Source organism: Microbacterium sp. NPDC060117 (genome assembly GCF_042729315.1).
In the GTDB taxonomy this organism is placed as follows: Bacteria; Actinomycetota; Actinomycetes; order Actinomycetales; family Microbacteriaceae; genus Microbacterium.
This window is the reverse complement of the sequence record NZ_JBHWXR010000002.1, coordinates 622761-1068860: the sequence shown is the minus strand read 5'-3', so window position 1 is coordinate 1068860 and position 446100 is coordinate 622761. Positions and strand designations below refer to the sequence as shown.

The following is a 446100-nucleotide window of genomic DNA, read 5'->3' as shown; positions in this document are numbered from 1 at the left end:
TCGACGCGTTGCTTCGCCTGGCGGTCGCGATCGAGAACCAGAAGACCCAGCTTGACGACGCGGAGAGGGGCACGTGATGAGCGAGCGGTTCTGCATCCGCGGGTGCAAGCAGCGCGGCGTGCACTACGCGTCCTGCCCGGACTATGGTCTCGCTGACGCGTACGACCGGATGCTCGAGGCCGGCGTGAAGGTGCTCGTCTACCGGCCGGAGTGCCCGGGGTGTGCCGAGTCGCCGGCCCGTGATCACGCGCTGATCTGCGACCGGTGCTATGGGCGGCTCCGTGGTCTGATCGGAGATCTTCCGGACCTGATCGGCCGCCTGCGGTCGCTGGCGGATCCGACGAAGGCGACGCCAACGGACAAGACGCCGGGTGGGGGATCGTCGTCGGAGCCGATCGCCCCGGTGGATGCCGAGCTGCTGGACGCGCTGAACGACATCGTGACGACGAGGGGCGCGTGGGCGGCGTTCTGCTTCCCGAACACGCTCGAGCAGTCGCTCGACGATCTCGTGAACCACCACCAGCACGTCGAGGATCTGGGCATCGGGTTCATGGACCGCACTGAGCTCGTCGACGGGATCCGGGCGTTCTGGTCGGTCGCGGACGCCCGGGCGAAATGGGGAGCTGAGCGCCGGACGAAGACCGTGCCGTGGGTTGACGACGATGACGCCGAGGTCGTGCTCGGCACGGTGCCGGAGCAGGGCGACGCGATGTACACGCGCCAGCAGGCGGAGGACTTCGTGGGGTCGGCGCGAACGCTGCAGCGGTGGCGGCAGCTCGACCTGATCTCGCCGGTGCGCACGGTGACGATCGCCGGCGCACGGATCGCGATGTTTCGAGCGTCGGATCTGGCGCGCGTGAAGGCAGAGATGGAGTCGAAGGTCGGAAGACCACGGAAGGCGGTTCAGGGAGCATGAGCACGACGAAGACCTGTCAGCGATGCGGCGCGCCGACACCGACGCGCGACAACATCGAGGACACGACGACCTACTACGGGTTCCAGATCAAGACGCGCACCGAGACGACCGTCACGCGCACGATCCGGCTCATCATCTGGTCGATCTACGGCCGAGACTCGAAGCGCGGCCGGCGGCTGGGCGGCACCGACATCCTCAGGGCTGACGAGGAGCAGCCGCTGTGCGACGAGTGCGGCGGCCTGCTGATCGGCCGATTCATGCAGGGGCGCAGCGTGCCCGCGCTGCCCGGGAAGGAAGGACGATGACCGCGCGCGCGTGGTTGATCGTCGCGGCCTGGTGGATTCAGGGCGCGTTCGACCGGATCAAGCGGATGCACTTGGTGACGGATCCGCGCTGCGTGAAGCATCGGCCGCCGCGCCCGGGATCTGTCCTGGACCGTGCGTCACGAGGCCTGGAGTGCGAGCCGTGCATGGTGCGCCGCGCCTTCGGGCTCATCCCAGACCGCACGACTGGCACCGTGGAGGAGACGAAATGATCAAGAGTGAGACGTTCTATCGCGCTGAGTGCGATGAGCCGAAGTGCGGGAGCACGATCCCGAGCGGGGACGACGAAGAGGCGTCGCATTGGCCTCTCGCGACGGTCGAAGAGGCGTTGCGTGAGCCGCGCGAGGTCGGCGCGGGCGTCGAGGTCATCTGGTTCTACGACGGTGAGCGGACCCTGTGCCCTCGGCATCATCCCGACGCAACACCGTGCGGAACATGTGACGGGCAGGGCGCTGTGCGCGTTGACGGCCCGCCGTCGAACCTCCGTGCGGGGGTGGAATGGTCTCTGCCTCACCACTGGGAGGCGTGCCCCGAGTGCAACTGGGTCGGCTTCCATCCCGCGCCCACGGATCGCACGATTGGCGCGAGCGATGAGTAGCGGCAGCGGAGTGTGCGAGTGCTGGCGGCTCACGCCGGAAGGCTTCCACGGATCGCGGGCATGCCTGTTCTACGGGATGCACTGGTCGGAGGTTGCGGCGCTCAGAAATCGCACGAACCGGAGTGAGGAGACACGATGAGCAACGTGGAGCGATGCCCCTACTGCGGGCGGTTCATGGCGTACGAGGATTCCGCTGAGTGGGGTGAGCGATGGGTGTGCGCAGCGCAGACCGATCACATCATCGCAGACCCCGAGAGCTGGTCAGTCCTCACGTACGCGCTCGAAGGTGAGGTTGATGTCGACGGGGAGCCGCTCGGCGGTCTCGTTGGCGCTCATCGCCTGACGGAGGCGCAACTACGGACTGCGCTCGGACTCGACACAAACCGCACGAATGGGCTGGAGGAGCGATGAGCGGGCGGATCATCTTCGAACCGAAGCGGCCGACTGCGTGCGAGCGCGGGCAGTGCGCAGACAAGCCCGGAGCGGTGGGCTATCGAGACGGCACGCTTTGGCAGTGCGATGACTGCGGCGAGGTATGGGAGGTCTGGTCGGGCGCGCAGTACAACGAGGCGTTCTCGGCCTGGAAGATCAGCGATAGCCCCGCCGCCGCAGGCTTCCGGGGAGCACATAATGAACGCGCTGATCGCACGGGCGGGAGGGCCGATGCCTGAGATCCCGATGGAGCACCTGCGCGCGGCCATGCGTGCCAGGTTGGACTGCCCGGTCGACGGGTGCGACGGGCACGTGCGGATCTTGCTCACCTCGAACGCACCCGGCGACCTTCTCGTGTGGACGTGCAGCAGCGGCGAGCACGAGTGGTACGAGGACGGCGGCCCGCGCCGTGGCGTGTCCTGGGCGATCGAGGTCGAGTATGTCGAGCACGGGCCCGGGCGCTACTACGCGCGCGGCTCGGGGGAGCGGGCCGAGCCATGACCGGCCGCATGCAGGTACTCGTCGACGGGGACTGGGTCGACGTCTCGCGAACGGTGCGCGGCTTCGAGCTCGAGGAGATGACGGCGGTCGTCGATGAGGTCACCGCGCCGCCGGCGTCGTTCGAGATGAGCGTGACGGTCACCTCGGAGCACGCGGCCCACATGTTCGCGATGCTCGAGGAGGTCGACCGCCGTGCACGCGCGGAGCGCGCCCGCCGCCGCCTCTGGCTGCGCTACCCGTACCGCCACGCCGTCAGCGGCGCTCGGAAACGTGGCGGCGATTTCTGTTAAGCTGTGCTTGCACAAGATTTATGCGAAAGCCTCATCCGTTCGGGTGGGGCTTTCGTCGTTCCCGGGGAGGCGCCATGCTCGGGGCAACGTGGGAGCGCACGCTGAACGGAGCGCTCGACGAGATCAGCCGGCTGCGGACGGAGAGAGACAGCGCCGCTGCGGCTCTCGATGATCTCGTCGAGCAGCGCCCGGATCTCGAGGGCAACGAGCACCTCACGCTCGCCCGTCTCGCCTTGCTCTGAGGAGGTGGCGCGTGGCTGCTGGTGTTCCCGGTCGCTCGACCGCCGCGCACCGCAAGAACCGCGCGGACCTGAAGCAGCTGACCCGCGAACACAACCTGCCGTGCGCGCTGTGTGGCGATCCGATCGACTGCGACCTGCCGCACACGGACCCGTGGTCGTTCGCGTACGACCACATCAAGTCGATCAAGACGCACCCGGAGATCGCGGACGACCCGGCGAACGGGCAGCCCAGCCACAAGCGGTGCAACGAGAACAAGGGCGCGAACGACGCCCGCCCGGGCCTCGGCGATCCGTCCGAGGTCTGGTGACGTCCGAGAGGGAGAGATCATGGCGAACACGCAGCGCACGAAGCAGACGGCGACCGCGGCACGCCCGACGGCACCGGAGGACCAGGCCGGCGCCGATGACGGCGTGCACGTCGTCGAGGAGGGCGAGACGCTGGATGCCATCGCCGAGTCGACCGGAGTGAGCGCCGCACGCCTGCAGCGCCTGAACGGCATCAAGCGCCCGGACCTGATCTGGTCCGGCATGACGCTCCGCACGGGACGATGACGGCTGAGGGCGGCGTGGCGTCGCACCTCGCCGAGCTGCGCGGATCTGTGACGGTGGAGATCGTCGGCTTCGACGGTGCCGCGGTCGGCACGTTCGTGGTCCCGATCGCGGTGATGTCGCAGGCCGCGACGGCTGACCATCTCAGCGTGGCGGTCGGAACTCCCGAGGGTGCACTCAGCGCCGCGATCCGCGCCGCATTCGATGACGCCCTGCAGCGCGCACTCGACAACATCCCGACCGCCGAGGTCACGCCGTGGCGGGTGATCGGTGACCATGACGGCCGAGAGGCGTTCGTGCCGCTCACCCCGACCCGAACGGCCGCGTCGCGCGCCTCCTCACCGACACCATCGACCGCATCGACCCGCCGGGGGTAGGGGGGTCCAATCCCTAGGCATGGGGGGTACCGCACCCACCGGGGGGTGATCTGTCCCCCTCCGCCCGCGGTTGTCCCATGTCCCACGCTGGGAGGTGGCCGCGATGCCGATGACTCCCGAGGAACGCCGCCAGCGCGACCGTGAGCGAAAGCGCCGACAGCGCGCGAATTCCAAGGGCGAGCGCACGCTCGAGGCGCTCCCTCAGATCGGGCCGGCGAAGGGCCGCGGCCGTGGGACACAGGGTGGGACAGAGGGTGGGACATCCTCGGACGTGCCGACGAACCTGTCCGCCGCGATGGAGCTGGTCGCGGAGCTGACGATCGCGACGGCCGCGGCGCGCTACCGGGTCGCTCTGATCCTGCAGCTTGCCCGTGATCTGGACGAGCCGTCCGCGATCCCTCAGCGGTCGTCGCTGGCGGCGAAGTACACCGAGAACGTCGATGCTCTGCTCGCGATCGCGAAGCCGAAGGAGCGCGACGAGCTCGACGAGCTGCGCCGCCGCTTCTACCAGGGAGAGACCGGTGGCATCGACGACGACCCGGAAGCGCGCGGCCGCTCCTCGCGCAAGAAGGCGTAGCGCGCCGCGGCGGGTGTACGGGCACGAGTGCCCGCGTGTGTTTACCCCGCCGCGGCGTCCGCTCACGCCGAAGACGTCTGCGGGGTACGCGGCGATCCACTTCGCCGAGTGGCTGCACGACCAGCTCGCCGGCACCCGTCATGCCGAGCTCGTCCCGCCGTTGAACCCATGGCAGCGGTGGTTCCTGATCCACGCGCTCGAACTCACCCCCGACGGCGCGTACCGGTTCAAGACGGTGCTGCTGTGGGTGGCCCGCCAGAACGGGAAGACGTTCATCGCGGCGCTGCTGATCCTGTTCCGCATGGTGATGGACGGGGACGCCCAGATCCTCGGGGTCGCGCAGAAGCTCGCCACGGCCAAGAAGACGTGGAAGCACGCGCAGAAGATCATCGACGCGATTCCGCGGCTGAAGCAGGAGCGCGGCCCGCAGTCGAACACGAACGGCGAGCTGTGGTTCGAGCTGAGCGACGGGCAGAGCTACTGGGTCGACGCGGCGGACAACGGCGGCCGCGGCCTCACCTTCGACCTCGTCTTCGTCGACGAGATCCTGAAGCACAAGACGTTCAAGGCCTGGTCGGCGCTGTCGAAGACGACGGCCGCGCGGCGCCGCTCGCAGCTCATCGCCGCCGCGAACACCGGCGACATGGAAGCGGTCGTGCAGCGGTTCCTGCACAAGCAGGCGATCGACGCGATCGAAGCGAACGACGACGCGACGCCGATTGGCCTGTTCTGGTGGTCGCCGCCTCCCGGGATGCCGCTGGACACTCCCGAAGCGTGGGCGTACTCGAACCCGTCGATGAACTACAACCTCCCGCAGGAGAACCTCGCCGCGTACTGGATCAGCGACCCGCGGCCGGTGTTCGAGTCCGAGGTCGCGAACATCTTCGTCGACTCGTCGACCGGCGGCCCGTTCCAGCAGGGCATGTGGAACAAGGGCCTCGATCGGCTCTCGAAGCGCGCCGACGGCGCCGACGTCTACATCTGCGTCGAGGTGTCCCACGACCGCATGATGGCGCACATCGGCTTCGCGGCCGTGCGCGCCGACGGCGACATCCACGTCGGCATCATGGCGAGCAAGCCCGGAACCGACTGGATCGTGCCGTGGCTGACCTCACCGGAGCGGCGCTTCACGCCGGCGGGGATCACGTTCCAAACCGCCGGTGCGCCGGTGTCGTCCCTGCTCGGCGAGTTCGAGGACGCCGAGCTCGAGGTGACCCCCTGGGGCGGGCCGGATCTCGGCCGCGCGACCGGTCTCCTGCTCGATGGCGTGAACCTGTGCAAGCTGCACCACCGCCACCAGCCCCTGCTCGAGGCGGCTGCCCTGACCGCGGTGCTCAAGAAGCTCGGCGACGCGTACGTGATCGACCGGCACGCCGGCGACTACGACTCCTCGCCGCTGTCGGCCATCGCCGGCGCGCTCTGGCTGCTGAAGAACCCGCCGAAGGCACCGGAGCCGAAGATTCGCACGCTGAAGAGGAGGACACGTGGCTAAGTTCACCGACCGCGTCCGCAACGCATGGCGCAACATCGTCAAGCGTGCGCAGTCTCGCCTCCCGTCCCTGCGCGGGAGCCGCACCGCGGCCGGCGTCCTCGTCACGCCGGAGCAGTCGCTGCAGGTGATGGCCGTCCTCACGTCGGTGCGCCTCGTGGCGGAAGCGATCGCGAGCCTGCCGATCTCCGTCGTGGTGCGCCGCGGCCGTGACCGCATCCCCCCGGCAGCGAAGTACCGCGCTCTGGTGTACCTGCTCACAGTGCAGCCCAACCCGGTCATGGACGCCGCCGAGTTCTGGCGCACTGTCGTGACCTGGATGCTGATCCGCGGGAACGCCTACGTGTTCGTCCAGCGCAACGGCGCCGGCGAGGTGACCGCGCTGTGGCCGGTGCCCCCGACGGACGTGAAGGTGCTGCGCACCCCGACCGGGCACCTCGCGTACCGCCTCAGCCATGACGGCAAGGAGACGTGGCTGCCGGTCGAATCCGGCTACATCGCCACGGACCTGGAGATCCTGCACTACCGCTGGTTCGGCACCGGACCTGAGGCGCTGTCGCCCATCGGGGTCGCCCGGCAGCAGGTCGGGATTTCGGTCGCCGCGACCGCCTACATCGGCGGGTTCTTCGAGCGCGACGCCACCCCGGAGACCGTGCTGACCACGGAGAGCAACCTCTCTGACAAGCAGTGGGAACGCCTCGTCTCGCAGATGGAGGACCGGCACCAGGGGTTCGAGAACTCGCACCAGATCGCCGTGTTCGAGGGCGGCGCGAAGCTCGAGCGGGTCTCGCTCAGCCCCGCCGACGCCCAGTTCCTCGCGATCTACAAGCTCACCGAGGGCAAGATCGCGTCGATGTACGGCGTCCCGCCGCACAAGATCGGCGACCTCGAGCACGCCACCTTCTCGAACATCGAGCACCTCGGGATCGAGTTCGTGCAGGACGCGCTCCTGCCACCGATCACCAGGCTCGAGAAGGTCACCCAGCGCCTGTTCGACGACGTCGAGATGCGCCTGAAGTTCGACCCGAAGGGGCGGATGCGCGGTGACACCGCGGCGCAGACCGCCGCCTACGCGGCCGGACGCCAGTGGGGCTACTACTCCGCGAACGACGTCCGCGCGTTCGAGGACGAACCGCCCATCGACAACGGCGACACCTACCTCGAGCCGACGAACATGGTCCCCGCCGGCGCCCTCCCGGCGCAGCGCGACGGACTCCCGCCCGTGCACATCGCGCAGCTGCAGCCCACTGGGTTCCGCGCGCTGTCGCCCGCCAAGCGCACGACCAGCGACACGGCACCCGTGTGGGTGACGCGCGTCGAGGCGGCGCTGGCCGAGTTCGCGCTCGAGCAGCGAACCGCGATCGCCGGTTCGTCGTTCACGGACGACGACCGCGGGCCGTGGGACGACAAGCTCGGCGAGATCCTCGCGCCACTGCTCGCGTCTCTGGTCACCGACGTCGGCGGCCAGGAAGCCGCAACGCGTGGTGAGCAGTTCGCACCGGGGAAGGTCGAGAACTGGGTCGCGGCGGCCGCACGCAGCCACGCCAAGGCGTTCAACTCGATCACCTTCCGCGACCTGTCCACGGCCAGCGACGACGCCGCGGCACTCGACGTGTTCGCCGCCGCCGTGTCCCGCGCCGCTGACAGCGCACGTCGCATCGTCGACATCGTCGGGTCGTTCGCCCGCTTCGAGGGTGCCTCGCAGGCCGGGGCGACCGCGAAGCGGTGGATCAGCCACGACGACCAGCACGCGTCCATGCGCGGCGAGGTCGTCGCGATCACCGAGCCGTTCTCCAACGGCACCCAGTGGCCGCGAGATCTCGCGGCCGGCGCAGACGAGGTCACGGGATGCACCTGCGACCTCGCATTCGACTACAAGGAGTCGCCATGACCCGCACCTTCGAGCGCCGCGTGTTCCCGCTCTCGGACATCCAGATCCGCGCCGCGAGCGACACCGCGCAGAGCCTCACGTTCACCGGCCGCGCCGTCGTCTACGACCAGCTGTCCGAGGATCTCGGCGGATGGCAGGAGGTCGTGAAGCCCGGCGCCGCGACCCGTAGCCTCGCCGCGAAGCCGGACGTCCGGTTCCTCATCAACCACGATCCGAACCTGCTGCTCGCCCGGACCACCTCGGGCACGCTGCAGCTCGTCGAGGACGCCGAGGGAGTGCGGGTCGACGCCGAGATGGCGGACGTCTCCCACGCCCGCGACCTCGCCGTGCTCCTGGAACGTCGCGACATCACCCAGATGTCGTTCGGGTTCTGGATCGTCGCAGACGGGTGGGCCGGATCGCTGCACGAGATCCGTGAGTTCGACTTCGACGGCGGCGACGTCTCCGTGGTCACCTACCCGGCGTACACGCAGACCTCCGCCGAGCTGCGGCAGATCGCCACCGAGCGGATCGCCCAGGCCGCCGGATACCCGCTCGAACGGGCGAAGCACCGCCTGCACGAGCTCGACCTGCTGTCCCAGATCTGACAACCAAGCGTGCCCGTCCGAACGGTGCGGGACACCACCCCAACAAGGAAAGGAGCGTGGCTATGCCCACCTCTGTCGAGCTCCGCCAGGAGCGCGCTCGCACCGTCGAGGCGATGCGAGCGATCACCGAACGCGCTGAGCAGGAGAACCGCAACCTGAACTCCGAGGAGCGCGAGTCCTACGACCGCGGCGAGTCCGAGTTCCGCGACCTCTCCGAGCGCATCGACCGCCAGGAGGCGCAGGAGCGCCGCAACGCCGAGCTGGGTCAGGAGATCCACGGCAGCGACCGCGAGCCGGGCGCCGGCGGCGAGGATCAGCGTTCCGCCGATCGTCGGTCCGCGTTCCTGCGGTACGTCCGTGGCGCGACCCTCGCACCCGAGCAGCGTGCCCTCGTCGAGAACGCCGCGGGCGAGATCCTCGTCCCGGAAGACCTGGAGGCGGAGATCATCCGCGAGGTGCCGAGGATCAGCGTCATCCGCGGTCTCGCGAGCGGCCGCCCGACGACCAGCAACCGAGTCCGCCGTCGTTCCCTCGACGAGGTCGCGGTCGGCTGGGGCAAGCTCGAGACCAACGAGCAGAACCTCACCGACTCGATGCCGGGCACCCCCGAGGAGGAGTTCACCTACATCGAGGATCTCTACGGTCTCGCGAAGATCGGCGAGGACGAGCTCGATGACTCCGACGTGAACCTCGAGGCGTTCGTCCGCGACAGCTTCGCGCGCGCCGCCGCCGAGGCCGAGGACACCGCGTTCACGGTCGGCACGGGGCACACCGCGCACAAGCCGGTCGGGATCTTCTCGGTCGCGGGCGGCGTGACCAGCCTCGTGTCCGGCGCGACCGACTACTCGAGCACCGCCGCGAACGCGCCGGTCAAGTTCGTCGACGACATGAAGGCGCTGATCTACGCCGTCCCGGCGCAGTACCGCCGCAACGGCTCGTTCGTCACCTCCTCGGTGAACGAGCTGTTCCTGTCCACCATCAAGGACGGCAACGGCCAGTACCTCTGGCAGCCGTCGGTGCAGGCGGGTCGGCCGAACACGTTCCTTGGCTACGCGCTGTACAACCAGGAGGACGTCGCGAGCATCGCCGCCGACAAGGCGATCGCCGCGTTCGGTGACCTGCAGGCCGGCTATCGCGTGTACGACCGGCTCGGGATCACCGTGAAGCGCCTCGAGGAGCTGTACAGCGAGGACGGCTTCGTCGGCTTCAAGTTCCGCAAGCGCGTCGGCGGTGACGTCGTGCGCCCGCAGGCTCTGAAGCTCCTGCGCACCAAGGCCTGACCCAGGCCAAACCACGGCGGCGGCCGGACCCCATCCGGCCGCCGCCGACCCCTCGACGAAGGGAGCGCCCCGATGCCCGACCCCGAACCGGACCTGCTGCTCACCCGTGAGGAAGTGCAGGCCGTGACCACCGAGCCCCTGTCCACAGCTGAGGCCGGATCCATCGCCGAGCAGGCGACCAACGCGGTCCGCGACTATTGCGGCTGGCGTGTCGCGAAGCGCAAGGTCGAGCAGTTCACCCTCTCGTCCCGAGGTGGCGGGCTGCTCATGCTGCCGAGTCTGCACGTCGCCGGGGTGACCACGGTCGTCGAGGCCGGCGCGACGCTCACCGAGGGCGTCGACTTCGACTGGGATGCCGACGGCATCCTCGAGCGTCTCGGCCGCCGCTGGGCATCCGGCCGACGCGTCGTGACCGTCACCATCGAGCACGGCTACGACGCCTGCCCAGGTGGCATCGCACAGGCGATCGCCGCTGCCGTCGCGCGCGGCACGCTCGTCCCCGCCGGCGGGGTCGTGTCCGAAACCGCGATCGGCCAGTCTGTCACCTACGGGCGTACCGCCAGCGGCACCGCCGCCGGCGCGATGTTCGCCCCCGAGGAGCTCGCCCGTCTGGACCTGCACCGCGTCCCGGTGAGCCGATGAGACTCCGCACGCGGTTCACACCGCACACGGTTCAGGTCCGCGACTACCTCGGCTCCGGCGGCATGGGCGAACGCTACGCGGCCAGCCGCGCCGTCGCCGACGTCTGGATCGTCGACGAGCAGATCACGATCACGACGGCGGATGGGCGCGAGGTCGTGTCGAACACCCAGGTGTCCACGAACATCGACGAGATCATCCCGCTCGGGTCACTCGTCACCGTCTGGGCCGGTGAGCCCGGAGAGCGCGAAGCGAAGGTCGAACGCATCGGCGTCATCAGCCACCGGCGGCTCCCGCAGTCCCGCACCCTGTACCTCGTCTAGGGAGGCCCCGGCCGTGGACTACCAGCCGATCCTGTCGACCGTGGAGAAGGCCGCCCAAGCCGCCATGCGCAAGACCGCCGCCGAGCTGCTGAAGCGCTCGAACGAGCTCGCGCCTGCCGACGACGGAGACCTCCGCAAGTCCGGACGCGTCAAGGTCGACGACCTCGACGTGCGGGTCTACTACACGGCACCTCACGCGGTCCTGCAGCACGAGCACCTCGACTGGGCGCACCCGGACGGAGGCGGTGCGAAGTTCCTCGAGCGTGCATCCGAAGAGATCGACATCGCGGCCGCGGTCGCTGACGCAGTCCGGGAGGCCCTGAATGGATGACATCCCTTCGCTGCTCGACGAGGAGCTGACGATCACGCTGTGCGAGATCCTCGGCGCCTTGCCGACGTTCGCATATCGACCCGAGGAAGACGCCCCTCCCTACACGGAGGCTGAGGTTGGCGTGTTCTACGGGGCCATCGGCGAGGCGCCGCACCAGGCCATCGGCGTGCGCGTCTACGACGGCACCGACGACGCCCTCCACACGCGCCGAGTGCAGTTCCACACCCGAGGCAAGCCCCGCCAGCCGAATGGCGCGGACCGGCTCGCTTCCGTGCTCTTCGCGGTCCTGCAGTACCGGATCCGCGGGCGCGGGATGGTCTCGATCACCCGCATCTCGTTCGCGCCGCTCGGCGCGGACTCGAACGGCCGCGAGGAGCGGACCGACAACTACATCATCACGCTCGACAATCTGGAGGCTTCGGCATCATGAGCAACCGCGTTCCCCTTCCCGTCGGCACCACGCTCGGAAAGTCCTTCGAGTACGGGCTCGACATCAACCTCGGCACCTACGCCGCCCCGAACTGGCAGTCTGTCCGCCGCATGTCCGGCTGGCAGCCGTCCACCCCGGGCACCAGCACCGACGTCGGCACGTACGACGACCTGGGCTCCCCGAACGAGGACGTCACCGGCCGCGGGTTCGGCGCGTCGTTCACCGTCCAGGGCAACCGGTCGCTCACGACCGGCCTGTACCTCCCCGAGCTGGAAGCGCTGCTCGCCGCCGCGAAGAGCAAGATGGACGGCGCGATCGTCGACGTGCGCTGGTACCACAAGCCGGAGCTCGGCACCCCGAACCCCTACGATGCCGGCCGGGCGCTCGCGACCGTCGAGGTCACCCGCTCGAACACCGACAACCAGGGCATCGAGGTCAAGTCGATCACCCTGACCGGCAAGGGCGAGTTCGAGCCCATCGCCAACCCGTTCACGGGCTGGGCCGCCGCTGCGCCGATCATCAGTGTGGTGAGCCCCGAGGGAGCCGTCGAGGGCGACCTCGTCACCATCACCGGCTCCGGCCTGCTCGGCGCAAGCCTGGTGAAGTTCGGCACCGCGACCGCGACCGAGTACGAGGTGCTCTCGGGCGCGTCGATCCTCGCCGTCCTGCCCGCCGGCGCCGCGGGCGAGGTCGCGGTGAAGGTCACGACCCCGGGCGGCGTGTCGGCTGACTACCTGTTCACGCGCGGGGCATGAGCGCGGCCGACTTCCAGGCGTGGGCCATCCCCGATCTCGTGATCCCGCTGGGCGGACGTGACTACTCGGTCCGTCCGCCCAGCGTGGGCAACATGGGGAAGCTGCTCGCCTGCGCCGTGCGCGGCGAGATCGCGCTCGGACTCGCTGAGGGGCCCATCCCCGATGAGGTGCAGGCTGTGCTGGACACGATCAGCCCGGACGAGCACCCGGCGCTCGGCGATGTCTACCAGCAGATGGTCGACGACGGCCAGCACCCCGTCACGATCGACCGGATGGCGTACTACGCGATCTTCTACTGGGCGAAGGGCAAAGAGTACGCCGACGCTCTCGCCGAGGTGCTCTGGACCCCTCGGGAGACGGCCAAGGTGGTGGCCGCGGAGGCCCCAAAAGGCTCGTGACCGCCGAAGACTGGGCACCGTACGGCATCGGCGAACCCGATGCAGACGGATGGTACCCGGACTATCGGCCGGTCCCCGAAGCGCTCAAGCCCGCCGCCGTCACGGACACGCCGAAGCCGGAGATCGACTCCACCTGGCTGGCGATCATCCGGGAGTGGCGGATCGTCACGGCCGAGCTCGCCGAGCGGTACCGGATTGACCTGCACGACACGGCCGTTCGCGCGCGCCCCTGGCCGGGCGTGCGCACCATGATCTTCGCGCTCCTCGACGACCCGTCGTCAAGGCTGCGCGCCGTCCTGCGGAGGTGACCTGTGACGACCGTCGCTGACCTCGAAGTCCTGTTCCGTGCGAACGTCGACGACGTCGAGGCCGCCGACAAGCAGGTCGTCGCGATCGGCAAGAAGATCGAGGCGAACCCGATCCAGGTGAAAGCCGACGCGAAAGATGCCCTCGCAGGCATGGAGCGCGTCGAGGGCGCCGCGAAGCGCCTCGTCTCGGCCGACACGATCGTCAAGCTCGACGCCGACATCGACAAGGCGAAGGCAGGCATCGACCGCACGAAGGCACGGCTCGAAGACCTGCAGGTGAAGGCCGACGCGGGTCTCGACGTCGCCGCCGACACCCGGCGCGCCACGTCCCAGCTGCAGCGTCTCGAGCGCTCTCTGAAGGGCCTCGAGGACGCGCGCAGCAAGATCGAGGTGGACGCGGACGTCGAGGGCGCGCTGAAGGATCTGGCACGGGTGCGCGCAGCCGAGCGCACGGTGTCTGCCGACGTCGTCGCGAAGGTCGACGCGGACATCACGTTCGCGCAGAAGAACGTCACCCGAATCCAGGCACAGCTCGAGGTGCTGCGGTCGCAGACCCCGACCCCGAAGGTTCTCGTCGACATCTCCCGCGCCGAGGGGCAACTCGACACCGCGAAGCGCAAGCTCGAGCAGCTCACCGGCGCGCGCGCATCGATGAAGGTCGACGCCGATACCTCGGCCGCGGAGTCGGCCTTGAAGCAGGTCGGTGGCGTCGCTGACAAGGCCGGCACCGACGCCGGGCGCTCGTTCACCGGATCGCTGGACGCCGCAACCCGCGGCGCCGGTGAGAAGGTCGGCGAAGCCGTCGGCGCGGGCGTCGAGGACACCCTCATCAAGGCGCTCGCCGCGATCCCCGTCGCGGGCGGGATCGTGCTCGGCGGAGTCGCGATCGGCAAGGCGATCACCGGAGCAATCCAGGACGGCCTGAACGTCGAGAAGTCGATGGACCGGCTCGCGGCGCTGACCGGACTCGGAGACGCCGACGCTCAGCGCATCGCACGCGCCGCCGGAGAGGCCTACGCGAACACGTTCGGCGACTCGATCGAGTCGAACATGGACACCGCCCGCCTCGCGCTGCAGTTCAGGATCATCGACCCGAAGAGCACGACACGGGACGCGCAGGAGGTTGTGCAGGGTCTCGCAGGCATCGCCGACGTGCTCGGCGAGGACGTGCGTCCGGTCGCCACGGCCGTCACGCAGCTCCTTCGGACCGGGCTCGCGAAGAGCGCGAAGGACGCGTTCGACCTGCTCGCCGCCGGCGCGCGCAACGGCGTGAACGCGTCCGAGGACATGCTCGACACCCTGACCGAGTACCCGGCGCTCTTCCAGCGGCTCGGTCTGTCCGGTCCCGAGGCCCTCGGCCTGATCAACCAGGGGCTGAAGGCTGGCGCGCGCAACAGCGACCTCGCTGCGGATGCTCTGAAGGAGTTCCAGATCCGCGCGACCGACGGGTCCACCCTGTCCGCACAGGGGTTCGAGAAGGTCGGCCTCTCCGCGGAGGAGATGACCGCGAAGATCGCCGCCGGCGGCGACGGCGCCCGCGAGGGCCTCGCCCAGGTGCTCGACGGACTGCATGCGATCGAGGATCCGGTGCAGCGCAATGCCGCAGCAGTAGCCCTGTTCGGAACGCAGGCCGAGGATCTCGGAAACGCGCTGTTCGCGATGGATCTGTCTTCCGCAGTGGACCAGCTCGACGGCGTCACCGGTGCCGCGAAGCGCATGTTCGACACTCTGAGCGACAACGACGCGACGAAGATCGAGCGGGCGCAGCGGAACATCGAGGTCGCTGCCGACGGAATCAAGGCGGCACTGGCCGCAGCCTTCTCCGAGCCACTGGGTGACCTCGCCGACTGGGTGTCCGAGAACCGCGGCCCCCTCACACAGTTCCTCCTCGACCTCGCCACCGGCGCGATCGAGTTCGGCAAGGCGACTGTGAACGCAGCGGCGGACGGCACGGAAGCCTTCGGCGAGTTCGTGTCTGGTCCGGTGGCGTCAGTGGTCGAGGGCATTCGGTCCATCGTCAAGGCGATGAACCCGTTCGCTGACACCACCGACCTCGACAAGACGATCGAGGGACTGAAGGGGTTCAAGGACGGCGCCGCCAAGGCCGCCGACGGAATCCGCGACAGCCTACTCCCGAAGCTCGACGAGGCGAAGACCAAGCTTCTCGAGTGGGGCGACCCGGTCGTCAAGCTCGGGTTCCTCAACGACGCGAGTCTGCGACTCGCGCGCAGCCTCGACGAGGTCGGCGTGGCCGCCGACGGATCGAAGGTCGGGCTTGACACGTTCGATCTTGCGAACCTCTCGGCGACCGAGAACGGGAGACTGCTGGAAGGGCAGATCCGCGCTTCGATCGGAGCGCTCGGCGAGCAGGTTGCTGCGGCCGGAGCGGCGGGCGAGACGCAGTCGCAGCTCGCCGCACGGTACAGCGAGGGCGAGCAGGCGCTCTACCAGCAACTGCGGGCCATGGGGCTCACTGACCAGCAGGCGTGGACGCTGATCGAGACCTATAGCAACGTGCCTGCGGTGAAGGCGACCGACATCCAGTCGAACGCGCCGCAGAAGACGGTCGAGGTCGACGGGCTGTCGTGGAGCATCACTCGTCTTCCCGACAAGTCCGTGCAGATCAGCGTCGTCGGGAACGCGATCGAGCAGATCCAAGCCGTGAACGCCGAGCTTCAGAATCTCCCGCAATACCGGGGGATTACCGTCGGCGTGAACGGCGGCGTGTCCGGTCTGGCGAACGGCGCGATCATGGAGTTCTACGCAGGCGGCGGAGTCCGCGATCGCTCACTCACACCGATGCGCCCCATTGCGCAGATGGTGCCGGCGAACACCTGGAGGGTCGTGGGCGACCGGCCGGACGTGCCGGAGGCGTACATCCCGCTGGACGGGTCGTCCCGATCGCTCGCGATCCTCTACGAGGCCATGCGGCGGATGGGCGTGTCCACGCCCGACGGCACCGCGGGAACGGTCTCGTCGGGCGCTCAGATCACCCAGACGTTCACGGGACCGTTCTACGGGTTCGACCCGTCGGACGTCGGGCGTGAGGCGCGCGACAAGCTGGCGCAACTGCTGGCGACCCTGTAGGAGGCCTGATGGTGCTCATCCTCGCGTCCCCGGTGGTCGCGCCGATCGACGACGTGCCCCAGGCATCGGCGAGAGAGATGACGTGGACCGGTTGGGACGGGTCCGTGTGGCGGCTCACCGGGCGCGCGGCGACGATACCGCGGCTCATGCCCGGCGTGAAGGGGCTGCACTTCCCGCCCATGTCGGTGTTCACGTCCGGTACTCCGCTGGTGCCCGGCGTCGACCTCATGGGCTACTCGGCGCAGGGGCGGCCGGTGTTCTGGCCGCTCCTGTTCCGGGCGCCCAGCGTCGACGTATGGGCCGAGCAGTACGCCGCGTTCTTCGACTCGTTCCACCCGGTGAAGCCAGGCGTCTGGCGGGTGGGGTCGGGGACGGATGCGCGCGAGCTCGAGCTGACCGGCACGTTCGACGGGTCGATTCCGTTCGAGCACGACCCGTTCATGACCGGTCTCGCGAAGATCGGCCTCGAACTGTTCGCGGCGCGGCCGCTGTGGCGCGGGGAGCCGATCCGCGAGACATTCGGCGCAGAGGGCACGAACCCGCCGTTCATCGACCCGGCGACGTTGGGGCCGCCATTCCACATCTCGGCGACGGGCACGGTCACCACCGCGCAGATCACGAATCCGGGTGACGAGCCCGCCTATCTGCGATGGACCGCCAACGGCACCGGCGACTCGCTGCTCATGGGCGTCGGCGAGGCGATCATCGACGTGCCGTTCGCCGTCCCAGACGGTTCCGTGCTGATCGTGGACACAGACCCGCGCGCAACGCTCGCCACGCTCGACGGCGTCGACGTGACCCGCGAGCTCGGCTTCCAGATGTTCGCGCCGGTCCCCGCCAAGGGCACGACGGACCTGACGATCCTCGTCGACTCGGGATCGGTGACCGCGGAGATCATCCCGCAGTACTGGCGGGCATTCTGAGGAGGATCCGTGCGGACGAGCCATCTGATCGGCGTGCTCACCGACAACGCCGGCGGATTCGTCCGGCAGTTCCTGCCGTCGAAGTCCGCGGTCACGCTGCGCGCCTTCGCCGCGTCGACGGCATTCCTGACGGTCCCGGACTCGAGCCCGCTCATGCGCGACGTGATCGAGACCGACGGGGCACGCTGCCAGGTCTGGATGACGACGCTCGAGGGCCCTCACCTGACGCGACGGAAGCTGCTCGAGGGGCGCGTGAAGTCGCCGCGTGGCGAGGCCCCGTTCGGCACCGTCACGGTGCCCGTGGTCGACGACCTGGCGCTGCTCGACACGCTCCTCGGGTGGCAGGATCCATCGGCGGCGATCACGGCGCAGGCGGTCGAGTACGCCGTGTACACGGGGCCAGCAGAGACGCGGGTGAAGGCGGCAGTCGCCGCGAACGCCGCGCGGTTCGGTTTGCCATGGGATGTCGTGCCGACGCGAGGGGAGGGCACCGACGGACGGCTCGAGCTGCGCATGCACAAGCTGTCCGAGAAGGTGCTCCCGATCTTGCAGGCAGAGCGCCTTGTGCCGTCGCTGGTGCGGCAGCCGACGGGGCGCTGGCTGTTCGACATCGTCAGACCTGACGCGCTCGCCCGCCCGCTGACGGCGATGTCGGGCGTGCTCGGCTCCTGGTCGTGGGTATTGGACCCCGACGAGGCGACCGACGTTGTCGTCGGCGGCCGCGGGGAGGGCACGGCACGCGAGTTCCTGACCGTGTCCGATGCGGCCCGCCGTACCCGGGTCGGCTACCCGCTCGAGGTGTTCGTGGACGCGAAGCAGACCGAGGAAGGCGCCGACATCACGCCGTCCGGGCTGGACAAGCTCGCCGAGACGGGCGCGAAGGCCGGCTTCACCGCCGTGCTCCGCGAGGCGTCCTGGTTCACCTTCCCGGACGCATATCAGGAAGGCACGCGGGTGCCTGTGCAGGTCGGCGGGCTGGATGTCGACGACGTGATCTCACAGATCGACATCACCGCGGATCCGTCGTCGGGGCTCACGGTGACGCCCCGCATCGGTCTTGCGGTCGACGACCCGCAGGAACGTCTTGTCGGTGCGGTGAAGAGACTTGCGGTCGCCGTGGGCGCCGCGGAAAGGCGGTAGGTCGTGGTGACGACGAGCAAGGGATACGCGGGCAGCATGACCGCGGCGGACGTAGCGGAGTGGGCGCCGCGCGTCGGGCAGTCGCGCTACGGCGTCGACAGCGGTAGCGACTGGAAGGTCACCGCCGCCCCCGGCACCCGGAACGTGCAGATCGCCGCGGGCCGCGGGTGGGGCTACGGCGTCGTCGACGACGTCTCCGCGCCGACTGTACTCGCGCTCGCCGCGGCCGTGTCCGGCGTGCGCTGGTGGCTGATCGTCGCGCACCGCGACTGGGCGACCGGAGCGACGGACTTCCGCGCGATCGACGCGGGCGCGACGGCCGGGATTCCCACGCGCGACGAGACGCCGGGAGTGAAGGACGACCAGCCGCTCGCGTTGGTACGCGTCGGAACCGGGGCCGCGATCGCCGAGATCCGCGATCTCCGCGTGGTCGGCACCGACGGCGGAGCACAGGTGTTCGACGAGCTCGCCCTGACGTATCTGACCAAAATCGGCACGACGGTGCGACTCGGGAACATCGAATGGCACCGATACCTCGACAGCACCGGCGCCCCGAAGTGGGAAAAGCGGGACATCACCCCGGACACCGGGTGGGTCGAGGGCATTCGCAACGGCGGGTGGTCCTGGTACCACTTCCAGGTGCGTCGCATCGGCGGCATCGTCTACGGGCGCGCATCCGCGGCACGTGGCGTCGGATGGTCGCCTGGCAACGAGCTCGGCATCATCCCGGTTGGCTTCCGCCCCGACGAGGGGCTCGCCGTTGTCAACGTCTGGGGCGGTACCGGTCGCGGATTCAACATCGGCATCGACGGGCGCATCCTCGCGGACATGGCTTCGGCGACGAACGGGGTCACGATCGCGTGGTCCTACCCGGCGGCAGGCTGAGGACGGGGGAACAGGTGTTCATCGACTACTTCCCGGCTGTCCCGGCGATCGACTTCGCAACCGGCAACGTGGTGCCCGCGGCGGAGGCGCAGGTCTACGCCCGCACCGACACCACACACACGACCCCGCTGCCGCTCACCGACCTCAACGGGATCCCGTTCCCGGGGAACATCCTGAAGGCGGGCCCGACGGGCATCTTCCCCGACTTCCTCTGCACGGGTTACACCGAGGTCACCGCGGTCTCGGGCACGCTCACGACGCCGATCGAGTCATACCTCGGACGGCTGATGCGGGTGCTGCCCGACCCGGTGACGCTCGCCGAGGGGGCCACGATCGTGGCGCGCTCGGGCGTGTACGTCGGCGAGACGCCGGTCGGCGCCGACATCCGCCACGACGCGGTCGTGACCACGGGGACGCTCGCCGTCTACGCGAACGGCGTCGGCACAGTCCTGATGCGACCGTCCTACGCGCTCGTGGCCGTGACCGTGAACCGCGCCTGCAGGGTGCGCCTCTACGCGTCGACCGCGCAGCGCGACGCGGACGTGACACGGCCGCGCGGGACGGACCCGGACCCCACCCTGAACCACGGCCTGATGGTCGATCTCGCGTTCTCCGCGGCCGGATCCCGAGTCATGGCGCCGAGCGTGTTCGGATCCGTGGTCCCGTACGGCCCCAATGTGCCGTGGACCGTCACCAACCTCGACGCGACCGGCCCCGCCGTCGTCCAGGTCACCCTCACGTACATGCGAATCGAACAGTAAGGACTGGTCATGGCCTACATCACGAACACGATCACCTCCGCGAACCCGGGGCTCGACCTGCACACGGCGATGGCGTCGGCGCTGACCACCGCCGGCTACACGCTCGTCGACACGGTCGTGATCTCGACGCGCACGCACAAAGTCTGGAAGTGCCCCGCCGCGAACAACACGGCCGGGCTCGACTGGTACCTCGACATCGCATACCCGACCACCGGCAACGGCAACATGAGCATCCTGCCGTTCGAGTCGTACGACCCCGCGACGCACCTGGCTCTGCGTGGCATCATCGCCTCGGGCTCAACCACGATCGACGCGACGACGTTCTCCGTCAACGGGGCAACATCCGCGGCGCTCGAGTCCGCGAGCAACTGCCTTCATGCGGGGAACGCAGTGGCTGGCAACCAGCTGGTGCTCACGACGTCGTCGTTCGGGTACTGGATCAGCATCACGGGGAACCGGGTGATCGCCCTGACGTCCGCTGACCCGACTTTCGTGGTCTACGCGGGCATGCATTCGCCGTCCGGCGCGCACGCGACGGCCGCTGGAGCGAAGCTGTTCCCGCTCATCTTCGCGAAGATCAACGCGTTCAGCGCGAACTCAACGTCGACCAATGCTCCGTCATCCACAGCCTGCGGGCTGACCCGCCTTCCGCAGTTGTCGTCGCTGACCAGCACAGGGTGGCGCTATCAGCTTCAGGCCGCGTCCGCGTTCCCTCTCGCTGCGCTGCCGCAGATTCCCTCGGGCGCGACCGGTGCGTTCCCGCTGGCGACGTCCCCGATCCTCGCAATCGCTGGTATCGCCGACCTCACGCAGGGTGCCCAGGGTTGGTGGGGCACCTTCTACGATCTGATGCTCGTCAACGCCGCGGCGACGGTCTCCCGCGGGGACACCATCACGATCGGCACAGACAACTGCGTCCTGACCAACCAGAGCTCCAACTACGCGCTGGCGTTCAAGGCTCTGTGAGATGGCTGCCTACGGTGCTGTCACCGCGCTCATCGGCCCGGCCGCGTCGTCAGTGGCCGCCTTCGGGGCACGCGTCGCGGGCATCGGACTCGTCACGGGGCCCGTGATCGCGACACCCCAGATGGTGCCGCTGATCGCGTCGTCGTTCTACACGATCGCGGGAACACAGTCATCGGGTCGGGTCGTCCCGATCTGGGGGCAGATCTTCCCCCGCGGCGACAACCAGTGGTGACCCGCCGCTGACCAACACATCGAGGGTCGTCCCTAATCGCGGGGGCGGCCTTCGTCGTTCCCGAAAGGACACCACGCCCATGGGCTATCTGACTCCGGCCGACGTGCCGATCTCCGAAAACTGGTTCGACCACCGCGCGCGCGGTTCGCTCGAGCCGGGAACCGACTACGGGACCGCGTACGGGACGCCGCTGCGCGCACCCGCGAGCGGGAAGGTCATCGGCGCCGACTGGTCGACCTGCGGCGAGGCCGGGCGACGACTGACGATGCTGCTCGACGACGGCCGCATGGTCGACTGGATCCACCTCTCGGAGATTTGGGTGAACGTCGGCGACCGCTTCGATCGAGGGGCTCTGATCGCGAAGTCTGGCGCGTCCCGCCGCTGCCTCGAGTGGGGTGTCGGCCCGCACGTGCACGTCACGCTCCGCGCCGACCAGTGGCGGCCGTTCGCGGACACCCTCAACTTCGAGGATTACGTCGACGGCGCCGGCGATGCGGGTGGCACGGAGGATGCGCGCCTGTTCCTGGAATCCCTCGGCTACGACACTGGCGGCCCCGGCTGGGGGCCGGTGTGCGACGCGTGCGCGAAGGACTTCCAGGCATCCGTGGGGCTCGTCGCGGACGGGATCTGGGGGCCGAACACGACCGCCGTGCAGCGGACGATCGAAGGCGGCCGCAACGCGACCGACGTCCCGACGGATCGTGTGCAGAGGGCTCTCGCCGATGCCGGGTTCAACCCGGGGCCGATCGACAACGACTGGGGCAACAAGACCTCCCGGGCCCTGTTCCAGTGGCAGGGCGCTAAGGGCCTGCAGCAGGACGCGATCTTCGGTCCCGCCTCGGCCGCGCAGCTGCTCCCGTCGACGCCGGTCGAGTCGGACTGGAACCTCACCGACCGCCCCACCGCGGACATCCAGCGCGTCGTCGGCGCGACCCCGGACGGTGACCACGGTCCCGACACGGACGCCAAGATTCGCGCCTGGCAGACCGCCAAGGGCATCGACGCGGACGGGATCTGGGGCCGAACCTCCGACGGGCTCGCGTTCCCGCCCGAGGGCATGAAGGCGTTCGGCGTCGACTTCTCCGAGGCGCGCCCGACACCCGCGACCCTCAAGGCCCGTGGCGTGGCGTTCGTGCCCCGCTACCTCTGGAACCCGCTGTACCAGGACGGGCGGATCAACAAGGGCATCAGCGCCGCCGAGCACCAGGGGTACATGGACGCGGGGATTGCGGTGCCGCTGATCTACGAGGAGGACGGTACCGAGCTCAAGGGTGGGTACGCCGCGGGCGTGAAGGCCGCCCAGGAGGCCGAGCGACACCGCCTGCGCGAGGGGATCCCGGCCCGCCCGGTGTACTTCAACGTCGACTACGACGCCCCCGAGGCGGACCACCCGGCGATCCTCGCAGCGCTCGATGGCGCCGCGACCGTGATCGGCCTGCAGCGCGTGGGCCTGTACGGGCCGTACGGGATCATCCGGGCCGCGTTCAACGCCGGGAAGATCGCGTTCGGCATGCAGTGCTTCGCCTGGTCGCAGGGCCAGTGGGATCCGCGCGCGCAGCTGCGGCAGTGGTCGAACGGGCAGTGGGGCAACAGCGTCGACTTCCAGTGGGCGATGGCCGCCGAGTACGGGCAGACGCCGGTGCAGGTCGTCCCGCCGGTCGACCCGAAGCCTGACCCCGAGCCGGAGCCGCCGACGGACCTGTCCGGGATCATGAAGCTCCTGCAGCAGATCCTCGACCTGCTGAAGCGGTGGTTCGGGGGTGCGAAGTGAGCGACGCCGAGATCTTCCACGAGCACGGCCCCGACGGGGTGTGCTTCTGGTGTCCCGGGTGTGACCAGGCTCACTGCGTCAGCAGCCAGTGGGCGATCGACCGGGACACGTTGACGCTCTCGCCTTCGGTGCTCGTCGGCGGCGTCCAGTGGCCCGCCGACGCTGCGTTCTACAAGCCGAAGCACGCCGGGATCTCTGACGGCGAGCGGACCACCTGCCACTCGTTCGTCACCGCGGGCCGGATCCAATTCCTCGCCGACTCCACGCACGCGCTCGCGGGACAGACCGTTGATCTGCCCGAGTGGCCGATCGGGAGGCCGTGATGATCGAGGACGGGATCCCGGAGCAGCTGCGGTTCTGCCCTCACCGGATCGGCCGTGACGATGCGTGTGCGAAGCCGTTCGGACACGAGCCGCCGCACGAGCCGCTCGTGCTCACCGAGACGGAGTGGGCGCACCGGAACCCGCGGAACGCGCAGCACGCGCGTCGCCGCCCGCAGCACTTCGCGCGAGGCGAGCTGCTCGCCGGTGGGGCGCTGTGCGCCGTCGTGCTCGGCGCGATCGTCGGCATTGCCCTGGCGGTGCACAGATGAACCCCGACGACGTCGTAGCCGTGCTGGGTGCCAGCGCGGGCGTCCTGGTTCCGGTCGCTGCGATCATCGGCGCCCTCGGCGGCTACTGGGCCGCGGAGCGGAAGTCTCGCCGGGAGGCGGCCGTAGCGGAGGCGAACGCTGTCGCGGCCGCCTCGACGGCGGAGAGCAGTGCGCAGGACCGGCTCATCGACCAGCTGCAGGAGGAGCTCGGCCGCTACCGCGACGAGAACGACCAGCGCGTGAACAGGCTCGAGGAGAAGGTCGAAGACCTCACCGAGGAGAACCGCGGGTACCGCGCGTTCATCGGCGTGCAGCGCGACCACATGGCCGCGCACGGCATTCCTCTTCCCGACTGGCCCGAGGGCCTTCCCAGATAGGAGCATCATGAACCGCATCTGGTTCCCGAATCAGCGGTGGATTCGCACCGCCGTGCAGGTCATCCTCGCCGCGATCACGCTGCTCGGCATCATCGTGGCAGTGGCGCCGAAGATCCTGGACGCGATCGACGAGGTGATCCCGGCCCCCGCGGTCGTCTGGCTCGCCGGCGCGATCGCGACCCTTGCGAGTATCAGCGCGATCATCTCGCGCATCATGGCGATCCCTGCGGTCGACCAGTGGCTCAAGAGGTTCGGCGCGGGATCCGCCCCGGCCGGCGCGATCGTGCACACGGACTTCGACGGCACCCCTGTTCCGATGACCCGCCGCCAGTACCGCGCCATGATCGACGGCGCCGACACCTACGACCCGCACTGACGCATCGAATAGCCCCGCTCTCTTCGGAGGGCGGGGCTATCCGTCGTCCCCGAGCCGGACAGCGGATCCCCACACCCAGCACCGATACCGGACGTCGTCGATCGCGAACTCGATCCCAGCCGCGTCAGGCGTTGTTCGGACGACGCTGCACGTCACGTACGCCGGCGTGGTTCCGAATCGGACCCAGGCGTGCGCGCGTGCGGGCCGCGGGTAGACCGTCATCGGTACCTCGTCGAGGCGCAGTTCTCCGCGCGTGAGCGTCTGCAGCTCGCCCTGCGTAACGACGGAGTTGGCCAGGTGCCGGTCGTGTGCGCGGCGTTCCATCGACGCACCGAATCGCCCACCGACCGTTCCCACGCGAACGAGCGTAGGCCGCGGCGCGGACATCGCCCTCTGCCCGGCGGAGCGAATCTAGCGTGCGAACGCGCGGGCGACGAGCCAGACGACGCCGCCGAGCAGCGCGCACGCGACCAGCCCGAGCACGAACCAGATCGGCGTGCCGGAGAGCACCGCCAACCAAACCGCCACGGCGACGGAGGCGACGGCCCAAACGGCCCAGAAGATGCGCCATGGTCGAGACATGGGCTCACAGTAGCAGCCGACCGTAGAACGGCCCCCAGCGTTCTGCTGGGGGCCGTTCTGCTCGGCTCAGGCGGCGTGCCGCCCGGCGGGTGGGCGGCCGGAGTGCCGCGGGACGGTCCTGCCGGGGAGCACGGCGAGCGCCTCGCGGCGGTCCTCGTCGAGCACTTCGGTGTAGCGGGCGGTGGTCTTGAGCGACGCGTGCCGCATGAGTTCCTGCACGGCGCGGATGTTCGCCCCGCGCCGCACGAGCTCTGTCCCGAAGCTGTGGCGCAGCGAGTGTCCGGTGAGTGCCTTGTCGGCGATCTGCGCGCGTTCGCGGGCGTCGTGGAGGAGGTCGCTGACGGACTGGCCGCGGATGTGGCCGGCGCGGCCGCGGCGCGCGGGGAACCAGTAGCCGTCGCCCATCTGCGGGACGAGCTCGCGGATCACGTCGTGCAGGGGCAGATAGTCGGTGCGGCCGCCCTTGCCGAGCACCTTGATCGTGCCGGCGTGCAGGTCGAAGTCGTCGGCGTGGACGGCGGCGATCTCCGACGCGCGCAGCCCCTGGTAGTGGCCGAGCAGGATCATGACCCGTGTGCGCCGGTAGGCGCCGCTGTCGAGCAGCGCGTCGATCTGCTGCGCCGAGTAGGGGCGGGGCTTCGCGGTGGGTACCTTGACGACCGGGAGGCGCATCGCCGGGTTGTCAGGGCGGAGGCCTTCGGCGTGCAGGAAGCTGTAGAACGCGAGGAACGTCCCTCGGGTGCTGGCTCGGGTCGAGGCGGCGATGTCTTCCCGGCCGACCTCGCGGCGCAGGTGGAAGACGGTAGCGTCGAGGAGCGTGGTGTCCTGGCGTTGCGCGAACGACCGCAGGATCGATGCGCGTGTGCTGATCGTCCTGGGTGCGCGGTTCCCCGCGCGCTGGTAGTCGGCGAACATCGTCAGGACGTCGTTGTCTGTGATGTGCATGTGGTGCAGCCCTCCGGTTTCGTAAGACCCTCTCCCCAACCCTGAAGCTAGGGATTAGCTGAGAGTCGCCGCGACGACCGCCACGCCCAACAATCGGGGTTGGGTCTGGTGCATGTCGTTCAACGGTCGTTGACGCTCTGATCCGCTATGCCGTGATGGGGTCGACCGTCACGGTGTAGCCGGAGCGGAGCAGGCGCGCGACGACGCCCTCGGCGCAGTACGCGCACCGGAGCTCGTCGACGCCGTCCGCTTCGGGGTGGGTGGCACGGATCCGACGCTCCGCCGGCACCTCGGCGCCGTCGTGGTCGCTGTTCGGGCACGGTGCGCCCTCGGACGCGGTGCGGGCGTGGCGTGCGGCCTCGTAGGCAGCGAGCGCTGCCTGAGCGTCGCGGGTCGCGGCGGCGTACTCGATCGCCTGCGGGCTGTCGTCGTTCACGACGACGAGCGCGAGGTATGCCGCGTGCTGCCGGTCGCTGGCGGCCGTGAGAGCGGCCCAGGCCGCGTCCTCGCGGGCATGCAGGTCGTCGCGGGTGGTGGTCGTGTTCATGATGTCCTCCGGTGTGGTCGTGTGGGTCTGGGGGTGCAGGGTGGAGTGCACGGGGCATGCGGTGTCGGTGCAGTCGACGACGCACGCGCCGTGACACCCGAAGCAGATCTGCAGCTCGTCGAAGTCGAAGCCGTACTCGAGGCCGGACCCGTCGCAGGACGGGCACCAGTGCTGGCCAAGGCCGAGCTCGGCGGGCGGGTCGCCGGCGATGAAGGAACCGTCGCCGCAGTCGATGATGGTGGCCATTAGTCGTTCACCGCCCGGAGCGCGCGGCGCTCGGTGAGGCTGACGACAGGGGCCAGCGTGGCGCGGTCACGGCCGCCGCGACGGGGGATCAACCTCCGGACGTTGGTACCGTAGGTCGCAGGTTCGATTCCTGTCGGGGGCACGTATTCCGACGAAGGGCCGCCCGACTGGGCGGCCCTTCGTCGTGTCGCGATGCCGATGCGATCGGGTGCGCCGGCGTCAGCGCCCGGGCGCCCACGGTGTCGCGCGGGGCGGGGCGACGGACTCGCGCTCGACGAGGCGCGTTCCCACGATGATCTCGCCGTCGGCGTGACGGCCGAAGGCGTCGTCGGTGCGGCTCAGGGCGAGGCGGACGCTCTCGCGACCCATGTCCTCGAGCGGCACGTGCACGGTGGTGAGCTTGGGGGTGAGCTCGCTGGACTGCGGGATGTCGTCGTAGCCGACGAGCGAGATGTCCTCGGGCACGCGCACGCCGCGCGCGGTCATCGCGTCCAGCGCGCCGGCCGCGACGAGGTCGTTCGCTGCGAACACCGCAGTGATCCCCGGGTTCGCATCGAGGATGTCTCCCATGGTCGCGTGCCCGAATCGACGTCCGAACGCCCCCTGGTGCACGAGCTCGGGGGGCACGTCGTAGCCGTGCGACTGCATGGCCCGGCGGAAGCCCGCCAGCCGTGCGACGCTCGTGGAGAGCCCGATCGGGCCGCCGAGGTAGAGGATCCGGCGATGGCCCTGGGCGATCAGATGCTGGGTCACCGCGAAGGCCCCGCCCTCGTTGTCATAGCCGACGATCTTGGTGGGCGCCTGCTCTCCCACCGAGGGGCGGCCGCACAGCACGAGCGTCGACCCGATGCCCGCCAGCGTCCGCGCGCGCTCCGCCATCCGGCGTCGGGCGCGGGGGTCGTCGTAGCCCCCGCCGACGACGATCACGGCGTCCGTGCGCTGACTGATCATGCGATCGATGAGCTCGATCTCACGATCGACGTCGCCCTGCGAGGCGGCGACGATGCAGAGCCGGCCCGTGGTGGAGGCCTCCTGCTCGACGCCGCGCACGATGTAGGAGAAGAAGGGGTCGACCAGGTCGTTCACGATGATGCCGACGCTGTGCGTCGCCGAGCTCGCCAGCGCCCTGGCGTGCGCGTTCGCCGTGTAGCCGAGGTCTTCGATGGCTCGGTTCACGGTGTCCCGCGTGGCCTGCGCGACCGGATAGTTGCCGTTGAGCACACGGGAGACGGTGGCCGAGGAGACACCCGCCCGCTCGGCGACATCGGACATGGTCACGGTGTGCGCGGTGCCCACCGTGGCGCGGTCGTCCTGTGTCGTCATCCCATCCTCCGTTCGTGGGCCGGCGGCCCGCTTCCTCACGTCGTGTCCTTCTCGGATCAGGCGGTGTACGCCAGCTCGTCGGCGCGGAGCTCATGCGCGAGGATCCCTCGACCAACGTACTGCTCTACCTCGCGCACGGCCGAGTCGCCCAGCCGGTGGATCTCATTGCCCAGCGCGCCCGCGATGTGCGGCGTGACCACCACGTTCGGCAGGGCGTACAGCGGCGAATCCGCCGGCAGCGGCTCCGGATCCGTCACGTCGAGATACGCGTCGAGGCGTCCGCTCACGAGCTCCGCGGACAGCGCGTCCGTGTCGATGAGGGCACCACGGGCCGTGTTCACGATGAGGGCGCCGTCGTGCAGCAGCGAGAGCTCCTGCGCGCCGATGATCCTGCGTGTGTCCGGCGTGCTCGGGGCGTGCAGCGTGAGCACGTCGCTGCGGCGGCACATCTCGGCGAGGGAGACGGCTTCCACGCCGAGTCGCGCGGCCTCCTCGGTGGACAGATAGGGATCGCAGACGAGGATCCGCGCATCCAGCCGGGACAGCAGTGCGATGACCTCGCGCCCGACCCTGGAGGCGCCCAGGATTCCGATCGTGACGCCGTTCGTCCCGATCGGGGGGATGCCGTCGACGGTGCGATGCCGGCGAGTGGTGCGCAGCTGATGTGCGAAGCGGCTCGCGCGCTTGAGTCCGAACACGATCGCCGCGAGCGTGAACTCCGCCACCGGTGTGGCATTGGCCGCCGCCGCCGTGCTCACCCGGATGCCCCGCGCGAACGCCTCGGCGTCGAGGAACGTCTTCACGGTGCCGGCGGTGTGCACCACCGCTTCGAGCCGGGGGGCGAGATCGAGCACGCGTGCATCGATACGCGGCGCGCCCCAGCCCGTCAGCATGACGCGGGCCCCTTGCAGTGCATCCAGGGCCGCGGGGGCGGTGAAGTCCGTGATCGGAAGCGGCCCCACGATCTGCACCGTGTCCCGCAACCGGGTCAGGGCCTCGGCGGTGAACACCTCCAAGAAGGAGTCCTCCGCCATGACGACCACGGCGGCGGGGCGGGCGGTCGAGGGCTTGTGATCCACGGTGATCCTTTCGTTCTGCATCCAGATAGTAAGCGCATACTATGCGTTCCGTCCAGCCTGATGCGAAACCGGAGCGTGTGAATCCCTTCAAATTCAATGTTTCAGTGAAATCGAGGTGCAGCGTTGACACTCGTAGATCCGTCGGGTACGTTCGCAGCACAGCAAGCGCTTTCTAGCTCTTGCGGAGAACCGATGAAGTTTCCCCGTCGCAGGTCGAGGTCGAAGATGAGCAGTTACAGCGAGCCGCTCGTGCAGAGCACGACGACTCCGGTCGATGGCGCAGCGGACCGGCAGTCCCCGAGGTCGGCCTCGAAGGCGCGTCGCCGTGCCGCCGCCGTCGGCGTCCCGGTGCACCGCAAGCGCAGTCTCTGGGAGCGCATCAAGCGCGACAAGGTGATGCTCCTGCTGATCGCGCCGGGATTCCTGTACTTCGTGGTGTTCCACTGGCTGCCGCTGCCGGGCAACATCGTCGCCTTCGAGGACTACCAGCCGTACCTCGGCTTCATCGACAGCGCCTGGGTCGGCTTCGACAACTTCGTGAAGATCTTCGCGGATCCGACGTTCTGGCAGGCATTGCGCAACACCCTGGTGATCACCGGCCTGCAGCTCGTGCTGTTCTTCCCGATCCCGATCGTGCTGGCCCTGCTGCTGAACAGCATCATGTCCAACCGGATCCGCAAGTTCGTGCAGAGCGTCGTCTACCTGCCGCACTTCCTCGGCTGGGTGATCATCGTGTCGATCTTCGGTCAGGTGCTCGGCGCCACCGGCGTGGTGCCGCATCTCATGCAGGCGCTGGGGCTGCAGCCCTTCGAGGCGATGACCACGCCGTGGTTCTTCCCATTCCTGGTCTCCATCCAGTCCGCATGGAAGGACGCCGGCTGGGGAACGATCATCTTCCTCGCGGCCCTCATGAACATCGACCAGGAGCTGTACGAGGCCGCGGCCGTGGACGGCGCCGGCCCCTGGCAGCGCATGAAGACGATCACCATCCCCGGGATCATGCCGGTGATCATCCTGCTCCTGATCCTGAATCTGGGCAGCATCCTCTCGGTCGGCTTCGAGCAGATCGTGCTGCAGCGCGACAACGTCGGCGCGGGTGCCGGTGAGGTGCTCGACACCTGGGTCTACTACCACGGCATCCAGAACGGGCAATGGGGCCCGGCCGCGGCCGTGGGTCTCGTGAAGGGCGTCGTGGGCCTCGCGCTCGTGCTCGGCGCCAACAAGGTCGCTCATCTGTTCGGCCAGGAAGGGGTGTACTCCAGTGGCAAGTGACGTGCAGCTGACGACCAGGGCGGTCGTCATGCCCCGTACCCGACGCAGGAGCCGCAGTACGGACTCGGCGCGGCCGGCCTGGATGGAGAAGCCCAGCCGTCTCGGCATCACGGGCAAGGTCGTGGTGGTCACGCTGATCTGCGCGGCGACGATCTATCCGTTCCTCACGGTGATCTCGACCAGCCTCTCGGACAGCACCGACATCGCGAACGCCAACGGCCTGGTGCTCTTCCCGCTGCACCCGACGTTCGCCGCCTACGAGACGATCTTCTCCGGCGGCATCGTGACCTCCGCGCTCGTGCGCAGCATGCTCATCACCGTGATCGGCACGCTGTGCTCGCTCGCCGCGACCGTCGGCATGGCCTACGGGCTCTCCCGTCGCGATCTCGCATTCGGCAAGTTCATCCTGCTGACGGCCCTGTTCACCATGCTGTTCACCCCCGGCATCATCCCGAGCTTCCTCATGGTCAAGCAGCTCGGTCTGCTCGGCAGCTACGCGGCGCTGGTGCTGCCCACCCTGATCTCCGCGTTCAACCTCGTGGTCGTCCGCTCGTTCTTCATGGGGCTGCCGCAGGAGCTCTTCGAGGCGGCGCGGATCGACGGCGCCGGCGACTTCCGGATCCTCGTCAAGATCGTGCTGCCGCTGTCCAAGGGCGTGCTGGCCGTGGTCGGCCTGTTCTACGCGGTGGCCTACTGGAACGCGTTCTTCAACGCGATGCTCTACCTGAACAGCGACATGTGGCCGTTGTCGATGATCCTGCGCCAGTACGTGCTGCTGGGGTCGCCGCTCGACACGGCCTCGGTCGGCGAGATCTCCGCGCCGTCCCAGGCGATCCAGATGGCCGTCGTCGTGATCAGCGTCATCCCGATCCTGCTCGTCTACCCGTTCCTGCAGAAGTACTTCACCAAGGGCGTCCTCACCGGCGCCGTCAAGGGCTGAAGCCCGCTCCACCCGATCGATCCACCCTGCACAGAAAGGAGCCCATCGTGGCTCTCGAAACGAACCGGCGGACCTTCCTGTCCTTCGCCGCCCTCAGCGTCCTCGGCGTCGTCACCGCGGGCTCGCTCGCCGGATGCGGCACGAAGGGCGCGCTCAACGCCTCCGCCGCCTCGGCCTCGGTGCTGCCGAAGTACATCCCCCTGAACGGCGCCACGCCGGATCTCGCCGGAACCGCGGAGGGCGTCCCCGCGGCCTTCTTCAACTATCCGGCCAAGCCGTTCCGCTCGGTGCCGGCGCCGTTCCTCAAGGGGCAGAAGATCACCGCGATCACGAACATCTTCGGCCCGCCGCCCACGCCGACCGCCTCGAACCCGGCCTGGCAGGAGATCAACAAGCGCCTCGGCGGCACAGTGGACATCACCGCCGTCTCCAGCGACGACTACGACACCAAGCTCAACACCGTGATCGCCGGCGGTGACATGCCCGACCTGATGCTCAACGACGGTGCGGCCATCGCCGACATCATCGGCTTCCTGGAGTCCGCCTGCCAGGACCTCACCCCGTTCCTCGCGGGCGACAAGTCCAAGGACTACCCGAACCTGGCGAACATCCCGCAGGCGTTCTGGAAGCCGACCGTGCAGAACGGCAAGCTCTACGGCATCCCGATCCCGCGCGGCATGACCGGCGGATCCGGGTTCATCAACCAGACGTTCTTCGAGGCCGCCGGTGTCACGGACACCTCGACGATCAAGAACGCCGACGACTACCTCGCTCTCGCCAAGCAGCTCACCGGAGCGAACCGATGGGCGCTGGGCAGCACCAAATTCGGCCTGATCCCGTTCGAGCACATCTTCCACGTGCCGTACAACTGGACGATGAAGAGCGGCAAGCTCGTGAAGGACATCGAGACGCCGGAGTACCTGGAGATGGTCAGCTTCGTGCAGAAGCTCTACGCCGCCGGCTGCTTCGCGCCCGGCAGCGAGGGCTGGACCAAATCGCAGATGTCGAACGCGTTCATCTCGGGCCAGGTCGCGCAGATCTACGACGGACTGCCGGCGTTCGGCAAGCCGGGCGGTTACCAGCAGACCGTCCCTGCCGCGAACCCTGCTAACAAGGTCGCCCCGTTCATCCCGTTCAGCGCCACGGGCGGGAAGGCCACGGTGTGGCTGGACAACATCGACTTCGCCTGGACCATGGTGAAGAAGGGCAGCGTGGACCACATCAAGCAGGTGCTGCAGGTCGCGAACTTCCTCGCCGCGCCGTTCGGCAGCGAGGAGTACCTCCTCATGAACTACGGTGCCGAGGGCACCGACTACGCCCGCGACGGTAAGGGCAACCCGATCCCGACCCCGGCGGCGGCCTTGAACACGGCCGTGCCGTGGAAGTACCTGGCCGCGGGCCCCAACACGCTGTACTCGCCGCAGTTCCCCGATGCCATCAAGGTGCTGCACGACGCGTACGCGAAGCTCGTCCCCATCGGCGTCGCGGATCCGACGATGGGTCTGTTCAGCCCGACCAACGCGAAGCAGGGGCTCACGATCGCCAAGCCCGTCTCGGATGCGGTGACCAACTTCATCGCAGGGCGTGGTTCGCTGGACGATGTGAAGGGCGCGATCTCGACGTGGAAGAGCGCGGGCGGAGACGCCATCCGTGCCGAGTTCCAGAAGGCGCTGAGCGGCGCGACGGCCAGCCCGTCCCCGAGCGCCTGAGTCGCAGCGGATCCGTGGACGCGGGAGAGGGCAGCGGGGGAGAGGGAACCGTGAGGGAAGACATCTCGACGAGAATCGCGATGGATCCGGTCCTCTCCCCGTTCACGGGCTGGGGCAGGGCGCAGTGGGAGGCGGTGGCGGACGACTGGCTGGGCCAGGTGCGCCGCCACGCCAGCCCGGAGGGCGCCCTGCCGCGCCTGCCAGGACGGATCACCGGTGACGGCGTCCGGCGCGAAGGGATGGAGGCCGTGGGCCGGTCGTTCCTGCTCGCCGCGCCGAGGATCGCGGGAGCCGCGGACGCCGGGGAAGCGGCGGTCCAGGAACACCTCGAGTACTACTCGCGCGCGCTGCTCGCCGGCACACGGCCGGGCGGCGAGGAGGAGTGGCCCCGCGGCGTCAGCTGCCGGCTGCCCTTGACCGGGATCACGAACTCGATCGTCGAGGCGGCGAACATCGCGTTCTCGCTGCACATCAGCCGTGACCGGCTCTGGTCGGGTCTGACCCGGCCGGAGCAGCTCCAGATCGCGGACTGGCTGCGCCACCATGCCCGCTGCGAGGTGTGGCAGAACAACTGGCAGCTGTTCCCCGCGATGGCGGAGGGCTTCCTGCGCGCCGTCGACGAGGACGTGCGTGGACTGCACGCGGCGCGCAACGTGGCGCGGGTGGAGAGCTGGTATCTCGGCGACGGCTGGTACACCGACGGGCCCGAGCATGCGATCGACTACTACAACGCGTGGGCGATCCATCCCTACCTCTGGGGCTGGTACCGCATGACCGGCGCCGAGCACACGCCGGAAGGCCAACGGTATCTCGAGCGCCTCCACGACTTCACCGCGTCGCAGGCGCACATGGTCGCCGCGGACGGCTCGCTCCTGCATCAAGGGCGCTCGCTGACCTACCGCACGGCCGCACTGGCGGCGCTGTGGTGCGCGGACGCATCGGGGGCCAGTGCGCTCAGCCCCGGCCAGACCCGCCGCATCGCATCGGGAGTGCTCTCGCGCTTCACCGCGAAGGGCGTCAGCGCCGAGGGCCCGCTCACCCTCGGGTGGTACGGAGAGTTCGAACCGATGTGCCAGGACTACAGCGGGTTCGGCTCCCCGTACCTGGCGGGAATCGGATTCCTCGGGCTCGCACAGCCCGCGACGGCGCCCGTCTGGACCGCTGTCGAAGAGGCCCAGCCCTCCGATCACGGGCCGTTTACCCGCCCGATCGAGCCGGTGGGGTGGGTGCTCCGCGGAGCCTCGGACGGGATCGTGCGGATGGCGAACCACGGGTCGGACCATGCGACGCTTCCGGTCGGCGAGGACGAGGACCGGGACGACCCGCACTATGCGAAGTTCGCGTACTCGACCCACACCGCGCCGGGCACGGGGCCGGCCTGGGTCGATGGGATCGACTCGCACCTCGCGCTGCTCGACGACGAGGGCGCCGGCAGCAGGCGCAGCTCCCTGCGCGCCACTCGCGTCGAGGGAGATCTGGCCGGATCCGTGCACGTGCCCCAGCTGCACCGGCGCGCGCTTCCCGGTACCGCGGTGACGACGGTGACCGCGGGCGACGGCACGGCGGAAGTGCGTGCGCACCTCGTGCAGACCGACCGGCCATGGGCGATGCGCGAGGGCGGCTGGGCGATCGCGGACGACGCCGAGCTCGAGTACGGCGTCGTCGAGGACGGCGCCTGGGTGCGCGGCGGCGACGGCCTGCTCGCCGCGGTCGTCGGGCTCCTCGGCTGGGAGGAACCGGCCGATGCCGACGGAGGCGTGGACGTCGCCGCCGGCCTGTCGCGCGCTCGCGTGTTCAGCTATTCCGAGGCGAACGCGATGGGAGCCCACTCCGCGACCCCGGCGCTCCTGGGCCGCACCGGCTCGGGCCGCACGGTCGTCGTCACGCTGCACGTGCTCGAACGCGGCGGCACCGTGGATCCGCAGCGCTGGCGGGACAGGGTGCGGGTCGACGTCGACGGCTCACGCGTGCGCCTGGACTGGGCGTCCGGCACGACCTCGGAGTTCGACCTGGCCACGTTCGTCCCGTGGGACGAGCACCCCGGCCTCACCGGACCGAGGGGAGAGGCCCGATGATCGCGCTGCGCTACGGTGCGGGACCGGCGGGACGGCGGCAGGATCCGGCGATGCGGGCGTTCCGCGCCGACCGGTTCGGGCAGTTCGTGCACTGGGGGCTGTACGCGATCCCCGCCGGCACATGGCAGGGGCGCACGATCGAGTTCGCCGCCGAGTTCCTCATGCAGTCGGCGAACGTGAGCCGGGAGGACTGGGCCGCGCTCGCCGGGGACTTCACGCTCGAGGGCTTCGACCCGGCGGCATGGGCCCGCACGGCCAAGCGCATGGGGGCGCGCTACGTCACGGTCACGACCAAGCACCACGACGGCTTCTGCCTGTGGCCGAGTGCGTACTCCGACTTCACCGTCGCCGCCACTCCGTCGGGGCGCGACGTGCTCGGCGAGATCCTGGACGCATACCGGGCCGAGGGACTCGCCACGCATCTCTACTACTCGGTGCTGGACTGGCATCACCCCGACTGGCGGTACGCCATCGAGTCCGACGACGACCGCGTGGCGTTCGACCGCTATCTGGACTTCGCGACGAACCAGCTGCTCGAGCTGTCGGAGCGATACCCCCAGGTGCGCGGGTTCTGGTTCGACGGCACGTGGGACGAGTCCGTGAAGGCGAACGGCCGCTGGACGCACGAGATCGAGCGACTCCTCAAGGAGCGGATCCCCGGTGCGATCGTGAACAGCCGCCTGCGCGCCGACGATCGGGGTGCGCGGCACTTCGACTCCAACGGCGCGCTCATGGGCGACTACGAGAGCGGCTACGAGCGCTGGCTGCCCGCGCCCTGGGACCGTTCCGTCAGCGTGCACGACTGGGAGGCCTGCGCCACTCTGACCCAGGCGAGCTGGGGCTTCCACGACTCGGCCTGGGCCGAGCGGGGGCGCAAGACCGCGGCGCAGATCGTCGAGCAGCTCGCCCAGACCGTCAGCCTGGGCGGCAACCTCCTGCTGAACTTCGGGCCGCGTGGCGACGGGTCGCTCGCACCCGTCGAGGTCGCTCTCGCCGACGAGGTCGGCGCCTGGATGGCGGTGAACGGGGAGGCTCTGCACGACAGCGGCCCCGCCGAGGAGTGGGACTACCCCGGCTGGGGCTTCTACACGACCCCGCTGACGGCGACGGCACCGGAAGGCTCTGCCGGTGTCGTGCACGCCATCGTCACGCGCATCCCCGTCTCCGGCATCCTCACGGTCGCGCTGCCCTCCGGCGTCGCGCTGCGCGCCGTGCGCGCGCTCGCCGACGGCAGCGCCCTGCCGTTCACCCCGTTGGACCCGCACACCGTCCAGATCCCGGCCCCCGCCCCCGCGGGGATGCCGACCGTGCTCGCCCTCGAGACCGCGCCCGCAGACCGGGAGAGCGGCCTGCGCGAGCCCAACCCTGACGTCGCGCTCGTGTGATTCATGAGCGGGCGCCTTCCCGTTCCGCGCTTGCGACGTCGGGAACGGGAAGGACACACCCACACCCTCCGCTTCGAAGAGGAAAAGGAAAGGGCATGACCATGAAACAACACCGCACCGCGCAAAGCAAAGTGCGCTGGCGACGGCTGGCGCCCGCGCTCGCGATGGGGGCCGTCGCGGCCCTCGCTGCGCCGGCCGTCGCGCAGGCCGACACCGCGATCGCGCCGCCGCAGTACACCGCGGCCGGGACGGGGAAGATCAGCGGATCGCTGCTGAGCGACATCGCCGGATCCGCGTTCGTCGACAAGGACGGCCAGTTCCACTGGACGAACGCCGACGCCCCCTACGACTCGAACCCGGCGCACCACTGGGCGCGCACGTTCACGAACACCGACATGGGTGCCGTCACCGCCGGCATCGGATCGTCGACGCAGCTGAACCAGGCGCCCGCCTACTATGCGGATCCGAACACGATCTGCTATCAGCTCGACAAGGATGCGACCTTCCCGATCCCGTCGCCGCAGCAGGACGACCATTGCGACGTCATCGGCGTCTGGGTGGATCCGCAGGGAGTGTGGCACGCCCTGCTCAACGACGAGTTCCAGTTCGATCCGTGGCAGACCAAGGGGGCGAATGCGACCGTCGCGGAGAAGATCACCAGCGCACACCACAACAACCGGATCCTGATCGCGACGTCCGAGGACAAGGGCTCCACATGGCAGTACAAGGGGCCGGCGCTCACTTCGGCGTGGGATGACGATCAGGTCATCGACAGCGCCGCCTCGCCCGGTCAGTCCTACCCGTTCGGGAACTCCGGGTGTCGACTGTTCATCGACTACTCGACCGGCTACTTCTACATCACGTACAACGTGAAGATCTACAAGAAGCCCGGTTCGTCGACCCTCGCCAGCTGGACCGAGATGGCCCGCTCGCCGATCAGCGACGGGATGGCCAGCGGCACGTGGCAGAAGTGGTACGACGGCTCCTGGTCGCAGCCGGGCGTCGGCGGAATCGACGGCAACGTCAACTCCGTCGGCGGGCTGAACGTCTCGTACGACCCGGCCACCGATCGGATCGCCTGGAACGGATCCGGCGCGAACGCCTCGGCCTCCTACCAGGGCAACACCGTCAAGTCCGATCACCTGATCGCCCTCGCCGACGGCACCGGCGCCACGTTCACGGCCAACACCCTCGCGCACACGATCGTCGATGACGCGACGGGCAAGAGCGCGCCCGACCGTGCGATCGCGTACACCGACCCCGCGACCGGCATGAATGTGGAGATCAAGGCCGTCGATGACAAGTACGAGAACGGCGTCAAGGTCGTCACCGGCGGCATCTACGTGACCCAGACGGATCCGAAGACGGGCGTCGCCGCCACCGTCGACCTGATCACGAACAGTGCGTTCTACCAGGACCCGGTCTCGAAGTTCATCTACCAGCCGGCGGCGAACAACGAGTCGGCCATCTCGTACAACGCGTTCTCCGGCCTGTACCGGATCGTCGGCTACGACGGCAACGTCTACGAGACCGCCGATCTGGGCGACCCGAACTCGTGGAGGGTCGTCGGACTCATGCCTGCGGGCTCGAACGGCGGGTATCTGACGTCGCTCGACAACGGCAGTCTGACGAACCAGAACGTCACCGGCCGGTCGTTCCTGACGATCTCCGACCTGAACGGAAAGGTGGTCGACATCGCGCAGCAGCCGGGCAGCGGCGAGGCCCTGGTCAGCGCCGAGTACACCCCGCAGGACACCTCGGGCGCGGCGGTCAGCCAGGACTCGTCCTATGTCCTGCGCGTGGGCGGCAAGGCGGTCACCGCGAACCACGGTCCCGGCCTGGACGGCGGCAACGGCAAGGCGACCAGCGCCTCGACGTGGAAACTCGTCCCGGTGAAGGACCCGCGTTCGACCGCCGGCGACAACAGCGGCTTCTACCGCCTCGTCGATCCGTCCACCGGCAACACGCTGCAGGTGTCCGGCAGCACTCCCGCGGAGAAGCGCGCCGTCGACGCCGTCGTCACGGTCGCGGCGCAGGAGGCCGACGCCGCACCGCTGAGCCCGACGAGCCTCGGAACGCCGGGCGGCAGCGACCAGTGGTACCTGCAGCGCGTCGCCACGAGCGGCACCTCGCTGGACGGCTCCACGACGTACCGCCTCGTCAACCGCAACAGCGGGCTGGCCCTGCAGTACGTGGACGACCGGATGCGGCTTGAGCAGCAGGCACCGGGCGACGCCTCGCAGTACGTCACCCTCACGGTGCGATAGCGCCCCATCGGCCGGGCCGGGGGAATCCTCTCGGCCCGGCCTCGTCACGATCCATCTCGGAAGGACAGCATGAACCAGCAGGACCAGAACCCGCAGCAAACCAGTGGTTTCCGTGCCGCGGTGATCGGCGTCGGAGCCAGGGCATCCGTCGCACGTCACGTCGAGGCGACCGGCGGTCGCGTGGTCGCCGCCGTGGATCCGGCCCCGCAGACCCATGCGCGCGCGGCCCGGCTGTTCGGCGACATCCCGGTGTTCGCCTCCGTGGCGCAGCTGCTCGCCTCGGACATCGCCCTCGACGGCGCCTTCGTCACGACGCCCGACTTCACCCATGCCGACATCTCGGTCGAGCTTCTCGAGGGCGGCGTCCCCGTCTACCTGGAGAAGCCGCTCGCGATCTCGATCGAGGATGCGGACCGGATCCTGGAGACCGCCTACCGCACCGGGTCGAAGCTCTACGTGGGGCACAACATGCGGCACATGCGGGTCGTGCGGATGATGAAGGACGTCATCGACCGGGGCGAGATCGGCGAGGTCAAGGCGATCTGGTGCCGGCACTTCGTCGGGCACGGCGGGGACTACTACTTCAAGGACTGGCACGCCGAGCGCGACAAAGCGATGAGCCTGCTGCTGCAGAAGGGCGCGCACGACATCGATGTGATGCACTGGCTCGCCGGCACGTCGTCGCGCACCGTGGTGGGCGTCGGGGACCTGGCCGTGTACGGGCAGGTGGAATCGCGTCGGGACAACTCGGACCGGAGGATGGGGGACTGGTTCTCGACGGAGAACTGGCCGCCGCTGGCGCAGCAGGATCTGAATCCGGTGATCGATGTCGAGGACATCTCGATGATCATGATGCGCACCGACTCCGGGGTGTTGATGAGCTACCAGCAGTGCCACTTCACCCCGGACTACTGGCGCAACTACACGGTGATCGGCACGGAGGGGCGGATCGAGAACTTCGACGACGGCACCGGCGGCGAGATCCGGGTGTGGAACGCGCGCAGTGACTATCTCGAGAAGGGGCATGTCCGCTACCCGATCGAGGACGGCGGCGATGGCGGGCACGGCGGGGCGGATCCGCTCACCGTGGGGGAGTTCGTCGCGTTCGTGCGCAACGGCACCCCGACCGACACGAACCCGCTCGCCGCCCGCGACGCCGTCGCGGCCGGGATCGCCGGCGCCCTCTCCATCCGATCCGGATCCCGGCCGCAGCAGATCCCGGTCATCGCAGACGAGGTGCGGCAGTACTTCACCGACCATCAGCCGTCGAGACCCTGACCCCGGATGCGAGTCCGCGCGCGTCGGCGGTCACATGAGGATCATGTCGCCGTCGGCCGCGCGATACTCCTCGACGGGCGGTGGGACCGGGATGCTCTCGGTCCCGGTCCGAAATCCGCGCACGGACGAGAGCACCGGCTCTGGGCCGGTCGTCTCGATCTCGACCGTGCGGAGGGTGCGCGCGGGGAAGGCGTGCAGCCGGCCGGCGCCGACGGTCCGGCCTGCGCAGACCTCCACCCCGGAGGCCACGACGCGGTGCGCGGCGACGCGCTGACCGTTCTCGAGCTCTTCGACGAGCTCGAGGTGATCGATGCGGACGTCGGCGCCGAAATCGGCTCGCCAGCGACCGGGCGCCAGCGGCGTGAGGCCAGCGGGCAGCGGCGCTCCGAAGCGGCGTTGCCGCTCGTCGGCGTACTCCCGCAGCCGGGCCAGGTCGGCATCGTCGATCAGGCCGTCACGATTCGGGGGGACGTTCAGCAGGAGGTTGGCGCCCAGCCCGACGGAGCGGTAGTGGATCGCCAGCAGGTGCTCCAGGCTCTTCGGGGCGTCGTCGGGATGCCAGAACCAGCCGTGTCGCAGCGAGACGTCGCACTCGGGAGGCAGATAGCGATCACCGAAGCCGAGCTCCTCGTCCGTGTGCACGTCGTTGCGCGTCACGTCGACGACGTACTCGACGGGATCCGCGGCGAGGCCGTCCTCGTTGCCGATCCAGCGGATGTCGGGGTCGCCCATGTTGAAGATCACCGCTTCGGGCTGATGGGTGCGGACGATCTCGACGATCCGCTCCCAGTCGTAACTCCGGCCGGCCGATCCTGCACCGTCGAACCAGACTTCGACCAGGTCGCCGTACTGCGTGCACAGCTCGGTGAGCTGAGCGCAGTAGAAGTCGTCATAGGCGGCGGGATCCGAGTAGCGCGGCTCGTGACGGTCCCAGGGCGAGAGGTAGATCCCGAGGCCCATTCCCGCTTCGGTGCAGGCATCGGCGAGCTCGCGGACGACGTCGCCGGTGCCGTCCCGCCAGGGGCTGGAAGCGACGGAGTAGTCGGTGGTGGATGTGGGCCACAGGCAGAAGCCGTCATGATGCTTGGCCGTCAGCACGACGTACCCGGCGCCCGCGGTCTTCGCTGCGGCCACCCATTGCCGCGCATCGAGGAGGCGCGGATCGAAGCTCGCAGCGGGCAGTGTGCCGTCACTCCATTCGACGCCGGCGAACGTGTTAAGGCCGAAATGCAGGAAGACCCCGACGCCGCTCCGCTGCCAGCGCAGCTGCAGGGGAGTCGGGTGATGCGCAGCGGTTTCCGCGGAGATCGACATCGCGCTCCAGAAGGTGTGCCCGGAACGGTGCGACGCGGGTGAACGCGTTCTCCTGGCCGCCGGGCCGTGAGAGGGCGGATGGATCCTGAGGACCCATCCGCCCCGTGGACGTGCTTACTTCGAGGTGCCCTGCGACACGGATCCCTGCAGCTGGCGCTGGAAGAGGATGTACACGAACAGCACCGGGACGATCGTGATGATCACCGCGGCGAACAGGGCGCCGAAGTCGACCTGATAGCCGGCCGACGACGCGAACGCGGCCATACCCTGCGACAGCACGTAGTTGTCGCGGTTCGTGTTCAGCGAGATCGGCAGCAGGAACTGGTTCCACAGCCCGAGGAAGTTCATGATCGCCACCGCGGCCAGACCCGGCTTCGCCATCGGCAGCATGACCTGGAAGAACGTGCGCCATTCGCTCGCCCCGTCCACGTACGCGGCCTCCTGGATCTCATAAGGCAGCGACTTGAAGAACGAGAACAGGAAGAACACCGTGAACGGCAGCGCGAACGCGACGTACGTGATGATCAGACCCGGCAGCGTGTTCAGCAGACCCATGCCCTGAAGGATGAAGAACAGGGGGACGATGGCGAGGAACACCGGGAAGGTGAGTCCGGCCAGCATCAGGTAGTAGATCACCCGGCTGCCCGGGATGGAGAACCGGGCGAGGACGTAGGCGCACATCGCGCCGAGCAGCATCACCAGGATCAGCGCGCAGCCCACCACGATGACCGTGTTCAGGAACATCGGCCCGAAGTTGTTCTTCACCCACGCGTTGACGTAGTTGTCGAAGTTCCAGTTCGCCGGGAGTCCGAAGGGGGACTTGAAGATCTCCTTCGTCGTCTTGAACGAGCCGAGCAGCGTCCACAGCATCGGCAGGACCACGATGATCGCCCAGATCGTGAGCACCACGTGCGAGATGCCGCCCACCACCTTGTCGCTCGTGGTCGACTTGGGACCCCGGATGGCCTTGGCCGCCTTTTTGTCGACCGTCACCGCCGCACGTGTGTCGAGGCTCATGCGCGTCCCCCTTCATCCTTGCCGCCGATGAGACGGAACACGCCGATCACGAGACCGGCGAAGATCAGTGTGACCGCGGCGAGCACGACGCCCATGGCGGTGGCCAGACCGAACTGGCCCTTCTCGAATGCGGTGCGGAACAGATACTGGCTCATCACCAGGGTGCTGTTGTTCGGGCCGCCGGAGGCGTTCAGGCCGGCCATGTAGACGAAGGCGTCCAGAGCCATGATCCCCAGGTAGATGTAGGCCGTCTGCACGTTGTCGCGCATCTGCGGCAACAGGATCGAGACCACCGTGCGGAACCGGCCTGCGCCGTCGATGCGCGCGGCTTCCAGGGTCTCCGCGGGGATCCCCTTGATCGCGGCGATGAACAGCACCATGTAGAAGCCGACCATGCTCCACACGATCACGAAGATGGTCGAGCCCATGGCCGTGCGCTCGTCGCCGAGCCACGAGATCATGTCGGTCATGCCGAGGCCGCGCAGGATGCCGTTCAGAAGACCGTTGGACGGCTGGTAGATCATGCTCCACAGGATCGCGATGACGATCGCGGGGATGACGTACGGGAAGAACGACACCACGCGGTAGAAGCTGGATCCCTTGAGTCCGCGCACCTGACCGCTGGAGGGTCCGCCGACGGTCACCATGCTCGCGAAGACGAGGGCGACGGTGATCGTGATCAGCGGCACGACGACAGCAAGGAGGGCGTTGTTCGCCATGGCCTGCAGGAACGTCGGATCCTGGAACAACTTCACGAAGTTGTTCAGTCCGATGAAGCTCATGTTCGGCGAGAAGCCGGTCCAGTTGGTCATCGCGTAGTAGAGCGCCTGGATGAACGGCGAGATCACGAACACGAGGAACAGTGCCACCGGCAGCACGAGGAAGACCAGCAGGAACGACACGTAGTCGAAGGTCAGCCGGCGCTGCCCGAGGCGGGGGGCCTTGCGGCCCCCCGCGCGAGCAGCAGTCACGGCGGCGGTGTCGAGTCCACCGTCGAGATCCGGACTGCTGATGGTCATTACTTGATCTCGATCTTGGTGATGGAGCTGTCGTTGCGGATCTTGTCGGTGAGGTCCTGCAGCGCCTTGGTGATCTCGGCGACCGTCATCTTGCCGTCGAGGAACGAGTTCCAGATCGGCAGCTGGTCGGAGTTCATGCCGTACAGGCCGAACGCCTTGATCGTGAAGACGTTGTCGCCCGCCTTGTCGAGGAGCTCCTTCTGCGACACCAGAGCGGTGGAACCGAAGCCGTCGTCGGGGACGATGCCCTTGACGATGGTCGGCGCCAGCTTGTTCTTGGCGAACGCGGTGGCGGATTCCTTCGACAGCATCGTGCGCAGCAGCTCCTTGCCGCCCGCGGGGTTCTTCGCCTTCGACGGGACGATGAACGGCTCGCCGGCCTCGGCGCGCAGCGTGCCCTTGGGGGTGGTCTGCTTGTCGTCGAGCGGGAGCTCGCCGATGCCCTTCATGGTGAAGCCGTCCGCCGTCTGCTTCTTCATCTCGTTCTCGATCCACGAGCCCGAGGGGTAGAGCAGAGCGGCCTCGTCGAGGCTCCACTGCGACTGCGCCTGGGTGAACTGCGTGCCCGCGCCGCCCGGCTTCATGTAGCCGGCCTGGATGAGGTCGTAGAAGATCGTCAGGATGTTCTGGATGATCGGGTTCGACCAGGCGTCGGCCTTGAGGTTCTCCAGCGGGAGGCGCACGTCGTCGCCGCCCTGGATGACCGCCGAGTCCACGACGAGCGTCTGGTAGTACGTCGCCGCCTCCTTGCCCCAGACGAACAGGTACTTGCCCTTCGCCTTCGCAGCCTCGCCGAGCGCCTTGAGGTCCTGCCAGCTGGTCGGGACGGTGAAGCCGTTGTCCTTGAAGAGCTTGTCGGAGTACCAGATGCCGTAGACCGTCATGACGTAGTTGAGCGCCACGAACTTGCCGTTGAAGGTGCCGGGATCCTTGACGCCGCCGTAGAGCGTGTCGCTGATCTTGGTGCCCTCGAGGTTGTTCGAGTCCAGGATGTCGTCGAGCGTCTCGAGCTGGTCGAGGATCGTGTTCCAGCCGATCTGGTTGGCGCCCGAGTTGTCGATGAGGTCCGGCGGGTTGCCGCCGACGAAGCGCGGCTGCAGCTCCTGGGCGATCTTCGTCGAGGCCGAGACCTTGACGCTCACGCCGCCGAGCTTCTTGTTGCCGTCCATGATCTTCGCCGCGTTCTCGACGTAGTCCACGCCGTAGCCGCCGTCGAAGATCACCGCGTCGACCTTGGAGTTCGCCGCGACGCCGAACGGGTTGTCGGCCGACTTCGTGCCGCCGGCTGCGCCGCCGCCGCCACCGCCGCCCGGGGCCGCGCAGGACGCCAGGCTGACGCCGAGCGGCACCATGACCGCTGCGAGAGCAGCCCCGCGCAGCAGCGAGCGCCGGCTGATGGAAGCGTCTTTGGTTTCCATGTGATTCTTGCCTTCCTAGTGTGGGTGAGGGAGAGGATGAGTCGGTGGGGCGCTCAGGCGCCGCGGCGGAGCCGCTCGAGGTAGCGCGCTTCGAGCGCGGAGTTGTGCTCGTCTCCGCCGGGGATGTTCGCGGAGATGTACATCGGAGGCACCTCGCCGGCGTCGGCGAGTGTGCGGGCGACGCCCAGCGTGAGCAACTGGGCGATGAACGCGGCGGTGATCGAGGAGATCGCGCCTGCGGAGATGGTCTCGGTGACCTGCAGCGTGGAATCGCCGTACGGGGCGAGGTTGTCGATCACGACGTCGGCGATCTCGCTGAGCCGCTTGCCGCTCGGGTGCTTCGGCTCGACGCGGGCGGTGTGCTCGAGGCTGGTCACCGCGATGACCTTGTGGCCGTGCTCCTTCGCCCAGAGCGCGACCCCGACGATGGATCCGTTCACGCCGGAGTTCGAGGCGATCACGAAGACGTCGTTCCCGGTCACGGGGGAGACCGCCATGAGCTCATCGACCACCCAGGGCTCGCGCTCGAGGGAACCGGTCAGCACGTCGGCGGTGCGCTCGCCGTGCAGCACGATGTCGCGCAGGGCGATGCGGTTGGTCGGGATGAGCCCGCCCGCGCGCCCCGCGATCTCCATCGCGAAGGCCTCGGAGTGCCCCGTGCCGAATGCCTGGATGACGCCGCCGTCGCGCAGCGCCGCGACCAGAAGGTCGATCGCGGGGTCCAGCGCGCCGCTCTCCGCGTCGGCGGCGAGGCGCTCGAGGCGCGTCTCGGCTTCGCGGAGCAGGTCCAGGGGGGAGGCGCTCATCGGGTGGACTCCTTCGTTCGGTGGGGGCGGGGCTCTTCGTGGGGAGCGGAGGAACGGCGGTGCGCGGAGACGGCCATCGCGCTGGCGGCGAGGCGGGTCGCGGCCTCGCCGAGCGTGCGCTGCGCCACGAGGACGTAGAGCAGGTCGACCACGAGCAGCTGCGCGTGCTTGATGGAGAGGTCGTCGGGGCGCTGAGCCGGGTTCTCGGAGGCGGTGATCAGGGCCACATCGGCGCTGGAGGCGAGCCAGGAGTCGGCATCGGTCGTGATGGCGACGGTGAGGGCTCCGGCGGCACGTGCGTGCGAGAGCATCTCGATGGTCTCCTCGGTGCGGCCGGTGTTGGAGATGCCGACAGCGACGGAGGATCCGTCCTGCAGCACCGCACTGGTGAGCCCGTCATGCACGTCGGACCAGGAGTGCGCGTTCACGCCGATCCGGTAGAGCCGGCCGCGGAACTCGTCGGCGATGACGCCGCTGCCCCCGACACCGTAGATGTCGACGTGCCGTGCCTCGGCGATCGCGCGCGCGACGAGCTGGACGTCGTCGAGGTCCAGCAGGCTCGTCGTGACCTCCATGCTGCGGGTGTGCAGTCCGAGGAGGGTGAGCAGCACGCGGTCGGCCGGGTCGTCCTGGCCGATGTCGTCGGCGATGTCGGTGCGCCAGGTGGTGCCGGCGTCGCCCCGTCCCGACTCGGCGGCGACGCCGACGCGGAACTGCGTGTAGCCCTCGAAGCCGATCGCGCGGCAGAAGCGGGTGACGGTGGCGGCCGAGGTGCCGGCCTGGTCGGCGAGCTCGGTGATGGTCAGCTCAACCGGTGCCGTCGGGTGCGTCGAGATCACGTCGGCGATCTTCGCCATGGCCTTCGGCATCGCCGGACGCCGCAGCGAGATTCGCTGCGTGATCGACAACTCGTTGCCGACGTCCTGCATGAGTGGCACCATTGCCTCCGGTGAAAACGCGTCGTGGATCGACATGGTTCGGGTGAAAAACATTCTCATCAGGTCCCGGGTGAAAAATCAAGTAGGACAGATAACAAATTGGGGTGCAACATGCTCGTGATCGGTGTGGACGCGGGTGGGACGTCCACCAGGGCGGTGCTCGCGACAGGCGAGGGCCGCGTCGTGGGCTTCGGCCGCGGCGGCAGTGGAAACCCCACTTCATCTGGCCTTCCTGCCGCTCTTGCCGAGGTCCGAGGTGCGATCGCGATGGCCCTCGCCGCGGGTGGTGCGAGCTTGTCCGCGGTGTCGGGGATCGTCGTCGCGATGGCCGGTCATGATGCGCGCGGCGGCACGTCGGACTGGATTCTCGATCCGCTGAAGGAAGACGGTTTCTCGGGCGAGCTCTGGTTCGAGTCGGATCTTCTGGCGATGTACGCGAGCGGTGCCGTCGCCCCCATCGGCTACGGCGTGGTGTGCGGCACGGGCGCGAGCGCCGTGCGCGTGGAGGGCGGCCGCATCGTCGCGACGGCGGACGGACTGGGCTGGCTGCTCGGCGACCGGGGGAGCGGCTTCTGGATCGGTCGTGGCGCGGCGGCGGCCGCGGTGGCGGAGCTGGACGGCCTCGGGCCGGAGAGCGCGCTCACGGCGCGGGTGCTGCAGGCGGCCGGCATCGCAGGTGACGGCGCCCACGGCCGCGGCATCGATGGACGGCCGTCCGCCCTGGAGCAGCTGGTCCGGGTGCTGTACGGGCAGCGGCCCGTGCAGCTGGCGGCCTTCGCTCCGCTCGTGTTCGACGCCGCGGAGGAGCACGATCCGGTCGCCGAGGCGATCCTGCGCGACGCGGGCGAGCAGCTGGTGCGCACGATCGGCCTCGTGCAGACCGCGCCGGGGCCCGTCGTGGTCGGCGGGAGCATCGTGCTGCGGTCGGGGGAGCCGCAGCAGATGCTGCGCGCGCACGTCGCGGAGTGCTTCGGCGAGCAGCCGTTCACGCTCGTGGACAGCGGCGCCGCCGGGGCGACCATGCTCGCGCTGCGGCATGCGGGGGTCGAGGTCGACGAGGACACGCTCGCGCGGGTGCGGGCGGGGATCGGCGAGGCGATGCGCGCCGGCGCCGTCGTGGCTGCTCCTGCCTCTGGCACGGCGGTCTCCGCGGCGGCACGCCCTAGAATCGATACCCTATGAATCCCGAAGCCCTCGCCACCGCGATCCTGTCCGTCCTCGCGCCGATCGCGGACGAGCGACGACCTGGCGAGCCCCTCACGCTCACCGCAGGAGACATCGTCCTGGAGCGCCCGCGCAACCGGGAGCACGGCGACTGGGCGACCAACGTCGCCATGCGCCTCGCGAAGCAGCTCGGCACGAATCCGCGCGAGCTCGCGCAGCAGATCGCCGACGGCCTCGGTGCCGTGGACGGCATCGCCGAGGCCTCGGTCGCGGGGCCCGGCTTCCTCAACGTCCGTCTCGAGGCAGGCGCAGCCGGCGCCCTCGCCAAGGTGATCGTCGATGCGGGCGAGGCGTATGGGCGCAACGACTCGCAGGCGGGACGCTCGATCAACGTCGAGTTCGTCTCGGCGAACCCGACGGGGCCGCTGCACATCGGGCACACGCGCTGGGCCGCTCTCGGCGACGCGATCGCGCGCCTGCTCGATGCGAGCGGTGCGAACGTGGCCCGCGAGTTCTACATCAACGACGCGGGCGCGCAGATGGAGCGGTTCGCCGGATCCATCGTCGCGTCGGCGAAGGGGGAGCCGACTCCGGAAGGCGGCTACGCGGGCAGCTACATCGCCGACATCGCCCAGCGCGTGCTCGCCGATCGCCCCGATTTCCTCGCGCTCGATCCCGAGGTGCAGCTCGTCGTCGCCCGCGAGCTCGGCTATCAGTACCAGCTGGCCGAGCAGCAGGACTCGCTCGCGAAGTTCAACGTCGTGTTCGACGTCTGGTTCTCCGAGCGGATCCTGCATGCCGCGGGCGAGGGCGGAGCCCCGAGCCTCGTGGACGAGGCCGTGGACCGGCTGCGCGCGCAGGGGCACGTGTTCGACCAGGACGACGCGGTGTGGGTGCGCACGACCGACTTCGGCGACGACAAGGACCGCGTGATCCGCCGTTCCAACGGCGAGTACACGTACTTCGCCGCGGACGCCGCGTACTACCTGAACAAGGGCGATCGCGGTTTCGAGCACAAGATCTACCTGCTCGGCGCCGACCACCACGGATACGTGCACCGTCTGAAGGCGCTCGCGGGCGCCGCGGGCGACGACCCGGAGAAGGACGTCGAGGTGCTCATCGGGCAGCTCGTCTCCGTGGGAGGCGCGAGGCTCAGCAAGCGCGCGGGCAACATCATCGAGATGGACGACCTGCGCGAGTGGCTCGGCACCGACGCGCTCCGGTACTCGCTCGAGCGCTCGCCGGCCGACTCTCCGCTCTCCCTGGATCCGGAGCTGCTGCAGAAGCGCACGAACGACAACCCGGTGTTCTACGTGCAGTACGCGCACGCGCGCACGCACAACGTCGCCCGCAACGCCGCCGACTCCGGCGTGGACCGTTCGGCGTTCGCGCCCGAGCTGCTCACGCACGAGACCGAGTCCGCACTGCTGGGCGCGCTGCAGGAGTTCCCCCGGATCGTGGCGTTCGCCGCCGAGGTGCGCGAGCCGCACCGCGTCGCGCGCTATCTCGAGGAGCTCGCGGGTCTGTACCACCGCTGGTACGACAACTGCCGAGTGATCCCGCAGGGCGAGGACCCCATCGAGGACGTGCACCGCACCCGCCTGTGGCTGAACGACGCCACGGGTCAGGTGCTGCGCAACGGCCTCGACCTGCTCGGGGTGTCCGCGCCGGAGCGGATGTGACGTGAGCGGCGCGGAGGAGGGCACGCATCCGACCGAGCCGTATCCGCGGGACCTCGGTTCCGAGCGTCCGACGGTGCCGCTGCCGCCGACCGGCGGGTCGCAGGCGACGGCGGCTGTCGGGGGCGCGGCGCCTGGCGCCTCGGTCGATGCCGGGCTCCCGCCTCGACCTCCGCTGCCGTCGGCGCCGGTCGCCGTGCCACCGCCGCGCCGGCGTGCGCGCTGGCCGTGGGTGCTGGGGATCGTCGTGGTCGTGCTCGCGGCCCTCGTCGTGGGCGGCGAGTTCGTGGCGCGCGCCGTCGTCGCGCAGCAGATCCGCTCGCAGGTGATCACGGCGCTGAAACTCCCCGCCGACCAGCGGATGGACGTGAACGTGGGCGGGATCGTGCTGCCGCAGCTCGTCGCGGGTCGGCTGGACGACGTCCGCATCTCCTCGAAGAGCGTCGCGATCGGTCCGATCACGAGCGCCGTCCAGGTCGATGCGACGGGCGTGCCGATCCGCGGCGGCGCGCTCGGCGCCGCGAAGGGCACCTTCCGCATCACAGCCGATCAGCTCGAGAAGGCGATCACGGCGGCTGCCGGATCCACGCCGATCGAGTCCGTGACGCTGGACGGAGAGGACGTCAAGGCGACCGGATCCGTCAAGCTCTTCGGCGCCACCGTGCCGCTCGCGCTCGCGCTGACACCGGGGGCTGCGGGCGGCGAGCTCACCTTCACGCCGACCTCGGCGACCATCGGCGCGCTCACCGTCGATCCCGACACCATCGCATCGACCCCGTTCGGGGCGGCACTGAAGCCCTTGTTCGCGACGCAGAAGCTCTGCATCGCCGACCGGCTGCCGGCGGGCGTGCACCTGAGCGGACTTCGCGTGGATGCCGGCGCGCTGGTGGCGACCTTCTCCGCGGACAGTGCGATCACGACCGACCCGAAGCTGCTCGAGAACGGGACCTGTCCCGCGTCGTAGCCGTCAGGATCCGGCGTGCTCCGTCGTGACCTGCTCGCGCGCTGCGTCGCGCTCGGCCGTGGTCGCGGTCAGCAGCCGCTCGGCCCGGTCCAGGCGCCGCTCGGCGAACGAACGAGGCCTGCCGGTCGCCCTGTCCTCCGCATCCTCGACGCCGGTGATGATCCACGCGCTCGCGAGCAGCACGACCTGCGCGGACAGGTTCAGCCACAGCAGCAGCGCGATCAGCGCCGCGAAGGAGGCGAGCAGCGGGTTCGACGCGGCTCCGCCGACGAAGAGCGTGGACAACTGCTGCAGTACGAGAAGACCGAGGCCGCCGAGCGCGGACCCCGCCCAGAGAGTGCGGGCGTCCGCGCGCGCTCCGGAGAGCACCGCGAACAGCGCGGCGATGAGCGCGGTGTCGAGCGCGAACACGACGACGAGCGACAGGATCCGCTCGATCCACGCGGTCGCGGGCGAGTGCCGGAGGCCCAGCAGCTCCGCGATCTGGTCCAGGCCGACCGAACCGACCACCGTGGCGGCCGCGCTCAGGGCGAAGCCGACTCCGATGCCGAGCGCAAGCCCGAGGTTGCGAGCGATCACCCAGTACCACTGCACGTCGTCGGCGAGCGCGCCGGTGAGCATGCGCAGCGCGATGCGCAGCGACCCGATCGCGCCGAGTGCCGCGCCGACGAGTCCCGCGAGCGAGACGACACCCGCGACCGAAAGTCCGGCGGGTGCGGCGATCCTGTTCGGATCGATGAGGCCGCCGTGGCCGACCAGCCCCGGGACAGCGGCGTCCACGGTCCGGACGAGAGCGGCGAGGGCCTCGGGATTGCCCGTGAGCCACAGCCCCGCGGCCGAGAACCCCAGCAGGACGGCGGCGAACAGGCTGAACAGCGCGCGGTAGGTGATGCCGTCGGCCAGGGACGGCCCGTGCTTCTCGGAGTACAGCAGCCAGGCGCGTGTGACGCGCCAGCGGAGCACGCGGCCCAGCAGCGCGTCGATCGTGCGCGGCAGCCAGGGCTTCTGTGCCGGAGTGCGCTCGGAGGCGGTCATAGTGCCCATCCTCCGAGCGTAGCGAGACGCGGATGCCGGTTCGAAAGCCCGTGACGAGGGGCCCGTTCCGTGTCGCCTCACCTCGCAGAAGCGCGCTGAACGGGCCGAGGTCGCGGGACGGAGAGCGCGGAGTCGTACTTCCTCGTCGGAGATAGTCTTCGAATTCCTCCGATCGAAGCGCACATCTCCGACGGAAGGGCACCGCGGGCGCCGCCGGGTCTCAGGATTCCGCGACGACCTCGACCTTGAATCCTTCACTGTTCTCAAGCCACCCCGCGTAGTGATCCGGGCCGCCGGCGTGCGGGTATCGGTCGACGTACAAGGCGCTCCAGCCGTGCTGCGGTGCCGCGGCCATCAGTCGGTCGACGTCGCTCCGGGACCCGCCGTGGAAGGCCAGATGGTTCAGTCCGGGCAGCCGGCGGTCGTGGCCGGTTCCGTGCAGGGCAGGGGCCGAGCAGATCGTGAGGTAGGTGTCTCCGTTCCGCCACGAGCGGCCCTCAGCCCAGGTCTCCGCGGGCGCGAAGCCGATCCGTCCGAGCAGCCAGTCCCATCCGGGGGCGGAACGTGTGACGTCCTGCACCCAGAGCTCGACGTGATGGAATCCGCGCATCCGGCCATCCAATCAGACGACCTGTCCGAGCGCCCCGCGGCGTCACACCCGTCGGGCCCGGCCGACGCGGTGCCTTAGAATTCTCAGAACTCGGCACGCTCTGGGCCGGGCTCGAATATCCGAGACACACACGACGATTGGTGCCCTGTGCTTTCCGCATCGCCCGACGACGCGCTCGCCCCGGACTGGCTGAAGGAACCGGCCGATCCGAACGATCTCGCCCCGGGGGTGTGGCCGGTCTCCGCGCGGCGCGACGCCGACGGAGAGCTGGAGCTGGGCGGAGTGGGTGTTGCAGAGCTGCGTGCCCGTTTCGGCACCCCGCTCTACGTGCTCGACGAGGCCGAGGTCCGCGCGCACGCCGCCCGGATCAAGAGCGCGTTCGACATTGCGGCTGCCGCCCACGGCACCAAGGCGCGCGTGTACTACGCCGGCAAGGCGTTCCTCAGCACCGAGGTCGCCCGCTGGGTCACCCAGGAGGGCCTGCGCGTCGACGTCTGCAGCGGGGGAGAGCTCGAGATCGCCCTGGCCGCGGGTGTCAAGCCGTCCCGGATCGGCTTCCACGGCAACAACAAGAGCGTCGCCGAGTTGGAGCGCGCCGTCGAGGTCGGCGTCGGGACGATCATCCTGGACTCCGCGATCGAGATCGAGCGCCTCGGTGCGATCGCCGAGCGCCGCAGCGCCGAGAGCAGCGGCACCGGTGCGGACGGGTACGTACAGCGTGTGCTGCTGCGGGTGAACAGCGGCGTGCACGCGGAGACCCACGACTTCCTCGCCACCGCGCACGAGGACCAGAAGTTCGGCACCCCGCTGGAGGCGGCGCCCGCGCTGGTCGAGCGGATCCGTGAGATCCCCAGCCTGAGGCTGCGCGGTCTGCACTGCCACATCGGATCGCAGATCTTCGGATCCGCCGGCTTCGCCGAGTCCGCGTCGCGGGTCGTCGAGCTGCACGCCGAGCTGCGCGAGGGCGGGGAGCTGCCCCTGCTCAACCTCGGCGGCGGCTTCGGCATCGCCTACACCGCCGCCGACGATCCGACGCCGATCGAGGAGCTCGCCACCGCCATCGTCGAGGCGGTCGCCCGCGAGTGCGAGGTGCGCGGCATCCCGATCCCGACGCTCGCGTTCGAGCCGGGGCGCGCCGTCGTCGGACAGGCGGGGGTGACCCTGTACGAGGTCGGAACCACCAAGGCGGTCTCGCTCGGGGACCGCGGAGAACGCCTCTACGTGAGCGTCGACGGCGGCATGAGCGACAACGCGCGCCCCGCCCTGTACGGCTCCCAGTACTCGGCGCGCATCGCGTCGCGCGAAGGCACGGGAGCGCCCGCGCTCACGCGGGTCGTGGGCTCGCACTGCGAATCGGGGGACATCGTCGTCGATCACGAGTACCTCCCCTCCGACGTCACCCCGGGCGACCTGCTCGCGGTGCCGGCGACCGGCGCGTACTGTCACGCGCTGTCCAGCAACTACAACCACACCCCGCGTCCCGCGGTCGTCGCCGTGCGCGACGGCCACGCGCGGGTGATCGTGCGGGGGGAGACCCTCGACGACCTCCTCTCCAGGGATGCCGGCATCGCCGCTCCGCGGACGAAGGGGCGCACCGGTGCGCGCACCGGAGAAGGAGAAGCATGACGGAACTCGACGGCACCCGCCGCCCCCTCCGCGTCGCCCTGCTCGGGGCAGGATCCGTGGGATCGCAGGTCGCGCGCCTGCTCCTGGAGCACCAGGGCGATCTCGCTGAGCGCAGCGGCGCGCAGCTCGAGCTCGCGGGGATCCTGGTCCGCGACGTCGATGCCCCGCGCGACGCGGAGCTGCCGCGGGAGCTGCTCACGACCGACGCCGAGGCCCTGATCAAGAGCGCGGACATCGTCATCGAGCTCATGGGCGGGATCGAGCCCGCGCGCGGCTACGTGCTGCAGGCGCTGCGCAGCGGGGCCGACGTCGTCACCGGCAACAAGGCGCTGCTGGCCACGCACGGCGCGGAGATCTTCGAGGCCGCGGACCAGGTCGGCGCCTCCGTGTCGTACGAGGCCGCTGTGGCCGCGGCGATCCCGATCATCCGTCCGCTGCGCGACTCGCTCGCCGGCGACCGGATCAAGCGGATCTTCGGCATCGTCAACGGAAGCACGAACTACATCCTCGATTCCATGGACCGTCAGGGCCTGAGCGCCGAGGAGGCGCAGCGGATCGCCACCGACCTCGGCTATCTGGAGGCGGATCCCACACTCGACCTCGAGGGGTACGACGCAGCGCAGAAGGCCGCGATCCTGGCCAGCCTCGCCTTCCACACGCAGGTCTCGATCGATGACGTGCACCGCCAGGGCATCGAATCCGTCACCGCTGACATGATCGCGGACGCCCGCCGCGCGGGCTACGTGATCAAGCTGCTCGCGGTCTGCGAGCGCCTCTCCGAGAACGGCGGCGACGCGGTCTCGGTGCGCGTGTACCCGGCGCTGATCGACCGCGAGCATCCGATGGCGAGCGTGCACGGCGGCAACAACGCCGTGTTCGTGGAGGCCGAGGCCGCCGGTCCGCTCATGTTCTACGGTGCGGGGGCGGGCGGCGTGCAGACCGCGTCGGCCGTGCTCGGTGATGTCGTCTCGGCCGCACGCCGGCACATCGCCGGCGGCGTCGGCGTGGGGGAGTCGGCCCGGCAGAGCCTGCCGATCGCGCCGTTCGGACACATCACCACGCGCTACCAGATCACCATCGAGGTCGCCGATGTGACGGGCGTGCTCGCGACCGTGGCCGGAATACTCAGCGACCACGGCGTCTCCATCGCGACCGCGCTGCAGACCATCGAGCGAGGCGAGCAGAGCAGCACCGCCCGCATCGTGATCGGCACCCACCGCGCCACCGAGCAGGCGCTCAGCGACACCGTCGCCCGCCTGGCCGACAGCGACGCCGTCGCCCGTGTGGTGTCGGTGCTGCGGGTCGAGGGGGAGTGACGGTGAACGCTGCCAGCGGCCCGATGCCGGGGCGCACCGTCGAGGTGCGCGTCCCCGCCACGAGCGCCAACCTCGGTCCGGGGTTCGACACCCTGGGCCTCGCGCTCAGCATGTACGACGAGCTCGAGGTCACCGCCCTCGAGCCGGGCCTGATCGAAGTCGAGGTCTCCGGATCCGGCGCCGAGGAGATCGCGCGCGACGCGTCCAACCTCGTCGTCCGATCGATCGCGCACGTCTTCGCCGATGCGGGCGTCACGATGCCCGGCATCCGTCTCGTGGCGCGCAACGGCGTACCGCACGGGCGGGGCCTCGGCTCCTCCGGCGCCGCGGTCGCCGCGGGCGTGCTGGCCGCGCAAGGACTGCTGGCGGGAGTCGTCGAGCTCGACGACGCCGCGCTGCTGCGCCTCGCGACGGAGCTCGAGGGGCACCCGGACAACGTCGCGCCGGCACTGTTCGGCGGTCTGACGATCGCGTGGACGGCCGAGCGCGGACCGCAGCACAAGAAGCTGCTCGTGCATCGCGGCGTCTCGCCGCTGGTGCTGGTGCCCGGCTACACGATGTCCACCAAGGCGGCGCGCAGCCTGCAGCCCGAGCAGGTGCCCAGCGAGGACGCGGTGTTCAACGTCTCCCGCTCCGCGCTGCTCATCGCCGCGCTCACGCAGAGCCCCGACGTGCTGCTGGACGCCACCGACGACCGCCTGCACCAGGACTACCGCGCGCCCGCGATGCCGGAGACGAACCGGCTCGTGCGCGCCCTGCGCGCGGAAGGGTTCGCGGCGGTCGTCTCCGGCGCCGGCCCCAGCGTGCTCGTGCTGTGCGACGGGCCCGGCAGCCGCCTCGAGGCGGTGCGGATCGCGGACGCTGTCACGGACACTCCGTGGATCCCGCAGATGGTCGCCGTCGATGTGCGAGGTGGTACAGTGAGGGAACGAGCGGAGGGTTCTTCGTCACAATCGTGATCCCGACCCGCGACGCACTTCCCGCGTCAGCCGCACAGCACCCGAAACCGCACCATGAGCCGGTCACCGAGCTCTCTGAGGGCGTGTTCTCCGGGTGGCATGCAGGGGACAGCCTGTTCTCGGCATGATCGTGCGGTCGCGCCCCGGCATCTGCCGTGTGCGCGTCGAATTTCCCACGACTTACAAGAGGAGTACTCGTGGAGACCATCTCCGAGACCCAGATCGAAACCTCGGCACGCGTCGACTCGACGTCGCAGCCCGAGCAGGCGTCCGCCCAGGACGCGCCCAAGGCCCCGCGCAAGCGCGCGCCGCGCCGTGCGACCACTGCCACCGCTGCCGCGAAGGCCGCCGAGGCCGCCGAGACCGCGCCCTCCACTGCTGAGGCGCCCGCCGCCGAGGCGGCGGCCGAGGAGGCCCCGAAGGCGAAGGCCCCGCGCCGCAGCCGCGCGAAGAAGGCTGAGGAGGCCCCCGCAGAGACGGGCGGCGCCGACGCCGCCCCCGCTGCCGAGGCCCCCGCCGAGGAGGCCCCGAAGGCGAAGGCCCCGCGCCGCAGCCGTGCGAAGAAGACCGAGGACGCCCCGGCGGAGTCCGGCGACGCGGCACCGGCCGAGGCCGCATCCGAGCCCGCCGCCAAGGAGGCGCCTGCCGAGCCGGCGCCCGCCGACGCGCAGCCCGCCGAGACCGCTGCGGACGGAGGCGAGGAGACGACCAGCCGCAGCCGCAGCCGGTCCCGCTCGCGCAGCCGCAACCGCAACGGCGGCCAGGACGGCCAGAGCAGCGGCCAGGGCAACGGCCAGAACAACAACGGCCAGAACAACAACGGCCAGAACAACAACGGCCAGAACAACAACCAGGGCGGTCAGGGCGGCCGCGGTGGCGCCCAGGACATCGATGAGGACGGCGGCAGCGCCCGCGGTCGCCAGCGCAACAAGCGACGCGGCGGCCAGAACCAGAACGTCGACGAGTTCGAGACCGAGATCGGCGAGGACGACGTCCTCATCCCGATCGCCGGCATCCTCGATGTGCTCGACAACTACGCGTTCGTGCGCACCACGGGCTACCTGTCCGGCCCCAGCGACGTCTACGTCTCGCTCGGCCAGGTCAAGAAGTACAACCTGCGCAAGGGCGACGCGGTCGTCGGAGCGATCAAGCAGCCGCGCGAGGGCGAGCAGCAGGGCCGCCAGAAGTACAACGCGCTGGTGAAGGTCGACTCGGTCAACGGACTGAGCACCGACGACGCCGCGAATCGCGTCGAGTTCTCCGCTCTCACCCCGCTCTACCCGCAGGAGCGTCTGCGCCTGGAGACGGCGCCGGAGAAGCTCACGCAGCGCATCATCGACCTGGTCGCCCCGATCGGCAAGGGCCAGCGCGGCCTCATCGTCGCGCCCCCGAAGGCGGGCAAGACGATCGTGCTGCAGCAGATCGCCAATGCGATCGCGCAGAACAACCCCGAGGTGCACCTCATGGTCGTGCTCGTCGACGAGCGCCCGGAAGAGGTCACCGACATGCAGCGCACGGTGAAGGGCGAGGTCATCGCCTCGACCTTCGACCGCCCGGCCGAGGACCACACCACGGTCGCCGAGCTTGCGATCGAGCGCGCCAAGCGCCTCGTCGAACTGGGCCGCGACGTGGTCGTGCTGCTCGACTCGATCACCCGCCTCGGCCGCGCGTACAACATCTCGGCTCCTGCATCCGGCCGCGTGCTCACCGGTGGCGTGGACGCTTCGGCGCTGTACCCGCCGAAGCGCTTCTTCGGCGCCGCGCGCAACATCGAGAACGGCGGATCCCTCACGATCCTCGCCACCGCGCTGGTGGAGACCGGATCCAAGATGGACGAGGTCATCTTCGAGGAGTTCAAGGGCACGGGCAACAGCGAGCTGCGCCTGAGCCGCGCGCTGGCCGACAAGCGGATCTTCCCGGCCGTGGACGTCAACGCGTCCTCGACCCGCCGCGAGGAGATGCTGCTGAGCCCCGACGAGGTCAAGATCACCTGGAAGTTGCGCCGCGCCCTCGCCGGGCTCGACCCGCAGCAGGCCCTCGAGGTCGTCCTCGGCAAGCTCAAGGAGACCGACTCGAACGTCGAGTTCCTGCTGCAGATGCAGAACGCGCAGCTCGGCAAGCCGGCCTCCGGCACCGGCCACAGCCACGCCTCCGAGAACAGCATCCGCTGATCCGCGCAGCCTGAACGCTGCCTCATCCGGGAGGGATCCGGTCGTCATGTTCGAGCAGGTCGAGTCGCTGCGCGACGAGCACCGCAGGGTGGAGAAGGAGCTCTCCGACCCCGAGGTGCACGCCGACGCCGCACGGGCGAAGCGGGTCAACCGCCGCTACGCCGAACTCAGCCGCATCGTGAAGGCGCATGACGACTGGATCTCCGCCGGCGAGGATCTCGACACCGCCCGCGAGTTCGCCCGCGAGGACGAGTCAATCGCGGCGGAGATCCCCGGCATGGAGGAGGGGTTGCAGGTCGCGCAGGAGAAGCTCCGGCGCCTGCTGATCCCTCGGGATCCGGACGACGCGCGCGACGTGATCATGGAGATCAAGGCGGGGGAGGGCGGAGCAGAGTCCGCCCTCTTCGCCGCCGATCTGCTGCGCATGTACGTGCAGTACGCCGCCTCGAAGGGCTGGAAGACCGAGCTGCTGGAGCGTACCGAGTCGGATCTCGGCGGCTACAAGGACGTGCAGGTCGCGATCAAGGGAGCCTCGACGGATCCCTCGCAGGGCGTCTGGGCGCACCTCAAGTACGAGGGCGGCGTGCACCGGGTGCAGCGCGTCCCGGCGACCGAGTCGCAGGGGCGCATCCACACGTCGACGACGGGCGTGCTGGTGTTCCCCGAGGTCGACGAGCCCGACGAGATCGCGATCAATCAGAACGACCTCAAGATCGACGTGTTCCGCTCCTCGGGCCCCGGCGGGCAGTCCGTGAACACGACCGACTCCGCGGTGCGCATCACGCACGTGCCGAGCGGGATCGTCGTCTCCATGCAGAACGAGAAGTCGCAGCTGCAGAACCGCGAGGCGGCCATGCGCGTGCTGCGCGCCCGCCTGCTCGCCAAGCAGCAGGAGGAGCTCGACGCTGCGGCCTCGGACGCGCGTCGCTCGCAGATCCGTGGCATGGACCGCTCCGAGCGGATCCGCACGTACAACTTCCCCGAGAACCGGATCGCGGATCACCGCACCGGCTTCAAGGCCTACAACCTCGACCAGGTGATGGACGGCGCGCTCGAGCCGCTCATCGAATCCGCGATCCACGCGGACGAGGAGGCCAGGCTCGCCGCCCTCGGCGCCGAGGGCTGAGCCGAGCGGGTTCTGGTGGCTGGCTGCGCGCTCTGCGGCCGAGGTATCAGTCCTGGGCTGCCAGCCGCAGCTCGAGCTGGTCGAGCACGAGACCGAGGCCGTAGTCGAACTCGTCGCCGTAGCGATAGTCGTGTCCGAGGACCATCTGGTCGAGCATCTCGGCGAGGTGCGGGTACTCGGCCGCGGGCAGCTCCAGCCCCTCCGCGAAGGCGTCAGGTCCCGTGTCGGGCGCGAACGGCAGACTGACCTCGGTCAGCACGAAACCGTAGATGTAGGCGTCGAGCGCGGAGTAGGCGTGGGCCGCCAGCGCGAGATCGAAGCCGTCCCGGCGCAGCAGCCCGAGCACCCGGTCGTGGTGGCGCATCACCGCCTCGCCGGGATTCGCCCGTGACTCGAGCAGCGTGAGCGCCCACGAGTGCCTCTTGAGCACGTCGCGCATGGCCTGGGCGCGGGAGGTCATCGCCGTGCGCCACGGCGTGCCGATCTCCGGCAGCGGGATCTGCGTGAACGCCGCATCGGCGAGCAGGTCGAGCAGCTCCTCCTTGCCGGAGACGTGGTGGTACAACGACATCGCCTCAGCGCCGAGTGCTCTGGCGACGCTGCGCATGCTCACGGCGACGAGACCGCCGTCGTCCGCCACCTCGATCGCGGCATCGACGATGCGCTCGCGGCTGAGCGGTGTGCGCGGGGTCATGCCGGCTCCGTTCTGGGCGACACTTGCGCCCTTACGAGTGTAAGGCTATCGTGGCGGTCACGGACTTACAGGCGTAAGGGGACAGAATGCGCGCAGGTGTGGTGGAAGGATATGGGCCTCCGTCGGTCGTGCGGATCGCGACGGTGGCCGATCCGGTCGCCGGTCGCGGCGAGGCCCTCGTCCGGGTGATGGCGGCGACCGTGAACTCGGGCGACGCCCGCATCCGCGGCGCGCGCTTCCCGCGCGGGTTCGCTCTGCCGGGCAGGCTCGCGCTCGGGGTGAAGGGTCCTCGGGCCGCCGTGCTCGGAATCGTCTTCGCCGGGGTGGTCGAGGCGCTCGGCGCGGACGCCGCCGGCGCGGGGCGAGCGGACGGCGAGACAACGGCATCCGGGCTCGCCGTCGGAGAACGCGTCTGCGGGATGGCGGGCGCGCGCATGGGTGCGCACGCCGAACTCGTCGCGGTCTCCGTCTCCCGGCTCGTGCGCATCCCCGGTGGGATCTCGTTCGACGATGCGGCCGGGGTGCTCTTCGGCGGTACGACGGCGCTGCACTATCTGAGGGACAAGGCCGCGGTGCGAGCGGGCGAGCACGTGCTGGTCATCGGCGCCTCCGGCGCGGTCGGCACGAATGCGGTGCAGCTCGCGAAGCATTTCGGAGCGCAGGTCACCGCCATGACGAGCGCGCGAAATGCCGGGCTCGTCTCCGCGCTCGGCGCCGACCGGGTCATCGACTACCGGGTCGATCCGATCGGATCGCTCGCGGATCGCGGCGAGCGCTTCGACGTCGTGTTCGACACGGTCGGCGCGCTGAACCCGAAGTCCGGCCGGTCGCTCCTCGCCGAGGGGGGACGGCTGCTGCTCGCCGTCGCGAGCCTCGGCGAGATGATCACCGCGCGCGGCCCGGTGAAGACCGGGACCGCCCCGGAGCGGGCCGAGGACTTCGCGACGCTGCTCGACCTGGTCGGATCGGGGGAGCTGCGCGTCGTCATCGACGAGACGCTTCCGCTCGATCGCCTCGCCGAGGCGCACGCGCGCGTCGACTCCGGTCGCAAGGTCGGCAATCTCGTCCTGCGCCCGCAGGAGGTCGCGGTCGGGACCGAGCGCGCGGCCTGATCGGGGAGCCGACGCGGTTGCCGTCCGCGCGGGCGCGGTCGGCGGCGACGAGGCACAGGGCGGTCACCACGCTCCGCGTGTCGGAGTGCGTCCTTCCCGGGTGTCGTCCGGCAGCGCCATCTCCGCGCGCATGCCCAGCAGCCGCACCGCGCGATCCGGGGCGATCCGGGCGATGAGCTCCTGCGCCCTCTCGCGGACGATGCCGCGGTCGGCGGTCTCCGGGATCCGCTTCGTGAACGTCTTCGTCGTGAACGGGACGTAGCGCACCTTGAGTCCGAGGCCGATGACGCCGCGTCCGTCTTCGGCGACGTCGTCGAGCACCTGATCGAGCAGCGCCAGGGCCGCGCGCTCGATCTCGGCCCGTTCGGAGAGGTCGGTCTGGTAGGTCGTCTCGCGGCTGTGGCCGCGCGGGACCCAGGGCGTGTCGTCGACGACGGCCGACCTCCCGCCCTGTCCGAGCTCCCGGTACCAGAGCCCCATCCGCGGGCCGAACTCGGAGATGAGCTCGTCCTCGCCGGCCGCGGCGAGCTGTGCCACGGTGCGGATGCCGAGGGTGAGCAGGCGCTTCGAGACCTTGGATCCGACTCCCCACAGCTCGATCACGGCTCGCGCGCCCATCACCTCGTCCCAGTTCTCGGCGGTGAGGCGGAACACGCCCCGAGGCTTGCCGAAGCCGGTCGCGATCTTGGCCCGCACGAGCGTGTCGCCGATGCCGACGCTGCAGTGCAGCCGCGTGCGGTCCAGGATCGCCTGCTGCAGACGGCGCGCGTACGCCTCGGGATCGTCCGTCTCGACGCCGACGAAGGCCTCGTCCCAGCCCAGCACCTGCACCACTGCGCCGGGCTGGGCGCGCAGTTCCTCCATCACCTCCGCCGACGCGGCGAGGTAGGCGGGGGCGTCGACGGGCAGGACCACCGCGTCCGGCACCTTCCTGGCGGCGATGCGCAGCGGCATGCCCGAGCCGACACCGAACGCGCGCGCCTCGTACGAGGCCGTGGACACGACCGCGCGCTCGGTGGGATCCCCCCGGCCGCCCACGATGACCGGGAGGCCGGCCAGTTCGGGGCGGCGCAGCACCTCGACGGCCGCGATGAACTGGTCGAGGTCCACATGGAGCACCCAGCGCATGCCCCCGACAGTACGCGGCGTGAGCAGGGCGCGCACCTGGGCCGCGCTATGCTCCGGCCATGGGCCTCTTCTTCACGCGCACCCTGATCTTCCTGGCGTCGTCGGCGCTCGGCCTCATCGTGGCCGATCTGCTGCTGACGGGCTTCACCATCGAGTGGAGCAAGTGGTGGGGTTTCGTGCTGTGCGTGCTCATCTTCACGGTGCTGCAGAGCCTGCTCGCGCCGTGGATCACGTCCATGGCCAACCGCTACGCTCCCGCGCTGCTGGGCGGGATCGGCATCATCTCCACCTTCGTGGCTCTGCTCATCGTCGTGCTGCTGCCGATCGGCGGCCTGCGGATCACCGACGCGCTCGGCTGGATCCTCGGACCCGTCGTCGTCTGGATCATCACGGCGCTGTGCACGGTCGTGCTGCCGCTGCTGCTGATCAAGCGCGAGGTGCGCGAGGCCGCCGCTCTGAAGGCTGCGGCCAAGAAGCGCTGATCCGCTCAGATCGAGTAGTCCGGCACGGACAGGATCCGGGCGGTGCTCTCTCCCTCGAGACGAGGCCGCGCCCGGGCGGGGACGCCGGTCAGAACGGAGTCGGCCGGGGCGTCCTTCGTCACGACGGCGTTCGCGCCGATGGCGGAGCGGGCGCCGATGACGACAGGGCCGAGGATCTTCGCTCCCGCGCCGACCACGACGCCGTCCTGGAGCGTGGGGTGGCGCTTGCCCGCGTCGCGGGTGCGCCCGCCGAGGGTGACCCCGTGATAGAGCATCACGTCGTCGCCGACCTCGGCGGTCTCGCCGATCACGACCCCCATGCCGTGGTCGATGAAGAAGCGGTGGCCGATCGTGGCTCCGGGGTGGATCTCCACGCCGGTGAGCCAGCGGGCGACCTGCGAGCCCATCCGCGCCGGGAAGCGCAGCCCGCGCGTCCACAGGGCGTGATTCACGCGGTGCGCCCAGATGGCGTGCAGACCGGGGTAGAGCAGGGCGATCTCGATTCCGCCGCGTGCGGCGGGGTCGCGGAGCCGGGCGGATGCGATGTCCTCGCGCATCCGCCCGACCCACGACATGCCAGAGTGCGGCATCAGTCCTCGCGCAGGTCCTCGAAGAGGGCCGTGGACAGGTAGCGCTCGCCGGTGTCCGGGGCGATCACAACGATGGTCTTGCCTGCGTTCTCGGGGCGGGCGGCGACCTTCAGCGCCTGGGCGACGGCGGCGCCGGCGGAGATGCCGACCAGCAGGCCCTCCTTCGCCGCGAGGTCGCGGGCGGTGGTGAGCGACTCGTCGAAACCGGCCGTGATGATCTCGTCGATGACCTCGCGGTCCAGGATCGCGGGGACGAAGTTCGGGCCGATGCCCTGGATCTTCGCCGGTCCGGGGTGGCCCTCACTGAGCAGCGGGGAGTCGGTCGGCTCGACGGCGATCACCTTGACGTCGGGGTTGGCCGCCTTGAGCGCCTGACCGGTGCCCGTGATCGTGCCTCCGGTCCCGATGCCCGCGACGAAGACATCGACGTTGCCGTCGGTGTCGCGCAGGATCTCCTGCGCGGTGGTCTCCCGGTGGATCTGCGGGTTCGCTGCGTTCTCGAACTGGCGCGCCCAGACGGCTCCGGGGGTCTCGGCGATGATCTCCTGCAGCTTCTCGATCGCGCCCTTCATGCCGAGCGTCGGGTCGGTGAGCACGAGCTCGGCGCCGAACGCCTTCAGCAGGACCCGGCGCTCCTTCGACATCGATGAGGGCATCGTCAGGATCACGCGGTAGCCGCGCGCGGCGCCCACCATCGCCAGCGCGATGCCGGTGTTGCCGCTCGTCGCCTCGACGATCGTTCCGCCGGGCTTCAGCTCGCCGGAGGCCTCCGCGGCGTCGACGATGGCGATGCCGATGCGGTCCTTGACGCTCGAGGCCGGGTTGAACGACTCGAGCTTGACCAGCACCGTGGCGCCGAGGCCCTCGGTCACGTGGTTCAGCTTGACGAGCGGGGTGTTGCCGAACGTGCTGGTGATGTCGGAGTGGATGCCTGCCATGAGGGACCTTTCGATGGACGCACTTCTTCGCGGTTGCGACGACCCCATCCCGCTTCCGACGGGGACACGATCGAGCACAGCCTAGGACGGCGGGGTGTGGGCCCGGTGAATGTGACGGCCGCATTACGCTGGACGTCTATGCCCGTGCCGCTCTCCGATGCCCTCCGCCGTGCCGCCACGATGCTCGGCGACGCCGGCGTCCCGGATCCCGCCGTCGACGCCGAGCTCCTCGCCGGACATGTCCTGGGGCTCGGCCGCGGCGGCGTGCAGGCCGCGACGATCCGCGGGGATGCGCTGACCGCTGAGGACGAGGCGGCGCTGGACGCGCTGGTGACGCGCCGCGCGGCACGCGAGCCGCTTCAGCACCTCACCGGCACGGCGCCGTTCCGCCACCTCGAGCTGGCCGTGGGGCCCGGCGTGTTCGTGCCGAGGCCGGAGACCGAGATCGTCGCGCAGTTCGCGATCGATGCGCTGCTCGCGGCGGCCTCGCCGGTGCCGATCGGCGTGGACCTGTGCACCGGGTCCGGAGCCATCGCCCTCGCCCTCGCGACAGAGGTGCCGCACGCGCAGGTGCATGCGGTCGAGCTCTCGCCCGAGGCGCACGTCTGGGCGCTGCGGAACACGGCGGGCCAGGAGAATCTCTCTCTCGTGCTCGGCGATCTCCGGTCCGAACTGGGGGAGCTGGACGGCACGGTCGACGTGGTCATCTCCAATCCTCCGTACGTGCCGGACGACGCGATCCCGCGCGACCCCGAGGTGCGCCTGCACGACCCGGCGCTCGCGCTGTACGGGGGCCCTGACGGGCTGGACGTGGTGCGCGCGATCAGCCGCCGCGCCTGGGCGCTGCTGCACTCCGGCGGCACGCTCGTGCTCGAGCACGCCGAGGTGCAGGGCGCGGCGATCCGTGAGCTCCTCGCCGCGGACGGCTGGCGCGCCATGGCGACGCACCAGGATCTGACCCGGCGCGACCGCGCGACGACGGCCATCCGGCCGTAGCGGGATCACCGATCGGCCGCGATCGCCGACAGGGGCGGGAAGCCGACCGCGGGCGACTCGCATGCCTGCTCAGGGCGCACGGTGCCGCGCCCCGTAGACTGGGCCGGTCATGTCCTCCCTCTTCGATAGCCGCGACGCGGATCAGATCCTCACCGGCATGCGCCAGGCCCGTCTGGCCATCGGCCGCGGCGAGCTGGTCGTGCTCCCCACCGACACCGTGTACGGCGTGGGCGCCGACGCCTTCAGCCCCGCCGCCGTGCAGCGCCTGCTCGACGCGAAGGGGCGAGGGCGCCAGCAGCCGCCGCCCGTCCTGGTCGGCAGCACCGCCACCCTGGCCGCGCTCGTCGAGTCCGTGCCCGAGCCCGTGCAGCGTCTGGTCGACGAGTTCTGGCCCGGCGGGCTCACGATCGTGCTCCCCGCGCAGCAATCGCTGGTCTGGGACCTCGGCGAGACCCACGGCACGGTGGCCGTGCGGATGCCGGACCACCGGGTCGCGCTCGCGCTGCTCGAGGAGACGGGTCCGCTCGCGGTCTCCAGCGCGAACCTCACGGGAGAGCCGGCCGCCGTCGAAGTCGAGCAGGCCAGGGGCATGCTCGGCGACAGCATCGAGGTCTACCTCGACGCGGGACCGGCGGCGAAGGGCGTGGCCTCCACGATCATCGACGCGACGTCGCTCGTGCGCCCCGGTGGCGAGGACGCGAAGGTGCGCGTGCTCCGCGAGGGCGCTGTCTCGCGCGAGGAGCTCGTCCGCGTGCTCGGGGACCTGCTCGACGAGCAGCCCTGATCCCGGCGGAGGAGAGCGACCCGTGAAGCAGTACCTGTTCACCGTGATCCTCACGGCGGCCGTGACCCTGGCCTGTTCGTGGGCGGTGTGGCAGCTGAGCCTGCGCTTCAAGCTGTACCCCGGCATCCGCGAGCGCGACGTGCACACGACGCCGACGCCGCGCCTGGGGGGAGTGGCGATGCTGCTCGGCATCCTGGCGGCCTTCGCCGCGAGCGCGGCCAGTCCGTTCTTCCACATCATCTGGGCGCAGCCGCAGACCATGTGGTCGGTGCTGGGCGCCGTCGTGCTCATCGCGATCGTCGGCGTCATCGATGATCTCTGGGATCTGGACTGGATGATCAAGCTCGGCGCGCAGTTCCTGGCCGCGGGCCTGGTCACGATCGTGGGCGGTCTGCAGATCGCCTCGCTCCCGCTCGCGGAGCCCGTGATCGGATCCAATTGGCTGAGCATCGTGATCACCATGTTCGCGATCGTCATCGTCATGAACGCGGTGAACTTCATCGACGGCCTCGACGGACTGGTCGCGGGAGTATGCCTCATCGCGAACGGCGTGTTCTTCGCCTACTCGTACATCATCGCCCGCGACATCGGTCAGTCCAGCTACTTCAGCCTCGCCCCGTTCATCGCGGCCGTGCTGATCGGCGCGTGCATCGGGTTCCTGCCGATGAACTGGAGCCCCGCGAAGCTGTTCATGGGCGACTCCGGCGCCCTCGTCATCGGCCTGCTCATGGCGACCAGCGCCGTCGCCATCACCGGGCAGCTGAACCCCGCCGTTCTCACCAACGCGCAGATCGGACGCTCCCAGCTGCTCGGCGCGTTCATCCCGATCCTGCTGCCCGTCGTGGTGGTGCTGCTGCCGCTGCTCGACTTCGGCCTGGCGGTGCTGCGCCGCATGGGCGCGGGCAAGTCGCCGTTCTCGCCGGACCGCAAGCACCTGCATCACCGCATGCTCGACCTCGGCCACCGCGGCCGCGACGCCGTGCTCATCTTCTACGCGTGGACCGCGATCATCTCGATCGCGGTGCTGCTGATGTACATCGGGTCGCGCGAGGGCTGGTACGGCGAGTACGCGGCCGGTGTGGTCTTCGGCGTCGTCGGGGCCGCGGCGTGCCTCGTCGTCACTCTCATCCCGTCGCGCCCGCGCGCCATCCAGAAGGAAACGAAATGAGCTCCGCGAGCCCCGTCACCAGCACTCCCGTCCTGCGCACGGCGCTCATCGCGTCGGGGATCGCCGCCGTCGTGCTCGCGATCGTCGCCGGGATCATCGGAGGAGTGCTCAAGGGCGCCCCCGGCGTGTGGAGCGGCCTGATCGGCGCCCTCATCGCCGTTCTCTTCGGGGCGATCACCGCAGCCAGCATCCTCATCGCTAATCGCTGGTTCGGCCAGGAGCTGTACGTGCAGCTGTTCTTCGCGATCGTGATGGGCGGCTGGTTCCTCAAGCTCGGGCTGTTCTTCGTGCTCATCCTGGTGCTCCGCGGGCAGCCCTGGCTGGAGCCGGTCGTGTTCTTCTGGGCGCTCCTCGCGGGGGTGCTGGTCTCGCTCGCGATCGACGCGGCGGTGTTCCTGAAGATGCGTCTCCCGGTCGTCAGCGACGCCTCGCTTCCGACCGTTGCGCCCGAGGACGTCGCGCCGTCGGCAGGGGAGCGTAGTGCCTCTGGGCAGGATCATGACGCGGATTCAGGCAACTCACACGTCTGATAGGCTGGGATCCGAGCCCGCTCGTCACGCGAGCGCTGCGCTGTGAAGCACATCGACCGACGCCCCGGTAGCCCCCGGTGCCCCGAAGTTGGAGCCCGCGCTGTTTAATCTTGCTGCGACCATGATTCCTCGACTGGCCGACGACAGCGGTTTCCACGGCCCGTCGATCGACGAGTTCTTCCCTGGGGAACTGTTCAACATCTTCGGCCTGACCGTGCACCGAATCACGTTGGTGCAGGCCATCTCGACCCTCGCGATCATCCTGATCCTCGTGCTCGGCACGCGCCGCATGACGATCATCCCCGGTCGGTTCCAGAGCGTCGTCGAGATGGGCCTGGGCTTCGTGCGCACGAACGTGGCCCACGATCTGCTCGGCCGCAAGGACGGCGACAGGTTCCTGCCGATCCTCACCACGATCTTCTTCATGGTGCTGTTCTTCAACATCACGGGCATCATCCCGTTCCTGAACATCGCCGGATCCAGCGTGGCCGCCGTGCCGCTCACCCTCGCGGTGGTCAGCTATGTGACGTTCATCTATGCGGGCATCCGCCGCAACGGCTGGCGCTTCTTCAAGAACTCGCTGTTCCCGCAGGGCGTTCCGGGCTTCGCGCTTCCGATCGTCGCGATCATCGAGCTCGTGTCCACCTTCATCCTGCGTCCCGTCACCCTGATGCTGCGACTGCTGATGAACATGATCGTCGGCCACATGCTCCTGGTCCTCTGCTTCTCGGCGACCTGGTTCTTCTTCTTCACGGCGGGCGGCGGCTGGGCCGCGCTCGGTGTGGGAACCCTCGCCTTCGGCGGCGCGTTCACGGTCTTCGAGATCCTGGTCGCGGTCCTCCAGGCCTACGTCTTCACCGTCCTCACCGCGGTCTACATCCAGCTCGCGGTCGCAGAAGAGCACTGACAACCCCTGCGGGCGGCGAACCTGCCGCCCACAACGAAAGGAAAAACCCGTGGACGCTACTACGGTTCTCGCAGCAGTCAACGGCAACCTCGCGGCGATCGGCTACGGCCTCGCCGCCATCGGCCCGGCCATCGGCGTGGGCATCGTCGTCGGCAAGACGATCGAGGGTGTCGCCCGTCAGCCCGAGCTGGCCGGTCGCCTGCAGGTTCTGATGTGGATCGGCATCGCCTTCACCGAGGCGCTCGCGTTCGTCGGCATCGCCGTCGGCTTCATCCCCTTCCCGTAATCCGCCCCCGAATCCCGAAGGAGACAGGATGCTGAACGCTCTTGTCACGCGCCTCGCGGCCGAGGGTGGGGCTCCGAAGAATCCGATCCTGCCCGAGACGTACGACCTCGTCTGGTCGGGTGTGTTCTTCCTGCTCATCCTCTTCGTGGTGTGGAAGATCGCCCTCCCGCGCTTCACGAAGATGCTCGACGAGCGCTCCGCAGCCATCGAGGGCAACATCGCGAAGGCGGACGAGGCTCAGAAGCAGGCCGAGGCCGCGCTGGAGGAGTACACCCGCCAGCTCGCAGAGGCACGCACCGAGGCCGGCGCGATCCGCGAGACCGCCCGTGAGGACGGCAAGAAGATCGTCGCCGAGGCGAAGGAGACCGCTGCCGTCGAGGCCGCGCGTCTGACCACGGCCGCGCACGCGCAGATCGAGGCCGAGCGCCAGACGGCGTTCGTCTCGCTGCGCAGTGAGGTCGGCGGCCTCGCTCTCGACCTCGCCGGTGGCGTGGTCGGCGAGACCCTCTCCGACGACGCACGCGCGACGGCTGTCGTGGACCGCTTCCTGGCGGACCTCGAAGCCTCCGAGGCGGCGAAGTAATGGGCAGCGCGACCGCTCAGGCCCTCGAGGCGTCGAGCAGCGCTCTGACCGCCGCGCAGCCGATCACCCTCGACGTCGCCGGAGACCTGTTCTCCGCGTCGCGTCTGATCGGTGAGTCGACCGCGCTGAGCGGCGCGCTCGCCGATGCGTCCGCCCCGGCCGACGCCCGCGCGGCGCTCGCGTCGCGCGTCTTCGCCGGTGCCTCCGCCGCCGCGCAGAACGTGCTCGGCACGGTCGTGTCGCAGCGCTGGTCCTCCTCCGCCGACCTCGTCGAGGGCGTCGAGGAGCTGGCCGTGCGCGCCGTGGCGATCGCCGCCCCGGACGCGGACATCGAGGGCGAGCTGTTCTCGGTGTCGCGCCTGGTGGCCGACAACTCCGACCTCGAGCTGGCCCTGGGCAGTCGCATGGGCGGGGGAGCGGCCAAGGCGGCACTCGTGCAGAAGCTCATCGACACCCGTGTGCATCCTGCGACCGCGCTGATCGTCACCTCCCTGGTGCGCGAGCCGCGTGGGCGGCGCGTGCGCCGGCTGCTCGGCCGCGCCATGCGGATCGTCTCCTCGCAGCGCGATCGGATCGTCGCCACGGTGCACACCGCGGCACCGCTCAGCGCCGCTCAGCGCGACCGTCTCCGCACGGTGCTGGCCGGTCGCTACGGTCGCCAGATCGCGCTGAACGAGGTGCTCGACTCCTCCGTCGTCGGAGGCCTGCGCGTGCAGGTCGCGGACGACGTCATCGACGGCAGCATCGCCGCCCGCCTCGCCGATCTCCGGCAGAAGCTCGCGGGCTGAAACACGACTTCGCGCGGGAAGCCGCGCACCCCGAACACAAAGGGAAGACAATGGCAGAACTTTCGATCAGCCCCGACGTCATCCGTGACGCGCTGAAGGACTTCGTCGCCGCGTACGAGCCGACGTCCGGCACGGCGACCGAGGTCGGCACCGTCATCGACGCAGCGGATGGCATCGCGCACGTCGAGGGCCTGCCCGGCGTCATGGCGAACGAGCTCGTGACCTTCGCCGACGGCACCAAGGGTCTCGCGCTGAACCTGGACGAGCACGAGATCGGTGTGGTCGTCCTCGGCGACTTCGCCGGTGTCGAGGCCGGCCAGGAGGTCACCCGCACCGGTGAGGTGCTCTCCGTGCCGGTCGGCGACGGCTACCTCGGTCGCGTCGTCGACCCGCTCGGCAACCCGATCGACGGTCTCGGCGAGATCGCGACCGAGGGCATCCGCGAGCTCGAGCTGCAGGCGCCCGGCGTCATGCAGCGCAAGAGCGTGCACGAGCCGATGCAGACCGGCATCAAGGCCATCGATGCGATGATCCCGGTCGGCCGCGGCCAGCGTCAGCTGATCATCGGCGACCGCCAGACCGGCAAGACCGCGATCGCGATCGACACGATCATCAACCAGAAGGCCAACTGGGAGTCCGGCGACGTCAACAAGCAGGTCCGCTGCATCTACGTCGCGATCGGCCAGAAGGGCTCGACCATCGCCTCCGTCAAGGGCGCGCTGGAAGAGGCCGGCGCCCTGGAGTACACCACCATCGTCGCCGCCCCGGCGTCCGACCCGGCGGGCTTCAAGTACCTCGCCCCCTACACCGGCTCGGCCATCGGCCAGCACTGGATGTACGGCGGCAAGCACGTCCTGATCATCTTCGACGACCTGTCGAAGCAGGCCGAGGCCTACCGTGCCGTGTCGCTGCTGCTGCGCCGTCCGCCGGGCCGCGAGGCCTACCCGGGCGACGTCTTCTACCTGCACTCCCGTCTGCTGGAGCGCTGCGCGAAGCTGTCCGACGAGCTCGGCGCCGGTTCGATGACGGGCCTGCCCATCATCGAGACCAAGGCCAACGACGTCTCGGCGTACATCCCGACCAACGTGATCTCGATCACCGACGGCCAGATCTTCCTGCAGTCCGACCTGTTCAACGCGAACCAGCGTCCGGCGGTCGACGTGGGCATCTCGGTGTCCCGCGTCGGCGGTGACGCCCAGGTCAAGTCGATCAAGAAGGTCTCCGGAACGCTGAAGCTCGAGCTCGCGCAGTATCGCTCGCTCGAGGCCTTCGCGATGTTCGCGTCCGACCTCGACCAGGCTTCGCGCCGTCAGCTGGCTCGTGGTGCGCGCCTGACCGAGCTGCTCAAGCAGCCGCAGTACTCGCCGTACCCGGTCGAGGAGCAGGTCGTCTCGATCTGGGCCGGCACCAAGGGCAAGCTCGACTCGATCGAGGTCGAGGACGTGCTGCGCTTCGAGCGCGAGCTGCTGGATCACCTGCGTCGCAACACCAAGGTGCTCGACACCCTCCGCGAGACGAACGTCCTCGATGACGACACGGTCGCGGAGCTGGAGACGGCCACCGACGCCTTCCTCCTCGAGTTCCAGGGCGGCACCGGCCACGGCATCAGCGCTCCCGGTCACGAGGAGCACAGCGCCGCGGACGTCGACGACGTGAACCAGGAGAAGATCGTCAAGGGCCGCCGCGCGTAATCGCGGGGGATTCTCAGAGCTATGGGCGCACAACTCAGGGTCTACAAGCAGAAGATCTCTTCTGCTCAGACGACCAAGAAGATCACGAAGGCGATGGAACTCATCGCGGCTTCGCGCATCCAGAAGGCGATGGCGCGCGTCAACGCGTCCTCGCCCTTCGCGCGAGCCGTGACGAGGGCCGTGTCCGCCGTCGCGACGCACTCCAACGTCGACCACCCGCTCACCCGTGAGCCCGAGACGATCCGCCGCTCCGCCGTCGTGATCTTCTCGAGCGACCGGGGTCTGGCCGGCGCGTTCAACTCGCAGATCCTGCGCGAGGGCATGGAGCTCGCCGAGCTCCTGCGTTCGGAAGGACGCGAGCCGGTGTTCTACCTCGTCGGCCGCAAGGCCGTCGGCTACTTCCAGTTCCGGCGCCTCGAGGCTGCCGCGGAGTGGACCGGTGACACCGACACGCCGTCGTTCCACACGGCGGAGGCCATCTCGGCCGCGCTGCTGGAGGCGTTCGAGCGCGGGGGCGAGCAGGGTGGCGTCGATGAGATCCACCTCGTGTACAACCGCTTCGTCAGCATGATGACGCAGTCGCCCGAGACGGTGCGCCTGCTTCCGCTCGAGATCGCGGAGGCGGACGAGGCCGACGCCTCGAGCGCCGTCTACCCGCTGTACGAGTTCGAGCCGGATGCGGCGACGGTGCTCGACGCGATCCTGCCGGTGTATATCCAGAGCCGCGTCTTCAACGCCCTCCTGCAGTCGTCCGCCGCCAAGCAGGCCGCGACGCAGAAGGCGATGAAGTCGGCCAGCGACAACGCCGACAAGCTCATCACCGACTACACCCGCCTGCGCAACAACGCGCGCCAGGCGGAGATCACGCAGCAGATCGCCGAGATCGTCGGCGGCGCCGACGCGCTGGCGTCGAGCAAGTAAGACCCTCAGGAGAGAGACGAAATATGACTGCCACCGCTACGACGGTCGTCGGCCGCGTTGCTCGCGTCACCGGCCCGGTCGTCGACATCGAGTTCCCGCACGACTCGATCCCCGACATCTACAACGCACTCAAGACGACGATCACCATCGGCGAGGAGTCGACGGAGATCACGCTCGAGGTCGCGCAGCACCTCGGCGATGACCTCGTCCGCGCCATCTCGCTCAAGCCCACCGACGGCATGGTCCGCGGCCAGGAGGTGCGCGACACCGGCGAGGCCATCTCGGTCCCCGTCGGCGACGTCACCAAGGGCAAGGTCTTCAACGTGATCGGCGAGGTCCTGAACGTCGAGCCCGGCGAGCAGATCGAGATCACCGAGCGCTGGCCGATCCACCGCAAGGCCCCGAACTTCGACCAGCTCGAGTCGAAGACCACGATGTTCGAGACCGGCATCAAGTCGATCGACCTCCTCACGCCGTACGTGCAGGGTGGGAAGATCGGCCTGTTCGGCGGCGCGGGCGTCGGCAAGACCGTCCTCATCCAGGAGATGATCCAGCGCGTCGCGCAGGATCACGGTGGTGTGTCGGTGTTCGCCGGTGTCGGCGAGCGTACCCGTGAGGGCAACGACCTCATCGCAGAGATGGAGGAGGCGGGCGTCTTCGACAAGACCGCCCTCGTCTTCGGCCAGATGGACGAGCCGCCGGGGACGCGTCTGCGCGTCGCCCTGTCCGCCCTGACCATGGCGGAGTACTTCCGCGATGTGCAGAAGCAGGACGTGCTGCTCTTCATCGACAACATCTTCCGCTTCACGCAGGCCGGATCCGAGGTCTCCACGCTGCTCGGCCGCATGCCGTCCGCCGTGGGTTACCAGCCCAACCTCGCCGACGAGATGGGTGTGCTCCAGGAGCGCATCACCTCGACCCGTGGTCACTCGATCACCTCGCTGCAGGCGATCTACGTGCCGGCCGACGACTACACCGACCCGGCCCCCGCCACGACGTTCGCGCACCTCGACGCGACCACCGAGCTCTCGCGCGAGATCGCATCGAAGGGTCTGTACCCGGCGATCGACCCGCTGACCTCGACCTCGCGGATCATGGACCCCCGCTACCTGGGCGAGGACCACTACCGCGTGGCCACCACGGTCAAGCAGATCCTCCAGAAGAACAAGGAGCTGCAGGAGATCATCGCGATCCTCGGCGTCGACGAGCTCTCCGAAGAGGACAAGATCGTCGTCGCACGCGCCCGCCGCATCCAGCAGTTCCTCTCCCAGAACACCTACATGGCGAAGAAGTTCACCGGTGTCGAGGGCTCCACGGTTCCGCTCAAGGAGACCATCGAGTCGTTCGACGCGATCTGCCGCGGTGACATGGACCATGTCGCTGAGCAGGCCTTCTTCAACGTGGGCGGCCTCTCGGACGTCGAGGAGAACTGGGCGCGCATCCAGAAGGAGAACGCCTGATCATGGCGCTGCACGTCAGCCTCGTCTCCGCCGACGCGGAGGTCTGGACCGGTGAGGCCAGCCTCGTCGTCGCGAAGACCGTCGAGGGCGAGCTCGGCTTCATGGCCGGACACGAGCCGGTGCTGGCCATCCTCGCCGAGGGCCAGGTCCGCATCACCCAGCTGGACGGCACCAAGGTGCTCGCCAGCGCCCGGGACGGCTTCGTCTCGATGGAGGGCGACGCCCTGACGATCGTCGCGGGCAACGCGGCGCTCGTCGCCTGATCGAACCACTCACGCAAGCGCCGGATCCCCTCGGGGGTCCGGCGCTTGCGCGTCCCCACCCGTCTGAGGAGTCCTGCGCATGATGATCCTGCTGCCGCCGAGCGAGACCAAGCGGCCCGGAGGGAAGAGCTCACCTGCGGAGCCTGCCGGATGGGCGCTGCCGGGACTGCTGCCGCAGCGCGAGCAGGTACGTGACGCGCTCGTGGCGCTGGCCGCCGACGCGGAGGCGACACGCCGGGTGCTCAAGCTCAGCGACAAGCAGCTCGCCGAGGCCCTGCTCGACAATGCAGGGCTGCGGACCGCCGCGGTGATGCCCGCCGTGGACCGCTACACGGGAGTGCTGTACGACGCGCTCGATGCCGCGACGCTCGACGGCTACGCGCGGCGCTGGCTGGGGGCGCACGTGCTCGTGCACAGCGCGCCCTTCGGACCGGTCGGCGCCCTGGATCCGATCCCGTCCTACCGGCTCGGCGCCGGCGCATCCGTGCCGGGGCTGCCTCCGCTGCGGAGACTGTGGGCGGACGCCGTGGCGGTGCAGCTCGCGGTCGCGGCGCCCTCCTTCGTGCTGGACCTGCGCTCCGAGGCCTACGCGGACCTGGGTCCGGTTCCGGCGGAGCTGCCGTCCGCGTACGTTCGCGTGGTCACGGAGCAGGGCAAGGCGCTGAACCACTTCAACAAGCACGCCAAGGGCGATCTGGTGCGTCGCCTCGCGACCGAGCGGCCGAAGATCGGATCGCGTCGCACGCTTCTGAACTGGGCCGGCCGCGCGGGCGTGCGGCTGCAGGAGACGGGCGAGCACGGCATCCTCGAACTCGTGACGGATCAGCCGACTGCCCGCAAATAGTTCGTGAGTGCGGCACTCGGACAGGGTAGGGTGTTTCGCGTCGAAGCGCTCAGCTGTTTCCCAGGAGCGCTCCTCGATGCATATGCATCTCAACCTGTTCCCGGGAGGAACACATGAACGACTACGGATACGATTCCGCAGCCAGTGCAGCGATCATCGGCATCACATTCCTGTTCGCCTTCATCGCGATCGTCATCGTCTACGTCCTCGGCTCGCTCTTCCTCATGAAGATCTTCGAAAAGGCGGGCGTGCAGGGCAAGTGGCGGGCATGGGTGCCCGTCTACAACCAGATGATCTTCGTCAAGCTCGGTGACATGTCGCCCTGGCTCATCCTGATCCTGATGGCTGCCTCGCTGATCCCGATCCTCAACTACCTGACCGGCCTCGCGTCGGTGGTGCTGCTGACGATCGCGGCGTGGCGCGTGGGTCTCAAGCTGCAGAAGAGCGCCGGCTGGGCCGTGCTGTACTTCTTCCTCAGCCTGATCTGGCTCGGCATCAACGCCTTCGACAAGTCGCGCTGGAACCCGAACATCGCCCCCGCCTCCTGGGCCGGCAACGGCTTCTTCGGCGACCGCACGGTGTGGCAGGGCATCCCCGTGCAGCCGTCCGCCGCGGCCCCGGCCGCAGGTTACGGCGCCCCGCAGGGCTACCAGCCGCCGGCCGCGCAGGGCTACGCCCCGCCGCAGCAGCCGGGCTACGGCCAGCCCGCTGCGCCCCAGGCTCCGCAGTTCGGCCAGCCGGGCGCCCAGCCCGAGCAGCCGCAGCAGGGCTTCCAGCCGCCGGCAGCTCCGCCGGCGACCGCACCGGACGTCCCGGCCGCGCCTCCGGCTCCGCCCGCACCTCCGGCACCGCCGGCCGCTGCGCCGGACGCCGCCCCGGAGAACGGCGAGCAGCCCCCGGCGTGACGCCGTCCTGATGCCGTGGTCCTCGGACTGCACGGCGATGTGGGAAGCCTCGGTCTTTCGGCCGGGGCTTCCCGCATGCCCGGCATCCGCATCGCGAGTCGGCCTGTAGTTTGGAAGCATGAGCGCTGAACGTCGTGTCGGATCGTCCGGGCTCCTGGTCTCCGCCGTGGGACTCGGATGCAACAACTTCGGACGAGCGGGAACGGCGACCGAGACGCTGCAGGGCACCGTCCAGGTGCTGGACGCGGCGATCGACCACGGCGTGACGTTCCTCGACACGGCGGACATCTACGGCAAGGATCCCGGTCTCAGCGAGAGCCTGATGGGCGAGGCGCTCGACGGTCGCCGCGATCGGGTCGTGCTCGCGACCAAGTTCGGCTACGCGTCCGCCGACATGGGATACGACTTCCCCGCAGGCCTCGGCTCTCGTCGCTACGTGCGCAAGGCTGTCGAGGAGTCCCTGCGTCGCCTGCGCACCGACTGGATCGACCTGTACCAGCTGCACTGGCCGGATCCGCTCACCCCGATCGAGGAGACGCTGGACGCCCTGGACGAGCTCGTCCGCGAGGGCAAGATCCGCTACTTCGGCCACTCCAACTTCACCGGCTGGCAGATCGCGGAGGCGGAGCTGACCGCGACGAGGAGCGCGCGTTTCATCTCGTCGCAGAACCAGTATTCGCTGCTGTCCCGCGCGGCCGAGCGCGAGGTGCTGCCCGCCGTCAACCGCTTCGGACTCGGGTTCTTCCCCTTCTTCCCGTTGCACAACGGACTGCTCACGGGCAAGTTCACCCGCGACGGCGGACCGTCGCAGAGCCGGATCATGCGCACCAGGTCGCATCTCTGGGAGGACGCGCCCTGGGACGCGCTGGACGCCTATCGCGCCTTCTGCGACGAGCGCGGCCTCACGATGCTCGAAGCGACATTCGGCTGGCTGCTCGCGCAGCCCGGGGTCGCCTCGGTGATCGCCGGGGCCACCTCCGCCGAGCAGATCGAGGCGAATGCCCGCGCGGGCGCGGCCTGGAGTCCCTCCGCGGAGGACGTCGCCGCGATCGACGCCCTGTTCCCGCTGCCGACGGATCCGGCGCTCTGAGCCGCGTGTCGGCGCCAGGGATCCATTACGATGTGTGAGATTTCAGCGGTCGTTCCGATCGCACGAGGATGCGGAGGACCGCGATGAGCCAGGTTTCGCACGAGCGCGAGGTCGCGCTGGCGTCCGGCGACACGGTCGTCCTGACCTGGGCCGGCGCGACGGACACCGGTCGCCGCCGCGAGAACAATCAGGACTCCCTCCTCGCCGAGTTCCCCCTGTTCGTGGTGGCGGACGGCATGGGGGGCCACGCGGGCGGTGAGATCGCGAGTCAGCGCACGATCGTGCGCCTCGAGGAGGCCGTTGCGGCCGGAGAGATCACGACCGAGACCATCGAGACCGCCCTGGTCGCCGCGGTGCAGGACATCACGGCGCACCCGGACACCACCGACGAAGGCACGGGGACGACGCTGACCGGCGTCTTCTTCACCGTCGTCGGCGACGACGCCCGCTGGATTTCGCTGAACATCGGCGACTCCCGGGTGTACCTGCTGCGCGACGGCGCCCTCAGCCAGGTCACGACGGATCACTCCGTCGTGCAGGAGCTCATCACGGCCGGCCGACTCAGCCCCGAGGAGGCCGAAGGGCATCCGTACAGCAACGTGATCACCCGCGCCGTCGGGGTCAGCGAGGCGCTGCCGCCGGATTACCGCGAGTTCAGTGTGCAGGACGGCGATCGGTTCGTGATCTGCTCGGACGGGCTGACCAAGGAGCTCACCGACTACGGGATCCAGCACTTCCTGGGCCTCAACCCCACCGCCGGCGGCGCGGTCGATGCGATGCTCGCCGCCGCGCTGGAGAACGGCGGGCGCGACAACGTGACCGTCATCGTCGTGGACGTGAGTCGCACCTCGGCCGACGGCGGATCGTCCTCCACAGTGCCGATCGCCGTCGAGTAGTGCACCGGTTGCGCTGAGCGCTCTCCGCGCCGGGACGGTGCGCGATGGGATGGCGGAATGGATCCCGCCGAGACGATCGTCCTCCCCGCCGTCGCCGCACCCCCGCAGCGCGGTTCGCTCCCGTTGCTCGCCGCGGCGGTGCCGGTGGTGTCCGGCGTCGTGCTCTTCGCGGTCACCGGCTCGCCGCTGTCCCTCTGCTTCGCGGCACTCGGGCCGATCATGATCCTCGGCTCGTTCCTGGACGGCCTGCGTCAGCGGCGCCGCGCCGCCCGCGTCGCGCGGGCCGAGGAGGCGGAGGCCTGGGCGCAGGTCGAGCAGGTCGTGGGCGCTCGCGAGACGCAGGAGAGAGCCCGTCGGCTGCGCGGGACCCCGGATCTCGCCGCCTGCCTCGTGGATCCGCCGATGCGTCCCCTCGCTCTCGCGGATGCGGTCGACATCGCGGTCGGGCGAGGCGACGGACCTTCGCCGCTGCGGTTCAGCGGCACCGGTGGACGCGCCGATGCCTTCCGTGCCCTGCACGGCGTCGTGTCGGGAGTGCCGGTGCCGGTGCGTCTGTCCGACGGCGTATGCGTGCGAGGATCCGGGCCGATCGCCGCAGCCGTGGCCAGAGCCCTTGTGCTGCAACTGTGCCTGCGACACGCCGTCGGGGCTTTCCGCCTCGAGGGAGACGCCGTCGCCGCGCTCGGGCTGGACGGACTGCCCCAGGCCCGCTTCGCCCCGCACGACGCCGGCATCGTGCATCTCGGAAGCCAACGAAGCGCTCCATCCGGCCCGCGGCTCTGCCTGCTCGGCCCGGGGGCGCCACCACCGGTGGGCTACCACGCGGTGCTTGACGTCGTGGAACCCGGATCCGCGCGGCTGCGCACCGCGGAGGGGACGCGCGAGTGCGCCCCCGAAGGGATCTCGCGCGAACAGGCCGAGGCGATCGTGCAGAATCTGATCCGGGAGCAGGGTCAAGAGGCGGCGATTCCGGCTGCGGTGGCGCTGCAGGACGTGCTTCCGTCCGCTGTCGACGCCGTCGGCGCGGACAGCGTCACCGCCGGATCGGATCCCGTGCTGCGCGAGGGCCTGCGAGCGGCGCTCGGGCGGGACGCGGAAGGGCCCGTGATCCCGGACCTCGTCGCGGACGGGCCGCATGCGCTCGTCACCGGCGTCACCGGCGCGGGCAAGAGCGAGCTCCTGGTGACCTGGGTCTCGGCGCTCGCCGCTGCGCATTCGGCGGACCAGGTGAGCTTCGTGCTCGCCGACTTCAAGGGCGGCACAGCCTTCGAGCGGCTGAGGGTGCTGCCGCACGTCGCCGCCGTCATCACGGATCTCGACGCCGAGGGGGCGGATCGCGGCGTGCGGAGCCTCCGCGCCGAGGTCCGGCGCAGGGAGGGCGTCCTCGCGGAGACGGGCGCCCGCAGCGTGCTCGAGAGCGGGGGAGCGCTCGGCCGGTTGGTGATCGTCGTGGACGAGTTCGCGGCGCTGCTGCAGGAGCACCCCGATCTGGCGGCGGTGTTCACGGACATCGCCGCGCGCGGTCGCGCCCTCGGCATGCACCTCATCCTCGGCACGCAGCGGGCGACCGGGGTCATCCGCGACGCGCTGGCCGCGAACTGCCCGCTGCGGATCGCCCTGCGCGTCACGGATCCGGCCGACAGCAGGATCATGATCGGCAGCGATGTGGCGGCGGGACTGCCCGGCGATGCCGCGGGGCGCGGACTCGCCTATCTCCGCCGCCCCCAGGACGCGGCACCCGCGGCGTTCCGCGTCGCGCGGACCGGTGTCCAGGAGCTCGCCGCGATCGCGGCGCGCTGGCGTGACTCCCCGCGGGCGCAGAGCCCCTGGCAGCCCGCCCTGCCGGCGCGGCTGCAGCGCACGGACCTCGGCGCCGTTCGGCCGGGGGAGATCACGCTGGGGCTCGCGGACGAACCGGAGCGTCAACGGCAGGCGGTGCGCACGCTCCGCATCGGTGTGGATCGCGGGCTTACCGTGTTCGGGGGACCGGGATCCGGGAAGAGCAGTGTGCTGCGAGCCGCGGCGGTCCAGGTGGCCGACGGGGTTCTGCTGGGACCGGATCCGGAACAGGCGTGGTCACTGATCGATGGGATCGCGGACGGCAGTCGCCCGGTGCCGCCTCTGCTGGCGATCGACGACGTGGACCGGCACCTGGCCGCGTTCCCGCCCGAGTACGCCTCTGCCTGGGCGGAGCGGCTGCAGCGGGCCGTCCGTCGTGCCGCCGAACACGGAAGCACGGTGCTGCTCAGCGCATCACGATGCACCGGACAGCTGTCGGCGATCGCCGATCTGCTGCCGGAGCGCGCCCTGCTGCGCACCGCGAGCCGCACAGAGCACCTCACCGCCGGCGGGGACCCCGGCTCCTATGACCCCGACCGGCTCCCCGGACGCGCGCGACTCGGCGGCGTCGAGGTGCAGTTCGCGCTGCCGGAGGCCGTGGCAGACGGGGGAGCGTCCCTTCCGGCGCCGAACGAGGGGACGGCGATGCCCGCGGCGACGCCGCTGTGGGAGCCGCACGCGATGCTCGTCGGAGTGGTGAGCACGGCGCCCGCGCGGACGGCGGAGACGCTCGACGCGCGCTTCGGCCGTGCGGCCGTGCAGGTACTGGTCGACGGCGCGCCCGTGATCCTCCCGGAGGGAGTCGACCGACGCGGTGAGACGACCGAATCAAGGCGGATCCGCGCGGACGGTGCCGCCGGCCCTGCGGGGCAGCTCGGAGCGACCGGCGACCGGGAGATGCCGGGCCTGGTCCTGCTGATCGGCGACGGGGAGGCCTGGCAGCGGCAGTACGCCCTGTGGCAGCGGATCGTCCGCGGAGGCGAGGTCCTCGTGCTCGCCGAGGCGGCCCGGGAGCTGCGTATGCTCGCCGGCGTGCGCGAGTTGCCGCCGTACGCTGCGCCGTACGCGGGGCGGGCGTGGACCATCGACAGGGACGGGCGTCTGTCCCGGGTGATCCTTCCCGCCCCGCGGGGCGACGTCAGCTCAGCAGCTCGTCCAGCGGCGTGAGGGGCAGATCGTGCGCGGTGGCCACTCCGGCGTTCGCGATCTTCCCGCCGGTCACGTTCAGACCACCGGCCAGCGCGACGTCGGCGCGCAGCGCCGCCTGCCAGCCGCGACCAGCGATCTGGCGGACGTACGGCAGCGTCGCATTCGTCAGCGCCGAGGTGGACGTGTTCGGCACGGCGCCCGGCATGTTCGCCACGCAGTAGAACACCGTGTCGTGCACGCGGAACGTGGGGTCGTCGTGCGTTGTCGGGTGGGTGTCCTCGAAGCAGCCGCCCTGGTCCACCGCGATGTCCACGAGCACGCTGCCCGGGCGCATCTCGGCGACCATGTCGTTCGTCACGAGCTTCGGCGCCTTGGCCCCGGGGATCAGCACGGATCCGATGACGAGGTCCGAGTTCACGACGGCGCGGCGCAGGTCGAGCGGGTTCGACGCCGCCGTCTTCACCCGGCCGCCGAAGAAGTCGTCCAGATACCGCAGTCGCGCGATGTTCGTGTCGAAGATCGTCACATCCGCGCCCATGCCCGCGGCGATCACGGCGGCGTTCGCGCCGGCGACACCGCCGCCGATCACGGTCACGGTCGCGGGGCGGGTGCCGGGAACGCCCGACATCAGCAGTCCGAGGCCGCCGTGCGAGCGCATCAGCGTGTTCGCGCCGACCAGCGGGGCGAGACGACCCGCGACCTCGCTCATCGGAGCGAGCAGCGGCAGCGCGCCCGAGGCCAGCTGCACCGTCTCGTAGGCGATCGCCGTCATCCCCGACTCCGCGAGCTTGTCGGTGAGCGGACGATCGGCAGCGAGGTGCAGATACGTGAACAGCACCAGGTCGCTGCGGAAACGGTGGTACTCGCTGGCGATCGGCTCCTTCACCTTCAGCACCAGCTCGGCACGCGCCCACACCTCGTCGGCGTCATCGAGCAGCGTCGCTCCCGCCTCCAGATAATCGGCATCCGACATCGAGGATCCGGCACCGGCGCCGGACTGCACGAAGACCTCATGACCGGCCTGCACGAGATCGTGCACACCGGCGGGCGTGAGGGCGACGCGGAACTCGTTGTTCTTCACCTCGCTGGGGACAGAGATCCTCATCGTGGCTCCTTTCCTTCCCTATGACGGGTACGGCCCCTTCTGGGGGCGTTCAGATTCCGGCGCCGGGGCGGATGGCCCCCACGCCGTTGCCGCCTCCGAGGACGACAAGTGGAAGGGCCGAGGCGAGGCTGTCCACCTGCGCGTCGGTCAGTGCGCCCGCACGGGCGAGCAGGGTGGCGGCCACGATCGTGGCCGCACGGCCGGAGCCGTCGAGCATCTTCAGGGCGACGGTGGTGCCGTTGGGGGCCACCATGACCATCACGCCCTCGGCGCCGTGCTTGGCGAACACGCCCAGCTTCTCGATCGCGATGGTGTCGGGGCGTCCAGGGCCCTCGATCGTCCACGGGTTCTCGCGCACCGTGCGCACCAGGGCGCCGGCCACCCGATGCAGCGCGAACGGCGAGCGCTCCGAGGCGGAGCCGATGCGGTGCACGGCCCGCGCGAGCCCGGTGAGCGTGATGGCGTGCACCGGGGCACCGCACCCGTCGATGGCCGTGGCTGCGACGCGCTCTCCGCTGAGCCGCTCGACGACGTCCTTGATGTGCACCTGCAGGGGATGGTCCAGGTCGAGGTATCCCGCGGTGGGCCAGCCGTTCGCGACACAGGCGCGCAGCATCGTGGCGTGCTTGCCGGAGCAGTTCATCCGGATGCGCGCCTTGCCGGCGTGATCGCGCACGAGCTCGTCTCGGGTCGCCGAGTCTCCTGGCCAGTCCGCGGGGCAGCCCAGGTCGTCCTCGGTGAGCCCGCCCTCGGCGAGCATCTCGCGCACGACGGCGACGTGACGGTCGGTGCCGATGTGACTGGCGGTCGCGAGGCCGAGCTGCTCGCCCTCCAGCGGGGCACCGGCCGTCAGGCAGGCGATCGCCTGCAGCGGCTTCAGGCTGGAGCGGGGCAGGACCAGCGCGTCGGCGTTGCCGTGGCGGACGACCACTTCCCCCTCCGGGGAGAGCACGACGGCCGCTCCGATGTGGCGGGATTCGATGAATCCGTTCCGTTCGACGACGGCGAGTTCCACGGCATCCTGGACGGTCAGAGTCTGCACCACGACAGCAAGCCTAGTGGGCGCGGACGCCGCGGACAGGCGGCACGTCGACCGGCGTCGGTAGGATCCTGGCACCATGGACCCATGAGCCTCGGCACACACCGTTACGCCCTCACGACGACCTGGACCGGCAACCGGGGGACGGGCACCTCGGGCTACCGCGACTACGATCGCGCGAGCACGCTCACCGTGGCGGGCAAGCCGGAACTGCTGGCCTCCTCCGACAAGCCGTTCCGGGGGGATCCCACCCGATGGAATCCGGAGGATCTGCTGCTCGCGGCGCTCAGCGAGTGCCATCTGCTGAGCTATCTGCATGCCTGCGTGACGGCGGGGGTCGTCGTCGTCGATTACCGCGACGAGGCCACCGGCACGATGCAGGAGGACGGTCGCGGCGGTGGGGCGTTCACCGAGGTGACGCTGCATCCCGTCGTCACGATCGCCGAGGAGTCCATGCGCGAGGCCGCGGCCTCCGCGCACGCGCAGGCCAACGCATGGTGCTTCATCGCGAACTCGGTGTCGTTCCCCGTGCACCACGAGGCAACGATCCTGGTCGTTCCGACCGGCCCCTGACGTTCGACGAAGGGCGGTCCCTGAGCGAGCCGCACGCGAGACGAAGGGGTCAGCGCCGTTCGTGCGGCAGCGCCTGCATGATCTTCTCGATCGCGCCGTGCGCGGGCACCTCGTTGTAGACGCCGGCGAGCTCCTGTTCGCTGAGCGCGTGGATCGCGGCCATGATCTCGTCGGTCGCGCCACGGCGGGCGCGACCGGAACTCGCAGCTCCGTGGTGCGAGAGATCCAGCGGCTCGCCGAAGCGGATCGTGACCTTCGACCCGATCCTGGGCATGCTCGCGCCGACGGGCATCGCCTTGTCGGTGCCGATCACGCCGACCGGCACCACCTTCGCACCCGTCTGCAGAGCCAGGAAGGAGACGCCCGTGCGTCCCTTGTAGAGTCGGCCGTCGGTCGAACGGGTGCCCTCGGGGTACAGCGCGACCGCGAGTCCTCGGTCCAGCAGCTTGCGCTGCTCGTCCAGGGCGTCCAGCGCGGCCTGACCCGCGCCGCGGCGCACCGGGTTCGCGCCGACCGCGCGCATGAAGCTCGCGACGAAGCGACCCTTCAGGCTCGTGCCCTCGAAGTAGCTCGACTTCGCCAGGAAGTGCACGCGCCGGGGAGCCGCGACCGGGATCGCGATCGAGTCGATGAACGACAGGTGGTTCGACGCGATGATGATCGGGCCGTCTTTCGGCACATTCGCGCGCCCCTCGATGCGAGGGCGGTAGACGAGTCGGGTGAGCGGGATCAGGATCATCCGGCCGAGCAGATACGTGGCACCGGCGCGATGCACCTCGTCGTCGAGATGATCCTGCTCTGCGACGGCCTCGTCGCGGTCCGCAGACGCTGCGGGTTCGGGTTGCGGGGTCACCAGACAAGGCTAGATCAGGATCCATTCCGCGATCGGAATGAGCGCGCGAGGCGATGCGGGAAGCGGATTCACGCCACCTCCCAGCGGCGGCAAAGCCCGATAGGGCAGGATAGGCGGGTTCGTCCCTACGTCTCGAGGTCCTCCGTGCGCATCCGCATCGCCGCTGCTCTGTCCGCCGTCGCCGCGACGGCTCTCCTGCTCTCCGGCTGTGCCGGCGCCGCGAACCCCTCGGCCTCGCCGTCGCCGTCCGCGTCGTCGTCGTGCCTGCTCGATGCCAAGCCGGGCAAGGCCTCCGACGCGGTCAAGGTCGAGGGCGAGGGCAAGGACCTGAAGGTCACCGTGCCGTCCGGCACCGACATCGACGCCGCCACCGCGGTTGAGCGCACCGTGGTCAAGAAGGGCGACGGGAAGAACGTGGTCGCGGGGGATCTGGTCTCCGTGCAGTACCGCATCGTGAACGCCGCCGACAGCGCATTGCTCGACTCCAGCGCGCGCGGCGTGGACGACCAGCTTCCCGTGCTCCTCGACCCGAACCAGCAGTCGCTCTTCGTCGCGGCGCTGGAGTGCCAGCCGCTCGGTTCCGCCGTCGTGCTCGCCCTCCCCGGCAAGGTGATGGGCGAAGGTCAGAAGGCGATCGTCGTCTACGCGCAGTCCACGAAGGCTCTGCCCACGGTCGCGACGGGCAAGGAGGTCGCCCCGGTCGAGGGCATGCCGACGGTGAAGCTCGACAAGGACGGCGCCCCCGAGATCACCATCCCGAAGACCGACCCGCCCACGGCGACGACCATCGCGAACCTCAAGCAGGGCGATGGTCCGACGGTGCAGAGCGGCGACTACGTGATCGTGCAGTACCGCGGCGTGACGTGGGCCGACGGCAAGGAGTTCGACTCCAGCTGGAAGCGGAAGGCTCCTGCGCAGTTCCAGACCACGGGTGTCGTCCCGGGCTTCCAGAAGGCGCTCGAGGGGCAGAAGGTCGGATCCCAGGTCCTCGTCGTGATCCCGCCGGCCGACGGCTACAAAGACCAGGCGCAGAACGGGATCCCGGCGAATTCGACACTGGTGTTCGTGATCGACATCCTCGGCACGGTGCCGGCAGCAGCCCCCGCACAGTGATCCGCCCCTGAGGCGATCGAGGGCCCGTGCGCGTCGGACGATGCGCACGGGCCCTCTTCCGTCGGCAGGACACGGCCTAGGCTGAGGCCATGCGTCGCGTCCTCATCCTCGGCTCCACCGGCTCCATCGGCACTCAGGCTCTCGACGTCATCAAGGCGAACCCGGATCGGTTCGAGCTGGTCGGGCTCGCCGCGGGCACGCAGGCGGATCTGCTGGAGCAGCAGGCCGAGGAGTTCGGCGTGGACGACACGGCACTCGGCGCCGCTGAGGCCGAGCAGCTGGTCCGCGACATCGAGGCCGATGTCGTCCTCAACGCGATCACCGGATCCATCGGCCTCGGCTCGACGCTCGCGGCCCTCAAGGCCGGCCGCACCCTGGCGCTCGCGAACAAGGAGTCGCTGATCGTCGGCGGTGCGCTCGTGACCGCGCTCGCGCAGCCCGGTCAGATCGTGCCCGTGGACTCGGAGCATTCGGCCATCGCGCAGGCGCTGCGCTCCGGCACGAAGCAGGAGGTCCGCCGCCTCGTCGTCACCGCCTCCGGAGGGCCCTTCCGCGGCCGGATCCGCGAGGAGATGGCGGCGGTCACACCGGCCGAGGCGCTCGCCCACCCCACCTGGGACATGGGGCGCATGGTCACCACCAACTCGGCGACGCTCGTGAACAAGGGCCTCGAGGTCATCGAGGCGCATCTGCTCTTCGACGTGGACTACGAGCGGATCGAGGTCGTGGTGCACCCGCAGTCGATCGTGCACTCGATGGTGGAGTTCGTGGACGGATCCACGATCGCGCAGGCGTCCCCGCCCGACATGCGCCTGCCCATCTCGCTGGGCCTGGACTGGCCGAACCGCGTGGGCGGGGTCGGGCGTCCGATCGACTGGACCAAGGCGGCCAGCTGGACCTTCGAGCCGCTGGACAACGCCGCCTTCCCCTCCGTCGCGCTGGCGAAGCACGTCGGCCGGGCCGGGCGCACCTTCCCCGCGGTGTACAACGCGGCGAACGAGCAGGCGGTGAACGCGTTCCACGAGGGGCGACTGAGCTTCCTCGCGATCGTCGACACCATCCAGCGCGTCGTCGATGCGCACGAGCCGCCGGATGAGCTCACCGTCGAGTCATTGGCGGACGCCGAGGCCTGGGCGCGGGCGACGGCGGACCGGATGATCGCCGCACAGGCGTGAGAGGTCGCGTCGGGTCCCGAGCATCCTGGCGACTGCACAGGTCCGGCACGGCCGTTTCCTAGCCCCGCACCGGTAACGTGGCGGGGTGGAGATCCTGCTATACATCGGCGGCCTGCTGTTCGTGCTGGTCGGGCTCGGTGTCTCGATCGCCCTGCACGAACTCGGGCATCTCGTTCCCGCCAAGCTGTTCGGGGTGCACGTCGGTCAGTACATGATCGGCTTCGGGCCGCGACTGTTCTCGAAGAAGATCGGCGAGACCGAGTACGGCGTCAAGGCGCTTCCGATCGGCGGCTTCATCTCGATGTCCGGCATGTACCCGCCCTCGCCCGGCGACCAGGGCGACGACGTCGGGCGGAGTCGGTCGCGCGGCGCTTTCCGCACGCTCATCCAGGACGCGAGGGCTGCGAACGACGAGACCATCGACCCGGAGCGCGCGAGCCGCGTCTTCTACCTGCTCCCGGTGTGGAAGCGGGTCGTCGTCATGTTCGGCGGGCCGTTCATGAACCTGGTGCTCGCGGTCGTCACGTTCACGGTGCTGCTGAGCGGGATCGGCCTGCAGCAGGGTACGACCACGATCGCCTCGGTCTCGGAATGCGTGCTGCCGGCCGGTTCCACCCAGACCTCGTGCTCCGCCTCGGATCCGGTAGCGCCCGCGGCGCAGGCCGGGGTCAAGCCGGGGGACAGGATCGTCTCGGTCGACGGGAAGGACGTCAGCACCTTCGCCGAGGCCAGTGCGATCATCCAAGCCTCTCCCGGCAAGACCATCCCGCTCGTCGTCGAGCGCGACGGATCCCGGCTCACGCTGTCGTTGACCCCGGTCGCCGCCCAGCGGCAGGAGGCGGACGGCAACGGTCGCGCCGTCGTCGACGACAAGGGCAACGCGGTGATGCACGCGGTCGGCTACGCCGGGGTCGGTGCGCAGCTCGCCTACGTGCAGCAGCCGCTGTCGGCCGGGTTCGAGCAGGCGATGGCGAACACCGGTTCCGTCGTCCAGCTCATCGGCAACCTGCCCGTGCGGCTGTGGGACGTGGGTGTCTCCCTCGTCACGAACACGCCTCGCGACCCCAATGGCCCGCTCAGCGTGATCGGCGTGGGCCGGATCGCCGGGGAGGTGGCCGCGGCCGACGCTCCGCTGCTGAACCGGTTCGCGGTGCTGCTGAGCCTCATGGGTTCACTCAACATCGCCCTGTTCGTGTTCAACCTGATCCCGCTGCTGCCCCTGGACGGCGGGCACATCGTGGTGGCGCTGTGGGACGGGGTGAAGCGGGCGTGGGCGAAGGTCTTCCGGCGTCCGAAGCCCAAGCCCGTCGACGCCACCCGCCTCGTGCCGCTCACGATCGTCGTCGCGGCGCTGCTGGTCGGCATGGGCGGTCTGCTGCTCGTCGCCGACCTGTTCCACCCCGTGACGATCGGCTGAGCAGGTTCCCGGCGCTCCTGGGCGCGGCTCAGCGCGCGCTCAGGGCGTGCCCGACCAGGCGCTGCAGCGTCGTCATCCCGTCGCGGGACAGGATCGACTCCAGGTGCCCCTGCACGGACGCGAACGCCGGCCCGCGCAGGGCGTAGACATCCCCGGACTCCGCATCCGCGGACACCTCGGCGACGTCGGCCTCGGTCGTGCCCGGCGTCACGCGCGCCGTGAACGTGTTGTAGAAGCCGATCGAGGCGTCCTCGCCGAACACCGGCACCGACTTCTGCAGCCCCTGGTGCGGGCTGGCGAGCGGTGCGAGCTCGATCCCGAGGGAGTCCGCGAGGATCTGGTGGCTGAGGCATACGGCGAGCAGCGGGCGTCCGCCAGCGCGACGCCGAGCGACGAGCGCACGCATCCGGGCGACGCGGAGTGAGGAGTCGTCTCGCGGGTCGCCGGGGCCGGGACCCGCCACGAGCAGATCCGCGGCGTCGATCTCGGCGTCGTCGGCCTCCGCCCACGGCAGGATCCGCACGTCGAGCCCGAGGTGGCGCAACTGGTGCGCGAGCATGGTCGTGAACCGGTCCTCGGCGTCGACGACCACGGCCGTGCGCCCGGCGAAGGGCGCCGCGGCCGTCGTGCCCGTGCCGCCGTCCTGCGGGTTGATCCAGAACTCGGCGAGGCGGGCGTTGCGGGAGGCGAGCAGCGCCTGGATCTCCGGATCCTCGGCAGGGGTCGAGCCGGATCCGGGGGCATCCGCATCCTCACGGGCTTCGGCGGCGGTGTCCCGCGCAACGGCGCCGATCGCCCCCAGCACTCCCGCGGCCTTGCCGTGGGTCTCGCCGACCTCGCCGGCAGGGTCCGAGTGGCGCACAAGGGTGGCGCCGACCGGGACGCTCACCTCCCCGTTCTTCAGATACACGGTGCGGATCAGGATCGGCGCGTCCAGGTCATGCCCGCCGGCGTCGTTCGGAGTGAAGAGCGCCGCCACGCCGGAGTAGTAGCCACGCGGCTTGCGCTCATGCCGGCGGATCACCGTGCAGGCGTTCTGCATCGGGGATCCGGTCACGGTGGGCGCGAACATGGTCTCGCGCAGGATGTCGCGGGGGTCCAGCCGGCTGCTGCCGCGCAGCATGTACTCGGTGTGCGTGAGCCGCGACATCTGCTTGAGGTGGGGCCCGGTGATCCGTCCGCCGTCGGAGCAGACGGCGCTCATCATCTTGAGTTCCTCATCGACCACCATGAACAGCTCCTCGGTCTCCTTCGTCGAGGAGAGGAACTCGCCCAGCGCCGCCGTGGTCGAGCCGCCGGCGGGGTGGCGGAACGTGCCGGAGATCGGGTTCATGGTGACCACGCCGCCCTGCGCCACGACATGCGCCTCGGGACTCGCGCCGACGGCGACCACTCCCGGGGTGACGACCGCGAACGTCCAGTACGCGCCGCGCTCGTGCTCGAGCAACGCCCGGAACCAGGTGAGTGCCGCGGTGCGCTCCGCGTCGGGCACCGTCGTGTCGATGCGGGCGGTGTAGTCGCGGCGGATCACGAAGTTCGCGCCCTCGCCGCGGCCGATCTCGTCGGCGATCACGCGCTCGACGATCGCCGCGTACTCCTCGTCGCTGAGGTCGAAGCCGCCGTCGTGCAGGGGGATCGGGTCCGCGGGCAGCGCCGCGCGCACCTCTTCCGCCGGCAGGTGCAGGTGCTCGTCCACGAGCAGGCAGCGCAGCGGGGCGCCGTCGTCCTGCGCCTCGAAGCCGCGCTCGCGCACCTGGCGGTACGGGACCAGCGAGAACACCTCGCGGCGCTCGCCGGCGGTGCCCAGGGGGATGTCGGCGAGGTTCGTCACGTCGACGATCTCGCCGGTGAGCAGCTCGACGCTGTCCGAGCCCTCGCGGGCGAGCAGGACGAACGACGAATCGAGAGCGTGGATCCGGTCGGCGGTGGTCATTGAAGGTGCTCCTGAAAGAGGGATCCGACGCGGCAGAAACGACAAGACCGCCCCGGAAGGCGGTCTGGATCGTGGGTCGCGAACTCTCCGCCTAACGGGCGGGCCACCAAGAGCGGTTCGCGGACATGCGCCGAAACTACCACACCGGCGCGGCGGGGCCGCACGTCGTGACGTTCGCGGCGCGCGCTCAGCTCGCGCGCGGATCCCGTCCAGCCGCGCACGGGTACCCTGGGAGACGTGCCAGCTGTGAACCTGGGGATGCCCAAGATCCCCGACGTCCTCGCCCCGCGACGCAAGAGCCGCCAGATCAAGGTGGGCAAGGTGCTCGTCGGCGGCGGCGCTCCCGTCAGCGTGCAATCGATGACGACCACGAAGACCACCGACATCAACGGGACTCTGCAGCAGATCGCCGAGCTCACGGCCTCCGGCTGCGAGATCGTGCGCGTCGCCGTGCCCTCGCAGGACGACGCCGATGTGCTGCACATCATCGCGAAGAAGAGCCAGATCCCGGTCATCGCCGACATCCACTTCCAGCCGAAGTACGTGTTCCAGGCGATCGACGCCGGCTGCGCGGCCGTGCGCGTGAACCCGGGCAACATCCGCAAGTTCGACGATCAGGTCGGCGCGATCGCGGCGGCGGCGAAGGCCGCGGGCGTGTCGCTGCGCATCGGTGTGAACGCCGGGTCCCTGGACCCACGGCTGCTCGAGAAATACGGCAAGGCCACCCCTGAGGCGCTCGCCGAGAGCGCCCGCTGGGAGGCGTCGCTGTTCGAGGAGCACGACTTCCACGACTTCAAGATCTCCGTCAAGCACAACGACCCGGTCGTCATGGTGAAGGCGTACCGTCTGCTCGCCGCGATGGGCGACTGGCCGCTGCACCTCGGTGTGACCGAGGCGGGTCCTGCGTTCCAGGGCACGATCAAGTCGGCCACGGCCTTCGGCATCCTGCTCGGCGAGGGCATCGGCGACACGATCCGCGTCTCCCTGTCGGCGCCGCCCGCCGAGGAGGTCAAGGTCGGGCACCAGATCCTGCAGTCGCTGAACCTGCGCGAGCGCAAGCTCGAGATCGTGTCCTGCCCGTCGTGCGGGCGAGCACAGGTCGACGTGTACACGCTCGCCGAGAACGTCACCGAGGGTCTCAAGGACATGACCGTGCCGCTGCGCGTGGCCGTCATGGGCTGCGTCGTGAACGGCCCGGGTGAGGCCCGCGAGGCCGACCTCGGCGTCGCCAGCGGCAACGGCAAGGGGCAGATCTTCGTCAAGGGCGAGGTCATCAAGACCGTGCCCGAGGAGGACATCGTCGCCACTCTCATCGAGGAGGCGAACCGCATCGCCGACGAGATGGGCCCTGGCGCGCCGATCGGCACCGCGCAGGTCGTCACCTCGTGACCAGCGCCACGATCGTCACCTTCCCGTCGGGATCCCTCGTCGAGTCCGCCCGCGTCGTGGGCGTGCATCCGGCGGATGGCGGCGCCGTCGTCGTCCTGGATCGGACGCCCTTCCACCCTGTCGACCACACCTGGCCGGACCAGCCGGGGGATCGGGGTTCGCTGCGGGTGGACGACGTCGAGGTGGCCGTGACCGAGGCCGTCATGGCGGCCGTGAGCGACGAGGGCGAGGTCGCGTTCGGGGCCGATATCCCCGTCAAGCGGGGCGCGGAGGGCTGGACCTGGCTCGTCGGGCACCGGATCGAGGCGGTTCCTTCGGTGCTCGCTGCCGGGGCCGCGGCCGAGGCCGCTGTCGACGCTGAGCACCGCGCGGGTCTGAGCCGCGGGCACACCGCGTGCCACCTGGCCTCGTTGGCTCTGGATCTGTCGGTCGCAGACCTGTGGCGCAAGGATCCCGGATCCGACGCACTCGGCACCCCTGACTTCGAGGGGCGCGCGAATCAGACCAGCTTCATCCACGAGGACGGCGCGGTGGACGAGTACCGCCTCGGCAAGAGCCTGCGCAAGGCGGGTTTCGACACCGAGGGCTTCGCCGCGTCTCTGGCCGAGCGCGAGGATCGCATCAACGCGCAGCTCGCGGCCTGGGTCGCGTCCGGCGCACCGAGCCGGATCGACGTGGAGGGCGAGACGATCGTCGATCGCCGCCGCTGGGTGTGCGAGCTGCCCGAGGGCACCCCGTCGATCCTGTGCGGCGGGACGCACGCGTCATCGCTCGCGGAGTTCGCGTCGATCACGGTGACCCTGGACCTTTCGGATCCGCAGCTGCTGGTGATGACGACGTCGGCGGTGCCGGCGTAGCCTCGGCGCCTTCTCGTCGTCCCCGTCGGCGCGATTCAGCGCCGGTCCAGCCCCCGCTCGTCGATCCACGTCTGCCAGGGTGAGGCCGTCCGGATGAAGGCCACGGCGTCGCGCGCGTGGCCGGGCTGGACCACGTCGCCGTTGTGCCAGCCTGTGGTCGCGTCGAGCGCGGAGGCGGCCCCCGGGGGAAGGATACGCAGGTCCACCACGGCGTCGCCGATGCCGGAGCGCTTCAGCACCGCGTCCAGGCTCGACTCCGCGAGCGGTGCGAGCCGTGAGACGAACGGGCGGGAGTGCCCTGGTGGATCCGCGGGGTCAGGGCAGTGCAGCCATTGCTCGCCGCCGCCGAACGCCGTGCCGATCACCACGAGGTCGTCGCCGATCCGATCGCTGAGATGCGCACCCATGGTCGTCATCGGATCCGGCACGAACGGGGGAGCGGAGAACGGGGTGCGCTGCACATGACCGTTCGCGGCGGCGACGACGATGCGAGGCTCGCGCCGCAGGATCCACTCGACGGTGTCGGCCATCCACTCGTCGCGGATGTTCGCGGGCGGCCAGGTTCGGGTGGGACCTGCGGCCATCGCCTGCAGGAATGCGTCCGCCGCACGGGCGCCGTCCGCGGCGCGGATCGCGAAGTCCACCCGTGCCTCGGCGCCGGCATCGCCGCCGAGCGCGGCGATCTGCTCGCGTCGGCGTGCGCGGATCCGCGCCGAGAGGTCGGCGATGCCGACGGTGATCGCCGCGCGTTCGGAGTCGGGCAGCGCCAGATGAGCCTGGATGGTCGGCGCCGCCTGCGCCAAACCCGTCCGGTCGTCGGGCAGGTACGCGAACCGCGGCAGCAGCGTCGCGCGCAGGTGTGCGGCGTAATGCGGATCGGTCTCGTCGAGCACCGCGAGCGCGGCCGCGATGCCCGGCAGGGCACTCGCCGAGGAATCGGGCAGGTCCATCCCGTACCAGCGCGGTGCGGGATGTCCGGCGGCGGTGCGCTCGCGCATCCAGGTGACCTGGTCGAGCATCTCCTGGCATGCGCCGAACCGGTAGGAGATCCCCTCTCGCAGAGTGTCCCGCAGGCGGCCGCGGCCGGTGCGGATCCAGTCGTCGACGTGGCGCCCCTCGGGCAGGCCGCTCTCGGTCACCAGCGCTGTGAAGCCGGCGCGGCGATGCAGGAACCGGAACACACGATGGCGCAGCGCGAAGAACTCGTGCACGCGGTGCATGGATTCGCCGATCGCGACGACGCGCGCATCGCCCACGATGTCCAGAAGCGGCTCGAGGTCCGCGTCGTCCTCGTCGTCGGGGTCGAGCGTGCGCAGGCGATGCGCGTGGGTGCGCAGCCACGCCGAGAGCTCCGCCGAGGCATCGTCAGGCGACGGCAAAGGAGACCTGCCCCTTCGCGACATCGACCGCGTTCAGGATCACCCGGATGGTCGCCCCCGCGGCCGCCGAGTCCGGCAGTCCCAGCGATGCGGTCACGGGCGGATCCGCGATCTGCACGGTTCCGCGAGCGCCGTTGCGCCGGATCACGACCGCGTCGAAGGGCTCGCCCACGTGCGGCGCCAGCAGCGCCGCCTCCACGAGGTCGAGCGTGCGCGAGTTCAGCGTCGACGAGCGCTGGGCAGACGCGCGCATCAGATCCGGAACCTGCGCGAGGCTGTCGTGCACCCAGGCCGGGATCTCCTCGCCCCGGCTCACGGCGAGCGAGATCGCGAGCGACCAGCGGTCCACGAGACGCCGCAGCGGCGCGGTCGCGTGCGCGTAGGGTGCGGCGATCGCCGCCTGCGTCGTCTCCGCGGGCACCTCGCCGTCGAAGGCGACGTACCCGGCGCCGCGGAACAGAGCCGACGCGGCCTCCAGGATCGGCAGGGTGCGCGGATCTTCGCGATCCAGTCCACGCAGATAGTCGCCGTATCGCCCGGTCGTCCACGCCACGCCGAGCGCGGCGGTCTGCCGCCGGAACGTCTCGAATGCGGCGTCGTCGGGCTGTGGCATGGTCCGCAGGATCCCGACCTTCGCCTGCAGCATGAGCTGAGCAGCCGCCATGCCCGTCATGAGCGACAGCTGCGCGTTCCAGTCCTCGATCGGCAGCGGGGTACGGCGCTCGATCGCGTAGGTGCCGTCGTCGCGGCGGACCACCTCGTCGTCGGGCAGGTTCAGGCTCGCCCCGCCCCGCTGCGCCTCCTGCGCCAGTCGCAGCCGCCCGACCTCGGGGAGGAGTGCGGCCGGCGTGTCGCACCCCGCGTCGAGGTCGGCCTGCGTCGTGACGTAGTCCAGCTTCGCGCGTGATCGGATCAGCGCGCGCTCCAGGCGGGTGTCGATGACGGATCCGGCGGCGTCGAGCGCGAACGTCCACACCAGGGCCGGGCGGTCCTGATCCGGCAGCAGTGAGGCGTGGTCCTCGCTGAGCACGGGCGGATGCAGCGGAATCGTCCCATCCGCCGCGTACAGCGTCTCGCCGCGGGCGCGGGCCGCCTCGTCGAGCGCGCCGCCCGGCGCGACGAACGACGGGACGTCCGCGATCGCGTAACGCACGGTGTAGCCGGATCCGTTCCGCTCGATCTGGAAGGCCTGGTCGAGATCCATCGACCCCGCGGGATCCAGCGTCGCGAACGGGATGTCGCGCAAGTCCAGATCCGGCGTCGGTGCGGTCGCCGATGCGGCTTCCGCCAGTGCCTCGGGCGGGAACCCTGCAGGCGCATCGATCTCGGTGCGCAGAGCCGCAAGCGCGGTGGCGAGCTCGCTCTGTGCGGCGGACGGGGCGACGTGCGGTCGGCGCTGCAGCATGGGTTCAGCCTAGGCCGCGCTTCCGGTCGGAGCCGGGTATTAGCGTGGTGTCCATGACCACCTCTGCCGACAAGGCCCGCACCCTCGCCGCGCTCTACGCGGCCCCCGAGATCCTTCGCGTCGTGAACGTGTGGGACGTCGTCTCCGCACAGGCGATCGCCGCCCTCCCCGAGACCACGGCCATCGCGACGGCCGGACATTCGATCGCGTCGTCCTACGGCTACGCCGATGGCGCGATCCCGCGCGAGCTCATGCTCGACATGGTCGGCCGCATCGCCGCTGCCGTCGAGCTGCCGGTGACCGCCGATCTCGACGACGGCTACGGCGACGCGGGGGAGACCGTGCGTCTCGCGATCGGCGCAGGCGTGGTCGGCGCCAATGTCGAGGACCGGCTGCGCCCCCTCGCCGAGGCTGCGGCGGACGTCGAGGCGATGATCCGCGCGGGCGAGGCCGAAGGCGTGCCGTTCGTGCTGAACGCGCGCACCGACGCCTTCGTCCGTGGGGGCGGCCGCCCGGTCTCCGAGTCCGTCGCCGACGCGATCGAGCGCGGTCGGGCCTACCTGGACGCCGGCGCCACCGCGGTGTTCGTGCCCGGCATCCTCGACGCGGACACCACGCGCGCCCTCGTCGAGGGGATCGGACACGGCAAGGTCAGCGTGATCGGCCTGCCCGGCGCGCTCACCTCCGCCGAGTACGAGGCGCTCGGCGCCGCCCGCATCTCCTTCGGTCCGCTGCCGCAGCGGGTCGCTCTCACAGCGCTGCAGGACAGCGCCGCCGAGATCTACGCCGGGGGCATCATCCCGGCGAGCACCCGCGCCCTGAACTGACGCCTCCGCGTCCGGACCAGCTCTGAAACGCCCGATCGCCCCGCCCGCGCAACCCCGCACGGGCGGGGCGATCGCCGTCACTAGACTTGTTCCGTGGTGACTCGTCTCTCGAACTTCTTCCTCCGCACGCTCCGTGAAGACCCCGCCGATGCGGAGGTCACGAGCCACAAGCTGCTGGTCCGGGCCGGATACATCCGCCGGGCCGCGCCTGGCGTCTTCACCTGGCTGCCGCTCGGACTGCGGGTCAAGGCGCGCATCGAGCGGATCATCCGCGACGAGATGGAGAACGCGGGAGCGCAGGAGGTGCATTTCCCTGCGCTGCTGCCGCGCGATCCCTACGAGCGGTCCGGCCGCTGGGAGTCCTACGGCGATGGGATCTTCCGCCTGCAGGACCGCAAGGGCGCCGACTACCTCCTCGCCCCCACGCACGAGGAGATGTTCACGCTGCTCGTGAAGGACCTGTACTCCTCGTACAAGGACCTGCCCCTCACGATCTACCAGATCCAGGACAAGTACCGTGACGAGGCCCGTCCGCGCGCCGGCCTCCTGCGTGGCCGCGAGTTCACGATGAAGGACGCCTACTCGTTCGACGCGTCCGATGCGGGGCTCGACGCCAGCTATCAGGCTCAGCGCGACGCCTATGAGCGCATCTTCCAGCGCCTCGGGCTCGAGTACGTCATCGTCAACGCGGACAACGGCCTCATGGGCGGCGCGCGCAGCGAGGAGTTCCTGCACCCCACGCCCGTCGGCGAGGACACCTTCGTGCGCTCCGAGGGCGGCTACGCGGCCAACGTCGAGGCGTACACGACCGCCGTTCCGGAGCCCGTGCCCTTCGATGCGGACGGCGCCCCGGTGATCTTCGACTCGCCGAACACGCCCACGATCGACACGCTCGTGGCGCACGCCAACGCGAACCTCGAGGGGGAGTTCACCGCAGCCGACACCCTCAAGAACGTGGTGCTCGCGCTCACCCACCTCGACGGCACCCGCGAACTCGTCGTCGTCGGGATCCCCGGCGACCGAGAGGTCGACGAGAAGCGCGCCGAGGTGGCCTTCGCGCCCGCCGAGGTCGAGGCCGCGACGGCGGACGACTTCGAGAACCACCCCCTTCTGGTCAAGGGCTACATCGGCCCGTGGTCGCCCACCGGCGCGATCCTCGGTGAGGAGTCGGCCACCGGGATCCGCTACGTCCTCGACCCGCGGGTCGCCGAGGGCACCAGCTGGATCACGGGCGCCAACATCGATCAGAAGCACGCGCACTCGGTCGTCGCCGGCCGTGACTTCTCCGCGGACGGCGTGGTCGAGATCGCCGACGTGCAGGAGGGCGACCCCGCCCCCGACGGATCCGGTCCGGTGTACCTGGCGCGCGGCATGGAGATCGGCCATGTCTTCCAGCTGGGCCGGTTCTTCGCGGAGACGCTCGGGCTCAAGGTTCTCGACGAGAACGGCAAGCTCGTGACCGTCACGATGGGCTCCTACGGCATCGGCGTGACCCGCATCCTCGCGATCATCGCCGAGCTGAACAACGACGAGAAGGGGCTGGTCTGGCCCGCCTCGGTGGCGCCGTTCGACGTGCACGTCGTCGCGGCCGGTCGCGATCAGCTCGCCTTCGACGTCGCGGCCGACGTGTCGGCGCAGCTCGAGGCGGCCGGACTCGACGTGCTCTACGACGACCGTCCGAAGGTCTCACCCGGTGTGAAGTTCGGCGACGCCGAGCTCGTCGGCGTGCCGCGTGTGCTCGTCGTCGGCCGTGGCGCCGCCGACGGCCAGGTCGAGCTGTGGGACCGCCGCACCGGCGAACGCGACACCGTGTCCATCGCGGAGGCGGTTCAGGCGCTCACCACGCGCTGAACGACGCCGGCACCGCACGAGGGCCCCGCGCATCCGAAGAGCATGCGCGGGGCCCTCGGCGTGAGCTCCGCGGCGCAGTGACCCGGCTCGCGGCGCGCTGAGTCCGCGGCGGGAAGGGTTCCTGCAGGATGGGGACATGGACATGACGCCTGCCGCCTGGCTGCGAGCACGCCCCGCGCTCACCGGATCCGCGCCGGCGCTGCATCCCGGATCGGTGCCGGACGAACCGCTCGCGCTGTTCCTGAACTGGATCACGACCGCGGCGGAGGCGGGCGTGGCCGAACCGCACGCCGCGACCCTGGCGACGGTCGATCTCGACGGGGTCCCGGACGCGCGGACGCTCATCCTCAAGGACGTCGACGAGCGCGGCTGGGCGTTCGCAGGAACGCGGTCATCCGCCAAGGGCAGGCAGCTCGCGGCCCATCCCGCGGCCGCGCTGAACTTCTGGTGGCAGCCGGTGCTGCGCGCCGTGCGGGTGCGCGGTCCGGTGCGCGAGGCCTCCTCCGACGAGAGCGCGGCCGACCTCGCGGCGCGATCGGCTGCGGCGCGAGCCGGGGTCGCGGACGGGGACTGGGTGCTCTGGCGGATCGTGCCGAGCCGGATCGAGTTCTGGCAGGGCGCGACGGATCGCCGGCACACCCGGATCGTCTACACCCGCCACGGTGACGGCTGGCTCCGGTCGTGGAGCGAGGGCGAGGACGCGCGCAAGGGCGCGAACGAGGAGGAGAGCGCATGAGCGGATACGAGGTCGCGAGCATCGGCAGCCCGGACGAGTGGCGCGCGTTCCACGGCGGATTCGACGCGGCGCGCTCGCGCGACGGGCGGCGCGTCGTCGACCACGAACTGGCCATGCAGTACATCGGCATGACCGCGAACGCCCTGGAACCGGGGGAGGAGGCCGGTTACTGGCACACCCACTCCCGGATCGAGGAGCTCTACGTGTTCCTCGCCGGGCGCGGCCAGATGGGCGTGGGCGACGAGGTCGTCGAGGTGGGGCCCGGCACGGTCGTCCGGGTCGGACAGGACGTGCCGCGGACGTGGCGTGCGCGCCGGGACAGCGCCGGCGAGCTGCGCTGGCTGTGCATCCGCGCCGGTGGGGGGGAACTCCCGCATCTCCCGGACGACAGCGCGCGACTGCCGGAGCGGCCCATGCCCTGGAGCGCTGCGGACTGAGTCGGCTCACCGGGCGGGCGGGTGCTGCTCCAGGCATCGTCCGCTCCGCGCGGCGGCACCCGCCGTTCATCGCGGCGTGACACGCTGGAGGCATGACCGACGAGATCCTGCCTCCGGCCCTCCGAGCCGAGATCAACGCTGTTCTCGATGACGCCGGCGTGCACGCGGACCGGCGCCTGGTGCTGCGGATGCTGCAGACGGCGGTGCTGCTCGGCGAGGACGGCGCCGATCGACTGGATCTGAAGATCGCCTCGGCGGCGCTCAGCGAGATGCGCAGCGCCTTCCGGCTGTTCGCACCGTTCCACGGCGTGCCCAAGGTGACCGTCTTCGGATCCGCCCGCACCGCCCAGGACGACCCGCTTTACCGGCAGGCGCGCGACGTGGCGGCCGCGCTCGCCGCAGAGGGCTGGATGGTGGTCACGGGCGCGGGCCCGGGGATCATGCAGGCCGCTGCGGAGGGCGCGGGCCCCGAGCGCTCTCTCGGGGTGTCCATCCGACTCCCGTTCGAGGAGAAGGCGAACACGATCGTGGCCGAGCAGGAGCACGTCGTGGCGATGAAGTACTTCTTCACGCGCAAGCTCATGCTGATGAAGGAGTCCCGCGGGTTCATCTGCCTCCCCGGCGGCTTCGGCACCCTGGACGAGATGTTCGAGCTGCTCACCCTGCAGCAGACAGGCAAGGCCGAGCCCATGCCGATCGTCCTGCTGGACGAGCCCGGCGGGACGTTCTGGCGCGGCCTGGAGCGCTTCGTGCAGGAGGACCTCGCACCGACCGGGGTGATCTCTCCCGGCGACTTCGACCGAGTCCAGATCACCGATTCCGTGTCGGAGGCGACGGCCGTCATCACCGGGTTCTGGCGCAACTACGACTCGCTGCGGTGGGTGGGCGACCTGCTGGTGCTGCGCCTGCGCGCAGAGCCGACGGCTGACGAGATCGCTCAGCTCAACGAGCAGTTCGGCTCGATGCTGTCGTCCGGTCGCATCGAGGCATCCGGTCCGCATCCCGTCGAGCTCGCCGACAAGGATCTGGTCGAGCTGCCGCGGCTGTCGCTGCACCTGGATCAGCGTGCCGTCGGCGGGCTGTTCCGCCTCATCGGCGCGATCAACAGACTCGGATCCGCCCCCGGCCGCTGAACGACGCCTCGAACCGGGCGCGGGGCCGGGCGGCGCGTGCACGCCATGCCCTCCTCAGGACCACGACTTCGCGGGCTGTCGTCACGCCTCGGAAAGCAGGATCCCCGCGGCGAAGGCCTCGAGGTCGACGCGGCGGCCGAGGATCCGCTCCGCGGCGCGCACCCCCGACGCGTACGCGCCGCCGACGGTCGCGGGCTCCGCGCCCCAGGTCGCCTCGCCGGCGAAGTGCAGCACGCCGTCGACCGGGCCCGCGAGGGCGTCGTGGTCGCCGTGCGATGATCCGGTCGCGAGGTGCGAGTAGGACCCCAGCGAGAACGGATCCTGTCCCCAGCGCGTGATCCACTGCGCGACCGGCTGGGTGACGCTCTCTCCGTAGAGCCTGCGCAGGGCCGCCACCGCATCGGCGGAGATGGCGTCGTCGGTCAGCGTCTGCATGCGCTGGCCGAACGGTCCGGCGGCGAAGGTCAGCAGGGTGGGGCGACCGCTGATCGCGGACACGTCGTACCAGGAGTGCCAGTGCTCACCGGGCTCTCCGAGGGCGCGGATCGCGTAGACGCCCTCATCCCAGAAACGCTCGGAGAACTGGAGGAAGATCTTGTTGAACACGCCCATCCCGAGTCGCGCGAGCGGATCCGCGACCTCGGCGGGCAGCGCCGGTTCGAAGGCGATCGTCCCCGCCTTCAGCACGCCGAGGGGCACGGTGACGACCGCCTGCGCCGCGGTGAAGACGCCGCGGTCGGTCTCGACCCGCAGCCCCTCGGTGCGGCGCACGATGCGCCGCACCACGTGCTCGAGCCGCACGTCGAGGCCGGCGGTGACGCGACGCGGCAGTTCGTCGTAACCGCGCGGGAAGACGACCTCATCGCCGTCGATCGCGTCCTCGTCGAGCCCGTGCGCGTCGAGATCGCCGATCCACGCGCCGCACTGCTCCTCGACGCGATGCCGGAAGAACTCGCGGATCTCGTCGACGCGCTCGGGATCAATCGCGTCCCTGTGTCGCTCCAGCGCGTCGAGGGCGCGCTCGGTCACGTCGAGGTACGTGTCGCCGGGACGAGCACGGGAGATCTGCTCCTGCACGGCGTGGTCGGCGGCATCGACGTCGGCGACCCATTGCGCGCTCTCGGTGGCGGACATCCGCCGCGCCGCGCCGTCGAAGTCGGCGATCGGCCTGCCGCCGGCCTGGAAGCTGCCGACGGTGAACTCGATGGACGGCGCGCCGAGTGCCTGCACGAGCTCCCAGAGGCGGGAGTCCTCGATGCCGTGGATCCAGGAGGCGCCGAGATCGACGGAGAAGCCCGCGTCCCGATCCGTGTGCATACGCCCGCCGATCCGGTCCCGCGCCTCCAGCACGGCTACGCGCTGCCCGGCGTCGCTGAGCAGCCGCGCGGCAGTCGCGCCGGACATGCCGGCGCCGATCACGATCGTGTCGAACTCGGGCACGGGTGCTCCTCTGGGCGTCTTCGTCTGCGGATTCTCGGGCGCGGCGCTCGGGAGGCTTCGCCGAGGCGGGTGCGGCCAGGGTATCGTTGTACGGATGTCGTGCGTGCGGGTGCGCGCCGACGAGAGCTGAACAGGGAGGCCGTCATGGATATCGATCTCGGATTGCTGCGCACGATCGAGCGGGAGAAGGAGATCCCCTTCGACGAGCTGATCGCGATCATCGAACAGGCCGTCCTGACCGCCTACGCCAAGCATGACTCGGCGGAGGGCGTGCTGACCGAAGGCGCCCGCGTCGAGCTGGACCGCAAGACCGGCCACGTCGCCGTCCTCATCCCCGTGCGTGACGAGGAGGGCGTGATCATCGGCGAGGAGGACTCCACGCCCGATGACTTCGGCCGCATCGCCGCCTTCGCCGCGAAGCAGGTCATCGGCCAGCGCCTTCGGGACATCGCCGACGACGCCGTCCTGGGCGAGTTCCGCGGCAAGGAGGGCGACATCGTCGCCGGTGTCATCCAGCAGGGTCCGAACCCGCGCATGATCCACGTCGACCTTGGATCCGTCGAGGCGATCCTCCCGCCCGAGGAGCAGGTGCCGGGCGAGGAGTACACGCACGGAACCCGCATCCGCGTCTACGTGACGTCGGTCGCCAAGGGGATGAAGGGTCCGGCGATCACCGTGTCCCGCACGCACCCCGGACTCGTGCGCAAGCTGTTCGCGCTCGAGGTGCCTGAGATCGCCGCGGGCCTGGTCGAGATCGTCGCTCTGGCTCGCGAGGCCGGGCACCGCAGCAAGATCGCGGTGAAGGCGAACGACCCCGCGATCAACGCCAAGGGCGCGTGCATCGGCGAGATGGGCCGTCGCGTCCGAGCGGTCACCGAGGAGCTCGCGGGGGAGAAGATCGACATCGTCGACTATCACCAGGATCTGGCGACGTTCGTCGCGCATGCACTGTCGCCCGCCAAGGTGACCAGCGCGTTCGTTCTCGACGCCGGTACCAAGGCCGTGCGTGCGCTCGTCCCCGACTACCAGCTGTCGCTCGCGATCGGCAAGGAAGGGCAGAACGCCCGCCTCGCCGCCAAGCTCACCGGCGCCAAGATCGACATCCAGCCGGACTCGATCCTCGACGGCGCCTGAGCGGGCGCGTTCGCCTGCCGCGCCCGAGGTGTAAGATGGAGCCTGTACGAACGTGTGTCGGTTGCCGCGCTCGTGCATCTCGCACCGCCCTGCTCAGGGTGGCAATCCGGAACGGTGAGCTCGTCTTCGACGGGCAGGCCGTGCTGCCGGGGCGGGGTGCGTGGGTGCATCCGACTCCGGAGTGCGTGGACACCGCCCTGCGGCGACGCGCCTTCGCCCGTGCGCTCCGTGTGTCCACTGCAATGGAATTCCCGGAAGCAGAGAACATGCAGACCCTCGAGAAACGGCTGAACGGCTATGGAAACAAAGTGAACGGCTCGAAATGAGACCCGTCCGCGACTAGTGGTCTGCCCTGCCAGGGCGGACCGACCCTGACAGGAGAATTGTGGCTGGTAAACCACGCGTGCACGAGATCGCCGCTGAACTCGGCGTCGACAGCAAGTTCGCACTCGCGAAGCTCAAGGAGCTCGGCGAGTTCGTGAAGTCCCCCTCATCCACGATCGAGCCTCCGGTCGCGCGCAAGCTGCGCGCGGCGATCGAGGCCGACAAGCCGGCGGGTGCCACGGCTGCGGCCGCCCCGGCGGCCAGCGCCGCTGCGAGTGCGCCCGCCCCCGCGAGGAGCGCGGCGTCCGGTGCGCCCAAGCCCGGCCCCAAGGCGCCGACCCCCGGCCCGAAGCCGGGACCGGCCAAGCCCGCTGAGCCCGCCCCGGCCCCCGTGGCCGAGGCCTCTGCGGCTCCGGCCGCACCTGCTCCGGCGGAGCCGGCCGCGGCGGAGAAGCCGTCTGCGGACAAGCCCGGTGGATCCGGTGCGCCGCGACCCGGTGCGCCCCGTCCTGGCAACAACCCCTTCGCCTCGCAGCAGGGCATGGGCTCGCGCCCCGCGGGACCGCGTCCGGGCAACAACCCGTTCGCTTCCGCGCAGGGCATGGGCTCGCGCCCGACCCCCGGCAACATCCCGCGTCCGCAGGCTCCGCGTCCCGGATCCCCGCGCATCGGCGGGCCCCGTCCCGGCCCCGGCGGTCGTGCCGGCGGTCCCGGTCGTCCTGGTGGCGGCGGTCGTCCCGGCGCTCCCTTCCAGCAGCGCACCGGCGGCCCCGGCCGTCCCGGTGGTGCCGGTGCCGGTGGGTTCCAGCGCCCCGGCGGCGCTCCCGGCGCCCCGGCCGGCGGCTTCGCCGGTCGTCCCGGCGGTGGTGGCGGCCGTGGCCGTGGCCCCGGTGGCGGCACGGCCGGCGCATTCGGCAAGGGCGGCGGCAAGAGCAAGCAGCGCAAGTCGCGGCGGGCGAAGCGGCAGGAGTTCGAGATGCGGTCGGCGCCGGTCGTCGGCGGCGTCAACGTCTCGAAGGGCAACGGCGAGATCATCCGCCTGCGTCGCGGCGCCTCGATCGCCGACTTCGCGGACAAGCTCGAGGCGCTGAACGGCTACACCGTGCAGCCCGGAACGCTCGTCACGATCCTCTTCAACCTCGGCGAGATGGCCACGGCGACGGAGTCGCTGGACGAGGCCACCTTCGAGGTGCTCGGCGCCGAGCTGGGCTACAAGGTGCAGATGGTCTCGCCCGAGGACGAGGACAAAGAGCTCCTCGAGGGCTTCGGTCTCGACCTCGAGGCCGAGCTGGAGGCGGAGAGCGAGGACGACCTCGAGATCCGTCCCCCGGTGGTCACCGTCATGGGCCACGTCGATCACGGTAAGACGCGACTGCTCGACGCGATCCGTCAGACCAACGTCATCGATGGCGAGGCCGGCGGCATCACGCAGCACATCGGTGCCTACCAGGTGTGGACCGAGCACGAGGGCATCGAGCGCGCCATCACGTTCATCGACACCCCGGGTCACGAGGCGTTCACTGCCATGCGTGCCCGCGGTGCGCAGGTGACCGATATCGCGATCCTCGTGGTCGCCGCCGACGACGGCATCATGCCGCAGACGGTGGAGGCGCTGAACCACGCCCAGGCGGCCGGTGTGCCGATCGTGGTCGCGGTCAACAAGGTGGACAAGCCCGAGGCCAACCCGGCCAAGGTGCGTCAGCAGCTCACCGAGTACGGCCTGGTCGCCGAGGAGTACGGCGGCGACGTCATGTTCGTCGACGTCTCCGCGCGTGCGAACACGGGCATCCAGGACCTTCTGGACGCCGTGCTGCTCACCGCTGACGCCGGCCTGGACCTCACCGCCAACCCGAACAAGGCCGCGCGAGGCATCGCCATCGAGGCGAAGCTCGACAAGGGCCGCGGTTCGGTCGCCACGGTGCTGATCCAGTCCGGAACGCTCCGGGTCGGCGACGCGATCGTCGCGGGCACCGCCTATGGGCGCGTCCGCGCCATGATCGACGAGAACGGCGATGCGGTCGAGGCCGCGGCTCCGTCCCGCCCGGTCCAGGTGCAGGGTCTGAACTCGGTCCCGCGCGCCGGCGACGTCTTCATCGTCACCGAGGAAGACCGCATGGCCCGTCAGATCGCGGAGAAGCGCGAAGCCGTCGAGCGCAACGCCCAGCTGGCCAAGGCCCGCAAGCGCATCTCGCTCGAGGACTTCACCCGTGCTCTCGAAGAGGGCAAGGTCGAGACGCTCAACCTCATCATCAAGGGCGACGTGTCCGGTGCCGTCGAGGCGCTGGAGGAGTCGCTGCTCAAGATCGAGGTCGACGATTCGGTGCAGCTGCGCATCATCCACCGCGGTGTGGGCGCGATCACCGAGTCCGACGTGAACCTGGCGACGATCGACAACGCGATCATCGTGGGCTTCAACGTCCGCCCCGACACGAAGGCCCGTGAGGCCGCGTCCCGCGAGGGCGTGGACGTGCGCTTCTACTCGGTCATCTACAACGCGATCGACGAGATCGAGAACTCCCTCAAGGGCATGCTCAAGCCGGAGTTCGAAGAGGTCCAGTCGGGTGTCGCCGAGATCCGCGAGGTGTTCCGCTCCTCGAAGTTCGGCAACATCGCCGGTGTCATCGTCCGCTCGGGCACGATCACGCGCAACGCCAAGGCGCGGGTCATCCGCGACGGCGTGGTCATCGCCGATGGCCTGGCCATCGAGTCGCTGCGACGGTTCAAGGACGACGTCACCGAGGTCCGCACGGACTTCGAGGCGGGTATCGGCCTGGGCAAGTACAACGACATCCAGGTCGGCGACGAGATCGAGACCACGGAGATGGTGGAGAAGCCGCGCGCTTGATCGCGCGTGGTGACGCCTGAGGCACCCTGTGCCGGCCTTATGGGGCCCGGTCCGCTTCGCGGACGCCCCCACGGTCGTCACAGGGTGCCTCTGGCTCCGCGCTCGCGTTCAGCGGGGGCGAAAAGTGAGAGGGTATGGGAATGGCCGGAGAACGACAGGCACGACTTGCGGATCGCATCCGCGTCATCCTCGCTGAGCGGCTGGAGAAGGGGCTGCGCGACCCGCGCCTCGGCTTCGTGACGATCACCGACGTGCGCGTCACGGGTGATCTGCAGCACGCGTCCGCGTTCTACACCGTGCTGGGCACGGAGGAGGAGCGTGTGGCGTCTGGGGCGGCGCTCACCTCAGCGACCGGACTGCTGCGCAAGGAGGTCGGGCGCCAGCTCGGCATTCGCCTCGTGCCCACGCTCGAGTTCATCCCCGACGCGCTGCCCGAGAACGCCGACCACATCAGCGATCTGCTCCGGCAGGCGCGGGAGCGTGACGAGGAGGTCGCCGGCATCGCCGCGTCCGCCGCGTTCGCGGGCGAGGAAGATCCGTACGTGAAGCCCCGCGAGGGCGACGAGGAGTGAACCGATCACACGGTGCCATGGCGCCGTGAGGTCGTGACGAGAGGTCCCGGGGCGATGTTCCCCGGGGCCTCTCGTGCGTGAGCGGATCCCGTCTCCGGCGAGAACCGCCTTATTCGACAGAGTCCAAGAAGTTGGGATCCGCGGTCGTCTCTTGTTAGCATCCAACCCACGTGCGCGAGGTGGCGTGCGATGACGGCGGGGGCTGCGCGGCGATGAACGGCACGACGACGGGCAGGACCGGGGAACGGACGAGGATCCGGGCCACCGGTGCGCCGTCAGGCGGAACCTTCGAACGTGCGGCCGGCGGCCTCCATGATGCCGCGCCGCACGTGCGCGCTGCGATCGACCGCGTCTGCGGAGCAGACCCGGTCGCGGCCGCCGAGATGCTGGCCGCGCTGAATCCTGAACAGCGCCGGGGATGGCGTGCGCTGCCGGAACCCCTTCCCGCGGTCCCGGCCCTGGAGGCGCACGCGCGGCGCGCGCTGCCTCCGGATGCGGATCCGGAACGAGTGCTCGAGCTCGCCCTGTGCGGGGCCGGATCGGCGCAGGCGCTGAGCGCGATCGCGGGGTGCGGGCCGGAGGGGCTGGCGCGGTCGCCGTTGGCCGGGCTCGCCGAGCTGCACGGCGGGCGGTTCCGCTTCACCGATGCGGCGCTGCGCACGCAGGTGCTGGCGGCGGCGACGGCGCAGGACAGACTGCGCGCACACCAGCGACTCGCACTCGTGCTCGTCGAAGCAGGGGAGGACGATGCCGCACTGTGGCACCGCGCCCGGGGCGCCGTGGCCGGTGATCCCGCGCTCGTCGAGCCCCTCATCCGGCTGGCGGGCATGGCGCTGGGCGACGGGGACGCCGAGCGTGCCTGGTCGTGTGCGGCGGAGGCCGCGGAGCACGCGCAGCCGGGCACGCCCGCGCACGCGAGAGCGCTGCTGAGCAGCGGACGTGCGGCACTGGCCGGCGGGTGGGTGGCGGACGCCCTGGACCGCATCGAGCAGGCGCTGCGCATCGAGGGCGGACATCGCGGTGAGGCGACGTCGGCCTTCGTGCTCGCCCATACGCTGCGGCACGGCGCGGTGCCGGCGCCCGATCCGCTGGTGCCGGACGACGCCACCGGCTCGGGATTCCGGCTCGCCGCGGCCCTCGGTGCCTCCCTCGGTGCCGAGCGGGGCGACCGCGAACGCAGTACCGCGTGGCTCACGGTGGCAGGGCGGCTCGGTCAGGACCCGGATGCGCGAGCGACTCTGCTGGCCTGGTGCGATGCGATGGCAGGCGACGCGGATGCGGGGACGATCGAGGACGGCGGTGCGGCCCAGCGCGTGTCGCACGCCCTCTGCGCGGGCCTCGGCGGTGATCCCGACGCCGGCGTGCGAGCGCTGGCCGAACCGGGCACGATCCGCCAGGAGGACCCGGTGATCGGCCTGCACGAGCAGAGCCCGCTGCTGCGCGCCCGCCGTGCGGTCGCCGAGGTGCTGCTGCATGTCTGGGCGGGACGGATCGGCACTGCGCATGAGCGTCTGGCCGTCTCCGCGGCGGACCTCCCTGTGGCGCTGCCGTTCGCCGGCCTCGCCGTGGCGCTGTCCCGACGCCTGGACCTTGCCGTGGACGGCCGCATCGGAGCGCTGTCCCACGAGCTCGCCGCCGCCGTTCCGTGGTCCCAGGAGCCCGATGGGTTCGTGGATCGAGCCATCGACGCCTATCTGCAGGGGCGCAGCGACGAGGCCGCCGTGCACATGGGGCTGTGGACGGACCGCGGCAGACCCTCGGAGCCGCTCGGTCTTCCCGGGCTGGACGAGATCGGCCCGCTGGGTGCGCCGGCCGCGCCCGAGCCTCCGGAGGCGACGGCGGCGCGAACGCTGCGCGAGCGCGTCCGCGCCGCGCGCGAGTCGTCCTGGCGCACCGATCTCGACGCGGTCGCCGAGGAGAGTCGGGAGATCCGCTCACCCTTCGAACGCGCACGGGTCGAGGCTCTGCTGGGCTCGACGTGCGCGGCGCGGGGCGATCGCGGCCGTGGCGTGCGGCACCTGCGCGCCGCACGGAGCCTGTTCGAGGAGTCCGGGGCGCGGGCATGGCGCGGCATGGTCGATCGACGGCTGCGGATGATGGCCGAACGCCGGCAGCGTGCGACAGAGGCCGCAGGCGAGACGGGAGGCGTCCCCTCGTCGCTGGAGGTCTGCCGTGCGACATGGGAGCCGGTCCTGACCGCCCGTGAACTCGAGGTGGCTCTGCTCATGGCCGAGGGGCGCACGAATCGGGAGATCGCGCTCGCGCTGCATGTCTCGGTGCGGACCGTGGAAGTGCATGGCGGCCGGATCTTCGCGAAGCTCGATGTGCGCACCCGCCACGAGCTGACCGTGCTCGCGCATCGCACGGATCAGCATCTCTGAGGACCGCGCGGGTCGGGGCGGCCTGCGGCGGGTCAGCGCGGCAGCAGCAGCTCGTAGTCCGCGGCCTCGAGCAGACCGTCCGCGATGAGCGAGTCGATCGCGCGGTCGCGCTGGATCGGATCCGGCCAGTCGGCGAGGACGGCGCCGGCGGGCAGACGGTGGCCCTCAGCGTGCCGGAGCGCGCGGAGCACGCCGCCCCGGGCCTGCCGATCCGATCCCTCGTACTTCGCCTGCCGTCGCCGCCGATCCTCGCCGTCGGGGAAGCCCGCGGCGCGCCATGCGCAGATCTCGGCGAGCGGGCACCGCGCGCAGTCCGCGCTGCGGGCCGTGCACACGGTCGCGCCGAGCTCCATGGCCGCCGCGTTCACGATTGCGGCCTGCCCCGCGTCGTCGGGCAGCAGCGCGAGCATGTCGGCCAGATCGCGATGGGCGGGCGGATCCGGCTGGGCGCGCCCGTGCACGGCGCGGGCGATCACTCGCCGCGTGTTGGTGTCGACGACGGGGTGACGGTCGCCGAATGCGAACACCGCGACCGCGCGGGCCGTGTAGTCGCCGATGCCGGGGAGCGCCAGCAGTGCGGGGACGTCGCGCGGGGTGACCCCGCCGTGCTCGTCGCGGATCGCGACCGCGGCCCGGTGCAGCCACAGCGCCCGCCGCGGGTAGCCGAGGTTCGCCCACTGCTGCAGCACCTCGGCGGGGGTCGCCGCGGCGAGCGAGATCGGATCCGGCCACCGTGCGAGCCACGCCTCCAGATGCGGGATCACTCGGTTCACCGGGGTCTGCTGCAGCATGAACTCGCTCACGAGCACACCCCATGCCCCGTAGGCGGCCAGGTACTCGGGCCTCCGCCAGGGCAGGTCGCGCGCGTGCTCGCTGTACCAGGCGATCAGCGCGGACGCGATCGGCGCAGAGGCGGGGGAGTCGGGCACGGGACTCCACGCTACCGCTCCGCCGCACGGCACGGCGCCGAAGCGGAGCCGGTCGGATCCGCGTAGTCGGGGCCTCTAGGCTTGGGGTATGGCAACCAGCGGGATCCTGCTCGTCGACAAGCCGGGCGGGATGACGAGTCATGACGTCGTCGCCCGCACCCGGAGGGTGTTCGGCACTCGCAAGGTCGGGCACGCCGGCACACTCGACCCGATGGCCACAGGCCTGCTCGTGGTCGGGATCGAGGCCGCGACGCGTCTGCTCGCGTTCGTGGTGGGCGCCGACAAGACGTACCACGCCACGATCCGCCTCGGCCAGAGCACGAGCACGGACGACGCGGATGGCGAGATCACGGCCTCGGCCGACCCCGAGCGCGTCTCCGCGATCGCCGCCCACGAGATCGCCGCGGGTATCGCCGCGCTCACCGGTGCGATCTCGCAGGTGCCCAGCGCCGTCTCCGCCATCAAGGTCGACGGGCGCCGGGCATATGACCGGGTCCGCGCGGGGGAGGACGTCGTCCTCGCGGCCCGTGACGTGGTGGTGTCCCGCTTCGAGGTGCTCGATGACCGCCCCGGTGACGGAGGCGTGCGAGACGTCGACGTGGTCGTGGACTGCTCGTCCGGAACCTACATCCGCGCCCTCGCCCGTGATCTCGGTGCAGCATTGGGCGTCGGGGCCCACCTCACGGCGCTGCGCCGCACGCACGTCGGTCCGTTCGATGTGGCCGACGCGTCCTCCCTCGACGGCCTGGCCGAAGCCCGGCCGCTGACCGCAGCGGACGCTGCGGCGCGGATCCTCCCCGTCCTCGAAGTCAGCGCGCAGGAGGCCGTCGATCTGCGTCACGGCAAGCGACTGGCCGGGCAGCGCGCCAGACTCGAGGGGCCGCGCGCCGCGGCGATCGATCCGGACGGCGTGCTGATCGGGATCGTGGAGCGCCGCGGCGACGACCTGAAGAGCGCCATGAACATGCCGGAGGGGGCATCATGATCCTCTGGTTCACTGTCATCCAGCTCGCGGTCGCGGTCGCCGCAGGCCTGTTCTGCCTCATCATGGGCTTCGCGGGAAAGCGGCCGAACGACTGGACCGTGGGATCGCTCGCCCTGATCGAGCTGCTGCTGATCGTGCAGGTCGTGATGGCGATCGTGTCGCCCTTCACCGGGAACCCCGCCCTCGGCGACCCCCTCGAGTACGGTGTGTATCTGGTCTCCGCGGTCCTGCTGCCGATCGGCGGGGCGATCTGGGCGCTGCTCGAGCGCTCCCGCTGGAGCACGGTGATCATGGGCGTGGTCGCGTTGTCGATCGCGGTCATGGTGTGGCGGATGCAGGTGATCTGGACGACGCCGATCGGCGGCTGAGCGTGCGGGGCGTGCGGACCGCCCGCCACCGGGTTCCGTAGAATGGACCGTGCCATGTGCACTGCGCGAGCCTCGACCCCGTCCGATTCCTCCGCTCCCGACTCGGAGGGTTCCTCCGTCGTACCGGCTCGCCCCCGCATGCGCGGTGTGGGCCGCGTACTGGTGATCGTGTACGCCGTGATGGCACTGGGCGCCACCGGCCGGTCCTTCGTGCAGATCGCGCGCGCCTTCGACCAGGCACCGCTGGCGTACTCGCTGTCGGCGGTGTCCGCCGTCGTCTACATCGTCGCGACGCTCGCGCTGATCGGATCCGGCCGCCCGGCGTGGTACCGCGTCGCCTGGGTCGCGATCGCCTTCGAACTGGTCGGCGTGCTGGTCGTGGGTACGCTGAGCCTCACCCACCCGGCGCTCTTCCAGCACCAGACGGTGTGGTCGCAGTTCGGCCTCGGTTACGTGCTGATCCCACTGTTCCTGCCGATGGTCGGGCTGTGGTGGCTCATCACGCACCGGCCGTCCCGCACCGTGGCGGCGGCGAACGCCGGCACGGCGGACGGATCCGGCGCATGATCGTGTTCCGCGACCCGGCCGAGGTGCCGGCGGACTTCGGACGCACCGTGGCCGCGATCGGCAAGTTCGACGGTGTGCACTCCGGTCACCGCGCGGTGTTCCGGCGCGCGCAGCAGGACGCGGCGCGCATCGGGGCGAAGACGGTGGCGGTGACCTTCGATCGCAACCCGCTGAGCGTGCTGCGCCCGGACCGCTGCCCGGACGATCTGGTGTCGGTCGAGCGCAAGATCGAGCTCCTCTCGGCATGCGGATTGGATGCCGTCCTGGTGCTCACCTTCGACGAGCAGCTGGCCTCGCGCACGGCGGAGGACTTCGCCCAGGCGATCCTCGTCGACGCCCTGCACGTCGCCACCGTCCTCGTCGGCCGCGACTTCCGCTTCGGCAGCGGCGGCAGGGGAACCCCAGCGCTGCTGGCCGAGCTGGGCGCTCGGAGCGACTTCACCGTCGATGTGATCGAGGATGTCTTCCTCCGGGGCACCGACCGGCGGGTCTCCTCGTCCTGGGTGCGCGAGCTGCTCTCGGCGGGCGATGTCGCGCTCGCGGGTGCGGTGCTGGGACGTCCGGTCTCGGTGCGCGGCGAGGTCGTGCACGGCCTGAAGCGCGGCCGCGAGCTCGGATTCCCGACCGCGAACCTTCCTGCCCTGCTCGACGAGATGGTGCCGGCGGACGGCGTCTATGCGGGCCGGCTGGTGGACCACGCGACCGGGGTGGTGCATCCTGCCGCGATCTCCGTCGGGACCAACCCCACCTTCGACGACGTGCTGCAGCGCCAGGTCGAGGCGCACGCGATCGACAGCCCGGGCCTGGACCTCTACGGTCACGACGTGACGGTGGAGTTCACCCACCGGCTGCGCGGGATGACGGCGTTCGACAGCATGGACGCGCTCGTCGCGGGCATCGCCTCCGACGTCGCTCAGGCCCGTATCCTGCTGGGTGTGACGGAACCGGATCCGGCGAACTCGCCCGCCGAGTGACCGCATCGGCCCTCGCGTGGCGTAAACTGACCGCGAACCCGTTGTGATCGACGTGCGCGATGCACGCCTGCGGGGTTCTCGTCCGCTCGGTCTGCGATGCCTCTCGGCAGCCGCCCGTCCGCGGACACGCATCGTCAGGACGGATCATCGTCCGGACGGTCATTTTCGGACAGTCGCCGTCCTCTCGGAGACGGCATCCACGCTCAGGAGGAGCATGCCGACCACGGCGACCGCCACCCGGCGGAAGAAGACGTCGCGTCGAGACGAGGACGCGCCGCTGATCCCGATCCTCGCGCGCAAGGTGCGCGAGATCGAGGCCAAGGCCCAGCACGGGAAGCTCGGCCCGACGAATCGCGTCAAGTTCCAGGTGATCGCGTTCCTGGTGCGCGAGGAGCGCGCCAGAGCCAAGGGCGACGCCGAGCTCGGCGACGCAGCCCGGGCGGAGCAGCTCAAGCGCCTGGACGGCGTGGCCACGATCCTCGCGAAGACCGCCGCGCGCGACACGTCGCTGATCCAGCTGCTCGAGGCGGATCAGGCCACGAGCCCGGTCGCGAAGCGGATGCGCCGCGACTGGCTGCTGGAGTCCGGCGCCGAGCTCGCGCCCGAGGAGCTCGTCATCGCCGATGTGATCCGCGTGCAGCAGGCGCCCGTGGTGCCGGCCGCGCTCGCCGAACGGCAGGTGACCCCGCCGTCCGTGGAGTCGCGGATGCTGGCGAACCCGTTCCTGGCGCCCGATCTCACACCCCGGCCCGCGTCCACGCCGCGCCGCCGGCTGGACGGCTGGGAGCTCATGGGGCCCCTGTACAAGGCGTTCGAGTCGGGGGCGGGCGGGGCCACGGCCTCGATGGAGCTCCCGCCGCTGCCCGAGTACGACCACCTCTCGCCGAAGGGCCTCGAGGTGATGGTGCACCAGTCGCGCTTCCTCGAGTCGGTGCGGGCCGGGCATCGCTCGTTCCTGCTCGCCGACGAGCCGGGTCTCGGCAAGACCGCGCAGTCCGTGCTCGCGGCGTCCATCGCGCACGCCTACCCGCTGCTCGTGGTCGTTCCGAACGTCGTGAAGATGAACTGGGCGCGTGAGGTCGAGCGGTGGACGCCGCAGCGCCGTGCCGCCGTGATCCAGGGCGATGGCCAGGATGTGGACGCCTTCGCGGACATCTTCATCGTCAACTACGAGATCCTCGACCGGCACCTCTCCTGGCTGGGCGAGATCGGCCTGCGCGGCATGGTGGTGGACGAGGCGCACTTCATCAAGAACCTGTCCTCCCAGCGCTCGCAGAACGTCCTCGCGCTCGCGTCCCGGATCCGCGAGCAGTCCGCAGGCGCGCATCCGCTGCTCATGGCACTGACCGGCACCCCGCTGATCAACGATGTCGAGGACTTCGACGCGATCTGGCGTTTCCTGGGCTGGACCAACGGCGAGCGCCCCTCCGCGGAGCTCGCGGACAAGCTCGACGCCACCGGACTGACGCCCGCGGACAAGTCGTTCTACGGCGAGGCCAGGGACGCGGTCATCTCGATGGGCATCGTGCGCCGCAAGAAGAAGGACGTGGCGGCCGACCTGCCGGACAAGCTCATCGCGGATCTGCCCGTGCAGCTGGACGACGAGTTCGGGCGCGGGATCCGGCAGGCCGAGGCCGAGCTCGGCGCGCGGATGGCGGCGAAGTACCGCCGGATCATCGAGGCGCGCGGAGACCGGGGCCTCGCCCACGGCGAGATCGACGAGGACATCGTCCGGCTCGTCGCGCACGGCGAGCTGGAGGAGTCGAAGGCGGCAGGCACGGGCGGGGACAACGTCTTCACCATGGTGCGCAAGATCGGCCAGGCCAAGGCCCTTCTCGCCGCGGACTATGCGGCACAGCTGCAGCGCTCCGTCGGCAAGGTGGTGTTCTTCGCCAAGCACGTGGACGTCATGGATCAGGCCGAGGCGCACTTCGCCGCGGCCGGCATCCGCTCGGTGTCGCTGCGGGGCGACCAGACCGCCGTCGCCCGGCAGCAGGCGGTCGACGCGTTCAACGGCGACCCCGACGTCGGGATCGCGGTGTGCTCGCTCACGGCGGCCGGCGTCGGCGTGAACCTGCAGACCGCGTCGAACGTGGTGCTCGCCGAGCTCAGCTGGACCGCGGCGGAGCAGACCCAGGCGATCGACCGCGTGCACCGGATCGGTCAGGACGAGCCGGTCACCGCGTGGCGGATCATCGCGGCGCACACCCTCGACACGAAGATCGCCGAGCTCATCGATCAGAAGCAGGGCCTTGCGGCCCGGGCGCTGGACGGCGAGGCCGTGGGGGAGGGTGCGAGCGAGCCGGTGCAGCTGGCGGCGCTCATGCACCTGCTTCGTCAGGCGCTCGGCGGCGACTGAAACCCGGCCGCCCGAAGTTGTCAAGAACGGCGCTTCTTCTCCTGATTTCCGGAGTCGAGGCGCCGTTCTTCTTCAAGAAGGCGAGAAGTCCGTGAGGAGCCGTGTAAGAACTCCGCTTTTCGGTGGTTCGGAATGGCGCCGGGCAGTCGATCGGCACTAGGGTCGAACGAGGCAACGGCGCCGCGCTTCCATCCCCTTCCCTCCCGAGGACGACCCATGAAGATCGGCATCCTGACCAGCGGTGGCGACTGCCCCGGCCTGAACGCGGTCATCCGCGGCATCGTGCTCAAGGGCACCACGACGTACGAACTGGAGTTCGTGGGAATCCGCGACGGCTGGCGCGGTGTCGTCGACGGCGACTTCTTCCCGCTCACCAGGCACGAGGTGAAGGGGCTGAGCAAGGTCGGCGGCACGATCCTCGGCACCAGCCGCACCAATCCGTACGAGGGCGCGCGTGGCGGCGCCGAGAACGTCGCGAAGACGCTGTCCAAGCACGGCATCGACGGCATCGTCGCGATCGGCGGGGAGGGCACCCTTGCCGCGGCGGACCGCCTCTCGAAGGACGGCATCCAGGTGCTGGGCGTGCCGAAGACCATCGACAACGACCTGCGGGCCACCGACTACTCGTTCGGCTTCGACACGGCGGTGAACATCGCCACCGACGCCATGGACCGCCTGCGCACCACCGGCGACTCGCACCAGCGCTGCATGATCGCAGAGGTCATGGGTCGCCACGTCGGATGGATCGCGCTGCACGCCGGAATGGCCGCGGGTGCGCACGCGATCTGCATCCCCGAGGTGCCGATGTCGATCGAGGAGATTTGCGACCTCGTCACCGGCGCGAGCGACCGCGGCCGCGCACCGCTCGTCGTGGTGTCGGAGGGGTTCAAGCTCAAGGGCATGGATCAGGCCTTCAGCGACAAGGGGCTCGACGCCTTCAACCGCCCCCGGCTCGGCGGCATCAGCGAGATCCTCGCGCCGGAGATCGAGAAGCGCACCGGCATCGAGACCCGCTCCACGGTGCTCGGCCACATCCAGCGCGGGGGCTCGCCCTCCGCCTTCGACCGCGTGCTCGCGACGAGGCTCGGGCTGCACGCCGCGGACGCCCTCGTCGATCAGGCCTGGGGTCAGATGGTCGCGCTGCGCGGCACCGACATCGTGCGCGTCCCGTTCGCGGAGGCGCTCGGCGAACTCAACACCGTGCCGCTGCAGCGTTACGAAGAGGCCGCCGCCCTGTTCGGGTGAAATGCGGCCGGCGGGGAGTCGGCTTCGCGTGCCGCCGCCGGCATCCTGTCCGGATCCCGAGATCACGTATCCTCACCGAAATCAGGACCATCTGCCTCGAATCCTCCTGATCCGGGTCGTTCGTCCTGATCTCGGGATGTGGATTCCGGATGCGGATCCGAAATCCGCACCGGGGACGTGGACCCCGCTCGCGGTTCGCAGTGCGGGCGCGGTACCTGGATCAACGTGAACCGAGGTGGCGTGCCTGTGCCATCGCTGCTCGCACCGTGTCCTGCACAAAGCGCGGCTCGAACATGAGCTGGGCGTAGTCGAAGCGCAGCACTAAGAAGCCCCGCAGCGCAAGTCGGGCATCCGCGCGCAGATCGCGTCGGCGGTCCTTGGCGCTGCTGTGGAACTGAAACCCGTCGAGCTGCACGACCAGGCGGTCGCCGATGAGCGCATCGACGGGGTGCCCGTCGATGATGATCTGCTGACGCACGACGACCCCGATCTCGCGCATGAGCGCGACGAAATGCGTCTCGAGCCCCGAGTCGGACAGGATGTCGGCTGCTCTCATGAGCCGCCGGGCGCTCTCGGAGCGCCACCGTACGCTGCGCAGCACGTCGATGCTGATCTTCTTCTTCCGGATCGCGGATTCCCAGACTGCCAGGGCGTCGGCTGCGCTCAGGCAGCGCGCGACGTGGAAGAGCACATTGATGAGGGGGTCCACGACCTCTTGGGCGGAGGCCGGCGCCGGGCCGGATCCCCAATGCAACCGCACCCCGTCGCTGTCATGCCGGGAGGCGTTGGCGGCCACGGTGATGTGCACGTCCGGATCCCGCGGCGCCCAGAGTCCCTGCGCCGCCGCCTGTGTCACGCAGGTCACCCGTCCGCCCAGTTGCGCCGCGCGAATGCGCTCGGGTGGGGCATCGGGCAGCACGATCCAGGACCTGCGCACCCGGTCGACCGTGCCGATCGAGGCCGCCGCAGCGAGCGAATGCTTGCTGAATCCCGCCTGGTACAGCGCGGAGGTGTGCGAGACGCCGCCATGTGCGGCGAGCCAGGGAAGCAGGTCCATTCATCCAGACTGGACGCACGGGGGCCCGATCACCGGTTATCCACAAGGGATACGACGATTGCGGTGTGTGGAGGACGAACGCCCGGCGCCGAGATCAGGAGGAACGACCCAGCGCAGGACGATATCCGGCGGATCCTCCTGATCTCGGTCGCTCGTCCTGATCTCGGGACACAGATCCAACTGACCGGCCGGCCGCCGGGCCGGTCCCGGGGCGCTCGTCGCGCTCGTCAGTCGGCGACGCCCAGGCGGTCCAGGATCCAGGCCAGCTCGAAGGCGCGCTCGCGCCAGGAGTTGTACCGGCCGCTGACGCCGCCGTGGCCGGCCACCATCTCGCACTTGAGCAGCACGTCGTCCGCCCCTGCGTCGCGCAGGCGGGCCACCCACTTGGCGGGCTCCACGTAGAGCACGCGCGTGTCGTTGAGCGAGGTGACGGCGAGGATCGACGGGTAGGCCACGCCGTCGCGCACGTTCTCGTACGGCGAGTACGACTTCATGTACGCGTACACCTCGGCGTCGTGCAGCGGGTCGCCCCACTCGTCCCACTCGATCACGGTGAGGGGGAGGGACGGATCCAGGATCGTCGTCAGCGCATCCACGAACGGCACCGAGGCGAGGATGCCGCGGAACAGCTCGGGGGCGAGGTTCGCGACGGCGCCCATGAGCAGACCGCCCGCGCTGCCGCCCTCCGCGACCATCCGGTCCGGGGCGGTGATGCCGGTCTCGACCAGATGGCGCGCGCACGCGACGAAGTCGGTGAACGAGTTGGCCTTCTGCCCGAGCTTGCCGTCTTCGTACCACTGCCGGCCCATCTCACCGCCGCCGCGCACGTGCGCGACCGCGAAGACCACGCCGCGGTCCAGGGCCGACAGGCGCATGACCGAGAAGCCGGGGTCGATCGAGTGCTCGTAGGATCCGTAGCCGTAGAGGTGCACGGCGCGGGGCTCGGCCCCGGGCTCGCCGAAGGAGCGCTTCCACACCAGTGAGACCGGGATGCGGGCGCCGTCCGGGGCGATCGCCCAATCGCGGCGCTGTCCGTAGTCGGCCGGGTCATAGCCGCCGAGCACGGGCTGGCGCTTGCGCAGGTGCAGCGTGCGGGTCGCCAACTCCAGGTCGTAGACGGTGGAGGGGGTGACGAACGAGCCGTAGCCGAGGCGCAGGAACGGCGCGGCCCACTCGGGGTTGCCGCCGAAGCCCGCCGAGTACAGCGGCTCATCGAAGCCGAGCTCGTCCAGCACCCCCGTCGCCGGATCCATCAGGGCGATGCGCTCGAGCCCTTCGAAGCGGTAGGCCACGACGGTGACGTCGCGGAACGCGTCCACGTCCAGCAGCCGGCGGCCCGGGGTGTGCGGCAGGATCGCCCGGCGCTCGCCCTCGGGGTCGGACACGGAGACCGCGACGAGCTCGAAGTCCAGCGCGTCGTCGTTGTGCAGGATGAGCAGTTCGTCGCCGCCGTCGACCACGGCGTGCTCGACCGCGTACTCGACGCCCTCGCGCCGCGGCCAGACCACGCGCGGCGGTGCGGTGAGGTCGTCCAGATCGACGAGGTGCTCCTCGCTCGTGATGCTGGAGCCCACGCCGATCACGAGGTAACGGCGGCTCCGGGTGATCCCGGCGCCGAGCCAGAACCGCTCGTCGGGCTCGTGGAACAGCTGCACGTCGTCGGTCACGGGCGTGCCGACCCGGTGCAGCCACAGGGTGTCCGGGCGCCAGGAATCGTCGACGGTGGTGTAGATGATCGCGGCGCCGTCGGGCGTGAAGAAGGCGCCGGACGTCCCGGGGATCTCATCGGGCAGCGTCTCGCCCGACCGCAGGTCGCGGACGTGCACGGTGTAGCGCTCATCGCCCTCGAAGTCCGTCGACCAGAGCAGCCGGGTCGCGTCGTCCGAGACGTCGAACGCGCCCATCGCGAAGAACTCGTGCCCCTCCGCCTCGACATTGCCGTCGAGCAGGACCTGCTCGCCGGCGACGGGCGTCGCAGCGTCCAGCACCGGCGGGGTCCAGTCGTCGGGGGAGGAGACCGCCGCACGGCACTGCAGGCCGTACTGCTGCCCCTCGACGGTGCGGCCGTAGTACCACCAGTCGCCGCGCCGGGTGGGGACCGACAGATCGGACTCCTGCACGCGTCCCTTGATCTCCTGGAACAACGTCTCGCGCAGCGGCTCGAGGTGCGCCAGACGCGCGTCGGTATAGGCGTTCTCGGCCTCGAGGTGCGCGATCACCTCGGAATCGTCCTTCGCGCGCAGCCAGTCGTAAGGATCGTCGAACACGTCCCCGTGATGCGTGCGGATCAGCGAGCGGCGGGCTGCGCGGGGCGGGACGAGGGTGGAAGGAGCCGAGGTGGCGGGGACGGAGGTCACAGCACAACGCTAGCCGCTGCGGCTCGGCCGAGGTCCTTCGCGGCGGCGGATGGCGTCGAGTTGACCGGCCTGGGTCGGGATGGGAGGATTCAACCGGCCCGTTAACGGATGCTGTACTCCCGGTGAACTCTTCGTTCGTCACGTCCCTCCACTTACGAAAGCGAACGGTGGAAACCGCAGCCCTCATCGTCGTGCTGGTGATCCTGCTGGCACTCTTCTTCGACTTCACCAACGGGTTCCATGACACGGCGAACGCCATGGCCACCCCGATCGCGACGGGTGCGCTCAAGCCGCGGACCGCGGTGATGCTCGCGGCCGGACTGAATCTCGTCGGCGCCTTCCTGTCCACCGAGGTCGCCGCGACCGTGTCCGGCGGCATCATCCAGGAGGATTCGAGCACCGCGCATCTCATGCCGTCGCTCATCTTCGCCGGCCTCATCGGCGCGATCACCTGGAACATGCTGACCTGGCTGCTCGGACTGCCGTCCAGCTCGTCGCACGCGCTGTTCGGCGGACTGATCGGCGCCACGCTGGTCGGCGTCGGGCTCAGCGGAATCAACTTCGGCGTCGTGCTGTCCAAGGTCGTGCTGCCGGCGCTCATCGCGCCCCTCACGGCCGGGCTGATCGCCTACCTCGCCACCAAGCTCGCGTATCTGATCACGCGTCGGTACGACGGCAGGCCCGATGGGCGGAGCGGCTTCCGCTGGGGACAGATCTTCACGTCCTCGCTCGTCGCGCTGGCACACGGCACGAACGACGCGCAGAAGACCATGGGCGTGATCACTCTGGCGCTGATCTCGGTCGGCTGGCAGGCGCAGGGCGACCACCAGCCGCATATCTACGTGATCGTCGCGTGCGCGTTCACGATCGCGCTGGGCACCTATCTCGGCGGCTGGCGCATCATCCGCACCCTCGGCAAGGGCCTGACCGACGTCAAGCCGGCACAGGGCTTCGCGGCGGAGACCTCCACCGCGGCGACCATCCTCGCCTCCAGCGCGCTCGGCTTCGCGCTGTCCACCACGCAGGTCGCCTCGGGATCCGTGATCGGATCCGGACTCGGCCGGCGCGGCTCGGCCGTGCGCTGGCGTACCGCCGGCCGCATCGCGATCGGCTGGGTGCTCACGCTTCCTGCGGCGGGTCTGGTCGGAGCGATCGCCGCGTTCATCGTGGTCGTCGGCGGCGGCTGGGGTGTCCTGATCGATGCGATCCTCGCCCTCGCGGTGATCATCGCGCTGTTCCTGCGCTCGCGCCGCAACGCCGTCACGGCCAACAACGCGTTCAGCGAGGTCGCCGACTCCGGTCTCGCCATCGAGGTGCCCGAGGAACCGCCGCTGACCCCGCGACAGGCCAGGGCGCAACGCGCCCGTGAACGCGCGAAGGCCAAGGAGAAGGGGACGGGACGATGACCGTCGTCATCCACTGGGAGGCGTTCTTCCAGGTGCTCGGCGCCGCGCTCGTCGGCACCCTCCTCGTCGTGGGCTTCTACGCGCTCGGCCTTCGCCTGCTCGTGCGCGCGGGCAGGGTCCCCGTGGTCACGCCCGCCGAGTTCACGGACGCGATCACGGTGATCAGCGAGAAGGAGGCCAAGCGCGCCGCGAAGGCGGCCGCGAAGGCCGCCCGCAAGAGCCCGCTCACGGTCGCCCAGAAGACGCTGGCCCGGATCGCGGCCTACGCGTGCTTCGCCGTCTGCGCGGCGGCGGTGCTCGGCGGCATCCTGCTCATCGTCGTGAAGTAATGCCCGCCCGGGCCTGCGCGGCGCCGTCCGGGGAGGCCGCCGTCGCGGCGTTAACCTGAGACCATGACAGTGCAGTTCGGCCGTTACGCCTCGCCCACGCACACCCTGGTGCACGTGAGCGACCCGCACCTCCTGGCCGGGGGAGCGGCGCTGGGCGGACGCTTCGACGTGGACCGCACCTTGGCGCGCACACTCGCGGCGATCGAGAGAGCGACGGACAGACCTGACGCGATCGTCGTGACCGGCGATCTGGCCGATCTCGGCGAGCCGGACGCCTACCGTCGGCTGCGCGCGGTGGTGGAGCCCGTGTCCGAACGACTGGGCGCCCCGGTGATCTGGGTGCCCGGCAATCACGACGAGCGCCCGGCGATGCGAGAGCATCTGCTCGACGTCGCGCCCAGCGAGGAGCCGGTCACCGGCGTCTGGGATCTGAACGGTCTGCGCGTGATCGCGCTGGACTCCACGGTCCCCGGCTGGCACCACGGCGACGTCGATGCGGAGCAGCGCGCGTGGCTGGCCGACCAGCTGCGCATGCCCGCACCGCACGGCACGCTGCTCGCGATGCACCATCCGCCGGTGCCCAGCCACATCCCGTTCTTCGACATCCTCGAGCTTCGCCATCAGGACGAACTCGCCGAGGTGCTGCGCGGATCCGACGTCCGCGGGATACTCGCGGGGCACCTGCACTATTCGCTGCACGCGACGTTCGCGGGCATCCCGGTGAGCGTGGCATCCGCCACCTGCTACACCATGGATGTCGCCAGCCCGGGCGACCGGGTCAACGGCATGGACGCGGCCCAGTCCTTCCAACTCGTGCACGTGCGGCCCGAGACGATCACGCACACCGTCGTCCCCGTGGTCGAGGCGACGCCCGTCGACACCTTCAGCCCTGAATGGGTCGAGCGGATGGCGCAGCTCACACCCGAGGAGCGGCTGGAGGCGTTCTCGCGCAAGCCGGGGCGGTGAATCGGCACCGCGACTTTCGCCGAACCGGAGACGCGGGCATCGGCACTTCGCCGAAGCGGCGATGGGTGCCCGGGTAGGATGGACGCATCCCCCTTCCCTGTTCGCCATCACCCACGAGGATGTGTCCATGGCCGCCGTTGCGCCTGCCACCCGTACCGAAACCGACTCCCTGGGAAGCAAGGAGATCCCTGCCGACGCGTATTGGGGGATCCATACGCTCCGCGCCGCCGAGAACTTCCCGATCACGAAGCGCCCGATCTCCGTCTACCCGGAGCTGATCGAGGCACTCGCGATGGTCAAGCAGGCCAGCGCGCGCGCGAACAAGGAGATCGGCACGCTCGACGCGGAGAAGGCGGACCTCATCGACGCCGCCGCGCAGAAGGTGATCAACGGCGAGTTCCACGACCAGTTCATCGTCGGCGTCATCCAGGGCGGCGCCGGCACCTCGACGAACATGAACGCGAACGAGGTCATCACCAACATCGCGCTCGAGCTGGCCGGCCGTGAGAAGGGCGACTACGCGTTCCTCTCGCCGATCGACCACACCAATCGCAGCCAGTCGACGAACGACGTCTACCCGACAGCGGTCAAGATCGGGCTGTCGCTGAACCTGCGCTCCCTGCTCGACGAGCTCGACCTGCTGCGTGTGTCGTTCCTGAACAAGGCGCGCGAGTTCCACGACGTGCTCAAGGTGGGCCGCACCCAGCTGCAGGACGCCGTCCCGATGACCCTCGGCCAGGAGTTCCACGGCTTCGCCTCGACCCTCGGCTACGACCACACGCGCCTCACCGAGAACGCCTGGCTCATGTACGAGATCAACATGGGCGCCACCGCGATCGGCACCGGCATCACGACGCACCCGGCCTATGCGGCCTCGGTGCTGAAGCACCTGCGTGAGATCTCGGGTCTGGACCTGGCCACCGCGAGCGACCTCGTCGAGGCCACCAGCGACACCGGATCCTTCATGTCGTTCTCCTCGTCGCTCAAGCGCAACGCCATGAAGCTCTCCAAGATCTGCAACGACCTGCGTCTGCTCTCGTCGGGCCCGCAGGCCGGTCTCGGTGAGATCAACCTGCCTGCCATGCAGGCCGGCTCCAGCATCATGCCGGGCAAGGTCAACCCGGTCATCCCGGAGGTCGTCAACCAGGTCGCCTTCGCGGTCGCGGGAGCCGACGTGACGGTGACGATGGCCTCCGAGGCCGGTCAGCTGCAGCTCAACGCATTCGAGCCGGTGATCGCGCACTCGATCTTCCAGTCCATCACCTGGATGCGCCAGGCGATGTGGACCCTGCGCGTGAACTGCGTCGACGGCATCACCGCGAACCGCGACCGCCTGGGCGCCATGGTCGGGTCCTCGGTCGGCGTGATCACGGCGCTCACGCCGTTCATCGGCTACGCCGCCTCGGCCGCCCTCGCCAAGACCGCGCTGCTGACCAACCGCAACGTCGCCGACCTCGTGGTCGAGGCAGGTCTGATGTCGCGCGATGAGGTCGCCAAGCAGCTGTCGCCGGCCCGGCTGTCGGGGCTGGAGACGATCACCGCGGCGATCCCGGTCATCCCCTCCAAGGACGTGGACGCCGGGGCCTGACCCGACGCGCAGCCCGAACGGCCCGCCACTCGTAGAGTGGCGGGCCGTTCGGCGTTCTCAGCCTTGCGCTCTCGCAATCTATGCGCTTAGATCAACGGAGTACGAGAATCTATGCGCTTAGATTCAGTCGATGGACGCTTCAAGGAGGAAGACGTGAAAAGCAGGACAGCTCTGGCCGGGATCGCGGCTCTCGCAGCGATCGGCCTCGCGCTCACGGGGTGCGGTCGTGCGGACGGCGGGTCCTCCGCCCCCAGCGCCACCGCGGTACAGCTCGACGACGCACCGGCCAAGGGAACCATCACGATGTGGGCCATGGGAGCCGAGGGGGAGGCCCTGCCCGACTTCGTCAAGACCTTCGAGAAGGCGAACCCCGGCGTCACCGTCAAGGTCACCGCGATCCCCTGGGATGCCGCGCACAACAAGATCCAGACCGCGATCGCGGGCGGCAACACCCCGGACATCGCGATGATGGGCACCACCTGGATGGCCGACTTCGGGGACTCCTTCGGCACCGTCCCCGCCGGGATCGACACGTCGGGGTTCTTCGACGCGGCGGTGAGCTCCACCAAGATCGGCGACCGGGCCGCGGGCATCCCCTGGTACGTCGACACCCGCGTGCTGTACTACCGCACCGACATCGCCGCGAAGGCCGGCTGGACCAAGGCTCCGACCTCGTGGGAGGAGCTGCAGAAGATGGCGGCGGACATGCAGTCCCAGGGCGGGGCGAAGTGGGGGATCCGCATGCCCGCCGGCAACGACTCCTTCCAGGGCGCGCTGTGGATGCCGTGGTCGGCCGGTGCTGAGGTGACCGATGGCAAGAAGTGGACGCTCGACACCCCCGAGATGACCAAGGGCATCGAGTACTACAAGAGCTTCTTCGACAAGAAGCTCGCGGATCCGAACGCCGACACGTCCGCAGGGGCGGTCGAGTCCGAGTTCGTCGCCGGCACCACGCCGATGGTCGTGGAGGGTCCGTTCCTCCGGGGCCAGCTGGCCTCGGTCGGCGGTGCGGACTTCGCGAGCAAGTACGCCACGGCGGTGCTCCCGGCCGACAAGTCCTCGGTGTCGTTCAGCGGCGGTGCGAACCTCGTGGTCTTCAACGGCAGCAAGAACGCCACCTCGGCGTGGAAGCTCGCGCGCTGGCTGGCGGATCCGAAGGTACAGGCCGATTTCTACGCCGCGACCGGCGATCTGCCCGCGGCGAAGGCTGCGTGGCAGGAGAAGTCCGTCTCCTCCGACACGAGCCTGTCGACCTTCGGCACCCAGCTGGAGACGGCGAAGGCTCCGCCCGTCACGACCTCCTGGGTACAGGTGGCGGCCAAGGGCGACCAGGCGCTCGAGTCGATCCGCCGCGGCGGGACCTCGGTCGCGGACGCGCTCAAGAAGCTGCAGTCCGACGCCGACACGATCGGACTGAAGTGAGATGACGTCCACCGTCCTCCCCGCCGCCGGAACCCGGACGGGCTCCGGCGGCGGGAACGACCGGGCGGGCGGGGGCATGTTCGCGGCCGCCCGCCGCCGCCGGGCGCTCATCGCGTGGGGCTTCGCCCTGCCGTTCGTGCTGGTCTTCGGCGTGTTCATGATCGTGCCGATCGTGGGCTCGTTCGCGATGTCGTTCACCGACTTCACCGCCCGGGACATCGGCTCGCCGTTCGCCGTGGACGCCGTCGGTCTGCAGCAGTACGTCGCGCTCTTCCGCGATCCACGGTTCCTCACCTCGCTGGGGGTCACGGGCGTGTTCGTGGTAGTGGGCATCCCCGTCACGATGATCGTCGCGCTGGCCCTCGCCCTTGCCCTGAACAGCGGCAAGGGACGTCTGGTGTCCTTCTTCCGGGTCGGGTTCTACGCGCCCGTGGTCACCAGCATCGTGGCCGTCGCCGTCGTCTGGCGCTACATCCTGCAGCCGGACGGCCTGCTCAACACCGCGCTCGCGGCGATCGGCATCGCAGGGCCCAACTGGCTGAACGATCCCGCCTTCGCCCTGCCGTCGCTCATCCTCATGGCGGTGTGGCGCAACGTCGGCACGCTCATGGTCATCTTCCTCGCGGGGCTCCAGGCTGTGCCGGAGGACGTCACGGAGGCGGGGATCATGGACGGCGCGTCGCCCTGGCGGCGGCTCATCTCGGTCACCCTGCCGCTGCTGCGCCCGACGCTCCTCCTCGGGGCGGTGCTCATCTCGGTGGGATACCTGCAGTTCTTCGAGGAGTCCTTCGTGATGACAAAGGGTGGTCCCCTGGACTCGACGCTCTCGGTGGCGTTCTACACCTACCAGCAGTTCGGATTCGGCGAGTACGGCCTCGCGTCCGCGGCCAGTTACGTGCTGTTCCTCGTGATCGCGCTCGTGAGCCTGCTGCAGTTCCGCCTGTTGCGATCGAAGGACTGACCCATGGCTCTCGCACAGACAGAAGCCCCGATCCGGCGCCGCCGTGCCCGGCGGCTGAGCGGCCGGGCGACGTCCTATGCCGTGCTGACGGTTGGGCTGGTGATCTGGCTCGTCCCCTTCGTCTGGATGGTGCTCGGGTCCGTCAAGACGCAGGGCGAGATCCTGCGCCGTCCGCCGACCTGGTGGCCGCAGGCGCCGACCGGGGAGAACTACGCGCAGTGGTTCGGGCCCCTCGACTTCTGGCACTTCTTCGGCAACAGCCTGATCGTGGCGCTCGTGACGGTGCTCGGCAACCTCGTGTTCTGCTCGATGGTCGGCTATGCGCTCGCGAAGATGGAGTTCCCCGGCAAGCGGATCCTGTTCGGCGCCGTCATGATCACGCTCATGGTGCCGGGCGTGGTGACCTTCGTGCCGCTGTTCGTGATGGTGTCCAAGCTCGGGCTGGTCAACAGCTATCCCGCGCTGATCCTGCCCTTCATCACGGCGCCGCTCGGGGTGTTCCTGATGCGCCAGTTCATGGCGGGGATCCCGGACGCGCTGCTCGAGGCCGCGCGCCTGGACGGCGCAGGGGAGTGGCGGATCTTCCGCTCGGTCGTGATGCCGCTGTGCGGACCGCCACTGGCGACGCTCGGGATCCTGACCTTCCTGGGCTCCTGGAACAACTTCCTGTGGCCGCTCGTGGCGGCGCAGACCGAGGACATGTACACACTGCCGGTCGCCCTGTCGCTGTACTCGACGGGCCAGAACGCCACCGACTACGGGCTGCTGCTGGCAGGCTCCGTGCTCGTGATCGCCCCGATCCTGCTGCTCTTCGTCTTCCTGCAGCGGTGGTTCATCCGGGGCGTCGCCACCACGGGCTTGAAATGACGCAACGAGGGAGAGGGACATCCATGAGGGATGAGTTTCGGACGACGGACGAGGGCGTGCGCTTCCGCGACCTCAACGGCAACGGAGTGCTGGATCCGTACGAGGATCCGCGACTGAGCGCCGAGGAGCGGGTCGAGGACCTGCTCGCTCGCCTGTCGATCGAGGAGAAGATGGGGCTCCTGTTCCACACCGTCATCGAGATCGGCGACGAGGGCGAGCTGCGCGAGGAGCCCGGCGCGATCTCGAAGTCACCGACCTCGGTGGTCGTACTCGACAAGCACCTCACGCATTTCAACGTGCACGGCATGCGCACCGCGCGGGAGGGTGCGCGGTGGAACAACCGGCTCCAGGCGCTCGCGGTCCGCAGCCCGCACGGCATCCCGGTCACCATCAGCACCGACCCCCGGCACGCCTTCGTGGAGAACTCGGGCGTCGCCTTCGCCGCCGGCCCGTTCTCGCAATGGCCGGAGCCCCTGGGGCTCGCCGCCCTGGACGACGTCGAGCTGGTGCGGAGGTTCGCCGAGATCGCGGGTAGGGAGTACCGCGCGGTGGGGATCCGGATGGCCCTCCACCCGCAGGTGGATCTGCCGACCGAGGCGCGCTGGGGGCGACAGGCGCAGACGTTCGGCTACGACGCCGAGCGCGTCGCCGAGATGACCGGGGCGTATCTCGAGGGCTTTCAAGGTGCGCACCTCGGTCCCGACAGCGTCGCCTGCATCACCAAGCACTTCCCGGGCGGCGGTCCTCAGCTGGACGGCGAGGACGCGCACTTCCCCTACGGTCGTGAGCAGGTGTACCCCGGTGGGCGCTTCGAGGAGCATCTGCGTCCGTTCGTCGAGGCGATCCGTCGCGGCACGGCGGGGATCATGCCGTACTACGGGATGCCGGTGGGGCTGGTGCGCCACGGGGAGCCGATCGAGGAGGTCGGCTTCAGCTACAGTCGGCAGATCGTCACCGGCCTGCTGCGCGAGGAGCTCGGCTACGACGGCGTCGTCCTGAGCGACTGGGAGCTCATCAACGACAACCAGGTCGGAGATCAGGTGCTGCCGGCGCGGGCCTGGGGCGTCGAGGAGCTGTCGCCGAGGGAACGGCTGCTGCGACTGCTGGACGCCGGCGTCGATCAGTTCGGCGGCGAGGAGTGCGTCGAACTGCTGAGCGATCTCCTCGCCGAGGGGGCGGTGACGGAGGAGCGGATCGACCAGTCGGCGCGGCGCATCCTGCTGGTGAAGTTCCGCCTCGGGCTCTTCGATGACCCGTATGTGGACGAGGACGAGGCCGAGCGCATCGTCGGCGCCGCGGAGTTCCGCGCCGAGGGGGAGCGCGCTCAGGCCGAGTCCGTCACCGTGCTGCAGAACCGAGAACGCACGCTGCCGCTGTTCCGCGACGGGCGTCCGAGGATCTACGCCGAGGGCGTCGCTACCGAAGCGCTCGCCGAGTACGGGGACCGCGTCGCGGCTCCCGAGAATGCGGACGTCGCCGTGGTGCGGATCGCCGCGCCATTCGATCCAAGGGACGACCTCTTCCTGGAGGCCTGGTTCCATCAGGGCTCCCTCGAGCTCCCGCCGGGCCTTGTCGCGCGGCTGCGCCGGGTCGCCGCGCACTGCCCGCTCGTGGTCGTCGTGAACCTCGACCGTCCTGCGATCCTCACACCGCTCGTGCCGTTCACCGCTGCGATCGTGGTCGAGTTCGGCACCTCGGACACGGCCCTTCTCTCGGCGCTCTCCGGACGGATCCCGCCGCGAGGCGTGCTCCCCGTCGACATCCCGCGTTCGATGGACGCAGTGCGGGCGGCGTTCGCGGACGTGCCGGACGGCACCGAGGACCCCGTCTTCCGCCGCGGCACCGGCCTGACGATCGGCTGACCGCGCGCTCAGTAGAATCACTCCGAAAGCGAGGTGCTCATGGCGTCGAGCCGACCCACCGTCTACGACGTGGCGCAGCGGGCCGGAGTGTCGATCGCGACGGTCTCCTTCGCGTTCCGACGGCCCGACCGGGTGCGCGAGGACACGCGCCGCCTCGTCCTCGAAGCGGCGCGTGAGATCGGCTACGTGCCGAGCGGATCGGCGCGGAGCCTCGCTCGCGGGCGCACAGGAGTGCTCGGGCTGCATCTCTTCGACATGCTGCTCGACCAGGAGCCCGGTGCATCGCCTTCGGCGGACGGCACCGGCCGGGTCGACCTCGACGAGCTCGACCTCGACGCGGACACGGTCACCTGGGACGTCGCCGCGGACGAGCGGGAGAGCGATCCGCGCACCTTCCCGCTGTACGTCGACGAGGTGCAGCGAGGCTTCGTGCTCGAGTGCAAGCGCAACGGCACAGCGGTGCTGCTCTCCAGCGGCGGCGTGGGCGTCTCCGACCTGGCCGACACCGCAGGCCGGGTGGACGGTCTCGCGATCCTCCCCGGACGTTCGACGGCGGCGGCGATCGAGGCGGTGGCCGCGCGGGTGCCGGTCGTGCAGCTGAGCAAGCGCGCGGGCATCGGCCACCGCGTCACGGTGGACAACGCCAGAGGCATGCGGATGCTCGTGCAGCACCTGCACGACGTGCACGGCGTCGGATCCTTCGGATGGGTCGGGGCCATCGCCGAGGACGATCTGGACGAGCGGCGCGAGGGGTTCCTCGCCGCGGTGCAGGACATCCGGGGAGCTCGCGCCGAGACCCTCGACGACGCCGACCTGGAGCGGACGCCCGCCTACCCGGTGCTGCGCGACCGCGCTGCAGCAGGGACGCTGCCCGGCGCCCTGGTCTGCGGCAGCGACCAGACCGCGCTGCGCGTGATGGACGTGCTCCGCGGCGAGGGGATCCGCGTACCCCAGGACGTGCTCGTGACGGGCTTCGACGGCATCATGGCGAGTCGGCTCTCGACGCCGACGCTCACGACAGTGCGTCAGCCGATGGAGCTGATGGGACGCATCGCCGCCCACCTGCTCCTGACGGATCCCGGCGACGGGACTGCGCCGCCGCGCACCGTGAGGCTCGCGACGGACCTCCGCGTGGGCGGCAGCTGCGGATGCTGATCCTCGCTCCGGCGGAGGATCAGTCCAGGATCCGGCAGTGCGTCGTGAGCTCGCCGATCCCGTCGATGCCGACTGTCACGGTCGAGCGGTCGCGGAGGAAGATCTGCGGGTCGCGGGAGTAACCGGCACCGCCCGGGCTGCCGGTCGAGATCAGGGTTCCGGGACGGAGCGTGAGCGAGCGGGACAGGTGGGCGATGAGCGCGGAGACGGGGCGCACCATCTGCTCGGTCGAGGCGTCCTGCACCCTGTGACCGTCGACGACGGTCCAGATGTGCAGATCCTGCGGATCGGGGATCTCGTCGGCGGTCACGACGACCGGCCCGGTGGGGGAGAAACCGTCGAACGACTTGCAGCGCGACCACTGCGCCTCGGCGAACTGGATGTCGCGCGCGGTGATGTCGTTGACGACGGTGTAGCCCCAGACGTGGTCCAGGGCGTCCTCGGCGGACACGTCCTTCGCAGCGGCGCCGATCACGACGCCGAGTTCGGCCTCGTAGTCCACGGACTCCGACAGCGCGCGCGGCCACGACGTGGTCTGCTCGTGGCCGGCCAGGGAGTTCGGCCACAGGGTGAACACCGTCGGTGCCGTGTCGGTCTTCAGCCCGAGCTCGCTCGAGTGCGCGGCGTAGTTGAGCCCGACGGCCAGGACGACCGGCGGAGCGAGGACCGCGGCGCTGTAGGCGAAGCCGTCCAGCGCGTGCACGGGAGCCTCGCCGCGGGCGTGCGCGTCGCGGACGGCGTCGAGAAGGACGTCGCCCCCTTCGATGAGCTGCTGGAGGGTGGCAGGGGCCGGATCCACGAGATCGGAGACGAGCGTCGCCCCGGCACCGTCGATGACGGCGAGGGCGGGAAGGTCGGATTCGGGACGGCGCAGATGAGCGAACCGCATGCCTCCACGCTACCGGGCGCTTCCGGTGCCCTGCCGCGGTGAGCCTCTAGGCTTTGGGCATGAGCTTTGGAGGACACGGCGATCCCGCCGCGCAGCGCCCTGCCTCGCGCCCGTCGACGCCCGCATCGACGCCGTACCAGCCGCCCTCCGCCGCGCAGACCTCGCCGCAGGTTCCGCAGCAGCCCGTGGGCGCGTACCAGCCGCCGCAGTTTGCTCAGCAGCCGCAGTACGTCCAGCCCCAGAACTATCCGCAGACGGCATCGACGCCGATCGCGCCGGTCTACGGCTCGGTGCTCGCGCAGCGGCCGGAGCACCACGGCGCCGTCGCCTACGACGCTTACACGCCGCCCGCTCCCGTTCAGGCGGTGCCTGCTCTTCCCGTGCCGTCCGCGAAGGGGCGGCACGCCTCCGTGTGGGCCTTCGGCGCTCTCGGTTTCGTTCTTCTCGGTCTCATCGCCTACTTCGTGTGGGCGCTCGGCCCTGCCGCGTCGATGATCGGCATGGTCCTGGCGCTCGTCCCGCTGACGATCGTGTTCTTCGGCGTGTTCTTCATCGATCGATGGGAGCCGGAGCCGAAGTCGCTGGTCGCGTTCGCGATCGCCTGGGGCGCGATCGCCTCCGTGGGTCTCGCTCTCGCCGTCGACCTCTTGCTCACTCTGCTGTTCGGACAGCGCGGCGACGATCTGACGGCCGTGTTCCAGGCGCCGATGGTCGAGGAGACCGCGAAGGGCCTCGGCGTCTTCCTGATCTTCGTGATGGCGCGTCGCAGTTTCGACGGCCCCATCGACGGGATCGTCTACGGCGCCCTGGTCGGCGCCGGATTCGCCTTCACCGAGAACATCCAGTACTTCGCGATCAGCCTCATCGAGGGCGGGGCGCCCGATCTGACCGTCACGTTCGTGCTGCGCGGGCTCATGTCGCCCTTCGCCCACGCGATGTTCACGTCGGTGACCGGCTTCGCGATCGGGCTCGCGGCGCGTCGCGGAGCTTCGGCGGGGCGTGCGCTCGGTTTCGGCGCGCTCGGACTGCTGGGCGCGATGGCACTGCACGCGCTCTGGAACGGCTCTTCGATGATCGGCAACTTCTTCGTGCTCTATCTCGTGCTGCAGGTGCCGCTGTTCGTCGGCTTCATCATCGTGATCATCCTGCTGCGCAAGGAGGAGGCGCGGCTCACCTTTGCCCGGCTCAGCGACTACGCGACGGCGGGGTGGTTCACCCCGCAGGAGGTGTCGATGCTCGCGACGCCGGCAGGTCGTCGCGTCGGCCTGCAGTGGGCGTCGGGACTGCGGGGCGACCGCCGTCCGGTCATGCGCGGGTTCATCAAGGATGCGACCACCCTGGCGTCCGTACGGCAGCGCATCATCACCGGACGGGATCCGCTGGCGACGCAGGACGAGCAGGTGCTGCTCCAGCGCACGCACGCGGCGCGCGAGGCCCTGCTCTCGGTCTGAGAGCACGCGAGAGGTTTCGGCTCGCTCCGCTCGCTCAACCCTGCTACGACGAGGGCTCAAGTCCGCTACGCGGCCGTGAGCCCTCGCGTAGCAAGACTCAGCGCCCGGTGCTGCGGCGATGCCTGCAAGTCCTCCGGGCGCTGAGTTGATCTGAAGACAGGTTGCACCCGCGGCGCGGGGATGTCAAGGTTCGGGCGTCGCCGATCCTCGTCGAGGCACGCCGAGCACTGTTCGCCGTCGGCGCAGTGCCTCGCGTTGACCGGACCGAAACCGTCGGGTTGTATGGACGTATGACTGAGCGCACCAAGCCCGAGTTCGACGCCCCCACCGGACCCGCTCCCACGGAGCTCGTGATCCGCGACATCATCGAGGGAACCGGCGACGAGGCGAAGCCCGGCGACACCGTGACCGTGCACTACGCCGGTGTCGAGCACGACACCGGCGAGGAGTTCGATTCCTCCTGGGGTCGCGGCGAGACCATCCAGTTCCCGCTGCGCGGCCTGATCCAGGGCTGGCAGGAGGGCATCCCGGGGATGAAGGTCGGTGGACGTCGCGAGCTGATCATCCCGCCGCAGCTCGCCTACGGACCTGCCGGATCCGGTCACTTCCTCGGTGGGAAGACCCTCATCTTCATCATCGACCTCATCGCCGTCGGCTGACGAGAACGATCGCGAAGGCCCCGTCTCGGACGGGGCCTTCGTCGTGTCGGGAAGACCTCGGAAAAAGTTGGGCAGACCGGGAATGCATTCAGGTGAATGTAAGTTGTACCGTGATGTCGCCGCAGGAGCGGTGGCCCAGAACTTCGTACGAGGAGCAGCAATGAGCATCGACATCCCCGGCTACCGCAGCGGCACCTGGACCCTCGACCCCGCCCACAGCGAGGTCACCTTCAGCGTCCGCCACATGATGATCTCGAAGGTGCGCGGCACGTTCGGTGTCAAGAGCGCGACCCTGGTCGCCCCGGAGAACCCGCTCGAGGCGCGAGTCGAGGCGAGCGTCGACGTGACCTCGCTCGACACCGGCGACGCCGGCCGTAACGGCCACCTGATGTCGGCCGACTTCTTCGATGCCGAGAAGTACCCGACCATGGACTTCGTCTCCACCGGCGCGCGCGCCGAGGGCGGCGACCTGTTCGTCGACGGCGACCTGACCATCCACGGCGTCACCAAGCCGGTCACCTTCGAGCTCGACTTCGGCGGCTTCGGATCCGACCCGTACGGGAACTACAAGGCCGGCGCGTCCGCGAAGGCCGTCATCAACCGCGAGGACTTCGGCCTCACCTGGAACGCGGCGCTCGAGACCGGCGGTGTGCTCGTCGGCAAGGACGTCACGATCACGCTCGACCTGCAGGGCGCGCTGCAGGCGTAATCCAGATCCATCCGAAGGGCGGGTGCCGCATCGTGCGGCGCCCGCCCTTCGCGTGTCGAGGTGTCACACCGGCGCTGTTCACGCCGCAGGCCCATCGATGAGCCGGCTCCCGACCGCTCGCAGCGACACCGCCGCCCAAGTGCGGAACGGTCGCCAGGCTTCGGCGATCCGTCCCAGCTCGGCGTCGCCCGGCATGTGATCGAGGTCGTACAGCGTCTGGACCGCGGCGCGGGTGTGATCCTCCTGCGTGGACAGCACGTCGGCGAGCCCGCACGCGCGGATCACGATGAGCGCGCTGTAGAAAGGGCCGATACCGGGCAGACGTTGCACGTCGAGCATCGCCTCCTCGGGCGTCATGCCGGCCAGCCGGTGCACGTCGAGCTGTCCGTCCAGCGCCGCGCGGGCGATCGCGTGCAGACGGGGGATCCGGTCCGCGGGCAGTCCGGGGAACTCCTCGACTCCCAGCAGCTGCTCGGGCAGCGGCAGAGCGGCTTCGGGCCGTCCCGAGAGCGCGAAGACCGTGCCGTGCTGCTCGGAAAGACGCCGGCGCAGTGCGATGCCCTGCCGTCGTGCACGGCGGGCTGAGAGGACCGCCCACACCGCGGCCTCGTACGGGCTGTAGAAGTTCGACGGTCGGAAGCCCGGTGCCGCGGCGTGTACGCGCGCGAGCACCGGATCCGCAGCGCACACGGCCGCCCACGCGTCGCCGTCGTGGTCGGCCGAGACGACGCGGGCCACCTGCGCGGCGATCGCGTCGAGGTCGCCGTCGCCGTGCGCCGTCAGAGCGAGCACGCCGTCCTGCTGGCGCACCTCGACGCCGACCTGGGCATCGAGCGCATCGGTGCAGAACGCGAGCCGCATGACGCCGTCGAAGGCGGATTCGTCGCGATGGCCGAATCCCATGAGTGCGACCTCGCGGAGGTCGTACGGCCCGATCAGGGGCAGCGTGGTCGTGCGGATCGTGGTGCTCATCCCGCCAGTGTGCACCGGGCCGGGGACATCGGCGCCCTACGATCCGACGTGCTTCCGGCGTCAGCGCGGCAGCGTCAGCTCAGCCAAGCGCGCGGGGCCGGCGAACGCGTCGATCGCCGCGATCCTGTCCCCGTCGACGTCGAACGCCATCACCGACACCGCGCGCCGGCCGACCATGACCACGACACCGGGGAGGCCGTCGACCAGCACCGGGAGGAGCACGGCGTCCGGGATGGCGAACATGAGCGCCTGGCCTGCGACGGCCGCACTGCCGCGCACGAGCGCCGTGGCGGAGAGCCCCTGCTCGACCCGCAGTTCGACCTCGGGGGAGAGCAGCGACACCAGGCGGTCGAAGTCGCCCGCGCGGGCGGCCGCGAAGAACGCCTCGACGACGGGACGTCGTTCCCGGGCGGGGCGGATGCCGGCCATGTCGGCCGAGCGCACCCGGCGGCGCGCGCGGCTGGCCAGCTGCCGCACCGCATCGGGGGAGCGCTCGAGCAACTCCGCGATCTGCTCGAAGGGCACGTCGAAGGAGTCGTGCAGCACGAACGCGACGCGCTCGGCGGGGGAGAGCCGTTCGTGCACGACCGTGAGTGCGGCGCCGACGGCCTCGGCCTGCTGTGCCTCGTTCGCAGGATCCGGTGCCCGCTCATCCGTCTCGATGACCGGACTCGTCGCTTCGTCGTCGAGCGGGATCTCGCCCCGCGACGCGCGAGAACGCAGCACGTTCAGGCAGGCGCGGGATGCGATCGTGGTCAACCAGCCGCCGAGGTTCTGCACGTCGTCCGCACCGGCTGCGGAAGCCCGCAGCCACACGTCCTGCACGATGTCGTCGGCCTCTGCGGTGGATCCGAGCATGCGCTGCGCGAGCCGGCGCAGCCGCGGCCGGTGCTCCTCGAAGCGCCGGGCGAGGGAAGTCTCGTCCGTCATGTCACATCTCCTCCGGCCCGCGTGTCATCAGAGTGACCGTCCGGATCGGGACGGCGTCTGACAAGAAGAACGGGAAGAGTCTGACATGACCATCGACCAGACCATCGACACCACGGCTGCCGTCGCGATCAAGGCGCGGATGCCGCATCCGGCGTTCCTGCTCGAGGGAGGCTTCGACGCTCTCACCGGACTCAGCAGGGTGGCGGGCTCGAGTGACCTGCCGGAGGAGCTGCTGCATCTCGTGCATCTGCGGGCCAGCCAGATCAACGGATGCAGCTGGTGCACGATCGAGCACTCCAAGGAGATGCGCGCCGACGGCGCCGGCGACGAGCGGGTCTTCGGCGTCGCCGCCTGGCGCGAGGCGCCGCTGTTCACCGAGCGGGAGCGCGCGGCGCTCGCGCTCACCGAGGCCCTCACCCGGATCGCGGACACGGCGGATCCGGTGCCCGACGCGCTGTGGGCCGAGGTGTCGGCCCAGTTCGACAAGCGGCAGCTGTCCGCGCTGATCCTGGCGATCAGCGCGATCAACGTGTGGAACCGCATCAACGTGGCGATCCGGCAGCCCGCCGGACAGCGCTGACGAGGCGGAGGATCCGCAGCCGTCGCCGACGGGCGCTCAGGGCTGCGGATCCTCGGCGTCGTAGGCCCGGAAGCGCGGGCTCAGCCGTACGAACAGCGCCACGAGGCCGATCACGAGCAGCCCGCCCAGCAGCGGTGGGAACCACAGTGCGGTGAGCGAGGCCAGTGCACCGGCGTAAAGCGCGCCGAGCCGCGGCCCGCCCGCGACGACGATGATGAACACGCCCTGCAGGCGACCGCGCATGGCATCGGGCACGGCGGCCTGCATCATGGTGTTGCGGTAGATCGAGCTGACGTTGTCAGCTGCGCCCGAGAACGCCAGCGCGACGCAGCCGAGCGCGATCAGCAGCACGTTCGGCGAGCCCGCGGTCGCAGGCGAGCTCGGGAGCAGGGCGCCCGCGAGCAGCACCACGCCGAACAGCGCGATCATCGAGCCATAGGCCTGCACGGCCCTGGCGATGCCGCGACCGTGCCACCGGTAGTGCACGATGCGGCCGGAGAACAGGCTCGAGAGGAACGTCCCGACCGCGACGGCCGCGGTGAGCAGGCCCGTGGTGACCGCGCCACCGCCCAGGATCACGGTGCCGAGCGCGGGGAAGAGCGCCAGCGGCTGGCCGAAAGTCATGGCGCAGATGTCGAGGATGTACTGCATCCGGATGTTGCCGGCGCGCCGAAGGAAGCTCCAGCCGTCGACGAGCGAGGCGAGTCCTGGGCGCACGATCTCGCCCTCCGGCTTCAGCGCAGGCAGGGTCCACAACCCGAGGAACATGGACAGCATCAGGATGACGTCGATCGTGTAGGTCCAGCCGTAACCGGTGAGTGCGACGAGGACGCCGGCGAGGGCGGGACCCGCCATCACGGTCATGCCGAATGCCACGCCGTTCAGCGCCGAGGCCGGCGCGAGCAGTTCGCGGGGGAGCAGCCGGGGCACGATCGCGGTGCGCGTGGCCATGCCGACAGAGTTCGCCGCGGCGATGATCATGCTCAGCGCGTAGAGCCACCAGATCGTCTCCCGGTGCGTCCAGGTGAGCGTCGCCAGCAGGGCGGTCGCGGCGAACGTGATCACGGCGGCGATGAGTGCGACCCGTCGGCGGTCGAAGGCGTCCGCGAGCATGCCGCCGTAGAGACCCGCGAGGATCATCGGCACGAGGCCGGCGACGGCGATCATGGAGACGGCGAAGGTGCTCTGCGTGAGCTCGAACACGTGCAGCATGACGGTCACGACCGTGAGTTGTCCGCCGATGCCGCTGAGGGTGGACCCGATCCACATCCGGGCGAACGCCGGACTCCGCCGGAACGGGCTCAGGTCGATCAGGTGACTCACCCATCGAGCGTACTGGCGGAGCGACGGGTCGGGATCCGGCGCGGCGCGCGGGGCCGCCCGGTGCTGATAGACTTGTGCGGTTGCCGTTCGATCGGCCGCGGATAAAGAGAGCCCACGCATCAGGCGTCGGGCACCGCGCAGCAAAGAGGAAGGGGATCACCTATGGCACTGGAAGCAGACGTCAAGAAGGCGATCATCGAAGAGTACGCGACGCACCCCGGTGACACCGGATCCCCCGAGGTGCAGGTTGCCATGCTGACGCAGCGCATCAAGGACCTCACCGAGCACCTCAAGGAGCACAAGCACGACCACCACTCGCGTCGTGGCCTGTTCCTGCTCGTCGGTCAGCGCCGTCGTCTGCTCGGCTACCTCCAGGACGTCGACATCAACCGCTACCGGTCGTTGATCGAGCGTCTCGGACTCCGCCGCTAAGCAGCAGCGCAGCCAGCGTACAATCGCGCGAAACATTCTTGCGAGGCCCGTCCCACGGTGTGGGGGCGGGCCTCGACCTTTGTCCCCCTTGTCCGGAGGCCTGCTTTCCTGTAGGAAAGTGAGATGAGCTTTCCTGGTGGAAAGCGAACGAACGGATCGAGGGGGAACCGTGGAGCAGGAGTCGATACCCGGGCAGGACCCGCTCGAGCCCCCGGATCCTCGCGTCGCGCAGGCCTATCTGGATGTGCTGCCCGGCCTGCAGTCCCGGCGTGAGATCGTGATCGACCGCCGTCGGCTGGCCCGACTCGCCATCATCGAGGGCGTCGCACTGGCCGCATACTTCCTGGTGTTCCTCACTGCATGGATGCTGCAGCGTCGAGCAGGGACATCTACCAAGACGCCCGTGAGCGCGATCGCGGTGTACCTCACCTGGGTGTCGCTGGTACCGGGGCTCCGCGAGCGCTATGGCGCGCGTCTGGCGCTGACGGCAGGACTGCGGACGGTGCAGGTGCTCCTGATCGTCGGCGCGCTGGTCGCGTTCCTGGGCATCATGATCGTCGACCTCGCGGTCGCCCCGCTGTCCCCGTTCTGGGCCGGTCTGCCGGCGCTGTTCGCGGCGGCGTCGGGACTCTGGGCATGGCGGATCCTGTCGCACGCGGCGCGGGATCAGCATAGGAGACCGGTGCCGCCGCATGCGGAGTTCACCAGGGCCGGGCGCATCACGACCGTCATCTGCGGGATCGTCCTCACCGCCTGCATCGTCGCGACAGGTCTGGGTGCGCAGCCGCGTTTCGGGACGACGATCTCGGCCTTCACCTGTGTCGCGGCGACGGTGGTCGTGCTGATCGGTCAGTTCTCCGGCCGCGCCACCGCCGTCGGCGAGATGTGGCACGCGCCGCAATGGACGATGTTCGCCATCGGGGCCGGGGCCGCCGCAACAGTCGTGATGCTGTTGGCGATCGCTCCCGGCGCAGCATTCCCCGTGAGCATCATGCTGGGCGCACTGATCCTCATGGTGAGCATCGTCGTGAGCGTGCGGCCGGAACCGACGGATGAGTGAGGGCGACATGAGCGAGAACGGACGCGGCAACGACGTCGGCCTGACCGGTTCCCCCCAAGATGCCCGCGCGGCGCTCGATGCTCTATCCGGGATCTCCTCGCGACGCGACGAGCTGCTGGATCGGCGTCGGCTGGGCGGGATCCTGCTCGTCGATGCGATCATTCCCACGGCGGCGTTCACATCATGGATTCTGGCGCAGGCGCTCCGGGATGACTCGGTGAGCATGCATTCCATCCCGGCTCTCGCAACACTGGTCGTCGTGCTCTTATGGGATCAGCTCGCCCGAGGGCTGCACGAACGGTATCGCGCACGGGCAGCGCTTCGCGGTGCCCGGCGTGCGGTGCAGAACGCGCTCTCGGCCGTCGGGGCCGGGATTCTTGTCGTCGCTGTCTTCCTCACGTTCTTACGAGGGGAAGCACCGGTCGTGCTCGCCGTGATCGGATCCATCCTCCTGATCAGCAGCGGTGTCTGGGCTGCCGGCGTGATGATGCGAGAGGCGAAGGGCGCGCCGCGGATGCCACCGGCGGAGCACGCGGTGATGAACGTCGCAGGGCGGTTCGCCACGTTCTTCTTCGGTCTCGGGTTGGGGTCGATCGCGATGGTCGGGCCGTTGGCTGCCGCGCCCGGCGGAACTTCCGCGTTCGTCGTCATCCTCGCCGTGATCGCATTGGTCATCGCCGGCGCCGGGCGTTTCCTCAACGCGGTCCCGGAGCTCGGCGCGATGTGGCGCCCGCCGCAGTGGGTTGCGTTCGCGCTGTCGACCGCGATCGTGCTCATCGCGCCAGTGCTCGGCGCGGTCCGCCCCGCAGAAGCGGTTCTGTTCGGCATGGTCGCCGGGGGAGCGGTTCTCCTCGTGTTCGGCGCTGCCGCGCTCTGGCCGGTGGGCTCCGATGCCTGAACCGCATCCGCGTACGCGGCTCGACGACACCTTCGCGGGAGCGATCCGCTTCTCGATGATGGCGGCGTTGCGCGATGGCGTGGAGATGGACTTCGCGACGCTCGCGCACGTGCTGCAGGCGAACGATTCCGCAGTGAGCAAGGCGATCGCGGCGCTGTCGGCCGTCGGCTATGTGGTCGTCCGCAAGGGTCAGGTCGGCGCGCGCCCACGCACCTGGGTGCGGGCGACCGCCCCGGGCTCGCGGGCGTTCGAGGCGCACGTGCAGGCGCTGCGCGACATCGTCGGCGGGGGCGGATCGGCGATCTGAATCCGCGTGCCCGTGCCGAGTGAACGGGATCCCGTCGAGCGCACCGCGTGGTCGCGCCGACATCCCGTCCGCTCGACAGGATCCCGTGCCGTCGGCGGATCCGCGGGCGCAGGCTGAGGCGGATCGGCGCGCGCAGGCGGAGGCGCGAGCGGGCTCAGCGCCGGATCAGCGACACGGGGCGGCGGCGGATGACCAGCGTCACGGACACGGCCAGCAGGGCTGCGCACAGCGCCATGAGGAGCAGGCTGACGGTCCAGGTTCCGGTCGCGTCGTGCAGGATGCCGAGCACCAGGCTGCCGCTGCCCGCCACGGCGTAGCCGACCCCCTGCGCGATCGCGGAGAGGATGCCGGCGGAGGCCTCATCGGCGGACAGGCTCACGAGCAGGCCCATGGCGAGCCCGAATCCGGCGTTCTGCGCGATGCCGAGTACCGTCACGACCGCCGGGTCGTGGCCGCCGTCCAGGCCGAACCACACGAAACCCACTGCCATGACGACGCCGAGGCCGGGACCGAACCAGGTGAGGATCCGCCGCCGACGGGCGATCACCGGTGCGACGAGCGTCGGGACCAGTCCGATCAGGCTGAACCAGCCCAGCAGCCCGCCCGCGGCGCCCCGGGTCTCGCCGTGCGCCGACAGCATGAGCGGAAGCCAGGTGGTCACTGCGAAGTACAGCAGCGCCTGCAGCGAGAACACGGCCGTCATCAGGGCGACGGTCGTCCTCGCGTCAGCCGGGATCGACACCGGCTCGCCGATCGGCGCGGTGGCTGCCGATCCGCGGCCCACGGCGAGCATCGCCAGCGCGGCGAGCACCGCGAGGGCGGCCCAGGCGGCGAGCGCCGGACGCAGCCCGAACGCCTCGTCCAAGGGCACGGCCAGGCCGGCGCCGAGTGCGGCGCCGATGCCGAAGGACATGCTGCTGAGGCCTACCCAGAGCCCGCTCGCACCGAGCGCCTTGAGGTAGGGCGGCAGCAGGGTCGCGGCCACCATGATCGCCGCCCCCGCGAGGAACGTGCCGGGCAGCAGCACCCAGCCGCTGAGGACGCGCAGCACGAGACCGGCGGCGAGCACCGACATCGCAGCGAGGATGGCACGGGTCGTGCCGATCCGCCGGGCCAGCAGCGGCCCGAGCATCGCGGTGAGCCCGAAGGCGATGACGGGCAGCGTCGCGAGCAGGCTGCGCTCCACGCCCCCCAACCCGAACTCGCTCGTCGCCTGATCCAGCAGGGCGGAGACCGACGTGATCGCCGGGCGCAGATTGACGCCGACCAGGAGCGCGGTACCGAGCGCGAGGGCTCGGGCGGCGCTCCCGGTCGGTGCGAGCCGAGCGCGGCCCCCCGCGCGTCCGGCCTGGACGGCGTCGCCGTCCGCCCGATCAGCTCGCGAGGACACGAAGCCCATCGGCGACGACGCGCCCGTCATGGATGACGGTGCGATCGGTGCCGCGGTCCATCACCGCGCTGGTCGGGGTCTGCCCGTCGACGAGCACCAGGTCGGCGCGGTCGCCGACCGCGGTTCCGGGCCGATCCTGGACGCCGGCGAGGCGCGGCACCTCGTGCGACATGATGCTGGCACCGCCCATGGTCGCGATGGCGAGACACATCTCGATGTGCTCGTCTCGACGGAAGTTGTTCGTGAACGCCAGCTGCCAGGTGCGATCGAGCAGATCGCAGTTGCCGTATGGGCTCCAGTAGTCGCGCTGACCGTCCTCGCCGAGGCCGAACCGCACGCCCGAGGAGACCAGGTCGACGAGCGACAGCTGGTTGCGGGCCGCGGGGGCGACACTCGCCATGGCGATGTCGAGTTCGGCGAACTCGTCGATCAGCCGGCGGCTGGTCGCCTCGTTCACGCCGCCCAGCTCGTAGGCATGCGACATCGTGACCTTGCCCTGCATGCCGAGCGCGCGCACGCGCTCCAGCACGAGTTCGGTGCTGAACACGCCGAGATGACCCGGCTCATGCAGATGGATGTCGACCTCGACCTGGTACTTCTCTGCGAGGCCGAAGACGACGTCGAGGTGGCGGACCGGGTCGCGGTCCAGCTGCGAGGGGTCGATGCCGCCCATGACATCGGCGCCCTGCTTGAGCGACTCCTCGAGGTAGTCGACTGTTCCCTCCTCCAGGAGGATCCCGGCCTGCGGGAACGTCATCACCTGCACGTCGGCCTGATCGGCGAACTTCTCCTTGGCGGCCATCACCGAGTCGAACTTCTCCAGCTTGCAGTCCACGTCGACCTGCGCATAGGTGCGCACGCGCGTGGTGCCGCGGGCGATCATGCGCTCCAGCGTGCCGGCGACGATCTCGGCGTGCGGTACGTCGGTGTTGCGCCAGTTGCGGCGGTCGTTCATCATCATGGCCCACACTCCGGGCGCGCCGGTGTGCTCGCGGAACGGAAGGCCGATGCGGGAGGAGTCCAGGTGCACGTGCACATCGCTGAACGAAGGCAGCAGCAGCCGCCCACGGCCGTCCACGTCCCCGGCGCCGAGCGGGCCGGTCTCGTCGTGCGGGCGCACGGCCGCGATGCGGCCGTCCTCGATGACGACGTCGGATGCGGAACCGCCCCAGGGGCGGACGTCACGAATCAGCAAGGATCTTCCTCTCTTCGGGGGTGCTCGCCGCGAATGCGGCGGCTTCGGCCGGGTGGTGGCAGGCGACCGCGCCGGACGGCACCCGCTCCATGCACATCTTCTTCTTCCCATCGTCCAACAAGGCGAAGACGGGGCAGCGCGTGCGGAACACGCAACCGCTGGGCGGGTTCGACGGATGCGGCAGATCGCCGGTGAGGCGGATCCGACCGCTGCGATCGGCGTGCGGATCGGGGGAGGGGACCGACGACAGCAGCGACTGCGTGTACGGGTGCCGTGGGGCGTCGAAGACCGCGTCCCTGGTCCCGACCTCCATGACCTTGCCCAGGTACATCACGGCCACATCGTGGGCGAAGTGCTTGACGACGGACAGGTCGTGCGCGATGAACACGTAGGAGATGCCGGTGTCCGCCTGGATGTCCTGCAGCAGGTTGATCACCTGCGCCTGCACGGACACGTCGAGCGCGGAGACCGGTTCATCGCAGATCACAACGTCGGGTTCCAATGCCAGCGCCCGGGCGATGCCGACGCGCTGCTTCTGGCCGCCGGAGAACTCGTGCGGGAAGCGGTTGTAGTGCTCGGGGCGCAGCCCCACGCGGTCCATGAGGGACTGCACGCGGGTCTTCATGCCCTCCTTCGGGCTGATGCGCTGGGCGCGCAGCGGTGCGGCGATCGCGGCGCCCACGGTCTGACGCGGGTTGAGCGACGACGCGGGGTTCTGGAACACCATCTGCACGCGACGGCGGAAGTCCTGCAGCTCGGATCCCGCAAGTCCCGCGACGTCGGCGCCGTCCAGACGGATGCTGCCGGAGGTCGGCGTCAGCAGGCGCATCAGCAGCCGACCGGTCGTCGACTTCCCGCAACCGGACTCGCCGACCAGGCCCAGGGTCTTGCCGCGCTCGAGCGTGAACGACACGCCATCGACGGCCTTGACGATGCTCTTCGGCTTGAACATGCCCTGCGAGACGGGGAAGTGCTTGGCGAGGCCCTCGACCTGCAGCAGTGGGGCGGTCATCGTGCGGCCTCCAACGTGATCGGCTCGGACGTGCCGAGGCTCTCGGACAGGTGGCAGCGCGATCGGTGCGATCCCGCGCCGTGCAGCGCCGGCCGCTCGGTGCGGCACCGGTTGCCCGGGACCAGGTGCGCCACCGGGCAGCGGTCGGCGAACAGGCAGCCCTGCGGCAGGTCCAGCAGGGACGGCGGGAAGCCGGGAATCGGGGTCAGGCGTCCCGCCTCATCCGCCATCGACGGCATCGATGCCAGCAGGCCCTTGGTGTACGGGTGGGCGGTGCGCAGGAAGGCGTCCTCCATGTCGGCCTGCTCGACGCACTGCCCGCCGTACATGACGATCACGCGCTGGCAGACCTCGGCGACGACACCGAGGTCGTGTGTCACGTAGACGACGGCGGATCCGGTCTCCTGCTGCAGCGAGGAGATCAGATCGAGGATCTGCGCCTGCACCGTGACGTCGAGCGCGGTCGTCGGCTCATCGGCGATGAGCAGCTCCGGCTCGCAGATCAGGGCCATCGCGATCATCGCGCGCTGGCGCATGCCGCCGGAGAACTCGTGCGGGTAGGAGTCGTAGCGCGACACCGGGTCCGGGATGCCGACGCGCGCGAGCATGTCGATCGCCTGCGCCCTGGCGGCTTTCGCGCTCACCCTGTTGTGCACCCGGTACGCCTCGGCGATCTGCGTGCCGACCGTGTAGAAGGGGTGCATCGCGGAGAGCGGATCCTGGAAGATCATGCCGATCTTGCGACCACGGTACGGACGCATCTCGTTCTCGGTGAGCGGCACGAGATCCGTGCCTTCGAACAGGATCTGTCCGGTGACGCGTGCGCTCGTCTCCTTGAGCAGCCCCATCAGGGTCTGACTAGTGACGGTCTTGCCGGATCCCGACTCGCCGACGATGCCGATGGTGTCGCCGCGCTCGAGCGTGAGGTCCATGCCGTTCACCGCATGCACGACGCCGTCGTCGGTGGGGAAGTCGACCCGCAGGTCGCGGATGTCCAGGAACGGGGTGGCCATCAGCTGACCCTCACTCTCGGGTCGATGCCGGCGTAGGCGAGGTCGACGACGACGTTGGCGGTGATGATGAAGAACGCGGCCAGCATGGTGATGGCCATGGTGACGGGCAGGTCCCCGGCGACCGCGGCGTGCACGGCCGTGAAGCCGAGGCCCGGGACGGAGAAGATCTGCTCGGTGAGCACGGCGCCGCCGAGCAGCGCGCCGATGTCGAGCCCCAGCATGGTCACGATCGGCGTGATGCCGGCGCGCACGCCGTGCCGGAACACGATCTCGCGCCGGCCCAGGCCCTTGGCCCGTGCAGTGCGCATGAAGTCCTCGCCGAACGTCTCGATCATGTTGTTGCGCGTGATGCGGATGTACTGGGCGCTGAACAGCACGGCGATGGCGACCCAGGGCAGGAGGTAGTTGAGGAACCAGGCGGCCGGGCCGGCAGGCCCGAACGGACTGCTGATCTGATTGCTCGTGAACGGCAGCCAGTGCAGGGTGCTCACGAAGACGAGCAGGAGCAGCAGGCCGGTCACGGGGATCGGCAGCGAGACGCCGACCGAGGCGGCGCCGACGATGAGCTTGTCCGTCGCCCTGCCCTTGCGGATGGCGGCGAGCAGGCCGAGGCCGACGCCGACGATCGTCCACAGCACGACAGCGCCGACTGCGATCGACAGCGTGTAGGGGAGGGCGCGGGCGAGAACGTCGGTGACGTTCTCATTGGTCTGGAAGGACTTGCCCAGGCACGGCCACGCGCAGAGCTGCTCCGCACCCGGCGCGCCGATCATGCGCGGTCCGAAGAATCCGGAGAGATACGCGAAGTACTGGATGAAGAAGGGCTTGTCCATGCCCAGCGCGACGCGCGCCTGCTCGATGCGCTCCGGGGTGCACTCCTGGCCGCATGCCGCGGCGGCGGGATCGGACGGGCCGATCTGGAAGAGCGCGAACGTGACGAAGCTCACGACGAGGAGGAGGATGACGAGGCCCGCCACTCGGCGGACGAGGAATCCGATCATTGCTGTCCCGTGCGGGACCGGCCGCGAAGGGCCGGCCCCCTCCTTTCAGGAGTGCGGAGGCGTCAGTTCTTGACGCCGACGGTGGACAGGTCGATGCTTCCGAAGAAGTAGCCGACCTGGGCGTTCTGGATCTTGGATCCGACGACGCTCGAGGTGTACGTGCGGAAGAGCGGCACGATCGGGTACGTCTCCATGGCCTTGTTGTAGAGCTCGGTCCACTTCGTGTTGAGCTCCTCGGACGAGCCGTTGGTGTCGCGCAGCTTGTACATCTCGCCCGAGATGGTGGGGTCGAAGTAGCGCGAGATGTTGCTGAATCCGTAGGTCGTGCCGTCGAGGCTCGGGCCGAGGTTCGGATCCACCGTGGTGCGCGTGGAGCCGGAGGCGGCGCCGCCGCACCAGCCGGCACGGGCGATGTCGGGCATCTGGTCGCCGGCGAGCGTCGTGTAGTAGTTCGGCGCGGGGATCGCGACCATCTGCAGGTCGATGCCGAGCTCCTTGAAGTTCTGCTGCAGCACCGTGCCGAGGTTCTTGTACCGCTCGGTGGCGTTCGAGTAGCCGTAGGTGAGCGTCTTGGGAACCGTCTTGCCCTGCAGCAGCTTCTTCGCCTCGTCCAGCTTCGGCTTGCCGGCCGGGTCGAGGTCGAGGTTCGGCTTGATCCAGCCGACCTGGGCATCGTTCAGGTACGAGTTGGTGAGCTTGCCGAAGCGCGGCCCGCCGTACTGCACCTGGATCGACGCGCGGTCCATGGCGAGCGCCAGCGCGTGGCGCACGTCCGGGTCCGTGATCGTGGTGGTGTTGAAGTTCAGCACGTCGGTGCAGCCGAGCAGGCCTCCCGCCGTGCGCGGCTTGATGGTCTGGTCGCCGAGTCGGGCGGCGTCGGAGGCCTGGAGGGCGCCGTTCGAGTCGAGCGTGATCGCCGTCGGGTCGGAGTCGCTCAGCAGCTGCTGGCTGATCGTCGCCTGGGCGGTCGACAGCGAGAAGGAGAACGTGTCGGGCAGCGCGGTGCGGTTCTCATCCGTCTTCGGGTCCCAGTGGGGGTTGCGCACGAGCTTGAGCTCGCGACCGCGGTCGTAGCTCGAGATCATGTACGGGCCGGAGGAGATCGGGTGGTTGGTGTAGTCGAGCTTGGTGTCCTTCGCCTGCGGGACCGGGGCGCTGTTGGAGCGCGAGGCGAGCGCGGGGAAGTCGGGGTAGGGCTGCTTCAGGTGGAAGATGATCGTCTTCGCGTCCGGGGTCTCGATCGCGGCGAGCTCGCCGCCCGAGTACGGACCCTTGTAGGTGTCGGCGTCGAGCACGGCGTTGAGCTCCTGCGGAGCCTGCGTGTAGACGTCACGGGCGAAGGTGCGCTCGATGCCGTACTTGATGTCGGCGGAGGTGATCGGGGACCCGTCTTCGTAGGTGAGGCCGTCCTTGAGCGTGTACGTCCAGGTGAGGCCGTCGGCGGAGGTCTTGCCGAGGTCGGTGGCGAGATCGGGGACGATCTTCGGTGGCTGGCCGGCGGTCTCCTTCGCCATGGTCAGGGTGCGGTAGTAGAGCTGGCCGACGTTGGCGGTCTGCACGTAGTTGCTGTTGCCGGGGTCGAGCGTCTGGAAGTCACTGGACATCAGCACGTTGACGTTGCCGCCCTTGGTGCTGAAGCCCTCGTTGACGACATGCGGGGCGTAGGGGTTGTTTGCGGCGGTGCTTCCGGTGGCGGTGCCGCCGGAAGCGGATCCGGCGGAACAGCCCGCCACGGCGAGCGCGACGGCCAGGACGGAGGCGGCGAACAGGGGACGGCTGTGTCTCATGGTTCTTCTCTTCTTGGGGTGGATGGACAGGGGAGTACGGGGATGCGGGCGGCCCGGACGGGACGCCGCCCGCAGGGAGGGCTCAGCTGCGCGAGGCCTTGGGATCGAGGGCGTCGCGGACCGCGTCGCCGAGCAGGTTGAAGGCGAGCACGGTGATGACGAGCGCGGTGCCGGGCACGATCAGGAACCAGGGATCGACGAGGTACCAGTTGCCGGACTGCGCGGCGTTGAGCATCTGCCCCCAGGACGGCGTCGGATCCTTGACGCCGACGCCGAGGAAGGAGAGCGCCGCCTCGGCCGAGATGTTGGTCGGGATCATCATCGTCGCGTAGACGAGGACGACGCCGGACACGTTCGGGATCACCTGCGTGAACAGGATGGTGCGCTTGGAAGCGCCGTAGGAGCGCGCGGCCTCGATGTACTCCTGCTCACGGATGCTGAGCACCTGCCCGCGCACGACGCGGGCGAGATACGCCCAGCCGAAGAAGCCGAGGATGATGACCAGCGAGGCGATGGGCACGAAGCTGCCCTGGCCGAGCGCGGTGCCGCGCAGCCGGGACTGCAGGATCGGGGTGAGCGAGAGCACCAGCAGCAGGTGCGGGAATGCGAGGAACAGGTCGATCAGGCGGCTGATGACCATGTCCACCTTGCCGCCGAAGAAGCCCGCGGCCGCACCCATGATGGTGCCGAGGACGACGGAGACCAGCGTGGCCAGCAGTGCGATCGTGAGGGAGACCTGCGCGCCGTAGGCGAGGCGGGCGAAGAGGTCGCGGCCGAGGCCGGGCTCCACGCCGAGCCAGTGCTCGGCCGACGGATACATGAACTGCGGCAGCGGCAGACCCGGAGTGTTGAAGTTGTCCAGCGTCTCGGGCCCGGTGTGCGTCGTGAACGGATCCTGCCCCTCGAGCGCCGTGAGCAGCGGGGCCAGGAGCGCGAACAGCACGATCGCGATGACCACGCCGAACGATGCCAGCGCGATGCGACTGCGGCGGATCCGCAGCCATGCGGTGCCCAGCAGCGAGCGGCCGGTCGCGATCTTCGGGGTGGTGAGGGCCTCGGTGGTAGGGACCGTCGTCAGCGTTTCCGTCACGATCTTCCTTGATGGTCTGGAAAGGGGGTCCTCGGAATTGTATACCAGCATCGAAGGATTTGTATACCAACGGTCGATCACGGCCGAAAGTCTGGCGTGCGGGTTGCCGCTCTGAATCGAGATCGATAGATTTTGGATACCAATCACCCCAGTTCGAGGAATGGAACCCCGTGCGCACCCTGATCACCGCCGATCACGTCCTGGCCTTCGACGGCACCTCGCACACCGAGCTCCGCGATGGCGCGGTGCTCGTGGAGGACGACCGCATCGCTTTCGTGGGGCCGCGCGCCGAAGCGCCTCAGGATGCCGACCGCTCGGTGGAGCTCGGCGAGAGCCTGCTGATGCCGGGGTTGATCGACCTCGACGCCCTCACCGACATCGACCACCTCATCCTCGACTCCTGGTCGGCGCCGGAGCATGCTCGTCGCCTGCAGTGGTCGGCGGACTGGTCCGCACGGCGGCAGCACGTGTTCAGCACGGAGCAGCGCCGCCGGATCAGGGAGATCGCGCTCGTGCAGCTCGCCCTCCACGGCATCACGAGTTACATGCCCATCGCGTCCGAGGTGCACTCCGCCTGGGCGGAGACCGCGGACGACTTCTACGCCATGGCGGAGTTCTCCCGCGCCCTCGGACTGCGCGGGTTCCTCGGCCCCTCGTATCGCTCCGGGGTCAACGTCGTGCAGGACGGACGACGCGCGCTCCTCTTCGACGAGCCGGAGGGCGCGGCTGGTCTCGCGGACGCGATCCGGTTCCATGACACGCTGCGTTCCTGGGCGGATCCGCTTCTCACTCCGGTCTTCCTGCCGTGCCGGATCGAGACGCTGACCCCCGCGCTGCTGGCGGCGACCGCGGATGCGGCCAGGGAGCGGGGCGCCCTGGTGCGCCTGCACGCCCTGCAGGGCGACTTCGAGCGTGACTGGATCCTCGAGCAGTACGGATGCACGCCGCTCGAGCTGATCCGTCGCCAGGGTCTGCTCGACGACCGTCTGATCATCCCGCACGGCGTCTTCCTCGACGTCAATCCCCGGGTGTGGGGCGAGGACCGAGGAGACCTCGCGACCCTGGTCGACGCCGGGGTCTCGATCGTGCACTGCCCGCTCACGAACGCGCGGTACGGATCCGAGCTGGAGACGTTCGGCCGCTACCGGGACGCCGGGGTGAACATCTCGCTCGGCACGGACTCGTTCCCGCCCGATCTGATCCGCGGCATCGATACCGGCGTCTCCGTCGCGAAGGTGCAGAACCACTCGCTCGCCGCCGGAGATCTCGCGGGCTACGTGGAGGCGGCGACGCTCGGCGGTGCCCGCGCTCTGCACCGGCCCGACCTCGGTCGCATCGCCGAAGGCTCCGCGGCCGACCTCACCGCGTTCCGGCTCTCCGACGTGCGGTTCGGCCCGATCGAGGACCCGCTGCGCAATCTGGTGCTCGCCGGGAGCGCACGCGACGCGTGCCTTACGATGGTCGCGGGCAGGGTCGTCATGCGAGACGGTGCGATCGACGGGGTCGACCTCGATGCCGTCCGCGCGGACTCGCAGGTCCTGTTCGACATCATGCGCGCCGGTTACGACGAGCGCGACCATCTGGGTGGCGGCGGGCTGTTCCCGCCGGTGTTCCCGCTTGCGGGGGAGGAGATGACGGTCGATGGAGCCCGCTCCTGAGTCGGACGGCACCGCGCTCGCGCTCGCGGACCGGGTCTACCGCGATCTGCTCCGCGAGATCATCGACGGCGGGGTCGAGCCCGGCGCCTGGCTGAAGGAGCGCGAGCTCTCCGAGCGCTTCGAGGTGTCCCGCATTCCGGTGCGCCAGGCGCTGCAGCGGTTGGAGGCCGAGGGCTTCGTGATGACGTCGAGGCATCGCGGCGCCAGCGTGACGCCGCTGACCCGCGCCGACATCCACGACCTGTTCGACACCCGGCTCTGCTTCGAGCCGTTCGCCGCACAGCGCGCAGCGGAGCGCGTGCACGACGGCGTCGAGAGCGTCGACCGGCTCCGAGCGCTGCACGAGGATGCATCCGTCGTCGACGCGGAGGCGGCGCGCGCCGCGAGTCTCGACTTCCATTCCGAGATCGTCCGGCTCAGCGGCAGCCGGCTGCTGCTGCGCAGCCTGGGTCCGCTCGTCGGCCGGATGGAGTGGGTGTTCCGGCTCACCCGCGAGACGCGGGACAGCGAGCAGACGGATGAGCACGTGGAACTCGTCGAGTCGATCGCGCATGGTCGCGGACCCCTCGCGGCGGCACAGATGTACGCGCACATCGAGATGAGCCGGGAGCCCGTCCTCGCGCAGCTGGACGGCGTGCTCGAGAACTGAGGCACACGCGCCTGGTGGCCCGGCGCCGACGCCTCTGCCTTCGTCCGCGGTCAGGCGGGGGCGGCCACGAGATCCGCGTGGTGGATCGCCGCCACGTCCGGATGCGCACGCAGGCGCGACTTCAGCGCGTTCTCGCCGTACAGCGCATGGATCGGGTTGGAAGGATCCTTGGTGACGCCGCGCGCCTGCGCGGCCAGCTCCGCCGGCAGGTCGATCAGCGGCAGGCGCGCATCGAGCGCCGGGTTGAAGAAGAACGGGATCGAGATCCGCTCGTCCGGCGCCTGCGGGGACACGACCCGGTGGTTGGTCGCCTTGAGATAGCCGTCCGTCGCGTACTCGAGCAACTCGCCGATGTTGACCACGAAGGCGCCGTCGACCGGGGGAGCGTCGACCCAGGCGCCGTCGCGCTCGACCTGGAGGCCGCCTTTGCCCGGCTCGACCCAGAGCAGCGTCAGCACGCCCGAGTCCTTGTGGGCTCCGACGCCCTGCTGAGGCTCGGGCTCGTGGGTGCCGGGGTAGCGGACGATCTTGATCAGCGTGGACGGGTCGCCGAAGTTCTGCTCGAAGTAGGTCTCCTCGGCGCCGAGCGCCAGCGCCCAGGCACGCAGGAGCTTGCGGGCTACTCCGGAGAGATGCTCGTGCCACTCCGCGACGACGTCGCGCAGCTCGGGCTGGGCGTCGGGCCACAGGTTCGGGCCGATGAGGCGGTTGTAACCCGGGCCGCCGTCGACAGCCTCGCGCTCCGGACCGATGTCGATCTGCTCGCGCCAGTCCACGGCGCCCTGGGTGCGTTCTCCGCCGATCCGCGTGTAGCCGCGGAAGTGCGGGCTCTTCACGTTCTCGATCGCGAGCTTGTCCTCCTCCGGCAGCGCGAAGAAGTCCTTCGCCGCCTGGTGCAGTCGCTTCTCGAGCTCGGGCGTCACGCCCGTCCCGGTCAAGTAGAAGAAGCCCACGTCGTGGGTCGCTGCGCGCAGGTCGTCTCGGAACGCGGCGGCGGTCTCGGCGCCCGCATCGAGCCGGGACAGGTCAAGGATCGGGAGATTCAGATCGGCCATGAGGCGAGGCTAGAACCGGCGCGGAGGTGATCGGCCGTTTGTTGCCGAGGATTACCGGGACCGGATCCGTCCCGGAGCTCACCGTTTCGGGAGGGTCGAGGCCGGATGCTAGAGTCATCGAGGTAAGGGATGCCTTACCTCACAACTTCTCCCGGAAAAGCTCCTCGTGCTCGCCACCTTCCTCATCGGCCTCCGTGAAGGCCTCGAAGCCGCGCTCGTCGTCGGCATCCTCGTCGCCTACCTGAAGCGGCTCGATCGCAAGGACGTGCTGCCGCGGCTGTGGACCGGTGTCGGCGCCGCCGTCCTGCTGGCCCTCGTGATCGGCGCGGTGCTGACCTTCGGCGCGTACGCGCTCACTTTCCAGGGGCAGGAGATCATCGGCGGCACGCTCTCGCTCGTGACCGTCGGGATGGTCACCTGGATGATCTTCTGGATGCGCAAGGCCGGACGCTCCATGAAGGCCACTCTGCAGGGCGGTGTGGACCGTGCGCTCGAAGCGGGCACCATGTGGGCGCTCGTGCTGGTCGGCTTCGTCTCCGTGGCCCGCGAGGGAGTGGAGACCACTCTGCTGCTGTGGTCCATGGTCCAGTCCTTCGGCGATGCGCCGTCGGCGATCCTCGGCGCTGCGCTCGGGCTGGTCGTGGCCGTGTTCGCCGGTTGGCTGCTCGCGCGTGGCGCCGTGAGGCTCGACCTGTCCCGCTTCTTCACGTGGACCGGCGGCTTCCTCGTCATCATCGCCGCGGGCGTGCTCGCCTACGCGCTCAGCGATCTGCAGGAGGCCGGGGTCGTGCCGGGCCCGTTCACCGCTGCCGCCCCGCTCGATGCCTCCGGCGCCGTGCTCGTGGGCTGGGCCGGCCTGCCGTTCGGGTGGGCTTTCGACGTCTCCGCCGCGATCCGCCCCGACAGTGCGCTCGCCGTGCTGCTGCAGGCCACCGTCGGCTTCATGCCGCGGATGAGCTGGTTCCAGGTGATCGCGTGGCTGCTGTACATCACGATCGTCGGCACGATGTTCGTGCGCGGACTGCGCCGCAGCGCGCCGCGAACGATGCCTTCTTCTACTTCCGTTCACGCAACCGCGTCCTCCGCGACGCCCGTCGCGACCGAGTCGGCGGCCTCCCGCGCCGCATCCACGACCGTCTCGCCCTCTCCTGAAGGAGCCTCATGACCATCGCCCGCCGACCGATCGCCGTCCTCGGCGCCGTCGCCGCCCTCGGCCTCGCCCTGACGGGGTGCGTCGCCAAGTCCGACGTCGCCGCCGGCGGGCGCCTGACCGTCTCGTCCACGGCCGATGCGTGCAGCGTCTCCGCCGCGACGGCGACCAGCGGCACGCTCGCCTTCGACGTGAGCAACAAGGGCGACGAGGTGACCGAGTTCTATCTGCTCGCCGAGGACGGCGTGCGGATCGTGGGCGAGGTCGAGAACGTGGCGCCCGGCGCCTCGCGCACCCTCACCGTCGTCGCCCAGCCGGGCACCTACTTCACCGTGTGCAAGCCGGGGATGATCGGAGCCGGAGTCGGCAAGACCGCTTTCGCCGTGAGCGGCGAGAAGGTCGCCGAGGTCGGGGGTGACGCCGCGCAGAAGAAGAAGGCCGTCGATCTCTACGCCGCCTTCGTGAAGGATCAGGTAGGACAGCTGCTTCCCGCGGCCAAGACTTTCGCGGACGCCTACCGCAACGGCGACGACGCGACCGCCAAGGCGCAGTTCTCCGTCGTGCGCTCCTACTACGAGCGCATCGAGCCGGTCGCCGACAAGCTCGGCACGCTGGATCCGCGTCTCGACTTCCGTGAGCTCGACGCCAAGGCCGAGGGCCTCGACTGGACCGGTTTCCACCGCATCGAGAAGGATCTCTGGGTGCCGGCGGCCGGCGCGATGAACTCCGACGGCACCACCGCCGCGAACCTGGATTGGGCTCCGTCCACCCCCGAGCAGCGCGGCGCCTTCGCCGACAAGCTCCTCGCCGACCTGCAGGAGCTGTACGATCACGTGCACTCCGACACCTTCGTGAAGGATCTGGATGCCCAGGGCATCGCCGGTATCTCGAACGGAGCGATCTCGCTGTTGGACGAGGTCGCCAACGGCAAGATCACGGGCGAGGAGGACTGGTGGTCCGGCACGGACCTCTCCGATTTCGCCGCGAACGTCGAGGGCTCGAAGATGGCGTTCTCGCTGGTGCGCGACTTCGCGGACGGCAAGGGTGATGAGGGCAAGAAGCTGGTGGCGCAGATCGACCGCGGCTTCTCCGCCCTCGAGGCCGAGCTCGCGGTGCACGGATCGCTGAAGGACGGCTTCGCGCCGTACTCCACGGTGACCGAGACCCAGAAGCGCGACCTCACCGACCTGCTGAACGCGCTCGCCGAGCCGCTCTCCAAGCTCACCAGCACGATTCTCGGCTGATGTCGGATCCTGTCCTGCCCGCCGGCCCTGAGCCGGAAGAGGCTGCCGTCGCCGCGCCGGGCACCGAGTCCGCGGGGATGGAGGTCGCGGCCGTTGCGGCTCCCGAAGAGCCGGACGGGAGGGCCTCGCGCACCGGCATCAGCCGACGCGGCCTGATCGGCTGGGCGCTCGGCAGCGGCGTCGCCGGCATCGCCGTCGGCGCAGGAGGTGCCGCTGCGGCTGCGGCGGCGGGCGTGCGGATCGGATCCGCGCCCGTCGACGAGTACGCCTTCGAGGGCGCACACCAGGCGGGGATCACCACGCGCGTGCAGGAGCACCTGCACTTCGCGAGCTTCGACATGATGCCGCGCGCGAGCCGGGACGACCTCGTCTCGCTGCTGCAGGACTGGAGCTATGCCGCGTCCCGCTTGGCCAAGGGCCTCGACGTCAGCGCCTCCGGCGCGGTCGGCGGCTCGCCCGAGGCGCCGCCGGACGACACGGGCGAGGCCCAAGGGCTCACCGCTGCGGGGCTCACGATCACGTTCGGGCTCGGTCCCTCACTCTTCCTCGCCGAAGGCGACAGGTTCGGGATCGCCGATCGGCGCCCGTCCGCGCTCGCCGAGCTGCCGGCCTTCGTCGGGGATGCGCTCGATGCGGGCTACACGGGCGGCGACCTGTGCATCCAGGCCTGCGCGGACGATCCGCAGGTCGCCGTGCACGCGGTGCGCAACCTCAGCCGGATCGCATTCGGCCGCGCCAGGCTGCGCTGGTCGCAACTCGGCTTCGGGCGCACATCGCGCACCGCCGCGGACCAGCAGACCCCGCGCAACCTGTTCGGATACAAGGACGGCACCGCGAACATCCTCGCCGACGATGCCGAGGCCCTCGCCGAGCACGTGTGGGTGGGGGAGAAGGACGAGCCGGCCTGGATGGCCGGTGGCTCCTATCTCGTGGCCCGCAAGATCGCGATGCTCGTCGAGACCTGGGACCGGTTGCGCCTGGCCGAGCAGGACCGCACCATCGGGCGGGCGAAAGGCAGCGGAGCCCCGCTGTCGGGTGGGGACGAATTCGCCGAGCCGTCGTTCCACGGCGGCCGCATCGACGACAGCGCGCATGTGCGCCTTGCGCATCCGAGCATCAACGACGGCATCCGGATCCTGCGCCGCGGCTACAACTACGTCGACGGGAACAACGAGCTGGGTCGTCTCGATGCCGGGCTGTTCTTCCTGTCCTACCAGCGCTCTCCGGCGCAGTTCATCACGCTGCAGAAGCGGTTGTCGACCGATCTCATGAGCGAGTACATCAGGCACATCGGGTCCGGGATCTGGGCGATCCCGTCCGGCGCGGAGAAGAACTCCTACGTCGGCGCCGGGCTGTTCGCCTGAGCTCCGGTCCGGTTCTCCCGGTGCTCCTGCGCTGATCCGCGCATCATCCGATCGGCTGGTCTGCTCCGTCTCTTCGGGCGATGTGCCCTGTCCCGGCCGCGACGAGCATGGGATGTATCGCACGGACCAGGAGGGCGGAGACCCGCCTCGAGCGCTCCCGCGCTCCGGTCCCGAGGAGAAGGACACAGCCATGAGCACCATCACGAAGACCCGCACCGTCACGATCGCCGCCGGCACCCTGATCGCCCTCGGCCTGCTCGCCGGATGCAGCGCGACCGGGGCGGTCGACGCGGTTCCCGGCGCGAGCAGCGCCGCGTCGCAGGAGGCCGAGACGATGACGCCCGCCGAGGTGCTGGCCTCGACCGCGTGGGAGACCACGGGCGCGAAGGACGCCGCCGGCAAGGACGTCCCGCTGACCGATGACGACGTCAAGAACTTCGTGGGCTGGGCCTACTTCAAGGAGGGCGGCACGTTCACCATGTACACCCTCGACGACGCCCCGAAGATGCAGGGCGACTGGACCGTCACCCCGGACGGTGCGACTCGCCACATCGTCGCCAAGGATGCCGCCGGCGCCACGCTGTTCGAGCGCGACTCCGACATCGTCGCGCTCGACGATGAGGAGTTCACGTACCGCGTCTTCCCAGACGCGGCGGACAAGAGCGTCTACTTCGACATCATCCACACGCCGACCGACCACGCGGAGCCGGCCGTCTGAGTTCGCGTCCTCGTCGGAGCGCCCGTCCCCTCGCGGGGCGGGCGCTCCCGTGTCCGCGGGTCCCTGGCCGATCTCGCGGAACCCGGGAATACTTCTGACAGGCGGGTGTTTCACCAGATATATTCAAGTGAATAGAAATCTGAAGGAGAGCGCAGTGAGCGAGTCGAGCACCTGGTCGGGCATGCAGTTCGGCCTCATGTCGGTCAGCGACATCACCCGGAACCCCGTGACGGGCGAGACCCCGAGCGAGCGTGAGCGGATCCAGAACACGCTCACGATCGCCAAGCACGCGGAGGAGGTCGGACTCGACGTCTTCGCGATCGGCGAGCACCACAACCCGCCGTTCTGGTCGTCCAGCCCGACGACCTTCCTCGCGGCACTCGCCGCGCAGACCGAGCGTCTCATCGTCTCGACCTCCACGACGCTGATCACCACGAACGACCCGGTGAAGATTGCCGAGGACTACGCCATGCTGCAGCATGTCTCCGGCGGCCGCATGGACCTCATGATGGGGCGCGGCAACACCGGTCCGGTGTACCCGTGGTTCGGCAAGGACATCCGCCAGGGGCTGCCGCTCGCGATCGAGAACTACGCTCTGCTGCACGAGCTGTGGACCAACGACGTCGTGGACTGGGAGGGCAAGTTCCGCACGTCGCTGCAGGGCTTCACGTCCACCCCGCGGCCGCTCGACGGGGTCGCTCCGTTCGTCTGGCACGGCTCCATCCGCACGCCGGAGATCGCCGAGCAGGCCGCCTACTACGGCGACGGGTTCTTCGCGAACAACATCTTCTGGCCGAAGGAGCACTACCAGCGCCTCATCGAGCTGTACCGGCAGCGCTTCGCGCACTACGGTCACGGCACGCCGGAGCAGGCGATCGTCGGCCTCGGCGGACAGGCGTTCATCCGTCCGAACTCGCAGGACGCGGTGAACGAGTTCCGTCCCTACTTCGACAATGCGCCCGTCTACGGCCATGGCCCGTCGATGGAGGACTTCACCGAGATGACGCCGCTCACCGTCGGCTCTCCGCAGCAGGTGATCGACCGCTACGCCGCGATGCGCGAGCACTACGGCGACTACCAGCGCCAGCTGTTCCTCATGGACCACGCCGGCTTGCCGCTGAAGACCGTGCTCGAGCAGATCGACCTGCTCGGCGGCGAGGTCGTTCCGGTGCTGCGCAAGGAGCTGGCGCAGAACCGCCCCGCCGACGTGCCGGATGCGCCGACCCACGCCGCCCGCGTCAAGGCGGTGTACGGCGACGGACCGTCACGTGAGGCGCGCCCCGGCGCGAACCGCGGCGACAACCTCACCGCCGGATCGCCCTACCAGGACGGCGGTGCGGTTCCGGCCGCGGCCGGCTCCTCGTTCGGGACCGCGGCCACGAAGGGGGCGAACTGAGATGGGCGCACGTCGTATCGCGGTGATCTCCGCGGGGCTCAGCAACCCGTCATCCACGCGCATGCTCGCCGACCGCCTCGCCGCGGAGACCGCGCATCGGCTCACCGAGCTTGGCTCCGAGGTCAGCGTCGACGTGATCGAACTGCGCGACCTCGCGCACGACATCACCAACAACCTGCTCACCGGGTTCGCCCCGCCGGCGCTGGACTCGGCGATCAACACGGTCGTGTCGGCCGACGGCCTGATTGCCGTCACGCCGATCTTCTCGACGAGCTACTCCGGTTTGTTCAAGTCGTTCGTCGACGTGCTGGATCCGGATGCCCTCGCCGGCAAGCCGGTCCTGATCGGGGCGAACGCCGGTACCGCACGGCATTCGCTCGCGATCGACTACGCGATCCGCCCGCTGTTCACCTACCTGCACGCCGAGCCGGTGCCGACCGGGGTCTTCGCGGCCTCGAGTGACTGGGGGGCGAACGCCGACGAGGTGGCGCCGCTCAGCACTCGTGTCGAGCGTGGTGCGCGGGAGCTCGCCGAGGCGATGGCCCGCCGCGAGCCCGCCGCGGACAAGGACCCCTTCGATCCGGGCAACTACCTCGGCGAGGGACGCTCGTTCGGTCATCTGCTCGGCGGTCTCGCGGGGGAGTAGCCGCGAGCCGCAGCATCGGGGCGTGACGCCGCCGACGAATGTCCGTGGGGCATCGTACGGTGGCGTCATGCCCCTTCTCTCTGCGTTCGACACACTTCCCGGCGAACTCGACGGATCTCTCCTGCGGGCGGGCGACGACGGTTTCGACGCCGCCCGACGCCCGTGGAACCTCTCGATCGACCAGCTTCCGGCCGCGGTCGCGACGCCCGCGGGCCTGGATGATCTGCGCCTGATCCTCGCCGCCGCGCGTGAGGCCGGCACGCCGATCGCGGTGCAGCCGAGCGGCCATGGCGCGTCCGGCGACCTGGCCGGCGCCGTGATCGTGCGGACGGCGGCGTTCGACAGGTTCGATCTCGATCTCGGGGCCGGTGTCGCGGTGATCGGCAGCGGTGTGCGCTGGGGCGCGGTCGTCGCAGCCCTCGACGGCACGGGCTGGGCGGCCCCCGCCGGCACGAGCCCTGTCGTGTCGGTCGCCGGGTACACGCTCGGCGGCGGTCACTCGTGGTTCAGTCGCACCGCCGGCCTCGGCTCGGACAACCTGCGTGCGGCATGGGTCCTCCGGCCCGACGGCACGCATGAGCGCATCGACGACGAGAGCGACCGTGAGGCCATGTGGGCGCTCCGAGGTGCCGGCGGCGTGGTCGGGATCGTCACCGCGCTCGAGATCGACCTCGTCCCCGCGCCCGCGCAGTGGGGCGCCTCCCTCACCTTCGCTGCGGCCGACGCCCCATCCGTGATCCGCGCGGTGCGCGACCTCGCCGCGGCGGCACCGTCGACGCTGAACGTGTTCACGAATTCGATGCGGATGCCGGACGCGCCGATGCTGCCCGAGGAGATCCGCGGCAAGAGCTTCCTGACCGTCCAGGCCCTGTCCTCGGACGGCTCGGCCGAGGCGCTTCTGGACGGTGTGCGTCGCGCGGGCACCGTGCAGCGGGAGACGGCAGGACCGACCTCGTTGGCCGCGCTCGCCGCAGCCTCGGGAGAGCCGACAGATCCGACCGCCGGCCGGGGCGCCTCGCTGGCCCTCGACCGACTCGACGACGCCACGATCGATGCGCTGGTGGAGTTCCGTCAGGCGCCCGAGCAGTCGTCGATCGTCGGGATCGACCTGCGCATGCTGGGCGGCGCGCTCGACGCACCGCGGCGTCCAGGCTTCGCCTCCCTGGCGTCTGCCTCCTGGCTGCTGCATGCGCTCGTGCCGAACTTCCCCGGCGCACCGGCGGAGCCCGGCGAGGCGAGCATCGCCGGCCTCCTCGACCTGCTGGCCCCGGCCGCCGCAGAGCGGACCGTGCCGACGTTCCTCACGCCGGGTCAGACGCTCGAGCGCTGCGCCACGGCATCCGACCTCGATCGGCTGCGGGCGGTGCGGGCGAGCGCCGATCCTGAGGCCGTGCTGCACGAGGGACGTCTGCCCCGCTGAGATCCGCCGCTGCCGAGGTCCGCCGTCGCGGCAGACCTCGGCGACGGCGACCCGGTGTGGCGCAGGCGTCGCGCGGTCAGCCGATCGCGGCGAGGCTCTGCACGGTGGCCGAGACCGCCTCGGCGAGCTCCCGGCCCTTGACCGAGAAATGGCGGCGGAAGTAGTCCTGGTGTTCGTCGTGCTCGTGGAAGTGGTGCGGGGTGAGCACGGCGGAGAACACCGGGACGTCGGTCTTCAGCTGCACGCGCATGAGCGCATCGACCACGGACCCGGCGACGAAGTCGTGCCGGTAGATCCCGCCGTCAACGACGAGGGCGCTCGTGGCGATGGCCTCGTAGCGGCCTGTACGAGCGAGGCGCTGCGCGTGCAGCGGGATCTCGAACGCGCCGGGAACGCGGAACACGTCGACCTGGTCGATACCGAGCTCGGCGAGGCGCTCGACGAAGGCGGAGACCGCCTGCTCGACGATCTCGGCGTGCCACTGCGCGGCGACGATGGCGATTCTGGGCATGGTGAACTGCTCCTTCTGTCCTCTCTCATCCGGACTGTGACCGTCGGCTCCGGAATCGCACCGGATCGGCGGTCCCCGCCATGGGGACCGTTCGCGGGCTCGCGCGGACCATACCGCGACACCGCCGGTGGGGACTTGCACCCCGCCCTGAGGACAGGACGACGCTATCACCGCGAGGTGCACCGTCAGGACACGGCCATCGCCGTGACAACACCGGATGCGGAGTCGCCGCACGGACACGGGCGTCGGTCCGCCCAAGCCCTCAGCGGGGTGCCCCGCCCTCCCCGGCGAGGCGGTACGCGGTCTCCGGCCGCCCCGGTGCACCGTAGCGCGGGGCACGGACCGCGACCCGCTGCGCGACGAGATGCTCCAGGTAGCGCCGGGCCGTGACCCGGGAGACGCCGACGAGGGGCGCGGCCTCCCCGGCCGAGAGGTCGCCGTGCGCGCGCAGCACCGCGGTCACGGCCTGCAGCGTCTCCGCCGCGAGGCCCTTCGGCAGTGCGATGCTGCCGGTCGCAGGACCTCCTATGAGGGCGTCGATCTCCTCCTGACTGGCGGCTCCGGCGAGACCGATCGCGTGCTCGTGTCGATCGCGGAACTGCTGCAGACGGTCGCGGAAGACCGCGAACGGGAACGGCTTGAGCAGGTACTGCGCCACACCGAGCGCCGACATCCGTCGCACGGCCTCGACATCGCGCACGCTGGTGACCGCGATCACCTCGATCGCGCTGCCTGCGCCGCGGATCCGGCGCAGCACATCGATCCCCGAGCCGTCGGGCATCGTGAGATCCAGCAGCACCAGATCGATCCGCTCCGCATCGGCGGACAGCGCGCTGAGCGCCGCACGCACGCCGGTGCACTCGCCGACGACCTCGAACCCGTCGAGCCGGGCGATGTAGGCCGCATGGAGCTCGAGCGTGAGCGGATCGTCGTCCACGAGCAGGACACCGATCATCCGATCCTCCCTTCGTGCGCGATGCCGGGCAGGGTCACCCGGAAGGCCGTCGGCTCCGCGGTGAGTTCGATGCTTCCGCCCGCCGCGATCACGATGTCTCGGACGAGCGCGAGCCCCACGCCGCGCCCCGAGCGATCGCTCGGCTTGGTCGAGAAGCCGTGCTCGAAGATCCGCTCCCGGAGATCGGCGGGGACGCCGGGACCGCCGTCCGAAACCGTGATCGCCACGGTGCCGCCGTCCGCCGCCGCGACGTCGACCCGCACCCAGCGCTCGGCGCCCGTCTCGGCCTGGGGCGCGGCGTCGAGCGCATTGTCGATGAGGTTGCCGACGACGGCGACGGCATCGACCGGGGTCAGATCCGCGCGGGGAGCGGCAGGATCCACGTGGACCTGCCATCGCACGCCGCGCTCCTTGGCCTGCGAGGCCTTTCCCAGCAGCAGCGCGCCGAGCGTCGGATCCCCGTCGCGCAGCGTCATCTGGTCGATCACGGACTGACTCTGCAAGGACGATTCGGACAGCAGCGCGATCGCCTCGTCGCGGCGGTCGAGTTCGAGCAGCGACAGTGCCGTGTGCAGGCGGTTGCCGTGTTCGTGGGTCTGCGCGCGCAGCGCCTCGCCGAGCGTGCGCACCGACTCGTAGCCCGCCACCGCCTCTCGCACGTCGCGGGCCTCGAGGTCGCCGGTGATACGCCGCGTCGCGAGCCGCGCGAACACGGCGCCCAGCGCGCCGAGCGCCACGACCGCGAGGGTGAGGAGCAGGATCACCGGCAGTCGGCGCAGCAGGGCGCCGGCCAGCGACTCCACGGTCACCCCTGCCGACACCCAGCCGACGACCGCGCCTGCGGCGTCGTGGACCGGCGCGATGGTGCGCACGGACGGCCCGAGGGTGCCCGTGTACTGCTCGGTGAGGGGGCGGCCGTCGCGGGGGATCGTGCCGAGGTAGTGCCCGCCGACCTGGGCGGGATCCGGGTGGGTGAGTCGCACGCCGTTCCCGTCCATGACCGTGATGAAGTCCAGCCCGGCGCCTGCGCGCACGGACTCGACGTAGTCGCGCAGACCCGCTTCCGCCGCCGGGCGATCCGTGGCGGTCACGGCGGTCTCGATCGCGGGGGCGGCGGAGAGCGCTCGGGCGATCGCCACCGTGACGTGCTCGGCCTCCTGGCGCGCCGACGTCTGCGCCTCCCAGGTGAGGAACGCCCCGATCGCGGCGCCGATCAGCAGCACGGATCCGATCAGCAGCGCGAACACGCGCGATGCCGCACTGCGCACGCCGCCGCGTCTTGTCGTCGCCATCGCCGATCCCGACCTCCTCAGCCAGTATGCGCGAGGTCGTGCGGCGAACGGCGGGCTGCGCGGGGTTCGCGTCGGTTTCAATACGAACAGAACTCGCCGTGCTGCATCGCCGCTGCGCACGATGTTCGGCATGGCCCGCCCGCAGTGGCGCGGGCTTCCTGTTCACTCAGCGGAGGCGATGATGGCTCTCACCGAAGGTTTCAGACTCCCGCGGCACGACTGGCGCCGCGGCAAGAACTCCTGGGACAAGCACACCTGGCTCTATGTGTCCGTGCTCCTGGCGGTGGGACTCGGCATCGCGGTCGGACTCGTGTTCCCGCAGTTCGCCCAGGGCCTCGAACCCATCGGCAAGGGCTTCGTGAGCCTCATCAAGATGATGATCGCTCCGATCATCTTCTGCACGATCGTGATCGGGGTCGGCTCCATCGCCAAGGCGGCGACGGTCGGCAAGATCGGCGGACTCGCGCTGATCTACTTCATGGTCATGTCGACCTTCGCCCTCGCGATCGGCCTCATCGTGGGCAACATCATCCACCCGGGTGAGGGGCTGCACATGGCCGGTGCCACCTATGAGGCGGCGACCACCGAGGCGAAGACGACGCAGGACTTCATCCTCGGCATCATCCCTGCCACGTTCTTCGGCGCCTTCACCGGTGAGAGCGTGCTGCAGGTGCTCTTCATCGCACTCCTCGTGGGCTTCGCGCTGCAGGGCCTCGGGGATCGCGGCGCGCCCATCATGACCGCGATCAAGCATCTGCAGACGCTCGTGTTCCGCGTGCTCGGGATGATCCTGTGGCTCGCGCCGCTGGGCGCGTTCGGCGCGATCGCGGCGGTGGTCGGCAAGACCGGCGTCGCGGCGATCTGGAGCCTCGGGATCCTCCTCGGCGCGTTCTACCTCACCTGCATCGTGTTCATCGTCGTGGTGCTGGGCGGGATCCTGAAGCTCGTCGCCGGTGTGAACATCTTCCAGCTGATGAAGTACCTGGCGCGCGAGTACCTGCTGATCGTCGGCACGTCCTCGTCGGAGTCGGCGCTGCCGCGGCTGATCGCGAAGATGGAGCACCTCGGTGTGGCGAAGCCCGTCGTGGGCATCACGGTGCCGACCGGCTACTCGTTCAACCTCGACGGCACCGCGATCTACCTGACCATGGCGTCGCTGTTCATCGCGACCGGTCTGGGGCAGCCGATGTCGATCCCCGAGCAGATCGGGCTGCTCGTGTTCATGATCATCGCGAGCAAGGGAGCCGCGGGCGTCACCGGCGCCGGGCTCGCGACCCTGGCCGGCGGTCTGCAGGCCTACCGTCCGGACCTCGTCAACGGCGTCGGTGTGATCGTCGGAATCGACCGATTCATGTCGGAGGGGCGCGCCCTGACCAACTTCACCGGAAACGCGGTCGCCACCATCCTCATCGGGACCTGGACGAAGCAGATCGACGCGGAGCAGGTGCGTCAGGTGCTCTCCGGGGCGCGGCCGTTCGACGAGTCCTTGCTGGACGGCGTGGGGCACGACGCGCAGCCGGCCGCGCAGGACGGAGCCGCCGTCGAGCCGGTCAGCACCGAGACGCTCGGGCACGCCGCGATCGAGGAGATGGCGGCCAAGCAGCAGCGGGCGCAGGCGCGGGCGGAACGCGGCTGACCCGCATCGCGGGCCGGGCCGGGCCGCGGGTGACGATTCCCGCCCCGGCCCGGCGCTCGCTCGCGACGGAGAGCGGGTTCAATACCAGTTGTTGGCGACCTCGTGGGCCCAGGCGCCGCAGGGGGATCCGTAACGGTCCTGGATGTAGCTGAGGCCCCAGTCGATCTGGGTGTCGCCGTTCGTGCGCCAGTCCGGCCCCGCGGCCGCCATCTTGTCGGCCGGCAGCGCCTGGGGGATCCCGTAGGCGTCGCTGTCGGGGTTCAGGGCGTCCGCGCGCCAGCTCGACTCCTGCATCCACAGCCGGTACAGGCACGAGAACTGGTCCTGGCCCCAGCCGTAGTTGCCGAGCTGGCCGGCGGCATAGGCCTGGGCGCCAGCGGGATCGACGTTCACGCCGCCTCCGCCGAGGTCGCCGCCCCCTGAGCCGCCGCCGGATCCGCTCGAGGAGGAGGCCGCCGCGGCGTCTGCGGCCGCGGCGGCTTCGCGCTCCTGCTCCGCGACCTGCTGGCCGATCCGGTAGCGCCGCTCGACGTCGGCCGTGGTGTTCTTCAGCGTGGCCAGCTGCGCGTACAGCGTGGTGACGTGGCCCTGCAGGTCGGCGACTGCAGCGGCTTCGGCGTCCGCGGCGGCCTTCGCCTTCTGTGCCGCGTCCTCGGCGGCGGTCGCGAGTGCGTCCCTGGCCGCGCGGGCGGTCTGAGCCTGGTCCTCCAGTGACGTCGCGATGCTCTGCGCCTCGAGCGCGCGCTCGCCGAGCTTCGCCCAGGTGGAGTCGAGCTGCTGCAGCACACCCAGGCGAGTGAGCAGCTGGTCCGGGTTCGCAGACGTGAACAGTCGCGCGGTGAGGGGAGCCGCGGACTCGACGCGGGCGCGGCCGGCGACGACCGCACCGAGCTGCTCATGCGTCTGCTGCACGGCCTGCTCGGCGGCGGAGGCCTGCACGCCCAGCTCGTCCGCGCGCTGCTCGGCCGCGTGCGCATCGGTCCGGGCCGTGTCGGCGGCCTGGCCGGCCTTCATGGCGGCGGTCGACGCGTCCGCGGCCTTCTGCTGCGCCGTGGCGAGGGCGTCGTTGATACGCGTGATCTGATCCTGCGTGGCCTGCTGGTCGCCCTGCGCGTTCTGCACGTCCTGCCATGACGGATAGTCGTCCGCGTACGCCGGCGCGGCCACCGCGAGCGGCAACATCAGCAGCACGCCGGCCACGAGTGCCAGCACCGGGCGGGTCGTGCGGGCTCTGCGCACGGGGGCGGCAGAGGCGGAAGAAACGATCACCATTCGACGCTAACCCCGCTCGCTGTGGATTCCCAGCCCTTCCCGCGGATGCGCAGACGACGAAGGGCGCCGACGATCCCTCGTCGACGCCCTTCGCGGTGGATACGGGATCAGCCGCTCTTGCGGCGGAACTCGCGCCGGGTCTGCGCCCCGTGCGTGCCGTGCACGGCGGAGTCGCCGTTCAGGTGCGCCTCGCCCTGGTGCTGCTGGGCGTTCTTCTTCTCGAGCGCCTCCTTGAACTTGCGCTTCATGTCCGCGGCGGCGGTGTCGTCGGTACTCATGGGCGTCAGCCTAGCGCCGAGGGTGTCCCGGAGTCCTGGAAGAACGGAGAGGGACGGGCAGGGGGCGCGGCGGCGGACGCGGGGTGACCGATCGCGGTGCATCCGGTGAACACTGTGTGATGGCCGTCGTTCCGCGCCGTGCCGGGCCCTGCGGGGCGGGATCCTGATCACGTGAGAGCAGCGATCGTGACGGAATCCTTCCTCCCGCACATGAACGGCGTGACCGGATCCGTTCTGCAGATCCTCCGCCACCTCGAGCGCCACGGGCACGAGGCCCGGGTCTACGCCCCCGCTGCGGAGGGCATGCCGCGCATGATCGGGCACGCCAGGATCGAGCCCATCCCATCCGTGGCCCTGCCGGGGTACCGCACGGTGCGCGTCGGCACCTCGAGCGCACATCGGCTGGCGGTCTCACTGGACCGGTTCTCGCCCGACGTGGTGCACCTCGCGTCGCCGTTCGCCCTGGGTTGGCGTGGTGCGCTCGCCGCCGAGCGGATCGGGGTGCCCGCGGTCGCCGCCTACCAGACGGATGTCGCCGCCTACGCGGCCCGCTACGGGGTCTCGCTCACGACGGCGCTCGCCGAGGCCCATATCGCGAGACTGCACCGGCGCGCCACCCTCACCCTCGCCCCCTCGTCCGAGTCGGAGGAGCAGCTCGCGCGGCTCGGCGTCGATCGGGTGCGTCGCTGGGGTCGAGGGGTGGACGCGGAACGGTTCCACCCGGAGCGGCGCGACGGCGCGTGGGCGCACCGAGCAGGCGTCGACGCCGTGATCGGTTATGTGGGCAGGCTGGCGCCGGAGAAGCAGGTCGAGGACCTGCGGGTGCTCGCGGACCTGCCGGGAGTACGGCTCGTGATCGTCGGGGACGGTCCCTCCCGCGCGCGGCTCGAGAGCCTGCTCCCGGACGCTGTGTTCCTGGGGCATCTCAGCGGTCCGGAGCTCGCTCAGACCATGGCATCGTTCGACGTCTTCGTGCACCCCGGCGAGAGTGAGACGTTCGGGCAGACCTTGCAGGAGGCGCATGCGAGCGGGATCCCGGTGGTCGCGACCGGCCGCGGCGGCCCGCTGGATCTGGTGCGCCAGGGCGTCGACGGGTGGCTGTACCGACCGGGCGACCTGCAGGATCTGCGCGATCGGGTGCGGGATCTCGCAGGAGACGTGCGCAAGCGACAGGCATTCGGTCGAGCCGGCCGGGACGCGGTGGAGAGCCGGAGCTGGAGCGCCGTGTGCGACCAGCTCCTCGACCACTTCGATGAGGCGCAGGACCTGCATCGCGCCGACGCCGGGTTGCGCGCCCCCCGGGCTGTGCGGCCGGAGCCCACGCCGGTGGGGGAGCGCAAGCGCTGGCGCCGCTATGTCGCGCTCGGCGACTCGCTCACAGAGGGGCTCTGCGACCCCGGTCCCGACGGCGCGTTGCGCGGCTGGGCGGACCGCCTCGCCCTGCTGCTGGCCGCCCGGGAGCCGTTGGACTACGCGAATCTCGCCATCCGCTCCAAGCGGGTCGAGGACGTGTGCGGATCGCAGCTGCACCGTGCCCTGCAGCTGCGACCCGATCTCGTGTCGATCCTGGTCGGTGCGAACGACCTCGTGAAGCAGCGGGTCGCGGTCCCCGTGCTCGCCGCGCGCCTGGAGGACACGGTGCGGCAGCTGCGTGAGAACGGCGCCGACGTGCTCCTGGTCACGGCGTTCCTGCCGGGCAACCCGGCGGCGCGCATCTACGCCCGCCGGTTCTCCGCCTGGGCCACCGCGCTCGCCGGCATCGCGCGTCGCCAGGGAGCGATCCTGCTCGACACGGACCTGCACCCCCAGCTCGCCGCGCGGCCGAACTGGGGAGAGGACCTGGTGCACCTCTCCAGCCGGGGGCACCGATTCCTGGCGTACCGCGCGGGCGTCGCGCTCGGCGTGGCGCTGGCCGACGAACTCGGCGCGCTCGACGAGGTCCTGCACGAGACCGAGCGCACGGGCGCCGGGGTCTGGTGGCGCCGGCACGCGCTGCCGTGGGTCTGGCGGCGCCTGCACGGGCGCGCCGCCGGCGACGGACGCAGCGCCAAGCATCACGACTACGTGCGACTCGGCCGTGAGCGCGGAGTGCGCGAGCCCAGCGAGGTGTGAACTCCTCCGGTCCCTGAGGCCGTCGAAGGGTCCGGATCCCGCCCCGCGCGGCCGCAGCGCCGCACGCTGATAGGATCGAACAGGATGCCTCTGTGCGCATCCGTCCATGCTCGCGCTCCACACGGGAGAGCGAGCCTAAACAAAGAAGGAGAGACCTCTTGGAAGGTCCTGAAATCACCGCTACTGAGGCCGTTCTCGACAACGGTCGCTTCGGCACCCGCACCGTCCGCTTCGAGACGGGCCGTCTCGCGCAGCAGGCGCAGGGCGCGGTCGCCGCTTACCTGGACGAGGAGACGATGCTCCTCTCCGCCACGAGCGCGGGCAAGTCCCCGCGTGAGGGCTTCGACTTCTTCCCGCTGACCGTCGACGTGGAGGAGCGCTCCTACGCCGCCGGCAAGATCCCCGGCTCGTTCTTCCGCCGTGAGGGCCGTCCCTCCACCGAGGCGATCCTCGTCTGCCGTCTGATCGACCGCCCGCTGCGTCCGTCGTTCGTCGACGGCCTGCGCAACGAGGTCCAGATCGTCATCACCGTGCTCTCGATCGCGCCGGGCGAGTACTACGACGCCCTCGCGATCAACGCGGCGTCCGCGTCGACCCAGATCTCGGGTCTGCCGTTCTCCGGCCCGGTCGCCGGTGTGCGCCTCGCGTTCATCCCCGGCCACGGCGAGCACGCCGACCAGTGGGTCGCGTTCCCCAACGCGGAGCAGGTCGAGCAGGCCGTCTTCGATCTCGTCGTCGCCGGTCGCGTCGTCACCAAGGGTGACGGCACCGAGGACGTCGCGATCATGATGGTCGAGGCCGAGGCCACCGAGGGCAGCTGGAACCTGATCAAGGCCGGCGCCACCAAGCCCAGCGAGGACATCGTCGCGCAGGGTCTCGAGGCCGCCAAGCCGTTCCTGAAGCAGCTCGTCGAGGCGCAGGCTCAGCTCGCCGCCACGGCGTCGAAGGAGCCGGGCGTGTACCCGGTCTTCCTGCCGTACAGCGAGGGCACGTACGACTTCGTGGCCGAGCGCGCCTACGCCGAGCTCGTCGACGTCTACCAGATCGCCGACAAGCAGGAGCGCCAGAACGCCGACGACGCGATCAAGGACCGCGTCAAGGCCGAGCTCATCGCCGCCGTCGAGGCGGGCGAGCAGCCCGAGGTCGCGCTCAGCGAGTTCTCCGCCGCTTACAAGTCGGTCACGAAGAAGATCGTGCGCGGCCGGATCCTCACCGAGGGCGTCCGCATCGACGGTCGCGGTCTGGCGGACATCCGCCCGCTCGACGCCGAGGTGCAGGTCATCCCGCGCGTGCACGGCTCCGCGATCTTCCAGCGCGGCGAGACCCAGATCCTGGGCGTTACCACGCTGAACATGCTCAAGATGGAGCAGCAGATCGACTCGCTGTCCCCGACGACGAGCAAGCGCTACATGCACCACTACAACTTCCCGCCCTACTCGACCGGTGAGACCGGCCGCGTGGGTTCGCCGAAGCGTCGCGAGATCGGGCACGGCTTCCTCGCCGAGCGCGCGCTCGTGCCGGTGCTGCCGACCCGCGAGGAGTTCCCTTACGCGATCCGTCAGGTGTCCGAGGCGCTCAGCTCCAACGGATCCACCTCGATGGGCTCCGTCTGCGCCTCGACCCTGTCGCTGCTGAACGCGGGTGTGCCGCTGCGCGCACCGGTCGCCGGCATCGCGATGGGCCTCGTGTCCGACCAGGTCGACGGTGAGACCCGCTACGCGGCGCTCACCGACATCCTCGGCGCCGAGGACGCGCTCGGCGACATGGACTTCAAGGTCGCCGGCACGAGCGAGTTCGTCACCGCGATCCAGCTGGACACGAAGCTCGACGGCATCCCCTCCGAGGTGTTGGCCGGGGCACTGACCCAGGCCAAGGAGGCGCGCCTCACGATCCTCAACGTGCTGAACGCCGCGATCGACAGCCCGGACGAGATGGCGCCGACCGCGCCGCGCGTGATCAGCGTGCAGATCCCGGTCGACAAGATCGGCGAGCTGATCGGCCCCAAGGGCAAGACGATCAACGCGATCCAGGACGAGACCGGTGCGCAGATCTCCATCGAGGAGGACGGCACCGTCTACATCGGCGCGACCGACGGCCCCTCGGCCGAGGCTGCCCGCGCACAGGTCAACGCCATCGCCAACCCCACCAACCCCGAGGTCGGCGAGCAGTTCCTGGGCACGGTCGTCAAGATCGCGACCTTCGGCGCGTTCGTCTCCCTGCTCCCGGGCAAGGACGGTCTGCTGCACGTCACCGAGGTGCGCAAGCTCGCCGGTGGCAAGCGCGTGGAGAACGTCGATGACGTGCTCTCCGTCGGCCAGAAGATCCTCGTGAAGATCACGAAGATCGACGACCGCGGCAAGTTGTCGCTCGAGCCCGTCATCGACGAGGCTCCGGCGGACGCTGCCGAGCCGGTCGCCGAGGTCGCCGAGGCCTGATCCTCCGCAGAAAGGCCCGTTGTGTCCGCCGAAAGGGGGACACAACGGGTCTTTCGCTGTTTTCGTGACCGAACCGTTACGCATTGTTCGCCTCCTGGCCGTCTCAATGAACGGAAGCGTCCGAGGCCTCGCTTACTCTCGAAGGGAACGCACCGGGGGGTGCGTCTCAGAACGCAACGCAGCAGACACGGGGGTGATCGCATGCGTCTCTTCAGCGTCGGATCCGGAAACGGCTCCGCACTCGGCGGTGCCGCACCCGCGGTCACCAGCGCGCCCGCGGTGGTGACGCCGCACCCGTCGGCGCCGATCCCCGTGGTGGGACCCGGCATCGGGACCTGCCTGCGCGTTCCGCTCGCGGAGACCGGCATCCGCTCCTTCCCGCTCATCCTGGGCGGCGCCGAGTTCGGCTGGAACACCGACGCCGACACCGCGCTGCACATCCTCGACCGCTACGCCGAGTTCGGCGGCAACGCCGTGCACACGGCCGACAGCTTCGCCGCAGGGCGCAGCGAGCACATCATCGGCCGGTGGCTCGCCACGCGCGGCAACCGCGATGACATCGTGCTGAACGTGCGCGTCGGCGGTCACCCCGACAACCCGGGCATCGGTGCGGTGAACCTGGTCCGCGCCGCCGAGGCATCATTGACCCGCCTCGGCGTCGAGCGCATCGATGTGCTCTACCTCGACGGCACGGTCGACGACGGCAGTGCTCTCGAGGACACGCTGGCCACCGCGGAATGGCTCGTCGAGACCGGCAAGGTGCGGGCGCTCGGCGCCTTCGGCTTCACCGCGGAGCGTCTCGTCGAGGCGCGGATCCTGGCCTCGGCCGGCTACCCGCGCATCGAAGTGCTGGACGAGCCGTACAACCTGATGCGCCGCGCGGGCTTCGAGGGAGACCTCCGCCTCGTCGCCGCCGCACAGGGGCTGGCGGTCACCCCGTCGCACGCGCTCGAGCACGGGTTCCTGTCCGGCCGGCACCGCACCAAGCAGTCGCTGCAGGGGGTGCGCGGCATGCAGCTGCGCGGCAACATCAACCGCCGCGGCATCAAGGTGCTGCGCGCGCTGGACATCGCGGCCTCCGAGCTCCAGGTGCCCGTCGCCGCCGTCGCGATCGGCTGGCTGCTCGCGCAGCGCACGATCACGGCGCCGATCGTGAACGCGTTCGCCACCGAACAGGTCGACGAGCTGATGCAGGGCGCGGGCGTCGCCCTCGGCCGTGCGCAGTTGGCCGAGCTGACCCGAGCCGCGAGCTGACCCGATCCGGTGGGTGGCCGTGTCCGATCTGTGACATAGGCTGGAAGCACCCCGGCCACGGAGCCGGAGACGAGGCGAGCGGGTTGTGACGCATTACATCTATCTGGTCCGGCACGGCGAGCATCAGGACGCCGAGCACGGCCTCGCCGACGGCCCCCTCTCGCCGCGCGGACGTCGTCAGGCAGAGCTCATCGCCGATCGCCTGTCCGGTCTCCCGCTCGACGCGATCTGGCACTCCCCGCTGCTGCGCGCCGCGGAGACGGCCCGCGCGATCTCGGAGCGGATCCCGTCGGTCGAGGCCGAACCGTCCGCGCTGCTGTTCGACTGCGTGCCGACGGGAATGACGGACGACACCCCTGCAGCGTTCGAGCCGTTCTTCGGATCCATCACCGACGCGGAGATCGAGGCGGGGCGGGCTCAGATGGGCGACGCCGTGAACGAGTTCCTGGTGCGCAAGCCCGGCGACGTCCACGAGGTGCTGATCACGCACAACTTCGTGATCAGCTGGTTCGTGCGCGAGGTGCTGGAGGCGCCGGACTGGCGTTGGATGACCCTGAACCAGGCGAACTGCGGTCTCACCGTGATCTCGCAGAAGCAGGGCCGCCCGTGGAGCCTGCTCGCTCACAACGACCTGAGTCACCTGCCGATCGAGCTGCGCACCGGCCTGCCGGATCCGCTCCTGGTCTGACCCGGCCGCCGAGGCGAGCGTCGTCGCGCAACCTGGCGGATGTGACGATCTGCACACGGTGTCACGATCAGCACACGGGATCCCCGGATCCGTGTGCTGATCGTGACAACCTGTGCTGATCGTTGCAGTGCGAGTGCCCTGACCGGGGTGGGGGTCCTCAGCCGACTCGTTCCCAGTCCGCGATCGGGCCCGGCACCACGGTGAACAGCGGATGCGGTTCCGGGAGCGGGGTCGTCCGCCAGCGGTCCCAGAGGTCCGGGTTGCGCACCTCCAGCTTGCGCAGCAGGTGCCCCCACTCGTACTGGAGTTGACCGCGGGCGACGGGGATCCGCTCGACCGGACCGGTTCTGAGGATCTTCTCCCGCGCGAACCGGTATCCGCGGGAATCGGCCTCGTCGACGACCGCGGACAGATAGTCGCCGATCGCGGCGAGCGGATCCCGTGCGGCGCGGAAGCGCTGGAGCTGTGGATGGTGCGCGTAGCCGCGGCGCGTCGGATCCGCGATCACGGCCTGAGCGAGCAGCCCTTCGCGCCAGCACGCCGTCAGCGCCTGCCGGTCGTAGTAGCGCGGGTGAACCGACCACAATCTCATGCCTGCCGCAGCTCCTTGCGATACCAGCGTGTCGCGTTCGGGTTGGCGTTGTAGCGGGAGATCTCGGCGAAGCCGCTGTTGCGGTACAGGTGGCCTGCCGCCTCGAGCGTGTGGTGGGTGTCGAGGACGAGGACGCCGGCGTCGAAACCGCGAGCACGGTGCTCCAGCTCATCCAGCAGCAGCCGGCCCCAGCCTCGGCCCCGGGTCTCCGGGCGCAGGAACACGTGCTTGATCTCGAACACGTCGGTCTCGCCGCCGGGCATCGGGACACGGCGGATCCCGCCGCAGCCGACGATCTCGCCTTCCTCCTCGAGAAGCAGGAAGACGCCGTCCGGGGCCTGGAACGCGGCTGCCGTGGGATACGTGGGGGAGTAGGAGCCACCGGGGAACTCCGCCGCACGGAGCGTGAAGTAGTCGACGAGCACCGCATGGGCGTCGGCGTCCTCCGGGGAGGCGGTGCGGAACGTGGGCATGGTCCGACGGTAATCGATGCGGCCGGTCGGTGCCTCCGGACGCGTCGGCAATCCCGCGGAGCCCGCCGGGCCGAGGGCGTTGACCGGAGGCGCCCGCGTCTGGGCCGCTGAATAGACTGTGGACATGACGACGCGCGTGGCCCTGGTGGGCGCCTCCGGCAAGCTCGGCACCATCATCGGCGATGTGATCGCCCACCTCGATGGGTTCGAGATCGGCGCGGTGCTCGGGTCGAGGAGCACGATGGACGAGCTCGACGGCGCCGACCTCGTGGTCGACGCCACCACCCCGGCATCCAGCGTCGAGATCGTGCGCGCCGCGGCCGACCGCGGCATCAACCTCCTCGTCGCGACATCCGGGTGGTCCGCCGACCGCATCGCCCAGATCCGGCCGGCCATCGACGCCGCCGGGACCGGAGCGCTGTTCGTGCCCAACTTCTCGCTGGGATCCGTGCTGGGCACGGCCCTGGCCGCCCTCGCCGCCCCGTTCTTCGGATCCGTGGAGATCATCGAGGCGCACCAGCACACCAAGATCGACTCTCCCAGTGGCACGGCCGTGCGCACCGCAGAGCTCATCGCCGCCGCCCGTGCGGAGCGGGGTCCCGTGGACGCGCCGCACGTCGACCAGCGCGCCCGCGGCCAGCAGGTCGCCGGGGTCCCGGTGCACTCGCTGCGCCGTCCGGGCGTGATCGCGAAGCAGGAGGTCATCCTCTCCGGCCCGGGCGAGTCGCTGTCGATCGTGCACGACACCGTGCAGTCGGCGGCGGCGTACGCCCCGGGGATCCGTCTCGCGCTTCCCTACGCGAGAGATCTGCGCGGCGTGGTCGTGGGGCTGGAGAACGTCATCGATCTGGGGATCCGGCCGCGCGCATGACCGCGCGCATCGGCGTGCTCGGCCCGGTGCGGATCGCGGATCGCGACGCCGGAGGCACGCCCATGCGCGCGCTGCTGGCAGCGCTCGTCCTGGCGGGCAGCGGTACCACTCGATCCGTGCCCGCCCTGGCCGATGAGGTCTGGGGCGACGATCAGCCGCAGAACCCGAAGGCGGCCCTGCAGACGCTCGTCTCGCGGGCCAGGGCGCTGGCGGGATCCGACGCGATCACGAGCGCCCCGGGAGGCTACGCGCTCGGCACCGACGACACCGACCTGCACACCGCACGTCGTCTGCGTACCGAGGCGGAGATGCTGGACGACGGCGATCCCGACCGTATCCGTCTGCTGCGCGCGGCCATCGCCCTGTGGCGGGGCGAGCCCGGTGTGGACCTCGCGGGAGCTCCGATCGCCGAAGACCTCGCAGCGGAGGCGCAGGAACTGCACGCCGCGTTGCGAGGCTGTCTCGCCGCTGCGCTCGTCGCATCCGGGCAGACGGCGGAGGGCATCGGGATCCTCGAGGGGCTCGTGGCGTCGCACCCGCTCGACGAGCCCGCGCACGCGGCGCTGATGAGCGCTCTCGCCGAGGCCGGCCGAGCTCCGGAGGCGCTCGGCGTCTTCGCACGACTGCGCACGGTGCTCGCCGACGCCCTGGGCAGCTCACCCGGTCCCGCCCTCGTGGAGCTGAACGCACAGCTGCTGCGGGACCAGGACGAGGGGCCGCGAGTGCGGATCGGGGTGCAGGCTGCGCCGAACGAGCTCATCGGCCGCGACGAGGCGCTGACGGGAGCCCGCACGCTGCTGCGCACGGCGCGGCTGGTGACGATCATGGGCGCGGGCGGGCTGGGTAAGACCCGGCTCGCGCAGGCGCTGGCGGCGGAGTCCTCGGCGCCCGCGGTGGTCGTGGTCCCGCTCGCGGGCGTCCGCGCCGACGCGGGGGTGCCCCTGGCGATCGCCGCCGCCCTGGGGATCAGCGAGAACGTGCCCGGGGGCAGGCTCTCCGAACAGCGTCCGCGTCCCGACCTCGGCGCCCGCATCGTGGCGGTGCTCGGCGAGCGGGCGACGCTGCTGGTTCTGGACAACTGCGAGCAGGTGATCGACGGCGTCGCACGGTGGGCCGCGGATCTGCTGGCCGCGGTGCCGTCGCTGCGGATCCTCACCACGAGCCGTACGCCGCTCGCGATCGCCGCAGAGCGCGTGCTCGCGCTGGATCCGCTGGAGATCGAGGCGACGTACGAGGCTCCCGCCGTCCGCCTCTTCGTGGAACGCGCGCAGGTCGCGCGCCCGGGAGCGACGCTCGATCTCGAGGTCGTGGCGCGACTGTGCGGGCGCCTGGACGGGCTGCCGCTCGCGATCGAACTCGCAGCGGCGCGGGTACGCACGATGACGCCGGAGCAGATCGAACGTCGGCTGGAGAACCGCTTCGCGCTGCTGACCACCGGCGACCGTGCGGCACCCGAGCGCCATCGCACGCTGGAGGCGGTGATCGAGTGGAGCTGGGATCTGCTGTCCCCGGACGCCCGGCAGGCGCTCGCGCTGTTGTCGGTGCTCCCGGGCGGGTTCTCGGCGGAGACCGCCGATGCCGTGCTGTCCGCCCCTTCGGACGACGTCCTGGAGGGGCTCGTCTCGCAGTCGCTGTTGAACGTCGTCGAGACCGGCGACGGCACGGTGCGCTTCCGCATGCTGGAGACCGTGCGCGAGTTCGGGCACGACCGCCTGGCAGAGACCGGCGCAGAGGACGACGCGTGGGAGGCCGTGGTCGCCTGGGCGCTCGCTTTCGCCGCAGAGCACGGCGCCAGGGCCAGGGCGTTCCCGTCGGGGTTGACCGCGCAGGCGCACCTCGCGATCACACGCGAGCACGACAACCTCGTGCACGTGCTGCGACACCTGGTGACCGCGCATCGCGGTGCCGACGCCGTGCGCCTTTTCACGGTCCTCGGGCAGTCCTGGTTCATCCGCGGATCCTTCACCGAGTTCATCGGCTACGCCGGACCGATGATCGAGATCGTGGATGCCCTGCCGGCCGGAGACATCGAGCCGGATCTGCAGGTCATGGCGGTCGTGATGGCCTCGCTCGGCTGCATGATCAGCGGGGATCCTCTCGCCGCGCGCGGGCTCGCCTTCGTCACCCGCGCCGTGCGGGTCGCGGGTGACGCGCTGGCACCGTCCTGGCAGCTGCTGGCCGACGCGCTGCTCGCGGTGGGCCGGGGAGGGCCGATCGGGGCGGCGTCGGAGCTCGTGCACGGATCGGATCCTCGGGCGCTGCTGACGGCGGATGTGCTGCGCTCGCATCGCGCGGAGAACGACGGCGAGGCCGAGGTGGCGATGGAAGCCGCCCGCAGCGCCTGGCACCGGGCGCGCGATCTCGACGAGCGCTGGGCCGAAGGCATGGCCGCCGATCTCGCGGCGCAGCTGGCCGCGCAGTCGGCACGCCCCGCCGAGGCGATGACCTGGATCCAGCGAGCGACCGTCGTGTTCGAGGAGTTCGACGCGCAGGATCAGATGAACCACCAGGAATGGGTGCGCGGCGGCGCGCTGCTCTGCCTGGGCCGCGGCCGCGAGGCGCGGGCGCTGTTCACCCGGCTCATCGAGGAGGGCGGGCTCAGCCAGGACGGCGTGGAACTGGGATCGATCGGGCTGTACGGCCTCGCGGAGGCGGAGCTCCTGGACGGGAACCCGACGGAGGCGACCGAGGCGTTCGGCCGTGCGATGGGAGCATTCGCCGATCCCGTGCACCGCCGTTCACCCTGGTATCTGATGGCGCTGTCCGGATACGTCTCCGCGGCCGTACGCGAGCTCGACGTGCCGCAGTCGCAGCTCGCCGTGTGGGAGCGGCGCCTGCGCACCCGCACGATCGCCGCCTGCCGGCAGCGGCGGGAGGGCGTGGACCGGCCCGTGCTCGGCACGGCCCTGATCGGCTGGTCGGCCTGGGCTCTCCGGCAGCCCGAGCTGATCCCGCGCGGGACCGAGGCGATCGCGCTCGCCGAAGTGCTCGGCGGACGGCAGAACATGCCGAGCCTGAGCCTCGCGTCGCATTTCGCGGACGCGGAGCGGATCGCCGGATCCGAGGCCGTCGCGGCGGCGAGGACGGCCGCCGCTGCGCTGGATCCCGCTGAGCGCGTGGCTCGCGGCCTCGCCGTGCTGGGCTCGCGCTGAGCGCCCTCAGCGCGCCGGGCAGCGAGGCCCCGTCGAGCACGACGAAGGGCGCCCTCATGATGGAGGGCGCCCGTGTCGTGGAGCTCAGGCCTTGCGCATGTACGCCTTGACCGTGAGCGGGGCGAAGACGGCGACGATCACGGCCGCGCCGAGCAGTGACACCCAGGCATCGACTCCGAACGTGCCCGTGTTGGCCAGATCTCGCACGGCCGTCACCAGGTGCGAGACGGGGTTCACATTCACGAACCACTGCAGCCAGCCCGGCATCGTGTTCACCGGGACGAAGGCGTTCGAGAGGAACGTCAACGGGAAGAGGATGATCATCGAGATCCCCTGCACGCTCGATGCGGTGCGGGCGATGACGCCGGCGAAGGCGAAGATCCAGCTGATCGCCCACGCGCAGACGATCACGAGCACGGCCGCGGCGACCACCGCGCCGATCCCGCCCGCCGGGCGGTAGCCCATGACGAATCCCATCACGAACGTGAGCGTCGTCGCGATGCCGTAGCGGATCGTGTCGGCCAGCAGTGCTCCGGACAGCGGGGCGATGCGCGCGATGGGCAGGGAACGGAACCGATCGAACACGCCCTTGTCCATGTCCTCGCGCAGCTGCACGCCGGTCACGACCGAGGTCGTGATCACCGTCTGCACCAGGATGCCCGGGATGATCACGGGCAGGTAGTTCGTGACGTTGCCGGAGATCGCGCCGCCGAAGATGTAGGTGAACATCAGGGTGAACAGGATCGGCTGCACGGTCACGTCGAAGAGCTGCTCCGGCGTCCGACGGATCTTGATGAGGCCGCGGGCCGCCATGGTGATGGTGTTGCGCAGACTCAGGGACAGGCTCGCACGCGGGCTCAGCCGACGTTGCGCGGCGGGGACGATGCGTCCCGCCGTGGGGGTGAGAGTGCTCATGCGCGGACCTCCTGGATCTGTGCGGTGGTGGATTCGTCGGCGGACTCCTCGTCCGCCGGATGCCCGGTGATCGTGAGGAAGACCTCGTCGAGCGTCGGCTTCTGCACGCTCATCTCGGTGAGCCCGATCCCGGCCTCGCGGAACGTGATCAGCAGGTCGGCGATGCGATCCGGATCCGCCATCGGGGCGGTGATCCGGGAGGCCTCGGGGGACAGCACGCCACGGACGCCGAGGGTCTGCTCGATGGCCCGGAGCGCGTCGGCGGTGTCGGCGGTGTCGCGGAGGCGCAGGTGCAGCGAGGACGTGCCGACGGACGCCTTGAGGTCATCCGGGGTGCCCTCGGCGACGACCTTTCCACGGTCGATCACCGCGATCCGGTCGGCGAGCTGGTCGGCCTCATCGAGGTACTGGGTGGTGAGGAGCACCGTGGAACCGGTGTTCACGAGCTCGCGGATCGTGTCCCACATCTGCCCGCGGGTGCGGGGGTCGAGGCCCGTCGTGGGCTCGTCCAGGAAGATCAGCGGCGGCTGTGCGAGAAGGGAGGCGGCGAGGTCGAGGCGGCGCCGCATTCCGCCGGAGAAGTTCTTCAGCGGGCGCTTCGCCGCCTCGGACAGGCCGAAGCGCTCCAGCAGGTCTGCGGACTTGGCTCGTGCCTCGGCGCGGCTCAGACCCAGCAGCCGGGCGAAGATCATGAGGTTCTCGGTGGCGGACAGCGTCTCGTCGACCGAGGCGAACTGCCCGGTGACGCCGATGAGCTGCCGCACGATGTGCGGTTCGCGGACGACGTCGTGCCCGAACACGCGGCCGGTGCCGCCGTCCGGACGCAGCAGTGTCGCGAGCATGTTGATGGTCGTGGTCTTGCCGGCGCCGTTGGGGCCGAGGACGCCGTACACGGCGCCGGTGCGCACCTGCAGGTCGACGCCGTCGACCGCGCGGTTCGTTCCGAACACCTTCACGAGTCCGTCGGCCTCGAGGGCCCAGTCGGTGGTGGGATTCGTCATGCTCCGAGCATCCGCCGCCTCGCTTTCGCGGCACTGTCACGCCGCTGTCGTGCGCTTTCCCGCGCTGTCCGTCGCGCGCTCGGCTCGCGGCCGCGCCGGCGCGCGGCGAGTGACCGGAGCGACGTCGTACCCGCGGACGCGGCGCCTCCGCCGATCTAGGATGGAGGGATGGGATCCCGGATCGGCGTCGTGGTCATGGCCGCGCTTCTCGTGCTGTACATCGCGCTCGTCGGCTGGCGCGCGGTGGTGCTGCTCGGGTCCGGGCAGGCGCTCGGGATCACCATGGGGGTCGCCCTGCTCGTCATGCCGCTGATCGGAGCCTGGGCGCTCGTACGAGAGCTGCAGTTCGGCCTCGCTGCCGACCGCCTGGGTCGCACGCTGAACGACGAGGGCGGGATGCCCGAGGCGCCGGAGCGCCTGCGCTCGAACGGGCGGCTGCTGCCCGACGATGCCGCGCGGCTCGTGTCGGAGTACGGCTCCGCGGCCGCCGAGGAGCCGGGGGACTGGCGCGCACAGTACCGGCTGGGTGTGGTGCACGACGCGGCAGGGCACCGCAAGGACGCTCGTGCCGCGATCCGCGCCGCGATCCGCCTGGCCAAGTAGCCTTCCGCGCGCATCGCGCACGACAACGGCCGCATCCCCTGGGGGACGCGGCCGTTCCGATGAGGCGACGAGGGTCAGGCCAGGGTCGCCTCGAGCGTGATCTCGATGCCGGACAGTGCGGCGGACACCGGGCAGCCGACCTTGGCCTCCTGCGCGAGGCGCTGGAAGGTCTCCGCGTCGAGGCCGGGCACGGAGGCGTTCACATTGAGGTGGCTGCCGGTGATGCCGACGCCGGGCTTGAACGTCACCGACGCGGTGGTGTTCACACGCTCGGCGGGGGTGCCGTTGCCGGCGAGCGCGTGCGAGAGCGCCATGCTGAAGCATGAGGAGTGCGCCGCGGCGATGAGCTCCTCGGGCGTGGTGGTCGTGTCGGATCCCTCCGACCGCGCCTTCCAGTTCAGCGGGAACGTGCCCAGGTGCGAAGAGGAGAAGGAGACGGATCCCTCGCCTTCGATGAGACTTCCGGTCCAGGTGGCAGCGGCTTCGCTCGTGACGGACATGGGTCCTCCGATCGGGGTGGGTGAGGGTGCCAGCCTATCGATCGCCCCGGGCCGGATCCGCAGTTCTCAGGGAAGTCGCGGCGCCCGACCCAGGATTCCGGCGCGCTGCAGCAGCAGATAGAGCTGGCAGCCCAGGCACAATCCGAACGCGGCGTTGAGGAAGGCGGCGACGAACGCCATCGCCGTGGCGATCGGCAGCGCCCAGGGCACGCCGATCAGATGGAGCAGCAGGCCGATCACGACGACGAACAGACCGACACCCTGCGCGAACCGCGGCGGACGCGGATCCTCCAGCTCGCTCGGCGGGTCGAGGCGCGGACGCACGAGGGTGCGGAACAGCACGCCCCACGGCTGCGTGCGCGGGGAGAGCACGCCCCACAGGAACAGGGCGGCGATCACCAGGGTGAGCAGGAACGCGGGCTGGGTCGCGCGGTAGGCGAGCACGGATCCTGGCGTGAAGGTGCTCGCGAGCGGCTGATAGGCGAACCAGCCGAACTGAGCGGTCGCCGGCTGTGAAGCCTCGACCAGCCCCAGCACGGTGGCGATGAGCAGCAGCGCGGACGTGATCCACGCGGCGAAACGAGGACCGCGCGGGTCGATGCCGGCGGGAGCGGTCATGCGGTGGCCTCCTGGACGTGGTCGGCCCCGTCGAGGGCCGAGAGCACGGCGGCCCGGGTGGGCACGCCGGTGAAGCGGGAGCGGATCCGGCCGTCCGGACCGACGAGCAGCGTCGTCGGGGTCGACAGCACCTTGTACCGTGCCGCGAGGTCGGCGCGCGAGGTGAGATCCACCTCGGCATGCACCACGCCCGCGCGTTCGGCGGCGACGGATCCGAGCATCCGTCGCACCTGCGGGCAGCGCGCGCAGAACTCGGTGCTGAACTGCACCAGCGTCGCCTGCGCCCCGAGGGGGTGCATCAGGTCGGCGGGATCCACGTGCCGATCGCCGTGCACGGTCACCGCGCGGCCGTCCCGCCGTCGCAGCAGCACGCCCGCGAGCAGCGTCGCCGCGAGCAGTGCGGCGACCACGACGAGCGCGATCGGCAGGGACATGGTCCGAGGCTACGTCCGCCGAGCGGCGCACGGGCGGATATGACGGTTCGAGTCAGCGGGCTCCCGGTCTCCGAGCCGGCGGGCGGCCCGCAGGGCGGCGGGCGCCGGTACGCTGAAAGCCATGAGCGCCGCGATCCCCACGCCGTACGAAGACCTGCTCCGCGATGTGCTCGCGACCGGCACGCACAAGGACGATCGCACGGGCACGGGCACGACCAGCGTGTTCGGCCGGCAGATCCGCTTCGACCTGTCGCAGGGCTTCCCGCTCATCACGACCAAGCGCGTGCACTTCAAGTCGATCGCCTACGAGCTGCTGTGGTTCCTGCGCGGCGACTCGAACGTGCGCTGGCTGCAGGAGAACGGCGTCACCATCTGGGACGAGTGGGCGGACGCCGACGGCGATCTCGGCCCGGTCTACGGCGTGCAGTGGCGCTCCTGGCCCACGCCGGACGGGGGCCACATCGACCAGCTGCAGCAGGTGATCGATCAGATCCGGAATTCGCCGGACTCCCGCCGCATCATCGTGTCTGCGTGGAACCCGGCCGACATTCCGGACATGGCGCTCGCGCCCTGCCACGCGCTGTTCCAGTTCTACGTCGCGGACGGCAAGCTGTCCTGCCAGCTCTACCAGCGCAGCGCCGACCTGTTCCTCGGGGTGCCGTTCAACATCGCCTCGTATGCGCTGCTCACGCTCATGGTGGCGCAGCAGACCGGCCTCGAGCCGGGCGACTTCGTGTGGACCGGTGGTGACTGCCACATCTACGACAACCACGTCGCGCAGGTGCGGGAGCAGCTCACCCGCGAGCCGTACCCGTACCCCACCCTGCGGATCACGCGGAAGCCGGAGTCGATCTTCGACTACGAGTTCGACGACTTCGTGGTCGAGGACTATCAGCACCACCCGGCGATCCGGGCGGCGGTCGCGGTATGACCCGGATCGGACTGATCTGGGCCGAGGCGCAGGGCGGAGTGATCGGCGCGGGCGGAACGATGCCGTGGCACGTGCCGGAGGATCTCGCGCACTTCAAGGAGATCACCCTGGGCGCGCCCGTGGTGATGGGGCGGCGCACCTGGGAGTCGCTGCCCGAGCGGTTCCGCCCGCTGCCCGGCCGCGAGAACATCGTGATCACGCGACAAGCTGATTGGGCCGCCGACGGTGCGCGCAGAGCGGGGTCGATCGCCGATGCGCTCGCCGGGCTCGACGAGGCCTGGGTGATCGGGGGCGGGGAGATCTTCCGCGAGGTGATCGGCGATGCCGACCGCCTGGAGGTGACCGAGCTCGACCTGGACGTGCCCGGAGACGCCTTCGGCCCTTCGCGCGACGGTTTCCGCGTGGTCTCCGAAGGCGAGTGGCAGACCAGCAGGACCGGGATCCGCTACCGCTTCCTCGGCTACCAGCGCTGACCACGACGCGCACTCGACGAGAGGATCCCCATGCCCACCGCTCTCATCACGGGTGCCAGCGCCGGAATCGGCGCGGAGTTCGCCCGCCAGCTCGCCGACCGCGGTGCCGACCTGGTGCTGGTCGCCCGTTCGGAGGAGGCGCTGCAGGCGCTCGCCGCGGATCTCCGCTCGCGGCACGGCATCGCGGTCGAGGTGCTCGTCGCCGACCTCGCGGTGGACCAGGACGTGGACCGCGTCGCGCGACGGGTCGCCGACGCCGACCGCCCGATCGACATGCTCGTGAACAACGCCGGCTTCGGTCTTCCGCTCCATTTCGCGGACAACGACGTCGCGGATGAGGTGCGCCATCTGCGGGTGCTCGTCGAGGCGCCGATGCGGCTCATGCACGCCGCGCTCGGGTTGATGCGCGGTCGCGGGGGGCGGATCATCAACGTCGCCTCGTCGGCGGGCTTCATCTCCCGGTCGACCTACTCGGCCTGCAAGGCGTGGATCATCGGATTCAGCCGCTGGGCGAACGACGAATACGCGAACGACGGAGTCACGGTCACCGCGCTCTGCCCGGGATTCGTGCACACCACCTTCCATGCTCGGATGGGGCTCGCCGCCGGTGAGGAGGGCGTGCCGTCGTTCATGTGGCTGGATGCGCCCTTCGTCGTGCGCCAGGGCCTTCGCGCCGCCGCCCGCGGCAGATCCGTGGTGATCCCGTCACTGCGCTACAAGGCGATGATCGCGGTTTCGCGGCTGGTTCCGCGCTCGCTCAGCACGCGCATCGCCCGTCGCGGCCGCATGTGAGCCTGCCCCGGCTCAGACGAACCGACCCAGCCGAATGCCGGCGTACGCCAGGGCGGCGACGGTCTCGCCGTCGGTGATCCGCCCGTCGGCGACCATCCCGAGTGCGTCGGCGAAGGGCACCCACGCGATCTCGTCGATGCCCTCCTCGGCTTGCGTGTGCGCGCTGTCGCCGGTCTGGCGCAGCCCGCGGGCGAGGAACACGTGCTCAGGAGCGACGGTCACGCCGTTGAGTGCGTTCATCGTGCCGATCGGAGTCCACTCGTCCGCCTCGAGCCCGGTCTCCTCACGCAGCTCGCGGCGTGCGGCGACCAGCGGATCCTCCCCGTCCGTGCCGCCGGCCGGCACCTCGACCGAACGCCCGGTGGTGTACCGGTCGATCGTGACCAGGCACACCCGATCCTGCTCGTCGAGAGCCACGACGAACACCGCCGCGTTCTTCAGAGTGAGCACGCCGTAGATCCCGTCACCGGCCGGGCCGGAGATCCGGTCCTCGCGCACCGAGATCCAGCGGTTGTCGTAGACGATGCGCGATTCCCGCGTCTGCCAGGCCATATTCGCGAGCCTAATCGCCGGTCCCCGTAGGCTCGAGGCCATGGGCTGGTTCGGTAAGAAGAAGGATCCGCTGGACGCGAACGAGATGCTCCGGCAGTACAACGCTCAGGAAGCCGCGCGTCTCGCCGCCGCGGGAATCGCGCCGAGCACGGGCATCACCTCGGCCGCGCAGCCGGTCGCGAGCGGTATCGGCGTCGCCGAGTTCGCCGTCGAGGACGTCTTCACGATCACCGGGCGCGGCCAGGTCGCCACGGGGAAGACCGCGACGGGCACGATGCGCGTCGGGGACCGGGTGGCGGTGCTCCGGGGCGCGACCGAGATCGGCGTCAGCACCGTCACGGGCATCGAGATGTTCCGCAGGAAAGCGACCGAGGCGCCGGCCGGCTCCATGGCCGGCCTGCTGCTCAAGCCCCGTGTCGATCTGGCCCGTGGCGACGTCATCAGGGTCACCGCGACCGCGTGAGCGTCGCGCGAACCATTACGCTGGACGCATGACGCATACGGGCAATCCCTTCGGACAGGTGCTCGTCGCCCTCATCACTCCGATGACGGCCGACGGCGAGGTCGACTGGCCCTCCGTCGAGAAGCACATGGATCGCGTCATCTCGGACGGCGCCGACGGCATCGTCGTCACCGGGACGACGGGGGAGACCTCGACGCTCACCGACGCCGAGAAGCTGCGCCTCGTCGAGGTCGGCAAGGACGTCGCCGCGGGGCGCGCCAAGATCATCACCGGTGGCGGATCCAACGAGACCGCGCACGCGATCGAGCTCTACAAGGCCAGCGAGAAGGCCGGCGCCGACGGCATCATGATCGTCACGCCGTACTACAACAAGCCCACCCAGGCCGGCATCCTCACGCATTTCCGCCTCGTCGCGGACGCCACCGACCTCCCGGTGATCCTCTACGACATCCCCGGTCGCACCGGTGTGCCGATCAAGTACGAGACGATCCTGCGCCTCGCCAAGCACCCCAACATCCTCGCCGTGAAGGATGCCAAGGGCGACTTCTCCGAGGTCAGCCGGGTGCTCAACCAGACCGACCTGATGTATTTCTCCGGCGACGACTCGAACGTGCTCCCGCACCTCTCGATCGGCGCCACCGGCCTCATCGGCGTCACTGCGAACATCACCTCGGCGCCGTACCGGGCGATCGTCGATGCGGTGAACCGGGGCGACCTCGCCGCGGCGACCGCCGAGCACCAGCGCCTGGAGCCGCTCGTCCGCGCCGCGATGACGCACGTGCCGGGCACCGTGTCGGCGAAGTACATCCTGCACGGCCTCGGCCGCATCACGAGCCCCCGCGTCCGCCTGCCCCTGGTGGGGCCGGAGGAGTGGGAGGCCGCCCTCATCGAGGACGAGCTCGCGCTCGTCAAGGACATCCCGGGCGCGGACTTCTCCGACTTCCGCCCCGATCGCAATGCCGCCGCCGGCGGCGCCCTCCCCAAGGTGCACGGCACGACCCGTTGAGGGCCTGACCGATGAGCATCGGACCGGAACGGGACGGATCAGCGCGAAACGCGCGGACGGATCCCACCCGGCCCGGCAGGGGAACCACGAACATCGGGCGCGCAGCGCGCCCCGCCTAGGAGGCACCACATGACCATTCCCCTCGCCGAGCCCGAAGCGCTCGCTCCCGGCACTCTTCGCGTCACGCCCCTGGGCGGACTCGGGGAGGTCGGCCGCAACATGACGGTCTTCGAATACGACGGCAAGCTGCTCGTCGTCGACTGCGGCGTGCTGTTCCCGGAAGAGCACCAGCCCGGCGTCGACCTGATCCTGCCCGACTTCGAGCCCATCAAGGACCGGCTCGACGACATCGTCGGCGTCGTGCTCACGCACGGCCATGAGGACCACATCGGCGCCGTCCCGTACCTGCTGCGACTCAAGGGCGACATCCCGCTGATCGGATCCGGACTGACCCTGGCGCTCGTCGAGGCCAAGCTCAAGGAGCACCGGATCAAGCCCTTCACGCTCACGGTGAAGGAGGGCCAGCGCGAGAAGGTCGGCCCGTTCGACCTCGAGTTCGTGGCCGTGAACCACTCGATCCCCGACGCGCTCGCCGTGGCGATCCGCACGCCCGCGGGCATGGTCCTCGCGACCGGCGACTTCAAGATGGACCAGCTGCCGCTGGACGGGCGCATCACCGATCTGCGCGCGTTCTCGCGCCTCGGTGAGGAGGGCGTGGACCTGTTCCTCGTCGACTCCACCAACGCCGACGTGCCCGGCTTCACGCCCACCGAGCGCTCGATCGGGCCGGTGCTCGACCAGGTCATCGGCAAGGCGCCGCGCCGCGTCATCGTCGCGAGCTTCTCCAGCCACGTGCACCGGGTTCAGCAGGTCATCGACGCCGCGCACGCGCATGGGCGCCGAGTGGCGTTCCTCGGACGTTCGATGGTGCGCAACATGACGATCGCGGAGCAGCTCGGCTACCTCAAGGTGCCCGACGGCGTGCTGATCGACTACAAGAAGGCGCGCGACCTCCCCGAGGACAAGATCGTCTACATGTCCACCGGATCCCAGGGTGAGCCGATGGCCGTGCTGAGCCGCATGGCGAACCTCGACCACGCGATCGAGCCCGGACCGGGCGACACCGTGATCCTGGCGTCGAGCCTCATCCCGGGCAACGAGAACGCCGTGTACCGCGTCATCGACGGGCTCACCAAGCTCGGCGCGAACGTCGTGCACAAGGCGAACGCCCGGGTGCACGTCTCGGGACACGCGGCGGCCGGCGAGCTGCTGTACTGCTACAACATCCTGAAGCCGAAGAACGTCCTCCCCGTCCATGGCGAGTACCGCCACCTGATGGCGAACGCGAAGCTCGCACAGGACACCGGGATCCCCGAGGAACGCACGATCCTGGGCTCCAACGGCACCGTGATCGATCTGAAGGACGGTGTCGCCCGTGTGGCGGGACAGCTCGACATCGGATTCGTCTACGTCGACGGCTCGACGGTCGGCGAGATCACCGACGCGGACCTGAAGGACAGGCGCATCCTCGGCGAGGAGGGCTTCGTGTCCGTCATCGTCGTGGTCGACTCCACGACGGGGCGCATCATCTCGGGGCCGGAGATCCACGCCCGAGGCGTCGCGGAGGACGACTCCGTCTTCGACGACGTGGCACCGAAGATCATCGCCGCTCTCAAGGAAGCCGCCGGCAACGGCGTGCGCGACAACCACGCGCTGTCGCAGATCGTGCGCCGCACGATCGGCCGCTGGGTGAACCAGAAGCTGCGCCGCCGCCCGATGATCGTGCCGCTCGTCATCGAGGCGTGATCTAGCCTCGCCGACGGCCGTTCCAAGGCCCGCAATCCCGCGGAAAGCCGCGTCATTGCGGGCCTTTGTCGGCGCGCGGCCGTAGCGTGGACACATGCCCAGGAGTTCGAATGCGACCAAGAGCGCGGCCGAGAAGCCCTCGACGCGCAGTCGCTCCACGTCCGGGGCGAAGCCGCGCAGTTCCGCCAAGGCCGCGCCCGCCCCGAGGAAGTACGTCGACGAGCCCGACAAGCCGCCGGTGATGGTGCGCGCCTGGACCGGCCTCGCGCACGGCGTCGGCGGTCTCTTCCGCGCCTTCGGCCTGGAGACGCTGGAGAAGGACCAGCGCCGCGACGGCTTCCCGTTCCTGCTGGTGCTGCTCGCGGTGGCAGGCGCCGTGAACGAGTGGTTCTTCATCGGCAACACGGTCGCGTCGAACATCAGCGCCTACTCCGTGGGCGCCCTGATCGGCCGTGCCGCGTTCATCATGCCCGTGCTGCTGCTGCTCCTGGCCGGCTGGCTGTTCCGCCATCCGTCCTCCGTGCACGACAACGGGCGCATCGGGATCGGCTTCGGGCTGTTCGTGATCACCCTGGCGGGCTTCTGCCACGTCGCCGGCGGAATGCCGCAGCCGCGACAGGGCATGGTCGCGCTCAGCGCCGCGGGAGGTCTGTTCGGCTGGCTGCTGGGTCAGCCGCTCAGCTACCTGACCTCGATCCCCGCCTACATCGTGCTGTCGCTGCTGGCGGCGCTCAGCGTGCTGATCCTCACCAAGACGCCGCCGAACCGCATCGGGCAGCGACTGGGCGACCTGTATGCCTGGATGTTCGACGCCGAGCGCGCCCCGAAGAGCGCCGCCGCGGAGGAAGCAGCAGCCGTCGACGAGGCGGACAAGGTCGACGACCCGGACGTGCTGCCCTGGTGGCGGCGTAACAAGACCGGTCGCGAAGAGGATCCGGATGGCGGGCTCGGTTCGCAGGACCTCACCGAGCTGCTCACGGAGCAGGACGACACCCCCACCGTGGTGCAGGCGACCGCATACGACCAGGCCGTCATCAAGGACGAGGATCCGTACGACGCGGCCACCGAGGTCCTCACCGACGTGCGCGCCGTCGCCGACTCCCTGGCGGAGCAGCAGAGCACGGCGCTGCTCGACGACGGCGACACGGGCGAGCTCGAGCTGGCCGGATTCGACGGCTTCGGCACGGACGGCCCGGGCAAGGACGGCCTGCAGGCGCCGGCGGCCCCCTACATCCTGCCGTCGCCGGGTGCGCTGAAGGCGGGCCCGCCTTCGGTCGCCCGCTCCGAGGCGAACGACCGCGTGGTCGAGCAGATAACGAACGTGCTCACGCAGTTCAACGTCGACGCGAAGGTGACCGGCTTCTCGCGGGGACCGACAGTGACCCAGTACGAGGTCGAGGTCGGTCACGGCGTCAAGGTCGAGAAGATCCTGCAGCTGAGCAACAACTTCGCGTATGCGGTCGCATCGAACGACGTGCGGATCCTCTCGCCGATCCCCGGCAAGAGCGCGATCGGCATCGAGATCCCGAACGCCGACCGCGAGACCGTGGCGCTCGGCGACGTGCTGCGCTCGGCCGCGGCGCAGAAGAGCACGCATCCGCTGACGATCGGCGTCGGCAAGGACGTCGGCGGCAACTTCGTCGTCGCCAACCTCGCGAAGATGCCTCACCTCCTGGTGGCCGGATCGACCGGATCCGGCAAGTCGAGCTTCGTGAACTCGATGATCACGAGCCTGCTCATGCGCGCCCGCCCCGCCGACGTGCGCATGGTGCTGATCGACCCCAAGCGCGTCGAGCTCACCAGCTACGCCGGCGTCCCGCACCTGATCACGCCCATCATCACGAACCCCAAGAAGGCCGCAGAGGCGCTGCAGTGGGTCGTGAAGGAGATGGACATGCGGTACGACGACCTCGCGTCGTTCGGCTTCCGCCACATCGACGACTTCAACCGCGCGGTGCGCGCCGGCGAAGTCGTCGTGCCCCCGGGCAGCGAGCGCGTGCTCAAGCCCTACCCCTACCTGCTCGTCGTGGTCGACGAGCTCGCGGACCTGATGATGGTCGCGCCGCGCGATGTGGAGGACTCGATCGTCCGCATCACGCAGCTCGCCCGCGCGAGTGGGATCCACCTGGTGCTCGCGACCCAGCGCCCGAGCGTCGACGTCGTCACCGGTCTCATCAAGGCCAACGTGCCGTCTCGCCTCGCGTTCGCCGTGACCAGCGTCACCGACAGCCGGGTGATCCTGGACAGCCCCGGCGCCGACAAGCTGATCGGACAGGGCGACGCGCTGTTCTCGCCGATGGGCTCCTCCAAGCCGTTCCGCCTGCAGGGCGCGTGGGTCGACGAGAGCGAGATCGACGCGGTCGTCAAGCACGTGACCGGACAGGCGCGCCCGGAGTACCGGCCCGACGTGGCCGAGGCCGTCGAGGGCAAGAAGAAGGAAGTCGACGAGGACATCGGCGACGACCTCGAGCTGCTCCTCGCCGCCGCTGAGCTCATCGTCTCCTCGCAGTTCGGCTCCACGTCGATGCTGCAGCGCAAGCTGCGGGTCGGCTTCGCCAAGGCGGGCCGGCTCATGGATCTGCTCGAGTCGCGCGAGATCGTCGGCCCGTCCGAGGGGTCCAAGGCGCGCGACGTCCTGGTCACTCCCGAGCAGCTGCCCGGGGTGCTGGCCAAGTTGCGCGGCGACGATGCGCCGTCCGCTCCTGCACCTCCTGCACCGGCGGCCGCCGCGCCGATGCCCGCAGCCGTGATGCCGCCGCGTCCTGCCGCCCCGATGCCTGCGCCGTCCTACGGCACCGACGACCGCTACGGTGAGGATCCGCTCGAGGCGCAGTACCGCGGGCTTCCCGAGGTCGAAGCGGAGCCCGACGAGGATGCCTGGGGCCTGACGGGGCGCGACTGATGTCGATTCCGCGCCAGCTGCCGAACGCGATCACGGTCGCCCGCATCCCGCTCGCCGTCGTCTTCTTCGTGCTCCTGCTGCTGGGAGGCGCGGACGGAGCGGCGCAGCCCGCACTGAGGTGGGTCGCGGCGGGGCTGTTCATCCTGGCGATCTCGACCGACTGGGTGGACGGCTATCTGGCCCGCAAGTACGACCTGGTCAGCGACTTCGGCAAGCTCTGGGATCCGATCGCCGACAAGCTGCTCACCGGAGCGGGCTTCATCGGCCTCGCGATCCTCGGCGAGGTGTGGTGGTGGCTCGTGCTCGTCATCCTGGTGCGGGAGTGGGGCATCACCGTGCACCGCTTCATGATCGTCAAGGAGCACGTCGTCGCCGCCGCATGGATGGGCAAGATCAAGACGACGGTGCAGGCCGTCGCCCTGTCCTGGGCGCTGCTGCCGCTGCATGTCTGGATCGGAATGCCGGTGTGGTCGATCACGACCACCGTGCTGATGGTGATCGCCCTCATCCTGACGATCCTGAGCGGCATCGACTACGTCGTTGCGCAGGTGCGTGGATCCCGCGCAGACCGAGGTGCGACGTCCTGATGTCCGATGCCACGCATCGCGCCGCGGCTGCCGCCCTCGATGCGCTGCGGGAGCGCGGGATGACGCTGGCCGTCGCCGAATCGCTCACCGGCGGCGCGCTGTCGGCGGCACTCGTGGCGATCCCGGGGGCGTCGGACGTGCTCAACGGCGCGGTCGTCGCCTACGCGACTCCGATCAAAGCCTCCGTCCTGGGCGTCGACCCGGCGCTGCTCGCCGCGCACGGTCCCGTGGATCCGGAGGTCGCGCAGCAGATGGCGTCCGGTGTCCGCGCGGCGCTGGCCGTGGACGGGCGCGCGGCGGACGTCGGCGTCTCGACGACAGGCGTCGCGGGGCCCACTGCGCAGGGCGGTCAGAAGGTCGGCACGGTGCACATCGGAGTGAGCGTGGCGGATCGCACGACCGGGCACGCGTTCATGTTCGACGGGGACCGATCCGCCATCCGTGCGGCGACGGTCCAGGCGGCCCTCGGGGTGATCCTCGCGGCGGTCACCGGGAGCGGGATCGATGCTGGCGAGCCGGCTCGGGACGACCGGGAATAAGAGTGCTTCTCCACGAAGTTGAGTCGAGTGTGCTCACATTCAATGCACAGAACGAAACAGTAGTGTCGATCCCGACAGGTCGGGTTAGACTGACCATCCGATCCGGCGCTTGGGGCCGGGCGATGGGGGAGAGGAGGTCCCGATGATTCTCGTACGACAGGAGATCGGTGACGTGCTGCGGGACTTCCGTCTGCAGAAGGGCCGCACGCTCCGCCAGGTCGCAGGCAAGGCGTCCGTCGCGCTCGGGTACCTCAGTGAGGTCGAGCGCGGACAGAAGGAAGCCTCCAGCGAGATCCTCGCCTCCGTGGCCGAGGCGCTCGACGTGCCCATCTCCACCATCATGCGCGAGGTCGGCGACCGGATCGCCGAGCTCGAGGGGCTGCAGGTCATCCCGGATGTCGTTCCTGACGAACTGGTGGCGTCGGTCGAGTCCGAGCTGTCGCTGCGCTGACGGATGCGACGTAGCGAGTTCCTCCGAGCGGTCGATGCAGAGTTCGGATCACGCGGTGGCGCCCTCGTCGCGGATCTCGTGCTGAGGGACGTCGGCGGTCGCACGGCCGCGCAGGCCATGGAAGCGGGGGTGCCCCCGCGGGACGTTTGGCTGGCGCTGTGCGCGGAGCTGGACGTGCCCGAGTCGCGGCGGTACGGCGCGGGGCGTCTGGAGCCCCGGCGGCGCTGAGTCCGGTCCGGTCCGATCGTCCGGTGTTCGATCCGCTTCGTGATCTCATCGGCGTGTCGTCGAAGACATGTTCGAGATGCGCGTATCGTCCTGCACAGATGATCTCGTGAGCAGATTCTGAACCGTTCGCGGGGACTCCGACCGAATGTCGGTGGCTCCTCCTAGCGTGTTCGACATGACCACGAGGTCATACGCCTTGTCGGAGAGCTCGCCCCAGCCGGGGTGGCCGCGACAGCCTACAGGCGGCAGTTCACGACCACGAAGGAGCACGTCATGCCCTCTCCCGCAGACCGCGAGAAGTCCCTCGAGACCGCCCTCGCCCAGATCGACAAGCAGTTCGGAAAGGGCTCGGTCATGCGGCTGGGCAGTGATGAGCGCGCCCCTGTCGCGGTCATCCCCACCGGCTCCATCGCGCTCGACGTCGCGCTCGGCGTCGGCGGGCTGCCGCGTGGTCGCATCGTCGAGATCTACGGCCCGGAGTCCTCGGGTAAGACCACGCTGACTCTGCACGCGATCGCCAACGCCCAGCGCGCCGGCGGCATCGCCGCGTTCGTTGACGCGGAGCACGCCCTCGACCCCGAGTACGCCAAGAAGCTCGGCGTCGACATCGACGCGCTGCTGGTCTCCCAGCCGGACACCGGTGAGCAGGCGCTCGAGATCGCCGACATGCTGGTGCGCTCGGGTGCCATCGATCTCATCGTCATCGACTCCGTGGCCGCTCTGGTGCCGCGCGCGGAGATCGAGGGCGAGATGGGCGACTCGCACGTCGGCCTGCAGGCTCGACTGATGTCGCAGGCATTGCGAAAGCTCACGGGTGGCCTGAACCAGACCAACACCACGATGATCTTCATCAACCAGCTGCGCGAGAAGATCGGCGTGTTCTTCGGTTCTCCGGAGACCACCGCGGGCGGCAAGGCGCTGAAGTTCTACGCGTCGGTCCGTCTCGACATCCGCCGCATCGAGACGCTGAAGGACGGCACGGAGGCGGTCGGAAACCGCACCAGGGTCAAGGTCGTGAAGAACAAGATGGCCCCGCCGTTCAAGCAGGCCGAGTTCGACATCCTCTACGGCGTCGGCATCTCCCGCGAGGGCAGCCTGATCGACTTCGGCGTCGACCACGGCATCGTGAAGAAGTCCGGTGCCTGGTACACCTATGATGGCGACCAGCTCGGCCAGGGCAAGGAGAACGCGCGCAACTTCCTGCTCAAGAACCCCGACATCGCCGAGACGATCGAGACGCAGATCAAGCAGAAGCTCGGCATCGGCGGTGCGGCGGCTCCCGCTGCGGGGGCGGCCGATGAGCTCGCCCAGCGGCGTCCGGCCTGACATGCGTCTCGACGACGCTCAGCGGTCGGAGTGAGACGTGAGTGACGAGAGGGGCGGGGCGGCGTCCGAGGAAGGCCGCCTCGCCCCGGTGATCCCGCTGTTCGGCGGCCGCGGTGCGACGGCCGGGCCCGAGGGGTCCGAGCGGTCGCGCCCCTCGGCCCCGGTGTCGGCCGCGCCGTCCACCGAGGCGGAGTGGCGGTCGACCTGGGCCGAGGAGTCCGCGGCCGAGCGTCGCGGTCCCAGCTCCCGGCATCCTGCCGCTGCCGCGCTGGCGCCGGAAGACACAGGGGCTTCCGATCGCGCGGCATCCTCTCCTGGTCGACGAGGGCTGCGGGCCATCGGCCGTCACGGGACCGGGGACGCCTCGACATCGGGCGATCCGCTCGCCGAGGCGAGCGAGCTGCTGGTGCGGAAGCTCCGCTCCAAGCAGCTCTCGAGCATGGAAGCGCGCGACGTCCTGCGCGAGAACGGCGTTCCGGCCGACGAGCGCACGCTCCTCATCGAGCAGTTCGAGCAGCGCGGGTATCTCGACGACGCATCCCTTGCCGAGCTCCTCGTGACCGCGGGTTCCGAGCGCAAGGGTCAGGGACGTGTGGCGATCGCGCGCACGCTCAGTCAGCGCGGGATTCCGCGGGAGATCGCCGACGAGGCGCTCTCGGTTCTGGATGACGACGATGCCGAACGGGCACTCGACTACGCGCGGTCCAAGGTGGCGGGTCTGCGCCGCTACGACGAGGACACGGCGATCCGGCGCCTCGTCGGGCAGCTGTCCCGTCGCGGGTACGGCGGGAGTGTCGCACTGACGGCGGCACGCACGGCCTGGCGCGAGACGCAGCGCGGTTCGGGCGTCGGGCGGGTGCGGTTCGAGGAGAGCTGACGCCGGCGGCCAGGCGCAGAGTCCGGAATCCCCGCCGGAATCTCCGCGCCGGCCGGCGGGGCCTTTTCCCGCCAGGCGAAAGTAGAATGGCAGGCACTATGACCATTCCCCTCTCAGAGCCCACGCTCATCGCGCCCTCCGCCGCGGCGCTCGATGAGGCCGGGCAGCGGCGCACGTACGAGGTGCGCACCTTCGGATGCCAGATGAACGTGCACGACTCCGAGCGTCTGTCGGGTTCGCTGGAGAGCGCCGGTTACGTCCGCGCCGCCGCGGACGACGAGGCCGACATCGTGATCATCAACACGTGCGCCGTGCGCGACAACGCCGCAGGAAAGCTGTACGGCACCCTCGGGCACCTGAAGAGCCGCAAGGACAAGCACGCCGGCATGCAGATCGCCGTCGGCGGCTGCCTGGCGCAGATGGACAAGCAGGCGGTGCTCGACAAGGCGCCCTGGGTCGATGTGGTCTTCGGCACCCACAACATGGGGTCGCTGCCCGGTCTGCTCGAGCGCGCACGCCACAACGGCGAGGCCGAGCTCGAGATCCTCGAGGCGCTCGAGGTCTTCCCGTCCACGCTGCCGACGCGTCGGGATTCGGCCCACAGCGGCTGGGTATCGATCTCGGTGGGCTGCAACAACACCTGCACCTTCTGCATCGTGCCCAGCCTGCGCGGCAAGGAGAAGGACCGCCGGCCCGGCGACATCCTCAACGAGATCCGCCTCCTCGTCGAAGACGGGGCGATCGAAGTGACCCTGCTCGGTCAGAACGTGAACTCCTACGGCGTCGAGTTCGGTGACCGCGAGGCGTTCGGCAAACTGCTGCGCGCGGCGGGCGAGATCGAGGGGCTCGAGCGGATCCGCTTCACGAGCCCGCACCCTGCAGCGTTCACCGACGACGTGATCGACGCGATGGCGGAGACGCCGAGCGTGATGCCGCAGCTGCACATGCCACTGCAGTCCGGCAGCGACCGGATCCTGCGCGCGATGCGCCGCTCGTACCGCAGCGAGAAGTTCCTCGGCATCCTCGACCGGGTGCGCGCGAAGATCCCGAACGCGGCCATCTCCACCGACATCATCGTCGGCTTCCCCGGCGAGACCGAGGAGGACTTCGAGGACACGATGCGCGTCGTGGAGCAGGCACGCTTCGCGAGCGCGTTCACCTTCCAGTACTCGATCCGCGAGGGCACCCCCGCCGCGACCATGGCGGACCAGGTACCCAAGGAGATCGTTCAGGCGCGGTACGAGCGCCTCATCGCGCTGCAGGAGCGCATCTCGCTGGAGGAGAACCAGAAGCAGCTCGGCCGTGAGGTCGAGGTCGTGGTCTCCGTCGGCGAGGGCAAGAAGGACACGGAGACGCACCGGCTCACCGGGCGCGCGCAGGACAACCGGCTGGTGCACTTCGAGCTGCCGGAGGGCTCGGACCGGCCGCGCCCCGGCGACGTGGTGTCCGTCACCATCACGCACGCGGCACCCTTCCACCTGCTCGCGGATGCACCTGACGGCGCGCCGCTGCGGATCCGCCGCACACGCGGCGGTCACGCCTGGGACCGCGCGCAGTCCGAATCGTGCGCGGTGCCGGCCGTTCCCGCAGCCGCCGGGGCGCCTCGAGCGGTGTCGTTGGGACTGCCGACGCTCCGCGCCGGAGTGTGAGCACACCGGGAGCCGGGTCGGTCCCTGAGCTTGGCCCGCGCGCCTCAGAGGCTCCGGGCAGCGCGAAGCGCCGGCCGGAGGGAGGCGCGGGGCGCCAAGGACCCGCCGGCACCGCCCCGCGTCTGTGGGCGATCGTGGGTGCGACCGGCACAGGCAAGAGCGATCTGTCGCTCGACCTCGCGCAGGCGCTGGCGTCGCGCGGGCGTCGCGCGGAGGTCGTCAACGCGGATGCGATGCAGCTCTATCGCGGCATGGACATCGGCACCGCCAAACTCCCCGCCGCAGAGCGGCGGGGGATTCCGCATCGCCTCTTCGACGTGCTCGACGTCACCGAGGATGCGGCGGTGGCCTGGTACCAGCCGCACGCGCGCGCCGCGATCGAGCAGATCCATGCCGGCGGTGCGGATGCGATCCTCGTGGGCGGATCCGGACTCTACGTCTCCAGCGTGCTGTACGACTTCCGCTTCCCACCGCGGGATGACGCGCTGCGCGCGCGACTCGAGGCGGAGCTGGATCAGGACGGCTCCGGGCCTCTGCTCGCACGCCTGCAGCAGCAGGATCCGGCGACCGCCGCACGGATCGATCCGAAGAACGGCCGCCGCATCGTGCGGGCGCTCGAGGTACTCGCACAGGGGGAGCGGACTCATGGCGCCGCGCTGCCCGAGCAGCCGGTGCTGTGGTACCCGCGCACACGCGTGCTGGCGCTGGGCGTCGAGCGCGCTGCGCTGGTCGAGCGCCTCGACCGGCGCGTGGAGCGCATGTGGGAGCAGGGCATGCTGGGCGAGGTCGCGCGTCTGCGGGGGGCCGGACTCGAGCAGGGCATCACGGCGCGCCGCGCGATCGGCTACGCACAGGCGCTGTCCCAGCTGACCGGCGCGCTGACGCAGGAGGAGGCGATCGCCGAGACGCAGGCCCTCACCCGCCGATACGCACGGCGCCAGGTCTCGTGGTTCCGCCGCTACGCCGAGGCGGAATGGCTCGACGCGCTCGCGCCGATCGATCTGCAGAACATCCTGGAGGAACGCGCATGACCACCGGATTCACGATCAGGGCCTTCGACCGGGACGACACCGATGCCATCGTCGCCCTCTGGGAGGATGCGGGACTGACCCGCCCGTGGAACGACCCGCGCGCCGACATCGAGCGCAAGCTCGAGGTGCAGCCCGAGCTGTTCCTCGTCGCCGAGGAGCGCACGCAGGAGCGGACGGGTGGGGGCCACGCGGCACGGATCGTCGGATCCGTGATGGCAGGTTACGACGGCCACCGCGGCTGGCTGTACTACCTCGCCAGCGCCTCGGATCGACGGGGTGACGGCATCGGCCGCGCGCTCGTCCTGGAGGCCGAGCGGCTCCTGCTCGCGATGGGCTGCCCCAAGGTGCAGCTGATGGTGCGGGTCGGGAACGAACAGGTGCTCGGCTTCTACGACGCACTCGGTTATGAGCGTTTCGAGGTCGGCAACACCGGCAAGCGCCTCATCCACGACGTCTGATCGTCCCGAGAGCCCGCGGGTCTGAGAGCCCGCCCGCGAACGTCGGTTTGAGCGCCCGCCGGACCGCCTGCCCGACGGTGTCACTCCGGCAGCAGACCCCGCCGGGACGCCGCGGCGACCGCACGCCCGCGGGTCGGCTCGCCGAGCTTGCGGAGCACTGCGGCGATGTGATGCTCGACCGTGCGCCGGGATAGGATCAACCGCTCGGCGATCTCCGGGGTCGACAGACCCTCGCCGAGCAGGCCGAGCACCTCGAGCTCCCGTGCCGTGAGCTGGGCGGGGTTGCCGCGGGCCTGCGCACGGGGTCGGCGCGGCAGCGCGAGCCCGCGGTCGTGCCGGGTGCGCAGAATCGCCTCGATCGCCGCCGCCGCGCCGAGCCCGTCGAGCGTGCGCACGGCCTGGTCGACGACGGCGATATCGGGATCGAGCATCGCCGCGTAGGCGGCCCACACCGGGCAGCCGCGCTCGGTCCACGCTCTCACCGCACGGGTATCGCCGGTCAGCATGAGTGCGAACGGCTCCGCCACCCGATCCGCGGCGAAGGGCGCCCCGCCGAGCATTCGCCACCATGCGAGTTCTCCGGTGGCCCATTCCTCGTCGTGCGCGAGGGCGAGCTCCCACGTCGATGCCGTCAGCGCATCGATGGCCCCGGCATCACCGGTGAGCCAGGCGTGCTCGGCGGCGGCGCACACCGCGGGGGCGAGGCGCTGCAGCTCACCCGCCTCCGCCGCCAGGCGCTGCGCGAGCGCCAGCCTCGGCGTCGCGTCGGCGCCGCGTCGGGCCAGCACGCGGGCGGCGGCCCCTGCGGCGGGCATGAGGGAGACGGGGGCCGTGCCGGCGTGGTCCAGCAGCGAGTCGGCGGCGGCCAGCGCCTCGTCGAAGCGGCCCTCATCGGCCAGCGCGAGGCTGAGGCACGCCGTCATGTAGCAGGCCCAGGAGTCGAGGTCGCGGTCCTCGCAGAACGCGATCCCCGCGCCCAGAGCCGCATGAGCATCGGCGAAGCGCTTCTGCAGCACCGCCGACGAGCCGAGGTTGGTGTACGCCCGCGCCACGTGCTCGGGAAGATCGGCGGCTCGCGCGATGTCGAGGCTGCGGGCCAGATCCCGCTGCCCCTGCTCCACACGGCCGGACTGGAGTTCCGCCGTTCCGAGGTTGTTGAGCGCATGGCTCTCGATGTCCTGGCTGCTCAGAGCGCGGGCGAGTCGGAGCGCCTTGCGCCCCCAGAACTCGACCTCTTCGGCCTCCTCGGCGAGCATCCGCAGCTGCGCGTAGTTGCTGTACGCCCAGGCAAGTTCCACCCCCGGTGGCAGCTGCTCCAGGGTCGTGACGGCGCGCAGACCGTATCGTTGCGCATCCTTCCCGTGCCCGGAGAACCAGGAGAGCCGCGAGAGCCACCGCTCGTCGTCACCGAGTCGGCGCGTGTCTCCCACCAGCTCGTGCAGCTCGAGCGCCTGCTGCCGCGCGGTGAGCGCCTCCGGCAGCTGGTCGGTCAGGTAGCACTCGTAGGACAGGGCGACGAACAGCGCCGCCCGCTCGGCGGCGCTGCTGCTGTGCCGCACGGCGAGGCGGTAGTGCTCCGCCGCCTCCCGGTGGGCGCTGCCGTGCGCGGCCTTCTCCGCGGCGGCGACCGCATGCGCCATCGCGGCCGTTTCGTCGCCGCAGCCCACGGCGTGATGCGCGAGAGTGCGATGGTCCTCCGGGGTCCGTTCGGCGAGGGCGCGCAGCGCGCGTCCGTGCAACTGCCGACGGCGCACGGCCGAGAGGCTCTGCTCGACGGCCTCTCGTGCCAGTTCATGGCGGAACCCCAGGGAGCCGTCGATCTCGATCAGCACGCCCGCGTCCGCGCATTCGTCGACGGCGTCCAGCGCCTGCGCGGCGATGCGTGCGAGCAGGTCGGCATCGGCGCCTGCACCCAGGATCGCCGCGGCCGCCACCACGTCCTGGGCGGCGGAAGTCAGCCGGGCGACGCGGGCGAGGATCGCGTCGCTCACCGTGGCGGGCAGCGCCACACCGCCGATCGCGAGGCTCTCCGTGACGAAGAAAGCGTTCCCCCCGGTGCGCAGATGGAGCGCCGTCGGGTCCACGGCGTCGCCCGAGTCCGCGACGAGTCGCGCGACCCCGTCGACCGTCAGCGGCGGCACGAGCAGTCGGCGCACCTCCGTCGCCGTGGCGAGATCGCCGAGCAGCGAGGTGAGCGGATGGCGGGCGGTGACCTCGTCATGCCGATAGGTCACGACCAGGAGCACGGGGGCCGTCTCGATGCGCCGCGCGAGATAGCGGAGCGCGTCCAGGGTCGCCTCATCGGCCCAGTGCAGATCCTCGAGCACCAGCAGTGCGGGAGCGGCGGCGATCAGATCCCGGAGTTCGCGGAACAACCGGATCCGATCCCCGCCGGCGGCGACGGAAGGCCCGATCTCGGGTATCGCATCCTGGAACGCGCCGAGCGCTCCCGGCGTTGTGATGTTGTCAGCGCCGCCGATCCGTACGCCGCAGCGCGGGCGTGCGATCCGGGCGAGTGCGCGCACCAGAGCCGTCTTGCCGACTCCGGCCTCGCCGCCCAGGAAGACGACATGACCGGATCCCGCGAGCGCGTCGTCGAGATCGGTGACGAGCTCGGCCAGGAGGGCATCCCGTTCGACGAGCACGTCTCCATTCAACCGCTCAGACACCCTCGCTGACGAGATGGATCTCGTCGGCGACGAGACCGTGCGCCTCGCGGTGCACCGTGTTCGCGGCCTCCGCATCGGGGGCGTCGACCAGGCAGAAGATCTTGCCCGCGGACTCGTCGACCCAGTACCGGAGGTAGTGCACGCCGTGCTGATCCTGCGTGGCCAGATCCGCGGCGTGCGCTGCGGCGACGTCGGCCATCGCCACGGGGCCGTCGAGCGTATGGACATCCATGTAGAGCGCCATGAGCGTTTCCTTTCGTGAGGGCGCGGAAGTGTTCCGCTCTTCGATTCCACCGCGCGAGGACGCATCCCGGATCGGGGAACTCACCCATCTTCCGGAGGGACTCACGCGGGATTCTGCTCAGAGCGGATCCGGTCGCATCCGCGGAAGCGGCGTGCCTAGCATGGCGCCATGACCGCGACCTCTGACACCGCCCGCACCGATCCCACGTCCGCGCACGAGCCTCGCAAGAGCCAGGGCGGCGAGCCCGAGCGACTCTGGCGGAGCGTCGTGGGAGAGCTGCTGCGCGATGCCCGCAGGGACCGCGGCGAGACGCTCGTCGAGACCGCCCAGCGTGCAGGCGTCTCGCCGCAGTACCTGTCGGAGATGGAGCGGGGACGCAAGGAGGCGTCCAGCGAGATGCTCGCCGCGGTGTCCGGGGCTCTCGATCTCACTCTGCTCGATCTCACCCTGGGCGTCGCCGAACGGATCACGATGGGGTCGGCGGCGCCGATCCGGCAGCCCGCGCAGCCCGTGCGCGCCGCCTACGCGCTGGCCGCCTGAGCGGGTCCCGCCGCAGTGGAGGGCACGCTGGGAGGAGCCTGCGTCACGACCTGATCCACGAGTCCGTACGCGCGCGCGGCCTCCGCCGTGAGCACGAGGTCGCGATCCGTGTCGGTGCGCAGCCGCTCGGCGCTCTGCCCCGAGTGCGCGACGAGGATCTGCTCCAGGCTGTCGCGCACGCGCACGACCTCGTCGGCCTGCAGGATCAGATCCGGGATCGTGCCGCGGCCCTGCGCCGCGGGCTGATGCAGGATCACCCGTGCGTGCGGGAGTGCGGCGCGCTTGCCGGCGGCGCCGGCCGCCAGAAGCACGGCGCCGACCGACACGGCCTGCCCGATGCAGAACGTCGCCACGTCCGAGCGGATGAAGCGCATGGTGTCGTAGACCGCGAGCATGGCGCTGGGATCCCCGCCCTCGCAGTTGATGTAGAGCTGGATGTCCCGGTCGCTGCCCGTGGCGTCGAGGTGCAGCAGCTGCGCCACGAGGACGTTGGCGACGTCGGCGTCCAGCGGTGTCCCGAGGTAGATCACCCGCTCGGCGAGCAGATGCGAATAGACGTCCAGCACGCGATCGCCGCGGGGCGAGGTCGCGATGACGTTGGGGACGAGGAATGAGGCCATGGTCAGGCTCCTTCTGCGGTCAGGCCGATGCTCCGGCGGTTGGGACGAGGCAGGACCGCGGCGAAGTCCGAGGTGATCTCGTCGATGAATCCGTAGGCGAGGGCCTCCTCGGCGCTGTACCAGCGGTCGTGCAGTGAGTCCTCGAAGACGCGGTCGATGCTCTGCCCGGTGTCCTCGGCGATGAGCCCCAGCACGGTGTCCCGTGTGTGCCGCAGATCTGCGGCCTGCAGTGCGACGTCGACGGCGGTGCCGCCGATGCCCGCGGATCCCTGATGCAGCAGGATCCGGCTGTGCGGCAATGCCCGGCGCTTGCCCTTCGTCCCGGCCGAGAGCAGGAACTGGCCGGCGCTGCAGGCGAGCCCGAAGGCGATCGTGGATACGTCGCACGGCACCGTGCGCATGAGATCGCGGATCGCGAGCATGGCGGGAACGGATCCGCCGGGGGAGTGGATCCAGAGCGTGATGTCGGCGTCCGGATCCTCAGCGGCGAGGGCGAGCAGCTGGGTCATGAGTAGCACGCCGTTGTCGTCGTCGAGCGCACCGTCGAGCACGAGCACCCGGCGCGCGAACAGCATCCGCCGCGTGTCGGCGTCGAAGAGGTTGCGGGGCATGTCATCGGTCATGACCTCAGCCTGCGTCCGGCGGCGGCGGCCGCGCCATCGGATCTGCCGGGGGCGGATCCGCTCCTGGCAGAGCGGCGCCGGACGACGGCACGGCGGGGTCGTCCACGCAGCAGGCGCCGAAGCGCCGCCCCTAGAATCGAGGCATGGTCGCATTCACCAAGGGGCATGGCACGGGCAACGACTTCGTCATCATCGCCGACCCCGACGGTGCCCTCGACGTCGGCGCCGACCAGGTCGCCGCCCTTTGCGACCGTCATTTCGGCATCGGCGCGGACGGCCTGCTGCGGGTGGTGCGCTCCGCGGCCCTTCCCGAGGGGACGGCCGCGCTCGCCGAGGATCCGGCCGCCGAATGGTTCATGGACTACCGCAACGCCGACGGGTCCGTCGCCGAGATGTGCGGCAACGGGGTCAGGGTGTTCGCGCACTACCTGCTGCGCACCGGGCTCGCCGAGCTCGACGAGGGCGGATCGCTTGCGATCGGCACGCGCGCCGGGGTACGGGAGGTCACACGCAGCGCCGAGGGCTACCGCGTCGACATCGGCGGCTGGCGACTCTCCGGCGACGACCCGCTCGCCCGCGCGACGGGTCTGAGCGTTCCCCGTCCGGGGCTCGGCATCGACGTCGGCAACCCGCATGTGGTGGTCGCGATCGCGTCCGACGCCGAGCTGGACGGACTCGAGCTCACGCACGGTCCAGAACTCGCGCCGATGCCCGAGCACGGCGCGAACGTCGAGTTCGTCGTGCCGGCGGAACCGCTCGTGCAGGACGGCGTCGGCCGGGTGCGCATGCGCGTGTTCGAGCGCGGCGTGGGGGAGACCCTCAGCTGCGGCACCGGCGTGGTGGCCACGGCTCTCGCCGTGCGGCACTGGGCCGGCGCGGGCGCTCCCGACGAGTGGCTCGTGGAGGTCCCGGGCGGAACACTCCGAGTGACCATGGAGCCCGGAGCTGGCGGCGAGCACGCGTTCCTCTCGGGACCGGCCCAGCTCGCCTTCTCCGGCGAGATCGAGCTCGCCTGAGACCGACCGCCCTGAGACGGCTCGGACCAGGCCGACCGCGCACCGGCGGCGGGGCCGTGGCCGGCTGCGGCGTTACGGCAGCGAGATCGCGTCGGTGCGGGGCGTGCCGTGCCGGCGGACCTTCAGCACGCGGAACCCGCGGCCCGTGGTCGCACGGTAGACGCTGTAGCCGTCGTCGAACGTGGTCGCGAGCCAGCGCTGCAGGGAGTCGGCTCCGAGATTGCGGCTCACCACGAACCATCCGTCCGCGCGTTCGTCCAGCCGCGGGATCCACCGCTCGAGCAGATCGTGCAACTCGCTTTTGCCGACGCGGATGGGCGGGTTGGATCGGATCGAGCGGAAGCTCACGTCATCGGGAACATCGTCGGGGGTGACGGCGTTGACGTTCTCAAGGCCGAGTTCCGCGGCGTTGCGTCGGACGAGATCCAGTGCCCGCTCGTTCACATCCACCGCCCACACGGTCGCGTGCGGTGCGGCGAGGGCGAGCGACAGCGAGATCGGACCCCAGCCGCACCCGAGATCGAGCAGATGCCCGCCGGGAGGCGGAGGCGGGGTGTTCGCGAGGAGCACGGAGGTTCCGACATCCACGTGATCGGGGCTGAAGACTCCGGCCGCGGTGGTGAGTTCGATCTCTCGGCCCGCGAGGGTCACCCTGATCCTGCGGAGGTTCTCGGGGCTGGCGGGGGCCGCAGTGAAGTAGTGGTCCGAGCCCATGGAGCGAGCGTAGCGGACACTCACAGCTAAAGTTAAGGCGCCCGACCGAATCGGCGGGCACGAGAAAGGTGCGGATGACGCAGTCCACGACACATGACGAGCACGGCGACGCGGTCGAGCGCGTCCTGGCAGCGGCCGAGCGACGGGCGGAATCGCACGTCTTCGGATCCGCCCAGGCGCTGCAGGACACCGCCACCGCGGGCTACACCTCCACCGACGGCGACCAGTGGGAGGTGGAGGATCGGCACGCGCTGCGGCGCGTGGCAGGCCTGAGCACCGAGCTCGAGGACGTCACCGAGGTCGAGTACCGCCAGCTCCGTCTGGAGAACGTGGTGCTGGTCGGCGTGTACCCCCAGGGGGCGCAGGAGGATGCCGAGAACTCGCTGCGCGAACTCGCCGCGCTCGCGGAGACGGCGGGCGCGGTGGTGCTGGACGGCCTGCTGCAGCGTCGCCCGCACCCTGATCCCGCCACCTACCTGGGGCGCGGCAAGGCCCAGGAGCTCAAGGACATCGTGGCCGCGGTCGGTGCGGACACGGTGATCGCCGACACGGAGCTCGCGTCATCCCAGCGTCGCGCACTGGAGGACGTCGTCAAGGTGAAGGTGATCGATCGCACCACGGTGATCCTCGACATCTTCAGCCAGCACGCCAAGAGCCGCGAGGGCCGCGCTCAGGTGGAACTCGCTCAGCTCGAGTACCTGCTGCCTCGTCTGCGCGGCTGGGGCGAGTCGATGAGCCGTCAGGCCGGTGGCCAGGTCGGCGCCGGCGGTGCGGGCATGGGCTCGCGCGGCCCCGGTGAGACGAAGATCGAGCTCGATCGTCGCCGCATCCGCACCCGCATGGCCATGCTGCGCAAGCAGATCCGCGACTTCAAGCCCGCGCGCGAGGCCAAGCGCGCCGAGCGCAAGCGTCACACGATCCCTTCCGTCGCGATCGCCGGATACACGAACGCCGGCAAGTCGAGTCTGCTCAACGCGCTCACCAGCGCGGGCGTGCTCGTGGAGAACGCGCTGTTCGCCACCCTGGACGCCACCGTGCGCCGGTCGGAGACGACGGACGGGCGCGTCTACACGCTCACCGACACCGTCGGCTTCGTGCGCAACCTGCCGCATCAGCTCGTGGAGGCGTTCCGCTCGACGCTCGAGGAAGTGGCCGATGCGGACGTCATCGTGCACGTCGTCGACGGATCCCACCCGGATCCGGCAGGGCAGATCAAGACCGTGCGCGATGTGATGGGCGATGTGGGCGCACGCAGCATCCCCGAGATCATCGTGTTCAACAAGGCGGATCTGCTGGCCGACGACGAGCGGATGGTGCTGCGCGGACTCGTGCCAGGCGCGCACTTCGTGTCGTCCCGCAGCGGCGAGGGCATCGCCGAACTGCGGGCCGCGATCGACGAGGTGCTGCCGAAGCCGGCCGTGGAGATCCACGCCGTCGTGCCGTACGACCGCGGCGACCTCGTCGCGGCCGTGCACGAGAGCGGGCTGCTGATCGACGTCGCGCACGAGGAGGCGGGCACCCGCATCCATGCGCACGTGAACGAGAGGCTCGCGGCGGAGCTCGCGCCTTTCGCGGTCTGAACGCGGCGGCAGCGACCGCCCCGGCGCTCGCGGTCCCGCCGTCGGAGGGCGGCGGCAGGCGCGGATCTCTGCCAACATATCGGTATGAGACGTACCGTCGCGTTCGCCGCCGCCGCTCTGACAGCGCTCACCGCCCTCGCCTTCGGCGTGCCCGCCTCCGCCGCGACCGGCACGCCCTGGGCCGACTGGGGTGACATGCAGGGGTCCAGCGGCGCGTACTCGGGGCATGTGCAGATCGCCTCGCCGCAGCTGCAGGCCGACTACACCAGCGATTCGCGCGGCGGATCCGTCGGCGTGATCTCCGGTGCCAGCGTCTGGCTGGCCGCGTCGACCGACGTCGGGGCGAAGTACGGCAGCAGTCGCGATCAGCAGTACCTGAACCTGCGCCCGCGCGCCGACAACGCCACGTCTCCCTCCGAGACCACCTACACCTTCGCTCGACCGACGCCGACCGTCAACTGGACGTTCGTGCTGGGCGACATCGACGCCGACAAGGTGCGGATCACGGCTCTCGGTCCTGACGGGCAGCCGCTCACCGCCGCACAGCTCGGTTTCCGCGGCGGGTTCAACTACTGCGCCCCCGGCCTCGCCGGCAAGCCGTCCTGCACGGGCGATGCCGCGGACGTGCCGAGCTGGGACCCTGCCACGACGACGCTCACCGGCAACCCGACCGCCACGGACACGAGCGGGGCGTCCGCCTGGTTCGAACCGAACGCGCCGATCGCCTCCCTGGCGTTCGCGTTCACCCGCCGCGCCGGGTTCCCGGTCTACCAGACGTGGTTCGCGGCCATCACGCGCACGATCTCGGGCACCGTGACAGACACGAGCGCCGGTGGCCCCTCGGACGGCACCGTCGTGCGACTGATCGGATCCGACGGGTCCGTCCTGGGTGAGGCCACGACCTCGACCGATGGCACCTATTCGTTCCCCGATGTGCTGGCCACCGACGGCTATCGCGTGCAGATCACGCCGCCGACGGGCAAGATCTCCGACGACCCCTCCCGTACGGTCGATGCCTCGAACGCTGACGGGACGGCCGACTTCTCGGTGCGTGACATCGTTCCGGTTCCGGTGTCGGGAACCGCGCGCGACCAGCACGGCAATCCGGTCGCCGGTGCGACGGTGACGCTCGACGGCGGACGCACGGTCGTCACAGCCGCCGACGGCACCTATCTGCTCGACGACGTCCCCGTGGGGATCCACGCGGTCACCATCACCGCACCCGACGGCTATTCGGTGATCTCCTCGCCGAGCCCGTTCACCGTGCCGGGTAACGACGAGACGCCGATCACCGGGAAGGACTTCGTCCTGCAGGAGCTGCCGACGCTGTCGGGCACCGTGACCGCAGCAGGTCACGGAGTCGGCGGAGTGGTCGTCACGGCGGACGGTCCGGGCGGCACGGTGCAGACCGTGACCGCCGCCGACGGCACCTACTCCTTCCCACGGCTTCCCTCCGGCGACTACACGGTCGCCGTTCAGGCGCCCCAGGGCTATGCCGTCTCCGGCGCCGCGTCCCGCGCAGAGACGGTCGGGGCGCTGGACGTCACCGACGTCGACTTCGCACTCGCTCGTCTCGGATCCGTCGCGGGTGCGGTCACCGCGCAGGACGGCGGTGCGATTGCGAACGCCACGGTCACGGTGACCGGACCCGACGGCGCCGTCACGGTCACGACGGACGGTGACGGCGGATACGCCCTCGGCGACCTTCCGCCGGGGGACTACACGATCGCGGTCACCGTGCCCGACGGATACACGGGCGCCACGCCGGTCAGCCGCTCCGTCACGCTCACGGATGCCGGGGAGCTCATCGAGGGCCAGGACTTCGTCCTGACGCCGGTGGCGGTCACACCGACCCCCACGCCGTCCCCGAGCATCACGCCGACGCCCGCGCCGACGACGGTCCCCGGCGGCACAGGGGCGGGGGCGCTGCCGGCGACCGGAGCGGATCCGTTCCCCGCGCTCGGCGCGGCGCTCATGCTGCTGCTGGCCGGGGCGGTCACCGTGATCGTCGCACGTCGCAGGCGGGCCTGAGTCCGAGACCGACCGCGAGGCGCGGTCCGTCGCCGCCTAGGCCGCGACGAACCGCGCCTCGACGGTCGCGGAGACGGTGAGGTCGTCGCCCTGCAGCTCGAGCCCGGCGCCCGAGGGGGGAGCGGCGAACGCGCGCATCGCCTTCGGGGCCATGTCCGCCGCGCCGCGGTCGGTGATGAGACCGGCATCTGCGATCTCGATCGGCTCGACCTTCGTCAGCCCCAGCGCGTTCGCATAGGCGCCTGCTCGTGCGACCGCTGTCCGCACGGCCGCGGCGGCGACCTCCTGCTCGACGCGCGCCCGTGTCTCCGGTGTGAGGATCCATGTGGTGCCCGCCACGGAGACGCCCTCCCACGCGGACAGGTCGGCCACCCATGCGGAGAGCTCTGCGAAGTCGGTGAAGGTCGCGGCGAAGTCGACCGAGGCGTGGTGGACCAGGGCGAGCCGGGTTCCGTCGTTGTTCCAGGGCCGTTCCGACCGTACGGCGAGCCGACGGCTCGACCATTCCTCCACGGCACCGGATCCCTCGCGCGCGACGATGCTGGTGCGAACAGGATCGGCGAGCGCCAGAGTGCGGGCGACGACCGCCTCCCGGTCGGGGCCGTCCAGTGCGACGGACAAGGTGACGATGGCGCGTTCGGGTGCGATCCGCACCTCGTGCTCGCCCCGGACGGTGATGACGACCTCGCTCATGCCGTGACTCTACGGCACGGTCCGATCCGGACTGCGGGATCGGCCCGCGAAGTCGCACCGTGCGTGCCGGCCGGCAAGGGCGGCTGCTCTTCACGGGGCCGAGGGTCGCGCGTAGAATTCGGCCACCGCGGCGCAGTTCCGCGCCTCGGCGAAGGTGAACTGCGTGAAGGAGGACCATCAGATGAAACGACTGGCGATCGCTTGTGCGATCGCGCTGGGGCTCGTTGCAGCGGGATCCAGCGCGGCATACGCAGGCGAGACCAACGGGAACGGAGATCCGACATCCGGACCGTCCCACGCCTCGTCCGAATGCGCCTATTCAGGGCTCGACAGGATGGACTCGGTGGAGAACAACCCTCCGGGGTTCGATGACGACGCGATCGCGATGAGGGGCAATCAGAGCCCCGGCGGCGTCGACAGATATCACGGCGTGCAGTCCTACGGGTCGTTCGTGAAAGCCGGCCTCAAGGAGTTCGTGCCGTCACCGGGGGTGGCGTGCAACGGAAGCGGCAAGTGATCAGGCGACGCTGCTGTCGCTGATCGGCAACGATGCCCCGGTGGAGGCGCCGGGGCATCGTCTTCGTCGGCGCGGAATGGCGCGGCATCCGGATCCGTTGTAGTCTGTGATGCTCGGGTGCTGCGGTGCCCGATGGTAATTCCACAGTGCGACAGCGGCTCCTTCGCAAGAAGGACCACGGGGCTGATCGGTTTCGACAGCGCCTGTGAATCCACGAGAAGCGGGCCGAGGATGCAGGGTTATCTCGTGAACGCTCCCTGCAAAACAATAAGTGCCAATGCAAAGCGCACTGACTTCGCCCTCGCTGCGTAAGCGAGCCCGATAGTCCGTCAGGCCGTATGTGATTCCGATACGGATCCTGACGTCATCTAGGAATCTTGCTGTGCGATGGCGTCTGGACGTCGCACGGGACTCTTCCCAGGCTGGGCTTGTCGACTTAGGTGTCTGTGACAAAGGTCGGAGCCGAGCAGAACGTCTGCACAGACTGCGCCCGGAGAAGGCGTGGAGACTCAGCGTTGGACGGGGGTTCGATTCCCCCCAGCTCCACCACGAGCTCCGCTCGTCAGAACCAAGTCGCTGTCGCTGGAGGAAGCCCCTGGGACCCGTGTCTTCGATACGGATCCCAGGGGCTTCCTCGTTGTGGTCGAGCATGGCCTTGCATCGCTTTGGCGTTCACTTGTCAAGCTCGGGAAGACGACGAAGGCGAACGTCTCGAGCGCGTTTTGGGCCCTCGGTGGCATCGCAGTCGACAGTTCCGCCCGCCGGACTCCACAATCGGTGCTCAAGGCCGTCGCGCGTGTGTCGGCGTCATCAGACTCGATCTCATCTTCGCTCGAAGAAGGAGAGAGAATGACGGAACATCAGTACCGTGAGCCCACGGCGGTGAAGCGCCGTACCATCGTCAAGGCTTCAGCGTGGTCGTTGCCGGTGATCGCAATGGGCGTTGCCGTGCCCGCACAGGCCGCTTCAGGCACTGCCGGGCATATCGAAGTCATGTACCAGCCCTTCACGGGCTACCCGGGCGCGTACACAGGAAACTCTGCCGTGCGAGTGGTGGACAAGAACGGCAACCCCGTGGCAGGCGTCCCGGTGACCTTCACCATCCTCAGCTCAGTCGCAGACTTCCGCCAGAACCCGCTGACAGCGGGTACGTCGAGCGAGACCGCGACGACCCTCGGCGGCACGGGCTGGGCGTTCATGAACTTCCTCTATGCCATAGGCGTCGGAACCGTCACGGTTCGCGCGAGCGCACCCGGCTACGGAGACGTCGACATCATCCTGCAGGTGTCCAACTACACCGGACCGCGGTACAACATCACCTCGAGTTTCTCGAACATCGCCTTCACGAATCCGTCCAATACGGGTGCAGGCAACTACCCGAGCAACGCGTGGATGTTCACGGTCACGCCGCAGACCTTCGGTGCCGCCGCATACACCGGAACGATCACCATCTCCGTGCTCGGAGGCGGTCCGTTGATGTTCGCGGGCGGGGGCTTCGTCCGCACACTCACTCGGTCTGGCAGTGCCGTCGCGAACGGATCACAGTACCTGATCCCGGCGGGCGCCGTCGTACGCAACACCAGCTACGTGTGGCCGGCCAATACGTTCTCCCAGAGCGTTCAGCTTTCCGGCTACTCGCCGTCCGGTCAGACCGTCGCCCTGTATCCGACCGTCCAGCCGTAGGCGTCAAGGGTGGGAGGAATGCGCAGTTCCCGGACGCGCCGAAGGGATTACCACTACAGTCCCTGGTTGCTTCGCGAGTATGCCGGCGCCCCGGTATGGCTCGTCGTCGTCGTTGCCGCCGTATCGGCAGGCGTGATCGTCGTCGCCATCGCGTCAGTTCTGTGAGATCTGGGGTCTTCACCTCCGCAAGCGGGGTGTGAAGACCCCTTCTCTAGCTTCGGTGAGTGAATATCACCCACGGAAGCAGAGAAGCACGATCATGCGTTCACGACTTCTTCGCGCGGAAGGCGCGCCGAAGCGCATCGTGATCGTGCCCGAAGGACGTGGGCACCCGTGAAAACGCACCGTGCGAACGGAAGCGCGGGGATCTCGGACGACATCCATGATTCCTTCCGTGGTGCCGATGGCGTGCAATGGCTGCGGGAGCGCGGGTGGGCGCTCAGTGCTTATGCCCGTCCCTTCCAGCTGTACGCAAATGAGATCGGCGACGCGGGATACGCGATTCGACGTGCGTACTTCGCGCCCGTGCGTGGAAGCCACGCCGTCGCGGAGTCGGCGGTGGAGGGTCGAGGGGACGTCCTAGCAATCACGCATCTGGTCAGCGGCACCGCTCGGGTCATCGGATCTGACGGAGCGGTGGTTGCCGCAGGCCCCGGGGCGACTTTCGTTCGAGGCGCCCAAGAGACTCTCGAGCTCGAGTGCGATGAACCTGTCGCGCTGATCCAAGTCGTGCTGGGAAGCTCGGCGGCGGCACGGGTGAACGGTGGCACCGACCGTCTTGTCGAGAGCCGACGCACAGGCTCGATCTTCCGGAGTCTGGTCACTGCGATGTTCGCGGAAGGAGCTGACAGCATCGTGGGCGCGGACGGAGCAGTACTCTCTGCACTGATTGCGTTGCTTCGCGGACTGCTGGAACAAGATTCGCTGCTGGAGCGACTCGATGAAGTCTCTGTCTCGGAGGCGGCAGTCCTGGAGCGTGCGTGCACATACATCCGGCTGAATGCGGCGGATTCCGACCTGTTGATCACCGACATCTCATCCGCAATCAATGTCTCGCCCTCGTACCTGTTTCGGGCGTTCTCGAGAGTGGGATCGACACCTCGCCGTTACGTCACTGAGGTGAGACTGGCGCGCGCCAGGGATGAGCTGGCCGCGACAGGCGCGAACAACGCAACCGCCATGCGCGTGATCGCGGAACGCACTGGCTTCTCGTCGATGCGTTCGCTGCGCGCCGCCCTTGCCAGCCGGTCGCCTGATCACTCACGAGGGCGCGGAAGCTGATCCTGGACGAATGCGGTGATCGCGAGGACTGCGGCGCCGCGACACCATTCAGCGTTGTCGCCGCTGGTGATCACGATCGGGGGAGTGCGGGAGCCGGTGACTCTGTCCGCTCGCATGCTCGCATGAATGGCGTCCCATGCGATGCGGGCCAGCTCGACGCCCTCTCCGCCGATGATGATGCGTTGCGGCATCGTCAGGCTGCAGATCCCCGCGAGCAGGCGTCCGATGCCTGTGCCGGCTTCCTCGACCAGGCGCAGCGCTGCGGGTTGTCCTCCCTGAGCCAGCCGGATGACCTCCTGATAGCTCACGGTTCGACCGAGCACGTCGGAAAGCTGGCGCGAGAGCGCCTCGGCGTGAAGAAGCCCTGTGGCACAGCCATGGTGTCCCTCCTGGCAGAGCGGACCATTGTCGCGGAGGGGCCAATGCGAGACAGCACCTCGCCCGTACTCCTCATCGAGGACGACAGCGCCGTTCATGACCAGCCCGAACCCGATCCCGGTGCCGAGGGTGACCACGGCGAAACGCTCATCGGTCTTGCCCTCGCCGAACCAATGCTCGTACTCCGTGAAGGCGATGGCGTCGTTCTCCACCATGGTCGCGATGCCGGTGGCTTCGGAGATCAGGTGCGCGAGAGCGACGTCGTGCCAGCCGAGGAAATGGGCGCTTGTCACGACCTCTCGGTTCCGTACGAGTCCGCCGATTCCGATTCCGATGCCGGTCACGGTGACGCCCTGCGCCACCTCTCGGACCTCGTGGGCGATCAGCTCAGTCACAGCTCCCGGCGAGTTGTCGTCGAACGGTTGGACTCGGGACCGGATGATGCTTCCTCGCAGATTGGTCAATGCTGTCGTGAGCTCGTTCTCACGCAGTTTGATCCCGACGAAGAAGTGCGAATCGGGGTCGACGTCCAACAGTTGCGTCGGGCGCCCCACCTTGCCGTCGCTGAGCTCGCCGACTTCGAGCAGCAGTCCAGTGCTGAGGAGGGGCGCCGTGAGCCGGCTCAGAGAGCCCCGCGTCAGTCCCACCCGACGAGCGACTTCGTTTCGCGAGATGGGGCCGTGCTTGAGAACCTCGATCGCGATCGGAAGTGCGGCATCGGTCGCCATCCACCGGGACTTGTCCTTGGGCACGCACCCTCCATCTTCTTCTATTCCGTACGGACTAGATCATACTCTCGCGATCACCCGGGGCAACCTCGCAAGATTTCGGGCTTCACAGAAGTCTTGACAAGTTAATTTGTTCTGCAGTAGATCTATTGCAGCGCATGGGGCGCACACAGCACGCGATCATTGGAGATCCACGATGGGCACGACGAAGAAGTTGTTGTTGAGGGCGGGGGCGGCGGTCGCCGGGATGGCCATGTTGGCGGGGGCCCTCAGCGCCTGCTCAGGCTCAGGTTCAAGTTCGGACGGGAAGACCTTCAAGGCCTGGTGGTTCGAGAGTGAGGGGAATGCCGATAACACTGCTTGGAACAAAGCGTTGGAGATCTTCAAGAAGAAGCACCCGGACGTCAAGGTCGAGTTCGAACGGAAGACCTACGAGCAGATGCAGCAGTCGGGGCAGCTGCTGCTCAACACGAACGACGCGCCTGACGTCCTCGAGTACTTGAAGGGAAACGCCACTGCCGGCACCGTGGCCAAGGCCGGTCTCCTGACCGACCTCACCGACGTGGCGAAACAGCGCAAGTGGCCCGTCGACGGGAACGTGCAGGACGTCGGCCTCTACGACAGCAACGGGATCATGGGCGCGGGCAAGCGCTACGGCATCACGAACATGGGCGAGTACGTCTCCGTCTGGTACAACAAGACGCTCTTCGAGAAGAACGGGCTCACCGTGCCGAAGACACTCGGTGAGTTCGAGAATGTGATGAAGGCCTTCACCGAGAAGGGCGTGACGCCGCTCGCGATGTCGACCAGCGACTATCCGGGCGAGCATATGCTCTACCAGCTGGCCCTCACGCACATGGACAAGAAGTCCTGGAACGCCTACCAGCGTTTCGACGGCAAGGTCGACTGGAGCGCCTGGGAGAAGGGCGCCCAGACGATGAAGGACTGGGCGGACGACGGCTACATCGACAAGAACTCGACGGGTATCTCGGGCACGGACGCCGGCAACGGCTTCATCACGGGCAAGTACCCGATGTTCCTGTCGGGGACCTGGTGGTCCGGAGACTTCTCCACGAAGATCAAGGACTTCCAGTACGACCAGTTCCGATTCCCTGACAGCGCGTACCAACTGGGATCCGGAGGCAGCATCTGGGTGGTCCCTCAGAAGGCCAAGAACAAGGAACTCGCCTACGACTTCCTCGACATCACGATGAGCCCCGAGGTTCAGAACCTGCTCGGGAACGAGGGCGGAGTGCCCGTGGCGGCAGATCCGTCGAAGGTCACCACCCCTATCGGTCAGCTCACCACGAAGAACTTCACCGCATTGGCGGCGGAGACCGACGGTGGACTCGCGTGGTACCCCGACTGGCCCGTTGCGGGGCTGAACGACGCTCTGATCGCGCAGACCGCGAACCTCGTACTCGGGAAGTCGACCCCGGCGCAGGTCTCGGATGCGCTGCGCTCGGTCTATGACCAGGGCGCCCCGAAGAAGTAACGAGTCCTTGGGCTGACGAAGCAGACGAGTCGGCCTCGGAGAGAGATCTCCGAGGCCGACTCGGAGGAGAGTGAAATGACGAAGCAAGTCTCGTCGAGTGTCGCGCCGCGGAGACGCGAGGGCTCGTATTGGTTCTACCTGGTGCCCGGGACGATCGGATTCGTGGCGGTCGTCGCGATCCCGCTGGGCATGAACGGGTACTTCAGCCTGACCCGATGGAGCGGTGTCGGCACGCCGGAGTTCATCGGATGGGACAATTACACCCGGCTGGCCGCGGATCCTCTGTTCTGGGGGTCGTTCGCCAACAGCCTGGCGTTCGTCCTCGGCATGGCGGTGATCCCCACTGCCATCGGGGTGCTGGTGGCCGCCATCCTCTTCGACTTCATCTCGCCGAGGTTCGGAGCGCGCGTGGCCAGTTTTCTGCGCGCGACGTACTATCTCCCGCAGATCCTGCCGATCGCGGCCGCGGGCGTGCTGTGGAAGTGGATGTATCAGCCCGACTACGGCGTGATCAACGCGATCCTCAAGACGATCGGACTCGGCCAGTTCGCGAGCAACTGGCTCGGAGATCCGTCCGTCGCGCTCTTCGCGGTGATGAATGTGCTCATCTGGCTTCAGCTGGGGTACACCGTCGTGATCTTTATGGCAGGCATGGCCCGCGTCGATCCGGCTCTGTACGAAGCCGCGGAGATGGACGGCGCCTCCTGGATCCGCCGGTTCCGGGTCATCACGCTCACCCAGTTGCGGCCGGAAATCGCGATCGTCCTGGTGACGACCACCGTGGCGGCCCTCAAGGTGTTCGCACCCGTCTACATCCTCACCAAGGGAGGGCCCGGCACCTCGACGGTCGTCCCGGCCTACTTCTCCTACTCCAACTTCTTCACCACGTCGCAGGTCGGCTACGGAGCGGCGATCTCGTCGGTGCTCGCCGTCGTCGTGACCGTCGTCGCGATCGTGATGCTGAAGCTCCAGAACCGCGCTGCTGAGGAGGCAGGACGATGAGCGCTCTCACCACCCCCACCGGCATTCCGGGCAATGCCATTCGACCCAGGAAGGCGCGATCGGCGCGCAACCGCCGTGGCCTCACCGCGTGGATCATCCTCGTCCTGCTCGTCGCGGGTGCGGCTGTGATGGTGTTCCCGCTCTGGCTCGCCATCGCGAACGCATTCAAACCCTCCGGCGAGTACCTCCAGACCGGGCCTCTCAGTGCACCCGGGTCGCTGGACTTCAGTGCATTGGCGAACTTCTGGCAGGACGTCAACTTCACGGAGAAGCTCTGGAACAGTGTGCTCCTCTCGGGTGGAGTGGCACTCATCGCGGTCGCGTTGAGCCTCATCAACGCCTATGCGATCGGTATCGGCAGGGTCAAAGGCCGCGTATGGATCCTCGCGATCTTCATGGTCGCGTTCACCATCCCGCAGGAGGCGCTCGTCTACCCGCTGTTCCTCATCACGCGGGATCTCGGGCTCTACGACAACCTGTTCGGCGTGATGATCATCCTCGCGGTGCTGCAGGCCGCGTTCGGAACCTACATGCTCTCCTCCGTGCTGAGCGACTTCCCGGCCGAGGTGCTGGAGGCGGCCCGCATCGACGGTGCATCGCGGGTTGGAGTCCTGTGGCACATCGTCCTGCCTCTCACCCGGCCGACGCTCTCCGTGCTCGTCACCTTCTTCTTCATCTGGACGTGGAACGACTTCTTCCTGCCACTGGTGCTCCTCCCGTCGGCGTCGAATCAGACGGTGTCGATCTCCCTGGGTGCGCTCACCGGTCAGTACACGTCCGACCCGACCGCGCTCGCCGCTGCCGCCCTGGCCGGCATCGTGCCCGCCTTCGTGTTCTTCCTGATCTTCCAGAGAACGCTCATGCGTGGTGTGACGCTGGGATCGGGCAAGTGATCGGGCCCGTGACGATGGCGCGTCATCCCAGTCTCGCGCCGGAGGATCCGTGGTGGAAAGCGGCCGTCGTCTATCAGGTCTACCCGCGCAGTTTCTCCGACTCCAACGGCGATGGGATCGGCGACCTCCGCGGCGTGATCGAGCGGCTGGATCACCTGGCGGAGCTGGGGGTGGACGTGGTCTGGCTCTCTCCGATCTACGCTTCGCCTCAGGACGACAACGGGTACGACATCAGCGACTACTGTGCGGTCGACCCGATCTTCGGAACCCTCGACGATCTCGATGATCTGGTGAGTGCGGTGCACGCGCGTGGGATGAAGCTCATCATGGATCTGGTGGTGAACCACACCTCGTCCGAGCACGCCTGGTTTGCGGATTCCCGATCGGGGAGGGACTCGCCCAAGCGGGACTGGTACATCTGGCGCGACCCGAAGGACGGGCGCGAGCCTAACAACTGGGGATCCTTCTTCTCCGGGTCGGCGTGGGAACTCGATGAAGCCTCCGGTCAGTACTATCTGCATCTGTTCGCCCGCAGTCAGCCCGACCTCAACTGGGAGAACCCCGAGGTCCGTGCCGCGGTCTACACGATGATGAACTGGTGGCTCGATCGGGGGATCGACGGCTTCCGCATGGATGTGATCAGCTTCCTCTCCAAGCCGCAGGATCTTCCCGACGGCCCCGTCGTCGACAGCGGCTGGGGAGACGGGCTGGTGCACTACGGATCCGGCCCGCGGATCCATGAGTTCCTCCAGGAGATGCACGCCGAGGTCTTCGCTCCGCGTGACGCCGAACTGCTCACCGTCGGCGAGACGCTCGATGCGACGCCGGAGCGGGCCCGGCTCTACACCGATAGCGCTCGCCGCGAGCTCGACATGGTGTTCCACTTCGACCACGTCTCGCTCGATGCGGGGGTCGGGGGGAAGTTCTCGCCGCAGCCGATCGATCTGGTCGAGCTCAAACGCGTCTTCGCCACCTGGCAGGAGGGACTCGCCGACGTCGGCTGGAACAGCCTGTACTGGAACAACCACGACCAGCCCAGGGTCGTCTCGCGGTTCGGAGACGACGGATTCCTCTGGTATCCGTCGGCGACGGCGCTCGCGACGGTGCTGCACCTCATGCGGGGGACGCCGTACATCTATCAGGGCGAGGAGATCGGCATGACCAACATGCCGTTCCAGGGCGTCGATCAACTCCGCGACATCGAGAGCCTGAACCACATCGCGTCTGCGGGAGCACCCGGGAGTCGGCGCGCGGCCGCGGCGTTGAGGGCGGTGGGCGTCGCAGGGCGCGACAACGCCCGGACCCCCATGCAGTGGGATCGGCGGCGGCACGGCGGGTTCACGACCGGGGAACCCTGGATCGACGCGAACCCCAATCACGCCTGGCTCAACGCAGAATCCCAGCGCGGCGATGCGAGATCCGTTTTCGCCTGGTACCAGGCGCTCATCCGGCTGAGACACGACGATCCGACCGTGGTCGGCGGGCGATTCACCATGATCCTGCCAGACCACCCGCAGGTGTTCGCGTACACGCGAACAGGGTCCGCGGACGAGCTCCTCGTGATCGCGAACTGCTCGGCGAAGCCGGCCGCCGTGGATCCGGCTGTCGATGCCGCATGGCAGGGCAGCGCGGTCGTGCTCTGCAACTACGAGCGACACGGCGCACGGCTCGCCCAACTGCGCCAATGGGAAGTTCAGGTACGCAGGACAACTGGCTCGCCGCATCGGCGCGGACCCTCGCAGCAGGTGTGAAACGCCCATGACGACGGCTTCGTCAGTTCCGGTCCCCCCAGCAGCATCAGAGGAGCACGGTGGGATGAGACAGCTCGATGGTTTCGGCGATGTTCTCGGCCGGGAACTGGAGAAGAGCGGTGTCAGTCTGACATCGCTGCACGACAGTCTTTGTGCACGCGGCGAGACTGTGTCAGTCGCAACACTCAGCTACTGGCGCTCTGGTGGCAGGGTTCCGGACGTGAGGTCGGAGCCGATCGTTGCGGCGATCGAGGAGATCCTCGTTCTCGAGCCCCACTCGCTGAGACGGCTGATTCCTCGTTCGCGGAGAATCGGCACCATCGCACATCCGGGAGCGGATCTCGGTGCGCTCACTGTGCGGCCCGGCGCGCGGGAAGTGCTGCGGTTGCTGGCGGCCTCTCGATCGTCGGACGCGTCAGACCGGCGGGTGCTGTCACACCACCTCGTCGCCGACGTGGGTGCGGGATCCCGGGTGACGCTCACGCATCGAGTCGTGATCCAGGCTCTGAGCGACGGCGTTCGCGAGCATCGTTCGATACTGCTGGCGCCGGGGGGCGCCGAGGTCAGGATTCGCGACGCAGAGCCGCATGGAATCCGGTTGGCGCGGGAGGTCCGGCATCCGGCAGGGGAGGCGTACGGGCAGGTGTGGGAACTGGACCGTTCGCTCCGGCGCGGCGAGATCGCCCTCGTCGAGTATGCGATCGACGGCGTCGTGGGATCGCCCATCATCGTCTCGACGCTGGGCGCCCCGACACGCGAGGCGATGCTGCAGGTCCGTTTCGATCGCGAGGTCACTCCGGACTGGCTCGAGGAGATCGACGGTGACCCATTCCATCCCGGGGCACGTCCTCTGCGCAATGAGAACCCCGACATGGCAATCGCGTTCCGCCGTGACATCGGTCCCGCGGCCTTCGGAATCCGCTGGGACCATGACGGCTGAACGGAGCGACACAGGGAACAGAACGCGCCAGTCTCCAGCAGCCGAGAAGGCTGAGAGCGTGCAGAAGACCAGAGCGTCGCAGGCGTCTGATCGGGCGCCAGCGCCCACGCGCCCCCGCCGCACGATCAAAAGCGCGGCATGGTCACTCGCCGTGATCGAGGCCGCAACCGGCGAACGGCTTCTGGGACGACCAGAGTAGAGAGGATCCCCACATGCTCACCCCTTCCGATGAGTCGCCAGAATCCGTTGCGCGCCTCGGCGTCATCGGCGCCGGCGACATCAGCGCCCAGTACGCCCGTACGCTGCGTGATCATCCCGGCATCGAGATCGTCCGGATCGGTGGACGCGACCCGCAGCGCGCAGCGATCCGGGCGCATCAACTCGGCGTCGCGGCTGGTGGGACGATCGAGGAGCTCCTCGCCGATGATCGCATCGACCTCGTGCTGAACCTCACCCCGCCGCAGGCCCATTTCGAGACGTCGATGCGGATCCTCGATGCAGGTAAGCACGCGTGGAGCGAGAAGCCCGTCGCCCTGCGCGGTGAGGAGGTTGCGGAGTTGCGCGCGATGGCTGAGGCCCGCGGTGTACGGATCGGGGTCGCGCCCGACACGTTCCTGGGGCCCGGGATCCAACGCGCGGTCCGAATGCTGCGCGACGGCGCGGTGGGCGCGCCGGCCGGCGGCATCGCGATCATGCAGAAGCCCGGCCCGGAGGCGTGGCACCCCGCCCCGGAGTTCTTCTACCGGAAGGGCGCCGGGCCGCTGCACGACATCGGGGTGTACTACCTCACGGCATTGACTCAATTGCTCGGCTCCATCGTCGAGGTGCGGGCGGACGGCAGGATCTCACAGCAACCGCGGCGGGTCGCGACGGGACCGAGCGCCGGAACACTGTTCCGCTCGGAGGTCCCGACCACCGTGGGCGCGATCTACCGCTTCGAGGGCGGCGCTCAGGTGAGCGCATTATTCGGCTTCGACGCGCATCGCACCAGGGAGGTGCTCGAGATCGAAGGGTCCGAGGGCGACCTGGCGATTCCGGATCCGGACAAGTTCGAAGGCACGATCACGCTGAGAACCTCAGGCGGTTCGCCCCGCCGATTCGAGGCGGCGGCGGCGCCTGACCAGCCTCGGGCGGGGCGTGGGATCGGGGCGCTCGAGCTGCTCGATGCAGTCCGCGAAGGGCGTCCGCACCGAGCCTCGCTCGAGCTCGCCGGACACGTTCTCGATGCTCTGAACGCCACGCTCGAGGCGCTCGACACAGGGGCCGCGGTCAGCGTACTGAGCCGACTGCCGCAAGTCATGCCTGCGAGGTGACGGTCTCGAGCTCCGCTCGTCATCACCAAGTCGCTGTCGCTGGAGGAAGCCCCGGGACCCGTGTCTTCGATACGGATCCCAGGGGCTTCTTCGTGCCCCCGGGACCGTGGGCACGTGCGGTGCGACGGCGGTCCGTGCAACGCCATCGACCTCATCGTGAAGGGCGGCGGTCGTGAATCACGCCGCCTGCCCTGGCGAGTCGCCACTCACCGTGCTTGGCTTGGCCCACGGGGAGTTCATTCGAGAGAGTGGCGACGATGGTGAGGGCACTGGCAGGGCATCGGGTGATCGTATTCCTCCAGGAGAACAAGACCACCGACTTCTACTTCCCGACGCTGGCGGCGTGGGGAGCGGCCGTGGCGAACCACGGCAACCTTCTCGCCGCACCGCCGAACTTCGATCAGCCGCACGACCGCAACGCCTGGGTGCACTTCGCGATGGGCGACTATCCGGCACTCGTGGCGCAGGTCGACAACGACTCGGTCATCCCGTACTACAGCTGGTTGGCCAAGCAGTTCGTGTTCTGCGACCACCACTTCGGGTCCGGGTCCAACTCCACGCCCGGGCACATGCTCGCGATCGGCGGCCAGATGCCGACCATGAAGAACCCGCCGTTCGTGGGCGCGCATCCGGTGTGGGACCTGCCGTCGATCTTCTCCGTGGCCGAGGCCGCGGGTGTCACCTGGGGTGCGTTCCCTGACCAGAGCGGCTATCCGACGAAGTTCTACAAGACCCTGAACGAGGCTCCGGACTCTGCGAACGTGCACCCGCCGAAGGACTTCATCCCGATGGCGAAGGCCGGCGACCTGCCGCAGATCTGCTACGTGTGGAGCCCCGCAGGCTACGACGAGCATCCACCGATGACGAGCAACCCCGACTACGTCACGCACGGCCAGAACCTGGTGTGGGACCGCGTGCAGGCCGTGATCGATGGCGGCGGGTGGGAACAGACCACGTTCATCCTCACCTGGGATGACTGGGGCGGATATGCCGACTCCGTGCCGACGCCCGACATCGAGACCGTGCCCGATGTCGTGCATCCCGGAGGTTTCCAGGCGATCGGCGGATCCCGGATCCCTCTGCTCCTGTTCGGCGGAATGGTGCCGCAGCGGATCGATCCCGAGTGGCACTCGCACGCCTCGATCCCGAAGACGATCATGGACCTGCTCGGACTGCCGGCGATGGGTGTGCCTCGGGTCGACACCGCCCCGTCGCTCGCGCATCTGGTCGACCCCGCCCTCACCCGCCCGGCCCCGCCGGCACCCGGCTCGACGATCGTGCAGCCGACACCGCCGCACCCGATGCCCACCCCGGTCGCGCCGCAGCCATGGCATGACACGCTCGGCGCTCCGATGCCGGCCCTGGTCACGCGGGACGGCAGCATCCTGCCCGCACCGACGGACGGACTCGTCCGGCCGCACCCGCCGAAGCCGCCGCACGTCTGACCCTCCGACGCGGCGCGCATAATGTCCTCGGCCTCGATCCGAGGACAGCGTCAGGGGGCGTCGCCGGCACCTTCCACGGGGAACAGAATCGGACTCAGCAGATACCGTCCACGACCGGGGGTCGGCTCGTGTGCGAGGTGGGGCACGATGGCCCGGCGGAGATCGGCGATGAGCTGCTCCACCTCGTGACGACTCAGCCACAAGGCGTGCTGGCGATAGCCGACGAGATCCTCTGTCGGGTCCGCGTCGTGGCGGTCGAGGTATGTGGCGAACTCCGACGCCAGCACCGCCAAGGCCGTCGCGAAGATCTGACGGTGCTCCTCGATCGTGGCTGTCGCGGCCTCATCGTTGCTGACGGTCGCCCGGTCTGCGCGCAGCCGATAGTGCCGCTCGACCGCGCCCCGCACGCGCCGCTCCTCCGCCACCTCGAGCACGCCGGCTGATGCCAGTGCCTCGACGTGCCGGTAGACCGTCGCCTTCGAAACGTCCGGCAGTCGTGCGCTGAGCTCGGCCGTCGTCAGCGTGCGACCGCCGCGCAGGGTGTGAACGATCCGCAGCCGGGCGGGATGTGCGACGAGTTCGAGGGCATCCATTGACCAATAGTCGCATATCTTGTTATCGTTCGCATGAAGTGAGAAAGGTTGTGATGTGATGACGACGGAGATCGAACCGGAGGCCATGGCGGCGACGGTGGTGGCGATGCTGCGCGACGGTCGCTTCGACGATCTCGAGAGGCTGTTCGCCCCCGAACTCGCGGATGCCGTGTCGGCGGACACCGTCCGGACCGGCTGGAACAGCGAGATCGCGAAGATCGGTGAGATCCGCTCGGCGGGCACCGCGGTCGTCACGTCGATCGGCGACGGACTCACCCGCGCGATCGTGCCGGTGCGCGGCGAGAACGGCGGACTCGAAGTCCGGTTCTCCGTCGGTGCAGATGGTCTGATGCACGGCCTGCGGATCACGCAGCCCGCAGACTCCGGGTGGAACCCGCCGGGATACGCGAATCCGCGGCTGTTCATCGAAGAGGATGTCGTGCTCGAGTGCGGGCCGTTCACGGTCCCTGGAACGCTCACGCAGCCCCGCGGCGCGCGAGGTGTGCCCGCGGTGGTGCTGCTCGCGTCCGGTGCCAGCGACCGTGACGTCACGGTCGGGCCGAACAAGCCGTTCAAGGATCTCGCGTGGGGCCTCGCCAGCCGGGGCGTCGCCGTGCTGCGCTTCGACAAGGTCACCCATGTCGACCCCCGGCTCGCGTCGAAGCCCGGATTCACCATGGTCGATGAGTACCTGCCCAACGCGCTGGCGGGGGTGCGCCTGCTGCAGGAGCGGCCCGAGGTCGACGCGAGCCGCGTCGTCGTGGGCGGTATCAGCGGCGGCGGCAAGGCAGCCGTCCGGGTGGCTGCCGCGGATCCGACGATCGCGGGCGTCGTGATGCTGGCCGCCGATACGGTGCCGCTGCCGCGCGCCGCGGCCCGCATCATCGCCTACGTCGCCGAGGTCGAACCGGCTGCGGGCGGCGCAGACACGACCGACGGTGTCACCGCCGCCATCGCTCGCGCCGAGGATCCCGCACTCTCGCCCGAGATGCCCGCGGCCGATCTGCTGTTCGGGTGGCCTGCGTCGTACTGGCTCGATCTGCGGGCTTTCGACCAGGTCGCCGTGGCGGCGGACCTGGATCGGCCGATCCTGGTCCTGCAGGGCGGACGCGACTACCAGGTCACCGAGGCCGAGGACCTGGCCGGCTGGCGCGCAGGCCTCGAAGGACGGCCCGGGGTGAGCATCCGGGTCTTCCCCGACGACGATCACATGTTCTTCCCTGGCAGCGGGGTATCGCGACCCTCGCACTATCAGGCGCCGAATCACGTCGATCCGGCCGTGGTGGACGCCATCGCGGACTGGCTCGCCCCTGAGGTGCACAGCAGTCCGCTCCGCCGACTGCTGCTCCGCCTCGGTCGATAGTCGAACCCAGGGGATTCTCAGCGCGTGCGCTCAGATCCGGCGCAGTCGCGCCACCACGAAGCGACCGCGCAGCGTGCAGGCCGTGCCGGGCTCGAGCAGGGCGGCGTCGAGGCGTGCCAGCGGTCGGTCATCGAGCGTGCCGAGGTCGTCGAGCGCGATCAGCACCGTCGGACCTCCGGGCTCGGCACTCACCGTCGGCGCGTCGATGACCTGCACCGTCGAGTCCCAGGTGTCCCGCAGCGTCATGACGTTCAGGTCGAGGAACCCGGCCTCGCACGGCGTCGCCGCGACCTCGTCCTCGCCGTCGAACGCGATGACGTCGTCGACCGCGAGCGTCACGGCCCGGCCGTTGATCACGAGGTCGGCCGAACCGGGGCCGAGCGCGACCTGCCCGCGATGCACGCCCGGGTAGGCACTGTACGGCTGCGTGCCGGTGATCTCCGCGATGCTGATCCGCCAGGTCCATGCGTCCGCGGCGTCGGCGTCGTCGAACAGGATCCGGGTGACCCCGCGACCGTTCTTCCACGCTCGCGGGACGAGGGCGGCGTACTCGAGGATCGGAAGCGTCATGATGCCGATCGTAGAGTGCGCCGCCGTGCTCTCTGCTCAGCCGCCCGTCACGGGCTGGGTCTCGTAGACGTCGATCGTGCCGCCCATGGCGGTGTGCGGGTGGCCCTCGAGGAGCGCGGCGATCTCGTCGTAGGAGCCGGCCTGCAGCAGGGAGTAGCCGCCCACGGTGGGGTCGGCGCCGGGCGAGACGGGCGCCGTCGGGTCGCCGAAGTTGACGATCGCGTCACCGGCTCGTGCGGCCCAGCCGTTCCAGGCGTCCATCATCTGCGCGGCCTGTTCGGGCGTCGGCTCCGGCATCGCCGCCATGGCGGCCGGATCCGCGCGGTAGATCAGCAGGTAGTTGGTCATGGGTGCTCCTCGTGCTCGGGTCGTGCGTTCGGATCGCCGTCGACGATGACGGCACATGCTGAGGATCCCGCAGCCCGACGTCCGGCGGAAGAGCCGGATGCGCTTTCATAGATTTCTGCGAGGAAGTCGGCGCCTCAGCTCATCCGCGACACGATGACGTAGACGAGGATGGCGGCGACGATCACTCCGCCGATGATCGTCGAACGGGTCTTCGACGCCTGCTGGGCGGACGCCTTCTGCTTGCCGCGGGCGCGGCGCACCGCCGCGGAGTCGGCACCCAGCACGCGTTCCATGGCCGGGATGTTGGTGCGGTAGATCTTCAGCGCCTCGCGATGCCGACCGAGCGAGATCAGCGTCTCGGCGCGGTCGTCGGCGGCGTCGAGCGTGATCGCGTGCTCCGCGCCGATCGTGCGTGCGCCGGTCTCGGCGGCGTCATCGTAGGCGGCGAGCGCCTCCGGGAAGCGCTTGGCCTCGGCCAGGCGCCGGCCGAGCCAGATGCGCAGCTGGACGGCCCGCCCGGGGTCGGACCCGGCGCCGTCCGCGACCCGGATCGCCCGCTGCTGCACGGCCGCCATCTCGTCGACACGTCCCAGATGCGAGAGGGCGAGGCTGCGGTCGTTCAGCGCGTCCGCCAGCGCCCAGTGGTCGTCGGGCAGCAGCCGCTCGAGCTGCGGCACGATCCGCGCGTAGGCGTCGGCGGCTTCGCGATACGCGCCGAGCCGCTTCGAGCATTCGGCGGCGCCGCGCTCGGCCCGCAGCCAGTCGATGCCGGCGGTCGCGCTCAGGGCCTCACGGGCGCGGCTGTACTCGACGAGGGCATCGCCGTGGCGATTCTGCCGGGCGAGATGGTCGGCGTAGCGCAGCGCCGCGAGCCCGGGTGACGCGCCGTCATCGTCCGAGGCGCCACCTGTGGAGGCGAACCCGGCCCTGACCTGAGCGGCGAGGGCGTCCCTGTCCTCCTGCGCATCGCCGAGACGGGCGAGGATCCCGTCCAGGTCGCGGATCCGGCGCAGCGTCTGCGGATCCGTATCGCCGAGGACCTCTCGAGTCTCAGCGACCACGCGTTCGGTCAGCTCCCTGGCGCGGGGCAGATCTCCGGTATCGGCGACGGTGCCGGCGAGCGCGGACAGCGTGCTGAGAGTGTGCGGATCACGGGCGCCGAGAGACGCTGTGCGCCGTGCGAGGACCGCTTCGAAGCGACGGACCGCCTCGGCGAAGCGACCGAGGTGCCGTTCCTCCTGGGCGCGGTTGTGCAGCGTGATCAGCGTGTCCCTGTGCTCCGTGCCGAGGATGCGCGACTGCAGCTCGTACAGCCGGTCATAGGTCGCGGCGGCTTCGGCGTCCCGGTCGAGCTGACACGCAGCCAGAGCGAGATTGCCGATGACGCGGGATGCCTGGGCGGTGTCGGCGGACCCTTCCGCCTCCAACCGGGCCAGCACGGGTCGCAGCAGCGCCTCGGCCTCGGCGGCCCGGTCGCTGCGCAGATACACCGCGGCGAGGTCGATCGCGTGGCCGACGTCTCCCGAGGCGTCGTAGAGGGCGCGCATCTCGGCGGCGGCCTCGTCGCTGCGCCCCAGATCCTGCAGTGCGAGCGCGCGGGTGTCGCGGAGCTCGGAGATGATCCGCGGGGAGGCGCCGTCGTGCTGCGCGATCTCGATGGCATCCGCGAGCAGCGCCTCGCCCTCGGCATTGCGCCCGATGCCGCGGAGTGTGGCGCCGAGTGCGTGCCGGGACTGGGCGAGCCGGGTCGCGGCGGTGCGGAGATCCTCCGCCGTCGACGCTTCCGCCGCGATGCTCAGCTCCAGTTCCAGCGACCGCTCGAAGGCGGCGAGAGCATCGGCTCCCCGGCCGGCATCGCGCAAGGCCGAGCCGAGGTGGTCCCGCACGTCGATCTCGCTCCGGCGACCGGCGGGGCCGAGCCCGCGCAGGCGCTCGGCGCCTGCCTGCAGCGCATCCAGGGCCTCGGGGGAATGCGGCTCGTGCCAGCGGGACAGATCGGTCCAGGCGTGCGCGAGCTCGTTCGCGAGCTGCTGCGGCGTCGCCGAGGACGAGTCAGGATCCGGGTCGGATCGCGGAACCGGCCCCGTCGTGAGGTCGGCGGAAAGCAGCTCGTCCGCGACCCGATCGAGATGCGCGCACCGGTCGGCGGCGGTGGCGAGCGCGGTCTCCATCGGCACCGACGAGGGCTCGCTCTCGTGCGCCGCGCGCAGCACGCGGGACAGGAGGTCGCGGGAGCGCAGCGCGAGCGTGGCGCGGGGCGGTCGGTCCGCCGTGTCGTCGACGATCTCGCGGGCCTCGGCGATGATCCCCGGCCACGCTGCGGAACCGTCCGCGTTGTCGAGCTGCACCTCGACCGCCATCATCCGGGAGGTGAGCACCTCGTCGGCGCCAGGGCCGAAACGCGCAGTCTCCAGCACGGCGATCCGGCGTACGAGCGGCAGCGGGTCCTCCACGGGCGCACCGTCCCGGGTGAGCACTCGCAGCGCGGTGATGCGGAACTTCATGGCGTCCAGCGTGAGCGCGTCGTCCTCGCCGCGCTGCCGCTGCAGCGCCGGGATCAGCAGGGCGAGGTCGGCATCGGCTCCCGCGGCGTCGCCCGACCAGTAGCGGGTCCTCGCGCGCCACCACCAGGCGTCCAGCGTGGCGGGAGCGTCCATCCCGAGCAGCGCGCGGCGCCCGTCCAGCACCTGTCCCCAGAGCAGGGCGGACTGTTCGTCCTCGTCCAGCCGGGACAGCTCGGCGGCCTTCGCGGCGAGCGCCGTCAGATGGTTCTCGCCGCGCTCGTCCGCCGCTGCTGCACGGGCGATGAGCAGGTCGTAGGCGTGCAGCCCCTCTGCCACGTTCATCCGGGACAACAGTTGTGCGCGTCGGTCCAGGAGCCAGAGCACGCGGCCGTGCGCACCGCCGAGTTCCTTCTCGCCCTCGGCGATCAGGGCGTCCAACGCTGCCACGACGACGGCCGAGGCCGGAGCATCGCCGACCAGCTGCTCCGCGGCGCGGGCGTAGAGACGGTCGTCGAGGAGCTGCTGACGGTGCCCGTCCAGATGCCCGTGATCCGTGAGCGCGCTCTCGCAGACCTCCGCGAGCGTGCGGTACAGCTCCCTCGCCTCGTCCTCGCGGCCGAGCTCATCCAGTCCGTGCGCGAGGCCGCGTAGCGCGCTGCGATGAGCGTCACCGCCTTCCCCCTCGGTCATCAGCGCCTGCGGCAGCAATCCGCGGAAGGCGTCGAGGGCCCGCGCGATGCGCACCGGATCCTGGCTCGAGACGTCGGACCACGCGGATCGGAGCGCATCTGCCATCACGCTCTCGACAGTAGAAGGCCGCGGGGCGGCGGGCAACTCGCCGACGGCGCGGGGCGGAGGTGCATGTCAGACGAAGGCCCCGACGACGATCGTGAGGTCGTCATGGATCTTGCCGTCGAAGTCGGTGCGCACGCTCAGCCGCTGCTCTCCGGCGCGGATCTCGGCGGCCAGGGCCTCCAGCTCGCCGGATCCGGCCCGGTGGGCGAAAGCCGACAGCCCGTGCGCGTCCACGAGCTGGAACCCGCGGGTGCCGCCGTCGGAGGCTGCGATGACCGCCGCGGTGCCGTCGATCGGCCGGCGTCCGACGAGCGCCTGCGCGGCGACTCCCGGGTCCGCCTGCGCGCACCAGAACCCGTCCGGGGCGTTGCGGCACTCCTCGAGCGCCTGCCATCGCAGCGAGGCCAGCTCCTGGCGGGTCGGATCTGCGGAGCTCTCGCGCGTCGACAGCAGCTCCCGCACACGACGCGCCACGGTGTCCTCGATGCGGTCGTCGGTGATCTCGAGCGCGCACCCCGTGGCCTCGAGCACGACGATCGAGGCGTCGCACAGTACGAGATGCTCGACGTCCGCGCCGTCGACGCGCCATGCCGCGACCGTGGCGCTCGGCGAACCACCCTCGAATGTGCACGTGTGGGCGTGCCGCGCGGTGACGTCGGCGATGGCCCCGGCCAGTGCGTCACGCATCGGGGTCGCGCGATCCGTGAGCCGGTCGCAGAACGCGTCGGCGAGCCGGCGCGAGTACCAGGCGACGGTGTGCGAGCACCCGCGACGCAGCTCGGCCGGGATTCCGGCGCCGTCGACGACCACGCCGATCCCGTCGGCCACGGCCATCGCGTCCTCGTTCTCGCGGTCCGGGGCTGCCCGGAGGGTGAGAGAGATCGTTCGCACCGGCACCGGGGTCATCCTCGCGGTTCGATCAGGATCAGGCCCTGCTTGGTGTCCGAGACGGTCACCCAGCCCGAGCCGAAGAGGTACGTCATGCCGTAGCCGTCTTCATCCTTGCTGAGCGACGCACGCGGGTCCGCGGTGATGTAGACGCCCCGGTCGCTGTCCTCGCGGATCCAGCCCGACGCCACGAGGTGCTCCTGGCGGGCCTTCGCCTCCTCGCCGGAGATCGGCGCCCAGCCGTAGAGCAGACCGTGGTCGGAGGCAGTGGCCGGATCCGACCACAGGCACTCGATACCGCCGGGCAGCGCGTCCGGCCCGAAGGCGAAGTCGCGCTTCATCGCGGCCCACCCCTGTTTGTGCAGCGCGGCGACCGTGTCGGACGGGATCAGGGTCTCGCAGCTCAGCGCGGCGGGGGCGGTCGCCGGGGTGTCCGTCGCGGGCGGCGTCGCCGTCCCGGGGGAGGTGCTCGCCGTGTCCGGCGTTGCCTTCGCGGTGACGGCGGGGGAAGTGCCGTCGCTGCACGCCGTGGCTGCCGTGAGCACGCCGATGGCGAGTCCCAGCGGCAGGATCACGCGCGCGAGGGGGCGCATCAGGGAGCGGCCGGGCTCTGCTGTCCCGCCGTGCCGGGCTGCGTGCCGGATGTGCGCAGCTGCTCCAGGAACGCCGGGTGCAGCACGCCGTTCGTGGCGAGGGCCGAGCGCCCCGAGAGCGTGCGGGCGCCGTCGAACGCCGTCGCGGTGCCACCCGCCTCCGTCACGATCGCGAACGCCGCCGCGATGTCGTACTCCTTGACGTCGAACTCGGCGACCATGTCGATGCGCCCTTCGGCGAGCATCATGTAGGAGAACACGTCGCCGTAGGCGCGGTCGCGCCACACGCGCCGGCTCAGCGCGATGAGCGTGTCGAGATGTCCGGCCTCGTCCCATTGCGCGATGCTCTGGAAGCTCACACTCGCGTCGTCCAGATCCGAGACCTCCGACACGCGGATCGCGCGCGGCTCGGCGTCGGTCGAGGCCCAGGCCCCGAGACCGGGAGCGGCCCACCAGCGTCGTCCGAGGGCGGGCATGCTGACGACGCCGACCCTCGCGGCACCGTCCACCGCGAGGCTGATCATCGTTCCCCACAGGGGCACGCCGCGCAGGAAGTTCGCGGTGCCGTCGATCGGGTCGATGATCCACTGTCGGTGCGTGTCGCCCGACGTGCCGTACTCCTCGCCGAGGATCCCGTCCTCCGGACGCTCGGCCTGCAGGATCTCGCGGATCGCGCGCTCGGTCGCCAGGTCGGCATCCGTGACGTGGGAGCGATCGGCCTTGAGTGACACGTTCAGGTCGGCGGCGTCGAAGCGCGGCAGAGACTGCGCGTCGGCGGCATCGGCAAGGCGGAGAGCGAGGTCGAGGTCGCTCTGGAAATCGGCTTCGGCGCGGGTCTCAGACACGCCTCCAGGATACGGGCGGCGAGCGGCGGAACCCTGGGCGGACGCGGCCCAGTGCGCACTCCGGGCGGACGACACGCCAGGGATGCACGCGGGTCCTGCGCGGATTTCGCTTCCGTCGGATCCGCTGGTAATGTGATTCCTCGGCCGGGGAACCGGCCCGCCGAGCACCTCTAGCTCAATCGGCAGAGCAACTGACTCTTAATCAGTGGGTTCTGGGTTCGAGTCCCAGGGGGTGCACGGATAGGCCCCGTTAGATCTCGCCATCTACCGGGGCCTTTCTGCGTTCGGGCCTCGTCGCCGTGTTCTGGCAGTTTCAGGCATCCTCGCCTGCGGCGTGGTGGGTCTTTCGTCAGAGAGCGCCCGGCCCGACCGAGGTCGCGCGGGTGCGGTACTCGGCGGGGGATCTTCCGTAGCGGCGCCGGAAGGCGCGTGTCAGCGAGGTGCGGTCCGAATATCCGCAGTCGCGTGCGAGTTCGTCCAGGGAGGCGAGCGGGGCGCGGGAGGCGAGGCGTTGTGCTGCTGCGGTGAGCCGGGCGTCGCGGAGAGCAGCCATCGGTGTGGTGCCGATCGCCTGGAACTCGCGATGGAGGGTGCGGGAGCTCGTTCCGAGCGCGGACGCCATCGCCGCGAGGTCCACGGTGATGTCGCTCACGTGACCGTTGATGTAGAGGAACGCTGCGGAGAGGATCGACGATCTCCGGCCGGCGCTGACCTGCTTGCTGATGGCCACGGCTGCGACCTGCGTGATGGCAGCGGCCGCGGCGCTCTCGGACGCGGAGGCGACCACCTCGTCCGATGGGTCGTCGTCGGGATCATCCAGCAGCGCGATGAGCAGCGCCCATGTCGCGCGACTGACGGCATCCGGCTGCAGAGGCAGATCGATCGCGTCCAGGACGTCGGCGATCTCCAGAGGGTCGAACGCCTGCAGCGGTACCAGCGCCTGCAGGTACTCCCCGTCCTCGATGTGGTATTGGTAGCCCCCGGTGCTCAACATCAGCACCGACTCGCCGGGCGCGACGGTGAAGCTGCGACCGTCTCTGGACACCGTGAACCGTCCCGCGACGACGTGGTAATACGCGATGAGGACAGCGTCCCGGCGGATCGTCGGCGTGGACGCGAGACGCACCTGCGTGATGGCGAACCGCTCGATGCGGAGACCGCCGTACCGGCGTTCGCGACTCCGGGCGTGAAAGGCGTCCCAGTCTGGTGCGGAGGCGCGCTGCCGCCCGATGATCTGGCGCAGCTCGGGTGCGCGGATGGGGATGCTCTCCAGGGGCCCTCCTTCGGTCGCAGTCGGCTCGCGCCTCATTCTGCCCGGAGGTGGAGCGGATCGTCACCGTGTGCGGCGAAAGAACGACGGTGACGACCCGCGGCCTGGTCACACGGAGGACGGCTCGATGTAGAACTGGTCCGTGACCCCGGGCAGAGGCGTGTTCGACCATGTACCGGTGAAGTCCGCCGGCGCCGCGGCCTTCCCCGGCGGGATCGCGGACAGGTCGGCGTTGATGAACGGCTTCGAGTAGAGGATCTGGCCGGGGATCAGCACCGTGCCGTTGACGATGATGCGGTCGGCGATCGCGCCCGTCGGGTTCGCGGTGAAGAACACGGTCGGAGCGGTCTGTCCGGTCGCGAGTGCGCCCATGTAGCGGAACCACACGGGGTACGCGGCGTCGACGGTCGGGCCGGCGTGCTGCGGTGTGCCGATGCCGGCCACGACCCAGCCGTTGTTCGCGGACGCGGAGAGGGTGAACAGGTCGTTGCCTGCGGCGTTCTTGGCTGCCGAGGTGAGGAGGCCCTGGATGTAGACCTCGCCCGCGGCCAGCGGGTCACCCAGGTTGGTGAACGACAGGCCCAGGGTGACGGGGGAGTAGGGGATCAGCTTCTTGCCGACGCCGTACTGCGTGGTGTTCCAGGTCGGATCGCCGGCGGGTGGCACGGAGACCCGGCTGGACGCGCTCAGATTGCGCACGGGCTGTGGGCTGGCGGCTGCGCCGGGCAGGGCTGCCGCAGCTGCGATCACCGGAATACTCCAGGCGGCGCCCTTGACCAGCGTGCGTCGCTGGAGGTAGCGGGAAGTGTGCTCCGGCGAGTCGGTCGGGTCGGTCAACATCGTCTCCATCTGTCAATACGGCTTCACACGCTAAGAGGCGAGGGAGCAGGCCCCCGCCTTCCGGTGGAGGATCGGACGATGGATCGCCAGACGTGGCTGCGCGCGCCACGCGATCGGGCGTCGCTCCGGTGCGTGCCTTCCTCGGTCGCGGGTCAGTAGAATCGCGCCATGACTGATGGGGATGGGACGGCGCAGAGCCCGTGGCGGCTGCGCACCGCGCCGGGTTCGAGCGAGTACACGATGTATCGCGACGGGGATGAACTCGTGTGTCAGGTGGGCTCGACGACGCTGCGCTACCAGGCCAGGGCGATCGAGGATCTGCATGCATGGCTGGTGTCCCAGGGCGACTGGGTCGCGTTGGGGGCGGCGGACGAGCAGAAGCCGGCGGCGGACGGAACCGTCGAGGCGTTCGGACGCGCAGACGACAATCCCGTCGGTGGCTGGTACGGGCTGCGCAAGGGCTATCGCGGGCGCTTCGGCATGTATCTGCCGCCGCTGCTCGAGCAGCTCGGGCTTGTGGAACTCGAGCACAACGCGCGGAACAACCGCGTGCGCGCCCTCTGAGACCTGCAGGCGCTCGCATCTTGACGCGCTCCACGACGGTGTCGTCGTCGAGCGCGGTTGCCGTGCGCGACGTCCGGGGTCAGGTCTCTGCGTTCAGCGCATCGAGGGCTCGCTGCGCGGCCTCGACGGCCTTCCCGGTCGCCATCGCATGGTCGGCTGCCTTCGTCCGGCGGTCCTCGGCGGCGGCGGTCTCCGCGCGTGCCGCTCCGGCGGCGGTGTGCGCGCGGGCGAGTTCGGCCTCGAGGTCGGCGATCCGCGTGTCGAGCTGAGCCGCGCGCGCCGACGCGTCCCGCACCTCGCGGTGGGCCGCTCCGAGGTCCCGCGTGGCGCGCGCGTGCGCTTGCTCGGCGTCGTGCAGCGCGCCCTGCGCCTTCCGCCGTTCCCTCTGGGCCTTGACTTCGTCCACGGGCCGGGCCTGTGGAGCGGAACTCCGCGACGGTGCACCGCCGCCGAGGATCGCTTCGAGGTCGAGGGGGAGACCGGCCGACGGTTCGAGTTCGTGCACGAGTCGGCCGGATGCCACGGCCGCCGCAGCGAGGGGATCGAAGAAGGCGGCCGTGATCGTCTGCCGGACGGCTTCGCGCGTCGCGGGGGTGACGCGTTCGCCACGGGCTGTCGCCAGGGCGGCGGCATCGGCCGCGAGCTGGTCGGTGAGAGCGCGGCGCTGGCGGGTGAGCTGGGCGAGCGTCACCGCGTCGATGTCGGCCTGCGCCTCCCGCAGTTCGTCGGCCAGCTGGAGGGCACGGCCGAGCTGCTCCGCTCGTTCGCGGGCGAAGACGTTCACGACCCACGCGGCCACGCTCGGCTTGCGCAGAGCCCTGATGCTCTCGGCGACGTCCCCGTTCTCCGCCTCCTTCGCGCGTGCGTTCCTGGACGAGACGAAATCGCCGAGCGGGACCGTGTACAGGCCTGCTGCGATCGTCTCGAGGTCGGTCACGATGCCTCGACGCTCAGACGACCCGCACCGACAGCAGCTGATATCCCTCGGGGACCTTGGCTTCGAGTGCCGTCATGTCGTCCGCCTCGATCTCCTGCATGCCGTCACGGCGCACGATCGTGCCCTCGGCGGTCAGCACGGTGTCCTTCTTCGCCATCGCGACCGGGGCGGATGCCAGCTGCCATCCCTTCGGGGTCTCGGCGGCGAGCAGATCCTGGATCTCGTCCAGCTCCTCGGCCTGCACGGTGTGGGTCTTGGACTCGACAGGGCGGATGACACCGATCAGCATGGTTCCAGCGTAGGGCCCCGGCGCCGACGACGAAGCCCGCCCCGCGCATCATCGTGCGGGACGGGCCGTTCGCGGCACCCGTTCGGGTCGGGTGCGGACCCTCAGGCGGCGTCGCCGATGAGGATCGCCTCCGCATCCTCCGCGGCGTCGTGCGAGCCGCGGTCGATGTGCGCGAGCGCACGACGGCCGAAGAGCACCACGAGCGCGGCGATGAGCACCGAGACCCCGGCGAACAGGTAGGGCACGGTGTCGCCCCAGAGGTGCGACAGGAGCGCCGCCAGGGGAGGGGCCACGGCGCCGCCGATGAAGCGCACCGCGGAGTAGGCCGAGGACGCGACCGAGCGCGGCAGATCGGTCGCCTCCATGACGGCCTCGGTGAGCACGGTGTTCATGATGCCGAGCAGCAGACCGCCGACGATGATGCAGATCACGAGGGCCATCGGGATCGCCACGAGGATTCCGGCCACGATCAGATCGATCGCCAGCAGCGGGAGCACGAACAGGATGATCCGCGTGATCGGCATCCGGCGCAGCAGGATGGGCGCCACCCAGACGCTCGTGACCGCCAGGGCGATGCCCCAGCCGAAGAACGTCAGGCCGATCCCGATCGCGCTGAAGCCGAGCGGGAAAGGCGAGAACGCGAGCAGGACGAAGAACCCGATGTTGTAGAACAGCGCGGCCACCGCCAGCACGCCCAGCGCGGGCCGACCGAGCGCCTTGAACGGCGCGGAGAACGGCACCGGTTCGCGCTTCTCGAACGGCCCGCGCAGCAGGGTGAGCACGGCGATGACGCCGATGGCCATCAGCGCCACGACACCGAAGAAGGGGCCCTGCCAGGCGACCTCGCCGAGGAGTCCGCCGAGCAGCGGTCCGATCGCGATGCCGAGGCCCAGGGCGGCCTCGTAGAGGATGATCGCGGCGCTGGAGCCGCCACTGGCCGCACCGACGATCGTCGCGAGTGCCGTGGAGATGAACAGCGCGTTGCCGAGGCCCCAGCCGGCGCGGAAGCCGATGATCGCGTCGACGCTGCCGCTCAACGCGCAGAAGAGCGCGAAGACGACGATGAGCGCGAGGCCGATCAACAGGGTGGCCTTGGCTCCGATGCGGCTGGAGATCCAGCTCGTGAAGAGCATCGCGACACCGGTGACGAGCAGATAGCTGGTGAACAGCAGCTCGGTCTGCACCGGGGTCGCCTTCAGCGATGCGGCGATCGCGGGGAGGATCGGGTCGACCAATCCGATGCCCATGAACGCCACGACGCAGGCGAAGGCGACCGCCCACACCTGTGCGGGCTGTCTCCAGATCGATACCGAGGAGCCGGTGGTACTCAACGTGCTGTCCCTTCCAGAAGTGAATGCGTGTGCAGGATCTCGGCGGCGCGGGAGAGATGCTCCCAGTCGGAGTCGTCGAGGTCGCTGAATCGCGGAGCGAGGATGCGCTGGATCTCGTCGCGCCAGGCGTGCAGGGCGGTGCGCCCCTCCGCCGTGATCGTCACGACGGTGGCCCGGGAGTCCTCGGGATCGGCCGAGCGCAGGATGAGGCCCTCGTGCTCGAGTTGCCCGAGCATCCGGGTCATGCCGGGCTGCGTGGTGCGGCTCGCCTTCGCGAGCTCTCCCACACGCTGCCCGTTCTGCCCGTCGAGCAGACTCAGTGCCCGCCACTGCGCCGCAGGAGCGTCGTTTCCGGCCTCCTGTGCGGCGATGCGGGTGAGCGCGTGCGTCGAGAACACGATCGACTGCAGGATCTCGCCGTGATTCATAACTGAAGTATATAACTAATGGTATGTAAATGGCAAGGGGTGCGACGCGCGGCGCTCAGCGTGCGGCGCGGCCGGCGATCCGGGCGGAGAGCTGATGCGCATGCGCGAGCAGCGTGCGCCCGAGCATCGGCAGGCGGTCCGGGCCGAAGCGGAACTCGACCCCGGTCAGGCTCAAGGCCCATTCCGGGCGCCCGTCGCGATCGAACACGGCGGCTCCCATGCCCCAGCTGCCCTCGACGATGAGGCCGGGATTGACCGCGTACCCCCGGGCCTTGGTCTCGGCCAGGCGGCGGCGCAGCGGTGCGGGGGCGTGCGTGCGACCCCAGCGCTCGCCGAGCTCGGGATGCCGTCCCAGGTATGCATCCACATCGTGGTCAGGAAGGAAGGACAGGATCGCGAGTCCGGCACTGGCGACGCCGAGCGGGAATCGCACGCCCTCGCTGAGGACGAAGGAGCGGATGGGGAACGCTCCCTCCTCGCGCAGCAGGCAGACGGTCTCGTCCGCCCGGCGCACCGAGAGGAACGCGCTCTCCTCGGTCTTCACGGCCAGCGACCGCACGATGTCACGGGCGAGCTCGGTGATGTCGTAGCGCGCAGCGGCCACTGTTCCCATGAGGTAGAGCTCGGGACCGGGCATCCAGCGCGCGGTCTGCGGATCCTGGTCGACGAGCCCCTCCGCGCGCAGGGCGGAGAGCAGCCGGTGCACGGTCGAGCGGCTGAGACCCGAGGTCTCCGCGAGGCGCTGCAGCGCGGCGCCGTCCGGCGACGCAGTGACCAGGCGGAGCAGTTCCGCGGCGCGCGCGATCGCCTGCGCTCCGGGGACCGTTCGTCTTGCCGAGGTCACCTGTTCCATGATGTGGACGCTACCGACGGCCGCGCCCACATCGCAAGCACGGGCTTGAACCGCTTCCCGCTCCGGCGCAGAGTGGGAGTCGTATCCCACACGAAGGAGTGGCGAGTGATCGACAAGCAATGGGCTTCCGCGGCGGACGCGGTGGCAGACATCCCGGACGGCGCTTCGCTCGCCGTCGGCGGGTTCGGGCTCTCCGGCAATCCCAGCGCCCTCATCCAGGCACTGCTGGAGCAGGGCACCTCGGGGCTCAGCGTGGTGAGCAACAACTGCGGCGTCGACGACTGGGGGCTGGGGCTGTTGCTGGGTGCGCAGCGGATCCGCAAGATGACCTCGTCGTACGTGGGGGAGAACAAGGAGTTCGAGCGTCAGTTCCTCTCCGGCGAGCTGGAACTCGAGCTGACGCCGCAGGGCACGCTCGCCGAGAAGCTGCGCGCCGGCGGATCCGGGATCGCCGCCTTCTACACCCAGACCGGCGTCGGCACCCAGGTCGCCGAGGGCGGCCTGCCGCGGCGCTACGCCGCCGACGGGGCGATCGCGATCGCGTCGCCGGCCAAGGACGTGCGCACGTTCGAGATGCACGGGCAGCGCCGCGAGTTCGTGCTCGAAGAGGCGATCACCACCGATTTCGCCCTCGTGCACGCGGCGCTCGGCGACCGGCACGGGAACCTGATCTTCAACAAGGCCGCGCGCAACTTCAACCCGCTCGCCGCGATGGCCGGCCGTATCTGCATCGCGCAGGTCGAGCGGCTCGTCGAGCCGGGGGAGCTGGACCCGGACCAGGTGCACCTGCCCGGCGTGTTCGTGCACCGTGTGGTCGAGGTCGGATCCGACATCGAGAAGCGCATCGAGCGGCGCACGGTGCGCCCTTCGACCGGTTTCGGGAACGGGGAGGCCTGACATGGCGCTCACACGCGACGAGATGGCGGCGCGCGCCGCCCGCGAGCTGTCCGACGGCTCCTACGTGAATCTCGGCATCGGGCTGCCCACACTCGTGCCCAACTACGTGCCCGAGGGTGTGACCCTCGTACTGCAGTCCGAGAACGGCATCCTCGGCGTCGGGCCGTACCCTGCGGAGGATGCGGTCGACCCCGACCTCATCAACGCCGGCAAGGAGACCGTGACCACGCTGCCCGGCGCGGCGTTCTTCGACTCCGGTCTCAGCTTCGGCATGATCCGCGGCGGAAAGATCGACGCCGCGATCCTCGGTGCGATGCAGGTGAGTGCGACCGGCGATCTCGCGAACTGGATGATCCCCGGGAAGATGGTCAAGGGTCCGGGCGGCGCGATGGATCTCGTGCACGGGGCGGGACGCGTGATCGTGCTCATGGAGCACGTCGCCCGCGACGGCACCGCGAAGATCGTGGACGAGTGCTCCCTGCCGCTCACGGGTCGCGCAGTGGTGCACAGGATCATCACGGATCTGGCCGTGATCGACGTCACGCCCGAGGGCCTGCGGCTCGTCGAGCTCGCACCCGGGGTGAGCGTGCAGGATGTGAAGGATGCGACCCAGCCGACGCTGCTGGTCGCGGAAGGACTGGAGTGATCATGAGTGCAGACGACATCGTCATCATCGCGGCGGCGCGCACCCCGCAGGGACGTCTGAAAGGTCAGCTGGCCTCCTTCACCGCGCCGCAGCTGGGATCGTTCGCGATCCGTGGCGCGCTCGAGCAGGGCGGCGTCGACCCTGCCGAGATCGACGCCGTCATCGTCGGGCAGGTGCTCGCAGCGGGGTCGGGGCAGAACGCCGCGCGGCAGGCCGCGATCGGGGCGGGCATCGGATGGGATGTGCCCTCGCACTCCGTGAACAAGGTGTGCCTGTCGGGCCTCACCGCCATCATCGATGCCGCGCGGATGATCCGCACCGGAGACGCCCGCACCGTGGTCGCGGCCGGCATGGAATCGATGACGCGGGCGCCTCACCTGATGATGGGCTCCCGCGACGGCTGGACATACGGATCCGTCGAGGTGCTCGACCACATGGCGTACGACGGTCTCACGGACGCCTACGACAAGGAGAGCATGGGGGCATCGACCGAACGGCACAACCCGCGGTTCGGCCTCACCCGCGAGGCGCAGGACGAGGTCGCCGCGCGGTCGCACCAGCGCGCGGCCGCGGCCAGGGACGGGGGAGTGTTCGACGTGGAGATCGTGCCGGTCAGCGTGCCGCAGCGCCGCGGTGAGCCGGTGATCCTGACAGCGGACGAGGGCATCCGGCCGGAGACGACGGGCGAGACGCTCGCCGGCCTCCGCCCGGCGTTCGCCGAGGGCGGCTCCATCACGGCGGGCAACTCCTCGCAGATCTCGGACGGCGCCTCGGCGGTCATCGTCACCACGCGCGGCAACGCCGAGGCCAAGGGCTGGCCCGTGCTCGTCGCGGTCGGCGCGAGCGGACAGACCGCCGGACCCGACAACTCCCTGCAGGAGCAGCCTGCGAACGCGATCCAGCGGGCCCTGGACAAGCAGGGCCTCACGGCGGCGGACCTGGATCTGGTCGAGATCAACGAGGCCTTCGGCGCCGTGGTGGCGCGCTCCGAGGCCGCGCTCGGACTGGATCCGGAGATCGTCAACGTGCACGGCGGCGGCATCGCGATCGGGCACCCGATCGGGGCGAGCGGAAACCGACTGGCCGTGCACATGGCGCACGAGCTGGTGCGCCGCGGATCCGGAACGGCGGTCGTCGCGCTGTGCGGCGGTGGCGGTCAGGGTGAGGCGCTCATCCTCACACGCTGACCGGAACCCTTTCGGGGTCGTTGAGCGAGGACGCGCTTGCGCGACCGAGACGAGACGCGGGGGCACACGCCACAGCCCGCGTTTCGTCTCGCTCGGCCTTCGTCGTGCTCGATCGACGACCACAAGCGCCTAGGATCGGCGCATGACGACGATCCAGGCTCTGACGGCGGCGGACCGCGATGACTGGCTGCCGCTCTGGCAGGCGTACCTGACGTTCTACGAGTCCGCGCTCGCCGACGACATCACGGCATCGACGTTCGCGAGGATCGTCGATCCTGCGGGCGCCATCCACGGCGCGATCGCCCGCGACGACGACGGCCGCGCGGTCGGGATCGTGCACTGGTTCGCGCACCCGGCGACGTGGTCGAAGACCGGATACACGTACCTCGAGGACCTCTTCGTGGATCCCTCCGTGCGCGGAAGCGGTGTCGGGCGCGCCCTCATCGCGCACGTGACCGACGCGGCGCGCGCCGCCGGCAGCGACAAGCTCTACTGGCTGACCGCGGAGAGCAACGCCACAGCGCGAGGTCTGTATGACCGTGTCGCCGAGCGCAGCGGCTTCATCCACTACCAGATCGATCTGGTCTGACGCACCGTCCGACCCGAACCGCCCCTTCCCGGCGTGCTTTCGTCCCGGGCGCCGTGGTCGTTGCGCCGGAGCGGTCAGGCCTTGCCCGCCTTGCGCTGCGCCTTGAGCTCGGCCTTCAGCTCCTTCTTCGCGCGCTTGTACTGCACCGGAGCGACGGGGGAGTCGTACGAGACATCCTCGCCCCGCTCGTCGCGGCGGAAGTCGACGATCGCCCCGACGGCCAGGGCGATGGTGATGCCCCAGCTCAGCCACGCCAGCACGGCGCGCCACGTGATCGGTGCGTCGCGGGTGCCGCGCAGCAGCGTGATCCCGCTCGTGATCGCGCTGAACAGGCCGCTCGCGAAGAGGTAGTTGCGCATGCGACCGAGTCTAACCAGCGTCGATCGGGACCCGCGGGATCCGCCGCCCCGAAGGTCGTCCGGCTCGGTACACTGGGCCGATCACCGTAGTGCATTACCGGCCGCCGGCTCTTCCGGCGGAAAGCGGCGGCACCTGACTGCGTCCCCCTCGTGCGGCGACGCCAGAGACCTGTTCCGCAATGACCTCTTCGCACACCTCGTCCGTCCCCGCCGCTCCGAGCCTGCTCCGCAGGGTGGGGCTGTCCTACTTCGTCATCGCCTTCATCGCCCGTCTTCCGTTCGCGATGATGGTCGTCGGCGTGCTGACCGTCGTCGTCGCCGCACGCGAGTCGGTGGCACTCGGCGGGCTCACGTCCGCTGCCGTCGGCATCGGCACCGCCTGCTTCGGTCCGCTCCTGGGCGCCGCCGCCGACCGCCGCGGGCAGCGGATCGTGCTCGCCGTCGTCGCCGTCGCCAACGCGGTGGCCCTCGTGGGCTTCACCCTCGTCGTGTACTCCTCGGCCGCCGAGCCGTTCGTGCTGCTGAGCGCTTTCGCGATCGGCGCCACCGCTCCGCAGGTCTCCCCGATGTCGCGGTCGCGCCTGGTCACGATCATCGCCGAGCGCGTGCCGGCCGAGCGCCGAGCGCGCACCACCTCGTCGACGATGTCGTACGAATCCGCGGCCGATGAGACCGTGTTCGTGTTCGGCCCGTTCCTGGTCGGCGTGCTGGCCACCGCGATCGCGCCGTGGATGCCGCTCGTGATCGCGGCCGCGCTCATCCTCGTCTTCGTGGGCGCGTTCGCCCTGCACCCGACCGGTGCGCACGTGTCGGCGCAGCGCGGCGCCGACGGCCGCGCCAGCTCGAAGGTCTCGGAGCTGTTCCGGCCCCGACTGCTCATCGTCGTGGCGGGCATGCTCGGCGTCGGCGTGTTCTTCGGCGCGATGCTCACCTCGCTCACGGCGTTCATGACCGAGCACGGACGGCCGGAGGAAGCGGGCCTGCTGTACGGGGCGCTCGGGGTGGGATCCGCGATCCTGGCGCTCAGCGTCGCGTTCCTGCCGGCGCGGTTCAGCCTGCCGGCCCGCTGGCTGCTGTTCGCGGGGATCCTGTTCGGGGGCAGCCTGATCCTGCTCGGGGTGCGGGACCCGATGGGCATGCTCGTCGCCCTCGCCGTGATGGGGTGCGGCATCGGCCCGACCCTGGTCACCCAGTTCAGCCTCGGCGCGGCGTTCGGGCCTGCGGACCGATCGGCCACGGTCATGACGATGCTCGGATCCGCGATGGTCGTCGGGCAGGCCATCGGCGCAGTGGCGACCGGGCAGGTCGCCGACGCCTCCGGGGCCCAGGCGTCGCTGCTGCTGCCGGTGATCGCGGCGGGCCTGGTGCTGCTCGCCGGTGTCGTGAACGCCGTGCTGGCACGGGGCGGACGCACGGCGTCCTGACCTGAACGACGTCGGGCCACGCCGGTGACTAGCCTGGAGGAGGCATCCCCGCTGCCGTGAGGAGCGTTCCCATGACTTCGTCCACCCCCACCGCCTCGTTCGTGATCGTCGCGAACCGGCTGCCGGTCGACCGCGTGCAAGGACCTGACGGCGCCGAGGTCTGGCGACGCTCTCCGGGTGGTCTCGTCGCCGCGCTCGAACCCGTCATGCAGGCGGTGGACGGCGCCTGGGTCGGCTGGGCGGGTCAGTCCGATCTCGAGCTCAAGCCGTTCGTCGAGGACGGCATCCTGCTGCTGCCGGTGACGTTGTCCGCGCAGGAGGTCGAGGAGTACTACGAGGGCTTCGCGAACGACACGATCTGGCCGCTCTATCACGATGTGATCGCGCCACCGCAGTTCCATCGCGAGTGGTGGGACGCCTACGTGCGGGTGAACCGCCGATTCGCCGAGCGGGCGGCGCGCGCCGTGTCGCAGGGCGGCACGGTCTGGGTGCACGACTACCAGCTGCAGCTCGTGCCGGCCTTCCTGCGTGAACTGCGACCCGACCTCACGATCGGCTACTTCCATCACATCCCGTTCCCGGCGCACGGGCTGTATGCGCAGCTGCCCTGGCGGGATCAGGTGCTGCAGGGCCTGCTCGGGGCCGATGTCGTCGGCTTCCAGCGTGCGCAGGACGCGACCAACTTCCTCGCCGCCGTGCGCCGCCGGCTGCGTCTCGAGGTGAAGGGATCCACGGTCTCCGTCCCGTGGGGCGGACCGCGAACGGTCGTCGCGCGCGCGTTCCCGATCTCGATCGACACCACGCCGTACACCGAGCTCGCGGCCCGCCCCGACGTCCGCGCCCGTGCGGCCGAGATCCGCGAGGGGCTCGGCAATCCGCGCAAGATCCTGCTCGGTGTCGACCGGCTCGACTACACCAAGGGGATCCGGCACCGCATCAAGGCCTTCGGGGAGCTGCTGGATCAGGCCCGGCTCTCGGTCGAAGACGTCACGCTGGTGCAGGTCGCGAGCCCCAGCCGGGAGCGGGTGGACGCCTACGTGCAGCTGCGCGACGAGATAGAGCTCGCCGTCGCGCGGATCAACGGCGATCGCGACACCATGGAGCACACCGCGATCCGCTACCTGCACCAGGGCTTCCCGCGTGAGGAGATGGTCGCCCTCTACCTCGCCGCCGATGTGATGCTCGTCACCGCCCTTCGCGACGGCATGAACCTCGTCGCCAAGGAGTACGTCGCCGCCCGCGGAGATCACCGCGGCGTGCTCGTGCTGAGCGAGTTCACCGGGGCCGCCGACGAGCTGCGCCAGGCGATCCTGGTCAACCCGCACGACATCGACGGGCTCAAGGACGCGATCATGCAGGCCGTCGAGATGCCGCCGCGAGAGCAGGCGCGCCGGATGAGGGCGCTGCGCAAGCGGGTGCTGGAGAACGATGTGAACGCCTGGTCGCGGGACTTCCTCGCGGCCCTCGAGAACGTACGGAGCGCACGATGACCCGCGACTGGACCGCCGCCGAGACCGATCCCGCTCTCGCCGCGATCGCACGCACCCCGCGCCTGCTGATCGCGCTCGACTTCGACGGCACGGTCTCGCCGCACGTGGTCGACCCGATGGCCGCGAGAGCGCTGCCTGCGGCCGTGACCGCGGTGAACCGTCTCGTCGCGCTGCCGGAGACGTTCGTGGCGTACGCGTCCGGCCGGAGCCTGCACGACCTGCGCGAGATCACGGAGCACCAGGACGGATCCCGGATTCTGCTCGCCGGATCCCACGGGGCGCAGTTCTGGTTCCCTGACACCGGGGAGGAGACCGATCTCTCCACCGAGCCGGCCGACCGTGCCGAGATCATCGACGAGATGCGTGCGCTGATCGGGGATCTGGAAGGCGTCGTGCACGAGCCGAAGACGTTCGGCTTCGGCGTGCACACCCGCACCGCGACCCCCGGACAGGAGGAGCTGGCCTTCGTGCGCGTCGAGAAGTGGGCCGCCGACCGGATCCCCTCCTGGCGGCGGCGCACGGGGCACCACCTGCGCGAGTACTCCTGGAGGGCCGAGGGCAAGGACGCGGCGCTGGACCGGCTGCGCGAGCACGTCGGCGCGACCGCGGTGCTGTTCGCCGGCGACGACGTGACGGACGAGGACGGCATGCGCACCCTCGGCGGTGCCGACCTGGGTGTTCGGATCGGGGCGGGCGAGACGGCGGCGGCGCTGCGGGTCGCGGATCCGGCGGCGTTCGCCGTGCTGCTCGACGCCCTGGCCGACGCCAGAGCGACCGCGCAATAGACTGCTTCCATGCGCGCGCAGCACGGATCCGATCGTCCGTCGGTCGCGCGCCCCGGCGGCGGGAGCATCGTCGATCATGCGTTAGGCTTGATGCACGTTCGATGCGTGATCGGCACAACCGGATCCCGGATCGGACGCAGAGCTCCGGCGGTCTCGCAGACCGCCGGGCGCGATGGTGATCTGAATCGGGTCGATATCGCGGCTCGTGCTCTCGACGCACTCGTCGAGACGCCTGAGCCGGGCTCACACCGCGACGGCCTGCGTCGTGGATCAGAGCCGACTTCTCCGCGCTGCACCCGAGGCGTTCCAGCCCAATCTCTCCGACCCCTGCGCTCCGCCTCTCGCGGACCGGGTCGGAATGTCGTCCGCGACGGGGCATCGTCCCGCCGCTTCCGCCGATCGTTCACCACCGCAAGGAACCTTCATGACCGCTGATACCGCTCCAGCCGTCCCGCGTCCGCCCGCCCGTCCGGCGGCGGCGCCCGTTCTCACCGGCGCTCAGGCCGTCGTCCGCTCTCTCGAGCTGCTCGGCGTCACCGACGTGTTCGGCATTCCCGGCGGCGCGATCATGGAGGTTTACGACCCGCTGATGAGCTCCACCGAGCTTCGGCACATCCTGGTGCGTCACGAGCAGGGCGGCGGGCACGCCGCGGAGGGCTACGCCACCGCCTCCGGCAAGGTGGGCGTGACCATCGCGACGTCGGGCCCCGGAGCCACCAACCTCGTGACCGCGATCGCCGACGCCTACATGGACTCGATCCCGATCGTCGCGATCACGGGTCAGGTGTTCTCCACGCTGATGGGCACGGACGCGTTCCAGGAGGCCGACATCGTCGGCATCACCATGCCGGTGACCAAGCACTCCATCCTGGTGAAGAAGCCCGAGGACATCCCGGGCGCGATCGCCGCGGCGTTCGAGATCGCCAGCACCGGCCGTCCCGGCCCGGTGCTCGTGGACATCACGAAGGACGCGCAGAAGGCCTCTGCCCCGTTCGTGTGGCCGCCGAAGTACGACCTGCCCGGCTACCGTCCGGTCACGAAGGCGCACGGCAAGCAGATCCAGGCCGCGGCGACCCTGCTCGCCGAGGCCAAGAAGCCCGTGCTGTACGTGGGCGGCGGCATCGTGCGCGGCAACGCGTCCGAGGAGCTGCTGGCGCTGGCGGAGCTGACCGGCGTTCCCGTGGTCACCACGCTCATGGCGCGCGGCGCCTTCCCCGACTCGCACCCGCAGCACGTCGGAATGCCCGGCATGCACGGCACCGTCCCGGCGGTGCTGGCGCTGCAGGAGGCCGACCTGCTCGTGGCGCTCGGCACCCGGTTCGACGACCGCGTGACCGGCAAGGCGGAGCTGTTCGCGCCGGACGCCAAGGTCGTCCACGTCGACATCGACCCTGCGGAGATCTCCAAGATCCGCACCGCCGACGTGCCGATCGTGGGCGGCGTCAAAGAGGTCATCACCGACCTCGAAGCGGCTTTCCGCGGCCTCACCGGCGGCGCCAAGGGCGACATCGAGGAGTGGTGGGCCTACCTCGACGGCCTGCGCGCGGAGTTCCCCCTCGGCTACACCCAGCCCGAGGACGGCCTGATGTCCCCGCAGTACGTGATCCAGCGGATCGGCGAGCTCACCGGGCCCGAGGCGGTCTACGCCGCCGGCGTCGGTCAGCACCAGATGTGGGCGGCGCAGTTCATCAAGTACGAGCGCCCGAAGTCCTGGCTGAACTCCGGCGGCGCCGGCACCATGGGCTATGCGGTTCCCGCGGCCATGGGTGCGAAGGTCGCCGAGCCCGAGCGCGTGGTGTGGGCGATCGACGGCGACGGCTGCTTCCAGATGACCAACCAGGAGCTCGCGACCTGCGTCATCAACGAGATCCCGATCAAGGTCGCGATCATCAACAACTCCTCGCTCGGGATGGTCCGCCAGTGGCAGACCCTGTTCTACGAGGGCCGCCACTCGAACACCGACCTGAACACCGGGCACGGCACGGTGCGGATCCCCGACTTCGTCAAGCTCGCCGAGGCTTACGGATGTCTCGGCATCAGGGTGGAGAAGGAGGAGGACATCGACGCCGCCATCACGCTCGCCCTCGAGACGAACGACCGTCCCGTCGTGATCGACTTCGTCGTCAGTGCGGACGCCATGGTCTGGCCGATGGTGCCGCAGGGCGTCAGCAACAGCTACATCCAGTACGCGCACGACCACGCGCCCGCCTTCGACGAGGAGGACTGATCATGTCCACGCATGTGCTGAGCCTCCTGGTGGAGGACACCCCCGGGCTCCTGACCCGCGTCGCCGGACTGTTCGCGCGCCGCGGCTTCAACATCGAGTCCCTCGCCGTGGGCGTGACCGAGGTTCCCGGGGTCTCCCGGATCACGGTCGTCGTCGACGTCGAGGAGTTCCCGCTCGAGCAGGTGACCAAGCAGCTGAACAAGCTGATCAACGTCATCAAGATCGTCGAGCTGGAGCAGAACGCGTCGGTGCAGCGCGAGCACATGCTCATCAAGGTGCGCACCGACAACAACACCCGCTCGAACGTGCTGGAGGTCGTGAACCTCTTCCGCGCGTCCGTCGTGGACTACGCCCCCGAAGCGCTGGTGGTCGAGGTCACCGGCGACAAGGGCAAAGTCGACGCCCTGCTGCGGGCGCTCGAGCCGTTCGGCATCAAGGAGCTCGCCCAGTCGGGCCTGCTCGCGATCGGCCGCGGCGGCAAGAGCATCACCGAGCGCGTGCTGCGCGGCTGACACAGAACCACTGCCGGGCCCCGACGCTCTCGACGGGCCCGGCATCCAGAACCCCAACAAGGAGAAAACAACAGTGAGCACCGAGATCTTCTACGACGCAGACGCGGACCTGTCGATCATCCAGAACAAGAAGGTCGCGATCGTCGGCTACGGCTCGCAGGGCCACGCGCACGCGATGAACCTGCGCGACAGCGGCGTCGAGGTCGCGATCGCCCTCAAGGAGGGCTCCACCTCGATCGCCAAGGCGACCGAGGTCGGCTTCGCCGTCAAGACCGTCGCGGCGGCCACCCAGTGGGCGGACCTCATCATGATCCTCGCGCCGGACCAGCATCAGCGCGGCATCTACAGCGAGTCGATCGCCCCGAACCTGGCCGCGGGCAAGACCCTCGCGTTCGCGCACGGCTTCAACATCCGCTTCGGCTACATCGATGCCCCCGAGGGCGTCGATGTGATCCTCATCGCCCCGAAGGCCCCGGGCCACACGGTGCGCCGCGAGTTCGTGGCCGGCCGTGGCATCCCGGACATCATCGCGGTCGAGCGCGACGCCTCGGGCACCGCCTGGGCGACCGCGCTGTCGTACGCGAAGGCGATCGGCGGCACCCGCGCCGGGGTCATCAAGACCACCTTCACCGAGGAGACCGAGACCGACCTCTTCGGCGAGCAGGCCGTGCTCTGCGGTGGCATGAGCCACCTGGTGCAGGCCGGCTTCGAGACCCTCACCGAGGCGGGCTACCAGCCGCAGATCGCCTACTTCGAGGTGCTGCACGAGCTCAAGCTCATCGTCGACCTGATGTGGGAGGGCGGCATCGCCAAGCAGCGCTGGTCCATCTCGGACACCGCCGAGTTCGGCGACTACGTCTCGGGCCCGCGCATCATCGACGCCGGTGTGAAGCAGCGCATGAAGGACGTCCTCGCGGACATCCAGTCCGGCGCCTTCGCGACCCGGTTCATCGAGGACCAGGACAACGGGGCGGCCGAGTTCCTCGCCCTTCGCGAGAAGGAGCAGGGACACCCGATCGAGGCCACCGGCAAGGAGCTGCGTGCGCTCTTCGCCTGGAAGTCGCAGGACGAGGACTACGTCGAGGGCAGCGCTGCGCGCTGACCCCGACGTAGTCCGCGAGGACTGTGCTGGTCTGGCCGCAGGGCGGCCGCCGGCCCTTCGGGCCTGGGTCGAGGGCAGCGCTGCGCGCTGACCCCGACGTAGTCCGCGAGGACTGTGTCGGTCTGGCCGCAGGGCGGCCGCCGGCCCTTCGGGCCTGGGTCGAGGGCAACGCTGCGCGCTGATCCACGGCTGACCAAGAACGGGCGTCCCTTCGGGGGCGCCCGTTCTTCGTTCCGCCCGCCCCCGGATGTATCAGGGGCTCGCCCGACTGCTCTTCTCCTGCGTCAGTGCGGCGATCGCGACTGACCGGAGGACATGAGATGAACACCGAACCATGGGGCACGCTGCAGGAGCCGTCGTCGGACTCGCGCGTCACCCCGCTGCAGTATCTGCTCAGCGCGCAGGGACACGCGGTGCCGATCACGGGGAGCTTCGACGGTGCGACGACCGCCGCGGTCAAGGCCGTGCAGGCCGCCGCCGGCCTCGTCCAGGACGGCGTCGTCGGAATACGCACCTGGCGCCACCTCGTCGTGCCGCTCCAGGCCGGTTCCACGGGCGATGCGGTGCGCGCGCTGCAGTCCTTCGGGCTGCGCGAAGGACCCGGATCCGCACCGCTCGTCGTCGATGGCGGTTTCGGCCCGATCACCGATGCGCGCGTGCGCTCGTTCCAGGGCAGCTGGGGTCTCGCGATCGACGGGATCGTCGGCGGGCAGACCTGGTCGTTTCTCATGGCGGATCACTTCCCGTCGCCGTGGGCGCTCGTGATCGAGGGCGCGGTGCAGGCGGTCAACAGCCATGTGCTCGCCGCGCAGCATCTGCTGCGTGCTCACGGCGCCACCATCGCGGCGGACGGCGCGTTCTTCGCGCCGAGCGGGGCGGCGCTGGAGGACTTCCAGCGGACGATCCGCTCGACCGAGATCGGCACGACGGTCGGGCAGCTCGACTGGCCCCACCTGATCATGGCGGTCCAGCTCGGCAGCACGGGGGAGGCCGTCATGGCCCTGCAGAGTCAGCTCCCTGGGCTCACGGTCGACGGCGTCTTCGGGCCGGTGACGGACGCAGCGGTCCGCGACTTCCAGGCGAAATTCGCACCTCCCGCGGACGGCATCGCGGGCCCCGACACCTGGCACAGCCTGTTCGTGCCGCTCTTCGACTGAGAACGCTTCTTGCGGCGGCGCTCAGACCGGGAAGGCGACGCCTTCGCCGACCACGCGCAGAGCGATGCGCTGGCCGGGACGGGTGAGTGCCGCGTTCCAGTGCCGGATCGTGATCGTCGGCGCTTCCGCGGGCAGGCGTGGGTCCGCGTCGGCGCGCGGCTCCAGATGGATCCGCACTGAGGACTCCGCGCCGAAGTACACGCCCTTCTCCACGGTCGCGCGGATGGGCGAGTCGGCGACGAGCTGCACCTGCTCGGGGCGCAGCATGAGCTGCACGTGCCCTCGTGCCGGAGGATTCCGCACCGGCACGTAGCCGAGGGCGCAGGACGCGAGGGATCCGTCCAGCCAGGCGTCCAGGACGATCGCGTCGCCGAGGAACTCCGCGACGCCGCGGTCGACGGGGCGCGTGTACACGACGAACGGGTGCCCGGTCTGCACCAGACGCCCGTCGCGCATGACGGCCACCTGGTCGGCGAAGCTCAGCGCCTCGGACTGGTCGTGCGTGACGAGGATGGTCGTCGTTCCGGCATCGGTCAGAATCCGCGCCACCGCCTCGCGGGTGGCGGCGCGCAGGCCGGTGTCGAGCGCCGAGAACGGCTCGTCCAGCAGCATCAGCTCGGGCTCGCGAGCGAGCGCCCTGGCGATCGCGACGCGCTGCTGCTGCCCGCCGGAGAGCTGGTCCGGGCGGCGCTCCGCCACGTCGTGCGGCAGCGAGACGAGATCCAGCAGCTCGGCCACGCGCCGGTTCCGGTCCGCGCGACTGAGATCGTCCAGTCCGAAGGAGATGTTGCGCGCGACCGTCAGATGGGGGAAGAGCCCGCCGTCCTGCGTGACGTAGCCGATGTCGCGGCGGTGCACGGGCACCCAGGTCCCGGGTCCGACGACCGTGGCGGAGCCGAGCACGACCTCGCCCTCGTCGGGGCGCTCGAAACCGGCGATGATCCGCAGCAGGGTGGTCTTGCCCGATCCCGACGCGCCGACGATCGCCGTGATACCGCCGGTCTGCACGGCGAGATCGACGCCGTGCAGCACCCGGTGCCCGCCGTACGAGGCGGTGATCCCGCCGACCTGCAGGTGCGCCGTGGGCAGCGGGCCCGTGCCGGGGGAGGGCACGGCGCCGAGGGATCCGAGGTTGTGTGCGGTCATGCGGTCTCCGCGGTCGTGGGGGCGGATGTCATGGTGGCGCTGCCGGCAGACACGTCCGCGGTGGAGAGCACCGTGGACTGCCGGAACAACAGGTAGGTCATGGGTGCGGACAGCAGGATCAGCAGCGTCGCGTAGGGCGCCGCGCCCGCGAAGTCGATCTCGCTCGACAGGCTCCAGAACCGTGTGGCCAAGGTCTGCACGCCGATCGGCGAGAGCAGCAGCGTCGCGGTCAGCTCTCCGGCCACGGCGAGGAACACCATCGCCAGCGCAGCGGCCGTGGCCGGTGCCACCAGACGAAGGGTGACGCCGAAGAAAGCCCGCAGCGGGCGCCGCCCCAGGGCCTGGGCGGCTTCCTCCAGGCTCTGCGGCGCCTGGGCGATGCCGGCCTGCAGCGGCACCAGCGCGCGGGGCAGGAACAGCAGCGCGTAGGCGAGGAGCAGCAGCGCGGTGGTCTGATACAGGGCCGGCACGAAGAAGAGCGAGACGGTGACCAGCGCGAGTGCGAGCACGATGCCCGGCATGGAGCTCGTGACGTAGTTCGTGCGCTCCAGCAGCCGGCTGAACACGCCGGGGCGGCGCACCGCCAGCCAGGACAACGGGAACGCGGCGATGACCGTGACCACGCCGCCACCCAGCGCGAGGCCCAGGGTCTGCAGCAGCGTCGGCACGAGATCGGGCGCCGCCCAGACCGCCGCGCCGCCATAGGCCAGCCATCCGCCGATCACGACGGCGGGCACGCCGAGCGCGGCGATCCCGAGCGCGAGCAGGGCGACCTGCGCCGGGACCTGCCATCCGCGCAGCCGGATCCGACGGGGTGGGGCGGCGGTACCGGATCCGATCCGCGCGTAACGTGCACGGCCGCGAGCCCGGCTCTCCAGCAGGAGCAGCGCGAAGCACAGCAGCATCAGCACGCCGGAGAGCATGCTCCCGGCGGAGCCGTTGAACGTGGATCGATACTGGTCCATGATCGCCGTCGTGAAGGTGTCGAACCGGATCAGGGCGAACGCGCCGTACTCGCTGAGCAGGTGGAGTCCTACGAGCAGCGCACCGCCGAGCAGCGCGAGCCGCAGCTGCGGCAGCACCGTGCCGAAGAACACGCGCACCGGGCCGCGGCCGAGACTCGCGGCGGCCTGCTCCAGAGCGGGATCCAGCCGAGCCAGCGCAGCGCGCACAGGGAGGTACACGAGGGGGAAGTACGACAGCGTCGCCAGCAGCACACCTGATGCGAGACCGGCGAGCGAGGGGATCGCCGAGACCCAGGCGTAGGAGTTCACGAAGGCGGGGATCGCCAGAGGCATCGCGAGCACGGCCCCCCATGCGCCGGCGCCGGCGAGCGAGGTGCGCTCCACGAGCCAGGCGCCGCCGACCCCGATCACGGCGCACAGCGGCACGGTGATCGCGACGAGCAAAACGGTGTTCGTGAGCAGCTCGCCGACGCGCGGCCGGAAGATCAGCGCCGCCGATTCGGCCCAGCCGATCTGCGCCGCCGTGGTGACCACGAACAGGAGCGGCAGCAGCGAGAGCGCTGCGACCACGACGCCGGCCGTGATGACGACCCACGACCCGGCCCCGCGGGAGACGCCGCGGGGCGGCCGGAGCTGTCGCGCTCCGGCCGCCCGTCGGGAGGTGGTCGTGGTGGTGATGTCTGCGCCTTAGAGCAGGCCCGCCTGGGTCATCAGATCGGTGACCTGCTTGGAGTTCAGCGTAGCCGGGTCGATGGTCGGCGCCTGCAGATCCTTGAGCGGCACGAGCTTCGGGTTGGCGGCGACGCCGGATCCGACCGGGTACTCGAACGAGGTGCCGGTCTGCAGGATCTTCTGGCCCTCGGCGCCCGTGACGAAGGCGAGGAACTTCTGCGCCGCGGCCTGGTGCTTGCTCGACTTCAGCACGCCGCCCCCGGACACGGACACGAACGCGCCCGGATCCTGGTTCTTGAAGTAGTGCAGCTGCACGTTCTTCGAGTTCTCACCGGTCTGCGCCTGGTCGCCGAACCAGTAGTAGTGGTAGATGACGGCGCCGTCGATCTCGCCGGCGTTCACGGCCTTCATCGCGGTGGAGTTGCCCTTGTAGGCGACGGAGTTCGTCTTCATGGCCTTCAGCCACGTCTCGGCGGCGTCGGCTCCCTTGAGCTGCACGAGGGCGGAGACGATGGCCTGGAAGTCGGCGCCGGACGGGGAAGCGGCCCAGCGGCCCTTCCAGGACGGGTCGGCGAGATCCATGAGCGAGGTCGGCAGCTGCGCCTCGGTGAGCTTCGACGTGTTGTACGCGAACACGGTCGAGCGGGCGGCGATGCCCACCCACTTGCCCGAGGACGGGCGGTACTCGGTCGGGACGTTCTTCAGAGCCTCATCGCCCGGCGAGGCGAACAGGCCGGCCTTCTCGACCGCCGACATCGACGGCGAGTTCTCGGTGAGGAACACGTCGGCGGGGGAGCGATCGCCCTCCTGGATGAGCTGCTGCGACATCTCGGTGTCGTCGCCGTTGCGCACCTGCACCTTGATACCGGTCGCCTTCGTGAACGCGTCGGTCCACGACTTCGTGAGCTCCTCGTGCTGCGCGTTGTAGATCGTGATGGTCTGGCCGGCGAGGTCGTCGCCGCCGGCCGAGCTCGAGGTCGGCGTCGGGGAGCCGCTGCAGGCGGTGAGCGCGAGGGCGACGGCGGAGGCCGCCGCGGCGGCGGAGAGCAGCCGGAGGGAACGGTTCACGGAGAATCCTTCGAGGAGGGAGAGGCGCGGAGGTCGCGAATCACATAATAGGTAAGGCAAGCCTCACTCAACAACCTGATGACGTTCCTGTGAATGGGGCCCGACTCGCCCCGAAAGGCGGGTCGGCCGCGGATCACTCGACGCCGTAGAACCGTGCGGCGTTGTCCCAGAAGATCGCGTCGGCATCGAGTCCGCGCGCGCCGGCCCAGTCCGCCACGGTCCGAGCCCAGAGGTCGCGGCTCTCGGTGCGATACTCCGGCGGGGCGCCCGTGAGGGCGGAGACGGGCCAGTCGCCGCCCCACAGCAGGCGATCGGCTCCGAACGCCTCGGCAGCCGCGTCGAGGAACGGGATCACCTGCTGCGGGCTCCAGGATCCGCCGGCCTCGGCCGGCAGCCCCGACAGCTTGACGGACACCTGCGGGTGCGCCGCCAGGTCTCTCAGGTCGCCCAGCCAGGCCGCGGCAGGGGAGAGCGGATCCGCTGCCGTCCCGATCGCGGGCTTTCCGAGATGGTCGAGCGCGATCGGCAGAGCGGGCACCGATGCCGCGAGGTCGGCGACGTCGGAGAGCTGATGGGCGCGCACGCACGCGTCGAAGCGGTATCCGTGCGCGGCCAGCGCGGCGGCGCCCGCACGGAACGCGTCGCTGCGTGCGGTGCCGTCGGGCTCGTCCTGGAGGTTGTGCCGCACCCCGACCACCGCGTCGATCCCCGTGAGGGCCGTGAGGTGCGCGGTCGTCTGCGCGCCGCGATCGAGTCGCGCGCCCGCCACGATGCCGATGACGCCTGTGCGTGCCGCGTTGTCCGCGACCCAGCGGGCCTCGTCGATGAACTGCGCCTCGACGCACTCCGCTTGCACGAAGATCGCCGCCGCGCGCTCGGCGCCGTCGACGCTCGCGCGTGCGAGTTCCTCGGCCGCGTAGCGCTGAGCCAGCGGCCCGTCGAGCCACTCGTAGTCGAGGCGGGACGGATCCCACAGGTGCAGGTGGGAATCGAGTACGCGCATGGGCACATCCTTTCGCAGATCGGCGCTCGTGTGGCGCAGACATCCGATGTTCGTGAAAACCCCTAGGATGACGCCATGGCAGTCACCGACGAGGCGATCGAGAAGATCAAGGCGATGATCGTGTCGGGTGAGCTCGGCCCCGGCGATCGGCTGCCGCCGGAGAAGGAGCTCGCCGAGCGGCTCGGCCTGAGTCGCAACTCGATGCGGGAGGCCGTGAAGGCGCTCGAGGTGATCCGCGTCCTCGACGTGCGTCGCGGTGACGGCACCTACGTGACGAGCCTCGAACCGCACCTGCTGCTCGAGGCGATCAGCTTCGTGATCGACATGCACGATGACGACTCGCTGCTCGAGTTATTCGCCGTGCGTCGGATGCTCGAATCTCAGGCCACCGGCCTCGCCGCCACGCACGGCGACGACGAGGCGATCGCCGCACTGCAGGCGGAGGTCGCCGGCATCGACGCGGGCGTCTCGATCGACGGTCTCGTCGCGCACGACATCCGCTTCCACCAGGACATCGTGCGGATGACCGGCAACGGCTACCTGGCGAGCCTCATCGACAGCCTGTCGAGTCAGACCATCCGCGCCCGTGTGTGGCGCGGCCTCACCGAGCAGGGCGCCGTCGAGCGCACGCTCTCGGAGCACCGGGCCATCGCCGACGCGATCGCACAGCACGACCCCTCGCTCGCGACCTCGCTCGCCACCGCACACATCGCGGGTGTGGAGCGCTGGCTGCGCCAGGCCGCCCAGGCCTGAGTCGGGCGGCCCGGCGCGGTGTCGGCTACTCCGCCCGGAGGCGCAGCTGGGCCATGCCGCCGTCGACCTCGACGAAGGTGCCGGTGGTGGATCCGGACGCGGGGCTGACGAGGTACAGCACGGCGCCCGCGACCTCGTCCGGCGAGACCAGACGACCGTGCGGCTGACGGGCGTTGAGGGCGGCGCGCTCCGCGGCGGGGTCGGCAGCGGAGTCGAGCAGACGCCCGACCCATGGGGTGTCGGCCGTGCCGGGGTTGACGGCGTTCACCCGGATGCCTTCGCGGAGGTGATCGGCTGCCATCGCCCTGGTGAGCGCCGAGACGGCGCCCTTCGACGCGGAGTAGAGCGCGCGCTGCGGCAGCCCGGTGGTCGAGGCGATCGAGGCGGTGTTGCAGATCGCCGCGGCGGGGGAGTTCCGCAGCCACGGCAGCGCTGCGGCCGAGACGCGGGCGATGCCCGTCACGTTGATCGAGAGCACGCGGGCCCACTCGTCGTCGCCGTTCGCCGTGATGTCGCCCTGAGCGCCGATCCCGGCGTTGTTCACGACGATGTCGATGCGGCCGAACCGCTCGCCGATCGCGGCGACGGCCGTGTCCACGCTCGCGCGGTCCGACACGTCGGCCGTGAAGGCGGCGAAGCGCGGATCCGCGCCGGCCACGTCGCGGTCGAGCACGGCGACCTGCGCGCCCTGATCGTGCAGCTGCGCGGCGATCGCCGCGCCGATCCCGGATGCGCCGCCCGTGACGATCGCGACGAGTCCTTCGACATGACCGGTCATGCCTGTGCCTCCCATGCGATGAACTCCTGACGCTGGCCGCCCAGCCCCTCGATGTCGATCTCGACGACGTCCCCGGCGCGCAGGTACGGGAACTTCCCGCCGAACGCGACGCCCTGCGGTGTGCCGGTGAGGATGAGGTCTCCCGGCTCGAGCGTCATGTACTGCGAGATGTGGTGCACGATCTCCGCGACGGAGAAGATCATGTCGTTCGTGTTCGAGTCCTGGCGCCGCTCGCCGTTCACGAAGCTGCGCAGCCGCAGGTTCTGCACGTCGACCTCGTCGGGCGTGACGAGCCACGGGCCGGTCGGGTTGAACCCGAACGCGGCCTTGCCCTTCGACCACTGCCCGCCGGAGACCTCCATCTGGAAAGCCCGTTCGGAGACGTCGTTGCAGACGACGTAGCCGGCGATGTGCGCGGCGGAGTCGGCGGGGGAGTCGAGGTAGGCGGCGCGGGATCCGATCACGATGCCGAGCTCCACCTCCCAGTCGGTCTTCTCGCTGCCCCGCGGGATGGTCACGGCGTCGTCGGGGCCGACGACCGTGTTCGGGGTCTTCAGGAACAGGATCGGGACCGTGGGCGGTTCGGCGCCCGACTCGCGGGCGTGCGCGGCGTAGTTCTGTCCCACGCAGATGACGGCACCGGGACGCGCGACCGGCGCTCCGGTGCGGAACGCGTCCGCGTCGCTCAGTTCGGGGAGGGTGCCTGCGTCGAGGGCGGCACGCGTGCGGCCCACGGGGTCGGCGGCGAGGAAATCGCCGTTCACATCGGAGGTCACGGGCCGAAGATCGTACGTACGGTCTTCGGCGATGACGACCGGGATCTCGGATCCGGGGTCGCCCAGACGCGCGAACTTCATGATTCTCCTGCCTTCTCACGGGGATGGGCGGATCCGCCGTCGGAACGACGCGAGCGGATGCATCCCGCGTTGACAGTATAGACATCCGATGTTTACACTCCAACTGTCGAGGAACGATCCGGCCGTCTGCGCCGCTGCCCCGACTTCAGGCCCAGAACAGGAGAACCGTGAGCCGCATCGTCGCGCTGGAGACCAGCGACATCCGATTCCCCACCTCGCTCAGCCTCGACGGCTCCGACGCGATGAACCCCGACCCCGACTACTCCGCGGCGTACGTGATCGTGCGCACCGACGCGGCGGACGGCATCGAAGGACACGCGTTCGTGTTCACGATCGGCCGTGGCAACGACGTGCAGGTCGCGGGCATCGACGCGCTCTCCGGGCACCTCGTCGGCCGTGAGTTGGAGCCGCTGCTCGACGACATGGGGGGCACGTTCCGGGAGATCATCGGCGATTCGCAGCTGCGCTGGCTCGGTCCGGAGAAGGGCGTCATGCACATGGCGATCGGCGCCGTGATCAATGCCCTGTGGGACATCAAGGCCAAGCGCGCCGGGCTTCCGCTGTGGCTGCTCCTCGCCCGGATGACGCCAGAGGAGATCGTCGACCTCGTCGACTTCCGCTACCTCACCAACGCCCTCACCCGTGATGATGCGCTGGCGATCCTGCGCGACGCCGAGGCGGGCCGGGCCGAACGCGAGCAGCAGCTGCTCGCGACCGGCTACCCGGGCTACACCACGAGCCCCGGCTGGCTGGGCTACTCGGACGAGAAGCTCGAGCGCCTCGCCCGAGAGGCGATGGCCGACGGCTTCACGCAGATCAAGCTCAAGGTCGGTGCCGATCTCGACGACGACATCCGCCGGTTCCGCAAGGCCCGCGAGGTGTGCGGTCCCGACTTCCCCATCGCGATCGACGCGAACCAGCGCTGGGAGGTGTCCGAGGCGATCGCCTGGGTGAACGCGCTCGCCGAGTTCCACCCCGCCTGGATCGAGGAGCCGACCAGCCCCGACGACGTGCTCGGGCATGCCGAGATCGCCCGGGGCGTCGCGCCGATCCGGGTCGCGACCGGCGAGCATGCGCAGAACCGGATGATCTTCAAGCAGCTGCTGCAGGCCGAGGCGATCCAGGTCATGCAGATCGACGCGGTGCGCGTGGCGGGCGTGAACGAGAACATCGCGAACCTGCTTCTCGCTGCGAAGTTCGGCGTGCCGGTGTGCCCGCACGCCGGCGGCGTGGGGCTGTGCGAGGCCGTGCAGCACCTGTCCATGTTCGACTTCGTCGCGGTCTCGGGCACCCGCGAAGGGCGCATGATCGAGTACGTGGATCACCTGCACGAGCACTTCGTGGTGCCGACCGACATCCGGGGCGGCTCCTACTCCGCGCCGACGGCACCCGGCAACGGCATGGAGATGAAGGCCGCCAGCCGCGCCGAGTTCACCTGGACCGGCGAGCGCCGCGAGGCGGGCGCGCATGTCTGAGCGCGTCGGAGCCGTTGCTCTGTCCGCGATCCCGGCCCTCGGCTACGGTGCGGCGAACGTCGGAAACCTGTTCCGCGCGCTCACCGACGACGAGGCCTGGGCCGTGCTCGACGCCGCGTGGGAGAGCGGGATCCGCCTGTACGACACCGCGCCGCACTACGGGCTGGGGCTCTCGGAGCGCCGGCTGGGCGCGTTCCTGCAGACCAAGCCGCGGGACGAGTACGTGCTCTCGACCAAGGCGGGGCGCCTGCTGCGCCCGAACCCCGAACACGTCGCGGGCGGACTCGACACGGCGAACGACTTCCACGTCCCGGATGAGCTGCAGCGGGTCTGGGACTTCTCGGAGGCGGGGATCCGCGCCAGCCTCGACGAGTCACGCGAGCGCCTGGGCATCGAGCGGATCGACATCCTCTACCTGCACGACCCGGAGCGCCATGATCTCGACCTGGCGCTCGCCGAGGCGTTCCCCGCGCTCGAGGAGCTGCGCGCAGAGGGGCAGGTGGGCCGGATCGGCATCGGATCCATGACCGCCGACGCGCTCACCGCCGCGGTGCGCTCGGCCGACCTCGACACGATCATGGTCGCCGGACGGTACACCCTGCTCGAGCAACCGGCGGCCGTCGACGTGATCCCGGCGTGCGCCGAGCGCGGCACCGACATCGTCGCCGCCTCCGTGTTCAACTCCGGACTGCTCGCGCAGAGCGAGCCGCGCCGTGACGGCCGCTACGAGTACGGGGCGCTGCCGGACGAGCTCTGGCAGCGACTCACCCGGATCGCCGAGATCTGCCGCGCGCACGATGTGCCGCTGCCCGCCGCCGCGATACAGTTCCCGCTGCAGTCCCCGGCCGTGGCCTCGGTCGTGGTCGGCGGAAGCCGACCCGAGCAGCTCCGCCAGAACGCCCAGCTCGCCGCGCTCGACATTCCGGCGGATCTCTGGCGCGAGCTCGCGACCGAGACGCTCATCCCGGCGTGAATGCCGCCCGGACCGACAGCCACGGACGAAGGGAGCGACATGCTCGAAGGAATCAACCCTCTGCTCACCGGTGAGCTGCTGCTGCACCTCGATCGGATGGGGCACTCGGATGCGGTCGTCGTCGCCGATGCGCACTTCCCGGCGTGGGCGCTCGGCGAGCGCGTCGTGGACCTGCCCGGCACGACGACGCCGGCCGTGGTCGCCGCGATCCGTTCGGTGCTGCCTCTCGACGACGCCCCGGGCATCGACCTCATGGAGTCGGCCGACGCGACCGTGCTCGACGTGCAGCGCGAGCTCATGGCGGCCGCCGGCACCGATCAGAACAGCACGCGCTTCGTGGAGCGCTTCGCGTACTACGAGGTCGCGAAGGGCGCCTACCTCATGGTGCGCACGGGGGAGACCCGCAAATACGGCAATGCGCTGCTGCGCAAGGGCGTCGTCGGGCACCCTTCCGCCTGAGCCCACCCACCGAGATCAGGAGAAGAGGCAGAGATGCGACAGCAGTGGTTCGACGAGGCCCGGTTCGGGATGTTCGTGCACTTCGGCCTGTACAGCGGCGCCGCCCGGCACGAGTGGGTGCAGAACTACGAGCGCCTGACGGCCGAGGAGTACCGCGCCTACTTCGACCACTTCGACCCCGACCTCTTCGACGCGGCCGCGCTCGCGCGCCGTGCGAAGGCCACGGGGATGGGCTACGTGGTGCTCACCACGAAGCACCACGACGGGTTCTGCCTGTGGGATTCGGCGCTCACCGACTACACCTCGGTCACCGCCTGCGGGCGCGACCTCGTGCGCGAGTACGTCGACGCCCTGCGGGCGGAGGGACTGCGCGTGGGCCTCTACCACTCGCTCATCGACTGGCATCATCCGGACTTCACGGTGGACGCCAACCACCCTCGTCGCGACGACGCGATCGAGCACGAGCGCAACGGCGAGCGGGACATGGACCGCTACCGCACGTATCTGCACGGCCAGGTGCGTGAACTGCTCACGCAGTACGGCGACATCGACTACCTGTTCTTCGACTTCACCTATCCCGAGGCCCAGGGCGGCTGGGCGGGCAAGGGGCCGGACGACTGGGATGCGGAGACGCTCCTCGCGCTCTGCCGCGAACTCCAGCCGCAGATGCTCGTGAACGACCGCCTCGGGATCCCTGCGGACTTCGTCACCCCGGAGCAGTACCAGCCGACCGCGCCGATCCTCGTGGACGGCGTCCCGCAGGTGTGGGAGGCCTGCCAGACGATCAACGGATCCTGGGGATATCACCGCGACAACCACGACCAGAAATCGGCCGTGCTGCTCGCGCAGATGCTCGCCGACTCGGTGTCGATGGACGGCAACATGCTGCTCAACATCGGTCCGGACGGCCGCGGGAGCATCGCCCCGCGCGACGAGGCCGTGCTCGCGGCGCTCGGCGAGTGGATGCGGCTGCACCGCGACGCGATCGTGGGCGCCGGTCATGCCCCCTTCGCCGCACCCCGCGAGGGCGTCTACACCCGCCGCGGAGACCGCCTCTACCTGCACCTGTTCTCCTGGCCGCTCGGCTATGTGCACCTCGACGGGCTCGCCGACCGGGTGACCTACGCGCGTCTGCTGAACGACGGATCCTGGCTGAAGACCTCGGTGACGGATCCGGAGCAGGAGGCGACGCTGATGACGCCGGCGGGGGAGCAGGAGGGCACGCTCACGGTGCACCTGCCGGTGCGGCGCCCGGACGTGCTGATCCCGGTCATCGAACTGACCCTCGCGCCCGGAGCCTGAGCCGCCGCGCCCGGCGCCGTCCGAGGCGGGCGCGGCATCGGGTCTCAGGCGACGGGGTCGACCAGCTCCATCGCGAGGCGTGCGGCGCCGTACAGCGCCGCATCCGGGCCGGTCTGCGCGGACTCGATCCGCAGCGTCTGCGTGGCCAGCGGATGGCAGGCCTCGTACACACGGCTGCGGACCGCGGCGAGGAAGGGCTCGCTCGCGCTCATGCTTCCCGTGAGGAACACGGCGTGCGGATTGAAGAAGTTGACGACGCCGGACAGCACCTGACCGAGGTGCGTGCCGGCCGTGCGCACCAGCGTGGTCGCGATCGGATCGCCGTTGCGGGCGAGCTCCAGCACGTCCGCGGCGCCGGTGACGGCGACGCCGCGCTCCCGCATCTGGCGGACGAGTCCCGCGCCGCTCGCGATCGTCTCGAGGCAGCCGTGGTTGCCGCAGGAGCACGGGATGTCCGCGGCTTCCGCGACCCGCGTGTGCGTGATGTCTCCGGCCGCAGCGGTGGCTCCGCGATGCACGGCGCCCGCCACGACGATGCCGCTGCCGATCGCCGTTCCCGCCTTGACCGTGATGCTGTGCTGGTCGCGCGTGAGACTGCGGTGGTGCTCACCCAGCGCCATGAGGTTCGCGTCGTTGTCGACCACGGCCGGGACGCCGAAGCGCTCTGTCAGCGCCTCGCCGACTCGGAATCCGGGCCAGCCGGGCATGCGAGAGGGCTGATCCACGCTTCCGGTCTCGAAGTTGACGGGTCCCGGGAGTGCGATGCCCACAGCTCGGATGTCTGCGCCCGCGGCGAGCTCGCGCAGGCCGGCCTCGACGAGCGTGAGCGTCGCCTCGGGGCCGTCCGCGATCGTGATCGGGATCGTCGCCGTCCGCTCGAGGTGACCGCCGAGATCGAGCAGCCCGAGTCGGGCATGCTCGCCACCGAGTTCCGCAGCCAGCACGCGGTGCGGCGTGCCGCCGAGGGACAGCCTCCGAGCGCGCCTCCCGCCGGAGGACTGCGCCTGGCCGTTCTCCCGCAGGATTCCGGCGTCGACGAGCTCCTGCACCCGCAGGGACACGGTGGAGGGCGCAATGCCCAGCAGGCGGGCGAGATCCGAGCGGGACAGTGCCTCTCCGCGCGTCACCAGCTCGACGATCTGCCGGGCGTGGTCGCCGGATGCCGGGGGTTCGCGGCGGTCGGGGGACCGGTCTGCCGAACGTGCCATGACACTTCCTTCGAGGTCGAATGAAGATCACTCTAGTGGCGATGTCGCCGTGGATCCGGATTCATCACGGAATTCTCACGATCCCCACCAGACATCCGATGTTCGGCTGGCAATTCGTGCGGGCCTCTGACAAGATGAGGGCATAACCCCGAATTACTTCGTTCGATCTCAAACGAAGCATGGATCTGTTCGTGCCTGAGGAGGCATTTCAATGAAGAAGACTCACCTCGTCCCCGTGGCGGCGTTCACGGTGGGCGCCGCGCTCGTGCTGACCGGCTGCGGCGGCTCGAGCAGCAGCGCCGGCGCCGACGACAAGACCGTCGTGGTGGACATGTGGGCGGGATCCGCCGACGACACCAAGGCCCTCCAGGCCCAGATCGACGTCGCCAAGAAGCAGAACCCCGACCTGAAGATCGAGCTGCGCACCGCGCCGTGGAACGACTTCTTCACCAAGCTGACCACGAACATGGCCTCGGGCAACATGGCGTGCGTCACCGGCATGAACAGCGGCATGCTGTCCGGATACACCTCCGGCTTCCAGAAGCTCACCGCGGACGATCTGAAGACCGCGGGCCTCAGGGAGGGTGACTTCGCCTCGGGTACCACTGAGATCCTGAAGAACAAGGGCGACCTGTACGGCCTGCCGTTCGACACCGCCACGATGCTCGTCTACTACAACGCCGACCAGCTCAAGGCCGCCGGCGCCGCAGACCCGAAGCCGGGCTGGACCTTCGACGACTTCGAGAAGACCGCCAAGGCGGCGACCCGGGACGGCAAGCAGGGCTTCGCCGTCGGCATGGGCGACTTCCAGTGGCAGGCGCTGCCCATCGCGAAGGCGGGCGTGCAGCCGGCCTCGCAGGACGGCAAGCTGCAGCTCACGGACAAGAAGTTCTCGGACGCCGCGACCTGGTACGCCGGTCTCGTCACCGACCAGAAGGTCGCTCTGCCCGTCGCCAGCGCATCCGACGGCGGCTGGGGCGAGGACCAGTACTCGAACGGCAACGCCGCGATGGCCGTCGACGGAACCTGGAACGCCGTCAGCTACCTGAAGAACGAGGCCGGCTTCACGGCCGGCATGGCACCGCTGCCGGGTGAGGGCAAGGACTCGCTGAGCCTCATCCTCGGCTCCGGCTACGGCATCTCCAAGACCTGCAAGAACAAGGACGCCGCGCTGAAGGTGCTCGGATCCCTGCTCAGCAAGGACTCGCAGGACTACATCGCCTCCTCCGGCCGCAGCTACCCGGCACGCACGGAGAGCCAGCCGCTGTACTTCGACTCGATCGACGCCAAGTACCGCGCCCAGGTCGAGGAGGTCTTCAAGGCCGCCTTCGCGAACGTGCAGGGTCAGTACGTCACCGACAACTGGTCGAAGGTCGGCACCTTCATCCAGCCGCAGCTGGTGAGCGTCTACAACGGCCAGACCCCCATGGCCGACGTGCTCAAGAGCGCCCAGCAGCAGTTCGGCAAGTGATCCTCTCCCGGTCCGGCGGATCCGTCCGCCGGACCGGGACACCATCCTGGAAGAAGGAGGAACGGTGACCATCGCCGCATCCCGCCGCCGTGCGTCGCAGAGCCGACGCGGTGCTCCGCCCCGTCGCGGATCCCTCATGCGCGCGGAAGGCCGTCAGGCGCTCGGCTTCGCGAGCCCCGCCCTGATCGGCCTCGCCGTGTTCACCGTCGTGCCGGTCGTGCTCTCCATCGTGATGAGCTTCTACAACTGGCCCACGTTCGGCGACAAGACCTTCAACGGCGTCGACAACTACATCAAGCTCTTCACGTCGAGCCCGGACTTCTGGCCCGCGATGCGCAACACCGCCGTCTTCACGATCGTCTACGTGCCGCTCAGCATCGTGTGCTCGCTGATCCTGGCCATGTCGCTCGGGCCGCGGATCCGCGGTCGCGGCGCACTGCGCGTGCTGTTCTTCATCCCGGTCGTGACCCCCATGGTCGCGAGCGTCCTGGTGTGGAAGATGATGCTGCAGCCCCAGGGCCTCTTCAACGGGATCGCTCAGGGCTGGTTCGGCATCAAGCTGCCCAACTTCCTCGCCGACCCGTTCTGGGCCATGGCCATGGTCATCATCATGAGCGTCTGGCAGGGCCTCGGCTACAACATGCTCATCTTCTCCGCCGCCCTCGAGCAGTTGCCGGAATCGGTCATCGAGGCCGCGCGCATCGATGGAGCCTCCGGCTTCCGCATGCAGTGGAGCGTCGTCGTCCCGATGATCTCGCCGTCGATCTTCTTCGCGACGATCATGACCATGATCACGTCGTTGCAGGTGTTCGCGCAGCCGCAGCTGCTCACCGGAGGCGGCCCTGGCAATGCGACGCAGCCCCTGGTGCAGTTCATCTACAACCAGGGCTTCAAGTTCCAGGACCTCGGCATCGCCGCCGCCGGCGCGTGGATCCTGTTCGCGCTCATCATCATCATCACCGCGCTGCAGTTCGGGGCGCAGAAGAAGTGGGTGCACTATGAGCACTGATCTGCAGGAGGCCGCTATCGCCGAGTCGGCCGAGGTCGCCGCCGAGGACCGCACCACGCGCCCGAAGGCGCCGCTGTCCGGTGCAGAGCGGACACGCCTCATCATCGCGCACGTCTTCGTCTACCTCGCGGCGCTCGTGTTCGTCTCGCCGCTGGTCTACTCGTTCTTCTCGGCTCTCAAGCCGAACAACGAGATGTTCTCCATGCCGCCGAAGCTCGTCGGCTCCGAGGTGCGCTGGTCGAACTTCGCCGACGTGTTCGCGTACGGCCCGTTCCTCACCTACATCGGCAACTCGTTCTTCGTGGCGATCGCCGGAACCCTCGTCGTGCTGATCGTGTCGACGACCGCGGGGTACGCCTTCGGCCGTCTGCGCTGGCGTGGCAGGGACGCCGTGTTCGTGCTGTTCCTCGCGACCCTGATGGTGCCCGCCGAGGTGCTGGTCATCCCGATGTTCCAGGTCATGCAGTGGCTGAACTGGGTGGACACCTACCAGGCGCTGATCTTCCCGTTCGCCTTCACCGCGTTCGGCACCTTCCTCATGCGCCAGTTCTTTCGTGGGATCCCCTACGAGCTCGAAGAGGCCGCGCGCGTCGACGGCGCAGGCCCGCTGCGCTCGTTCCTGCAGATCATCCTGCCGCTCGCGAAGTCCGCGGTGGCGGTGCTCTCCGTCTTCACCTTCCTCTCCTTCTGGAACAGCTACCTGTGGCCGCTGATCGTGACCGTCGACTACAACGCGCACGGAACGCTCCCGGTGGGTCTCGCGACCTTCTCCGGTCTCACCGGCACGCGCTGGGATCTGCAGATGGCGGCGGCGATCATCTCGATGGTGCCGACCACGGTCCTCGTGATCGTGCTGCAGAAGCACCTGGTCAAGGGCATCGCGATGGCGGGGCTCGGCGGACGATGACGCAGGACGAAGGATCCGGTGCCGCGCCGCACCGGGAGACGAACGCGCCCGTGATCGCGGGCATCGACATCGGCGGGACGAAGATCTCCGCCGTGCTGACCGATGCGACCGGCACCGTCCTGGCGAAGGGCGTCGTCCCCGCCCCGGCCGCGGAGGGCGGCTCCGCGATGGCGGACGCCGCCGCGGATCTCGTCCTCCGGCTCTGCGGCGCGCTCGACGCGTCGCTCGCCGGTGCGGGCGTCGGCGCCGCCGGGGTGATCGACCAGGAGCGCGGCGTCGTCGTCGCCGCCTCCGCCACGTTCACGGACTGGAGCGGGTTCCCGCTCGCGGACGAGCTCGAGGGCCGCCTCGGCGCACCCGTGTGGGTCGAGAACGACGTGAACGCCTTCCTGATCGGCGAGCTGCGCTGGGGCGCCGCCCGCGGGGAGAGCGACGTGCTCGGCATCATGCTCGGCACGGGCGTCGGCGGCGCGATCGCCCTCGACGGCGCGGTGCACCACGGCGCGCACGGCGCGGCGGGGGAGATCGGGCACACCCCGGGCTTCAGCGACCTGGTGTGCACCTGCGGGCAGATCGGGCATCTGGAGACGCTCGCCTCCGGCACCTCGATCGCCCGCCGCTACCGCGCGGCGACCGGATCCGATGCCGCCGCCCCCGAGATCGCGGATCGGGCGAGGGCCGGGGAGACCGCGGCGCTCGACGTCTTCACGGACGCGGCCCGTGCGACGGCTCTCGCCGCCTCCGTCGCGTCCTCGCTGCTCGATCTCGGCATGGTCGTGATCGGCGGAGGTGTGCGCGAGGCCTGGGATCTGCTCGAACCGGGCATCCTGGAGACGCTGCGCACCGACGCCCCGGTCTCCGGGTTCCCGCTGCGCATCGTGCCCGCGGAGATCTCGGCCGACGCCGTCGCTCGAGGAGCCGCGGCGCTCGCCTCCGCGCGACTCGCCGATTCCGTCCCCACCCCTGTCTGAACCACCCGCATCGCCTGAGAAGGAACGAACGTCGTCATGACCGCGACCACCCCGCACATCCGCCCCGAGGCCGACACGGTCTGGATGGGGCCGCTCCCGGCCGTCGAGGACGGCGGGCTCGTCCGTCCCCGCATCGGCATCGCCGGGATCTCGATCGAGTCCAGCACCTTCTCGCCGCACATCTCCGGCGACGAGGCCTTCACGATCCGCGAGGGCGTCGACCTCGTCGGCTACTACCCGTTCCTCGACGAGGGCCGTGAGCTGCGCGAGGCGGCGGAGTGGATCCCGATCCACCACGGCCGCTCGCTGCCGGGCGGAGCTGTCGCGCCGGCGACCTATCTGCGGATGAAGGAGGCGATCGTGCACGGCATCCGCGCCGAGATCGCCGCCGGCGGCCCGTTCGACGGATTCTTCTTCGACATCCACGGCGCCATGAGCGTCGTCGGGATGCAGGATGCGGAGGGTGACCTCGCGGCGGCCGTGCGCGCCGAACTCGGTGACGACGTGCTCGTGTCGACCTCGATGGACCTGCACGGCAACGTGTCGGAGGTGCTGCGCGACGCGTTGGATCTGCTCACCTGCTACCGGATGGCGCCGCACGAGGACTGGATGAACACCAAGGAGCGCGCGGCGTGGAACCTGCTCGCGCGCCTGCGCGGTCGGCACGGATCCGACGTGCTGCGCCGCCGCCCCTACAAGGCGTGGGTGCCCGTGCCCGTGCTGCTGCCGGGGGAGAAGACGAGCACCCGGCTGGAGCCGGCGCGCGGCATCTACGCCCAGGTGCCGGACGTCGAGGCGCTCGATGGTGTCGTGGACGCCGCGATCTGGGTCGGATACGCCTGGGCCGACGAGCCGCGCAACATGGCGATCGTGATGGTGACCGGCGACGACCGGGACGTGATCGCGCGGGAGGCCGAGCGCCTCGCCCGGCAGTACTGGGATGCGCGCGCCGACTTCGTGTTCGTGGGGCCGACCGCCCCCCTCGGCGACGCGCTCGACCTCGCGCTCGCGCCGGAGGCGTCGCGCCCGTACGTCATCTCCGACTCCGGTGACAACCCCACCGCGGGCGGCGCGGGCGACGTCTCCTGGACGCTCGGCGAACTGCTCGCACGTCCCGAGCTGGCCGAGCCCGGACGCGTCGTCGTGCACGCCTCCGTGTTCGACGCCGCGGCGGTGGCCGAGGCCGTGGACGCCGGCGTCGGCGCGACCGTCACCCTCGAGGTCGGCGGGCGAGTGGATCCCGGCCCGCGCGGGCCGGTGCCGCTCACCGGGGAGGTCTTCTCGATCACCGAGGGCGACCCCGAGGCGGGCACGCAGGTCGTGATCCGCTCCGGCAGCGTGCACGCGATCATCACCGAGCGCCGCAAGCCCTTCCACCACCTCGACGACTTCCGCATGCTGGGACTGGATCCCGAGAGCGCGGACATCGTGATCGTCAAGATCGGCTACCTCGAGCCCGAACTGTACGACCTCGCCGCCGACTGGACCCTCGCGCTCACCCCGGGCGGCGTGGATCAGGATCTGCTGCGCCTGGGCCACCACCGGCTCGCGCCCGGCGTCTTCCCGTTCGACACCGCCGGCGTCCCCGCGCTCACCGCGCACGTGAGCCGCCGCGGAGAGGAGCTGCCCGCATGATGAACTTCGAGAAGCGCACCGGACCCCATTTCGGATCCGCCGCCCCCGCGTACCCCGCCGCCGGCGTGCCGGACTGGTACCGCGACGCCAAGCTCGGCTTCTTCGTGCACTGGGGCCTGTACTCGGTGCCCGCCTGGGCCGTGCAGCACGGCGAGGGCGTGAACATCCCCACCGAGGACGCCTACGCCTGGCACCAGTACGCCGAGTGGTACGGCAACACCGTGCGGATCGCGGGCAGCCCGACCTGGCAGCGGCACCAGGAGCTCTACGGACCCGGCACCTCCTACGAGGACCTCGCCGACCTCTGGGACGCGTCGTCCTTCGACGCCGACGCCTTCGTGGGCGAGCTCGTGGACGCCGGAGCCCGCTACGTCATCCCGACGACCAAGCACCACGAGGGCTTCTGCCTGTGGGGCACCGACACGACCGGCTTCAACGCGGTGGCGCGCGGACCGCGGCGGGACCTCGTGGCCGAGCTCCACGACGCGACCCGGCGTGCCGGCGCGCGCTTCGGCGTGTACTTCTCCGGAGCGCTGGACTGGCACGCGAGCGACTTCCCGGCGATCGAGTCGGACACCGACCTGTTCCGCTACCGCCGCAACGACGAGCCCTTCTCACGCTACGCCGCTGCGCAGCTCGACGAGCTCGTCGAGCGCTTCTCGCCCGACGTGCTCTGGAACGACATCGAGTGGCCCGACGGCGGCAAGGGCGGCGAGGAGTTCGCGGTCGCCGCGCTCCTGCGCCGCTACTTCGAGCGGGTGCCGAACGGCGTCGTGAACGACCGCTGGGGAGTGCCGTACCACGGCTTCCTGACGCGCGAGTACACGCACATCCCGGGGATCCTCGACGCTCCGTGGGAGTCCACGCGCGGCCTCGGCTACTCGTTCGGCTACAACCAGGCGGAGGACGAGCGCCAGACGCTGTCCGGGCCGGATCTGATCCGGATGCTGGTGGACGTGGTCTCCAAGAACGGGAACCTGCTCATCAACGTCGGTCCCGATGCCGCCGGGCGGATCCCGGAGCTGCAGCGCCGGACGATGCGCGATCTCGGCGCCTGGATGCGGCTGAACGGCGACGCGATCCACGGAACGCGGCCCTGGGTGCGTTTCGGCGAGGAGATCGGCGAGCCGCGCCGCTACACGCGGTCGGCCGCCGGCGTGCACGTGCACGCACTCGACCCGAGCACCGGGGAGGTCCGCCTTCCGGCGGAGCTCGCCGACGGTGCCGCACGCTGGACGGACGGCTCCGCCGTGGAATCGGAGACCGCGCCCGACGGCACACGGACTGCGCACATCCCTGCGGGGCTGCGCAGCGAGCCGGTCGCCACCCTCACGGTGGCGCCGTGACGCGCATCGTGCTCGAGATCGCCGTCGACGGCCCGGCCGGCGCGCGGAGCGCGTTCGAGGGAGGCGCCGATCGCGTCGAGCTGTGCCAGGCGCTGGCGGCGACCGGGGGCCTCACGCCCTCCGGCGCGACGGTCGACGCCGTCCGCGCCGTGGCCGGCGCCCCGGAGCGCGTCGCGGTGCTCGTGCGGCCGCGCGTCGGCGGGTTCGTCTACACCGCGGAAGAGGTCGAGCTCGTGGCGGCCGATGTCGCCGATGTCGTGCAACGCGGCGCCGGGGCGGTGGTGGTCGGCGCGCTGACCAGGGACGGCGCCGTGGATCGCCGGGCTCTCGAACGCTGGCGGAACGCCGCACGCGGCGCAGAACTCGTGTTCCACCGGGCGATCGACACCGTTCCCGAGCCCGCGGCCCTCGTCGACGATCTCGTGGGCAGCGGGGTGAGCCGCGTGCTGACGAGCGGCGGCGCCGCGCGCAGCATCGACGGCGTGGAGACGCTGCGTGCCCTCACCGAGACCGCGGCGGGACGCCTGCAGATCATGGCGGGCGGCGGCGTCCGCGTCGAGGACATCCCCGCGCTCGTGGCCTGCGGAGTCGACGCGATCCACCTCTCGGCGCGTACGCCCTCCGGCGACACCGCACCGAGCGGCCCCGGCGGCGGCGATCCCGGCTTCGACGTGACCGACGGCGCCATCGTGCGTCGGGCGGCCTCCGCGCTGCCCGTGCGTCTCTGACCTGAGCCTGACCCTGCCGCGCCCCTGACGCGGAAGAGCGCGACGCCCTCTCGGGGCGTCGCGCTCTTCGCGGTGATGGCGTCGGGACCGGCGGATCAGGGCGTGCTGGTCGGAGCGGGCTCGGAGCCCGACGACGTCGCGTCCGGCACCGACAGGGGCGCCTCGACGCCCGCACCCCACACCGGCTTGGGGAGGCTGACCGTCTGACCGCCCTGGATCTGGCGCAGCGCGTCGGCGATCGCGGTGGCGTTCTCCGGCACCGGCAGGCCGCACTTCTCCAGCTCCGAGGCGAACTTCAGCGTCAGGCGCTCCTTGCCCGCCGCCACGGCCTCGGCGGTGGTCCCGGTCTGGATCGCGCTGCCGGTCTGGATGTCCGAGACCTTGTCGCAGACGTGGTACACGGCACCACCGGAGACCCAGGTCACCTGGTCCTTGCCGAGCAGCTGGATCACGGTGGACTGATCAGCGGTGTACTGCTCGACGGAGGCCGGCTTGAAGTCGATGCCCAGCACCACCGCGAGCGCGGCCAGGGCGATGCCGACGATGCCCGCGATCGTCTTCTGGCCCTTGTCCATGTCCTTGTTCAGGAACACCATGATGATGAGCGGCACGAACGCGATGATCGCGATGATCGCGCCGAGCTGGTTCTGCACGAAGAACCGCACGGTGTCGGAGCGGCGGGCCGGATCCAGGTGGTTCGCCTTCTTCCAGAGGAAGGATCCGGTGATCGACAGCGCGGCGATCACGACGAACAGCGCGATGAGCGTGATGAACGCCCACTGCGGGAACGTCGCCGTCGCGCCCTGTTGCTCGAGGAGCCCCGTGTCGGGGTTGCGGACGAGTTGGCCGTCGCCGCCGGTGACCTGGCGCTGCCGCAGCAGCCAGAAGATGCCGACGGCCTCTGCGGCGATCGCGACCGCCCAGAGCACGACCGCGATCCAGCGGAAGCGGGTGGCCTTGGCTTTGGCCTCGGGCGTGGGCGTCCAGCCGGCGGGAGGATCCGCCGGCGCGTCGGTGGAGGCCGCGGCGGTCGCCGCGGCGGGTGCGGGCCTGCTCGCCGCGGTGCGGGCGGGCTTCTTGCTGCTGTTCTCAGGCACGGTGGTCCTTTCCCTTCCCCTGGTGCTGGACCTGAGCCTAGCGGCGGGGGCCCGCGGATCCGGGGATATCGGTCGCTACGCTGGACGCATGACCACCGATCCGGACGACGCGCTGCGCTGGGAGGGCGACGAGCCCGATGCGCCGGACGCTGCCGCGAAGAACGCGCCCCCCGCCGCGCCGCAGGTGCAGACCTCCGCGGGCGCCGCTCCCGAGCCGGCGCACGCCGTGGCGAACACGGCAGGAGCGCCGGTCGCACGAGCCGAGACGACATCCGCCGACGACGCCGACGACGAGCCGGCGGCGATCGGCAACGTCGCCCTGGTCTTCTACGGGATCATCGGCGGCGTGTACCTGCTGTTCGCCGTCGGCTGGATCGTGGGCGGCTTCCGCCTGCGCCCGCGCGCGTCCCTGCTTCTCGTCGACTGGATGTACTTCCCGTGGATGTGGCTCGCGGCCCTCGCCCCGGTGCTGTGGTTCGCCACGGCCTGGGTGCTGACTCGCGGTCGTGCGACCTGGATCAGGGTCGTCGCGCTGATCGCCGGCGCCGCGCTGCTGGTGCCCTGGCCCTTCGTGATGTTCGGGACGGTGGGAGCATGAGCGCCGAGTCGATGACCACCGCACCGCCGGCGGATCCGCATCGTCCCCGGTGGATCTTCTACACGCTGCTGGGCGTGTTCGGCCTGCTCTACGCGTACGCGATCTGGAACGCGATCGCGTACATGATCCCGCTCGTGGGGCTCGCCGTCGGGGCGACGACCTGGGTGGCGCTGATCCTGGCGATCATCCTGCCGGCCGTCATCTACGTCGTGTCGATCGCACTGACCCGGCGGCGCCGGCTCGGCACGGTGGCACTCGCGCTCCTCGCGGGGCTGGGCCTGGTCGCCGTGTTCTGGCTCGACGTGGTCGGCTACACGCTCTCCGGCACGCACTGAGCCGTCGCACGCCCGCGCCGCGCCGCCCGATCGGGCCGCGCGGTCTCGCGTCGTCTCGCGCCGTCACACGGTCCGGAGCGCGGGGCGCGCTCCGGTAGAGTGTTCGCACTATCGCGCCCCGACGGTGCGGCGCATCCGGATCCCCCTTCCCAGCCCCGAAGGATCTCTCTGTGCCCGAGAATGCCGTGAACACGTCCGCCCGCAAGCCCATCGTCCTGCTCGCGGAGACGCTGTCTCCCGCCACGGTGGATGCGCTCGGCCCCGACTTCGACATCCGGTCGGTGGATGGCACCGACCGCGAGGCGCTGTTCGCCGCCCTTGCCGACGCCGACGCCGTGCTCATCCGTTCGGCCACGAGGATCGACGCGGAGGCGCTCTCGCACGCTCCCGTGCTGAAGGTCGTCGCCCGTGCCGGCGTGGGCCTCGACAACGTCGACATCAAGGCGGCGACCGCCGCCGGTGTCATGGTCGTGAACGCGCCCACGTCGAACATCGTGTCGGCCGCCGAGCTGACGGTCGGTCACATCCTCAGCCTCGCCCGCCGCATCCCGGCCGCCCACGCCTCACTCTCGGCGGGGGAGTGGAAGCGCAGCTCCTACACCGGCGCCGAGCTCTTCGAGAAGACCGTCGGCATCGTCGGCCTCGGCCGGATCGGCGCGCTCGTCGCCGCGCGCCTGGCGGCGTTCGACATGCGCGTCGTCGCATACGACCCCTACGTCACCAGCGCCCGCGCGCAGCAGCTCGGCGTGCAGCTGCTGAGTCTCGAGGACCTCGTCGCCGAGAGCGACTTCCTCACGATCCACATGCCGAAGACGCCGGAGACCACGGGCATGATCGGCGCCGAGCAGTTCCGCGCGATGAAGAAGACCGCGTACGTCGTCAACGTCGCCCGCGGCGGCCTCATCGACGAGGAGGCTCTGCTGGTCGCCCTGCAGAACGGCGAGATCGCCGGCGCGGGACTCGACGTCTTCACGTCCGAGCCGCCGGTCGAGGGCAGCGCGGCGCGCGCGCTCACCGCGCAGCCGAACGTCGTGGTCACCCCGCACCTGGGCGCCTCGACCGACGAGGCGCAGGAGAAGGCCGGCGTCTCGGTCGCGCGCTCGGTGCGCCTCGCGCTCGGCGGCGACCTGGTGCCCGACGCCGTCAACGTCGCCGGCGGCGTCATCGACCCGTACGTGCGCCCCGGCATCCCGCTCACCGAGAAGCTCGGCCAGATCCTCTCCGGTCTCGCGCAGTCGCCGCTCACGAGCCTCGACGTCGAGGTGCACGGCGAGCTCAACGGCTACGAGGTCAGCGTGCTGCGGCTCGCCGCGCTCAAGGGCGTGTTCACGCCGATCGTGAGCGAGACGGTGTCGTACGTGAACGCGCCGCTGCTCGCCGAGCAGCGCGGCGTCGCCGTGCGCCTCGTGCAGGACGACGTCAGCGAGGAGTACCGCAACGTCATCACGCTGCGCGGTGCGCTCGCCGACGGCAGCCAGGTCTCCGTGTCCGGCACCCTGACCGGCCCGAAGCAGATCGAGAAGCTCGTCGCGATCAACGGCCACGCGGTCGAGCTGCCGATCGAGAAGCACCACGTCGTGATGCTCTACACCGACCGCCCCGGTATCGTCGCGGTCTACGGCCAGCGCTTCGGCGACGCGGGCATCAACATCGCCGGCATGCAGATCGCGCGCGAGACGGCCGGCGGCCAGGCCCTGTCGGTGCTCACGCTCGACTCGCCGATCCCGGAGACGCTCCTCGACGAGGTGCGAGAGGCGATCGACGCCGACCTGTTCCGTCAGATCGAGCTCGTCGAGGCCTGATAGGCCGGCTCGAGACCCCTCGGGGTCGTTGAGCGAGCCAAGCGAGACGAAACGCGGTGCCCTTGCGAGGGTGCCGCGTTTCGTCTCGGTCGCCAGCGGCGTCCTCGCTCAACGACCCCTGGGCGAGGTCGCCTGCGGCGTCCTCTTTCGACGACCCCTGGGGGAGACGGGTCAGCTCGTGACGGAGCGGAGCACCAGGGCGACCAGTGCGTCGAAGTCGGCGCCGGCCGGGACGACGCCGTCCGCATCCTCCGCGGGACCGTGCGAGTCCAGCGCGTTGTTGAAGAACAGCCCGTCGCTCAGCAGCATCACGAGGTCGAGCGCCGCCTGGTCCCGCACGTGCGGGCGGATCGCGTCGGCCGACTCCTCGCGCATGCGGTGCAGAGCCTCCGTGGCCGCGGTGCTGCCGCTCTGGGCCAGGCATGATGCGGCGACGATCGCCCGGTCGAGGGCGTCGTCCATCATGACCGAGGTGCGCAGGTAGTACTCGACGGGCCCTTCGGGCGCGGAGCGGATCCGATCGATGTCCTCGGTCGCGAGAACATCGAGCCGCGCGATCATCGCCGCCGCGAGCTCGTCCTTCGAGGCGAAGTGATAGAGCAGGCCGCCCTTGGAGACGCCGGCTGCCCGCGCGACCGCGTCGAGGGTCGCGGCGCGCTCGCCGTCGGAGATGAGCAGCGCCTCGTAGGCATCGAGAACGCGCTCACGGGCGTGCGGAGGTCTGGCCATGTCTGTTACTATACCATCCGGACGGTTTAGTAATTCGTCCGCCCACGATGGATCCGAGAGGTGCAACATGTCCGCAACAGCGTCGATCTCCCTGCCGGGGACCGAAGACGGCCCCCGCGTCGGTGCGCGCGGCTGGGCGGCGCTGGTCGTGCTCATGCTGCCGGTGCTGCTGGTCTCCGTCGACAACACCGTGCTGTCCTTCGCGCTGCCGGAGATCTCCACCGCACTGAGCCCCAGCGGTGTCGAGCAGCTGTGGATCATCGACGTCTACCCGCTCGTCCTCGCCGGCCTGCTGGTGACGATGGGCACGCTCGGCGACCGCTTCGGGCGGCGCAAGATGCTGCTCATCGGTGCGACCGGGTTCGCGCTCGTCTCCGCGCTCGCGGCGTTCGCGCCGACCGCGGGGCTGCTGATCGCGGCCCGCGCTCTGCTCGGGTTCTTCGGCGCCATGCTGATGCCGTCGACGCTCTCGCTGCTGCGCTCGGTGTTCCAGAACCGCGAGCAGCGGCGCCTCGCGATCGCGGTGTGGGCCGCCGCGTTCTCCGCCGGGTCCGCGCTCGGCCCGATCGTCGGCGGCGTGCTGCTCGAGCACTTCGCGTGGGGATCGGTGTTCCTCGTCGCCGTGCCGGTGCTCATCCCGCTGCTGATCCTCGCGCCGATCCTGGTGCCGGAGAGCCGGGACCCGAACCCGGGGCGGATCGACCCGCTCAGCATCCTGATGTCGATGGCCACGATGGTGCCCGTCGTCTACGCGATCAAGGAGTTCGCGGTCGACGGCGTCACGCCCCTCGTCGTGATCCTGATCGTCCTCGGCGTGGGCATGGGCGTGCTGTTCGTGCGCCGTCAGCTGCGCGCCGAGATCCCGATGCTCGACATGGCCCTCTTCCGCCGCGGGATGTTCAGCGGCGCGATCTTGGTGAACCTGCTCAGTGTCGTGGCGCTCGTCGGGTTCCTCTACTACGTGTCGCAGCACCTTCAGCTCGTGCTCGGGCTGAAGCCGGTCGACGCCGGTCTGGCGCTCATCCCGGGTATGGCCATGATGATCGTCTCCGGTCTCGTCGTCGTGCCGATCGCTCGTCGGGTGCGTCCTGAGATCCTCGTGCCCGCCGCTCTGGTGTTCTCGCTCGCCGGCTACCTCGTCGTGGCGTTCACCACGCACGCGCACGGAGTGGCCCCGCTGATCGTCGCGTTCGTGCTGCTCGGCATCGGCATCGGCGCCGCGGAGACGGTCTCGAACGAGCTCATCCTCGCTGCGGCTCCGCCGGAGAAGGCCGGCGCGGCCAGCGCCGTGTCCGAGACCGCGTACGAGCTGGGCGCGGTGCTCGGTACCACCATCCTCGGCGGCATCATCACGGCGTTCTACCGCACCTCGCTGGTCGTGCCGGCGGGCGTGCCGGAGGCGCTGGCCGATCGAGCGAGGGAGACCCTCGCCGGAGCGTTCTCGGCGGCCGAGAAGCTGCCGGAGGCTCTCGGCACCGCGCTGCAGCAGGCTGCGGCCGACGCGTTCGGCACCGGTGTCATGGTGACCTCGCTCATCGGAGGCTTCCTGGTGGTCTGCGCAGCCACGATCGCCGCGCTCACCCTGGGCCGCCGTCTCGGCCGCTGACCGGGATCCGAGTCGTCCCCCTCAGTCGCACCCTCTGGGTGCCGCTCAGGGGGACGACTCTGTCGTGACATGCGCGCGGAGAGGGGTGCCGGCGCCCGATAGCCTGGGATCCTCCACCCGTAACGAATCGCAAGGAGCGCCCGTGTCGGAATCGTCGTCCCGTGTCGTGAAGCTGGCTGTCATCCCGGGTGACGGCATCGGTCCCGAGGTCGTCGCAGAGGCGGAGAAGGTGCTCGACGCCGTCACCGCCGAAAGCCCCGTGACTTTCGAGAAGACCCGGTTCTCGCTCGGTGCCGCACGATTCCTCGAGACGGGCGACACGCTGACCGACGAGGATCTGGACGCGATCCGCGCGCACGATGCGATCCTGCTCGGCGCGGTCGGCGGGCAGCCGGGGGATCCTCGCCTGAAGGACGCCAACATCGAGCGCGGCCTGCTGCTGAAGCTCCGCTTCGAGCTCGATCACTACGTGAACCTGCGCCCCTCGCGGCTCTACCCGGGGGCACCCGGTCCGCTGGCAGACCCGGGTGAGATCGACTTCGTCGTGGTCCGAGAGGGCACCGAGGGCCCGTACGTCGGAAACGGCGGCGCGATCCGCAAGGGCACTCCGCACGAGGTCGCGAACGAGACCAGCGTCAACACGGCGTTCGGCGTGGAGCGCGTGGTGCGCTACGCGTTCGCGCTCGCGGAGAGGCGCCGCAAGAAGCTCACGCTCGTGCACAAGACCAACGTGCTCGTGCATGCCGGGGCGATCTGGAAGCGCGTCGTCGACGAGGTGGCGCAGGAGCACCCGGACGTGGCCGTAGACTACCTGCACGTCGACGCGGCCACGATCTTCCTGGTCACCCACCCTTCGCGCTTCGACGTGATCGTCACCGACAACCTCTTCGGGGACATCCTCACGGATCTGGCCGGCGCCGTCACCGGTGGCATCGGCCTCGCCGCTTCGGGCAACATCAACCCCGACGGCGCGTTCCCGTCGATGTTCGAGCCGGTGCACGGCTCGGCACCCGACATCGCGGGTCAGCAGAAGGCCGACCCCACCGCCGCGATCCTCTCGGTCGCCCTGCTCCTGGACCATCTGGGGCTGAGCGAGGAGGCCGCACGCGTGCAGCGTGCGGTCGAGGAGGACATCGCTGCGCGGGACGGCGCCCGCACCACCGAACAGACCGGCGCGGCGATCATCGCCCGGCTCCAGGCGTAACCTGAAGTCAGCGCACGACGCCGCACCCTTCGACCTGTCAGGACGCACTCATGACCATCGAACTCCCGCTTCAGGCCCCGTCTCCCGCCGGACTCATCTGGCGCGTCACCCGCAACGAGGAGCCGCGCTCGGACACCGAGCGTGAGGCGATCCTCGCCGCCCCCGGCTTCGGGCAGTACTTCACCGACCACATGGTCGATCTGTGCTGGTCGGACAAGGGCGGCTGGCACCGTCCGCGCGTCTCGCCTTATGGGCCCATCGAGCTCGACCCGGCGGCCTCCGTGCTGCACTATTCGCAGGAGATCTTCGAGGGGCTCAAGGCCTACAGGCACGCGGACGGATCCGTCTGGACGTTCCGCCCCGACCGCAACGCGGCCCGCCTGCAGCGTTCTGCGCGGCGCCTTGCCCTTCCCGAGCTGCCGACCGAGCTTTTCATCGAGTCGCTCAAGCAGCTCGTGGCGGTCGACTCCTCCTGGGTGCCCAGCAACCCCGAGGAGAGCCTCTACTTCCGGCCGTTCATGTTCGCCAAGGAGGCGTTCCTCGGTGTGCGCGCGGCGAAGAAGGTCGCGTACTATCTCATCGCGAGCCCGGCCGGGGCGTACTTCCCCGGCGGCGTGCAGCCGGTGAACATCTGGCTGTCCCGCGACTACGCGCGTGCCGGTCACGGCGGGACGGGCGCGGCGAAGACCGGCGGCAACTACGCCTCGAGCCTGCTCCCGCAGGAGGAGGCGTACAAGAAGGGCTGCCAGCAGGTCCTGTTCCTCGACGGCGAGTACATCGAGGAGCTCGGCGGCATGAACCTCGTGCTCGTCACCCGCGACAACAAGCTGATCACCCCGGCCAGCGACTCCATCCTCGAGGGCATCACGCTCGCCTCGATCCTGCAGCTCGCGAAGGACCGCGGGCTCGAGGTCGAGCAGCGCAAGCTGTCCATCCAGGAGTGGCGCGACGGCGCCGCCTCGGGCGAGATCGTGGGCGCGTTCGCGTGCGGCACCGCCGCGGTCGTGGTGCCGATCGGATCCCTCATGGCCGACGACTTCGAGATCGTGCACACAGGTCCCGCCTCGACCGAGCTGGCGATGTCGCTGCGCGAGGAGCTCACCGACATCCAGTACGGCCGTCGTGAGGACACGCGCGGCTGGCTCGTCCGCCTGGACGGCTGACCCGCCGTACGACGCACGTCGCCTCTGACGCGGAGGCGGCGCACGAACCGCGATCCCTGACAGGAGAGGACCCTGCTATGAAGCTGGCCATGGTCGGACTCGGACGGATGGGGGCGAACATCGTGCGCCGCCTCATGCGCGGCGGGCACGAGTGCGTCGTCTACGACGTCAACAAGGACGCCGTCGACGCGCTCGTGGCGGAGGGGGCGATCGGTGCGACCGACTACGCCGACCTCGCGGCGAAGCTCGACGGTCCGCGCGTGGTGTGGCTGATGATCCCGGCCGGTCTCACCGGGCGCGTCGTCGACGAGCTCAGCGAGGTGCTGCAGCCCGGCGACATCATCATCGACGGCGGCAACTCGAACTACCGCGACGACGTGCGCCGTGCCAAGGCGCTGCGCGAGAAGGGCCTGAACTACGTCGACGTGGGCACGAGCGGAGGCGTCTTCGGGCTGGAGCGCGGATACTGCCTCATGGTCGGCGGCCCCGACGAGGCGTTCGCGACGATCACGCCGATCCTGAAGACCATCGCCCCGGGCGTCGGTGACATCGAGCGCACGCCGGGACGGACCGGGGAGCTCACCGATGAGGAGCTCGGCTTCCTGCACTGCGGCCCGTCCGGCGCCGGCCATTTCGTGAAGATGGTGCACAACGGCATCGAGTACGGCGTCATGGCGGCCCTCGCCGAGGGGCTGAACCTGCTCGAGAACGCCGATGCGGGGATCCGCGAGGCGGAGCACTCCGCCGAGGTCGCCCCGCTCGAGGAGCCCGAGTACTACCAGTTCGACATCGACACCCCGAAGGTCGCCGAACTGTGGCGTCGCGGATCCGTCATCTCGTCCTGGCTGCTCGACCTCACCGCGGCGGCGCTGCAGGGCAACCCCACGCTGGAGGGATTGGCCGGGCGCGTGTCCGACTCGGGTGAGGGGCGCTGGACGGTCAAGGCCGCGGTCGACGTGGGCGTGCCGGTGCCGGTGCTCGCCGCCTCCCTGTTCGAGCGCTTCGCGTCTCGCGACGAGGACCTGTACGCGAACAAGGTGCTCTCGGCGATGCGCCTGCAGTTCGGCGGGCACAAGGAGCTTCCCGCGGGCGACGTGCTCGAGGCCGGCGGCAACAAGTCCGATCACGCCTGAACGCCGGATCCGCAGGTCGTCCCTGAGGGCGAGCGCGCCGACGTATGCTGTCGCCATGACAGCGGACGCCACGGACGCGATGACTGACGAGGTCGTGCGATTGACCATCTACCGGCAACTCGCTGCGACCGGCCGTCATGAGTCCCCGGCTGAGCTCGCAGCGCGCCTCGGGAGCGACGAGCAGAGAGTTCGCAGTGCGATCCAGCGCCTCGGCGAGGCTCGGCACTTCGGGCTGCGGGATGGCGAGATCGTGCTCGCGCACCCGTTCGCGACAGAGAGTTTCGGGTACAGCGTGATGGGAGCACGCACCCTCTGGTGGGGAGGATGCGCCTGGGATTCGTTCGCGATCCCGCATCTCGTCGCCGACGAACCCGAGGTGCTGGTGGCGACCGTCTGCCCCCATGACGCGGTGCCGCTGGCCTGGACGATCCGCCGCGATGGTCCGCCCGAGGGGACCGAGGTGGTGCACTTCCAGACTCCGATGCACGAAGTGTGGGACGACGTGCTGCGCACCTGCCACCACCAGCAGATCTTCTGCTCAGCGGAATGCGTGCGGGCCTGGGCGGCGCGCGAAGAGGAGCGGATCGGCGAGATCTTCACCATCCAGCAGTTGTGGCGTCTCGCCTCGGAGTGGTACGCGGGGCGTCTCGACGAAGGCTATCGACGTCGGGATCCGCAGTCCGCCGTCGCGTACTTCGCCGGCGTCGGGCTGACCGGGCCGTTCTGGGGATCCTGACCGCGGACGGGGCTGGCTAGGCTGGCCTCGTGAAGATCGCTCGGTTCAGCCACAACGACGGCATCAAGTACGGGATCCTCGACGAGGGCGAGCTGGTCGTCCTGGCCGGTGATCCGATGTTCGCGGGCTACGAGACGACGGGGGAGCGGGTGCCGCTCGCCGACGCCGCGCTGCTCGCCCCGGTCATCCCGCGATCGAAGGTGGTCTGCGTCGGCAAGAACTACCACGACCACGCCGCCGAGATGGGCGGCGAGGCGCCGGCGGAGCCGCTGCTGTTCCTCAAGCCGAATACGTCGGTGATCGGCCCCGGCGACACCATCGTCCGTCCGACGGCGCTCTCGGAGCGCACCGAGCATGAGGGCGAGCTCGTGGTCGTGATCGGGCGCATCGCCAAGAACGTCGCTGCGGCGAATGCGCACCAGTACGTCTTCGGGTACACGGTGGGCAACGATGTGACGGCTCGCGATCTGCAGCGCAAGGACGGGCAGTGGGCGCGCGCGAAAGGCTTCGACACGTTCTGCCCGCTCGGGCCGTGGATCGAGACCGAGTTCGACCTCGATGCCGCCGAGCTCACCACCCGCGTGAACGGCGAGGTGCGCCAGCACGCCCCGCTCACCGACATGATCCATTCGGTCGCCGACATCATCGCGTACGCCTCGGCGGCCTTCACGCTGCTGCCCGGTGATGTGATCTTGACCGGCACCCCGGCCGGCGTCGGGGCCTTCGAGGCCGGGGACACGGTCGAGGTGGAGATCTCCGGCATCGGGACGCTGCGCAACGCCGTGCGCGACGCCCTGCCCGCCTCGTGACCGCGGCGACCCTGACCGAGCCGGATCGCACCAGGATCCAGCGTCGCACGGTCGGAATCCTCTCGCTCGGCCAGGTGCTCGGCGGGATCGCCTTCGGCGCCACGGTGTCGCTGGGTGCGCTGCTCGCGGCGGACATCTCCGGCAGCGACGCGCTCTCGGGTCTCGCCACGGCCTCGGTGACGCTCGGCGCCGCGCTCGCCGCGATCCCGCTGGCTCGGCTCGCCGGGCTCCGCGGCCGTCGGTTCGCGCTCACGGCCGGCAACCTGTTCGCTCTCGTCGGGATCGTGGTGGTGATCGCGGCGGCCGCGGTCCGCGTGTTCCCGCTGCTGCTGGTCGGCATCATCATGATCGGCATGGGCAACGCCGGCAACCTGCAGTCCCGGTTCGCCGCGACGGATCTGGCCCAGCCGCAGCATCGTGGACGGGACTTGTCCATCGTCGTGTGGGCGACCACGATCGGCGGCGTCGCAGGGCCGCTCCTGCTCGGACCGGGCGAGCAGCTCGGTCATGCGATCGGCATGCCGGTGCACACCGGTTCGTACCTGTTCTCGCTGGTGGCGCAGGTGGCGGCGTTCGCGCTGTATCTGATCGCGCTCCGGCCGGATCCGCTCCTCACCTCGCGTACGCTGCCCGAGACCGGGTCCGTGGCCGCGGGTGTCGAGCGCGTCGACCGCCCGGTCGCCGCCCGTTACGCGATCTTCGCGATCGCCGGCTCGCACGTGACGATGGCGTCGGTCATGGCGATGACTCCGGTGCACCTGTCGCACATGGCGATGGCGGGCGGGTCGATGGGCGGGATGCACGAGGGCATGTCGATGGAGCTCGACGTCACGGTGCTCGTCGGTGTGACGATCGCGATGCACGTGGCCGGCATGTACGGGCTGTCGCCGGTGTTCGGCATCCTCGCCGACCGCTGGGGTCGGCTGCGCACGGTGCTGCTCGGCCAGGCCCTGCTCGTCGCGTCGTTGTGCTTCGCGATGTTCGCGGGGGAGACCCCGTGGGGCGTGATGGTCGCTCTCATCCTGCTGGGGCTGGGCTGGAGCGCCGCAACCGTCGCCGGTGCGGCTCTGCTCACCGAGGCGTCGGCCCCCGTGCTGCGCACGCGCCGTCAGGGCCGCAGCGACTCGATCATGAGCCTGAGCGCGGCCGCCGGCGCGGTGCTGGCCGGGGTGATCCTGCAGTCGTTCTCGTATGCGGGCCTCGCCATCGCGGCCCTCATCGTGGTCGCCGCGATCGTCGTGCTGTCGCCCTTCGGGAAGCGATGAGGGACCTGTCGTCCCGATCGCGGTGATGCGCCGGGATCCGACCTTATGAGACCGCTGAACATCCGGTATCGGGGCGCTGACCCGGGTGTAGCGTCATGGGCGGTCCCGCGCCGCTGACCCGGCGGCTCGGGTGATCCGTCAACAAGGAGGTTGGCATGTCACATACCAGGACCCTCTTCGCCGCACTCGGCGTCACGGCGCTGGCGGGAGCGACCGCGCTCGCGCTCTCGCCGGTCTCATCCCCACCTCCGGCCGCGGCGACAGTCACGCCGTACGCGGCTCAGGCCCCCGACAGCGCGTTCACCTCGCAGGCCGACGCCGGTGGTGCGGCGATCGCGTGTCAGCGCCCTGCACCGGACAACCGCGTGTCGACGACGATCCACTGCTACACGCCGGATCAGCTGCGTGCGCACTACGGCCTGGGCCCGCTCGCCTCCAGCAACGACGGCGCCGGACAGACGATCGTTCTGGTGGACGCCTACGGCAGCCCGACCGCCGCGGACGACCTGAACTTCTTCGCGCAGACCTTCGGCGGCCCCGCGCCCGACTTCGAGGCGGTCTCCCCGCTCGGGACTCCCGACTACAAGAACCCGACAGGCAAGGGTGTCGGCCAGTCCGGACCGAATGCCGCCGCCGGCTGGGCCGGTGAGGCGAACCTCGATGTGCAGTGGGCGTACGCGATGGCACCGAAGGCGCACATCGTGCTGCTGTCCACCCCGCCGGCCGAGACGCAGGGAGTCCAGGGCGTTCCCAATCTGATGAAGGCGATCGACTGGGCGATCCAGAAGTACCCGTCGGGGACGGTGTTCTCGATGTCCTTCGGCACCGACGAGCAGACGTTCGGATCCGCCAATGCCGCGAAGTCGCAGTTCACGAAGTTCGACCAGACCTTCCAGCGCGGCCTCGCCAAGGGAGACACGTTCTTCGCTTCGTCCGGTGACAACGGATCCACCGGATTCACGAACGTGAAGCGTTCCACCACCGTGGGCACCACGCCCGAAGTCAGCTACCCGAACGTCTCGCCGTACGTGACCTCGGTCGGCGGCACTCAGGTGCAGGACGGCTGGACGTGGAACCCGACTCAGGACGTGCCGTATCTCGCGAGCGGCGCCCGCAACCCGGCGTACTGGGCATGGAACTCGGGCGGCAACACCGAGCCCGTGTGGAACGAGGGCGGACTGCAGATCGGCACGGGCGGGGGCCTGTCCACGATCTATCCGCGTCCGGCGTTCCAGGACAGTGTCTCCGGCGTCGTCGGCGGGGCGCGCGGCGTGCCGGACATCGCGTGGAACGCGGCGGTGAACGGCGGCGTGCTGGTCTACCACACGTACTTCCCGAGCACCGAGGGGCCCGCGGCCTGGGGCGTGTACGGCGGCACATCGGCGGCCTCGCCGCAGGCGGCCGCGGCGACCGCGATCGCTAACCAGGCCAGGGCGGCCGCGGGCAAGGGCCCGATCGGCGACCTGAACAAGGCGCTGTACAGCGCATCGTTCGACCACTTCGCGGCGTTCAACGACGTCGTGCCGCGCACCTACGGCACGACGCCGAGTGGAGTGCTCGACAGCAACCGGATGTGGGCACTCGCCGCCGACGGCTCGCTCACGCCGAACGCGGTGCCGGGCTACGCCACGACCGACGGCTACGACCTGACCACCGGATGGGGCGCCCCCATGGTCCCCGGGTACGTCGCACAGCTCGTCGCGCAGTGATTCCAGGATCCGGGGCCGGGCGGGGAACCTCCGTCCGGCCCCGGACCCTGCTCGGGCGCCGTGGTGCGCGGAACTAGAATCGAAGGGCTATGGCTACTCCCGATCCCCGCACCACGACCGCGTCCGGTGCTGACGTCCGCGTCCGTTTCTGCCCTTCGCCGACGGGTCTGCCGCATGTCGGCATGGTCCGCACCGCGCTGTACAACTGGGCGTACGCCCGGCACACCGGCGGCAAGATGGTGTTCCGCATCGAGGACACCGACGCCGCACGCGACAGCGAGGAGAGCTTCCGCCAGCTCGTCGACGCGCTGACCTGGCTCGAGATCGACTGGGACGAGGGCGTCGAGGTCGGCGGCCCGCACGAGCCCTACCGTCAGTCGCAGCGCGGTGAGATCTACCAGGGCGTGATCGAGAAGCTCAAGGCATCCGGTGCGGTGTACGAGAGCTACTCGACGGCGGAGGAGATCGACGCCCGCAACGAGGCGAACGGCCGCGCGAAGCAGCTCGGTTACGACAACTTCGACCGCGACCTCACCGAGGAGCAGCGCGCCGCGTTCCGCGCCGAGGGCCGTCAGCCCGCGCTCCGCCTGCGTGTGCCCGACGAGGACGTGACCTACGTCGACCTCATCCGCGGCGAGGTGACCTTCCCTGCCGGATCCTTCCCGGACTTCGTGGTCGTGCGCCCTAACGGCGCACCGCTCTACACGCTCGTGAACCCGGTCGACGACGCGCTCATGGGCATCACGCACGTGCTGCGCGGCGAGGACCTCATGCCGTCGACCGCGCGTCAGCTCGCCCTCTACGGCGCCCTCATCGACGCCGGCGTCACCACGTTCGTGCCGCGCTTCGCGCACATGCCGCTCGTGCTGGGGGAGACCGGCAACAAGAAGCTGAGCAAGCGCGACCCGCAGGCCGATCTGTTCCTGCACCGCGAGCGCGGCTTCATCCACGAGGGCCTGCTGAACTACCTGGCTCTGCTGGGCTGGTCGATCGGCCCCGACCGCGATGTCTTCTCGCTCGAGGAGTTCACCGCCGCCTTCGACATCGTGAACGTGAACCCGAACCCGGCCCGCTTCGACCAGAAGAAGGCCGAGTCGATCAACGGCGACCACATCCGCCAGCTCGAGCCGAAGGACTTCGCCGAGCGGATCCTGCCGTACCTGGCTGCCGCCGACGTGTTCGACGGGGAGCCGACGCACGAACAGCTCGTGCTGGCCTTCCGCGCCGCCCCTCTCGTGCAGGAGCGCGTGCAGCTGCTCGGCGAGGTGCCCGGCCTGCTCGGCTTCCTGTTCTCGGACCGGGTCTCGTACGACGAGGACGCGCTCAAGGGGCTGCCCGCGAACGCCGCCGAGGTGCTGCTGGCATCCGCCGCGGCGCTGGAGCCGCTCGACGCGTTCACGCCCGAGACGATCCAGGAGGCGCTGTCGGCGGCGCTGGTCGACGAGCTGGGCCTCAAGCCTCGCGTCGCCTACGGTCCGCCGCGCGTCGCCCTGAGCGGACGCCGGGTGTCGCCGCCGCTGTTCGAGTCGATGGAGCTGCTCGGCAAGGACGAGACCCTGCGCCGGCTCCGCGCGCTGGCCGAGTTCCTGGGCTGATCGGATTCCCGACCGGGGCGGGGGAGCGCGACGCGCGCGGGATCCCGCCCCGGTTTGGATCCCGGGATGAGCTCGGGTAAGCTTGACTCTCGGTGCGAGGCTCCGGTTTCGCCCTTGGGGTATGGTGTAATTGGCAACACGGCTGATTCTGGTTCAGTTGTTCTTGGTTCGAGTCCAGGTACCCCAGCCATACGGTTCTTACTCGAACCATGGTCAAATGAACCAGCTTTTGACTTCTCTGAACTCCCTGCCTTCGGGCGGGGAGTTCTTGCTTTCTGCTCGTCGAGCATGTGCTGGCCCTGAAGTTCGCGGACCTGGCGATTGGCCTGGTTGCGCTCGCCTGTGATCTGTACGCGGTTGTCCTCGACCCTGACGATCAGGCGGCTGAAGTACGCGGTAATGAGGTCACGGCGTACCGTGTCCGATGCTCGTTGATAAAGGTTGCCGGGCTCGCGGAGAAGGTCGATGTATGCGAGCGCAGTGTCGGCGCCGTACTGAAGCCTGTCGAGCGTCACGTCGAGTTGCTCCTTGATTGCTTCAGTCTGGAGCGTCGTACGTTCGATCCGTTCGCGGATCTTCGCAATCGGTAGGGTTCCCGTGGCGGCGAGTTCAATGAGCCGCTCTTCCTGAGCCTCGAGCTTTCGAAGCTGCTTCGTCAGCTGCGCCTTGGCATCGCGATCAGCGGCCAAGAGGTTGTTGATCGCGGCCTGTAGGTCGCCCCGGATGCTGTCGATCGTGTCGGGGTCAAGACGTTCGCCGGCCAAGACCGGCGTGATCTCGGCTTCGACCTGCTCGACGCGGAGCCAGGGGGTCTTACATTCGCCGCGCTGCTTGGCGGCGCAGACGAGGTACTCGTAGGTGCCGCCATTGCCAGCGTTCTGGCTATAGATCATGCGGCTGGTGTGTCCGGCATCGAGGCATTCCCCGCAGTAGATCATCCCCTTTAGGTAGTGGAAGTGGACGATGTCGCGGTCGCCTTTGCGGTTGCGGTGATCGAGGACTTCCTGCACTTTCAGGAAGGTCTCCTTCGACACAAGAGGCTCGTGTCGGCCTACGTAGAGCTGGCCCTTGTAGCGAATGACGCCGGTGTAGTACGGGTTGCGGAGGATCAGCGCGAGACGGCTCCGGCTCACTGCCTGCGCGGGGCGCGATGGTGACGGGCGGGTCGTCAGGCCACGTTCTTCGAGCATGCGCGTCATCTGCAGGATGGAGTACCTGCCCGTGGCGTACTGCTCGAAGGCCCAGGCGACGAGCGGGGCACGTTCGTAGTCGACGTCGATCGTGTTCACCAGCCGTCCGCTGAACTCCCTACGCACGTTGAGGTATCCGAGCTTGGCGCGCCCGACGGTGCCGCCCTGCTCGACCTTGTGGGCCATCTTGACCTTGACGTCCTCGCCGTTCATGCGGACTTGGACTTCATTCATGATGTCGGTGATGGCTTCCATGGCGTCCGCCATGTACCCCTCGCCGAACTCCTCTTTGGCGGAGACGAGCTTCACCCCCTTCTCGAGGAGCTGGCGCTTGGTGATCGCGGCGTCAGTGAAGTTTCGGAAGACGCGCGATCGCATGTAGATGACGACGTACTTCACCTCCGGGTGGTCGTCGATGTAGCGAAGTAGTTTCTTGAACTCGGTTCGCTTCGAGATGGTTTGGGCGGACTGACCGGGCTCGAGGAACTCCTTGGCGACAGTCGCTCTGAGCTCTCGCACTTTCCGGAGCGCCTCGACGCGCTGTGTGGCGATACTGTTGCCGTCCTCATCGATGTCGGCGGCGGTGTGCAATTGCCGTGGGGTTGAGACCCGTAGGTAGGTGACGGCATGCGCAACGGCGAGGCCGACATCTTCTCCTGCCGTGATTGTCGGTGAACCCATCAGGTGTTCGAGCCCGTCGAGGGAGTTGACAGGTAGTGACGGGTCGACCGATCCGGCGATTTCTAGGGTCATGGGCGGGGTACCTCCGTTTAGCTCCTCCGGATTAACCCTCTCTTCGGCCCCGAAGTCCAGTCCTTCCCGTGCTTCCACGGCAGGCTCAGGGAGGGTCACCGGGGTGGCATCGGCGATGTAGTTTTCACCTCGTTTGTCGGTGTTCCTCATGTCTTCCCTCCTCTCGTGTGGTTGTGCCGTCAGTCGCAACGCCACCCGCGATTACCCATGTCTGGATCTTCCTCGTCGTTCGTCGCTGAACGAGCGTCGTATCGGTCTTGGGCAAGCCGCAGTAGTGCTTGCGCGAGGTGGTGAAGGTCGATCTGATCGCGGTGTTCGGGCGTGATGCGGATGCGTCGATTGGTCTGGAGGCTGCCACCTCGACGCGGGGGCGAACGGCGGCTACTTGTAGAAGACATGGACGTGCGCCTTCCATTCGACGAGGTCGTAGGCCTCGCGGACGTGTTCGGCAACGAGTGCATAGTCGATCTCGATGGCACTGACCGGAAGCGCGCGCGATTCGGCTACTTCGCAGATGGTGCGCTCCAACTCATCGAGCTCCGCGAGGTCGCGCACGGCGTCCTCTAGGAAGACGTAGGTCTGGACGTAGTTCTCGTGAAAGCTCTCCATGAGCATCTCGGTGTTGGCATCGACGTCGGGGAGGGAGAGGTAGGCCTGAAGCGCTTCATCCTCGTCGAGGCGAAGGTTGGTGAGTTCCTCGCTGATACCGGCGACCTGGGCAGCATCGAGCGAGGCCGGCAGATGCACGGTGAAGGGCTGGTCGTGAACGCGGATCTCGGTGCGGACAAGCAGCCGATCGAGTTTCGGCCGCAGATGCTCGTTCATGTACTGGCGTCCGCTGCCGATGTTCTCCCGCTCGACGAGGTAGGTGCCGAGCCAGTCGATGAGTTCCTTGGTCACGCTGTCGGTTTCGTTGCTGCCGTAGAGATCGAGGTACTCGTCGCGGAGGTCTTCGTAGGTGCCTTCGCCGGTCCGGCCGAAGCCCGCCAGGCGCGACGATCGACCGAGGGCGCGGCCGAGGACATGCGCGATGCAGCGAGCTGTCTCGGGCGAAATTTCTCGGTGCTCCTGGCGGGCTTCGTTGATGCCCGCTGAGATCAGTTCGCCGAAGCGCCCGAGGGCGACGTCGAGACGTCGCCAGTCGGGGCTGGCTCGGTCGGCGGCTGGCCTGATCTCGGGTGTGCGTGGCTCCTGCTCGTTCATGACCGGTCCTCCGGACTGAGGAGGATGAAACGGCCGAGGGCATCGACCCAGCCCTCTCGTTCGATCGGGAGCCGCACGAGGTTGAGCTCGGCAAGAGCTGCCTCTCGGTCGAGCACGCCGGTGGACGCGAATGTGGCCAACGTGCTTCCGTCGCCGGAATGGACGGTCGCGGCGATGAGTCGAGCAAGCGTCTGGCTGCGCGCCTCGGGATCGAGCGTGAGGCCGAGTTCGATGAGTTCGCGAGCGCGGCCGGTTTCGTCCGGTGCTGCCGCAGTCGCGGCGAGTGGTGATGAGTTCATGAGTCGTCTCCTTTCGGATTAGGTGATGTTGTCGCCCTCGTACGGGGCGAGCTGTTCGAGAGCCTGCTCGTGGGTCGTGACCCAGTACAGGCCGGTGTCGAGAGCACGGTCGGCGGCTATCGCATTGCGAATCGCGCCGAGGCGCTTCGCTGTGGGCACGAGCCAGACGACGGCCGGGAAGAGCCCACGCGATTCCTGCTCGATGCCGGTGCGTTCGTACCGCTGGTACAGACGACACTTGCGGAGGATGGCGGGAAGGTGCTCGGTGCCGAGATCGACTTCGATGAACGAATGGGTCTCGGTGGTCGCGTCGGCGGTCGCGGCGAAGAGGTCGGGTTTGAGCGTCAAGGTCTCGCCACCTGCGCCGGTGAAGGTCAGCCAACAGGCGGGCTCTGAATCGAGTACAAGCAAGTCGAAGTAGCCAGCCGCTGCCCGCTCTCGAATGGCGACGGCGGTGTCGGCGACGGCGAGCGTGTGGTTGACGAAGGTCAGCCCCGGCTCGCTGTAGCGCCTTCTTACAGGGTCGCCGCGTTGGGTGCGGAGGAACCGTTCGCCTGCCGAGCCGAGATGCCAGATGGTCGAGGAGGAGCCGTGCTTGATGCCGCCGATGCGGCGCTCCAGCCGTGCAACCATTCCGAGGGCTTCGAGTCGGCTGAGGATGCGCGTGGTGCCGCGGGTTGCGGCGCCGGCACTGACGTGTTGGCCGAGCGGTTGAACCGGGAAGTGCAGTCGCTGAATCTGCCGGACGGTAAGGAGGCGATATTGCTCGAGATCCTCAAGGAGCGAGATGTCTCGATCGGTGAGGTGCTGATCGATGGCCGTTGTCCTGAAGGCGTTCATGAGCGGCACCCCGCGCTCCTGTGATCCGCCGCACGGCGGCGGGAGTCCCCTCCTGAAGGGGGCGGAAATGGCCAGAACAGGGGCCATCGGGGCGGCGGGTGTTCGTCGAGACCGGAAGGCCGAACGGAACACCGACGCGAATAGCTCCTCCAGATCACGAAGCGGCTCATGACTGCCTCGCCTTCTGATGCGAGCGTCGCAGTACGTCGCCCGATGCGGCGGGCTCATGAACTGCCTGCGGCTCAGGGAGGGCGCCGAACTGCTCCCGACTGGCTTCGCGAATCACGTCACCATGGCCCAGCGAGGGTGCCGGTGGAAGCACGGCTGCCGAGCACCACGGCGTCCGGATCGTCCCAGCGGTGAGACGCGCGTAGATCTGATGTCGCGGCAGACTCTCGAAGTCCGAGGCTGTCAGACTGGGGGCGCGCTTGGCCATAGACGCGGCGTCGTCAGCGTCGAGCGCGAAGCAGATCTTGGTTCCGGAATTGGCGTCGAGGCCGCTACGCATACCGGCCGGAAGCTGGTCCCGATACTGGTGCGCGACGTGGAGGCCGACACCGTAGGAACGGAAGACGCTCATGGCGTTCTCGACCGACGTGGGCAGATGCAGATAGTTCTGGACTTCATCGATGAAGACCATGCCCGGACGCTTCATCGGGTCCCTTTCCGCAGCCCGCTCCGTAGTCGCCAGGAACAGCTCGGCAACGACGAGGCTGCCAAGTAGTTTCGACGCGCCTTCACCGAGGAGTGCGTCGTTGAGCGGGACGAGCACGGTCTTGCGCTCGCGGAAGATGTCGCGGAGTCGGAAGCGCGGCTGCGACTGGCCGAGCACGCGAACCAGTGGCTTACGCAACACGATCTTTCGAAGCTTGTTGAGGCTCGGAGCGATGACGGCAGCGCGCTGCGCGGGCCGCATGTCCTCGTACTCGGCCCAAAATGCCGCCAGTGTCGGATCGTCTTGGACGGCCGCGACGACAGGACGGCGGAACGCGGCGTCGGTCAGGAGCGTCGGCAGATCGATCAGCGTGTAGGGGCGGGATCGCTTCTGGCCCGCTCTTGCCAATGAGAGGAGCGCCCCTTGGAGCAGGTACTCGGTGCGTGGCCCCCAGCCGTCGTGGAAGACAGCCCCGAGGGCGGCGAGGATGCCGTCAACGACGATGTCGGGATCGCGGTCGCCGGTATCGAGCGGATTGAAGCCGACGGGAGCGGTTCTGTCGGTGGCGTCGAGGAGCACGATCTGCCCAGCGGTCTCGGGCGGTGCCGTATCGAGGATGCGGTTCACCAGTTGGGCCTTCGGTTCGATGACGCAGCAGGCGCGACCGGCCGCTATGTCCGAGAGGATCAGGTGTTCGAGCAAGGTGGACTTGCCGGAGCCCGTTGGGCCGAGCGCCACGAGGTGCTGGAGGCGGCTCTGCGAGTCGATGCCGATCGGACGCTCCGGGCCGGGCGCAGTGCCTCGAGCGAAGACGGATGTCGTGCGACTGACAATCTCTGGCACAGGCAAAAACCTCGGGTGGAGGCCGGGCGTGCCCGGGTAGTCCCGGTCGCCGATCGGCCACCCCAGTAGCGGGACGAGCTCCTCGGCCGTCAGGCTGAACGCTGAGCGTGTGGCCGCCGTCTGGAAGCGGGCGGCGCTGTCGTAGTTGAGGCTGAGGCGCACGCCTGGCGTCTCAAGGAGTTGGAGCGCGCCGAAGACCTCCCAGGTGAGTGCAGCAACGCGCTTCTGCGAGTCGGCCGTTACCCCGATGCGCAGCGTCGCTGACAACCGTGGCGCCGCGGTGCGGCGCTCCATGCGCCTACGGGCATCGCTGGTTGCGAGGCGGACGCCGTCGAGCATGATCGACGCGAACTGCTGGAAGGGATCGGCCGCTTTGGGTGAGAGTGGTCGAGCGGCATGTGCCTGCCCGAGGATCAGCTGGAGAGCGACGTGCTCATCGCCGCGACGAGAAGCCAGCGCGTGGTAGAGCCCAGCGAGTGTCTCCTCGGCATTCGCCTCGAAGGGGACAGTCGCAGGGTGCGCCACGACTCGGCTCACGGCGGCCACGTCGGGCCGGGTGGCGGCCTCAAATACCAGCCCAGGGAGGTGCGCCCGGAGGAGGCGCTTCAGGCGTTGGACGGCCGTTGGCGCGCACCCGAGAAGGTGGGTCACGCCGTCCTCGTCGGCGTGCAATTCGAAGACGACCGGTCGCGGTACATCCGAACTCATCAGACGAGTCAGCAGCGACGAGACCACCTCAGGTTCGATAGGGCGCGGCAAATGCAGACGGGTGAAGACGACCTCAGGCATGGTTGCCTCCCTCGCCCGACTGGTCGGCGTCCTCCGGGGCACGGGAATCGGCTTCGCGGCGGGCCTGCTCGAGGCCGGCGGCGGTGATGATCTTGGCGATTGTCTCCGGGGGGACATCGAGGTTGAGCTCGTAGAACACCCAAACGCGGCGACCGCTGGTCTTGCGGTAACGGCGTGCTGAACGACGGTTCGTCATGCGACGACCTCCTTCCCACCACTGCTCCCCGAACAGGGATTACGGATTCGCATTGCAGACGCAGAAGGACGACGGGCTGGCCGATCGGCATAAGCCAAATCGACACAATGCGCCCCATTACGCACTCGAATAGTCCATTTGTCAAGTGCTTTTTCGCGCAGTTGTGAATTCCACAACGAAATGACAGGGGCAAACACGCTCATGCTTTTCATCGCCGACCCCACCAGTAGCGGTACGCGGTGACTCCGCACCACAACACAAGCGCGATGCCGAGCGCGAGCAGGAGCCAGCCCCAGATGTGAGCCAACAGCTCCAGCCCAAGCCAGAGCGCGACGATCCCACCGAGCAGGAACAGGCAGACGCGGAAGAAGCGCTCGGCGACGCCACGGGGTGAGTCGTCGGCCATCAGTCATCACCCGCTCCCGTGTCGGCGTTGGTCGTGCGGGTGAAGTCGCTCGGCACCGGGTAGCCCGGGATGGTGATGTCGCTTTCGATCTCGTTGCCCCAGACCGACCAGTCCTTGTGAGTGTTGGGGCGTTGCCGGGCAAAGAGCTCGAGGTAGGGGCCGTCGAGGATTCTCTCGATCAGCGGGATCATTTCGGCCGGCTTCGTCGAATGTGAGGTGCGCGGAAAGAGCAGCGTCGAGCGCTGCCCGCGGAACTTGAACGGCGCCTTGCCGCGCACGCCGTGGAGCAAGATCTCGTGGCTGCCGCGGAAGTAGTTGCCGAGGCCCATGTAGTACTTGTCCCAGACAGCGTTGGTCTTGTACTCGAAGCCCCACGCCTTCACGACGTCCAGCGCATCGGGTAGCGCGGCGTTGGTCGTCCAGAGCAGCAGCGTCGAGTTGTCGTCCATCAAGTCGGCAATTGGCATCGCCTTGATGTCCTCGATGGTCATCAGGGAGTAGTGCTGAGACGCGCCGCGCGCTCCCTGCTGGGCATGGGACCAGGGCGGGTCGGCATAACAGAGCTTGAACTTCTTCTGGCTTGAGAACGTCGCGTGGGCGCTCGGCTGGGTGCTGGTCATGTGAAAGAACTCCTTCCTCAAGCCCGACGATGAGGTCGGCGGGCATAGCGAGGATTGGTTATGCGCTCGTCGAGTGCGGTCGTCAATATTCCGGTCGCGAACGTGGCGAAAACCACAACGAGCGTGGATTGCGATTGGTTACGGCTCGGTGCCGTGCCCGCCGCCGAGGTGACTCGGGGCGACGGGCACGGCGGATCTCACGCCTCGGTGCAGATGGTCAGACGAACGCCGGCCAGCCTGAGCATCGCGTAGTGCTTCACGACCTCGTCGTCCGAGTCATGGGCATACACGGCACCCGAGATGTAGAGGCGCTGAACTGGCACGTTGTCGAGCGCCGCGAGCATGAGACTCAATCGCTCGTCCGAATCGACGCCGTCTGAGCAGGCGACGTACAGGATGCCGTTGAGTGCGAGTCCGTCTCGTACTACGCGATCGCACACGATCCGTTCCTGTTCCGTGACGCTCTGCCCGCCGAGGTCATCGGGGGCGACGTCCTCATCAATGCTGCGGACGAAGAGGATCGCGCCGACCGGCACCGCCTCCTGCTTCGTTGGTAGTGGTCTTGTGGTCATGTTCTCCTCCTTCGTGAGATCGGGCAGCGGCAAAGCTGCCTGTTAGTTGTGTTCCTTCGCGCGGCCGCGAAGGCCTATGACCGCCGCGTGCGACGTTCATCGCGCGGACGTCGGGCGCGACGGTGGTCTTGTGGGCGGAACTCGGATGCCGAGCCCCGCCCGGGGCACCTACTGTGAGCGGCGGTGAAAGACAGCGATCGTGTCGCTGAGGTCGATCACTTGCAGCCCGTGCCCGCGCAGGTGGCGCTGGACGGTCTCGTCACCGATGGCGAGGAGATCCGCGAACGACCGTCCCGTCTTCTGCTCGCGCGTCGTGATCCAGCGACCCCGCCGATAGACGAACTCGGCGATGAATCGCCCGCAGGCGTCCCAGTTCTCGAACGTGTTGATGTAGGCGCGGTCGAACTGCTCGATCAGTGACGCACCCGCGAAGTCGACAGGTTCGCAGTACAGGGCGAATGCGGCGACGACCATCGGGTCGTGCTCGTCCATCAGGGCGGACAGCTCGGTCAGACGTGCAGGACGCAGCGTGAACGATATGAGCCTGACCATGGCCTTCTGCGCCTCGGTCAACGGGTCACCGTCGTGGCGGCAGCCTGCGCAGTGATGGGTGTTGGTGTTCATGGGTTTCCTCCTTCCAGGGATGAGTTGATGTCCGGGCCTGACAGCGCGACGGCGGTCAGCAGTGCCCGCCTTGGGCCTCCGGGGCGACGCAAGCCGCGATCTTCGGGCGATGTCATCGCCCCGGAGGAACTGGGGGAAGCCGCTATCGGTCGTCGTCGGGCACCGTGCCGGTCGCGAGGTACGACGTGCGGACGAGTTCCCGCCGGGCATCGTGGGCGTCCATGCTCAGCGCCGACGCCAGCTGGAAGATCGTCGCGCGCAGCTCCTCCTGCTTGCGGTCGAGTTCGGCCTCGATGGCCATGCGGTGCTGCTTCCGGCGCTCCGGAATCCACTCCATCAGCCATTCACCTCCTTCGATCAGTAGGAACACGAGGCCCGCTGCGAGGAAGCAGGCGAACATCAGTCCCATCGGAGATCACCCCCACCGGCGGATCGCGGTGGCCGCACCGATGGTGTAGCTGTCGACGATCTCGCGGTAGCGAGCTTCGCCGAGCGGTGCCACCGTGATGAGGTGCTGCTCGAGGGCAGTCAGGGCGCTGGCGTGTTCGAGAGCGGTGTTGGTGAGGAGGGCGCGGCCGTCCTCGACGAACTTGGCGACGACGGCGCGGGACTGAACCCGCTCGACCTCGCGGCGGGTCTGCCGCTCGATACCCATCGACAGGCCGCCGAAGCCGCTGCTCGGGGCGACCGAGGTGTTGCTCGCTGGGAGCAGCTGGTTGTTGGCGTTCATGATCACTTTCCTTCCGTGGTGTTGCTCGTGCGGCGGATGCGCCGGACGAGCGGGTTGTCAGTCGAGACAATCCCGACCTTGAGGTAGTTCGCGAGATCGTCGATCTCGCCGGCCAACGCGGTGGCCTCGACCAGCAGTTGCGGCGACGCAGCCAACAGGTCGAGCTCCTCGCGCAGGGCCCGGGTCGCTCGCAGGAGCGAAGAGCGGGCGTCCTGGAGCGTGAGGCGGATGAACGCTCCGGCCCCGTAGGGCTGATCGTCGCGGCGATCGAAACGGGAGCTATCGCCATGCGGCGGGCTGGTTGCAGACATGGTCTTGTCCTTCTTTGGCGGTGACCGCTGGTCGGCTGACGAGCGGTGAACTCCGATGCGGGATGAACATCGACGCCCGATTGGGAGCTCACTTGCGAGCGTATGAATCGCCAAACGTGAAGTCCGGAGAGAACCGAGAGCAAGGCTGGGAAGACCGGAATCGGTACCCTGGGGTATGCACGATGACGTGACCGTGACACAGCTCATGAGAGAGCTCGACGCCATCCACCAGCGCAGCATCCCCGCCATTGACCGGAACCGGGGCAACCAACAGCGGGTGAAGCTTCCCCTGCTCGATGAGATGATCTCTGTCACGTCGTGGCGTGCCGAAGGCCGCCCTGAGGCCGTTCGGCACGTCCTCCAAGCGAGCCTCGGCTATGTCGATGATCCGCGCACGAAGAGCGCACTACGTGTTCTCTTCGACCTCGATGACCAAGGCAGAGACAAGACGGAGCGCCGCGACCTGGCGGCAGACATTCTGCGGCTCCCGCCCTACGCGGATGACGACACCAGGAAGCTCGCTTTCGGCGACGCGAGGGCCGTGTTCGCGCGAGCGATCCTGTCAGCCCGAGAACGGCTGTTCATGTCGAAACCTGCACCAGACCTGCTCAACGCCAGCGACGATCAGCTACCCCGAAGCGTGCTTATGCCGCTGGTCGAGCTCCGTACGCTGACACAGGGCCGTGGGGTTTCTGTAGAGCGTGTCGATAGTGAAGCGCCGGCCATCTGCACGCTCCCGGGAACTCACGACCAGTACAGGCGCGGCACGCACCAGTCCCTCCCGGCAGCGGCCATTGCGTTCATTGAGTGCGCGACCAACCAACCCGCCATGTATAGCGACCGCGCGGGCATGCTGGCGTTCGCGGTGCTGAACCTCGCGAACCGCTCGCTCAGCTACCGAGAACGCCGCCAGAGATGGATCGACTATGAACTCGACGAGGAAGACGAAGACTTCGATGAGCTTGAACGCCGCGCTCTGACTCGACTCGCCGTCGTCATGTCGAATCTGACGCATTCGCCGTGTGCGGGTGAGGACGACCAGAAGGAGTCGATCGAGGATGCGGAACTCCTTCTGGCGTTTCTGCTCCGACTCCGCAACCCTGTCGGTGTAGCCGCGCACGTATTGCCGCGAATCGAAGAGGTTCTGCGCGGCGTTGCCCGTCGGGGAAGTGAGCCGCAGAGAAGTGCTCGCTGGCCCATCGATGAATGGTTCATCTCGCTAATGGGGTCGATCGGAGTCCAGTTCGACTTCTTCTGCCTGCAATACCGGGAGTACGTGAACGACGTCGATGAGCTACTCCCTTCCAGAACGGTGCTGGCCTATCTTGACTATGCCGTCCGATACAGCGATGACCCGTTCGGCTGGAAGTTGGAGTCTGAACGCTGGATTGAGCACTACTTCAAGGAAGCGAACCTCGCCAGCAAGCTCCACTCCGACGACCCGCACGAGGTATGGGGCAAAGTTGTCTACCTCTGGGACAACGCGCTTGACAATAGCTTGCGTCTGCTGGCTCAGCTGCTCGCCTACAACGAGACCTTTGACTACTGGCCCATGGTCTCCGAGATTGGCCCCGCCGACGAAGACTATGTCCCTAGGTATCCGATGATCCCGGTCGGTGAACTTGAGCCCGCAACTGACGATGCACTACATGCCCGCCGAGACCGTGAAAGCGAGTGATGTCACCTATCACTATTGACAATCATTATCAATAGTGATATAAATAGACGCGAATCTGGTTGAGCTTGTGCTCCCGGATTCGCACTTGCCGTTTTCCGCCTTGTTCAGGCTGCCGATGTCCGTTCCGACAGAACGCGCCTCGGTCGCCTGAATACTCGGAGGACCCCGCCCCGATCTCCGGAAGAGATCGCTATGGACGGGAGTCCGAAGCATGTCATCCCAACCGTTGGAACCCGACGAAGAGGTCACCGATGACAACGACGATGTCATCGAGTGGGTTCAATGCGGCGTCCAGGAGCTCGAAGAGTCCCCGGAAGCAGCGTCCCTGAACGACGAGGAGCATTCGCGGCGTGTGGCGGACATTGTGCTGAACGGTGTCACGCGCATGAAGGAGCCGAAGCGGTCCAGGGTCCTCGCCTACCTCAAGGTCATGCTGGAGGAGGAGCTGCGGAGAGCGGGGCAGAGATGACCATCGAGCCGCAACTCATGGAGTCCGCTGAGTCGAGACCGTGACGGTCCGACAACGGTATTGCCGCGCGGCGGGCAATGTGCGTCTAACGAACCGAAACGCTTGCAACTCGCTCTGCGTCGTTGGTTCCGCTTTGAACGGAGCGCTGCGCCAAGAGAAATAGGCAGCCAGAACCGCACCACCCATGGGGCCTTACGTCATCACGACGCGAGGCCCCTCTTCATATCCTCACGATGGATCTCACGAGAGAGGACGGCTTGGCCGCCGAGTGCGAGAAGCCTGCCTAGCGTCCATCCGTCAAATCGGGTGTCGTCTCCGGCAGGAGGTCCACAAGCCCGATCTCGAGCACCTGCGCGAGCGCCAGCAGCGTCCGCAGCGTCGGGTTGGCCGGCGTCCCTGGCTTCGATTCACCCTTCTCGAACTTGTGATAGGTGTAGCCCGAGATCCCTGCGGCGTGCGCCACTCGTTCTTGGCTGAGTCCGCGGGCATCCCGGGCGCGGGCGAGGTTGGTTCCGAGCTCTCGGGCGTAGTCCGCCCAGGACGGCTGTTCCTGCGTTGAAGTGGCCATCGTCCCAGGCTTTGCGCGCCCGTTCCCACGTATGCACATACACGTATGGGATTTTGGCCGGAGGTATGGCAATCTACGTATGACCACACCAAGTTGTGCGCGCGCTGAGAACGCTCACCCTCCAGGGGAGGAGCGGCCGGGACCCGCGCACGACAGCACCTGTGCACGAGGGGACACACGCGATGCGCGCAACCGCCGATCCAACAACGCCCAAAGTCAGAGTGAGGATTCCTCGACCAATCCGGCGCGCTGGAGCGCTCCTCGCGGCGGCCGCTGCCCTGACGATCGGCCTCACTGCGTGCTCGGCACCGTCTGCGAAACCTGTAGATGAGGCGGCTGCTCGGAAGACGCCCGCCGCCGCGAGCTCGTCGCCGTCCTCCAATTCGGCAAGTGCTCCCGAGGGCACGGTTGGCAGCGACCTCTCGCTCATCGACGTCTGCACGTGGATCAACAACCAGAAGACGACGCGGAGCTTCGGTACGGACATGGTCAACGCCAGCGGACGTCCCCGGGAGATTCTGCAGCGCGGCGGTGTGCAGTCAGTCTCCTGTGAGGTTGCCGGCCAAGGTCCGACGGGCTATGTGAAGGTCGCCGACGTCGTTCTCGTAAGCGGCGGTGTCACGATCAAGGACGGCAACGCTCCCGGTGGAACTCACAAGACGATTGCTGACCGCGATGTTATCGAGGGCGCTGGCGTAGGCGGAGCCTCGGCAGCGGTGCAACTGAGCCCGGACGTAACCCTCAGCATCATCGCGCCGGAGCGCTCCAGCTCAAGCGAGAACGTCGACGATTCACTGACCGCCAGCGTGGTGCCGCTCCTCATCAAGCTCGCGAAGTCTTGGGATGCGAAAGACGTGCCTGCCTTCAAAGCGGGCACCTTCGAGGACCCACTCGCCCTCTGTAAGAAGGCCGATCTCATCACCGCGCTTCAGACGGCGCCATTGCCGGATGGACGCACGGCGGCGCTCTACGCCGAAGGCCGCGCCCATCTCGACCCAGGCGACCAGTCGCCACTGCAGGGCGAGATCTTCTGCGGCACCGCTGGCTTCGATGGGTCGGTGGCGAGCACCTGGCCGTGGCAGGCCCCCTTCCCGCAGGAGCGGAACTACCTCCTGGTGCACTTCTCCCAGTACCCGGACACGTCCACTGCCGAGACCGTGGCCCCGAAGGTCAACGGAACCGCGACCGGGGCATGGGTTGTCGGCGCCGCCTACGACGACACTGCTGTTCCGGCCGATCAGCAGACCTCCGAGATGAGGTCGTTTGCCGACAACCTCGAGCAGAAGGCCACCAGCGCTGTCAGCGGCCTGACGATGCAATCCACGTGGACGGGAGTAACCGGTGACTGAGCCCACATCGTTGATTATCACGGACGGATCGACGCCGACTAGGACGCGGAAATCACGCCCGTTCGTCGCAGCACTCGGCGTCACTGCGCTGCTGGTGACCGGAGGTGTGATGTCTGGTTGCTCGTCGCTTTCCTCGGCGGGCGGAGGTGACGATGGCGGAACCTCTGCCAGCGACAGCACGCCTTCAGCTGAAACCGAGGGCGAAGGCAGCTCAATGGGTCCTGCCTGCTCGATCTTCGACAGCGCAGCCGCGCAGGACCCATCGGCAAGCAACTTCCAGAAGGTCGATACCGCGAGCCTCACGACCGCGGTTGGCGTGACGCTTCCCACGAAAGCCGATTGCGGCTTTCAGTTCACGCAGGGCGATGGCTCGAAGGTGATCGAGCTGGTCTGGGAGAGTGGAGACGTCAACGCACTTGATGCTGCAGTGCGGGCAGCTGGTTACGCGGGCGAGCCGTGGTCTGACAAGTACGGCGCCAAGAACATGTACACCGGCCCGGGTGGGCTGGTCTGGGTCCACAGTGGTCTCTGGATTCAGAAGGACATGCCGCTGAGCGCGGCCATGTTCACGTTCCCCGGCTGAACTTGAGCAGTTCGCGCGACAGGTTGATCGCTGTGGTCAGCGTGGTGCTGCGACGCGGATCGCAAGGCCTGCGGCGATGAGCTCATCAACGGCAGCTCGAAGATCAGCCTCTTCCTCGTACGCGTCATCAAACGGGTTGACTGGCTTCCCCTGCTCGGCGACGAGCAACGCAAGAAGACCCTTCGCGATGAGGGACAGGCTCGGATCGGAGAGGACGTGGTCTGGGATGACGGCATCCGTCAGATCTTCATGCACGGGCCAGAGACCGGTCGCGGCGATCCAGTCCGAGTTCGTCGTCATGAGTTCACCGTAACGGGGCTGTTGCCTCAGCACGTTGTATGGAGAGGATCAAGGAGTGGAACCGACCGGCGGCGAGGACGCTCGCAGCACGATCCAGCTGAATGAAAAACAGCAGGCGGTGCTCGCGTGGATCGTCGAAGGCTGCCCAGATGGCGTCTACCCGGACGACAACTACAGCCACCGCCTGTCAGCTCGGGCATTGAGAACGCGGGGGCTGATCGAAATCAGCGGGCATGGCAAGTCTTGGCGCGCGACTCCAACGGAGCGTGGCCGACGATGGCCGGCGGCGACTGAAGAGGACGCTCGCGAACGAGCGCGTCTCAGCCGAACGGCTATGGAGATCGACGTCGGACAGGGCGTCGCGAGGGCCGAGACGGGTGCACTCGGACGGGCGCTACAACGGATGCCCCGAAAGAAGGCGGACAAGAAGCCGCTACCCGTCAAGAAGGTCAACAAGCAGGAGACGTATATGCGCTACAAGGTCGTGGTCACGCGGGTGCAGGTCGCTGAGAAGTGGGTACGCGCCACGGACGAGGACGACGCTGCTCGCAAGGTGCAGGAGGAGTTCGCCAAGCCGTACTCCTACTTCGGCAACTGGGAGACAAAGGCATCGGAGGTCGAGATCATCGAAGCCGAGCAGACCACAGTGATCCACCCCAGCAAGCTGTCCGAGTCCGGCCCGATGCTCCTGAGCCTCAAGGACGCGGCCGCTGCACTCGGCATCCCGTACTCGGCGCTCTACGAGCTCACGAATCGCGGTGACATCGAGTACACGAAGATGGGCTCACGGAAGTACATCCAGCGGGCATCGCTGATGAACTTCATTGCAACGAACACGCATCGCGGGTACTACCCAGGGTGATATCGGTCGATATTTACTGTGGCTCGTGTAGGTACAGTTTGCAGGTTCCGAACTTGTTCGCCGAATCATAGAACTTGGTGCCACGGCCGCACGTCTGATCCGTTGTGATGTAGTACATGAGTGATACTTCATCGTTGTTGCCCGGACGGCCATTTGATGCGTAGTAGAGTACGCCCCGCTGCTGAATGGTCATCCCATATACGGTGAATTTGATGGTGGGGAAAGGGCTCGAGGCAACGTTGATGTACTCCTTGAGCATGGTGCCTATTTCGGCATTTGCGGTGTAGCCAAGATTACTTCCATTGTTGAGGATGCACTCCCCAGTAGCGAATCCATCTCCGGCGGGGAACTCTGGTCCAAGGCAGGTCGAAACCGCAGTCGACCCGCTTGGGACTGGGTAACTCCCGTGCGTTTGCTCGTATATGCGGATCGCTTTCTCCCAGGCGTCAATAGCCGAAATGCGTTGCGACGCTTGCGCTCGATCGGTTATGCCAATGTAGGCAACTGTTGCAATCGAGGCGAGAATTGCGATTACAACAATGACGACTAAGAGTTCGACGATCGTGAAGCCTGGGCTGGCCCTGAACACCCCTCCTCGACGCGTAGAAGACCCATCGCCTCGCTGGAAGGTGGATGTCGAATCAGGACCGGTGCAGGACTCGCAAAATGCCATAGCTTGCGCATGACTATGAACCATAAGCAGGTTGTTGCCAATACCTCCACCGTTGTAGAAATCTCTACGACAGCGTGCGATACCGAGACGGTGCCCGAGCTACGCAGCGGCGTCGAAGATCTTGCGTTGGATGCGTAGACGCTCTCGGAGGTCGACGATCAGGTCGCCTTCGATTGGGGCCGCCACGTCGTTCGGGCCTGCAGCTTCTACTTTGTTGGCCTCGGCCAGCTTCCGCGTGTAGTCGGCGACGACGTGCACCAGCGCCTCGGCCTGCTCTGGAGAGAACTCGATCGTGAGGCTGCCGCCATCGGCAGCTGACCGCACATCCTCGAGTGCCGTGATCAGTCGGTCAATCGTTTCGCCATCGAGATCACCGGTCTGAATCGACTCCAGGTAGGCAGTGAGTGCCTCGTTGTAGGCAGCGACGGGTGCAGGTACCGCGGGCTGCTCCTTGGGCTTGCCTTTCTTGGCGGACCACACAGCGATGCCTCCGGCTGCGGCAAGGACGACGATCCCGAGCCCGATGAGCACCTTGGGGTTCTTCAGCGCCGCCATGGCCTGCATAGCATCCGGCGTTTGGTCTGGCATCGGAAGCGGTACTTCCTTCAGGTGCGTGATGATTTTGGTGCTATCGCGAACGACGCTACCGAAGCGCATGTACTCACCAGACATCAGTCCAGCGAGAATCGAGTCGGGGATGTCGTAGGCGACCGGAACGACGGTCACGAGGGACTCAGTTGACGGCGCGGTAGGCAGCGACGACCGTCTCGGGGATGCGACCGCGAGACGATACGGAGTATCCGTTCGCAGTGGGCCATTCGCGGATGGCGGACGTCTCGCCCGATCGAGTGCTCGACGTTCTGCGCTGACGAGCCGGTGCTGTCGCATTCGATGATGAGGTCCGCCGGGCGGCACCCACGTACGTCGAGAAGGCCTCACGGAGGGCGGATGCGTTCGCCGCTGAAAGGTCGATCTCGTACGCCGTGCCATCAAGTGAGAACTGCACTGATTCACCTTCGCCCGCGTCCAAGACAGATCCGTCGATGTCGTCTACGAGCTGGGTAATGATTTTCCGCGCCATGCACCGAGCGTATCGGCAGATCGAAGATGTTTGCTCATACCTTGTGTTACACGCGTCGTGGTTTTCACAACATTCGCGATCGGAATATTGACGACAGAATCTGGCGGCGCATAATCGCTCTCGTCCTCGTTGGTGTGCGGCTTGAAGGAGAACCATCCAGGTTCGCCGGCCGCTCCCGATGAGGAGGTTTCGCCCATGAGCGAAGACACTACCAACGAGGTGCCGATGTCGGTCCCCGGTCCGACGCGGACGCTTGCCGTTCGCATCACGGACGGATTGCGGGCGCAGCTGGACGTCATCGCCCAGCTCAACGACCGCACCGTCACCGAAGAGATCCGGATCGCCCTCGAGGCCTGGGTTGAGACCAGCAAGTCCGACCCGAAGGTGCTCGAGCGTGCCGAGACGGTGCGAGCCGAGATCGACCGCGAGGCCAAGACCAAGCAGAGCGCGATCGAGGCTATCTTCGGCGGCGCGACCGGAACCAAGACTCCGCGTGCCCGGTCAGGTCCCGCCTGACCAACACTCCCTCCCCGATCTGGGGAACGGCGAGGGGCGGCTGTCCCGAGGATCGAGCGATGCGCACGCTCTCCTCGGGCAGCTGCCCAGAACTACCTGCGCCAGTATCGGCGGGAGGTCAGATGCCAGGCGTGGCACTCATCGCAGTAGTAGGCGCGAGCTTCCTGCTTCGGTCGAGAGGCCTTGTCATGGTTCTTGATCTGCGCCAGCACAAGAAGCGCCGCGATCCGATCGCGGTAGCGCGTCTTCGTGCAGCGGGTCATGGCGGGAGCATGTCACTGGCCTCCGACACTCATCCGCATCCCTCGTTGCTGCCTCGCGGCTTCGGAAGAGAACCCATCCGGGGTTCTCGGCCGCGACAACAGTAAGGAGGTGGGACGCATGGTGCGCAGCATCGTCATCCCGCACAACACGGACTACGGCCCGTTCCTGACGGAGTTCGCCGAACTCGGCGACTTCCAAGAAGCAGTCGGCGGCTGGCTCGAACCCCTCGAGCTTCCCGCCCTCGGCATCACGGTCTACATGAACGAGAGTGCTCAGCGCGATCGTCGCCTGCTGAACACCCGAGCCACCGCACTCTGGTGGCTCTACAGCGCTCGCCCGACGGATCGGCCGCTCATCTTGGGCAACGTCGTCCTCACCGGCGGCGACGGCCAGATGGGCAGCAACGACGTCCCGGAGCCGGTGATCCAACAGATCTTCGTCCGGAACGAGTTCGTCGTGCAGGTCCATCCGCACAATCGGCGGGCCTGGTTCGACTCGTTTGCTCGCTTCGACAACATCTTCGACGCCGCCATGTGGTGTCTGCTGTTCGAAGCGACGATGCGACTCGGCGCAGACTTCCGTGTCAGCGGTGAACCACCGATCGACTTCGGAGCCGACGAGCCGTCCATGGGAGGTGAACTCCCATGGTGAGGGGGCTGGTGATCCCCGCCGACGACGAGCAGCCGCTCCGGGAGATCGATGTGTCGGTCCCGGACGCGGTCGCCCAAGCGGTTGGCGGTCTCATGGAGGCGGTTGACCTGATCGACTTCGGCGCCACGGTCTACGTCAACGAATCGGGGGTGTTGCAGCGGATGCCGTTCAACAGCCGCGCGACGTTTCTCTGGTGGTACTACGTGCCCAGCTCTCGTGGGCGGGCGCGACTCGTCGGTGACGCCATCATCGTGGGGCTGCCCGACGATGATGGGGCGGACTCGGATCTGCCGGATGCTGCTCACCAGCAACTGCTCTCTCAGGCGCGCTACCGCGTCGAGGTGCAGATCGAGAACGAACCGATCTGGCGTCGCCTCCCGCTGACCTACCCGGACTACTGGGAAGCGCTGATGTGGGCTGCGCTACTGCTTCAGCAGATCCCCGATGCCGCGGACACTCGCGTCATCCCCGTGGGTCTCATCGAGAACGCAGCGGCGGCCTGACGGCTTCACTCACCTTCGCCAAGGCGGCGACTGCCCAACTTGGAGAGCCAGCACGCTCTCGGTTGGCGCGGTCGCCGCCTTATCCATGCCGCGGGAGAACGCCGCCAGAGTATCGGTCGTATGTTCAAGTGTGAAGGGGTGAGACTGCGGGTGACTCGAATATTCATTCCTATCGGCGCGGCGATTGGTCGCTGTCGGCGGCCCCTCCTAGAGTGGTCCACATGGACCTCCTGCCCGGCGATAGCGCAAGCCAGCGCAAAGCCCGCGGGGCGTTCTTCACGCCGGAGCCGATCGCCGAGCATCTTGCTGCGTGGGCGATTCAGGATGACCCTAGTGCGGTCATCATGGACCCGACTTGTGGCGATGGCGTATTCCTCTTGGCTGCCGCTCGTCGGCTGAACGCTCTCGGCCGCAGCGCTGAGGATCTTGAGTCGCAGGTCTATGGAGTGGACCTTCACTCGGCTTCGCTCGGCGAGGCAGCGCGCCTGCTCGAGGATGAAGGGTTGGACGCGCAGCTCATCGCGTCGGACTTCTTCGAGCTTGCCACCCCAGACATGGTGGACGCCCGTGTTCCGTATCTTGATGCGGTCGTCGGGAATCCTCCGTTCATCCGGTTCCAGGAGCATGTGGGTGCGTCGCGCCGCAGAAGCGCCGAAGCTGCCCTCCGGCAGGGTGTCCGACTGAACGGGCTTGCTTCATCGTGGGCGGCGAGCCTGGCGCACGCGTCGGGCTTCTTGAAGCCTGATGGCCGTCTTGCGATGGTGCTGCCAGCTGAGTTGCTCACGGTCGGGTATGCCGAGCCGATTCGGGCCTGGCTCCGCTCACGCTTCGAGCGCGTCAATCTTGTGCTCTTTGAGCGGTTGCAGTTCGAGGACGCCCTTGCAGATGTCGTCCTGCTCCTCGCCGAGGGCCGGGGCGGCTGCGATTCCTTCTCGCTCTGGCATGTCGAGACTGCGGAGGATCTGGCGAAGATCCGTCCGTACATGCAGCTCAATGTCACGCCGCCGGAGTCTGGCAAGTGGACCGACATCCTCGTTCCGAAGGCGGCGCGGGGGCTATACCGCGAAGTGGTCGCGCGGTCCTTCACCACGCTCAGCCACTACGGGACGTCTGAACTCGGTGCCGTGACGGGTGCCAACAAGTACTTCGTTATCTCGGATGCGACACGCGAGCAGTATGGACTGCAGGAGAGTCAGCTGGTCGCTGTGAGCCCGCCTGGCACGCGTCACCTGAAGGGTGCGTCGTTCACGCGTGCTCAGTGGAATGCGTTGCGGAAGGCTGGCGAGCCCGTGTGGCTCTTCCGCCCGGATGCGGATGACGACAGCCCAGCGCGGATTGCGTACACGGATCATGGCTTGTCAATCGGAGCCGACCAGGGCTACAAGTGTCAGATTCGCACCCCGTGGTGGCGCCCGCCGGCCCCCACGAAGCCCGACCTGTTCTTCACCTACATGAGCCACAACTACCCGAGGCTTATCGCGAACACTGCGAAGGTAGGGTTCCTGAACTCGATGCACGGCGTCCGCCTGCACGAGACGGCTCCGAACATTAGCGCGGCAGCGCTGCCATACATGTGCCTCAATTCCGTGACCATGCTGGGAGCCGAGATCAATGGGCGCTCCTATGGCGGCGGCGTACTGAAGATGGAGCCTCGCGAAGCCGCGCTTCTGCCGCTGCCTTCTCCCGAAGTTATGGCCAAGGCGTGGGCCGTCTTGGAGCCGCAGCGGGCTTCTCTCGACGCTCAGCTTCGCAATGGCCAATGGACTGAGGTGGCGAAGCGTGTTGATGAAGCCGTGCTGGGAACTGGTGCTGGTCTGTCGTCTGAAGACATAGCGCTCTTGCTCAACGCGGCTCGTGAGCGTCGGCAGCGCCGGTTGCGTCGGGCAGAATGAGGCCATGGCCTCATCATCGAACCCGGAAGACCAGGCGCGCGTAGAAGCGCGAGTTGGCAATCCGAGCGAGAAGGCGCAGCAGCTGCGCGACCGCATCCAGAACGAGATGGTCAAGTCGTTTCGTGAGATCGAGTCGGACTTCCTTGATCTGCTCTGGACGATCGATGCCTATCGGGTTGAGCAAGTCACTCCGCGAGCACCGTCGGGGACTGTTCTCAAGAAGAGTTCCGAAGGCGGCGAGGGCATCTACCGAGCCAAGGGCAACATCTTCTCCGATGTCGTGACGCTGATCTTGAGTAACAAGACATCGTCGCCTCTCGCGCCGCGCTCACAGGTTCAAGGGTTTTCGCAGCTGCATCAGATCGACATTGCTTGGCCCGCTCGCCCGGGCAAGGCATTGCAGGATCCCCTCATCTGCTGTGAGGCCAAGCTGACCGGCGCACCAGGCTTCGGTACCACTCCCGATCGCAAGGGGCGAGCAGACTGGAGCAACCGTCGCAAGGAGCTCAAGTTCCAGGCGACTGATCTCAAGCTCTATCGCCAGCAGGAGAACACGCGGATTCAGCACTGGGATCAGTGGCGCCGAAAGGCACCGCCGCTGGTCTACACGGTCTGGGCCGCTCGGTTGTCTTCGATCGACGAGTACAGCCGGATGATTGAGGACGCGCAGGCGCTCACTGCTACCTATCTTGATGGCGTCGGCATCTACGGCTTCATCACCAACGCTACGGGGGACGGCTACGTTGCCGCTTCTGTGTCACGTGGGGTCTCGCAGCGGGTCACAAGCCTCGACAACGTGCTTGATCTGATGGCGGCGGAGATCCAGGACATCATGGACCAGCACAACAACAAGGTTCCCGAGCCCGTAATCCCGAGTTCGTTTGCTGCCGCAGCATCAAAGATCAGCGACGCTGACGCGACTGCCCTCTTCTAGGACGTAATTCGATGAGACTCACTAAGACCGACCCCGACCTTGAGTCGCTCGTTCGACGTATTCGTGAGGGCGAACTTGATCTTCAGCCCGACTTCCAACGCGATGAGATCTGGAATCCGGCGCGGAGGCAACGCCTGATCGACACGATTCTGCGGGCTTGGTACGTGCCCGCGATACATATCGTCATCGACTCAGACGGTCGAGACGTCGTGCTCGACGGACAACAGCGTCTTGCCGCGATCCGCGACTTCTTTGCCGACAAGATTCGTGTCAACGGACACACCGAGCCGCATGATGAGCGGATCGCCCGGCTCGATGGTCTTCGGTACTCCAAATTGCCTGAGGACGTCAGGCGCGCTGTCAACAGGTTTGCCATCTCAGCGATAACTCTCGATGACTACAAGCCGCAAGAGCCGAATGAGCTGTTCTTCCGCCTCAACCAGTCGTACAACCTGACCCCACCTGAGAAGCGCAACGCACTTCACGGGCAAGCCCGAGATCAGGTCAAAGAACTAGTTGAGGAGCTGAAAGCACGCGGCTTGCTTGCAAGAGAGCAGATTGGATTCACCAACAGCCGGCTTGCGTACGACGATGTCATCGCCCGGGTGTGCGTCGCGCTCGAATCCGACGACATGCGACGACACATCAACAACAACGTCGTGGAGGAACAGTACCGGGGGCCCAAGTTCTCCGATGAAACGATCGATGCTGCGCGAGGTGCCGGCGAGTTGCTCATGCGACTGATCGATGATGCTCCATCGAGAGTGCGTTTCAACAAGGGAACGTTGCAGACCTGGCTTGTCTATTGTGCGTGGGCACCGCACGAAGGGGGAGTACCTGGTGGCCTCTTGGGCCACTTCGAAAGACTGCGGGCGGAGGTCAAGCAAGACGACTCATCGCATCCGCTTCAGCCCGTGATCGCACTGTACGACGATCGCGCGTCCTACCGCGTGACGGACGTCTCATCCGTTCTCATTCGAGACCTGGCAATTCATCTTGTTTCTCAGAAGGACTTCCATACCGCGCCGAGACGCGGGTCCGAACGACTCCTGTCCGAACTGTCGATGTCTCGCCCGAGCGGCGCTACTACGCTCATTACGGACTTCTTGCAGCGGTCGGCATGGGGTACGCCGATCATCGACCGTGGCGTGTCACCGTGAGGCGTGCGCAGGAGTCGCGCATTTGGGCAGAGCTACGCAAAGAACACATTGGACGCGCCCTCCCGCCGGATCCTTTCGTCGTCAGCGAGGACGTGGAGCTCGATCTGACTCGTCCTTGCACAGTCGTCGGGGGTCGTAACGGCTCCGGAAAGTCCCGTCTCCTTAGATCGATCGCTGAACAGCGCAAGGACGAGGCCGTCTACCTTGACCTGCACCACCTCTGCGAACAGGCGCTCATGGTGCTCCGTGAACAGACCAGCCTGGCTGACATGAAGGATGAGTTGGGTAGCCTCGAACTTTCAGATGAGCGCCGGGCGGATGTTGCGCGGATAGTTGGACGCGACTACGAGGCCGTGGATTGGTACGCCATCGAGCTGGGGCCCGAGGACCCGAAGGCTGTTCAACGATTTTGTTGGGATGGCGACGAACCGCTGATGCCGTATTTCACCGCGACGTATGCCGGTCTGGACTACGACGCGTTGGAAATGGGCCTAGGGGAGTTCTCGGTTCACTTCTTGTTCTGGATTCTGGAGCAGTACCGAGATCGATCGGGTCTTCTACTTCTGCTCGATGAGCCGGACGCGTACCTGGCTCCAGTCGGCGTGAGCCGACTGCTGGATCGTCTTCTCGCAATATGCAAGGCGAGGAGATGGCGAATGCTCATCTCGACGCACTCGGAGGAGATGATCGCCTCTGCTATCGAGCATCAGTCCTTCATGTTGCTTCGGAGAAGCAGCGGTGGCGAATCGGAGGGTGTGCATTCAGAGGACGATGACTCTATTGCTGACACCTTGCTCGCACGGCCCTCGATCAGACGGGTGCTGTATGTAGAGGACGAGTCGGCGATGTACCTCGCGCGTGCGCTCCTAGACCACGCGGATCTGCGGCTGTCTAGAACGATTTCGATCGTGTGGACGAAGGGTGTTGGGGATCTGGTTGTTCTCCGCGACCGACTCCCAAGGCCGCCGAGGCCGGACGTCCGTTTCGCTGTCGTACCGGACGGCGATCAGCGTGATGAGGTTTCAGATGCTGAAGTCGGCGGTCGCTGGCCGCTCCACTTCCTTCCGACCGAAATGGACCCCGACTTCCTCTTCAGGACTCTCAAGGCTGTTCCGGCTGATCTCGCTCGTGCCCTCGGCGTAGAGCCTGGCGCGCTGCAGCGGAAGCTGGATGACCTCGAGGGCGAGGATGACCATGACTGGGTCAACCAGCTTGGTGAGGCGTACGGCAGGCCACATGTCCTTACTGCCCTGGCGTCGCATTGGGCGAGTCTGAACCCCGAGGACGCGAAGACCTTCGCGCAAGCCGTGAAGGACGCTATCTGAGCTGCTGCCGATCGGCTTCCGGCTCATCAGCTGGTGGAGCCCAGTTGACGCTGATCGGTATGCTCCAGCTCTGCCGTTTCGATAAGGTCTCGCCATGGCATCACGGTTCCCGGCGAAGCAACCACGCGAAAAGCGTGCTACAACCTCCACACGGGAAGACGATCTGCCCGTGTCGTCTGAAGCGGCGGAGACGCCATCGCGCACGAAGAGGCCTTGGCGGCGCATCGCCATTTGGATGCGAGAGCCAGCTGGCAGAGTCATCGCGATCGTGAGTCTGGTTATTGCGTTGGCAGGAATCATCATCCCGATGGTTGGCGTCCTCTTAGCGAACCAAAACCAGGCGGAAGCCGAGCAGCGGGCCTCGCAACATCGCGCTACCGCAGCGCCCGGTGGTCTGAGCGAACTGGGTTTTGACCTGTCATTGAGTGACAACCAAGGTCTCGATCTGAGCGGAGTCAACGGGCTCGGCGGTGGAATGCTGCTCCGCAACGATCGCGATGAGGCCATCCGCGTCGTCGCGCTCACGTACCAGCTAGCAGGGCGGAACTACTCGATAAGCTACGGAACTCCTGGCGCCTGCGAAGGCGAGCCGTTCGATGTGGACGCGGCGTCGACTGTGCCGGTTCATTTCATAGTCGAGATACCTGGCAACGCAATCGTTGCATCTGCTGACGTGCGCGACAAGGCAATGATGGTTGCGACAGACTCGACTGGCAAGACCTGGCCCGTGGCGGTAGCCCGCAACCCGACAGCGACCGAGCAGAAGACTCTCCTAGAGCTCTATCGTCTCTGCGGCAAGGAGCTCGGAACCGATCTGCTAGGAGGGTGACGGGCTTGTGTCCAAGGAGCTTACTTTCGATGGACGGGATCGCCGTGCGGAGCGGTCACCATAGTCTTTGGTGGCGTCGCGTTACTTCGGGGAGCTGCGGTTGTTGCGGCTGCTAAACACACGTTCGACAGCGATTGCGAAGAAGGCGCCCGCTCCGATCAGGAGTAGTTGCCCGAGGCCATCGCTTAGGCTGCGTCGGAAATCATCGACGTAGGCAACGAACAGGGAACTGCCTGGCGAAAGAACCCACCGTCCTTCAATCGGATTCTGGGAAGCCGGACTTGGCGTCGTCTCAATCACGCTCGATCCAGCTGGACTGAATACGTCCACTTGGAGCGGCTGAGCATTGCCGAATGACTCCGATGTCGGCGGGCCAACATCAAACGGCAGCAAGGGGTTCGCTTGGTTCTCTATCGCGAAGATAGATGTGCCAAGCAGGGGGTTGCCAACCGCAGGTGGCCCCCAGTCAAACGCCACCGCAATCTGCAAGCTGTCGAACGCGCCAATCGCGGGAATCTCGCACGTGACAATCTCCCAGGGGGTGTCAGCGTGCACCTGAGCCCTTACTGTGTGGTGGCCGGCGGCGTCCCACCAGCTTGCGCAGGTATCGACCGAGCGGGCTGATGCTGGGAGCACAAATTGGATCTTTATGGGCGCTGTCAGGTCCCCGTGCCATAGCCCGCTCCGATTGCTGGCTGTCTGTATGCCCTCGAAAAGACTCATGTCGTCTGCTGGGCCGAACCAAACAAGAACCTGTTTGGTGGTAGCAAAGCGAACATTCCAGGTGGACGGTGGCTGCGGAATCCGCGCTTGAACCGCAGTCGCTTGAGCCAGCCCCTCAAGTTCCCCAGCAGTCGATGACGTGACGTACACGCCGAAGTCCATTGGAAAGTCGTACTCCGCTGTCGGACCTTTGCGTAAGGCGTCGAGGTAGCTTGGCTTCGACTGTTGACCGAGCGCTACGGCCCCCAAGATGCACCCCACGGCGAGGGCTGCCGCAGTCAGCGGCAGAAGAACCCGACCAATCAGCCTCATCACTATCCTCTTCGCCAACGCGGACGATCACACGATCAAGATAGCGGTGAGACGCGTCGGGCAGGGGCCTGTGATGGTGTTATCAACGATCGCTCTGTCCCTGTGTCCGCTCGCCTGCCCTTGCTGGTGCTATCTCAGAGGATGATGATCCGTCGATCGCGGCGCGGTTGCTTTTAGGGATGTGACCTCCAGGTCAGCGTGATTCCCAACCCATCGGAGCCCGTTGAAGTCCGCCGACCTCAATCCGATGAGGCGAAGACCGACACGCTCCCACGCGCTAACTCTGCGGCGTCCTGCTCCGACTATCTTGTAAGCACCGACCAGCGGTGCAGGTGGAGAGGTGGCGCGATGCGTGCGGGTAGAAAGCGGTCGGCCTAATGGCCAACGCCTCCATAGACTGGGCGGCTCTGTACCAGAAGCATCGCGACGCGATGTTCAGGGTCGCCAAAAACGTGCTGCGCAGCAGTGGGCGGATTGACCTCGCGGACGACGCTGTGCAGGAGGCGATGGTCTCCCTCATGAAGTCGCCACCGTCCGAACCGCCCCGTAGCTGGGAAGCCCTACTCGTGGCGACGGCAAAACGTCGAGCTTTGGACATGGTCGGCTCGGCCGCGATGGTCAATCGCGCGATGCTTGAAGAAGAACGTGCTTCGTCGGTCAGTGAGGCCGATATGGAGGATCTGCTCGAGCGTCTCGAGAGAATGGCGCTGGTGCGAGCGGCAATCGCGAAAGCCAAGCTCGACGCACGGGCGCACTACGTGCTCGCGCAGTACATGGTGCTCGAACGCCCGAGGGCTGAAGTGGCGGCGGAGCTTGGGGTGACGCCGGCCAGGGTGAGTCAGATTGCGACCAAAGTGCTTACGGACATCAACACGGCGGTAACGGAAGGAGGGTGACGATGAGTTCAGACAGGAACCAAGACGATGAGATCGGAGAGATCCTCGACGGGCGGAGCGGTCGGTCGGCACTCGACGCTGGTGCCCCATACCTGGAGCGGAACCCGGAGTTGCGAGGCCTGCTCGAGATTGCAGACCTGGCTTGGGAGAGTGAGCAGAGCGCTCCACCGCTCGCGGACGACCCTATTGCTGCGATGTTGGGACTAATCCCGGACCCGGACATCGAGCTGGATGGCAAGGCTCTGGCTTCTGCGCGCAAACAAGCGGGACTCACCGTCAGCACCCTTGCCGCTCGGTTGACCGCTCGAGGGTGGGATGTCTCGGGTAGGAATGTTTTCGCCTGGGAGAGTGGTCGCAACACTCCTCATGTACCAGCGTTGATTAATGCGATTGCTCAGGAAACCGGCACCGACTCGGATCGACTGCGTCGTCGCAATCGTGAGGATCCCGAACGCGCCAAGCTCGCTGCCGTCATAGCATCCGCGACCTTCAAGAACCTCGCCCAACGCTGGGCACGTATCCAAGGCACCACTGTCGATCTTGCTGCTTCAGCGCTCGAATCCCGCATGCTCGTGGCCGTGCACCGTGGTGGCGCCCCAGACGAGGAGATTCTGCTCGACTCGCTCGAGGCCATGATCACCGCAGTGGAAAGCTCCGCAGACCAATGAAGCTTGAGCCCTGGATCGAACGTGCGGTCGGAATCCTCGATGCGGAGACGCAGGAACAGTTCACGCTCGATCCGGTGGCCGCGCTAACGACACAGCTGGACCTTGCAGTTCGTCCTGTTGAGACGTTGGCGAATAGCCGCGCCGATGGAGGGTTCTGCGACGGCATGTCGTTCCTGGAGGACGGCGTCATTCTCTATGCGCCTACTCCGAACAGCCGCCGGCAGAACTTCACCCTCGCACACGAGCTCGGCCATTGGATTGTCGAGAAGGATCAAGGACTGTTTGATTGGATTGCCGATCAAGCCGACCCGACATCTCTCCTCGAGACGGTCTGCGACCAGATCGCGCAGCGCCTTCTGCTGCCGGATGCGCTCACGAACGATGTCGTTGGCACCGAACTGGTGCGCGCGCAACATGTGCAGGAGCTTTTCGACTCCAGCCAAGCGAGCTATCAGGCGTGCGCCATCGCCATCGCTCGGCACATTCGCGGTCTCGGTGCCGTCGTTCTCATCGACCGGTTCGATGGCCAGGTCCATCACGCCAGTATCCAGCCAGACCCAGACGATGGATGGCCCGAGGTATACCCGTGGCGTGGGCAAGTCGTCTCCGAGGCGCACGCGTTGCGACAGTTCCCTCCTGGCTCATCGTTCAGTCGGAGAATCACATGGCGCGATTCCTGGGGACGCACAGCCGAGTTCTACGCCGACGCGGTCGCCGACGACCGGCGGATCATCGCAGTGTTCGCCGGTGAAGATATCTGGAAAGTTGAACCCAGCTACGTCATCCAACCGCGAGACTTCGATACTCGTCCGCTCCTGACTGTCCACTGCTGCGGGCAAGAGCGCACGTTCCGAGGCTACCCATGCCCGACATGCGGACAGGGGTTCTGCCCGGTCTGCGGGAACTGTAAGTGCGATCTTGCCGCCAAGACAGAGGAGAGCTGCGCTGCGTGCTTCACGTTGTGGCAGCGCCATCTGCTCGTGGATGGCCTCTGCGAGAACTGCCGCTAACTCTTCCGCCGTCTGCTCCGACTACTTGTTGAGGGGCTGACGGTCAGCCCCGGAGATGGAGCCGGAAGTGGCGAAGAACACGGGACGCGGCCACCGCGTCGGAGCGGTTAAGGGGCGCAGCGAGTTCCAGGTCGGCAAGACCTGGTTCAAGCGCGACACCTCGACCGGCCGCATTATGAACGGCAGCCCGAACCAGCACAAGGGCGTCCGCAACGAAAAGTGAGCGACGTGGAGCTGGCGGTGCCGCGTGCGTCGGCCAGCTCCACTCGCCATCACGACCCCATCTCAAGCCGCCATCAAGAGAAAGAGTGATCATGGCAGATCGACGAGTAACCCATTCCCGCAAGAACCGCGACGGTGACATCACGGCCATCGGCAACCCCGGCCAGTTCTGGTCGCCGCGCGCCAAGGCTGACGCCATCCGCGACATCGAGTACGGCATCCACACGTACCACGTGCAGTGGCCGGAGAAGCGGACGGAGATCCGCGTAGTCAACGGCGCGACTGGCAAGTACCTGCGGACCGACCGCGACAACACGACTCGCAACAACCTGGACGACCTTCCGGACCTGTGAACACGTCCGGAAGCGAGGGGAAGGCACCAGTGGATTCCGCTGGTGCCTTCTTGGCTCTCAGGCTTGCTCGATGGCCTATCGGGGGTTGCGCGCTCTCGACAGGTCTGCGTACGAGGCCCGTGAGCCGGGCCTATTGCAGCTTGCGGGGCGCACTCGCCCGGGTCTCGACCCCGACGCGGTGAAGAGCGCGGTACACCGTGCCGTGCGACAAGCGGTACTTGTCCTCGAGGTCGGCCATCGTCGTCCCCGCTTCATAGTCGCGCGCCATTGCGCGAGCTTCGTTGTCCGTTATCCGCCGTCTCCTGACCACCACGTTGTTCTCACGCAGGAGCCGGATGAGTGCAGACGCCGCGACACCGTACTTCTCGGCGATCGACCGAGCGCTCTCACCGGCCTCGTATCGCCGCACGATGTCCGCGACCTTCTTTGCGCCCAGGCGCCTGGGCAGCCCCTGAGCGCGATACGACGGTGCCGGGCTCGAACCATCTTGACGATCGCCTGGGACGGTGAGGTTCTGAAGCTCCACGGGGGTGAACGGTAAGTTCCAATGGTTCGAGCAGAGGTCCCTTATGTCAGCCAACAGAGAAGGCCCGGAAACACTGAGGAATCAGTGATCCGGGCCTCTGTCGTTTCCTGATGGGGGAGAGCGGATCCACCGAGATGCGTGTTCCTGTCCCACTCTTCGGGACCAGCTCGAGCGGAGCTCGTCCGTGTCGTGGCGCCGAGTTCCCTTCCTGGTCCGAAACAGGCGCGCCGCAGAACCATCGCGTCGACATTCCCTGAGTAGACCTGTCCACATTAGTTGGACGGCTGACTTAGTATGATTAGGATCTTCGTGAGTCCGCCGCACGCGGCTCGGGATGATCGGAGTGGCGGTGAGCGCAAGAAGGTCACCCGGGGGCATGTGGTGACCGCGTCAGCGCTGAGCGGCAGGGGGGGGTGTTGCCGCACCGCCCGGAGTTCCCGTACCGATCGGGCGGTACGGGAACTCCTCAGCACGCGAGCAGTCGGCACGGGTCGCGTTTCCGCCGATGATCGCGGCAAGTCCGTGACAGGAACCTACGATGTAGGGGGTTCGACACCCCGCTGTCGACGCAAGGCCCGGGAGGCGCGATGGAGGCGAAGGCCGCGAAGCGAGCGAATGGCTTGGAGACGCAGCGCGCATTGCTGGTCGCCGCAGGCACGGTGTTCTCGCGGATGGCGTACGCCGACGCCCGGCTGAAGGACATCGCCGAAGAAGCCGGGATCAGTCAGGGGTCGCTGTACTTCCACTTCGGGAACAAGGATGACGTGGCTCGTGCGGTCCTCGCCGTCGAGCAGGAGCGCATGGCGCAGGTCCTCTCCGACGTTCGGGCCCGTTCTGACTCCGGTCTGGACTGCATCCTCGGGCTGTTCGAGGGCCTCGCAGAGCTGATCGCGACGGATGAGCTCGTGCAAGCGGGGATCCGCCTCTCGATGCAGCCCGCGACGGGGCTGGAGGTCGACTCCAGCCCGCCCTATGCCGCGTGGGTCGATGTGGCCTCGGCCATCCTGAGCGATGGCGTCGCGGACGGATCGATGGCTGCCTCTCTCGAGGTGCGTGCGACCGCCGAGGTGTTGAACGAGATCTTCGTCGGTGCGCAGGTCCTGTCCGGGCTCGAGGACAAGTGGGCTTCCCTGCCGCGTCGGGTCGCCGTGGCGCAGGCGGGAATACGGATGCTGCTCACGTCATCCCACCGACCGGAGTGATCGTTCCCGACTGAGGTCGGGTCACGGAACGGAGGGCGCCGTGCAGGTCAGCCCCGGCTGATACACGCCGTAGCCGCGCCCTTCCGGATCCATCGACATGCCCACGTAGTTCTTGTAGAACGCGACGTGCGCGGTGAAGCCGGTGTGCACGTGCATCATGTCCGGCGGATCGTCGTACTCCGCATAGGTGCCGAGCAGCGCGGCCAGGACCGGCTTGCCGGTCGCGGTCGCGAGCTGGGCTGCGAAGGCCGACGCGTTGGCCGCGCAGAACACGTACTTCAGGAACTTGAACTTCGTCGTGATCGTGGAGCGCGATGGGAAGGGCGTCTTCAGGATCGGCAGCAGGAAGCCCTCGATGTAGTCGACGTCCTCCTTGACGACGCGATCGAGCGTCAGCACCGTGTCATCATCGGTCCCGCTCGTCGCGTAGCCCTTCGCACCCTCCATCGCCCACATCGCGTGGTGGATCACCCGGGGGAACGCGCAGCCCCAGAGCCAGGAGAAGCCGTCCGTGGCGAACGCCGCCTTGAAGAGCGTGAGCGCGGCGGCGTCCTGCGTCGGCGCGACGAAGTCGTACTCGCCCCGGGAGTCCTTGTCGTTCGGATCCCGCTGGGTCGGCCCGAGCGTGGCCGTGATCGTGGTCGGTGCCCCGCCCGTGGAGGGCACGGGGATGATCGGGGAGCGGTCGTCGAAGCTGTTGACCAGGATCAGCCCGCCCATCCAGCCGTGCCCGAAGAAGCTCACCTCCTGGAGCGTGCCCGGCGCGTTCTGGCCGATGTCGCGGACTGCCGCGTACAGATCCGTGATCGACATCACGCTGAACTGGCCCGGTTTGAACCCCGTGCGGCTCACCCCGGCGGAATCGGTGAACGTGCCGATGCTGGAGCGGGCGACCGCCCCGAACGTCGCCACGACGCTCGACGTCTCGGTCTTCACGCCGCCTGGATACGTGACGTCCACGCGCGTCACCTGGCCCGCTCGGACGTCCATCATGAGGAACCGCAGATCCGCCTTCGCGGTGTTCTGCCGCGTGAGGTACTTGCGGCGGTTCGTGGCCAGGACCTGGAAGTCCACCCCCTGGAACTCCCAGTCCACGCCGGCCATGATGATGTGGTTGCGCATGACTCGACCTCCTGCCGGTCGTCGTCGGCGACTGCCGCCCTCGGGGCGGTCGCCGCTAGTTCGACGGCTGCCAGTCCTCTCCGACCTTCGTCCAGGTCGGGAGCGCGTCGTCGGCGCGCAGCTTGGCGAGCGTCGTGGGCAGCCGCACCAGCCACGGGTCGCCGACCGGCACCTCGTCGCCGGGCGCTCCGGTCGCCTCCTGGATCTCCTTGACGATCGGCACGTACAGCGAGCTGGAGATGTCCGGTGCGGGTCCGCCGTTCCAGATCTCCCCGGTCTCCAGGTAGTGCACGACCGCGGCCTCGAACCCCGGTCGCACCGGGAAGACCACGCGGCCGGCGCCCGCCCTCAGGAAGTCGGCGAACTCGGTGTCGACGTCGTCGAGCAGCATCCGGTGCGACCAGGCGGGCTTCCAGCCCCAGAAGTACGGGTAGAAGAAGTAGACGACGTGCTCCCACTCGAAGGCCTGCTCGAAGAAGCGCACATACGGCATCTGCTGCTCGCTGCGCGGCAGATCCGGCTGCGGATACCCCTCGGCGGAGGTCTGCAGAGCGCCGAACGCGTCGAACTGCTGTGCGGTCAGCAGCGTGAGGCACTGCTTGCGCAGCTCCGTCGTCACGATCCGCGAGTTCCACATCGGGTTGCGGCCGGAGATGACGACGCCGGCAGCGGCTGCCGCCTCGTCGAGCTGCGACTGGTAGGCCTGCTGCTTCGCGAGGTAGCCCTGGGTGAGCGCGGCGTGCGTCTTCAGCTGCCAGGCCGTCATCGCACGCGCGGTGCGCTCGCAGAAGATCTCGACGGTCGTCGCGAAGTCGCGGACCTTCCAGCCATAGGTGGCGATCGAGACGGATCCCACCTCGCCGGACATGTCCACGTACGTCGAGTCGGTGAAGACGTCGAGCGCGTTGTTGCCGATGATCAGATACCAGGCGTTGCCCGAGTAGGAGTACCACGCCGCCGTCCACAGGGCGTACTTCGCCTGGTAGCCGTCGTCGATCACGATGTCGGCCGACTTGCTGAACTCGTACGGATCCTGCGGCACGGTGCCGTCGTACGCCTTGCTGAACGTCTTGACCGGGGGCGGCGGCGCCTCGATCCCGGTGACGTCGTACTGGTGCGCCCAGAACGCGTAGTTGCCCTCTGTGACCTGCGTCGGGGTGAGGGCGAACGGCACCGGCGCGGTGAAGGTCTGCCCCTCGAGCTTGCCCTTGGTCTGCGCGACGATGAAGGCGGTGCCCGGTTCCGGCAGCGTGACGTCGAAGAGCATGCGCTTGCCGTAGTTGTAGACCTGCGCCTGCAGCACCTTGTCCACCCACTGGTACACACCGGAGATGTTGCCCGTTCCCGTGGTGTTGTCGAAGCCGTGCGAGTACTTCTCCTCGAACTCGTTCAGCGTCGTGGTCGTGCGCCGCTCGAGCACACGGTCGACGACCTTGCTGACCGAGCGGGCGACGACGTCCTTGCTGAACTCCGACGCCTGCTTGGTCGACTCCTCCGACGAGTGGTTCGTGGCGAAGTCGGCGTTGGCCTTGACCTCCACGAACGGCCCGTACTTCGCGTCCACGGACAGACCCGCCTTGAACTGGGTGTCGTCCTTGATCGTGGAACTGGTCTCGCGGCTGAGCGAGAACCGGTCCGTCGACTGCGTGTCGCGCTCCTCCTCCTTGGTGGTCTCCTGCTCGGTGAGGATGGTGGTCTCGGTGCGCTCGAGGCGCCGCGTCTCGCGGTCGAGGTGCTCGGACTTCAGCACGTTCTCGACGTGCGCGAGTTCGCCGCCCTCGTAGCGCAGGACGTGCTCCTTGACGAGCAGCAGGTCGCCGACGCCGACGGGACGGATGGATCCGTGCCCGGTCGGCATACCGGTCGCGGGATCGCCGACGAGATCGGCGGCGCCTGAGGTCTGCACCAGCGCACTGCCCACGAGGGAGACGGCGGAGACCGCGGAGATCGGCACGGTGAGCGATGTCAGGAGCGATCCCCGTGCCTCGTCCAATGTCCGCAGCATGACGGGCAGAGGCGCGGTGGCGACGTCGAGCGACAGCCCCCGCAGGGTGCTGCGTACGGCGGTCGGCAGCTTCTGGACGGTGGTCGTGTCGAGGACCCAGGGGATCCGCGGGGTGACGGACCCGGAGCTCTCCGCGTCCGTCCGCACGGCGCTCGTGCGCGCCGTGCCGCCGTCGCCGGCGGCTCGTGTCGTGCGGGTCTGCGGCCGGGGTGCCGCCGAACGGGTCTGCGCGGCGAAGCCCGAGGCGGAGAGCCCGCCCAGCGCGGCGATCGCACGGTCCAGGCGATCGATCTCGGCGCGGATCCTGCCCTCGTCCGGCCCGGCCGGCGCCGGGGTCGGCCCCTGCGGGGGCGTCTCGGATGCGGGTCTGTCCGTCTTCGGCAGGCTCGCCGGCATGACGAGCGGGCGCACGGCGATCTCGGGGTCGCCGTGCGCCGTCCGCGCGATGACGTCGAGACCCTGCGCGACCGTCGCCAGGCCGCGCGCGTCGGTGCCCGAGGAGTCGGAGAGCGCCTTCGCAGCGATCAGCGTGTCCTCGACGCGCTGGCGGTAGGCGGCGAAGTCCCCTCCCGATGCCACTGCCGTCGATGCGCGCCCTGTCGCTGCGAGGATCACCGCCTCCGCATCGGCGTTCGCCATGCGCGCCACCCCGACCGCGGTCGCGACGTCACGGGCCGCGACGCCCAGCGGATCCTCGGTGACGGTGCGCACCGCGACATCGGACTGGAGGAGCGCCTTCGCCGAACGCCGAAGGGCGGACGCGCCGTCGCCGATGTCGATCGCGTGGGCGTTGAGCGTGTGCACGTCGGCCGCGGCGGGCAGATCCGCCGGACGCATCACCATGAAGCGGAACAGCTCGTTCATCCTGATCACCCTGACTCTCATCGTGCTGGGATCCAGCGATGACAAGGAGTCCGGACGGCCGCTCCTGATACAACGGGATCGTCCTCGGCGGGGTGCCCGTCGCCGAGGACGGGCTCCGGATCAGAGCCGTCCGAAGACCTCGGGATCCACCGGGCGCTGCGCCCGCGGCAGCTTCGCGACGACGAGGCGATAGGCCTCGGTGACGAGCTCCTCGACCAGCCCTCGCTCGAGGCTGCCGTCGGCACGCAGCGTGATCCAGTGCCGCTTGTTCATGTGGTAGCCGGGGATGATCGCCGGGTACGTGGCGCGCAGGGCTTCGGCATCCGCCGGAGCCGACTTGAGCGTCACCCCCGTGCGGGTCGACGGCGAGAGCGCCATGAACATCAGCCCGCGCACGCGGAACACATCGACCTCGGGTCCGAACGGCTGATCCACCGTGACGCCGGGGAGCTCGTCGGCGCGCGCCTGCACCCAGTCCTGCATGTCGTCGCCTGTCATGCGCTGAGCCCTTTCGTCCGCACGGGTCCGGATCCGGATCCTCGAGTTCATCATGCCGTGCGTCGGGGACGCCGGTGCGAGGAGCGCGGCTCTGTACGCGTCTCGGATTTCGGCGGATCATGGGGCGGGAGCCGAACGAACGGGAGTCGAGCATGTCCGAGGATCATGTGGCCACAGCGAGCATCACGATCGATGCATCCCCCGACCGCGTGTGGGAGGTGCTGACAGACCCCGATGCGGTCCGGGAGTTCATGTTCGGCACCACGGTCGTCACGGACTGGACCGTCGGGGCGCCGATCCGCTGGCAGGGGGAGTGGGAGGGGCGCGCCTATGAGGACAGGGGTGTGATCCTGGAGGCCGACCCGGGCCGGCGGCTCGTCTGCACGCACTTCAGCCCGCTCACCGGGAAGCCGGACGTCCCGGAGAACTACCACACGCTGACCTGGACGATCAGCGGGGACCGCCCGGTCGAGTTCACGCTGAGTCAGGACAACAACCCCGATGAGGCGGCGGCCCTGCACTCGACGACGATGTGGGACAGCCTCGTGCGCACCGTGAAGGACATCGCCGAGCGACAGGGCTGAGCACAGGAACGGGAACGCGCCGCGGATCCATTGCCCTCGGTCCAGAAAACGTGCCATCCTCGGTACCACGTCAGCGCCGATGCTCCGAGCCGTCCTGCGACCCGCCCCACCGGTGACACGGGTGAACGACAGGGGGGAATCGCATGTCGCAGACCGATGCCGGCAATCTCACGCACGCCGAAGACCACGGCGCAGAGCACGACGCGGAGCAGGCCGGGTACAAGAAGAGCCTGAACCGCCGCCAGGTGCAGATGATCGCGATCGGCGGTGCGATCGGAACGGGCCTGTTCCTGGGATCCGCCTCCCGGCTGCACAGCAACGGCCCCGCGCTCGTGCTCAGCTACGCGTTCGTCGGCGTCATCGCCTACTTCCTCATGCGCGCGCTCGGAGAGCTCGTGCTGTACCGCACCACGTCCGGCGCCTTCGTGTCGTGGATGCGCGAGTTCTTCGGAGAGAAGGCCGCGTACTACACGGGCTGGATGTACTGGACGAACTGGGCGCTCACCGGCATCGCCGAGCTCAGCGCCGTCGGCCTCTACATCCAGTACTGGTGGCCCCAGATGCCCACGTGGGCGACGGTGCTCATCGCACTCGCCGTCGTGCTGGTCGTGAACCTGCTCTCCGCGAAGGCCTTCGGCGAGTTCGAGTTCTGGGCCTCGGTGCTCAAGGTCACCGCGATCATCGTCTTCCTCGTCGTCGGCATCATCGTCGTCGCGTTCAGTTTCGACGTCGGCGGTCATCGCGCGGGGATCCAGAATCTCTGGTCCAACCCCGGCGGGTTCTGGCCCAGCGGCGACGGGTTCGCCTGGTACGGGCCGATCATCGTGATGTCGGGCGTCGTCTTCGCGTACGCGGCCATCGAGATGGTCGGCATCGCGGCGGGCGAGATGGAGGATCCGAAGCGCGAGGTGCCGAAGGCCGTGAACGCGGTCATCGTCCGCATCGGCGTCTTCTACTGCGGCGCGCTGCTGCTGCTGGTCTGCATCCTGCCGACGAGCGAGTTCACTCCGGGCATCAGCCCGTTCGTGACCGTGTTCGGGCGGATGGGCATCCCGTGGATGGCCAACGTGATCCAGGCGATCCTCATCGTCGCGGCGATGTCGTCGCTGAACTCCGGGCTGTACACGACCGGGCGGGTGCTGCGCAGTCTCGGCATGGCGAAGCAGGCCCCGGGCTTCACGCTGAAGATGAGTCAGTCCGGCGTCCCGTGGGCCGGCATCGTGATGACCGCGGTCGTCTACGTGTTCGGATCCATCCTGAACGCGGTGAGCCCCGACGCTTTCGAGATCGCGCTGGAGGCGGCCTCGATCGCGGTGGTGTTCACCTGGGGCACGATCTTCATCTGCCAGCTGCGTCTGCGAAGACTGAGCGACCGGGGAGTGCTGCCGCCGAGCACGTTCCGCGCGCCCGGCACGCCGTGGACGAGCTACCTGGGGCTTGCCTTCCTCGTGTTCGTGATCGTCGGCATGGCGATCTCGGGCTGGCAGGCGTCGCCGTACTTCTGGCACAAGACCGGATTCGTCGTGGTGGTCGTCGGGATCCCGGTGCTGCTCGTGATCTTCGAGCTCGGCTGGCTGATCGTGAAGGGGCGGGTCGTCGCGCACACCGACGGCCGGATGCTCAGCAAGTGGACCGACACGGGCCTGCGCTATCCGCCTCGGGAACCCGGCCCGCGCACCGAATCGATCGCCGCCATCGGCACCGTCCAGTTCGACGTGCACGAGCGCGATGAGGACGAAGCGGACCACCACGGCATCGACATCGGACCCGTCGAGATCGAAGCGCACGAATGGGACAACCTCGAGGAGCCGGACAAGAACCCGCATGAGGGCGGGACCGGCAAGAGCGAAGGGGGACGGTGACATGCGCCGTCTCAGCGCCGTCGCGCTCGGCCTCGTCGCCGCATCGGTGCTCGTCGCGGGCTGCTCGTCCGCGACCCCGCAGAACACCGGCGACAACAGCGCGACCGGTTCCGGCACGCTCACGATCGGCATCGCCGACGATCTGCCGGGGGTGAGCCTCAAGACCGATTCCGGGTACGCGGGCTTCGACATCGACACGGCCAACTACGTCGCGGGCAAGCTCGGCGTGCCGACGAAGAACATCACGTGGCAGCGCATCGACCAGGACGAGCGGGTGAGCGCGCTCACCTCGGGCAAGGTCGACCTCGTCGTCTCGACCTTCTCGATCACGGCCGAACGGGAGAAGGAGATCGCCTTCGCGGGGCCGTACTTCGTGGCCCATCAGGATCTGCTCATCCGCCGCAACGACGACACGATCACCGGTCCGGAGACCCTGGACGGGAAGAAGGTGTGCGCGGCCGCCGGCACGACCTCGATCGACTACCTCACGTCGCACTATCAGGGGAAGATCACCGTCGTGAAGGTGCCGTCCTGGTCCGAATGCGTTCGCGATCTGGCGGCGGGCACGGTCGATGCGGTGTCGACCGACGACCTCATCCTCGCCGGCTTCGCGACCCAGCCCGAGTACAAGGGCGTGCTGCGCGTGATCGGCAAGGGCTTCACCGACGAGAACTACGGCGTCGGTCTCAAGCAGGGCGACAACAGGCTCGACACGGTGCGCGCCGCGCTCAAGGAGTTCATCTCCTCCGGCGCATGGAAGAAGTCCCTGGACGCGAACATCGCCCCGTCCGGCTACGCGATCCCGGCTCCGCCCTCGGTGAAGTAGGGGCGGGACGACGACGCCCTCCGTCCCGACGTCGGGACGGAGGGCGTCGTCGGCGATCAGAAGACCGGGGTTCCGGCGCGCGTGAGCTGCCAGTTTACGACGTGGAAATCCGCCGGGTCGATCGTGCCGGCGGCCGAGGCGTAGGCCACGATGGCCTCACGGATCGCGACCTGCGCGTTGTAGACGACCGGCGCGGTCGCGATGTGCGGGAAGCCGCCGCCGCCGGACTGGCGGTAGTTGTTCACCGCGACCACGAACTTCTGCGCCGGGTCGACGGGCGCGCCGTTCCAGGACAGGTTCTGGATCCGGGATCCCTGCGGCTGCGCGATGTCGACGTCGTAGGTCACTCCGGAGAACTGGTCGTAGTTGTAGTCCGGGGTGTTCAGCGCGTTCGTCCAGCTCGCCGGATCCACCGGAGCGCCGGGGGCCACCTGCTGGAAGTACTTCGCCGAGTACTCCAGGTAGTCCTTGATCTGCGCACCGGTGAGCACCGAGGCCATGAGCGTGTTGTCGTAGATGTACAGCCCCGCGACGTCTCGGATCGTGACCTCCCCGGCCGGGAAGGTGGCCTGCCGGTTGAAGGGCGCCGCGATCGACACGATCGGCAGCGATGCCTCCGCCGTGCCGGCGATCGCCTGCGACACGGTGTCGACCTGCACCTTGTTCACGTAGTCGAGGATCGCGGTGTCCTTCCAGCAGGACTCGGCGGCCGACAGCTCCTCCGTGGAGTTCGCCACCGGCTTGTTGACGTACGCGACCACGGCGTCGTGCTGTGCCTGGATGAGGGAGACGAGCGCAGGGTCGTCCTCGACCGTGTTCGTGTTGACGTTCGTGGACTTCTTCGACACGACCGTCCACTGACCCTTGACCTGCTGCAGCTCGATGTCGAACACGCTCAGGCGCTGGCCCCAGCACATCGGTTCGCTCAACACGACCTGCTGTCCGGTCGTCGCGTTGGTCACGAAGCGCTGCGGGATGTCCTTGTGCGCGTGCCCGAACAGGATCGCGTCGATGCCGGGGACCTGTTCGGCGAGCAGACCCGCGGCGTTCTCGTTCGGCAGCGCGTCACCGTACGACGAGGTGCCGCTGTCGCCGGAGTGCACGCTCACGACCAGCACGTCCACGCCCTGGGCGCGGATCACGGGCACCCAGCGCTTCGCGGTCTCGAGGATGTCCAGGACCTCGAGCTTGCCGCTCACGTTCGCCTTGTCCCAGATGACGATGCCCGGGTTGGTGAGGCCGAGCACGCCGACCCGGATCGGCTTGGCGCCCTTGGGGTGCAGCGTCTTGATCGTGTACGGCGTGTAGGCGGGCACGGTCGTTCCCGCACGCACCGCATTCGCGCCGAGGACCGGCGCCTTCATCTGCGAGATCCACGTGTCGAGGAAGTCGAGCCCGTAGTTGAACTCGTGGTTGCCGAGCGCCACGGCGTCGTATCCGATCGCGTTCATCTGCGCGGCCATGGGATGGATCGCGCCGCTCTTCGTGATCGGATCCACCGTCGCGTAGTAGAAGCCGAGCGGGGTGCCCTGGATCGTGTCGCCGGCGTCGAACAGCAGGGTGCGGTCCTGTCCGCGGTCGGCGCGGATCTGGTTCACGACGCTCGAGACGCGCGACAGACCGACGACGTTGCCGGCCTTGTCGGAGTAGGCCGCGTCCTTGTAGTAGTCCCAGTTCACCGCGTGCGAGTGGATGTCGGACGAGCCCATGATGGTGATGGTCACGGACTTGCCGACACCGCCTGCCGCTGCGGACGCCGGCTCAGAGCTGGTGGCGACCCAGCCGGCGGCGGCGAGGGCGCTGGCGGCGGAGACGCCGGTGAGGAATCCGCGTCGGCTCAGCCCTGAGCGACGCTCCTGCTCCACGTCGTCCGGGACGGCGCACGAGCACCAGCGGGGCTGCGGGGCGTCGGCGTGGCGGTGGAGATGTGTTTCATCTGTCATGAGGACCGATGCAACCATGCCGACGGGGGCTGGACAACAACGCGCGCGTTAACACTCGGGGAGCGCTCGCATGAGCGGCCTCTGCGCTCTGGCATGCGCTCCCGAGCATCGTGAGCGCGCCCGAGTCGCTCGATGAGACGAGCGGACGCCAACCTCGCGGCACGCGCCCGGGAGGCAGCAGGATCCATCCCCATCCGATCGGGCGCGGGCTCCGAACAGAGGGTGAGCGGCACCGTGCCGCACGCGAGGAGGAGAAATGCGTTCGTCACCGAACCGTCTGATCGCCGTCGTCTTCGGCGCCGTCTACATCGTCGTGGGGGCACTCGGCTTCGCCGTCACCGGGGGAGTGTCCTTCCTGGCGACCCAGGGAGGAATGCTGCTCGGCATCTTCATGGTCAACCCGCTGCACAACGTGGCGCACCTGCTCATCGGCGCGGTGCTCCTGATCTCGGGCCTCGTCTCCACGAGGGCCGCGAAGGGCGCCAACACCGTGATCGGGGCCGCGTATCTGCTGCTGGGCATCGTCGGGTTCTTCCTCGTGGGAACCGCGGCGAACATCCTCGCGCTGAACACGTTCGACCACTTCCTGCACCTCGCGAGCGCGCTGCTGCTGCTCGCGGTCGGGCTGGGGGTCGAGCGCAGCGCATCCCGCGAGGCGATGGCCTGAGGTCATCGTGCTGCGCAGCTGGCCCGCGCTCCTCGCCTGGGGCGCGGGCCTCATCCACCTCGCGGTCGGCGCCGCGATCACCCGTGCGGGTGCGCCGTGGCCCGGCAGCCTGCTGCTCGCACCGATGCTGCTCGCCGGACTCGCCGAGCTCGGCTGGGGAGTCGCGGTGCTGCGCGCCGGTCGGATCCTCGGGGGAAGGGGGGCGGCGATCGGCGCGATCATCGTCGTGCTGCTGGGGGCTGTTGCCCTCCTGGGTGGCGCACCGGTGATCGCGATAGGGACCTCGTCCGCACTGGCCGTCGCGTCGGGAGCGATGGCGGCGCGGACGCAGGAAGCGGGGGAGGCGCGGGCCGGCACTGGGGAGGAGCCGGCCCGGAAGTCCCGATCGCGGGCGGCGGGGGTGGTCCTGGGGGCCGTCCTCGTCGCTGCGCTCGCCACGCCGGGCTTGGCGCAGACCGATGCTGCGACCAACGGCGGCCGGCACGATCACGGGGTCGGTGCCGAGCTGCCGCTCGTCGATCCGCACGCTCATCACTGAGCGGCGGGTCGGGAGGCCGGAACGAGAAGAGGCCCCCGCGGATGCGAGGGCCTCTTCTTCTGATCCGCGTTCGGATCAGAAGACGTTCGACTGCAGCCAGGCGAGCGGGTCGATGGCGCTGTCGTTGATGTGCACCTCGAAGTGCAGGCAGGATCCGACGGTCCAGCCGGTGTCGCCGACGCGGCCGATGAACTGACCCGCGGTGACGCACTCGCCAGCCTGGACCGCGCGGCTGCCGTAGGTCATGTGACCGTAGAGGGTGGAGACGGCGTTGCTGCCACTCAGGGACGGGTGCGCGATCTCGACGGTGACGCCGTAGCCCTGGTAGCTCTCCGAGGAGAGCGTGACGCAGCCGTCTGCGACGGCGTAGATCGGGGTGCCGATGCCGGCCGCGAAGTCCTGTCCCATGTGGCTGCGCCCGGTGCGGGCCGCGCCGAAGCCGTCGGTCAGGGTGTAGGAGCCTGCGGCCATCGGGTAGATGACCTGACCCGGCTTGGCGATCGAGGCGACTCCGGTGCGCTCGGCGGCCGCGGTCGCGGCCTGCATCGCGCTGAGTTCCGAGGGGGTGGTCGCCGTGAACGTGCCGTGGACCTGCACATCGGGGAGCACGCCGCCTGCGGCCGTGAAGGACTGTGCCCGGATGTCGGCGGCCGCGCTGGTGGCGGGCTTGGCGTCGCTCGCGCGGACCATGCCGAGGGCGGGGAGCGCCGTGCCGACGACGAGCGCCGAGATCGCGAGGGCGGCTCCGGTGCTGCGCCCGATGTTCTTGGCACCGCGGCGGGGGCGCTTGCCGGCGGGGACGATGTGCGCAGGCAGCTGCTCGGGGGCTGCGGAGCGGGTCGTCGGCTCGGGGGCCTGCGGCGGTGCGGGGATGTGCGCCTGAGGTGCGGCGGGGTCGAACAGCCGTCGCTGGGCCGGCTCGGACGGAGCGCTCGCGGTGTCGGCAGGGGCCGGCGTCTGCGCGGTGGCGGGCGCCTGTGCGGCGGCCTGCTCCCTCAGCTCCCGGCGCGAACGGGGCGCGGCGGTGCCGGCGGTTGCGGAGGGGGATTCTGTCGTGCGGGCAGACGTGTGCGCGGTTTCGGGGGCTCGCGAACTGATGATGTGCTCCTCGGGCAGCGGAGAGGGTGTGACGTCTCCGCTTTCGGGGGGAACGGAGGGGTGTTACAACTCCGTAATAATACGGACTGTTCCTGAGAGTTCCATACATTGGTCGCGAAACGCCGTCTCGGCGTGGCGCGATCGGAGCGGTCGTCAGTGCTCGCCGCCGCGGTTGGTGATGGTCTGCACGAGCGCCAGGTACTCCTTCGGAGTGGCTTCCGGGAGATACGCACTGCCGATGGCCATGCCGATCGTGGCGAGCTGCGCCGGATCCGCGTACGCCATGTAGATCGTGTCGTAGCGCGGGTTGAACTTGCTCTTGAACCGGAACAGAGAGGTGAAGCCGTAGGCGGGCTCGAGCATCTCGCCGAGCCAGCCGAGCAGTCGGGTCATGACGGTCGGATCCGGGGCCTGCTCGCCCGGCTTGGTGGCCAGCGGCGCACCCGAGAGACTGAGCCTCTGCGCGCCCTGCTCCTTCATGTGAAGCGCCGCGGACGCGATGATGAACTCCATGATGCCCGGCATGGATCCGTCGCTGCGGCGCATGAAGTCGATGGTCCAGCCGGTGATCCTCCCGTCGGTCCAGCTGGGCAGCCAGCTCGTGGTCGCCTCGATTCCGCCGTCCTTGTTGAGAGCGAGGAAGATCCCGACGTCGGAGTCCTTGAGCTCCTCCATGCCGCCGAGCGTGAATCCCATCTCGGGGAGCTTCTTGTGGGCGACCCACTCCTCGCTGACCGCCGTGATCTCCCGCGAGTAACGGGTCGGCAGATCGTTCCATGTCGACCACAGGGTGGTGATGCCCTCGCGTTCGCCGCGGTTCAGCGGCTGACGCACCTTCTGCCATGCCTTGCCCGCCAGCTCGAAGTCCGGCAGGTCGATCACGGTCTCCTCACCGACGGACATGTACTGCCAGCCGAAGGACTGGAAGATCGGCAGGAAGCGCTCGTGGAAGCTGTAGAAGCAGGCGGACCAGCCCTGCGATTCGCAGTAGGCGATGAAGGCCTCGACGGTCTCGCGCTCGGTTCCCTCGGCGCAGACCGGATCCGACACGGTCAGCGCGATCTTGCGGATGACGCGGTAGGCGACGGCGCCCTGACCGTCCGCGGTGAACCAGTAGCTGTTGCCCGGCCAGGTGCCCATGAAGCCGAGGGTGCCGCCGCCTCCTGCGCGCAACAGGGCCCGGAATCGCGCCTCCTCGACCACGTGGCGGTCGACCTCGGTGGCGCGGAACAGCCGCACGCTCGCGACGATGAAGACGATCCAGAACGGCACGCCGATCCACTGGTAGACGAACAGCGCGGCCCCGTCGACCGGGATCCCCGCATCCGCGATGGCGGGGAGAAGGCCGCTGGAGACGAAGGGGCGCACCAGGTCGGCCAACAGTTCGCCGAGGGGCGGCTGTCCGTCCAGATAGTTGTCGCCGTCGATCAGGCCGATCACGAGGTAGATGCCGGCGCACACCACGAACGCGCCGATGACGGTGGCGGTGAAGCGCCGGACGGCGATCCGGGGCGCGGTCACCCGGAAGTGCCGCCGGGCGACCAGCAGCAGGGCGATCACCCCGATCGGCACGAGTACGGCCAGGATCATCGCGATCCCGTCCTCGATCAGCAGTGTTCCGCGGATCTTGTCGTCGAGCAGATCATTGATGCCGACCGAGGTGGCGGTGAGCACGGCGATCACCACGTTGACGACCAATGCCATGATCCACGCCGCCCGGCGTCCGGTGCGCAGCCCCCAAGCGGCGACGAGCGTGAGCAGCAGCGGGACGAGGCTCACCAGGAACGGTCCGGGGCCGGAGTTGAGGATCGCGTCGGCCTGGCGCACGCAGTCCTGGGTGAAGTCGGTGGCGCACGAGGCGGGCATCTTGTCCACCTCGAGCGGGGAGAAGCCGGAGACGACGAGCCCGAGCGGCGAGTACCAGGCGCCGGAGATGAGTACGATGAACGGCCCGAGCCCGGTGGCCGCCACGATCGCCGCGACCAGGGTGCGCACCTCTCGATGGGAGCTGCGATGCCAGGTCGGTCGTGTGGCGCCGCGCGCCAGCACGAGACCGAGGAACAGCCCGAGCACGCCCGAGAGCAGCCGGAACACGCTGTCGCTGTCGGCGGCGTACAGCGCGAACATCACCAGCAGGGTGAAGCCGACGACGCGGATGCGGCGCTGCCACAGCGCGGGGGCGAGCGCGCTCGCGGCCATCAGCATGCCGACCGTGCCGATGGTGGGATCGGCGACGGCGTCGTAGCTGGCCAGCAGCCCCCACTGCGAACCCCAGGACACCATCAGCCATTGCGCGGTCAGGCCGATCACCATCGCGACCACTCCGGTCAGCAGGAAGGTCCATGCGGCGCGGACGCTGCCGAGCTTGCGCTCCGCGTACGCGCCGGCGGTCAGGATCAGCAGGATGGCGAGCACGCCGCCGATCACCGAGTCGCCGAAGAGCAGCGCGGTGAGCGGGGTCCACCAGCCACCATCCTCGATGGTCGTGCTCACCGAGGCGGCGAACTCCTGGGGGAAGCGGCCCAGGAACGTGCCGGTGACGAAGCCCGCCGCCAGCACCACCAGGGCGAGCATCGCACTGAACGGGTTGCCGAGCAGATACATCCGCACTGACCGGATCCAGCGCGGCGTCTCGCGCGGTACGGGCGGGGGAGTGACGGTGCCGGCGGGGGCGTTGTCAGAGGCGGTCATACATTGCTCTCTCTGCGAGGAGGCGCGGTTCGTACCGGATCCATGCGGCGGCGAGGCGCCACCTCCTTCAGAGTGCCCAACCTCTGCGGCGTTGTACAGTCGCCATGCCCTGCGCCGAGAACCTGTCCCCTTCGGTGCCGACGGTCGTACCCTGAAGAGGAGAGATGCGCCATCTCCCGATGGGAGGATCAGCATGAGCCAGGACGACCGACCCCAGATCCCGGATCCGCGCGACGGACTCGAGGGCACGTACACCGAGGTCGACGGGGAGCCCGGACAGGAGCGCACCGTGCACGGGCAGTACACCCGCACCGAGCGCGGCGGCCCCGATCCCGAGGACGAGGGCGCCTACGCCGATGCCGAGCACGGCGGCGGCACGGAACCCCCGCGGCACTCCGCGCACGACCGCCACGGCAAGTACAACCGCCACGACCAGTGACCCGCTGAGGGCGTCAGCGCGGCGCGACGAGGCCCGAGCCGTCGCGGCGTTCGAACACGAGCTGCGTCTCCGTGGCGCGGACGACGTCGTGCACGGTGATGCGCTCCAGCACGATGTCGCGGAGAGCACCGGCATCGGCGACGGCGACGTGCACGAGGAAGTCGTCGGCGCCCGCGATGTGGAACACCTGCAGCACGCCCGCGGTCGCCTCCAGTGCGTCGAACAGCGCCTCCACGCCGGCCTTGCTGTGGTTGCCCAGTCGCACCCGGATCACCGCCTGTACCGGACGGCCGAGTGCGGCCGGGTCGAGCTGCAGCCGCAGCCCGAGGATCACCCCACGCGATCGCAGCGAGCGCAGCCGGAACGCGCACGTGGAGGCGGGGATCCCCAGGGCGGCCGCGAGCTGCTTGATCGGCGCGTCAGGGCGCTCGGACAGGGCGCCGAGTATTCGCAGATCGAGTCCGTCGAGGCCGTGCTGCTCCGCGCTCAAGATCCGCTCCTCCTGCCGTCCGATGGTTGTGCTGAGAACAAGCTTCCCACTCGTGTCGGCTCCCTGCAGCAACGCATGTGGTGGATCTCTGCGCACGGGGGGATCCTGGGGGCATGATCGACGACGATTCCCTGCGTGACATGCCCCTGCGTCCCGAGACGGTGGCGGTGCACGCCGGCCGAGCCGACCTCGCCGCCCTCGGCGTGCACGCCGCGCCGATCGACCTCTCCTCGACCAACCCGCTGCCGGACATCGTGCACGGCGGCGACTCCTATGAATCGATGGCGACCGGCGGCCACCCGCTGCCGGACGGCGGCAACGTCTACGCCCGCCTGTGGAACCCGACCGTCGCACGCTTCGAGGAGGGCCTCGCCGAGCTCGAGCACGCCGAGGCCGCCGTCGCGTTCTCCAGCGGCATGGCCGCGATGACGGCGGCGATCCTGTCGCACACCACGGCGGCAGGCAAGCATCACATCGTCGCGGTGCGGCCGCTCTACGGCGGCACCGACCACTTGCTCGACTCCGGGCTCCTCGGCGCCGAGACCACCTTCTGCGCCGAGGACGAGGTGCGTGCGCATCTGCGTCCGGACACCGGCCTCGTGGTCGTCGAGACCCCGGGCAACCCCACACTCGACCTGGTGGACATCGCCGTCGTGGTGGCGCAGGCGGGCGACGTGCCCGTGGTTGTCGACAACACGTTCGCGACCCCGCTGCTGCAGAACCCCCTGGATCTCGGTGCCGCCATGTCACTGCACAGCGCGACGAAGTACATCGGCGGTCACGGCGACGTGATCGCCGGCGTCATCGCGTGCTCGGAGGAGACGGCGCAGGCGCTGCGCCGCGTGCGTGCGATCACCGGGGCGCTGCTGCACCCGCTCGGCGCCTACCTGCTGCACCGCGGGCTCGCGACGCTGCCGGTGCGGATGGAACGGCAGCAGCGCTCCGCCGAGCGCGTCGTGGCATGGCTCGCCGAGCACCCCGCCGTGGCCGAGGTGTTCTACCCCGGCATCGACGACGAGCGCGGTCTCATCCCGCGGCAGATGCGCGGCGGGGGCGCCATGATCGCCGTACGGCTGCGTGACGGCTACGCCGCCGCAGAGGCGCTCACCGGATCCGTGCGACTGTTCACGCATGCCGTGTCGCTCGGTGGCGTGGACTCGCTCGTGCAGCACCCGGCCGCGCTCACGCATCGTCCCGTCGCGGCCGAGGCGCGCCCGGGCGCCGATATCGTGCGACTCTCGATCGGGCTCGAGGATCCGGAGGATCTCATCGGCGATCTCGCGCAGGCACTCACCAGGATCGCCGCACGCGTGGTGTGACGCGGCGCGCACCGCGCGCTCCGTCCTGACGCCCCGTTTCCCGAGCGGGTGCGGCGCGGCGAGGGGCGCGCGGAGGTCGCGTGCCGTCGATGTCCGAGGCACCCGGCAGACTTGACGGGTGACCGGAATGAGAGCCTTCTGGACAGCGCTGCCCACCGCGGGGCGCTGGCTGTTGTCGACCGTCGCGATCCAGACGCTGGGCCGCGGGCTGACCCTGCCGTTCACGATCATCTATCTGCATGAGGTGCGCGGGTTCGATCTGGGCGTCTCCGGTGCGCTCATGAGCGTCATCGCCGTGACCGGGCTGGTCGTCACCGGGCCCGCCGGCACGCTGATCGACCGCTACGGCGCCCGTCGGGTGCTGCTGGCCGGTCTCGCGTCGATGATCGCGGGCTGCACCCTCCTCGCCTTCGCGACGTCGCCGATCACCGCGGCGATCGCGCTCGTGCTGATGGGCGTGAACTTCGGCGTCTCCTGGCCCGGCTTCAACGCGCTGATCGCCACGATCGTCGCCGGCGAGCTGCGTCAGCAGTACTTCGGCGTGAACTTCGCCCTCGTCAACCTCGGCATCGGCGTGGGCGGGATCATCGGCGGCTTCTTCGTCGACGTGCATCGGCCGGAGACGTTCATGGCGATCTTCCTGATCGACGCGGCCAGCTCGCTGATCCCGATGGCGCTGCTGCTCGGACCGCTGCGGCATGTGCGCACGCACGCCGACCCCGGCGAGGAGCATGAGCAGCGCGCCGAGGGGTACCGGCAGATCCTGCGCCGCCCGGCGGTGCTCTGGCTCACGCTGCTGACGTTCCTCGCCGTGTTCATCGGGTACGGGCAGATGGAGGGCGGCTTCCCGGCCTTCGCCCGTCAGGTGTCGGGGGTCTCGACGCAGGTCATCGGGTTCGCGTTCGCCGTGAACACCGCCGTCATCGTGCTCCTGCAGTTCGCCGTCCTGAAGCTCATCGCCGGCCACCGGCGCACCCGCGTGATGCAGGTGATGACCCTCGTCTGGGGGTTCTCCTGGGTGCTGCTGGGACTCACTGGGCTGCTGCCTAAGACGCTGGCATCCGCGATCGGCGTGCTGCTGTTCATGGGCGTGTTCGCCTTCGGGGAGACCATGCTGCAGCCCACGGTGCCCGCGATCTGCAACGACCTGGCCTCCGACCGCAGCCGCGGGCGGTACAACGCGATCAATGCGGCGGCGTTCCAGGGTGGGGCGATCGCCGGCCCGATCGCGGCCGGCGTGCTGCTCGGCGAGGGGCGTCAGATGTGGTTCATCGTGGCCATGGTGGTGGGATCCCTGCTGATCTGCGCTCTGACGATCGCGCTCGAGCGGCGTCTGCCCGCGGCCGCGAACGGCGTGCCGGCCGCGGCGGTGCCCGAGGTGCGCGGCGCCTGACCGCGGGCTCGAGTGCGGCGCCGGTGGCGCGGAGAAAACCATTGCGCGGCCGCGGCACTGCCTCCAGGATGGGGAAGTGCGTTTCGTTCGGATCGGTAACGATCCCCTGACGAGCGCGCGGAGCGGTCGGTGACACGGACGAGGACGATGACGTTAGCGGTGAGGCGGGCGCGGCAGCAGACCGCGCGACTCCTGCTCGTCCTGCTCGCCGCCGGCCTCGTCGTTCTCGGGGTCGGTGGAACCGAAGCACTGTCGGTCCGGCTCGTGGGAGACGGGGTGCACCGGGTCGCGGAACGCGCAGAACCGACATCGCGCGCTGCGAACGTCACCGCGTTGCGCGCGGAGGATCCGGACGCGCAGGACCGCGCCGTGCGAGCGGCGATCGCGAAGGCGTTCGCCGGCGCACCCGTCGACGTCAGTCGGATCGCGGTGAGCGAGATCTCGGTGGGCAACCCCGACGCCGTGCAGGCGATCAACGGGAAGGACGTCCCCGGTCGGGGTGAGCTGGCCGACGGAGCCTGGCCGCGACGCTCCGGCGACGCGGCCGTGCTGGCCGCCGCGGCGGAGAAGCGCGGATGGCGCATCGGCGACGTGATCCCGCTCGGGGCGGACGCGGCGGGGGGAGTCGTCGAGGTCACCGTGGTCGGAACCTGGACGGCGAAGGACCCTGCGGACCCCGCCTGGGCGGGGGATCCCGCGGTGGCGTCCGGCGACTCCGACGGTGCGGCGGGGCCCGTGCTGATCACCGCGGACGACATGGCGCGGCTGTGGACCACGCCGACGGTCACCTGGATCATCCAGCCGACGGCGCTGGCCGTCGACCGGCTGGACGGGTACCGCGCGGGGCTGGCACGCCTGGCGCAGCTCCCGGCCGAGGTCGATGCCGACAATCGCTCGAACACTGCGGTCGGGGGTGCGCTCGGCGACCTGCTGGATCGGGAGATCCGCGCGGTCGCAGTCGCCCGCGGCATGATGGCGGCGCCCACGGCGATCGTCGTGGCGCTGGGGGCGATCGCGATCGCCGTGATCCTCACCGCGTTGGCGGGAGCACGTCGAGAGGAACTGCGTCTGGTCCGCGCGCGCGGCGCTGCCGCGTCGGGCATCTCCGCGGCGGCAGCCGGCGAGGCCGCGGCGACGACCGGCGTCGGCGCCGCGCTCGCCCTGTGCGTTCTGCTCCCTGCCGGTGCGCCCGGCGTCCCGACGATCGTGGCGGGTGCGCTCACCGTGCTGATCGCCGCGGGAGTCGCCGCCTTCACCGCGGTGCGCGCCTCGGCGCCGACGACAGCGGCGCGTTCCGATGCCGGTCGGGGGATCGTGCTGGCGCTGCTGCTGCCGGCGCTGATCGTCGCAGCGCTGGCGGGGTTCGCGCTCTGGCAGCTGTTCGCGCAGGGCGGGGTGGTCTCGGAGGACGGCGCCGCGGATCCGGTCGCGTCCGCGGCCGGCGCCGCATCACTGCTCGCGCTCGGCCTGTTCGTCCCTGTGCTCGCCGTGCTCGTCGCGGCGATCGCCGAACGCGCGGCCCGTCGCGGTCGCGGCATCATGCCCGTGCTGCCGCTTCGACAGATCGCGCGCCGTGCCGGGATCGCCGCGGTCGCCATCCTGTGCCTGGCCCTCGCCGCGGGTTCCGCGACGATGGCGATCGGCGCCGGACCGCTCGCCGAGACCGTGGACCGCTCCGCCGTCCGCGCCGCCCTCGGGCAGGACGTGCGCGCTTCGGGCGGCGCGCAGCAGGCGGTGCCGCTCACCGCGGCGGAGGCGGAGGCGCTGCCGACGGTCACCCGCGCAGCCGAGGTGCTGAGCCGGGATGCAGACGTCGGTGCGGACACCGTGGCGTTCGTCGCCGTCGACCCGTCTGCTGCCGCGATCCCCGCAGCGGAGCGCGGGGTGCTCACCGCCCGGACCGGCGCCGACCTGCCCGTGGCGATCACCGCCGCACTCGCGCAGCGGCTGGGCGCCGTGCAGGGGACGCGCTTCGCGATCACGCTGCGTCCGGAGGGCACGCGCCTGCAGGCCGAGGTCGCCGCGATCCTGCCGACGATCGCGGGCATCGGATCAGGCCCCGGGATCCTCGCCGATCGCACCACCGCCACGACGATGGCCGAGGGGGTGCCCGCGAACGAGCTGTGGCTCGCGACCTCCGACCCTTCCTCCGTCGCCGCGACGATCCGGGCCCGGTCGAGCACGCCGGTGCGGATCCTCACCCCCGCCGCGGTGAGCGTCGCGCCGATCACCGGGACGTCCGCGATCCTGCTGGCCACCGGCTCTGCGGCTGCCGCTCTCCTGGGTCTGCTCGGCTTCCTCTCGGCCGTCGCCGCGGATCGCTCCCGCCGAACGGAGGAGCGCATCACCCTGCGCGCCCTCGGGCTCAGCGCGGTGCGGCAGCGGTCTGCGAGGTTCGGCGAGGTGGCGGGCATCGCGGTCTTCGGCGCGCTCGGCGGCGTGGGCGCGGGGCTCGCCGTGGTGACCGCGGTGCTGCCGATGATGTGGGGGAGCGGATCATGACGCGCCATCCCGCCACCGCCGCCGTGGTCCTGCGCACGGTGCTCACCGCGCCACTGCTGTCGTCCTTCCTCGTCCTCGCGATCGCCGCCCTGACGTTCGTGGGCGTGCTGGTGCCCGCGCTCATCGACCAGGCGCGCACAGCGACGGTGCAGCACCAGATCGAGGAGATCCCCGAGATCGGCCGGCCGCTCACGGCGTCGCAGCCCGGGATCGCGGGTCTGTCCAACGGTGCTCCGGTCGAGGAGCACGCGTGGTCCAAGCCCCTCGCGGCCCTGCAGGCGGAGCGCGAGCGGCAGCCCGAGCCGCTGCGCAGTGCACTGGGCGCCCCTCGCGTGCTCGGGAGCTTCGGAGCGACGGCGCTGCAGGCCGAGCGCAAGGTCCCGCGCAACCTGGTGCAGCTGGTCATGGATCCGGGGCTCGAGCATCGCAGCCGCCTCGTCGCGGGGGCGTACCCGCAGCCCACCGACCCCGCCACCGGCATCGACATCGTGCTCACCGAGCAGGCTGCGGCGGATCTGGACTGGAAGGTCGGCGAGGTGCGTCATCGCCAGGACCTCACGGTGCGCCTGACCGGCCTGGTCGCTTCCAACGGCGCGGATCCGCTCGCCTGGAAGATGCTGGTCGGCTCCATGAAGCCGACCATCCAGTACAGCCCTGACGGGGACCGCATCCTGCAGACGGTCGGTTTCATGGCGCCCGACGAGGCCCTGCGGCTCGGGGACCTGCTCACGCAGACATCGACGGCGTCCTGGATCCCCCTGGATCCGCACGGGATCTCCGCTCCGGACGCGGCGACCGTGAGCACCCAGTTGCGGCTGTTCGTGGCGAACCCCGTGCACGTGGGTGAATCCGGGGGATTCTTCGATCGCGGTCTGCAGTTCTCCTCGCCGATCGCGGACGCGCTGGATCACGGGGTCGCCCGCGGGAACGCGCTCGTCGCGGTGGTCGCGGTCGCCGCTGTGGGGCCGCTCGCCGTGGCCGGAGTGATGTTGGCCCTGGCCGGACGGCAGCTCGCGCTGCGCCGCTGGCGGGCCGCCGCGCTCGCCCGGGCCAGGGGCGCTTCGATGGCGCAGCTGTCCGTGGTCCTCGGCGGAGAGGCACTCGTGCTCGGTCTGCTCGGCGCGGGGATCGGGTTGGCGGTCGGGGCGGTGCTGTCGCCGCGTGGTCCGGATGCGCTGAGCTTCCTGGTGGCCGCCGTGCTCGTGCTCGTCCCGACCTGTGCGGTCCCGGTCACCGTCACCACCGACCTGCGCCGTGCCGAACGCCGGGACGGGAGCGCGAAGCGATCGCGGCCATGGCGGCGCCTCCTCGCAGAGGCCGTCATCGTGGCGCTCGCCGTCGCGTTCGCCGTCCTCCTCCTGGGTCGTGGTGAGGTGGTCCGGGTGGATCCCGTGCTGCTCGCGATGCCGGTGCTCATCGGCGGTGTGGGCACGGTGGCGGTGCTGCGGCTGCTCCCGCTCCTTCTCGACGCGCTGCACCGCGGTGCCGGGCGCCGTACCGGCCTGATCGCGCTGCTGGGCCCGGCACGAGCGCTGCGCGATGCCGCTCTGCGCACCGCGCCGGCGCTCGCCGCCGTGATCGGCATCGCGGTGGCGGTGTTCTCGGTGTCGTTCGCGGCGACCGTGTCGGACGGGATCGGCCGTACGGCGCGGGACGCCACGGGCGCCGACGTGGCCGTGTCGATGCCGTACTTCGAGGATGCGCAGATCGAGGCCGCACGGAAGATCCCCGGCGTCGAGGCGGTCGCGACACTGGACGCCGACGAGATCGGTCAGGGTGCCTCGCCGGGCGCTTCCGATCGGGTGCGCATCTATGCGATCGACCGGGACGCCTTCGCGCGCGTGCAGCGCGGCTTCGACGGTGCGCTGCCGCTGCCCGCATCGCTGACGGCGGCATCGGGCGGATCCGTCCCGGTCGTCGCCTCCGAGCAACTGCTCGCCCAGTTCGGCGACACGCTCACGGTGAACGGACACGCCGTGCGGGTCGTCGCCCGCACCGCGCAGCCGACGCCGTTCGGGAGCGCGGAGAAATGGGTGATCGTCGACCGCGGGAACATCGACAGGATCGGCATCGCCTCGCCGCTGGTCACGAGGCTGTTCGCCTCGGTCGCCCCCGGCCACGATCCGCGTACGGTCGCGACGGCGCTCACGGCGCGACTCGGCGACTCGGCCACCGCGACGACCGTCGACCAGATCATCGCGCAGGCCGCTTCGGATCCGGCGTCGTCCGCCCTGCGGACCGCGCTGCTCGTCGCGACGGCGGTCGTCGCGGTTCTGCTCGCGTTCGCCATCATGCAGACGCTCATGCTCGGGTCGGCGGCGCGTGCTCGCCTGCTCGCACTGCTGCGCGCGGTCGGCTATCCCCGGCGGAGGGAGTTGCCGCTCGTGGCCTGGGAGGTCGGGCCGGCGCTCGTCGTGGCTGTTCCGGTGGGCGTGGTCTCGGGGCTCGCGATGTCGTGGCTCGTGGTCGGCGCGCTGGACCTGCGCGGCTTCACGGGAGGGCAGGCCGCTCCTGCACTCAGCCTCCCCGTGGTCTGGCTCATCGCGGCGGTGCTCGGATTCGTGGCGGTCACCGCCGTGGCCGTGCTGCTGGCGACGGGCGCCGCGATGCGGCTGCGCAGCGCCGACGCGATCAGGGTCGCTGATGACGAGGGGTGATCGCATGCGGCGAGGACACAAGGGGCATGGCGATGAGGAACGGAAAATCATGAACGCACGAGGAGGGGCCGGGCGATGAGCGACGTCGACATCGCGTGCGAGGGACTGGTGCGCATCTTCACAGCCAAGGGCATCGAAGTGCAGGCGCTGCAGGGGCTGGATCTGCGTGTGCAGGCCGGGGAGATGGTCGCCATCGTCGGCGCGTCCGGATCCGGCAAGTCCACGCTGCTCGGCATCCTCGCCGGACTCGATGCGCCGACGGCCGGCAGTGCGCGGGTCGCCGGGCACGACCTGGTGACGATGCGCGGCGCGGAACGACTGCGCTACCGCCGCCGCAGCGTCGGCTTCGTCTGGCAGCAGTCCGGGCGCAACCTGCTGCCCTACCTGACGGCGCGGGAGAACATCGCGCTCCCGCACGGCGTCGCCCACGTCGTGCCGAAAGGGGAGCGCGCCGGTCGCGCGCAGGCGCTGCTGGAGCTCCTCGACGTCGCGGATGTGGCCGATCAGCGGCCCGCGCAGCTGAGCGGAGGCCAGAAGCAGCGGGTGGCGATCGCCGTCGCGCTCGCGAACGAGCCGCGCGTGCTGCTCGCTGACGAACCCACTGGCGAGCTGGACGAGCGCACCAGTGCCGACGTGCTCGCCGCGATGCAGGCCGTCAACACCGAGCACGGCGTCACGACGCTCATCGTGACGCACGACGCCGCGGTGTCCGAACATGTCGACCGGACCGTCCGGATCCGCGACGGACGGACCTCGACCGAGACCCTGCGCAGCACGCACACCGATGACGAAGGGCGCGAGGTGCGGATCGCGCAGGAGTTCGCGGTGCTCGACCGCGCCGGCCGCATGCAGCTGCCCGGTGAGTTCGTGAGCGCCCTGGACCTGCGCGATCGTGTGCGTCTGACCCTCGAACCCGACCATGTGCGGGTCGGGTCGGGCGCGGCTCCCGTCCCACCGGGCGGCGAGCCGAGGACCGACGACGCGCCGGGGCAGAGCGATGCGCCGGCGTCCGGGGAGGAGCGATCATGACCGAGGTGCTGCGTGCAGAGGGACTGACCAGGGTGTTCGCCGCACCCGGCGGTGACGTCACCGCCGTCCGCGACGTCGATCTGACGGTCTCGGCGGGAGAGCTCGTCGTGATCACGGGGCGCTCCGGATCGGGCAAGACCACGCTGCTGACCATGCTCGGGGGCCTCGATCGCCCGACCCGTGGACGTGTGCTGCTGGACGAGCACGATCTCAGCACGGGCGACGCGAGTCATGTGCTGGGGGAGCGGGTCGCCTCGATCTTCCAGACCGCGGGCCTGCTGCCGGTGCTCTCGGCTGCGGAGAACGTCGAGGTTCCGTTGCGGATCCGCCGCACGCCGGTGGCAGAGCGGGAGCAGCGCGTGGCGCGGGCACTGGAGGCGGTGGGGCTGGCCGATCACGCGCGGCAGCGCCCGACGGAGCTCTCCGGCGGCCAGCAGCAGCGCGTCGGGATCGCCCGTGCACTGGTGATGGATCCGGCGGTGCTGATCGCGGATGAGCCGACCGCGCAGCTGGACAGCGAGACCGGTGCGCAGATCATGGATCTCATCGCGGGCCTCGTCCACCAACGCGGAACGGCCGCGATCGTGGCCACGCATGACGCGGCCATGCTGACGCGCGCGGACCGGGTGCTGGACCTGCACGACGGCGTGCTGCACGAGCTCGGCCCCCGGGCGCTCGCGGCGAAGACAGGTCGCCACTGACCTCACCGCCCCGCGGATCTCATCGTGCATGGAAGTTATGCATAGTACTTGTGCATAAGTTCTGTGCATGCGATCCTGGAGGCATGGACACCCCGGAACCTCCCGTCAGCATGCGCCTCGACGAGAAGGCTGTGCGCGTGCTCGCCCACCCGCTGCGATCCCGCCTCCTCGGCGAGCTGCGCGTGCACGGTCCGGCGACGGCGACGCAGCTGGCCGCGGCGCTCAAGACGAACACCGGAGCGACGAGCTACCACCTCCGTGCACTGGAGGATGTCGGTCTCGTCGCCGATACGGGCGACGGCGTCGGCAAGCGGCGGATCTGGCGTGCGAGCACCGACTCGCATTCCTGGACCAACTCGGACTTCGCCGACGATGAGGACGCGCAGACCGCGTTGGGCTGGCTGCGTCGCGACTACGTGCGGCAGTTCGCCGCGCGAGCCGAGCGCTGGCTCGATGCCGAGAGCTCGTGGCCCGGCGTGTGGGTCGACCGGCTCGGCCTCGAGGACGTGTTGCTCACCGTGACCCCGGATCAGCTCGCGGACTTCCACACGGAGTTCGACGCGCTCGCCGAGAAGTACCGGCGCATCGGAGAGGGTGATCATGCCTCGCGGCGCGTGCATGTGGTCGTGCAGAGCACGCCGGTCGACCTCGATCCGCCGGAGGAGTCATGAGCGCCGGCGTGGCGGGCGTCGAGGCCGGGGCCGCGATCGCGACGGCGCAGCGTCGGCTCCTGCTGCTCTCCGCACTGCGCTGGCTTCCGGTCGGCGTCACGCTCGGGGTGACGGTCCTGCTGCCGCTCGAACGCGGTCTGTCGCTCGCCGAAGTCGGATCCATCCTCGCCATCCAGGGATTCGTGGCGCTCGCACTGGAACTGCCCACCGGCGCCCTCGCCGACACGCTCGGCCGCCGTCCGGTGCTCGCCGCCTCCGGGGTGCTCGCGGTCGTGGCCGCCGTGCTGTTCCTGCTCGCCGACTCGTTCGCGCTGTTCGCGGTGTCGCTCCTGCTGCAGGGCGTGTTCCGCGTGCTCGACTCCGGTGCGCTCGAGGCCTGGTTCGTCGACGCCGTGCACGAGCACGATCCGCAGGCCGAGGTCGCGCGGCCCCTGGCGCGCGCCGGCACGGTGCTCGGCGTGGCGATCGCCGGCGGAGCGCTGCTCGGCGGCCTCCTGGTGGCGTGGCACCCGCTGGGCGCGCTGTCCGCGCTCGTGCTGCCGCTGCTCGTGGCGATCGGACTGTACGCGGGATACACGATCCTCGTCATCGTGCTGGTGCGCGACAGCCCTCAGCCGGACGCAGCGCCGCGGCGGCTGGTTCAGACCATGGCACACGCCGCACGGCAGACCCCGCGGACGATCGTGGACGGGTTGCGTCGTGCGGCGAGCTCCCGGGTGCTCGCGGGGCTCGTGCTCGTCGAGGTGTTCTGGTCGGTCGCGATGATCGCCTTCGAGACTCTCACACCGGTGCAGCTGGAGGGCCTGCTCGGCGGGGAGGCGGCGGCCGCCGCCGTGTTCGGGCCCGCGTCGGCGGCCGCGTGGGGGCTTTTCGCCGTCGGATCCCTGCTCGCCAGCCGTCTGAGCAGGATCATCGGCGTGACCTGGACGGCGATCCTGAGCCGCATGCTGAACGGCGCCTTCGTCGTGCTGATGGGACTCTCCTCGGGCCTGGTCGGCCTGCTGATCGGCTACGGGCTGACGTACCTCGCGCATGGTGCCGCGGGGCCGATGCACTCGGCCCTCCTGCACCGTGAGGCCGATCGGTCCACCCGCGCCACGGTGCTCTCCCTGAACTCGATGGTCTCCGGCGGCGCGTACAGCATCGGGCTGCTGGTGCTCACCGCACTCGCCGGCGCGACCTCCGCGGCGACCGCGACGGCCATCGCCGGGGCGTTCAGCATCCTGGGCGCGGCCTGCTATCTGCCGGCCCTGCGCCAGGAGCGCCGCAGAGGGGCGGCTCTGCACGTCGCCTGAACCGCGGGCGGCCGCCGGGCGAGGACGGGCGGACCACGGAGCGGCTACCGGCCGGCCCCGGGCGCCCACCGACCCGGCCGAGCATGCGCTGTTACGGTGATCGCATGACACCCGGAAGCCCCGTCCCGGCGACCCGTGCCCCGCTGACCGCCGCACAGGTGGCCGAGAGGATGTCACGCGGCGAGAGCAATCTCATCGAGTCGCGCACGAGCCGCAGCTTCGGGGAGATCTTCCGGGCGAACGCCTTCACCCGCGTGAACGGCATCTACCTGGTGATGCTCCTGCTCATCCTGGGTACCGGCTACTTCATCGACGGCCTGTTCGGTCTGCTCATCATCGTCAACAGCGTCGTCGGAATGGTGCAGGAGATCCGCGCCAAGCGCACACTGGACCGGCTCGCGCTGCTCAGCAAGGCCCCCGCCCGCGTGGAGCGCGCCGAGGGCGTCTCGGAGATCGACGTGGAGCACCTCGTGCTCGACGACGTCGTGCTGGTCGCGGCGGGCGATCAGATCCCCGTGGACGGCGAAGTTCTCGATGCGACGGGTTTCGAGGTGGACGAGTCGCTGCTCACGGGCGAGTCGGAGCCGGTTCTCGCCGGCGCCGGATACGAGCTCAAGTCGGGCAGCTTCGTCGCCGCGGGATCGGCGAGCTTCCGCGCGACGGCGGTCGGCGAGCACGCATACGCCGCGCGGCTCGCGAAGGAGGCCTCCGAGTTCCGCAAGCCGTCCTCGCAGTTGCGCGCCGGGATCGATCAGATCCTCAAATACGTCACCTGGGCGCTGATCCCGGTGGGCGTGCTCACCATCGTCAACCAGATCTGGGGGCACGCGGAGGACTGGCGCAACGCCGTGCGCGGCCTCGTCGCCGCGCTCGTGCCCATGGTGCCGGAGGGCCTCGTGCTGATGACGAGCGTCGCCATGGCGGTGGGCGTGATCCGCCTCGGCCGTCGGCACTGCCTGGTGCAGGACCTGCCCGCGATCGAGCAGCTCGCCCGGGTCGACGTGGTCTGCACCGACAAGACCGGGACGCTCACCGAGGACGGCATGAGGGTGGGCGCCGTGGAACGACTCGGCGAGGCCGATGACCACATCGAGGGGGCCCTCGCCGCGATCGGGCGCGCGGAGGGCAAGCCCAACGCCAGCATGGCCGCGATCCTCGAGCACGTGGGCGACGTGCCGGCTCTTCCGGTGCACACCTCGATCGCCTTCTCCTCGGCACGCAAATGGGCGGCGATGCAGACGGCCGATGTCGCCACCGGCGCCGTGGAGAGCTGGGTGCTCGGCGCCCCGGACGTGCTGCTCGCCGTCGGCGACGCCACGCGCACCCGCTCGGACGCGCTCGCCTCCGAGGGGCTGCGCGTGCTCGCCCTCGCCCGCACAGAATCGGCCCTGCCGGATGCCGAGGCCGATGGCGACGGCCTTCCCGACGGCCTCGTCGCGAGCGCGCTCGTGATCCTCGACCAGCGGCTGCGCGCCGAGGCGCCCGGCGCGATCGCCTACTTCGCCCAGCAGAACGTGGCGATCAAGGTCATCTCAGGTGACAACGCCGCGGCGGTGGGCGCCATCGCTGCCGAGGCCGGGGTGCCCGATGGACGCAACGCGGTCGACGCGCGCACGCTGGATCCGGAGTCCGCGCACTTCGATGCGGAGGTGCAGGGCCGCACCGCCTTCGGCCGGGTCACGCCCACGCAGAAGCGCGCGATGGTGCACTCCCTGCAGGGCGACGGCCACGTCGTGGCGATGACCGGTGACGGGGTCAACGACGTGCTCGCTCTGAAGGACGCCGACGTGGGCGTGGCGATGGGATCCGGGTCGCCCGCGGCGCGCGCGGTGTCGCGCATCGTGCTGCTGGACAACTCCTTCGCCACGCTGCCGCATGTGGTCGCCGAGGGGCGTCGCGTGATCGGCAACATCGAGCGGGTCGCGACGCTGTTCCTCACCAAGACGCTGTACTCGATCCTGCTGGCGCTGCTGGTCGCCGTCACGGCGGTGCCGTTCCCGTTCCTGCCCCGGCACGTCACTCTGATCGCCTGGTTCACGATCGGGATCCCGGCGTTCTTCCTCGCACTCGCCCCGAACACGGCCCGTGCGCAGGACGGCTTCGTGCGCCGGGTGCTGGATGCGGCCGTACCCGGCGGGATCGGCGCGGCGCTCGCGTCCTACGGCGCGTACCTGACCGCGCGCGCCGTGTTCGGCACAGACCACTCCGAGCGCGTGCTCACCTCGTCGACGGGGTTCCTGGCGCTCGTGATCGTGGCGTTCTTCGTGCTGATCACCGTGGCCCGACCGTTCCGGCCGTGGAAGGTCGGACTGGTCGGGGCGATGATCGGCGGGATGCTCGTCGTGATCCTCACCCCGCTCGGATCCCGGGTGTTCGACGTGGATCTGCACGATCCGAGGGCGGTGCTGATCGCGTGCGCTTTCGGTGCGACCGGGATCGCGGTGCGCTTCGGCGCCCGCGCCGTGCTGCGCGGGATCTACGGCGCCGTGTCCCGGCGCCGCGTGCGCCGCGAGGCCGAGGCCCGCACGTGATCTCGGACCCCACCACCTCGTAGTCCTTCCGCTCCGAGTCGGAGTCGACGGGGTGCCACCTGGCCGCTACTGTGCGCGGGCGAGCACCACCCGGCGGGCCGCGCGGATCCGGCCCACGTGCACCCGCTCGGCCAGCGCCGCCCCGATGTCGCCGACCTGGCGGGCCAGGTCCTGCGCCTGCCTTTCGACGAGCGCGTGGAAGAGCGCCGCCGCGCCGAGGCTCACGGGCATCCCGATGAGGCACGCGAGCCACCACTGCTCGGCCCCGAGCAGGTAGCAGAGCGACGCCAGGATCGGCGCGTGCACGAGGTACAGGCTGAACGACACCGAGCCCAGCCACTGCATCGGCCGGGTGTCGAGCACCCGGTGCGCGCCCGGCCAGACGAGGGCGAGCACGACCAGCAGCGCGGCACCGGCCCCGGCGAGCGCCCACAGCACGTCGGCCGCGACCGTTCCCGCCGTGAGCGGACGCGTCAGCCAGCTCGCGATGAGCAGGATCGAGGCGGCCACCGCGAACCAGGGGAGGAGCCGACGCACCCGCGGTCGCTCGGCCCAGGCCCGCAGATCGGCGAAGCGCACGGCGATCAGCGTGCCGAGCAGGAACACCGGCAGGTAGGCGAGCGCGGACTCTCCCGTCGTACGGCCCACGAACATCAGCACGATCGCGAGCACGGCGGCGGGCACGGTGAAGCGGCGCACCCGCAACGCGACCCAGAGGTACAGCGGCAGCAGCAGCGAGAAGAACAGTTCCCAGCGCAATGACCACAGCACGTTGTCGATCGGAAAGTTCGACCGCAGCAGTGTCATCTGCGACAGCACGTCGCCGGCCGAGACACTGGTGGCCTGCGCGTCCTGCATCCAGGAGTCCTCGGGCATCGTGGACGCATCGCGCGGGATCACCTGGACGAGCAGCGCGGCGCCGCCGAGCGCCGCGATCACCGGCACGTACAGCCGCACCAGGCGTGCCGGGAAGTAGCGCGCCCAGGAGAACCCCGTCCGCAGCGCAGGCAGGGCGACGACCATGCCGGACAGCACGAAGAAGACCATGACGGCCTCGGATCCGGCCAGGAGCAGCTTGAGCGGCGACTGCGTCAGCAACGCCCAGCCGGCGGGATCGATCCACGGCTCCGCGATGAGCGAGGCGTGGTGGATGAGGACGATCCCCGCCGCGAGGCCGCGGAGTCCGTCGAGAGAACTGATCCTGCTGTTACCGTTCCGTGACATCCCTTTCCACGGTAGGCACCGAGTCTGGACGCCTCCTGGATCGCACCACGGAGCCCGCGAAGGAGCGCGTTCAGTCCTCCGCGACGACCACGACGGCGCCGCCCGTGAGTGCCACGAGCTCGTCGAACGTCATCGGCATCACGGTGTGCGGGGTTCCGCCGGCGGTCCACACGGTGTCGTAGTCCCGCAGCGCCGCATCGACGAGGGTGCGCACCGGGGCGGGGTGGCCGACCGGGGCGACCCCGCCGATGGCCTGTCCTGTCACCTCCCGCACGGTCGCGGCGGGGGCCATCGCGACCGACTCCGCAGCCACGGCCGCGGTGAGCATTCCGACGTCGACGCGGTGCCGCCCGCTCGTCATCACGAGCAGCGGCTCACCGTCGGCGAGGAAGAGCAGACTGGATCCGATCGCGCCGACCTCGCAGCCCAGCGCTGCTGCGGCCTCGACGGCGGTGCGCGCGGAGTCGGGCAGCTCGCGCACCTGCGAGGCGAGGCCTGCCGCCCGCACGTGCTCCTGCACGATCCTGCTGCGCTCGGGGAGGGAAGCGGTCTGCTCTGTCATGCGACCATGCTGGCACAGCGCCCGGGCGCCCGGCACCGGCTCGGATCATGGAACGATGGATTCATGAGCACCGCCAACCTCACCCGCACCGAGACGGCCGAGCGATCCGCGGCCGTCGACCTGCACCGCATCCACCTCGAGCTCGACGTCACCGGCGCCGTCGACGCCGCGAACACGGGATTCCCCGTGACGACGACGCTCGAGTTCGACGCGAGGACGGCCGAGACCTGGGTGGACTTCCTCGGTGAGGCCGTGCATGAGGTCGTGGTGAACGGGCAGGCCCGTGACGTCGAGTGGGACGGTGCGCGCGTGCGCCTCCGTGGCCTGGCGGGGCACAACACCGTCGTCATCCGCGCCACCGGCGCCTACAGCCGTTCGGGTGAGGGGCTGCACCGCTTCGTCGATCCGGTCGACGGGGGCGTCTACCTGTACACGCACGACGAGCCGGCCGATGCGCGCCGGTTCATGGCGTGCTTCGAGCAGCCGGACATGAAGGCGGCGATGGCGGTCGTGGTGACCGCCCCGGAGGGCTGGGAGGTGCTGTCGAACCAGTCGCCGGTCACGACGAGCATCCGTGACGGGGCGCAGACCGTCGAGTTCGCACCGACCCTGCCGCTGTCCAGCTACCTGACCTGCATCGCGGCAGGTCCCTATGCGCGCGTGTCATCGGAGTGGCGCCGTGACGACGTCGTCGTGCCGCTCTCCGTGCTCAGCCGCGCGTCGATGGCCGAGCACCTGGCCGCCGATGAGATCCTCGAGATCACGCGGCAGGGTCTGGACTTCTTCGCGGAGGCGTTCGCCTTCCCGTATCCATGGGGGAAGTACGACCAGATCTTCGTGCCCGAGTACAACATCGGCGCGATGGAGAACCCCGGCCTGGTCACCTTCACCGAGGCGTACCTGTACCGCGGAGCCGCGACCCGCGCCCAGCGCCAGGCGCGCGCGAACACGATCCTGCACGAGATGGCGCACATGTGGTTCGGCGATCTCGTGACGATGCAGTGGTGGGACGACCTGTGGCTCAAGGAGTCGTTCGCCGACTACATGGGCTCGCACGCATCGGTCGCCGCGACCGAGTACACCGACGCCTGGGTCGCCTTCGCGAACCGGCGCAAGGCATGGGCGTACACGCAGGACCAACTGCCGAGCACGCACCCGATCGTCGCCGACATCCCCGACCTCGAGGCCGCGAAGCTGAACTTCGACGGGATCACCTACGCCAAGGGCGCCGCGGTGCTCAAGCAGCTCGTCGCGTTCGTCGGCGAGGACGCGTTCTTCGAGGGCGCCCGCCGCTACTTCGCCCGGCACGCGTACGGCAACACCACGCTCGAGGACCTGCTGATCGAGCTGGAGCAGGCGTCCGGCCGCGACATGCGGGTCTGGGCGCAGGCATGGCTGCAGACCACCGGAATGAGCACCCTGAGCGTCGAGCGCGACGGGGACGACGTCGTCCTCGTCCAGACGGATCCGCGTCCGCATCGGCTGCAGGTCGGCCTGTACGACCTGCGGGACGAGGCGCTCGTGCTGCGCGAACGGATCCCGGTCGATCTCGCCGAGGAGCGGACTGAGGTCGCCCTCCCGGACGCCGATCTGGTGCTGCTCAACGACGGCGATCTCACCTATGCGAAGGCGCGGCTCGACGAGCGTTCGCTGTCCGCGGTCGAGCGCGGCCTGTCCTCGCTGGAGGATCCCCTCGCGCGCGGCCTGGTCTGGTCGGCGCTGTGGAACGCCACGCGCGACGGCGAGCTCGCCGTCGCGTCGTACCTCGAGATCGTCGTCGCGCACGCGCCGCGGGAGACCGACAGCGCCTTGCTCGGCGGGGTCGTGCTGAACGCTCCGTTCGCGGTCGGGCACTATCTGCCGGACTCCGAGCGGGCCGACGCCCGGCGCGCCTGGCTGGACGCGACGTGGGCGGCGCTCGGCGGAGCTGCGCCCGGCAGCGACGCTCAGCTGATCTGGGCGCGCGCGTTCGCCGCCGCTGCCGCCTTCGACGACGGTCGGCGTCTCGATGTCTCCACGCTGCTGATCGGATCCGGGCCCGAAGGGCTCCCCATGGATGCCGATCTGCGCTGGGCGCTGCTCACCGCGCTCGTCGCGACGGGCCATGCCGGCGCGGAGGAGATCACGGAGGAGCAGCTGCGCGACCACACGGCGAGCGGGCGCACGGCCGCCCTCGCCGCGGCGGCCTCGACGCCGAGCGCCGCGGTGCGCGCGGCCGACTGGCGCGCCGCGTGGGGCGATCTGACGCTCACGAACGATCACCTCGACGCCACGATCCGCGGCTTCGACGCCGGCGGGCGCCGCGATCTCGTCGAGGTCTTCGACGCCGAGTACTTCTCGCGCATCGAGGCGGCCTGGAACGAGCGCTCGATCGAGATCGCCCGGCGCCTGGTGATCGGGCTCTACCCCGACGCGGAGAGCACGGAGCTCGTGGATGCCTGGATCGAGGCGCACCCGGACGCTCCTGCCGCGCTCCGCCGTCTCGTGCTCGAGCAGCGCGATCACCAGAGGCGTGCGATCCGCGTGCGCGAGGCGCAGGGCGTCCTCGTCGCCTGAGCCGCGCGCCCTGCGGGCGGCACGGCTCGGGCGCGCTCCGGATCCCGGACTACCCGGACCGGCGGATCTAGAGTGTGGCCATGACGTTCGCGACGCTGGCGCTGCTAGTGCTGGTGGGACTGGCCGGTCCCGTGCTCTCCGCGCGGCGCGCGTGGCGGATCCCGGTGATCGCCGGGGAGCTCGCTGCGGGACTCGCGATCGGATCGACCGGGTTCGGGTGGGTGGATGCGGCGGAGCCGACGTTCACACTGCTCGCCCAGCTCGGGTTCGGCCTGATCATGCTCGTGATCGGCTCGCACATCCCGATCCGGGACACCGTCGTGCGCGCGGCGGTGGGACGCGGGGCGGCCGGAGCCGCGATCGTGGCCGCGGTCGCCGTGGCTCTCGGCGTCGGGGCGGCGCTGCTGTTCGGGACCTCGCACGGTGCCGTCTACGCCGTGCTCATCGCATCCTCGTCCGCCGCCCTCGTGCTGCCGATGCTGCAGTCCCTCGACATCTCGGCCGATTCCGCCCCGCAGCTGATCGCGCAGATCGCGATCGCCGATGTCGCGTGCATCGTGGCGCTCCCGCTCGTGCTGCAGCCGGAGAGAGTGCCGCTCGTCGCGCTCGGCGGGGTCGGCATCGCTGTGGTGGGCGTTCTGCTCGTGGTGCTGCTGCGCCGGATCGGCACGCATCGGCTTCGCGTCCTGCACGAGGTGTCGGAGTCGCGCCGGTTCGCGCTCGAGCTGCGGTTCAGCCTGCTCGCCCTGTTCGGGCTGGCCGGCATCGCCCAGTTCACGCACGTCTCGGTCATGATGGCGGGCTTCACCCTGGGGCTCGTGCTCTCCGCGGTCGGGCAGCCACGTCGATTGGCTCGCCAGCTGTTCGGGATGACCGAGGGCTTCTTCGGCCCGCTGTTCTTCGTCTGGCTCGGCGCCTCGATCAATCTCCGAGATCTGGGATCCCACCCGCAGATGATCCTGCTGGGACTCGTGCTCGGCGCCGCGGCGATCATCGCCCACCTCGCAGGGCGCATCACGGGTCTGCCCTGGACGCAGGCGGTGGCGTCGGCAGGGCAACTCGGCGTCCCCGTCGCGGCGGTGGCGCTCGGCGTCGAGACCAAGGCGCTGCTGCCCGGGGAGGGGGCCGCGATCCTGCTCGGGGCTCTCGTGGCCGTGGTCGCGTCCTCCGCCGCGGTCGCTGTCGTCTCGCGACGGAACGCCGCATCGTCGCCGCCGGCTAGCCCCGAGGAGCGACCTGCATCCCCATGACCGTGCGCACGATCCACGGATGAGCGTGGTCGTCGGCGATGTGCGTCATGCCGAGCTTGGCCGCCACCCGCAGTGACGCGGCGTTCTGCGGATGGATGATGGCGGTCAGCGCGGTCGGGGCGAACTCGCTGCGCACGAGCTCGACGCAGGCCTGTGCGGCCTCGGTGGCGAAACCCTCGCCCTGCCGGTCCGCGCGCACGTGGTACCCGACCTCGCGGACGGCGATGCCGTTGTACGCCTGCCAGGTGATCCCGCAGTCGCCCAGGAACTCACCCTCCGCGGTTTCGATGATCCAGAGGCCGTGGCCGTCCTGCTCATAGCGCCGGCGCTGGTTCGCGATCCACTCGGCGCTCTCGTTCCTCGTCTTCGGGGCCGGATAGAACGCCATGACCTCGGGATCCCCGAGGAGCGCGGCCATCGGATCGAGGTCGCCGTCGTCCATCTCCCGGAAGCGGATCCGGGGGGTCGGTGAGGGGAGGAGGCGTGAGGCGGCCACCTCAGACCTCGAGGTCGTCGCCGGGGTTCAGTTCGAAGAACTCTCCGCCGTCCTGCTCGGTGGCCCACTTCAGGCGTGCGCGGTGCATGGTCGCGCCGATCACCGAGAGCGTCATGTCGTGCGTGCCGAACGCGCGACGCGGCTTCACGGCGAGCACGAAGTCGATCGCCTCGCCGATCTTCAGCCAGGGTGCGCCGAGCGGCGCTGCGAGGGTTCCCACCTCGACGCCTTCCGGCACGGCGTAGGAGTCGCCGGGGTAGTACAGCTCGTCGTCCACGAGCACGCCGACGTTGTCGATGAGCGGGAGCGAGGAGTGGATCTCGGCGTGCACGCCGCCGAAGAAGCGCAGTGTGAAGTCCCCTGCGGTCACGGTGTCTCCGGGCGCGACCTCGGTGATCTCGTACCCCTCGGCGGCGCGGACGACGCCGGCCGGTGCGAAGATCGGCGTTCCCGCCGCATCGCGCAGGATCCGATCCAGATGGTCGGGTGTCCAGTGATCCGGGTGCTCGTGGGTGATCACGATGCCGACGAGATGCTGCAGCTCGTCCAGGGGGAGCGTGAAGCTCCCCGGATCGATCAGCAGGGTCTGCCCGTGGTCCTCGACGCGGAGCGCCGCGTGCTCATGCTTGGTGATGCGCATTCCTCGAGCGTAATCCCGCTGGGCCGCGACACACCCGGGGTTCGCGTCGGGCCCGGCTCGATTTGGCGGGCGCTGGGGGTCATGTCATACTTGAACGGTTGTCGCGAGACGGAAACGGATCGCAAAGACGGCCCCATCGTATAGCGGCCTAGTACGCCGCCCTCTCACGGCGGTAACGCGGGTTCGAATCCCGCTGGGGTCACAGACAACACACGAAAGCCCTCGGTTCGCCGGGGGCTTTCGTGTTTCCGGGCTGCGCGGACCACTCCGACGACGCGCCCGGCGGTGCGCCGCGGGAATGCTACGCCCGGTGACATGCGTTCGCATCGATGTGAGCTCCGCGACCTACCCTGGTGAGATGCCCGAGAACCCGACGCCAGACGTGTCCGCCGAGGCGGCCCACGCCCAGTGGAAGGCCGACCGGCTCGCCGCCGTGACCTCGCCGCAGGGCAATCTCGCGCTGATCGAGACGCGGTGGCTCCGGCCCGACGACACGACCACGGCCGCCCAGGCCGCGGAGGGACTCGCGCCCACGGTCGTCGTGACCGAACTGACCCGGCGCCACCTCGACACCGGGGAACCCGAGCGCGGGTTGCGATTCTGGGACTCGGCGTCGGCGGCCATCCGGGAGTTCGAGGGCATCGAGACCTTCGACTACGACCCGGCCTGGCGCATCACCGGTACCTTCACCCCGCTCGACGGCGGCCGTGCGGTGCCGTACGAGCACCTGCGCGACAACGGCTTCACCCGAGAGCTTCCGGTGCCCGGCGACCTCGCCGTCACGATCGACGGCACCGACTACGACCTGGACGCCTTCGATGACGGCGGCACCCTGCTGCTCGTCTTCGGCGACCCCACCAACCGCAGCGAGGATCCGTCCCAGCGCACCTACGGCCCCGGCCGCTTCCTGTTCGTGCAGGACGACTCCGGTCGCGCCTCGGGCCCGCGCGAGGTCGTGCTCGACTTCAACCGCGCGTTCGTGCCGCCCTGCGGCTTCTCCGACCAGTACAACTGCCCGCTGCCGCCGCTCGCGAACCGGATCGCGACGCCGGTGACGGCGGGGGAGCGCATCCCGCTCCCCGACACCCACTGACCCGTAACCGATCCGATCCGCCCCCGGGTGGATCCCGCGTCACCCGACGCGCCCTGCAGAGGACACCCATGAAGATCTCCCGGATCGCCGGCCTCGCCGCCGCCCTCACCGTCGTCGCCGTGCTCGCCACGGCGTGCTCCTCCGGATCCGGCTCGACTGCCGGCGGCAAGGTGGATCCCGACGCCACCATCCAGATCGGCTCGCTCGCCGCGCCGCGGAACCTCTCCAACGTCGACGCCGGCGGCCAGGGCGTGACCGAGGCGCTGAACGGCAACGTGTACGAGGGGCTGTTCCAGCTCACCGACGACGGCAAGGTGGAGAAGCGCCTCGCCACGGACTATCAGGTGAGCGCCGACGGCCTGACGTACACGGTCAAGATCCGCGACGGCGTGAAGTTCCACTCCGGCAAGACGCTCACGAGCGCCGACGTGAAGTCCTCCCTCGAGCGCGTGCTCGCCGACGGCTCGCAGTCGGCGCGCAAGTCGCAGCTGGCCGTGGTCGCAAGCGTGGACACCCCCGACCCGCAGACCGTCGTGTTCCACCTGAAGTCGCGGTCCATCTCGTTCCCGTACAACCTCACCTACGTGTGGATCGTGAACACCGACGCGAAGGACCTGAAGACCGCCGAGGACGGCACCGGTCCCTATGCGGTCGACAAGTTCAAGCGCGACAGCTCGCTGTCGCTCAAGCGCTTCGCCGGCTACTGGGGCACCGCCGCGAAGAGCAAGGAGGTCGTCTTCACCTACTTCACCGATGCCTCTGCTCTCTCCAACGCCCTGCTGACCAACGCGGTCGACATCGTCACCCAGGTGCAGAGCCCCGACGCTCTCACGCAGTTCACCGGCAACAAGGCGTACACCGTGTCCGAGAACACCTCCACGGTCAAGGAGCTGCTGGCCTTCAACGACAAGGTCGCGCCGTTCGACGACAAGCGCGTGCGCAAGGCGATCACCCAGGCGATCGACAACAAGAAGCTCCTCGACTCGATCTGGGCCGGTCGCGGCACCCTGATCGGATCCATGGTCCCGCCCACCGACCCGTGGTACGAGGACCTCACGAAGGTGAACCCGTACGACCCCTCCGCCGCGAAGACGCTGCTGGCCGAGGCCGGGCAGTCGAACCTCGCCTTCACGCTCGACACCCCGTCCTACGACCCGCACCCCGCGGTCGCCGAGTTCATCAAGTCGGAGCTCGCGAAGGTCGGCGTCACCGTCACCATCAACACGATCTCCGAAGACCAGTGGTACACGAACGTCTTCCAGAAGAAGGCGTTCACCGCCACGCTCCAGGAGCACGTCAACGACCGCGACCTGGTCTGGTACGGCAACCCTGACTTCTACTGGGGCTACGACAACCCCCAGGTGGTGCAGTGGGTCGCCGACGCCGAGCAGGCGAGCACGACGGATGAGCAGACCGCGATCCTGAAGAAGGTCAACAGTCAGATCGCCGAGGACGCCGCGAGCGACTGGCTGTTCCTCGCGCCGCAGATCGTCGTGGCCTCGAGCTCGCTGAAGGGATACCCTGTCCACGGTCTGAACTCCCAGTTCTTCGTGGCGGGCATCGAGAAGACCCAGTGACCCGCGCCTGCACGCGCGCCGGGAGGAGAGCAGCGCGGTGACCCGGTATCTCGTGCGTCGCCTGTTCTTCCTGCTGCTGTCGTTCGTCGTCGGGATGCTGGTGGTGTTCCTGCTGCTGCGGGTGCTGCCGGGGGATCCGGCGAACGCGCTGATCTCGCTGAATGCGACGCCCGAACAGATCCGGGCGGCGCGCGAGCAGGTCGGATCCGACAAGCCGATCCTCGTGCAGCTGGTCGCGTGGCTCGGGGGTCTGCTGCGCGGTGATCTCGGCACGTCGTTCACGTCGGGGGCGCCGGTCGCAGCGGACATCGCCGCACGGCTCGCGGTCACGCTGCCGCTCGCGCTCATCTCGTTCGTCATCGCCACGCTGCTGGGCGCGGTGATCGGCGTGGTCGCGGCCACGCGGGCGAGGCGCTGGTACGGCGTTCTGCTCGGCGCGTTCACGCAGCTCGGCATCGCGGTGCCGGTGTTCTGGGTCGGGCTGCTGGCGGTGTGGCTGTTCGCGCTGACTCTCCGGCTGCTGCCGTCCGGCGGGTTCCCGCGGGACGACTGGGCCGACCCGGTCGCCGCGCTCACCTCGCTCGCGCTGCCGATCCTCACGATCGTCGTGGTGATGAGCGCATCGCTTGCGCGCTACGTGCGCTCCGCGACGCTCGACGTGCTCGACTCCGACTACCTGCGCACCGCCCGTGCGCTGGGCGAGAGCCGCACCGGCGCGTTCGTCGCGCACGGCGTGCGCAACGCCGCCGTCCCCGTGATCTCGATCCTCGGCATGGAGCTCGCCTCGACCCTCCTCGGCGCGGTCGTCGTGGAGTCGGTGTTCACGCTGCCCGGACTCGGCGCGCTGCTGGTCAAGGCGGTGGGCGAGCACGACTACCCGAGCATCCAGGGCGTGCTGGTCGTGACCACCGCGCTCGTCCTCGTGATCGGATTCGTCGCCGACGTCGTGCAGCGGCTCGTCGATCCGCGACTGCGCGGCAGCATCTCGGCCAGGGCGGCTGTCGCATGAGCGCCCGGATCGGTCGGCGCGACGTGACCCTCGTGGTCGGTGTCGTGATCCTCGTGATCCTGGCCGCTGCGGCGATCCTCTCCGCATTCTGGACCCCGTTCGCGCTGGACGACACCTCCGGCGGACGTCTCGCGCCCCCGGGCGGCGCGCATCTGCTCGGCACCGATCGGCTCGGTCGCGACCTGTTCAGCCAGGTGCTCGCCGGCACTCGCATCGCGATTCTGGTCGGCATCGGATCCGTCGCCCTGGCCGCGGTCATCGGCTTCGTCATCGGCACGACGGCCGCCCTGCTGCCCGGGTGGGTGGACGATGCGGTGTCGTCGTTCCTGGATGTGCTGATCGCGTTCCCGACGCTGCTGCTGGCGATGCTGATCGTTGCCGCGCGCGGGCCGGGTCTGGACACCGCGATCGTCGCGATCGGAATCGCGGGGTCCGCGATCGTCTCGCGCTTCACCCGCATCCTGGTCAAGGGCGTGCTGTCGCAGAGCTTCGTGACCGCGGCGCGCACATCGGGCGCGCCGACCCTGGGCGTGCTCGCCCGGCACGTGCTCCCGAACATCTGGCCGGCTCTCGCCGTGAACCTCGCCGTGCTGTTCGGCGCGGCCATCATGGCCGAGGCCTCGCTGTCCTATCTCGGGCTCGGTGTGCCGCCGCCCAACTCCTCGCTCGGGCGCCTGCTGCAGGAGGCCCAGTCCACCGTGCTCACGTCGCCCTGGGGCGCCGTGATCCCTGGAATCGTGATCGCCTTGCTCGTGCTGGGCGCGAACGCCGTCGCGGACGGGCTGCGCGAGCGATTCGATCCGACTCGTCGGGGGAGGAGCTGATGGGCGCGGACGTGCAGGTGCGGGGACTCCGCATCGTCTCCGACGCCGGCGCGGAGCTCGTGCGCGGCCTCGATCTCGACCTCGGCCCGGGCGAGCGGCTGGGGCTCGTCGGCGAGTCCGGATCCGGCAAGACGCTCACCGGGCTCGCCCTGCTGGGGCTGCTGCCCCCGGGACTCACCGCGACCGGGTCGATCCGGCTCGATGGCGCCGAACTGATCGGCGCCCCCGAACGTGCGCTGCAGCGGATCCGCGGGTCGCGGATCGCGGCCGTGTTCCAGGATCCGTCGTCGGCGCTCGACCCGCTCATGCGGGTGGGCGACCAGATCGCCCGCCCGGTGCGTCGGCATCGCGGCCTGCGGGGCGCCGAGCTGCGCGCCGAAGTGCTCGCCGCAGCCGCAGAGGTGCGTCTTCCCGATCCGGAGCGGCTGCTGAGACGCTACCCGTTCGAGCTCTCCGGCGGACAGCGCCAGCGCGTCGCGATCGCGATGGCGCTGGCCTGCCGTCCCGACGTGCTGCTCGCGGACGAACCGACCACCGCGCTCGACGTGACCGTGCAGGCGACCGTCCTCGAGCTGCTCGACGACGCCGTGCGAGGGCACGGGACGTCGCTCGTGTTCGTCTCGCACGATCTCGCGGTCGTCGCGGGGATCGCGGAGCGCGCGATCGTGCTCCGTCGCGGCGAGGCCGTCGAGGAGGGGCCGGCGCGGCGCATCGTGACCGCCCCCGAACACGACTACACCCGCCGACTGGTGGAGTCTGCCCGCGCGCTCGAGTCCGCACTCGACCGTCTGAGCGGTGCCGGGGGAGAGGGAGGCCGCGTATGACCGCGTTGTTCACGCTCGACGGCGTCTCGCACCACTATCGACGTTCGGCACCGGCGGCGCTTCAGGATGTGACCTTCGGGGTCTCCGCGGGGCGCAGTCTGGGGCTGGTCGGCGAATCCGGATCCGGCAAGACCACCCTGCTCTCGCTCATGCTCGGCCTGCGCCGCCCGGCGTCCGGCGCGGTGCTGTTCGAGGGCGCCCCGCCGGCGGGTGGATCCCGGGAGTCCGTGCGGGCGTTCCGCCGCGCGGTGCAGCCGGTCTATCAGGATCCCTACGCCTCACTGGACCCTCGTCAGCGCGTCGACTCGATCCTCGCGGAGCCGCTGCGGTGGCTCGGCGAGGGAGAGAGCGACGGGGATCGGACGGCACGACCATCGGGCCGGGGCCGGCTGGCCGAGGCGCTGCGCGACGTCGAGCTCGAGGACGACGCGCTGCTGCGCTATCCGCATGAGTTCTCCGGCGGTCAGCGGCAGCGGATCGCGATCGCCCGTGCGCTGATCACACGCCCCCGGGTGCTGCTCGCGGATGAGCCCGTGAGCGCGCTCGACCTGTCGACCAGGCTCGAGGTGGTGCGCCTGCTGGCGCGGCTTCAGGTCGAGCACGGCCTGACGCTCGTCATGGTCTCGCACGACCTGTCGATCGTCGCCGAGCTCTGCGCGGACGTCGTGGTGCTGCAGGGCGGACGCGTGGTCGAGGCGGGGCGGACCGCCGAGGTGCTCGCCGATCCGGAGAGCTCCTACACGCGCGCCCTCATCGATGCGGTGCCGAGGCTCCCGCGGGCGTGAGCGGAGCGCGGTACGCCCCGACCAGCATCAGCGCCAGGACGGTCCCGATCAGGGCGCACACGGCGAGCGGCAGATCCAGGCCGTAGGCGGTGATGGCGAGGATCGGCAGCAGGAAGACCACGACCGCGACCGCCGTCCTGCCGAGGGAGGGCTGGGCGCCCATGGCCGGCGCCTTCTCGAAGCGCACGAGCCAGAGCGACAGCAGCCACACCGCAACGAGCACGATGATGAGGAACGGCACCCTGGTCCACCACCATGCCGGACTCCCCGGAGCCGGCATGGGCACCGGCAGCAGCAGCTGCACGCCGATCAGGACCATGATCATCGGCAGATGCCACAGGTACACCGTCATGAGACGTGACCCGATCAGGAGCACCGCACCCTGTACGACGCGCGTGCGCGTGAGAGCCGTGAGCGGACGGTGCAGCACGGTGAGCGCTGCCGCCTGCACGACGGCGAGGATCGCGAGCGGGGTCGTCGGCGGCCATTGGTTGCTGAGCATGTTCCAGGAGTACCCGCCGAGTGAGACCAGACCCCAGATGCCGAGATAGCCGATCGCGATGACGCCGAGCAGCTGCCAGAAGCGGCGCCGGGCGAACCATCCGTCGTACAGGAGGAAGCCGACCTGCTGGGCGAACAACCACACGAACGCCACATTGGGGATGCCGAACAGTTCGCTGCCGACGCCGTAGCCCGTCGACGGGACATGGCCGAGGCCGAGCAGCCCGCCCGCCACGAGGAATCGCAGTGCGTCGGTCGCCGCGGCTCCGGCCAGGAGCATCAGGGGTACGCGCATGCCGAAACGGGCATGGAGCCCGATCATCCACGGAGCCAGGGCCTGCACGAGCAGGTACGCGGCAAGGAACCAGAGGGGGGATCCGATGCCGATGGCGATCGTGTCGACCAGGGCGGGATCGATCCCGAGCAGCCGGGTCGTCGCGAACGCAACGGTGAAGAAGACGAACACGGGGATCGCGGGGCGGGCCAGGCGGGCGAGGCGTGACCGCACGAAGCCGACCGCATCCTCGCCACGATGCCGGGCGGAGCGCCAGCCGGCCCGCGCCGCGTAGCCGCCGACGACGAAGAAGAGCGGCATGATGTTCAGGATCCAGCTCGCCGCATCGAACCAGGACTGCCCTTCCACCGTGCGCTCGATGAGCAGGGAGCCGTCGGCCCGTCGGCCGACGCCCGTGAAGAGGATGTGCACGAACACGACGAGGACGACGCAGGCGACGCGGGTCAGATCCAGGGTGAGATCCCGTCCCTCGGGGACGACGCGGCGCTCGGTCTGGGCGTCAGTGCTCATGGCGCCACCCTATCCGCGGATGCATGTCGCGTCCGGAATCCTGAGGCGGCGTCTCGCTACGGTGGGTGCATGCCTGAGATTCCGTTCCACGCGCTCCCTCTGACGCAGGACGACGTGTCGTATGCGTACGGCGCCGATTCGGAACCGCACGAAGAGGTTCGACCTGGCACGGTACGAGAGATCTCGGTTCAGGACAGCGCCGCATACCCGGGGACGACGCGACGAGTCTGGATCCACACGCCGCACGGTCACGACACTTCGGCGCCAGCTGCGGTGACCATCTTCAACGACGGCTGGTGGTATCTGGACCCCCATGCGGCCGTTCGTGGTGGCGTCGTGCTCGACAATCTTGCCGCGGTCGGAGCGCTGCCCCCGATGGTCGGCGTCTTCATCGACCCCGGTGTGTTCTCCGATCGAGCGGAACCGAAGAACCGGAACGCCGAGTACGACGCGGACAACGGTCGGTACGCCGGATTCGTGCTCGACGAGGTGCTTCCGCTGGTCGCCGAGTCGGTTGCCCTCACCGATGATCCGTGGATGCGAGGGATCTGCGGCGGCAGCTCGGGAGGAAACGGGGCGTTCACTGCTGCGTGGCGACGTTCGGACGGCATCCGACGGGTGCTGACGTTCAACGCCAGCTTCGCTCAAATGCCGACGGGGAATCCGTACCCGGGGCGACTTGCTGCAGGTGAGCGCCGCCCGATACGCGCACTGATTCATGCGGCGCATCGTGACCTCGGATGGAATAACCAGACCGAGAACTGGTTCGCGGAGAACCTGGAGACCGCCGCCGCGCTCGCGCGGGCGGGAATGGACGTTCGGCTCGTGGTGGGGGATGGTGGGCACAGCCCGAACCACGGAGGTGTTCTGCTCCCGGAGGCTCTCCGTTGGCTCTGGAGGTAGCGCCGAGTCGCCCTGAGCGGGCCGACGGTTCTGCGACTCCGCTCAGACCCGCGCCGCCGCACGCATCGCGCGAACCAGCGCGATGACCACGGTGGCGACGAACACGATGATGACGATCACCACGCCTGTCGACGAGGGTGTACCGGAGGTGAGGAACGCTTCGGCCCCGGCCACGGCGGAGACGAGGAAGCCAATCCATGCGACTCCGGTCGCTGCGTGATCACCCGCGACCCAGGCCTCATCGCTGGTCATCGTCGCCGGAGTGCGGATGCCCGTGATCGGGTTGCGCCGGATCCGACCGCGACCGGCGAGGTCGATGACGATGGCGGCGGCGAGCAGGAGCACCGGGAACACCACCGCGATCGCGCGTGGCATAGATCAGTCTCCGGGAGCAGCGTCGACGTCTTCCTCCGCCGTGCGCCGTGCGCGTCCGTTCCTGCGCAGCCGCAGCACGATCCACACGATCAGCGTCACCACGACTGCGACGGCGAGCCAGGGGAGGAGGAACCCGAGCGCGATCACGAGGGCGTTCAGCGAGATGATGAGACCCTTCCAGCCTGCGGCGAGACCGTCGCCGAAGCCGGCGGGGTCGGCCGCCGCGGGCGCTTCGCGCACGAGCGTCACCTGCACGGACGACATCGCGACCTGGGACTCGAGATCCTTCAGCTGCTGCTGCGCCGATTGCAGCTGAGACTGGCGGTCGGTCAGCGCGGTCTCGGCGGTGAGCAGATCCGCCACCGAGGTCGCCTGCGACATCAGCTGGGTCAGGCGCGTGACGGAGGCCGTCAGCGAGTCGATCTGGGCGCGCAGATCGGTGGTCGCCGTGGTCACGTCGTTCGTGCCGACCGAGGTCGCCAGCACCGTGCCCTGCGCTCGCAGCGCGTCCATCACGGCATCCAGGTCCGCGGCAGGTACGCGCAGCGTCACCCAGCCGTCACCGGTGGCCGGGGGGACGATCCCGCCGTCGGTCGTCACCGGTACCTGCGCGGATCCGATCTGCTGGCTCTCCACGAAGCCGCCGTACTTCTTCGCCAGAGCAGCCAGCGCATCGGCAGCCTTGCGCACGTCGTCGACCTGGACGGTGGCGGATCCGGTGCGGATGATGTCGCGCGGCGTGTTCGCGGAGGGAGCGGAGCCGCCCGCGGCACCGGACGTCGCGCCCTCCGAAGTCTGGGCGAGGTCCTTGGCTGCTCCTCCGGCCAGTGGCACCGACCCCGAGGTCGGCGCGTGGTACGGGGCGGAGGCGGAGGAGCCGGAAGAACCGGAGGAGAGGGACCCGGTGGCGTTCAAGATCGCGGGGGTCACCAGCACGCCGACCACGAACGCCGCCGCGACGCCGCCCGCGGTCAGCCACTTGCGGCGGCGTGTGCGGTGGCGTGCGGCGGTGGAGCGCGCCCTCTCCGCGTCCCGCTCCTCGGCGATCTGCGCGAAGACGGCCTCCTCGATGCGGTCCACGCTCTCGTCGGACAGTGGAGACAGCTCGGTCGGGGTGGTGGTCATGATGCGGGCTCCGTTTCGGTCACAGCGCCGCGCAGGCGGGTGCGCACGCGGGAGAGACGGTTGCGGACGACACCGTGCCCGACGCCGAGCTCGGAGGCCGCGGCGCGGTAGTCCCAGCCCTCGGTCGCGCACAGCCGGAAGATCTCCCGGTCGAGCACGCTCATGCCCTCGAGCTCCGCCGCGATCCTGTCGGCGAGCTCGGAGGCGATCACCTGCTGCTCGACGTCGATCAGGGCCGGGATCAGCTCGTCCACGCCCTCGGTGGTGTGCACGGCATCGCGCTGACGCCGGCGCAGCCGGTTGGCCGCCTGGAAGCGGCAGATCGTGGCCAGCCACGGCAGCAGCGAATCACCTGCCAGCTCGAGGCCCGGCAGCTTGCGCCAGGCGACGACGAACGCCTCCTGCGTCACATCCTCGGCATCGCCGGCGTCGTGCAGGATGCCGTACGCGATCCAGTAGACCGGGCGGACGTACGCGCGGTACAGCGTGCGGAAGGCGGTCTCGCTTCCCGCCGCTGCGCGCGCGACGAGCGTCCTGTCGTGTGCGTCGTGTGCCATGCCGGCTCCGTTCGGTGTCTCTCACTCCATAGTGTCGGCACCGGCGGAATCGTCTCAGCCCTTGCTGACGATCGGCACGTGCGGATCCTTCTGATGCCGCAGCCAGATCGTCGACAGGGCCGGGATGGTCAGGGTCGCCTGGGGAGAGCCGTTCTCGACGTCGGTCGCGTACACGAGTCCGAGATTGCCCTCGCCGTGCCCGCCGAACTCGGCGGCGTCGGTGTTCAGCACCTCGGTCCACCCGCCCGCGAGCGGCAGGTCGAGCCGGACGCCGTGCCTCGTGGAGCCCGCGAAGTTGCTGATCACCGCCAGATGCCCGCCGTGCGCATCGCGGCGAACGAACGCGACGATGTTCGGATCCCAGTCCGGTGCGCCGATCCGCGTGAACGAGCTGCTGTCGTGATCGCGCTCCCACAGCGGGGCGTTCTGCCGGTACGTGCTGTTCAGCGCGCCCACGAACTCCTGCAGCTGCCGGTGCGAGGGCTGGTCGAGCAGCCACCAGTCCAGGCCGCGGTCCACGGACCACTCCGAGAGCTGCCCGAACTCCTGGCCCATGAACAGCAGGTTCTTACCCGGGTGCCCCCACATGTAGCCGAGATACGCACGCACGTTCGCGAGCTTGGCGGCGTGGTCGCCGGGCATCTTCGACAGCAGGCTGCCCTTGCCGTGCACGACCTCGTCGTGGCTGATGGGCAGGATGTAGTTCTCGCCGAACGCGTAGACGAACGAGAACGTCATCTCGCCCTGATGGTGCGAGCGGTACAGGGGGTCGCGCTCGATGTAGACGAGCGAGTCGTTCATCCAGCCCATGTTCCACTTGAACCCGAAGCCGAGCCCGTTGTGATCGGTGGGGGCGGTCACGCCCGGGAAGCTCGTCGACTCCTCGGCGACCATCACGATGCCGGGGTGCTTGCGGTACGCGGTCGCGTTGACCTCCTGCAGGAACCGGATCGCCTCCAGGTTCTCCCGTCCGCCGTGCACGTTGGGCTCCCACTCGCCGTCGTTGCGCGAGTAGTCCAGGTACAGCATGGAGGCGACGGCGTCGACGCGCAGCCCGTCGGCGTGGAACTCGTCCAGCCAGAACAGCGCGTTCGCCACGAGGAAGTTGCGCACCTCGTTGCGGCCGTAGTCGAAGATGAGCGTTCCCCAGTCGCGATGCTCGCCGCGGCGCGGGTCCGGGTGCTCGTAGACGGCCTCGCCGTCGAAGCGGGCGAGGGCGAAGGCGTCCTTCGGGAAATGCCCGGGGACCCAGTCGATGATCACGCCGATACCGGCCTGATGTAGCCGGTCGATGAGGTGCTTCAGATCGTCGGGCTCGCCGTAGCGATGCGTGGCCGCGTAATAGCCGGTCACCTGATAGCCCCAGGAGCCGGTGAACGGGTGCTCCGCGACGGGCATGAACTCCACGTGCGTGAAGCCGGTGGCGGTGACGTGCTCGATGAGCTCGTCGGCGATGTCCCGGTAGCCGAGGCCCGGGCGCCAGGATCCGAGGTGCAGCTCGTAGACGCTCATCGGCTGTGCGACGGCGTGCGTCGCCGCACGGCGGGTCATCCACGCGCCGTCGCCCCAGGAGTACTCCGAGCGGGTGACGATCGAGGCCGTGGCGGGCGGGACCTCGGCGAGCTGCGCCATCGGATCCGCCTTCAGGATCCAGGTGCCGTGCGCGGTGAGGATCTCGTACTTGTAGTGCGCGCCGACGTCCACGCCGGGGAGGAACAGCTCCCACACGCCGCTCGAACCCATCGAGCGCATCGCGTCCAGGCGCCCGTCCCACTCGTTGTGGTCGCCGACGACCCGGACCGCCTTCGCGTGCGGCGCCCACACGGCGAATGCGGTGCCCTGGTCCCCGTCGACGAAGCGCGGGTGCGCGCCGAGCGCCTCCCAGAGGCGTTCGTGGCGGCCTTCGCGGATGAGGTGCAGGTCGAGCTCGCCGATGGTGGGGGCGTGCCGGTACGGGTCGGCGGAGATCCAGTCCGGAGCGTCGCCGTACGTCGCCTTGATCCGGTAGGCGCCCGCGGGTCCCGTCACCTCGCCCTCCCAGATGCCCTCGGCGAGGTGCGTGAGCGGCACCTCGACGCCGCCGTCGAGCAGTACGGATACGCCCTTGGCGAGCGGGCGCAACGCTCGCACGATCGTCACGCGTCTGCCACCCGAGTCGGGCTGCGGGTGCGCTCCGAGCACGGAGTGCGGGTCGTGGTGCGAGCCCGAGGCCACCGCCTCGAGCACAGCCTCGTCGATCGCAGTGGTGATCATGGCTGCCCCTTCACATGGAGGATGTGCACCGGCTCCGTGAAGGCGTCCAGGCGCACGAAATTGTGATCCGTCCAGGTCCAGACGGATCCGGTGACGAGGTCCTCGACCTCGTACGCCGTTCCGGGCTCGACTCCCCAGGCGAGGGTGTCGAGATGCACGGTCGTCTGCCGCACCGAGTGCGGGTCGACGTTGGCGACGACGATGATCGTGTCGCCCGAGTCCGTGCCGGTGAAGGGCGCGTCCAGGTGCTTGGAGAACACCAGGACCGCGTCGTCGTCGCTCCAGTGCAGCTGCAGATTGCGCAGCTGCCGCAGCGCCGGATGTGCACGGCGGATCTCGTTGAGCCGCGTCAGGTAGGGCGCGAGCGAGCGTCCCTCCGCCTCGGCCTTCGCCCAGTCGCGCAGCTTATACTCGTACTTCTCGTTGTCGATGTTCTCCTCCGAGCCCGGACGGGCGACGTTCTCGAACAGCTCGTAGCCGGCGTACACGCCGTACAGGGGAGCCCCGGTCGCGGCGATCGCGGCACGGATCTTGTAGGCCGCGCGCCCGCCGAACTGGAGGTACTCGGTGAGGATGTCGGGGGTGTTCACGAACAGGTTCGGCCGCATGTAGTCGGCCGTCTCGTGCGAGACGGAGAGCAGGAACTCCTCCAGCTCCGCCTTCGTGTTGCGCCAGGTGAAGTAGCTGTAGCTCTGCTGGAATCCGACGGCGGCGAGACCCCGCATGGGCGCGGGGCGGGTGAACGCCTCGGCGAGGAACACCACGTCGGGATGCTTGGTGTTCACGGTGCGGATGAGCCACTCCCAGAACCGCAGCGGCTTGGTGTGGGGGTTGTCCACGCGGAAGATCTTGACGCCCTGCGCGATCCAGTGCTCCACGATCCGCAGCACCTCGGTGTACAGGCCCACCGGATCCCGGTCGAAGTTCAGCGGGTAGATGTCCTGGTACTTCTTCGGAGGGTTCTCCGCGTACGCGATGGTGCCGTCGGGGAGCTCTGTGAACCACTCCGGGTGGTCCTTCACCCAGGGGTGGTCGGGGGCTGCCTGCAGCGCGAGGTCGAGCGCGACCTCGAGGCCCAGCGCGTTCGCCTTATCCACGAAGGCGCGGAAGTCGGCGAGGGTGCCGAGATCGGGGTGCACGGCGTCGTGCCCGCCCTCCGCCGCTCCGACGGCCCAGGGCGAACCCGGGTCCGCGGGTCCTGCGGTGAGCGTGTTGTTCGGCCCCTTGCGGTTGAGGCGGCCGATCGGGTGGATCGGGGGGAGGTACAGCACGTCGAAGCCCATCGCGGCGACCGCGGGGAGGCGCTCGGCCGCGGTGGAGAACGTGCCGCTCGCGATCGTGCCGTCGGTGGTGCGCACGGCGCCCTCGGAGCGCGGGAAGAACTCGTACCACGCGGCGGCCCCGGCGATCGTGCGCTCGACCAGTATCGTCTGCCACGGCGTCGCCGAATCGAGCGCAGTGAGCGGACGGTCGGCGAAGAGGGCGGCCAGCTGCGGGTCGGTCGCGACGGCGAGCGCCTCCTCCGCGGTCCCACCGGGGGAACTCAGTCCCTCGGCGACGGCGGCGAGGCGCTTGCGCTCGGGCTTCGGACGGGACTTGTCCTTGGCGGCGCGCGTCAGCAGCTGCGCGCCGAGCGCGCGCATCACCTCGACGTCCACGCCGGCGGCGATCTTCAGCTCCGCCGCATGAGCCCAGGTGGCGAACTCGTCGGCGAACGCCTCGAAGCGGAACGTCCACGCGTTCGTCTCGTCGAGGGCGACGTCGACCTGCCAGCGGTCGGTCCCGTCGCCCCTCGGCGTGAGGCGGTGCAGGCTCTCCTGATGGTTCGGCGTGCGCAGCCGCAGGTGTACGCCGATGATGTCGTGGCCCTCGCGGAAAGCCACGACCCGGAACGGGATCACCTCACCGGCGAACGCCTTGGGGTGGAAGCCCTCGGGGGCCGCGGGGGACGGATCCGCCAGCGGGATGCGCGTGGTCTGCGCGTCCGCCGCATCGTTGTCGGGCAGTGCGCGCACCGGGATCTGCGCGGTGCTGCGGAGAGCATCGGACGAGGACTGTGCGGCAGATCGTTCGGACACACCCTGAACCTACCGCGCTCCGAGGTCGGAAGAGGTAACGGGCGGGTCACTCCGCGCGGAAGAGTCGCATCGACGTGCCGGGAAGGGCCAGCACGTCACCCGGCCGGTGCACCGTCTCGACGGCCGAGGGGCGTTCGTCCGCGCTCGACCAGAGCGCGACGTACCGCGACACGCCGTCGATCACGGGCAGTCGGACATCGATCGGCGACTCGGTGCCGTGCACGACGAGGAGGATCCGGTTGAAGGCCTCGGTGTCGGGCGTGGACGACGCCACGTACTGCAGCGTGCGGTTGCGGGGGTCGTTCCACTGCTCGACCTCCATCGTGTCGCCGTCCTGATCGAACCAGTCCATGACCGAGGCGTTCGGGATGTGCTCGCCGAGACGGGCGTATCGGAGCGGGCGCAGGGCCGGGTTCTCGTCGCGCAGCCTGGTGAGCAGCGACGCGTGTGCGAACAGGTCCTGCTGCCAGGGCTCGTGCTCCCAGTTCAGCCAGCTGAGCGCCGAGTCCTGGCAGTACGCGTTGTTGTTGCCGCGCTGGGTGCGCCCGAACTCGTCGCCGGCGGTGAGCATCGGCACGCCGGCCGAGAACATCAGGGTGCCCAGCAGATTGCGCATCGCCTTGCGCCGGGCGGCGAGGATGGCGGGGTCGTCGGTGGGTCCCTCGGCGCCATGGTTGAAGGAGCGGTTCATGTCGGCGCCGTCGTGGTTGTTCTCGCCGTTGGCCTCGTTGTGCTTGACGTCGTAGGAGACCAGATCGTGCAGGGTGAAGCCGTCGTGCGCCGTGACGAAGTTGATGCTGGCGAGCGGGCCCCGCTCGTCGCTGAACGTGTTCGCGGATCCCGCGAGGCGGTTCGCGAATCCGCCGATGCCAGTTGGCGCAGAGGCCCGCCGGGCGTAGTCGATGTCACTGAGCCAGAAGTTGCGCACGCGATCCCGGTAGCGGTCGTTCCACTCGCTCCACCCGGTCGGGAAGTTGCCGGTCTGCCAGCCGCCGAAACCCACATCCCAGGGTTCGGCGATGATCTTGACGTCGGCGAGCACCGGATCCGTCCTGATCGCCTGCAGCAGCGGATGCTCCGGCGTGTAGGCGTTCGCCTCGTCGCGCCCGAGCGCGGTGGCCAGATCGAAGCGGAATCCGTCGACCTGCATCTCGGTCGTCCAGTAACGCAGGGAGTCCAGCACCAGACGCGCCGCTGCCGGGGTGGCCGTGTCCAGGGTGTTGCCGCAGCCGGTGGTGTCGATGTAGCTGCCGTCCTGCTGCTGCCGGTAGTAGAGCGCGTTGTCGATGCCGCGCAGGCTCGTGCGCGGGCCGCCGATGCCCTCTTCGTTCGTGTGGTTGTACACGACGTCGAGGATCACCTCGATGCCGGCCTCGTGCAGGAGCTTCACCATGCCCTTGAACTCGCGCAGCACGGCCTCGGGCCCGTCCTTGCGCGCATCCTCGGTCGCGTACGCCGTGTGCGGCGTGAAGAAGTTCAGGGTGTTGTAGCCCCAGTAGTTCGTCAGGCCGCGGTCCAGCAGCCGCGGCTCCGACGCGAACGCCTGCACCGGCAGCAGCTCGACGGCGGTGATGCCGAGCTCCTGGTAGTACGCGATCATCGCGGGGTTCGCGACTCCGGCGTAGGTGCCGTGGAGCGCGGGCGGAACACCGGGGTGGCGCTTGGTCAGCCCCTTGACGTGGCCCTCGTAGATCACGGTGCGGTCGAGGGGCGTCTGCGGCTTGGCGACGTCGCCCCAGTCGAATCCGTCGGCGATGACGACCGAGCGCCATTCCTCGTAACCGTCGCCCTGGGCGAGGCCCCGCCCGTACGGGTCGAGCAGGAGCGTCTCCGGGTTGAACGTGTTGCCAGGGCTGTGTGCCCCGTCCACGCGCAGAGCGTAGCGCGTTCCCGGCTGCAGCAGCTCGGTCGTGATCTCCCACACGCCTCCGGGCTCGCGCTCGAGCGCGAGCTGTGCGGTCTCCCAGTCCAGGTCGGTCTCATCGAAGATCACGAGCTCGATCGCGGACGCGTTCTGCGACCAGACGCGCAGCGTGGCGGTCCCGTCGTGGAGTCGGACGCCGAGGTCGTCCAGGGACGGGCTGCACAGGGAGCAGGTGTCGCCGTCGGGTGCCGGCGTCTCGTCCTCTATCGCATGCGGACACATGAGGGACAGAATACGCGGCAGGAGCCGGTCGGGATGCCACCGCGTCCCGCGATCCGTGCCACCGAGTCCCGTCCCAGGCCGAGGTGCGAGAGTGGTGGGGTGCACTACCTGGATCATGCGGCCACCACCGACCTGCGGCCCGAAGCCGCCGACGAGTGGCTGCGCGTCGCCCGGCAGACCGGCAACGCCTCCTCCACGCACGGCGCCGGACAGCGGGCACGTCGGATCCTGGAGGAGTCGCGCGAGCGTCTCGCGTCGGCACTGGGGTGCGATCCGATCGAGGTCGTGCTCACCTCGGGGGGCACCGAGTCGGTGAACCTCGCCGTACAGGGACTGTGGCGCTCCCGTCCGGAGGGGAGCGACGCGATCGTGCTTCCGGACGGGGAGCACCACGCGACGCTCGACACCGTCGCCGCACTCGCGGCTGGGGGCGCCCGCGCGAGGTCGGTCGGCCTGGACGCGGTGGGGCGGATCCCCCTCGACGCCTTCGCCGCTGCGCTGGCATCCGACGGAGTGGCCCTGGCCACCGCGCTGATCGCGAACAATGAGGTGGGCACGGTCAACGACGCCGTCGCGCTCGCCACTTCCGCCGCGTCGGCCGAGGTTCCCCTGCATCTGGACGCCGTCGCGGTTTTCGGGCATCTGCCGCTGTCGTTCGCGAAGCTCCGCGGCGACGCGCCGGCGGGTGCCGGCCTCGTGGCGCTCAGCGTCGCCGGGCACAAGATCGGTGCGCCCACCGGCACGGGGGCGCTCGTCGTCGCCCGCACGGCCCGCCTCGCGCCGCTGCAGCACGGCGGAGGGCAGCAGCGCGGACTCCGCTCCGGCACGCAGGACGTCGCCGGTGCTGCCGCGTTCGCGCTCGCCGCGGAGCTCGCCATCGCCGAGCGAGCCGCGGAGTCCGTGCGGCTGGGTGCGCTGCGCGATCGTCTCGTGGCGGGGATCCGCGAGCGAGTGTCCGCGTCCGAGGTGCTCGGGGATCCGGATCCCGCCGGGCGGCTGCCGGGCAACGCGCACCTGCTGTTCCCCGGCGCGCCGAGCGAGAGCCTGCTCTTCCTGCTCGACGTGGCGGGGGTCTCGGCATCGGCCGGATCCGCCTGCCAGGCCGGGATCGCGGAGCCCTCGCACGTCGTCCAGGCACTCGGACGCAGCGAGGCCGAGGCGCGCAGCGTGATCCGGTTCACGCTGGGGCGGACCTCGTCCGATGCCGACGTCGACGCGGTGCTCACTGCGATCGGCGGCGCGTACGAACGGGCTTCAGGCGCGGCGTAGCCCCGGGGCCGTCGGGCGAGCACCGGTGGAGCCGGAGCGAGTCGAGGCACGCTGACTCCCAGGACGGGGTGTTTCGCCGCGGTCGCGGTCGTGCGGCGCCCGGCGCCTGCTCAGTCGTGCGCTCGTACACTGGATCCATGCGTGTGCTGGCGGCGATGAGCGGGGGAGTGGACTCCGCGGTGGCGGCGGCGCGCGCCGTCGAAGCGGGTCACGACGTCGTCGGCGTGCACCTCGCGCTATCGCGTGCGGGTGGAACCCTGCGCACCGGCAGCCGCGGCTGCTGCACGATCGAGGACGCGATGGATGCGCGCCGCGCCGCCGACCTCCTCGGGATCCCGTTCTACGTCTGGGACTTCTCCGAACGGTTCCGCGAGGACGTGATCGACGACTTCGTCGCGGAGTACCGCGCCGGCCGCACCCCGAATCCGTGCCTGCGCTGCAACGAGAAGATCAAGTTCGCCGCTCTCCTGGAGCGTGCGATGGAGCTCGGTTTCGACGCCGTGTGCACCGGACATTACGCCACGCTCGTCGACGGCGCCGACGGCCTCGAACTTCACCGCGCTTCCGATGCGGCCAAGGACCAGTCCTACGTGCTGGGTGTGCTGAACGCCGAGCAGCTCGCGCATACCTACTTCCCGCTCGGATCCACGCCGTCCAAGGCGCTCGTGCGGGCCGAGGCCGCGGAGCGCGGATTGAGCGTGGCGCAGAAGCCCGACAGCCACGACATCTGCTTCATCCCGGACGGCGACACCCGTGGCTGGCTGGCCGAGAAGGTCGGCGCCGAGCAGGGAGAGATCCTGGACCGGGGCGGCAACGTCGTCGGCACGCACGACGGCGCGCACGCGTTCACCGTCGGGCAGCGCCGTGGACTGCGCCTCGGCGTGCCCGCCCCCGACGGCAAGCCGCGGTTCGTGCTCGAGGTGCGCCCGGTGTCGAACACCGTCGTGGTCGGCCCGAAGGAAGCACTCGCGATTGCCGAGATCTCGGGCGAGCGGCGCTCCTGGGCCGGAGCTGCGCCGGTCGCGGAGGAGTTCGTCTGCGAGGTGCAGATCCGGGCGCACGCGGATCCGGTGCCTGCACGCGCGTTCGTCGCGGAGGATGCGATCCGGGTCGTGCCCGACGAGCCGCTCGACGGCGTGGCGCCCGGTCAGAGCGCCGTGCTGTATGTCGGCACACGGGTGCTCGGCCAGTTCACCATCGATCGCACGGTGTCGGCGGTGCCTGCCGGGGTGTGAGCCCGCTGTGGTCGTCGACGACGTCGGTCGTCGGCGATGTCATCTCGTGATCGGCGTGCGCGGGACTCTGTGATGATGGGTGCACTGCCCGACGGAGGAGCCGCCATGACAAGGACGTACATCCGCGATTTCCATGGGGACGATCTGGACCAGATCGTCCGGTTGTGGGGGCAGGTCACGCGGGAGAACGAGTGGCCGATCTACTCGCTCGCCGAGGTGATCGCCTCGTGCCAGCAGGACCACGCGGTGGTCGCGGTCCAGGGTGATCTGCTCGTCGGGGCCGCCGTCGGCCGCGGCGCGCACGCGCAGGGATGGATCGTGTTCTTCGGGACGGTCGAGGACGCCGGATCCGAGGTGAGCTCGTCCCTCCTGCACGCGCTGGAGCGCAGGATGGCGCCGCTCGGTCTCGCGAAGCTGTCGGTGCTCATCCCCGAGGCTGAAGGGCTCGGCGCCTTCACCGAGAACGGGTTCCACGTGCACCACTCCGTGCGCTACCTCGAGCGCGCGATGCCGATCCAGCGGCGCGAGATCGACGCGCTCAAGGAGGTCGGCGGACGCATCCTCCCGCCGCACCTGTGGGATCGTGTGGCGGGGATGACGCATGAGAAGACGCTGCTCGAGGAGCGTCTGGTGACGCCGCTTGCCCAGCCTGAGCTCGCCGAGCGGTTCGGGGTGGTGCCCCCGCGCGCGGTCATGCTGTTCGGCCCGCCGGGAACCGGCAAGACCACGTTCGCGCGCGCCGTGGCCTCACGGCTGGATTGGCCCTTCGTCGAGCTGTTCCCATCGCGGCTGGCCGATGGCGGCGCCGGCCTCGCGAGCGGGCTGCGCTCGTCGTTCGAGACGATCGACGAGCTCGAGCACGCGGTGGTCTTCATCGACGAGGTCGAGGAGATCGCCTCCCGCCGCGGCGGCACGCCGCCGTCGCCCACGCAGGGCGTCACGAACGAACTGCTGAAGCTCGTCGCCGACTTCCGTGACAGGGAGGGACGGATCCTCATCTGCGCGACGAACTTCGTGCGCGCGCTCGACGCGGCGTTCCTCCGGCACGGGCGCTTCGACTACGTGATCCCGATCGGCCTGCCCGATTCCGATGCCCGCCGCGCGATCTGGGCGCGGTACATCCCGGCCGAGTCCGCCGGCGACGTGGATCTGGACAGGCTGGTCACGACGAGCGAGGGCCTGACCCCGGCCGACATCGAGTACGCCGCGCGGCGTGCGTCCCAGGAGGCGCTGGCGCGGGCGCTGCAGGACGGCGCAACGGCCTCAGCACTCGACACGGACGACTACGCGCGGGCTCTGGAGAGCACGCGTGCAACCGTGTCGGCGGATGAGATCGCCGAGTTCAGGGCGGACATCGAGACCATCGCCCGGCTCTGAGATCGCGCGCGGCGGTGTGCTCCGCGGCCGTCATCCCTGCAGGAACAGCAGGATCGCCCGAACCCGGCGGTTCTCCTCCGTGGGCGCGAGTCCCAGACCGGTGAAGATGTTTCCGACGTGTTTGCGGACGGCAGCATCGCTCAGATGCAGCGCCCGGGCGATATCGCCGTTCGACGCGCCCTGCGCCATGAGCGCGAGCACTTCGCGTTCGCGCGGTGTGAGCGCGCCCAGGAGGCCCGGCTCGTCGCGACGCAGCAGATGGCGGGCGACTTCGGGGTCGATCACCGTGCCGCCCGAGGCGATCGTGTCGAGTGCGTGTGCGAAGTCGGAGATCCGGTTCACCCTGTCCTTGAGCAGATAGCCGATCCCGCCTTCGGGAAGGGTGAGCAGCTCGCGCGCATAGCGGTCGGCGATGTACTGCGACAGCACCAGGATCGGCTGGGACGGACGGGACGCCCGGATCCGGAGCGCGGCACGCAGGCCGTCATCGGAGCCGCCAGGCGGCATCCGTACGTCGGTGATGATCAGATCGGGGACAGGATCGGCCGCGCGGTACCGGGTGAGCAGCTCGTCGGCGGACGACGCCGTCGCGAACACGTCGTGATCGAGTCGCACGAGCAGCGCGGTCAGCGCCTCGCGCAGCAGGGCGGAGTCCTCAGCGAAGAGGATTCGCATCGGGCACCTCCTCGGGTCGGCCGGAGTCGTCCTCGGATCCTCCGCCGAGACCGCGCGGCATCGTCAGCACAAGTGTTGTGGGCCCGCCGGGCGGCGAGGCGATCACGAGGTCGCCGTCGAGCGCCGCCGCGCGCGCGACGAGGCCCGAGAGCCCTGTGCCGCGTGCCGGATCGGCTTCACCCCGGCCATCGTCGCGCACTCGGATCTCGAGCAGCTCCGGATCCGTGTGAGCGACCACGAGGACGTGGGTCGCGTCCGTGTGCTTCACCACGTTGGTGAGCGCTTCGCGTACGACCGCATAGGCCGCGGCTTCGACGCTCGGGGCGGCGCGGCCCAGCCGATCGAGGCGCAGGACCACCCGCAATGGCGCGCGACCTGCCAGCTCCTCGAGCGCGGCACCGAGGCCTCGGTCGGTGAGCACCGCGGGATGGATCCCGCGCACCGACTCCCTCAGAGAGGCGGATGCCCGCTCCACCTGATCCTGCGCGGCGGTCAGCGCCACACGACCGGGTTCGGCCTCGGGGCCGAGCGCGGCGAGCTCCAGTTCCAGCATTCCGAGACGACCGGCGAGCAGCACCAGCTCCTGCTGGACGCCGTCGTGCAGATCCCTCTCGATGCGTCGACGCTCGTCCTCGTGGGCCGTCACCACGGCGGCGCGGGAGCGCGTGAGGCGCTCGATCCGCTGCGCGATCTCGGCGCCGCGCGGGGCGAGCAGCCAGCGCACCGCGAAGCCCTGAGCGGTGGCGAGGAGGAGATTCAGATAGGCCGCCGCGATCAGGACGACGAGAAGGGCGAGCGGCGGGAGCCACCAGGTCGCGCCGTCCAACTGGATCCTGGCATCGCCGAAGAGCCGGATGTCGAGGTCACCGCGGACGAGGGCGACGATGGGGACGCCCACGACGACGATGAGCGCCATCGCCTCGAAGAACAGGACGATCAGCGCCGCCACCCCCGCGACCAGATCCACGAGCAGCACCGCCGCCTCCCGCCAGGTGGCGGGCTCGGTCAGCCGGATGTTCAGCCAGTTGTGCCTCTGGTCCGGAGCGACGCGCACATGCCCGGACGGGATCCGCGCGAACCCCAGCAGCGGCAGTCGTCGCCGCTCCAGCATCCCGCAGAGAATGCCCCACAGCGGCAGCAGCAGGAGGGTGAGCGGCAAGAGCACCAGCAGCAGAAGGCCGAGCACGGCTGAGGCGAGCAGGAACAGCAGGGCGCGCCACGGCCACGGCGACAGCAGGAGACGCCAGGGTGCGCTCATGAGGGACTGAGCGACGGTCTCCGGACGACGTCGGGGCACCGTGGGATCCGTGCTCATCCGGTCAGTCTATGGACGGCCTCGGAGGGCGACCGCGACGCAACGGAAAGAGTAGACCTGGCGCTACCCCGATCGTCGTCCGTGCGCCGCTGCGCGCTCCAGCTGCCACCGGTGGACTGGAGTCATGACATGGATCCTGCAGGCCCGAAACGTGACGAAGAGCTATCAGACCGGTCGAGAGCGCACCCCGGTACTGCGCGGGATCGACGTCGACGTCGCGGCGGGCGAGATGGTCAGCATCGTGGGGGCGAGCGGATCCGGCAAGTCGACGCTCCTCTACTGTCTTGCGGGGCTCGAGCAGGTGGAGGGCGGCGAGGTGCTGCTCGGCGGGGTCGCCCTGCACACCGCCTCCACCGCCCAGCGTGCGCAATTGCGACGCGACCGTATCGGGTTCGTCTTCCAGGCGTACAACCTCATCCCGTCGCTGTCCGTGCGCGAGAACGTGGCGTTGCCGGCACGGCTCGCCCGACGTGCGAGGCCCGACATCGCCGGTGCCCTGGCCGCGGTGGGGCTCGCCGCGCAGGGCGGAATGCGCCCGGGACAGCTCTCCGGAGGGCAACAGCAGCGCGTTGCAGTGGCCCGGGTGCTTGCGGCCCGACCGTCGGTGCTTTTCGCGGACGAGCCGACCGGCGCACTCGACACGACATCCGGCGGCGTCGTTCTGGATCTGTTGCGCGGCTACACGAACGGCGACCGCTCGGTGATGCTGGTCACTCACGACCTGGATGCCGCGGCCCGCGCAGATCGCACGGTCGTACTGCGGGACGGGCTGGTCGTCGCGGAGCTCATCCGACCCACCGCGGCCCAGATCCTCGCGGCACAGCACGCCGCACCCTCATCGCCGGTGTCTCCTGCGGGGGTGGGTGCATGATCGGGCTGTGGGCGGGGGAGCTGCGCGCGGATTGGCGCTCCTGGGCGGGGCTCGTGCTCGTGACGGCCGTCGCGGGCGTGTCGCTCGGGATCGGTGCGTCGTTCCTGGAGACGGGGATGCACGCAGGGGGACGTCTCGGGACAGGGATCAGCGGCGTCTCATCGATGATCCTGGTCTTCAGCGGCGTGAGCGCGATCGGGGTGACCTCGGCGGTGGCGCGGCTCGCCGTGGAGCTCGGAAGGGCCGTATACGCGCGCTGGCAGCTGAGTGGAGTGACGCCGCGGCAGGTCGCCGTCGTGGTGCTCTGCCAGGTGATCGCGCTGAGCCTGATCGGTGCGGGGCTCGGGTTCGCCGCGACCCTGGTGGGCGCACCGGTCGCGCTGCGCCTGGCGTTCGAAGGCGCCTCGGGCGGGTTCACCGAGACATCGGCTGTGGTCGGCCCGGTCACGGCGCTGTTCATCGGGTGCGGGGTGCTCCTGATCGCCCTGCTCGGTGGTCTGCCCGCCGCGCGCCGGGCCGCGCTCACCCCGGCGCTGGAGGCGCTGCGGGAGCCGGAGCCGCGCACGCGGGGGATGCGGTGGTGGCGCTGGACGCTGTTCGGGCTGATGGTCGTCGGCACCGGCGCGGCGGTGCGGTCGTGGCTGTCGTCGGCCGCTGTGGCGATGCCGGACGATCGGAACACGCTGATCTCCCAGACGCCGCTCATCGCCCCGTTGCTGACGCTCGTGATCGTCGCGGGCGGGCCCGTGCTCTACGCCCCGTTGCTGCGCGGATGGACGGCGCTGCTGCCTGCGCGGGCGTCCTCGTCGTGGTATCTCGCGCGGCACGAGGCGCGGTACCACCTCGGTCGCAGCACGGCATCGATCACGCCGCTGTTCACGGGAGCGGCGATGCTGGGCGGCCTCTACACGGTGACGACCGTCTGGGGCGCGGCGGCGCGGGCCGCGGGGGAGCCGTTCGGCGGTCTCGAGTTCGGGCAGGTCGTGGTGCTGCTCGGCGGACCACTGCTGCTGGCAGGCGTAGGGACTGCAGTCGTGATCTTCATGAGCAACCGGATCCAGGCGCGGGAACAGGCACTGCTCTCGGCGAGCGGAGCGACCGACGCGGTCATCGTGCGTGCGGCCGTGCTGCAGGCGCTCATCCACGTCATCACCGCAGTGCTGCTCGCGCTCGCCGTGATCGCGGTGTCGGCCGTGCTCGCCGTCGTGATGCTCGCCCCGTTCTACGAGGTCGTGCCGTATCAGCTCGACCTCGGCGGTGTCGGGGTGCTCGTCGGCGTAGGGACGCTGCTCACCGAAGCGGCGGTGCTGATCCCCGTGCTGGCCCGGATGCGCGTCTCGGTCGCCACGCTGCTGAGCGCCGTGTGAGTCGCGCCGCTCGGGCGACGTCGGCACCCCCTCCTAGACTGGCCAGGTGCCGGAGAACATCTCGCTGGAAGCCGCCCGTGTCGAGGCCGAGGAGCTGACCACCCGCATCCTGGAGGCGAAGGACGCGTACTACGGGCGTGACACGTCTCTCGTGGACGACGCCACCTACGACGGCTGGATGCACCGGCTCGAGGAGATCGAACGCCTGCATCCGGAGCTGCAGGGGCAGGACTCGCCGACCCAGATGGTGGGAGCCGCCGAGGCCACGGGGCTGCAGACCATCGAGCACGCCGAGCGCATGCTCAGCCTCGACAACGTCTTCTCGATCGAGGAGCTGCGGGACTGGGCCGCGAAGACCCGGGCCGCCGCGGGCCGCGACGTGGCCTGGCTCACGGAGCTCAAGATCGACGGACTCGCGATCAACCTGCGCTATGAGAACGGCGTGCTCACCTCTGCGGCCACGCGCGGTGACGGCCGGGTCGGCGAGATCGTGACCGAGAACGCCCTGCGCGTCGCAGGCATCCCCGAGCGGCTCGGCGGATCCGGACACCCGGCGATCGTCGAGGTGCGCGGCGAGGTGTTCATCCCGGTCGCCGCGTTCGAGCGGCTGAACGCCGCGCAGGCCGCCTTCCGCGACCGCGCCTACACCGAGGCCCTGGAACGGTGGGAAGCACGTGGCGGCGCCAAGAAGCCGTTCGACGAGGAGAAGGCGCGCACCGCAGCGGCGCGGCGGTTCCCGTCGTTCGCGAACCCGCGCAACGCCGCGAGCGGGGGCCTGCGTCAGCAGCTGGACAAGAAGGACGGCATGGAGCTCGAGGCGGGGCTGCTCCGCGTCGACTCGCTCGCGCTGTATGTGCACGGCATCGGCGCCTGGCCGGATCCGCCCGTCGCCGCGCAGAGCGAGATCTATGGACTCGTTGCGAGCTGGGGCCTGCCCACGAGCCCGCACACGAGGGTGTGCGCCACGATCGACGAGGTCGCAGAGTTCGTCGCGTACTTCGGGGAGCACCGGCACGACATCGAGCACGAGCTCGACGGCATCGTCGTGAAGGTCGACGAACTCGACCTCCACGACGAGCTCGGCGCCACGAGCCGCGCGCCGCGCTGGGCGATCGCATACAAGTACCCGCCGGAGGAGGTGCAGACCACACTGCTCGACATCGTGGTCTCGGTCGGCCGCACCGGCCGCGCCACGCCATTCGCGGTCATGGCACCCGCCCACGTCGCCGGCAGTGTCGTCCGCCAGGCCACGCTGCACAACAAGGACGTGGTGAAGGCCAAGGGCGTGCTCATCGGCGACACGGTGGTGCTGCGCAAGGCCGGCGACGTGATCCCCGAGGTGCTCGGCCCGGTGGTCGAGCGGCGGGACGGCTCCGAGCGCGAGTTCGTGATGCCGGAGCGCTGCCCCGAGTGCGGGTCGATCCTGGCTCCGGCCAAGGAGGGCGACATCGACCTGCGGTGTCCGAACACGCGATCGTGCCCCGCGCAGGTGCGCGGCCGCGTCGAGCACATCGGTTCGCGCGGGGCTCTCGACGTCGAGGCGCTCGGCGAGGTCACCGCAGCCGCGCTCACGCAGCCGAGCCACCCCGCGGTGCCGCCGCTCGAGACCGAAGCGGGCCTGTTCACCCTCACGCTCGAGCGGCTCGTGCCCATCGAGGTCGTCGTGCGCGACGCGGAGACGGGACTCCCGAAGGAGGACGAGGACGGGATCGTGAAGACCCGTGCTCCGTTCCGGCGCAACCCCACGGCCGCGGAGAAGAAGGAGGGTGTCAACGCCGCCCAACCGTCCTCCCAGGCGGTCAAGCTGCTCGCCGAGCTCGAGAAGGCGAAGACCAAGGACCTGTGGCGTCTGCTGGTCGCGCTGAACATCCGCCACGTCGGGCCGGTCGCCGCACGTGCGCTGGCGCAGTGGTTCGGATCCCTGGATGCGATCCGCGCCGCGTCCCGTGAGGAGCTCGCCGCGGTCGAGGGCGTCGGCGGGATCATCGCCGACTCGCTCTTGGACTGGTTCACCGTCGACTGGCACCAGGACATCGTGCAGCGCTGGGCCGACGCGGGTGTGCAATGGGCGACGCCCGGACATCCTGGACCCGGGGCCGCAGCCGCGGAGGGCGGTGTGCTCGACGGTCTCACCATCGTCGCGACAGGATCCCTCGACGGCTACACCCGTGAGGGGGCGCAGGAGGCGATCATCAAGGCCGGGGGCAAGGCCGCGTCGAGCGTCTCGAAGAAGACCGACTTCGTGGCCGCGGGACCCGGCGCCGGCTCCAAGCTCGCCAAGGCGGAGGAGCTCGGACTGCGGATCCTCGACGCGGCGCAGTTCCACCTGCTCGTGACGGAGGGACCGGACGCGCTCGGGTGATGCCCGGCCTCGGCAGAGAAGACCGCGCCGTCGACATCGTCAGACCCGCCGGGTTTCGCGCCGTGGGTCCTCCTCCGCGCCACGAGGAGAGGGATCCGCTCCCCGTCGCCCGGTTCCGCTTAGGCTCCTGAACATGGCAGACGATGTGCGCAACGTGCTGGCCGCGCTCTCGACGATCGAGGCGCCGTGGCAGCCGCACCGACTCGTGAGCGTCAACGACTACGACGTGAAGGTGGTGAAGCTGCACGGCGAGTTCGTGTGGCACAGCCACCCCGACACCGACGAACTGTTCCTGGTTCTCCGCGGCCGTCTGACGATCCAGCTGCGTGATCGCGATGTCGTGCTGAACCCGAATGACGTCTTCGTCGTGCCGCGGGGCGTCGAGCACTGCCCCAAGGCCGAGGAGGAAGTGCAGGCGATCCTGTTCGAGCCGCAGGGAACGGTCAACACCGGCGATGCCGGAGGCGCCATGACCTCTGCGCTTCGGGAGCTCAGCGGGTCGTGATCGCTTCCGTCGATCTGATCCCGACCCTGATCGGCGTCGGCATCCTCCTCGCCGTGGCGACCGCCGCGCTCCTGCTGTTCCGGGTGCGAGGATCGTGGGCGCCCGCCGCCGCGATCGCGCGCGGTGTCGTGCAGCTGGCGATCATCAGCCTGATCCTCGGCGGGATCATCACGCAGCCCGCGTTGATCGCGGTCGCGCTCCTGGTGATGTTCGGCGTGGCGGTCTCCGTCGCGACGCAGCGGATCGGGTGGAGCAGGCACGGGGCGCTCGTGATGTCGACCTCGATCGCGGCGGGCATCGCGGTGGCGGGCACCGCGGTGTTCGGATCCGGTGCGCTCGCACCCACTCCGCGGTACGCGCTGGCGATCGGCGCGATCATCATCGGGAACACGATGAACATCGCCACGCTCACCGGGAGGCTGTTCCGCAGGACGGTCATCGACCATTGGGATGAGGTCGAAGGGTGGCTCGCGTTGGGGGCCACACCGCGTCGGTCCACGCTCGACCTCGCGCGCGGCGCCGTGCGCGAGGCGCTGATCCCTTCGATCGACCAGACCAAGACGACCGGCCTCGTCGTGCTCCCGGGCGCATTCGTCGGGGCGATCTTCGGCGGCCTCTCACCGCTCGAGGCCGGCCGTTTCCAGATCATCGTGCTCGCAGCCATCATGGCGGCCGGAGCGGTCACCGCCGTTCTCGTCGCGACCTGGCTCGGCCCGATGCGGACGAAGCCGGTCATCGCCGTCTGATGGGACGAACGATGCTCTTCCCCCGATGCGAGCCGAGGGGTTGAATACCGCCATGGACGAGCGCGAGGAGTTCCTGCACTGGTTCCGCACGACCTGGCAGTCAGCGGAGAACGCCTTGCATTCGGGTGATCCCGGTCCGCGGTTCGCAACGTGGTCGGAGATCGAGCCGGTAACCCTGTTCGGCGCCTGGGCCAGCGCGTCCGGGAGCGAAGGGGTGCGGCAGATGTTCCGAAGGCTGGGGGAGTCCTTCTCGGATGCGACCTCCAGCAGTGTCGAGCTGCTCGCCGCTGAGGTGTCCGGTGATCTGGCGTACACCGCCCATCGCGAGATCACTTCCACGACCGTCGATGGGCGTCCGCGCGGCTATGTGCTGCGCGTGACCCAGGTATACCGGCGGGAAGACGGCGCATGGAAGGTCGTGCACCGGCACGGTGACGAGGAGTTCGCCCCCGACGTCGCCCGCTGAGCGCTCGGGCGTCCGTGCGTGACACGGTGCGCCCGAGCCTCAGCGAGCCCGGGATGTGAACGGGCTCAGCGAACCCGGGATGCGAACGGGCTCAGCCAACCCGGGATGCGAACGGGCTCAGTCCTTGTGGCGCGGCTTGCGCGGGGGACGGTCGTCGCTGCGACGGTCGTCCCGCGGGCTGTCGTCACGGCGCGGCCGGTCGCCGTAGCCACGGTCGCCGGAGCCACCGTCGTACGAACGGCGCGGCCGATCGCCGTAGCCGCGGTCGTCGCGGCGCGGGCCCCGGTTCGGGCGGCCGGAATCGCGCTGGATCTCGATGAGCCGGCCCGAGATGCGCGTGTCGCGCAGCCGGTCCAGGACCGAGGCATCCAGGTTCGACGGGAGCTCGACGATGGAGAAGTCGGGACGGATCGTGATCGCGCCGAAGTCGTCACGACCGAGCCCGCCCTCGTTCGCGAGCGCGCCGACGATCTGCCGTGGCTCGACGCGGTGACGGCGGCCGACCTCGATCCGGTACGGGGTGTAGTCGCCCCGGCTGCGCCGCTCCGGGCGGGATCCGCGGTCGTCGCGGTCCCGGGAGTCGCGGCCGCCCGAGCGCTCCGCACGGTCGGCGCGCGGGGGACGGTTGTCGGCGGCGACCGCTGCCGACAGCGGGTCGTTCTCCGGATCCAGCAGCAGCGGCGTCTCGCCCTGCGCGACGATCGCGAGCGCGGCGGCGACGTCGCCCTCGGGCACGTCGTGGTTGCGCACGTAGTGGGCGATGATGTCGCGGAAGCCTTCGATGCGCCCGGTCTCCTCGAGCGCGGCAGTGATCGCGTCGTCGAAGCGCGCCAGGCGCGTACTGTTCACGTCCTCGGTCGTCGGCAGCTGCATCTGCGCGGGCTGCTGACGGGTCGCGCGCTCGATGTGCTTGAGCAGGTAGCGCTCCCGCGGAGTGATGAAGCTGATCGCATCACCCGAGCGGCCCGCGCGGCCCGTGCGGCCGATGCGGTGCACGTACGACTCGGTGTCGGTGGGGATGTCGAAGTTCACGACGTGGCTGATCCGCTCCACATCGAGGCCGCGCGCGGCGACGTCGGTGGCGACCAGGATGTCGAGCTTGCCGTCCTTGAGCTGGCCGACGGTGCGCTCGCGCTGCGGTTGCGGGATGTCACCGTTGATCGCGGCGGCGGAGTAGCCACGGGCGCGCAGCTTCTCGGCGAGCGTCTCGGTCTCGTTCTTGGTGCGGACGAACACGATCATGCCCTCGAAGTTCTCGACCTCGAGGATCCGGGTGAGCGCATCGACCTTCTGCGCATAGGACACGACCAGGTAGCGCTGGGTGATGTTCGCGTTGGTCGTCGTCTTGCCCTTGACCGAGATCTCCTCGGGGTCGTGCAGGTACTGCTGCGCGAGCCGGCGGATCGTGGGCGGCATGGTCGCGGAGAACAGGGCGACCTGCTTGTCCTCAGGCGTCTGCGCGAGGATCTGCTCCACGTCCTCCGCGAAGCCCATCTTGAGCATCTCGTCGGCCTCGTCCAGCACGAGGTTCTTCAGTTCCGAGAGGTCGAGCGTGCCCTTGGCGAGGTGATCCATGATGCGGCCCGGGGTGCCGACGACGATGTGCACGCCGCGGCGCAGCGCGGACAGCTGCACGCCGTAGCCCTGTCCGCCGTAGACCGGCAGCAGGTGCACGCCGGGCATCTTCGCGGCATAGGACTCGAACGCCTCGGCGACCTGCAGCGCGAGCTCGCGGGTCGGGGCCAGTACGAGGGCCTGCGGCTTCTGCTGCTGCAGGTCCAGGTTCTCCAGGATCGGAAGGGCGAACGCCGCGGTCTTGCCGGTGCCGGTCTGCGCCGTGCCCAGCACGTCGCGGCCGCCGAGCAGCAGCGGGATCGTCTCGCGCTGGATCGCCGATGGCGTCTCGTATCCGAGCGCCTTGATCGCGGCGAGGACGGGGCCGCTGATCCCGAGATCCTCGAAGCCCGGTCCGGCGGGCGCTTCCGTTTCGGTCGCTCCGTCGCCCTCCGCAGTGGTGTCGATGGGGGTCTCGGTCGGCGTCGCGTCGTCTCGGGTCACAACTCAGAGTACCGTCCCCCGCCTGGGGGAACGCAGTTCAGAGCGCGCAAATGGCTCGATACGCCGGCGGAATCGAGCCATTTGCGCGCTTCGAAACCGGGAGATGGGTCAGTTTCCGGACGTCAGCGCGACCAGGCGCTCCTTGACCTGGCGCCGAAGCACCTTGCCGATGAGCGAGGTCGGCAGCTCGTCGACGACGAAGATCCGGCGGGGCACCTTGTACGGCGTGAGGATGCCGCGCGCGAACTCGCGGATCGCCTCGACGTCGACGTCCGTGCTCGGATCCACCACGATCGCCGCGACGACCTCCTCGCCGGAGTGTTCGCTGGGGAGGCCCACGACCGCCGCGTCGATGACATCGGGATGCTGACGCAGCGCGCCCTCCACCTCGGTGGGCGCGACGTTGAAGCCTCCCGTGATGATGAGCTCCTTGATCCGATCGACGATGCGCACGAATCCGCCCTCGTCGATCGTGACGATGTCGCCGGTCCGGAACCAGCCGTCCACGAACACGGCCTCGGTCTCCTCGGGCTTGCCGTAGTAGCCCGAGAACACCTGCGGGCCGCGGACGACGAGCTCCCCGGGCTGCCCGTGCTCGACGTCGTTCGTCGGTTCATCGGGATCCACGACCCGGCACTCGGTGCCGGGCAGCGGCAGGCCCACCGTGCCGGGGACGCGGTTGTCCGCGACAGGATTCGCCATGAGCACGGGGGAGCACTCGCTCAGGCCGTAGCCCTCGACGAGGTAGCCGCCCGTGGCCTGCTCGAACGGGACGACGAGCTCGTGCGGAAGCGCCATCGCGCCCGAGATGGCGACCTCGATGCCGGCGAGCGATACGCCCTTCGCGGTGGCGGCCTTCAGCAGGCGGTCCGCGATCGGCGGCACGAGGGGCAGGAACGTCGCCGGGTGCTTCTTGACCACGTCGAGCACAAGATCCGGGTCGAACTTCGGGAAGAGCACGAGCCGGGCGCCCATCGACATCGCGAACGTGAGGCACAGCGTCAGCCCGTAGGCGTGGAACATCGGCAGCACGGCGTAGACGACGCAGCCGTCGCCCCGGGTGATCGAGGGTACCCATGCCTGCGCCTGTGCGGCGTTGGCGAGCAGGTTGCGGTGGGTCAGCGCGGCACCCTTCGGCGTCCCCGTGGTGCCGGACGTGTACTGGATGATCGCCAGATCGTCGGTCGCCGGACGCGGATGAGGCGAGGGCAGCGGGGCGTATCCGACCACCGACTCCCAGGTCACCGTGCCGCGGACCTTCGCAGTGAGGGCGTCGCGCGACTCGCGCGCCTTCGCGACGGGCAGTCGCAGCGCAAGGCGGGTGAGTCCGGGCATGGCACGGGTCACGTCGACGGAGATGAGGTTCGTCACGGCGAGGTCTGCGGGGAACTCCTGGACGGATGCGACGACCTTGTTCCAGACGATCGCGTGCGTGGCGCCGTGGTCCTCGAACTGCTTGCGCAGCTCCCGCGGCGTGTACAGCGGGTTGTGCTCGACGACGACCGCGCCGAGGCGCAGCACGGCGTAGAACGCGACGATGTGCTGCGGGCAGTTCGGCAGCACGATCGCGACCGGATCCCCGGCCTTGACGCCGAGCGCCTTCAGCCCCGCCGCGGCGCGTTCGATGGACGACTGCAGGTCGCGGTACGAGGTGGTCCGGCCGAAGAACTGCAGTGCGGGGGCATCCGGATAGTCGCGCGCGGACGCCTCCACGATGTCGACGAGGGATCCGGCGACCTCCGCGAGATCCTCCGGCACACCCTCGGCGTAGCTGGCGGTCCAGGGGCGCGGAGGAACGAACGTCGTCACGTGCTCAGCCTATGCCGCCGTCGGTGGAGGCACGTTCCCGGGCGGCGCAACCCGCTCCGCGCCGCCCGGGACTTCCTCACCGGCGTTGCTGCTCGCTGCCGGAGAGCTTCTGCGCCAGAGCGATCGGCACGATCGAGACGACGATCAGCACCACGGCGATCACGGAGACGATCGGCGCCTGGTTGGGGCGGGCGACGTTGTCGATGATGAACATCGGCAGGGTGCGCACCCCGGACCCGGCGGTGAAGGTGGTCACCACGATCTCGTCGAAGGACAGCGCGAAGGCGAGGAGGCCTCCGGTGAGCAGGGCGGAGCGCAGCTGCGGGAAGGTGACGAGGCGGAACGTCGTCCATATCCCGGCGCCGAGATCGGCCGAGGCCTCCTCGAACGACGTGCCCATCCGGCGCAGCCGGGCGACGGCATTGTTGAACACCGTGACGATGCAGAACGTGGTGTGCGCGATGATCACGGTCCAGATCGACAGCGGCACGCCGAGGATCGTCCGGAACAGGTTGTTCAGCGCGATGCCGGTGATGATGCCCGGCAGCGCGATCGGCAGGATGACGAGCAGGTTCACCGTCGTGCGGCCGAAGAACGAGAATCGCTGCAGGGCGAAGGACAGCATCGTGCCGAGGATGAGCGCGAGGGCCGAGGAGATCAGCGCGACCAGGGCGCTGGTGCCGACGGCTTCGAGCGCGCCGTCGCTGCGGAACGCCCGGCCCCACCACTCCAGGGTGAATCCAGGAGGCGGCCAGGTGAGCGAGGACGACGTGGAGAACGAGTTGATCAGCACGACCAGCAGCGGCACGTACACGACGACGAGGATCACGGCGGTGATGACGCCGAGGGTGACCCTGGTTCCGAGAGAGATGCGCACGGTGACTCCTACAGGTTGTCCAAGGCGCCGGTGCGGCGCACGAGGAACAGGTAGCCGAAGATGATGACGATCGGGATGAGCGCGATCGCGCTCGCGAGCGGCAGGTTGTTGGCCGCGCCGATGTCCTGATAGACCAGTGTGCCGAGCATCTGCGCGCCACCGCCGACGATGCCGATCGTGATGTAGTCCCCGAGGGACAACGAGAAGCTGAAGATGGTGCCGGCGATGATCGCGGGCAGCGCCATGGGCCACACGACCAGCCGCAACGTCGCCCAGCTCCGCCCGCCCAGATCGCCGGAGGCCTCGAGCAGCGAGCTCGGCACGCGCTCCAGCCCCGCATAGATGGGCAGGATCACATACGGCAGCCACAGGTAGGACAGCGTGATGATCGTCGCGGCGATGCCGTATCCGGGCGTGTGACCGCCGAGCGGGCGCAGCAGCCAGTCGAGGATGCCGTCGCTGGAGAGCACGGAGCGCCAGGCGAACGCCTTCACGAGGTACGAGGCCCAGAGCGGCGTGAGCACCAGCACCACGAGGGTGCGCTGCAGCGCCGGGGAGGCCACCATCGCCATGAAATAGGCGATCGGCAGCGCGAGGGCGACGTCGATCGCGGTGACGGCGAGGGCGATGCCGACCGTGCGCAGGGTGATGCCCTGGTAGAACGCGTCGGTGACGACCGTCACCACGTTGTCGAGGGTGAACTCGGTGCGGATCTGCCCCGTGTAGGTGTCGGTCGTCCAGAACGCGGTGACCAGCAGCAGCGCGAGCGCGACGACGTACACCGCCCCGAGCCAGAACAGGGGAGCCGACAGCAGGAGGGCGAGCCGAGCGCGTGGATGCGCGGAGAGATAGACGGATCCGCGTCGCGCCGCAGAACGACGCGGTGACGGGATCGAGGTGCGCGGCGGCGTCTTCGCCGGTGCGATGGTGGTCATGACGGGCCTTTCGAATCCCGGTCCCGGTCGCCCGGAGCACGAGGCCCCGGGCGACCGGATCCGATCAGTTCCTGATCTGCTGCCAGGCCGTGGTCCAGCCGGCGTAGTCGATGCACTTCACGTCGGTGCGACCGTCCAGGCACTTCGCGATCGGGGTGGTCCAGTACCAGATCTTCTTCGCGTAGTCGGCGTCACCCGCGTGGTAGGACGCGCAGTCGTCACGGAAGTCGCAGGCCTTCTCGCTCGAGGGCGCCTCGCCGAAGTAGGCCGTGGCGGCCGCGTTCGCCTTCGGGCTGGAGATGTAGTCCAGCCAGGCGTAGGCGCAGTTCGGGTTCTTCGCCTTGGACGAGATCATCCAGGTGTCGCTCCAGCCGGTGGCCCCCTCGCTGGGCAGCACGACCGCCGTCTTGGCGCCCTCGCCCTCGAGCGTGTTCTGGATCACCTGCCAGGTGGTGCCGGCGACGCTGTCGCCGGACTGGAACGACTGCACCTCCTTGAGGTAGTCGCCCCAGTACTCGCTGATGTTCGGACGCTGTTCCTTGAGCAGGGAAACGGCGGCGTCGAACTGCTTCTGGTCGAGCGCGTAGGGGTTGGTGATCTTCAGCTCGGGCTTGTGGGCCATGAGGTAGACCGCCGCATCGGCGATGTAGATGGGGGAGTCGTAGGCGGTGATCTTGCCCTTGTGCTCCGAGGCCTTGTCGAAGACGACGTCCCACGAGGCGGGCGCGGTGGGGAACGTGTCGGTGTTGTACAGCAGCAGGTTGGCGCCGTAGCCGTGCGGGACGCCGTAGTGCTTTCCGTCCACGGTGTTCCAGGCGCGATCCTTGAGGAACGGGAAGATGCCGTCGTAGTTCTTCAGCAGCTTGGTGTTGACCTCGGCCACGTCGCCCGAGGCGACCAGCCGCAGCGAGGCGTCGCCCGAAGCGGAGACGACGTCGTAGTCACCCGTCTTCATGAGGTTGAGCGCCTCATCCGAGGTGCCGAAGGTCTTCGCCTCGACCTTGCACCCGGTGGCCTTGGTGAAGTCGGACACCCAGTCGACGTTCGGGTCGTTCGAGCCGTCCTCCACGTAGCCGGGCCAGGCCAGGATCTTGACCGCTCCCTCGGTCTTGCCGAGCTTGTCGATCGGGCCGGCGGCGCCGCCGCCACCGGATCCGGCCGTGCCGCAGCCGGTGAGCGCGGCGATCACGGCCGAGGCCAGGCCGATGGCCGCGAAGGCCTTGAACGTGTTCTTTCGCATGGGATACTCCTTCGTTCTTCTGCGTGCGTGGGTGCGAGGGATGCCGGTCAGCGGGCGCCGACCGTGCGGATGGTGCGGGAGGGGGTTTCGTTCTGCTCGGCGATCGGCGCGTCGCCGAGGGGGACGACGTCCGCATCGCGCCAGGAGACGAAGACACGGTCGCCGTGGTCGCCGTGTGCGTGCCCGCCGACGTTCTGCTCCAGGACCGTGATCCGGGGCCCCTGATCGAGGTCTACGACGAGGCGCACACCGGAGCCGAGGTAGATGGCCTCGGCGACGACGCCGGGAGCCGAGCGGAAGCCTGGCTCGGCCGAGGGGGCGGGAGCGGCCAGGAGCTTCTCGGGGCGGAGCGAATGGTGACCGGTGCGGCCGAGCACGAGCTCGCTGGTGACGTCGTCGAACAGGTTCGAGGTGCCCACGAAGTCGGCGACGAACCGTGAGACGGGCCTCTCGTAGAGCTCGAACGGGGTGCCGAGCTGCTCGATCCGACCTGCGCTGAAGACCGCGATGCGGTCCGACAGGGTCAGCGCCTCCTCCTGGTCGTGGGTGACGAAGATGAACGTGATGCCGAGGTCGCGCTGGATCTGCTTGAGCTCGACCTGCATCTGCTCCCGCAGCTTCAGGTCCAGCGCACCCAGCGGCTCGTCCAGCAGCAGCACCTTCGGCTCGACGACCGTGGCGCGGGCGAGCGCGACGCGCTGACGCTGACCGCCGGAGAGCTGGCTGGGCTTGCGGTCCGCGACGTGCTCGAGGCGCACACTGGCGAGCGCCCTGCGGGCGCGCTCGCGACGTTCCCTGGTGCGCACGCCGCGCACCCGCAGGCCGTACGCGACGTTGTCGAGCACGGTCATGTGCGGGAACAGCGCGTAGTCCTGGAACACGGTGTTCACATCCCGGTCGAACGGCGCCTTGGCTGTCACGTCCTCCCCGAACAGCTCCACGGTTCCCGCCGTGGGCTGCTCGAAGCCGGCGATGAGGCGCAGCACGGTCGTCTTGCCGGATCCGGACGGCCCGAGCATGGAGAAGAACTCTCCCTCGGCGATCTCCAGATCCACGCCGTCGACGGCGGTGACGGATCCGAAGGCACGGGTGAGTCCGGTGAGTCTGATCGCGACGGGCTTGTCTGCCATCACATCTCCTTCGATGCGAGGACTAATCCTCTGTTAGTAGATGTTTGGAATCATATGGGAACAGAGGATTTTGTCAACACCCGTGTTACCGTCGTGTCAGGAGCCCGGGAGGAGAGCGGCGTGGCACAGGTGTCGGCAGGTGTGGACCCCGCGCGGTCGGCCGTCTTCGCGCCGTTGTCGGACATCGGTCGAGCCGAGATCGTGGAGCGCCGGCTACAGGATGCGATCACCTCGGGTGTGCTGCACGACGGAGAGCGGCTGCCGAGCGAGTCGCAGCTGGGGCGCCGGCTCGGCGTCGCCGTGGTCACCGCCAGGGAGGCGCTGGAGGCGCTGCGCGATGCCGGCCTGATCGAGACGAGGCGCGGGCGTGACGGCGGGAGCTTCGTCACGTTCGACACCGACACCGCTCGCCGCTTCACCGATGAGCGCATCAGGGCGATCAGCCGCGTGGAGCTGCGGGACGCCTCCACCCACTACGCCGCGATCGCAGGCATGGCTGCGGAGCTCGCCGCCGACCGCGCCGGCGAGGATGACGTGCAGGGATTGCGTGAGCTCGAAGAGCAGGAGGACCTCTCGACGATCGGCGGGGCGCGCCGCGCCGTCGCCCGGTTCCAGCTCGAGGTCGCCGCGCTCAGCCAGTCGCCGAGGCTCGTGCGCGAGGAGCTCCGTCTGCAGGCCGAGATCGGTTCGCTGATCTGGCTGGGCCTGCGCGAGGAGGACAATCGGATCCGCAGCCGCGCCGCCCGACGTGCGGAGCTGGATGCGATCGCCGCCGCCGACACGGAGGCGGCCAGGGCGATCGCCGTGCGCCGCATCGCCGGTGGCGTCGAATGGCTGCTGGATGAGAAGTCCCGGCTCGAAGCCGCGGCAGAGGCCGCCGCGTCCGCGCGGGCATGACATCGGAACACACGAAGAAGGAGCGCGAGATGACCGGCACTGTCGCCGAGCATGACGCACGCATCGCTGAGCGCATCGAGACCACGTTCGAGCCTCTGGCCGTGCTCGTGGAGGGGTGGCGCACCGCCGTGCAGGATGAGTTCCGCGATTTCGCGGCGCAGGGCATCGCCCCGGCTGCCGCGGCGCTGGATCCCTTCATGGACGCGCTGGCGAGACCCGCTCTGGAGGCGCCCGGAGGACTCGTCACGGGGGCCGGCTTCGTCGCGACCCCGGGAGTCCTCGCCGATGCGCCCTGGCATCTGGCGTGGTGGCTGCGCGAGATCCACGGCCTCGACCGCGGTGATCGCGGTGGCGTGCGCCGGCTGGAAGCGGTGAACGATCCGGATTCGGATCAGTTCCGGGACTACCGGCAGCTGGAATGGTGGAGAGTGCCGGAGCGCACCGGCGAGCGTCACGTCACCGGGCCCTACGTCGACTACCTGTGCACCGACGACTACACGGTCACGGTGACGACACCCGTCACGCACGACGGCCGGATGGTCGGCGTGGTCGGCATCGACGTGCACGTGTCACGGCTGGAGCGCGTGATCCTGCCGATCCTGCGGGAGGCGGCGGGCACCGGCACGGTCGTGAACGGATCGGGTCGAGTGGTCGCCTCGAGCGACTCCCATCGCGTCACGGGGACGCTGCTGCGCGGGGACGACGTGCAGAGCGCGCTCACCGCCCTGCGCGAGGGCTCGCGGTCTGCGGCCGACGCATTCGGCGCGGAGGGGGCGCGGGTGGTGCGGTGCGGTGACACCGGTCTCGTCCTCGTGCTGCAGGGCTGACGCCGAGCGCGACGAGAGGTCGCCGTCCCTGCGGCGGGGCGGTCGACGCCCGCTGACTAGACTGTTCGGGTGTCTGAAATCACCCCTGATCTCGTACGCCATCTCGGCGTGCTCGCGCGCATCCAGCTCTCCGATGACGAGGTGACGCAGCTGACCGGTCAGCTGGACGCCATCGTCGACAACATCGCGAAGGTGTCGGAGGTGGCGACTCCTGACGTCGAGCCCACGAGTCACCCGATCGCGATGCACAACGTCTTCCGCGAGGATGTCGTGGGCCGGACCCTCACCACCGCCCAGGCGCTGCAGAACGCGCCCGATGCGGACGGCGACCGCTTCCGCGTGACCGCGATCCTGGGAGAAGAGCAGTGAGCGAGATCATCCGCTGGACCGCCGCCGAACTGGGCGCCAAGCTCTCCGCCGGGGAGGTGTCGAGCGTCGAGGCGACGCAGGCGCACCTCGACCGGATCGCCGCCGTCGACGGCGACGTGCACGCCTTTCTGCACATCAACGAGCACGCGCTCGACGCTGCGGCCGACATCGACCGCCGCCGGGCCGCAGGGGAGACCCTGGGCGAGCTCGCCGGTGTTCCGCTCGCCATCAAGGACGTGCTCGTCACCACCGATCAGCCTTCCACGAGCGGCTCGCGGATCCTCGAGGGGTACCGCTCGCCGTTCGACGCCACCGTCGTCGCTCGCTCCCGCGCCGCCGGCCTCATCGGTATCGGCAAGACCAACATGGACGAGTTCGCGATGGGATCGTCCACCGAGCACTCCGCCTACGGCCCCACCCACAACCCCTGGGATCTGGACCGGATCCCCGGCGGCTCCGGAGGCGGCTCGGCCGCGGCGGTCGCGGCCTTCGAAGCGCCCCTCGCCCTGGGCTCCGACACGGGCGGATCCATCCGCCAGCCGGCGCACGTCACGGGCACGGTCGGCATCAAGCCCACCTACGGCGGCGTCAGCCGATACGGCGCGATCGCACTCGCGTCGAGCCTGGACCAGGTCGGCCCCGTCAGCCGCACCGTGCTGGATGCGGGCCTGTTGCACGACGTGATCGGCGGGCACGACCCGAAGGACTCCACCTCCCTTCCCGACGTCTGGCCGTCGTTCGCCGCCGCGGCGCGCGAGGGCGCGACCGGACAGGTGCTCAAGGGGCTCAAGGTGGGCGTGATCAAGGAGCTGCCCGACTCGGGCTTCCAGACGGGAGTCGCGAGCTCGTTCCACGCCGCGCTCGCGCAGATGGAGGCGCAGGGTGCGGAGGTCGTCGAGATCTCCGCCCCGCACTTCGAGTACGGCGTTGCCGCCTACTACCTGATCCTGCCCGCCGAGGCGTCCAGCAATCTGGCGAAGTTCGACTCGGTCCGGTTCGGCCTGCGCGTCACCCCCGACGGCGGCGGCACGGTCGAGGACGTCATGTCGCTCACGCGTGAGGTCGGCTTCGGCCCCGAGGTGAAGCGTCGCATCATCCTCGGCACCTACGCGCTGTCGGCCGGCTACTACGACGCCTACTACGGCAGCGCGCAGAAGGTGCGCACGCTCATCCAGCGCGACTTCGACGCGGCGTTCGCGCAGGTCGACGTCATCGCGACGCCGTCCGCGCCGACCACCGCGTTCAAGCTCGGCGAGAAGATCGACGACCCGCTGCAGATGTACCTCAACGACCTCACCACGATCCCGGCGAACCTCGCCGGCGTGCCCGGGATCTCGATCCCCTCGGGCCTGGCCGAGGAGGACGGTCTGCCCGTCGGCATCCAGTTCCTCGCACCTGCCCGCGAGGACGCCCGCCTGTACCGGGTCGGCGCCGCGCTGGAGGCACTGCTCGTCGACGCGTGGGGCGGGCCGCTGCTCGACCGCGCACCCGTTCTGGGAGGAACCCGCTGATGGCCGCCGTGAAGCTCATGGACTTCGACAAGGCGCTCGAGCTGTTCGAGCCGGTGCTCGGCTTCGAGGTGCACGTCGAGCTGAACACCGAGACCAAGATGTTCTCCGACGCCCCGAACCCGGCGAACGAGCGCAACCACGACGCCGCACCGAACACGCTCATCGCGCCCGTGGATCTGGGCCTTCCCGGATCCCTCCCGGTCGTGAACGAGACGGCCGTGCGCTCCTCGATCAGCCTGGGCCTCGCGCTCGGCTGCTCGATCGCGGAGTCCTGCCGGTTCGCCCGGAAGAACTACTTCTACCCCGACCTCGGCAAGAACTACCAGATCTCGCAGTACGACGAGCCGATCGCGTTCGAGGGATCCGTCGAGGTCGAGCTCGAAGACGGCACGCTCGTGACGATCCCGATCGAGCGCGCCCACATGGAGGAGGACGCCGGCAAGCTCACGCACATGGGCGGTGCGACGGGGCGCATCCAGGGCGCCGAGTACTCGCTCGTGGACTACAACCGCGCCGGTGTGCCGCTCGTCGAGATCGTCACCAAGCCGATCTTCGGCGCAGAGCACCGCGCCCCCGAGATCGCGAAGGCGTATGTGGCGACGATCCGCGACATCGTGCGCGGACTCGGCATCTCCGAGGCGCGCCTGGAGCGCGGAAACCTGCGCTGCGACGCGAACGTCTCCCTGCGCCCCCGCGGCCAGGAGAAGCTCGGCACCCGCACCGAGACGAAGAACGTGAACTCGATGCGCTCAGTGGAGCGTGCCGTCCGCTACGAGATCCAGCGCCAGGCGGCGATCCTCGCCGACGGCGGCACGATCACGCAGGAGACGCGGCACTGGCACGAGGACACCGGCACCACCTCGCCGGGCCGTCCGAAGTCGGATGCGGATGACTACCGGTACTTCCCGGAGCCCGACCTGCTTCCCGTGCGCCCGGCCGGGGAACTGGTCGAGGAGCTGCGGGCGGCGCTGCCCGAGCAGCCGGTCGCACGCCGCCGCCGGCTCAAGTCCGCCTGGGGCTTCGGCGACATCGAGTTCCAGGGTGTCGTGAACGCAGGCCTGCTCGATGAGGTCGAGGCGACCATCGTGGCGGGCACGACCGCAGACGCTGCGCGGAAGTGGTGGACCGGCGAGATCAGCCGCATCGCGAACGAGCGCGAGGTCGACGCGGCATCGCTCATCGACCCGGCGTCCGTCGCCGCGCTTCAGCAGCTCGTGGACGCGGGCACGCTGACGGACAAGCTCGCACGCCAGGTGCTCGAGGGGGTCATCGCCGGTGAGGGCACTCCGCAGCAGGTCGTCGACGCGCGCGGGCTCGCCGTCGTCTCCGATGACGGTGCGCTCATCGCGGCGATCGGCGAGGCCCTCGCCGCGCAGCCCGACGTGCTGGCGAAGATCAAGGACGGCAAGGTCCAGGCCGCCGGTGCGGTGATCGGTGCCGTCATGAAGGCTATGAAGGGTCAGGCCGACGCCGCGCGCGTCCGCGAGCTCATCCTGGAGCGCGCCGCGCAGTAGCGTAGCGACGACTCGCTCCTCGCGCGTTCAAGGGCGCCGCACTCAGAGTGCGGCGCCCTTGAACGTCGCCTGAAGGCCCGCGGCGAGCACGCGGGCGATCGCCCGCAGGCTGGCCGGCTCGTGCAGCCGGCGCCGCTGCTCCTCCGAGCTCTCGTCCGAGACGGCCTCCAGGGGCCGAGCGGTGATCGTCGCCGACCAGGCGTCGGCGGCGGCGCGGACGGCGCCTCGATCCGTTCCGGCGGGCAGGCAGGCCGTCAGAGCGCGTTCGACCGTGTCGTGCAACGCGCGGCGGTAGCGGGCGAGCGCGTTCGCGACCTCGGGGCGCACGTGGGATTCGTGCCAGAGGATCTCGCGCAGCACGTCCGATGCCTCCCTGTCGTGCAGAACACGCTCGCCCACGTTCATGAGCGTCTGCACCGGGTCTCCGCGGACGGCCAGCGGATCCGCGTCGAGGGCGGCGGTGCCGAGACGCTCCTCGATGAGCGCCGCGAGGATGTCGGGTTTCGCCGGGAAGTAGTAGAAGAGCAGTCCCTTGGGCACCGCGGCGGCGTGCGCGATCCGTGCCGTCGACGTGCCGTCGAAGCCGTGGCGGGCGAACAGGGACTCAGCGGCGTCGAGGATCCGCGTACGCGCGTCGCCGGAATCGGCGTCCTCGGTCACGGCGTCTCCTCACGACGGTGCGGGAGCGGGATCTCCCCGCGTCCCGCACCCTGTGCGACCCTGCGGGTCACGCGTGAGCCGCCGTGGGGCCGCCGTGCGACGCGCGGTGAGCCTTCTCGGCGGGCACGAGGGCCCAGAGTCCTGCGGCGGCACAGACGGCTCCGCAGATCCACGAGGTCCACGCGGGCCCCGCATCTCCGGCATAGGAACCGATCCATGGGGAGATGAAGAGCAGCGCGCCGATCGCGGCGAGGATCCACTCCATCGACACGAGACCGGGAGCTGCGAGGCTCCATACCCCGGCAGCGATCATCAGAACGCCCAGAACGATCATCATGGTCATCGACATGCCCATGCCGGGCGTCATCATGATGCCCGCCACGACCGCGACCAGTCCGGCGGCGACGGCCACCCAGTCCTGCCAGCGTGTCCACTTCTTCATAGAACTCATCCTCCTTGCAGTCAGATGGCTCCCGAATGGGGGTCGCCACGATTCTACCGCGCTGATTGACCGACCGGTCAAAGTGGGGGAATCCGATGTCGGCGGCCTCCGCGAGAATGGATCCATGGGACGAGGTGACGGATCGGGACGCATCGTCTCGGCGCCCGGCGCCGACGACAGCGGGACGGCGATCCTGCACGTCGATATGGACGCGTTCTACGCCGCTGTCGAGGTCCTGCACGATCCATCGCTGCGCGGGCTCCCGCTGATCATCGGTGCTCCCGACGGTCGCTCCGTGGTCTCCAGCGCCTCCTACGAGGCGCGTCGCTACGGCGTGCGCTCGGCGATGCCGGTCTCGCAGGCGATCCGATTGTGCCCGACCGCGCGGATCGTGCCGCCGGACTTCACCAGGTACCGTGACGTCTCGCAGCAGGTCATGACGATCTTCGAGCAGGTCACGCCGCTCGTCGAACCGCTCTCCATCGACGAGGCCTTCCTCGACGTACGCGGCGTGCGGCGGCTCTGGGGGAGCCCCGGGCGGATCGGCGCGATGATCCGCCACCGGGTGCAGGACGAGGTCGGCATCAGCTGCAGCGTGGGGGTCGCCGCGACCAAGCACGTCGCCAAGATGGCGTCGACCATGGCCAAGCCCGACGGCCTGCTCATCGTCGCCGCCGCCGAGACGCTCGACTTCCTCGCCACCAAGCCCGTGCGCGCGATGTGGGGGGTGGGGCCGAAGACGGCGGAATCGCTGGAGTCGCGCGGCATCCGGCTGATCCGCGACATCCGGGTCACGCCCGCCTCGGCGCTCGAGCGGGCGGTCGGACCCGCCCTCGCGCACCGCCTGCGGGAGCTCGCGGAGGGACGGGACCCGCGGGCCATCGAGACGAACCGCGTCGAGAAGAGCGTCGGGCACGAGGAGACGTTCGACATCGACGTCTCCGATCGTGAGGCGCTGCGATCCGAACTGCTGCGGCTGGCCGACCGTGTCGCCGCGCGGCTGCGCAGGGCGGGCTGGGAGGCCGGCACGGTCGCGATCAAGGTCCGCTTCTCGGACTTCACCACGGTGAGCCGCTCGCAGACCCTTCCTGAGCCGACCTCGGTCGGCCAGCGCATCGGCGAGGTGGCGCGCACGCTGTTCGAGGCGATCGACCGGCGCGATCCGGTGCGGCTGGTCGGAGTGCGCGCGGAGCGCCTCACCGATGCCGGCGGGGCGCTCGGCCTGTGGGACGACGACGCGGAGTGGCGTCGGGTGGAGGACGCGCTCGACAGCGCGCAGGCGAAGTTCGGATCCGGGATGGTCACGCGCGCCCGCCATCTCGGCGCACGGGCCGGACGAGGGGCGGCGCCGCATCCGCGCGCGCACGGGCTGGACTGATCCGGCGTGATGCCGGGGGCGACGTCCTGCGCGGCGGCCGGTGGTCGAGGTCACGCGGGTGGGCTAGCGTGGACGCATGCCGCACATCGCACTCGAGCTTGGCAAGAACTCCGCGTCCTTCGGCGTCAAGAGCGCCTACGGCGAGACGCAGGAGGTGGACGGCGCTTCGTTCACCCCGGTCGCCCTGACCTTCTCCGCCTTCGGCGGAGGTTCCGGCGGTGCCGAGGGCACGGCCGAGGGCGAGGGCGGCGGTGGCGGCGGGATCGCGATCCCGCTCGGCGTGTACGTGCGGCGCGAGGAGGGGCTGCGGTTCGAGCCGAACCTCGTCTCCCTGCTGGCCGTGGCGGTGCCCTTCGTCTGGGTGGCCGGGCGCGCGATCTCCCGCATCATCCGTGCCCTCAAGAAGTGACGATCCGGTCGCACTCGCGCTGAGCCAGGCGGTCTCCCGGATCGCCGACGCGGTGCGCGCCGTTCAGGCGTCGAATCCGGTGGTGCTCGTGGACGGACGCAGCGGCGCGGGGAAATCCACCCTCGCCCGACTGCTCGCGGAGCACTGGCCGCTGCGCACGGATCCGCAGCTGATCGCGCTCGACTCGATCTATCCCGGCTGGGACGGCATGGATGCCGGCGCCGAGCGGGCCTATGAGCAGATCCTGCGTCCGCATGGCCGTGATCTTGTCGGAACATGGCAGCGTTACGACTGGGAAGCCGGGGAGTATGCGGAGAGCTACGCGGTCGATCCCTCGCGGGGGGTGATCCTGGAAGGCTGCGGAGCTCTCACTCCGCGAGCGGCCCGGATCGCCGACGTGCGCGTGTGGGTCGAGTCGCCCGAGGGCAGTCGCAAGCGCCGCGCGCTGGACCGCGACGGCGAGCTGTTCCGCCCGCACTGGGACCGCTGGGCGAAGCAGGAGGTCGCTCACATCCGCCGGGATGATCCGATCGGCTACGCCACGCTGGTGGTCTCGATTCCCTAGGCGGTCAGACCTCGTCGAGCTCGTCCGCGGCCTCCACCAGCAGGTCGAGCCGATAGCCCAGCCATTCGTATACGCCGAGCCGAGGATCCTCCGGGTCGGACGCGGGCTCGTCCTCGATGCCGAGCCGCGAGGCGATGACGAGACGCAGGGCCGCGAGCGTGCGCAACCACGGGTCCACCTCGGGGGCGCTGATCACCAGCTCGTCCGGCAGGCCCGGCTTCTCACCGAGGGATGCGAGACCGGCCTGCACCACACGGGCGTCGGCGGCGCGCCGGTCGAGCAGGTCGGCGCGGGTGGCATCCGCGAACTCCGCCGATGCATCGGCGTCCTCCGGGTACACCGCGGGGGTGAGGCGGTTCAGGGCGGCGTCCTCGCCGACCCCGGTCTCTCGGAGCAGGTCGAGGAACTGGGAGACGAGCTCCGTGAGGTTCTGGGCCTCGATCGACGGCATCGGCAGACGGATCCCGGATCCGATCATCCCGCTCACTCTCCGGCCCGGCGTACGGTCGCCCACAGCCCGTAGTCGTGCATCGCCTGTGCGTGCACCTCCATGGTCTCGCGCGGGCCGACGGCCACCACGGCGTGACCCTCGTTGTGCACCGCGAGCATGAGGCGGGTCGCGCGATCCTTCGGATAGCCGAAGTACGTGCGGAACACCCGCACCACATAGCTCATGAGGTTGACCGGATCATCCCAGACCACGAGCTCCCAGGGCACGGCAGGCGCGGCCTGGAGGTTGAGCTGCTCGTCGACGTCGGGGGTGAGGAGAGGAGCGCTCATGCCCACCCCAGCTCGTGCAGCTGCGCGTCGTCGATCCCGTAGTAGTGGGCGATCTCGTGCACGAGGGTGGTGTGCACTTCGTGGCGGAGCTCCTGCTCGTCGGCGCACTGCGCGAGGTGGGGCTCGCGGTAGACGATGATCCGGTCGGGAAGCTCGCCCATGCCGTAGTTGCCGCGCTCCGTGACTGCGAGGCCGTCATAGAGACCGAGCAGGTCGAGCGACCCGTCCTCCGGGCGGTCCTCGACGACGAAGACCAGGTTCTCGAGACCCTCGACCGTCTCGTCCGGCAGACGATCCAGCTCATCCGCGACGAGTGCCTCGAAGGCCTCCGGATCCATCTCCATGCCACCGGTGAGATCGAACGTCATGTGCACGCGTCGTCCCAGATCGTTCAGCCCGATCCGCTCCTCGGTGTCGAGGAGCGCACGATAGAACGGATGGTCGGGGGAGTCCTCCTCCGTGAATCCGAGCGTCGCGTAGAACGGCGCGTTCCACGGCACATCGGCGAAGGTGCGCAGCGTGACCGCGCGATAGCCGCGGTCGGCCGCCTCGTCGAGAGCCGCCTCGACCAGCTCGCGTCCGTGGCCGCGGCGCGCGTGCGAGGGCAGCACGGAGAGCTGCTCGAGGTGCGCGTGTCCGTCTTCCTCGAGCACGTGCACGAAGCCCACCGGCGCGCCGTCCTCCTCCTCCGCGATGACGAGGACGAAGCCGGGCTCCGTAGCCCGTGCGGCGCCAGAGGGGGCGTCGCCCGTGAGCGCGGCGCCGAACAGGGGGGTGAAGACGGCGTCGGCCTCGTCCTCGATCCCAGCCAGCGTCGCGAGGTCGGCATCGGTCGCGGTGCGCACGAAGGAGGCCATGGTTCGATGCTAGCCGTCATGCGCCGGCCGGGGGCGCCGAGCCCACGGAAGCGGAAGAGGCTCGGATCCACACGGATCCGAGCCTCTTCGATGGGGTGGCTAACGGGGCTTGAACCCGCGACCCCCGCGACCACAACGCGGTGCTCTACCAACTGAGCTATAGCCACCATGTGCCTGCCGGAGCGGGCAACCTGACAAGTGTATTACAGGTTTGGGGCGAACTCTGACACGACGGCGTCCGACGTCGCCTGGACCTCTTCGGTGGTCGGTCCGGGCTGGTCGATGAACACCGCTCGGCGGTAGTACTCCAGCTCGCGGATCGACTCCAGGATGTCCGCAAGGGCGCGGTGCCCGCCGTCCTTAGAGGGCGCGTGGAAGAACACCCGCGGATACCAGCGGCGCGACAGCTCCTTGATGCTGGACACGTCGACGTTGCGGTAGTGCAGGTACTGATCGACCTCGGGCATGTACTTCGCGAGGAACATCCGGTCGGTGCCGATCGTGTTGCCGGCCAGGGGCGCCTTGCGCTCCTGCGGCACGAACCTGCGGATGTACGCGAGCGTCTGCTGCTGCGCCTCGGCGAGGGTCACGCCGCCGGGGATCTCCTCGAACAGGCCCGACGTGCGGTGCATGTTCGTGACGAAATCGTTCATCTGCCCCAGTGCGGCATCACTCGCGCGGATGACCACTTGGAAGCCCGGGTCCACGATGCGCAGTTCGAAGTCGGTGATCACCACGGCGATCTCCACGAGCTCATCGATGGCGAGATCGAGCCCCGTCATCTCGCAGTCGATCCAGACCAGACGATCGTTCTCGGACGAAGAAACCATGCGGCCATCCTACTGAGCGGCGCCGACGCGCTAGCCTGGACGAGCGCCTCCGTAGCTCAGTGGATAGAGCAACGGCCTTCTAATCCGTCGGTCGCAGGTTCGAATCCTGCCGGGGGCACCTCTGCGTCAGGCTGCCGGACTCGCCGTCCGACGACGCACCCGCGAGGCGATCACGTCGACGATGAGCCAGCGGACAGCGGCAGCGGTGGCCAGCGCCCAGACGATCGAGCCGAGCACGTCGGTGGGGAAGTGCAGCCCGTCGCTGACGACGGCGAGGCCGATCACGGCCGTCGCGACGATGCCGAGGACGATCGGAAGCCACGCATACCGGGTGTCGCGGAGCAGGAACCAGAAGGCGATCGCCAGGGCGACCACGTAGGCGGTATGGCCGCTCGGGAACGATCCGTCGGTCTGCAGCGGGGAGAACGGGTGAGCGAGCAGCGATGCATCCGGGCGCGGCCGGTCCACGAGGATCTTGACGGCGGCGACGGGCAGCCAGGTGAACGCGACGGTGAGCCCGAACAGGATCGCCGTGCGCAGCGAGCGGGAGACGGCCCAGACGATGCCCGCGATCACCAGGGTGACGGCCACGGCGGGCAGCGGTTCGATCGCCTTGTAGATGAAGCTGGAGAGCGCGCCCCACGCACCGGTGTGCGTCTTGTTCAGGGCGGCGACCAGACCCTGATCGGCTTGGGTGGCCTTCATGGCGAAGCCGAGCGCAACGACGGCCATCGCACCGACCACGGCGATGATCACCGCGATCAGGGGCCGCTGCGCGGTGCGCTCGATACCGGTGAGCGGCCGGGTACGGTTGCGTCGAAGCTCGGTCATGTGCGGGGTCTCCCTCGTCGCGTTCCTCAAGATGACGGCACCGGAGGCGGGCATCCGCAGTTCGCGTGTGCCGGATCCATGTTCCGATGCGTCGCCTAAGGATTGGCCAAGAAACACGTGCGGCACCGCCGCCGCTCCGCGACGGAGGTCAGAACCGCAGGGCGGCGACGGCGTCGTCGGCGCTCCAGAAGTCCCCGACGACACGGAAGGTGCCGGACGCGAGGTGAAGCCGTTCGGCGCGATAGCGCAGCCCGAGGTCGTGCGGCATGATGCGCAGGTGTCCGCGGATCGAGCCGCGGCCGTCCCGCACCCGCCAGAGGCGCTCTCCGGCGGGTTGCAGAGTCTCGACGGAGCGGCGGAGAACGGGTGTCGCCCAGCGGATGGTCGGTGCGGGGGTGATGTTCGTGGTCATGGTTCCTCCTTCTCCTTCGAACATAAGGACGGCCTCCGACATTCGGCGGACACGCCGGGATGGGGGCGACCGGAAAGTCCCTACACTGTGCTGGTGACTGTGACTGTGTGGCTCTCGCTGGTGGTGGCGTGCCTGGTGATCAGCCTCACGCCGGGCGCCGGCGCGATCAACACCATGACCAACTCGCTCAACGAGGGATGGCGGCGCTCGATCTGGGGCATCATCGGACAGCAGCTCGCACTGGTCGTGCACGTCGCGATCGTCGCCGCGGGCGTGGGACTTCTGGTGGCGCGCGTGCCGTGGCTGTTCGAGACGGTCCGGTACCTCGGCGCCGCATACCTGGTGTACCTGGGGATCCGTCTCATCCTGGCCCGCGTGCCCGAGGCCGCGGCGGATCCCGAGCTGCTGCGCTCGCCCGAAGGGCGATGGCCGATGCTGCGCCGCGGGTTCTGGGTGAATCTGCTCAACCCCAAGGCCATCGTGTTCTTCCTCGCGTTTGTGCCGCAGTTCATCCGCCTGGACCGGGATCCGTGGCCGCAGTACCTGATCCTCATCGGGACCACCGTCGTGATCGACGTGGTCGTGATGTGGTTCGTCTTCGCCGCGACGGCGCAGAGCTTCCGCCGGCTCACCTCCAGTGCGCGGGGCCAGCGAACGCTCAACACCGTCTTCGGGGCGCTGTTCATCGCGGTGGCCGCGCTGCTGCTGTTCGTGCACTGAGCCGAGCGCGCCCGATCCTCCTCCACAAGCGCTCGCCTCGATCGATTCCGCACCGACTGCGCGAAACCGGCTCCACGGGGATCGCCGACGAGCCACGCTGTCTGCAAGATCGGAGCCGACACGGGCTTCGCGAGAGCAGAGGAGAGCAATCATGGCCGACACGATCACCGTGCTGGGGAACGTCGCGACCGACCCGGAACGAGGCGCCACCGCGACCGGTATCCCCACCCTGACCTTCCGGATGGCCACCAACCACCGCCGCCCGGACGGTGCCGGTGGCTGGATCGATGCCGGGACGAACTGGTTCGAGGTCAGGGCCTACCGGGCCCTGGCGGAGAACGCGGAGGCCTCGCTCACCAAGGGGGATGCGGTCGTGGTCGTCGGTCGGCTGAAGCTGCGCGAATGGGAGGGCAAGGACGGCAAGCGCATCAGCGTGGAGATCGAAGCCGATTGCGTGGGTCCGGACCTGCGACGCGGACGCAGCGTCTATCACCGTACGTCGCATCAGACGACGCCCCCGAGCGAGGGCGGTGCCGCCGATCGCGAGGGTACGGCGCTCGCTGCCGTCGGCGCCGGTGCGCAGGACGCGCCGGGAGCCGACTCATGGGGGAGCGCGGGGAGCGAGGAGACGCCGTACTGAGCCGAGCGCGAGTCGGGACGGTCTGCGCGGAACGCGGGTTGCGGCGACGGGCCGCCTAGACTCTGAGCGTGCGTGGATCCCAGGCTGCGGCCGCTCGAACACTCGTGATCCGCCCGCTCGCGCTCTTGACCGTGGCTGCGACGCTCGTCCTGACCGGTTGTACGAGCGTGGCGCCGACGCCGTCCGCGTCCTCGGCCACCGCCGTGGCGAAGGACGACGCGACGGCGTCTCCGTCCGTGGCGCCGGTACTGCACCCGGACGGCTCGGCCGAGGACAACCTTCCGCTGTTCGCCGGCGTCGTCGCACAGGTCTGGGCCGGGTCGAACCGCGCTTCGGGTTCGGCGTACATCGACGCTCTCGCCGCCGCCGGGTTCGCCCGGACCGACATGCAGGTCACCGCGGACGAGTCGACCGTGGGCAACCCTGCGGAGAGCATCCAGTTCTCCGTGCGCTGGGGGAAGGACCGCTGCCTGGTCGGGCAGGTCGGGCCGTCCACCGGGGATCCGGTGACCGCGGTGCTGCCGCAGGTGGAGGGCGGACGCTGCCTGATCGGCAGGACCGTCGCCGTCGCGCCCTAGCCCTTCACGCGGAGAGAAGCGCACCGCCCCGGGTAGGCTGGAGTGTCGATCCCGCGGCATACGGCCCGGAGAGCGACCCGCAGCCTTTCGCAACCGTCGTCACCACGACAGAAGGAGCGCCCTCGTGGCCGAATACATCTACTCCATGGTCCGCGCCCGCAAGGCGGTCGGCGACAAGCTCATTCTCGACGACGTCACGATGGCGTTCCTGCCCGGAGCGAAGATCGGCATGGTCGGTCCCAACGGCGCCGGAAAGTCCACCATCCTCAAGATCATGGCGGGGCTCGACACCCCCTCCAACGGCGAGGCCAAGCTCAGCCCCGGCTTCAGCGTGGGAATCCTGATGCAGGAGCCCGAGCTCGACGAGGCGAAGACGGTCCTGGAGAACATCCAGGAGGGCGTCGCGATCAAGGCCAAGCTCGACCGCTTCAACGAGATCTCCGCGCAGATGGCCGACCCCGACGCCGACTTCGACACGCTGCTCGCCGAGATGGGCGTCCTGCAGGAGGAGATCGACGCGGCCGACGGATGGGACCTCGACTCCCAGCTCGAGCAGGCCATGGACGCGCTGCGCACCCCGCCGGCCGACGAGCCGGTCACCAAGCTCTCCGGCGGCGAGAAGCGTCGCGTCGCGCTCGCGAAGCTCCTGCTCCAGAAGCCTGATCTGCTCCTGCTCGATGAGCCCACCAACCACCTCGACGCCGAGAGCGTGCTGTGGCTGGAGAAGCACCTGCAGGCCTACAAGGGCGCGGTGATCGCGATCACCCACGACCGGTACTTCCTCGACAACATGGCCGAGTGGATCGCCGAGGTCGATCGCGGCCGCCTGATCGGCTACGAGGGCAACTACTCCACCTATCTGGAGAAGAAGGCCGAGCGGCTCGACATCCAGGGCAAGAAGGACGCCAAGCTCGCCAAGCGCCTCAAGGACGAGCTGGAGTGGGTCCGGTCGAGCGCCAAGGGGCGCCAGACCAAGTCGAAGGCGCGTCTGGCCCGCTACGAGGAGATGGCCTCGGAGGCCGAGCGGACACGGAAGCTCGATTTCGAGGAGATCCAGATCCCCGCGGGTCCGCGTCTCGGCAGCGTCGTCATCGAGGCGAAGAAGCTGCAGAAGGGCTTCGGCGACCGCTCGCTCATCGATGGTCTGAGCTTCAGCCTGCCGCCGAACGGCATCGTCGGCGTGATCGGCCCGAACGGTGTCGGCAAGACCACGCTGTTCAAGACGATCGTGGGCCTGGAGCCGCTGGACGGCGGCGACCTCAAGGTCGGCGAGACGGTCAAGATCAGCTACGTCGACCAGTCCCGCGCGAACATCGACCCTGACAAGACCCTGTGGGAGGTCGTCTCCGACGGCCTGGACATCATGATGGTCGGCAAGGTCGAGATCCCGTCCCGGGCGTACGTCTCCAAGTTCGGCTTCAAGGGTCCGGACCAGCAGAAGAAGGCCGGGATCCTCTCCGGCGGCGAGCGCAACCGGCTGAACCTGGCGCTGACCCTCAAGGAGGGCGGCAACCTGCTCCTGCTCGACGAGCCCACCAACGACCTCGATGTGGAGACCTTGGGCTCGCTGGAGAACGCGCTGCTGGAGTTCCCCGGCTGCGCCGTCGTGATTACGCACGACCGGTGGTTCCTGGACCGGATCGCGACACACATCCTGGCGTACGAGGGCACGGATGAGAACCCGGACCAGTGGTACTGGTTCGAGGGCAACTTCGAGTCCTACGAGGCGAACAAGATCGATCGCCTCGGCGCGGATGCGGCCAACCCGCACCGCTCGACGCACCGCAGGCTGACGCGTGACTGACGCTTCGACGGGTTCAGCGCGCGGCAGCGGCTCTCCCGACGCTGCGGCTCCTGACGGGGCCGCGGCGGGGGAGCGTCTGCACATTCCGATCCACCTGCGCTGGGGCGATCTGGACGCTTTCAACCACGTCAACAACACCTCGATGCTGAAGCTGCTCGAGGAGGCGCGGGTGCGGGCCTTCTGGCGCCCCGGCGAGGGCGAGCACGGCCCGAGCACGGCCGTGCTGAGTTCGGGGCTCGACGCCGGCGTGATCACGCTCGTCGCGCGGCAGGAGATCGAGTACCTCGCTCCTGTGCCCTACCAACGACACCCGCTCGAGGTGCAGATGTGGTTCGGGAAGCTCGGCGGATCCAGCATCGAGGTCTGCTACGAGGTGTACAACGACGCGGCGTTCGAGGAGCGCGTGCTGTACGCGCGCTCGACCGCGATCATCGTGCTCGTGGACGCGGCCACCGGTCGTCCCACCCGGATCGCACCTGAGATGCGCGAGGCATGGGCGCCCTTCTCCGGACCGTCGATCGTCTACGCACACCGCTGAGCGGCGCCCGCGCAGTGCTGAGCGGCGCCCGCGCAGTGCTGAGCGGCGCCCGCGCACTGCTGAGCGGCGCCACACACGTTCCGGCCCGGTGACACACCGGCCGCAGGCGATCAGGCTTCGGGCACCCGGATCGTGATCTCCTGGGCGACGCTGGCGACGAGCGCGCCGCCGCGGTCGTAGATCCGCCCCGTCGCGAGGCCGCGGCCTCCCCGGGCGTTCGGCGACTCCTGCACGTACAGCAGCCAGTCGTCCACACGGCCCGGACGGTGCCACCACATGGCGTGATCCAGGCTCGCGACCTTCAGGCCCGGTAGGTTCCAGCTGAGTCCGTGCGCGCGCAGGATCGACTCCTGGATCGACATGTCGCTGAGGTACGCCAGCGCCGCGCGGTGCAGGGCAGGATCGTCGGGGAAGGGCGCGCGCATGCGCATCCAGACCGCCTGGTGCGCGGAGTCCTGCGCGCCCGCTGCGCCGAACAGCGGTCCTTCCACGTGACGCATGTCCACGGGCCGATCGGTGAGCATGCGCCGGGACAGCGGGTGGATCCCGTCCGACAGCGCCTCGTCTGGCTCGAGATCCTCGGGATCGGGGATCCCCTCGGGCATCGGCTCCGCGTGCTCGATGCCCGGGTTCTCGTCCTGGAACGATGCGATCATCGAGAAGATCGGCACCCCGTTCTGATAGGCCTGCGCCCGCCGGGTCGAGAAGGAGCGGCCGTCGTGGATCCGGTCCACGGCGAACGTGAGTCCCTGAGAGGCGTCCCCGGCACGGAGGAAGTATCCGTGCATGGAGTGCGGGACGCGGCCTTCCGGCATCGTCCGCTCGGCTGCGATGATCGACTGGCCGAGCACCTGCCCGCCGTAGATCCGCCCCGTGGGCATCGGGTGCGACACGCCGGTGAAGATGTCCTCGGTCGTGCGGGCGTCCGAGGAGTCGAGATCGAGGATCCCCAGCAGCATCTCGACAGACCGGCGGGCGTGCTCGTCGTGCGTCATGGGTTCCTCTCCGCGGCGCGACACACCGGGGGGACCGGCCGCGACCGGTTGCTAGTTTAGAGGGCGTGCCCACGCCGCTGATCCTCGCCGATGCCGACACCGCGCGCGATGCGCTCACCTTCGTCTCCCGGGCCGTGCGGGCCGGCGACGAGGGGGTGCGGTTGCAGGCCGACGGCGGCGTGCTCGCCATGACGGCGGCTGCGCTCGTCCCTCAGACCCTGTTCGATGCGACGCCGACGATCCTCGCGATGCGGATCGTGCGGGCGGATCCCGAGCTGCGCTGCGACATCGTGATCGATGAGCTCACCGCCACCGACGATCCGCGTTCGCTCGCCCTGCCCGACGTCGGACGCAGCCCCGCCTGGGCGGGTGTCGCCCCGCCCCGGGGAAGCTGGGCACCGATGGGAACCCTCGGCGCCGACGTCATCGCGCAGCGCGCGCAGTGGGGGATCTCCGCCGTCGCCCACGGCTCCCCGGCCGGCGCGGGGGAGGACGCGGTCCGCGCACTGCGCGCCGCCATCTGGGGCGAGCCGGACGAGGACCTCCTCGGCCTGCCTCGCGGTATCGCGTTCGCCGCCCACGCCTTCGGCTTCATCTCCGGCGCCGAGCAGGTGCCGATCACCATGTCCGGCCGTTGGACGCGCCTCGCGTTCGCGCGCGGCCACGTGCTCAGCCGCGGTCCCGCCGCGGTGGGGCTGACCCCGGTGCGCGCGACCGGCGCCGCCGGCTGAGGCGCCGCCGGAGGTCAGCGGAGGCTCCCGTTCGCGTCGGGGCGGTCAGCGTCGCACGACGGTGATCGTCGGAGGGGACGCCAGGCTCTGCCCGACCACGCAGTACCGCTCGGTCGACGCCGCGATCCGTGCCAGACGCCCGTCGTCGGCGTCGCTGTCGATCGTGATCGTCACGGCGATGTCGCGGACCCCGACCGGCGCCTCGCGGTCCAGACCGAGGGTGCCGCGCGCGTCCCAGTGGCACTCCGCCGCGAGCTCGACGTTCTGCACGGCCACGCCCATCGCGGTGGTGACGGCTCGAAAGGTCACGCCGACGCAGCCCAGCAGCGCCTGCATGAGCAGGTCCGCGGAGCACGCGTCGGATCCGTCGCCCCCGGTCGCGGGATGCTGTCCGGCGCGGACCGGCCCCGCCCATCCATCGATCGTCGCGGTGATGCCCGGGTCGCGGTAGTCGCCTGTCGCGCCGGAGATCACCCGTGCGCGGGCGGGATCCTGCCGGTAGCTCTCCTTGAGCGGGGCCTGGCGTGCGCGCAGCTCTTCCGCGTCCATGCCGCGATCCTGGCACTCCCGATGGGCGAGGTCCAGACGCCCAACCGAGGTCAGACCGCCTGACCCGCCGCGCGGCCCGCCTGTCGCCCCGAGAACAGGCACCCGCCGAGGAAGGTTCCCTCCAGCGCCCGGTAGCCGTGCACGCCGCCGCCGCCGAAGCCGCTCGCCTCACCGGCGGCGTAGAGTCCGGGAACGACCGCGCCCTGGGCGTCGAGAGCGCGGCCGTCCAGGTCCGTCTCGATGCCGCCGAGGGACTTGCGGGTGATCACCCGCAGCCGCACCGCGATCAGCGGCCCGGCGGAGGGATCCTGCAATCGATGCGGGGCAGCGGTGCGGATCAGCCGGTCTCCGCGGTAGGCGCGGGCGGAGCGCAGCATCGCGATCTGCGCGTCCTTGGTGAAGTCGTTGCCGATCTCGCGGTCGCGCGCGACGACCTCCTCGCGCACCCGCTCCGGCTCCAGGGCGTCCCCACCGGGGAGCTCCTGCATCCGCGCGATGAGCCGGCCGAGATCGTCCTCGACGATGAAGTCCTCGCCCTTGTCCAAGAACGCCTGCACGGGGTCGGTCGGACCCTTCGCGAGCCGTGAGCGCACGAGGAGCGGCACGTCCTTGCCCGTGAGGTCGGGGTTCTGCTCGCTGCCGGACAGCGCGAACTCCTTCTCCACGATCTGCCGCGTCGTCACGAACCACGAGTGGTCGTGCCCCATCGTGCGCAGGTGCGCGAGGGTTCCGAGCGTGTCGAAGCCCGGGTACAGCGGCACCGGCAGGCGCCGTCCCGTGGCGTCCAGCCACAGCGAGGACGGACCGGGCAGGATCCGGATGCCGTGGCCGGGCCAGACCGGATCCCAGTTGCGGATGCCCTCCACGTAGTGCCACATGCGGTCGCCGTTGATCAGCCGCGCGCCCGCCGCGGATGCCACGGCCTGCATGGATCCGTCCACGTAGGCGGGCACTCCCGTGAGCATGTCGGCCGGCGGCGTGCCCAGGCGCTCGGGCCAGGCCGCGCGGACGAGGTCGTGGTTGCCGCCGATGCCGCCCGAGGTCACGATCGTCGCCGCAGCGGTGATCTCGAAGGCGCCGACCGGCTGACGATCGCTCTGCTCGCCGCGGGCTGCACCGGTCGACGCCAGGATTTCGCCCTGCGCACCAGTGACGACCCCGTCCTGGGCGGTGAGGGCGGTGACGCGATGCCGGGGGAGCACCGTCAGGCGCCCTGTCCGCTCCGCCTGCTCGAGCGCCGTCTGGAACGGCGCGACCACGCCCGGCCCGGTGCCCCAGGTGATGTGGAAGCGCGGCACCGAGTTGCCGGGGCCGAGCGCGCCGTAACCGCCGCGCTCGGCCCAACCCACCACGGGAAAGAAGCCGACGCCGCGTTCCCGCAGCCACGCGCGCTTCTCGCCGCTCGCGAACTGCAGGTACGCCTCCGCCCAGCGCCGCGGCCAGGCGTCCTCATCGCGATCGAAGCCGGCGTTGCCGAACCAGTCCTGTCGGGCGAGCTCATAGGAGTCCGTGATGCCCATGCGGCGCTGTTCGGGGGAGTCGACGAGGAAGAGCCCGCCGAAGGACCACCACGCCTGCCCGCCCAGGTTCGTGCGCGGCTCCTGATCCAGGACGATCACGCGTCTGCCCGCGGCAGCGGCCTCTGCGGCCGCGACGAGGCCGGACAGGCCCCAGCCGATGACGAGGACGTCGGTCGAGTGGGTGGTCGTGGTCGCGGTCATGAGATCTCCATCGAACTCGGTGAGCGGGTGGACGTCGCCTACAGGACGGGGCGTCCGTCGGGGGTCGGTGCGCCGGCCGCGCCGGCGCGGCTCGGTTCGAACGTGTTCACCATCGCATGCGCGGCGCGTTCGAGGTAGTCCCACAGCGTCGCCTCGTGGATGGGTGAGAGCCCGGCGTCGTCCACCGCCGTGCGCATGCAGCGCAGCCAGCGGTCGCGCGCGTCGGGATCGACGTGGAACGGCATGTGCCGCATCCGCAGCCGCGGGTGTCCTCGTTGGTCGCCGTAGGTCGTGGGTCCGCCCCAGTACTGCTCCAGGAACATGCGGAGGCGTTCCTCGGCCGGGCCGAGATCCTCGTCCGGGTACATCGGCTTGAGTACCGGATCGAGAGCCACTTCGCGGTAGAACACCTCGACGAGACGCTGGAATGTCGCGTGGCCGCCGACCTCGTCGTAGAAGGACACGGGCTCGGTCATAGGTCGTCTCCTGGGTTCTGCGGATCCTGCGGGTTCTGCGCCTCGGGGAGCGGGGGGAGGGGGAGGCTCTGCGGGGAGGACGGCGGGGTCTTGGGCTTCTCGGCCTTCTTCGGCGCGGAGGAGGTCGTCGGAGCGGGCTTGGTGCGCGGTGGCGGGGTGACCGTGGCCGGCTTGTCCGCGTCGGTCTTCTTCTTCCGCCAGAATCCGCGCTCGGGAACCGGCGGAGTCGTGACGGGATTGGGGCGGGTGCGCGGTGGGTTCGCACCGTGGACGCGGCGGGCGCCTTCGGGGCCGGCGAGCTGCACGGTGGCCATGCTGGGGACCGTCAGATCCAGGCCGATCATGGTGTCGCGCAGTCGCATCCGCAGCTCGCGCGCGACGTCGTCCATCGCATTCGTGCGGGTCTTCATCACCACGCGGATCACGAGTGCGTCGCCCTCGATGGACTCCAGGCCCCAGATCTCGGGTTTCTCGACGATGCGGGTGCGCCACTTCGGATCCTTGGCGAGCCCCTGTGCGGCGGCGAGCAGCGCGTCCTCGACGGCGGGGACGTCCGCGTCCGCGGGCACCCCGAGGTCGATGATCGCGCGCGCCCACCCCTGCGACATGTTGCCGATCCGGGTGATCTCGCCGTTGCGGACGTACCAGAGCGTTCCGTTCGCGTCGCGCACCTGCGTGATGCGCACGCTGACGTACTCGACGACGCCCGACGCGAGACCGAGGTCCACCACGTCGCCGATGCCGACCTGGTCCTCGGCGACCAGGAACATGCCGTTCAGCACGTCTTTGACGATGTTCTGCGCGCCGAAGCCGAGCCCCGCACCGACCGCCGCCGTCAGCAGGGTCAGGGATCCCAGGAGGGTGGGTTCGATGATGTTCACGATCAGCACCACCGCGACCACGACGAGGATCACGTTGACGATGTTCTGCAGGATCGTGCCGAGCGTCCGCGTGCGCTGCACCAGCCGCATGTCCGCGAGCGGCGAGCGTTCGAGCGCGCGCGTGTCGGTGACCTCCGCCTTCGACTTGGCGCCCGCGACGATCCGACGCACGATCCGCCGGATGACGAAGCGGAGCGCGTAGGCGATCACGGCGCACACGACGATCGTCACGGCGCTCCAGAGCGCCTTCATTCCGATGTCGCCGAGGACGGTGAGGATCCGGGCCCACACGTCGGCGACCTTGGCTGCCTGGTTCTCGAAGGGGACGATGTTCATCGCTCACGATCCTATGACCGGGGCCCTTGGCGGGTTCTGAACGGCGACGGCGCTTCCCCGGGCGCCGCACGCCGGATGGGCTCGAGACGACGCGGAGCGAGCGCGAGACGTCGAAGGGCCGGAGGGAGCAGATTCCCTCCGGCCCTTCGACGTCGTGCGTCAGCTCTGCGCGTCGGCGGCCACGACCTCGACGGACTCGGCGTCGCGGGCCTGGGCGGCCAGCGCCCGCTCCACGTCGGCGAGATTCTCGAACACGAGGCGGCGCAGTGCAGGGGCGGCGTCCTGATGGGCGGAGAGCCAGGCGCGGGTCGCATCGCGCAGGGCGGTGTTCGCGAGCGCCTTCGGGTACAGCCCCACGATCAGGTAGTTCGCGACCTGGAAGGTGCGCCCCTCCCAGATCGAGAGCAGCGCGTCGAAGTACTGCGCGACGAACGGCTCGAGCAGCGCGACCCCGGCCGGGTGCGTGAAGCCGAGTGCCGCCGAGCGGACGAGCGTGTTGGACAGGTCATCATGCTCGACGAGCGAAGACCACGCGGCCTGCTTGTCCTCGGGCGTCGGCAGCGCGGCCCGCGCCTGGGCGGCGAACTCCCCGCCCTTGGCGGTGTTGTCGCTCTCCAGCGCGGCATCGATCGCGGCGCCGTCGACGGCGCCCACCGTGGCGAGCCCGACGAGCAGCTGCCACGAGAGGTCGGTGTCGATCGTGAGTCCCTCGAGCGTCAGCACGCCGTCGCGCAGGCGACGGACGACATCGGCGTGCTCGGGAGTGGTGAGCGAGTTCGCGAAGGCGGTGACGAACTGGAGCTGGCTGTCGGAACCTGCCTCGGCGCCCTGGGCGAGGGCCCACAGACCGTCGGCCACGCGGGTGCGGGCAGCGTCCCGGTGCTCCGGCATGACGTACAGCGCGGCGGCGGTCTGCAGCTGGCTGAGCGTGGTGCGCACCGTGGTCGACTCGGTCTCGCGGCCGATGTTGCCGAGCACGAGGTCGATGTAGTCGCTCGCGGCGCTCTCGGCGTCGCGGGTCTGGTCCCAGGCCGCGCCCCACACGAGCGAGCGGGCGAGGGGGTCGCTGATGTCGGCGAGGTGCGCGACGGCGGTCGCGAGGGAGCGCTCGTCGAGACGGATCTTCGCGTAGGCGAGGTCCTCGTCGTTGAGCAGCACGAGGTCGGGGCGCTTCAGGCCCTGCAGCTCGGGGATCTCGGTGCGGTCGCCGTCGACGTCCACCTCGACGTGGTGCGTGCGCACGAGGGTGCCCGACGCATCGAGGTTGTAGAAGCCGATGCCCAGGCGGTGCGGGCGGATCGTCGGGTAGTCGGCGGGCGCGGTCTGGGTGACCGCGAAGCGCGAGATCGAGCCGTCGCCGGCCTCGGCGATGACCGGCGCGAGCGTGTTGACGCCCGCGGTCTCCAGCCACTTCTTCGACCAGACGGTGAGATCGCGACCGCTGGTGCGCTCCAGCTCGACCAGCAGGTCGCTGAGCTCGGTGTTCTGCCAGGAGTGCTTCTTGAAGTACTCCGAGACGCCGGCGAAGAACGCTTCGATGCCCACCCACGCGGCGAGCTGCTTGAGGACGGATCCGCCCTTGGCGTAAGTGATGCCGTCGAAGTTCACCTGCACGTCGTCGAGGTCGTTGATCTCGGCGACGACGGGGTGCGTGGAGGGCAGCTGGTCCTGACGGTAGGCCCAGGTCTTCTCCATGGCGTTGAAGGTGGTCCAGGCCTCGGTCCACTCGGTGGCCTCGGCGGTCGCGATCGTCGACGCCCACTCGGCGAACGACTCGTTCAGCCACAGGTCGTTCCACCACTTCATGGTGACGAGGTCGCCGAACCACATGTGCGCGAGTTCGTGCAGGATCGTCACGACGCGACGCTCCTTGACGGCGTCGGTCACCTTGCTGCGGAACACGTAGGTCTCGGTGAACGTCACCGCGCCCGCGTTCTCCATGGCTCCCGCGTTGAACTCCGGCACGAAGAGCTGGTCGTACTTCGCGAACGGGTACGGGACCCCGAACTTCTCCTCGTAGTAGGCGAAGCCCTCGCGGGTCTTGTCGAAGATGTAGTCGGCGTCGAGGTGCTCCCACAGGCTCTTGCGTCCGTAGACGCCGAGGGGGATCACGTTGCCGGACGCGCTGGTCAGTTCGGAGAAGGTCTCCTCGTATGGGCCGGCGATGATCGCGGTGATGTACGACGAGATCCGCGGAGTGGGCTCGAAGCCCCAGGTCGCGACGGCACCGGTCTGGTCGGATCCGGATCCGTTCGACGCGTCGTGGTGGATCGGCTCCGGGGTGGGGGAGTTCGAGACGACCTTCCACGCGGCGGGCGCGGTGATCGTGAACTGGAACGTCGCCTTGAGGTCGGGCTGCTCGAACACGGCGAAGACACGACGCGAGTCGGGCACCTCGAACTGCGAATAGAGGTAGACCTCGTCGTCGACGGGATCCACGAAGCGGTGCAGGCCCTCGCCGGTGTTCGTGTACTCGCAGTCGGCGTCGACGACGAGCACGTTCGAACTCGCCAGGCCGTCGAGCGCGATGCGCGAGTCGGCGTATGCCGAGGTCGGGTCGATCTGCTCGCCGTTCAGGGTGATCTCGCGCACCTCGCGCGCGATCAGGTCGATGAAGGTCGAGGACCCCTCGGTCGCGGTGAAGCGCACCACGCTGCGGGATCCGAACACCTCCGCGCCCTTGGTCAGGTCGAGCGCGATCTCGTACGACTCGGTGTCGACGATCGCGCGGCGCTCCTGCGCCTCGATGCGGGTGAGGTTCTCTCCAGGCACTGCTCAGACTCCCAGGGGGTGAGGGGTTCGGCCGCAAGGTCCGCGCTGCTGGCGCCGGCGGCAACCGTCCCAGCCTACGCCAGAGCGCGTGTCGCCTGTTCTCGCGTGCTCGTGCCGCCTCGACGCCGGTGCCGTGGCGGCGCTCGGCGGCAGCAAAGGAACTTCAGGGGAAGATGGGAGGGTGAGTGCTCGAAACGTGACCGCAGCAACCGTTCCCTTCGCTTCCGCCCCTGCCGCGAGCGGGCCCGAGTTCGTCGAGACCCCCGTCGCCTACGACGGGATCCTGCTCGCGGGTTTCGGCGGGCCCGAGGGCCAGGACGACGTGATCCCGTTCCTGCGCAACGTCACGCGCGGCCGCGGGATCCCGGATGAGCGGCTCGAGGAGGTCGCGCATCACTACCGGCACTTCGGCGGGGTGAGCCCGATCAACGCGCAGAACCGCGCGCTCAAGGCCGCGCTGGAGGCGGAGCTCGCACGCCGCGGGATCGACCTTCCGGTGTACTGGGGCAACCGCAACTGGGCGCCGTACCTGTCCGATGCCGTGACCGCGGCGTCGGAGAGCGGCGATACGACGCTGCTGGCGTTCGCCACCAGCGCGTACAGCTCGTTCTCCAGCTGCCGGCAGTACCGCGAGGACTTCGCCCGTGTGCTGGAGGAGACGGGGCTGGGCGAGACGGTGACGATCGACAAGATCCGCCCGTTCTACGACCACCCCGGGTTCGTCGCGTCGTTCGTGGAGGGCGTGCGCGACGCGATCGCCGCCTTCACCGCCGACGGCGCCGAGGCCGAGGCGATCCAGGTCCTGTTCACCACGCACAGCGTGCCGACCGACGATGCGCTGCGCTCCGGTCCGCGCGACGTCGACTGGGGCCCGGGCGGAGCGTACGCCGCGCAGCATGAGGCCGTCGCGGCGTGGGTCATGAGCCGCGTGGCGGAGCTGCTGCCCGCCGCCGCGGACGTGCCCTGGGAGCTCGTGTACCAGTCGCGTTCCGGCCCCGCCTCGCAGCCGTGGCTCGAGCCGGACATCTGCGATGTGATCGAGGAGCTGCCCGCGCGCGGTCGCACCGCGGTCGCCGTGGTCCCGCTCGGCTTCGTGAGCGACCACATGGAGGTGCTCTGGGATCTCGACACCGAGGCCAAGGACGCGGCCGCCGAGGCGGGCCTCGCGTTCGTGCGCACGCCGACACCGGGGGTATCGGACTCCTTCGTGGCGGGGATCGTCGACCTCATCCAGGAACGACTCGAGGGCCGCCGCGCGGCGGACCGCGCGCACGTCACGGCACTCGGTCCCGCGTTCGACGTGTGCCGCCCCGGGTGCTGCGAGAACATCCGCGCAGGCTTCAAGCCGGCGGCGGCCGGCATCGCGCCCTGACCCCTCCGCGGGGGCGCGTCACGCCGCCCCGCGGCGGTCCCATCGCTCCGTAGGATTGAGGCATGCGCATCCACATCGCCACCGATCACGCCGGTCTCGAGTTCTCCACGCAGCTGCAGCATCATCTCGCCGAGGCGGGGCACGAGGTCGTCGACCACGGGCCGATCGAGTACGACGCCCTGGACGACTACCCGGCGTTCTGCATCCGGGCGGCGCAGGCGACCATCGCCGACCAGCGCGCGGGCGTCGAGGCGCTCGGGATCGTCTTCGGCGGATCCGGCAACGGCGAGCAGATCGCGGCGAACAAGGTCGAGGGGATCCGCGCCGCCCTGGTGTGGAGCATCGCGACGGCCGAGCTCGCCCGCGAGCACAACGACGCGAATGTGATCGCCATCGGGGCGCGCCAGCACAGCTTCGACGAGGTCACGACGTTCATCGACCGCTTCATCGCGACGCCGTTCTCGCATGACGAGCGGCACGTGCGCCGGATCGGGCAGATCGCGGACTTCGAGCGCGACGGCTCGCTGCTGCCGGACCCGCGCGCCTGATGCCCGAGGGCCATTCCGTCCACCGGATCGCGCGGCAGTTCGCGCGCAACTTCGTCGGCAAGCCCGTCTCCGCGTCCAGTCCGCAGGGGCGGTTCGCAGAGGGCGCCGCGCTGCTCGACGGTCGTGCGGTGGAGCGCGTCCAGGCGGTCGGCAAGCAGATGTTCCTCGAGACCGAGGGGGATCTGTGGCTACGTGTGCACCTCGGCCTCTACGGCGCCTGGGACTTCTCCGGCGAGATCCTCGTGGATCCGACGATCGCCTCGGCGAACGGGCGGATGGGCCAGACGAATCAGCGCGGCACCGATCTGGACGCGTCATCCACGCACGACGCCCCGATCCTCGACGACGCGGGCGAGAACTCGCTGGCGTCCATCGGCGCCCCGCGCAAGACCCGGGTGCACGTGCGCATGTCCGAGGCCACGAAGGGGCTCGCGGACGAGGGCGCCGAGTGGCCGCCGCCCGTGGTGGGACAGGTGCGCCTGCGCCTGTTGACTGACTCCACGTGCGCCGATCTCCGCGGGCCGACCGCCTGTGTGCTGCAGACGCCGGACGAGATGCTCGCCACCGTCGCGAAGCTCGGGCCGGACCCGCTGGTGGGGGACGTGGGTGAGGGCGAGGAGCGGTTCGTCGCCGCGGTGCGGCGCAGGGCGGTGCCGATCGCTCTCCTCCTCATGGATCAGGGAGTGGTCAGCGGGATCGGCAACGTGTACCGCGCGGAGCTGCTGTTCCGTGCCCAGCTCAACCCGCACACTCCAGGACGGGACGTGCCCGAGGCGACCGTGCGGGCGCTCTGGCGGGACTGGGTGCGCCTTCTCGCGATCGGCGTGGAGACGGGTCAGATGATGACTATGGACGACCTCACGCCCGACCAGTACCGCGCCGCGATGGCGCATCGTGACGACCGGCACTGGGTGTACCACCGCACCGGCCTGCCCTGCCGCGTCTGCGGAACCGACATCGTTCTCGAGGAGATCGGCGCCCGAAAGCTGTACTGGTGCCCGCGCTGCCAGGCGTGACGGATCCCCGATCCCTGAAGCTCCCGACAGGCGCGCGACCCTAGGCTGAAACCATGCGCCAGAACCCGAGCTTCGCCATGACGGACGTCGCCGAACTGCGGCGGATCATCGCCGCCAACCCGTGGGCGACGCTCGTGGGCCGAGACGAGAACGGCATGACGGCGTCGCACTACGCGGTGCTGCTCGATCCGGATCGCGACGATCTCACGGTCGTCGCGCATGTCGGCCGTCCGGACGACATCGTGCTGGGGCTCGGCTCCCAGGAGCTGATGGTCGTCTTCCAGGGCCCGCACGGCTACATCTCGCCCGGCTGGTACGGCGATGCGGCCGCGGTCCCGACGTGGAACTATGTCGCGGTGCACCTGTCCGGTGTGCCGGAGGTCATGGATTCCGAGGAGAACCTGCGTGTGCTGGAACAGCTCGTCGACCATTTCGAGAGCAGGCTCGCGGATCCGCGCGGCATGTGGGCCCCGCCGAACGACGAGGCCTTCGTGCGCCGGCTCGAGGCGGGCACCGTCGGCTTCCGCCTGACCCCGACCCGGGTCACGGCCAAGCGCAAGCTCAGCCAGAACAAGCCCGACGACGTGATCCAGAACGTGATCCTCGAGCTTCAGGGCGACGGCGCGTACGCGAATCCGGTGCTGGCCGCCGAGATGCAGCGCGCGCACGACGCCCGGCTCGCCGCGCGGGCGGGCGTGCGATGACGGGGCCGGACGTCGGCGCGCACATCGACGCGATCCGCGCGGTGCGCATCGCCACGGCGGATCGGCGGCTGCTCGCCGTGGACGGCCCGGTGGATGTGCTGATCCAGGACGGCCGGATCGCGGACATCGCACCGACCGGAGCGCTGCCGTTGCGAGGGCGGGTGCTCGACGGCGACGGAGCGTGGATCGTGCCCGGCCTGTGGGATCACCACGTGCACACCGTGCAGTGGGCGCTCGCGGCGCAGCGGGAGGACCTCTCGGGCACGGCGAGCGCGGTGGAGGCGGCGGCGCAGATGTCGCGCGCGCCGATGCTCAGCGACGGCCGCCGCGTCGGATCCGGCTTCCGCGACGTGCGCTGGCGGGATCGGCCGAGCCTGTCGCTGCTCGACGAGCGCACGGCGCAGATCCCGACCTACCTCATCAACGCCGACGTGCACAGCGTCTGGCTCAACTCGGCCGCCCTCCGCCGCGAGGGGTTCACGACGGGCCCGGAGGGGATGCTGCGCGAGGAGGACGCGTTCGAGATCTCCCGCCGGTTGAACGCCGCGGATCCGGTCGTCGCCGACGAGGCGGTCGCGGCCGCCGCCCGGCGTGCCGCGAGCCGTGGTGTGGTCGGTCTGGTGGACTTCGACATGGCCTGGAACGCCGAGGCCTGGGCGCGACGCCTCGCGCACGGCTTCGACACGCACCGCGTCGAGTTCGCCGTCTATCCGCACGATCTCGACCGCGCGATCGCCGAGGGCCTGAGCAGCGGCGAGGCGATGGATCCGGACCGGCTCGGGCTCGTGCACGCGGGGCCGCTGAAGATCATCTCCGACGGTTCGCTCGGCACCCGCACTGCTGCATGCAGCCACGGATACGCCGACGACCCGCACAACCACGGCGTGCTCACGGTGCCCCCGGCCGAGCTGCAGGACCTGCTGCTGCGCGCCACCGGGGCGGGGCTGGAGATCGCTCTGCACGCGATCGGCGACCTCGCGGTCACCGCCGCTCTCGACGCGTTCGCCACGACCGGTGCCCAGGGCACGATCGAGCACGCCCAGCTCGTGCGCCACGGCGACCTGGCGCGGTTCGGGCGGTTGGGCGTCGCCGCGAGCGTGCAACCGCAGCACGCCCTCGACGACCGGGACGCGGCGGACGTGCTCTGGGCCGGGCAGACGGCGATCGGCTATCCGCTGGCCTCGCTCCACCGGGCGGGTGCGACGCTGCGCTTCGGATCCGATGCGCCGGTGGCCGCCCTCGATCCCTGGCACGCGATCTCGGCGGCGGTCTTCCGGACCGACGACGACCGCGCTCCGTGGCATCCGGAGGAGCGGGTCGACCTCGAGACCGCCCTCGCCGCGAGCGCCCGTGGCGGCACCGGCGGCGACGCCGGCATCCGTCCAGGCGCTGTCGCGGATCTGGCGCTCCTCGGCGCCGATCCGGCGACCGCCGACGCGAGCGGGCTGCGGGCGATGCCGGTGGCGGCGACCGTTCTCGGCGGGCGGGTGACGTACGGGGGCTGACCCCCGTACGGATCCGGCAGGGCGCACCCTGGTGGGGGGCGATCAGGACGGGCATCGTGGAAGTCGGTGCCGATCGGGCGCCCCGAGGCATGAAACAGGAGATTTCTCGATGACCACCGCGACCCGCCCTCTCGACTCGCGCCACCCGGCGCCGCCGGCCGCGTCCCGACGCGGATACGGACGTGCGTGGGCTGCCGCGCCCGGAAACGCGCTCTTCCTCGTGCTGCTGTCCGTGCCGCTCGCGATCCTCGCGATGGGGGTGACCTGGGCGGTCTTCGGCGTCGGCATCGGATCCCTCGTCCTGGTGATCGGCGTGCCGATCCTGGTGGGCTCGCTCTACATCGCCCGTGGCTTCGCGGAGGCCGAGCGCGCGCTGCTGCGGCTGACCGATCACCCCGCGATCTCCGCGCCCGACTGGCGTCGCGGCACGAAGGGCACGGGCTTCTGGGCTCGTCTGACGCAGCCGCTGCGCAACGCGCACTACTGGATGGCGCTGTTGTCGAGCCTGCTCGTGCGGCCGATCGTCGCGATCGTCACCTTCGCCGTCGCCACGATCTGGGTGGCGATGGCGCTCGGCGGCCCGACCTACTGGTTCTGGTCGTCTTTCATCCCCGACGGCAACGCCGAGAGCGTCTGGGTTCCGTGGGCGGTGCAGCACATCTTCGGTGGGATCGACCCGTCCCCGGATCCGCATCGGTGGGCGTCGATGCTCTACCTGGCCGTCGGGCTCGTCTTCCTCGGCACGCTCCCTCTGGTGCTCAGCGGCCTCGTGCGCGCGCACGGGGCGGTCGCCGCCGCATTGACCGGGCGATGGGAGTCGGACGATCTCGCGGCCCAGATCCAGGGGCTGGACGCCTCCCGCGGTGCGGCCGTGCAGGCGGAGGACGCCGGGCTGCGCCGCCTCGAGCGTGATCTGCACGACGGCCCGCAGCAGCGCCTGGTGCGACTGCAGATGGATCTTGCCGCGCTCGAGCGGCGCGCGGCGGAGGGCGATGCGGCGGCGGTCGCGGCGCTTGCGCAGGAGTCCCGCGGGCACGCCCAGGCCGCGCTCGACGAGCTCAGGGCGCTGGCCGGCGGCGTCGCGCCGCCGCTGCTGCAGGACCGTGGGATCGCCGAGGCGATCACCGGACTCGCGGCCGCCAGTGCGCTGCCGGTGCGGGCCGAGATCTCCCCGTCCATCACGGCGGCGCTGAGCCCGGAGGCCGCGCGCAATCTGTACTTCGTGGTCGCGGAGCTGCTGACCAACGCCGTCAAGCACGGGGGAGCGGGCAGTGCATCGGTGACCGCGGTCCGTGAAGGACCGGTGGTGCGCGTCACCGTGCTGGACGACGGCCGCGGCGGCGCTGTCGCGAGGTCCGGAGGGGGACTCGAGGGCCTCGCCCAGCGGGTGCAGGGGCTGCGCGGGACGATGCACATCGACAGCCCGGATGGCGGCCCCACCATCGTGACCGTGACGGTGCCGGTCTCCGCGTGAGCAGGGCCGCTGGCGGCCGCGCCGAGGAACGGTAGCGCTCGCGCGCTCTAGTCTGAAGGGCGTGACCGATCAGCAGACCCCGCTGCGGGTGATCCTCTTCGAGGACTCGATCCTGCTGCGCGAAGGGCTCGTCCGCCTGTTCGCCGAGGCCGGCTTCGAGACGGTCGCCGCCTACGCCGACGCCGAGGACGTGGTGGCCCGCACTCGTGCGGCCGTCGCGACCGTCGCCGTGCTGGACGTGCGCATGCCGCCGTCGTTCCGGGATGAGGGGATCCGTGCGGCGCTGGCGCTGCGAGCGGCTCTCCCACAGGTGGGCATCCTCGTGCTCAGCCAGTACGTCGAGGGGGTCTACGCGCGGGAGCTGCTCGGTGCCGGGGACGGGGGAGTCGGCTACCTGCTCAAGGACAGGGTCACCTCCCTCGAGGAGCTCTCCTCCGCGGTCCGGCAGGTCAGCCGGGGCGGGACGGTGCTGGATCCGCGTGTCGTGCAGCAGCTGATGCGCACCGGTCCGGATCCGGTCGGCCGTCTCACGCCGCGCGAGCGCGAGGTCCTCGAGGCGATGGCCGAGGGGCGCAGCAACGCGTCGATCGCGGCGGGAATGGGCATCGGTGTGGGCGCGGTGGAGAAGAACGTGTCCGCGATCTTCTCCAAGCTCGGGCTCGAAGAGTCCGGCACGGACCACCGTCGCGTGCTGGCGGTGCTCGCCTACCTGCAGAACGACCCCCGTCCCTGAGCGGGGCGGGGGTCGTTCGCTGCGTGCGTCGTGTGTCAGGCGGCGACGTGCGACACGAGGAACCAGCGGTCCTTCTCCAGGCCGCGCTGGATCTCGATCGCGACGTCCTGGCTGGTGAGGTCGATCTCGTCGAGGCCCTCGACGGCGGCCTTCACGTTCACGAGGATCGCGTCGATATCGGCGATCACGGCACGAACGAGGTCGTCGGAACGGGTGAAGCCGGCGGGGACCTGGGTGGCGCCCGCCTTCTCGGCCACGACCGTGGCGCGCGCGTCGATCGGGAGGCCGAGGGCGACGATGCGCTCCGCGGCGGTGTCGGCGAAGTCCCCGGCGTGGTCGACGATCACGTCGAGCAGCTCGTGCACGCCGACGAAGTTCGCGCCGCGCACGTGCCAGTGCGCCTGCTTGCCGTTCACGGTGAGAGCCTGCAGGCCCAGCACGACCGGGGTCAGGAACTGGGCGGCGCCGGCCGCGACGGTCGGGTCGACGGAGGTTGCGGTGATGGTCTCGGCGTTGCTCATGATGGTCTCCTCGGTGATCATTCGGATCCGTGCGTACTGATGTCTTGGCCCCAACGCTACTCGGCTCAGTTTGTTCCGCAAGCAAGCTGAGGCAACGCTAACCCGCAGGTCACGCGGTGTTTCGGCAAGGCTTGCCTTCCTCGTGGATCTCCGCCTGCCCCGCGTGGAGGACGGGAGGTCACAGCGATCCGGGATACCTTCGTCAGGTGGCAACAGCTGGCATCTCCTCCCGTGCGGCCCTGCGCCGTACTCGCACGTCCGCCGCGCAGAAGGTCGGATCCAACTTCATCCCGCACGTGCAGGGCCTGCGCGCGATCGCCGTGCTCGCTGTCGTGCTGTACCACTTCTGGCCGGGACGGCTGAGCGGCGGCTACGTCGGCGTCGACATCTTCTTCGTCATCTCCGGCTTCCTGATCACCGCTCATCTCGCGAGAGAGCTGAGCGCCACCGGACGGGTCAACCTCGGCCAGTTCTGGGCGCGTCGCGCACGCCGCCTGCTGCCTGCCTCGCTGCTCGTCCTGCTGTTCTGCGCGATCGTGGCGGCGATCCCGGTGCTGTCGCCGCTGTCTCAGCTGCCTGCGGAGCTGCAGGAGATCGTCGCCTCCACGTTCTACGTCGAGAACTGGTTCCTCGCGCTGAACTCGGCGGACTACCTCGCGCATTCGGGCGACCCGACGATGGTGCAGCACTACTGGTCGTTGTCTCTCGAGGAGCAGTTCTACGTGCTCTGGCCGCTGATCATGCTGCTCGCGGCATGGATCGCGGTGAAGTACTTCCGCGGGTCGCGGCTGCGTGCCGCGGCGATCGCGATCGGCATCGTCTCGGTGGCTTCCTTCGTGTTCTGCGTGTGGTTCACGATCACGAACCCGGCGCCCGCCTACTTCGTCACGTTCGGCCGGATGTGGCAGTTCGGTGTCGGAGCCGTGCTCGCCCTCGTGCCGCGCCTGCGCGTCAGCAACGCGATCGGCAGCTTCGTCCTCGGCTGGGGCGGCATCATCGTTCTGCTCGTCGTGATCTACCGCTTCGACGCACAGACGCCGTTCCCCGGCTACATGGCCGCGATCCCCACGCTGGCGGCGGCGGCGATCATCGCCGCCTCGAACACGGAGCGATGGTGGTACCCGACGCGCATCCTGGCGATCCCGCCGATGCGCTTCACGGGTGACATCTCGTACAGCCTGTACCTGTGGCACTGGCCGCTCATCATCATCGCGCCGTCGCTGCCGTTCTGGGGCCTCACGATCTATCACCGCATCGCCCTGGTCGGCATCTGCTTCGTGCTCGCCTGGCTCACCAAGAAGTTCGTCGAGGATCCGACGCGCACCTGGAAGCCGTTGACGTCGCGCAAGCCCCGGCTCTCACTGTGGGCGGCCCTCGCCGCGATGGTGATCGTCGCAGGAACCGCAGGCGCCGGCTGGGCCGCGAATGCGGGCACCTATCAGCAGGGCGTCCAGGCCATCGCCGAGCTCCGCGCCAACCCGCCCGCCTGCTTCGGCGCGGCGGCCGTCCTCGACGACTCCTGCGCCGGAAAGAAGACCGATGAGATCCTGCCCGCCCCCGGCTTCGCGGGTGTGGACCGCCCGGAGCAGTCGCAGTGCTTCGTGCAGCTCAACGACGCGCGCGCGGTCTCGTGCGAGTTCGGATCGAAGGATCCGAACGCGAAGCAGGTGGCCCTGATCGGCGACAGCCATGCCTATCAGCTGCTCACGACGTTCCAGGGCATCGCCGAGAAGGAGGGGTGGCACCTCACCACGTACTTCAAGGGCGCGTGCCCGTGGAACACCACGCCGCTGTCGACCGGCGGCGCGTTCGGCGACGCGTGCACGCAGTATCGCGCCGCGGTGGCGAAGGAGCTCGACAAGAAGCACTTCGATGCCATCTTCACCGCCGCACTGTCCACGACGCCGTACGCGGCGGGGGATCACGGATCCTCCTACGACGCGGCGGTCGCCGGATACCGCCAGGCGTGGGCCACGCAGACGTCGAAGGGCACGCCCGTCGTCACCGTCGTCGACAACCCGGTGTGGGAGACGGACCCGAACAAGTGCCTGCGCACCCGCGCGCAGAGCGCGTGCGACGGGGCGCGCTCCGACCTGCTGACCGAGAAGGACCCGCTTCGCGCGGCCGCGGACGGTCAGAAGGACGTCACGCTGCTCGACTTCACGAAGGTCTTCTGCGATGACGAGAACTGCCGCGCGGTGGTCGGCGGGGCCAACATCTACCGCGATCAGGACCACATCACCGTGACCTTCGCGAACTCCCTCGCCCCGCAGTACACGGCGGCGCTGAAGAACGCGATGGGGATCGGCTGACCGGATCCGCGCGCGGGGACAGGGCGGATAGGGTCGCAGTATGAGCGACGACGCCACGGTCCTGTCCCTGCCCGGCCGCATCCCTGCGATCGATCCGACGGCGTTCCTCGCCGCCGGTGCGCGCGTGATCGGGTCTGTGACGATCGGCGAGGGATCCAGTGTCTGGTACAACGCCGTACTCCGCGCGGATTCGGCCGAGATCAGGATCGGTGCGGGCAGCAATGCGCAGGACAGCGTCTCGGTGCATGTCGACCCCGGGCACGGCGTCACCATCGGCGACGACGTCTCGATCGGCCACAATGCGGTCGTGCACGGTTGCACGATCGGCGACGGATCGCTGATCGGCATGGGCGCTGTCGTGCTGAACGGGGCCGTGATCGGATCCGAGTGTCTCGTCGCCGGCGGTGCGCTGGTGCTGAGCGGCATGGAGGTTCCGGACGGTTCACTCGTCGCGGGCGTGCCGGCCAAGGTGCGCCGCGAACTCACCGCCGAGGAGCGGGAGGGGCTGCGTCAGAACGCCCGGGTCTACCGCGGGCACTCGGCGCTGCACCGGCAGGCGACCCCGCTCTGAGCCGCGTGCACCGGAGAGACGCCACGGCCCGGTAGTCTCGAAGATCCGGGGCGGTGGCCAAGCTGGTGAAGGCAGTGGGCTCATAACCCAACGATCGCGGGTTCAAGTCCCGCCCGCCCCACCGGATCCGTTCTCCGCACCCGGCGGGGCGCCGCAGGTGGATCAGCGGTCCATCGCGTCCTTGATGTGCTCTCCGGCCCTCTTCACGTCGTCCTTCAGGTTCTCGCCCGCCTGCTTGAGGTCGGCCTTGGCCTGATCCCTCCGCCCCTCGTTCTCGAGCTTCTCGTTCCCGGTGACCTTGCCGGCCCCCTCCTTGAGCTTCCCCGTGACCTTCTCTGCGGCGTTCTTGGCCTGGTCTGCTGCGCTCATGTGCGCATCTCCTCTCGTCCGTGTCGTAGCACTCACGGTCGCAGGCCTGCTCCTGGATCGCGATGGGGTTGACGGACCCGGGTCGCGTCGCTATCGCGCGCACGCGTGTGCGTACCCTTGACGTTACGTACCGTATTCGGTACATTCGCAGGATGGATGCCGTGCTGCAAGCCCTCGCCGACCCGAGTCGTCGTGTCGTGCTGGGCATTCTGCGCGATCGCGAAGCGACAGCGGGTGAGCTCGCCGAGGCACTGCCGATCGCGCGGCCCGGAGTCTCGCGTCATCTCCGTGTGCTGCGGGAGGCGGGCCTGGTCGAGGTGCGCCAGGAGGCGCAGCGACGGATCTACCGCCTGCGCCCGGAAGCGCTGGTCGACCTCGACGAATGGCTCGGGGAGTACCGCGATCTCTGGGTGCAGCGCCTGGACGCGCTGCACACCGAGATCGCCCGAGGGAAGAAGGACAGGACATGATCGCGACCGGGACGATGTGGGATATCGACGACGCACAGGGCGCCATCCGCATCGAGGGCGTCTACGAGACCGACGTGGACGACCTCTGGCAGGCGTGCACGGATCCCGAGCGTCTGGCGCGCTGGATCGTCCAGGTGGCCGGGGACTTCCGCGTCGGGGGCATCCTGGACGCCACGTTCACGAGCACCTGGACCGGGGCCATGCGCATCGAGGTCTGCGAGGCTCCGCACCACCTCGTGGTCACACAGGAGCCCGGTACCGACGAGGAGACCGTGATCGAGGCCTGGCTGTCAGCCGAGGGCGTCCGGTCCCGCCTGGTCGTGGAGGAGCGCGGGCTCGGCGCCGGCGTGCTGCACTTCCATGCGGCGGGCTGGCAGGTGCACCTCGAGGATCTCGGGCGCTCCCTGCGGTCCGCGACCGGAGCCCATCCCTCCGGCTGGTCCTCGTCGGAGCCGGCGCCGGCGTGGAAGGAGCGCTGGCAGGCGCTGCTCCCCGACTACGAGGCGGTGCGCGCCGGCTGACGAGGCGCACACCGCTGCCCCGTGCAGCGGGGGCGGCTCAGCGCACCCGACGATCGTGCGCGAGGTCGACGAGATGCTCGAGCACGCGCCCGGCCCGCAGGCCGTTGTGCTCGTGCTCGCTCGTGACCCACAGCCGCAGATCCGGGAGGAGGGCGGCCGTCTCCAGCGAGTACTCGATCGGCACGTACGGATCGTTCACGTACACCGACGCGGCGCCCCTGGCGCCGGACGCGGCCAGCGCCGCAGGGTCGTAGATCGCGGGCCACTCATGATCGGCGAGGGCCAGGGCGACCTCGCGCCACGGCTGGAAGGCCGGGACGGTCTCCGTCCAGTCGCGACGGATGTGCTCGCCGGTGAACAGCGTGACATCGTCGACGAAGTCTGCGGGCTCCATGCGCTCGGCGGACCAGCCCGTGACATGGCCGTTCGCATAGCTGGACTCGTGGAAGACGAAGTACAGCGGGTTGCGACCGCCGAACGGCATCGCGGCCGCGAGGTCGTAGCGGAAGGCGTTGCTCGACGGATCCAGCTCGAGCAGCTGCCAGAGCGTCTGCCAGCCGTCGTTGGTCCCCAGGGCCGACCCCACCGAACGCAGCCGCGACGGCGAGACGACCTCGCCGCCCGGCAGCACGATCTCGCCGTCCGACGCGCGCTCCACGAGGCGGCGCATGCGATCGCGGTGCTCGGGGAAGCGCCGGTAGTACCGCTCCGACGCATCGCGCATCTTGTCGTAGCAGAGCGCGTACACCTCGTCGGGGCCGCGGGTGACGGTGCTGAGCCCGCCGGTCAGGTAGGCGCGGTCGATCGACGCGGCATCCGTGGAGAGGTACGCGAGGGTCGTGAACCCGCCGAAGGACTGCCCGAGGACGTTCCAGCGCTCCGCTCCGAGGTGCGCGCGCACGGCCTCGCAATCGCGCACGATCGCGTCCGCGCGCAGGTGCGTGAGGTACTCCGCGACGTCGTCGGTCCCGCGGGCGAGGATGCCGTCGCCGACCGGGGTCGAGCGGCCGGTCCCGCGCTGGTCGAGCATGACCACCCGATGGTGCGCGAGCGCCTGATCCAGCCAGGACGGCGCCGCGGGCGCATGCAGAGCGCGGGGCGCCTCGGAACCGGGGCCGCCCTGCAGGAAGACCAGGTAGGGGAGGTCCTCGCCGCCCTCGCGCGCGACGACGGACGCGAACACGTCGATCGTGCGGGTGTCGGAGGGGTCCGACCACACCAGGGGCACGGTGAGCGTGTGCTCCTCGACGGCGAGGTCCATCATCCGGCGGCGGATCACAGTGCTTTCGAAAGCAGGGGCGGCAGAGATCGTCATCACATCACATTCCCGATATAGGAGTACTTCACGAACACCTCCGCGGCCAGGCCCGACTCCTCCAGGAGGCCTTGCACCGCGCTCATCATGTACTTCGCGTCCCACCCCATGTACAGGAAGTGGTCCTCGTCGAGCTCGTCCCACGCGCCGTTCCACGCCTTCTCGTCGTAGATCGGTCCGCCATTGCGGTCGTTGAACGCGTCGAGGGCGTCGCGGGTGTCCGTCCAACCGCGCCGGAAAACCCGGTTGAACAGGTACTTCACGTCGGGGACCTCCCAGCGCTCGCCCCGGTACTCGACGTAGTCGAACTCCCGCTCCCACCCGGTCGGCCAGCCCCGCCGTCGTACGGCGTCGAGGATCGGCGTGAGTCCGTCGTCGTCGATGTCGACCACAGCGGGGCGGCGCCAGACCTGGACGAACGCGTCGGTGAGCGCAGCGGTGCGTTCTGCGATCGCCGCGGTGCCCCAGGCGTCGAGACCGGCCAGTGCGGTGTTCTCGTCGACCTTGCTGCGGCGATAGGCGTCGCGCTTGTCGGGGAAGGACGCGCCGTAGACGCGCTCGGCGAGAGGCTCCTCCAGTAGCGTCAGGTTGCCGAGCGTTCCGGCGAGGGCGCGGTGACTGTTCTGCTCGTCCTCGGAGTACTCGCTCCAGGTGCGTGCGCCGTCGCCGGACCAGGAGTCGTGCGGTGCGGTCGGCACGATGTGCTCGACGTCGAAGCCGCGAGGATCCGCGATGCCCTCGATCCGGCCCAGCACGTACAGCGCGTGGGGGAGGTCGGTGAACTTCAGCGCCACTCGGATCCGCTCGTCCGATGGTGTGATCCGCGCGAAGGCGCGCAGCAGCTCCTCCGGCCCCTGGGTCCTGGCTCGGCACAGTCGGGCGATGAGGCGGTCGTTCGAGATGCCGACGACCGCACGACGCAGCAGCAGCGACTGGACGCGCTCCAGCGTCTGCACCAGCTCGTCCTTCGAGATCGCGCCGAGTCGATGATCGCGGTACGCGCTGAGCACGAGCGGGTAGGTGGAGCGCCCGAAGGTGTTCACGTAGGCGAGCTGTCGACGGATCTCCGGATCCTGCTCCTGCGACGGATCCAGCAGGATCCGGTAGATGTCCGAGAACTCCCGCCACACCTGCGCCTGCACGGGCAGGTCCTCCAGGCCCATGTGCGGGAACTCATGGCGGAAGGCGCTGTAGACGCCGTGCTCGCCGTCGACCGACACCTCGCGTCCCGTCGTCATGATGAGGAAGTGACGCCAGAACGCACCGATCGCCTCGCCGGTGTTGCGCTCGATCGGCAGCCAGAAGTCCTCCTCGACCTGCTGCTGCTGCGCGTGCGAGAGCCCCATCAGGATGTAGTTGTGGATCAGCTCGTGATCTCGCAGCGGTTCGCCGGTGGAGTTGAGGCTCTCGAAGATCTGCTGCGCGTTCGCGGCCTCGCCGAGGGTGATCGAGACGTGCTCGAGCTTCTGCAGCCCCCGCCAGATCCGCGGCGCCTCGTCGGCGTGCACCTGAGAGCGGAAGAACGCGTAGTTGTCGTCGAACCGTGACTCCGGCTGGTCGATCCCGCGTCGGTCCAGCACGACGGACTCGAAGAGCCCGGCCCAGGCCTCGTGCGGGCGGAGCTTGGTGCGGTTCGGATCGTCGGGGCGCACCAGCACCCGTGCCAGCTCGGCAGCGAGCTCCTGATCGGTCTCGCGCACCGCGTGGTGCAGGGCCGCGATGAGCAGCATCAGCGTCGTGATGCGCTGCTGGCCGTCGATCAGGATCAGGTCGGCATCGGGGTGGGCGTGATCCTCGGCCGACAGGATCGAGCCGATGAAGTGCCGATGCGCGTCATCCTCGTCGCCCACGGCGCGGATGTCGGAGAGGAGCTTCTCGCAGCCGCCGATGTCCCACCGGTACTGGCGCTGGTAGACGGGTACCACGATCGTGGTCGCGGGGGAGGAGAGCCACTCGATCGTAGAGACTGCGGTTGCTTCGACGTTGGTGGCCGTGCTCATGCTGCTGTGCTTCTCCTCGGATCGCGTGCTGCCCCGACCAGTCTATTCAGGGGCCGGTGGCTCCCGGATATTCACGGTCCGCTCTCCAAGGGCGTCGAAGGGGGCGCTGTTAGGCTGTCCTAAGAAGGGCCTGTTAAAACGTGCTGGCCCCTTATGAAAGGACATGACTCGCTCATGGCATACATCAAGTCCGCCGCCCTCGAGGACAAGGGCTTCGTCGTCCTCGACAGCTACAACCAGGAGCTCGACCCCAAGGAGTGGCTCGACATCGAGTACAACGACTGGAAGTCCTCCGGCGACACCCGCTTCGCCCCGCTCGCGTCCGCCAAGGGCGAGATCGAGTGCAACGGCTTCTGGAACCACGTGCCCCCGCGCACGGACAAGGACGGCGTCTGGATCGACGAGCAGACCGCCAAGGCCCCGAACCTCACCCGCCGCGCGCAGGAGCCGGGCGCGAACGTCGGGCGCTGCCGCGTCATCGAGCTGCAGCCCACGCCCTACGGCGAATGCCTCTACAACCTGCACCAGGACGACAACAACCGCCTCAACCCGGACGGCACCGGCTGGGTCGTGCGCGGCTTCTTCAACCTCACCGACGACAAGGACAGCTACTTCGTCCTCCGCGAGAACCGCACCGACCCGAGTGTCGAGTACCGGATCGCCCTTCCGGCGGGCGCGCAGCTGATCGTCGACACCCAGCGCCTGTGGCACGCGGCCACCCACAACGGCACCGAGCCGCGCTACTGCCTGATCACCTCGTGGACCTCGGGCCCCGAGCTCGATGCGTACATCGAGAAGTACAACGGCACCCAGGACGTGGAGAACTACGCCGTCGACCAGGCGATCCTGGACGCCGGCTACGAGGAGCAGGCGCGCCGTGACGCCGCCCGCGCCGCGTACTACGCCGCCAAGGGCCAGCAGGAGAAGATCGCGATGAGCGAGGCCTGAGCCTCCTCGTCCTGTAGACGGTCCCCGGCGCTTCGGCGCCGGGGACCGTTTCCGTTTCGCAATGAGTTACACAGTTGTGATTTCGCTGAGGATCGGTGAGAATGGGCGCATAACCGCATACCCGCCATGCTTCGCGGACCAGGTCGTAGGGGAAGACGCACCTGATGAAACGGAGAGACCATGGCGACAGCACAAGCACGCGGAGTGGTGTACATCCACTCCGCACCGCGCGCGCTCTGCCCGCACCTCGAATGGGCGGTCGGACGCGCTATCGGGCGCGCCGTCAACTTCGAGTGGTCGGAGCAGCCCGTCCTCGACGGCGCCCGCCGTGCGGAGTTCTACTGGGACGGTCCCGTCGGCACCGGGGCCGCTCTCGCGACCGCGATCCGCGGCTGGGAGCACCTGCGGTTCGAGGTGACCGAGGATCCCACTCCGCGCAGCGACGGCGGCCGCTGGCTGCACACGCCCGACCTCGGGGTGCATTACGCACAGACCGACGCGGCAGGCAACATCGTCGTCGGAGAGGATCGGATCCGCTACGCGATGGAGATCGCCGCGGGCAGTCCGATCGAGCTGCAGCGCGAGCTCGACGTCGCGCTCGGCTCGGCATGGGATGAGGAGCTGGAGCCGTTCCGGCACGCGAGCGACGATGCCCGTGTGGTCTGGCTCCACAAAGTCGGATAGCCGCTGCGCTGGCGGGTCGGATAGCCGCTGCGCAGGCGGATCGAGAGGACTCGTGTGATCCGGTCCGACGGGTCGGATCACACGAAGGGACGGGGATCGGAGGAGGCGCGATTATCGGGGGTCGGAGAGCAAAGACCCGGAACCCGAGAAAGCGTATCCCCGGTCCTGGGCCGGAGAGACAACAGAACAGCACAACCGAAGAGAACGAGAATCGCCCCGACCGCTTCGAAGAGGAAGCGACCGGGGCGATTCTCGTCGGGCGGGTCAGCCGTCGTAGGAGCGGAACGCGACAACCGCGTTGTGCCCGCCGAAGCCGAACGAGTTGCTGATCGCGAGCTGCGGGCCGTCGCCGAGGGGCTGCGGCTCACCGGAGAGCTTGAACGGCACCGCCGGATCCGGCTCGGTCATGTTGATCGTCGGCGGAGCGACGCGGTCGCGCAGCGCGAGGATCGTGAAGACGGCCTCGAGCGCGCCGGTGCCGCCGAGCAGGTGACCGGTGGACGCCTTGGTCGCCGAGACCGGGATCTCGTCGATCCGGTCGCCGAAGACGCGCTTCAGCGCGCCGTACTCGTTCGGGTCGCCGACGGGCGTGGACGTGGCGTGCGCGTTGATGTGCGTGACCTCGTCGGGGGTCGCGCCGGCCTGCGCCAGCGCCTGCTCCACAGCGCGGGCCGCACCGTGGCCCTCGGGGTCGTTGCCGGTGATGTGGTACGAGTCTGCCGAGACGCCGCCGCCGACCACGTAGGCGTAGATCTTGGCGCCGCGCGCCTTGGCGTGCTCCTCGGTCTCCATGACCAGAGCAGCGCCGCCCTCGCCCATGACGAAGCCGTCACGGTCGATCGCGCCGGGGCGCGAGGCGTGCTCGGGGTCGTCGTTGCGGCGTGACAGCGCCTGAGCTGACGCGAAGGACGCCATGGTGATCGGGTGGATCGCGGACTCCGCGCCACCGGCGATGATGACGTCGGCGAGGTCGTCCTGCAGATGCTGGTACGCGTTCGCGATCGACTCGGTGCTCGAGGCGCAGGCGCTCACGACGGTGCGCGCGAAGGCTTTCGCACCGAAGTGCAGCGACAGGTTCCCGGCACCCGCGTTGGGCATGAGCATCGGCACCGTGAGCGGCATCACACGGCGCGGGCCCTTCTCGCGCAGCGTGTCCCAGGCATCCAGCAGCGTCCACAGGCCGCCGATGCCGGTGGCCCAGTCGATGCCGAGGCGCTCCGGGGCGATGTCGGGGGCTCCCGCGTCGGCCCAGGCCTCTCGTGCGGCGATCATGCCAAACTGCACGGAAGGGTCCAGGCGCTTGGCCTCGTGCCGGGGAAGGACCTCCTCCGGGCGGACGGACGCCTCTGCGGCGAACGTCACCGGGATCTGGTAGGTCTCGATCCAGTCGTGCGTGAGGGTGTGCGTGCCGGAGACGCCGGCGAGCAGGTTCGCCCAGTTCTCCGGGGCGGTGCCGCCGAGGGCGGACGTGGCACCGATGCCGGTGACGACGATGCGCTTGGTCATGCGTATTCCTTCTCAGGGAGCGGGTGGGTGCTCGGGCCCTTCGATGAGCTCAGGGTCCGGTGAGGGGCGGAAGAGGAGGATGCCACGCCCCGCTGGAACGCGGGGGTGGCATCCGCGGGTGTCACTCCTGGCCGGCGACGATGAAGCTCACGGCGTCACCGACGGTCTTGAGGTTCTTGACCTCGTCGTCGGGGATGGTGACACCGAACTTCTCCTCGGCGTTGACGACGATCGTCATCATGGAGATCGAGTCGATGTCCAGGTCGTCGGTGAAGGACTTCTCCAGAGCGACCTCCGAGGCGTCGATGCCGGTCTCGTCGGTGATGAGCTCTGCAAGGCCAGCGAGGACCTCGTCGTTGCTGAAGGCCATGATTTCCTCTTTCTTTGGGATGGTTGGAACCGGTGAACAGTCTAGGAGTCGGCGGCGCCCGGTCAGGGGAGCACGACGACCTGCGCGCCGAACACCAGGCCGGCGCCGAAGCCGATCTGCAGGGCGAGGCCGCCGCTGAGCTCGGGGTGCTCCGCCAGCAGGCGGTGCGTGGCGAGCGGGATGGACGCGGCCGACGTGTTGCCGGTGGTCTCGATGTCGCGCGCGATCACGGTCGACTCGGGCAGCTTCAGCTGCTTGGCGAACTCGTCGACGATGCGCATGTTCGCCTGGTGGGGGATGAACGCGGCCAGATCCGATGCCTCGACACCGGCCTGCTCGAGCGCCTGCTTGGCGACCTTGGCCATCTCCCAGACGGCCCAGCGGAACACGGTCGGGCCCTCCTGGCGCAGGGTCGGCCAGGGCGCCTGCCCGTCGCGGAACTCCGTGAGGGTGTGGTTCATGCCGACCGCATCGGCCTTCGAGCCGTCGGAGCCCCACACCGTGGCCGAGATCCCCGGGGTGTCGCTCGGGCCGATCACGACCGCGCCGGCGCCGTCGCCGAGCAGGAACGAGATGCTCCGATCGGTGGGGTCGACGATGTCGGAGAGCTTCTCGGCGCCGATGACGAGCGCGTGCTTCGCGGCTCCCGCGCGGATCAGCGCATCCGCCTGGGCGACCGCATAGGCATAGCCGGCGCAGGCCGCGTTGATGTCATAGGCCGCCGCGGGGTTCGCGCCCACCCGGTCCGCCACGATCGCCGAGACGGACGGAGTCTGCTTCGGATTGCTGATGGTCGCGACGATGACCACGTCGATGTCGGAGGGAGCCACGCCGGACTTCTCGATGGCCTCGGTCGCCGCGGCGGTCGACAGGTCGATCGCATCCGTCTCCGGCACCGCGCGGGTGCGCGTGATGATGCCGGTACGCTGGCGGATCCATTCGTCGCTCGAGTCGATCGGACCGACGAGGTCGTCGTTCGGCACCGCGTTCTCACCGCGAGCCGCGCCCACGGAGTAGATGCGGGTGTAGGCGGGGCCCGTGGCCTGCTTGAGCGTGATCATGCTGCTTCTCCGTTGTCGTCGGTGCCGTTCAGCAGCGCGACCGCCGCGTCGAGGTCTTCCGGGGTCTTCACGGCGACCGCGGGGACGCCGCGCAACCCGCGCTTCGCGAGACCGGTGAGGGCACCGGCGGGGGCGAGCTCGATGAGGCCGGTGATGCCGTTGTCGGCGAAGGAGGCCATGCACAGGTCCCAGCGCACGGGAGAGGAGACCTGGGTGACGAGGTTCTCGAGGGCGGTCGTGCCCTCCGTGAGGATGGATCCGTCCTTGTTGGTCCAGAGCATCACGGCGGGGTGCGCAGCGTCGACACCGGCGACCGCGTCGCGCAGTGTGTCGACGGCCGAGGCCATGTAGTGCGTGTGGAAGGCTCCGGCGACCTGCAGCGCGATCACGCGGGAGCCGCGCACGGGCGCCTCGGCCAGCGCCGCGAGGGCGGGCAGGGCACCTGCCGCGACGATCTGCCCGCCGCCGTTGTAATTGGCGGGGGTGAGGTCCAGGTCGGAGAGGAGTGCGAGCACCGCTTCCTCGTCGCCGCCGAGGACCGCGCTCATGCCGGTCGGGGTGCGGCCGGCGGCATCGGCCATCGCACGGCCGCGGATGCCGACGAGGCGCAATGCGGTCTCGGCGGGAATGACCCCGGCGTCCGCGACGGCGGCGAACTCGCCGACCGAGTGGCCTGCGATCCCGTCCGGGCCTCGGCCCGCACGCTCGCGCAGGGCCTTCGCGGTCACGAGCGAGGCGGCGACGATCAGGGGCTGTGCGATGCGGGTGTCGCGGATCGTGTCGGCGTCGGACACCGTGCCGTGCTGGATCAGGTCGACCTCTGCGGCCTCCGAGTACGCGGCGAGGTCGTCGGCGACACCGTCGAGCTCGAGCCAGGGGGAGAGGAAACCAGGGGTCTGGGAGCCCTGTCCAGGGCATGCGAAGACGATCACGTTCCCAGTCTGCCAACGATCCGCGGGATTCGGTGGCTCAACCCTCACAAGAATCCGCAGATCGGTTATCCGAGTCGTACAAGGCGTGCTCCACGGCGCTCGATCCGGCGGGTCACCGCGGGCGACGGGGACGCAGGCCGCGACGAACCGGATCCGCGGTGCCGATCGTGCCGAGCACGAGTGCCGTCTGCAGGATGAACGCCTCGCGCGGTCCCGTGGCATCCCAGCCGATGACCTCGCTGATCCGCTTCAGGCGGTAGCGCACGGTGTTCGGATGAACGAACAGCTCGCGAGCGGTCGCCTCGAGCGACCGGCCGTTGTCGAGATAGCTCCACAGGGTCGTCACGAGGTCGGTGGAGTGGTCGTGCAACGGGCGGAACACGCGCTCGATGAGCGTCTGCTTGGCCAGGGGGTCTCCGGCGATCGCCCGCTCCGGAAGCAGCTCGTCCGCGTCCACGGGCCGTGGCGCGCCGCGCCAGGCACGGGCCACGGCGAACCCGGCCAGCGCGGCACGCGCGCTCTGACCCGCGTCCACGAGCGCGGCGACCGCGGGACCGACCACCACGTGCCCCGGCCCGAAGGACGGTTCGAACGTGCGCGCGATCTCGGCGAAGGAGAACTCCTCGGGCTCGACGCCGTCGGCTCCGTCGTCACCGGTGGCAGGCTTGGCGCGCCCGACCACGAGCACGAGTCGCGACCCCTGCACGCCGATCAGCACGTCGACGGCCAGCTTGCGGGCGGTGCGGCGCACCTGATCCACGTCGAACTGCGGCGGCGTGGTGCCCACGATCACGCAGACCTCGCCGTGGCCGTGCCAGCCCAGGGCCGCGATGCGGCTCGGCAGCTCCTCGTCGGCTTCACCCGTGAGGATCGAATCCACGACGAGCGCCTCCAGGCGGGCGTCCCACAGGCCGCGGGCCTCGGCGGCGCGCGCGTACACGTCAGCGGCCGCGAACGCCACGTCGCGGGAGTACAACAGGATCGCGTCGCGCAGATGCTGTCCGTTGCCGGCCACGCGTTCCTCGGTCACCTCGACCGTGACCCGGATGAGCTGCAGCGTCTGCTGCAGGCTCACGCTGCGCAGCAGCTCACGCGGTGCCGCGGCGAAGATGTCCGCGGCGATCCAGGGGGTCGACGTGGGGTCGTCGTACCACTGGATGAACGAGGTGATGCCCGCCTGGGCCACCAGCCCGACGGCGGAGCGTCGGGCCGGTGGCATCTCGGCGTACCACGGCAGTGAGTCCTCGAGACGCTGCAGGGTCGCCGTGGCGAGATCCCCGGAGATGCGGCGCAGCCACGCCAGCGTCTCCTCCTTGGTCATCTCGGGAGGTCTGCTCATCGTGCTGCGCGGGTCAGCTCTCGCCACCGGCGTTGCCGCTGGTGCCGGCGTTCACGTTGTACAGGTCGTACTTCGTGATCGCCTGAGCGACGACGGAGCGGTCGATGCGACCCTCGTCGGCCAGCGCCTGGAGGGCGCGGACGACCATGGACGGCCCGTCGATCTTGAAGAAGCGGCGAGCCGCGGCGCGGGTGTCGGCGAACCCGAACCCGTCGGCGCCGAGCGTGTAGTAGGCGCCGGGAACCCACTGCCGGATCTGGTCCTGGACCGCGTGCATGTAGTCGCTCGTCGCGATGAACGGGCCCTGCGCATCCTTCAGCTTCTCGGTCAGGTAAGCCGTCTGCGGCTCCTGCTCCGGGTGCAGGAAGTTGTGCTCGTCGGCCGCGAGTCCGTCGCGGCGCAGCTCGGTCCACGAGGTGACCGACCACACGTCTGCGGACACGCCCCAGTCGGCGAGCAGCAGCTCCTGGGCCTCGATCGCCCACGGCACGCCCACGCCCGATGCCAGCAGCTGCACGCGCTGACCCTCCCCGGATCCGACGGAGATGCGGTGCAGACCCTTCCGGATCCCCTCCGCGTCCACGTCCTCGGGCTCCGCCGGCATCCGCATCGGCTCGTTGTACACCGTGAGGTAGTACATGACGTCGGGGTTCGGGTGGGTGCCGCCGTACATCTGCTCGATGCCGGCCTGCACGATGTGCGAGACCTCGTAGCCGTACGCCGCGTCGTAGACGAGAGTGGCCGGGTTGGTCGAGGCGAGCAGCGGCGAGTGGCCGTCCGCGTGCTGGGTGCCCTCGCCGGTCAGCGTGGTGCGCCCCGCGGTGGCGCCGATGATGAAGCCGCGGCCCATCTGGTCGCCGGCGGCCCAGAACGCGTCACCCGTGCGCTGGTAGCCGAACATCGAGTAGAAGATGTAGATCGGGATCAGCGGCTCGCCGTGCGTGGAGTAGGCGGTCGAGGTCGCGGTGAACGCGGCGACGGCGCCGGCCTCATTGATGCCGACGTGCATGATCTGGCCCTGCGGGCTCTCCTTGTACGCGAGGAGCAGCTCCCGGTCGACCGAGGTGTAGTTCTGGCCGTTGGGGTTGTAGATCTTCGCGGTCGGGAAGTACGCGTCCATGCCGAAGGTGCGCGCCTCGTCGGGGATGATCGGGACGATCCGCTCGCCGAAGCCCTTGACCCGCATGAGGTCCTTGACCATGCGCACGAAGGCCATGGTCGTGGCGACCTCCTGGTTGCCGGAGCCCTTCTTCGGCAGCGCGTAGTCCTTGTCCTGAGGCAGCTCGAGCCCCACGTGGGTGCTGCGCCGTTCGGGCAGGAACCCGCCGAGGTCGTGACGGCGGTCCAGCATGTATTGGATCGTCTCGTCGTTCTGCCCCGGGTGGTAGTACGGGGGACGGTACGGGTCGGCCTCGAGCTGCGCATCCGTGATCGGGATGTGCATGGTGTCGCGGAACAGCTTGAGGTCGTCCAGCGTCATCTTCTTCATCTGGTGGGTCGCGTTGCGGCCCTCGAAGTGCGGACCCAGGCCGTAGCCCTTGACGGTCTTGGCGAGGATGACGGTCGGCTGGCCCTTGTGCTCCATGGCCGCCTTGTAAGCGGCGTACACCTTGCGGTAGTCGTGGCCGCCACGGCGCAGGTGCCAGATGTCTTCGTCGGAGTAGTCCTTGACGAGAGCGAGCGCACGCTCGTCCCGCCCGAAGAAGTTCTCCCGCACGTAGGCGCCCGACTCCGCCTTGAAGGTCTGGAAGTCGCCGTCCGGCGTGACGTTCATGAGGTTGAGCAGAGCGCCGTCGGTGTCGCGGGCGAGCAGATCGTCCCACTCCCGACCCCAGACCACCTTGATGACGTTCCAGCCTGCACCGCGGAAGAAGCTCTCCAGCTCCTGGACGATCTTGCCGTTGCCGCGCACCGGCCCGTCGAGGCGCTGCAGGTTGCAGTTGATGACGAAGGTGAGGTTGTCCAGGCCCTCGTTCGCCGCGACCTGGAGCTGGCCGCGAGACTCGACCTCGTCCATCTCGCCGTCGCCGAGGAACGCCCACACGTGCGAGTCGTTCTGCTTGATGCCGCGGTTGGCGAGGTACTTGTTGGTCATCGCCTGGTAGATCGCGTTGATCGGGCCGAGGCCCATCGACACGGTCGGGAACTGCCAGAACTCCGGCATCATCCGCGGGTGCGGGTACGACGGCAGACCGTTCGGGGCGCCGGACTTCTCCTGGCGGAAGGCGTCGAGCTGCTGCTCGGTGATCCGGCCCTCGAGGAAGCCGCGGGCGTACGCGCCGGGGGAGGCGTGCCCCTGGTAGAAGATCTGGTCGCCACCGGACGGGTGGTCCTGGCCGCGGAAGAAGTGGTTGAAGCCGACCTCGTAGAGCGAGGCGGCCGAGGCGTAGGTGGAGATGTGCCCGCCGACGCCGATCCCGGGCCGCTGTGCGCGGTGCACCGTGACCGCGGCGTTCCAGCGGATCCAGTGACGATAGCGGCGCTCGAGCTCTTCATCTCCGGGGAAGTCCGGCTCGTTCTCCGGGGCGATCGTGTTGATGTAGTCCGTGGTCGGAACCATCGGCACGCCCAGGTGCAGGTCCTTCGAGCGCTTCAGCAGGCTGAGCATGATCTCGCGCCCGCGGCCGTGGCCCTTCGCGTCGACGAGTTCGTCGAGAGATTGCTGCCATTCGCTGGTCTCTTCGGGATCGCTGTCGAGCGGGCCCTGGGAGTACGGATCCTGGTCGTGAACAGTCACAGGAGGCCTTTCGTCTGTCTGGCAGGTCGTGCCAACGAAATCGGGATGCGGCGCCGGGGAGGCTTGTCGACTCCGCACAAAGGCGCGCGGATCTCAGCCTATCCCTCCTGGCGGCCGGCCGGTCACCGAGGGGCCGCGCCGGATGCCGCCGTTGCGGAGCGTTCGGAGCGGAGCGCCTCGGTCAGGTTCTGCGCGTGGTCGCATACGAGTCCGCCCAGCGACTGAACGCGATCCTCGCCCATTCTGAAGCTGGGGCCGACGATGCTGATCGCCGCGACGATGGTGCCCTCGTTGTCGAGCACGGGGGCCGCGATGACGGTCGCATCGGGTGCGGACACCGCGCCGAGGGTCACGAAGCCGGCGTGCGGCGTCTCGCCGTCCAGGACGGCGCCGACCGCCGAGCCGTCCATCTGCACCGTGCGGCCCGCCCACCCGGCGAAGCCGACGTGACGGATCGGCTGGTCGCTCTGCACCTCGCGCAGATAGATGCAGCTGCGTCCGGGCCCGCGAACGGTCAGATAACTCGACTCGCCGCTGCGTTCCGTCAGCCGTTGGAGCACTTCGCCGGAGCGCTCGAACAACTGCTCGGCGCTGGCGGGCTCGGCGTCGAAACGCGAGCGGGCGAAGCGATGACCGGCGACATAGCCGCCGTCGGTGGCGCGCGCGACATAGCCCCAGTGCTCGAGGGCGCGCAGCGAGCGCAACGTCGTGCTCGTGGGCAGCCTGCTCGCACGGGCGAGTTCGGTGAGCGGTTGCGGGCCGGACTCGACCACGATCGTCAGCAACTCGAGCGCCCTGTGCACGGAACGGGGGCCCGATCCCGAGTCGAGCGCATCGGCTCTCCCCTCCGTGGCAGGCGCCCCGGCCGGTCCGATCGTGCTCATCGATGCTCCTTCGTCTACTCGTGCGACTCACCGAGCCGAATACTATCCAGCGCCGACGCCGTCTCGGCCAGCTCGTGGCTCAGATCGCGATCCTCGAGTCCGCCGTGCCTCTCCGGCAGCCCGAGCAGCTGATCGTCCATGCCGGGAAGGCGACGAAGGGCGACCGCGAAACAGGCGAGCATGGTGCGATAGCCGTCGGTCGCATGCCGGAGGCGGCGCACCGCCTGAGGCGTGAACGGCGCGTGCTCCTCGGCCCCCAGCGAGAGATGCACGCCATGGCCTCCGTGGGCGGCGGCGAGATCGCGGATGTCGGCGAGCGCCGCGGCGGCGACGTACTCCAGCATCATCGCCCCTGTCGCGTCGGGCGTTCCGTCGCCGAGGAACTCGGCCTGACCGGTGTAGCGAGGGTCCATCAGCAGCCCGAGCCGTGCCAGCAGCAGGCTCGAGTCCTGAGCGAGGGCACGCAGCACGGTGCCGCAGGCGAGCTCGAGGTCGACGGTGTAGAAGTTGCCGGTGTGCGCGATCCGCTGTTCCTGGGTGAACACGCGGGGGTTCTCGTGCGCGCTGTTCACTTCGGCCAGCGTCGCGTCCCGGCAGTGCTCCCAGGACAGCCGCACGGATCCGAGCGATTGCGGCAGCAGACGCATCGAGAACGGATCCTGTACGCGGGGGCCGGTGACGTCGCCGGACGGGGCGAGCCGCGTCGCCGTGTCCCGCATCGCGGCGTACCGGTCCGCGAATGCGGCCGTCGCGAAGTGCTCGGCCGTCGTCCCGAGCGCTCTCACCGCCGCGGCCCCGAGGACCATCGCTGCATCGATCGCGCGATCGAGGTCCGCGAGCGTGAGTGCGGCATCGGCGAGTGTCAGCGCACTGCTGCTCATGAACGGAAGTCCATCGGAGGCGGCGAAGGAGCCGGTGGAATCGTCTGAGGTGATCTGGAGCGCGACGGTCGCGAGCGCGCCGAGATCGCCCGTGCCGAGCGCGCCGCCGAAGGAGACGGACGGCGGATCTTCGCGGGTGGTCGCGGCGAGCAGGGCGTCGGCGAGCGCGGGACTGACGCCGGATCCGCCCTGCGCCAGCTGGTTGGCGCGGACGAGCAGCATCGCCCGGACGCGTCCGCCATCGACGGCGGGGCCGAACTGTAGCGCGTGGCTGCGCCAGAGGCGCAGGCATGATTCCCGGTCGCGCACGACGGCGACGCTGCGGCGGGCGCCGACTCCCGTGGAGAGTCCGTACACCGGGCGCGTCTCGGCGAGGCGCAGCAATGTGTCGTGAGCGCGAGCGATGGCATCGACGGCTGTCGGCGAGTACTCCGCGCGCGCCGCGCCCTCGGCGACGCTGCGGATGTCGTCGAGCCGCAGCGGCCGGTCGCCGAGCACGATCGTGGCATCAGCGGACGCCGGCCATGGCGCCGGGGCTCGATTCGGCTGCTCATCCGCGTCGATCATGAGACTCCTTCCGGCGGAGCGCTTCGCACTCGGGCCTTGACATCTTGGCCGTGACCAAGTTTCATGTGGTGAACAAGAGCCATTTCACTACATGGCAACGCGATGTGGCAAGGGAGCTGCTGATGAATTCCGCCATCACCGACGAGGCGCAGGAGCCGGTCCCCGAAGGGAAGGTCGCCCTCGACCAGATCCCGTTCGGACGGTTCCACCTCAAGGTCACGATGATGACCTTCGGCGCCAACTTCTCTGACGGCTATGCGCTGGGGATCATCGGCAGCGCGTTGCCGCTGCTGTCGCAGCAGTGGCACGTCGACGGCTTCTGGCAGGGCATGCTGGCGAGCTCGGCGCTGATCGGCCTGTTCTTCGGTTCGCTGATCCTCGGCCGGATCAGCGATCGGATCGGTCGCCAGCGCGTGTACGTCCTGAACTTCATCCTGATCGCCGCAGCTTCTCTGGCGCAGTTCTGGGCGCCGAACGTCGAGACGATCTTCGTGCTGCGCCTGTTGATCGGCTTCGGCCTGGGGGCTGACTACGCCGTGGGGCCGACGCTGCTGTCCGAGTTCGCACCGCGCAAGTCCCGGGGCCTCATGCTCTCCTCGCTCACGGTCCTGTGGACCGTGGGATATGTCATCGCGAATGTGATCGGCGCCTACGTGAACGTCGGCCCCGATACCTGGCGGTGGCTCCTCGCCTCGGGGTTCATCCCGGCGTTGTTCGTGCTGATCGTGCGCATCGGGTCGCCCGAGTCTCCGGGGTGGCTCATCAGCAGGGGGAGGGGCGACGAGGCCGCCGCGATCGCGGAGAAGTACCTCAAGACCGGCAACATCTTCATCCCGACCGCTCACGTGCAGGAGAAGAGCAGCTACCGCGAGCTCTTCAGCCCCGCGCTCCGGAAGAGCACCTGGTTCGGCATCCTCTTCTACAGCTGTCAGGTGCTCCCGTACTTCGCGATCTACACGTTCGTCTACACGATCCTCGAAGCGATGAAGGTGTCGGACGCCAACCTGCAGAACCTGCTGATCAACATCTTCCTGCTTGCCGGAGGCGTCGCAGGCCTGTGGGCGATCGTGCGCTTCCCGCGGAAGACGTTCACGTTCTGGACGTTCGTCATCATGACCGTCATGCTGGCTCTGCTCGGCCTGCTGGCGGAGGCGTCGCCGTGGCTGATGCTCATCCCGTGCGTCGTCTACTCCTTCGTGATGTCCGCCGCGTCGAACATCACCCAGGTGTACCCGCCCGAGCTCTTCCCGACGCATCTGCGGGGGAGCGGCGTCGGACTGCTCAACGCGACCAGCCGCATCGGCTCCGCGATCGGGACGTTCCTGCTGCCGATCAGCTTGGAGAAGTGGGGTGTGTCCGTGTCGATGTACTGGCTCGCCGGCGTTCTTGCTCTCGGCGCGCTGGTCACCTGGCTGTGGGCGCCGAAGACGGAGGGCAAGAGGCTCGTCTGATCGATGGGCGCATCGTCGGCGTCACGACGCTCACGGTGCGCCCAGAGAGACTCGAACTCCCGACCACATCGGTGTAAACGACGTGCTCTACCAACTGAGCTATAGGCGCGTTCCTCCAGCCTAGCGGGAGCCGTGTGCCAGGCTGGGCGCATGACCCTTCCGCATGACGATGTCGATCCCGGTGGCCTGCTGGAGTACTCGGTGGTCTTCACGGACCGCTCCCTGAATCACATGTCGTCGCGGTTCGTGTCGGTGATGCAGAGCGTCCAATCGGATCTGCGCGCGGCCTACGCGGCGACCGCGACGGCTCTCGTCCCCGGCGGCGGCACCTACGCGATGGAGGCCGTCGCCCGCCAGCTCGCCACCGGGCGCCGCTGCCTCATCGTGCGCAATGGGCTGTTCTCCTACCGCTGGTCGCAGATCCTCGATGCCGGCGACGTCGCGCACAACACCGTCGTGTGCGCGGCTCGCCCGGAATCCGACGACGCACACGCCGCGTGGGCCCCCGCGCCGATCGACGAGGTCGTCGCGGCGATCCGCGCCCAGCGCAGCGAGGTCGTGTTCGCCCCGCATGTCGAGACCGCGGCCGGGATCCTGCTGCCCGACGACTATGTGCGCGCTCTCGCCGACGCGGTGCACGAGGTCGGAGGGCTGCTCGTCCTGGACTCGATCGCGTCGGGCGCCCTCTGGGTGGACATGGCGGCTCTCGGCGTGGACGTCCTGCTGAGCGCACCGCAGAAGGGTTGGAGCGGATCGCCCGGCGTCGGCTACGTCATGCTCAGCGACGCCGGTCGCGAGGCGGTGACCTCGCGCACGTCGTCGAGCTTCGCGATGGATCTGGCGAAATGGCTGTGGATCTCGGAGGAGTACGTGGCCGGCCGGGCGCCCTACCACGCCACCATGCCGACCGACACGCTGGTGCACAACGCCGTGCTC

At 69.5% G+C, this 446100-nt stretch carries 433 protein-coding genes, 7 tRNA genes, 1 other RNA gene, 3 pseudogenes and 1 riboswitch (2 of these 445 running past the window's edge); of the genes and pseudogenes, 282 read left to right on the top strand and 162 right to left on the bottom strand.

Features of this window, described 5'->3' with window-relative positions:
- The 37 genes from ACFWCK_RS11335 to ACFWCK_RS11155 form a co-directional block, all read left to right on the top strand.
- A protein-coding gene (locus ACFWCK_RS11335; RefSeq protein WP_378805897.1) for a hypothetical protein crosses the window boundary here: on the top strand, window positions 1-77 show its final stretch. 127 nt of this gene lie to the left of the window's left edge; only the last 77 of its 204 coding nucleotides appear in the window; its start codon lies beyond the left edge, outside the window; the stop codon is at window positions 75-77.
- The gene (locus ACFWCK_RS11330; protein WP_378805896.1) at window positions 77-916 is read left to right on the top strand and encodes a hypothetical protein; all 840 of its coding nucleotides are present in this window, start codon (window positions 77-79) and stop codon (window positions 914-916) included. Before ACFWCK_RS11335 ends, ACFWCK_RS11330 begins: the two co-directional genes overlap by 1 nt.
- Complete coding sequence (locus ACFWCK_RS11325) at window positions 913-1221, top strand: hypothetical protein (RefSeq protein WP_378805895.1); 309 nt, start codon at window positions 913-915, stop codon at window positions 1219-1221. The genes ACFWCK_RS11330 and ACFWCK_RS11325 overlap by 4 nt, the downstream gene beginning before the upstream one ends.
- Window positions 1218-1451, top strand: a complete 234-nt coding sequence (locus ACFWCK_RS11320; RefSeq protein WP_378805894.1) for a hypothetical protein — start codon at window positions 1218-1220, stop codon at window positions 1449-1451. Before ACFWCK_RS11325 ends, ACFWCK_RS11320 begins: the two co-directional genes overlap by 4 nt.
- Window positions 1448-1837 (top strand): hypothetical protein, encoded by a 390-nt coding sequence (locus ACFWCK_RS11315; protein ID WP_378805893.1) that lies wholly within the window; start codon window positions 1448-1450, stop codon window positions 1835-1837. The genes ACFWCK_RS11320 and ACFWCK_RS11315 overlap by 4 nt, the downstream gene beginning before the upstream one ends.
- 135 nt (window positions 1838-1972) lie before the next feature.
- On the top strand, window positions 1973-2248 hold the full coding sequence (locus tag ACFWCK_RS11310; RefSeq protein WP_378805892.1) for a hypothetical protein: 276 nt from the start codon (window positions 1973-1975) through the stop codon (window positions 2246-2248).
- On the top strand, window positions 2245-2508 hold the full coding sequence (locus ACFWCK_RS11305) for a hypothetical protein (RefSeq protein ID WP_378805891.1): 264 nt from the start codon (window positions 2245-2247) through the stop codon (window positions 2506-2508). Before ACFWCK_RS11310 ends, ACFWCK_RS11305 begins: the two co-directional genes overlap by 4 nt.
- A complete protein-coding gene (locus ACFWCK_RS11300; protein WP_378805889.1) occupies window positions 2501-2770 on the top strand; it encodes a hypothetical protein in 270 nt (89 codons plus the stop codon). Before ACFWCK_RS11305 ends, ACFWCK_RS11300 begins: the two co-directional genes overlap by 8 nt.
- On the top strand, window positions 2767-3060 hold the full coding sequence (locus ACFWCK_RS11295) for a hypothetical protein (protein ID WP_378805888.1): 294 nt from the start codon (window positions 2767-2769) through the stop codon (window positions 3058-3060). Before ACFWCK_RS11300 ends, ACFWCK_RS11295 begins: the two co-directional genes overlap by 4 nt.
- 74 nt (window positions 3061-3134) lie before the next feature.
- Window positions 3135-3302, top strand: a complete 168-nt coding sequence (locus ACFWCK_RS11290; RefSeq protein ID WP_378805887.1) for a hypothetical protein — start codon at window positions 3135-3137, stop codon at window positions 3300-3302.
- 11 nt (window positions 3303-3313) lie between these two features.
- Entirely contained in the window at window positions 3314-3610 is a 297-nt protein-coding gene (locus tag ACFWCK_RS11285) for an HNH endonuclease (RefSeq protein WP_378805885.1), read from the top strand.
- A 19-nt stretch (window positions 3611-3629) separates the two neighbouring features.
- The gene (locus ACFWCK_RS11280; RefSeq protein WP_378805884.1) at window positions 3630-3854 is read left to right on the top strand and encodes a LysM peptidoglycan-binding domain-containing protein; all 225 of its coding nucleotides are present in this window, start codon (window positions 3630-3632) and stop codon (window positions 3852-3854) included.
- A complete protein-coding gene (locus ACFWCK_RS11275; protein WP_378805883.1) occupies window positions 3851-4228 on the top strand; it encodes a hypothetical protein in 378 nt (125 codons plus the stop codon). The genes ACFWCK_RS11280 and ACFWCK_RS11275 overlap by 4 nt, the downstream gene beginning before the upstream one ends.
- A gap of 271 nt (window positions 4229-4499) precedes the next feature.
- On the top strand, window positions 4500-4805 hold the full coding sequence (locus tag ACFWCK_RS11270) for a hypothetical protein (protein WP_378805882.1): 306 nt from the start codon (window positions 4500-4502) through the stop codon (window positions 4803-4805).
- Window positions 4806-4842: 37 nt separating this feature from the next.
- On the top strand, window positions 4843-6297 hold the full coding sequence (locus tag ACFWCK_RS11265; RefSeq protein ID WP_378805881.1) for a terminase large subunit domain-containing protein: 1455 nt from the start codon (window positions 4843-4845) through the stop codon (window positions 6295-6297).
- Window positions 6290-8185 (top strand): phage portal protein, encoded by a 1896-nt coding sequence (locus ACFWCK_RS11260; RefSeq protein WP_378805879.1) that lies wholly within the window; start codon window positions 6290-6292, stop codon window positions 8183-8185. Before ACFWCK_RS11265 ends, ACFWCK_RS11260 begins: the two co-directional genes overlap by 8 nt.
- A complete protein-coding gene (locus tag ACFWCK_RS11255) occupies window positions 8182-8772 on the top strand; it encodes an HK97 family phage prohead protease (RefSeq protein ID WP_378805877.1) in 591 nt (196 codons plus the stop codon). Before ACFWCK_RS11260 ends, ACFWCK_RS11255 begins: the two co-directional genes overlap by 4 nt.
- Before the next feature lie 62 nt (window positions 8773-8834).
- On the top strand, window positions 8835-10052 hold the full coding sequence (locus ACFWCK_RS11250) for a phage major capsid protein (RefSeq protein ID WP_378805876.1): 1218 nt from the start codon (window positions 8835-8837) through the stop codon (window positions 10050-10052).
- Window positions 10053-10124: 72 nt separating this feature from the next.
- Window positions 10125-10694: a hypothetical protein gene (locus ACFWCK_RS11245; protein WP_378805875.1), complete on the top strand. Its 570-nt coding sequence runs from the start codon at window positions 10125-10127 to the stop codon at window positions 10692-10694.
- Window positions 10691-11014 (top strand): hypothetical protein, encoded by a 324-nt coding sequence (locus ACFWCK_RS11240; RefSeq protein ID WP_378805874.1) that lies wholly within the window; start codon window positions 10691-10693, stop codon window positions 11012-11014. The genes ACFWCK_RS11245 and ACFWCK_RS11240 overlap by 4 nt, the downstream gene beginning before the upstream one ends.
- A gap of 13 nt (window positions 11015-11027) precedes the next feature.
- Window positions 11028-11345, top strand: coding sequence for an HK97 gp10 family phage protein (locus tag ACFWCK_RS11235; protein WP_378805873.1), 318 nt, complete (start codon window positions 11028-11030; stop codon window positions 11343-11345).
- Window positions 11338-11775: a minor capsid protein gene (locus tag ACFWCK_RS11230; RefSeq protein ID WP_378805872.1), complete on the top strand. Its 438-nt coding sequence runs from the start codon at window positions 11338-11340 to the stop codon at window positions 11773-11775. The genes ACFWCK_RS11235 and ACFWCK_RS11230 overlap by 8 nt, the downstream gene beginning before the upstream one ends.
- Window positions 11772-12530, top strand: a complete 759-nt coding sequence (locus ACFWCK_RS11225) for a phage tail tube protein (protein WP_378805871.1) — start codon at window positions 11772-11774, stop codon at window positions 12528-12530. Before ACFWCK_RS11230 ends, ACFWCK_RS11225 begins: the two co-directional genes overlap by 4 nt.
- On the top strand, window positions 12527-12928 hold the full coding sequence (locus tag ACFWCK_RS11220) for a hypothetical protein (protein ID WP_378805870.1): 402 nt from the start codon (window positions 12527-12529) through the stop codon (window positions 12926-12928). Before ACFWCK_RS11225 ends, ACFWCK_RS11220 begins: the two co-directional genes overlap by 4 nt.
- The gene (locus tag ACFWCK_RS11215) at window positions 12925-13236 is read left to right on the top strand and encodes a hypothetical protein (RefSeq protein ID WP_378805869.1); all 312 of its coding nucleotides are present in this window, start codon (window positions 12925-12927) and stop codon (window positions 13234-13236) included. The genes ACFWCK_RS11220 and ACFWCK_RS11215 overlap by 4 nt, the downstream gene beginning before the upstream one ends.
- A gap of 3 nt (window positions 13237-13239) precedes the next feature.
- Window positions 13240-16323, top strand: coding sequence for a phage tail tape measure protein (locus tag ACFWCK_RS11210; RefSeq protein WP_378805867.1), 3084 nt, complete (start codon window positions 13240-13242; stop codon window positions 16321-16323).
- Between the two features lie 8 nt (window positions 16324-16331).
- Window positions 16332-17246, top strand: a complete 915-nt coding sequence (locus ACFWCK_RS11205; RefSeq protein WP_378805866.1) for a hypothetical protein — start codon at window positions 16332-16334, stop codon at window positions 17244-17246.
- Between the two features lie 9 nt (window positions 17247-17255).
- Window positions 17256-18386, top strand: coding sequence for a hypothetical protein (locus ACFWCK_RS11200; protein WP_378805865.1), 1131 nt, complete (start codon window positions 17256-17258; stop codon window positions 18384-18386).
- Between the two features lie 36 nt (window positions 18387-18422).
- Complete coding sequence (locus ACFWCK_RS11195) at window positions 18423-19271, top strand: hypothetical protein (protein ID WP_378805864.1); 849 nt, start codon at window positions 18423-18425, stop codon at window positions 19269-19271.
- 14 nt (window positions 19272-19285) lie between these two features.
- The gene (locus ACFWCK_RS11190) at window positions 19286-20032 is read left to right on the top strand and encodes a hypothetical protein (protein ID WP_378805862.1); all 747 of its coding nucleotides are present in this window, start codon (window positions 19286-19288) and stop codon (window positions 20030-20032) included.
- Window positions 20033-20041: 9 nt separating this feature from the next.
- Window positions 20042-20998, top strand: coding sequence for a hypothetical protein (locus ACFWCK_RS11185; RefSeq protein WP_378805860.1), 957 nt, complete (start codon window positions 20042-20044; stop codon window positions 20996-20998).
- A gap of 1 nt (window position 20999) precedes the next feature.
- The gene (locus ACFWCK_RS11180) at window positions 21000-21230 is read left to right on the top strand and encodes a hypothetical protein (protein ID WP_378805859.1); all 231 of its coding nucleotides are present in this window, start codon (window positions 21000-21002) and stop codon (window positions 21228-21230) included.
- 79 nt (window positions 21231-21309) lie between these two features.
- A complete protein-coding gene (locus ACFWCK_RS11175; protein WP_378805858.1) occupies window positions 21310-23001 on the top strand; it encodes a peptidoglycan-binding protein in 1692 nt (563 codons plus the stop codon).
- Window positions 22998-23324: a hypothetical protein gene (locus tag ACFWCK_RS11170; RefSeq protein WP_378805857.1), complete on the top strand. Its 327-nt coding sequence runs from the start codon at window positions 22998-23000 to the stop codon at window positions 23322-23324. Before ACFWCK_RS11175 ends, ACFWCK_RS11170 begins: the two co-directional genes overlap by 4 nt.
- Window positions 23303-23593 carry a hypothetical protein gene (locus tag ACFWCK_RS11165; protein WP_378805856.1) on the top strand — a complete coding sequence of 97 codons (291 nt, stop codon included), beginning with the start codon at window positions 23303-23305 and terminating at the stop codon, window positions 23591-23593. The genes ACFWCK_RS11170 and ACFWCK_RS11165 overlap by 22 nt, the downstream gene beginning before the upstream one ends.
- Window positions 23590-23970, top strand: coding sequence for a hypothetical protein (locus tag ACFWCK_RS11160; protein ID WP_378805855.1), 381 nt, complete (start codon window positions 23590-23592; stop codon window positions 23968-23970). The genes ACFWCK_RS11165 and ACFWCK_RS11160 overlap by 4 nt, the downstream gene beginning before the upstream one ends.
- Before the next feature lie 7 nt (window positions 23971-23977).
- Complete coding sequence (locus tag ACFWCK_RS11155; protein WP_378805854.1) at window positions 23978-24346, top strand: hypothetical protein; 369 nt, start codon at window positions 23978-23980, stop codon at window positions 24344-24346.
- A 36-nt stretch (window positions 24347-24382) separates the two neighbouring features.
- On the opposite strand, the gene ACFWCK_RS11150 is transcribed toward ACFWCK_RS11155, so the two are convergent.
- The 6 genes from ACFWCK_RS11150 to ACFWCK_RS11125 form a co-directional block, all read right to left on the bottom strand.
- Complete coding sequence (locus ACFWCK_RS11150; RefSeq protein WP_378805853.1) at window positions 24383-24670, bottom strand: hypothetical protein; 288 nt, start codon at window positions 24668-24670, stop codon at window positions 24383-24385.
- Window positions 24671-24757: 87 nt separating this feature from the next.
- Window positions 24758-24928 (bottom strand): hypothetical protein, encoded by a 171-nt coding sequence (locus ACFWCK_RS11145; RefSeq protein ID WP_378805852.1) that lies wholly within the window; start codon window positions 24926-24928, stop codon window positions 24758-24760.
- A gap of 66 nt (window positions 24929-24994) precedes the next feature.
- Window positions 24995-25873 carry a tyrosine-type recombinase/integrase gene (locus tag ACFWCK_RS11140; protein ID WP_378805851.1) on the bottom strand — a complete coding sequence of 293 codons (879 nt, stop codon included), beginning with the start codon at window positions 25871-25873 and terminating at the stop codon, window positions 24995-24997.
- Window positions 25874-26018: 145 nt separating this feature from the next.
- Window positions 26019-26666: a hypothetical protein gene (locus ACFWCK_RS11135; protein WP_378805850.1), complete on the bottom strand. Its 648-nt coding sequence runs from the start codon at window positions 26664-26666 to the stop codon at window positions 26019-26021.
- A 219-nt stretch (window positions 26667-26885) separates the two neighbouring features.
- Window positions 26886-27989, bottom strand: coding sequence for a LacI family DNA-binding transcriptional regulator (locus ACFWCK_RS11130; RefSeq protein WP_378805849.1), 1104 nt, complete (start codon window positions 27987-27989; stop codon window positions 26886-26888).
- A gap of 56 nt (window positions 27990-28045) precedes the next feature.
- Complete coding sequence (locus tag ACFWCK_RS11125) at window positions 28046-29089, bottom strand: hydroxyacid dehydrogenase (protein WP_378805848.1); 1044 nt, start codon at window positions 29087-29089, stop codon at window positions 28046-28048.
- Between the two features lie 204 nt (window positions 29090-29293).
- Between ACFWCK_RS11125 and ACFWCK_RS11120 the strand changes: the two genes are divergently transcribed.
- The 7 genes from ACFWCK_RS11120 to ACFWCK_RS11090 all read left to right on the top strand — a co-directional run bounded on the left by ACFWCK_RS11120 (window position 29294) and on the right by ACFWCK_RS11090 (window position 39994).
- Complete coding sequence (locus ACFWCK_RS11120) at window positions 29294-30340, top strand: sugar ABC transporter permease (RefSeq protein WP_233310666.1); 1047 nt, start codon at window positions 29294-29296, stop codon at window positions 30338-30340.
- Between the two features lie 82 nt (window positions 30341-30422).
- The gene (locus ACFWCK_RS11115) at window positions 30423-31280 is read left to right on the top strand and encodes a carbohydrate ABC transporter permease (protein WP_267920698.1); all 858 of its coding nucleotides are present in this window, start codon (window positions 30423-30425) and stop codon (window positions 31278-31280) included.
- Between the two features lie 47 nt (window positions 31281-31327).
- Window positions 31328-32989, top strand: coding sequence for an extracellular solute-binding protein (locus tag ACFWCK_RS11110; protein ID WP_378805847.1), 1662 nt, complete (start codon window positions 31328-31330; stop codon window positions 32987-32989).
- 80 nt (window positions 32990-33069) lie between these two features.
- A complete protein-coding gene (locus ACFWCK_RS11105) occupies window positions 33070-35064 on the top strand; it encodes a DUF2264 domain-containing protein (RefSeq protein WP_378805846.1) in 1995 nt (664 codons plus the stop codon).
- Window positions 35061-36449 (top strand): alpha-L-fucosidase, encoded by a 1389-nt coding sequence (locus ACFWCK_RS11100; RefSeq protein WP_378805845.1) that lies wholly within the window; start codon window positions 35061-35063, stop codon window positions 36447-36449. The genes ACFWCK_RS11105 and ACFWCK_RS11100 overlap by 4 nt, the downstream gene beginning before the upstream one ends.
- Window positions 36450-36544: 95 nt before the next feature.
- A complete protein-coding gene (locus ACFWCK_RS11095) occupies window positions 36545-38716 on the top strand; it encodes a hypothetical protein (RefSeq protein WP_378805844.1) in 2172 nt (723 codons plus the stop codon).
- A gap of 69 nt (window positions 38717-38785) precedes the next feature.
- Window positions 38786-39994, top strand: coding sequence for a Gfo/Idh/MocA family protein (locus tag ACFWCK_RS11090; protein WP_378805843.1), 1209 nt, complete (start codon window positions 38786-38788; stop codon window positions 39992-39994).
- A gap of 30 nt (window positions 39995-40024) precedes the next feature.
- Here the strand turns inward: ACFWCK_RS11090 and ACFWCK_RS11085 are convergent, their stop codons facing one another.
- The 6 genes from ACFWCK_RS11085 to ACFWCK_RS11060 form a co-directional block, all read right to left on the bottom strand.
- Window positions 40025-41308 (bottom strand): alpha-L-fucosidase, encoded by a 1284-nt coding sequence (locus ACFWCK_RS11085; RefSeq protein WP_378805842.1) that lies wholly within the window; start codon window positions 41306-41308, stop codon window positions 40025-40027.
- A 114-nt stretch (window positions 41309-41422) separates the two neighbouring features.
- Entirely contained in the window at window positions 41423-42325 is a 903-nt protein-coding gene (locus tag ACFWCK_RS11080; protein ID WP_233310674.1) for a carbohydrate ABC transporter permease, read from the bottom strand.
- A complete protein-coding gene (locus ACFWCK_RS11075) occupies window positions 42322-43344 on the bottom strand; it encodes a carbohydrate ABC transporter permease (RefSeq protein ID WP_378805841.1) in 1023 nt (340 codons plus the stop codon). The genes ACFWCK_RS11080 and ACFWCK_RS11075 overlap by 4 nt, the downstream gene beginning before the upstream one ends.
- The gene (ngcE, locus tag ACFWCK_RS11070) at window positions 43344-44762 is read right to left on the bottom strand and encodes an N-acetylglucosamine/diacetylchitobiose ABC transporter substrate-binding protein (RefSeq protein ID WP_233310676.1); all 1419 of its coding nucleotides are present in this window, start codon (window positions 44760-44762) and stop codon (window positions 43344-43346) included. Before ngcE ends, ACFWCK_RS11075 begins: the two co-directional genes overlap by 1 nt.
- Before the next feature lie 53 nt (window positions 44763-44815).
- Window positions 44816-45568 (bottom strand): sugar isomerase domain-containing protein, encoded by a 753-nt coding sequence (locus ACFWCK_RS11065; protein ID WP_233310677.1) that lies wholly within the window; start codon window positions 45566-45568, stop codon window positions 44816-44818.
- Entirely contained in the window at window positions 45565-46542 is a 978-nt protein-coding gene (locus ACFWCK_RS11060; RefSeq protein WP_378805839.1) for a MurR/RpiR family transcriptional regulator, read from the bottom strand. The genes ACFWCK_RS11065 and ACFWCK_RS11060 overlap by 4 nt, the downstream gene beginning before the upstream one ends.
- A 75-nt stretch (window positions 46543-46617) precedes the next feature.
- Between ACFWCK_RS11060 and ACFWCK_RS11055 the strand changes: the two genes are divergently transcribed.
- Genes ACFWCK_RS11055 through ACFWCK_RS11045 form a run of 3 tightly spaced genes read left to right on the top strand, consistent with a single transcriptional unit; the run spans window position 46618 to window position 50313 of the window.
- Window positions 46618-47688 (top strand): N-acetylglucosamine kinase, encoded by a 1071-nt coding sequence (locus ACFWCK_RS11055; RefSeq protein ID WP_378805838.1) that lies wholly within the window; start codon window positions 46618-46620, stop codon window positions 47686-47688.
- A complete protein-coding gene (gene argS, locus ACFWCK_RS11050) occupies window positions 47685-49352 on the top strand; it encodes an arginine--tRNA ligase (RefSeq protein ID WP_378805837.1) in 1668 nt (555 codons plus the stop codon). Before ACFWCK_RS11055 ends, argS begins: the two co-directional genes overlap by 4 nt.
- A 1-nt stretch (window position 49353) precedes the next feature.
- Window positions 49354-50313: a DUF2993 domain-containing protein gene (locus ACFWCK_RS11045; RefSeq protein ID WP_378805836.1), complete on the top strand. Its 960-nt coding sequence runs from the start codon at window positions 49354-49356 to the stop codon at window positions 50311-50313.
- A 3-nt stretch (window positions 50314-50316) separates the two neighbouring features.
- Here the strand turns inward: ACFWCK_RS11045 and ACFWCK_RS11040 are convergent, their stop codons facing one another.
- Together ACFWCK_RS11040 and ACFWCK_RS11035 are read right to left on the bottom strand one after the other, a co-directional pair.
- A complete protein-coding gene (locus tag ACFWCK_RS11040; protein WP_378805834.1) occupies window positions 50317-51348 on the bottom strand; it encodes a YhjD/YihY/BrkB family envelope integrity protein in 1032 nt (343 codons plus the stop codon).
- Between the two features lie 220 nt (window positions 51349-51568).
- A complete protein-coding gene (locus ACFWCK_RS11035; protein WP_378805833.1) occupies window positions 51569-51958 on the bottom strand; it encodes a VOC family protein in 390 nt (129 codons plus the stop codon).
- A 147-nt stretch (window positions 51959-52105) separates the two neighbouring features.
- Between ACFWCK_RS11035 and lysA the strand changes: the two genes are divergently transcribed.
- The 5 genes from lysA (at window position 52106) to prfA (ending at window position 59156) form a co-directional block, all read left to right on the top strand.
- The gene (gene lysA, locus ACFWCK_RS11030; RefSeq protein WP_378805832.1) at window positions 52106-53584 is read left to right on the top strand and encodes a diaminopimelate decarboxylase; all 1479 of its coding nucleotides are present in this window, start codon (window positions 52106-52108) and stop codon (window positions 53582-53584) included.
- On the top strand, window positions 53581-54900 hold the full coding sequence (locus ACFWCK_RS11025) for a homoserine dehydrogenase (protein ID WP_378805830.1): 1320 nt from the start codon (window positions 53581-53583) through the stop codon (window positions 54898-54900). Before lysA ends, ACFWCK_RS11025 begins: the two co-directional genes overlap by 4 nt.
- A gap of 23 nt (window positions 54901-54923) precedes the next feature.
- The gene (gene thrB / locus ACFWCK_RS11020; RefSeq protein WP_233310749.1) at window positions 54924-55859 is read left to right on the top strand and encodes a homoserine kinase; all 936 of its coding nucleotides are present in this window, start codon (window positions 54924-54926) and stop codon (window positions 55857-55859) included.
- A gap of 197 nt (window positions 55860-56056) precedes the next feature.
- Entirely contained in the window at window positions 56057-58030 is a 1974-nt protein-coding gene (gene rho / locus ACFWCK_RS11015; RefSeq protein WP_378805829.1) for a transcription termination factor Rho, read from the top strand.
- A 46-nt stretch (window positions 58031-58076) separates the two neighbouring features.
- Window positions 58077-59156, top strand: a complete 1080-nt coding sequence (gene prfA, locus ACFWCK_RS11010; protein ID WP_378805828.1) for a peptide chain release factor 1 — start codon at window positions 58077-58079, stop codon at window positions 59154-59156.
- A 46-nt stretch (window positions 59157-59202) separates the two neighbouring features.
- On the opposite strand, the gene ACFWCK_RS11005 is transcribed toward prfA, so the two are convergent.
- Window positions 59203-59850 (bottom strand): TetR/AcrR family transcriptional regulator, encoded by a 648-nt coding sequence (locus tag ACFWCK_RS11005; protein ID WP_378805827.1) that lies wholly within the window; start codon window positions 59848-59850, stop codon window positions 59203-59205.
- 143 nt (window positions 59851-59993) lie between these two features.
- On the opposite strand from ACFWCK_RS11005, the gene ACFWCK_RS11000 reads away from it, so the two are divergent.
- Window positions 59994-60962 (top strand): NAD(P)-dependent alcohol dehydrogenase, encoded by a 969-nt coding sequence (locus ACFWCK_RS11000; protein WP_378805826.1) that lies wholly within the window; start codon window positions 59994-59996, stop codon window positions 60960-60962.
- A gap of 63 nt (window positions 60963-61025) precedes the next feature.
- Here ACFWCK_RS11000 and ACFWCK_RS10995 read toward each other — a convergent pair whose 3' ends face one another.
- Window positions 61026-62090, bottom strand: coding sequence for a DNA polymerase IV (locus tag ACFWCK_RS10995; protein WP_378805825.1), 1065 nt, complete (start codon window positions 62088-62090; stop codon window positions 61026-61028).
- 59 nt (window positions 62091-62149) lie between these two features.
- Here ACFWCK_RS10995 and ACFWCK_RS10990 point away from each other — a divergent pair, with 59 nt between their 5' ends.
- A complete protein-coding gene (locus tag ACFWCK_RS10990; RefSeq protein ID WP_233310693.1) occupies window positions 62150-62572 on the top strand; it encodes a hypothetical protein in 423 nt (140 codons plus the stop codon).
- Between the two features lie 5 nt (window positions 62573-62577).
- Here the strand turns inward: ACFWCK_RS10990 and epsC are convergent, their stop codons facing one another.
- Both epsC and cysK read right to left on the bottom strand, forming a co-directional pair.
- Window positions 62578-63162, bottom strand: coding sequence for a serine O-acetyltransferase EpsC (gene epsC / locus ACFWCK_RS10985; protein ID WP_378805824.1), 585 nt, complete (start codon window positions 63160-63162; stop codon window positions 62578-62580).
- Window positions 63162-64100 carry a cysteine synthase A gene (gene cysK / locus ACFWCK_RS10980; RefSeq protein ID WP_378805823.1) on the bottom strand — a complete coding sequence of 313 codons (939 nt, stop codon included), beginning with the start codon at window positions 64098-64100 and terminating at the stop codon, window positions 63162-63164. Before cysK ends, epsC begins: the two co-directional genes overlap by 1 nt.
- A 138-nt stretch (window positions 64101-64238) precedes the next feature.
- Between cysK and prmC the strand changes: the two genes are divergently transcribed.
- The 17 genes from prmC (at window position 64239) to ACFWCK_RS10895 (ending at window position 81218) form a co-directional block, all read left to right on the top strand.
- Window positions 64239-65096 (top strand): peptide chain release factor N(5)-glutamine methyltransferase, encoded by an 858-nt coding sequence (gene prmC, locus ACFWCK_RS10975; RefSeq protein ID WP_378805822.1) that lies wholly within the window; start codon window positions 64239-64241, stop codon window positions 65094-65096.
- A 109-nt stretch (window positions 65097-65205) separates the two neighbouring features.
- Window positions 65206-65880 carry an L-threonylcarbamoyladenylate synthase gene (locus ACFWCK_RS10970; protein WP_233310697.1) on the top strand — a complete coding sequence of 225 codons (675 nt, stop codon included), beginning with the start codon at window positions 65206-65208 and terminating at the stop codon, window positions 65878-65880.
- A gap of 22 nt (window positions 65881-65902) precedes the next feature.
- Complete coding sequence (locus ACFWCK_RS10965; RefSeq protein WP_378805821.1) at window positions 65903-67048, top strand: MraY family glycosyltransferase; 1146 nt, start codon at window positions 65903-65905, stop codon at window positions 67046-67048.
- A complete protein-coding gene (locus ACFWCK_RS10960) occupies window positions 67045-67578 on the top strand; it encodes a hypothetical protein (RefSeq protein ID WP_233310699.1) in 534 nt (177 codons plus the stop codon). The genes ACFWCK_RS10965 and ACFWCK_RS10960 overlap by 4 nt, the downstream gene beginning before the upstream one ends.
- A gap of 121 nt (window positions 67579-67699) precedes the next feature.
- The gene (atpB, locus tag ACFWCK_RS10955; RefSeq protein ID WP_378805819.1) at window positions 67700-68485 is read left to right on the top strand and encodes a F0F1 ATP synthase subunit A; all 786 of its coding nucleotides are present in this window, start codon (window positions 67700-67702) and stop codon (window positions 68483-68485) included.
- Between the two features lie 49 nt (window positions 68486-68534).
- A complete protein-coding gene (gene atpE, locus ACFWCK_RS10950) occupies window positions 68535-68771 on the top strand; it encodes an ATP synthase F0 subunit C (protein ID WP_045251710.1) in 237 nt (78 codons plus the stop codon).
- A 28-nt stretch (window positions 68772-68799) separates the two neighbouring features.
- On the top strand, window positions 68800-69354 hold the full coding sequence (locus ACFWCK_RS10945) for a F0F1 ATP synthase subunit B (protein ID WP_378805817.1): 555 nt from the start codon (window positions 68800-68802) through the stop codon (window positions 69352-69354).
- Window positions 69354-70142 (top strand): F0F1 ATP synthase subunit delta, encoded by a 789-nt coding sequence (locus tag ACFWCK_RS10940; RefSeq protein WP_378805816.1) that lies wholly within the window; start codon window positions 69354-69356, stop codon window positions 70140-70142. The genes ACFWCK_RS10945 and ACFWCK_RS10940 overlap by 1 nt, the downstream gene beginning before the upstream one ends.
- A 50-nt stretch (window positions 70143-70192) precedes the next feature.
- Window positions 70193-71833 carry a F0F1 ATP synthase subunit alpha gene (gene atpA / locus ACFWCK_RS10935; RefSeq protein WP_378805815.1) on the top strand — a complete coding sequence of 547 codons (1641 nt, stop codon included), beginning with the start codon at window positions 70193-70195 and terminating at the stop codon, window positions 71831-71833.
- Window positions 71834-71854: 21 nt separating this feature from the next.
- The gene (locus tag ACFWCK_RS10930) at window positions 71855-72754 is read left to right on the top strand and encodes a F0F1 ATP synthase subunit gamma (RefSeq protein WP_233310705.1); all 900 of its coding nucleotides are present in this window, start codon (window positions 71855-71857) and stop codon (window positions 72752-72754) included.
- Window positions 72755-72777: 23 nt separating this feature from the next.
- On the top strand, window positions 72778-74214 hold the full coding sequence (gene atpD / locus ACFWCK_RS10925; RefSeq protein WP_233310706.1) for a F0F1 ATP synthase subunit beta: 1437 nt from the start codon (window positions 72778-72780) through the stop codon (window positions 74212-74214).
- A 2-nt stretch (window positions 74215-74216) separates the two neighbouring features.
- Complete coding sequence (locus tag ACFWCK_RS10920; RefSeq protein WP_233310707.1) at window positions 74217-74477, top strand: F0F1 ATP synthase subunit epsilon; 261 nt, start codon at window positions 74217-74219, stop codon at window positions 74475-74477.
- A 79-nt stretch (window positions 74478-74556) separates the two neighbouring features.
- Window positions 74557-75321 (top strand): YaaA family protein, encoded by a 765-nt coding sequence (locus ACFWCK_RS10915; RefSeq protein WP_233310708.1) that lies wholly within the window; start codon window positions 74557-74559, stop codon window positions 75319-75321.
- 113 nt (window positions 75322-75434) lie between these two features.
- The gene (locus ACFWCK_RS10910; RefSeq protein WP_378805814.1) at window positions 75435-76226 is read left to right on the top strand and encodes a DUF5684 domain-containing protein; all 792 of its coding nucleotides are present in this window, start codon (window positions 75435-75437) and stop codon (window positions 76224-76226) included.
- Between the two features lie 118 nt (window positions 76227-76344).
- Window positions 76345-77316 carry an aldo/keto reductase gene (locus ACFWCK_RS10905; RefSeq protein WP_378805813.1) on the top strand — a complete coding sequence of 324 codons (972 nt, stop codon included), beginning with the start codon at window positions 76345-76347 and terminating at the stop codon, window positions 77314-77316.
- 83 nt (window positions 77317-77399) lie between these two features.
- The gene (locus ACFWCK_RS10900; protein ID WP_233310711.1) at window positions 77400-78212 is read left to right on the top strand and encodes a PP2C family serine/threonine-protein phosphatase; all 813 of its coding nucleotides are present in this window, start codon (window positions 77400-77402) and stop codon (window positions 78210-78212) included.
- Window positions 78213-78269: 57 nt separating this feature from the next.
- Window positions 78270-81218: an FtsK/SpoIIIE domain-containing protein gene (locus tag ACFWCK_RS10895; protein ID WP_378805812.1), complete on the top strand. Its 2949-nt coding sequence runs from the start codon at window positions 78270-78272 to the stop codon at window positions 81216-81218.
- Here ACFWCK_RS10895 and ald read toward each other — a convergent pair.
- Window positions 81190-82305 carry an alanine dehydrogenase gene (ald, locus tag ACFWCK_RS10890; protein WP_378805811.1) on the bottom strand — a complete coding sequence of 372 codons (1116 nt, stop codon included), beginning with the start codon at window positions 82303-82305 and terminating at the stop codon, window positions 81190-81192. The two genes, ACFWCK_RS10895 and ald, sit on opposite strands and share 29 nt — an antisense overlap.
- Window positions 82306-82354: 49 nt before the next feature.
- Entirely contained in the window at window positions 82355-83350 is a 996-nt protein-coding gene (locus tag ACFWCK_RS10885; RefSeq protein WP_378805810.1) for an asparaginase, read from the bottom strand.
- 81 nt (window positions 83351-83431) lie between these two features.
- Between ACFWCK_RS10885 and ACFWCK_RS10880 the strand changes: the two genes are divergently transcribed.
- Complete coding sequence (locus ACFWCK_RS10880) at window positions 83432-83917, top strand: OsmC family protein (protein WP_233310715.1); 486 nt, start codon at window positions 83432-83434, stop codon at window positions 83915-83917.
- Window positions 83918-83966: 49 nt separating this feature from the next.
- Here ACFWCK_RS10880 and ACFWCK_RS10875 read toward each other — a convergent pair whose 3' ends face one another.
- Entirely contained in the window at window positions 83967-84656 is a 690-nt protein-coding gene (locus ACFWCK_RS10875; protein WP_378805980.1) for a lysophospholipid acyltransferase family protein, read from the bottom strand.
- A 258-nt stretch (window positions 84657-84914) separates the two neighbouring features.
- Between ACFWCK_RS10875 and ACFWCK_RS10870 the strand changes: the two genes are divergently transcribed.
- The 3 genes from ACFWCK_RS10870 to ACFWCK_RS10860 all read left to right on the top strand — a co-directional run bounded on the left by ACFWCK_RS10870 (window position 84915) and on the right by ACFWCK_RS10860 (window position 88475).
- On the top strand, window positions 84915-85883 hold the full coding sequence (locus ACFWCK_RS10870) for an FKBP-type peptidyl-prolyl cis-trans isomerase (RefSeq protein WP_378805809.1): 969 nt from the start codon (window positions 84915-84917) through the stop codon (window positions 85881-85883).
- A gap of 89 nt (window positions 85884-85972) precedes the next feature.
- Window positions 85973-87058, top strand: a complete 1086-nt coding sequence (dxr, locus tag ACFWCK_RS10865) for a 1-deoxy-D-xylulose-5-phosphate reductoisomerase (protein WP_378805808.1) — start codon at window positions 85973-85975, stop codon at window positions 87056-87058.
- 85 nt (window positions 87059-87143) lie between these two features.
- Entirely contained in the window at window positions 87144-88475 is a 1332-nt protein-coding gene (locus tag ACFWCK_RS10860) for a M50 family metallopeptidase (RefSeq protein ID WP_378805807.1), read from the top strand.
- 28 nt (window positions 88476-88503) lie between these two features.
- On the opposite strand, the gene ACFWCK_RS10855 is transcribed toward ACFWCK_RS10860, so the two are convergent.
- Window positions 88504-90408, bottom strand: a complete 1905-nt coding sequence (locus tag ACFWCK_RS10855; protein ID WP_378805806.1) for an anthranilate synthase family protein — start codon at window positions 90406-90408, stop codon at window positions 88504-88506.
- Window positions 90409-90645: 237 nt separating this feature from the next.
- Between ACFWCK_RS10855 and ispG the strand changes: the two genes are divergently transcribed.
- Both ispG and ACFWCK_RS10845 read left to right on the top strand, forming a co-directional pair.
- The gene (gene ispG / locus ACFWCK_RS10850; RefSeq protein WP_378805804.1) at window positions 90646-91797 is read left to right on the top strand and encodes a flavodoxin-dependent (E)-4-hydroxy-3-methylbut-2-enyl-diphosphate synthase; all 1152 of its coding nucleotides are present in this window, start codon (window positions 90646-90648) and stop codon (window positions 91795-91797) included.
- Window positions 91794-92654 carry a hypothetical protein gene (locus ACFWCK_RS10845; RefSeq protein ID WP_378805803.1) on the top strand — a complete coding sequence of 287 codons (861 nt, stop codon included), beginning with the start codon at window positions 91794-91796 and terminating at the stop codon, window positions 92652-92654. The genes ispG and ACFWCK_RS10845 overlap by 4 nt, the downstream gene beginning before the upstream one ends.
- A 35-nt stretch (window positions 92655-92689) precedes the next feature.
- Here the strand turns inward: ACFWCK_RS10845 and ACFWCK_RS10840 are convergent, their stop codons facing one another.
- Both ACFWCK_RS10840 and ACFWCK_RS10835 read right to left on the bottom strand, forming a co-directional pair.
- On the bottom strand, window positions 92690-94033 hold the full coding sequence (locus tag ACFWCK_RS10840; protein WP_378805801.1) for an erythromycin esterase family protein: 1344 nt from the start codon (window positions 94031-94033) through the stop codon (window positions 92690-92692).
- Window positions 94020-95438 carry an RNB domain-containing ribonuclease gene (locus ACFWCK_RS10835; protein ID WP_378805800.1) on the bottom strand — a complete coding sequence of 473 codons (1419 nt, stop codon included), beginning with the start codon at window positions 95436-95438 and terminating at the stop codon, window positions 94020-94022. Before ACFWCK_RS10835 ends, ACFWCK_RS10840 begins: the two co-directional genes overlap by 14 nt.
- 53 nt (window positions 95439-95491) lie before the next feature.
- Between ACFWCK_RS10835 and ACFWCK_RS10830 the strand changes: the two genes are divergently transcribed.
- The 5 genes from ACFWCK_RS10830 to ACFWCK_RS10810 all read left to right on the top strand — a co-directional run bounded on the left by ACFWCK_RS10830 (window position 95492) and on the right by ACFWCK_RS10810 (window position 100422).
- Entirely contained in the window at window positions 95492-96265 is a 774-nt protein-coding gene (locus ACFWCK_RS10830; protein WP_233310725.1) for an isocitrate lyase/phosphoenolpyruvate mutase family protein, read from the top strand.
- Between the two features lie 93 nt (window positions 96266-96358).
- Entirely contained in the window at window positions 96359-98116 is a 1758-nt protein-coding gene (locus tag ACFWCK_RS10825) for a proline--tRNA ligase (protein ID WP_378805799.1), read from the top strand.
- A 136-nt stretch (window positions 98117-98252) separates the two neighbouring features.
- Window positions 98253-98852 carry a pyridoxal 5'-phosphate synthase gene (locus ACFWCK_RS10820; RefSeq protein ID WP_378805798.1) on the top strand — a complete coding sequence of 200 codons (600 nt, stop codon included), beginning with the start codon at window positions 98253-98255 and terminating at the stop codon, window positions 98850-98852.
- Window positions 98849-99289, top strand: coding sequence for a cupin domain-containing protein (locus ACFWCK_RS10815; RefSeq protein WP_378805797.1), 441 nt, complete (start codon window positions 98849-98851; stop codon window positions 99287-99289). Before ACFWCK_RS10820 ends, ACFWCK_RS10815 begins: the two co-directional genes overlap by 4 nt.
- Before the next feature lie 92 nt (window positions 99290-99381).
- On the top strand, window positions 99382-100422 hold the full coding sequence (locus ACFWCK_RS10810; protein ID WP_378805796.1) for a TIGR00730 family Rossman fold protein: 1041 nt from the start codon (window positions 99382-99384) through the stop codon (window positions 100420-100422).
- Between the two features lie 81 nt (window positions 100423-100503).
- On the opposite strand, the gene ACFWCK_RS10805 is transcribed toward ACFWCK_RS10810, so the two are convergent.
- Window positions 100504-101862 carry a flavin monoamine oxidase family protein gene (locus ACFWCK_RS10805; protein ID WP_378805795.1) on the bottom strand — a complete coding sequence of 453 codons (1359 nt, stop codon included), beginning with the start codon at window positions 101860-101862 and terminating at the stop codon, window positions 100504-100506.
- A gap of 144 nt (window positions 101863-102006) precedes the next feature.
- Here ACFWCK_RS10805 and nusA point away from each other — a divergent pair, with 144 nt between their 5' ends.
- The 5 genes from nusA (at window position 102007) to ACFWCK_RS10780 (ending at window position 109118) form a co-directional block, all read left to right on the top strand.
- Window positions 102007-102996, top strand: coding sequence for a transcription termination factor NusA (gene nusA / locus ACFWCK_RS10800; RefSeq protein WP_233310731.1), 990 nt, complete (start codon window positions 102007-102009; stop codon window positions 102994-102996).
- A 35-nt stretch (window positions 102997-103031) separates the two neighbouring features.
- A complete protein-coding gene (locus ACFWCK_RS10795) occupies window positions 103032-103322 on the top strand; it encodes a YlxR family protein (protein WP_233310732.1) in 291 nt (96 codons plus the stop codon).
- 59 nt (window positions 103323-103381) lie between these two features.
- Window positions 103382-106165: a translation initiation factor IF-2 gene (gene infB, locus ACFWCK_RS10790; RefSeq protein WP_378805794.1), complete on the top strand. Its 2784-nt coding sequence runs from the start codon at window positions 103382-103384 to the stop codon at window positions 106163-106165.
- A gap of 140 nt (window positions 106166-106305) precedes the next feature.
- Window positions 106306-106737: a 30S ribosome-binding factor RbfA gene (gene rbfA / locus ACFWCK_RS10785; protein ID WP_233309562.1), complete on the top strand. Its 432-nt coding sequence runs from the start codon at window positions 106306-106308 to the stop codon at window positions 106735-106737.
- Between the two features lie 329 nt (window positions 106738-107066).
- Window positions 107067-109118, top strand: coding sequence for a LuxR C-terminal-related transcriptional regulator (locus tag ACFWCK_RS10780; protein ID WP_378805793.1), 2052 nt, complete (start codon window positions 107067-107069; stop codon window positions 109116-109118).
- Between the two features lie 32 nt (window positions 109119-109150).
- Here the strand turns inward: ACFWCK_RS10780 and ACFWCK_RS10775 are convergent, their stop codons facing one another.
- Window positions 109151-110047: an A/G-specific adenine glycosylase gene (locus tag ACFWCK_RS10775; RefSeq protein WP_378805792.1), complete on the bottom strand. Its 897-nt coding sequence runs from the start codon at window positions 110045-110047 to the stop codon at window positions 109151-109153.
- An 88-nt stretch (window positions 110048-110135) separates the two neighbouring features.
- Here ACFWCK_RS10775 and truB point away from each other — a divergent pair, with 88 nt between their 5' ends.
- The 6 genes from truB (at window position 110136) to ACFWCK_RS10745 (ending at window position 116545) form a co-directional block, all read left to right on the top strand.
- Window positions 110136-111032: a tRNA pseudouridine(55) synthase TruB gene (gene truB / locus ACFWCK_RS10770; RefSeq protein ID WP_378805791.1), complete on the top strand. Its 897-nt coding sequence runs from the start codon at window positions 110136-110138 to the stop codon at window positions 111030-111032.
- Window positions 111029-111400 (top strand): hypothetical protein, encoded by a 372-nt coding sequence (locus ACFWCK_RS10765; RefSeq protein WP_233309569.1) that lies wholly within the window; start codon window positions 111029-111031, stop codon window positions 111398-111400. Before truB ends, ACFWCK_RS10765 begins: the two co-directional genes overlap by 4 nt.
- Window positions 111401-111538: 138 nt before the next feature.
- Window positions 111539-111967 (top strand): hypothetical protein, encoded by a 429-nt coding sequence (locus ACFWCK_RS10760; RefSeq protein WP_378805979.1) that lies wholly within the window; start codon window positions 111539-111541, stop codon window positions 111965-111967.
- Entirely contained in the window at window positions 111964-112941 is a 978-nt protein-coding gene (locus tag ACFWCK_RS10755) for a bifunctional riboflavin kinase/FAD synthetase (protein ID WP_378805789.1), read from the top strand. The genes ACFWCK_RS10760 and ACFWCK_RS10755 overlap by 4 nt, the downstream gene beginning before the upstream one ends.
- A 214-nt stretch (window positions 112942-113155) precedes the next feature.
- Window positions 113156-115300: a DEAD/DEAH box helicase gene (locus ACFWCK_RS10750; protein WP_378805788.1), complete on the top strand. Its 2145-nt coding sequence runs from the start codon at window positions 113156-113158 to the stop codon at window positions 115298-115300.
- A gap of 216 nt (window positions 115301-115516) precedes the next feature.
- Entirely contained in the window at window positions 115517-116545 is a 1029-nt protein-coding gene (locus ACFWCK_RS10745) for an ATP-dependent 6-phosphofructokinase (RefSeq protein ID WP_378805787.1), read from the top strand.
- Window positions 116546-116765: 220 nt separating this feature from the next.
- Here the strand turns inward: ACFWCK_RS10745 and ACFWCK_RS10740 are convergent, their stop codons facing one another.
- Both ACFWCK_RS10740 and ACFWCK_RS10735 read right to left on the bottom strand, forming a co-directional pair.
- A complete protein-coding gene (locus tag ACFWCK_RS10740; protein ID WP_378805785.1) occupies window positions 116766-117602 on the bottom strand; it encodes a DUF559 domain-containing protein in 837 nt (278 codons plus the stop codon).
- A 227-nt stretch (window positions 117603-117829) separates the two neighbouring features.
- Complete coding sequence (locus ACFWCK_RS10735; protein WP_378805784.1) at window positions 117830-119959, bottom strand: S9 family peptidase; 2130 nt, start codon at window positions 119957-119959, stop codon at window positions 117830-117832.
- A 167-nt stretch (window positions 119960-120126) separates the two neighbouring features.
- Here ACFWCK_RS10735 and ACFWCK_RS10730 point away from each other — a divergent pair, with 167 nt between their 5' ends.
- The 9 genes from ACFWCK_RS10730 (at window position 120127) to ACFWCK_RS10690 (ending at window position 130515) form a co-directional block, all read left to right on the top strand.
- A complete protein-coding gene (locus ACFWCK_RS10730) occupies window positions 120127-121365 on the top strand; it encodes an inorganic phosphate transporter (protein WP_233309579.1) in 1239 nt (412 codons plus the stop codon).
- Complete coding sequence (locus ACFWCK_RS10725) at window positions 121362-121694, top strand: peptidase (protein WP_233309581.1); 333 nt, start codon at window positions 121362-121364, stop codon at window positions 121692-121694. The genes ACFWCK_RS10730 and ACFWCK_RS10725 overlap by 4 nt, the downstream gene beginning before the upstream one ends.
- 63 nt (window positions 121695-121757) lie before the next feature.
- Window positions 121758-122660, top strand: coding sequence for a metallophosphoesterase (locus ACFWCK_RS10720; protein ID WP_378805783.1), 903 nt, complete (start codon window positions 121758-121760; stop codon window positions 122658-122660).
- Window positions 122661-122787: 127 nt separating this feature from the next.
- Window positions 122788-124248, top strand: a complete 1461-nt coding sequence (locus tag ACFWCK_RS10715; protein WP_233309583.1) for an aspartate ammonia-lyase — start codon at window positions 122788-122790, stop codon at window positions 124246-124248.
- Window positions 124249-124401: 153 nt separating this feature from the next.
- Window positions 124402-125670, top strand: coding sequence for an extracellular solute-binding protein (locus tag ACFWCK_RS10710; protein ID WP_378805782.1), 1269 nt, complete (start codon window positions 124402-124404; stop codon window positions 125668-125670).
- Between the two features lies 1 nt (window position 125671).
- Window positions 125672-126631: a carbohydrate ABC transporter permease gene (locus ACFWCK_RS10705; RefSeq protein WP_378805780.1), complete on the top strand. Its 960-nt coding sequence runs from the start codon at window positions 125672-125674 to the stop codon at window positions 126629-126631.
- 3 nt (window positions 126632-126634) lie between these two features.
- Complete coding sequence (locus ACFWCK_RS10700) at window positions 126635-127498, top strand: carbohydrate ABC transporter permease (RefSeq protein WP_378805779.1); 864 nt, start codon at window positions 126635-126637, stop codon at window positions 127496-127498.
- 23 nt (window positions 127499-127521) lie between these two features.
- Complete coding sequence (locus ACFWCK_RS10695) at window positions 127522-129360, top strand: glycoside hydrolase family 3 protein (RefSeq protein ID WP_378805778.1); 1839 nt, start codon at window positions 127522-127524, stop codon at window positions 129358-129360.
- Between the two features lie 39 nt (window positions 129361-129399).
- The gene (locus tag ACFWCK_RS10690) at window positions 129400-130515 is read left to right on the top strand and encodes a LacI family DNA-binding transcriptional regulator (RefSeq protein ID WP_378805777.1); all 1116 of its coding nucleotides are present in this window, start codon (window positions 129400-129402) and stop codon (window positions 130513-130515) included.
- Between the two features lie 19 nt (window positions 130516-130534).
- On the opposite strand, the gene ACFWCK_RS10685 is transcribed toward ACFWCK_RS10690, so the two are convergent.
- Window positions 130535-131404, bottom strand: coding sequence for a fumarylacetoacetate hydrolase family protein (locus tag ACFWCK_RS10685; RefSeq protein ID WP_233309594.1), 870 nt, complete (start codon window positions 131402-131404; stop codon window positions 130535-130537).
- A 59-nt stretch (window positions 131405-131463) separates the two neighbouring features.
- On the opposite strand from ACFWCK_RS10685, the gene ACFWCK_RS10680 reads away from it, so the two are divergent.
- From ACFWCK_RS10680 to ACFWCK_RS10670, 3 genes are all read left to right on the top strand, one after another.
- Window positions 131464-132855 carry a PrsW family intramembrane metalloprotease gene (locus tag ACFWCK_RS10680; protein ID WP_233309595.1) on the top strand — a complete coding sequence of 464 codons (1392 nt, stop codon included), beginning with the start codon at window positions 131464-131466 and terminating at the stop codon, window positions 132853-132855.
- A 290-nt stretch (window positions 132856-133145) separates the two neighbouring features.
- Window positions 133146-133514: an FKBP-type peptidyl-prolyl cis-trans isomerase gene (locus ACFWCK_RS10675; RefSeq protein ID WP_378805776.1), complete on the top strand. Its 369-nt coding sequence runs from the start codon at window positions 133146-133148 to the stop codon at window positions 133512-133514.
- Window positions 133515-133674: 160 nt separating this feature from the next.
- The gene (locus ACFWCK_RS10670) at window positions 133675-134223 is read left to right on the top strand and encodes a YceI family protein (RefSeq protein ID WP_233309598.1); all 549 of its coding nucleotides are present in this window, start codon (window positions 133675-133677) and stop codon (window positions 134221-134223) included.
- 78 nt (window positions 134224-134301) lie between these two features.
- Here the strand turns inward: ACFWCK_RS10670 and ACFWCK_RS10665 are convergent, their stop codons facing one another.
- Entirely contained in the window at window positions 134302-135195 is an 894-nt protein-coding gene (locus tag ACFWCK_RS10665) for a DNA-3-methyladenine glycosylase family protein (protein WP_378805775.1), read from the bottom strand.
- Between the two features lie 60 nt (window positions 135196-135255).
- Complete coding sequence (locus ACFWCK_RS10660) at window positions 135256-136125, bottom strand: sigma-70 family RNA polymerase sigma factor (protein WP_378805774.1); 870 nt, start codon at window positions 136123-136125, stop codon at window positions 135256-135258.
- An 85-nt stretch (window positions 136126-136210) separates the two neighbouring features.
- Between ACFWCK_RS10660 and ACFWCK_RS10655 the strand changes: the two genes are divergently transcribed.
- Window positions 136211-136705: a carboxymuconolactone decarboxylase family protein gene (locus tag ACFWCK_RS10655; protein ID WP_233309602.1), complete on the top strand. Its 495-nt coding sequence runs from the start codon at window positions 136211-136213 to the stop codon at window positions 136703-136705.
- A gap of 36 nt (window positions 136706-136741) precedes the next feature.
- Here the strand turns inward: ACFWCK_RS10655 and ACFWCK_RS10650 are convergent, their stop codons facing one another.
- Window positions 136742-137974: an MFS transporter gene (locus ACFWCK_RS10650; protein ID WP_378805978.1), complete on the bottom strand. Its 1233-nt coding sequence runs from the start codon at window positions 137972-137974 to the stop codon at window positions 136742-136744.
- Window positions 137975-138190: 216 nt separating this feature from the next.
- Here ACFWCK_RS10650 and rpsO point away from each other — a divergent pair, with 216 nt between their 5' ends.
- From rpsO to ACFWCK_RS10630, 4 genes are all read left to right on the top strand, one after another.
- The gene (gene rpsO, locus ACFWCK_RS10645; protein ID WP_018187174.1) at window positions 138191-138460 is read left to right on the top strand and encodes a 30S ribosomal protein S15; all 270 of its coding nucleotides are present in this window, start codon (window positions 138191-138193) and stop codon (window positions 138458-138460) included.
- Between the two features lie 169 nt (window positions 138461-138629).
- Window positions 138630-139520, top strand: a complete 891-nt coding sequence (locus tag ACFWCK_RS10640; RefSeq protein WP_378805773.1) for a hypothetical protein — start codon at window positions 138630-138632, stop codon at window positions 139518-139520.
- A gap of 7 nt (window positions 139521-139527) precedes the next feature.
- Window positions 139528-140418, top strand: coding sequence for a hypothetical protein (locus ACFWCK_RS10635; RefSeq protein ID WP_378805772.1), 891 nt, complete (start codon window positions 139528-139530; stop codon window positions 140416-140418).
- Window positions 140411-140725, top strand: a complete 315-nt coding sequence (locus tag ACFWCK_RS10630; protein WP_233309607.1) for a transcriptional regulator — start codon at window positions 140411-140413, stop codon at window positions 140723-140725. The genes ACFWCK_RS10635 and ACFWCK_RS10630 overlap by 8 nt, the downstream gene beginning before the upstream one ends.
- A 154-nt stretch (window positions 140726-140879) precedes the next feature.
- On the opposite strand, the gene ACFWCK_RS10625 is transcribed toward ACFWCK_RS10630, so the two are convergent.
- From ACFWCK_RS10625 to ACFWCK_RS10595, 7 genes are all read right to left on the bottom strand, one after another.
- Window positions 140880-142115, bottom strand: a complete 1236-nt coding sequence (locus tag ACFWCK_RS10625) for an MFS transporter (protein ID WP_378805771.1) — start codon at window positions 142113-142115, stop codon at window positions 140880-140882.
- Entirely contained in the window at window positions 142099-143310 is a 1212-nt protein-coding gene (locus ACFWCK_RS10620) for an amidohydrolase family protein (protein ID WP_233309609.1), read from the bottom strand. The genes ACFWCK_RS10625 and ACFWCK_RS10620 overlap by 17 nt, the downstream gene beginning before the upstream one ends.
- Window positions 143297-144322: an ABC transporter ATP-binding protein gene (locus ACFWCK_RS10615; RefSeq protein WP_378805770.1), complete on the bottom strand. Its 1026-nt coding sequence runs from the start codon at window positions 144320-144322 to the stop codon at window positions 143297-143299. Before ACFWCK_RS10615 ends, ACFWCK_RS10620 begins: the two co-directional genes overlap by 14 nt.
- A complete protein-coding gene (locus ACFWCK_RS10610; protein WP_233309614.1) occupies window positions 144319-145335 on the bottom strand; it encodes an ABC transporter ATP-binding protein in 1017 nt (338 codons plus the stop codon). Before ACFWCK_RS10610 ends, ACFWCK_RS10615 begins: the two co-directional genes overlap by 4 nt.
- Entirely contained in the window at window positions 145335-146336 is a 1002-nt protein-coding gene (locus ACFWCK_RS10605) for an ABC transporter permease (protein WP_233309616.1), read from the bottom strand. The genes ACFWCK_RS10610 and ACFWCK_RS10605 overlap by 1 nt, the downstream gene beginning before the upstream one ends.
- 62 nt (window positions 146337-146398) lie before the next feature.
- Window positions 146399-148123, bottom strand: coding sequence for an ABC transporter substrate-binding protein (locus ACFWCK_RS10600; protein WP_267920537.1), 1725 nt, complete (start codon window positions 148121-148123; stop codon window positions 146399-146401).
- An 82-nt stretch (window positions 148124-148205) separates the two neighbouring features.
- On the bottom strand, window positions 148206-149213 hold the full coding sequence (locus ACFWCK_RS10595) for an ABC transporter permease (RefSeq protein ID WP_233309618.1): 1008 nt from the start codon (window positions 149211-149213) through the stop codon (window positions 148206-148208).
- A gap of 170 nt (window positions 149214-149383) precedes the next feature.
- On the opposite strand from ACFWCK_RS10595, the gene ACFWCK_RS10590 reads away from it, so the two are divergent.
- Both ACFWCK_RS10590 and ACFWCK_RS10585 read left to right on the top strand, forming a co-directional pair.
- Window positions 149384-150871 (top strand): chlorohydrolase family protein, encoded by a 1488-nt coding sequence (locus ACFWCK_RS10590; RefSeq protein ID WP_378805768.1) that lies wholly within the window; start codon window positions 149384-149386, stop codon window positions 150869-150871.
- Window positions 150855-151520: a GntR family transcriptional regulator gene (locus tag ACFWCK_RS10585; RefSeq protein ID WP_378805767.1), complete on the top strand. Its 666-nt coding sequence runs from the start codon at window positions 150855-150857 to the stop codon at window positions 151518-151520. Before ACFWCK_RS10590 ends, ACFWCK_RS10585 begins: the two co-directional genes overlap by 17 nt.
- A gap of 50 nt (window positions 151521-151570) precedes the next feature.
- Here ACFWCK_RS10585 and ACFWCK_RS10580 read toward each other — a convergent pair whose 3' ends face one another.
- A complete protein-coding gene (locus ACFWCK_RS10580; protein ID WP_233309623.1) occupies window positions 151571-152575 on the bottom strand; it encodes an isopenicillin N synthase family oxygenase in 1005 nt (334 codons plus the stop codon).
- A gap of 166 nt (window positions 152576-152741) precedes the next feature.
- On the opposite strand from ACFWCK_RS10580, the gene efeU reads away from it, so the two are divergent.
- The 7 genes from efeU to ACFWCK_RS10545 all read left to right on the top strand — a co-directional run bounded on the left by efeU (window position 152742) and on the right by ACFWCK_RS10545 (window position 160513).
- Window positions 152742-153740, top strand: a complete 999-nt coding sequence (gene efeU, locus ACFWCK_RS10575; RefSeq protein WP_233309625.1) for an iron uptake transporter permease EfeU — start codon at window positions 152742-152744, stop codon at window positions 153738-153740.
- Window positions 153737-154969: an iron uptake system protein EfeO gene (gene efeO, locus ACFWCK_RS10570; RefSeq protein WP_378805766.1), complete on the top strand. Its 1233-nt coding sequence runs from the start codon at window positions 153737-153739 to the stop codon at window positions 154967-154969. The genes efeU and efeO overlap by 4 nt, the downstream gene beginning before the upstream one ends.
- A 77-nt stretch (window positions 154970-155046) precedes the next feature.
- Window positions 155047-156333, top strand: coding sequence for an iron uptake transporter deferrochelatase/peroxidase subunit (gene efeB / locus ACFWCK_RS10565; RefSeq protein WP_378805977.1), 1287 nt, complete (start codon window positions 155047-155049; stop codon window positions 156331-156333).
- 190 nt (window positions 156334-156523) lie between these two features.
- The gene (locus ACFWCK_RS10560; protein WP_378805765.1) at window positions 156524-157051 is read left to right on the top strand and encodes a DUF4822 domain-containing protein; all 528 of its coding nucleotides are present in this window, start codon (window positions 156524-156526) and stop codon (window positions 157049-157051) included.
- A gap of 181 nt (window positions 157052-157232) precedes the next feature.
- Window positions 157233-158447: an LLM class flavin-dependent oxidoreductase gene (locus tag ACFWCK_RS10555; RefSeq protein ID WP_233310081.1), complete on the top strand. Its 1215-nt coding sequence runs from the start codon at window positions 157233-157235 to the stop codon at window positions 158445-158447.
- A gap of 1 nt (window position 158448) precedes the next feature.
- The gene (locus tag ACFWCK_RS10550) at window positions 158449-159093 is read left to right on the top strand and encodes an FMN reductase (protein WP_378805764.1); all 645 of its coding nucleotides are present in this window, start codon (window positions 158449-158451) and stop codon (window positions 159091-159093) included.
- Window positions 159094-159160: 67 nt separating this feature from the next.
- The gene (locus ACFWCK_RS10545) at window positions 159161-160513 is read left to right on the top strand and encodes an FAD-binding oxidoreductase (RefSeq protein WP_378805763.1); all 1353 of its coding nucleotides are present in this window, start codon (window positions 159161-159163) and stop codon (window positions 160511-160513) included.
- 76 nt (window positions 160514-160589) lie between these two features.
- Here ACFWCK_RS10545 and ACFWCK_RS10540 read toward each other — a convergent pair.
- From ACFWCK_RS10540 to ACFWCK_RS10530, 3 genes and pseudogenes are all read right to left on the bottom strand, one after another.
- Window positions 160590-161027, bottom strand: a pseudogene (locus ACFWCK_RS10540) (6,7-dimethyl-8-ribityllumazine synthase); the annotation flags it as partial.
- A gap of 10 nt (window positions 161028-161037) precedes the next feature.
- Window positions 161038-161183: riboswitch (FMN riboswitch) on the bottom strand.
- Between the two features lie 103 nt (window positions 161184-161286).
- Window positions 161287-161979, bottom strand: coding sequence for a response regulator (locus ACFWCK_RS10535; RefSeq protein WP_233309633.1), 693 nt, complete (start codon window positions 161977-161979; stop codon window positions 161287-161289).
- Window positions 161976-163271, bottom strand: a complete 1296-nt coding sequence (locus ACFWCK_RS10530) for an ATP-binding protein (RefSeq protein ID WP_378805762.1) — start codon at window positions 163269-163271, stop codon at window positions 161976-161978. Before ACFWCK_RS10530 ends, ACFWCK_RS10535 begins: the two co-directional genes overlap by 4 nt.
- A 181-nt stretch (window positions 163272-163452) precedes the next feature.
- On the opposite strand from ACFWCK_RS10530, the gene ACFWCK_RS10525 reads away from it, so the two are divergent.
- Entirely contained in the window at window positions 163453-164907 is a 1455-nt protein-coding gene (locus tag ACFWCK_RS10525) for a cation:dicarboxylate symporter family transporter (RefSeq protein WP_233309637.1), read from the top strand.
- A gap of 78 nt (window positions 164908-164985) precedes the next feature.
- On the opposite strand, the gene ACFWCK_RS10520 is transcribed toward ACFWCK_RS10525, so the two are convergent.
- Window positions 164986-166176, bottom strand: coding sequence for a coiled-coil domain-containing protein (locus tag ACFWCK_RS10520; protein WP_378805761.1), 1191 nt, complete (start codon window positions 166174-166176; stop codon window positions 164986-164988).
- Window positions 166177-166286: 110 nt separating this feature from the next.
- Window positions 166287-166457, bottom strand: coding sequence for a DUF5302 domain-containing protein (locus tag ACFWCK_RS10515; RefSeq protein WP_160299713.1), 171 nt, complete (start codon window positions 166455-166457; stop codon window positions 166287-166289).
- Between the two features lie 171 nt (window positions 166458-166628).
- Here ACFWCK_RS10515 and ACFWCK_RS10510 point away from each other — a divergent pair, with 171 nt between their 5' ends.
- The 4 genes from ACFWCK_RS10510 to ACFWCK_RS10495 all read left to right on the top strand — a co-directional run bounded on the left by ACFWCK_RS10510 (window position 166629) and on the right by ACFWCK_RS10495 (window position 172946).
- Window positions 166629-168569 carry a GDSL-type esterase/lipase family protein gene (locus ACFWCK_RS10510; RefSeq protein WP_378805759.1) on the top strand — a complete coding sequence of 647 codons (1941 nt, stop codon included), beginning with the start codon at window positions 166629-166631 and terminating at the stop codon, window positions 168567-168569.
- A 158-nt stretch (window positions 168570-168727) separates the two neighbouring features.
- Entirely contained in the window at window positions 168728-171004 is a 2277-nt protein-coding gene (locus ACFWCK_RS10505) for a polyribonucleotide nucleotidyltransferase (protein WP_378805758.1), read from the top strand.
- Between the two features lie 201 nt (window positions 171005-171205).
- Window positions 171206-172258 (top strand): aldo/keto reductase, encoded by a 1053-nt coding sequence (locus tag ACFWCK_RS10500; RefSeq protein ID WP_233309645.1) that lies wholly within the window; start codon window positions 171206-171208, stop codon window positions 172256-172258.
- Window positions 172259-172343: 85 nt separating this feature from the next.
- Window positions 172344-172946: a histidine phosphatase family protein gene (locus ACFWCK_RS10495; RefSeq protein WP_233309647.1), complete on the top strand. Its 603-nt coding sequence runs from the start codon at window positions 172344-172346 to the stop codon at window positions 172944-172946.
- Between the two features lie 157 nt (window positions 172947-173103).
- Here ACFWCK_RS10495 and ACFWCK_RS10490 read toward each other — a convergent pair whose 3' ends face one another.
- Together ACFWCK_RS10490 and ACFWCK_RS10485 are read right to left on the bottom strand one after the other, a co-directional pair.
- On the bottom strand, window positions 173104-173538 hold the full coding sequence (locus ACFWCK_RS10490) for a pyrimidine dimer DNA glycosylase/endonuclease V (RefSeq protein WP_378805757.1): 435 nt from the start codon (window positions 173536-173538) through the stop codon (window positions 173104-173106).
- Entirely contained in the window at window positions 173535-174011 is a 477-nt protein-coding gene (locus ACFWCK_RS10485; protein ID WP_378805756.1) for a GNAT family N-acetyltransferase, read from the bottom strand. The genes ACFWCK_RS10490 and ACFWCK_RS10485 overlap by 4 nt, the downstream gene beginning before the upstream one ends.
- Window positions 174012-174135: 124 nt before the next feature.
- On the opposite strand from ACFWCK_RS10485, the gene dapB reads away from it, so the two are divergent.
- Window positions 174136-174882, top strand: coding sequence for a 4-hydroxy-tetrahydrodipicolinate reductase (dapB, locus tag ACFWCK_RS10480; protein ID WP_233309652.1), 747 nt, complete (start codon window positions 174136-174138; stop codon window positions 174880-174882).
- Window positions 174879-178034, top strand: coding sequence for an ATP-binding protein (locus ACFWCK_RS10475; RefSeq protein WP_378805755.1), 3156 nt, complete (start codon window positions 174879-174881; stop codon window positions 178032-178034). Before dapB ends, ACFWCK_RS10475 begins: the two co-directional genes overlap by 4 nt.
- Before the next feature lie 84 nt (window positions 178035-178118).
- On the opposite strand, the gene ACFWCK_RS10470 is transcribed toward ACFWCK_RS10475, so the two are convergent.
- Both ACFWCK_RS10470 and ACFWCK_RS10465 read right to left on the bottom strand, forming a co-directional pair.
- Window positions 178119-178949 carry an ABC transporter permease gene (locus tag ACFWCK_RS10470; protein ID WP_378805754.1) on the bottom strand — a complete coding sequence of 277 codons (831 nt, stop codon included), beginning with the start codon at window positions 178947-178949 and terminating at the stop codon, window positions 178119-178121.
- On the bottom strand, window positions 178946-179950 hold the full coding sequence (locus tag ACFWCK_RS10465; protein WP_378805753.1) for an ATP-binding cassette domain-containing protein: 1005 nt from the start codon (window positions 179948-179950) through the stop codon (window positions 178946-178948). Before ACFWCK_RS10465 ends, ACFWCK_RS10470 begins: the two co-directional genes overlap by 4 nt.
- A gap of 168 nt (window positions 179951-180118) precedes the next feature.
- On the opposite strand from ACFWCK_RS10465, the gene ACFWCK_RS10460 reads away from it, so the two are divergent.
- Complete coding sequence (locus ACFWCK_RS10460) at window positions 180119-180553, top strand: hypothetical protein (RefSeq protein WP_378805752.1); 435 nt, start codon at window positions 180119-180121, stop codon at window positions 180551-180553.
- Between the two features lie 74 nt (window positions 180554-180627).
- On the opposite strand, the gene ACFWCK_RS10455 is transcribed toward ACFWCK_RS10460, so the two are convergent.
- The 3 genes from ACFWCK_RS10455 to ACFWCK_RS10445 all read right to left on the bottom strand — a co-directional run bounded on the left by ACFWCK_RS10455 (window position 180628) and on the right by ACFWCK_RS10445 (window position 182105).
- Complete coding sequence (locus ACFWCK_RS10455; protein ID WP_378805751.1) at window positions 180628-181053, bottom strand: OsmC family peroxiredoxin; 426 nt, start codon at window positions 181051-181053, stop codon at window positions 180628-180630.
- Window positions 181054-181119: 66 nt separating this feature from the next.
- Complete coding sequence (locus ACFWCK_RS10450) at window positions 181120-181671, bottom strand: DUF4395 domain-containing protein (RefSeq protein ID WP_233309663.1); 552 nt, start codon at window positions 181669-181671, stop codon at window positions 181120-181122.
- On the bottom strand, window positions 181668-182105 hold the full coding sequence (locus tag ACFWCK_RS10445) for a thioredoxin family protein (RefSeq protein ID WP_378805750.1): 438 nt from the start codon (window positions 182103-182105) through the stop codon (window positions 181668-181670). Before ACFWCK_RS10445 ends, ACFWCK_RS10450 begins: the two co-directional genes overlap by 4 nt.
- 121 nt (window positions 182106-182226) lie before the next feature.
- Between ACFWCK_RS10445 and ACFWCK_RS10440 the strand changes: the two genes are divergently transcribed.
- The 3 genes from ACFWCK_RS10440 to ACFWCK_RS10430 are packed head-to-tail and all read left to right on the top strand — an operon-like array spanning window position 182227 to window position 184301.
- Complete coding sequence (locus ACFWCK_RS10440) at window positions 182227-183036, top strand: thymidylate synthase (RefSeq protein WP_233309667.1); 810 nt, start codon at window positions 182227-182229, stop codon at window positions 183034-183036.
- Window positions 183033-183509 (top strand): dihydrofolate reductase, encoded by a 477-nt coding sequence (locus ACFWCK_RS10435; protein ID WP_378805749.1) that lies wholly within the window; start codon window positions 183033-183035, stop codon window positions 183507-183509. The genes ACFWCK_RS10440 and ACFWCK_RS10435 overlap by 4 nt, the downstream gene beginning before the upstream one ends.
- A 30-nt stretch (window positions 183510-183539) precedes the next feature.
- Window positions 183540-184301 (top strand): SDR family NAD(P)-dependent oxidoreductase, encoded by a 762-nt coding sequence (locus ACFWCK_RS10430; protein ID WP_378805748.1) that lies wholly within the window; start codon window positions 183540-183542, stop codon window positions 184299-184301.
- A gap of 12 nt (window positions 184302-184313) precedes the next feature.
- Here the strand turns inward: ACFWCK_RS10430 and ACFWCK_RS10425 are convergent, their stop codons facing one another.
- Window positions 184314-184853: an NUDIX domain-containing protein gene (locus tag ACFWCK_RS10425; RefSeq protein ID WP_378805747.1), complete on the bottom strand. Its 540-nt coding sequence runs from the start codon at window positions 184851-184853 to the stop codon at window positions 184314-184316.
- A gap of 40 nt (window positions 184854-184893) precedes the next feature.
- On the opposite strand from ACFWCK_RS10425, the gene ACFWCK_RS10420 reads away from it, so the two are divergent.
- The 13 genes from ACFWCK_RS10420 to ACFWCK_RS10360 all read left to right on the top strand — a co-directional run bounded on the left by ACFWCK_RS10420 (window position 184894) and on the right by ACFWCK_RS10360 (window position 198176).
- Window positions 184894-185316, top strand: a complete 423-nt coding sequence (locus ACFWCK_RS10420; protein WP_233309674.1) for an EF-Tu/IF-2/RF-3 family GTPase — start codon at window positions 184894-184896, stop codon at window positions 185314-185316.
- A 28-nt stretch (window positions 185317-185344) separates the two neighbouring features.
- Window positions 185345-186322 (top strand): 4-hydroxy-tetrahydrodipicolinate synthase, encoded by a 978-nt coding sequence (gene dapA, locus ACFWCK_RS10415; protein WP_233309675.1) that lies wholly within the window; start codon window positions 185345-185347, stop codon window positions 186320-186322.
- A 129-nt stretch (window positions 186323-186451) separates the two neighbouring features.
- Window positions 186452-188128, top strand: coding sequence for a ribonuclease J (locus tag ACFWCK_RS10410; RefSeq protein WP_233309676.1), 1677 nt, complete (start codon window positions 186452-186454; stop codon window positions 188126-188128).
- A 94-nt stretch (window positions 188129-188222) separates the two neighbouring features.
- On the top strand, window positions 188223-191030 hold the full coding sequence (locus ACFWCK_RS10405) for a DNA translocase FtsK (RefSeq protein WP_378805745.1): 2808 nt from the start codon (window positions 188223-188225) through the stop codon (window positions 191028-191030).
- Window positions 191030-191617 (top strand): CDP-diacylglycerol--glycerol-3-phosphate 3-phosphatidyltransferase, encoded by a 588-nt coding sequence (gene pgsA / locus ACFWCK_RS10400; protein ID WP_378805744.1) that lies wholly within the window; start codon window positions 191030-191032, stop codon window positions 191615-191617. Before ACFWCK_RS10405 ends, pgsA begins: the two co-directional genes overlap by 1 nt.
- Window positions 191617-192156 (top strand): CinA family protein, encoded by a 540-nt coding sequence (locus ACFWCK_RS10395; RefSeq protein WP_378805743.1) that lies wholly within the window; start codon window positions 191617-191619, stop codon window positions 192154-192156. The genes pgsA and ACFWCK_RS10395 overlap by 1 nt, the downstream gene beginning before the upstream one ends.
- Window positions 192157-192298: 142 nt before the next feature.
- Window positions 192299-192607 carry a helix-turn-helix domain-containing protein gene (locus tag ACFWCK_RS10390; RefSeq protein WP_233309681.1) on the top strand — a complete coding sequence of 103 codons (309 nt, stop codon included), beginning with the start codon at window positions 192299-192301 and terminating at the stop codon, window positions 192605-192607.
- Window positions 192608-192610: 3 nt separating this feature from the next.
- Complete coding sequence (locus tag ACFWCK_RS10385; protein WP_378805742.1) at window positions 192611-192835, top strand: DUF3046 domain-containing protein; 225 nt, start codon at window positions 192611-192613, stop codon at window positions 192833-192835.
- A gap of 273 nt (window positions 192836-193108) precedes the next feature.
- Window positions 193109-194161: a recombinase RecA gene (recA, locus tag ACFWCK_RS10380; RefSeq protein ID WP_233309684.1), complete on the top strand. Its 1053-nt coding sequence runs from the start codon at window positions 193109-193111 to the stop codon at window positions 194159-194161.
- Window positions 194162-194198: 37 nt separating this feature from the next.
- Window positions 194199-195038 carry a regulatory protein RecX gene (locus ACFWCK_RS10375; protein ID WP_378805741.1) on the top strand — a complete coding sequence of 280 codons (840 nt, stop codon included), beginning with the start codon at window positions 194199-194201 and terminating at the stop codon, window positions 195036-195038.
- A 98-nt stretch (window positions 195039-195136) separates the two neighbouring features.
- Window positions 195137-196687: a tRNA (N6-isopentenyl adenosine(37)-C2)-methylthiotransferase MiaB gene (gene miaB / locus ACFWCK_RS10370; protein WP_378805739.1), complete on the top strand. Its 1551-nt coding sequence runs from the start codon at window positions 195137-195139 to the stop codon at window positions 196685-196687.
- Between the two features lie 134 nt (window positions 196688-196821).
- Entirely contained in the window at window positions 196822-197718 is an 897-nt protein-coding gene (gene miaA / locus ACFWCK_RS10365) for a tRNA (adenosine(37)-N6)-dimethylallyltransferase MiaA (protein WP_378805738.1), read from the top strand.
- The gene (locus ACFWCK_RS10360) at window positions 197715-198176 is read left to right on the top strand and encodes a GNAT family acetyltransferase (RefSeq protein WP_378805736.1); all 462 of its coding nucleotides are present in this window, start codon (window positions 197715-197717) and stop codon (window positions 198174-198176) included. Before miaA ends, ACFWCK_RS10360 begins: the two co-directional genes overlap by 4 nt.
- 80 nt (window positions 198177-198256) lie before the next feature.
- On the opposite strand, the gene ACFWCK_RS10355 is transcribed toward ACFWCK_RS10360, so the two are convergent.
- Both ACFWCK_RS10355 and ACFWCK_RS10350 read right to left on the bottom strand, forming a co-directional pair.
- On the bottom strand, window positions 198257-200821 hold the full coding sequence (locus ACFWCK_RS10355) for an ATP-binding protein (protein WP_378805735.1): 2565 nt from the start codon (window positions 200819-200821) through the stop codon (window positions 198257-198259).
- Window positions 200822-200837: 16 nt separating this feature from the next.
- Window positions 200838-201089, bottom strand: coding sequence for a DUF4242 domain-containing protein (locus tag ACFWCK_RS10350; protein WP_233309694.1), 252 nt, complete (start codon window positions 201087-201089; stop codon window positions 200838-200840).
- 168 nt (window positions 201090-201257) lie between these two features.
- Here ACFWCK_RS10350 and ACFWCK_RS10345 point away from each other — a divergent pair, with 168 nt between their 5' ends.
- Entirely contained in the window at window positions 201258-201629 is a 372-nt protein-coding gene (locus ACFWCK_RS10345; RefSeq protein ID WP_378805734.1) for a helix-turn-helix domain-containing protein, read from the top strand.
- On the opposite strand, the gene ACFWCK_RS10340 is transcribed toward ACFWCK_RS10345, so the two are convergent.
- On the bottom strand, window positions 201611-202249 hold the full coding sequence (locus tag ACFWCK_RS10340; RefSeq protein WP_378805733.1) for a ClpP family protease: 639 nt from the start codon (window positions 202247-202249) through the stop codon (window positions 201611-201613). The genes ACFWCK_RS10345 and ACFWCK_RS10340 overlap by 19 nt on opposite strands.
- A 2-nt stretch (window positions 202250-202251) precedes the next feature.
- Window positions 202252-202872, bottom strand: coding sequence for a ClpP family protease (locus ACFWCK_RS10335; protein ID WP_378805732.1), 621 nt, complete (start codon window positions 202870-202872; stop codon window positions 202252-202254).
- A 143-nt stretch (window positions 202873-203015) separates the two neighbouring features.
- Here ACFWCK_RS10335 and dapF point away from each other — a divergent pair, with 143 nt between their 5' ends.
- Window positions 203016-203888 carry a diaminopimelate epimerase gene (gene dapF, locus ACFWCK_RS10330; RefSeq protein WP_233309701.1) on the top strand — a complete coding sequence of 291 codons (873 nt, stop codon included), beginning with the start codon at window positions 203016-203018 and terminating at the stop codon, window positions 203886-203888.
- Window positions 203889-203960: 72 nt separating this feature from the next.
- Here dapF and ACFWCK_RS10325 read toward each other — a convergent pair whose 3' ends face one another.
- Window positions 203961-204602: a class I SAM-dependent methyltransferase gene (locus tag ACFWCK_RS10325; protein WP_378805731.1), complete on the bottom strand. Its 642-nt coding sequence runs from the start codon at window positions 204600-204602 to the stop codon at window positions 203961-203963.
- A gap of 74 nt (window positions 204603-204676) precedes the next feature.
- Between ACFWCK_RS10325 and hflX the strand changes: the two genes are divergently transcribed.
- Window positions 204677-206182, top strand: coding sequence for a GTPase HflX (gene hflX, locus ACFWCK_RS10320; RefSeq protein WP_233309704.1), 1506 nt, complete (start codon window positions 204677-204679; stop codon window positions 206180-206182).
- Window positions 206183-206266: 84 nt separating this feature from the next.
- A complete protein-coding gene (locus ACFWCK_RS10315) occupies window positions 206267-208213 on the top strand; it encodes a collagen binding domain-containing protein (protein ID WP_378805730.1) in 1947 nt (648 codons plus the stop codon).
- A 36-nt stretch (window positions 208214-208249) separates the two neighbouring features.
- Here ACFWCK_RS10315 and ACFWCK_RS10310 read toward each other — a convergent pair whose 3' ends face one another.
- Window positions 208250-208906 (bottom strand): SIMPL domain-containing protein, encoded by a 657-nt coding sequence (locus ACFWCK_RS10310; protein WP_378805729.1) that lies wholly within the window; start codon window positions 208904-208906, stop codon window positions 208250-208252.
- 343 nt (window positions 208907-209249) lie between these two features.
- On the opposite strand from ACFWCK_RS10310, the gene ACFWCK_RS10305 reads away from it, so the two are divergent.
- The 4 genes from ACFWCK_RS10305 (at window position 209250) to ACFWCK_RS10290 (ending at window position 212387) form a co-directional block, all read left to right on the top strand.
- Window positions 209250-209423, top strand: coding sequence for a hypothetical protein (locus ACFWCK_RS10305; RefSeq protein WP_233309710.1), 174 nt, complete (start codon window positions 209250-209252; stop codon window positions 209421-209423).
- Between the two features lie 179 nt (window positions 209424-209602).
- Window positions 209603-209972, top strand: a transfer-messenger RNA (tmRNA) gene (ssrA, locus tag ACFWCK_RS10300).
- A gap of 300 nt (window positions 209973-210272) precedes the next feature.
- Window positions 210273-211106, top strand: coding sequence for a hypothetical protein (locus ACFWCK_RS10295; RefSeq protein ID WP_378805728.1), 834 nt, complete (start codon window positions 210273-210275; stop codon window positions 211104-211106).
- A 333-nt stretch (window positions 211107-211439) separates the two neighbouring features.
- Window positions 211440-212387 carry a helix-turn-helix domain-containing protein gene (locus ACFWCK_RS10290; RefSeq protein WP_378805726.1) on the top strand — a complete coding sequence of 316 codons (948 nt, stop codon included), beginning with the start codon at window positions 211440-211442 and terminating at the stop codon, window positions 212385-212387.
- Here ACFWCK_RS10290 and ACFWCK_RS10285 read toward each other — a convergent pair.
- Window positions 212363-213517 carry an ROK family protein gene (locus ACFWCK_RS10285; protein ID WP_378805725.1) on the bottom strand — a complete coding sequence of 385 codons (1155 nt, stop codon included), beginning with the start codon at window positions 213515-213517 and terminating at the stop codon, window positions 212363-212365. The two genes, ACFWCK_RS10290 and ACFWCK_RS10285, sit on opposite strands and share 25 nt — an antisense overlap.
- A gap of 156 nt (window positions 213518-213673) precedes the next feature.
- Window positions 213674-213880: a hypothetical protein gene (locus ACFWCK_RS10280; protein ID WP_378805724.1), complete on the bottom strand. Its 207-nt coding sequence runs from the start codon at window positions 213878-213880 to the stop codon at window positions 213674-213676.
- Between ACFWCK_RS10280 and ACFWCK_RS10275 the strand changes: the two genes are divergently transcribed.
- The 7 genes from ACFWCK_RS10275 to ACFWCK_RS10245 all read left to right on the top strand — a co-directional run bounded on the left by ACFWCK_RS10275 (window position 213867) and on the right by ACFWCK_RS10245 (window position 222332).
- Window positions 213867-214988 (top strand): ABC transporter substrate-binding protein, encoded by a 1122-nt coding sequence (locus ACFWCK_RS10275; protein WP_378805723.1) that lies wholly within the window; start codon window positions 213867-213869, stop codon window positions 214986-214988. The two genes, ACFWCK_RS10280 and ACFWCK_RS10275, sit on opposite strands and share 14 nt — an antisense overlap.
- Before the next feature lie 75 nt (window positions 214989-215063).
- Window positions 215064-215990, top strand: a complete 927-nt coding sequence (locus ACFWCK_RS10270; protein WP_378805722.1) for a carbohydrate ABC transporter permease — start codon at window positions 215064-215066, stop codon at window positions 215988-215990.
- Window positions 215987-216883, top strand: coding sequence for a carbohydrate ABC transporter permease (locus ACFWCK_RS10265; RefSeq protein ID WP_378805721.1), 897 nt, complete (start codon window positions 215987-215989; stop codon window positions 216881-216883). Before ACFWCK_RS10270 ends, ACFWCK_RS10265 begins: the two co-directional genes overlap by 4 nt.
- 14 nt (window positions 216884-216897) lie before the next feature.
- Window positions 216898-218634 carry an alpha-glucosidase gene (locus ACFWCK_RS10260; protein WP_378805976.1) on the top strand — a complete coding sequence of 579 codons (1737 nt, stop codon included), beginning with the start codon at window positions 216898-216900 and terminating at the stop codon, window positions 218632-218634.
- A gap of 64 nt (window positions 218635-218698) precedes the next feature.
- On the top strand, window positions 218699-219574 hold the full coding sequence (locus tag ACFWCK_RS10255) for a hypothetical protein (RefSeq protein ID WP_378805720.1): 876 nt from the start codon (window positions 218699-218701) through the stop codon (window positions 219572-219574).
- Between the two features lie 212 nt (window positions 219575-219786).
- A complete protein-coding gene (locus tag ACFWCK_RS10250) occupies window positions 219787-220887 on the top strand; it encodes a Gfo/Idh/MocA family protein (RefSeq protein ID WP_378805719.1) in 1101 nt (366 codons plus the stop codon).
- 257 nt (window positions 220888-221144) lie between these two features.
- Window positions 221145-222332, top strand: coding sequence for an alkaline phosphatase family protein (locus ACFWCK_RS10245; RefSeq protein ID WP_378805717.1), 1188 nt, complete (start codon window positions 221145-221147; stop codon window positions 222330-222332).
- Window positions 222333-222382: 50 nt separating this feature from the next.
- Here ACFWCK_RS10245 and ACFWCK_RS10240 read toward each other — a convergent pair whose 3' ends face one another.
- Window positions 222383-222925, bottom strand: a complete 543-nt coding sequence (locus ACFWCK_RS10240) for a helix-turn-helix domain-containing protein (RefSeq protein WP_378805716.1) — start codon at window positions 222923-222925, stop codon at window positions 222383-222385.
- Window positions 222926-222983: 58 nt separating this feature from the next.
- On the opposite strand from ACFWCK_RS10240, the gene ACFWCK_RS10235 reads away from it, so the two are divergent.
- Entirely contained in the window at window positions 222984-224288 is a 1305-nt protein-coding gene (locus ACFWCK_RS10235) for a hypothetical protein (protein WP_378805715.1), read from the top strand.
- 30 nt (window positions 224289-224318) lie between these two features.
- Here the strand turns inward: ACFWCK_RS10235 and ACFWCK_RS10230 are convergent, their stop codons facing one another.
- The 6 genes from ACFWCK_RS10230 to ACFWCK_RS10205 form a co-directional block, all read right to left on the bottom strand.
- Window positions 224319-224858: a HutD family protein gene (locus tag ACFWCK_RS10230; RefSeq protein ID WP_378805714.1), complete on the bottom strand. Its 540-nt coding sequence runs from the start codon at window positions 224856-224858 to the stop codon at window positions 224319-224321.
- A 36-nt stretch (window positions 224859-224894) separates the two neighbouring features.
- Complete coding sequence (locus tag ACFWCK_RS10225) at window positions 224895-225206, bottom strand: hypothetical protein (RefSeq protein ID WP_378805713.1); 312 nt, start codon at window positions 225204-225206, stop codon at window positions 224895-224897.
- Between the two features lie 134 nt (window positions 225207-225340).
- Entirely contained in the window at window positions 225341-228505 is a 3165-nt protein-coding gene (locus tag ACFWCK_RS10220; RefSeq protein ID WP_378805975.1) for a tetratricopeptide repeat protein, read from the bottom strand.
- Window positions 228506-228574: 69 nt separating this feature from the next.
- Window positions 228575-229396 carry a hypothetical protein gene (locus ACFWCK_RS10215; protein ID WP_378805711.1) on the bottom strand — a complete coding sequence of 274 codons (822 nt, stop codon included), beginning with the start codon at window positions 229394-229396 and terminating at the stop codon, window positions 228575-228577.
- Window positions 229397-229407: 11 nt separating this feature from the next.
- Window positions 229408-229986, bottom strand: a complete 579-nt coding sequence (locus tag ACFWCK_RS10210) for a hypothetical protein (RefSeq protein WP_378805710.1) — start codon at window positions 229984-229986, stop codon at window positions 229408-229410.
- Window positions 229986-230831, bottom strand: coding sequence for an inositol monophosphatase family protein (locus ACFWCK_RS10205; RefSeq protein ID WP_378805709.1), 846 nt, complete (start codon window positions 230829-230831; stop codon window positions 229986-229988). Before ACFWCK_RS10205 ends, ACFWCK_RS10210 begins: the two co-directional genes overlap by 1 nt.
- 164 nt (window positions 230832-230995) lie before the next feature.
- Here ACFWCK_RS10205 and ACFWCK_RS10200 point away from each other — a divergent pair.
- A tRNA-Lys gene (locus ACFWCK_RS10200) sits at window positions 230996-231068 on the top strand.
- Window positions 231069-231180: 112 nt separating this feature from the next.
- Here the strand turns inward: ACFWCK_RS10200 and ACFWCK_RS10195 are convergent.
- On the bottom strand, window positions 231181-232140 hold the full coding sequence (locus ACFWCK_RS10195; RefSeq protein WP_378805708.1) for a helix-turn-helix domain-containing protein: 960 nt from the start codon (window positions 232138-232140) through the stop codon (window positions 231181-231183).
- 69 nt (window positions 232141-232209) lie between these two features.
- Entirely contained in the window at window positions 232210-232938 is a 729-nt protein-coding gene (locus ACFWCK_RS10190) for a hypothetical protein (RefSeq protein WP_378805707.1), read from the bottom strand.
- A gap of 171 nt (window positions 232939-233109) precedes the next feature.
- Here ACFWCK_RS10190 and ACFWCK_RS10185 point away from each other — a divergent pair, with 171 nt between their 5' ends.
- Window positions 233110-233505, top strand: a complete 396-nt coding sequence (locus ACFWCK_RS10185) for a DUF6855 family protein (RefSeq protein ID WP_378805706.1) — start codon at window positions 233110-233112, stop codon at window positions 233503-233505.
- Between the two features lie 79 nt (window positions 233506-233584).
- On the opposite strand, the gene ACFWCK_RS10180 is transcribed toward ACFWCK_RS10185, so the two are convergent.
- From ACFWCK_RS10180 to ACFWCK_RS10160, 5 genes are all read right to left on the bottom strand, one after another.
- Window positions 233585-234442, bottom strand: a complete 858-nt coding sequence (locus tag ACFWCK_RS10180) for a transposase (RefSeq protein WP_378805705.1) — start codon at window positions 234440-234442, stop codon at window positions 233585-233587.
- Between the two features lie 13 nt (window positions 234443-234455).
- Window positions 234456-234731 (bottom strand): hypothetical protein, encoded by a 276-nt coding sequence (locus tag ACFWCK_RS10175; RefSeq protein WP_233309737.1) that lies wholly within the window; start codon window positions 234729-234731, stop codon window positions 234456-234458.
- 101 nt (window positions 234732-234832) lie between these two features.
- Window positions 234833-236062 carry an MFS transporter gene (locus ACFWCK_RS10170; protein ID WP_378805704.1) on the bottom strand — a complete coding sequence of 410 codons (1230 nt, stop codon included), beginning with the start codon at window positions 236060-236062 and terminating at the stop codon, window positions 234833-234835.
- Window positions 236059-236490 carry a MarR family winged helix-turn-helix transcriptional regulator gene (locus ACFWCK_RS10165; RefSeq protein WP_378805703.1) on the bottom strand — a complete coding sequence of 144 codons (432 nt, stop codon included), beginning with the start codon at window positions 236488-236490 and terminating at the stop codon, window positions 236059-236061. Before ACFWCK_RS10165 ends, ACFWCK_RS10170 begins: the two co-directional genes overlap by 4 nt.
- Before the next feature lie 55 nt (window positions 236491-236545).
- A complete protein-coding gene (locus ACFWCK_RS10160) occupies window positions 236546-237343 on the bottom strand; it encodes an IclR family transcriptional regulator (protein WP_233309743.1) in 798 nt (265 codons plus the stop codon).
- Between the two features lie 105 nt (window positions 237344-237448).
- Between ACFWCK_RS10160 and ACFWCK_RS10155 the strand changes: the two genes are divergently transcribed.
- From ACFWCK_RS10155 to ACFWCK_RS10140, 4 genes are all read left to right on the top strand, one after another.
- Window positions 237449-238240 (top strand): CoA transferase subunit A, encoded by a 792-nt coding sequence (locus ACFWCK_RS10155; protein ID WP_378805701.1) that lies wholly within the window; start codon window positions 237449-237451, stop codon window positions 238238-238240.
- Between the two features lies 1 nt (window position 238241).
- Entirely contained in the window at window positions 238242-238886 is a 645-nt protein-coding gene (locus ACFWCK_RS10150) for a 3-oxoacid CoA-transferase subunit B (RefSeq protein WP_378805700.1), read from the top strand.
- A 2-nt stretch (window positions 238887-238888) separates the two neighbouring features.
- Window positions 238889-240073, top strand: coding sequence for an acetyl-CoA C-acetyltransferase (locus tag ACFWCK_RS10145; RefSeq protein WP_378805699.1), 1185 nt, complete (start codon window positions 238889-238891; stop codon window positions 240071-240073).
- 142 nt (window positions 240074-240215) lie between these two features.
- Window positions 240216-240662, top strand: coding sequence for a GNAT family N-acetyltransferase (locus tag ACFWCK_RS10140; protein WP_233309749.1), 447 nt, complete (start codon window positions 240216-240218; stop codon window positions 240660-240662).
- Window positions 240663-240736: 74 nt separating this feature from the next.
- On the opposite strand, the gene ACFWCK_RS10135 is transcribed toward ACFWCK_RS10140, so the two are convergent.
- A complete protein-coding gene (locus ACFWCK_RS10135; protein ID WP_233309751.1) occupies window positions 240737-241021 on the bottom strand; it encodes a hypothetical protein in 285 nt (94 codons plus the stop codon).
- A 179-nt stretch (window positions 241022-241200) separates the two neighbouring features.
- Between ACFWCK_RS10135 and ACFWCK_RS10130 the strand changes: the two genes are divergently transcribed.
- From ACFWCK_RS10130 to ACFWCK_RS10100, 7 genes are all read left to right on the top strand, one after another.
- Window positions 241201-242445 (top strand): MFS transporter, encoded by a 1245-nt coding sequence (locus ACFWCK_RS10130; protein WP_378805698.1) that lies wholly within the window; start codon window positions 241201-241203, stop codon window positions 242443-242445.
- 71 nt (window positions 242446-242516) lie between these two features.
- Complete coding sequence (locus ACFWCK_RS10125) at window positions 242517-243935, top strand: trehalose-6-phosphate synthase (RefSeq protein WP_378805697.1); 1419 nt, start codon at window positions 242517-242519, stop codon at window positions 243933-243935.
- Entirely contained in the window at window positions 243932-244720 is a 789-nt protein-coding gene (gene otsB / locus ACFWCK_RS10120) for a trehalose-phosphatase (RefSeq protein ID WP_378805696.1), read from the top strand. The genes ACFWCK_RS10125 and otsB overlap by 4 nt, the downstream gene beginning before the upstream one ends.
- A gap of 424 nt (window positions 244721-245144) precedes the next feature.
- A complete protein-coding gene (locus ACFWCK_RS10115) occupies window positions 245145-246947 on the top strand; it encodes an acetolactate synthase large subunit (protein ID WP_378805695.1) in 1803 nt (600 codons plus the stop codon).
- A 2-nt stretch (window positions 246948-246949) separates the two neighbouring features.
- Window positions 246950-247459, top strand: a complete 510-nt coding sequence (ilvN, locus tag ACFWCK_RS10110; protein WP_233309760.1) for an acetolactate synthase small subunit — start codon at window positions 246950-246952, stop codon at window positions 247457-247459.
- A gap of 73 nt (window positions 247460-247532) precedes the next feature.
- The gene (gene ilvC, locus ACFWCK_RS10105) at window positions 247533-248561 is read left to right on the top strand and encodes a ketol-acid reductoisomerase (protein WP_378805694.1); all 1029 of its coding nucleotides are present in this window, start codon (window positions 247533-247535) and stop codon (window positions 248559-248561) included.
- A 320-nt stretch (window positions 248562-248881) separates the two neighbouring features.
- The gene (locus tag ACFWCK_RS10100; RefSeq protein ID WP_378805693.1) at window positions 248882-249718 is read left to right on the top strand and encodes a peptidoglycan-binding protein; all 837 of its coding nucleotides are present in this window, start codon (window positions 248882-248884) and stop codon (window positions 249716-249718) included.
- A gap of 21 nt (window positions 249719-249739) precedes the next feature.
- On the opposite strand, the gene ACFWCK_RS10095 is transcribed toward ACFWCK_RS10100, so the two are convergent.
- From ACFWCK_RS10095 to ACFWCK_RS10080, 4 genes are all read right to left on the bottom strand, one after another.
- Window positions 249740-250864, bottom strand: a complete 1125-nt coding sequence (locus ACFWCK_RS10095; protein WP_378805692.1) for an ABC transporter ATP-binding protein — start codon at window positions 250862-250864, stop codon at window positions 249740-249742.
- Window positions 250861-252399, bottom strand: coding sequence for an ABC transporter permease (locus ACFWCK_RS10090; RefSeq protein ID WP_378805690.1), 1539 nt, complete (start codon window positions 252397-252399; stop codon window positions 250861-250863). Before ACFWCK_RS10090 ends, ACFWCK_RS10095 begins: the two co-directional genes overlap by 4 nt.
- Window positions 252400-252516: 117 nt before the next feature.
- Window positions 252517-253569: an iron ABC transporter substrate-binding protein gene (locus tag ACFWCK_RS10085; RefSeq protein WP_233309769.1), complete on the bottom strand. Its 1053-nt coding sequence runs from the start codon at window positions 253567-253569 to the stop codon at window positions 252517-252519.
- 133 nt (window positions 253570-253702) lie between these two features.
- Window positions 253703-254572 (bottom strand): amidohydrolase family protein, encoded by an 870-nt coding sequence (locus ACFWCK_RS10080; RefSeq protein WP_378805689.1) that lies wholly within the window; start codon window positions 254570-254572, stop codon window positions 253703-253705.
- 75 nt (window positions 254573-254647) lie between these two features.
- Between ACFWCK_RS10080 and ACFWCK_RS10075 the strand changes: the two genes are divergently transcribed.
- A complete protein-coding gene (locus ACFWCK_RS10075) occupies window positions 254648-255325 on the top strand; it encodes a FadR/GntR family transcriptional regulator (RefSeq protein WP_378805688.1) in 678 nt (225 codons plus the stop codon).
- Window positions 255326-255350: 25 nt separating this feature from the next.
- Here ACFWCK_RS10075 and ACFWCK_RS10070 read toward each other — a convergent pair whose 3' ends face one another.
- Both ACFWCK_RS10070 and ACFWCK_RS10065 read right to left on the bottom strand, forming a co-directional pair.
- Window positions 255351-256103: an SDR family NAD(P)-dependent oxidoreductase gene (locus ACFWCK_RS10070; RefSeq protein WP_378805686.1), complete on the bottom strand. Its 753-nt coding sequence runs from the start codon at window positions 256101-256103 to the stop codon at window positions 255351-255353.
- On the bottom strand, window positions 256100-256960 hold the full coding sequence (locus ACFWCK_RS10065; protein ID WP_378805685.1) for a fumarylacetoacetate hydrolase family protein: 861 nt from the start codon (window positions 256958-256960) through the stop codon (window positions 256100-256102). The genes ACFWCK_RS10070 and ACFWCK_RS10065 overlap by 4 nt, the downstream gene beginning before the upstream one ends.
- Window positions 256961-257127: 167 nt before the next feature.
- Between ACFWCK_RS10065 and ACFWCK_RS10060 the strand changes: the two genes are divergently transcribed.
- From ACFWCK_RS10060 to ACFWCK_RS10045, 4 genes are read left to right on the top strand one after another with little or no spacing between them, the layout of a single operon-like run.
- A complete protein-coding gene (locus ACFWCK_RS10060; protein WP_378805684.1) occupies window positions 257128-258435 on the top strand; it encodes an L-fuconate dehydratase in 1308 nt (435 codons plus the stop codon).
- Window positions 258428-259408: an aldo/keto reductase gene (locus ACFWCK_RS10055; RefSeq protein ID WP_378805683.1), complete on the top strand. Its 981-nt coding sequence runs from the start codon at window positions 258428-258430 to the stop codon at window positions 259406-259408. Before ACFWCK_RS10060 ends, ACFWCK_RS10055 begins: the two co-directional genes overlap by 8 nt.
- Before the next feature lie 39 nt (window positions 259409-259447).
- A complete protein-coding gene (locus ACFWCK_RS10050; protein WP_378805682.1) occupies window positions 259448-259867 on the top strand; it encodes an RbsD/FucU family protein in 420 nt (139 codons plus the stop codon).
- 33 nt (window positions 259868-259900) lie between these two features.
- Window positions 259901-261169 carry an alpha-L-fucosidase gene (locus ACFWCK_RS10045; RefSeq protein ID WP_378805681.1) on the top strand — a complete coding sequence of 423 codons (1269 nt, stop codon included), beginning with the start codon at window positions 259901-259903 and terminating at the stop codon, window positions 261167-261169.
- A gap of 44 nt (window positions 261170-261213) precedes the next feature.
- Here the strand turns inward: ACFWCK_RS10045 and ACFWCK_RS10040 are convergent, their stop codons facing one another.
- Window positions 261214-262377: an ROK family transcriptional regulator gene (locus ACFWCK_RS10040; protein WP_233309784.1), complete on the bottom strand. Its 1164-nt coding sequence runs from the start codon at window positions 262375-262377 to the stop codon at window positions 261214-261216.
- A 211-nt stretch (window positions 262378-262588) separates the two neighbouring features.
- Here ACFWCK_RS10040 and ACFWCK_RS10035 point away from each other — a divergent pair, with 211 nt between their 5' ends.
- The 7 genes from ACFWCK_RS10035 to ACFWCK_RS10005 all read left to right on the top strand — a co-directional run bounded on the left by ACFWCK_RS10035 (window position 262589) and on the right by ACFWCK_RS10005 (window position 270444).
- Window positions 262589-263848, top strand: coding sequence for an ABC transporter substrate-binding protein (locus tag ACFWCK_RS10035; protein WP_378805680.1), 1260 nt, complete (start codon window positions 262589-262591; stop codon window positions 263846-263848).
- A gap of 64 nt (window positions 263849-263912) precedes the next feature.
- Window positions 263913-264857 carry a carbohydrate ABC transporter permease gene (locus ACFWCK_RS10030; RefSeq protein ID WP_233309787.1) on the top strand — a complete coding sequence of 315 codons (945 nt, stop codon included), beginning with the start codon at window positions 263913-263915 and terminating at the stop codon, window positions 264855-264857.
- Window positions 264847-265764, top strand: a complete 918-nt coding sequence (locus ACFWCK_RS10025; protein ID WP_233309789.1) for a carbohydrate ABC transporter permease — start codon at window positions 264847-264849, stop codon at window positions 265762-265764. Before ACFWCK_RS10030 ends, ACFWCK_RS10025 begins: the two co-directional genes overlap by 11 nt.
- A complete protein-coding gene (locus ACFWCK_RS10020) occupies window positions 265761-266735 on the top strand; it encodes an ROK family protein (RefSeq protein ID WP_378805678.1) in 975 nt (324 codons plus the stop codon). The genes ACFWCK_RS10025 and ACFWCK_RS10020 overlap by 4 nt, the downstream gene beginning before the upstream one ends.
- A gap of 84 nt (window positions 266736-266819) precedes the next feature.
- Window positions 266820-268370 (top strand): M81 family metallopeptidase, encoded by a 1551-nt coding sequence (locus tag ACFWCK_RS10015; protein ID WP_378805974.1) that lies wholly within the window; start codon window positions 266820-266822, stop codon window positions 268368-268370.
- The gene (locus tag ACFWCK_RS10010) at window positions 268367-269716 is read left to right on the top strand and encodes an alpha-L-fucosidase (RefSeq protein WP_378805677.1); all 1350 of its coding nucleotides are present in this window, start codon (window positions 268367-268369) and stop codon (window positions 269714-269716) included. Before ACFWCK_RS10015 ends, ACFWCK_RS10010 begins: the two co-directional genes overlap by 4 nt.
- The gene (locus ACFWCK_RS10005) at window positions 269713-270444 is read left to right on the top strand and encodes a copper homeostasis protein CutC (RefSeq protein WP_378805676.1); all 732 of its coding nucleotides are present in this window, start codon (window positions 269713-269715) and stop codon (window positions 270442-270444) included. Before ACFWCK_RS10010 ends, ACFWCK_RS10005 begins: the two co-directional genes overlap by 4 nt.
- 95 nt (window positions 270445-270539) lie before the next feature.
- Here the strand turns inward: ACFWCK_RS10005 and ACFWCK_RS10000 are convergent, their stop codons facing one another.
- Entirely contained in the window at window positions 270540-271541 is a 1002-nt protein-coding gene (locus tag ACFWCK_RS10000) for a hypothetical protein (RefSeq protein ID WP_378805675.1), read from the bottom strand.
- A gap of 88 nt (window positions 271542-271629) precedes the next feature.
- On the opposite strand from ACFWCK_RS10000, the gene ACFWCK_RS09995 reads away from it, so the two are divergent.
- The 3 genes from ACFWCK_RS09995 to serA all read left to right on the top strand — a co-directional run bounded on the left by ACFWCK_RS09995 (window position 271630) and on the right by serA (window position 274276).
- Entirely contained in the window at window positions 271630-272139 is a 510-nt protein-coding gene (locus tag ACFWCK_RS09995; RefSeq protein WP_378805674.1) for a hypothetical protein, read from the top strand.
- The gene (locus tag ACFWCK_RS09990; protein WP_378805673.1) at window positions 272136-272474 is read left to right on the top strand and encodes a hypothetical protein; all 339 of its coding nucleotides are present in this window, start codon (window positions 272136-272138) and stop codon (window positions 272472-272474) included. Before ACFWCK_RS09995 ends, ACFWCK_RS09990 begins: the two co-directional genes overlap by 4 nt.
- A 170-nt stretch (window positions 272475-272644) precedes the next feature.
- Window positions 272645-274276 carry a phosphoglycerate dehydrogenase gene (gene serA, locus ACFWCK_RS09985; protein WP_233309804.1) on the top strand — a complete coding sequence of 544 codons (1632 nt, stop codon included), beginning with the start codon at window positions 272645-272647 and terminating at the stop codon, window positions 274274-274276.
- Window positions 274277-274447: 171 nt separating this feature from the next.
- Here the strand turns inward: serA and ACFWCK_RS09980 are convergent, their stop codons facing one another.
- Window positions 274448-275005 carry a TetR/AcrR family transcriptional regulator gene (locus ACFWCK_RS09980; RefSeq protein WP_233309806.1) on the bottom strand — a complete coding sequence of 186 codons (558 nt, stop codon included), beginning with the start codon at window positions 275003-275005 and terminating at the stop codon, window positions 274448-274450.
- A gap of 67 nt (window positions 275006-275072) precedes the next feature.
- Here ACFWCK_RS09980 and ACFWCK_RS09975 point away from each other — a divergent pair, with 67 nt between their 5' ends.
- The 11 genes from ACFWCK_RS09975 to ACFWCK_RS09925 all read left to right on the top strand — a co-directional run bounded on the left by ACFWCK_RS09975 (window position 275073) and on the right by ACFWCK_RS09925 (window position 286815).
- The gene (locus ACFWCK_RS09975) at window positions 275073-276611 is read left to right on the top strand and encodes an MFS transporter (RefSeq protein WP_233309808.1); all 1539 of its coding nucleotides are present in this window, start codon (window positions 275073-275075) and stop codon (window positions 276609-276611) included.
- 142 nt (window positions 276612-276753) lie between these two features.
- The gene (locus ACFWCK_RS09970) at window positions 276754-277815 is read left to right on the top strand and encodes a 3-isopropylmalate dehydrogenase (RefSeq protein ID WP_378805672.1); all 1062 of its coding nucleotides are present in this window, start codon (window positions 276754-276756) and stop codon (window positions 277813-277815) included.
- A 50-nt stretch (window positions 277816-277865) separates the two neighbouring features.
- Window positions 277866-278978: a branched-chain amino acid aminotransferase gene (locus ACFWCK_RS09965; RefSeq protein WP_378805671.1), complete on the top strand. Its 1113-nt coding sequence runs from the start codon at window positions 277866-277868 to the stop codon at window positions 278976-278978.
- Between the two features lie 77 nt (window positions 278979-279055).
- Entirely contained in the window at window positions 279056-280111 is a 1056-nt protein-coding gene (gene gnd, locus ACFWCK_RS09960; protein ID WP_378805670.1) for a phosphogluconate dehydrogenase (NAD(+)-dependent, decarboxylating), read from the top strand.
- Between the two features lie 55 nt (window positions 280112-280166).
- Window positions 280167-280847, top strand: coding sequence for an organomercurial lyase (merB, locus tag ACFWCK_RS09955; protein WP_378805669.1), 681 nt, complete (start codon window positions 280167-280169; stop codon window positions 280845-280847).
- 29 nt (window positions 280848-280876) lie between these two features.
- On the top strand, window positions 280877-281656 hold the full coding sequence (locus tag ACFWCK_RS09950; protein WP_378805667.1) for a fumarylacetoacetate hydrolase family protein: 780 nt from the start codon (window positions 280877-280879) through the stop codon (window positions 281654-281656).
- Window positions 281653-282921 carry an MFS transporter gene (locus tag ACFWCK_RS09945; RefSeq protein WP_378805666.1) on the top strand — a complete coding sequence of 423 codons (1269 nt, stop codon included), beginning with the start codon at window positions 281653-281655 and terminating at the stop codon, window positions 282919-282921. Before ACFWCK_RS09950 ends, ACFWCK_RS09945 begins: the two co-directional genes overlap by 4 nt.
- Window positions 282922-283076: 155 nt before the next feature.
- Entirely contained in the window at window positions 283077-284630 is a 1554-nt protein-coding gene (locus ACFWCK_RS09940; RefSeq protein WP_378805665.1) for a S8 family serine peptidase, read from the top strand.
- An 89-nt stretch (window positions 284631-284719) separates the two neighbouring features.
- Entirely contained in the window at window positions 284720-286225 is a 1506-nt protein-coding gene (gene gltX / locus ACFWCK_RS09935; RefSeq protein WP_378805664.1) for a glutamate--tRNA ligase, read from the top strand.
- Between the two features lie 115 nt (window positions 286226-286340).
- Window positions 286341-286415, top strand: a tRNA-Gln gene (locus ACFWCK_RS09930).
- Between the two features lie 100 nt (window positions 286416-286515).
- Complete coding sequence (locus ACFWCK_RS09925) at window positions 286516-286815, top strand: hypothetical protein (protein WP_378805663.1); 300 nt, start codon at window positions 286516-286518, stop codon at window positions 286813-286815.
- Between the two features lie 411 nt (window positions 286816-287226).
- On the opposite strand, the pseudogene ACFWCK_RS09920 reads toward ACFWCK_RS09925, so the two are convergent.
- The 13 genes and pseudogenes from ACFWCK_RS09920 to ACFWCK_RS09860 form a co-directional block, all read right to left on the bottom strand.
- Window positions 287227-288096 (bottom strand): annotated as a pseudogene (locus ACFWCK_RS09920) (recombinase family protein); the annotation flags it as partial.
- Window positions 288097-288549: 453 nt separating this feature from the next.
- Window positions 288550-289371 (bottom strand): hypothetical protein, encoded by an 822-nt coding sequence (locus ACFWCK_RS09915; protein WP_378805662.1) that lies wholly within the window; start codon window positions 289369-289371, stop codon window positions 288550-288552.
- Complete coding sequence (locus ACFWCK_RS09910; protein ID WP_378805661.1) at window positions 289368-289670, bottom strand: hypothetical protein; 303 nt, start codon at window positions 289668-289670, stop codon at window positions 289368-289370. The genes ACFWCK_RS09915 and ACFWCK_RS09910 overlap by 4 nt, the downstream gene beginning before the upstream one ends.
- A gap of 18 nt (window positions 289671-289688) precedes the next feature.
- The gene (locus tag ACFWCK_RS09905) at window positions 289689-290510 is read right to left on the bottom strand and encodes a replication-relaxation family protein (RefSeq protein ID WP_378805973.1); all 822 of its coding nucleotides are present in this window, start codon (window positions 290508-290510) and stop codon (window positions 289689-289691) included.
- Window positions 290511-290676: 166 nt separating this feature from the next.
- Complete coding sequence (locus ACFWCK_RS09900) at window positions 290677-292797, bottom strand: type IV secretory system conjugative DNA transfer family protein (RefSeq protein WP_378805660.1); 2121 nt, start codon at window positions 292795-292797, stop codon at window positions 290677-290679.
- Window positions 292790-292993 carry a hypothetical protein gene (locus tag ACFWCK_RS09895; protein ID WP_378805659.1) on the bottom strand — a complete coding sequence of 68 codons (204 nt, stop codon included), beginning with the start codon at window positions 292991-292993 and terminating at the stop codon, window positions 292790-292792. The genes ACFWCK_RS09900 and ACFWCK_RS09895 overlap by 8 nt, the downstream gene beginning before the upstream one ends.
- Window positions 292994-293201: 208 nt before the next feature.
- Window positions 293202-293399, bottom strand: a complete 198-nt coding sequence (locus ACFWCK_RS09890) for a hypothetical protein (protein ID WP_378805657.1) — start codon at window positions 293397-293399, stop codon at window positions 293202-293204.
- A complete protein-coding gene (locus ACFWCK_RS09885) occupies window positions 293399-294019 on the bottom strand; it encodes an MT-A70 family methyltransferase (protein ID WP_378805656.1) in 621 nt (206 codons plus the stop codon). Before ACFWCK_RS09885 ends, ACFWCK_RS09890 begins: the two co-directional genes overlap by 1 nt.
- 197 nt (window positions 294020-294216) lie before the next feature.
- Window positions 294217-294591 carry a hypothetical protein gene (locus tag ACFWCK_RS09880; protein WP_378805654.1) on the bottom strand — a complete coding sequence of 125 codons (375 nt, stop codon included), beginning with the start codon at window positions 294589-294591 and terminating at the stop codon, window positions 294217-294219.
- A 168-nt stretch (window positions 294592-294759) separates the two neighbouring features.
- Window positions 294760-295215 (bottom strand): hypothetical protein, encoded by a 456-nt coding sequence (locus tag ACFWCK_RS09875; protein WP_378805653.1) that lies wholly within the window; start codon window positions 295213-295215, stop codon window positions 294760-294762.
- Window positions 295216-295357: 142 nt separating this feature from the next.
- Window positions 295358-295624: a hypothetical protein gene (locus tag ACFWCK_RS09870; RefSeq protein ID WP_378805651.1), complete on the bottom strand. Its 267-nt coding sequence runs from the start codon at window positions 295622-295624 to the stop codon at window positions 295358-295360.
- Between the two features lie 6 nt (window positions 295625-295630).
- A complete protein-coding gene (locus ACFWCK_RS09865; RefSeq protein ID WP_378805650.1) occupies window positions 295631-295945 on the bottom strand; it encodes a hypothetical protein in 315 nt (104 codons plus the stop codon).
- A gap of 2 nt (window positions 295946-295947) precedes the next feature.
- Window positions 295948-296256: a hypothetical protein gene (locus tag ACFWCK_RS09860; protein WP_378805649.1), complete on the bottom strand. Its 309-nt coding sequence runs from the start codon at window positions 296254-296256 to the stop codon at window positions 295948-295950.
- A 187-nt stretch (window positions 296257-296443) separates the two neighbouring features.
- Here ACFWCK_RS09860 and ACFWCK_RS09855 point away from each other — a divergent pair, with 187 nt between their 5' ends.
- Together ACFWCK_RS09855 and ACFWCK_RS09850 are read left to right on the top strand one after the other, a co-directional pair.
- The gene (locus ACFWCK_RS09855; protein WP_378805647.1) at window positions 296444-297934 is read left to right on the top strand and encodes a hypothetical protein; all 1491 of its coding nucleotides are present in this window, start codon (window positions 296444-296446) and stop codon (window positions 297932-297934) included.
- 211 nt (window positions 297935-298145) lie between these two features.
- Window positions 298146-298403, top strand: coding sequence for a hypothetical protein (locus tag ACFWCK_RS09850; RefSeq protein ID WP_378805646.1), 258 nt, complete (start codon window positions 298146-298148; stop codon window positions 298401-298403).
- Window positions 298404-298686: 283 nt separating this feature from the next.
- Here the strand turns inward: ACFWCK_RS09850 and ACFWCK_RS09845 are convergent, their stop codons facing one another.
- Complete coding sequence (locus ACFWCK_RS09845; protein ID WP_378805644.1) at window positions 298687-298971, bottom strand: helix-turn-helix domain-containing protein; 285 nt, start codon at window positions 298969-298971, stop codon at window positions 298687-298689.
- 182 nt (window positions 298972-299153) lie between these two features.
- On the opposite strand from ACFWCK_RS09845, the gene ACFWCK_RS09840 reads away from it, so the two are divergent.
- Together ACFWCK_RS09840 and ACFWCK_RS09835 are read left to right on the top strand one after the other, a co-directional pair.
- The gene (locus tag ACFWCK_RS09840; protein WP_378805643.1) at window positions 299154-300320 is read left to right on the top strand and encodes a hypothetical protein; all 1167 of its coding nucleotides are present in this window, start codon (window positions 299154-299156) and stop codon (window positions 300318-300320) included.
- Complete coding sequence (locus tag ACFWCK_RS09835; protein ID WP_378805641.1) at window positions 300313-300903, top strand: hypothetical protein; 591 nt, start codon at window positions 300313-300315, stop codon at window positions 300901-300903. The genes ACFWCK_RS09840 and ACFWCK_RS09835 overlap by 8 nt, the downstream gene beginning before the upstream one ends.
- Before the next feature lie 36 nt (window positions 300904-300939).
- On the opposite strand, the gene ACFWCK_RS09830 is transcribed toward ACFWCK_RS09835, so the two are convergent.
- Entirely contained in the window at window positions 300940-301203 is a 264-nt protein-coding gene (locus tag ACFWCK_RS09830; RefSeq protein WP_378805640.1) for a hypothetical protein, read from the bottom strand.
- Window positions 301204-301606: 403 nt separating this feature from the next.
- On the opposite strand from ACFWCK_RS09830, the gene ACFWCK_RS09825 reads away from it, so the two are divergent.
- Window positions 301607-302065: a helix-turn-helix domain-containing protein gene (locus ACFWCK_RS09825; protein ID WP_378805639.1), complete on the top strand. Its 459-nt coding sequence runs from the start codon at window positions 301607-301609 to the stop codon at window positions 302063-302065.
- 13 nt (window positions 302066-302078) lie between these two features.
- Here ACFWCK_RS09825 and ACFWCK_RS09820 read toward each other — a convergent pair whose 3' ends face one another.
- From ACFWCK_RS09820 to ACFWCK_RS09805, 4 genes are all read right to left on the bottom strand, one after another.
- Window positions 302079-302654: a prepilin-type N-terminal cleavage/methylation domain-containing protein gene (locus ACFWCK_RS09820; protein WP_378805637.1), complete on the bottom strand. Its 576-nt coding sequence runs from the start codon at window positions 302652-302654 to the stop codon at window positions 302079-302081.
- Between the two features lie 183 nt (window positions 302655-302837).
- The gene (locus ACFWCK_RS09815) at window positions 302838-303464 is read right to left on the bottom strand and encodes a hypothetical protein (RefSeq protein ID WP_378805636.1); all 627 of its coding nucleotides are present in this window, start codon (window positions 303462-303464) and stop codon (window positions 302838-302840) included.
- A gap of 7 nt (window positions 303465-303471) precedes the next feature.
- Complete coding sequence (locus ACFWCK_RS09810) at window positions 303472-303819, bottom strand: Lsr2 family protein (protein ID WP_378805635.1); 348 nt, start codon at window positions 303817-303819, stop codon at window positions 303472-303474.
- Entirely contained in the window at window positions 303789-304016 is a 228-nt protein-coding gene (locus ACFWCK_RS09805; protein ID WP_378805982.1) for a hypothetical protein, read from the bottom strand. Before ACFWCK_RS09805 ends, ACFWCK_RS09810 begins: the two co-directional genes overlap by 31 nt.
- Here ACFWCK_RS09805 and ACFWCK_RS09800 point away from each other — a divergent pair.
- The gene (locus tag ACFWCK_RS09800) at window positions 304015-304335 is read left to right on the top strand and encodes a hypothetical protein (protein WP_378805634.1); all 321 of its coding nucleotides are present in this window, start codon (window positions 304015-304017) and stop codon (window positions 304333-304335) included. The two genes, ACFWCK_RS09805 and ACFWCK_RS09800, sit on opposite strands and share 2 nt — an antisense overlap.
- A gap of 92 nt (window positions 304336-304427) precedes the next feature.
- Here the strand turns inward: ACFWCK_RS09800 and ACFWCK_RS09795 are convergent, their stop codons facing one another.
- A complete protein-coding gene (locus ACFWCK_RS09795; RefSeq protein WP_378805633.1) occupies window positions 304428-304598 on the bottom strand; it encodes a hypothetical protein in 171 nt (56 codons plus the stop codon).
- Window positions 304599-304716: 118 nt separating this feature from the next.
- Between ACFWCK_RS09795 and ACFWCK_RS09790 the strand changes: the two genes are divergently transcribed.
- The 7 genes from ACFWCK_RS09790 to ACFWCK_RS09760 all read left to right on the top strand — a co-directional run bounded on the left by ACFWCK_RS09790 (window position 304717) and on the right by ACFWCK_RS09760 (window position 311893).
- The gene (locus ACFWCK_RS09790; RefSeq protein WP_378805632.1) at window positions 304717-305250 is read left to right on the top strand and encodes a hypothetical protein; all 534 of its coding nucleotides are present in this window, start codon (window positions 304717-304719) and stop codon (window positions 305248-305250) included.
- Entirely contained in the window at window positions 305244-305753 is a 510-nt protein-coding gene (locus tag ACFWCK_RS09785; RefSeq protein WP_378805630.1) for a DUF3846 domain-containing protein, read from the top strand. The genes ACFWCK_RS09790 and ACFWCK_RS09785 overlap by 7 nt, the downstream gene beginning before the upstream one ends.
- A gap of 221 nt (window positions 305754-305974) precedes the next feature.
- Window positions 305975-307645 (top strand): N-6 DNA methylase, encoded by a 1671-nt coding sequence (locus ACFWCK_RS09780; protein WP_378805628.1) that lies wholly within the window; start codon window positions 305975-305977, stop codon window positions 307643-307645.
- Between the two features lie 4 nt (window positions 307646-307649).
- Window positions 307650-308579, top strand: a complete 930-nt coding sequence (locus ACFWCK_RS09775) for a hypothetical protein (protein ID WP_378805627.1) — start codon at window positions 307650-307652, stop codon at window positions 308577-308579.
- An 11-nt stretch (window positions 308580-308590) separates the two neighbouring features.
- Window positions 308591-309739 (top strand): DUF262 domain-containing protein, encoded by a 1149-nt coding sequence (locus ACFWCK_RS09770; protein ID WP_378805625.1) that lies wholly within the window; start codon window positions 308591-308593, stop codon window positions 309737-309739.
- Window positions 309700-311064 (top strand): hypothetical protein, encoded by a 1365-nt coding sequence (locus ACFWCK_RS09765; protein ID WP_378805624.1) that lies wholly within the window; start codon window positions 309700-309702, stop codon window positions 311062-311064. The genes ACFWCK_RS09770 and ACFWCK_RS09765 overlap by 40 nt, the downstream gene beginning before the upstream one ends.
- A 94-nt stretch (window positions 311065-311158) precedes the next feature.
- Window positions 311159-311893, top strand: coding sequence for a hypothetical protein (locus ACFWCK_RS09760; protein ID WP_378805623.1), 735 nt, complete (start codon window positions 311159-311161; stop codon window positions 311891-311893).
- Window positions 311894-311974: 81 nt separating this feature from the next.
- Here the strand turns inward: ACFWCK_RS09760 and ACFWCK_RS09755 are convergent, their stop codons facing one another.
- Complete coding sequence (locus ACFWCK_RS09755) at window positions 311975-312928, bottom strand: hypothetical protein (RefSeq protein ID WP_378805622.1); 954 nt, start codon at window positions 312926-312928, stop codon at window positions 311975-311977.
- Window positions 312929-313305: 377 nt separating this feature from the next.
- Here ACFWCK_RS09755 and ACFWCK_RS09750 point away from each other — a divergent pair, with 377 nt between their 5' ends.
- The 5 genes from ACFWCK_RS09750 to ACFWCK_RS09730 all read left to right on the top strand — a co-directional run bounded on the left by ACFWCK_RS09750 (window position 313306) and on the right by ACFWCK_RS09730 (window position 316077).
- Complete coding sequence (locus tag ACFWCK_RS09750) at window positions 313306-313824, top strand: sigma-70 family RNA polymerase sigma factor (protein ID WP_378805620.1); 519 nt, start codon at window positions 313306-313308, stop codon at window positions 313822-313824.
- A 2-nt stretch (window positions 313825-313826) separates the two neighbouring features.
- A complete protein-coding gene (locus ACFWCK_RS09745) occupies window positions 313827-314492 on the top strand; it encodes a helix-turn-helix domain-containing protein (protein ID WP_378805619.1) in 666 nt (221 codons plus the stop codon).
- Complete coding sequence (locus tag ACFWCK_RS09740; protein ID WP_378805618.1) at window positions 314489-315502, top strand: ImmA/IrrE family metallo-endopeptidase; 1014 nt, start codon at window positions 314489-314491, stop codon at window positions 315500-315502. The genes ACFWCK_RS09745 and ACFWCK_RS09740 overlap by 4 nt, the downstream gene beginning before the upstream one ends.
- Window positions 315503-315569: 67 nt before the next feature.
- The gene (locus tag ACFWCK_RS09735) at window positions 315570-315725 is read left to right on the top strand and encodes a hypothetical protein (RefSeq protein ID WP_022894611.1); all 156 of its coding nucleotides are present in this window, start codon (window positions 315570-315572) and stop codon (window positions 315723-315725) included.
- Window positions 315726-315816: 91 nt separating this feature from the next.
- A complete protein-coding gene (locus ACFWCK_RS09730; protein WP_259976745.1) occupies window positions 315817-316077 on the top strand; it encodes a DUF3892 domain-containing protein in 261 nt (86 codons plus the stop codon).
- A gap of 130 nt (window positions 316078-316207) precedes the next feature.
- On the opposite strand, the gene ACFWCK_RS09725 is transcribed toward ACFWCK_RS09730, so the two are convergent.
- Complete coding sequence (locus tag ACFWCK_RS09725; RefSeq protein ID WP_378805617.1) at window positions 316208-316603, bottom strand: hypothetical protein; 396 nt, start codon at window positions 316601-316603, stop codon at window positions 316208-316210.
- A 620-nt stretch (window positions 316604-317223) separates the two neighbouring features.
- Between ACFWCK_RS09725 and ACFWCK_RS09720 the strand changes: the two genes are divergently transcribed.
- Window positions 317224-317805, top strand: coding sequence for a TetR family transcriptional regulator (locus ACFWCK_RS09720; RefSeq protein WP_378805616.1), 582 nt, complete (start codon window positions 317224-317226; stop codon window positions 317803-317805).
- Window positions 317806-317826: 21 nt separating this feature from the next.
- Here ACFWCK_RS09720 and ACFWCK_RS09715 read toward each other — a convergent pair whose 3' ends face one another.
- The 3 genes from ACFWCK_RS09715 to ACFWCK_RS09705 form a co-directional block, all read right to left on the bottom strand.
- Window positions 317827-318927, bottom strand: coding sequence for a hypothetical protein (locus ACFWCK_RS09715; RefSeq protein ID WP_378805615.1), 1101 nt, complete (start codon window positions 318925-318927; stop codon window positions 317827-317829).
- 55 nt (window positions 318928-318982) lie between these two features.
- Window positions 318983-321796 carry a hypothetical protein gene (locus ACFWCK_RS09710; RefSeq protein WP_378805613.1) on the bottom strand — a complete coding sequence of 938 codons (2814 nt, stop codon included), beginning with the start codon at window positions 321794-321796 and terminating at the stop codon, window positions 318983-318985.
- 120 nt (window positions 321797-321916) lie between these two features.
- The gene (locus tag ACFWCK_RS09705; protein WP_233309829.1) at window positions 321917-322294 is read right to left on the bottom strand and encodes an MmcQ/YjbR family DNA-binding protein; all 378 of its coding nucleotides are present in this window, start codon (window positions 322292-322294) and stop codon (window positions 321917-321919) included.
- A gap of 152 nt (window positions 322295-322446) precedes the next feature.
- Between ACFWCK_RS09705 and ACFWCK_RS09700 the strand changes: the two genes are divergently transcribed.
- From ACFWCK_RS09700 to ACFWCK_RS09690, 3 genes are all read left to right on the top strand, one after another.
- Complete coding sequence (locus ACFWCK_RS09700) at window positions 322447-322878, top strand: SRPBCC domain-containing protein (protein WP_233309831.1); 432 nt, start codon at window positions 322447-322449, stop codon at window positions 322876-322878.
- A 143-nt stretch (window positions 322879-323021) separates the two neighbouring features.
- The gene (locus ACFWCK_RS09695; RefSeq protein WP_378805612.1) at window positions 323022-324740 is read left to right on the top strand and encodes an amino acid permease; all 1719 of its coding nucleotides are present in this window, start codon (window positions 323022-323024) and stop codon (window positions 324738-324740) included.
- A gap of 1 nt (window position 324741) precedes the next feature.
- Window positions 324742-325566, top strand: a complete 825-nt coding sequence (locus ACFWCK_RS09690; protein ID WP_378805611.1) for a transporter substrate-binding domain-containing protein — start codon at window positions 324742-324744, stop codon at window positions 325564-325566.
- Window positions 325567-325622: 56 nt separating this feature from the next.
- Here ACFWCK_RS09690 and ACFWCK_RS09685 read toward each other — a convergent pair whose 3' ends face one another.
- On the bottom strand, window positions 325623-327509 hold the full coding sequence (locus ACFWCK_RS09685) for a bifunctional metallophosphatase/5'-nucleotidase (RefSeq protein ID WP_378805610.1): 1887 nt from the start codon (window positions 327507-327509) through the stop codon (window positions 325623-325625).
- 256 nt (window positions 327510-327765) lie between these two features.
- Between ACFWCK_RS09685 and ACFWCK_RS09680 the strand changes: the two genes are divergently transcribed.
- Together ACFWCK_RS09680 and ACFWCK_RS09675 are read left to right on the top strand one after the other, a co-directional pair.
- Window positions 327766-328176 (top strand): DUF4383 domain-containing protein, encoded by a 411-nt coding sequence (locus ACFWCK_RS09680; RefSeq protein ID WP_233309838.1) that lies wholly within the window; start codon window positions 327766-327768, stop codon window positions 328174-328176.
- Between the two features lie 7 nt (window positions 328177-328183).
- The gene (locus ACFWCK_RS09675) at window positions 328184-328714 is read left to right on the top strand and encodes a hypothetical protein (RefSeq protein ID WP_378805609.1); all 531 of its coding nucleotides are present in this window, start codon (window positions 328184-328186) and stop codon (window positions 328712-328714) included.
- 75 nt (window positions 328715-328789) lie between these two features.
- Here the strand turns inward: ACFWCK_RS09675 and ACFWCK_RS09670 are convergent, their stop codons facing one another.
- Both ACFWCK_RS09670 and ACFWCK_RS09665 read right to left on the bottom strand, forming a co-directional pair.
- Window positions 328790-329404, bottom strand: a complete 615-nt coding sequence (locus ACFWCK_RS09670) for a M23 family metallopeptidase (RefSeq protein WP_378805608.1) — start codon at window positions 329402-329404, stop codon at window positions 328790-328792.
- 561 nt (window positions 329405-329965) lie between these two features.
- Complete coding sequence (locus tag ACFWCK_RS09665; RefSeq protein WP_378805607.1) at window positions 329966-332503, bottom strand: bifunctional lysylphosphatidylglycerol flippase/synthetase MprF; 2538 nt, start codon at window positions 332501-332503, stop codon at window positions 329966-329968.
- A 193-nt stretch (window positions 332504-332696) separates the two neighbouring features.
- On the opposite strand from ACFWCK_RS09665, the gene ACFWCK_RS09660 reads away from it, so the two are divergent.
- The gene (locus tag ACFWCK_RS09660; protein ID WP_378805606.1) at window positions 332697-332942 is read left to right on the top strand and encodes a hypothetical protein; all 246 of its coding nucleotides are present in this window, start codon (window positions 332697-332699) and stop codon (window positions 332940-332942) included.
- 13 nt (window positions 332943-332955) lie between these two features.
- Here ACFWCK_RS09660 and ACFWCK_RS09655 read toward each other — a convergent pair whose 3' ends face one another.
- Window positions 332956-333432 (bottom strand): Lrp/AsnC family transcriptional regulator, encoded by a 477-nt coding sequence (locus tag ACFWCK_RS09655; protein ID WP_378805605.1) that lies wholly within the window; start codon window positions 333430-333432, stop codon window positions 332956-332958.
- Between the two features lie 113 nt (window positions 333433-333545).
- On the opposite strand from ACFWCK_RS09655, the gene ACFWCK_RS09650 reads away from it, so the two are divergent.
- The 9 genes from ACFWCK_RS09650 (at window position 333546) to ACFWCK_RS09610 (ending at window position 347530) form a co-directional block, all read left to right on the top strand.
- Window positions 333546-334751 carry a trans-sulfuration enzyme family protein gene (locus ACFWCK_RS09650; RefSeq protein ID WP_378805604.1) on the top strand — a complete coding sequence of 402 codons (1206 nt, stop codon included), beginning with the start codon at window positions 333546-333548 and terminating at the stop codon, window positions 334749-334751.
- Window positions 334752-334878: 127 nt separating this feature from the next.
- On the top strand, window positions 334879-336144 hold the full coding sequence (locus ACFWCK_RS09645; RefSeq protein WP_378805972.1) for an MFS transporter: 1266 nt from the start codon (window positions 334879-334881) through the stop codon (window positions 336142-336144).
- Between the two features lie 147 nt (window positions 336145-336291).
- The gene (locus ACFWCK_RS09640; protein WP_378805603.1) at window positions 336292-338646 is read left to right on the top strand and encodes a hypothetical protein; all 2355 of its coding nucleotides are present in this window, start codon (window positions 336292-336294) and stop codon (window positions 338644-338646) included.
- The gene (locus ACFWCK_RS09635) at window positions 338643-341303 is read left to right on the top strand and encodes an FtsX-like permease family protein (protein ID WP_378805602.1); all 2661 of its coding nucleotides are present in this window, start codon (window positions 338643-338645) and stop codon (window positions 341301-341303) included. Before ACFWCK_RS09640 ends, ACFWCK_RS09635 begins: the two co-directional genes overlap by 4 nt.
- 75 nt (window positions 341304-341378) lie before the next feature.
- Window positions 341379-342332: an ABC transporter ATP-binding protein gene (locus tag ACFWCK_RS09630; protein WP_378805601.1), complete on the top strand. Its 954-nt coding sequence runs from the start codon at window positions 341379-341381 to the stop codon at window positions 342330-342332.
- On the top strand, window positions 342329-343033 hold the full coding sequence (locus ACFWCK_RS09625; protein ID WP_378805600.1) for an ABC transporter ATP-binding protein: 705 nt from the start codon (window positions 342329-342331) through the stop codon (window positions 343031-343033). Before ACFWCK_RS09630 ends, ACFWCK_RS09625 begins: the two co-directional genes overlap by 4 nt.
- An 83-nt stretch (window positions 343034-343116) precedes the next feature.
- Entirely contained in the window at window positions 343117-343704 is a 588-nt protein-coding gene (locus ACFWCK_RS09620; protein WP_378805599.1) for a helix-turn-helix domain-containing protein, read from the top strand.
- Window positions 343701-344999, top strand: a complete 1299-nt coding sequence (locus ACFWCK_RS09615; RefSeq protein ID WP_378805598.1) for an MFS transporter — start codon at window positions 343701-343703, stop codon at window positions 344997-344999. Before ACFWCK_RS09620 ends, ACFWCK_RS09615 begins: the two co-directional genes overlap by 4 nt.
- Window positions 345000-345103: 104 nt before the next feature.
- Window positions 345104-347530 carry an HAD-IC family P-type ATPase gene (locus tag ACFWCK_RS09610; RefSeq protein ID WP_378805596.1) on the top strand — a complete coding sequence of 809 codons (2427 nt, stop codon included), beginning with the start codon at window positions 345104-345106 and terminating at the stop codon, window positions 347528-347530.
- 66 nt (window positions 347531-347596) lie between these two features.
- Here ACFWCK_RS09610 and ACFWCK_RS09605 read toward each other — a convergent pair whose 3' ends face one another.
- Entirely contained in the window at window positions 347597-348754 is a 1158-nt protein-coding gene (locus tag ACFWCK_RS09605; protein ID WP_378805595.1) for an acyltransferase family protein, read from the bottom strand.
- A 70-nt stretch (window positions 348755-348824) separates the two neighbouring features.
- The gene (locus tag ACFWCK_RS09600) at window positions 348825-349316 is read right to left on the bottom strand and encodes a YbaK/EbsC family protein (RefSeq protein WP_378805594.1); all 492 of its coding nucleotides are present in this window, start codon (window positions 349314-349316) and stop codon (window positions 348825-348827) included.
- 63 nt (window positions 349317-349379) lie between these two features.
- On the opposite strand from ACFWCK_RS09600, the gene pepN (ACFWCK_RS09595) reads away from it, so the two are divergent.
- Together pepN (ACFWCK_RS09595) and ACFWCK_RS09590 are read left to right on the top strand one after the other, a co-directional pair.
- A complete protein-coding gene (pepN, locus tag ACFWCK_RS09595; protein WP_378805593.1) occupies window positions 349380-351872 on the top strand; it encodes an aminopeptidase N in 2493 nt (830 codons plus the stop codon).
- Window positions 351873-351952: 80 nt separating this feature from the next.
- Window positions 351953-353122 carry a cation:proton antiporter gene (locus ACFWCK_RS09590; RefSeq protein ID WP_233309866.1) on the top strand — a complete coding sequence of 390 codons (1170 nt, stop codon included), beginning with the start codon at window positions 351953-351955 and terminating at the stop codon, window positions 353120-353122.
- Here ACFWCK_RS09590 and ACFWCK_RS09585 read toward each other — a convergent pair.
- Together ACFWCK_RS09585 and ACFWCK_RS09580 are read right to left on the bottom strand one after the other, a co-directional pair.
- Entirely contained in the window at window positions 353091-353618 is a 528-nt protein-coding gene (locus tag ACFWCK_RS09585; RefSeq protein ID WP_378805591.1) for a GNAT family N-acetyltransferase, read from the bottom strand. The two genes, ACFWCK_RS09590 and ACFWCK_RS09585, sit on opposite strands and share 32 nt — an antisense overlap.
- A gap of 1 nt (window position 353619) precedes the next feature.
- Window positions 353620-354258: an MBL fold metallo-hydrolase gene (locus ACFWCK_RS09580; RefSeq protein ID WP_378805590.1), complete on the bottom strand. Its 639-nt coding sequence runs from the start codon at window positions 354256-354258 to the stop codon at window positions 353620-353622.
- 129 nt (window positions 354259-354387) lie between these two features.
- Between ACFWCK_RS09580 and ACFWCK_RS09575 the strand changes: the two genes are divergently transcribed.
- From ACFWCK_RS09575 to ACFWCK_RS09545, 7 genes are all read left to right on the top strand, one after another.
- Window positions 354388-354460: transfer RNA gene (locus ACFWCK_RS09575), tRNA-Glu, on the top strand.
- A gap of 156 nt (window positions 354461-354616) precedes the next feature.
- The gene (locus ACFWCK_RS09570; protein ID WP_378805589.1) at window positions 354617-355351 is read left to right on the top strand and encodes a DUF1684 domain-containing protein; all 735 of its coding nucleotides are present in this window, start codon (window positions 354617-354619) and stop codon (window positions 355349-355351) included.
- Window positions 355352-355419: 68 nt separating this feature from the next.
- Window positions 355420-356928: an ABC transporter substrate-binding protein gene (locus ACFWCK_RS09565; protein WP_378805588.1), complete on the top strand. Its 1509-nt coding sequence runs from the start codon at window positions 355420-355422 to the stop codon at window positions 356926-356928.
- Between the two features lie 37 nt (window positions 356929-356965).
- A complete protein-coding gene (locus tag ACFWCK_RS09560; RefSeq protein WP_233309876.1) occupies window positions 356966-357937 on the top strand; it encodes an ABC transporter permease in 972 nt (323 codons plus the stop codon).
- Window positions 357934-358761 (top strand): ABC transporter permease, encoded by an 828-nt coding sequence (locus ACFWCK_RS09555; protein ID WP_378805587.1) that lies wholly within the window; start codon window positions 357934-357936, stop codon window positions 358759-358761. Before ACFWCK_RS09560 ends, ACFWCK_RS09555 begins: the two co-directional genes overlap by 4 nt.
- On the top strand, window positions 358761-359585 hold the full coding sequence (locus ACFWCK_RS09550) for an ABC transporter ATP-binding protein (protein ID WP_378805586.1): 825 nt from the start codon (window positions 358761-358763) through the stop codon (window positions 359583-359585). The genes ACFWCK_RS09555 and ACFWCK_RS09550 overlap by 1 nt, the downstream gene beginning before the upstream one ends.
- On the top strand, window positions 359582-360370 hold the full coding sequence (locus ACFWCK_RS09545) for an ABC transporter ATP-binding protein (protein WP_378805585.1): 789 nt from the start codon (window positions 359582-359584) through the stop codon (window positions 360368-360370). The genes ACFWCK_RS09550 and ACFWCK_RS09545 overlap by 4 nt, the downstream gene beginning before the upstream one ends.
- On the opposite strand, the gene ACFWCK_RS09540 is transcribed toward ACFWCK_RS09545, so the two are convergent.
- Complete coding sequence (locus tag ACFWCK_RS09540) at window positions 360336-361676, bottom strand: acyltransferase (RefSeq protein WP_378805584.1); 1341 nt, start codon at window positions 361674-361676, stop codon at window positions 360336-360338. The two genes, ACFWCK_RS09545 and ACFWCK_RS09540, sit on opposite strands and share 35 nt — an antisense overlap.
- Before the next feature lie 69 nt (window positions 361677-361745).
- Here ACFWCK_RS09540 and ACFWCK_RS09535 point away from each other — a divergent pair, with 69 nt between their 5' ends.
- Window positions 361746-362579, top strand: a complete 834-nt coding sequence (locus tag ACFWCK_RS09535) for an alpha/beta hydrolase (protein ID WP_378805582.1) — start codon at window positions 361746-361748, stop codon at window positions 362577-362579.
- A gap of 42 nt (window positions 362580-362621) precedes the next feature.
- On the opposite strand, the gene ACFWCK_RS09530 is transcribed toward ACFWCK_RS09535, so the two are convergent.
- From ACFWCK_RS09530 to glgX, 6 genes are all read right to left on the bottom strand, one after another.
- Window positions 362622-362954, bottom strand: a complete 333-nt coding sequence (locus ACFWCK_RS09530; RefSeq protein ID WP_378805581.1) for an SdpI family protein — start codon at window positions 362952-362954, stop codon at window positions 362622-362624.
- A 3-nt stretch (window positions 362955-362957) separates the two neighbouring features.
- On the bottom strand, window positions 362958-364079 hold the full coding sequence (locus ACFWCK_RS09525) for a DUF4349 domain-containing protein (RefSeq protein WP_378805580.1): 1122 nt from the start codon (window positions 364077-364079) through the stop codon (window positions 362958-362960).
- Entirely contained in the window at window positions 364076-364636 is a 561-nt protein-coding gene (locus tag ACFWCK_RS09520; RefSeq protein WP_378805579.1) for an RNA polymerase sigma factor, read from the bottom strand. The genes ACFWCK_RS09525 and ACFWCK_RS09520 overlap by 4 nt, the downstream gene beginning before the upstream one ends.
- Before the next feature lie 54 nt (window positions 364637-364690).
- A complete protein-coding gene (gene glgB / locus ACFWCK_RS09515) occupies window positions 364691-366889 on the bottom strand; it encodes a 1,4-alpha-glucan branching protein GlgB (RefSeq protein WP_378805578.1) in 2199 nt (732 codons plus the stop codon).
- Complete coding sequence (locus tag ACFWCK_RS09510; protein ID WP_378805971.1) at window positions 366886-368904, bottom strand: alpha-1,4-glucan--maltose-1-phosphate maltosyltransferase; 2019 nt, start codon at window positions 368902-368904, stop codon at window positions 366886-366888. The genes glgB and ACFWCK_RS09510 overlap by 4 nt, the downstream gene beginning before the upstream one ends.
- 109 nt (window positions 368905-369013) lie before the next feature.
- Window positions 369014-371113, bottom strand: coding sequence for a glycogen debranching protein GlgX (gene glgX, locus ACFWCK_RS09505; RefSeq protein WP_378805577.1), 2100 nt, complete (start codon window positions 371111-371113; stop codon window positions 369014-369016).
- A 99-nt stretch (window positions 371114-371212) separates the two neighbouring features.
- On the opposite strand from glgX, the gene ACFWCK_RS09500 reads away from it, so the two are divergent.
- The 3 genes from ACFWCK_RS09500 to ACFWCK_RS09490 all read left to right on the top strand — a co-directional run bounded on the left by ACFWCK_RS09500 (window position 371213) and on the right by ACFWCK_RS09490 (window position 374994).
- Window positions 371213-372382, top strand: a complete 1170-nt coding sequence (locus ACFWCK_RS09500; protein ID WP_378805576.1) for a cysteine desulfurase family protein — start codon at window positions 371213-371215, stop codon at window positions 372380-372382.
- Window positions 372383-372519: 137 nt separating this feature from the next.
- Complete coding sequence (gene mnmA, locus ACFWCK_RS09495) at window positions 372520-373617, top strand: tRNA 2-thiouridine(34) synthase MnmA (RefSeq protein ID WP_378805575.1); 1098 nt, start codon at window positions 372520-372522, stop codon at window positions 373615-373617.
- A 105-nt stretch (window positions 373618-373722) separates the two neighbouring features.
- Complete coding sequence (locus ACFWCK_RS09490) at window positions 373723-374994, top strand: ATP-binding protein (protein ID WP_233309898.1); 1272 nt, start codon at window positions 373723-373725, stop codon at window positions 374992-374994.
- 30 nt (window positions 374995-375024) lie between these two features.
- Here the strand turns inward: ACFWCK_RS09490 and ACFWCK_RS09485 are convergent, their stop codons facing one another.
- Window positions 375025-375669: a response regulator transcription factor gene (locus ACFWCK_RS09485; protein ID WP_233309900.1), complete on the bottom strand. Its 645-nt coding sequence runs from the start codon at window positions 375667-375669 to the stop codon at window positions 375025-375027.
- Complete coding sequence (locus ACFWCK_RS09480) at window positions 375650-376984, bottom strand: histidine kinase (protein WP_378805574.1); 1335 nt, start codon at window positions 376982-376984, stop codon at window positions 375650-375652. Before ACFWCK_RS09480 ends, ACFWCK_RS09485 begins: the two co-directional genes overlap by 20 nt.
- A 124-nt stretch (window positions 376985-377108) precedes the next feature.
- Here ACFWCK_RS09480 and ACFWCK_RS09475 point away from each other — a divergent pair, with 124 nt between their 5' ends.
- The 6 genes from ACFWCK_RS09475 (at window position 377109) to ACFWCK_RS09450 (ending at window position 383301) form a co-directional block, all read left to right on the top strand.
- Window positions 377109-377855 carry an ABC transporter ATP-binding protein gene (locus ACFWCK_RS09475; protein ID WP_378805573.1) on the top strand — a complete coding sequence of 249 codons (747 nt, stop codon included), beginning with the start codon at window positions 377109-377111 and terminating at the stop codon, window positions 377853-377855.
- The gene (locus tag ACFWCK_RS09470; protein WP_378805572.1) at window positions 377852-379222 is read left to right on the top strand and encodes a hypothetical protein; all 1371 of its coding nucleotides are present in this window, start codon (window positions 377852-377854) and stop codon (window positions 379220-379222) included. The genes ACFWCK_RS09475 and ACFWCK_RS09470 overlap by 4 nt, the downstream gene beginning before the upstream one ends.
- A 46-nt stretch (window positions 379223-379268) precedes the next feature.
- On the top strand, window positions 379269-381584 hold the full coding sequence (ligA, locus tag ACFWCK_RS09465; RefSeq protein ID WP_378805571.1) for an NAD-dependent DNA ligase LigA: 2316 nt from the start codon (window positions 379269-379271) through the stop codon (window positions 381582-381584).
- Between the two features lie 133 nt (window positions 381585-381717).
- A complete protein-coding gene (locus tag ACFWCK_RS09460; protein WP_378805570.1) occupies window positions 381718-382089 on the top strand; it encodes a cupin domain-containing protein in 372 nt (123 codons plus the stop codon).
- Window positions 382086-382835 (top strand): ABC transporter permease, encoded by a 750-nt coding sequence (locus tag ACFWCK_RS09455; RefSeq protein WP_378805569.1) that lies wholly within the window; start codon window positions 382086-382088, stop codon window positions 382833-382835. Before ACFWCK_RS09460 ends, ACFWCK_RS09455 begins: the two co-directional genes overlap by 4 nt.
- Before the next feature lie 52 nt (window positions 382836-382887).
- On the top strand, window positions 382888-383301 hold the full coding sequence (locus tag ACFWCK_RS09450) for a YybH family protein (RefSeq protein ID WP_378805568.1): 414 nt from the start codon (window positions 382888-382890) through the stop codon (window positions 383299-383301).
- Window positions 383302-383418: 117 nt separating this feature from the next.
- Here ACFWCK_RS09450 and ACFWCK_RS09445 read toward each other — a convergent pair whose 3' ends face one another.
- The 6 genes from ACFWCK_RS09445 to ACFWCK_RS09420 all read right to left on the bottom strand — a co-directional run bounded on the left by ACFWCK_RS09445 (window position 383419) and on the right by ACFWCK_RS09420 (window position 391350).
- Window positions 383419-385323 carry a DEAD/DEAH box helicase gene (locus ACFWCK_RS09445; protein ID WP_378805970.1) on the bottom strand — a complete coding sequence of 635 codons (1905 nt, stop codon included), beginning with the start codon at window positions 385321-385323 and terminating at the stop codon, window positions 383419-383421.
- Between the two features lie 144 nt (window positions 385324-385467).
- Entirely contained in the window at window positions 385468-387168 is a 1701-nt protein-coding gene (locus ACFWCK_RS09440; protein WP_378805567.1) for a long-chain-fatty-acid--CoA ligase, read from the bottom strand.
- A 76-nt stretch (window positions 387169-387244) separates the two neighbouring features.
- On the bottom strand, window positions 387245-388045 hold the full coding sequence (locus ACFWCK_RS09435) for an ABC transporter permease (protein ID WP_233309913.1): 801 nt from the start codon (window positions 388043-388045) through the stop codon (window positions 387245-387247).
- A gap of 8 nt (window positions 388046-388053) precedes the next feature.
- Entirely contained in the window at window positions 388054-388980 is a 927-nt protein-coding gene (locus ACFWCK_RS09430) for an ABC transporter permease (protein WP_233309914.1), read from the bottom strand.
- 64 nt (window positions 388981-389044) lie between these two features.
- A complete protein-coding gene (locus ACFWCK_RS09425; protein WP_233309915.1) occupies window positions 389045-390220 on the bottom strand; it encodes an ABC transporter substrate-binding protein in 1176 nt (391 codons plus the stop codon).
- Between the two features lie 47 nt (window positions 390221-390267).
- Window positions 390268-391350: an ABC transporter ATP-binding protein gene (locus tag ACFWCK_RS09420; RefSeq protein WP_378805566.1), complete on the bottom strand. Its 1083-nt coding sequence runs from the start codon at window positions 391348-391350 to the stop codon at window positions 390268-390270.
- 120 nt (window positions 391351-391470) lie between these two features.
- Between ACFWCK_RS09420 and ACFWCK_RS09415 the strand changes: the two genes are divergently transcribed.
- From ACFWCK_RS09415 to gatB, 5 genes are all read left to right on the top strand, one after another.
- Window positions 391471-392247 carry a FadR/GntR family transcriptional regulator gene (locus ACFWCK_RS09415; protein WP_378805565.1) on the top strand — a complete coding sequence of 259 codons (777 nt, stop codon included), beginning with the start codon at window positions 391471-391473 and terminating at the stop codon, window positions 392245-392247.
- Window positions 392248-392276: 29 nt separating this feature from the next.
- Window positions 392277-393074: a hypothetical protein gene (locus ACFWCK_RS09410; RefSeq protein WP_378805564.1), complete on the top strand. Its 798-nt coding sequence runs from the start codon at window positions 392277-392279 to the stop codon at window positions 393072-393074.
- A 69-nt stretch (window positions 393075-393143) separates the two neighbouring features.
- Window positions 393144-393443, top strand: a complete 300-nt coding sequence (gatC, locus tag ACFWCK_RS09405; RefSeq protein ID WP_378805563.1) for an Asp-tRNA(Asn)/Glu-tRNA(Gln) amidotransferase subunit GatC — start codon at window positions 393144-393146, stop codon at window positions 393441-393443.
- A complete protein-coding gene (gatA, locus tag ACFWCK_RS09400) occupies window positions 393440-394954 on the top strand; it encodes an Asp-tRNA(Asn)/Glu-tRNA(Gln) amidotransferase subunit GatA (protein WP_378805562.1) in 1515 nt (504 codons plus the stop codon). The genes gatC and gatA overlap by 4 nt, the downstream gene beginning before the upstream one ends.
- The gene (gene gatB, locus ACFWCK_RS09395) at window positions 394954-396468 is read left to right on the top strand and encodes an Asp-tRNA(Asn)/Glu-tRNA(Gln) amidotransferase subunit GatB (RefSeq protein ID WP_378805561.1); all 1515 of its coding nucleotides are present in this window, start codon (window positions 394954-394956) and stop codon (window positions 396466-396468) included. Before gatA ends, gatB begins: the two co-directional genes overlap by 1 nt.
- Before the next feature lie 42 nt (window positions 396469-396510).
- On the opposite strand, the gene ACFWCK_RS09390 is transcribed toward gatB, so the two are convergent.
- A complete protein-coding gene (locus tag ACFWCK_RS09390) occupies window positions 396511-397128 on the bottom strand; it encodes a TetR/AcrR family transcriptional regulator (protein ID WP_378805560.1) in 618 nt (205 codons plus the stop codon).
- A 67-nt stretch (window positions 397129-397195) separates the two neighbouring features.
- Window positions 397196-397570, bottom strand: a complete 375-nt coding sequence (locus ACFWCK_RS09385) for an SPW repeat protein (RefSeq protein ID WP_045270543.1) — start codon at window positions 397568-397570, stop codon at window positions 397196-397198.
- 124 nt (window positions 397571-397694) lie between these two features.
- Between ACFWCK_RS09385 and dinB the strand changes: the two genes are divergently transcribed.
- The 3 genes from dinB to ACFWCK_RS09370 all read left to right on the top strand — a co-directional run bounded on the left by dinB (window position 397695) and on the right by ACFWCK_RS09370 (window position 399922).
- Complete coding sequence (dinB, locus tag ACFWCK_RS09380; RefSeq protein ID WP_233309924.1) at window positions 397695-398948, top strand: DNA polymerase IV; 1254 nt, start codon at window positions 397695-397697, stop codon at window positions 398946-398948.
- Window positions 398949-399024: 76 nt separating this feature from the next.
- Entirely contained in the window at window positions 399025-399357 is a 333-nt protein-coding gene (locus ACFWCK_RS09375; RefSeq protein WP_233309925.1) for a hypothetical protein, read from the top strand.
- Complete coding sequence (locus ACFWCK_RS09370) at window positions 399341-399922, top strand: hypothetical protein (protein WP_378805559.1); 582 nt, start codon at window positions 399341-399343, stop codon at window positions 399920-399922. Before ACFWCK_RS09375 ends, ACFWCK_RS09370 begins: the two co-directional genes overlap by 17 nt.
- Before the next feature lie 4 nt (window positions 399923-399926).
- On the opposite strand, the gene ACFWCK_RS09365 is transcribed toward ACFWCK_RS09370, so the two are convergent.
- The 6 genes and pseudogenes from ACFWCK_RS09365 to orn all read right to left on the bottom strand — a co-directional run bounded on the left by ACFWCK_RS09365 (window position 399927) and on the right by orn (window position 402389).
- Window positions 399927-400400: a DUF2017 family protein gene (locus tag ACFWCK_RS09365; protein ID WP_378805558.1), complete on the bottom strand. Its 474-nt coding sequence runs from the start codon at window positions 400398-400400 to the stop codon at window positions 399927-399929.
- A 5-nt stretch (window positions 400401-400405) separates the two neighbouring features.
- Complete coding sequence (clpS, locus tag ACFWCK_RS09360) at window positions 400406-400702, bottom strand: ATP-dependent Clp protease adapter ClpS (RefSeq protein ID WP_378805557.1); 297 nt, start codon at window positions 400700-400702, stop codon at window positions 400406-400408.
- The gene (locus ACFWCK_RS09355; protein WP_378805969.1) at window positions 400699-401046 is read right to left on the bottom strand and encodes a metallopeptidase family protein; all 348 of its coding nucleotides are present in this window, start codon (window positions 401044-401046) and stop codon (window positions 400699-400701) included. The genes clpS and ACFWCK_RS09355 overlap by 4 nt, the downstream gene beginning before the upstream one ends.
- Window positions 401047-401160: 114 nt before the next feature.
- Window positions 401161-401559: pseudogene (locus tag ACFWCK_RS09350) on the bottom strand (GNAT family N-acetyltransferase); the annotation flags it as partial.
- Window positions 401560-401650: 91 nt separating this feature from the next.
- Window positions 401651-401726 (bottom strand) — tRNA-His (locus tag ACFWCK_RS09345).
- Window positions 401727-401762: 36 nt separating this feature from the next.
- On the bottom strand, window positions 401763-402389 hold the full coding sequence (orn, locus tag ACFWCK_RS09340) for an oligoribonuclease (protein WP_233309935.1): 627 nt from the start codon (window positions 402387-402389) through the stop codon (window positions 401763-401765).
- A gap of 45 nt (window positions 402390-402434) precedes the next feature.
- Here orn and ACFWCK_RS09335 point away from each other — a divergent pair.
- A tRNA-Arg gene (locus tag ACFWCK_RS09335) sits at window positions 402435-402507 on the top strand.
- Between the two features lie 8 nt (window positions 402508-402515).
- On the opposite strand, the gene ACFWCK_RS09330 is transcribed toward ACFWCK_RS09335, so the two are convergent.
- Entirely contained in the window at window positions 402516-403220 is a 705-nt protein-coding gene (locus ACFWCK_RS09330) for a phosphatase PAP2 family protein (protein WP_378805556.1), read from the bottom strand.
- A gap of 148 nt (window positions 403221-403368) precedes the next feature.
- Window positions 403369-403632: a hypothetical protein gene (locus tag ACFWCK_RS09325; protein WP_378805555.1), complete on the bottom strand. Its 264-nt coding sequence runs from the start codon at window positions 403630-403632 to the stop codon at window positions 403369-403371.
- Between the two features lie 93 nt (window positions 403633-403725).
- Here ACFWCK_RS09325 and ACFWCK_RS09320 point away from each other — a divergent pair, with 93 nt between their 5' ends.
- From ACFWCK_RS09320 to ACFWCK_RS09300, 5 genes are all read left to right on the top strand, one after another.
- Window positions 403726-404352, top strand: coding sequence for a LysE family transporter (locus ACFWCK_RS09320; protein ID WP_378805554.1), 627 nt, complete (start codon window positions 403726-403728; stop codon window positions 404350-404352).
- A 151-nt stretch (window positions 404353-404503) separates the two neighbouring features.
- A complete protein-coding gene (locus ACFWCK_RS09315) occupies window positions 404504-404992 on the top strand; it encodes a single-stranded DNA-binding protein (RefSeq protein ID WP_378805553.1) in 489 nt (162 codons plus the stop codon).
- 68 nt (window positions 404993-405060) lie between these two features.
- Complete coding sequence (locus ACFWCK_RS09310; protein ID WP_378805552.1) at window positions 405061-405570, top strand: DUF6993 domain-containing protein; 510 nt, start codon at window positions 405061-405063, stop codon at window positions 405568-405570.
- A 124-nt stretch (window positions 405571-405694) separates the two neighbouring features.
- Window positions 405695-407374 carry an energy-dependent translational throttle protein EttA gene (gene ettA, locus ACFWCK_RS09305; protein WP_378805551.1) on the top strand — a complete coding sequence of 560 codons (1680 nt, stop codon included), beginning with the start codon at window positions 405695-405697 and terminating at the stop codon, window positions 407372-407374.
- Window positions 407375-407450: 76 nt separating this feature from the next.
- Window positions 407451-407912, top strand: coding sequence for a thioesterase family protein (locus ACFWCK_RS09300; protein WP_233310086.1), 462 nt, complete (start codon window positions 407451-407453; stop codon window positions 407910-407912).
- Between the two features lie 110 nt (window positions 407913-408022).
- Here the strand turns inward: ACFWCK_RS09300 and ACFWCK_RS09295 are convergent, their stop codons facing one another.
- Entirely contained in the window at window positions 408023-408907 is an 885-nt protein-coding gene (locus tag ACFWCK_RS09295) for an acyl-CoA thioesterase (RefSeq protein WP_378805550.1), read from the bottom strand.
- Window positions 408908-408972: 65 nt separating this feature from the next.
- On the opposite strand from ACFWCK_RS09295, the gene ACFWCK_RS09290 reads away from it, so the two are divergent.
- Window positions 408973-409638 carry a hypothetical protein gene (locus ACFWCK_RS09290; protein ID WP_378805549.1) on the top strand — a complete coding sequence of 222 codons (666 nt, stop codon included), beginning with the start codon at window positions 408973-408975 and terminating at the stop codon, window positions 409636-409638.
- Window positions 409639-409683: 45 nt separating this feature from the next.
- Here the strand turns inward: ACFWCK_RS09290 and ACFWCK_RS09285 are convergent, their stop codons facing one another.
- From ACFWCK_RS09285 to pepN (ACFWCK_RS09265), 5 genes are all read right to left on the bottom strand, one after another.
- Complete coding sequence (locus ACFWCK_RS09285) at window positions 409684-410187, bottom strand: OsmC family protein (protein ID WP_233309944.1); 504 nt, start codon at window positions 410185-410187, stop codon at window positions 409684-409686.
- Window positions 410188-410237: 50 nt separating this feature from the next.
- Complete coding sequence (locus tag ACFWCK_RS09280) at window positions 410238-411908, bottom strand: FAD-binding dehydrogenase (protein ID WP_378805548.1); 1671 nt, start codon at window positions 411906-411908, stop codon at window positions 410238-410240.
- 38 nt (window positions 411909-411946) lie between these two features.
- A complete protein-coding gene (locus ACFWCK_RS09275) occupies window positions 411947-412384 on the bottom strand; it encodes a globin (RefSeq protein ID WP_378805547.1) in 438 nt (145 codons plus the stop codon).
- The gene (locus ACFWCK_RS09270) at window positions 412381-413601 is read right to left on the bottom strand and encodes a mechanosensitive ion channel family protein (RefSeq protein WP_378805546.1); all 1221 of its coding nucleotides are present in this window, start codon (window positions 413599-413601) and stop codon (window positions 412381-412383) included. The genes ACFWCK_RS09275 and ACFWCK_RS09270 overlap by 4 nt, the downstream gene beginning before the upstream one ends.
- A 159-nt stretch (window positions 413602-413760) precedes the next feature.
- Window positions 413761-416373 (bottom strand): aminopeptidase N, encoded by a 2613-nt coding sequence (gene pepN, locus ACFWCK_RS09265; RefSeq protein ID WP_378805545.1) that lies wholly within the window; start codon window positions 416371-416373, stop codon window positions 413761-413763.
- A gap of 196 nt (window positions 416374-416569) precedes the next feature.
- On the opposite strand from pepN (ACFWCK_RS09265), the gene ACFWCK_RS09260 reads away from it, so the two are divergent.
- The 7 genes from ACFWCK_RS09260 (at window position 416570) to ACFWCK_RS09230 (ending at window position 423725) form a co-directional block, all read left to right on the top strand.
- Window positions 416570-417745, top strand: coding sequence for a ferrochelatase (locus ACFWCK_RS09260; RefSeq protein WP_378805544.1), 1176 nt, complete (start codon window positions 416570-416572; stop codon window positions 417743-417745).
- A 62-nt stretch (window positions 417746-417807) separates the two neighbouring features.
- The gene (locus ACFWCK_RS09255; protein ID WP_378805543.1) at window positions 417808-418293 is read left to right on the top strand and encodes a ribose-5-phosphate isomerase; all 486 of its coding nucleotides are present in this window, start codon (window positions 417808-417810) and stop codon (window positions 418291-418293) included.
- Complete coding sequence (locus ACFWCK_RS09250; protein ID WP_378805542.1) at window positions 418293-419309, top strand: Fpg/Nei family DNA glycosylase; 1017 nt, start codon at window positions 418293-418295, stop codon at window positions 419307-419309. Before ACFWCK_RS09255 ends, ACFWCK_RS09250 begins: the two co-directional genes overlap by 1 nt.
- Before the next feature lie 53 nt (window positions 419310-419362).
- Entirely contained in the window at window positions 419363-420013 is a 651-nt protein-coding gene (locus ACFWCK_RS09245; RefSeq protein WP_378805541.1) for an FMN-binding negative transcriptional regulator, read from the top strand.
- Window positions 420010-421518, top strand: a complete 1509-nt coding sequence (locus ACFWCK_RS09240; RefSeq protein ID WP_378805540.1) for an amidohydrolase — start codon at window positions 420010-420012, stop codon at window positions 421516-421518. Before ACFWCK_RS09245 ends, ACFWCK_RS09240 begins: the two co-directional genes overlap by 4 nt.
- Window positions 421519-421627: 109 nt before the next feature.
- Entirely contained in the window at window positions 421628-422992 is a 1365-nt protein-coding gene (locus tag ACFWCK_RS09235) for a sensor histidine kinase (protein WP_378805539.1), read from the top strand.
- 61 nt (window positions 422993-423053) lie between these two features.
- A complete protein-coding gene (locus ACFWCK_RS09230; RefSeq protein WP_378805538.1) occupies window positions 423054-423725 on the top strand; it encodes a response regulator in 672 nt (223 codons plus the stop codon).
- 35 nt (window positions 423726-423760) lie between these two features.
- Here the strand turns inward: ACFWCK_RS09230 and ACFWCK_RS09225 are convergent, their stop codons facing one another.
- On the bottom strand, window positions 423761-424246 hold the full coding sequence (locus ACFWCK_RS09225) for a Dps family protein (RefSeq protein ID WP_233309955.1): 486 nt from the start codon (window positions 424244-424246) through the stop codon (window positions 423761-423763).
- A 206-nt stretch (window positions 424247-424452) separates the two neighbouring features.
- Here ACFWCK_RS09225 and ACFWCK_RS09220 point away from each other — a divergent pair, with 206 nt between their 5' ends.
- From ACFWCK_RS09220 to ACFWCK_RS09210, 3 genes are all read left to right on the top strand, one after another.
- On the top strand, window positions 424453-426558 hold the full coding sequence (locus tag ACFWCK_RS09220; RefSeq protein ID WP_378805537.1) for an acyltransferase family protein: 2106 nt from the start codon (window positions 424453-424455) through the stop codon (window positions 426556-426558).
- Window positions 426559-426598: 40 nt separating this feature from the next.
- Complete coding sequence (locus ACFWCK_RS09215; protein ID WP_233309957.1) at window positions 426599-427129, top strand: gamma carbonic anhydrase family protein; 531 nt, start codon at window positions 426599-426601, stop codon at window positions 427127-427129.
- Window positions 427130-427176: 47 nt separating this feature from the next.
- A tRNA-Ile gene (locus ACFWCK_RS09210) sits at window positions 427177-427250 on the top strand.
- Window positions 427251-427291: 41 nt separating this feature from the next.
- Here ACFWCK_RS09210 and ACFWCK_RS09205 read toward each other — a convergent pair.
- Window positions 427292-427498: a CsbD family protein gene (locus ACFWCK_RS09205; RefSeq protein WP_378805536.1), complete on the bottom strand. Its 207-nt coding sequence runs from the start codon at window positions 427496-427498 to the stop codon at window positions 427292-427294.
- Between the two features lie 152 nt (window positions 427499-427650).
- On the opposite strand from ACFWCK_RS09205, the gene ACFWCK_RS09200 reads away from it, so the two are divergent.
- Together ACFWCK_RS09200 and ACFWCK_RS09195 are read left to right on the top strand one after the other, a co-directional pair.
- A complete protein-coding gene (locus ACFWCK_RS09200) occupies window positions 427651-427968 on the top strand; it encodes a helix-turn-helix transcriptional regulator (protein ID WP_233309959.1) in 318 nt (105 codons plus the stop codon).
- Window positions 427965-428489 carry an SRPBCC domain-containing protein gene (locus tag ACFWCK_RS09195; protein WP_233309960.1) on the top strand — a complete coding sequence of 175 codons (525 nt, stop codon included), beginning with the start codon at window positions 427965-427967 and terminating at the stop codon, window positions 428487-428489. The genes ACFWCK_RS09200 and ACFWCK_RS09195 overlap by 4 nt, the downstream gene beginning before the upstream one ends.
- A 37-nt stretch (window positions 428490-428526) precedes the next feature.
- Here the strand turns inward: ACFWCK_RS09195 and ACFWCK_RS09190 are convergent, their stop codons facing one another.
- Together ACFWCK_RS09190 and ACFWCK_RS09185 are read right to left on the bottom strand one after the other, a co-directional pair.
- Entirely contained in the window at window positions 428527-429804 is a 1278-nt protein-coding gene (locus ACFWCK_RS09190) for an alpha/beta fold hydrolase (protein ID WP_378805535.1), read from the bottom strand.
- Entirely contained in the window at window positions 429804-431804 is a 2001-nt protein-coding gene (locus tag ACFWCK_RS09185; RefSeq protein WP_378805534.1) for a DUF262 domain-containing protein, read from the bottom strand. Before ACFWCK_RS09185 ends, ACFWCK_RS09190 begins: the two co-directional genes overlap by 1 nt.
- Before the next feature lie 174 nt (window positions 431805-431978).
- On the opposite strand from ACFWCK_RS09185, the gene ACFWCK_RS09180 reads away from it, so the two are divergent.
- Both ACFWCK_RS09180 and ACFWCK_RS09175 read left to right on the top strand, forming a co-directional pair.
- A complete protein-coding gene (locus ACFWCK_RS09180; RefSeq protein WP_233309963.1) occupies window positions 431979-432752 on the top strand; it encodes a hypothetical protein in 774 nt (257 codons plus the stop codon).
- Between the two features lie 180 nt (window positions 432753-432932).
- Window positions 432933-433436 (top strand): DUF3145 domain-containing protein, encoded by a 504-nt coding sequence (locus ACFWCK_RS09175; RefSeq protein ID WP_233309964.1) that lies wholly within the window; start codon window positions 432933-432935, stop codon window positions 433434-433436.
- Between the two features lie 264 nt (window positions 433437-433700).
- Here the strand turns inward: ACFWCK_RS09175 and ACFWCK_RS09170 are convergent, their stop codons facing one another.
- From ACFWCK_RS09170 to ACFWCK_RS09135, 8 genes are all read right to left on the bottom strand, one after another.
- Complete coding sequence (locus ACFWCK_RS09170) at window positions 433701-434942, bottom strand: beta-ketoacyl synthase (protein ID WP_233309965.1); 1242 nt, start codon at window positions 434940-434942, stop codon at window positions 433701-433703.
- A gap of 121 nt (window positions 434943-435063) precedes the next feature.
- A complete protein-coding gene (locus ACFWCK_RS09165; protein ID WP_045270633.1) occupies window positions 435064-435312 on the bottom strand; it encodes an acyl carrier protein in 249 nt (82 codons plus the stop codon).
- A 62-nt stretch (window positions 435313-435374) separates the two neighbouring features.
- Window positions 435375-436373 carry a beta-ketoacyl-ACP synthase III gene (locus ACFWCK_RS09160; RefSeq protein WP_378805533.1) on the bottom strand — a complete coding sequence of 333 codons (999 nt, stop codon included), beginning with the start codon at window positions 436371-436373 and terminating at the stop codon, window positions 435375-435377.
- Window positions 436370-437305, bottom strand: coding sequence for an ACP S-malonyltransferase (locus tag ACFWCK_RS09155; RefSeq protein WP_378805532.1), 936 nt, complete (start codon window positions 437303-437305; stop codon window positions 436370-436372). Before ACFWCK_RS09155 ends, ACFWCK_RS09160 begins: the two co-directional genes overlap by 4 nt.
- Window positions 437306-437417: 112 nt before the next feature.
- The gene (locus tag ACFWCK_RS09150; protein ID WP_233309968.1) at window positions 437418-438644 is read right to left on the bottom strand and encodes a CdaR family transcriptional regulator; all 1227 of its coding nucleotides are present in this window, start codon (window positions 438642-438644) and stop codon (window positions 437418-437420) included.
- 13 nt (window positions 438645-438657) lie between these two features.
- Window positions 438658-441381 carry a pyruvate dehydrogenase (acetyl-transferring), homodimeric type gene (gene aceE, locus ACFWCK_RS09145; protein ID WP_233309969.1) on the bottom strand — a complete coding sequence of 908 codons (2724 nt, stop codon included), beginning with the start codon at window positions 441379-441381 and terminating at the stop codon, window positions 438658-438660.
- 122 nt (window positions 441382-441503) lie between these two features.
- Window positions 441504-442265, bottom strand: coding sequence for an IclR family transcriptional regulator (locus ACFWCK_RS09140; RefSeq protein ID WP_378805531.1), 762 nt, complete (start codon window positions 442263-442265; stop codon window positions 441504-441506).
- 14 nt (window positions 442266-442279) lie between these two features.
- Entirely contained in the window at window positions 442280-443713 is a 1434-nt protein-coding gene (locus ACFWCK_RS09135; protein ID WP_378805530.1) for an aromatic amino acid lyase, read from the bottom strand.
- A 122-nt stretch (window positions 443714-443835) separates the two neighbouring features.
- Between ACFWCK_RS09135 and ACFWCK_RS09130 the strand changes: the two genes are divergently transcribed.
- A complete protein-coding gene (locus ACFWCK_RS09130; protein ID WP_378805529.1) occupies window positions 443836-445164 on the top strand; it encodes an MFS transporter in 1329 nt (442 codons plus the stop codon).
- Between the two features lie 36 nt (window positions 445165-445200).
- On the opposite strand, the gene ACFWCK_RS09125 is transcribed toward ACFWCK_RS09130, so the two are convergent.
- Window positions 445201-445273 (bottom strand) — tRNA-Val (locus ACFWCK_RS09125).
- A 41-nt stretch (window positions 445274-445314) separates the two neighbouring features.
- On the opposite strand from ACFWCK_RS09125, the gene ACFWCK_RS09120 reads away from it, so the two are divergent.
- Window positions 445315-446100 carry the 5' portion of an aminotransferase class V-fold PLP-dependent enzyme gene (locus ACFWCK_RS09120; RefSeq protein ID WP_378805528.1) on the top strand. 345 nt of this gene lie beyond the right edge of the window, so only the first 786 of its 1131 coding nucleotides appear in the window; its start codon is at window positions 445315-445317; its stop codon lies off the right edge, out of view.

Excerpts from the sequence above, each read along its gene's own strand:
- ACFWCK_RS11330 (WP_378805896.1), top strand. The coding sequence starts at position 77 with ATGAGCGAGCGGTTCTGCATCCGCGGGTGCAAGCAGCGCGGCGTGCAC.
- ACFWCK_RS11325 (WP_378805895.1), top strand. The coding sequence starts at position 913 with ATGAGCACGACGAAGACCTGTCAGCGATGCGGCGCGCCGACACCGACG.
- ACFWCK_RS11320 (WP_378805894.1), top strand. The coding sequence starts at position 1,218 with ATGACCGCGCGCGCGTGGTTGATCGTCGCGGCCTGGTGGATTCAGGGC.
- ACFWCK_RS11315 (WP_378805893.1), top strand. The coding sequence starts at position 1,448 with ATGATCAAGAGTGAGACGTTCTATCGCGCTGAGTGCGATGAGCCGAAG.
- ACFWCK_RS11310 (WP_378805892.1), top strand. The coding sequence starts at position 1,973 with ATGAGCAACGTGGAGCGATGCCCCTACTGCGGGCGGTTCATGGCGTAC.
- ACFWCK_RS11305 (WP_378805891.1), top strand. The coding sequence starts at position 2,245 with ATGAGCGGGCGGATCATCTTCGAACCGAAGCGGCCGACTGCGTGCGAG.
- ACFWCK_RS11300 (WP_378805889.1), top strand. The coding sequence starts at position 2,501 with ATGCCTGAGATCCCGATGGAGCACCTGCGCGCGGCCATGCGTGCCAGG.
- ACFWCK_RS11295 (WP_378805888.1), top strand. The coding sequence starts at position 2,767 with ATGACCGGCCGCATGCAGGTACTCGTCGACGGGGACTGGGTCGACGTC.
- ACFWCK_RS11290 (WP_378805887.1), top strand. The coding sequence starts at position 3,135 with ATGCTCGGGGCAACGTGGGAGCGCACGCTGAACGGAGCGCTCGACGAG.
- ACFWCK_RS11280 (WP_378805884.1), top strand. The coding sequence starts at position 3,630 with ATGGCGAACACGCAGCGCACGAAGCAGACGGCGACCGCGGCACGCCCG.
- ACFWCK_RS11275 (WP_378805883.1), top strand. The coding sequence starts at position 3,851 with ATGACGGCTGAGGGCGGCGTGGCGTCGCACCTCGCCGAGCTGCGCGGA.
- ACFWCK_RS11255 (WP_378805877.1), top strand. The coding sequence starts at position 8,182 with ATGACCCGCACCTTCGAGCGCCGCGTGTTCCCGCTCTCGGACATCCAG.
- ACFWCK_RS11250 (WP_378805876.1), top strand. The coding sequence starts at position 8,835 with ATGCCCACCTCTGTCGAGCTCCGCCAGGAGCGCGCTCGCACCGTCGAG.
- ACFWCK_RS11245 (WP_378805875.1), top strand. The coding sequence starts at position 10,125 with ATGCCCGACCCCGAACCGGACCTGCTGCTCACCCGTGAGGAAGTGCAG.
- ACFWCK_RS11240 (WP_378805874.1), top strand. The coding sequence starts at position 10,691 with ATGAGACTCCGCACGCGGTTCACACCGCACACGGTTCAGGTCCGCGAC.
- ACFWCK_RS11230 (WP_378805872.1), top strand. The coding sequence starts at position 11,338 with ATGGATGACATCCCTTCGCTGCTCGACGAGGAGCTGACGATCACGCTG.
- ACFWCK_RS11225 (WP_378805871.1), top strand. The coding sequence starts at position 11,772 with ATGAGCAACCGCGTTCCCCTTCCCGTCGGCACCACGCTCGGAAAGTCC.
- ACFWCK_RS11220 (WP_378805870.1), top strand. The coding sequence starts at position 12,527 with ATGAGCGCGGCCGACTTCCAGGCGTGGGCCATCCCCGATCTCGTGATC.
- ACFWCK_RS11205 (WP_378805866.1), top strand. The coding sequence starts at position 16,332 with ATGGTGCTCATCCTCGCGTCCCCGGTGGTCGCGCCGATCGACGACGTG.
- ACFWCK_RS11195 (WP_378805864.1), top strand. The coding sequence starts at position 18,423 with ATGACCGCGGCGGACGTAGCGGAGTGGGCGCCGCGCGTCGGGCAGTCG.
- ACFWCK_RS11185 (WP_378805860.1), top strand. The coding sequence starts at position 20,042 with ATGGCCTACATCACGAACACGATCACCTCCGCGAACCCGGGGCTCGAC.
- ACFWCK_RS11180 (WP_378805859.1), top strand. The coding sequence starts at position 21,000 with ATGGCTGCCTACGGTGCTGTCACCGCGCTCATCGGCCCGGCCGCGTCG.
- ACFWCK_RS11175 (WP_378805858.1), top strand. The coding sequence starts at position 21,310 with ATGGGCTATCTGACTCCGGCCGACGTGCCGATCTCCGAAAACTGGTTC.
- ACFWCK_RS11160 (WP_378805855.1), top strand. The coding sequence starts at position 23,590 with ATGAACCCCGACGACGTCGTAGCCGTGCTGGGTGCCAGCGCGGGCGTC.
- ACFWCK_RS11155 (WP_378805854.1), top strand. The coding sequence starts at position 23,978 with ATGAACCGCATCTGGTTCCCGAATCAGCGGTGGATTCGCACCGCCGTG.
- ACFWCK_RS11150 (WP_378805853.1), bottom strand. The coding sequence starts at position 24,670 with ATGGAACGCCGCGCACACGACCGGCACCTGGCCAACTCCGTCGTTACG.
- ACFWCK_RS11145 (WP_378805852.1), bottom strand. The coding sequence starts at position 24,928 with ATGTCTCGACCATGGCGCATCTTCTGGGCCGTTTGGGCCGTCGCCTCC.
- ACFWCK_RS11140 (WP_378805851.1), bottom strand. The coding sequence starts at position 25,873 with ATGCACATCACAGACAACGACGTCCTGACGATGTTCGCCGACTACCAG.
- ACFWCK_RS11135 (WP_378805850.1), bottom strand. The coding sequence starts at position 26,666 with ATGGCCACCATCATCGACTGCGGCGACGGTTCCTTCATCGCCGGCGAC.
- ACFWCK_RS11130 (WP_378805849.1), bottom strand. The coding sequence starts at position 27,989 with ATGACGACACAGGACGACCGCGCCACGGTGGGCACCGCGCACACCGTG.
- ACFWCK_RS11125 (WP_378805848.1), bottom strand. The coding sequence starts at position 29,089 with ATGCAGAACGAAAGGATCACCGTGGATCACAAGCCCTCGACCGCCCGC.
- ACFWCK_RS11120 (WP_233310666.1), top strand. The coding sequence starts at position 29,294 with ATGAGCAGTTACAGCGAGCCGCTCGTGCAGAGCACGACGACTCCGGTC.
- ACFWCK_RS11115 (WP_267920698.1), top strand. The coding sequence starts at position 30,423 with ATGGAGAAGCCCAGCCGTCTCGGCATCACGGGCAAGGTCGTGGTGGTC.
- ACFWCK_RS11105 (WP_378805846.1), top strand. The coding sequence starts at position 33,070 with ATGGATCCGGTCCTCTCCCCGTTCACGGGCTGGGGCAGGGCGCAGTGG.
- ACFWCK_RS11100 (WP_378805845.1), top strand. The coding sequence starts at position 35,061 with ATGATCGCGCTGCGCTACGGTGCGGGACCGGCGGGACGGCGGCAGGAT.
- ACFWCK_RS11095 (WP_378805844.1), top strand. The coding sequence starts at position 36,545 with ATGACCATGAAACAACACCGCACCGCGCAAAGCAAAGTGCGCTGGCGA.
- ACFWCK_RS11090 (WP_378805843.1), top strand. The coding sequence starts at position 38,786 with ATGAACCAGCAGGACCAGAACCCGCAGCAAACCAGTGGTTTCCGTGCC.
- ACFWCK_RS11085 (WP_378805842.1), bottom strand. The coding sequence starts at position 41,308 with ATGTCGATCTCCGCGGAAACCGCTGCGCATCACCCGACTCCCCTGCAG.
- ACFWCK_RS11080 (WP_233310674.1), bottom strand. The coding sequence starts at position 42,325 with ATGAGCCTCGACACACGTGCGGCGGTGACGGTCGACAAAAAGGCGGCC.
- ACFWCK_RS11075 (WP_378805841.1), bottom strand. The coding sequence starts at position 43,344 with ATGACCATCAGCAGTCCGGATCTCGACGGTGGACTCGACACCGCCGCC.
- ngcE (WP_233310676.1), bottom strand. The coding sequence starts at position 44,762 with ATGGAAACCAAAGACGCTTCCATCAGCCGGCGCTCGCTGCTGCGCGGG.
- ACFWCK_RS11065 (WP_233310677.1), bottom strand. The coding sequence starts at position 45,568 with ATGAGCGCCTCCCCCCTGGACCTGCTCCGCGAAGCCGAGACGCGCCTC.
- ACFWCK_RS11060 (WP_378805839.1), bottom strand. The coding sequence starts at position 46,542 with ATGTCGATCCACGACGCGTTTTCACCGGAGGCAATGGTGCCACTCATG.
- ACFWCK_RS11055 (WP_378805838.1), top strand. The coding sequence starts at position 46,618 with ATGCTCGTGATCGGTGTGGACGCGGGTGGGACGTCCACCAGGGCGGTG.
- argS (WP_378805837.1), top strand. The coding sequence starts at position 47,685 with ATGAATCCCGAAGCCCTCGCCACCGCGATCCTGTCCGTCCTCGCGCCG.
- ACFWCK_RS11040 (WP_378805834.1), bottom strand. The coding sequence starts at position 51,348 with ATGACCGCCTCCGAGCGCACTCCGGCACAGAAGCCCTGGCTGCCGCGC.
- ACFWCK_RS11035 (WP_378805833.1), bottom strand. The coding sequence starts at position 51,958 with ATGCGCGGATTCCATCACGTCGAGCTCTGGGTGCAGGACGTCACACGT.
- ACFWCK_RS11025 (WP_378805830.1), top strand. The coding sequence starts at position 53,581 with ATGACGGAACTCGACGGCACCCGCCGCCCCCTCCGCGTCGCCCTGCTC.
- thrB (WP_233310749.1), top strand. The coding sequence starts at position 54,924 with ATGCCGGGGCGCACCGTCGAGGTGCGCGTCCCCGCCACGAGCGCCAAC.
- prfA (WP_378805828.1), top strand. The coding sequence starts at position 58,077 with ATGTTCGAGCAGGTCGAGTCGCTGCGCGACGAGCACCGCAGGGTGGAG.
- ACFWCK_RS11005 (WP_378805827.1), bottom strand. The coding sequence starts at position 59,850 with ATGACCCCGCGCACACCGCTCAGCCGCGAGCGCATCGTCGATGCCGCG.
- ACFWCK_RS10995 (WP_378805825.1), bottom strand. The coding sequence starts at position 62,090 with ATGCGCTGGGTGCTCCATGTGGACCTCGACCAGTTCATCGCGGCCGTC.
- ACFWCK_RS10990 (WP_233310693.1), top strand. The coding sequence starts at position 62,150 with ATGGGCCTCTTCTTCACGCGCACCCTGATCTTCCTGGCGTCGTCGGCG.
- epsC (WP_378805824.1), bottom strand. The coding sequence starts at position 63,162 with ATGCCGCACTCTGGCATGTCGTGGGTCGGGCGGATGCGCGAGGACATC.
- cysK (WP_378805823.1), bottom strand. The coding sequence starts at position 64,100 with ATGGCAGGCATCCACTCCGACATCACCAGCACGTTCGGCAACACCCCG.
- prmC (WP_378805822.1), top strand. The coding sequence starts at position 64,239 with ATGCCCGTGCCGCTCTCCGATGCCCTCCGCCGTGCCGCCACGATGCTC.
- ACFWCK_RS10970 (WP_233310697.1), top strand. The coding sequence starts at position 65,206 with ATGTCCTCCCTCTTCGATAGCCGCGACGCGGATCAGATCCTCACCGGC.
- ACFWCK_RS10960 (WP_233310699.1), top strand. The coding sequence starts at position 67,045 with ATGAGCTCCGCGAGCCCCGTCACCAGCACTCCCGTCCTGCGCACGGCG.
- atpB (WP_378805819.1), top strand. The coding sequence starts at position 67,700 with ATGATTCCTCGACTGGCCGACGACAGCGGTTTCCACGGCCCGTCGATC.
- ACFWCK_RS10945 (WP_378805817.1), top strand. The coding sequence starts at position 68,800 with ATGCTGAACGCTCTTGTCACGCGCCTCGCGGCCGAGGGTGGGGCTCCG.
- ACFWCK_RS10940 (WP_378805816.1), top strand. The coding sequence starts at position 69,354 with ATGGGCAGCGCGACCGCTCAGGCCCTCGAGGCGTCGAGCAGCGCTCTG.
- atpA (WP_378805815.1), top strand. The coding sequence starts at position 70,193 with ATGGCAGAACTTTCGATCAGCCCCGACGTCATCCGTGACGCGCTGAAG.
- ACFWCK_RS10930 (WP_233310705.1), top strand. The coding sequence starts at position 71,855 with ATGGGCGCACAACTCAGGGTCTACAAGCAGAAGATCTCTTCTGCTCAG.
- atpD (WP_233310706.1), top strand. The coding sequence starts at position 72,778 with ATGACTGCCACCGCTACGACGGTCGTCGGCCGCGTTGCTCGCGTCACC.
- ACFWCK_RS10920 (WP_233310707.1), top strand. The coding sequence starts at position 74,217 with ATGGCGCTGCACGTCAGCCTCGTCTCCGCCGACGCGGAGGTCTGGACC.
- ACFWCK_RS10915 (WP_233310708.1), top strand. The coding sequence starts at position 74,557 with ATGATGATCCTGCTGCCGCCGAGCGAGACCAAGCGGCCCGGAGGGAAG.
- ACFWCK_RS10910 (WP_378805814.1), top strand. The coding sequence starts at position 75,435 with ATGAACGACTACGGATACGATTCCGCAGCCAGTGCAGCGATCATCGGC.
- ACFWCK_RS10905 (WP_378805813.1), top strand. The coding sequence starts at position 76,345 with ATGAGCGCTGAACGTCGTGTCGGATCGTCCGGGCTCCTGGTCTCCGCC.
- ACFWCK_RS10900 (WP_233310711.1), top strand. The coding sequence starts at position 77,400 with ATGAGCCAGGTTTCGCACGAGCGCGAGGTCGCGCTGGCGTCCGGCGAC.
- ACFWCK_RS10895 (WP_378805812.1), top strand. The coding sequence starts at position 78,270 with ATGGATCCCGCCGAGACGATCGTCCTCCCCGCCGTCGCCGCACCCCCG.
- ald (WP_378805811.1), bottom strand. The coding sequence starts at position 82,305 with ATGAGGATCTCTGTCCCCAGCGAGGTGAAGAACAACGAGTTCCGCGTC.
- ACFWCK_RS10880 (WP_233310715.1), top strand. The coding sequence starts at position 83,432 with ATGAGCCTCGGCACACACCGTTACGCCCTCACGACGACCTGGACCGGC.
- ACFWCK_RS10875 (WP_378805980.1), bottom strand. The coding sequence starts at position 84,656 with ATGATCCTGATCCCGCTCACCCGACTCGTCTACCGCCCTCGCATCGAG.
- dxr (WP_378805808.1), top strand. The coding sequence starts at position 85,973 with ATGCGTCGCGTCCTCATCCTCGGCTCCACCGGCTCCATCGGCACTCAG.
- ACFWCK_RS10855 (WP_378805806.1), bottom strand. The coding sequence starts at position 90,408 with ATGACCACCGCCGACCGGATCCACGCTCTCGATTCGTCGTTCGTCCTG.
- ACFWCK_RS10835 (WP_378805800.1), bottom strand. The coding sequence starts at position 95,438 with ATGCTGCAGCGCCGACCGCACGTCGCCCCGTCCGCCGCACAGAGCGAG.
- ACFWCK_RS10830 (WP_233310725.1), top strand. The coding sequence starts at position 95,492 with ATGACCACCTCTGCCGACAAGGCCCGCACCCTCGCCGCGCTCTACGCG.
- ACFWCK_RS10820 (WP_378805798.1), top strand. The coding sequence starts at position 98,253 with ATGGACATGACGCCTGCCGCCTGGCTGCGAGCACGCCCCGCGCTCACC.
- ACFWCK_RS10815 (WP_378805797.1), top strand. The coding sequence starts at position 98,849 with ATGAGCGGATACGAGGTCGCGAGCATCGGCAGCCCGGACGAGTGGCGC.
- ACFWCK_RS10810 (WP_378805796.1), top strand. The coding sequence starts at position 99,382 with ATGACCGACGAGATCCTGCCTCCGGCCCTCCGAGCCGAGATCAACGCT.
- nusA (WP_233310731.1), top strand. The coding sequence starts at position 102,007 with ATGGATATCGATCTCGGATTGCTGCGCACGATCGAGCGGGAGAAGGAG.
- ACFWCK_RS10795 (WP_233310732.1), top strand. The coding sequence starts at position 103,032 with ATGGAGCCTGTACGAACGTGTGTCGGTTGCCGCGCTCGTGCATCTCGC.
- rbfA (WP_233309562.1), top strand. The coding sequence starts at position 106,306 with ATGGCCGGAGAACGACAGGCACGACTTGCGGATCGCATCCGCGTCATC.
- truB (WP_378805791.1), top strand. The coding sequence starts at position 110,136 with ATGGCAACCAGCGGGATCCTGCTCGTCGACAAGCCGGGCGGGATGACG.
- ACFWCK_RS10765 (WP_233309569.1), top strand. The coding sequence starts at position 111,029 with ATGATCCTCTGGTTCACTGTCATCCAGCTCGCGGTCGCGGTCGCCGCA.
- ACFWCK_RS10760 (WP_378805979.1), top strand. The coding sequence starts at position 111,539 with ATGCGCGGTGTGGGCCGCGTACTGGTGATCGTGTACGCCGTGATGGCA.
- ACFWCK_RS10755 (WP_378805789.1), top strand. The coding sequence starts at position 111,964 with ATGATCGTGTTCCGCGACCCGGCCGAGGTGCCGGCGGACTTCGGACGC.
- ACFWCK_RS10750 (WP_378805788.1), top strand. The coding sequence starts at position 113,156 with ATGCCGACCACGGCGACCGCCACCCGGCGGAAGAAGACGTCGCGTCGA.
- ACFWCK_RS10745 (WP_378805787.1), top strand. The coding sequence starts at position 115,517 with ATGAAGATCGGCATCCTGACCAGCGGTGGCGACTGCCCCGGCCTGAAC.
- ACFWCK_RS10740 (WP_378805785.1), bottom strand. The coding sequence starts at position 117,602 with ATGGACCTGCTTCCCTGGCTCGCCGCACATGGCGGCGTCTCGCACACC.
- ACFWCK_RS10725 (WP_233309581.1), top strand. The coding sequence starts at position 121,362 with ATGACCGTCGTCATCCACTGGGAGGCGTTCTTCCAGGTGCTCGGCGCC.
- ACFWCK_RS10720 (WP_378805783.1), top strand. The coding sequence starts at position 121,758 with ATGACAGTGCAGTTCGGCCGTTACGCCTCGCCCACGCACACCCTGGTG.
- ACFWCK_RS10715 (WP_233309583.1), top strand. The coding sequence starts at position 122,788 with ATGGCCGCCGTTGCGCCTGCCACCCGTACCGAAACCGACTCCCTGGGA.
- ACFWCK_RS10705 (WP_378805780.1), top strand. The coding sequence starts at position 125,672 with ATGACGTCCACCGTCCTCCCCGCCGCCGGAACCCGGACGGGCTCCGGC.
- ACFWCK_RS10700 (WP_378805779.1), top strand. The coding sequence starts at position 126,635 with ATGGCTCTCGCACAGACAGAAGCCCCGATCCGGCGCCGCCGTGCCCGG.
- ACFWCK_RS10695 (WP_378805778.1), top strand. The coding sequence starts at position 127,522 with ATGAGGGATGAGTTTCGGACGACGGACGAGGGCGTGCGCTTCCGCGAC.
- ACFWCK_RS10690 (WP_378805777.1), top strand. The coding sequence starts at position 129,400 with ATGGCGTCGAGCCGACCCACCGTCTACGACGTGGCGCAGCGGGCCGGA.
- ACFWCK_RS10685 (WP_233309594.1), bottom strand. The coding sequence starts at position 131,404 with ATGCGGTTCGCTCATCTGCGCCGTCCCGAATCCGACCTTCCCGCCCTC.
- ACFWCK_RS10680 (WP_233309595.1), top strand. The coding sequence starts at position 131,464 with ATGAGCTTTGGAGGACACGGCGATCCCGCCGCGCAGCGCCCTGCCTCG.
- ACFWCK_RS10675 (WP_378805776.1), top strand. The coding sequence starts at position 133,146 with ATGACTGAGCGCACCAAGCCCGAGTTCGACGCCCCCACCGGACCCGCT.
- ACFWCK_RS10670 (WP_233309598.1), top strand. The coding sequence starts at position 133,675 with ATGAGCATCGACATCCCCGGCTACCGCAGCGGCACCTGGACCCTCGAC.
- ACFWCK_RS10665 (WP_378805775.1), bottom strand. The coding sequence starts at position 135,195 with ATGAGCACCACGATCCGCACGACCACGCTGCCCCTGATCGGGCCGTAC.
- ACFWCK_RS10660 (WP_378805774.1), bottom strand. The coding sequence starts at position 136,125 with ATGACGGACGAGACTTCCCTCGCCCGGCGCTTCGAGGAGCACCGGCCG.
- ACFWCK_RS10655 (WP_233309602.1), top strand. The coding sequence starts at position 136,211 with ATGACCATCGACCAGACCATCGACACCACGGCTGCCGTCGCGATCAAG.
- ACFWCK_RS10650 (WP_378805978.1), bottom strand. The coding sequence starts at position 137,974 with ATGTGGATCGGGTCCACCCTCAGCGGCATCGGCGGACAACTCACGGTC.
- rpsO (WP_018187174.1), top strand. The coding sequence starts at position 138,191 with ATGGCACTGGAAGCAGACGTCAAGAAGGCGATCATCGAAGAGTACGCG.
- ACFWCK_RS10635 (WP_378805772.1), top strand. The coding sequence starts at position 139,528 with ATGAGCGAGAACGGACGCGGCAACGACGTCGGCCTGACCGGTTCCCCC.
- ACFWCK_RS10630 (WP_233309607.1), top strand. The coding sequence starts at position 140,411 with ATGCCTGAACCGCATCCGCGTACGCGGCTCGACGACACCTTCGCGGGA.
- ACFWCK_RS10615 (WP_378805770.1), bottom strand. The coding sequence starts at position 144,322 with ATGACCGCCCCACTGCTGCAGGTCGAGGGCCTCGCCAAGCACTTCCCC.
- ACFWCK_RS10610 (WP_233309614.1), bottom strand. The coding sequence starts at position 145,335 with ATGGCCACCCCGTTCCTGGACATCCGCGACCTGCGGGTCGACTTCCCC.
- ACFWCK_RS10605 (WP_233309616.1), bottom strand. The coding sequence starts at position 146,336 with ATGATCGGATTCCTCGTCCGCCGAGTGGCGGGCCTCGTCATCCTCCTC.
- ACFWCK_RS10600 (WP_267920537.1), bottom strand. The coding sequence starts at position 148,123 with ATGAGACACAGCCGTCCCCTGTTCGCCGCCTCCGTCCTGGCCGTCGCG.
- ACFWCK_RS10585 (WP_378805767.1), top strand. The coding sequence starts at position 150,855 with ATGGAGCCCGCTCCTGAGTCGGACGGCACCGCGCTCGCGCTCGCGGAC.
- ACFWCK_RS10580 (WP_233309623.1), bottom strand. The coding sequence starts at position 152,575 with ATGGCCGATCTGAATCTCCCGATCCTTGACCTGTCCCGGCTCGATGCG.
- efeO (WP_378805766.1), top strand. The coding sequence starts at position 153,737 with ATGACCATCGCCCGCCGACCGATCGCCGTCCTCGGCGCCGTCGCCGCC.
- efeB (WP_378805977.1), top strand. The coding sequence starts at position 155,047 with ATGGAGGTCGCGGCCGTTGCGGCTCCCGAAGAGCCGGACGGGAGGGCC.
- ACFWCK_RS10560 (WP_378805765.1), top strand. The coding sequence starts at position 156,524 with ATGAGCACCATCACGAAGACCCGCACCGTCACGATCGCCGCCGGCACC.
- ACFWCK_RS10555 (WP_233310081.1), top strand. The coding sequence starts at position 157,233 with ATGCAGTTCGGCCTCATGTCGGTCAGCGACATCACCCGGAACCCCGTG.
- ACFWCK_RS10550 (WP_378805764.1), top strand. The coding sequence starts at position 158,449 with ATGGGCGCACGTCGTATCGCGGTGATCTCCGCGGGGCTCAGCAACCCG.
- ACFWCK_RS10545 (WP_378805763.1), top strand. The coding sequence starts at position 159,161 with ATGCCCCTTCTCTCTGCGTTCGACACACTTCCCGGCGAACTCGACGGA.
- ACFWCK_RS10535 (WP_233309633.1), bottom strand. The coding sequence starts at position 161,979 with ATGATCGGTGTCCTGCTCGTGGACGACGATCCGCTCACGCTCGAGCTC.
- ACFWCK_RS10530 (WP_378805762.1), bottom strand. The coding sequence starts at position 163,271 with ATGGCGACGACAAGACGCGGCGGCGTGCGCAGTGCGGCATCGCGCGTG.
- ACFWCK_RS10525 (WP_233309637.1), top strand. The coding sequence starts at position 163,453 with ATGGCTCTCACCGAAGGTTTCAGACTCCCGCGGCACGACTGGCGCCGC.
- ACFWCK_RS10515 (WP_160299713.1), bottom strand. The coding sequence starts at position 166,457 with ATGAGTACCGACGACACCGCCGCCGCGGACATGAAGCGCAAGTTCAAG.
- ACFWCK_RS10500 (WP_233309645.1), top strand. The coding sequence starts at position 171,206 with ATGCGTCTCTTCAGCGTCGGATCCGGAAACGGCTCCGCACTCGGCGGT.
- ACFWCK_RS10490 (WP_378805757.1), bottom strand. The coding sequence starts at position 173,538 with ATGAGATTGTGGTCGGTTCACCCGCGCTACTACGACCGGCAGGCGCTG.
- ACFWCK_RS10485 (WP_378805756.1), bottom strand. The coding sequence starts at position 174,011 with ATGCCCACGTTCCGCACCGCCTCCCCGGAGGACGCCGACGCCCATGCG.
- dapB (WP_233309652.1), top strand. The coding sequence starts at position 174,136 with ATGACGACGCGCGTGGCCCTGGTGGGCGCCTCCGGCAAGCTCGGCACC.
- ACFWCK_RS10475 (WP_378805755.1), top strand. The coding sequence starts at position 174,879 with ATGACCGCGCGCATCGGCGTGCTCGGCCCGGTGCGGATCGCGGATCGC.
- ACFWCK_RS10470 (WP_378805754.1), bottom strand. The coding sequence starts at position 178,949 with ATGAGCACTCTCACCCCCACGGCGGGACGCATCGTCCCCGCCGCGCAA.
- ACFWCK_RS10465 (WP_378805753.1), bottom strand. The coding sequence starts at position 179,950 with ATGACGAATCCCACCACCGACTGGGCCCTCGAGGCCGACGGACTCGTG.
- ACFWCK_RS10460 (WP_378805752.1), top strand. The coding sequence starts at position 180,119 with ATGGGATCCCGGATCGGCGTCGTGGTCATGGCCGCGCTTCTCGTGCTG.
- ACFWCK_RS10455 (WP_378805751.1), bottom strand. The coding sequence starts at position 181,053 with ATGTCCGTCACGAGCGAAGCCGCTGCCACCTGGACCGGAAGTCTCATC.
- ACFWCK_RS10450 (WP_233309663.1), bottom strand. The coding sequence starts at position 181,671 with ATGACCGCTCCCGCCGGCATCGACCCGCGCGGTCCTCGTTTCGCCGCG.
- ACFWCK_RS10445 (WP_378805750.1), bottom strand. The coding sequence starts at position 182,105 with ATGTCCCTGCCGATCGCGCTCGTCGTGGTCGCCGCACTGCTCGCGGCG.
- ACFWCK_RS10440 (WP_233309667.1), top strand. The coding sequence starts at position 182,227 with ATGAGCGCCGCGATCCCCACGCCGTACGAAGACCTGCTCCGCGATGTG.
- ACFWCK_RS10435 (WP_378805749.1), top strand. The coding sequence starts at position 183,033 with ATGACCCGGATCGGACTGATCTGGGCCGAGGCGCAGGGCGGAGTGATC.
- ACFWCK_RS10430 (WP_378805748.1), top strand. The coding sequence starts at position 183,540 with ATGCCCACCGCTCTCATCACGGGTGCCAGCGCCGGAATCGGCGCGGAG.
- ACFWCK_RS10425 (WP_378805747.1), bottom strand. The coding sequence starts at position 184,853 with ATGGCCTGGCAGACGCGGGAATCGCGCATCGTCTACGACAACCGCTGG.
- ACFWCK_RS10420 (WP_233309674.1), top strand. The coding sequence starts at position 184,894 with ATGGGCTGGTTCGGTAAGAAGAAGGATCCGCTGGACGCGAACGAGATG.
- dapA (WP_233309675.1), top strand. The coding sequence starts at position 185,345 with ATGACGCATACGGGCAATCCCTTCGGACAGGTGCTCGTCGCCCTCATC.
- ACFWCK_RS10410 (WP_233309676.1), top strand. The coding sequence starts at position 186,452 with ATGACCATTCCCCTCGCCGAGCCCGAAGCGCTCGCTCCCGGCACTCTT.
- ACFWCK_RS10405 (WP_378805745.1), top strand. The coding sequence starts at position 188,223 with ATGCCCAGGAGTTCGAATGCGACCAAGAGCGCGGCCGAGAAGCCCTCG.
- pgsA (WP_378805744.1), top strand. The coding sequence starts at position 191,030 with ATGTCGATTCCGCGCCAGCTGCCGAACGCGATCACGGTCGCCCGCATC.
- ACFWCK_RS10395 (WP_378805743.1), top strand. The coding sequence starts at position 191,617 with ATGTCCGATGCCACGCATCGCGCCGCGGCTGCCGCCCTCGATGCGCTG.
- ACFWCK_RS10390 (WP_233309681.1), top strand. The coding sequence starts at position 192,299 with ATGATTCTCGTACGACAGGAGATCGGTGACGTGCTGCGGGACTTCCGT.
- ACFWCK_RS10385 (WP_378805742.1), top strand. The coding sequence starts at position 192,611 with ATGCGACGTAGCGAGTTCCTCCGAGCGGTCGATGCAGAGTTCGGATCA.
- recA (WP_233309684.1), top strand. The coding sequence starts at position 193,109 with ATGCCCTCTCCCGCAGACCGCGAGAAGTCCCTCGAGACCGCCCTCGCC.
- miaB (WP_378805739.1), top strand. The coding sequence starts at position 195,137 with ATGACCATTCCCCTCTCAGAGCCCACGCTCATCGCGCCCTCCGCCGCG.
- ACFWCK_RS10360 (WP_378805736.1), top strand. The coding sequence starts at position 197,715 with ATGACCACCGGATTCACGATCAGGGCCTTCGACCGGGACGACACCGAT.
- ACFWCK_RS10350 (WP_233309694.1), bottom strand. The coding sequence starts at position 201,089 with ATGGCGCTCTACATGGATGTCCATACGCTCGACGGCCCCGTGGCGATG.
- ACFWCK_RS10345 (WP_378805734.1), top strand. The coding sequence starts at position 201,258 with ATGACCGCGACCTCTGACACCGCCCGCACCGATCCCACGTCCGCGCAC.
- ACFWCK_RS10340 (WP_378805733.1), bottom strand. The coding sequence starts at position 202,249 with ATGGCCTCATTCCTCGTCCCCAACGTCATCGCGACCTCGCCCCGCGGC.
- ACFWCK_RS10335 (WP_378805732.1), bottom strand. The coding sequence starts at position 202,872 with ATGACCGATGACATGCCCCGCAACCTCTTCGACGCCGACACGCGGCGG.
- dapF (WP_233309701.1), top strand. The coding sequence starts at position 203,016 with ATGGTCGCATTCACCAAGGGGCATGGCACGGGCAACGACTTCGTCATC.
- ACFWCK_RS10325 (WP_378805731.1), bottom strand. The coding sequence starts at position 204,602 with ATGGGCTCGGACCACTACTTCACTGCGGCCCCCGCCAGCCCCGAGAAC.
- hflX (WP_233309704.1), top strand. The coding sequence starts at position 204,677 with ATGACGCAGTCCACGACACATGACGAGCACGGCGACGCGGTCGAGCGC.
- ACFWCK_RS10315 (WP_378805730.1), top strand. The coding sequence starts at position 206,267 with ATGAGACGTACCGTCGCGTTCGCCGCCGCCGCTCTGACAGCGCTCACC.
- ACFWCK_RS10310 (WP_378805729.1), bottom strand. The coding sequence starts at position 208,906 with ATGAGCGAGGTCGTCATCACCGTCCGGGGCGAGCACGAGGTGCGGATC.
- ACFWCK_RS10295 (WP_378805728.1), top strand. The coding sequence starts at position 210,273 with ATGACGGAACATCAGTACCGTGAGCCCACGGCGGTGAAGCGCCGTACC.
- ACFWCK_RS10270 (WP_378805722.1), top strand. The coding sequence starts at position 215,064 with ATGACGAAGCAAGTCTCGTCGAGTGTCGCGCCGCGGAGACGCGAGGGC.
- ACFWCK_RS10265 (WP_378805721.1), top strand. The coding sequence starts at position 215,987 with ATGAGCGCTCTCACCACCCCCACCGGCATTCCGGGCAATGCCATTCGA.
- ACFWCK_RS10260 (WP_378805976.1), top strand. The coding sequence starts at position 216,898 with ATGGCGCGTCATCCCAGTCTCGCGCCGGAGGATCCGTGGTGGAAAGCG.
- ACFWCK_RS10255 (WP_378805720.1), top strand. The coding sequence starts at position 218,699 with ATGAGACAGCTCGATGGTTTCGGCGATGTTCTCGGCCGGGAACTGGAG.
- ACFWCK_RS10250 (WP_378805719.1), top strand. The coding sequence starts at position 219,787 with ATGCTCACCCCTTCCGATGAGTCGCCAGAATCCGTTGCGCGCCTCGGC.
- ACFWCK_RS10245 (WP_378805717.1), top strand. The coding sequence starts at position 221,145 with ATGGTGAGGGCACTGGCAGGGCATCGGGTGATCGTATTCCTCCAGGAG.
- ACFWCK_RS10240 (WP_378805716.1), bottom strand. The coding sequence starts at position 222,925 with ATGGATGCCCTCGAACTCGTCGCACATCCCGCCCGGCTGCGGATCGTT.
- ACFWCK_RS10235 (WP_378805715.1), top strand. The coding sequence starts at position 222,984 with ATGACGACGGAGATCGAACCGGAGGCCATGGCGGCGACGGTGGTGGCG.
- ACFWCK_RS10230 (WP_378805714.1), bottom strand. The coding sequence starts at position 224,858 with ATGACGCTTCCGATCCTCGAGTACGCCGCCCTCGTCCCGCGAGCGTGG.
- ACFWCK_RS10225 (WP_378805713.1), bottom strand. The coding sequence starts at position 225,206 with ATGACCAACTACCTGCTGATCTACCGCGCGGATCCGGCCGCCATGGCG.
- ACFWCK_RS10220 (WP_378805975.1), bottom strand. The coding sequence starts at position 228,505 with ATGGCAGATGCGCTCCGATCCGCGTGGTCCGACGTCTCGAGCCAGGAT.
- ACFWCK_RS10210 (WP_378805710.1), bottom strand. The coding sequence starts at position 229,986 with ATGCGCCCCCTCGCGCGCGTGATCCTGCCGCTGGGACTCGCCATCGGC.
- ACFWCK_RS10195 (WP_378805708.1), bottom strand. The coding sequence starts at position 232,140 with ATGAGGCGCGAGCCGACTGCGACCGAAGGAGGGCCCCTGGAGAGCATC.
- ACFWCK_RS10185 (WP_378805706.1), top strand. The coding sequence starts at position 233,110 with ATGACTGATGGGGATGGGACGGCGCAGAGCCCGTGGCGGCTGCGCACC.
- ACFWCK_RS10175 (WP_233309737.1), bottom strand. The coding sequence starts at position 234,731 with ATGCTGATCGGTGTCATCCGCCCTGTCGAGTCCAAGACCCACACCGTG.
- ACFWCK_RS10165 (WP_378805703.1), bottom strand. The coding sequence starts at position 236,490 with ATGAATCACGGCGAGATCCTGCAGTCGATCGTGTTCTCGACGCACGCG.
- ACFWCK_RS10160 (WP_233309743.1), bottom strand. The coding sequence starts at position 237,343 with ATGGAACAGGTGACCTCGGCAAGACGAACGGTCCCCGGAGCGCAGGCG.
- ACFWCK_RS10150 (WP_378805700.1), top strand. The coding sequence starts at position 238,242 with ATGGCGCTCACACGCGACGAGATGGCGGCGCGCGCCGCCCGCGAGCTG.
- ACFWCK_RS10145 (WP_378805699.1), top strand. The coding sequence starts at position 238,889 with ATGAGTGCAGACGACATCGTCATCATCGCGGCGGCGCGCACCCCGCAG.
- ACFWCK_RS10140 (WP_233309749.1), top strand. The coding sequence starts at position 240,216 with ATGACGACGATCCAGGCTCTGACGGCGGCGGACCGCGATGACTGGCTG.
- ACFWCK_RS10135 (WP_233309751.1), bottom strand. The coding sequence starts at position 241,021 with ATGCGCAACTACCTCTTCGCGAGCGGCCTGTTCAGCGCGATCACGAGC.
- ACFWCK_RS10130 (WP_378805698.1), top strand. The coding sequence starts at position 241,201 with ATGACCTCTTCGCACACCTCGTCCGTCCCCGCCGCTCCGAGCCTGCTC.
- ACFWCK_RS10125 (WP_378805697.1), top strand. The coding sequence starts at position 242,517 with ATGACTTCGTCCACCCCCACCGCCTCGTTCGTGATCGTCGCGAACCGG.
- otsB (WP_378805696.1), top strand. The coding sequence starts at position 243,932 with ATGACCCGCGACTGGACCGCCGCCGAGACCGATCCCGCTCTCGCCGCG.
- ACFWCK_RS10115 (WP_378805695.1), top strand. The coding sequence starts at position 245,145 with ATGACCGCTGATACCGCTCCAGCCGTCCCGCGTCCGCCCGCCCGTCCG.
- ilvN (WP_233309760.1), top strand. The coding sequence starts at position 246,950 with ATGTCCACGCATGTGCTGAGCCTCCTGGTGGAGGACACCCCCGGGCTC.
- ACFWCK_RS10100 (WP_378805693.1), top strand. The coding sequence starts at position 248,882 with ATGAACACCGAACCATGGGGCACGCTGCAGGAGCCGTCGTCGGACTCG.
- ACFWCK_RS10095 (WP_378805692.1), bottom strand. The coding sequence starts at position 250,864 with ATGACCGCACACAACCTCGGATCCCTCGGCGCCGTGCCCTCCCCCGGC.
- ACFWCK_RS10080 (WP_378805689.1), bottom strand. The coding sequence starts at position 254,572 with ATGCGCGTACTCGATTCCCACCTGCACCTGTGGGATCCGTCCCGCCTC.
- ACFWCK_RS10075 (WP_378805688.1), top strand. The coding sequence starts at position 254,648 with ATGGCAGTCACCGACGAGGCGATCGAGAAGATCAAGGCGATGATCGTG.
- ACFWCK_RS10070 (WP_378805686.1), bottom strand. The coding sequence starts at position 256,103 with ATGACCGGTCATGTCGAAGGACTCGTCGCGATCGTCACGGGCGGCGCA.
- ACFWCK_RS10065 (WP_378805685.1), bottom strand. The coding sequence starts at position 256,960 with ATGAAGTTCGCGCGTCTGGGCGACCCCGGATCCGAGATCCCGGTCGTC.
- ACFWCK_RS10055 (WP_378805683.1), top strand. The coding sequence starts at position 258,428 with ATGTCTGAGCGCGTCGGAGCCGTTGCTCTGTCCGCGATCCCGGCCCTC.
- ACFWCK_RS10050 (WP_378805682.1), top strand. The coding sequence starts at position 259,448 with ATGCTCGAAGGAATCAACCCTCTGCTCACCGGTGAGCTGCTGCTGCAC.
- ACFWCK_RS10045 (WP_378805681.1), top strand. The coding sequence starts at position 259,901 with ATGCGACAGCAGTGGTTCGACGAGGCCCGGTTCGGGATGTTCGTGCAC.
- ACFWCK_RS10040 (WP_233309784.1), bottom strand. The coding sequence starts at position 262,377 with ATGGCACGTTCGGCAGACCGGTCCCCCGACCGCCGCGAACCCCCGGCA.
- ACFWCK_RS10035 (WP_378805680.1), top strand. The coding sequence starts at position 262,589 with ATGAAGAAGACTCACCTCGTCCCCGTGGCGGCGTTCACGGTGGGCGCC.
- ACFWCK_RS10025 (WP_233309789.1), top strand. The coding sequence starts at position 264,847 with ATGAGCACTGATCTGCAGGAGGCCGCTATCGCCGAGTCGGCCGAGGTC.
- ACFWCK_RS10020 (WP_378805678.1), top strand. The coding sequence starts at position 265,761 with ATGACGCAGGACGAAGGATCCGGTGCCGCGCCGCACCGGGAGACGAAC.
- ACFWCK_RS10015 (WP_378805974.1), top strand. The coding sequence starts at position 266,820 with ATGGGGCCGCTCCCGGCCGTCGAGGACGGCGGGCTCGTCCGTCCCCGC.
- ACFWCK_RS10010 (WP_378805677.1), top strand. The coding sequence starts at position 268,367 with ATGATGAACTTCGAGAAGCGCACCGGACCCCATTTCGGATCCGCCGCC.
- ACFWCK_RS09995 (WP_378805674.1), top strand. The coding sequence starts at position 271,630 with ATGACCACCGATCCGGACGACGCGCTGCGCTGGGAGGGCGACGAGCCC.
- ACFWCK_RS09990 (WP_378805673.1), top strand. The coding sequence starts at position 272,136 with ATGAGCGCCGAGTCGATGACCACCGCACCGCCGGCGGATCCGCATCGT.
- ACFWCK_RS09980 (WP_233309806.1), bottom strand. The coding sequence starts at position 275,005 with ATGGCCAGACCTCCGCACGCCCGTGAGCGCGTTCTCGATGCCTACGAG.
- ACFWCK_RS09975 (WP_233309808.1), top strand. The coding sequence starts at position 275,073 with ATGTCCGCAACAGCGTCGATCTCCCTGCCGGGGACCGAAGACGGCCCC.
- ACFWCK_RS09965 (WP_378805671.1), top strand. The coding sequence starts at position 277,866 with ATGACCATCGAACTCCCGCTTCAGGCCCCGTCTCCCGCCGGACTCATC.
- gnd (WP_378805670.1), top strand. The coding sequence starts at position 279,056 with ATGAAGCTGGCCATGGTCGGACTCGGACGGATGGGGGCGAACATCGTG.
- merB (WP_378805669.1), top strand. The coding sequence starts at position 280,167 with ATGACAGCGGACGCCACGGACGCGATGACTGACGAGGTCGTGCGATTG.
- ACFWCK_RS09940 (WP_378805665.1), top strand. The coding sequence starts at position 283,077 with ATGTCACATACCAGGACCCTCTTCGCCGCACTCGGCGTCACGGCGCTG.
- gltX (WP_378805664.1), top strand. The coding sequence starts at position 284,720 with ATGGCTACTCCCGATCCCCGCACCACGACCGCGTCCGGTGCTGACGTC.
- ACFWCK_RS09915 (WP_378805662.1), bottom strand. The coding sequence starts at position 289,371 with ATGAACGAGCAGGAGCCACGCACACCCGAGATCAGGCCAGCCGCCGAC.
- ACFWCK_RS09910 (WP_378805661.1), bottom strand. The coding sequence starts at position 289,670 with ATGAACTCATCACCACTCGCCGCGACTGCGGCAGCACCGGACGAAACC.
- ACFWCK_RS09905 (WP_378805973.1), bottom strand. The coding sequence starts at position 290,510 with ATGAACGCCTTCAGGACAACGGCCATCGATCAGCACCTCACCGATCGA.
- ACFWCK_RS09900 (WP_378805660.1), bottom strand. The coding sequence starts at position 292,797 with ATGCCTGAGGTCGTCTTCACCCGTCTGCATTTGCCGCGCCCTATCGAA.
- ACFWCK_RS09895 (WP_378805659.1), bottom strand. The coding sequence starts at position 292,993 with ATGACGAACCGTCGTTCAGCACGCCGTTACCGCAAGACCAGCGGTCGC.
- ACFWCK_RS09890 (WP_378805657.1), bottom strand. The coding sequence starts at position 293,399 with ATGGCCGACGACTCACCCCGTGGCGTCGCCGAGCGCTTCTTCCGCGTC.
- ACFWCK_RS09885 (WP_378805656.1), bottom strand. The coding sequence starts at position 294,019 with ATGACCAGCACCCAGCCGAGCGCCCACGCGACGTTCTCAAGCCAGAAG.
- ACFWCK_RS09880 (WP_378805654.1), bottom strand. The coding sequence starts at position 294,591 with ATGACCACAAGACCACTACCAACGAAGCAGGAGGCGGTGCCGGTCGGC.
- ACFWCK_RS09875 (WP_378805653.1), bottom strand. The coding sequence starts at position 295,215 with ATGAACACCAACACCCATCACTGCGCAGGCTGCCGCCACGACGGTGAC.
- ACFWCK_RS09870 (WP_378805651.1), bottom strand. The coding sequence starts at position 295,624 with ATGGGACTGATGTTCGCCTGCTTCCTCGCAGCGGGCCTCGTGTTCCTA.
- ACFWCK_RS09865 (WP_378805650.1), bottom strand. The coding sequence starts at position 295,945 with ATGAACGCCAACAACCAGCTGCTCCCAGCGAGCAACACCTCGGTCGCC.
- ACFWCK_RS09860 (WP_378805649.1), bottom strand. The coding sequence starts at position 296,256 with ATGTCTGCAACCAGCCCGCCGCATGGCGATAGCTCCCGTTTCGATCGC.
- ACFWCK_RS09850 (WP_378805646.1), top strand. The coding sequence starts at position 298,146 with ATGTCATCCCAACCGTTGGAACCCGACGAAGAGGTCACCGATGACAAC.
- ACFWCK_RS09845 (WP_378805644.1), bottom strand. The coding sequence starts at position 298,971 with ATGGCCACTTCAACGCAGGAACAGCCGTCCTGGGCGGACTACGCCCGA.
- ACFWCK_RS09840 (WP_378805643.1), top strand. The coding sequence starts at position 299,154 with ATGCGCGCAACCGCCGATCCAACAACGCCCAAAGTCAGAGTGAGGATT.
- ACFWCK_RS09830 (WP_378805640.1), bottom strand. The coding sequence starts at position 301,203 with ATGACGACGAACTCGGACTGGATCGCCGCGACCGGTCTCTGGCCCGTG.
- ACFWCK_RS09825 (WP_378805639.1), top strand. The coding sequence starts at position 301,607 with ATGCCCCGAAAGAAGGCGGACAAGAAGCCGCTACCCGTCAAGAAGGTC.
- ACFWCK_RS09810 (WP_378805635.1), bottom strand. The coding sequence starts at position 303,819 with ATGGCGCGGAAAATCATTACCCAGCTCGTAGACGACATCGACGGATCT.
- ACFWCK_RS09800 (WP_378805634.1), top strand. The coding sequence starts at position 304,015 with ATGAGCGAAGACACTACCAACGAGGTGCCGATGTCGGTCCCCGGTCCG.
- ACFWCK_RS09805 (WP_378805982.1), bottom strand. The coding sequence starts at position 304,016 with ATGGGCGAAACCTCCTCATCGGGAGCGGCCGGCGAACCTGGATGGTTC.
- ACFWCK_RS09795 (WP_378805633.1), bottom strand. The coding sequence starts at position 304,598 with ATGACCCGCTGCACGAAGACGCGCTACCGCGATCGGATCGCGGCGCTT.
- ACFWCK_RS09790 (WP_378805632.1), top strand. The coding sequence starts at position 304,717 with ATGGTGCGCAGCATCGTCATCCCGCACAACACGGACTACGGCCCGTTC.
- ACFWCK_RS09785 (WP_378805630.1), top strand. The coding sequence starts at position 305,244 with ATGGTGAGGGGGCTGGTGATCCCCGCCGACGACGAGCAGCCGCTCCGG.
- ACFWCK_RS09780 (WP_378805628.1), top strand. The coding sequence starts at position 305,975 with ATGGACCTCCTGCCCGGCGATAGCGCAAGCCAGCGCAAAGCCCGCGGG.
- ACFWCK_RS09775 (WP_378805627.1), top strand. The coding sequence starts at position 307,650 with ATGGCCTCATCATCGAACCCGGAAGACCAGGCGCGCGTAGAAGCGCGA.
- ACFWCK_RS09770 (WP_378805625.1), top strand. The coding sequence starts at position 308,591 with ATGAGACTCACTAAGACCGACCCCGACCTTGAGTCGCTCGTTCGACGT.
- ACFWCK_RS09765 (WP_378805624.1), top strand. The coding sequence starts at position 309,700 with ATGGGGTACGCCGATCATCGACCGTGGCGTGTCACCGTGAGGCGTGCG.
- ACFWCK_RS09760 (WP_378805623.1), top strand. The coding sequence starts at position 311,159 with ATGGCATCACGGTTCCCGGCGAAGCAACCACGCGAAAAGCGTGCTACA.
- ACFWCK_RS09755 (WP_378805622.1), bottom strand. The coding sequence starts at position 312,928 with ATGAGGCTGATTGGTCGGGTTCTTCTGCCGCTGACTGCGGCAGCCCTC.
- ACFWCK_RS09750 (WP_378805620.1), top strand. The coding sequence starts at position 313,306 with ATGGCCAACGCCTCCATAGACTGGGCGGCTCTGTACCAGAAGCATCGC.
- ACFWCK_RS09745 (WP_378805619.1), top strand. The coding sequence starts at position 313,827 with ATGAGTTCAGACAGGAACCAAGACGATGAGATCGGAGAGATCCTCGAC.
- ACFWCK_RS09740 (WP_378805618.1), top strand. The coding sequence starts at position 314,489 with ATGAAGCTTGAGCCCTGGATCGAACGTGCGGTCGGAATCCTCGATGCG.
- ACFWCK_RS09730 (WP_259976745.1), top strand. The coding sequence starts at position 315,817 with ATGGCAGATCGACGAGTAACCCATTCCCGCAAGAACCGCGACGGTGAC.
- ACFWCK_RS09715 (WP_378805615.1), bottom strand. The coding sequence starts at position 318,927 with ATGCGCAACCACATCATCATGGCCGGCGTGGACTGGGAGTTCCAGGGG.
- ACFWCK_RS09710 (WP_378805613.1), bottom strand. The coding sequence starts at position 321,796 with ATGAACGAGCTGTTCCGCTTCATGGTGATGCGTCCGGCGGATCTGCCC.
- ACFWCK_RS09705 (WP_233309829.1), bottom strand. The coding sequence starts at position 322,294 with ATGACAGGCGACGACATGCAGGACTGGGTGCAGGCGCGCGCCGACGAG.
- ACFWCK_RS09700 (WP_233309831.1), top strand. The coding sequence starts at position 322,447 with ATGTCCGAGGATCATGTGGCCACAGCGAGCATCACGATCGATGCATCC.
- ACFWCK_RS09695 (WP_378805612.1), top strand. The coding sequence starts at position 323,022 with ATGTCGCAGACCGATGCCGGCAATCTCACGCACGCCGAAGACCACGGC.
- ACFWCK_RS09690 (WP_378805611.1), top strand. The coding sequence starts at position 324,742 with ATGCGCCGTCTCAGCGCCGTCGCGCTCGGCCTCGTCGCCGCATCGGTG.
- ACFWCK_RS09685 (WP_378805610.1), bottom strand. The coding sequence starts at position 327,509 with ATGACAGATGAAACACATCTCCACCGCCACGCCGACGCCCCGCAGCCC.
- ACFWCK_RS09680 (WP_233309838.1), top strand. The coding sequence starts at position 327,766 with ATGCGTTCGTCACCGAACCGTCTGATCGCCGTCGTCTTCGGCGCCGTC.
- ACFWCK_RS09670 (WP_378805608.1), bottom strand. The coding sequence starts at position 329,404 with ATGGTCCGCGCGAGCGACGCCAAGCCCGCCACCAGCGCGGCCGCCGAC.
- ACFWCK_RS09665 (WP_378805607.1), bottom strand. The coding sequence starts at position 332,503 with ATGACCGCCTCTGACAACGCCCCCGCCGGCACCGTCACTCCCCCGCCC.
- ACFWCK_RS09660 (WP_378805606.1), top strand. The coding sequence starts at position 332,697 with ATGAGCCAGGACGACCGACCCCAGATCCCGGATCCGCGCGACGGACTC.
- ACFWCK_RS09650 (WP_378805604.1), top strand. The coding sequence starts at position 333,546 with ATGATCGACGACGATTCCCTGCGTGACATGCCCCTGCGTCCCGAGACG.
- ACFWCK_RS09645 (WP_378805972.1), top strand. The coding sequence starts at position 334,879 with ATGAGAGCCTTCTGGACAGCGCTGCCCACCGCGGGGCGCTGGCTGTTG.
- ACFWCK_RS09640 (WP_378805603.1), top strand. The coding sequence starts at position 336,292 with ATGACGTTAGCGGTGAGGCGGGCGCGGCAGCAGACCGCGCGACTCCTG.
- ACFWCK_RS09635 (WP_378805602.1), top strand. The coding sequence starts at position 338,643 with ATGACGCGCCATCCCGCCACCGCCGCCGTGGTCCTGCGCACGGTGCTC.
- ACFWCK_RS09630 (WP_378805601.1), top strand. The coding sequence starts at position 341,379 with ATGAGCGACGTCGACATCGCGTGCGAGGGACTGGTGCGCATCTTCACA.
- ACFWCK_RS09625 (WP_378805600.1), top strand. The coding sequence starts at position 342,329 with ATGACCGAGGTGCTGCGTGCAGAGGGACTGACCAGGGTGTTCGCCGCA.
- ACFWCK_RS09620 (WP_378805599.1), top strand. The coding sequence starts at position 343,117 with ATGGACACCCCGGAACCTCCCGTCAGCATGCGCCTCGACGAGAAGGCT.
- ACFWCK_RS09615 (WP_378805598.1), top strand. The coding sequence starts at position 343,701 with ATGAGCGCCGGCGTGGCGGGCGTCGAGGCCGGGGCCGCGATCGCGACG.
- ACFWCK_RS09610 (WP_378805596.1), top strand. The coding sequence starts at position 345,104 with ATGACACCCGGAAGCCCCGTCCCGGCGACCCGTGCCCCGCTGACCGCC.
- ACFWCK_RS09605 (WP_378805595.1), bottom strand. The coding sequence starts at position 348,754 with ATGTCACGGAACGGTAACAGCAGGATCAGTTCTCTCGACGGACTCCGC.
- ACFWCK_RS09600 (WP_378805594.1), bottom strand. The coding sequence starts at position 349,316 with ATGACAGAGCAGACCGCTTCCCTCCCCGAGCGCAGCAGGATCGTGCAG.
- pepN (WP_378805593.1), top strand. The coding sequence starts at position 349,380 with ATGAGCACCGCCAACCTCACCCGCACCGAGACGGCCGAGCGATCCGCG.
- ACFWCK_RS09590 (WP_233309866.1), top strand. The coding sequence starts at position 351,953 with ATGACGTTCGCGACGCTGGCGCTGCTAGTGCTGGTGGGACTGGCCGGT.
- ACFWCK_RS09580 (WP_378805590.1), bottom strand. The coding sequence starts at position 354,258 with ATGCGCATCACCAAGCATGAGCACGCGGCGCTCCGCGTCGAGGACCAC.
- ACFWCK_RS09570 (WP_378805589.1), top strand. The coding sequence starts at position 354,617 with ATGCCCGAGAACCCGACGCCAGACGTGTCCGCCGAGGCGGCCCACGCC.
- ACFWCK_RS09565 (WP_378805588.1), top strand. The coding sequence starts at position 355,420 with ATGAAGATCTCCCGGATCGCCGGCCTCGCCGCCGCCCTCACCGTCGTC.
- ACFWCK_RS09555 (WP_378805587.1), top strand. The coding sequence starts at position 357,934 with ATGAGCGCCCGGATCGGTCGGCGCGACGTGACCCTCGTGGTCGGTGTC.
- ACFWCK_RS09550 (WP_378805586.1), top strand. The coding sequence starts at position 358,761 with ATGGGCGCGGACGTGCAGGTGCGGGGACTCCGCATCGTCTCCGACGCC.
- ACFWCK_RS09545 (WP_378805585.1), top strand. The coding sequence starts at position 359,582 with ATGACCGCGTTGTTCACGCTCGACGGCGTCTCGCACCACTATCGACGT.
- ACFWCK_RS09540 (WP_378805584.1), bottom strand. The coding sequence starts at position 361,676 with ATGAGCACTGACGCCCAGACCGAGCGCCGCGTCGTCCCCGAGGGACGG.
- ACFWCK_RS09535 (WP_378805582.1), top strand. The coding sequence starts at position 361,746 with ATGCCTGAGATTCCGTTCCACGCGCTCCCTCTGACGCAGGACGACGTG.
- ACFWCK_RS09530 (WP_378805581.1), bottom strand. The coding sequence starts at position 362,954 with ATGCCACGCGCGATCGCGGTGGTGTTCCCGGTGCTCCTGCTCGCCGCC.
- ACFWCK_RS09525 (WP_378805580.1), bottom strand. The coding sequence starts at position 364,079 with ATGACCACCACCCCGACCGAGCTGTCTCCACTGTCCGACGAGAGCGTG.
- ACFWCK_RS09520 (WP_378805579.1), bottom strand. The coding sequence starts at position 364,636 with ATGGCACACGACGCACACGACAGGACGCTCGTCGCGCGCGCAGCGGCG.
- glgB (WP_378805578.1), bottom strand. The coding sequence starts at position 366,889 with ATGATCACCACTGCGATCGACGAGGCTGTGCTCGAGGCGGTGGCCTCG.
- glgX (WP_378805577.1), bottom strand. The coding sequence starts at position 371,113 with ATGTGTCCGCATGCGATAGAGGACGAGACGCCGGCACCCGACGGCGAC.
- mnmA (WP_378805575.1), top strand. The coding sequence starts at position 372,520 with ATGCGTGTGCTGGCGGCGATGAGCGGGGGAGTGGACTCCGCGGTGGCG.
- ACFWCK_RS09490 (WP_233309898.1), top strand. The coding sequence starts at position 373,723 with ATGACAAGGACGTACATCCGCGATTTCCATGGGGACGATCTGGACCAG.
- ACFWCK_RS09485 (WP_233309900.1), bottom strand. The coding sequence starts at position 375,669 with ATGCGAATCCTCTTCGCTGAGGACTCCGCCCTGCTGCGCGAGGCGCTG.
- ACFWCK_RS09480 (WP_378805574.1), bottom strand. The coding sequence starts at position 376,984 with ATGAGCACGGATCCCACGGTGCCCCGACGTCGTCCGGAGACCGTCGCT.
- ACFWCK_RS09475 (WP_378805573.1), top strand. The coding sequence starts at position 377,109 with ATGACATGGATCCTGCAGGCCCGAAACGTGACGAAGAGCTATCAGACC.
- ACFWCK_RS09470 (WP_378805572.1), top strand. The coding sequence starts at position 377,852 with ATGATCGGGCTGTGGGCGGGGGAGCTGCGCGCGGATTGGCGCTCCTGG.
- ACFWCK_RS09460 (WP_378805570.1), top strand. The coding sequence starts at position 381,718 with ATGGCAGACGATGTGCGCAACGTGCTGGCCGCGCTCTCGACGATCGAG.
- ACFWCK_RS09450 (WP_378805568.1), top strand. The coding sequence starts at position 382,888 with ATGGACGAGCGCGAGGAGTTCCTGCACTGGTTCCGCACGACCTGGCAG.
- ACFWCK_RS09430 (WP_233309914.1), bottom strand. The coding sequence starts at position 388,980 with ATGACCACCATCGCACCGGCGAAGACGCCGCCGCGCACCTCGATCCCG.
- ACFWCK_RS09425 (WP_233309915.1), bottom strand. The coding sequence starts at position 390,220 with ATGCGAAAGAACACGTTCAAGGCCTTCGCGGCCATCGGCCTGGCCTCG.
- ACFWCK_RS09420 (WP_378805566.1), bottom strand. The coding sequence starts at position 391,350 with ATGGCAGACAAGCCCGTCGCGATCAGACTCACCGGACTCACCCGTGCC.
- ACFWCK_RS09410 (WP_378805564.1), top strand. The coding sequence starts at position 392,277 with ATGACCGGCACTGTCGCCGAGCATGACGCACGCATCGCTGAGCGCATC.
- gatB (WP_378805561.1), top strand. The coding sequence starts at position 394,954 with ATGGCCGCCGTGAAGCTCATGGACTTCGACAAGGCGCTCGAGCTGTTC.
- ACFWCK_RS09385 (WP_045270543.1), bottom strand. The coding sequence starts at position 397,570 with ATGAAGAAGTGGACACGCTGGCAGGACTGGGTGGCCGTCGCCGCCGGA.
- dinB (WP_233309924.1), top strand. The coding sequence starts at position 397,695 with ATGGGACGAGGTGACGGATCGGGACGCATCGTCTCGGCGCCCGGCGCC.
- ACFWCK_RS09375 (WP_233309925.1), top strand. The coding sequence starts at position 399,025 with ATGCCGCACATCGCACTCGAGCTTGGCAAGAACTCCGCGTCCTTCGGC.
- ACFWCK_RS09365 (WP_378805558.1), bottom strand. The coding sequence starts at position 400,400 with ATGATCGGATCCGGGATCCGTCTGCCGATGCCGTCGATCGAGGCCCAG.
- clpS (WP_378805557.1), bottom strand. The coding sequence starts at position 400,702 with ATGAGCGCTCCTCTCCTCACCCCCGACGTCGACGAGCAGCTCAACCTC.
- ACFWCK_RS09355 (WP_378805969.1), bottom strand. The coding sequence starts at position 401,046 with ATGGAGATGGATCCGGAGGCCTTCGAGGCACTCGTCGCGGATGAGCTG.
- orn (WP_233309935.1), bottom strand. The coding sequence starts at position 402,389 with ATGGTTTCTTCGTCCGAGAACGATCGTCTGGTCTGGATCGACTGCGAG.
- ACFWCK_RS09330 (WP_378805556.1), bottom strand. The coding sequence starts at position 403,220 with ATGACCGAGCTTCGACGCAACCGTACCCGGCCGCTCACCGGTATCGAG.
- ACFWCK_RS09325 (WP_378805555.1), bottom strand. The coding sequence starts at position 403,632 with ATGACCACGAACATCACCCCCGCACCGACCATCCGCTGGGCGACACCC.
- ACFWCK_RS09315 (WP_378805553.1), top strand. The coding sequence starts at position 404,504 with ATGGCCGACACGATCACCGTGCTGGGGAACGTCGCGACCGACCCGGAA.
- ACFWCK_RS09295 (WP_378805550.1), bottom strand. The coding sequence starts at position 408,907 with ATGACGCACGACGAGCACGCCCGCCGGTCTGTCGAGATGCTGCTGGGG.
- ACFWCK_RS09285 (WP_233309944.1), bottom strand. The coding sequence starts at position 410,187 with ATGGACGCGGAAGAGCTGCGCGCACGCCAGGCCCCGCTCAAGGAGAGC.
- ACFWCK_RS09280 (WP_378805548.1), bottom strand. The coding sequence starts at position 411,908 with ATGACCGCGACCACGACCACCCACTCGACCGACGTCCTCGTCATCGGC.
- ACFWCK_RS09275 (WP_378805547.1), bottom strand. The coding sequence starts at position 412,384 with ATGACCGAGCCCGTGTCCTTCTACGACGAGGTCGGCGGCCACGCGACA.
- ACFWCK_RS09270 (WP_378805546.1), bottom strand. The coding sequence starts at position 413,601 with ATGAACATCGTCCCCTTCGAGAACCAGGCAGCCAAGGTCGCCGACGTG.
- ACFWCK_RS09255 (WP_378805543.1), top strand. The coding sequence starts at position 417,808 with ATGCGCATCCACATCGCCACCGATCACGCCGGTCTCGAGTTCTCCACG.
- ACFWCK_RS09250 (WP_378805542.1), top strand. The coding sequence starts at position 418,293 with ATGCCCGAGGGCCATTCCGTCCACCGGATCGCGCGGCAGTTCGCGCGC.
- ACFWCK_RS09245 (WP_378805541.1), top strand. The coding sequence starts at position 419,363 with ATGCGCCAGAACCCGAGCTTCGCCATGACGGACGTCGCCGAACTGCGG.
- ACFWCK_RS09240 (WP_378805540.1), top strand. The coding sequence starts at position 420,010 with ATGACGGGGCCGGACGTCGGCGCGCACATCGACGCGATCCGCGCGGTG.
- ACFWCK_RS09235 (WP_378805539.1), top strand. The coding sequence starts at position 421,628 with ATGACCACCGCGACCCGCCCTCTCGACTCGCGCCACCCGGCGCCGCCG.
- ACFWCK_RS09225 (WP_233309955.1), bottom strand. The coding sequence starts at position 424,246 with ATGAGCAACGCCGAGACCATCACCGCAACCTCCGTCGACCCGACCGTC.
- ACFWCK_RS09215 (WP_233309957.1), top strand. The coding sequence starts at position 426,599 with ATGAGCGACGACGCCACGGTCCTGTCCCTGCCCGGCCGCATCCCTGCG.
- ACFWCK_RS09205 (WP_378805536.1), bottom strand. The coding sequence starts at position 427,498 with ATGAGCGCAGCAGACCAGGCCAAGAACGCCGCAGAGAAGGTCACGGGG.
- ACFWCK_RS09200 (WP_233309959.1), top strand. The coding sequence starts at position 427,651 with ATGGATGCCGTGCTGCAAGCCCTCGCCGACCCGAGTCGTCGTGTCGTG.
- ACFWCK_RS09195 (WP_233309960.1), top strand. The coding sequence starts at position 427,965 with ATGATCGCGACCGGGACGATGTGGGATATCGACGACGCACAGGGCGCC.
- ACFWCK_RS09190 (WP_378805535.1), bottom strand. The coding sequence starts at position 429,804 with ATGACGATCTCTGCCGCCCCTGCTTTCGAAAGCACTGTGATCCGCCGC.
- ACFWCK_RS09185 (WP_378805534.1), bottom strand. The coding sequence starts at position 431,804 with ATGAGCACGGCCACCAACGTCGAAGCAACCGCAGTCTCTACGATCGAG.
- ACFWCK_RS09180 (WP_233309963.1), top strand. The coding sequence starts at position 431,979 with ATGGCATACATCAAGTCCGCCGCCCTCGAGGACAAGGGCTTCGTCGTC.
- ACFWCK_RS09175 (WP_233309964.1), top strand. The coding sequence starts at position 432,933 with ATGGCGACAGCACAAGCACGCGGAGTGGTGTACATCCACTCCGCACCG.
- ACFWCK_RS09170 (WP_233309965.1), bottom strand. The coding sequence starts at position 434,942 with ATGACCAAGCGCATCGTCGTCACCGGCATCGGTGCCACGTCCGCCCTC.
- ACFWCK_RS09165 (WP_045270633.1), bottom strand. The coding sequence starts at position 435,312 with ATGGCCTTCAGCAACGACGAGGTCCTCGCTGGCCTTGCAGAGCTCATC.
- ACFWCK_RS09160 (WP_378805533.1), bottom strand. The coding sequence starts at position 436,373 with ATGATCACGCTCAAGCAGGCCACGGGCCCCGCCTACACCCGCATCTAC.
- ACFWCK_RS09150 (WP_233309968.1), bottom strand. The coding sequence starts at position 438,644 with ATGAGCAGACCTCCCGAGATGACCAAGGAGGAGACGCTGGCGTGGCTG.
- ACFWCK_RS09140 (WP_378805531.1), bottom strand. The coding sequence starts at position 442,265 with ATGAGCACGATCGGACCGGCCGGGGCGCCTGCCACGGAGGGGAGAGCC.
- ACFWCK_RS09135 (WP_378805530.1), bottom strand. The coding sequence starts at position 443,713 with ATGATCGACGCGGATGAGCAGCCGAATCGAGCCCCGGCGCCATGGCCG.
- ACFWCK_RS09130 (WP_378805529.1), top strand. The coding sequence starts at position 443,836 with ATGAATTCCGCCATCACCGACGAGGCGCAGGAGCCGGTCCCCGAAGGG.